The organism is Stenotrophomonas maltophilia group sp. RY12688, from assembly GCF_052149045.1.
Classification (GTDB): domain Bacteria; phylum Pseudomonadota; class Gammaproteobacteria; order Xanthomonadales; family Xanthomonadaceae; genus Stenotrophomonas; species Stenotrophomonas sepilia.
On sequence record NZ_CP197389.1, the window covers coordinates 1,340,441 to 1,783,794 of the forward strand.

A 443,354-nucleotide genomic window follows, 5' to 3' on the forward strand; every position below is an offset into this window, starting at 1 on the left:
CGCCAGGCGGGCGCTGCCGCCGATGTCGGCGCGGCGGTACCAGCGTTGGAAGTAGGCGGCGTCGTAGGTCTTGTCCATGGGGCGGTGCGCGATCAGGGAAAACGGTGCCTATCGTACGGCGTTGCGCCCCCGGGTGTGGCGGACCCGCAGTAGAGCCACGCCATGCATGGCTGTCCTGATGCGGCGATTGGACGCGGCAGCCACCCATGAGGTGGCTCTACTGCGACAATAGGCGCCCATCTACGCCAGCCGCCGGAGCGAGCGCATGCAGAGCTACTACTGGGTCAAGACCTTCCACATCGTGTTCGTGGTGGCGTGGATGGCCACGGTGTTCTACCTGCCGCGCATCCTGGTCAACCTGGCCGAGACCGCAGGCCAGCCGGCGGTGACCGAGCGCCTGCAGCTGATGGGCCTGCGCCTGTACCGTTTCGGCCACTCGATGTTCGGCCTGGCCTTTGTGCTGGGCCTGGTGCTGTGGCTGGGCTACAAGGTCATCCCGGATTTCCCGACCATGGTCGCGCCGGGCGGCGCTGGCTGGCTGCACGCCAAGCTGGGCCTGGTGGTGGTGCTGCTGGTGTATTTCAGCTGGATCGGCCGTCTGTTGAAGGGCGTGGCCAAGGGCAGGGCGCTGCCGTCGTCGCGCGCGCTGCGCTGGATCAACGAGATTCCGTTGCTGGCGTTCATTCCGATCGTGTGGCTGGTGCTGGCAAAGCCGTTCTGACCGTCCGTTATCCGTAGAGCCATGCTTGGCTCTACGGGTTCGCGTGATTCTTCGCCAAAGCAGAGGCATCCACGCATGGCGTGGATCTACTGGGCGCAGCTGTGGCTTTTGATGTTCAGGTCCGCCATGAGCGAGCCGAGCATCGCAGGTGAACCAGGGGCGAAGAGGTGCCGATGTCTGAGCGCAGCGAGTTCGGCGCCGTCCCCTGATTCACCGAGAAGCGCAGGGAACCGGTACATAGCACCGGTTCGCGTTCGGCGGCGTGTTCTTTGGTTACTTTCTTGCACGAGCAAGAAAGTAACAAGCCGATGAATCAGGCCGCTTCGTACGTGCCGTAGCTGCGCAGGCGGGTGTAGCGCTGCTCCAGCAGCTGTTCGGTGGACAGCTTGTCCAGCGCGTCCAGTTCGTTCAGCAGCACGGCCTTCAGGCGCTTGGCCATCTGGGTCGGGTTGCGGTGGGCGCCGCCGGTGGGCTCGCGCACGACCTTGTCGACCAGGCCCAGGCTCTTCAGGCGCGGCGCGGTCAGGCCCAGCTGCTCGGCGGCTTCCTTGGCCTTGCTGGCGTCCTTCCACAGGATCGAGGCGCAGCCTTCCGGGGTGATGGTCGAGTACACCGCGTATTCCAGCATCACGGTGCGGTCGCCCACGCCCAGCGCCAGCGCGCCGCCGGAGCCGCCTTCACCGATCACGGTGCAGATGATCGGCACCTTCAGCTCGGCCATCTCGATCAGGTTGCGCGCGATCGCTTCGGACTGGCCGCGCGATTCGGCGTCGATACCCGGCCAGGCACCGGCGGTGTCGATCAGGGTCAGCACCGGCAGGCCGAAGCGCTCGGCCATCTTCATCAGGCGCAGCGCCTTGCGGTAGCCCTCCGGCTTGGGCATGCCGAAGTTGCGCTTGATCTTTTCCTTGGTGTCGCGACCCTTCTGGTGGCCGATCACCATTACCGCGCGGCCATTGATGCGGGCCAGGCCGCCCATGATCGCCTTGTCGTCGGCGAAGGCGCGGTCACCGGCCAGCTCCTGGAACTCATCGAACATGACGCGGATGTAGTCGGCGGTGTACGGACGCGACGGGTGCCGGGCCAGCTGCAGCACCTGCCACGAGGTCAGGTTGCGGAAGATCTGCGCGGTGCGCATGCGCAGCTTGTCCTGCAGCGCGTGCACTTCCGCCTCGACATTGACCGCCGGCCCGGCACTGGCGTTGCGCAGTTCCTGGATCTTGGCTTCCAGGTCGGCGATGGGTTGCTCGAAGTCGAGGTAGTTCGGATTCATCGGAAGCCGTCGTGTAAAGAAGGGGGCAATTCTAGCCGAATGCGTGCAAACCACCCGTACGCCTTCGTCTGGAAGGCGACGGTAGCGCAGCCGGGCAGGCGGCGCCAGTCAGCTCAGGGCACCACCAGGGCGCTGCGGCCCATCAACTGGCTGCGCTGGGAAACGAAGTCGTTGTAGGCCTCGTTGGCCTCCCGGCCCAGGCCGCTGCCCAGGGTGGCAGTGGCCGAGGTGAAGGCCATCTGCGCAGCGAAGTCCTGCTTGCGCAGGGCCTTCTGTTCATCGGCGGTGGTGGCCTTCAGCCATCGCGCGTAGACCGCGCGAAGCGGCGCGGCATGCGCCTCGAAGGCCGGTGCCAGCGCCGGCAGGCTGGCCGGTGCCGGTTCAAGGCTGTATGCCGGGGCCACGTAGCCGGCCGGCTGTTCGCGCTTGAACGCGCCCGGCTCGCCCATGCCTTCCTCGACGTAGGCGATGAAATCCGGTGCCGTGAACACCTTGGCGATGATCTGGCCACCACTGGAATCGACGTGGGCGACCACCTTTTCCTTCGGGAACGGTTCGCGCACGCCGTAGGTCCAGGTCTTGTCGATGAACAGGTCGTGGTGCTTCTCGAAGGGGCCCTCGAAGTCGACGCCGCCCAGCTCGATGCCGGCCTTGCCGGTGCCGAAGTTCTTCAGCTTGCTCTCGTCGGTGACGTAGACCTCGCGTGCGATCACGTATTCGCTCAGGGTCGGGTTGATCAGGCCGCCACGACCGTCGACGTAGACGATGAAGCGCACGTCGCCGAGCGTGTCGGTATGCAGGCGATGCTCGCCAATGGCCAGCGAGACCGGGCGCGAGCCGTGCGCGGCCACCGGCAGGTCCTGGCCGTCGATGCTCAGCGCCAGCGGCGTGTCGGTCGGGTTGTCGATCTGGAACTCGATCTTCGACGGCGAGCAGGCGGCCAGCGCCAGTGCGGCAACGAACGGGAACAGCAGGGTCTTCATTGGCGATCGTCCTTGATGACTGGAACGGGAAAACAGGAACACGAAGCAGCCAGCCTCAGCTGGCCCACGGCGGGCTGTAGCGCACCTTCAGCGTACGTACGGCGGGGTCGGCGCGCAGCGCCTCCATCAGCTTGGAATCGATGCGCACTGCGCTCTGCCCGGAGACATCCAGCATGCCGGCGACACCGCCGTGCGGGCCCTTCAGCAGCAGGTCCAGGCGCAACGGCGTCCGCCCCGGGCGATGGCGGTCGAGCAGGGCATTGATGCGCTCCCAGACCGGGCGCTGCTGGCGCAGGTCCAGGCGCAACGACAGCCGCGTGGCGTAGTTGGCGCAGACTTCGTCGAAGTCCCAGCACTGGCGGATGCGCAGTGCGTAGCCGCCGTTGAATTCGTCCTCGCGGAGGCCGCCCTTGACCACCAGGATGCGGTCCTTGGTCATCAGGTGGCCGAACTCGGCCATCGCATCGGAGAACGCGCTGCACTCCACGCGGCCGCGACCGTCCTCCAGCTGGATGAAGATCTGGCTCTCACCCTTGCGGCGCACGCCGACCACCTGGCCGGCCAGCACGGTCTGCACTTCCGGGCGCCAGCGCTTCTCGCCGCCACCGCCGCCGCCGCCGCTGTTGGCGCTCCAGATCTTCTCCACCGAACCCAGGTCGTTGCCGACCAGGTCGCGCACATCGTCGCGCCAGGGATCGAACGGGTGGCCGCTGAGGTAGAAGCCCAGCGTGTCGCGCTCGCCGTTGAGGCGCTGCAGCAGCGGCCATTCTTCGGCCTCGGGCAGGTCCAGCTGGATCGACACGGTGCTCGGATCGGGCCCGCCAAACAGCGAATTCTGCCCGGACGCACGCTCGCGTGCCATCTGGTCGGTGGCCTTGATCACTTCCGGCAGCTGCAGCATCAGCGAGGCACGGTTGCGGCCGAGCTCATCGAGCGCGCCACAGTTGATCATCGCTTCCAGCGTGCGCCGGTTGAGCTTGGCCGAGCCGACGCGGGTGCAGAAGTCCAGCAGATCCTTGAACGGTCCGCCCTTCAGTCGTTCCTCGACCACCGCTTCGCAGGCGCCCTGGCCGACGCCCTTGATCGCGCCCAGGCCGTACTGGATCGTGTCCGGTGTGACCGCTTCGAACATGAAGGCCGACTGGTTCACCTTCGGCGGCAGCACGGTCAGGCCGAGGTTGCGCACCTCGTCGAGGAAGCCGACCACCTTGTCGGTGTTGTCCAGGTCCGAAGACAGCGTGGCCGCCATGAACTCGGCCGGGTAATGGCGCTTCAGCCAGGCGGTCTGGTAGCTGACCAGTGCGTATGCAGCGGCGTGCGACTTGTTGAAGCCATAGCCGGCGAACTTCTCCATCAGGTCGAAGATTTCGTCGGCCTTGGGGCCGTCGACGCCGCCCTTGGCTGCGCCTTCGCGGAAGATCTCGCGGTGCTTGGCCATTTCCGCCGGCACCTTCTTGCCCATCGCGCGTCGCAGCAGGTCAGCGCCGCCCAGCGAGTAGCCGCCGACGATCTGCGCCATCTGCATCACCTGCTCCTGGTACACCATGATGCCGTAGGTGTCCTTCAGGATCGCTTCGGTGCGCGGATCGGGATAGATGATCTCTTCCTGGCCGTGCTTGCGCGCGTTGAAGGAGGGAATCAGGTCCATCGGGCCGGGGCGATACAGCGACACCAGCGCGATCAGGTCTTCGAAGCGGTCGGGGCGCGCGTCCTTCAGCAGGCGGCGCATGCCCGAGGATTCGAACTGGAACACCGCGCCGGTGTTGCCATTGGCGAAGATGTCCTTGTAGGTGGGCGCATCGTCGAGCGGGATCGCGGCAATGTCGACCGGCGGAATGCCCGCGCGTTCGTGTCGCTTGTTGATCGCCTTCACCGCCCAGTCGATGATGGTCAGCGTGCGCAGGCCGAGGAAGTCGAACTTCACCAGGCCCACTTCTTCCACGTCGTTCTTGTCGAACTGGGTGACCGGGTTCTTGCCCAGGCCGTTCTCGTCGTGTTCGGCGTACAGCGGGCAGAACTCGCTCAGCGGCTCGGGCCCGATCACCACGCCGCCGGCATGCTTGCCGGCGTTGCGGGTCAGGTCTTCCAGCTGCAGCGCCAGGTCGATCAGGTCGCGGACATCGTCCTCGGTCTCGTAGCGCTGGATCAGTTCCGGCGACGCCATTTCCGAACTTGGGCCTTCCTTGCCCTTGCCCAGCGCATCCTTCAGGTGGATGCCCAGGATGTTGGGGATCAGCTTGGAAACGCCATCCACCAGGCCGTACGGGAACCCGAGCACGCGGCCGGAGTCGCGCACCACCGCCTTTGCGGCCATGGTGCCGTAGGTGATGATCTGGCTGACGCGCTCGCGCCCGTACTTGCGCGCGACGTAGTCGATCACCTCGTCGCGGCGGTCCATGCAGAAGTCGATGTCGAAGTCGGGCATCGACACGCGTTCCGGGTTCAGGAATCGCTCGAACAGCAGGTTGTACGGCAGCGGGTCCAGGTCGGTGATCTTCAGCGCCCACGCCACCAGCGAGCCGGCACCCGAACCACGGCCGGGACCGATCGGGATGCCCTGGTTCTTGCCCCACTGGATGAAGTCGGCCACGATCAGGAAGTAGCCGGGGAAGCCCATCTTGATGATGGTGTTGAGCTCGAACTCCAGGCGCTCGAAGTACTCCTCACGGGTCTTGCCCGGCGCCAGCGGATTCTTCGCCAGGCGCTCTTCCAGGCCATCGCGCGACATCTTCTGGATCCAGGTGTCCAGGGTCTCGTCGTCGGGCACCGGGTAGTTGGGCAGGAAGTAGGTGCCCAGCCGCATCTCGATGTTGCAGCGCTCGGCCAGCGCCAGCGTGTTGTCGATCGCATCGGGGATGTCGGCGAACAGCGCGCACATCTCCTCGGCCGACTTCAGGTACTGCTGGTCGCTGTACTCGCGCGGGCGCTTGGGATCGTCCAGCACGCGGCCGGTGGAAATGCACACGCGCGCTTCGTGCGCGCTGAAATCCGACGGCGACAGGAAGCGCACGTCATTGCTGGCGACCACCGGCAGGCCGCGCTGGCCGGCGGCCATCAGCGCGAACTGGTTGAAGGTTTCCTCGCCCTCGCGGCCGGTACGGGTCAGCTCCAGGTGCAGGCCATCGCCGAACACGCGCTGCCAGTCGGCCAGCTGCTGCTCGGCCAGTTCATGCTTGCCGTCCAGTGCCAGGCGCCCGGCCAGGCTCTGCCGTCCGGCCAGCGCGAACAGGTTGGCGTTGCCGGCCTTCAGCCAGTCCGGGTGGATGGCCACACCGCCTTCCGGGCGATGGCCTTCCATCCAGGCGCGGGTCAGCAACCGCGACAGGCTCAGGTAGCCCTCGCGGTCGCGGCACAGCAGGGTCATCCGCCACGGGTCCTGGCCTTCCTCGGCGATCAGCACGTCGGCACCGGCGATCGGCTTGATGCCCACGCCTTCGGCGGCCTTGTAGAACTTGACCAGGGCGAACAGGTTGTTGAGATCGGTCACCGCCAGCGCGGGCAGGCCGAGCTCCACCGAGCGCGACAGCAGGTTGGCCTGCTTGGCCTTCTTCGGGTCCGCCTGGTCCGGCTTGGCCGGCACGCGGATGGTCGAGTCCGCCAGCGAGAACTCGGTGTGGACGTGGAGATGTACGAAGCGGGAGTTGGACATGCCGGACCAGGTTGGAGCGCGCGGGCCCCGGGTGCTGACGGAGGTTCGTCGCCGGGGTCGGGAAGCGCTGGAATGCCCGGTCAGGGTAGCGAGGGCAGGGGGTTGCCACAAGGCTTGACAGGGGCACGGCGTGGCGCCGGATTCAGGCGTGCGGGAGGCCGCCTTCTGTAGCGCCGAGCCCATGCTCGGCTGTCCACAGCTGCCGAGCATGAGCTCGGCGCTACAACGCCAGCAGGCTCAGGCGATGGCCGCGACAGCCGGCGCTTCCAGGCACTCGCGCACCGGGGCGAAGCTGCGCCGGTGCTCCACGCAGGGGCCGTGCTCGCGCAGGGCGGCCAGGTGGGCCGGAGTGCCATAGCCCTTGTGCTGCTCGAACCCATACTGGGGGTGGCGGGCGTGCACGTCCTGCATGTAGCGATCGCGCGAGACCTTGGCCAGGATCGAGGCGGCCATGATCGCGCGGTCGATGCCATCGCCGCCGACCAGCGCCTGCGCCGGCAGTACCAGGCCCTTGGGCACCACGTTGCCGTCGATGCGGGCGAAGCCGGCCACGTGGGCGACCGCTGCAACGACGTCACGCATGCCCTGCAGGGTGGCCTGGTAGATGTTCAGGCGGTCGATGGTGTCCACGTCCACCAGCACCACATGCCAGGCCAGGGCGCGCTCGACGATGCGGTCATGCAGCTGCTCGCGGCGGGCAGCGGTCAACTGCTTGGAATCATCCAGGCCGTTGATCCGTGGCCGTGACGGATCGAATACCACCGCCGCCACCGCCACCGGCCCGGCCAGAGGGCCACGCCCGGCCTCGTCGACACCGGCGACCAGGCGCTCCGGCTCGACCACTGCCGTACCGTCGAACAGGGCCAGGCTTGCTGCTGCGGCGTGGCGGCGGCTCATGCCTGCGCCTGGTCGCGCATCAGCAGCTCGCCGACGGCATCGGCGGCACGCGCCGAGGCGTTGCGTCGCAGTCGCTCGTGCAGGCGCACATAAGTGTCCTGCAGGTCGATCACCCGCTGCGGGTGGTCGAACCACTGCTGGATGGCCGCGGCCAGCCTGTCCGGCGTGCAGTCGTGCTGCATCAGCTCCGGTGCCAGGTCCTGGCCGGCCAGGATGTTGGGCAGGGCGAAGCGGTCGACCTTGATCAGGCCAAGCGCCTTGACCAGTCGATAGGTCAGTTCGTTGACGCGGTAACCGACCACCATCGGCCGCTTCACCAGCATGGCTTCCAGGGTCGCGGTGCCGGAGGCCAGCACCACCACGTCGGCGGCGATCATCGCGTTGCGCGCCTGGCCGTCAAGCACGTGCGAGTAGGCCACCGGCAGCGCCGAGCGCGACAGCTGTTCTTCGATCAGCTGCCTGCAGGCCGGGTTGGCGGCAGGCACCACCACATGCAGGCCCGGAATGCGTTCGGAGACCTGCCAGGCGGCTTCGAAGAACGGTTCGCCCAGGCGCGAGATCTCGCCGAGGCGGCTGCCCGGCAACACCGCCAGCACCTTGGCCGAGGCCGGCAGGCCGAGCGCGGCGCGTGCTTCCTCGCGGTTGCCCTGCAGCGGAATGTCATCGGCCATCGGGTGGCCGACGAAGCGCGCGTCGATGCCGTGCCGGGCATAGATCGGCGGCTCCATCGGGAACAGGCACAGCACCAGGTCGGCGCTGCTGCCGATTTTCTCGGCGCGCTTTTCGCGCCAGGCCCAGACCGACGGGCTGACGTAATGCACGGTGCGCACGCCACGCTGCTTCAGCCAGCGCTCGATGCCCAGGTTGAAGTCGGGGGCGTCGATGCCGATGAACACGTCCGGCTGCCAGTCCAGCGCACGCTGGCGGAACGCCGAGCGCAGCTTGAGCAGGCGCGGCAGGTGGCGCAGCACTTCGGTCAGGCCCATCACCGCCAGCTCGCTGGCATCGTGCCAGGTCTGGCAGCCGGCGCTGCGCATGGCATCGCCGCCGATACCGGCGAACTCGGCATTCGGGAAGCGTGCCTTCAGGTCACGCACCAGGCCCGCACCGAGCAGGTCGCCGGAGGCTTCGCCGGCAACCAGCGCGATCCGCAACGGGCGCTCGCTGAGCACCCGCTGCGCGGGAACGCTGCCGGCCATCGAGGCCAGCGGGATCACCGCGGCGCCGGCCGGCGCCTGGCCGGTCGAGCTGCTCATCGCAGCAGGGGCCTCTCGGCGTGCTCGATGAAGTCCAGCATCGCCTTCACGTCGTCGCTGTCACGCGCCTGTTCGGTCAGCTGCACCTTGGCCTCTGCCAGCGGCAGGCCCGCGACGTACAGCGTGCGGTACGCACGCTTGATGGCCGAAATGCGGTCAGCGTCGAAGCCGCGCCGCTTCAGGCCTTCGCTGTTGATGCCACGCGGGCGTCCCAGCGAATCGGTGCCGACCATGGTGAACGGCGGTACATCACCATTGGTCAGCGCGCCCATGCCGAGGAAGGCATGCGCGCCGATGCGGCAGAACTGGTGGGCACCGGCGAAGCCGCTGATGATCACGTAGTCGCCCACGGTCACGTGGCCAGCCAGAGTGGTGTTGTTGGAGAACACGCAGAAGTTGCCGACATGGCAGTCGTGTGCCACGTGCGTGTAGGCCAGCATCCAGTTGTCGTTGCCGATGGTGGTGATGCCGCCGCCGCCGCCGGTGCCACGGTTGAGCGTGACGAACTCGCGGAACACGTTGCGATCGCCGATCACCAGTTCGGTACGCTCGCCGCCGAACTTCTTGTCCTGCGGCTCGCCACCGATCGCGGCATGGCCGACGAAGCGGTTGTCGCGGCCGATCCGGGTCGGGCCGTGGATGCTGCAATGGGGGCCCACCACCGTGCCGGCACCGATTTCAACATCGGGGCCGATCAGGGTGAAGGCGCCCACCTGGACATCGTCGGCCAGGCGTGCGGCCGGGTCGATGACGGCGGTGGGGTGGATCCGCGGTGCGTTGTCAGTCATTGCTGCCTCCAGTGGATCAGCCCTTGGCGCCGGCACACATGACCTCGGCCGACGCGACGACTTCGCCGTTGACCTTGGCTTCGCCGTAGTACCAGCCCATGTTGCGGATCAGGCGCTTCATCTGCACGTCCAGCATCAGCACGTCACCGGGCACGACCTGCTTGTTGAAGCGGGCGTTTTCCACCTTGACCATGTAGAACAGCTTGGACTGCGCATCGCGGCCGAGCGTGAGCTGGGTCATGACGCCGCCAGCCTGCGCCAGCGCTTCGATGATCAGCACCCCGGGCATGATCGGGCGGCCCGGGAAGTGGCCCTGGAAGAACGGCTCGTTGATGCTGACGTTCTTCTGCGCCAGGATCCGCTTGGCCTCGACGTCGAGTTCAAGCACCCGGTCCACCAGCAGGAACGGGTAGCGGTGCGGAAGCAGTTCCTGGATCTGGCAGACGTCGATCGGAAGCTGCAGCGAATCGTTCATTCTTTCTCCTTGCCAGCAGCCAGAACGCGGCGAGCCAATGCGTCCAGCTGCTTGAAGCGCGCGGCGTTCTTGCGCCACGTGCGGTTGTCGGTCAATGGGGTGCCGGACGAATACTCGCCCGGCTCATGGATGGAGTTGCGGACCACCGACTTGCCGGTGATCACGACCTTGTCGCAGATCTCGAGGTGGCCGACCACGCCAACGTGGCCGCCGAGCAGGCAGTAACGGCCGATCTTGGCGCTGCCGGCGATGCCGGTGCAGCCGGCAATGGCCGAGTGGGCGCCGATCTGCACGTTGTGGGCAATCTGCACCAGGTTGTCCAGGCGAACATCCTCGGCAAGGACGGTGTCTTCCAGCGCGCCACGATCAACACAGGTATTGGCGCCGATCTCGCAATCATCGCCGATGCGGACACCGCCGAGCTGCGGCACCTTGATCCACTTGCCAGCGTCCATCGCCAGGCCGAAGCCATCGGCGCCGAGTACGGCACCGGGATGCACGCGCACGCGCTTGCCCAGCGTGACCCGGGTGACCAGGGTCACGCGGGCGATCAGCTCACAGCCGGTATCCAGGCTGCAGTCCTCGCCGATCACGCTGCCGGTGCCGATGATGCAGTTCTCACCGACGACGCTGCGCGCACCGACCGTGACGAACGGGCCGATATGGGCGCTGGCGGCGACCTGGGCGCTGGGATCGATCACTGCGCTGGGATGGATGCCCGGCGGGCGGGTCGGCGCGATGTCGAACAGCGCGGCAATCTTGGCGAATGCGGTGTACGGGTCCTTGGCGACGAGCGCGGCGCCGGGGGCGGCCTCGACGTCATCGGCACGCAGGACCACCAGCGAAGCCCGGCTGTCGGCCAGCTGGACGCGATAGCGGGGGTTGGCAAGGAAGGTCAGCTGGCCAGGACCGGCATGGGCGAGGGTAGCCACGCCATGGATGGCGGTAGCGGGATCGCCATGGACCTGCAGGCCGAACTGCTCGGCGAGTTGCTGGGCGGTGTAGGTGGGAGTATTCACGGCGGGAGTTTAACGTGTGACGCCATTTCGGTCATGCGGGGGGGCATATGCAGCCAACGGCAGGGCCCCTCACGGCCGGCAGAGCCAGTGTCATGGGCTGGGTCGGACGGGGCGGGGCTGCGGGGGGCGGCGCAAGTACGTCCATGTAGCCTTGGTCGCCGCATCCATGCGGCTCACACCCCCGCAGCCCCACCCCGTCCGACCTCCGACGGCCTGGCGCGAGTGCCAGCCACGGAAAAACAGAAAAGATCAAAAGCAGAGCGGGCGCTTCCGGCATCCAGGCCAAACGAAAACGCCGGGCAGAGCCCGGCGCTTCGCACCCCGTCTGGTGGAGAGCCCCCTTTGTTAAGGGGGGGGCGCGCCCCTGGGAATCGCAGGAGCGATTCCCAACGTTGCTATGCAACGGCCCGAAGGGCGCATGCCATGGATGGCATGCGTAGCGGCGCGGGGGATAGGTGGAATGCGGGGGCAGTTCTGGCGAACCGCCTCGCGGTTCGTCAGAACTGCCCACCGAACGTGAATTGCAGGCGTTCGATCTTGTCATCGTCTTCCTTCTTCAGCGGGAAGGCGTAGCTGATCGAGATCGGGCCGACCGGGGCGCGCCACAGCAGGGCCACACCGGTGGATACGCGCAGCTCGTTGGCCTTGAAGTTGTCCACGCCGGTATACACGTTGCCGAAGTCGACGAAGGCCGACACGCGCGCCGACGGGCTGTCGAACAGGCGCGGGAAGTAGGCTTCCACCGAACCGACGGTCTTCAGCGAGCCACCCAGCGGCTGGCCTTCTGGGTAGCCGCGGGTAACTTCGCGCGGGCCGAGGGTGTTGTCCTCGAAGCCGCGTACCGAGTTGGTACCACCGGCGTAGAAGTTCTCGAAGAACGGCAGGCCGCTGGCGGTGACGGTGCGGGTGGTGCCATCCGGATTGGTCAGCGTACGGGTGTAGTCCTTGCCGTAGGCATCACCGTAGCCGATTTCGGCGCGGGTGTTGATCACCAGCGACGGCATGATCGGCCAGTACTTGCTGATCTGGTAGTTCAGCTTGTAGTACTCGATGGTCGAACCCGGCAGCGTGGTTTCCAGGCCCACGCGCTGGTAGGTACCGCGGGTCGGCATGAAGTAGTCGTTGCGCGAGTCGCGCGCCCAGCCCAGCTCGGTGCGCCAGGCATGGAAGGTGCGCTTACCGACGGCGTTGATGTAGTCGATGATCGACTGCGGGGTCGAGCCTTCGTAGGTGGTGATCTGGTTGCTGTCGATGCCGAACATCAGCGAGACGGTGTCGGTCTCGGTCAGCGGCACGCCGAACACCACCTGCGCGGCACCGTTGGTGCTGTTGTACTGCGCGGTGTTGAAGTCGGAGTAATCCAGTTCGCGCCAGGACAGGTTGTAGCCCAGCGACACGCCGTCATCGGTGAAGTACGGGTTGGTGTAGCTGAAACCGTAGCGCTGCAGGTAGCTGCTGCGCGAGGCTTCGACCGACACGCGGTTGCCGCCACCGAGGAAGTTGTTCTGCGACAGCTGCACCGAGGTGGTCATGCCGTAGGACTGCGAGTAACCCAGGCCGAACACGAAGCTGCCCGAGGTGGTTTCCTTGACGTTGTAGACGACGTCGACCTGGTCGTTGCTGCCGCTGACGGCCGGGGTCTCCACTTCCACCGATTCGAAGTAGCCCAGGCGCTGCAGGCGGATCTTGGAGCGGTCGATCGCGGCCTGCGAGTACCAGCTGTTCTCGAACTGGCGCATTTCGCGACGCATCACTTCATCGGACGTGCGGGTGTTGCCGCGGAACAGGATGCGGCGCACCGACACGCGCGGGCCGGGCACGACCTGCATGTTGATGGCCACGGTCTGCTCGGCGCGGTTGGTGGTCGGGATCGGGTTCACCTTGGCGAACGCGTAGCCGATGTTGGACAGCGAATTGGTGATGGTGTCCGAGCTGAATTCCAGCAGGGCACGCGAGAACGTGTCGCCGGACTTCTGGATCACCATGCGCTCGACGTCCTCCTGCGGGAGGATGGTGTCGCCGCTGACCTTGATCTCGGAGATCTTGTACTGCGCACCCTCGGTCACGCCCGCGGTCAGGAACATGTCGCGCTTGTCGGGGCTGATCGAGACCTGGGTGGAATCGATGCTGAAATCGACGTAGCCGCGATCCAGGTACCAGGAGTTGAGCTTTTCCAGGTCACCGGACAGCTTTTCCTTGGAGTACTGGTCGTCACGGCGGTACCACGACGCCCAGTTGTGCTCCTTGGACTCCCAGGTCTCCAGGATGTCCTTGCTCTCGAACTTCTCGGTGCCCACCAGGTTGACGTGGCGGATCTTGGCGGCCTTGCCTTCCTTGATGGCGATGGCGATGTCCACGCGGTTGCGGTCCAGCGGGCTCACCGTCGGGGTGATGTCGACGTTGTACTTGCCACGGTCGTTGTACTGGCGGCGCAGTTCCTGGGTCACGCGGTCCAGGCTCAGGCGATCGAAGGTGCCGCCCTCGGTCAGGCCGATGTCGGACAGGCCCTTGAGCAGCTGGTCGGACTTGATGTCCTTGTTGCCGGTCACGGTCAGCTTGTTGATCGCCGGGCGTTCCTTGACGGTCACCACCAGGATCGTGCCCTGGCGGTCCAGCTGCACGTCTTCGAAGAAGCCGGTCTTGTACAGGGCGCGGATCGTCTCGCCGACCTTGTTGTCGGTGATCGTCTCGCCGCGTTCCACCGGCAGGTAGGTGAACACCGTGCCCGAGCTGATGCGCTGCAGGCCATCGACGCGGATGTCGCTGACAGTGAAGGGCTCGGCTGCCTGGGCCAGGGCGGGAGCGCCGGTGACGGCGGCGAGGGCGAGGGCCAGCAGGCGGCGATTGGGGAGTCGCGTCATGTCACGTCCGGTAGGAAGGTCGATTTCATTGGTGCGGGATGCCGACGCTGTAGACGGCAACAACGTGGAAAAGTTCATCGCGGGACCAGGCCGAGGATGTCGTTGTAGAACGCCAACCCCATCAGCCCGGCCAGCAACGCCAGGCCGATGTATTGGCCGGCGGCGATGGCACGCTCGCTCAGCGGGCTGCCCTTGACCAACTCGATAAGGTAATACAGCAGGTGGCCGCCGTCCAAGATCGGGATCGGCAGCAGGTTGATGATGCACAGGCTGAGCGACAGCAGGGCAAGGAACTGCAGGAACCAGTCGAGGCCGCGCTTGGCCGAGACATTGGCCACGCGGGCGATGGTGACCGGCCCGGAAACGTTCTGCAGCGAGGCCTTGCCGGTCACGATGCGACCCATCATGCCCAGCGAGTCGGCGGCCAGGCGGCCGGTCTCGCGCACCGCCACGGTCACCGCATCCAGCGGGCCATAGCGCAGCAGGGTGTCGTAGGCGGGGCTGTAGCTGGTGGGGAAGCCGACGCCGATCTGCCAGACCGGATTGCCCTTGCCGTCCTTGCCCTGGCGCGGGGTGACTTCCAGCGCCAGGCGCTCGCCGCCACGCAGGACCTCGATCATTCCGGGCCCGCCGGCACGGCCCAGGGCCTGGATCTCGCCGATCACCTGGTCGACGCTGTCGATGCGCTGGCCATCGATGGCCACGATCAGGTCGCCTGGCTGCAGTTGCCCTGCCACCACGGAGTCCGCAGTCAGCGACTCCACTTGCGCCGGCTGCAGCCACGACTGCCAGTGCAGGCCAGCCAGGATCGGCACCCGCCGCTCATCGAAACCCGCCGGCAGCTGCGACAGCGGCAGGGTGCGCGTGCGTACCTGGTCGGCCGTATCCAGCACTTCCAGCTTCACGTCGCGGCGGTCCATCGCGGCTGCGGTCAGCGCCATGCTGGCCTCGCCGAGGGTGACCACCTGGCGGTCGTCCACGCGCAGCACGCGGTCGCCGCTGGCCAGGCCGGCACTGGCGGCGATGCCGCTGACACGGCCGATGGTGGGCGAGTAATCCTGCTTGCCAATCACGAACATCGCCCACAGCAGCAGGATGCACAGCAGCAGATTGGCGATCGGGCCGGCGGCAACGATCGCGATGCGCTGCCAGACGGTTTTGTGGTTGAAGGCCTGGCCGCGCTCGTGCGGGTGGACTTCGACCTCGCGTTCGTCGAGGAACTTCACGTAACCGCCCAGCGGGATGGCGGCGATGGCGAACTCGGTGCCGTGCCTGTCGCGGCGCGACCACAGCGGCCGGCCGAAGCCGACCGAGAAACGCAGGATCTTGACCCCGCACAGGCGCCCGACCCAGTAATGCCCGAACTCGTGGAAGGTGACCAGCAGCCCGAGGCTGACGATCATCCACCAGACCGATCCGATGAAGTCAGTCATGCAGGCTCACAGTGGTGGGCAGGGGCGGCGGCGTCATGCTGGGCGAGGCGGTCGTTCAGGCGGCGTCGATGGCGTTCAGGGTGAGCTGGCGTGCCCGCTGGTCGGCGGACAACAGGATCTCCAGTGTATCGGCTGGCTGGGTCGGCAGTGTTGAAAGAGCGTTAGCAACCAGCTCCGGGATCGTCAGGAAACCGATCCGGCCCTGAAGAAACGCTGAAACCGCCTCTTCATTGGCGGCGTTCAGCACCGCCGGTGCGGTGCCGCCGGCCTGCATGGCCTGCCAGGCCAGCGCCAGGCAGGGGAAGGCGTCAGTATCCGGGGCCTCGAAATCCAGGCGGCCCTGGACCAGCAGGTCCAGCCCGGCCACGCCCGATTCGATGCGCTGCGGCCAGCCCAGGCCGACGGCGAGAGTGGTGCGCATGTCCGGCAGGCCCATCTGGGCCAGGGTCGAGCCATCGACGAACTCGACCAGCGAATGGACCAGGCTCTGCGGGTGCACCAGCACCTCGATGCGCTCGCCGGGCACGCCGAACAGGTGGTGGGCCTCGATGACTTCCAGGCCCTTGTTCATCAATGTCGCCGAATCGACCGAGATCTTCGGCCCCATCGACCACTTGGGGTGGGCAACGGCCTGGGCCGGGGTGACCTGGGCCAGTTCGGCGCGGCTGCGGCCACGGAACGGGCCGCCGGAGGCGGTCAGCAGGATCCGGCGCACGCCGGCGCCGTCGACACTGGCATCGCGCGAGCGCAGGCACTGGAAGATCGCGCTGTGCTCGCTGTCGATCGGGATGATTTCGGCACCGGCACGTTCGGCCGTCCGGGTCAGCAGTTCGCCGGCCAGCACCAGCGATTCCTTGTTGGCCAGCAGGATGCGCTTGCCGGCGGCCGCGGCAGCCAGGGTCGAGGACAGGCCGGCCGCGCCGACGATGGCCGCGACCACGGTATCGCAGGCATCGCTGGCGGCCAGCTGGTCCAGCGCGGCCTGGCCGGCATGGGCCTCGGTGGCAAGGCCGGCCTCGCGCAGGCCGTCACGCAGTTCGGCGAACAGCGATGCGTCGGCGATCACCGCGTGCGCGGGTCTGTGCTGGCGGCACAGCGCCAGCAGCGCCTGCACCTGGCGGCCGGCAGCGAGCACCGTGGCCTGGTAGCGGTGCGGGTGGCGGGCGATCACGTCCAGCGTGGAGGCGCCGATCGAGCCGGTAGCGCCGAACACGGCGACCCGGCGCAGGTCTGCAGCAGCATTCATGGTCAGAACCCGAAGATTTCCTTGCCCAGCGCGAACACCGGCACGGCGGCGAGGACGCCGTCGACCCGGTCGAGCACGCCACCGTGGCCCGGGATCAGGTGGCCTGAGTCCTTGGCGCCGGCATGGCGCTTGATCAGGCTCTCGAACAGGTCGCCCAGGACCGAGGCGAACACCGCCACCACCGCGGTGATCAACAGGCCGGGCAGGTGTGCGGCATCGATGCCAGCCAGCCAGCCCAGGCCGAGGGCCACGGCGACACCGGCCAGCAGGCCGCCGAACAGGCCTTCCCAGGTCTTGTTGGGGCTGATCCGCGGCGCCAGCTTGTGCTTGCCGAAATGGCGGCCAGCGAAATAGGCGCCCGAGTCGGCCGCCCACACCAGCGCCAGAGCAGCCAGCAGCCACAGGTGGCCCTGCTGGCCCGGCGGATCGCCGCCGGCATGGATCAGCACCAGCGCGGCCCAGGCCGGGACGATGGCCAGGGTACCGGCCAGCATCTTCAGGATCCGCGAGGGTGCCGACGGCTGTGCACCGAAGTTGAAGAAGCGCAACCAGAGCAGCGCGGCCAGCCACCAGGCAACGCCGGCCAGCGTGGTTATCTGGAACAGGACCAGGGTGCTGCCATCGGCCCAGACCAGCAGCACCATCAGCAGCAGGTTCAGCACCAGCAGCACGGTGCGCGCCAGGGTGTCTTCGATACCGGCCAGCTTCAGCCATTCCCACAGGCCGATCAGCAGCACGGCGGCGGCGGCGGCGGCCAGCCATTGCGTGGGCAGCAGCAGGATCGCCGCAATGGCTAGCGGCGCCATGATCAGCGCGGCAAGGACTCGGGTCTTGGTCATGGGCTGGAAGTCTCGGTGGCCAGTGCGGCAATCTGGGCGCTGGTCAGGCCGAAACGACGCTCGCGACCGGCATAGGCGTCGAGCGCCTGCTGCAGCTGCCCGGCGTCGAAGTCCGGCCACAGGGCCTCGGTGAACCACAGTTCGGTATAGGCGAGCTGCCACAGCAGGAAGTTGCTGATGCGGGTGTCGCCGCCGGTGCGGATGAACAGGTCCGGCGGCGGCAGGTCGGCCAGGGCCACCTGGCTGCCCAGCAGCGCTTCGTCGATCTGCTCGGGCAGCAGGCGACCGGCCGCCACTTCGACGGCCAGGGCGCGCGCGGCGCGGGCGATGTCCTGGCGGCCACCGTAGCTGGCAGCGATCGACAGGGTCAGGGTGGTGTTGTCGGCGGTGCGCTGCTCGGCCAGCTGCATGCGGCTGACCAGCCCGGCGCCGAAGCGCTCGCGTTCGCCGATGAAGCGCACGCGCACGCCACGCCGGTGCAGCTCGTCCACTTCGCGGTCGAGTGCACCGAGGAACAGCTTCATCAGCGCGTCCACTTCCTCCTGCGGCCGGCCCCAGTTCTCGCTGGAGAAGGCGAACAGGGTCAGCGCCGGAATGCCCAGTTCAAGGCAGCGCTCGATGGTGCGGTTGACCGCGCGCGCGCCGGCACGGTGGCCGATCACCCGGGGGCGACGGCGCTGCTGTGCCCAACGCCCATTGCCATCCATGATGATGGCAATGTGGCGGGGCAGGGAGGCAGGCAACGGAGGCGGGACTGAAGGCATCGACTTCAGACCGACAGCAGTTCTTTTTCCTTGTCGGCAACGACCTTGTCGACGTCCTTGATGTTGGCGTCGGTCAGCTTCTGGATGTCGTCTTCGCCGCGCTTCTTCTCGTCTTCGCTGATCGCTTTGTCCTTGACCAGCTTGGCGATTTCCTTGTTCGCGTCCTGACGGATGTTGCGGATCGCGATCTTGGCGCCTTCCCCTTCCTTCTGCACCTGCTTGACCAGCTCCTTGCGGCGCTCTTCGGTCGGCGGCGGCATGTTGATGCGGATCGCGGTGCCCAGCGTGTTCGGAGTGAACTCGGCGTTGTAGAGACCCTTTTCGATCTCCTTGATCATGCCTTTGTCGAACGGGGTGACCAGCAGCGAGTGGGCGTCGGCGTTGGAGATCGACGCGACCTGGTTCAGCGGGGTGCTGGCGTTGCCATAGGCGCTGACCGTCACGCGGTCCAGCAGGGCCGGGGTGGCACGGCCGGTCCGGATGGAGGTGAGGGTGTGCTTCAGAGCGTCAATGCTCTTGGCCATGCGCGTCTGCGCGTTGTTCTTGATGTCGTTGAGCATCGCCCGGTCCTGGATGTATCTGGAATCGGGCGATTATAGGCGAATACGGGACGCTGCCGGGCCTGAATCGGCCCGGTCGTCGCTTTGCGCTCAGGCTCAGGCCGGGTCGCGGCCCTGGACCAGGGTGCCGATGTTCGCGCCGTTGAGGATCTTCAGCAGTTCGCCCGGCTGGCCCATGTCGAACACGCGCATCGGCAGGTCGCTGTCGCGGGCCAGAGCGAAGGCCGCTGTGTCCATCACTTCCAGGCCGCGGCGGATCACTTCGTCGTAGCTCAGGCTGTCGAAGCGGACCGCATCGCTGTGCTTGTTCGGGTCCTTGTCGTACACGCCATCGACCTTGGTGGCCTTCAGCAGCAGGTCGGCTCCGATCTCGATCGCGCGCAGTGCGGCGCCGGAGTCGGTGGTGAAGAACGGGCTGCCGACGCCGGCAGCGAAGATCACCAGGCGGCCCTTTTCCAGGTGGCGGATGGCGCGGCGGCGGATGTAGTCCTCGCACACGTCGTTGATCTTGATCGCGCTCATCACCCGGGCCTTGGCACCCAGCTTCTCGAGGGCGTCCTGCATGGCCAGGGCGTTGATGACGGTGGCCAGCATGCCCATCTGGTCGCCGGTTACGCGGTCCATGCCGCCGGCGGCCAGGCCGGCGCCGCGGAAGATGTTGCCACCTCCGATCACCAGCGCCACTTCGGCACCGGCCTGCTGGGCTTCGATGACCTCACGGGCGAGGCGATTGATGATCTTGGGGTCGATGCCGTAGTCCTCGTCTCCCATCAGCGCCTCCCCGGAGAGTTTCAGAAGGATGCGGCGATAGGCGAGCTTGGACATGGGGACCTCGGGTGCGTGGAAATCGCGGGCGATTCTACGCGCATGCGGCGTTGTGCCAAAGTGTTTTGTGCACTGCGGCGCAGAATCTGGTGGTTCGCCCGGTCTGCCGGGGCGCCCCGTTCAGCCCAGTTCGGCGCTGGCCGTGGCCGACAGCTCGTCATGGCCCAGCGCCCCCGGCGAGCGGGCGATCACCCGGTTGCGGCCCAGGTTCTTGGAGCGGTACAGCACATCGTCGGCGGCGCGCAGCAGGTCCTGGACGTCGGCGAAGCGCTCGTAGCCGCCCTGGGTGGCCACGCCGGCGGAGAAGGTGACGAACAGCGGACCACCCTCCAGCTCGGCCATCGGCGTGGCGACGATGTTGGCCAGCACCCGGCGGATCACGTCCAGGGCCACGCTTTCGCTGGTGTTGGGCAGCAGCGCGACGAACTCCTCGCCGCCGAAGCGGGCCACGGTGTCGCTGTTGCGCAACTGGCCCTGCAGCTTGCCGGCGAAGGCGCGCAGCACCTCGTCGCCGGTCAGGTGGCCGTGGGCGTCGTTGATCTTCTTGAAGTCGTCCAGGTCGATGAAGGCCACCGACAGTGGCCAGCCCTGGCGGCCGGCACGCAGGAATTCCTGCTCCAGCACCGCTTCCAGCTGGCGGCGGTTGAGCACGCCTGTCAATGCATCACGATGGGCCTGGTCGGCCAGGCGCTTGGCGCGCGCCTCGAATTCGTCGGCACGGCGGCGTGCCTGGTCGGCATCCTGCAGTTCGCGCAGGTTGCGCAGCGTGGCCAGTTCCTGCGCATGATCGATCAGCTCGCGCACCCGCGCCGGAGAATTGAGGCCGGCATCGAACAGGCTGGCGATGTCGGGCAGGGCCTCGCTGATGCGGGCCAGCACCTGGTCGAAGCGCGCGCTGTCCAGCTCCAGGCGGTCGTGCACCTGCTGCAGGGCGCGCTCGCGCGCGGCATCGGCGTCGCTATCCAGCCAGATGTCGGCCACTGCGCCGGACAGTTGCACGCAGGCCTGGAATGGCGATTCGGCGGCGTCCTCGTCCTCGCTGTGGCTGATGCTCTCCACCAGGTAGCGGGGCAGGCCCCATTGCTCGGCCACCCAGGCGCCGACGTCGGCGTGGCTGCAGCCCAGCGCCTCGCGCTCGAGGGAAACCAGGTCGATGTTGTCGCGTGCTTCGCGCAGCAGCGGCAGGTAGCGCTCCGACTCGGCCTGGGTCAGGCACAGCACGCCCAGGTCCTGCAGCAGTCCGGCCAGCATCAGCTCCTCCAGCCGGCGCAGGCCGCGCGCCTGGCCCAGCTGGCTGGCCGCCAGGGCACTGAGGATGCTGCGCTTCCACGCGCGCTGGCGCAGGTCATGATCGGCGCCACCGCCGGTCAGGCCCTGGGTGACGGTGAAGCCGAGGGCGAGGCTGATCGTGGCGTTCAGGCCCAGCATGGTCAGCGCCTGGCCGAGGTTCTCGATGCGGCGGCGGCTGGCATACAGCGGCGAATTGGCGATGCGCAGCATGCGAGCGCTCAGCGCCATGTCGATGGCGATGATGTCGGCGGCGGTGGCGATGTCCGCTTCCGGGTCCTGAGCCAGTTCGATGATGCGCAGGGCAATACCGGGTGGCGAAGGCAGGTTGCGGCAGAGCGCCAGGGCAGCTGTCAGCTCGGGAGGCATGTCGGGTCGTTCAATTCCATTGGGGCAAGAATACCTAGGAATGCATCACAGTCCGCGATTTTCGTTCCTGCTAAGTGACTGAGGATTCCCTGCGACTGAGTATCGGCTTGATTCGAGCGCAACGCAAAGGTGCCGGTTGTGCGCACCAACGGTGCGCACCCACCGATGGGCCATGGGTTAATCCCTAGGCCCATGCATAAAAAAAGAGCCGCGGTTTCCCGCGGCTCCTTCTGGTCGTTTCACAGCCGAAGGGCTGGAATCAGACCTGCATCGCCTTGGCAACTTCGGCGGCGTAGTCTTCCACCACCTTTTCGATGCCTTCGCCGACGATCAGCAGCTTGAAGCCTGCCACGTCCGCGCCAGCGGCCTTGACCACCTGCTCGACGGTGGTGTCGCCCAGCACGTAGGTCTGGCCGTACAGGGTCACGTCGCTGACGATCTTGTTGATCTTGCCGCTGATGATCTTTTCCAGGATGTCGGCCGGCTTGGCCTTGTCCTTCTCGGTCATCTTGGCCAGCTCGATTTCCTTTTCCTTTTCGACGAACTCGGCCGGAACGTCCGCAGCCTTGTTGTGCGGCGGCTTCAGCGCGGCCACGTGCATCGCCAGGCCACGGGCCAGCTCGACGTCGCCGCCGATCAGGTCGACCAGCACGCCAACCTTGCCGTTGGTGTGGACGTAGGCACCGATGTTGCCGGTGGTGTCGACCTTGACCATGCGGCGGATCTGGATGTTCTCACCCAGGGTCTGCACGGCGGTGGCGCGGGCTTCTTCAACGGTGCGGCCGTCGGCCAGCGTGGCGGCCTTCACGGCTTCGACGTCGGTGGCGCCCGATGCCAGGGCAGCGGCAGCGACGGCGTTGACGAAGGACTTGAAGTTGTCATCGTTGGCGACGAAGTCGGTTTCCGAGTTGACTTCGACCAGCACGGCCTTGCCGCCGTCCTGGGCCAGGCCCAGACGGCCTTCGGCGGCCACGCGGTCAGCCTTCTTGTCGGCCTTGGCAGCGCCGGACTTGCGCATGGCTTCAGCAGCGGCGTTGATGTCGCCGTTGGCTTCGGTAAGCGCCTTCTTGCATTCCATCATGCCGGCGCCGGTGCGCTCGCGCAGTTCCTTGACCAGGGAAGCAGTGATTTCCACGGGATTACCTCACGAAAGAAAGGGGTTGGGCCGGCATGGTGGCCGGCCCGTGTGACACGGTCCTGTCACGCGCCAGGGGCTGCGTGCAGGGAGGGTGGACGCCGGGCGTCCACCCGGGGCCTGGATCAGGCCTGGGCGTCGTCGCCCTTCTTGGCAGCCTTCTTGGCCGGAGCGCGGCGGGCCGGCTTCTCTTCGCCTTCAGCAGCGGCTTCAGCGAACTCTTCCTCGCGCACCGAAGCGGCGTGCGGGGCAGCGGCCTTGCCTTCCAGCACGGCGTCGGCAGCGGCGCGGGCGTACAGCTGCACAGCGCGGATGGCGTCGTCGTTGCCCGGGATGGCGTAGTCCACCAGTTCCGGGTTGTAGTTGGTGTCGACCACGGCGATGACCGGAATGCCCAGCTTCTTGGCTTCCTTGATCGCGATGTCTTCGTGGCCGATGTCGATCACGAAGATGGCGTCCGGCAGACGGTTCATGTCCTTGATGCCGCCCAGCGAGGCTTCCAGCTTGTCGCGCTCGCGACGCAGGCCCAGCACTTCGTGCTTGACCAGCTTCTCGAAGGTGCCGTCGGTTTCACCGGCTTCCAGTTCCTTCAGGCGGGCAACCGACTGCTTGACGGTACGGAAGTTGGTCAGGGTGCCGCCCAGCCAACGCTGGTTCATGAACGGCATGCCGCAACGCTCGGCTTCTTCCTTGATGGTTTCGCGGGCGCTGCGCTTGGTGCCCAGGAACAGGACGGTGCCGCGCTTCTGGGCAACCGACGAGATGAAGTTCATCGCATCGTTGAACAGCGGGACGGTCTTTTCCAGGTTGATGATGTGGATCTTGCCGCGGGCGCCGAAGATGTACGGAGCCATCTTCGGGTTCCAGTAGCGGGTCTGGTGGCCGAAGTGGACGCCGGCTTCCAGCATCTGACGCATGGTGACCTGGGGCATTGCAATACTCCTGATATGGAACCAGCGATTCCGCCCGCGGGATAGGTATGCGGGACGCGTGGAAGCGCGATCGGTTCCGGGGTTGGGCTTCCCTGTTGCCTCCGTGGCCGAACTCCTCGCGGAGCACCCCGGCACGGATGGGGGCAGCAGGTGTGGATTCACCGGTGACGTCCGGTGTGGACGGGCTCCCGCGCACGCAGGCGGCAGGAATCCGGTCGATTATAGCCCGCTGGGGCGTCCGCTGCAATTGCAGGGTCAGATGCGGCCAGATCGACCTCGCGGCCGTCCTGCAGACGGGCCCGGAAGTGGCCGCCCACATAGCCATCGGGGCGGGCAGGCAGGGGCCAGCGGCGTTCATGGCCTGCGAGGATATAGCCGGCCAGCCCGGCCACCAGCAGCGACGATTGGCCGTCGGCCGCTATGAATCGCAGATCGTGCAGGCGGCCATGCAGCGTACTGGAATTGCTGAGTCGCAGCATGGGCTGAGGCCCAAGTGCCTCGACGCGGGCCTGCAGCCGGGCATGCAGCGCTGGCGCCGCTGGGCTGCGGAACAACGGCAGCGAGTAGCGGGGCAATCCCGGCAAGGCCGGCGCCAGCACGATCCGATAGGCCTGTTCACCCACCGATGCTGGCGGACCGCCTGGCAGCAGCCAGACGCGCTGGGTGCTGCCAGGGGCCAGGTCCAGCCGCGCAGGGCTGACCCGGATCCGGTCGCTGGGCTGCAGTCGTTCGGCGTCCAGTTGCTGCTCCCAGGCCAGCACCTGCACCTGCCCCTGCCAGCGGCCGGGCCCCGGATTGCGCAGCCACAGTTCCGCGCGGCCGCCTTCGGCGGGTAGCTGCAGGGTGGTCGGCAACAGCTCCAGCGCCGCCGAGGGCTGCGCCAGCAGCAGTCCAAGCAGGATCAGCAGCGCGCGCATCAGTAGATGAGGGTCACGGAAGGCATTGCGCTGTCGTCTGTCGCCGGTGGTGCGAGGTCGCGGACCTGGGGCGGCACCTTGGGGGCGTCACTGCGCTGGTGTGGCGCCGCGCAACGGGGAGCGCCGGCATCGTCGCTGCAGGATTCGACCACGGTCAGCCGGATCTGCAGCGTGCTGCTGCGCGGTTCGGCGCGGGCCGGCGTGCTGGCGACCAGCATCGCCCCGATCAGAAATGCGCGAACCACCTGCCACCCACCGTGCTTAAAGACTCGCTGCGCGGTATCGGCCGGACGCCCCGCAACTGTAGCGCCGAGCCCGCGCTTGGCACGGGCTTCGCTCCGGTGGGGGCCGACCGTTGGTCGGCACGCAGGTCAGTAGGTGATCGTCACCGTCACCAGGTCGTTGTAGGTGCCGGCCGGGGGCTGGCCGGTGACCGGCGGTACCCGGCCGTAGATGGTCAGCTGCTGTGCGCTTCCGGTGCCGGTGCTGCTGGCCGTGTCGACCGTCAGGGTGTTGCCCCAACGCTGGCTTCGTGCCGGATCCCGGTACAGCTCGTAGGGCAGGTAGTAGGTGCTGTTGCCGATGGTGGTGGCCATGCGCCGGGTGGTGGTGGCGGCGGGATTGTTCCGGCCGTTGTTCAGGCCGACCTGGAAGGCGGTGTTCTTCAGGCAGGTCAGGGTGAGGGTGGCGGTCTGGTCGACGTTGGCCGGGATGCCGCCGGTGACGTTGCCGAAATTCATGTTGGTGGTGACGTAGCTGCCGCATTGCGGCAGCACGTTGGCGGTAGCGGTGAAACTGAAGGCCGCGCTCGCGCTGTTGGTACCGGTGGCGCCGCCGTTGCATGTGGCGGGGACGGTGGCGCTACCGGCCAGCACCTCGTTCCAGGCCCAGGTCAGCACCACGCTGGCACCGCTGAAAGTGCTGCTGTACGCGCCGGAGGCCAGGACCTGGTTGGCCGGAATCTGACCGAACAGCTGCACAGTCTGCGCACCACTACCGCCGGTCAGCAGCGGTACGTTGTAGCTCATGGTCAGCTCCTGCGCTGGCGGCGTGCCGCGCGGGACCAGGCCAGTGACCTGGCCGAAGCTGGCGTTGTTGTACAGCTGGAAATTCATCGTGTCGCTGGTAGAGGTGGCCATCGTGCGGAACGTGGAACTGCTGCCGCCGCCACTGCCTGCGCCGATGCCCACGCAGACGCGCACGCCGGTGGTGGCCAGCAGGCTCAGCGCGGCAGTGGTGCAGGTCACCGTGATGTTGAGGTTGGCCGTGCTCGGGCCGGGTGCATTGCTGTTGATGTTGCCGAAGGGCAGGGTCGGATCGGCGACCGCCGTGCAGACCGCGGTGGCGCCGGCCGGCGCCGCTGCCAGCAGGCCGGCCCACAGCAGCAGGAAGAGCAGCAGCACCCTCATGGCGCCACCTCCGGAATGCACTGCTGCGGTGCCGGCTCCGGGCGGGCACCGGACGCCACCACCTTGGGCAGGTCCGGTACCTTCACCCGGCACGGGCCATGGCTGGTGGTGACGTACAGCACGCTTCCGGCGGCGACATCTTCCAGGTAGAGCAGGCCGTCGTAGCCGACCGTGGCCTGGCGACCGTCAGGCAGCTGCACCTCGCTGCCCACCTCCAGAGGCTGGCCGTCCATCGCCAGCAGGGTCAGGCTCAGTGACGACCGCGAACGCAGCTGGAAGGTCACGCGGGTGCCGGCGCGCTGGCGCGGCGTGACCCAGTCCTCGATGCGGTCGGCACGCATGTCTTCGGGCAGGTCCAGGGTGTCGATCGAGACCCGGTTGCGCTGCCAGGACAGCAACGGACTGACCAGCAGCAGGCCGCGATCATCGGTGACACCGATCAGGCGGTTCTCAAGCCGCACCGGGACGCCGCCGACGCCATTGGTGCTGATCACCGCGAACGCATCGGATACCTCGCGCGTGGCGAAGGCGTGCCCGCCCATCCATACCAGGCTGCCGCTGGCACTGGCGTAGGCATAGTTGAGCCCGCCCTGGCGCGAGGCGCCGAATGAATAGCGGCCGACATCGTTGAGGATGCCAACTTCGGCCAGGCCGCCGTTGCCGTCCTCGCCGTGGCGCAGCTGTGCGCGCCAGCCGACGCCGCCGGCACTGCCATCGCCGGGCACCGGCTGGGTCACGTCCGCCACCCAGCTCTGGCTGTCGCCGTTGCGCTGGCTGGAGAGGCTGGCCTGGCGATTGTTGCCCAGGCTGGCAGTCATCGACAGGTAGATGCTGCGGTCATCGCTGCGGTCCAGGTTCTGGTTCACCGACAGGTAGGCCGACCAGCGTTGGCTCCAGGTGCGCGACCAGAACAGGCTGGCATAGCGGTTGTCGTCGCCGTCGGGGTAGCGCAGGCGCAGATAGCTGGCGCTGAGCGTGCCCAGCCGCAGCAGGTCCAGGCCGACCGTGGCCTGCTCGCTGATGCTTGGTGGCAGGTTGCCCTGCAGCGCGCCCAGGTCGCGGTAGTCGCCGTGGCTGCGCACGCTGCGCAGATTGACGTTGAAGCGACGGTTGTTCCAGCTGTAGCCCAGCGCCCATTGCCCACCCTGCAGGCCGTGGTAGTTACTGTGCGCATAGGCGGCATTGAACACGCCGGCGGCGCCGAGCAGCCACCAGCCGCCAATGCCGCCCTGGGCCAGGCCGCCGCCGCCTTCGGCATGCGCCTCGCCGGTGAACGCGTCGGTGACACCGCCGCGCCAGCTGGCGCTGGCTACCGTGCGATCGTCATAGGCGAAGGAGCGCTCGCCGAAATCCCGGCGCAGGTGGCCGACGCCGACCGACCAGTCCGACAGGCCCTTGGCCAGCAGCTGCTGGGTGCCGTAGAAGCTGAAGTCCAGCGTCTGCATGCGTCCGAATGCGTCGGTCACCACCACCTGCGCGTTGCCGGTGCCGCTGATGCCGGGCTGTGCTGCGAGCTGGAAGGGACCGACCGGCACCTGCCCGCTGTACTGGCGCAGGCCATCGACATACAGCTCGACCGTGGAGGGCACCACGGCCTGGCCGAGGAAGCTCGGCGTGGGCGTCAGCACGCGGTAGGGCTGCAGGCCATAGTTGCGGCCGATCTGCAGGCCACCCAGGCGCACGGGGCGGGTCCAGTCGACGAACCCACTGTAGAAATCGCCGACCTCCAGGGTCGTTGCGCTATCGGGGAAATCCAGGCTCCAGCGTGTGTCCAGGCGCACGCTGGAGCCGCGCCAATGGCGATCGCCGGGTTGCTGGTAGCGGCGGCTGATGGCGGTGTTCTCGAAAGTGCCATTGCCGATACCGAACACGCGCAGCTCCGAGCTCAGGCTGAGGGTGCCGAGCGTGTCCACCCGGCTGCCGTAGACGTCGTAGTTGAGCAGCACGCCGGGCGAGGCGCTGCCGGTGGGGGCGCGCGTCTGCGGGCGGCTGAGCACGGTGGTGGGCAGTGTCAGCTGGTCCAGTGGCACGTCCAGCGCCAAGGTCTGCATGTGGGCGTCGTAGCGCACCACCGCACCGCTGATCTGGTCCAGGTAGACCGGTGCATCGCCGCTGGCGTTGAAGCCGAGCTGGCGCAGCACTTCGGGGCTGGCCTGCAGCCGGCCACGGTTCTCGGTGAACGGCAGCAGGCCGCGCGGCGTGCTGTTGAGCGACACATCCAGGTACAGCGTCTGGCTGGCGGTCAGTGGGGTGGGGGCGGGCAGGATCGCATCGGCCGACACGCCGGATACATCAGCAGCCGTGGCCACGCCGGACACATCGGCGGCCTCGGTCGCCGCGGGAGCCAGGGCAGCCAACAGCGCGCCCATCAACGCCTCAGCGAGCTGGTGGGGGCGACAGTGGCGTCTGTTCCGACTCGCCATTGAGCTTGGCCGTGATCTGGTCGTTGTCGCGGTCGATCGCCGTGCGTTCGATCGGCCAGCGCATCACCTGGCCGGGCAGTACGTAGCCCAGCAGCCCGGGATGGACGATGCGCGGGCGCGTGGCGCTGCCCAGCGCGAGATCGGCGATCTGAGCGTAACTGTTGCCCGAATTGGCTACTTCGACGCCGTTGCGGCCGTCCGCCAGCTTTACCAGCCGGGCCTGCAGCTGCGGCGCCAGCGTGCCGGCCGAGGGCTGCACGAACACCGGGATCGAATAGCGCAGGACGAACTGCATGCCACCCGCGCGGGTGGCCAGGTCGGGCACCTCGTCAACGATCAGGCGGTAATGTTGCTGTGCCGCTGGCGGTTCCTTGTCCGCACGCATGACCCGCACCAGCTGCTGCTGTCCGGCGGCCAGTTCCTGCATCGGCGGAGTGGCCATCAACGCATCGGTGGGCAGCAGCTGTTCCTGGCCGTCCTGCTGCACCCAGCGGAACACGCGTACCTGCAGCTTCACCGGTGAGGTGCCGCTGTTGGTCAGCCACAATTCGCCGGCACGCTGGCGGGCTTCCAGCTGCAGGCTGGTCGGGGCCACCTGCAGGCTGGTAGCGCCGGCGGCCGCGATGGCGAGCAGGTACAGGGCGAGCAGCGCCACGCCGGTGGCGCGCCACGGGCGGGATCCGGCCATGCGGGCGTGCTCCATCAATAGGTGATCGTGGCGGTAACCGTATCCAGGTAGCTACCGGCGGCCGGGTTGTTGGTGCTCAGGTTCAGGATCTGGCCGTAGACGATGTAAGGCACGGCCAGGCCGGTGCCGATGCCGGCCTGGGTGTTGGTGCCGGTTGTGGCGCCCCAGACCAGGGTATGTGCGGCATCCTGGTAGAGCTGGTAGCCGACGTAGTTGTTGGCGGTCACCGCCGCATTGGTGTTCTTCATCCGCCGAGTGGTGACGTCATTGGCGGTGCTGGCATTGGCGCCCGCATTCAGCGAGATCGTGTACGGGGTCAGTGCCGAGCACTGGGCGGTTACCGTGCCCTGGCCCAGGGTGGGCGTGGTGGTGGTTGATGCCGCGGTGCCGAAGTCCACGTTGGTCGCGGCCGCCGCCGTGATGGTGCAGGCCTTGGTGACCACCAGGGTGACATTGAAGGTGGTGGTGTCGGCGGCCATTGCCGGGCTGGACAGCAGGAACCCGGCCACGGCCCATGCCAGCGGGGATCGAACTGGGGATCGCATGAACAACCTCCCTGACCCGAAGGTCCGTTGAACAAGGCGAAGACGGCACGTTCGGTGCCGCTTGGACGACGGTGGGTCCAGCTTAGGAGGCGTAAGTGTCTGTAATCCGTGATAATTAGGCAGACGAAAGAGCGGAGGCCATCACGCTTTCACTTTCCTTGCCGGAACCGTGCATGACCCGGATCGGCAGTTGGGTGGCGTTCGTTCAGATTGCGGCCGGATCGGCGATAATGGGTGCCATGAGCGTGAATCTGAAAACCCCGCAGGAAATCGAGATGATGCGCATCGCCGGCCGCCTGGCCAGCGAAGTGCTCGACATCGTCACCCCCCACGTCAAGCCCGGTGTCACCACCGAGGAACTGGACCGCATCTGCCACGACCACATCGTGAACGTGCAGGGCGCGATTCCGGCCAACGTCGGCTACCGCGGCTTCCCGAAGACCGTGTGCACCTCGGTCAACAATGTCATCTGCCACGGCATCCCCAGCGAAGGGAAGGTGCTCAAGGATGGCGACATCATCAATATCGACGTCACCGTCATCAAGGACGGCTGGCACGGCGACACCAGCCGCATGTACTTCGTCGGCACCCCGTCGGTGATGGCCCGCCGCCTGGTGGAAACCACGTACGAAGCCATGTGGCGCGGCATCCGCGCGGTGCGCCCGGGGGCCACCCTGGGCGACATCGGCCATGCCATTCAGAGCTATGCCGAAGGCGAGCGTTTCAGCGTGGTGCGCGAGTACTGCGGCCACGGCATCGGCAAGGTCTACCACGACGAGCCGCAGGTGGTGCATTACGGCCGCCCGGGCCAGGGCCTGGTGCTGCAGCCCGGCATGACCTTCACCATCGAACCGATGATCAACGAGGGCACCCGCTACAACAAGGTGCTGCCGGATGGCTGGACCGTGGTGACCAAGGACCGCAAGCTGTCGGCGCAGTGGGAGCACATGGTCGCGGTCACCGAGACCGGCGTCGACGTGCTGACGCTGTCGCCGGGCGAGTCGCAGGTCTCCTGACGATGCTGCCGGCGAGTTCGCTGCTGGACACGCCGGCCGCGTCGCTCAACGACCCGGACTGGGCTGCTGCCGCGCGCCAGGCGCTGCAGCAGGCCGACGCGCGCCTGTATCGCCGCTTCGACCAGGGCGACAACATCGAGCGCCTGCTGGCGCTGCGGGCGCGCGCGGCCGACCATCTGATCCGCCTAGCCTGGCAGCGTTGCCTGCCGGCCGACAGCGGCCTGTCGCTGTTCGCGGTCGGTGGCTATGGCCGGGGGGAACTGTTTCCGCGTTCGGACATCGACCTGCTGGTGTTCGGCGACCCGCCCGCACAACTGGCGCATGAAGCGGCATTGGCACGCCTGTTCGCGCTGCTGTGGGACTGCGGATTGGCGGTCAGCCATGCGGTGCGTTCTGCATTGCAGTGCCGCGAGGCGGCGGCTGACCAGACCGTGCTGACCGCGCTGATCGAGGCGCGTCCGATCCTGGCTGATGATGCAGCGCGCCGTGCGCTGCGCGAGGCCATCGACGACCGCGAGCTGTGGCCGGCGCGTGCCTTCTTCCTGGCCAAGCTGGAAGAGCTGCGCAACCGCCACCAGCGCTTCGGCGATACTGCCGACAACCTGGAGCCGGATCTCAAGGATGGTCCCGGCGGCCTGCGCGATCTCAACACGCTGGGCTGGATGGCGCTGCGCGCCTTCGGCGTACGCGACCTGGAAGCGCTGGTCGGCTTGGGCCACCTGGGTGCCGACGAAGCGGCTGCGCTGAAGCGCGAGCGTGCGGTGCTGGCGCGGCTGCGCTTCGGCCTGCACCTGGTCGCGCGCCGCCCGGAAGAGCGCCTGCGTTTCGATTACCAGAAGACCCTGGCCGCGCGCCTGGGCTTCGAAGACGATGCCGAGAATCTCGGTGTCGAGAAAATGATGCAGGGCTTCTACCGCGCCGCGCTGGTGGTGCGCCGGATCAGCGACCGCCTGCTGCAGCGCTTCGAGGAACAGTTCGATGGCGAGGCCCAGCCGGAACCGCTGACCGTGGGCTTCTCCCTGCGCCGCGGCTACCTGGCCGCCAACGAGGCCGACTGGCCGCGCGGTGACATCGGCCAGGTGTTCGCCCTGTTTTCCAGCTGGGCCAACAATCCACAGGTGCGAGGCCTGCATTCGCTGACCGCGCGCGCGCTGGCCGAAGCGCTGCCGTTGTTGCCGGCCTACGACCAGGCCGATGCCGATGCACGCGAGCAGTTCCTGTCCCTGCTGCGCGGCCAGCGCCCGGTCGACACGCTTTCGCGCATGGCGCGGCTGGGCGTGCTTGGCCAGTGGATCCCCGCGTTTGCCCAGGTCAGCGGGCGCATGCAGTTCGACCTGTTCCATGTCTATACGGTCGACCAGCACACGCTGATGGTCCTGCGCAACATCGGCCAGTTCGCCAGCAGCCGTGCCGACGAGCGCTTCTCGATCGCGCACGAAGTGTGGCCACGCCTGCGCAAGCCGGAACTGCTGCTGCTGGCTGGCCTGTTCCATGACATCGCCAAGGGCCGCGGCGGCGACCACTCGGAACTGGGTGCGGTGGACGCGCGTGCGTTCTGCCAGGCGCATGCGCTCAGTGGCACCGATACCGAGCTGGTGGCATGGCTGGTCGAACAGCATCTGCGCATGTCGGTGACCGCGCAGAAGCAGGACATCGCCGATCCGGTGGTGATCCATCGCTTCGCCACTCTGGTCGGCAGCCGCGACCGCCTGGACTACCTGTACCTGCTGACCTGTGCCGACATCGCCGGCACCAGCCCGAAGCTGTGGAATGCCTGGAAGGACCGCCTGCTGGCCGACCTGTACTTCGCCACCCGGCGCGCGCTGCGCGAGGGGCTGGAGCATCCGGTACCGGCCGCCGAACGCGTGGCCGAGGCACGTGACAGCGTGCGCGCACTGGTGCGCGAGCAGGGTTACGACGATGCCACCATTGATCGCCAGTTCGCGGTGATGCCGGATGAGGGCTTCATTCGTCTGCGCCCCGAGCAGCTGGCCTGGCAGGCAGCCGCGCTGGTACCGGTGAAGCAGGGCCAGGCGCTGGTGAAGGTGCGCCGGATCAGTGTGGATGACCCGGCGCTGGAAGTGTTCGTGCACTCGCCCGACCGCGACGGCCTGTTCGCCGCGATCGTGATGACCCTGGACCGCAAGGGCTATGGCATTCACCGCGCACGCGTGCTGGACGGTCCGGCCGATACCATCTTCGATACCTTCGAAGTGAACCCGGCCGACACGTTTGCCGATGGCAGCAGTGCCAACCTGGAGGCGGCGCTGCGCGAGGCACTCAGTGGTGACCTGGCGCGCCTGCGGCCGTCGCGCCGTGTGGTACCGCGGCAACTGCGGCACTTCCGCTTCGCTCCGCGCATCGAGTTCCGCGATGAACCGGGCGCAACCCGTTTTGCCCTGGTCGCTCCCGACCGTCCCGGCCTGCTGGCCGATGTGGCGTTCGTGCTGCGCAACCAGGGACTGCGCGTGCATGATGCGCGCATTGCCACGTTCGGCGAGCGCGCCGAAGACACCTTCGTGATCAGTGACGAACACGACCTCCCCCTGACTGAACCTGCCCGGCAGCAGCTGCATGACGCAATGCTGGCCTGCCTGGACCCTGATCGAAACGCCGGAGACCCCGCCTGATGGCCACCAAGCCCGCCAAGAAGACCGCTGCGACCCCCAAGAGCGCAGCGGCCCGGAAACCTGCTGTAGCCGCACCGGCCGCAAAGAAGGCCACTGCGCCGAAGAAGGCCGCTGCGGTGAAGGCCCCGGCGAAGAAAATGGCTGCGGTCAAGCGTGCTGTGAAGAAGCCGGCCCCGGCCAAGAGCGCCGAAGCCGTCCGCGCCGAAACCATCGCCCGCAAGTCGCTGCGCAAGCCGTCGGCACCCGGCGTGGAAGAACTCAAGTTCGGTATCGAAAGCGCCTTCGAGCGCCGCGCCACGTTGACCCTGCATGAGCTGGAAGGCTCGACCAAGCCGCTGGTCAACCGCGTGATCGACGGTCTCGAGAGCGGTGAATTCCGCGTCGCCGAGCCGGACGGCCAAGGCGGCTGGAAGGTCAACGAGTGGCTGAAGAAGGCCGTGCTGCTGTATTTCCGCGTCAATGACATGGCGGTGGTCGATGCACGACCGGCACCGTTCTGGGACAAGGTCGAATCGCGCTTCGCCGGCTATGACGAAGCGAAGTTCCGCCGTGGCGGCGTGCGCGTTGTGCCCGGTGCGATCGCCCGCCGCGGCACGTACTTCGGCAAGGACGTAGTGCTGATGCCGAGCTTCACCAACATCGGCGCCTACGTCGGCGAAGGCACCATGGTCGATACCTGGGCCACCGTCGGTTCCTGCGCCCAGATCGGCCAGCACTGCCACCTGTCCGGCGGCGCCGGCATCGGCGGCGTACTGGAGCCGCTGCAGGCCAGCCCGACCATCATCGAGGACCACTGCTTCATCGGTGCGCGTTCGGAAGTGGTGGAGGGCGTGGTGGTGGGCCACCACAGTGTGATCGGCATGGGCGTGTTCCTCAGCCAGAGCACCCGCATCTACAACCGCGCCACCGGCGAGATCAGCTACGGCTACATCCCGCCGTACAGCGTGGTGGTGTCCGGCTCGCTGCCGAGCAAGGACGGCACCCACTCGCTGTACTGCGCGGTGATCGTCAAGCAGGTTGATGCCAAGACCCGCAGCAAGACCAGCGTCAACGACCTGCTGCGCGGCCTGGCCGACTGAAGGTGAGTGCGCCGGAGGAGCTGGCGCAGTCCGCGATCTACCGGCATCCGTCCGACAACGCGTTCGGACGGATGCTGCCGCGCCTGCTGCACGCTCCGCGCTGGACCCGGTTGCGCCGGGCACTGTCGCGGCGCTGGCCGATGCCGGTGCTGGTCAGCGACGTGCGCGACGTGGTCTACGCGAGCTGGTGGGTCGATGTGCGCCATGCCCCGCCAGCGCCACCAGGCCGTCACTACGTGGTCCATGCCGGACGCACGCCTTACACCGTTCTCAGCTATCGCCATGGCCACTTCGGGCCGGCGCTGGCGGGACCGCTGCGCTGCCTGATGCCGTCGCCAGGGCAGAGCAACTGGCGCTGGTACCTGCGCCGTGACGATGATCCGGGCGGGACCCCGGTCGTGCTGTTCGATCGCAACGTGATGGACCAGCTGGCCTTCGTCGCCGGCGCGCGCGCTTTCAGCGATGCCATGCAGCCCCACCTGTCCACGCGCTTCGAGCATGTGGTGCGCGTCGATGGCGATGGGCACACCCTGATCGAAGGCGGGCAGGGGAGTGCGCCTGCGCTGCACCTGCAGTGGCGGGCCGCTGCGGGCTGGGAGGACGGGGCGTGGCGGGGGGGCTTCGGGGGCCATCAGGCCCTGCTGCGCTTCCTGACCTGCCAGGATGAGGCCATTGCGCGCACCTGCGACCGGCGCTGGGCCAGCACCCGCATCGCACTGCAGGTGGATGTCGACAGCCTGCAGCCGCTGCAGCTGGAAGGCGAACTGCAGTGCCCGCGCCTGCAGGCGATGGACGTGGCGCTGCACGAGGGGCTGGCCTTCCGGCTGCCAAGGGTACCGTTCCGGGTCGTGTCCGAGCGCCTGTTGTGAGATTCTGGGCCTCTGTTTTCCAGCATCACAGATGGCCATGAGTACCACTGTCTACGGTTTGAAGAACTGCGATACCTGCAAGAAGGCGAGCAAGTGGCTGGACCGCTTCGGCGTGCCGTACACCTTCGTCGACTACCGCGACAACAAGCCGAGCCCGGAAACACTGCTGGCGTGGGCTGAGCAGCTGGGTGGCCTGGCCGCGATGGTCAACAGGTCCTCAACCACCTGGCGGCAGCTGCCGGACAACCGCAAGGCCGCAGATTCCGAAGCGGAATGGAAGCTGCTGCTGCGCGAGTACCCGCAGCTGATCAAGCGCCCGCTGGTGGTCACCGCCGACGGCACGGTCAGCCAGGGTTTCAGTGACAATGGCTTCAAGGCCCGCTTCGGCGTGGGTGACGCATGAGCGCGGTCCTCGACCTGACCTGCGAACTGATCGCACGGCCCTCGGTGACGCCGGACGATGCCGGCTGCCAGGCACTGCTGGCGGCACGCCTGAAGCAGGCCGGGTTCCAGTGCGATCACCTGCGGCTGGGCGAGGTCGACAACCTGTGGGCGACCCACGGCCAGGGCGCGCCGGTGCTGGTGCTGCTGGGCCACACCGACGTGGTGCCGGCGGGGCCGCGCGAGGCCTGGGCCAGCGACCCGTTCACGCCGCAGATCCGTGACGGCGTGCTGTACGGCCGTGGCACCGCCGACATGAAGGGCAGCGTGGCGGCGTTCGTGGTGGCGGCCGAGCAGTTCGTGGCCGCGCATCCCGATCATCCCGGCACGCTGGCGGTGCTGCTGACCAGCGACGAGGAGGGCGATGCCATCGATGGCGTGCGCCACGTCGCACGGCTGTTCGCCGAGCGCGGCCAACGCATCGACTGGTGCATCACCGGCGAGCCGTCGTCGACCGCGACGCTCGGTGACCTGCTGCGCGTGGGCCGTCGTGGCAGCCTGTCGGCCAAGCTGCGGGTGCAGGGCGTACAGGGCCATGTGGCGTACCCGGAGAAGGCACGCAACCCGATCCACCAGGCGGCGCCCGCCCTGGCCGAGCTGAGCGCACGGCGCTGGGATGACGGCTACGAGAGTTTCCCGCCGACCAGCCTGCAGGTCTCCAACATCCATGCCGGTACGGGCGCCAACAATGTGATTCCCGGCGAGCTCGAGGTGGATTTCAACATCCGCTACAACCCGCACTGGGATGCGCCGAAACTGGAAGCGGAGATCACCGCGCTGCTGGATCGGCATGCCCTGCAGTACACGCTGAAGTGGCATCGCAGCGGCGAACCGTTCTACACCCCGGAAGGCACGCTGCGCGCCACTGCGCGTGCGGTGCTGGCCGAGCACATCGGCCGTGCACCGGAGGAAAGCACCGGCGGCGGCACCTCCGATGCCCGCTTCATCGCGCCATTGGGCGCGCAGTGCATCGAAGTGGGGCCGGTCAACGCCAGCATCCACCAGGTGGACGAGAACGTGCGCGTGGACGAACTGGAAGCACTGCCCGGGCTGTACCAGCGGCTGGTGGAGCGGCTGCTGGTGTGAGGAGGGGGGGGGCGATCGTTGGTCGGCACGCCCCCCGCCGGAGCTACATCTCTACTATTCTGAAAAAAGGAAGAACGGCGGCTCGACCGCCTTCTTCCAGTAACTCGGCGCGGCCATGTAGAAGTGCTGTGCTTCGGCCCTGGCGAACCAGCGCGCGGCTGCGTCGGTGTCCTTCTCCACGCCGGGCGCGCCGCGGCCCAGCAGCAGTCCGGCGAAGTACTTGCCGAACACACTGCCTTTCTCGCCAGCGCGCTGGTACAGCTGCAGCGCACGCGCCGGATCGCGTGGCAGGCCTACGCCCTGTTCCAGCAGCGCGCCCAGATCGACCTGTGCGTCGGCATCGCCACGCTCGGCGCGACGCTGGATCTGCGCAACCCGCGGATGCACGGTGTCACCCTGTGCGGCGACCGCATCCGGCAGTCGTGACGATGAACTCGGATAGCGCTCGTAGATCATTCCGCGCAGGTCCCAGCGCAGTGCCTGCTGCGCGTCGCCTTGCTGGCGATAGGCCTTGGCGAGTTCGTGGAACGCATAGGGATTGCCGTGGTAGGCGGCCGCCAGATAGGCACGTTCACCGCGTCGCCAGGACGCGCGCAGCACCGGTGCCGGGTTGATGTGGGGGCTGTCGGCATGGCGCAGCGTGCCGGAGATCCAGATCCTGCCCAGTGCTTCTTCCGCCCTGGTGTTGTGGAAGGTCCACGGCGTGACCGCTGCGGCGCGCTCGTAGTAGGCGATGGCGCGCGGATCGTTGAAGCGCTCGAAGGTCTGCGCGGTATCAAAGGCACCCTCGAAGCTGCCATCGGCGCCGCGTTGTTCCAGACCCTGCAGCTGAGCCGGCGGCAGGGGCGACGGACGGGGCGGGGTCTGGCAGGCGGCCAGGCCCAGGCAGAGCAGGGCGGCCAGCGCGGCTCTGCGTCCAGTGCGGTGTTGCATTTCCATTACACGTTTCGCGGCGGGCCATTATGCGCGCGGGGAGTGGTTGCCAACGCAACGGTTGCGCCGTGCCGGAAACCGGGGTAGGGTCGATGCCATGTCGATCCGCCTGGCCACCGCCGTCAATAACAACAACCGCAATAATCTGCGCGCGAATAATCGTGCGCGGCCGATGCGGGACTGCGCCCTGGGTAGATAGACAGCAACACACGCCCGGACACCAGAAAACCCGCATCGGTCGATGCGGGTTTTTTTTGTGCCCGGGCGCAGCCCCACCCGGGCCTGGATGGCCGGTCGAACACCCTCCCACCCGTGAAATTCCCCCAACAGGAGCTCCCCCATGTGTTCGATCTTCGGAATCTTCGGCCTGCAGGCCGGTGACGATCTTCCGGCCCTGCGCCGCCATGCGCTGGAACTGTCGCAGCGCCAGCGCCACCGCGGCCCGGACTGGAGCGGCGTGTATCTTGACGAAGGCGCGCTGCTGGTCCACGAGCGGTTGGCCATCGTCGACCCGGCCGGCGGCTCGCAACCACTGCTGTCGGCCGACGGCCAGCTGGCGCTGGCGGTCAACGGCGAGATCTACAACCACCAGCAACTGAAGGCCGCACTGACCACCGCCTATGACTTCCAGACCGGTTCGGACTGTGAAGTGATCAATGCGCTGTACCGCCAGGGCGCTTCGCCGGCGCAGTGGCTGGAGCAGCTCAATGGCATCTTCGCATTCGCGCTGTGGGACCGTGGTGCCGGTCGTGTGCTGGTGGCGCGCGACCCGGTCGGCGTGGTGCCGCTGTACTGGGGCCACGATGCCCAGGGACGCCTGCGCGTCGCCTCGGAAATGAAGGCACTGGTCGATACCTGTGCCGACGTCGCGCAGTTCCCGCCGGGCCACTATTTCGACAGTGCCAGTGGTGAGCTGGTGCGCTACTACCAGCAGCCGTGGCGCGACTACGCTGACGTGCAGGGTCGCCAGGCCGATCTGGCCGAACTGCGCCAGGCCTTCGAGCATGCGGTGGAACGCCAGCTGATGAGCGATGTGCCGTACGGCGTGCTGTTGTCTGGTGGCCTGGACTCGTCGCTGGTGGCGGCGGTGGCCGCGCGCTATGCACGCCGTCGCATCGAGGATGGGGGGCAGACCGAAGCCTGGTGGCCGCGCCTGCACTCGTTCGCGATCGGCTTGAAGGGCTCTCCCGATCTGGCCGCTGCCGCCATCGCCGCCGAAGCGCTGGGCACCGTGCATCACGGCTTCGAGTACACCTTCGAGGAGGGCCTTGATGCACTGCCGGAAGTGATCCGCCATATCGAGACCTACGACGTCACCACCATCCGCGCATCGACGCCGATGTTCCTGCTGGCACGGCGGATCAAGGCCATGGGGGTGAAGATGGTGCTTTCCGGCGAGGGCAGCGACGAGATCTTCGGTGGTTACCTGTACTTCCACAAGGCGCCGGATGCGCGTGAGTTCCACGACGAGCTGGTGCGCAAGCTCGACGCGCTGCACAACTACGACTGCCTGCGCGCCAACAAGTCGATGATGGCCTGGGGTGTGGAGCCGCGGGTGCCGTTCCTGGATCGCGAATTCCTCGATGTGGCGATGCGCTTCGACGCCGCGCACAAGATGGTCGGTGCAGGCTTTGGTAGCCGCCGCATCGAGAAGGCGGTGCTGCGCGAGGCGTTCGATGGCTACCTGCCGGACAGCATCCTGTGGCGGCAGAAGGAGCAGTTCAGCGATGGCGTTGGCTATGGCTGGATCGATGGGCTGAAGGCGCATGCCGAAGCTCAGGTGAGCGACCGTGTGCTGGCAGCGGCCGACAAGCGCTTCCCGCACAACCCGCCGCAGACCAAGGAGGCCTACTACTACCGTCATCTGTTCGAGCAGTTCTTCCCGAGCCGGGCGGCCGCCGAGACCGTGCCGGGTGGCAAGTCCATCGCCTGCTCGTCGCCAGCGGCGATCGCGTGGGATGCCAGCTTCGCCGCTGCTGCAGATCCGTCGGGGCGTGCGATCGCTGGCGTGCACGAGCAGGCACTGGCGTAAGCCCCGAAAAGGGGCCGGAGGGGGGCCGGGGCGCTTGTGCCACCAACGACTTAATCCCCTCCGTCCCCTTTTTGTATGATCGCCCCCCTGCACATTGGGGAATGTTCATGGACGTACACAGCGGGGGCCAGGTGCCACCGACGAAGTGGGGATGGCGCTACCTGGCCTGGGCCGGGGTCCCGCTGCTGGTCGGCGTGCTGCTGGCCCGTTATGCCGGGCCGGCGGCGCCCGAAGCTGTTGCCCGTGCCACGGCCACGGCTGAAGCCACCTGGGTGCAGCATCTGGCGTCGCCGCTGGGCCTGTTCCTGCTGCAGCTGCTGGTGCTGCTGCTGGTGGCCAAGGGCGCAGGCGCGCTGCTCAAGCACTTTGGACAACCGGCGGTGATCGGCGAGATGGCCGCCGGCCTGATGATGGGCCCATTGATGCTCGGCAGCCTGTTGCCGCCGCTGCATGGAGCCCTGTTCCCGCCCAGCTCGCTGGGCCCGCTGGGCATGCTCAGCCAGTTGGGTGTGCTGATGTTCCTGCTGGTGGCCGGTGCCGAGCTGGACCTGGCGGCGCTGCGTGGACGCCGGCGTTTCGCCTTTACGGTCAGCCATGCCGGCATCGCGGTGCCGTTCGTGCTTGGCGTCGCCCTGGCGATCTGGCTGTACCCGCAGCACGGCCCACAGGGGGTGGGCTTCACGGCATTCGCACTGTTCGTCGGCATTTCGATGAGCATCACCGCCTTCCCCGTGTTGCTGCGCATCCTTGCCGATCGCGGCATCACGCAGACCCCGCTGGGTCAGACCGCCATCGCCTGCGCTGCATTGGGTGATGCCACCGCGTGGTGCCTGCTGGCGCTGATCGTGGCCGCCGCCCAGGCCAGCGGATGGCTGCCGGCCAGCCTCAACCTGCTGTGCGTGGTCGCGTTCGTGGCGCTGATGCTGGGGCTGGTGAGGCCGTGGTTCGCCCGCCAGCAGATCGCGCCGGGCCGTGAGGGGCGGTGGCTGTTGGGCACCCTGCTGCTGTCGCTGGCCAGTGCCCTGGTCACCGAGATGCTCGGCATCCATGCGCTGTTCGGTGCGTTCGCAGCGGGCGTGGCGGTGTCGTCCAATGTGCAGTTGCGCGAGCTGCTGATGGCGCGCGTCGAACCGTTCGCGGTGACGCTGCTGCTGCCGCTGTTCTTCGCCATGACCGGCCTGCGCATGCGCGCCGATACACTGCAGGCCAGCGATGGCCTGTTGTGCGTGGTGGTGATCGCGGTAGCCACGACGGGCAAGCTGCTGGGCACCTTCAGTGCCGCACGCAGTGCCGGCATGCCCGCCCGTGAGGCGTGGCGGCTGGGTGCACTGATGAACACCCGTGGCCTGATGGAGCTGATCGTGCTCAACCTGGGCTACGAACTTGGCCTGCTCGGTGACCGGCTGTTCGCCGTGCTGGTGATCATGGCGCTGGTGACAACGGCGATGACTGGGCCACTGTTGAACCTGATCGAGCGGCGTAGGGGCTGAGCGTTGAACGGTAGTGCCGGCCGCTGGCCGGCAACCTCATGATGCTGGATGCACCTGCATGGATGCCGGCCAGCGGCCGGCACTACCGCGCTGGCACCAGCGTCATGGTGTGCTGCGCCTTGCCGGGCAGGAACGGCGTCGGCCGGCCATGCACCCAGTCTTCGTGGCCGGCACCCCAGTAGGGCGACAGTGGATGCCCACTCTGGCCGCCGGGCATGTGCACGATGCCGTCGGCCTCGTGGCCCGGTGAAACCACCATGCGCTCGGAAGCGCCGAAGTTCGGCGTCTGCACGCGCGGCATGTCGCGGTCGCCGGGCAGGCGGTCGGCCGGCATGCACAGCCAGTGTTTGGCGATGTCCGGCAGCGCCCGTGCGATGGGGTGGCAGATCGCCGCCGTATTGCGTTCGCCCCAGCTGCGCTTGGCCAGTGGGCCCTGCCTGGCCAGCTCGCTCTCGGTACGGCGTGCGGCGTCGATCAGTAGTGCATCCCAGCTGTCGAAGGCCGGTGGCAGCAGATTGGCCGGCCGCTGCTGCAGCATCGGCCAGGCCACGCCTTCCAGCTGCGCCAGGCGCGGCTCCAGATAGTCATCGCCCAGCTGCGCATTGGCCGGTGCCAGCAGTGCATCGGACAGTGTGTTCATCACCTGCGTACGGAACTCACGCACCACCCGGTAGCTGACCGAGCTGGCCGAGGCACGGCCGCCCCATTGATGGCTGGCCTCCTTCAAGCGCTTCAGTGCAGGGTCGTCACTGCGTTCGATGACGTCGTGCAGCAGCGCCCACCAGCGCTGCAGGAACACCGCGCGATCGTCGAGCTGGATCGCCAGCAGGTCGTGTTCATCGAAGCGCTCCTGGATCGCCAGCAGGTCGCGGATCTGCCGCGCACGGGCACCCAGGTCATAACCGCCATTGCCGACGGTAGCCAGCGCCTCGCCGTCGAGGACGCGGCCGTTGGCGGTCCACAGGCGATGGTTGGGGGGATCGATCAATGCCGGCGAGGCATCGCTGCGGATCGGCCAGGGGGCGCAGTCCTGGTTGTGGGCGGCGTTGAAGCCGGCCGGCGCGCAGCCCGGACCGCGATCCGGGCGGGCGCCGATCAGGCGCCAGGCGATGCGTCCGCTGCGGTCGCCGATCACCAGGTTCTGTGCGGGAATGCCGGCGTGGTCGGCGAACTGCAGGGCTGCGTCCAGATCACCGGCGCGGGCCAGGTCACCGAAGTCCAGGCGCACCGCACCGGGCAGCTGGGCGACCCAGCGCAGCGCGTCGCCGCTGCCATCGGCATGCGTGTGCAGGATCGGTCCCCAGGCGGTTTCGCGTACCGGGAACCGCACATCGGCCTGGCCGGCCACCGCAATCCGTTCTTCATGCACCGTCACTGCGGCATTGGCCGGTTCGGTGCGGTAGTCCGCCGTGTCAATGTAGCTGTTGGTGAAACCCCAGGCGACGTGCCCGTTGCTGCCGACGATCACGGCCGGAAGGCCCGGCAGCGAGAAGCCGGTGACGTCGACCTGGCCGCCAGCGGCCTGCGGGTCGGGGTAGCGCAGGCGCACGCGGAACCACAGGCTGGGTGCGCGCAGGCCCAGGTGCATGTCGTCGGCAACAATGGCGCGGCCGTCGGCGGTGAGCGCACCGGCCACCGCGAAGTTGTTGCTACCGACGGCGTCGGCTTCTTCCTGCCCGGTGCCCGGTTTTCCCTTCAGCGTGCGCAGGTCCAGCTGGCTGGCATCGGGCAGCGTGGCGTTGCCGGTCGGTTCGCCGAACAGCGGTGCATCCCATTCAGTGCCGTCGTGGGCGATCAGTGCGTACAGCGCCGACGGCACCACCGCGCGGATGCGGCTGAGCGCAAGCTCGGTCTGGTTGCCGGGATCCTGCAGGTCGGCGTACATGGCCAGCCCGGTCAGCACGCTGTCGCTGGCCTGCCAAGGCTGCGGTGACTGCCGCAGCAGCAGGTACGCCCACGGCCGCACGGAGAGGTCGGCAAGGCCTTCGTTGACGCCGTCCACGTAGGCGCGCACGGCGTCGCCGTTGTCGCCCAATGCAGCGTCCATGTGTGCCTCGGTGCGTGCGCGCAAACGGTGCACGCGCATGCGCTTGTCGGCGTCGATGGCCTTCGGTCCGAACAGTGCGGACAGTTCGCCGGCGGCGCTGCGGCGCATCAGGTCCATCTCGAAGTAGCGTTCCTGCGCGTGTATGCGGCCGAGTGCGCGCATCGCGTCGGCCTGGCTGCCGGCCGTGATGGTGACCACGCCCAGCGCATCGCGTTCGAGGGTGACCGGCTTCGCCAGTCCCGGCAACGCATGCTCGCCGTCCAGATCGGCCAGGCTGCCGCGCAGCAGCAGCCACAGCACCAGGGCGGTGACCAGGACGATGGCGATCAATACGCCCAGCACCCAACGCCATGTACGTCGCATCGCACGTCCTTTCCGAACTCGTGGGCCGATTGTAGCCGCAGGCGCAACTGCGACTGATTCCGATTAGATCACCGTATTCTGAAATGCGGCACCCTATGCCACATCGATTCACAGGAGCCCCCCCCATGAAAGGCAACCCGGACGTCATCGCCTGCCTGAAGGAACTGCTGCGTGGCGAGCTCGCTGCCCGCGACCAGTACTTCATCCATTCCCGCCGCTACGAGGATCAGGGCCTGTTCGCACTTTACGAACGCCTGAACCACGAGATGGAAGAGGAAACCCAGCACGCCGATGCGCTGCTGCGCCGGATCCTGTTCCTGGGCGGCGACCCGGACATGCGCCCGCATGCCACCGAGCCGGGCAAAACCGTCGAAGAGATGCTGCAGAAGGATCTCGACACTGAATACGCCGTTCGGAACAATCTCGCCGCCGGCATGAAGCTGTGCGAGGAGAAGGGCGACTACGTGAGCCGCGACATCCTGCTGGCGCAGTTGAAGGACACCGAAGAAGACCACGCCTGGTGGCTGGAACAGCAGCTGGGCCTGATCAAGCGCATCGGCCTGGAGCTGTACCAGCTGAGCAAGATCGACGGCAGCGGCGCCCCGGCGCACTGAGCCGGCACCCCGATCCGGTAGGGCCGACTGTTAGTCGGCCGCTCTCCAAAGGGCAGCCGACTAACAGTCAGCTCTACCAGACGAAGCACAGCGTTCTGTCGCCCGCCAGCACCGGAGCACCGCCAGCCAGCCTTCGCCCGCCAGCTGCTCCACCGCCCGCCAGCCGACAACGAAAAAGCCGGGGAATCCCCGGCTTTTTCGTGTCTGGGGTCAGATCCGTTTTCGACGAAAACGGCTCTGACCCCATTGGGATGGAAATCGCCAACCGAGGTTGGCGTGGACCGGGGTAATGCGTGTCAACCAATGTTGACACCTGCCAGGGGCGGTGTCCGGGGTCAGAGCCCTTTCCGGTGGAAAGGGATCCGACCCCGGTGCTCCTCACTCCACCGACAACCCTTCCACCTTCTGCCAGCCGCGCGGCAGCAGGTGGCCGCGGGTGGCGCGGGCGCCGAGGTAGGCGTCGAGCTCGTTGAACTTCAGCCCCATCGTGCGCTGGCCGGCGCGGACCTGCAGGGTCTGCCCCGGGCTGATCGCCACGATGGCGACCACGCGTTCGGTGGCGAGCTTGGCCTTCGGGATCTCGATGATCTTGTTGCCCTTGCCCTTGTCCAGTTCCGGCAGGTCGTTGGCGGCGATCGCCAGCAGGTTGCCGGAGCTGGTCACTGCAACGATGCGGTCGGTGGCGACGTTGGCCACTGCCGACGGGGTCAGCACCGACGAACCTGCAGACAGGTTCAGCATCGCCTTGCCGGCCTTGTTGCGGCCGATCAGGTTCTCGAAGCGGGTGACGAAGCCATAACCGTGGCTGGAGGCCAGCACGAAGCGGGTGTCCGGCTCGGCGCTGGCCAGGGTCACGAAGCTGGTGCCCGGTGCCGGCGAGAAGCGGCCGGTCAGCGGTTCACCATTGCCACGCGCGGAGGGCAGGGTGTGCACCGGCGTCGAGTAGGCGCGGCCCTCGCTGTCGAGGAACGCGACCTGCTGGGTGCTGCGTGCGCGCACCGCGCCCTGCAGTCCGTCGCCTTCACGGTAGGACAGGGCAGATGCATCGACGTCGTGGCCCTTGGCGGCACGGATCCAGCCCTTCTCCGACAGCACCACGGTCATCGGTTCGCTCGGCACCAGCTCGGTCTCGTCGATGGCCTGCGCCGCCTGGCGCTGCACCAGCGGCGAACGGCGTGCGTCGCCGAACTTCCTGGCGTCGGCGGTCAGTTCATCGCGGATCAGCTTCTTCAGCTTGGCTTTGCTGTCGAGGATGCCGAGGATCTTCTCGCGCTCCTTGGCCAGCTCTTCCTGCTCGCCGCGGATCTTCATCTCTTCCAGGCGGGCCAGCTGCTTCAGCTTGGTTTCCAGGATGTACTCGGCCTGTTCCTCGGACAGTCCGAAGCGCGCGATCAGCGCCGCCTTCGGTTCGTCCTCGGTACGGATGATGTGGATCACCTCGTCCAGGTTGAGGAAGGCGACCAGCAGGCCTTCCAGCAGGTGCAGGCGGCGCTCGACCTTCTGCAGGCGGTGCTGCAGGCGGCGGGTGACGGTGTTGCTGCGGAAGGTCAGCCATTCGCTGAGCAGCGTCTTCAGGTTCTTCACCTGCGGACGGCCGTCCAGCCCGATCACGTTGAGGTTGACGCGGTAGCTGCGCTCCAGGTCCGTAGTGGCGAACAGGTGGCCCATCAGCTGGTCGGCGTCGACCCTGTTCGAACGCGGCACCAGCACCACGCGCACCGGGTTGGCGTGGTCGGATTCATCGCGGATGTCTTCCAGCCACGGCAGCTTCTTGGCGCGCATCTGTGCGGCGATCTGCTCGATCACCTTCGACGGCGACACCTGGAACGGCAGCGCCGTGATCACGATGTTGCTGGCTTCCTTGGTGAAGGTCGCGCGTGCACGCACGCTGCCGTTGCCAGTCTCGTAGATGTTGCGCAGGTCATTGGCCGCAGTGATGATCTCGGCGCTGGACGGGTAGTCCGGGCCCTGCACGTGTTCGCACAGGTCGCGCACGGTGGCGTCGGGGTTGTCCAGCAGGTGCAGCAGCGCGCTGACGATCTCGTTGAGATTGTGCGGCGGCACGTCGGTGGCCATGCCCACGGCGATGCCGGTGGTGCCGTTGAGCAGCAGGTGCGGCAGCCGCGCCGGCATCCAGGTCGGCTCCTGCAGGGTGCCGTCGAAGTTCGGTGCCCAGTCGGTGGTGCCCTGGCCCAGTTCGCCCAGCAGCACTTCGGCGATCGGGGTCAGCTTGGATTCGGTGTATCGCATCGCCGCGAACGACTTCGGGTCGTCGCTGGAGCCGAAGTTGCCCTGGCCCTCGATCAGCGGGTAGCGGTACGAGAACGGCTGCGCCATCAGCACCAGCGCCTCGTAGCACGCGCTGTCGCCGTGCGGGTGGTATTTACCGATGACGTCGCCGACGGTGCGCGCGGACTTCTTCGGCTTGGACGCGGCATTCAGGCCCAGCTCGCTCATCGAATAGATGATGCGGCGCTGCACCGGCTTCAGGCCGTCGCCGATGAACGGCAGGGCACGGTCCAGGACCACGTACATCGAGTAGTCGAGGTAGGCGCGTTCGGCGTACTCGCGCAGCGGCAGTTGTTCGAATCCGTGGAACACGGGGCGGGCAAGTTCGGTCATGCGGCGTTGTTACCTATGTCGGGAGGCGGCGACGGCGGTCGCCGCTCGCAATCCTGTGATTATCCGGATGCGGCGGGGGATGCCAAGCCGCGCGCAGGGTCCAGCCCGGTTTCCAGGCCGTGGCCGGCCCGCGCCAGGTAGCGCCCCGGTGGCAGCCCGAAGTGGCGGCGGAACACGGTGACGAAGGCGCTGGCGCTGCTGAAGCCCAGTGCGTGGGCGATGTCGGCGACGCTGCGGCCATCGGTCAACTGGCGCAGGGCTTCGGAGAGCCGGGCCTGCTGCCGCCACTGGGCGAAGCTGAGCGTGGTCTCGTCGCGGAAGTGGCGGGTCAGGCTGCGCGGTGACAGGCCGGCCCAGTGCGCCCATTCGGCCAGGCTGCGTTCGTCGGACGGGTCGGCCAGCAGCTGCGAGGCAATCTTCAGCAGGCGCCGGTCATGCGGCATCGGCAGGTGCATGCGCTGGCGTGGCGCTGTGCGGATCTCGTCCACCAGCACCTCGATGATGTGCTGGCGTTCGGAGGTGGTGTCGTAGCCCGGTGGCCAGTCACAGATGCGGTCGGCGAGCGCCTGCGCCAGCTTGGACAGGCCCAGCACGCAGGGATCGGAGGGCAGGGTGGCGCAGACCGGAGCCGCCAGCGCCATGCCCCAGCCACGCAGGGGGCCGTCGAGGGTGACCGTGTGCGGCTCCAGCGGTGGCATCCAGCCGGCCGAGCCCGGCGCCAGCGACCAGGTGCCGTGCGAGGTACGGGTGGTCAGCAGGCCGCGCTCGACGCAGATCAGCTGCGCGCGCTGGTGATGATGCCAATCCACTTCACGGACCAGCCCTTGCGGGCTGTCGAAACGAAAACCGACCACCGGGGGACCGTCGTTGCGCTCGAACCAGTCCAGTGCCTCGTCCCTGAGCAGGCGTCTGGGAGCGGGGATTTCTGCCTTGTTCATCATGTCTGCTGGCTGAAATGTGTCATCCATTGGCTAGATTGTACTACCGGGCCACCTGGCCAGGTCATTAAGGTAGGCGCCTTCACTGATCCAGCCCACTGCTGCAACACAGCATTCGATGCCAGATCAAATATTTCCATTGAGAAATATTTTTTTTGGAAGAGAATGCTCCCCCATGATCTGTCCTGCAACCACTCCCCCCAGCTTCGGCCTGCTGCTGCGCCAGGTGCGCGACGGCCTGGTCCGCCAACTCGACGCGTCCATGGCTGAAGAAGATCTGGGCATCGGCTTCACCCACTACATCGGGTTGAAGGTGCTTTCGAACATGGCGCCGTGCACCGCCAACGAACTGGCCCAGGCCATCGATCAGGTGCCCAGCGCGGTGACCCGGCTGCTGGACAAGCTCGAAGCGCTGGGCTGCGTCCGCCGCGAACCGCATGCGCAGGACCGGCGGGCATTGCAGATCGTGCTGACCGACGAAGGCCGCGCGCTGTGGGCGCGCTTGAAGCTGCGTGGCGACGCGGTGATGGATTACGCCCTGCGTGATCTTTCCGCCGACGAGCGCACGCTGCTGCTGTCCCTCCTTACCCGAATCCGCGATTCACTGACGACCCCATGAACCCGATCCCGCATTCCACTCTCCGCCGGTCCGGGCGCGCGCTGCTGGTGTCAGCGCTGGCCCTGGCCTTGGCCGCCTGCGCCAGCAGTCGTGGCCTCAACCCGCAGGGCCACGTGCTTGACGTGGACAGCCTGCACAGCGAACGCACCTTGGCCGACACCGACCTGAGCGCCACCGGCTTCCCGGCGCAGGACTGGTGGAAGGCACTGGGTGATGCGCAGCTGGACGCGCTGGTCGCCGAGGGCCTGGCCGGCCACCCGAGCCTTGACGCCGCCGATGCCCGCCTGCGCCAGGCCCAGGCCCAGGTCGGCACCGCACGTGCCGACGAACTGCCGAGCCTGTCGGTGTCCGGTGGCTACACCGGCCTGCGCCTGCCCGAATCGATGGTCGGCAGCGAGATGGGTGGCCGTTACGGCGGCAGCAGCCAGGTCGCCTTCGACTTCAGTTATGGCGTGGACCTGTGGGGCGGCAAGCGCGCCGCCTGGGAAGCCGCCGTGGACGGCGCCCACGCCGCCACCGTTGAAGCGCAGGCCGCGCGCCTGAACCTGTCCACTGGCATCACCCAGGCCTATGCCGACCTGGCCTACGCGTGGCAGCTCAACGACGTAGCCGAGGAAGAGCTGAGCCGTTCGCAGAAGTCACTTGAACTGACCCGCCAGCGCCGCAGCGCCGGCATCGACAGTGATCTGCAGGTGCGCCAGGCCGAGGCCCGTGTGCCGGCCGCGCAGCAGCAGGTGCAGGCCGCCCAGCAGCGTATCGACGCCGCCCGCACCGCGCTGGCCGCGCTGGTCGGCAAGGGCCCGGACCGTGGCCTGTCGATCCAGCGCCCGCAGCCGCTGAATCCGGTGGCACTGCAGCTGCCGGGCGTGCTGCCCAGCGAACTGCTTGGCCGCCGCCCCGACATCGTCGCCGCACGCTGGCGCGTTGAAGCGGCCGACAAGCAGATCAAGGTTGCCAAGACCAAGTTCTACCCGAGCTTCAACCTGACCGCGCTGGCCGGCGTGGTCGCCCCGAACGTGGGCGACCTGCTGAAGAGCAGCTCCACCTTTGCCTATATCGGCCCGGCGCTGAGCCTGCCGATCTTCGAGGGCGGCAAGCTGCGCGCCAACCTGGCCAATACCGATGCGCAGTACGACCTGGCGGTGGCCAACTACAACCAGACCGTGCTCGATGCGCTGCGTGATGTGGCCGACCAGGTCAACGCGGTGCGCTCGTTGGCACAGCAGGCGCAGTCGCAGCAGCAGGCGGTGGACACTGCACGCGCTGCCTTCGACCTGGCCCAGCAGCGCTACCGTGCCGGCATCGGCAGCTACCTGGACGTGCTGACCGCGCAGTCCACCCTGCTGCAGTCGCAGCAGCAGCTGGCCGGCCTGCAGTCGCAGCAGGTGCAGTCCTCGGTGCGCCTGAGCAAGGCGCTGGGCGGTGGTTTCCAGCCCACTGACGCCGACCGCGCACCGATCGCCTCCCATTCCGATTCCTCGCATTCCTGAAGATCTCCGACATGAGCCAGACCCAAGACACCGCGGCCCCGGCCGCCCCCAACCGCCGCGGCAACCTGCTGCGCGGCCTGTTCGTGATCGTCGTGCTGCTGCTTGCCGCTTTGGCGCTGTGGTACTTCATGTTCGGCCGTTGGTTCGAAGAGACCGACGATGCCTACGTGCAGGGCAACCAGGTGCAGATCACCCCGCTGGTGGCCGGCACCGTGGTCGCCATCAATGCCGATGACGGCATGCGCGTGGAGCGCGGCCAGCTGCTGGTGCAGCTGGACCCGTCCGACACCGCAGTGGCGCTGCAGCAGGCCGAAGCCAACCTGGCCAAGACCGTGCGCCAGACCCGCGGCCTGTACCGCAGCGTGGAAGGCGCGCAGGCGGACCTGAACGCCCGCCAGGTGACCCTGAAGCGCGTGCGCGAAGACTACGCCCGCCGCAAGGACCTGGCCGCCACCGGCGCCATCTCCAACGAAGAACTGGCCCACGCCCGCGACGAGCTGGCCGCGGCCGAAGCCGCCGTGGCTGGTTCACGCGAGACCGTCGAGCGCAACCGCGCGCTGGTCGACGACACCGTGATCGCCACCCAGCCGGATGTGCAGGCCGCCGCTGCGCAGCTGCGCCAGGCCTTCCTCAACAATGCCCGCGCCGGCATCGTTGCGCCGGTCTCCGGCTACGTCGCCCGTCGTTCGGTGCAGGTCGGCCAGCGCGTGCAGCCGGGCAATGCGCTGATGGCCGTGGTGCCGACCGAGCAGATGTGGGTCGAGGCCAACTTCAAGGAAACCCAGCTGCGCCACATGCGCCTGGGCCAGGAAGTGGAGCTGAAGTCGGACCTGTACGCCGGCGACGTGAAGTACAAGGGGCGCATCCAGAGCCTGGGCCTGGGCACCGGCTCGGCGTTCTCGCTGCTGCCGGCGCAGAACGCCAGCGGCAACTGGATCAAGATCGTGCAGCGCGTACCGGTGCGCATCGCCATCGATGCCAAGCAGCTGGCCGAGCACCCGCTGCGCATCGGCCTGTCGATGAAGGCCGAAGTGAGCCTGCGCGACCAGAAGGGCGAAGTGCTGCCGAGCACCCCGGCCAAGGGCACGGTGTTCGACACCGACGTGTATGCCAAGCAGCTGCATGATGCCGACGAGGTGATCCACACGATCATCCAGGGCAACCTGCCGCAGCAACAGGCGAAGGTGGGCTGAGGTCGCCATGTCCGCACAAGCTCCAGCCGCGCCCGGCGCTCCGGGCGCACCGGCGGCGCCGGCTGCAGCCTCCGGGTTCCTGCCGCCCAGCGTCGCCCTGTGCACCGTCGGCCTGGCGATGGCGTCGTTCATGCAGGTGCTCGACACCACCATCGCCAACGTCTCGCTGCCGACCATCGCCGGCAACCTCGGTGCCAGTTCGCAGCAGGCGACCTGGGTCATCACCTCGTTCGCGGTCAGCACGGCCATCGCGCTGCCGCTGACCGGCTGGCTCAGCCGCCGTTTCGGCGAACGCAAACTGTTCGTCTGGGCCACGCTGGCCTTCGTCATCACCTCGCTGTTGTGCGGCCTTGCGCAGAGCATGGGCATGCTGGTGGTGTCGCGTGCGCTGCAGGGTTTCGTGGCCGGTCCGATGTACCCGATCACACAGTCGCTGCTGGTCTCGATCTACCCGCGCGAGAAACGCGGACAGGCATTGGCGCTGCTGGCGATGATCACGGTGGTGGCGCCGATCTGCGGCCCGATCCTCGGTGGCTGGATCACCGACAACTACAGCTGGGAATGGATCTTCCTGATCAACGTGCCACTGGGCATCTTCGCCGCGCTGGTGGTGGGCAACCAGCTGAAGGGACGCCCGGAGCAGATCGAGAAGCCGAAGATGGACTACGTCGGCCTGATCACGCTGGTGATCGGTGTCGGCGCGCTGCAGCTGGTGCTCGACCTGGGCAACGACGAGGACTGGTTCTCGTCGATGAAGATCGTGGTGCTGGCCTGCGTGGCGGTGGTGACGCTGACGGTGTTCCTGATCTGGGAACTGACCGACAAGGATCCGATCGTCGACCTGAAGCTGTTCCGGCACCGCAACTTCCGTGCCGGCACGCTGGCGATGGTGGTGGCCTATGCGGCGTTCTTCAGCGTGGCGTTGCTGATTCCGCAGTGGCTGCAGCGTGACATGGGCTATACCGCGATCTGGGCAGGCCTGGCGACCGCACCGATCGGCATCCTGCCGGTGATCATGACGCCGTTCGTGGGCAAGTATGCGTCGCGCTTCGATATGCGCATGCTGGCCACCGTGGCGTTCATCGTGCTGTCGATGACCAGCTTCCTGCGCTCGAACTTCAATCTGCAGGTGGACTACATGCACGTGGCCGGCGTGCAGCTGATCATGGGCATTGGCGTGGCGCTGTTCTTCATGCCGGTGCTGCAGATCCTGCTGTCGGACCTGGATGGGCGCGAGATCGCGGCGGGCTCCGGCCTGGCGACGTTCCTGCGCACGCTGGGCGGCAGCTTCGCGGCCTCGCTGACGACGTGGCTGTGGGCGCGGCGTACCCAGGTGCACCATGCCGATCTGACCGAGCACATCTCGGCCTATCAGCCGGGCATGCAGGAGCAGGTCACTGCGATGGGGCAGGGCGACCTGCAACATGGCGCGGCGGTACTGAACAACATGATCAACCACCAGGCATCGCAGATGGGTTTCAACGACATCTTCTTCCTGCTGGGCTGGATCTTCCTGGCGATCATCACCTTCCTTTGGCTGGCCAAGCCGCCGTTCGGCGCAGGCGCAGGTGCGGCGTCCGCGGGCGGTGGGCATTGATCGACCATTGGCGTTGAAACGCACAAAACCCCGCCGCAAGGCGGGGTTTCTGTCTGGTGGATCCACGTCATCGCGTGCCACCCAGCCTCCGGAAACGAAAAAACCCGCTTTCGCGGGTTTGATCATCTTGAGTCGTGGTGCCCAGGAGAGGACTCGAACCTCCACGGTTTTACCCGCTAGTACCTGAAACTAGTGCGTCTACCAATTCCGCCACCTGGGCGACTCAGGAGATGAATTGTGCGGCACGGCAGAGAGTGTGTCAACAACATTTCACACTATTTTCTGCGCTTGCACGCCCAGGTGGTGCAGCAGGCTGCGCATCGCCGGTGACAGCTGCGCCCACTCGGCGAAACAGGCGCACAGGCGGCGCTGTGCCCACGCATCTGCAAGCGGCACCGCAACGGTATGCGTGCTGCGCCGATGCTGGCGCGCAATGGTACGCGGCACGATACCGACACCGATGCCGTGGCCGACCATGATGCAGACGCCCTCGAAGGTCTTCATGCGGATGCGCACGTCCAGTCGGCGACCGATGTCGCGCGCCTGGTCTTCGATGTAGGTCTGCAGTGCATTGCCATCGGCCAGGGCAACGAAGGTCTCGCCGGCAATATCGGCGAAGGCCAGCGTGCGCCGTGTGGCGAAGCGGTGGTCGGCCGGCAGCAGCATCACCAGCGGATCTTCGGCCACCACATGCTGCTGCAGGCCGGTGGCGTCGACCGCATCACTGATGATGCCGGCCTCGGCCTGGCCAGCGCTGATTGCACGCACGACTTCGGGGCTGGTGCGTTCCAGCAGTTCGACGTGCAGGCGGGGTCGTTCGGCCAACCACGGTGCGAGCCGCGAGGGCAGGTAGTTGGTCAGTGCTGCGGTGTTGGCATACAGATGCAGGGTGCCGCGCGCCCCCTGCGCGAATGCCTGCAGTTCGCCGCGCAGCTGCGCCTGCTGTTGCAGGATCAGGCGTGCATGGTGGGCGAGGGCGGCGCCGGCTTCAGTCAGGATGACGCCACGTGGATGCCGGTTCAACAGCAGGGTGCCGGCATCGGCTTCGATCGTGCGCAGGCGCTCGCTGGCCGAACCCAGGGCCAGGTTCGCCTGCGTTGCGCCGGCAGTGATGCTCCCGGCCTCGGCGATTGCCAGGAACAGGCGCAGGTCGGCGATGTCCATCCGCATGTGGGTGCCCTCATCGCAGGGCCACCGCCTTCGGATCAGCCGAAGGCAGGGCCGGAAAGACCGCATTGTGCGCCGTTGCTCCGCCCGATCCAATGAAGGCATGGATGAATCGATGTACTTCTACGTGCTGCTGGTGCTGGTGTTCGTATTGGCCGGCGTGGTCAAGGGGGTGACCGGCATGGGGTTGCCGACGGTGGCGATGGGGGTGCTGGGCAGTACGCTGTCGCCGGTGGCGGCAGCGTCGATGCTGTTCATTCCGACCTTCGTCACCAATGTGTGGCAGCTGTTGTCCGGGCCAGCGCTGGGCCCCATCGTGCGGCGCCTGTGGCCGATGATGCTGGCCGTGGTGGTGGTGACGCTGGGTTCGGCAGCGCTGCTGGTACGGGTCGATCGCAGCGGGTCGCGCGTTGCGCTGGGCGTGGTCCTGATGGTCTATGCCGCCTATGCGTTGCTTGCGCCGGTGTTCCGCGTGCCGCAGCGGCGCGAGCGCTGGCTGGGGCCGCTGGTGGGCGCGCTGTCCGGCGTAGTGACCGGCGCCACCGGCGTGTTCGTGATGCCGGCGGTGCCGTACCTGCAATCACTGGGGTTGCAGCGCGAAGAACTGGTGCAGGCGCTCGGGCTGGCGTTCACCGTATCGACGATTGCACTGACCACGGGCCTGGTGCTGCACGGTGCGTTCGGCATCCAGCAGCTGGGCTTGAGTGCACTGGCGGTGGTGCCGGCACTGCTGGGCATGTGGCTGGGGCAGGTGATCCGGCAGCGCATCAGCGCACGGGTGTTTCGGGCGTGCTTCCTTGGCTTCCTGCTGCTGCTCGGCCTGGAGCTGGTGCTGCGGCCATTGTTCTGATGCCAAATTCCGGGCATGAAAAAACCCGCTTTCGCGGGTCTTTCTCATTCTCGACGTGGTGCCCAGGAGAGGACTCGAACCTCCACGGTTTTACCCGCTAGTACCTGAAACTAGTGCGTCTACCAATTCCGCCACCTGGGCGTCGAGGAGCGAGATTATGGGGTGTTGTTACGGGGGTGTCAACACTTTTTGTGGGCCTGGGGTGGATCCGGTTTCGCCTGCGAGATGGGCTACGACCCCATCTCACTCGCTGGGGTCAGAGCCCTTTCCTTCGGAAAGGGATCCGACCCCGCTACCGGATCGCAGGCAAAAAAAATCCCCGCCGAAGCGAGGAGTTTTTTCGTTGGTGCCCAGGAGAGGACTCGAACCTCCACGGTTTTACCCGCTAGTACCTGAAACTAGTGCGTCTACCAATTCCGCCACCTGGGCGTTCCAGAGGCGCAATTGTGAAGATGAATCCGGGAGCTGTCAACGACTTCCTGAAATTATTTCATCCAACGCCTCCAGGGCGGGCGCTGACCCGTTCTGCACGCCATCAACGGCTACCATGTAGGGCGATGACTACCAAAAAACCAAGCAAGGGCGGGAGCAAGTCCCGCAGCCAAGCCCCGAAGAAGGGCCCGAAGGCGGGCGCAGCCCGCACCCCCAAGCCGGGCAAGCCGCTGCCAGGCTGGTTCCCCGAATTGAATGAAGGCGGTACGCCGCCACGCGGCCGCAAGGTCCGCACCGCTGATGCGGCAGCGCCCGGCCCGGCCCCGGGCCGCAAGCTGCCGCCGACCGGCAAGGTGATCGACGATCCCTACGCCGCCCGCGAAGCCGAGAAATACGAACAGCCCATCGCCAGCCGCGAGGCCATCCTGGCCCTGCTGGAGCGTTGCGAAGGGCCGCAGACCGCCGAGGAACTTGGTGCACGCCTGGGCCTGACCGCACCGGATCGGGCCGAGGCGCTGTCTCGCCGGCTCGGTGCCATGGTCCGTGATGGCCAGCTGGTGCAGAACCGCCGCGGCGGTTTCGCCCCGATCCAGACGTTGAACCTGGTCACCGGCGTGGTGATCGCCAACCCGGAAGGGTTCGGTTTCCTGCGTCCGGTCGAGGGCGGCGACGACCTGTTCCTGCCGCCGTATGAAATGCGCAAGGTGATGCACGGCGACAAGGTGCTCGCCCGCGTGACCGGCATCGATCACCGGGGCCGTCGCGAGGGCAGCATTGCGCGCGTGCTCGAACGCGGCATGACCCGCCTGATCGGCCGCTTCAGCATCGAGATGGGCATCAACTACGTGGTGCCCGATGACAAGCGCGTGCAGCGCAACGTGCAGGTGCCGCCGGACCAGACCGGTGGCGCGCGCGACGGCCAGCTGGTGGTCTGCGAACTGACCCAGGCCCCGGACAGCCGCCGCCCGCCGATCGGCCGCATCATCGCCGTGCTGGGCGACAAGCTGACCGCGTCGCTGGTGGTGGAGACCGCCATCCACGGTCACGAGCTGCCGTTCGAGTTCCCGCAGGAGGTGCTGGACGAAGCCGCATCGGTGCCGCTGGTGGTTGAGCCGGCGATGATCGGCGACCGTGTCGACCTGCGCAGCACGCCACTGGTCACCATCGACGGTGAGGATGCCAAGGACTTCGACGACGCGGTGTACTGCGAGCCAAATGCCGATGGCTTCCGCCTGGTGGTGGCCATTGCCGATGTCTCCAACTACGTGCGCCCCGGTACGCCGCTGGATGAGGAAGCGCAGAAGCGCGCCACCTCGGTGTACTTCCCGGGCTTCGTGGTGCCCATGCTGCCGGAGACGCTGTCCAACGGCATCTGCTCGCTGATGCCGAAAGTCGACCGCATGTGCTTCGTCTGCGACATGCAGATCGACCGCGATGGCCTGGTCACGCATTCGCGCTTCTACGAGGCGGTGATGAATTCGCACGCGCGCCTGACCTACACCCAGGTGTGGAAGGCGGTCGGCGAGGACGATGCCGATACCAAGGCCTGGATGGGCGACCTGTTGCCGCAGGTGCAGCGCCTGCACCAGCTGTACAAGGTGCTGTCCAAGGCACGCGCCAAGCGCGGTGCCATCGAATTCGAAAGCAGCGAAGTGCGCTTCGTGCTGGACAATCGCGGTGAAGTCACCCAGGCCGGCATGCTGGTGCGCAACGACGCGCACAAGCTGATCGAGGAATGCATGATCGCGGCCAACGTGGAGGCGGCGAAATACCTGCTGTCGCGCCACGTGCCGGCGCCGTACCGCATCCACGAGAAGCCGCCGGAAACCAAGTACGCCGACCTGCTGGAATTCCTCAAGGAGTTCAAGCTGAGCCTGCCGCCGTGGTCGAAGGTGCGCCCGGGTGACTACACCAAGCTGCTGAAGAAGATCCGCGACCGCCCCGATGCGACGCTGCTGGAATCGGTGTTGCTGCGCAGCCAGAGTCTGGCGATCTACAGCCCGGAGAACCACGGCCACTTCGGCCTGGCGCTGGAGGCCTACGCGCACTTCACCTCGCCGATCCGTCGCTATCCCGACCTGCTGGTACACCGCGCGATCAAGCACGCGCTGTCCGGCAAGCCGCTGGACAAGTTCACCTACAACGCCCGCGAGATGGCCGCGCTGGCACTGCAGTGTTCCGAGCGTGAGCGCCGTGCCGACGAGGCCGAGCGCGAGGTCGACGAGCGTTACCGCGCGGCGTGGATGGAAAAGCACGTGGGCGGCCAGTTCGACGGCGTGATCAGCGGCGTGACCAGCTTCGGCCTGTTCGTGGAGCTGGACGAGTCGAAGGTGCAGGGCCTGGTCCACGTGACCCAGCTGCCGCAGGACTATTACAAGTTCGACGCGACCCGCAAGACGCTGACCGGCGAGCGCCGCGGCGGCAGCTACCGGCTGGGCGACCGCGTGCGCATCCTGGTGCTGAAGGCCAGCATGGAAGAGCGCAAGATCGACTTCCGGCTGGTCGAGCACAGGGGCGAGGACGAGGGTGACGGGCTGCCGCCGCTGCCTGAGCGGGGCAAGCCGGCCAAGCGGAAGAAAGAGAAATATTGATGACCGTGGTAGTGCCGGCCGCTGGCCGGCATCCATGGCACCCTCGGCACCGACGGGTTGCCGGCCAGCGGCCGGCACCACCAGGAGACATCGCATGCAAGGCCAACCCGAATACAGCGGCGGCTGCCAGTGCGGCGCGATCCGCTTCCACGTGCGTGGTGCGCTGACCGACAGCTCGATCTGCCATTGCCGGATGTGCCAGAAGGCCTTTGGTGCCTTCTACGCGCCCTTGGTGTCGGTGCGCGGCGTGCAGTTCAGCTGGACCCGCGGCCAGCCGCGCTATTTCCAGTCGTCCAACGTGGTGCGGCGTGGCTTCTGCGCCGACTGCGGCACGCCATTGACCTACGAAGCGCCCGATGGCGTGGCGGTGGCTGCCGGCGCGTTCGACGAAGCCGAACGCCTGCCTCCGACGATCCAGTACGGGGTCGAGCGCAAGCTGCCCTTCGTCGACGGCCTGGCCAGCCTGCCCGTACGGCGTACCGAGGAGGACATCGCGGCCCTGGACTTCCTGGCCACGATCGTGTCCCACCAGCACCCCGACCACGACACGCCGCACTGGCCACCGCGCAGCCGGTGACGCACCTGTAGCGCCATCTCCACGCTGTGGACAGCCGAGCGCAGGCTCGGCTGTACAGGGAGGCGGGGCGCGGCAGCGCCCGGACCGCCGATGCTCTACCATAGCCACCCCTTTTCCGGTCCCCGCCCGCATGAGCAAGAACAGCCAGTGGATCGTCGGCGTCAACGCCGTCGCCTCCTCCATCGAGAACGACGCCGAGAACGTCCGCGAAGTGCTGGTCGAGGCCGGAGCGAAGAACCCGCGCCTGACCGAGATCGAGGAAAACGCCCGCCGCAAGGGCATCGACGTGCGCAAGGTGAACAGCCAGGCGCTGGACGGTGTGGGAGGCTCGGTGCGCCACCAGGGCGTGGCCGCGCGCTATGCCGCCGCCCGCACCTACAGCGAGAACGAGCTGGAAGGCCTGGTCACTGCGGCCGAGGGCAAGGCGCTGCTGCTGGTGCTGGATGAGGTGCAGGACCCGCACAACCTGGGTGCCTGCCTGCGCTCGGCGGCTGCGGCCGGTGCGACTGCAGTGATCATCCCCAAGGACAAGTCGGCCACGGTCAACGCCACCGTGCGCAAGACCTCGGCCGGCGCCGCCGACCTCATCCCGGTGGTGGCGGTAACCAACCTGTCGCGTTGCCTGAAGGACCTGCAGAAGCAGGGCGTGTGGATCTACGGCCTGGCCGGTGAAGCCACCGCCTCGCTGTACCAGCTGGACCTGAAGGGCAACATCGCGCTGGTGCTGGGCGGCGAAGCCGACGGCCTGCGCCGCCTGACCCGCGAGAACTGCGATGGCCTGGTCAAGATCCCGATGCCGGGCGAGATCGAGAGCCTGAATGTCTCCGTCGCCGCCGGCGTCAGCCTGTTCGAGGCCGTGCGCCAGCGCGGTTGATCCGCCGGCGCGACGTGATCGGGGTCAGATCCCTCTCCGCAGGCGAGGGATCCGACGCCTTTTCCATGTGCCGTGTCGACCAAGGTCGACACCTACCAGATCGTTGCCGTGTCGACCAAGGTCGACACCTACCGGTAGTCGCCAACCTTGGTTGGCGCTCTTGCCGCCTCAGCCCGCGCTGCCACCCAGTGCCTTGAACAGGGTCACGTCGTTGTTCAGCTGGCCCTGGCGCACGCGCGCCAGCGACAGCTCTGCATCGCGCCGGGTCTGCTGCGCTTCCAGCCAGGTGCGCAGATCGGTAGCACCCACGCGATAACGCACTTCCTGCGCGCGCTCCACTTCCACCGCTTCCTCGTACGAAGCCTGCGAGGCAGCGACCTGGCGCGCCAGCTGCTCGCGCGCGGACAGTGCGTTGTCCACTTCCGAGAGCGCGGTGTACAGCGTCTTGCGGAAATTGGTCGCGGCGATCTGATAGCTGGTGCCGGCGATATCGGTATCCAGCTGCGCGCGCTGCAGGTTGAGGAATGGCAGCGAAAGGCCGGCACCCAGCGTGGCCACCGGATTGCGCAGTACATCGCCCAGCGAGGTCGCACTGGAACCGAGGCTGCCGGTCAGGCTCAGCGCCGGGTAGTACTGGGTGGCGGTGACCTTGATGGTCTTCAGGCTGTTGCGCAGGCGGAGTTCTGCCGCACGCAGGTCGGGGCGGCGGCCGAGCAGGTCGGCCGGCAGCCCCTCGACAATGCGCGGGCTGCGTGCGCCCAGCAGGTCCCGGGGTTCGTCCTGCTGGGGCCAGGGCGTGCCGTCCAGCAGCACGGTCAGTGCGTTGCGCACCTCCACCCGCTGCTGTTCCAGCGCGCTCTGCGAGGCGCGCTGCGATTGCAGGTTCTGCAGCGCCTGGCGCACTTCCAGACGCGATACCGCACCGGCGTCGAAGCGGGCCTGCACCAGTTCGCGGGTGCGCTCCAGCCGCTCCAGGTTGGCCTGGCCGGTGGCGATCGACTGGTTCAGGTAGGCCAGGTTCCAGTACTGGGTGATGGTGTCGCTGATCACCAGCAGGGCGGTATTCTGCCGGTCTTCCTCGCTGGCCTCGGCTTCCCAGCGGGCGATGTCGCGCTGGGTCCGCAGGCGTCCCCACAGATCGACCTCCCAGCCCAGCGAAACGCCGGTGGAGTAGCTGCGGCGCCAGTCGTCGGCCTGGTCGGTGGCGCGGCTGGCATTGCCGCTGACGCCCGATGACGAAGGCTGCGGCCACAGCGCGTTGCTGGCCAGGCCGGCCTGCAGGCGCGAACGCTGCACGGCCAGGCCGGCGGCGGCCAGGTCGCTGTTGGCGGCCAGCGCCTGCGCCACCAGGCGGTCCAGGCGTTCATCGCCGAAGCCGGTCCACCAGGTGTCCTGGCGGATGTCGTGGCCCGGTGTGTCCAGGCTGCTGCGCGGGTCGTCGGCCGGTGCGTTGAGGGTGGCATCGCCACGCCCATACTGGGCCGCCACATCGGGATCGGCCACCGGATAGCGGCCGACAGAGGCGCAGCCAGACAGGGCGAGCAGAACGGCACCCGCCAGCAGCCGGCGCGAAGGGGCAGGGAAGGGCAGTCGGGTCATCATCTTCATTCGCGTGCCAGGGCCTCCACCGGGTCAAGCTGCGCGGCATTGCGCGCGGGCAGGAAGCCGAACGCCACGCCGATCAGGGTCGAGCAGGCGAAGGCGGCAATGATCGAGGCGGTGGAGAACAGCACCTGGAAGTCGCTGGCGAAGCGGCCGATCATCGAGCCCAGCAGCAGGGCCAGGCCGATGCCGAGCACGCCACCGAGCAGGCAAACCAGCACCGCTTCGATCAGGAACTGCTGGCGGATATCACTTTGTCGTGCACCGACGGCCATGCGCACCCCGATCTCTCGGGTGCGCTCGGTCACCGACACCAGCATGATGTTCATCACGCCGATGCCGCCGACCAGCAGCGCGATGGCGGCGATGGCACCGATCAGCAGGGTCATCGTGCGCGTGGTCTGCTCGATGGTGTCGCGGATCTCCGCGCTGTTGCTGAGGAAGAAATCCTCGGTGCCGTGGCGCATCGTCAGCAGGCGGGTGATCGCTTCCTGAGCGGCATCCATCGGTGTGTTGTCGTCCACGCGCACGGTGATGCTGGAGACATGGCTCTGGCCGAGCATGCGCGACATCACCGTGGTGTAGGGCACCCAGACGCTGAGGCTGGTGCTGCCACCGAAACCGAAACTCTGGCGCTTGGCTACGCCGACCACGCGTGCCGGCACGTTGCCGAGCAGGATCACCTGGCCGACCGGGTCGACATCGGGGAAGAACTGGGTCTGGGTGTTTTCGTCGATCACCGCTACCTGGCCGAGGCCCCTCACGGCATCGGCATCAAAGAAGCTGCCGCTGAGCAGGGTTACCCCCTTGACCCGGAAGAACTGCTCGCCGACGCCGCTGACCTGGGCGGTCGACGACTGGTTGCGATAACGCGCGGTGACCGAGGTCGATACGCTGGGGGTGGCGCTGTCCACATAGCTCTGCTTTGCCAGTGCATCGGCATCGCTGGCCTTGAGCGTCTGCACCCGGGCCGAGCGCATGTCGCCGAAACCACGGCCGGGATAAACGTCGATGGTGTTGGTGCCGAGCGCGCTGATGTTCTGCAGGATCTGCTGCTGCGAGCCATTGCCCAGCGCCACCACCGAGACCACCGAGGCGATGCCGATGATGATGCCGAGCATGGTCAGGAAGGTGCGCAGGCGATGGGCGTTCATCGCCAGCAGCGCCATCCGGAATGCTTCGGTGAAGCGGTCGCGGGCCGCCCGCCAGCTATTGCCGTGGGCGACGCCGGTACTGGCTTCGCGCTGGGCGCGGTAACTCGGCGCATCCGGATTGGCGCGGTCGGCAATGATCTCGCCATCGCGGATCTCGATGATGCGCTGTGCGTGCTGGGCCACGCTCATGTCGTGGGTGACGATGATGATGGTGTGGCCTTCGGCATGCAGTTCGCCGAGGATCGCCATCACTTCCTCACCGGATTTCGTATCGAGCGCGCCTGTTGGTTCGTCGGCCAGGATCACCTCGCCGCCGTTCATCAGGGCGCGTGCGATCGACACGCGCTGCTGCTGGCCACCGGAAAGCTGGCCTGGCTTGTGATGCATGCGGTCGCCCAGGCCCAGCCGCTGCAGCAGTTGCTCGGCACGCGCGTTGCGCACCGGGCCGGGACTGCCGGCATACACCGCCGGCACTTCCACGTTGCCGCGCGCGTCGAGGTCGCCGAGCAGGTGGTAGCGCTGGAAGATGAAACCAAAATGCTCGCGGCGCAGTTCGGCCAGTTCGTCCGGCTCCATCTTTCCGGTTGCGCGGCCGGCCACCTGGTAGCTGCCGCGGGTGGGACGGTCGAGGCAGCCGAGGATGTTCATCAGCGTCGACTTGCCCGAGCCGGACTGGCCCACGATGGCGACCATCTCGCCGGCGTGGATGTCGAGGTTCACGTCGCGCAGTACGGCGATCACATCGTCGCCGGCCGGGAATTCACGTCGCAGGTCGCGCAGCCGCAGCAGCGGCGCCGTCGTGCTCATCGGCGCCCCATGCCCGGGCCGCCGACCCGCATCTGCATGCCGCCGCGGTTGCCGCCGCCGGCGCTGGCACCGGCCGCACCGGCTTCGCCGACCACCACGCGCTCGCCTTCCTTCAAGCCGGACAGGATCTCGGCCGAGGCGCCGTTGTTGATGCCCACGGTGACCTTGCGCGGCTGCGGTTGGCCCTTCTCGTCCAGCACCCGCACCATCCGCTCATCGCCACGGCGCTTCGGTCCCAGTGCCACCGCCGGCACCATCAGCACCCCCTTGGCCTGCTTGAGCAGTACCGAGACCTGCGCGGTCATGTCGATGCGCAGCGTGCCGTCCGGGTTTTCCACATCAAACAGCGCGTTGTAGTAGACCGCGCTGCTGGAGCTGGAGCTGGAGGAGCTGCTGGAGCTGGACGAATTCTCGTTGGCGATCGAGGCCGGCGCCGGATTGATCTGGCGCAGCGTGGCGTGATACTTGCGGTCCGGGTCGCCCAGGGTGGTGAAGTACACCGGCATGCCGGGCTTGATCTTGACCACGTCGGCCTCGGAGATCTCGGCATTGACGGTGACCACGTCCAGCCGCGCCAGCATGACGATGGTCGGTGCGGTCTGGTTGGCGTTCACGGTACGGCCTTCCTCGGCCACCACCGCGACCACGGTGCCGTCCATCGGCGCGGTGATGCGGGTGTAGGCCAGGTTGGCGCGGGCGGTGCCCAGCTCGGTTTCGCGGCCCTTGATCTGCGCCTCGTAGGACTGCAGCTGGGCGCGGGCGGTCTTCAGCTGTGCTTCTGCGGCATCGTATTCCTGGCGCGAGGTGGCCTCGGCGGCCAGCATCTGCTGCTGGCGCGCGAACTCCAGTTCGGCCTGGCGCAGGGTGGCTTGCTGCACCGCGCGCTGGGCGGTGACCTGGTCCAGCGAGGCCTGCGCGTTGAGCACCTGGTTCTGCTGGGTGGTGGCATCGATCTCGGCGATCAGGTCGCCTTCCTTCACGGTGTCGCCCAGCTGTACCTTCAGCGATTTGATCTGGCCCGAGGCCTGCGCGCCGACGCTGACCAGCTTGTAGGCGTCGATCACGCCGGTGGCATCCACCGTTTGTTCGATGTCACCGCGGCTGACCGGCGAGGTTGCCACCGCCGGGGCGGCGGGCTTGCGCAGCAGCCACCAGGCGGTCGCGGCGACGATCAGGGCGAGCAGGGCGATCAGCATCAGGCGACTCCGGCGGGTCGCTGGCAGCAGGCGGAACGTCACGTCGTGGCTTCACTCTCGAGGCCGCGAGGGCGGCGTTGGTGGGCATTGTGAAGACCGGGCGACAGGCGGCTCAATCCTCGGGGTATGTCTGTATGTAACACTGTCGGTGAACAGGCGTAACCACAGGTATCCCGCCCGCGGGTGGATACACTGGTACGCATTGCCCCGGATGCGGTTCAGCTGCCGACACGGGATGATCGCGACATGGAGACTGAAAACCCGATGCATCGACTGCTGATCGTCGACGACGACAACGACATCCGCACGCTGCTGGCCGAGCAGCTCGGCCGCGCCGGCTACCAGGTGAGCACTGCGGCCGATGGCACCGCCATGCGCCAACTGCTGGACCGCGAGCACGTGGACCTGATCGTGCTGGACCTCAACCTGCCGCGCGAGGATGGTCTGACCCTGTGCCGTGACCTGCGTGCACGTTCGAACACGCCGGTGATCATGCTGACCGCGCGGGCCGAGCCGATCGACCGCGTGCTGGGCCTGGAAATGGGCGCCGACGACTACCTGGCCAAGCCGTTCGAGCCGCGCGAGCTGCTGGCGCGCATCCGCAACGTGCTGCGCCGGACCGAGGCGCTGCCGGCCAACCTGGAACCACTGGCGGTACGCCGCGCGCGTTTCTCGCGCTGGGTATTCGACCTCGAGCATCGCCACCTGGTCGATCCGGATGGCCGCGTGGTGGTGCTGTCCGGCGCCGAGTTCCGCCTGCTGCGGGTGTTCATCGCCCACGCCAACAAGGTGCTGTCGCGCGAGCAGCTGGTCGCGCTCAGCAGTGGCCGCAACTACGAGGCTCAGGACCGCGCGATCGACCTGCAGGTCAGCCGCCTGCGCAACAAGCTGGGCGACGATGGTGGCCCGGATGGACTGATCAAGACCGTGCGCAACGAAGGCTACGTGCTGGCCTCGTCGGTCAACCTGGAATAAACCGCGATGACGCGCCTGCGCCATTTCCTGTCCTCGATGGTCGGGCGGTTGTTCGTGATCCTGCTGCTGGGCATGGCGGTGGCTGCGATCGGCGCGACCATGCTGGCCACCTCCAAGCGCCAGCAGGAGTTCGAGCGGCAGAACCTGAACCGCATCGCCGACCGCCTGCAGGGCTACGTCAACCTGCTGGACGGCAATCCGGAGCTGCGCGAGCGCCTGCTGGCGATCGGCGGGCCGAGCGTGCGCGCGCTGCAGCCGGGCGCACGCCTGGGGCGTGCCGACACGGCGCTGATGGAAGTGCTGGAAGACCGCCCCGGGCCGGTGTCGCGCGCGCACGTGCACTTCGCTTCGTTCCGCTCCTGCATTCCCAAACTGCAGGAGCTGCTGCCGCCGCCGCCGCCGGGCCACCGGCGGCCGCCGCGCGAACGCGACCCCGCGTTCATCCCGCCCAAATGCCGCGCGGTGGACGTGACCCTCAACGACGGCACGCTGCTGAAGCTGGCGCTGGACTCGCCGGCGGTGGCGCACAACGGCATCCTCGCCGTGGACCCATGGTTCCTGACCCTGCTGGTGCTGGCGATTGCCGTGCTGGCCTATATCGTCGCGCGCATGGCCAGCGCGCCGCTGCAGGAACTGGCCGCAGCCGCAGAAGACCTTGGCGATGACCTGCAGCGCGACCCGTTGCCACTGCGCGGGCCGCGCGAAGTGCAGCGTGCCGCCGAAGCCTTCAACGCCATGCAGCACCGCCTGCAGCGGCACCTGGCCGAACGCACGCAGATGCTGGCGGCGATCACCCACGACCTGCAGACGCCGCTGACACGGCTGCGCCTGCGCCTGGAGAATGTCAGCGACGAGGCCCTGCGTGAGCGCCTGATCGGCGACCTGGCGGCGATGCAGGCGCTGGTGCGCGAGGGCCTGGAACTGGCGCGCAGCGCCGAGAGTGCCGAGCAGCGCGCCGCACTGGACCTGGATTCGCTGCTGGAGAGCATTGTCGAGGACGCCGCCGAAGGCGGCGGTGATGTGGTCTTCGAAGGGGGCAGTGGTTCGGTGCTGATGTTGCGTCCGTTGGCCATGCACCGGCTGTTCTCCAACCTGGTGGACAACGCGGTGATGTACGCGCAGCGGGCACGGGTGCGGGTTGAGCGCAGCGGAGGTGCGATTACCGTGGTGGTGGCCGATGACGGCCCGGGCCTGGCCGAAGAGCAGCTGGAGGCGGTGTTCGATCCGTTCGTGCGGGTGGAGACCTCGCGTTCGCGCGAAACCGGCGGGGCCGGCCTGGGCCTGACCATCGCGCGCGCCCTGGCCGAGAAGGACGGCGCCCGGCTGTGGCTGCGCAACCGGGCCGAAGGTGGCCTGGAGGCGGTGGTGCAGTGGCCTGCCAGTGCCCAGGTGGTGGCGCCCGGCCGCGCCGGCTGAGTCGGCGCGCTGCGAACGGTGACGCCGGGGCCGGGGTTTGGCCTATCATCTGCGCATCTCCCCAGTCTCCCCACGATGAGCCAGCCCGTTCCTGCCGGCATGCCATTGCACGCTGCCCGGCTGTTCCCGCACGCTGCCGCGTCCTGCAGCCGCACCTGGCCGCCGCCGCTGCGGTGATGGGCGGGCAGGGGGACAAGAGGCGCTGGGTGGAGCGCCGCGCATCAGGATTCAGGCGGGCACTGCGGCAGGGCCTGTTGTGGCTGCTGCTGGCCCTTGCGCTGCCGTTGGCTGCGCAGGAGGGCGCGCCCCCGCTGCGCGACTACGCCATCGATGTATGGACCTCGCGCAACGGCCTGCCGCACAACTCGCTGCGCGACATCGCGCAGACGCCGGAAGGCCATCTCTGGTTCGCCACCTGGGAAGGGCTGGTGCGCTACAACGGCCTGGATTTCACCGTGTTCGACCGCAGCACGCGCCCGGGCCTGCGCGACAACGGCATCGGCGCCCTGTTCGTCGACCGCCAGGGCGGACTGTGGATCAGTGATTCGCGCGGCAACGTCAGCCACCGTGGCAGTGATGGCCAATGGCGGGTGTGGGAGCACCAGGCCGATACGCCGCAGGTGCTGATCCAGTCCATGCAGATGGACAGCCAGGGGCGGCTGTGGCTGCTGTACGAAGGCAAGGGCATCGGCTACCTGACGCCGGACAGCGGCATTGTCTACCAGGCGCCGGCGGCGGACCTGCCGATGGCGATGAGCTTCACCAGACTGGTGGTCGATGCGCAGGACCGGGTCTGGGTCGGTACGCTGGACGGGCTGGTGCTGCGCGACAACGATGGCGTGCTCAAGCGCGCCCCCGCCGCATGGGGGCTGGGTGCCGGCAGTGGCCTGTCGTGGCCCTACCGTGCGCCGGATGGCGCGTTGTGGATCGTCGCCGGTGAGCGCCTGTACCGGGTGGAGGACGACCAGCTGGTGCTGGTGCACCGCCTGCCGGGCCAGCTGCACATGACCTCGATGCTGCAGGACCGGCACGGTGACCTGTGGCTGGGCACCGAGAACCAGGGCCTGCTGCGCATCTCCGCACATGGCCTGGAGCGACTGCCGGCCGGTCTGAACCTGCCGGGCGGACGCGTGGTCAGCCTGCGCGAGGATGCCGAAGGCAGCATCTGGGTGGGCGCCAACGGCGGGCTCTATCGCCTGCGCGAAACACTGTTCAGCAGCTACACCGAGCGCGATGGGCTCAGTGGCGATTACGTGCGCACGGTATTCGAGGATCGCGATCGCCAGCTGTGGGTCGGCAGCGCCAGCGGGCTTGACATGCGGACCGCGGACGGCCGTTTCCGGGCGATGCCGCTGCACAACCGCGGCGGCAAGGCACCTTCGGTACTGAGCCTGGCACAGGGGCCGGACGGTGACCTGTGGGTCGGAACCTTCGGCGATGGGGTCTACCGGCTCGGCCGTGACGGCCACCTGCGCCACAACTACGCGGCAGCCGACGGCATGCCGGGTGGCAACATCCGTGCGATCAGCGTTGATTCCCAGGGCGTGGTCTGGGCCGGCACGCAGAAGGGCGTGGTGCGCATCGACGGCGACCATGTGCAGGTCTCGAACGCGCCGGGCATGCCCGGCGGCCTGATCACCGCGCTTGAGCATGACCATCAGGGCAACCTGTGGATCGGCACCATCGAAGGCATCCGCGTGCTGCGCGGCGACCACGTGCAGTCGATCGACCTGGCGCCGCTGGGCGGTGGCCGCAGCGTGTTCGGCTTCCACCAGCTGGGCGACGCGATGTGGATCAGCAGTGATCGTGGCCTGTACCGTTGGCGCAACGGTGCGCTGGCGCGGGTCGGCCTTGAGCAGGGCATGCCGGTGGATGCGGTGTTCCAGCTGGTGCCGGATCGCCTTGGCAATGTGTGGATCAGCAGCAATCGCGGTGTGTTGCGCACCGATATGGCCACCCTCAACGCCGTGGCCGATGGCCGCACGCCGCGGGTGGGGGTGGAGCGCTACAACGAGATCGACGGTATGGCCAATGCACAGGCCAACGGCAGCTCCAGCCCATCGGCGATCCTGCGCCAGGACGGCACGTTCTGGGTGGTCACCGCAGGCGGCCTGAGCACGGTCGACCCGCAGCGCCTGCAGCGTTTCCGCGAGCGGCCATCGCCGCCGGCCGCGATCGAGAGCGTGCAGGTGGATGGCGCGCCGGTGCATTGGGAAGGGCCGGATCGCAACCATATTCCAGGGGGGCGCCGGTTGGCGGTGAGTTATGTCGGCCTGAGCTACCTGATGTCTGACCGGATCCGCTACCGCACGCGGCTGGACGGGCTGGATGCCGGCTGGGTCGAGCGCGGCCCGCAGCGCAGCGTTGAGTTCGTCGGCCTGCCGCCGGGCGACTACACCCTGCATGTGGCGGCCGCCCATCCCGGCGGCAGCTGGGGCCAACAGGAGGCGGTGTGGAGCTTCACCGTGGAACCGTTCTGGTGGCAGCGCCGCAGCGTGCAGGTGCTGGCGGGGATGCTGCTGCTGACTGGACTGGTGGCGCTGTACCGGCTGCTGCTGCAGCAGCTGAAGGCCAGCAACCTGCGCCTGGCACGGCGGGTGGACGAAGCGACCTTCGACCTGCAGGCCAAGACGGTGCACCTGCAGGCGCTGAACCAGGAAAAGACCGAACTGGCCGAGCGCCTGGCGCGCCAGGCCGAAGCCTTCGAGCGCCAGGCCCGCGAGGATGTGCTGACCGGCCTGGCCAATCGCCGCGCCTTCGACGAAACGTTGGCGCGTGACTTCGCCCGGTCCCAGCGCAGTGGTCATCCGCTGTGCCTGGTGGTGCTCGACATCGATCACTTCAAGGAGGTCAACGACCGCCACAGCCACAGCATCGGCGATGCCGTGCTGGTGCAGGTGGCGTCATTGATCGCAGCGGCCTGCCGCGACTCCGACCTGCCGGCGCGCACCGGCGGCGAAGAGTTCGCGCTGCTGCTCAACGACACCCGCCTGGAGGAAGCCGCACAGCTGTGCGCGCGCCTGCGTGGCCTGTTCCATGATCATCCCGATTGGGCCGGCGTGGCGGGCCTGCGTGTCACCTTCAGCGCGGGCCTGGTAGAGCTGGATGCCGACGACCGCACCCCGGCGCTGCTGTACCAGCGCGCCGACCGCGCGCTGTACCGCGCCAAGAGCGACGGCCGCGATCGCACGAGTATTGGTTGATCGCATCCACGCATGGCGTGGATCTACTGGTGTTGTCGTACCACCCGGGGGGGCCGACCAACGGTCGGCACCCACCAGAGAAGTGACCCAGTGAGCGGCAGCCCCCAACGAGCGCAGCGACCCGCTGTTGCTCCCGCTTTTTCTGATCTTTCCGTGGTGCTCGCTGGAAACTGTCCGTGGCCGGGCGGATGGGCTGCGCAGGGGCGTGAGCCGCATGGGCCTGAGGCATGCCTCGGGCGGGTTGGGCCGGATGCCCAACCCCGGTCTTGCCGTGTGCGCAGGACAGCGCACACGAGCAAGCGGCGACCGAGCTTACAGGGACGTACTTGCAGCGTCCCCTGCGCAGTCCACCCGCCCGGCCCTACCAGGAATCGCTGTCAGCCCGCCACGAGGGGCTCCGCCGTTGGCCGCTTCACCGCGGCCAGGCGTTGGCGATGGTGCAGAACAGCCGCGCGGTCTGCTCGGTGTCATACACCGCGCTGTGTGCCTCGTTGGCATCCCAACCCAGCCCGGCGGCGGTGGCCGCACGCGCCAGCACGGTCTGGCCGTAGGCGATACCGGCCAGGGTGACCGTGTCGAACACGCTGAACGGGTGGAATGGGTTGCGCTTGTGGCCGGTGCGGGCCACGGCCGCGTTGACGAAGCCGAGGTCGAAATGGGCGTTGTGGCCCACCAGGATCGCGCGCTGGCAGCCGTACTTCTTCATCGCCGCACGCACCGGAGTGAAGATGTGGTCCAACGCCGCTTTTTCTTCCTTGGCCAGCCGGAACGGGTGGTCGAGGATGATGCCGGTCACTTCCAGCGACTTCGGGTCGATCTCCAGGCCCTCGGCCGGGACCACGTGGGCACTGGCGGTCTGGCCGGGGTAGAGCAGGCCGTTCTCGTCCATCTCGATCGGCACCGCAGCGATTTCCAGCAGCGCATTGCGCTGGCTGTCGAAGCCGCCGGTTTCCACATCCACCACCACCGGCAGGAAGCCGCGGAAGCGTTGTGACATCGCGCGCTGCGCCTGGGGTACTGCGGAATCGGGAGCGGCGGCAGGTGCGGAGGGGGAGTCAGTCATGCGTGAATTCTAGCAGAGCGACCCTGAGCGCCCGGCCAGCTTTCTGTGCATGGGCTCCCTGCGTGGGCGTGTGTCGACCAAGGTCGACACCTACCGGGCACCGCACGCTCTGGATTCCGGTAGGTGCCAACCTTGGTTGGCACACGGCGCGCCAACCACGGTCGTCATCTAGCGCACCGCAGGCCGTGCCGTCGTGACCGATGGCTGCCACCGGGCCAACCAGGCGTCCACGCTCAGCTTGCCGGCGCCAGTGAAGATCAGCGGCAGCAGCATGGCCATGAACAACACCGGCAGCTTGAAGTTGCCGTAGCCCTGGTCGCTGATGGCATACCCCATCGCGAGGTCACCCAGCGAATTCCATTGCATCGGCCAATGCACCGCATAGGTCGCCACCACGGTCAGCACCAGTAGGCTGGCGGCGGCGAAACGGGTACCGAAACCAAACAGCAGGCAGGCCGCGCCGACCAGTTCGAACCAGATGGCCAGCTGCCAGTTCAGGGCAGCAGGCAGTTGGTTGAACGGGAACGGGAAGGCGCCCTGCAGGTCGGCGAACCAGTTCTGGCCGTGCAGCTTCTCACGGCCGGATTCGAAGTATTCCCAGGCCAGCAGCACGCGCAGGCCCAGCGGCGCCAACCAGGGGGCGAGACGGTCCAGCCGGCCGCGCGCGGCGGCCAGGAGCGGCAGGTTCATCGTTGGATCTCCAGTGGAAGAGGCGTCAGGGCGGGGGGGCGAGCGGGCCGATCACGCCGGCCTGCAGGAACTGCAGCAGCAGTGCGGCACCGGGCTCGGCCAGTACGTCCTCGGCCAGCCCGTGCGAGGTGGCCAGCTGCTGCAGGTACGTCTGTCCTTCCAGGCCGGGCCGTTCGCCGATGCTCGCCAGCAGGTGTACCGCCAGCGGGCTGAGCGCGGCGAATCGCACTTCACCGTCGGCTTCGCGGCGGACCAGCAGGCCGGTGGGTTCTGCAAGGGGCTGGGTCGGCGCATCCTCTGCACCGAGACGGTGCACCGGCCATTGGTACAGCAGCGGCCACGCCAGCGGCGAACGCCGCAGCGGCACCCGAAGTGGATCAGTATCGCCAGGCGCAGGAAGCGGTTCGGCCTGCAGCTGGTACAGCGCGGTTTCCACCCACTCGTAGTGGGCCAGTTCGGCCAGCGCCGGGTGCGGCAGCTGCGGCTGCGCCTGCAGCCACTGCACGAACTCGGCGGCCAGTTCGGTGAACAGCGGTGTCTGGCAGCGATGGGTGGCGAAGTAGTGGCGCACCAGGGCGCTCCAGGCCGGTTCGCCAAGCAGGCGCACGCAGACCGGGAAACCGTTGCTCAACAGGCCGAGCAGGTTGTTGAACAGCAGGTGCCGATACACCGCGACCCGGCGTGGCTCCAGTCCGGCCGGTGCGGGTACCGCCTGCGGGTTGCGCAGGTGCGCGGTGAAGGCGTGCTGCTGCGCGCGCAGGGTGTCGGCGGAATCAGCCATGTGCCGCCCCGGCATGTGTGGCCTGCAGGCGGCGGATGGTCTGCAGTTCGCCCTGCAGTTCTGCATACGGCGGGAAATTGAAATCGCGTTCGAGCAGGGTGGGACGCGGGCCGATGCGTGCATAGGTACGCGCCAGCAGCGCCCAGACCGGATCGATCACCGCGCTGCCGTGGGTATCGATCTTCAGGTCGGGTGCCTCGTCCAGGTGCCCGGCCACATGCAGGCAGACGATGCGCCGTGCAGGCAGGCCGGCGATGAAGGCATCGGCATCGTAGCCGTGGTTGCAGGCGTTGACGTAGACATTGTTGACGTCCAGCAGCAGGTCGCAGTCGGCTTCGGCAAGCACGGCATTGGTGAAGGCCAGTTCGTCCATCGCCGGCGCGGGTGCCAGGTAGTAGGACACGTTCTCCACTGCGATGCGACGGCCCAGCAGGTCCTGCACGCGGCTGATGCGCTGCGCGGTATGGCGCACGGCTTCGTCGGTAAAGGGAATCGGCAGCAGGTCGTACAGGTGGCCGTCGTCGCTGCAGTAGCTGAGGTGCTCGCTGTACAGCGGCACGCGGTGCTTTTCGAGGAACCGGCCGACCTGTTCCAGCAGCTGGGTATCCAGCGGTGCACTGCCGCCCAGCGACAGCGACAGGCCGTGGCAGCTCAGCGGATGGCGCTGCGCCAGTTCGGCCAGGGCATCACCGGCCGGGCCGCCGACATGGATCCAGTTCTCCGGTGCGCATTCGAGGAAGTCGAAGTCGCCTTCCGGGGCGTCACGCAGGTCCTGCAGCAGCGCCCGGCGCAGGCCCAACCCGGCGGCCGCCGCACGAAGCGGCGACCGCGGGTGGACGAGGCTGGCGCGGGCGTCAGTGCTTGCCACCGCACTTGCCTTCGCCGCACTTGCCTTCAGCCGACTTCGTGTCGCCGGCCTTGGCCTTGGCGCCCGCTGCGCCGGCAGCCTTGCCCTTGTCGGCACCGCACTTGCCTTCGCCGCTCTTGCCGTCGGCGCCGCACTTGCCTTCGGCGTGCTTGGTCGCGTCAGCGGCCATCTTGTTATCGGCGGCTTTGGCATCGGTGCTGGCCTTGGCCGCCTGGCCGGCCACCAGGTAGCCCTGGGCGAGGTCGCTCATGCTCAGGGCCGAGGCACTGGCGGTCATGCCCAGGCCGGCGGCCAGGGCGGTAGCGGTCAGCAGGGACAGGGTCTTGTTGGAACTGCTCATCGGTCTTACTCCTGGGTGGTGGGCAGGTGCCCGGGGTGAATCGATGGTGCAGCGATCCTACTCAACGAATCCTCGCCAAGAACTCAAATTTTCGTGAGATTTGTTACAGAAGCATCCGGAAGGTCTGCGCCGGGCAAGCACGGCGCCCACAACGCGGGTGGAACACCGCAAAAAAAGAAAGGCCGCTGTCACAGGACAGCGGCCACCTTGGAGTCGACTCCGGTGTTGCAGTGCAGCGTCAGGGCTGGCCGGTGCTGGAGGTCTCGTCGCGCTTTTCACGCGGTGGCAGCGGCTGCTCGCCGTGCACCAGGAACCACACGTTCTCGGCGATGTTGGTGGCGTGATCGCCCACGCGCTCCAGGTTCTTGGCCATGAACAGCAGGTGGGTGCACGGGGTGATGTTGCGCGGGTCTTCCATCATGTAGGTGAGCAGCTCGCGGAACAGCGCGGTGTACTGGGCGTCCAGGCGGGCGTCGTCCTCGCGCAGTGCCAGCGCGGCCTCGGCATCGTTGTCGCGGTAGGCGGCGATGGCACGGCGCACCTGCTGCGCGGCCAGGCGGCCCAGCGCGCGCAGGCCCTGGATCTGCGGCAGCGGCGGCACCTTGCCCAGCGCGATCGAGCGCTTGGCCACGTTCGCTGCATAGTCGCCGATGCGCTCGATGTCGGCCGGGATGCGCAGGCCAGCCAGGATCTCGCGCAGGTCGCGCGCCATCGGCCCACGCAGCGCCAGGCGCATCACGTCGTGGCTGATCTGCTGCTCAAGCGCGTCGATCGCTTCGTCGTTGGCGATGATGCGATGGGCGGCGTTCTCGTCGCGCTTCTCGATCACGTCCATCGCCGCTTCGAGCTGGGCGACGGCCATCTCGCCCATGCGCACGATTTCGGCCACCAGGCGCTGCTGCTCCTCGTCGTAGCTCTTGACGATGTGGTCGTTGGGAAGGTTCATGGTTGTTCCGCTCTGTAGAGTCGAGCCATGCTCGACAGACGTTGTCTGGAGAGTCGAGCCACGCTCGACTGAGGTTTCAGCCGAAGCGACCGGTGATGTAGTCCTCGGTCTGCCGCTGCGACGGCTGCGAGAAGATCACTTCGGTGCGGTCGTGCTCGATCAGGTCGCCCAGGTACATGAAGGCGGTGTAGTCGGACACGCGCGCAGCCTGCTGCATGTTGTGGGTGACGATCACGATCGTGTACTCGTGCTTGAGTTCTTCCACCAGCTGCTCGATGCGGCTGGTCGAGATCGGGTCCAGCGCCGAGGTCGGCTCGTCCAGCAGCAGCACCGACGGGCGCAGGGCGACGGCACGGGCGATGCACAGACGCTGCTGCTGGCCACCGGACAGACCCAGTGCGCTCTGCCCCAGCTTGTCCTTCACTTCGTCCCACAGCGCGCCCTGGCGCAGCGCCTGCTCGACGCGGTCGGCCATATCGGCCTTGCTCAGCTTCTCGTGGTGGCGGATGCCGTAGGCCACGTTCTCGAAAATGGTCATCGGGAACGGCACCGGCTTCTGGAACACCATGCCGACCTTGCTGCGCAGGCGGTTCATCGGGTACTTCGGCGACAGGATGTTCTCGCCGTCCAGCAGCACTTCACCGCGCGCTTCCAGCTTCGGGTACAGCGCATAGATGCGGTTGAAGATGCGCAGCAGGGTCGATTTGCCGCAACCGGAAGGACCGATCAGCGCGGTCACGCGCTTCTCCGGGATTTCCAGGTTGATGCCCTTCAGGGCGTGGAACTTGTCGTAGTAGAAGTCCAGTCCGCGCGCGGCAAGCTTGACCGGAGCCGGGGTGTGCAGGCTCTCGTGCGAGGACGGCACGGCGATGCGCTGCATCGGCACGGCGTTGGAAAGGTCGTTCATGGCGTTATCCACGGAAAGGTCAGTCATGGGAGATACGGTTGCGCAGCAGGATGCCGCGGGCGGCAAGGCTGACCAGCAGCACGAAGACAGTCAGCACCAGGGCACCGGCCCAGGCCAGTACCTGCCAGGATTCATACGGGCTGCCGGCGAACTGGTTCATCACCACCGGCACCGAAGCCATCGGCTGGAAGATGTTGTTGTTCCAGTACTGGTTGCCGAAGGCGGTGAACAGCAGCGGAGCGGTCTCGCCGGAAATGCGGGCCAACGCCAGCAGGATGCCGGTGATGATGCCGGCCGAGGCACTGCGGTACAGCACCTGCACGATCACCTTCCACTGCGGGATGCCCAGCGACAGGGCCGCTTCGCGCATCTGCGAGGGCACCAGGCGCAGCATTTCGTCGGTGGTGCGTACCACCACCGGCAGCACGATGAAGGCCAGCGACAGCGCACCGGCGAATGCCGAGAAGTTGCCCCCGGTCTGCATCACGTACAGCGTGTAGACGAACAGGCCCAGCACGATGGACGGCGCCGACAGCAGGATGTCGTTGACGAAGCGGACCACGGTGCCGGCCTTGCGGGCGTTGCCATACTCGGCCAGCCAGGTACCGGCCAGCACGCCCAGCGGGGTGCCGATGCCGATGGCCAGTGCACACATCACGGCACTGCCGAAGAAGGCGTTGGCGAGGCCGCCGTCCTGCATCGGCGGCGGGGTCATCTTGGTGAACAGATCCCAGTTGATGCCGGCCAGGCCCTTGGCAGCCAGGGTGAACAGGATCCAGCCCAGGAAGAACAGGCCGAACAGGGCGGTGGCGCAGGACGCAGTGATCGCAACGACGTTGCCGATGCGGCGGCGCAGGTACAGCGAATCAGCGGTGGTGGACATCAGTTGCCCTCCTTGCGGGACAGGCGCATCAGCATCAGGCGGGCGATGGCCAGCACCACGAAGGTGACGATGAAGAGGACGAAGCCGAGCAGCAGCAGCGCCGAACGGTAGGTTTCAGTGGCTTCGCCGAAATCATTGGCGATCAGCGCGGCGATGGTGGTGCCCGGTTCCAGCAGCGACGGCGACAGGCGCACGCTGTTGCCGATCACGAAGGCCACCGCCATCGTTTCGCCCAGCGCGCGGCCCAGGCCGAGGAAGATGCCGCCGATGACCGCCGAACGGGTGTAGGGCAGGACGATGTCCCAGCTCACTTCCCACTTGGTGGAGCCCAACGCGTAGGCCGATTCCTTCAGGCGGGTGGGCACGGTCAGGAACACCTCGCGCATCACCGAGGAAATGAACGGAATGACCATGATGGCCAGCACGAAACCGGCGGTGAGCATGCCGATGCCCAGCGGCGGGCCCTGGAACATCGGGCCGATGACCGGCCATTCGCCCAGGGTCTCGTTGAGGAACGGGGTCACGTACTCGGTCATCACCGGCACCAGCACGAACAGGCCCCACATGCCGTAGATGATCGAGGGAATGCCGGCCAGAAGTTCGATGGCGGTACCGACCGGGCCACGCAGCCAGCGCGGCGCGACCTCGGTGAGGAAGAAGGCGATGCCGAAGCTGACCGGCACGGCGATGACCATCGCGATGACAGCGGTGACCAGGGTGCCGTAGATCGGAGCCAGGGCGCCGAACTTGTTTTCGACCGGATTCCAGTCGGCGGAGAAGAAGAAGCTCAGTCCCTGCATCTGCAGGGCATGGCGACCGCCCCACAGCATCGACAGCGCGGCGCAGGCCAAGGCGATCAGTACGAAGATGACGGTGCCGACCAGCACCCATCGGAACAGTTTGTCGTTGCGGGCATCACGCGCATCACGCGTGGACGGGGCGGCTACAGGCTGGGCGATGGCATTCATGGGGACGGCTGGGCCAGGAAGGGGCGGGGCGGCACGGCGTGGAACAAGCGGTGCCCGCGCGGGGCGGGCACCGTCGGGTCCATCACTTCAGGTCGGTCGCCCAGTAGGCCTCGATCTGCTTGACCAGTTCAGCCGGCAGCGGCACGTAGTGCAGCTCGTTGGCCTGGGCCTGGCCGTTCTCGAAGGCCCACTTGAAGAAGGCCAGGGTGTCCTGGTTGCGCTTGGCGTCCTTCGGCTGCTTCTGCATCAGCATGAAGTTGGTTGCGGTGATCGGCCACGCCTGCTCGCCCGGGGCGTTGGTGATGACCAGGTTGAAGTCCTTGGCGCTGGCCCAGTCGGCGCTGGCGGCCGCAGCGGCGAAGGTTTCCGCGCTCGGCTCGACCCAGTTGCCGGCGGCGTTCTGCATGGCGGTATACGGCATGCCGTTCTGCAGGGCATAAGCCAGTTCGACGTAGCCGATCGAGCCCTTGATCTGCTTCACGTAGGACGCAACGCCTTCATTGCCCTTGCCACCGACGCCGTCCGGCCACTGCACCGAGGTGCCTTCACCGACCTTGCTCTTCCACTCCGGGCTGACCTTGGACAGGTAGTTGGAGAAGTTGAAGGTGGTGCCCGAACCATCCGAACGGTGGACCAGGGTGATCTTGCCGTCCGGCAGCTTCACGCCCGGGTTGGCGGCGACGATCGCCGGGTCGTTCCAGGTCTTGACCTTGCCCAGGAAGATGTCGGCCAGCAGGGCGCCGCTCAGGCGCAGCTTGCCGGCTTCCAGGCCTTCGATGTTGACCACCGGCACCACGCCGCCGATGGCCGACGGGAACTGCGCCAGGCCGGCCTGGGCCAGCTCCTCGCTGCTCAGCGGCTTGTCGGACGAACCGAAATCGACGGTGCCGGCCTTGATCTGGGCGATGCCGCCGCCGGAGCCGATCGACTGGTAGTTGATCTTGGCGCCGGTGCTGGCGTTGTAGTCAGCCGACCACTTGGAGACCAGCGGGAAGATGAAGGACGCGCCCGCGCCGGACACTTCGGCGGTCACCTTGGCACCGGCAGCGGCGGGGGCAGCGGCAGCGCCGGCAGCCGGCTGCTGCGCGGCCTGCTTGTCGCCACCGCAGGCCGACAGGCCCAGGGCGATGGCCAGGGAAAGGGCGGCAAGGCCGGCCGAGTGCAGTTTCATGGTCACTCCATAGCGGGGAAGAGCCGACGTGGTCGGCGGATGCGGCTATGAAATGATGTTTTTGTTACAGCCGTATTACGACCATGACAGAGGTGTCCTGGATCACGTTCTGACAAGGGTTTCACAGGGTTGGCGCCGATCCGGCCGGGGCCCGGAAACCCCGGATCTGCGCACTGATATGACGGCGGGTTGGTCCTTGCAGCGTCAATGCGCGACAGCTCCCTGCCCACGGTAGGTGCGGACCGTTGGTCCGCATGCTCCAGAGCGCAGCCGAGCGTCGGCTCGGCTCTACAGAGGCAGGTGCATCCCCGAAAACAAGAAGAGCGCGAGATCTCGAGGATCTCGCGCCCGGGTGGGAGCGGCGGGGGAGAGAGGACCCGCCGCCCCCGTTCCTGCGGGGGAACGCGCTTACTTCAGGTTCTGCGACCAGTAGGTCTCGATCTGGCGCACCAGGCTGTCCGGCAGCGGCACGTAGTCCAGCTGGCGGGCCTGGGCGTCGCCGTTCTTGTAGACCCAGCGGAAGAACTCCTGGGTCGCCTTGCCATTGGCAGCATTCTTCGGCGTCTTCTGCACCAGGATGAAGTTGGTGGCGGTGATCGGCCAGGACTCGGCGCCCGGCGCATTGGTCATCACCAGGTAGAAGTCGCGGGCGTTGGCCCAGTCGGCGCTGGCAGCGGCGGCAGCGAACGAGGTGTCGCTCGGCTGCACGAACTTGCCGGCGGCATTCTTCATCGCGGTGTAGGAGAGCTTGTTCTGCAGCGCGTAGGACAGTTCGACATAGCCGATGCCGCCCTTGATCTGCTTCACGTAGGCGGCAACACCTTCGTTGCCCTTGCCGCCGATGCCGGCCGGCCACTGCACCGAGGTGCCTTCACCGACCGAGCTCTTCCACTCCGGGCTGACCTTGGACAGGTAGTTGACGAAGTTGAAGGTGGTACCCGAGCCGTCCGAACGATGCACGACGGTGACCTTGGCGTTCGGCAGGGCTACGCCCGGGTTCAATGCGGCGATGGCCGGGTCGTTCCAGGTCTTGATCTTGCCCAGGAAGATGTTGGCCAGCACGGCGCCGTCCAGCTTCAGGGCGCCCGGGGCGATGCCGGCCACGTTGACCACCGGCACCACGCCACCGATCACCGACGGGAACTGCGCCAGGCCTGCAGCAGCCAGGTCTTCCGGCTTCAGCGGCGCATCGGAAGAGCCGAAATCAACGGTCTTGGCCTTGATCTGGGCAATGCCGCCGCCGGAACCGATGGACTGGTAGTTGACCTTGTTGCCGGTTGCGGCGCTGTAGTCGGCCGACCACTTGGACATGACCGGGTAGATGAACGATGCGCCCGCGCCGGTGATGTCGGCGGCGTTGGCGGCGAACACGGACGATGCAGCCAGGATGGCGACAGCGGCGCGCGATTTGAAGGCGTGGATCACGGGGAGACTCCTGGGGTGGTGGTCGAAGGGCGGTTGCCCGACGTTTCGGTGCACATTCCATAACGGTTGCGTGACACGTCCGCGTCTGTCATATGACGCGGGCGTGACACGCGTCATGAGGGATGTCGCGTCCGCTGTGCCGGCAGGACGGCACGGGTATCGCTGCAACGACGAAGGCACGGCCGGGGCCGTGCCTTCGCGGTTCAACGCAGGTGGCTGGGCTTACCAGAAGAACTGCGCGCGGGCTTCCAGGATGTTGGGATCGTCGTTGACGAAACCGCGCGCCGTGGAGCTGTACTTCTTGCTGTCGACCATCACGTAGTTGAGCATCAGCTTGAAGTTGGAACGCAGGTACCAGTTGGCGCCCACGGTCCAGATGTCCATCTTGCCGCCCAGCACGCCATCGACGATCGGCGGGCGACCGGCGACCGGATTGGCGGCGAGGTTGCCGTCATTGAGGTCCATGTGGTCGTAGCGCACGCCCAGCTGCCACTGGCCGCCGGCCGGGTTGTTCGGCAGGCCGGTGCCCGGAGTGCCGCCCTTGTAGCTCCAGGTCTCGCCGGTGACGTTCCACACGCCGCTGATGTAGTAGCCGTCGCTGGAGTAGTTGTCGTGGTCGTAGCGCTTGGCCTTGCTGGTGTAGTACTCGGCCTGGGCCTTGAAGGGACCCTGGAAGTACATCGCTTCGGCACCGATGGTGCTGACGCGGTCGGTGTCGGTCAGGTTGCCGCTGTCAACCAGGCGGGCAGTGGCGAGGTCGGCATTCGGACGCGCACGCACGCGCAGGGTGTCGGCGTCGGCGTCGTAGTTGACGTAGCTCAGACCGAAGTGCAGGACCTGGCCCTTTTCATTGATCGGGGCCCAGGTGCCACGCGCGCCGTAGCCGCTACCGTGGGCCAGGTTGCGGGTCAGCTCGCGGCCGAAGGCGCTGGCGGTCACCGACCAGTTGTCCTGGCCGTAGCTGTACGCGCCGCCCAGGCGGCGGGCGATGGCATAGGTATTGGTGACCGCTGCCTTGGAAATGAAATCGTTGTTCTTGGTGCTGGACAGTTCTTCCAGGCTGTTGGGCTGCTTGAACTGGCCCAGCTGCAGGAAGTGGTTGGCGTTGCCCAGCAGCTTGTACTTCACGTTGGTGTCGAGGAACTTGTCGGCCTTGGCGTCATAGCCGACCACCCACTCCACGTTGCCCGGGCCCTTGCCCTTCAGCACCAGCTCGGCGCGACGCAGTTCGAATTCGCTGTTCTTGCCGTTGCCGGCGTCGCCACCGTTGAGGTCGACCACATCGTTGTGGAACCAGTTGCCGTCGGCCTGGACCAGGCCTTCGAAGGTGATTTCCGAACCGCCGATCACGTCGATGGCGACTTCGGCGTGTGCAGCCGGCACATACAGCGCAGCAGCCACGGCCACCGTCAGGAGTTGGTGATGCAGTTTCATGGAGAGGAGCCTTGCAGGCAGGTGGGAAGATGCGCGCAGGCTAGAAGGTAAAGATTGCGTAAATGTGACAGTTCACGCGCGGCAGACATCCGCCGCAGGCCCCGTCACGGCAGGGCCTGCCATTGAAACCGCTTGCGTATGACGCCCGGATTGCGACCCGGTTGCAGTAGAGCCACGCCCTGCGTGGATGCTGCCGTCACTCGGCCGTGGTCTTTTCCTTGAACCGGCACAGGTCGGCGATCACGCAGCCCGGGCAATCCGGCTTGCGCGCTTTGCACACATAACGTCCGTGCAGGATCAGCCAGTGATGCGCGTCGAGCAGGAACTCGGCCGGGATCACCTTCACCAGCTTGTCTTCCACTTCGCGCACGTTCCTGCCCGGCGCCAGTCCTGTGCGGTTGGCGACGCGGAAGATATGCGTGTCCACCGCCATCACCGGTTCGCCGAACGCGGTGTTGAGCACCACGTTGGCGGTCTTGCGCCCGACACCCGGCAGCGCTTCCAGCGCTTCGCGATCGCGCGGCACTTCACCGCCATGCTTCTCCAGCAGGATCGCGCAGGTGGCGATCACGTTCTTTGCCTTGGCGTTGAACAGCCCGATGGTGGCGATGTACTGCTTCAAGCCATCCTCGCCGAGCGCAAGGATCTTCGCCGGCGTGTTGGCGACCGGGAACAGGCGGCGCGTGGCCTTGTTGACGCCGACGTCGGTGGCCTGCGCCGACAACGCCACCGCCACCAGCAGCTCGAACGGCGAGCTGTACTCCAGTTCGGTCTTCGGGTGCGGGTTGAGTTCGCGCAGGCGGGTGAACATCTCCACCACGTCGGCGCGTGGCATCGTGCCGCCACGCCGCGCCGGGGCGCGTGCGGTCTTTTTCGTGGTGGCCATTACTGTTCCTTGCCACTGGCGCGGGCCTTGGCCCGGGCCAGAATCGCGGCTGCCGCAGCGGGCAGGGCGGGCTTCACGTCCGGGGCTGGTGCCGGGGTGCGACGTGCATCGCGCTCGGCCTCGCGGCGGGCCAGGCGCACCGCACGGGCACGGTAGCGTTCGCGTGCAGCCCAGGCCGCGCGCAGTTGCTGCTGGGCCTGGCACAGGCGTTGCGGAAGGTCGGGGTGGTCAGGCAGCAACCGGTCGTCGCCGGCACGGACGATGTAGTCCATCAGCCCGGCCTGCAGGGCACCATCGAGATCGTCTGCCTGGACCCGGGCGAACAACTGCGCGGGGTTGGGTCGGGATGCCATGGCGTCAGCGGTTCTGGAAGGCCGGCGCGCGGCGTTGCAGGAAGGCGCTGGTGCCTTCGCGCATGTCCTCGGTGGCGAACAGCAGGCCGAACTGCGCACTTTCGTATTCCAGCCCGGCCTCCAGGCTGCATTCGCCGCCCACGTGCACCGCGTCGAGCAGGCCACGCAGGGCCAGCGGGGCCGAGCGTGCCAGCTGGCGGGCGACGTCCTGCACCCGGTTGTCCAGCGCGTCGGCCGGCACGACTTCGTTGACGATGCCCAGTTCCAGCGCACGCGCGGCGTTGATCGGCGCCCCCAGCAGGCACAGCTCCAGGGTGGCGGCGCGGCCGCACAGGCGCAGCAGGCGCTGGCTGCCGCCGAAGCCGGGGATCAGGCCGAGGTTGATTTCCGGTTGGCCGAGCTTGGCGGTATCTGCGGCGATGCGCAGGTGGCAGGCCATCGCCAGTTCCAGGCCACCGCCCAGTGCGAAACCATTCACGCGTGCGATGACCGGTTTGGGCATGCGTTCGATCTGGCGCATCAGGGCCTGGCCCAGCAGCGAGAAATCACGTCCCTGAACGGCGCTGAGAGTGTTCATTTCCGCGATGTCGGCACCGGCCACGAACGCCTTGGGGCCCGCCCCGGTCAATATCATGACGCGCACCTCCGGATCGGCGGCGGCGTCGCTGAAGGCATCGGCCAGGGCCTGCAGGGTCGCGGCGTTGAGGGCATTGAGCTTGTCCGGGCGCTGGACGGTCACGGTGCGGATGGCGCCGTCGTCAGCGACAGCGATCAGGGCATCGGCCACGGGGAAACTCCTGGAACGTTAAAAAAAAGTGATATTGAACTCTGGAAACGCAGACGGGTCATAGCCTGCATCGTGAGTAGCGGTTACACGTTGCGCCCGTTATCCTAACCCGTCGCCTCAGGGCGGCGCAGAACGTCCCTGAGTTACCACCCCTGGAGAACTGTTTGATGAAGTTGCGTTCTATCGCGGTCGCCGTCGCGGCCCTGGCCCTGACGGGCAATGCCTTCGCCCAGGACGTCTCGTCCGAAAAGGGCAAGCTGAGCTACTACTTCGGTTACGACTACGGCAACAACCTGGCGGAGCTGACCGGTCGTGGTGAGCAGCTGGACATCAACTCGGTGGTGAAGGGCCTGCAGGATGCCTACGCCAAGAAGCAGCCGGCGATCACCGCCGAGCAGCTGAAGCCGGCCGTTGAAGCGTTCCAGAAGCGCGAGCAGGGCCGTGCCCAGGCCGCCAAGGCCGAGTACGAAAAGGCGGCTGCCGAAAACAAGACCAAGAGCGACCAGTTCATCGCGGCGAACAAGGCCAAGGCCGGTGTGCAGTCCCTGCCGAGCGGCGTCCAGTACCGCGTGATCGAGGCCGGCAAGGGTGCCAAGCCGACCCAGGCCAGCACTGTGCAGCTGGAAGTGGCCGGTCCGTTCCCGTACGGCCAGCGCCCGACCGAAGCCCGCCCGGCCCAGCAGATCCCGTCGATCAAGGTCAGCGAAGTCGAAATGAAGGCCATGCGCGAGACCCTGCTGCAGATGCCGGCAGGCTCGAAGTGGGAAGTCACCCTGCCGCCGGACCAGGCCTACGGTGCCGATCCGCGCACCCCGTTCCCGCCGAACGTGGCTGTGCAGTTCGAGATCAAGCTGGTCAGCGTCAAGTAAATCGAAGCAGCAAACGAAACGCGCCGGTGATTCCACCGGCGCGTTTTTGTTTGCGCAGTCCCTGACGGTAGAGTCGACTGTCAGTCGACTGTTTTTGGGTCACATCGGGGAAACGCCCGCGCTGCGCGCGCGAGTCGACTGACAGTCGACTCTACCGTCCGGCTGGGCCACCCGCGCAAATTCAGCCCGATCGCGCTACTGTTGGCGGGTGCAAACAATGGAAGAAACGGCGCGTGTTGTCGCAAGTCCCTGCATCGGAGTGTGCACGCTGGATCCGCACCGGCGATGCGCCGGCTGCGGGCGGCATATCGATGAGATCGCGCGGTGGTCGTCGATGAGCAACGAGGAACGCAGCCGCATCCTGCATCGCGTGCAGCCCCTGCGGCAACAACTGCAGCAGTCCCTGCGCGGTTCGCTGACCGACCACGAACGACTGATGCGCGCGCTGCACCCCTTGGCCCAACCACCTGCGGGCGACGGCTGGAACCGCAGTGAGCTGGTCGACCTGCTGCCGCCCGGGCCTCCAGTGGAGGCTGCGGTGCTGGCCGGCATCGTGCCGCGCGCCAACGGCGCACAGGTGATCCTCACCCGTCGCACCGAAACACTGCGCACCCATGGTGGCCAGGTCGGATTCCCCGGTGGCCGCACCGAACCCGATGACCGCGACGCGCTGGCGGCCGCGCTGCGCGAGAGCCAGGAAGAAATCGCATTGGCGCCCGGCCAGGTGCAGGCGCTGGGGTATCTCGATCCCTTCGTCACCATCACCGGCTACCGCGTCACGCCGGTGGTGGCGGTGGTCGATCCGGAGTTCGTGCCTGTGCCGCAGCCCAGTGAAGTAGCCGAGGTATTCGAGGTGCCACTGGATTACCTGATGGCGCCTGACAGCCTGCGCCAGGTCGAAATCAACCATCGCGGCCGGGTACGCCACGTGCTTGAGTATGGCTGGCCGGGCCAGCGCATCTGGGGGGCGACCGCCGCCATTCTCTACAACCTGCGTCGCCGCCTGGAGCAAGTGCAATGAAGCTGATCGATCCGCCGTGGACCACCCTGGTCGATGTCGCCACCCTGGCTGCCGCGTTGGGCGAAGGCATCCGCGTGGTCGACGCACGCGCCACTGCCAGCACTGCGGTGCGGGTGGTCGATGCGCGCTCCTCGCTGGCCGACCCGCAGGCGGGAAGCAGCCAGTATCTGGCAGGTCATATCCCGGGTGCGGTGTATGCCGATCTGAATCGTGACCTGTCTGATCTGTCGCGCGTCGGCCATGGTCGCCATCCACTGCCGGACAGCGATGCCTTTGCTGCGAAGCTGGGGCAGTGGGGCATCGGCCCCGACACCCAGGTGGTGGTCTACGATGGCAGCGACGGCAGCATGGCCGCCTCGCGCCTGTGGTGGCTGCTGCGCCTGATCGGTCACAGCAGGGTGGCCGTACTCGACGGCGGCATCGCCGCCTGGCAGGCCGCCGGTCACACGTTGGAAAGCGGCCAGGCTGAAGTGACAGCGCTGCCTGCCTACCCGGGCCGCTTCGACACCATCCAGATCGCCAACGCCGATGAAATCACCGCGCGGCTGAAGCATGCGCCGGGCTGGCTGGTCGACGCGCGGGCGGGTGAGCGTTTCCGTGGTGAAGTGGAGCCGCTGGACCCGGTGGCCGGGCATGTGCCGGGCGCGGTCAACCGCCCGTTCGCATTGAACGTACTCGACGGCCGCCTGCGCGACGCACAGGAGCTGCGCGCCGAACTGCAGGGCGTGATCGGCAACCGCGATCCGCAGCAGGTGGTGCTGATGTGCGGTTCCGGCGTGACCGCCTGCCATCTGCTGCTGGCGATGGAAAGCGCGGGCCTGAGCGGCGCGCGCATCTACGCCGATTCCTGGAGCGGCTGGGTGAGCGACAGCAGCCGCCCGGTGGCGACCGGCGCCTGAGCCGCGCGGGGTCGGATCCGTTTTCCAACGGAAAGCGGCTCTGACCCCATCAACCGAAAATCGGGGTCAGAGCCCGTTGCGCAGCAACGGGATCCGACCCCGTGTCGATTCGAAGGATCGCGGAGAACTGTCGAAGGCGGGGTGGGTCCGGTTGCGGGGGTGTCCGCGGCATGGATGCCGCGGCCAAGCCGCCATGGGTGAGGGCGCTTTGCTTGCGAAGCACTGCTTCGCAAGCGCCCGAACGCACAGCCGCCAGCGGCTGGGCCGGCCTGGGGCTTTACGGCGTCCCCCGCAATCGGATCCACCCCGCCATCCCCCGGAATGCCAGCTCTTGACGTTGACGTTGCCTCTGCGGGTGCAGGGCGCAGCCCTGCCGCTTACCCAACCGGCTGCAGTGGCACCTTGGCCAGGATTCGCGCCCACGGGAACAGCGGCCCCGGATCGCGCTTGCGCGCCACCGTCAGCGCCGCATCGTCGCTGGCCGGCACCTGCTCCAGGTCCAGCTGGTCATGCCCGGCAATCCGCCGCAGCGACGGATAGTGCGCCACCAGCGCTTGCAGCAGGCCTTCCAGCGCCTGCAGCTGTGCCTCGGTGTAGGGCTCGTCCATCGCCTGGTGGCGGCTGTCGAACCAGTCCGGATAGCGCCCGCGGTTGACCAGCTCGATGCCCAGCGTATGCGCGTTCATGCCGCGCACGTGATGGGCCACGCGTTCCGGCGCCACGTACTGCACCACGCTGCCATCGCGGTCGATGTAGAAGTGCCCGCTGTTGCCGGCGCCGCTGTCGTACAGCACGCGCTCGCCGTACTCGCGGGCCATCGCCAGATCGGGCAGCTCGGTGCAGTGGATCACCACCATTTCCAGCGAGGCGGGATCCCGCAGCGGCAGTCGGTCGTGATAGGGCAGGGGCTGCAGCTGCAGGCCGGGCAGGAGCGGGTTGGGCATCCGGCGATGCTAGCATTGCGGCATGAATCTGCCTTCCCTTTCCTCGTCGGCCCGCGCCCACGGAGCACGCGCATGAGCCGCGGCCACTGCATCCTCTCCCATGGCTTCGAGAGCGGCCCGGAGGCGACCAAGGTCACCGCGCTGGCCGAGGTGGCGCAACGCCTGGGCTGGACCCACGAGCGCCCCGACTACACCGACCTGGACGCGATGAGCGAGGTCAGCCGGGTGGGCGACGTGCCGACCCGCCTGCGCCGTCTGGTTGAACGCGCCGCCATCGCCGCCCGTCAGGGGCCGGTGGTGCTGGCCGGCTCCAGCCTGGGCGCCTACATCTCCGCCATCGCCTCGCTGCAGGTGCCGGTAGCCGGCCTGTTCCTGATGGTGCCGCCGACCACCATGGGCCCGATGCCGGCGCTGGACGCCGCTGCGGTGCCGACCACGGTGGTGCAGGCCTGGCATGACGATGTGGTACCGGCTGCCGGCGTGATTGCCTGGGCGCAGGCGCGTTCGGCGCAGTTGCTGCTGGTTGACGATGGCCACCGCCTGGAGCGCCACGTGGAGGCCTCCGCGCAGGCCTTCGAGCGCCTGCTGCGGCATCTGTGAAGCCAGGGCGCACGGCGCGCCCGCCCGCATTGACTACAATGGCAGCCCCGCCGCCCCCGGCGCGGGCCTGCCGGCCGTGCCTACGGCCCTCCTTTCCGACCGGCCCGGCCCCTGTGCCGCGCCCGACCACCTGCGAACCGATCCCGTGAAATTCTTCGTCTCCTGCGCCAAGGGCCTGGAATACCTGCTTGCCGATGAACTGTCGGCCCTGGGCCTTGGCAAGGCCACCGCCACCATTGCCGGCGTCAACGCCGACGGCGAACTGGCGCAGGCGCTGCGGATCGTGATGTGGTCGCGCCTGGCCAGCCGGGTGCTGTGGCCGATCGACGAGTTCGACTGCCCGGACGAGCAGGCCCTGTATGACGGCGTGCGTGCACTGCCGTGGCACGAGCACATCTCGCCGGAGATGACCCTGGCGGTGGATGCGCACGTGTCCGGCGACAAGATCACCCATGCACGCTTTGCCGCGCAGCGGATCAAGGATGCGATCGTCGACCGCATGCGCGACGAAGGCCTGGAGCGGCCCTCGGTCAATACCGATCTGCCCGACGTGCGCGTCAACCTCTCGCTGCGCAAGGGCCGCGCCTCGCTGTCGATCGACCTCGGCGGTGGCCCGCTGCATCGCCGCGGCTGGCGCGGTGCCGCCCACGAGGCGCCGCTGAAGGAAAACCTGGCCGCCGCGCTGCTGCTGCGCGCGCAATGGCCGCGCCTGCATGCCGCCGGCGGTGGGCTGCTGGACCCGATGTGTGGCAGCGGCACGCTGCTGATCGAAGGCGCGCTGATGGCCGCCGACGTTGCCCCAGGCCTGATGCGGCATGGCAGCCTGCCGCCGAGCCGTTGGCTGGGCTTCGACAAGGTGGCCTGGAAGTCCATCCAGAGCGAAGCACGTGAGCGCGAAGCGGCCGGCCTGGCCGCGCTGAAGCCGGTCATCCACGGCAGCGACATCGACCCGGCTGCGATCCGGGCGGCCCGCGAGAATGCCGAGGTCGCCGGCGTCGCCCACGCGATCCGTTTCACCCGCGCCGATGTCGCCGACCTGGCCGCGCCGGAACAGGAGATCGGTGCGGTGGTCTGCAACCCGCCGTACGACGAGCGCCTGGCCGCCGATCCAGCGTTGTATCGTGCACTGGGCAATGCCTTGCAGAAGGCGGTGCCGCAGTGGCGCGCCAGCCTGCTGTGTGGCAATGACGAACTGGCCTTTGCCACCGGCCTGCGCGCCAGCAAGAAGTACCAGATGTTCAACGGCGCGCTGGAATGCGCGCTGATCGTCTGCGATCCGATCGCTGTTCCGGGCCGTGATCCGGCACAGCCCCGCGAGCTGAGCGAAGGCGCGCAGATGGTGGCCAACCGCCTGCGCAAGAACCTGAAGAAGTTCAAGAGCTGGCGTGCCCGCGAGGACATCACCTGCTTCCGCGCCTACGACGCCGACCTGCCGGAGTACGCGGCGGCCATCGACGTCTACGAGGAAGAGGGGGGCAGGCGGCGTACCTTCCTGCATGTGCAGGAATATGCGGCACCGGCGGCGATTCCCGAGAACGACGTGCGCCGCCGCCGCAATGAGCTGCTGGCCGCCGCGCGCGAAGTGTTCGGCGTGCCACCGGAACAGGTGTCGATGAAATCGCGCGAGCGCGGCAAGGGCGGCAGCAAGTACGGCCGCTTCGAGCAGCGCGACGAGTTCATCGTGGTGCGAGAGAACAACGCGCTGCTGCAGGTGAACCTGTTCGACTACCTCGATACCGGCCTGTTCCTTGACCACCGCCCGCTGCGCCGGATGATGGCCGAGCAGGTGCGTGGCAAGCGTTTCCTGAACCTGTTCTGCTACACCGGCGTGGCCAGCGTGCAGGCCGCCGTGGCGGGTGCCGCCAGCACGACCAGCGTCGACCTGTCGGCTACCTACCTGCAATGGTGCTACGACAACCTGGCGTTGAACGGACAGGGGGGCAACCAGCACCTGCTGGTCCAGGCCGACGCGATGGCGTGGCTGGAAGGCGACCGTGGCCAGTACGACGTGATCTTCTGTGACCCGCCGACTTTCTCCAACTCCGCACGCGCCGATGACTTCGACGTGCAGCGCGAACAACTGAAGCTGCTGCGTGCGGCGGTGGCGCGGCTGGCACCGGGTGGCGTGCTGTACTTCTCCAACAACTTCCGCCGCTTCAAGCTGGAAGAGAACGCCATCGCCGAGTTCGCCCAGTGCCGCGAGATCACCGCACGCACGATTGGTCCGGATTTCGAGCGCAACGCGCGCATCCACCGCGCGTGGGAACTGAAGCGGTTGGGGTAAGCCCGGTAGTGCCGGCCGCTGGCCGGCAACTGCGTCAGAACCGTGGAAGGTCCGCGGGATGCCGGCCAGCGGCAGGCATTACCGCGTCTGGTCCGTAGATCCACGCCATGCGTGGATCGGCCTAAAGCACCAACAATCGCCCCGGCGCATGGGCCAGGGGCCAATGGCCCTGTTCGTACAGCGCAAGCACAGGCTCCCAGTGTGCCGGCAGGCCGAGATGCATCTCCAGCAGGCGTTGCCGGAAGGCGAACATCGCCCCATCGCGCGCCACCAGCTGCAGGTCATGTGCACCACAGCGCAGTGCCGGCAGATCCAGTGCCGAAAGCGCGCGCATCAACGTGCGGTTGAGTTCGCGTCGGGCGTCGGCGAGTTCGGCTGGATGGGGCAGGGCGCCGTGAAACGGATCCGAATCGCCCAGTGTGGTGGGCATCCATTCGAAACCATCGGTATCGATGGTCCGCAGTGCTTCGGCCAGCGACCGAACGGCGACGACGCCGGCCGCTATGGGCAGTGTTTCACCCAACCGGGAAAAAAAGCCGATTCCAGACATCCGCTGCAGCATGCTATCCATACCGGCATTGTAGATCCACGCCATGCGAGGATGCCGCTGTCCCCGTCCTGCGGCTACAGCAATTCCAGCACCAACCCCAGCACCGGCAGCGCGATCGCCAGCGGCGCAATCCATGTTGGACGATACGGGTACAACCCGAACGACAGCGTCACGCCGGCCAGGGTCATTGCGCCCAGCCATAGCACCGGGCCCATCGCCCAGCCGTGGTCGGCCACGCACAGTGCGAACGCCGCCGCCAGCAGCGCCCAGCCCAGCACCCGCCACTGCATCCGCCGTGCGGGTGCGGCCGCGGCCTTGCCATGCAGGTCGTGCTGGTGCTTTTCCATCGACAGCGACAGCGCGGTGAACGCAGAGAACGACAGCGCCAGTGCCAGCAGCATCATGCGCTGGCCTCCGCTTCGGCCGCTTCCGCAGTGTTCACCGATGCCTTCGGTGCAGCCGCAGCGGCCGCACGTTTCTTCTTCTCGGCCGCACTCAGCGGTGGCGTCCAGCGCTGCATGCGCCAGCCGCACAGCGCCAGCATCGCGCCGAACGCGATCATCGAAAGATCGACGCCGGCCAGTACCCAGTCGCCGCTGCGCAGTGTGACCCCGAGGTGGGCATGGGTGGTCACTGCATTGACCACCGGCACCAGTGCGAACGCGGCCGCACCCAGATAGAGCTGCCACGCCCACATCATCCGCTTCGGCCAGATGAAGGCGGCCAGCAGCGCGCCGCCCCAGGCGTAGAAGAACACGTTGGCCTCGGCACTGGAGCGCTCGGCGATCTGCAGCGGCAGCAGGCGGTTGCCCCAGAAGTACGCCGCGAAGGCGATCGGCAGGCCGGCCACGGTGCCGATGTTCAGCGCATCGACCAGGCGCAGGCCGAATCCGGTACGCCCGCTCTTGGCATGCCTGGGACGCTCCTTCACCGCCCACAGCACCACGCCGCTGGCGACCATCAGGCAGCCGACCAGGCCGGACAGGAAGAACAGTGCGCGCAGGCCCCAGTCGGCGAAGCGCGCCAGGTGCAGGCCATACAGTACGCCACGGGTGGCGGTGGCACCGCCGGACGGTGGCGTCTCTTCCAGCAGCGCACCGCTGACCATGTTGTAGCGCAGCGCCGGGGTGTCGGTGGACAAACGCCTGCCGTCACGTTGGCGGATGTCGATCACCGCATTGGCAGCGCCCGGGTTGGACACGGTGAAGCCGGCCACTTCCACGCCGTGCCAGTGCGCACGCGCGCTGCCCAGCAACTGTGCGATCGGCAGCGGCGTGGCGCGGCCCTGCGCCGGCGCGGTCACCTCTGGCATGCCGCCGAAGGCTTCGCTGAAGAACTTGTCCTCGTCCTGCGGGTAGGCGACTTTCACCCCCCACGGCAGGTACATGATCATCAGAGTGACGATGCCGGTGTAGGTGATCATCGCGTGGTACGGCAGGGCCATCACCGCGCTGACGTTATGGAAATCCAGCCAGGACCGCAGGCCCTTGTCCTTGCGGAAGGTGAAGAAGTCCTTGAAGATTTTCTTGTGGGTGATGACGCCGGTGATGATCGCCACCAGCATGAACATCGCGCAGAACCCGACCAGGTAGCGCGCCCAGTACACCGGGATGTAGTGCAGGTCGAAGTGCAGGCGGTAGAAGAAGTCGCCGCCACGGGTCTCGCGCGCCTTCAGTGCCTGGCCGGTGTTCGGGTCGAGCGTGGCGTCGCCGAAGCCACCGCGACGGCCACGACTGGGGTCGGCCAGTTCCGGTGGCAGCCGCCAGAACAGCTGCATGGCCGGGTTGCGCGGCTGCGGCAGGGTGACGAACCAGTTCTCGGCGTGACTCGCATTGGCCTGCAGGTAGGCCACCGCGCGCTGCGCGGCCACGTCGATGCTGACGTTGCTGGACGGCAGCTCCGGGCGCATCCAGCGGCTGATTTCTTCACGGTAGTAGCTGGCCGTGCCGGCCATGAAAATCAGCAGCAGCAACCAGCCGACCAGCAGGCCGGTCCAGGTGTGCAGCCAGGCCATCGACTGGCGGAATCCGTTCTTCATGCCCAGGCCCCCAGCATGCGCGCGATGGCAGCCATCAGCAGGGCGGGAGCGAGAATGCCGACCCACGCACGCAGCGCGCTGCGGGTGGCGAACGCCCACAACGCCGCGCAGGCGGCGACCAGGATCGCCAGCAGCATGCCGGTCAGCACGGTCTGGCCGCGCGCGCCGGGCAGCGCCACCGCGCAGAACACGCTGGTCACCGAGGCCAGCGCATAGCCGCCGAAGATCGCGGCCAACGAACGTGACAGCACGCCCCAGCGCGGGCTGGAGAACAAGGTGCGGGGGCTGGCGGGTGTGGGCGAGCGGTCCACGGCGTTCCTGAAGGTAGGAGAAGGGATGGAACGCGTCCGCGGCCCCCTTGCGCCCTGCGCATGTCGCCCAGCGTGTCCCATCGACGAAGCACTGCCCGCGCAGACGGGCAGCCCAGAAGTCGGGGCAGTACACGGGCGATGGGCACGTTTTTCGTGCCCGTTTGGCTAAGCGTACAACCGATCAGTAAATGATATGTATTCGCATTTCATGAATCAAGCGTGCTGATCGTGGGCGTTGGCCGGGGCTAGAACCTGAACACCACGGTTGCCGCATGCAGCAGCAGGCCGATCAACCCGCCCACCAGGGTGCCGTTGAAGCGGATGAACTGCAGGTCGCGACCCACACTCAGTTCCAGTTGCTCGACCAGGTGCCGCTCGTCCCAGCCCTTCACGGTCTGCGCGATATGCGTGGTCACGCCCTCGCGCAGGCGGCCGGTCAGGCGCTGCGCACCTTCCAGCAGGTGCTGGTTGAGGGCCTCGCGCAGGGCCGGGTCGGCCTGCAGGCTGCTGCCCAGCGACGCCAGGCTGCGCCGCAGGTGTCCGACCAGCGCCGAGTCTTCGCGTTGCAGGTCGGCGCGCAGGCTGGCATGGATACGCGCCCACAGCCCCTGCACGTAGTCCTGCAGGGCGGGGTGGTCGATCATGTCCTGCTTGAGCTGTTCGATGCGCTCAGCCAGCGCCGGGTCTTCGCGCAGGCGCTGCACGTAGTTCTGCAGCCAGGTCTCGTAGTCCTGGCGCAGCGGATGCTGCGGCTCGGCCAGCACCTGTTGCAGTTCTTCCAGTACCGCCCGCGCCAGGCGTTCGGCCAGGCTGTCGCCGATCTCGTCGATTGGCTTGACCCAGTTCACCGTGCTCGACAGCGTCGGCCATTCGCGCTGGATGTAGCGCACGATCAGCTGCGAGGCGCGCTCCTTCACCTCCGGCTGCTCCAGCCAGCGTCCCAGGCGCTGCAGGCCCTCGTCCAGCACGCGCTGGTGGCGGCCATCGGCGGTCAGCAGGGCCAGCAGTTCACCGGCGGTGGCAGCAGCGTTCCACTGCCGCAGCTGCTGCACCACGAAGGCATGCAGTTGCCGCCGCACCGCGGTTTCGTCGAAGAAATCCAGTGCCTGCAGCGCCCAGCCGCGGGCCATGTCGGCCAGCATCCGCGAGCGTGCCGGGTCGGCCAGCCAGCTACCGAGACGACTGGCCGGATCGAACACCTGCAGCTTGGCCAGCAGCACACCCGGTTCCAGGAACTGGTCGCGCACGAACAGCGCCAGGCTGTCGCCGATGCGTTCCTTGCTGCGCGGGATGATCGCGGTGTGCGGAATCGGTAGGCCCATTGGCCGCCGGAACAGCGCAACGACTGCGAACCAGTCGGCCAGCGCGCCGACCGCAGCAGCCTCGCAGAAGGCCGAAACCCAGGCCCAGATGCCGCGTTCGCCGTGCCAATGGCTGACCGCGAATCCGGCCAGCATCAACAGCAGCAGGCCCAGTGCGAGGGCTTTCAGGCGCCGCAGCTGGGCGCGGCGCGGATCGTGGGCAGGCGTCATGCCGGAAGTCTAACCGGCACGGCATGAGCATCTGGTAGTGCCGGCCGCTGGCCGGCATCTTCAGTTCACCCGATACCTTCATGGGGTTGCCGGCCAGCGGCCGGCACTACCTGCTTGCGCAGCGCGGCCAGCTGCACGCGCAGGGTGTCGTTCTCGCGGGTCAACGCGACCACGCGGCGGCGCAGGGCCGGGGCATCCTCGCCCAGCTGTTCCAGTGCCAACAGTACCTCGGCGTCGCGGCTGGCGATCTCGTCCTCGCTGGGCTCCTCGAAGTCCATCTCGGCCGCGTCCGGCTTCGGCGCGCGCGGCTTGCGCTTGGATTCGCGCACGCGCTTGGCCGCCTGCTTCAGCTCATCCTTGCCGCCGGCGGCGGCGGCGCGTTGCTCCTCTTCGGGCAGATCGGCCACGGCTGCGGCGGCGCTGATCGAGATCACGCCGGCCTTCACTGCCTCCACCACTTCGGGTGCAGCCTGGGCATGGATGCGCTCGATCATGCCGACCTGGCTGGTACTCAGCTTGGCTTCGCGGGCCAGTTCGGCGCGGCTGAGCTTCGGTGCCGGCTCCCACGGCGGGCTGTCCTCGCCCGCCTCATCGGCAATCTCGGCGGTACCGTCGCTCTCGCGCTGCAGCTGCGCCTGCTCGACCTGCTTGCGGGCGGCCAGGATGTCGCGCTTGCGCAGCGCCAGCACGCCGCGCTGGAAATCGGACACGCTGCGACGGCCCAGATGCTGCTCGATCATCCACAGGTGAACGTCTTCCATGCTCTGGAAGCGCGTGTTCTGCACGGTGTTGAAGGGCAGGCCATGCTTCTGGCAGATGCCGAAACGGTTGTGACCATCGACCAGCACATTACCCCACAGCACCAGCGCATCGCGGCAGCCTTCGGCCAGGATGCTGCGCTCCAGCGCGTCATGTTCGTCCGCGGTCAGCGGGTCGATGTAGGCCTTGAGTTCTTCTTTGACGACGATATCCATGGGCACGGCAACGAGCAGGAGCGGAACCGCCCATTGTACCCGCTCGCCACCACCGGCCCGGGCTCAGGCGGTGGCCCCGATCATCTCGCCCAGCGTGCCGGTGATCTGGTCGATCTGTGCCTTGTCCACGATCAGCGGCGGCGACAGCGCGATGATGTCACCGGTACAGCGCACCAGCAGCCGGCCGTCGTGGAAGCAGCGCCGGAACACCTCGTAGCCGCGGCTGCCAGGTGCATCGCGGCGCGGCGCCAGCTCGACCGCGCCGACCAGGCCGAAGTTGCGGATGTCGATCACGTTGGGCAGGCCCTGCAGCGCGTGCAGCCGTTCCTGCCAGTACTCGCCCAGTTCGATGGCGCGCTCGAACAGGCGCTCCTCGGCGTAGACGTCCAGTGTTGCCAGCGCTGCGGCGCAGGCCAGCGGGTGTCCCGAGTAGGTATAGCCGTGGAACAGCTCAATGGCCTGTGGCGGGGCCTGCATCAGCGTGGCATGCACGGCGTCGCTGGCCAGCATGCCGCCCAGCGGCACCGCGCCGTTGCTGACCGCCTTGGCAAAGGTCAGCAGGTCCGGGGTGACCCCGAAGCGCTGTGCGGCGAAGGGCATGCCGACCCGGCCGAAACCGGTGATGACCTCATCGAACACCAGCAGGATGCCGTGGTGGTCGCACAATTCGCGCAGGCGCTGCAGGTATCCGGGCGCGGGCAGGATCACCCCGGCGGAGCCGGCGATGGGTTCGACGAAGACGGCGGCAATCGTCGAGGCGTCATGCAGCGCGATCAGCCGTTCCAGGTCGTCGGCCAGCTCCGCGCCCTGGCGCGGCAGGCCCTTGCTGAACGCGTTGCGCTGCAGGTCCAGGGTGTGGCGCAGATAGTCCACGCCCCCCAGTTGCAGGCCGAACGCCCTGCGGTTGTTGGGCAGACCGCCCAGCGCCATGCCACCGAAACCGACGCCGTGATAGGCCTTCTCGCGGCTGATGAAGCGCGTGCGCTGGCCCTCGCCACGCTGGCGGTGGTAAGCCAGCACGATCTTCATCGCGGTATCCACCGCCTCCGAGCCGGAGCTGGTGAAGAACACATGGTTGAGCGGGGCCGGAGCCAGTGCGGCCAGCCGCTGTGCCAGCGCGAAGGCCGGCGGCGAGCCCATCTGGAAAGCGGGTGAGTAGTCGAGCGTGCGTGCCTGCCCGGCGATGGCCTCGACGATGCGCGGTCGCGCGTGGCCGGCGTTGCAGCACCACAGGCCGGCGGTGCCGTCGAGGATCTGTCGGCCATCGATGTCTTCGTAGTGCATGCCTTCGGCGCGGACCAGTATGCGTGGTGCCGCCTTGTACTGGCGGTTGGCGGTGAATGGCATCCAGTAAGCGTCCAGTGACTCGGGGCGCTGTGTGGTCAGGTCGTGCAGGTCGCTTCCGGGACGCTTCATGCCAGCTCCGTCGGGTCCGATGCGACGAATGTAGCGCAGCCACGTCACGGCGGAGTCGCGGTGACCCAGGTATAACCAAGGCTCGTAGAATGCTGGAGCTTCCCATGGCCGATTTTCCCGACCGCAGCCATTGGCAGGCACTGGCCCTCCAGCTGTCGATGCCAGGCCAGGCCTTCATCGATGGCCGCTATGTCGATGCAGCCAGCGGCGCCCGTTTCGACTGCGTCAGCCCGATCGACGGTCGCGTACTGGGGGCGGTCGCCGACTGCGACGCACAGGACGTGGAGCGCGCGGTACTGGCCGCGCGGCGCAGCTTCGAGGCCGGCCACTGGTCGCAGGCCAGCCCGGCCCAGCGAAAGCGCGTACTGTTGGCGCTGGCGGCATTGGTCGAAACGCATGCCGACGAGCTGGCCCTGCTGGAAACCCTGGACATGGGCAAGCCGGTGCGTGATGCGCGCCGCATCGACCTGCCAGGCGCGGTGCGCTGCCTGCGCTGGACCGCCGAGGCCGTGGACAAGCTGTACGGCGAGATCGCGCCGACCGGCCCGCACGAACTGGGACTGGTCACGCGCGAGGCCGCCGGGGTCGTGGCCGCGATCGTTCCGTGGAACTTTCCGCTGCTGATGGCCTGCTGGAAGATCGCGCCTGCATTGGCCATGGGCAACTCGGTGGTGCTCAAGCCGTCCGAGCGCTCGCCCTTGAGTGCGTTGCGGCTGGCGGCGCTGGCCGCCTAAGCGGGCCTGCCAGAGGGCGTGCTGAACGTGCTGCCGGGGCACGGTGCGCGCGTCGGTGAGCCGTTGGCCCTGCACATGGATGTGGACGTGCTCGCCTTCACCGGCTCCACGGCCACGGGCGCGAAGCTGCTGCAGTGTTCAGGGCGATCCAACCTCAAGCGGGTCTGGCTGGAGTGTGGCGGCAAGAGCCCGCATGTGGTGTTCGCCGACGCCCCTGATCTGGACGCCGCCGCGAAGGCGGTGGCACAGGGTATCTTCTTCAACCAGGGCGAGGTCTGTACCGCAGGTTCGCGGCTCCTGGTACAGCGTTCGATCCGCGAGGATTTCGTGCATCAGGTGGTTGCCTATGGCCAGCACATGCACCCCCGCCATCCATTGGACCCCGATGCGCCGATGGGCGCGCTGGTGGATGCCGCGCACCTGGACAAGGTGATGGACGATATCGCGCGCGCCGAAGGCGAGGGTGCCCGGTTGCTGCTGGGTGGGCGGCGCGCCGAAGTGGAAGCCGGCGGCAGCTTCGTCCAGCCCACCGTGTTCGACCAGGTGCGCCCGGAGCAGGCACTGGCGCGCGAGGAAGTGTTCGGGCCGGTGCTGGCTGTGCTTGGTTTCGAAGACGAGGCCGAAGCGGTGCGCGTGGCCAATGACAGCCGCTACGGCCTGGCCGCCGGCCTGTGGACACGGAACCTGGGGCGAGCCCACCGCGTCGCGCGCCAGCTGCGTGCCGGCAGCATCTGGGTGAACGGCTGGGATGGCGGCGACATGACCGCTCCGTTCGGGGGCTACAAGCAGTCCGGCAACGGGCGCGACAAATCGCTGCATGCGTTCGACAAGTACAGCGAGATCAAGGCCACCTGGATGCAGCTGTAGCGACGCGATTGCTGGACGGCTGTTCGCTCTCTGTAGAGTCGAGCGATGCTCGACTGCCGTTCGTTCTTGTAGAGCCGAGCCATGCTCGGCTGCATCTCGCGAAGAACCGTCGAGCATGGCTCGACGTTACAGGAGGCGCCTGCCCCCTCGTCGGCATCGGTGTCGGCTGAAACCATCGTGCCGTACCGCCGCCAGCCCGTGGCAGAATCGGTCGATCTGCCATTTCCCGTGTTGCCGATGTCCTCGATCACCGCTGCCGCGCCGCCCGTGAATTCCCCCCGTCGTGTTCTGCTGGCCAGCCTGATCGGTACCACGATCGAGTTCTTCGACTTCTACATCTACGCCACGGCCGCGGTGCTGGTGTTCCCGCACCTGTTCTTCCCGGACAGCAGCGAACAGGCAGCCCTGCTGCAGTCGCTGGCAACCTTCGCGGTGGCCTTCATCGCACGCCCGGTTGGCTCGGCAGTGTTCGGCCATTTCGGCGATCGCATCGGCCGCAAGGCCACCCTGGTGGCTGCGCTGCTGACCATGGGGCTGTCCACGGTGCTGATCGGCCTGCTGCCGACGCACGCGCAGATCGGTCTGTGGGCGCCGGCGCTTCTGGCGCTGTGCCGTTTCGGCCAGGGCCTGGGTCTGGGCGGCGAGTGGGGCGGGGCAGTGCTGCTGGCCACCGAGAACGCACCGCCGGGCAAGCGTGCCTGGTACGGCATGTTCCCGCAGCTGGGTGCACCGCTCGGCTTCCTGCTGTCGGCCGGCATCTTCCTGGTGCTGGGCCGTTGCCTGAGCCAGGCCGACTTCCTGCAATGGGGCTGGCGCATTCCGTTCGTGGCCAGCGCGCTGCTGGTCGGCCTCGGCCTGTGGGTGCGGCTGAACATCCACGAGACCCCCGACTTCAAGCAGGCGCTGGAGCGCAAGGCGCCGGTGCGGCTGCCGATGTGGACGGTGCTGCGTGACCACCCGGTGCCGATGCTGCTGGGTACCCTGGGCGCGTTCGCCACCTTCGTGCTGTTCTACCTGATGACCGTGTTCAGCCTCGGCCATGGCACGGCGGTGCTGGGTTACAGCCGCGAGCAGTTCCTGCTGATGCAGATGGCCGGCATGCTGTTCTTCGCGCTGGGCATCCCGCTGTCGGCGCGCTATGGCGACCGCTGGGGGACGCGCCGCACGATGATCGTGGCCAGCGTGCTGATCATCGGTTTCGGCGTGCTGTTCGCGCCGCTGTTCCAGCCGCACAGCCCGTGGATGGTCACCGCCTTCCTGTGCCTGGGCCTGTTCCTGATGGGCCTGACCTATGGTCCCTGCGGTACCTTCCTGGCCGAGATCTACCCGGTGGAGGTGCGCTACACCGGCGCATCGCTGTCATTCAACCTGGCCGGCATTCTGGGTGCGGCACCGGCGCCGTACCTGGCCACCTGGCTGGCCGAACGCTTCGGTCTGGTCGCGGTCGGCTACTACCTGTGCCTGACTGCGGCAGCGACGCTGTGCGCGCTGGTGGCACTGCACCGGCGCGCGCTGCGGTTCAGCCAAAGAAGCGCTTGAGCGTGCGTCCCAGCCAGCCACCGCCCTGGTGCTCGCGGGTGAACTGGTTCAGGTGTGCCTTGACCTGTTCGGCATAGGCCTGATCATCGCCGCGGATGTGGTTGAACAACCAGCGCGAGAGCATCGTGCGCAGTTCATCGCTGATGTCCTCGCCGGCCTGGAAGCGCAGCCGGTACTCGGCCACACGCTTGATGAAGATCTCATGCACGCGCTTGTGCGCGGCACAGAACGGGTAGCCCGCTTCCTCCATCAGCTCTTCCTCGAACGCGAAGTGCGACATGGTGTAGTCGACCACCTCGTCGATCACTTCACCCACTGCCGCGCGCTGCAGGCTGGACTGGGCCACGTGCAGGTGGTTGAGCATCTCGATGATGCGGCGGTGTTGTTGGTCGATCACATCGATGCCGATGTTCAGATCGTCCTGCCAGACCAGTAGTGCCATCCCCGGCTCCCCTCCATGCGTATGTCGGGGCCGACTGTAGAGCTGTCGTGCGGGAACGGCGTTGATCTGGATCAAAGCGAGCCGGTCAGGTCAGCGCAGGCTCGCGTGGACGCAGCGGGCTGGCCACCGTGGTGCAGCTGACCCGATTGCGGCCACCGGCCTTGGCCAGGTACAGCTGGCGGTCGGCCTCGGAGATCAGCCGGTGCAGCGCATCGCGCTGCGGGCGCAGGCAGCACAGGCCGATGCTGACCGTCATGCGCAGGGTAGCGGTGCCGATGTCCACCTCCAGTGCGGCGATGCGCTGGCGCAGCTCCTCGAAGTACAGCAGCGCCTCGTCCTGTTCCATGTCTGGCACCAGCAGGCAGAACTCCTCGCCGCCGAAGCGCGCGATCAGGTCGTGGCTGCGTGCATGCGCGGTCACCGCGCCGGCCACCGCGCGCAGCGCGTCGTCGCCCGCTTCGTGGCCATGGGTGTCGTTGATGTGCTTGAAGTGGTCGATGTCGATCATCGCCACCGCCACGCATTGGCCGTGCAGCTGCAGCTGCGGCAGCTGACGCTGGCTCTGCTCCAGGAAGAAGCGTCGGTTGGGCAGGCCGGTGAGGAAATCGCGGGTGGCCAGGTCCTGCAGGGTGCCGATCAGCTCCAGCTGGTCCACGTTCTGCGAGACGCGGCAGAAGAACTCCTCGCGCGAGAACGGCTTGCGCAGGAAATCGTTGGCGCCGTTCTTCAGGAAGCGCGGGATCAATGAGGCGTCGGTATTGCCGGAGATGCCGATCACCGCCACCTTGTCGCGCGAGCGCAGGGTGCGGAGGCGACGGGTGAATTCCACGCCTTGCATGCCGGGCATTTCCTGGTCGACCACCGCCAGGCGGATCGCCGGATGCGCCTCGATTGCAGCCAGGCCCTCGTTGCCGTCGGCGGCTTCGTGCACCTCATGCCCATACATCCGCAGCAGGGCGGCGGCATAGCCACGCGCGGACGGCGAATCGTCCACCACCAGCGCGGCGATGCGTCGGTTGCGTTCCAGCCGCTGCACCAGCCACACCAGGTAGTCGATGCTGCCCGGGGTGTTCTTCAGCACGTAGTCGATGATCTGCTGCTGTAGTACGCGCTTGCGCAGGTCCTCGTCGTAAACGCCGCTGACCACCACCGTCGGCAGGTCGCGCTTGAGGAAGAACTCGACCACCGCATCGCGGTCGCCGTCGGCCAGCACCAGTCCGGTCAGCACCAGGAACCAGCCCCCGCCTTCGCTGAGCAGCCGGTCGGCCTCGGCCAGGGTGGAGGCGATCACCACCGGCAGTTCCAGGCGCTGCTCGATGGCTTCGCGCAGCATGCCGGTGAACGCACGGGAGTTTTCGACCAGCAGGATCCGCTGCGGCAGCGGATCGGCCAGGTCGCCATCGACGGCGGCCTGCGGCAGCACGGGCATGATGCGGTGGCTCACGAGGGAGGGGCTCGGCACGGATAGCGGCGGTTTCGGGCGCAACTTTAGCGGAGCAGCGTGCCCTGCGCGTCGTTCCCGGTCAGGCAGGCGATGCGAATGCCGCCGCTGTACCCGCAATCGATTCGTGCAGGACGAGCCGGAGCCGGTTGCTACGGCAATGCACCGTGCCGCCGTAGGCCATTATCCGGCCGGCCAGACGCTCGGTGGCTTGCTGAACGGTCCGGTTCGACAGCGTGCAACCACGGTCAAGCAGGCCCACAACCACCACGATGCCGCGGCGTTCGCCAGCCTGGCCGCTCCGGGCGCGCACGCTGACCTGTCCCGATTCCAGCTCCAGCAGCAGCGACACCGCCTCGATCAGCGAGCGATAGATGGCGAGTTGCAGGTCCACCGTCAGCAAGCAGGGGTTGCCCTCCAGCCGGGGCGGAATCACGCGATGGGAGTTGTTCCAGGTCTCGCATGCGCCGCCAACCCGAAGCGCGATATACAGCCCAACCTGCTCCAGCCCCGTGGGGTAGACCAGACTGGCCTGTTCACGGAACAGCCGCGAGTGCACGGATGAGGCGTGCTGCAGGCTGTTGGCCACGGCATGATGCCCCTGCGCCTTCAGCCAGCTGACCATCTCGCCGAGCGAGCTGTCCATGCCTTCGCCGAGTTGCTTGAGATGGGAGGCGCGCTCGCGAAGCTCACGCTCACGGGTCTGATGCGAACTGCGTGCCAAGCGCAATGTGGTTTCCTCAGCCAGTCCACGGGACCGTGCACGCTCATGGTGATAGCTGATGCTGGATCCCAGTGCGAGCAGTGCGACACTCATCACGGCCATGTTCTGCTGGGTGGCGAAGGTGCCCAGGTCGAACGAGGACGGTAGGCCGGTGCTGGGTGTGGCGAAATGGAGTGGAAGGTTCAACAGCGGAATCGCGATGGCAGCGCCACGCCACCCATGCATGAAGGTCAGGGCGATCGCTGGGAGGGAGGACAGCAGCACCAGGTGGGTGCGTGTGGTGTGGGCGCTGATGGCCGTCAGCTGCATGCACAGGCCCAGGACCAGCATCACCAGGATGGCCGTGACCGTAGGCGCAGCAAAGCGGCGCGTCCAATTGGGATCCGCGTGTCGTCGCGACCAGAGGAATGCCAACGGCACGAGGGTGATGATGGCGGCGAAGTGGCCAAAGATCGTGCGATCAACTGCGCTAAGCAGGTTGCTGGGCGGCGGGTTCGACCACAGAGCAAATGAAATGCCCATATTGAGAGCCGGGACGAACAATGCCGTGCAGAAGGTCAGCGACAGCAGCCAGAGGCCGGTGGCGGACTCTGATGGCATTCTCATGCGATGCAAGTAGACCACCAGCATCGCCAGCGGCATCAGCAGAGTCGAGGCCAGGATGACCCAGACCAGGCCGTAGCTATCGATCATGGGGATGCGCAGGGTTGCGAAGTACGCGTACTCCCCAAGCAGCAGGTAGGGCCACAGGCGGGTCGGGACGATCAGTAGTGCCGCTGCCCGGATGCCCGCAGGCAGGAAGAACTGATCCAGCGAGAACTGACGGGAGGCAAGGCAGCTCAGGGCGTAGACGGCCGCGAGTGCGATTCCGACGGGTCGGATCCGGAAGCTCAGTTCAATCGATTCTTTGAATCGCTCCAAGCCCGCGTCTCCCGTCTCCCGGCCAATGATGACTGGCCACTTCCGAAGACATTATCGACAGTTGGAGAAGGGCGCAATCGAGGTGCGTGGCCTCCCTTTGCGCTGCAATTGGCGGCTTCCTGTGCTTCGTGGCCCTACACGCCCGGCAGTGCGGCGGCATAGCCACCAACGGACGGTTAATCTTCCACAATCAGCGCGCCCACGGTTCGATCACGTTTTAGCCGTTGCACCAGGCACATTGGGCAGTTGATGCTGTCCGCTGTGTTCCCCATCACACAATCGACGATGTCCTGCAGTTACACGCGCTTGTCCAGGTCCTTGTCTCAGATGCCACTGACCTGCACCGTGGCGGGTTTCGATGCAGGTATTGGCGATTTCGGACGCAGCATCGGCGTGGCATGGGTTTGCATCGATCCAGTGGATTATGTCCCATGGGCACTACGGAGTCCGCCCGGTATATGCTGATGCGATTGGCGGTAGCATCCTTCTTGATCCGTATTGCATCCAACCTGGAGGTTAGTGTGAGAAGTTTCCGAATTCATGCATTTGCTGGTGCATTGATGTTGGCGCCGGTATCCGTTTTTGCTTTTGCCCCGGGTGACGACCATGGAATCAAGATGGCCGGCCAAGGACTCGGCCAGTCGATTCCGCAGGCACAAGACCTGAGCGTGGATCCCGGCTGGTTGGTCTATGGGTTCGAGCGCGATGGCATGGACTATTTCCAGGTAAACGATCTCGCAGGGCACGTGCACATCGTGATCGGCAATGCTGCGGGCACGTTCTGGGTGCTGCCGGCAGGTGACCCATCTGCGAGGGTGTCGTTGCCGGAGCAGCGCCTGCCTGTTCCCGCAAAAGCCACCAGAACGGTTGTCTATCGGTCTTCCGCATTCACGCTGGTCAGATATGCTGGCGGAGCTGATGTGTTGTGGGCGGTAGAGGCACCCTGATACTGCCTGTTGCCGGGATATCGGCGAGCTTGAGTGTCGGGCTGCATGGGCACCCGGATGTTCGCCGGGTGCCCATGACGCCCTTGGCCAGGGGATGAGCGGGACGCTTATGCGATTCCGCTGCTTTGGTTCGCTCCGGCCGCTTGACTGTGAAATGCACTACTGCAGCGCAGAGGGTGCGGGGCAGCTGTACTGCGATGGAGCGCTGGGCACTGCCTCAAGTTTTGATTCACGGTCGAGGAACAGAATCCTGACCCGGTTGCCATAGCAGTCAACGGTCCCGTCATAGGGCAGGGTTCGCCCGGACAGCCGCTCGAACGCTGCCATGGTTGTCTGCTGGGAAAGGCGCCGACGCGACTCCAGCAGCGACACGACCATGAGGATTCCGCGCCTGGAACCCATTCCGCCGCACCTTGCACGAATGCGAATCTGGCCACCTTCATGCTTGAGAAGAATGGAGACCGCATCAATGAGTGTTCGGTAAGCGGCCAACTGCAGTTCCACGCTCAGGTTGCAGGGGTCGCCCTTCAGATCCGGGCGGAGAACGCGCTCCGTCAGCTTCCATGACTCACGGATGCCGCCAGCCTGCAAAGCCACGTAAAGCCCAAGATGCTCCAGGCCCGAGGGATAGACCATGCTTGTCTGTTCGCGAAAGAGCCGCGAATGTACATTTGAGGTATGCAGAAGGCTGCTGGCCACTGCGTGATGTCCCTGGGCCTTGAGCCAGTCGGCCAGCTCAACCAGCGACGTATCAATGCCGTCGCCGAGCTTGCGAAGGTGCAGGGCACGCTCACGCAGCTCCATCTCGCTGGCCAATTGCGAGCTCCTCGCAAGATGGATGGCGTCCCTTTCCCCCATCTCGCGCAGCCTGTAACGATGGTAGAAGTGGGTGATGCGTGATCCGAGCAACAGCAATACGATGCCGCTGATCGCCATGATCTGCTGGGTGATGAAGGCCGCTGGATCGAATGCGGTTGGATGTGTGTTGGGCGTGGTCAGGCCGATGACCATGTTGAGCACCGGCACTGCAAGGGCGGCACCCTTCCAGCCATACAGGCAGGTAAGTGCGGCCGCGGGGAGTGCCAACAGCAGCAGGAGCGTTGCCTTCAGCGCAACCCAGTCTGCGGGCAGTTGAGTTGCTGCTATCCCGATCAGCAGCATCAACGAAAGTGCCGCCAGCATCGGGGTCTTTCGTCCAGCGTTCCACTCCTGCCCCACGTCCTGTCGCGCCCACAGCATGGCGATGGGGGCCACCGTCAGAATGCCGATGAAGTCGCCCACGCTGTAACGCGCCGCATTGGTCAGGAAGGGCGTGGAAGGGGGTGTTGGCCAGAGCAGATGGGAAAAGCTGAGGTTCAGCAGAGTAATAACGACGCTGGAAGCGGCGGCAATCAACAAGAGGCCGATCGTCTGCGACTCCGCCATCAGTCGCCGTTGCAGCTTCACAATCAACATCACTGCGGGCATGAGGAACGCGGAGGCAACAATGACCCATGTCAGGCCGTACTTCTCGATCATTGGCACGCGGGACTGTGCAAAGTACGCATATTCGCCCAGCAGCAGATAAGGCCACAGGCGCGGCGGGCACAACAGTACGGCCGCCACCCGGATGCCGGCTGGCAAATAGAACTGATCCAGCGACAGCTGTCGGGTTGCCCAATAGGCAACTGCATAAAGCAAGGCAAGCATCAGGCCAGCCGGACGAATGCGCACCTTCAGCAACAATCCTTCTTTCCACCAGTCCAATCGCACGTCCCCCTCTCCTACGTGTCCCCTGTCAGCTTCCATTCGCCGCGGGGCCCGGTTTCTCAGGACGTTATCGGTCTGCGAACGATTATGCAATTGCACAGCTGCGCATTTAGGTAATTGACCAACCATCCATCACACATGTTGCGTGAAAATCTGTGACGTGTGCAGCACGATCAGCGCTGCGGTGCGCTTGTCAGAACGTTCAATACAGGTGGAGATGCAGAATCTTCACCACAACGCATCCCGCAGCTTGTACCACGACATCGCCGCCACCAGCAGCGGCGTGCGCAGCAGCCGGCCGCCAGGGAAAGGCGCATGCCGCAGCCGCTGGAACACGTCCAGGCGCTCGCTCTGGCCGGCAATCGCGGCGGCGATGACTTCGCCGGCCAGCCCGGCGGCGGCCACCCCATGGCCGGAGAACCCCTGCGCGAAGTACAGGTTGCCGTCCAGCCGGCCCCAATGCGGGGCGCGGTTGCGGGTGATGTCCACGTAACCGCCCCAGACCTGCTCCAGCGGCACGTCGGCCAGTTGTGGAAACACCTGGTGCATGCGCCGCTGCATCACCCCGTGCAGGCCGGGTGGGGGCAACGCCGAGTAACTGGCGCGACCGCCGAACAGCAGCCGGTGATCGTGGCTGAGGCGGAAATAGTCCAGTGCCCACGCGGTGTCGGCCACGGCCATGTTGTTGCCGATCAGGGCGCGGGCGCGCTCGGCACCGAGCGGCGCGCTGGCGCCGATATAGGTGCCGACCGGCATGATCCGGCGTTCCAGCTCGGGCAGCAGGCCCTGCAGCCAGGCATTGCCGGCAACCACCAGGTGCGCAGCGCGCACGCTGCCCCGCGCGGTATGCAGGGTGGGCTGCGGTCCGCGCTGCACGCGGGTCACTGCGGAGTTCTCGTGGATCACCACGCCGGCCGCGCGCGCCGCATCGGCCAGGCCACGCGCATAGGCCAGCGGGTGCAAGTGCGCGCTGTGCGGATCGAACATCGCGGCGCGGTAGCGCGGGCTGTCCAGCTGCGCGCGCAGGGCATCACGGTCCCACCACTGCATCGGGTAGTCGTAGTGGCGCTGAAGATGCTCGCAGTTGGCGTGCAGGTCGCGCTCGTGGCGTTCGCGGATGGCGACGCTGGCGTGGCCCTCCACCCAATGGCAGTCGATACCATGGCGATCGATGCGCCTGCGCATCGCCTGTACCGCTTCGCGCGACCAGTCGAACAGGTGGCGCGCATCGTCACGGCCGAGCTGACGCTCCAGTTCGTCCACCTCGCAGCCATAGCCGGCCAGCGCCTGGCCACCATTGCGGCCGGACGCGCCCCAGCCGACCCGCTGTGCGTCCAGCACCACCACGCGCTGGCCACGCGCGGCCAGTTCCAGTGCGGCGGTCAGGCCGGTATAGCCGGCGCCCAGCACCGCAACGTCGGCCTGCACCTGCCCCTGCAACGAGGGCAGTGCGGGCGGTTCGGGCAGGCTGGAGGCATACCAGCTGGGCGGAAACGCGGCGCTCACTGCAGGCCTCGCGGGTGCAGTGCGGGAGGGCGGAGCAGGGCAGGTCGATCAGCGTTCACCCCGGTAGTTTCGCCGATGCGCGGCAGCTGCGGTGTGACGGCAGCGACTTGCCGCCGTTGCCAGGCGACGGGTAACGTGTCGGCACGCCAAGGAGTGTCCCCATGCGCCGCCTGCCCTGGGTGGGCCTGCCCACCGACAGCACCGTGCTCGGCCACCACCGTTTCGCGGTGGCCGGCGAGAAGTACGTGCGCGCGCTGGCCGAGGCGGCCGAGGTGACCCCGGTGGTGTTGCCGAGCCTGCAGCCACCGTTGCCGGCCAGCGACTGGCTGCTTGGGCTCGATGGCCTGCTGTTGACCGGCGCGGTCAGCAATATCGAACCGCAGCACTACGAGGGTGGCCGCAGCTGGCCAGGCAATCCGCATGATCCGGCCCGGGATGCCAATGCCTTTGCGTTGCTGCACGAAGCGCTGGCGCTGGACCTGCCGGTGCTGGCGATCTGTCGTGGTTTCCAGGAATTGAACGTCGCGCTGGGTGGCAGCCTGCATCCGCAGGTGCATGCGGTGCCCGGCCTGGCCGACCATCGCGAAGACCCGCAGGCGCTGGTGGAAGTGCAGTATGGGCCGGCCCATGCGGTGACCCTGGCCGCCGATGGCTGGCTGGCGCAGTGGCACGGCAGTGGCCGCGCGCAGGTCAATTCGGTGCACGGACAGGGCATCGCCCGCCTCGCGCAGGGCCTGCAGGTCGAGGCCATGGCCGATGACGGACTGGTCGAGGCAGCGCGCAGCCTGCACCATGGATTTGTGCTCGGCGTACAGTGGCATCCGGAGTGGCGTGTCACGCAGACGCCGTTCTATCACGCTATTTTCCGTGCGTTCGGCCAAGCTTGCCGGCAGCACCAACAGAACCGACTGGATTCCCGATGAGTTCCCGAACGCGCCCGCGCAAGACGGCCACGCCCCCCGCACCGCAGGAAAGCAGCCTGCTGCGCTGGCTGAAGGAGCGGCGCATCACCGAGGTGGAATGCCTGGTGCCGGACATCACCGGCAACGCGCGCGGCAAGATCATTCCTGCCGACAAGTTCTCGCACGACTACGGTACGCGCCTGCCGGAAGGCATCTTCGCCACCACCGTCACCGGCGAGTTCCCTGACGATTACTACGACCTGACCTCGCCGTCGGACTCGGACATGATGCTGCGGCCCGATCCGGACACGGTGCGCATGGTGCCGTGGGCGGCCGACGCCACCGCGCAGGTCATCCACGATTGCTACACCAAGAACGGCGAACCGCACGAGCTTGCGCCGCGCAACGTGCTGCGCCGCGTACTGGCGGCTTATGCGGAACTGGGCCTGCGCCCGGTGGTGGCGCCGGAGCTGGAGTTCTTCCTGGTGCAGAAGAACACCGACCCGGACTTCCCGCTGCTGCCACCGGCCGGTCGCTCGGGGCGCCCGGAGACCGCGCGGCAGTCGTACTCGATCGACGCGGTCAACGAGTTCGACCCGATCCTCGACCTGATGTACGACTACGCCGATGCGATGAAGCTGGACGTGGACACGCTGATCCACGAATCCGGCGCAGCACAGCTGGAGGTGAACTTCACCCATGCCGATGCGATGGACCTGGCCGACCAGGTGTTCCTGTTCAAGCGCACCATGCGCGAGGCGGCGATGCGCCACGGGGTGTACGCCACGTTCCTGGCCAAGCCCATGGAGAACGAGCCCGGTAGTGCCATGCACATCCACCAGAGCCTGGTGCGGGTGAGCGATGGCAGCAATGTGTTCGCTGGCGAGACCGATGCTGAGGGTGAGTTCAGCCCGGTGTTCGGCCACTACCTGGGCGGTCTGCAGAAGTACGCGCCGCAGGCGATGGCGTTCTTCGCGCCGAACGTGAATTCCTACCGGCGCCTGGTGTTCGGCGAGGTCTCGCCGAGCAACGTGCACTGGGGTTTCGACAACCGTACCTGCGGCCTGCGCGTGCCGCTGGATACACCGGAAAACATGCGCGTGGAGAGCCGGTTCGCTGGTTCCGACGCCAATCCGTACCTGGCAATGGCGGCCACCCTGGCCTGCGGCCTGCTCGGCATCCGCGAGCGGCTGGCGCCGGACGCGCCGGTGACCGGCAGCGCGAAGGAACTGGGCTACAACCTGCCGCGCTCGCTGGGCGAGGCGCTGGACGGGCTGGAGCAGTGCAGCGAGCTCCAGGCCCTGCTGGGCGAGCGTTTCTGCCGCGCCTACATCTCGGTCAAGCGCAAGGAATACGAGACCTTTTTCCGCGTCATCAGCTCGTGGGAGCGCGAGTTCCTGCTGCTGAACGTCTGAGCATCTGGAATAGAAAAATCCGCCGCCGGGGGGTAGGCTGGCACCCGTCGCCGGCCCCGCCGGCCCCCCTTCCCGCATTCTGGAGCACCCGATGAAGCTGCGTATCCTCACGCTCGGCCTGGCCTCCGCCATGCTTGCCGCCTGTGGCGGTGGCAACGGCGGCGCGCAGGACAGCCAGGTCCTGAACGTCTACAACTACAGCGATTACATCGCCGAGGACACCATTCCGACCTTCGAGAAGGAGAGCGGCATCAGGGTGACCTACGATGTGTTCGACAGCGATGAGATGGTCGAGACCAAGCTGCTGGCCGGCAACAGCGGCTACGACGTGGTGGTGCCGACCCTGAACTTCTTCGGCCGCCAGATCCAGGCCGGCGTGTTCCTGCCGCTGGACAAGAGCAAGATCCCGAACCTGGCCAACCTCGATCCGGCGGTGATGAAGCGCATCGCCACCCAGGACCCGGGCAACCAGTACGGCGTGCCGTACATGATCGGCACCACCGGCATCGGCTACAACGTGGACATGCTGAAGCAGCGCTTCGGCGGCAGCACCGATATCGCCAACAGCTGGGACCTGGTGTTCAAGCCGGAGAACATCAGCAAGATGAAGGACTGCGGCGTGACCATCCTGGACACGCCGGCCGACATGATCCCGATCGCGCTGCATTACCTGGGCCTGGATCCGCACAGCGGCGACCCGGCCGAACTGCAGAAGGCGGCCGACCTGCTGAAGTCGATCCGCCCGTATGTGCAGAATTTCCACTCCTCGCAGTACGTCGGTTCGCTGGCCAATGGCGGCACCTGCCTGGTGGTCGGCTGGTCGGGTGACATCATCCAGGCCCGCGACCGCGCCGAGGAAGCCAGCAATGGCGTGCACGTGGCTTATTCGATCCCGAAGGAAGGTGCGCCGCAGTGGTTCGACATGCTGGCGATCCCGAAGGACGCCAAGCACCCGGAAGCGGCTTACAGGTTCATCAACTATCTGCTGGAACCGAAGGTCGCCGCGGCCAACACCAACTTCATCCACTACGCCAACCCGATCCCGGCCGCGACACCGCTGGTGGACGAGGCGATCCGCACCGACCCGACGATCTATCCGCCGGCTGACGTGGCCGAGAAGATGTTCACCTACTCGATCAACACGCCGGAGACCGACAAGCTCTACACCCGGCTGTGGACCGAGGTGAAGACCGGCCGTTAAGCGGGTCTGGCGCCGCCGGGCGTTGCCCGGCGGCCGCCTTGCTTCACCGTGCCGGAATCGGTACCGCCGCCCTCGCCAAGGTGCCTCAGGATGGCCGGCAGCAGGTCGCGTGCATCGCGGCCGCCGTTGCACAGGAACGACGAACTCATCCGCTGCAGGTTGTGCATGCCGATGAAGAACAAGCCCGGTTGCGGGGAAACGCCAAACTCGCCCAGCGGATAGCCGTGGGCATCCAGCGCGCCCTGCACATCGAGCCAGGGCCACTCGGCGACGAAACCGGTGGCCAGCACCACCGAGCGGATGTCTGTGGACGGCAGATCCAGCTCGCACGGGGACGGTTCCGGCTCCCAGTGCAAGTAGACCTCTTCGGGAATGTAGCGGGCATCGTCGGTGCGCGGTTCGGGCCGCGTGGCGTAGTACGCGCTGGCCAGCGAATCGAGATAGGCATACTCGGCCCGCGTCGCTTTGATCGCGGCGCGAAGTTGCGGGCGGACATCGGCGAAGCGGGCGGTGTTCCCATTGAATTCCTGCAACCGGCCCAGCAACCTGATGCCTGCACGGTGCATCGCCAGCAGGCTGATCGAACTGCCCAGGCCGGCGCCTCCCTTGCCGGAAATCAGGGGGAACTCCGCGGTGCGGGCCTTGCGCAGCGCGTCCGGCTCGCCTGCCAGTACGGCCGCCGATTGGCTTACGTGTTGATGGATGCGCCCGGCCATGTCCCACCAGGTCATCGAGTCCTTGCCGCGCAGCCGACGGGTGTGCGAATGACGCTCGGCCAATGACCAGTACACGCTGCGACCACCGTCGCGCAGGTCCTGGGCGATCTGCGCGCCGGACTGGCCGCCGCCGATGACCAGCACCGCGCCCTCGGGTAGCTGGCCGGGACCGCGGTACTCGCTGGAGTGCAGCATGGTGAGGCCTGCTGCGGGCGCGAACGGGGCCCGGGGCAACCGCGCCCGGCGGTATTCACCGGTGGCAACCACCACCGCCTGGGCATGGATCAGTCCCCGGCTGCTGTCGATGGCATAGCCACCGGACTCGGGCCCGACCCGATGGACCACGCACCCTTCGCTGATCGGCAACGAGCGCTCGTCGGCATAGTCGCGCAGCCGTCGGATCACTTCCGGGGCCCCCATGAACCCTTCCGGGTCATCCCCGGCATAGGCATGGCCATGCAGGGCCATGGTCGCGTTGGCGGTGTTGGTCTGGAACGAATCCCAGCGTCGCCGCCAACTGGCACCCACGGTTTCGGCCTCCAGCACGCGATGCTCGACGCCGGCCTCCTGCAGGAGCGCGCTGAGCGACAACCCGGCCTGGCCGGCGCCGATGATGACCAGCGGCAGCCGTGCAGGCAGGCAGCCCGGCAGGCGGGGCGGGAAAGGGGAGGGGCTGTCCGGGGAAATCACCAGGGTCGGTCCATGCAAGGCCTAGATCCGGGGCATTGCGCGGGGAATGTCCCGGGCTTTCAATGGATCCCGCTCTGAAAAATGTTGCAGATCGGGCCGCCGCCCGTGGTGTCTGGCCGGGACGGCCGTCCGGGCGTCGAGGAGACCCCGGGCCTCCCGGCGCACAGGCCACCATGGCGGGGGAAAACCGACACACCTCGGGAGGCCTGGGCGCGCCAGCGGCCGCTTCCACCCACTGCCGTCATATCCCCTTCGGCCCCCGGCCGTTAGAATGGCCGCCGCTGTCCACCGCCCGCTCCCGGAGCCCCCATGCCCGTTGAAGCCCAGCCGGTAGCCGCCGTCGTCGACACGACCGGTGCGCCCGGCTATCTCTCCATTCGTGATCTGCGCAAGGAATTCGACGGATTCGTCGCCGTCGACGACGTCAACCTGGACGTGCGCAAGGGCGAGATCTTTGCCCTGCTCGGTGGCTCCGGCAGTGGTAAATCGACCCTGCTGCGCTGCCTGGGTGGCTTCGAGACGCCCACCAAGGGCAGCATCACCGTCGATGGCCAGCGCCTGGACGCGCTGCCACCGTACCAGCGGCCGGTCAACATGATGTTCCAGTCCTATGCCCTGTTCCCGCACATGACGGTCGAGCAGAACATCGCCTTCGGCCTGAAGCAGGATGGCCTGGGCAAGGACGCGATCAGCAAGCGCGTCGGCGAGATGCTCGACCTGGTGCAGATGGGCCACCTGGGCAAACGCAAGCCGCACCAGCTGTCCGGTGGCCAGCAGCAACGCGTGGCGCTGGCGCGGTCGCTGGCCAAGGGGCCGAAGCTGCTGCTGCTGGACGAACCGATGGGCGCGCTGGACAAGAAGCTGCGCTCGCAGATGCAGCTGGAACTGGTCAGCATCATCGAATCGTCGGGCGTGACCTGCGTGATGGTCACCCACGACCAGGAAGAAGCGATGACCATGGCCACCCGCATCGCGGTGATGGATGCCGGCTGGATCCAGCAGGTCGGCAAGCCGGACGAGGTCTATGAGCAGCCCGCCAACCGCTTCGTCGCCGAGTTCATCGGTTCGGTCAACCTGTTTGACGGGGTGATCGACGAGGACCTGCCCGAGTACGTGACCGTGCGCTCGCCGCTGTTCCCGGCGCCGATCTACATTGCCCATGGCATCACCTGCTATGAAGGGCAGCCGGTCGCGTTCGCGCTGCGCCCGGAGAAGGTGATGATCGGCAAGGACGAGCCGGAAGGGCACACCAACAAGGCGCAGGGCGTGATCGAGGACATCGCCTACTTCGGCAGCCACTCGGTCTATCACGTGCGCCTGCCCAGCGGCGCCAAGGTGCTGGCCAACTTCGCCAACTCGCAGCGCTGGGCCAGTGATGGCTTCACCTGGGGCGACGAGGTGTGGGTGCACTGGCGCGACAACGACGGCGTGGTGCTCACCTCATGAGCGTCGCCGGCCTGAAGCGCTGGCTGCCGGGGCTGCGTGCCACGGTGATCGGCATTCCGTACCTGTGGCTGCTGCTGTTCTTCGCAGTGCCGTTCCTGATCGTGCTGATGATCAGTTTCTCGCTCAGCCGGGTCGGCTCGCCGCCGTACACCTGGCTGCTGCAGTACGTGGACGGCGGGTTCTCGCTGAAGCTGAACCTGGAGAATTACCTGGCGCTGTTCCGCGATTCGATCTATGCGCAGGCCTTCCTGAGCTCGATCAGGATCGCGGCCATCTCCACCTTCCTGACTCTGCTGATCGGCTACCCGATGGCCTATGCCATCGCCCGCCTGTCGCCGGCCGCACGCAACGTGGCGATGATGCTGGTGGTGCTGCCGTCGTGGACCTCGTTCCTGATCCGCGTGTATGCGTGGAAGGCGATCCTGGACCGCAACGGCCTGCTCGACCAGTTCCTGCAGTTCACCGGCCTGCAGGCGCTGATGACGTCGATGGGGCTGCCGAAACTGCAGTTGATCGATACGCCGACCGCGGCCTACATCGGCATCGTCTACTGCTACCTGCCGTTCATGGTGCTGCCGCTGTACGCCAACCTGGTCAAGCATGACCACCGCCTGCTGGAAGCGGCCTACGACCTGGGGGCCAAACCATGGCAGGCCTTCCTCCGCATCACCCTGCCGCTGTCGAAGGCCGGCATCATCGCCGGCTGCATGCTGGTGATGATCCCGGCAGTGGGTGAATTCGTGATTCCGGAAATGCTGGGTGGCTCGGAGACGCTGATGGTCGGCCGCCAGCTGTGGAACGAGTTCTTCAACAACCGCAACTGGCCGGGTGCCTCGGCGATGGCGGTGGCGATGATCCTGTTGCTGCTGGTGCCGATCCTGCTGTTCAACCGTTCCCAGCAGCGCCTGCTGGAAGGGAAGCAGGCATGAGCCCGCGTACCGCCAAGGGCCTGGGGCTGGGCGTGCTGCTGCTGGGCTTCGCCTTCCTGTACCTGCCGATCCTGCTGTTGATGTTCTATTCGTTCAACAGCTCGCGGCTGGCGATGGTCTGGGCCGGGTTTTCCACCCGCGCCTACAGTGACCTGTTCGCCGACCGCGCGCTGATGGATGCGATGTGGACCAGCCTGGTGGTGGCGTTCTGGACCGCCTGTACCGCCACCGTGCTGGGCACGCTGGCGGCGATGGTGATGACCCGCTTCAAGCGCTTCCGTGGCAAGCCGCTGTTCGGTGCGCTGGTCACCGCGCCGCTGGTGATGCCGGATGTGATCCTGGGCTTCTCGCTGATGGCGCTGCTGGCCTCGATGGGCGCGATTCCGGGCTTCCCGGCGCGCGGCCTGGCCACCATCTGGATCGCGCACGTCACCTTCACCCTGTGCTTCGTCACCGTGGTGGTGTCTTCGCGCCTGCAGGAAATGGACCTGTCGCTGGAAGAAGCCGCGATGGACCTCGGGGCCAGCCGGCTGACCGTGTTCACCCGCATCACCCTGCCGATCATCGCGCCGGCGCTGGTGGCGGGCTGGCTGCTGGCGTTCACCCTGTCGCTGGATGACGTGGTGGTGGCCAGCTTCGTCGCCACGCCGGGCTCGACCACGCTGCCGATGAAGGTGTTCGCATCGGTGCGCATGGGCATCAGCCCGAAGATCAATGCACTGGCCACGCTGCTGGTGTCGGCGGTATCGATCGCCGCGGTGATCGGCTGGTACATCAATGCCCGCGCCGAGAAGCGGCGCCAGCGCGACCTGCAGCTGGCGCGGCAGGACAACGGCTGAGTACACGATCCGTCCACTGTGCCGGCAACACCCGGCTCACGGCCGGCGGCGCACAATGGGGGTCTTCCAGATGGAGATTCCCCATGACCGTCGAGATCGTCGACCCGGCCACCGGCCAGGTGACCTACCGCCATGAACTGATGGGCGCTGCCGACATCGAGCAGCGCCTGCAGGCCGCCGCCGATGCGTTCCCCGGCTGGGCCGAGCGTTCGCTGCAGGAACGCGGCGCGATCCTGCGCCAGATCGCGGCGCAGCTGCGCACGCGCCGCGACGACCTGCAGCAGGCGATGACCCACGAGATGGGCAAGCTCAAGGCCGAAGCGCTGGCCGAGGTCGACAAGTGCGCGGCGGCCTGCGAGTACTACGCCGACCATGCGGCCGACTATCTGAAGCCGCAGCTGATCGACACCGAAGCCCAGCGCAGCTACGTGCGCTACGAGCCGATCGGCTGCGTGTTCGCGGTGATGCCGTGGAATTTCCCGATCTGGCAGGTGTTCCGCTTCCTCGCACCGGCGTTCATGGCCGGCAACGTGGCCCTGCTCAAGCACGCCAGCAACGTGCCGCAGTGTGCCGACCTGATCCTGGCGGTGTGCCGTGATGGCGGCCTGCCGGACGGCGTGTTCGACGTGCTGCACATCGACAACGACCAGGCCGCCGACGTGCTGCGCGACGCACGGGTGAAGGCGGTGACGCTGACCGGCAGCGAGCGGGCAGGGCGCTCGATCGCCTCCAACGCCGGCAGCCAATTGAAGAAGGCGGTGATGGAGCTGGGTGGCAGCGATGCCTTCGTGGTGCTCGACGATGCCGACCTCGACAAGACGGTTGCGGCAGCGGTGAAGTCGCGCTTCGACAACAGCGGGCAGACCTGCATCGCGGCCAAGCGGTTCATCGTGGTCGAGGCGGTAGCCGATGAATTCACCCGTCGCTTCGTTGAAGCTGCGGCCGAGCGCCAGTACGGCGACCCCGATGAGCGGGGCACCACGCTGGCGCCGATGGCCCGTGCCGATCTGCGCGATGAACTGCACAAGCAGGTACAGGCCAGCGTGGCCAAGGGTGCGCGGGTGCTGATAGGCGGCGAGCCGATTGCCGGCACCCATGCCGGCTATCCGGCCACGGTGCTCGACCAGGTCGGCCCGGACATGCCGGCCTACGACGAGGAACTGTTCGGTCCGGTGGCTGCGGTGATCCGGGTCGCTGATGAGAGCGAGGCACTGCGCGTGGCCAACGACACGCGCTTCGGCCTGGGCGGCAGTGTGTGGACGCGCGATCCGGTGCGCGGCGAAGCCTTCGCGCAACGCATGGAATGCGGTGCGGCCTTCGTCAATGCCATCGTCAAAAGCGATGCGCGGCTGCCGTTCGGCGGCAGCAAGCAGTCTGGCTTTGGCCGGGAACTGGCCGACCACGGCATCCATGAGTTCATGAACATCAAGACCGTTTACGTGGCTTGATGCCGAATGGCAATGCCGGCCGCTGGCCGGCATTGCCCTGGTTGCCGGCCAGCGGCCGGCACTACCACCAGCGGGTCACAACCACTTTGCGCGCTTGAACAACCGGTACAGGCCCACGCAGACGCCGCCCACACCAACGATCATCAGTGGGTAGGCCCACGGTTGGCTCAGCTCCGGCATGTGGCTGAAGTTCATCCCGTACCAGCTGGTGATCAGCGTCGGTGCCGCCAGCAGCGCGGCCCACGCACCGAGGCGCTTGACCGTCTCGCCCTGCGCCAGCGTGACCAGCGACAGGTTCACGCTGAGCGCGGTGCCCAGCATCTCGCGCAGGGTGTCGATCACATCGCTGATGCGTACCGCGTGGTCGTGCACGTCACGGATGTACAGCTTCACTTCGTCCGGAACCAGCTCGCCCTGGTAACGGCGCAGCTGGGCCAGCACATCCTGCAGCGGCGCCACCGCCATCCGCATCTTGTTCAGTTCGCGCTTGAGCTCGTACAGGCGCACCACGGTGCTGCGCTTGTAGTTCTCGGCGAAGATGTCCTTTTCCAGCAGGTCCAGGGTGTCGCGGAAGCGGTGCACGATCGGCAGGTAATTGTCGACCACGAAGTCGGTCACCGCGTACAGGCAGTACGACGGGCCCATCTTCAGCAGCTGCGGCTCACGCTCGACCCGAGCACGTACCGGCGCGTAGGACAGCGAGGCGCCGTGGCGCACCGTCACCAGGAAGCGCGGGCCGAGGAAGGCATGAGTTTCGCCATACTGGATGCGCTCGTCGACCATCTGCGCGGTGGTGACCACCACGAACATCGAATTGCCGTAGGTCTCGACCTTGGGCCGCTGGTGCGCGTTGCGCGCATCCTCGATGGCCAGGTCGTGCAGGCAGAATTCTTCCTGCAGTTTCAGCAGCACATCGTCGTTGGGATCGTACAGGCCGACCCACACGAAGCCATTGCCACTGGCGATGACATCGCTGATGGCGTCCAGGCTGATATCGTGGCGTATGCCCTCGTCATCATAGTGGACGCAGTTGATGACGCAGGCGGGGTTGGCTGAAGCAGGGGCGGAAGCGGAGGCGGGCAATGACATGCCCGCCATCGTGCGTCAGCGCCGTGTTTCGGACAAGTGAGGACGGCGCCCCAACACCCAGGCCAGTGCCGCGTGCACGGGCAACAGCAGTACGATCCACTGCACGTTGTACTGGGCCTGCAGGCTCAGCCAGTGCAGCACCAGCGCGGCCACGGCCTGTACCGCCAGCAGCCACAGCACGATCCTGAACATGCGCCCCGGCACGCGCCGGCGCAGCAGGCTGATTGCTCCGGGCAGCAGCAGCACGGCCAGCGGCGAAAGCAGCAGCAGGTTGCGGTTGGCCCAGGCGGCGTAGTGGGTGCTGAAGCCCCACAGGAACACCAGCAGGCTGCCGGCGACGGCGCACAACAGCCAGAACGGCAGGGCCAGCCCAGCCAGCAGGCGCGGCCGGTTGCGCAGCGCCAGCACGCCGCCGGCCACGACCAGACCAAGCAGCAGCCACGGCCACCAACGACGCGCGAACTCCTTCGGCTCCGGATCAATGCGGTGCGGCAGCAGTTCCTGTTCGGACTGCACCAGCGGCCGGCCATCACTGTTGCGTGCCTGGCGCAGCGCATCGGCCAGGCGCATCGGCACGAATGCTTCCTGCCAGCGCGACAGCGGCTGGTCGGCGAACGGCCCCAGGCCGACATCGAAGCCCAGCCACATCCACGGGGCGGGCGAGGCCAGGCGCACCGACTCGCTGCGGTAGGTGTTGCCGCGCGAACGCCCCGACAACTGCGACTGCAGGCCACCGCCCAGTGCCTTGTCCACCGTGTCGCGTACCATCGTGGCGCAGTTGGCGGTGTAGTAATCGTAGTGGTAGCGCGCGTTTTCCGGCTTGGCCCGCTCGGCCAGGTCAGCGGCCAGGGAACGCGCCTGTTCGGGGCGCAGGTCCAGCCACTGCACGCTGGCACCGCGGCCGGTCTCGTCGTAGTACGACAGGTCCTGCTGCAGCGGCAGCGCCACCAGGTAATACATCATGTCGCCGCGCACGAAGCGGCTGATGAAGTCGTCCTCGGACGGATCGAAGTAGCCGAAGTTGTATGAGGTCGCTTCGCCACTGGCCGGATCGACCACGACGATGGCGTCATGGCCGAAGCGTTCGAAGAAAACCGTGCCCGGCTGCATGGTCACCACGCCGATGCGCGGGGCCGGGGCCTCCGCGTTGGCGGTGGCCGGTGCGGGCACGGCTGCCGCCGGCTGCGCGAAGGCCGCCAGCGGCAGGGCCATGGCCAGCACCCACAGTGCCAGCCACACCATGAGGATCAGGCCGCGGCGCTTCAAGCGTCGTCCTGCGCGTCCGGCGGCAGCACGGTCACGTGGAAGGCCTGAACCCGGCGCGCATCGGCGCGGGCCACGCGGAACATGAAGCGGTCCAGTGCCAGCTCATCGCCGACTTCCGGAAGGTGGCCCACGGCCTCGGTGACCAGGCCACCGATGGTGTCGTAGTCCTCGTCGGAGAACGTCGCGCCGAAGCGCTCGTTGAAGTCGCCGATCGGGGTCAGCGCGTCGACCACGTACTGGCCGTCGGACTGGATGGCGATCTGCGCGGACGGATCCTCGGCCTCGTCGTGCTCGTCGTCGATCTCGCCGACGATCTGCTCCAGCACGTCCTCGATGGTGACCAGACCGGCAACGCCGCCGTACTCGTCGACCACGATGGCCATGTGGTTGCGCGACAGGCGGAACTCCTTCAGAAGCACGTTCAGCTTCTTCGCCTCCGGGATCAGCACCGCCGGGCGCAGCAGCTCGCGCACGTTGGCCGGGCCGTTGTCGGCGACCACGCCGCGCAGCAGGTCCTTGGCCAGCAGGATGCCAAGGATGTCGTCCTTGTTCTCGCCGTGCACCGGGAAGCGCGAATGGCCCGATTCGACAACCTGCTTCATCAGTTCCAGGAAGGGCGCTTCGACCGGCAGCGAGACCATCTGCGAGCGCGAGATCATCACGTCGCCCACGGTCAGCTCGGCCACCGAAATGGCGCCTTCCATCATCTTCAGGGTATCGGCGGCGATCAGACCCTCTTCCTGCGCGGTGTGCAGGACAGCGACCAGCTCGTCGCGGGTGTGGGGTTCGCCGGAGAAGGCCGAGGTCAGGCGTTCAAGCCAACCGCGCTTCTTTTCACTGTGCTCCGCAGGGGAGCTACTACTGTCGTCTTCTGACATCTCTGGAAAAAAGGCACCCGGCAGGCCGGGCGTTGGCCCAAGTCTAGCAGGATGTGGCGGCCTGTCAGTGACCGTCGCTGCCCGGTCCGGTGATCGGCGGCGGGGCCAGTTCAGGCCGGGCAGGGGCTTCTTCTTCAGGCAGGTCCAGGCTGTAGGTACAGCCGGCCAGGGTCTTGCCCGGATGGGAGGCCACGGTGGAGACGCTGAGGATGATCGACTCGATCTGGGCCTCGCCGCTCTTCGGGTCGGTCACGTCGCGGCTGACCAGCTCGCGGCCGGCCATGAACTTGCCGTCCTGGTCGTAGCCGGTCTCCAGCGCCAGGCGTTTGGCCAACGGCCGCGGGTCAGCCTGGTCGAGGATCGCCATGATGCTGGAGCCGGCCACGGCGACCCGTTCGGTGCGGTCGCCGAACACGCTGATCGGCTGGGCCAGTCGGTACTCGCTCATGAACTGGTTGCCCTGGGGCAGCGGCTGCAGGCCGTGGGCGACGGCCTTCAGCGGATCAGCCAGCAGCGGTGCCAGTGCAGCGTGATCGGCTACGCCCTGGCGGCATTCGATCAGCGCCGGCAGGTCCAAGGCAGCGGCCGGGGCGGACGCGACGAGCAGCAGGGGCAGGACAATACGCAGCACGGGCACTGGATCCGCAACGGAAGGCAGGCCGGTGATCGTACCGGTCCCGGTCGGCTATCGCGAGCGTCTCTACGCAGTCAGGGAGATTGCAGGTGCGATGCCGCTGGGTACCAGCGCAGCCTGACCGGGTAGCCCAGCAGCGCCTGCAGGTGGTCGCGCACGGTCGCCGCCGTTGCGCGCGCGCCAGCGGTATCCCGGAGTTCCAGCTCCAGTTCACCGGTCATGACGTCCAGGCCATAGCCGGTCAGGCCGGGCAGCTGCGGGATGAACCAGCCCTGCTGCGCCTGAAGACGGCGCTGCATCTCCGCTTCGGTCATTGAAGCGCCGATGATGTAGCGCACGCGTTGCGGGCCGTCCGCCCCTGGATGGGTCTCATCGGCCGCAGGTGCCGGCCCAGTCAGTCGCACGACGACGTTCCACCCCGTCGCATTGTCCACCCACATACCGGCCAGGCGTGCCGCGTGGCGCGCCCTCAAGCGTTCCATCAACGCGTGCTGCTGCGCCTCGGCGACCGCCTGGCGGGCCGTCTGCTGGCTGACGTCAAAGAAGGCCTGCACCTCGGCGACTTTGGCGGCAATGTCGGCGGCGCTGTCGCTGGCCGGGAACGGCGACGGTCGTTCCCGGTCGGGGTCGATGCCCGGGGCAGTGGTTACCTGCAGAAGAGCGGCAATGAGTGCGGGCAACAGCGCGATGGGGGTGTCCTCTGTGATGAACCCGGTATGCGTGGCCGTCAGCGCTCGCCGGCGTAGGGATCGGCGATGCCGAGCTCGGCCAGGATCTCGCGCTCCAGCTGTTCCATTGCGTCGGCTTCCTTGTCGTCCTCGTGGTCCCAGCCAAGCAGGTGCAGCACGCCGTGCACGGTCAGGTGCGCGTAATGGGCGTTGAGCGCCTTGCCCTGTTCGTCAGCTTCACGCGCCACCACCGGTGCGCAGATCACCAGGTCGCCGAGCAATGGAAACTTGACGCCCTTGGGCAGGCCTTCGGGCACGTCGGCCGGGAAGCTGAGCACGTTGGTGGCGTAGTCCTTGCCACGGTAATGGCGGTTCAGCGACTGCCCCTCCTTGGCATCGACCACGCGGATGGCCAGGTCGGCCTCACGGATGCGGCCCTTCAACGCAGCGGCCACCCACTTGCGGAAGCTCACTGCGGCCGGCAGCCCGGTACGCGGCAGGGCATAACTGACGGCGACGTCCAGTCGCACGGGACCACGGGTCATGGCGTTGCTCCAGGCTGGATCTGATGCAGGTCGCGGCGGTCGTAGGCGCTGACGATGCGCGCCACCAGCGGATGCCGGACCACGTCGCGGGATTCGAAGAAGGTGAAGCTGACGCCCTCGACCTCGCGCAGCACATCGATCGCGTCGCGCAGGCCGGACTTCACGTGCTTGGGCAGGTCGGTCTGGGTCAGGTCACCGGTGACCACCGCCGTGGAGCCGTAGCCCAGGCGGGTCAGGAACATCTTCATCTGTTCGATGGTGGTGTTCTGCGCCTCGTCCAGGATCACGAACGCATCGTTGAGCGTGCGGCCGCGCATGTAGGCCAGCGGCGCGATCTCGATGACGTTCTTCTCCAGCAGCTTGACCACCTTCTCCACGCCCATCATCTCGTACAGGGCGTCGTACAGCGGTCGCAGGTACGGGTCGACCTTCTGGCTCAGGTCGCCGGGCAGGAAGCCCAGCTTCTCGCCGGCTTCCACCGCCGGGCGCACCAGGATCAGGCGCTGCACCCGTGACTCGTTCAGTGCTTCGACCGCGCTGGCCACGGCCAGGAAGGTCTTGCCGGTTCCGGCCGGGCCGATGCCGAAGTTGATGTCATGCGTGGCGATCTGGTGCAGGTAGCGGCCCTGGTTGGCGCCGCGGCCACGTACCGTGCCACGCTTGACCTTGATTGCCACGTCCTGCGCTTCGTAGGAGCGTTCGGCGATCTGCTCGACGTTGGCCTGCGCCAAGCGCAGGTGGATGGCGTGATTGTCGAAGGTGGTTTCGCCGGCTTCGGCGTACAGCGCTTCAACCAGCTTCTGCGCCTCGACGATGGCTTCGTTGGGCCCGCTGATGCGGAACACGAAGCCACGATTGGCGATCTCCACGCCGAGCTTCAGCTCGATCTGGCGCAGGTGCCCGTCGAAGGGGCCGCACAGGTTGGCCAGTCGCTCGTTGTCTTCCGGCGACAGGGTGAAGTCTCGATGATCGATGCTTTTCATTGCTTGGGGTGGGGCGGGGTCGCCGTCCACCACGATGGACTCGGGGTGACAAGGTTACGCGCGTACCGGGCATGCGGCCAGCGGCGGGCCGATACGCGGTTTTCCACACCCGGTGTGGACGGAGGGCGCGAAAAGCTGTGGACAGGCCTTCGCAGTGCTTGTGCCACAAGGCGTATGAGGCGGTGGTGAAAAAACCGTCACGGTCGGCCGGGTCCTGTGACGGCAGCGCATCTTCCGCTGCCAGGCAGCCAGTACGGCCGCCCCCGTCCGGTTCTCCACACCGGCTGTGGAATGATGCTGAATCAAGCTGTGGATAGGTGGCGAGGAACCTTGCAGCAAAAGGCTCGCCCGTACGTGGCGAAAAAACCGTCAGGGCTGATCGGAATCATTGAGGGTGCACGGGGCAGGTGGCACCGTGTCGCCGTCGCAGGAGGGGATGACATGGGCATCGGCAACGGGATGCGTGGACTCGGGCTGGCGGGCATCGGCCTGCTGGCGGGCTGTGGGCAGTCAACGCCAACGGCGCTGGGCACACTGGAGTGGGACCGGATCACGGTGCCGGCGCCGGCGGCCGAGGTGATCGCCACGGTGGAGGTGCGCGAGGGCCAGCGGGTCAAGGCCGGGGCCGTGCTGATGCAGCTCGACCCCGCCCGCGGCGACGCGCAGTTCGCGGCGGCGCAGGCCGACACGGCGCGCGCGCAGGCCCAGCTGGAAGAGCTGAAGCTCGGCCCGCGGCAGGAACAGATCGCACAGGCCCAGGCACAACTGGCCGCGTTGCGCGCGCAGTCTGCTGAAGCCACTGCCTACTATCGTCGGGTGCAGCCATTGGCACGCCAGCGCCTGATCGCCGCCGCCGAGCTGGACCGTGCACGGGCGGCCGCCGGCAATGCCGCGGCCAGCGTGCGTGCCGCCGAGCAGGCCTGGCTGGAACGGGTGCACGGCAGTCGCGCGCAGGACATCGCCCAGGGCCAGGCGGCCGCCGACGCCGCACAGGCGCAGCAGGTGGTGCAGGGCGTCAACCTGCAGAAGCTGCTGCTGCGCGCACCGCGCGATGGCGTGATCGATGCCTTGCCCTACCGGCAGGGTGACCAGGCACCGATCGGGGCGCCGCTGGCGGTGATGCTGGTCGGCGAGCGCCCCTATGCGCGCGTCTACCTGCCGCAGCCGCTGCGCCTGCAGGTCAAGGTCGGTCAGCCGGCGCAGATACAGCTGGAGGGAGGAAGCACCGTACTGAAGGGCCATGTGCGCGCGATCCGTAGCGAGCCTTCATTCACCCCGTACTACGCACTGACCGGCGATGACGTCGAGCGCCTGAGCTACCTCGCCGAGATCGACGTGGATGCAGCCAGCGACATGCAGAAGCTTCCGGCCGGACTGCCGGTGCAGGTGCGCTTCTGAACACCGGTGCGGACATCGCGGTGCATGCGCAGGGCCTGACCCGCCGCTTCGGTGAACTGCTGGCCGTGGACAAGGTCGACCTGACCGTCCCGCGCGGGCAGGTGTACGGCTTCCTGGGCCCGAACGGGTCAGGCAAGTCGACCACCATCCGCATGCTGTGCGGCCTGCTGGAACCCAGTGCGGGGCAGATCGAGGTGCTGGGCCTGGCGGTTCCCGAGCAGGCCGAAGCACTGCGCCGGCGCATCGGCTACATGACCCAGCGCTTCTCGCTGTACGAAGACCTGTCGGTACGCGAGAACCTGGAATTCCTCGCCGCCATCCAGGACCTGCCGCGCAACCAGGCCCGGCAACGGGTCGATGCGCTGCTGCAGCAGTACCGGTTGCAGGACCGGCAGCCGCAGCTGGCCGGTACGCTCAGCGGCGGGCAGAAGCAGCGCCTGGCCCTGGCCGGCGCCGTGGTGCATTCGCCCGAACTGCTGTTCCTGGACGAGCCGACCAGCGCGGTCGATCCCGAGTCGCGCCGCGATTTCTGGGAGGCCCTGTTCGAACTGGCCGACGCGGGAACCACGGTGCTGGTGTCGACCCATTACATGGACGAAGCCGAGCGCTGCCATCGCCTGGCGATCCTTGATCGCGGCGCACTGGTGGCCGACGGCACGCCGGCCGAGCTCTGTTCACGGCTGCAAGGACGAACGCTGCAGGTCACGTCATCGCAGCCACGCCAGGCCAGCCGCGTGCTGGCCGAGCTGCCCGGCGTGCTGAGCGTGGCGCAGATCGGCACCCATCTGCGCGTGCTGTGCAACGAAGGCGCAGCGGATGTCGCGGCGCTGCGGCGCGCGCTGGCCAGCGCCGACCCGCAAGCGCATATCGAAATCGTGGCGCCGAACCTGGAGGACGTGTTCGTGGCCGCCACCCGTGGCCGTGGCAGGGAGCCAGCGGCATGAACCTGCGCAGGCTGTGGGCGATCATGCTCAAGGAGCTGCGGCAGCTGCGCCGCGACCGCATCACGCTGGCGATGATCGTCGGCATTCCGGTGATGCAGCTGCTGCTGTTCGGGTATGCGATCAACCTCAACCTGCGCCACCTCGATGCGGGTATCGCCGACCAGGCCAACAGCGCCGCCTCACGCGCGCTGGTGCAGGACATGGTCGCCACCGGCGTGATCACGCCACGCAGCGAGGCCTACACGCCGGACCAGCTGATGCAGGCGCTGCGCCGCGGCGAGATCAGCGTCGGCATCGTGGTGCCGGCGGACTTCGAGCGTCGCCGCTTCGATGGACGCGAAGCGGTACAGGTGCTGGTCGATGGCAGCGACACCGTGGTGCAGAGTGCGGCGATCCAGCTGGCGCAGGTGCCACTGGATACGCGCCCGACCAGCAATACGCGGCCGCTGCGCGAAGGCAGCATTGCCGGTGGCCAGGTCAGCGTGACCAGTTTCTACAACCCGCAACGGCGCTCGGCGGTGAACATCGTGCCCGGCCTGATCGGGGTGATCCTGACCATGACCCTGGTGATGTTCACGGCGGTGGCGGTGGTGCGCGAACGCGAGCGCGGCAACATGGAACTGCTGATCGCCACGCCGGTATCGCGCAGCGAACTGATGGTCGGCAAGGTGCTGCCCTATGCAGCGATCGGTCTGCTGCAGACCACGCTGGTGCTGGTGCTGGGCACCTGGCTGTTCCAGGTGCCGATTCGCGGCAGCCTGCTCGACATCTACCTGGCCGCGGTGCTGCTGGTGCTGGCCAACCTGGCGCTGGGCCTGCTGATCTCCGCGCGCGCGCGTTCGCAGTTCCAGGCGATGCAGATGACCCTGTTCCTGTTCCTGCCGTCGATCCTGCTGTCGGGCTTCATGTTCCCGTTCGCCGGCATGCCGCGGCCGGTGCAGTGGCTGGCCGAAGTGCTGCCGTTGACCCACTTCCTGCGCCTGGTGCGCGGCATCATGCTGCGCGGCGCCTCGCTGTGGGAGCTGTGGCACGACGCACTGGCGCTGCTGGCCTTCATCGTGGTGATGATGACCCTGGCGATCCTGCGTTTCCGCAAGCGCCTGGATTGAGGCCTGTCATTCGGTAGTGCCGGCCGCTGGCCGGCATCATTTCCGGTGGGCGCCGACCGTTGGTCGGCACACCCGGACCTTACTCCGCCACCACCCGCGCGCGCAGCGAATTGGTCAGCGCTTCGGTGATCACCACATCCACGAACTGCCCGATCAGGCGCGCAGGCGCCGGGAAATTCACCGACCGCATGTTCTCGGTCTTGCCGGTCAGTTCGTTCGGATTCTTGCGCGACGGCCCTTCCACCAGCACGGTCTGCACGGTACCGACCATCTTCTGCGAGATGCTGGCGGCGTGCGCATTGATGCGCTCCTGCAGGCGCGACAGACGCGCATGCTTCTCGGCATCGCTGATCGTGTCCTCCAGATCGGCCGCCGGCGTACCCGGTCGACGCGAATAGATGAAGGAGAAACTGTGGTCGAAGCCGATGTCCTCGATCAGCTTCATGGTCTTCTCGAAGTCGGCATCGGTCTCGCCGGGGAAGCCGACGATGAAGTCCGAGCTGATTGAAATGTCCGGGCGCACCGCGCGCAGCTTGCGGATCTTCGACTTGAATTCCAGCGCGGTGTAGCCGCGCTTCATCGCCGACAGCACGCGGTCGCTGCCGGCCTGCACCGGCAGGTGCAGGAAGTTGGCCAGCTGCGGAACGTCGCGGAACGCATCGATCAGCGAATCGCTGAACTCGAGCGGGTGCGAGGTGGTGAAGCGGATGCGGCCGACCCCATCGATCTCGGCGATGGTGCGGATCAGCAGGCCGAGGTCGGCAAACTCACCGTCTCCATACGGGCCGCGATAGGCGTTGACGTTCTGGCCGAGCAGGTTGATCTCGCGCACGCCCTGCGCGGCGAGCTGCGCCACTTCCACCACCACGTCCTCGAACGGGCGGCTGACTTCGGTGCCGCGGGTGTAAGGCACCACGCAGAACGAGCAGTACTTGGAACAGCCTTCCATGATCGACACGAACGCCGAGGCACCTTCGGCGCGTGGCTCGGGCAGGCGGTCGAACTTCTCGATCTCGGGGAAGCTGATGTCCACCTGCGGGCGCTTCTGCTCGCGGCGTGCGCGGATCAGTTCCGGCAGGCGATGCAGGGTCTGCGGACCGAACACAAGGTCCACGAACGGGGCGCGCTTGATGATCGCTTCGCCTTCCTGCGAGGCAACGCAGCCGCCCACGCCGATGATGACCTCGCGGCCCTTGTTCTTCAGGCCCTTCCACACGCCGAGTTGGCTGAACACCTTCTCCTGCGCCTTCTCGCGGATGGAGCAGGTGTTGACCAGGATGACGTCGGCGTCGTCCGGGCTGTCGGTCAGTTCCAGGCCATCGCTGGCGGCAAGCACGTCGGCCATCTTGGCCGAGTCGTACTCGTTCATCTGGCAACCGTGGGTCTTGATGTACAGCTTGCCCTTGACCTGGTCAGGCTTGCGCGGACCAGCGGGCAGGGCAACGAGCGGGGTACCGCCCGGCGTGGCGGGCGGAAAGACGTCTGGCGTCCCGGTCATGGCGCTTAATCCATTCGGGTGGCGGGAAAGCGGGCAATTCTACCCGCATCCCGCGCCAGCCGCCGCGCCCTTGTAGAGCCGAGCCCACGCTCGGCTGGCTTCAGTAGAGCCAGGCCATGCCAGGCTGCTGCCCCATGGGAAGCGGGAAGAGCAGCCGAGCGCGGGCTCGGCTCTACAAGGGGGGGCTGCTTACGCGGCCGCCAGCTCCGCATCGATCTGCCGCGAACGGTCGAAGGCGGTCATCGCGCTCATCCGTGCGATGTAATCAGCCGTGGCCGGCGCAGGCTGCACCAGGCCGAAGGCCGTGGTCCAGGCCAGCGCATTGCCCCACAGCACGTCGGCGGCACTCATCGTCTCGCCGAGCAGGTACGGGCCCTGCGCCAGCTGGGCCTCGACCACCTGCAGCACGGTCTCGGCGTCGTTGTACGGCGACATCAGGCGCGGCGGCGGCTCGCGGTGCATCGCCTTGTCGATCATCGCCGGCTCGAAACAGGCACCGTAGAAGGCCATCCAGCGCAGGTAGGGGCCGCGCAGGGCGTCGCCGATCGGCGGGGCCAGCCCGGCCTCCGGATACAGGTCGGCCAGGTACAGATAAATGGCGACCTGCTCGGTCACCAGTGCGCCGTTGTGGACGATGGCCGGCACCTTGCCCATCGGGTTGATGGCCAGATAGGCCGGGGCCAGGTTGGCACCGGCCTTCAGGTCCAGCACCTGCATGCGGTAGTCGGCACCCAGCGCTTCGAGCAGGGCCACGGCGCCGCTCGAACGGGATCTGGCGGCGTGGTACAGGGTGATCTGGCGTGAGTTCATGGCATTGCTCCTTGCGGTGGGTGGGTGAACTGGAAGCCATCCTGAGGCACTATTGCGGACGACTTCTGTCCTCGATTCTTCATGCGCCATACCGCCCATCGACTGCTGCGCCTGATCGCCCTGCTGCAGGCCCGCCGCCAGTGGTCCGGGGCTGAGCTGGCCGAGCGCATGGGCGTGGACCGGCGCAGTATCCGCCGTGATATCGAACGCCTGCGCGAACTGGGCTATCCGGTGCGGGCCTCATCGGGGGTCGGCGGCGGCTATCAGCTCGGGGCAGGGGCACCGGTGCTGCCGATGCTGCTGGACGAGGACGAGGCGACGACCCTGGCGATCGCCCTGCGTGCCGCGTCCGCGACCGTCGCTGGCATCGACGACACCGCGCGGGGCCTGCTGTCCAAGCTCGATCCGCTGGTCCCCACCCGTCGCCGGCGGCAGGCCGGCGAGGTGCATGCGGCGACGGCCACCCTGTCCGACCTTCCCTCCACCGACGCACGCCTGCTGGGACGGCTGGCCCAGCACTGCCGGCAGGCGTCACGGCTGGCCTTCGAGTACCGCAGTGCGCAGGAGGAGGTGACCCAGCGCGAGGTCGAGGCGCAGCACCTGGTCAACTATGGGCGGCGCTGGTACCTGCTGGCCTGGGACCTGGGCCGCCAGGACTGGCGCACCCTGCGCGTGGACCGGATGGGCGCGGTGCGCGAATGCGCCGGGCCGGGCATGCATCGGCGCCCGCCCGCGCCCCCGGACGTGATGGTGCGGCAGGCGGTCAGCCAGGCGCCCTTCGCGCTGCAGGCCATTGTCCGCCTGGCCGGCAGCCGCACCGAGCTGGAAGGGCGCATCCCGCCGTGGTGTGGTGTGCTGGAGGCTGATGGTGCCGACCATTGCCTGTTGCGCATGGGCGCCGAGAGCCGCGGCATGATGCTGGCGCAGATCCTCAGCCTGGACCGGGTGCCGGTGGCGTTGTGGACCACACCGCCGGGCCTGCGCGATGAGCTGGCACAGCGTTTGACCGGATTGGGCCAGGTGCTGGCTGTGCCGCCGGTCACAGGCTGAGCCACATCGCTTGGCAAGCCCCGGCGAAGCTGGGACACTCGCGGCATGAAGGGGATACTGGGGACAACGGCGATCATCATCGCTGCGCTGACCGCTGCGCCGGCCAGCGCTGGCACCCTGTACAAGTGCCAGGGCGCCGACGGGGTCACCAGCTACGTGAGCAAGCGAGTGGCCGGCGCGCGCTGCAGCAGCATCAGCTACAGCCGCGATACCCGCCCGGCACCGCGCCCCGTGGTGGCCGCATCGAAGCCTGCGCCGACCTCGGTGGCCAGCATCGAACGCAATCCGGTCGCCGTGGCGGCCAGCGCCGCTGCGCCCGCTGCAGTCGCGCCGACGCCTGCTGCACCCGCGCCTGCCGCGGTACCGACGGCCTCGCGGGCCGGGCGGATGGTCAGCGGCCAGGTCTACTCCTTCATGAAGGATGGGGTGCGCCACTACACCAGTGCGCGGCCGACCCAGGTCGCCAACCTCGGCCCGGTGCGTACCATCCGCTACAGTTTCATGGAGCGCTGTTATGCCTGTGGCGTCAACCCACGCGTGGACTTCGGTTCGGTGCGCTTGAACACCACCGCGTTCCAGACCGAGATCACCTCGGCCGCACGCGAGTTCGGCGTCGAAGAAGCCGTGGTGCGCGCCATCATCCACGCCGAGTCGGCCTACAACCCGACCGCGCTCAGCCGCGCCGGCGCGCAGGGCCTGATGCAGCTGATGCCGCCGACCGCAGCCCGCTTCGGGGTCAGCGATTCCTACGATGCCGCGCAGAACATCCGTGGTGGCGTGCAGTATCTTGCGTGGTTGCTGAAGCGCTTCAATGGCGACCTGACCCTGGCTGCGGCCGGCTACAACGCCGGCGAAGGCGCGGTCGACCGCCACGGTGGCGTGCCGCCCTACAGCGAGACCCAGTACTACGTGCGCCGGGTCGGACAGCTGGCCGAGCGTTACCGCACCGCATTGACACACCAGTAGTGCCGGCCGCTGGCCGGCAACCCCGTAATCAATGTTGTTGCAATGCGTTGTGTGGCGCGCGACGGTTCCGCTACACTCGCCCATGATTCAATGCGGCTCTGGCCCCCACCGGATCCGCTGGCAGCCTTAAAGCTACCTAATCAATATCGGAGTGCCGGATGGCCAACGATGGGGTACACGATCCAGTCAACACCGGACGTCGGCGTTTTCTTTCTGCCACCACTGCTGTGGTTGGCGCCGTCGGCGTCGGATTCACCGCCGTTCCTTTCATCAAATCCTGGAACCCCAGTGCCCGTGCCAAGCTTGCCGGTGCACCGGTGGTGGCCGACATCAGCGCCCTGCAGGAAGGCCAACGCCTGATCGTGGAGTGGCGTGGCCAGCCGATCTGGATCGTCAAGCGGTCCAAGGCGATCCTGGATGCACTGCACGGGCTGGATGGCCGCCTCAAGGACCCCGAGTCCGGCGAGAAGGACCAGCAGCCGGACTACGTGCTGAAGCAGAACCCCGAGCTGCGCTCGATCAAGCCGGACATCTCCGTGCTGGTCGGCCTGTGCACGCACCTGGGCTGCTCGCCGGAAATGGTCGCCGAGATCCGGCCTGAGCCCTACGACCCGCAGTGGAAGGGGGGCTACTTCTGCCCCTGCCACAAGTCGCGCTTCGACATGTCCGGCCGCGTCTTCAAGGATGTGCCGGCACCGATCAACCTGAAGGTGCCCGCGCACCATTACCAGGACGACAACACCATCATCATCGGTGTCGATCCGCAGGGGGCAGCCTGATGGCCAATATCCTCGCCCGTACCGCCAGCGGCGTCGCCGACTGGGTCAATGCCCGCGCGCCGGGCCTGATGCCGGTCTACCGCAAGCACGTTACCGAGTATTACGCGCCGAAGAACTTCAACATCTGGTACTACTTCGGTTCGCTGGCACTGCTGGTGCTGGTCAACCAGATCGTCACCGGCATCTTCCTGACGATGCACTACAAGACCAGCGCCGCCGAGGCGTTCGGCTCCATCGAATACATCATGCGTGATGTGGAGTGGGGCTGGCTGATCCGCTACATGCACTCCACCGGCGCCTCGCTTTTCTTCATCGTGGTCTACCTGCACATGTTCCGCGGCCTGCTGTACGGCAGCTACCAGAAGCCGCGCGAGCTGGTGTGGATCCTGGGCATGCTGATCTACCTGGTGCTGATGGCCGAGGCCTTCATGGGCTATGTGCTGCCGTGGGGCCAGATGTCGTTCTGGGGCGCCAAAGTGATCATCTCGCTGTTCGGCGCGATACCGGTGATCGGCAACGGCCTGACCGAATGGATCATGGGCGATTACCTGCCCAGTGACGCCACGCTCAACCGCTTCTTCGCATTGCACGTCATCGCACTGCCGCTGGTGCTGCTGTTGCTGGTGGTGCTGCATCTGGGCGCGCTGCACGAAGTGGGGTCGAACAACCCCGATGGCGTGGAGATCAAGAAAGGACCGAAGGGCAACCGCTGGTCGCCGAATGCGCCGGCCGACGGTATTCCGTTCCATCCGTACTACACGCTCAAGGATGGTGTCGGCGCCGGCTTCCTGCTGATCATCGCCGCCTTCATCATCTTCTTCGCACCGGGCTTCGGCGGCCTGTTCCTGGAACACGACAACTTCACCGAGGCCAACCGCCTGGTGACCCCCGAACACATCAAGCCGGTCTGGTACTACACGCCTTACTACGCGATGTTGCGCGTGGTACCGAACAAGCTCGGTGGCGTGCTGGTGATGTTCTCGGCCATTGCGATCCTGTTCCTGGTGCCGTGGCTGGACAAGGCCAGGGTGAAGTCGGTGCGCTACCGCGGCTGGATCTCGAAGGTGATGCTGGGCGTGCTGGCGGTGTGCTTCGTGTGGCTGGGCGTGATCGGCTCCGGCCCGGGCACCGACGTGCATGAAACCTACATCGGGCGGGTGCTGACCTTCCTGTACTTCGCGTTCTTCATCACCATGCCGCTATGGACAAGGTTGGACAAGACCAAGCCGGTACCGGAGAGGGTGACCACGCATGACTGAGCGCTGGATGGTCCGGCTGGCCCTGACGGCCACCCTGATGCTGGGCAGTTTCCTGGCCTCCGCCGCCGAGGGCGGCACCAAGCTGCTGCAGGCCGGCAACGACCTCGGTGACCGCGCCTCGCTGCAGCGGGGTGCGCAGCTGTACATGAACTACTGCTCCGGCTGCCACGCGCTGAAGTACCTGCGCTACTCGCGGATGGCGCAGGACCTGGGCCTGACCGAAGAAGAGGTGATGAACAACCTCAACTTCACCGGCTCGGCGATCGGCGACCCGATCCCGGTGGCGATGCCCAAGGAAAACGCGGAGAAGTGGTTCGGCAAGATGCCGCCCGATCTCAGCCTGATCGCGCGTGTGCGTGGCAGCGACTGGGTCTATACCTATCTCAAGTCGTTCTATCTGGACAGCAGCCGCCCGCTGGGCTGGAACAACGCGCTGTTCGCCAACGCCTCCATGCCCAACCCGCTGTGGGAGATGCAGGGGCTGCAGCATGCGGTGCACGGCAAGGCGGAAGCGCCCGGTATGGACCCGCCGGTGACCGGCCTGAAGATTGAAACGCCGGGATCGGTGGACGCCGGGCAGTACGACCAGGCCGTGCGGGACATCACCAACTTCCTCGAATACGCCGGCGAACCGGCCGCACTCAAGCGCCAGCAGCTGGGCGTGTGGGTGATCCTGTTCCTGGCCCTGCTGACCTTCCTGCTGTACCTGCTGAAGAAGGAATACTGGAAGGACGTTCACTGATTCTGCCACCGGCCATCGCATGGGCCTATTGGCTTTTGTGATGGTCGGTTGCACACTCGGGGAGGAGTCGACCGCTGGCACGGTGCCGGCGGCGCCGATGCGGCAGGCGGTCTCCTGTCGTGGGAGAGCCTTTGATGGCGGCGAGCGTACGCATGCGCAATACACTGACGCTGTTTTCCTCGAACGACGACGTACTGTGCCACCGTGTACGCCTGGTCCTGGCGGCCAAGGGCGTCACCTTCGACTTCGTTCCGGTCGATCCGCAGAACCCGCCTGAAGACCTGATCGACCTCAATCCGTACCACTCGGTGCCGACCCTGGTCGAACGCGAGCTGGTGCTGTACGCCGCATCGGTGGTCAGCGAGTACCTGGATGAGCGCTACCCGCATCCGCCACTGATGCCGGTCGACCCGTTGTCGCGTGCACGCATCCGCCTGGCCATGCTCCGCATCGAGCACGACTGGGTGCCGCAGGTGCAGGCCGTCCAGCTGGGCAACAAAACCCAGGCCGAGGCCGGGCGCAAGCGCCTGAAGGAACTGCTGACCGCCTCGCTGCCGCTGTTCAAGGCCAGCAAGTTCTTCCTCAACCCGGAAATGAGCCTGGCCGACTGCGCGATGGCGCCGATCATCTGGCGCCTGCAGTCGCTGGATGTGCCGCTGCCGAAGGACGGCAAGGCGATCGAGGACTACGGCAACCGCATCTTCCGCCATCCGGGATTTGTCCGCAGCCTGACCGAGCAGGAAAAGAAACTGCGCGACCTGCCGGTCTGATCCGGCCCCGCGTTACCCGTCTGCACGCCGACCGGCGTGCAGACGATCCGCCCCGGCGGGGCGCCGGGCGCGTACACTTCACGCATGACCGAAGACTTCTTCCACATGACCAGCCACCGCCCGTACCTGCTGCGGGCGCTGGTGGAATGGATCAACGACAACCAGCTGACCCCGCACATCCTGGTCGACGCCGGCGTCCCCGGCGTGCAGGTCCCGCCTTCGGCGGTCAAGGATGGCCGGGTCGTGCTCAACATCGCCGAACGTGCCGTGGTGCGGCTGATGATCGACAACGAAATGGTGAGCTTCTCGGCCCGCTTCTCCGGAACCAGCTACCCGGTGCAGGTGCCGATCAGCGCCGTGCTGGCGGTCTACGCCCGCGAGACCGGGCAGGGCATGGCATTGCCGGATGACATTCCGGGCAACGAAACCGCACCGACCCGCGATGAGCTGCTGCACGAGGAAGGCACGCCGCCGGACGACACGCCGCCGGCCAGTCCGCCGCCGAAGGGCCGCCCGAACCTGCGCGTGGTCAAGTAACCCTTCCGACGCCGCCCCGATGGGCGGCGTTTTTCTTTGCCCGTTTGGCGGTGGGTGCCGGAATTGTGTGGGTGCCGACCGTTGGTCGGCACACCTTCAGTTCTTACACATCCTCGGCATCCTCCACATCCGGCCGGATCTGGCTGATCCGCGCGGCACCGGGGCCGGTGAACGAGATCAGCTGGTCGCCACGCAGCACCATGCGGCCCACGTGGCGATCGATGCCATCGTAGGAATACTCGAACTTGAAGGTGCGCTCGAAACCGAGCCGGCCATCTTCGCCACGCGACAGTCGCAGGCCGGTGGCGTGCACCGCCTGGTCCAGCCACTGCACGTCGGCGGCGCGGCAGGCATTGCGTCCCAGCTCGACCGCGCGCTCGGCGGCCGAGCGTGCGGCGTTCCAGAAGAAGTAGATGATTCCGCCGGCAATCAACAACAGCAGCAGGGTAGGCATGGCGTCAGCCGTCAGAGGTCGATCCGGCAAAGATGGCGGCGAACGTGCGCTGGATCAAGCACGGGTATCACCGCCTCGGCGGTGGCTGGCCCGTCGTCGGCGCTGCGGGCGCGTTGGCCGGTACGGCCTGCATCGGCGCTGCGGAGGGTGACGGCATCACCAATGGCGCGGTCGCGGTCAACTGCAGCAGGGCCGCCCAGTCCTGGCGGTTGAAGCTGCATTCGTCCTCGCGGCCCGGCGTGCAGCTGGGCTCGATGCCGGTGCTGTTGCGTTCGCGTGCCGGGGGCAGCTTGATCAATCCGGTACGGTCCAGCGGCAGCAGGCGCATCGCCACGGTGTTCATCACGTTGCCACCGACCAGGTACAGGGTCTGGTCGCCCCCCAGGTTGGCAGCCACCACCACTTCGCAATGCGATTTCCAGTGGCCCACCGAACCGTTGCCCAGCGCCTGCACCAGCCCGCTGTAGCTGAGCGTCGTGCTGCGGTCGCGCAGGAAGCACAACAGGTCGCCCGGTGCGGGCTTTGCGGTCGCGGGATCGACCAGCCGGTACGGCACGCCCGAGGGGCCGCCCTGGTACGCGGCACGGATGTAGTCGATGTGGCGCGGCGACGTGTTGAAGCCGGGAACGCCGGCCTGCACCATCACCCAGGAAATGAAAGCGGCCGACCACGGGTTGTCGATCAGGAACGCGCGGCAGTCGCTGTCGGTGTAGCTCGTGCCCAGTGGTGCCAGACAGCTGCTGGCGCCGGCGATGCTGCCCATCGCGTTGAGCGTGCCGCTGTTGCGCCAGTAGCCGGCCACGCGCTGCCAGGCGATCAGGCCGTTGTCGGCCAGGTGATCGCTTTCGGCTTCGGTGACGCTGAGGCTGGCGGCGCGGCCATCGCGATCGATGAAGGGCCGGAACCACAACCGGTGCTCGTTGCAGGCGGTATTGCGGATGGCCACCGCCAATGGGCTCAGGCCGAAGCGGGGAGGGACATCGCAGGCTTCAGCGGCTGCGGCGGACAAGGGGGCTGCCGCGAGCAGCAGACAGGCAGGCAAGAGCATCCGGCGCATGCGCGGCTCCTGTGGGGGATGCCCGCAGCGTCGCAGAGGCTGGCGTAGCCGAGCCGTGAAGGCGCCCGGGTCGTGTAGAGCCGAGCCTACGCTCGGCTCATCGCGCAAAGCGGGTGCCGGGCGCGCCGCAGATCGAGAAGCAGCCGAGCGTGGGCTCGGCTCTACAAGGTCCCGTAGGCCTCAAGCCGGCGGCGGGCCCAGCTTCAACGACAGATCGATGGCCTGCACATGCTTGGTCAGTCCGCCGATGGAGATGCAATCGACGCCATCCTCAGCGATCGAGCGCAGGCCGCCCAGGCCGACGCTGCCGGAGACTTCCAGCGGAATGCGTCCGGCGGTGATGCGCACCGCCTCGCGGCGCAGGTCGGGACTGAAGTCATCCAGCAGGATGCGTTCGCAACCGGCTTCGAGCGCCTGGCGCAGCTGTGCCAGGTCTTCGACCTCGACCACCAGTGGCAGCGCAGGCCACTGCCGGCGTGCGGCGGCCACCGCCGCGGCCAGCGAACCGGCGGCGCGGATGTGGTTCTCCTTCAGCATCACCGTGTCGTACAGGCCGAAGCGGTGGTTCTCGCCGCCGCCGCAGCGCACCGCGTACTTCTGCGCCAGGCGCAGGCCGGGCAGGGTCTTGCGGGTGTCGAGGATGCGGGTACCGGTACCGGCTACCGCAGCCACGTAGCGAGCAGTGGTGGTCGCGGTGCCGGACAGCGTCTGCAGGAAGTTCAGCGAAGTGCGCTCGGCACTAACCAGGCTGCGGCTGCGCCCGTGCAGCAGGGCCAGCACGGTGCCGGCGGTGACGGCATCGCCTTCGGCGATGTGCCATTCAATGCGCACGTCAGGGTCGAGCGCGCGATGGGTAGCGTCGAACCAGGGGCGCCCGGCGATCACCGCATCCTGCTTGCACAGCAGGTAGGCGCTGTCGGCCTGGTCGGGGAGCAGGGCGGCGGTGACATCACCGCTGCCCAGGTCCTCGGCCAGCGCGCGCGCGACATCGGCGGCGACAACGGCCGCATCCGGCGTCGGCAGCGTGCTCATGCAGCCGGGAAGTCGGCGATCTGGGCGGTCGGAATGGCTTCCTCGGCCAGCAGCACCGGGATGCCGTCGTCGACGCGGAACACCTGCTTGCGGTCACGGGTGACCAGCGCCTCGCGCAGCGGCTGCGCCAGCGGGTTGCCATCGGCCTTGGTCACCGTGCCGGCGGAAATGGCCTTGTTGAGGGCTTCCAGGCCCTTGCCATCCAGCAGGGACAGGGGCTGGCGGGTGTCCGGGGACACCAGCAGGTCGAGCAGCTTGCGATCCATGGTTCTTCGTCTTGCGTGGAAGACGGCTAGAATACGTCTTTAAGGCAGGTGACGGCCAATGACCCCCAACCCGATCGCGCCGCTTGTCGGCATCGTCATGGGTTCCCGTTCCGACTGGGAAACCATGCAGCACGCCGCCCAGAAGCTTGAAGCCCTGGGTGTTCCGTTCGAAGTGAAGGTGGTGTCCGCGCATCGGACGCCGGATGTGTTGTTCAGTTACGCCGAGCAGGCGGGCCCGCGTGGCCTGCGCGCGATCATCGCCGGTGCCGGCGGGGCCGCGCACCTGCCGGGCATGATCGCGGCCAAGACCGCCGTGCCGGTGCTGGGCGTGCCGGTGCAGTCCAAGGCCCTCAACGGAATGGATTCCCTGCTGTCGATCGTGCAGATGCCGGCCGGCATCCCGGTCGCCACCTTCGCCATCGGCAACGCCGGCGCCTCCAACGCCGCGCTGTTCGCGGCGGCGATGCTGGCCAGCGACCAGCCGGCGATCGGCCAGGCGCTCGATGCCTTCCGTGCACGCCAGACCGAAGACGTGATGGCCCACGACGATCCACGCCAATGAGCCTGACTGTCGGCATCCTGGGCGGCGGCCAGCTCGCCCGCATGATGGTCCTGGCCGGTGCGCCGCTGGGGCTGCGCTTCGAACTGTACGACCCGGCCGCCGACGCCTGCAGCGGCCCGCTGGCGCCGCTCACCGTGGGCGCCTTCGACGACCGCCAGGCCTTGGCGGACTTCGCCGCCAAGGTCGATGTGGTCACCTTCGATTTCGAGAACGTGCCTGCCGACAGTGCACAGTTCCTGGCCGACCGCGTGCCGGTCTATCCGCCGCCGGCCGCGCTGGCGGTGGCCCAGGACCGGTTGAGCGAGAAGACCCTGTTCCAGCAGCTGGGTATTCCGCTGCCGGCCTTCGCCGACATCCGCAGCCGCGACGAGCTGGCGGCGAAGGTGGCTGAGTTCGGCCTGCCGTGCATCCTCAAGACCCGCCGCCTCGGCTACGACGGCAAGGGTCAGTTCCGCCTGCGCAGCGAAGCCGACATCGACGCCGCATGGGATGCGCTCGGTGCCCAGGTGGAGCGCACCGGACTGATCCTGGAAGGCTTCGTGGCCTTCCAGCGCGAGGTCAGCGTGGTGGCCGTGCGTGGCCGCGATGGCAGCTTCGAAGCCTGGCCGGTCACCGGCAACTGGCATGTCGACGGCGTGCTGTCGGCCAGCGTGGCACCGGCGGTGCTGTCCGACGCCGAGCAGCAGGCAGCGGTCGGCTATGCCCGCCGCGTCGCCGAGCACCTGCAGTATGTGGGCGTGTTCGCGCTGGAGCTGTTCTGCCGTGATGGTGAGCTGCTGGCCAACGAGATGGCACCGCGCGTGCACAACTCCGGCCACTGGACCATCGAAGGCAGCGAGACCTCGCAGTTCGAGAACCATCTGCGTGCGGTGCTGGGCCTGCCGCTGGGCAGCACCCGCATGCTCGGCCATGCCTGCATGCTGAACTGGCTGGGCGTGATGCCCGATCCGGCGCCGGTGCTGGGTCAGGCCAGTGGCCATTGGCACGACTACGGCAAGGAGCCGCGCGAAGGTCGCAAGGTCGGCCACGCCACGTTGCGCGACGATGATGCCGCTGCATTGGCCGATGCGCTGGACCAGGTCGGCCTGGAGCTGGACCGCCAGGCCCAGGTGGCGCCGGCGGTGCACGCGCTGCGCAACCGCTGAGCCCGGGCGTGCCGGCCAATGGCCGGCACAACCTTGTATGCCTGCAACGGTGTGGCGCGCCGGTGCAGGCATCGGCGCACCATTGTCGGTGGTAGCGTGGAGCTCCTTTCACAGGAGTCACGACCATGCTCGACTGGAATGCCTACCGCAAGGAACTGAAGGGCCGCATCGGCGAGATCGGCAAGCTCTCGCCGGACACGGTCAAGGGCTACGCCACCCTGGCCAATGCCGGTGCCCAGACCAACCATCTGGATGCCAAGACCCGTGAGCTGATCGCATTGGCGGTGGCGGTGACCACCCGCTGCGACGGCTGCATCACCGTGCACGTGGACGCTGCGCTGAAGCATGGCGCCAGCCGCGAGGAAATCACCGAAGCACTGGGCGTGGCGGTGTCGCTCAACGCCGGCGCGGCGCTGGTGTACTCGGCGCGGGTGATGGACGCGGTGGCTGCGCACGAGAACGCGTGAAGCTCCGCTCTGCATTTCGGTAGTGCCGGCCGCTGGCCGGCAACCCCGGCATCCTTGTACGTCCAGTGGGTTGCCGGCCAGCGGCCGGCACTACCCTGTGACCGACCCGCTGCCTCAGCGCAGCTGGCTTTCGGCGAATTCCCAGTTGACCATCTGCCAGAAGGCATCCAGGTAACGCGCGCGATCATTCTGGTAATCGGTGTAGTAGGCGTGCTCCCAGACATCGCAGCACAGCAGCGGGGTGCTTTCGCCGGTCAGTGGCGTGCCGGCGTTGCGGGTGGCCTGGATGCCGAGCTGGCCACCGGGGTGCTGCACCAGCCACACCCAGCCCGAGCCGAACAGGCCCAGCGCGGTGCGGTTGAATTCCTCGCGCAGGCGCTGCGCGTCACCGAACTGGCGCTTGACCAGCTCGCCCAGCCGGCCCTGCGGCTCGCCGCCGCCGCGCGGGCGCAGGCACTGCCAATAGAAGCCGTGGTTCCAGGCCTGGGCGGCCGCATCGAACAGCGTGCCCTGGGCATGGCGCACGATCTCTTCCAGTGACGCCTCCTCCCACTCGGTGCCGAGAGTGCCGGCGTTGACCGCGTCAACGTAGGCGCGGTGGTGGCGGCCGTGATGCAACTCAACGGTCTGCGCGGACAGGTGGGGCTGCAGGGAGCCGGGGAGGTAGGGCAGGGCAGGCAATTCGACGGGCATGGACAGGTTCGTGGCCAGGGGGACGGCGGCAGCCTGTTCCATCCGCTTACAATGGCGGCTACCGTGGGCAGTCTAGCCGACCATCACGGTCGGTTTGTCCGGCGAAGCAAGGAGTGTGGTTGTGGCGGTAATGCAGCAAATCCAGGCCGAGGTCGATCGTTACCCGCTCGTGCTGTTCATGAAGGGCACCCCGCAATACCCGATGTGCGGCTTTTCCAGTCGCGCCGTGCAGGCGTTGATGGCAGCCGGCGCCGTCACCCTGCGCACTGTCAACGTGCTCGAAGAGCCGGAGATCCGCGCCAACCTGCCGCGCTTTTCCAATCTGCCGACCTTCCCGCAGCTGTTCATCAATGGTGAGTTGATCGGCGGCTGCGACATCGTCATGGAACTGTTTGAATCCGGCGAGCTCAAGCGCATCGTCGAAGAGGCGACCCAGGGATGAGTGCCTGGCCGTCGACGTCACCGACTGACGGGGCGATCGATGGCCGCCCGTTGCAGGATCGCGTCGTACTGGTCGCCGGCGCCGGGGGAGGGCTGGGCAGTGCCGCGGCGGTCGCCGCAGCCGCAGCCGGTGCCACCGTGGTCCTGCTGGGACGCAAGCCGCGCCGGTTGGACCGGGTCTATGCCCAGGTCCAGGCGGTCGGTCCGGAACCGCTTCTGTACCCGCTGGACCTGGAAGGCGCCAGCCCCGATGACTATGCCGAACTGGCCCAGGCCCTGCAGCGCGAGCTGGGGCGACTGGATGGACTGCTGGTCTGCGCCGCGCATTTCCCCGGGCTGACTCCGTTTGAACTGGCTGACCCGGCCAGTTTCGCCCGTGCGGTCCATGTCACCCTGACCGCACCGGCCTGGCTGGCCCAGGCCTGCCTGCCGCTGCTGCGGCAACGCGAGGATGCCGCCATGGTGTTCGCGGTCGATGCCCCCGACCGGGTGGGGCAGGCCTATTGGGGGGGGTATGGCGTAGCCCAGCACGGCCTGCGTGGCCTGATCGCCAGCCTGCACGATGAACTGGGCCGCAGTCCCGTCCGGGTCAGCGGCCTGTACCCCGGCCCCCTGCGCACGGCGCTTCGGGCCCGCGCCTATTCCGTGGACCAGGACCCGGCTGCGCAAGGCCCGGAAGCCGCGGCGGCCGCTGCGGTGACCCTGCTGTCCGCCGCTGGGAGCGCCTGGCGCGGACAGATTCTCGATGCCAGTGAGACGCCTCGGGAAAGGTGAGCCCTGTGGGAAGACGGAGTGAAGAACCCGTCACGATTGCGTTGCGAACCGGTGCCGTTTGTCGCACAACCGTCACATTGATGGCGTAGCGTGTTAATCTAGTGTTAACCGTTAGGGCTGCCTTCAGCCGAGCGGTAGAGAACCCCAGATAACTCTCCGATCAGCCACCCGCAGGGCTGCTTGGATGCGCTTTTTTTCCGCCATCGCCAACTCGCATCGAGGCTACCGAAAAATGACCCACCCACTCCGGATGTCCAAGCTTACCCTTGGTCTCGTGGCTGCACTTGCTGCCGCTCCCGCCTTCGCCCAGAGCAGCACCTCCGCCGGTGTCGGCGGCCAGGTGATGTCCGCTGCAGGCCAGCCTGTCGCCGGCGCTGAAGTCACCATCACGCACACCGAGTCGGGCACTGTTTCGCGTGCCACCACCGATGCGTCGGGCCGATACAACGCGCGCGGCCTGCGCGTGGGTGGTCCGTACACCATCACCATCACCAAGTCCGGTGAAGGCACCAAGACCGAGGAAGGTGTCTACCTGAACCTGAACCAGGTCAACACCGTCAACGCCAACCTGGGCGGTGACCTGGCTGCAACCAACCTGGACGCGGTGAACGTTGTTGCCACCGCCGGCGGCCTGGACCTGTTCAGTGCCAACAAGATGGGCACCGGCACCAACGTGACCCGCGAAACGATGGATGCGCTGCCGTCGGCCAGCCGCAACATCCAGGACTACGTGCGTCTCGACCCGCGCATCTCGCAGGTCAGCAAGGCGGACGGCGCGATCTCGGCCGGCGGCCAGAATACCCGTTACAACGCCATCCGCATCGACGGCATCAGCGCCTCCGATCCGTTCGGCCTGGGTTCCAACAACCTGCCGACCGAGCGTCAGCCGGTGTCGATGGACGCCATCCAGGAAATCAACATCGACCTGGCCAACTACGACACCACCATCGCCGGTGGCACCGGCGCGGTGATCAACGCCGTGACCAAGTCGGGTACCAATGAATTCCACGGCACCGTGTACGGTTCGTACCGCGACAAGGACATGGTCCGCTCGCGCCTGGAAGGTGACAAGCAGGACTTCAACGGCTTCGAGGACGAGAAGACCTACGGCATGACCTTCGGCGGTCCGATCGTCAAGGACAAGCTGTTCTTCTTCACCAACTATGAAAAGTACGAGCGCTCGGCTGCCGGCGTCGCCCTGAGCGACACGCCGATCGGCCGTGGCACCATCACCCAGCAGCAGATCACCGACGTCCAGAACTTCCTGGGCAAGCTGGGCTACGACCCGGGCAGCCTGGCGGCGCCGAACAGCAAGACCGAGATCGAAGAGTACGCGGTCAAGCTGGACTGGAACATCAACGAGAACCACCGTGCGGCCCTGCGCTACAACAAGATGGAGCAGAACGTCGTTCGCTTCCCGCAGGTCAGCAGCAGCGCCATCTCGCTGAGCAACTTCTGGTACCAGCAGCCGACCCAGTACGAAACCTGGATGGGCGAACTGTTCAGTGACTGGTCCGAGAACTTCTCGACCGAGTTCAAGGTCTCGCACAAGGATTACTCGGCCAACCGCGTCCCGCTGGTGGACATGCCGCAGATCCGCATCAAGTCGGGCAACGATTCGCTGTACGTCGGTACCGAACAGAACACCCACGTCAACATCGTCGAGTCGAAGGAACTGAGCGCCTTTGGTGCCGGTACCTGGTACATCGGTGACCACACCGTCAAGTTCGGCTTCGATTACTCGAAGAATGACCTGATGAACTTCTACGGCCGCAACCTCAACGGCGTGTACGAATTCAACAGCGTCAACGATTTCCTGGCGGGCAAGGCTTCGCGCTACCAGCTGCGCGCTCCGCGCGCCGATGGCAGCCGCAGCGACATCCCGGCCGACTTCACCCTGAAGAACACCGGCGTGTTCGTGCAGGACACCTGGGCGATCAACTACAACCTGAACCTGATGTTCGGCGTGCGCATCGACATGCCTGACTTCAGCACCCAGCGCCTGTACAACCCGCGCATCGAGCAGCTGTACGGCTTCAACAACACCAAGCTGGTCGACAAGAACCTGGTGCAGCCGCGCGTCGGCTTCAACTACACCTTCGACAGCGATCGCCCGACCCAGCTGCGCGGTGGCGTGGGCCTGTTCGGCGGCGCCGCCCCGAACGTGTGGCTGGCAGGTGCCTACCAGAACACCGGCCTGAACTACATCGAGTACGACGAGCGCAGCATCCCGGCCGGTGCCTTCACTCCGGACGGCAACAACCCGTACATCCCGGCCGGTGGCCCGGCTTCGGCCCGTCAGAACGTCGACATCATCGCGCCGGGCACCCGCCTGCCGTCGGTGTGGAAGGCCAACCTGGCGTTCGACCATGAGCTGCCGTGGTACGGCATCGTCGCGTCGGCCGAAGTGCTGTTCACCAAGGTCAAGGACGGCATCTACTTCGACCGTCTGGACGTGTCGGCGCCGACCGCCTTCGGTCAGGATGGCCGCGCGATCTACTGGAACGCCGCTGGCCGCAACCAGGCCAATACCCGTATCGACAAGGGTGTCGACTACGGCATGTCGACCGGTACCAAGGGTGCGGTTGACCGCGCCAACCGTCCGTCCGACATCGGCGACGTTCTGGTCCTGCGCAACACCGACAAGGGCCGCGGCACCCAGGCCACCTTCTCGCTGGCCAAGCCGTTGACCGAGAACTGGGGCTGGTCGCTGGGTTACACCTACACCAAGTCCACCGAAGTCAGCCCGCTGTCCAGCTCGCAGAACACCTCGAACTGGAACAACACGCTGATCTTCAATGCCAACGAGAACGTGGCCTACAACTCGCGTTATGCGATGAAGGACCGCGTCACCGGCACCCTGGAGTGGAAGCACAACTTCTTCGGTGACAACGCCACCCGCGTCGGCCTGTTCTACGAAGGCCGTTCGGGCCGTCCGTACAGCTACATCTTCTACAACGATGCCAACGGCGACGGTGCTGCCACCAACGACCTGTTCTACGTGCCGAAGGGTCCGGGCGACGTGCTGTTCACCGGCGGTGCCGCGATGGAGAAGCAGTTCTTCGACTGGCTGGCGCAGAACCCGGAACTCGATGCCTACCGTGGCAGCGTGGTCCCGGCCAACCGCCACCGCGCCTCGTGGGTCAACAGCTTCGACGTCCGCGTCAGCCAGGAATTCCCGGGCTTCATGAAGGGTCACAAGGGTGAAGTCGCCCTGGACATCATGAATGTCGGCAACCTGCTGAACAAGAAGTGGGGCCTGATCGACGACTACGGCTTCTACTCGACCCGTCGCGTTGCCAACTACGCAGGTATCGATCCGGCCACCGGCAAGTACGTGTACTCCTTCACTGGTTCGACCGACAACCCGTCGGTGCAGGAAAACAACAACGACAAGGGCAACACCGCCGTGTCGCGTTGGTCGATGCAGCTGACCCTGAAGTACAAGTTCTGATCCATCAGCGCTTGAAGCGGTAAGTGGAAACGGCCGGGGAAACCCGGCCGTTTCCCGTTCAGGCGAAAGTCCTTGCAGGGCGTGGGGCAACGGCGTAGCATCCGGAAATGTGCGCGGTGCCAACGCCGCCGATGCGGTCCCGGAATGGCGGACGCGGGTGGCACACATCCAACGGTCGGGTTTCCCGGCCGTTTTGCTTTTTAAGGGGGCGGCAGTACAGTCGGAAACCTTGAAGGAAGCGAAAAAATTGGATATGACCACGAACGAAAAATCGGCCCGTGCACTGCCGGTGCAGGATGCCCGGATCTACCCGCGCGGTGGGCTGGATGTGCTGTCGCGGGCCGAGGTGGCACGCCTGCGCGATGCCTCCGCCGGCGGCATGCATGAGCTGCTGCGCCGCTGCGCGCTGGCCGTGCTGACCAGCGGCAGCGCCTCGGACGATCCGCGCGCCGCGCGCGATCTCTACCCTGATTTCGACATCCAGGTGGCGCAGCAGGATCGTGGCGTGCGCATCGATCTGGTCAACGCGCCGGCGATGGCCTTCGTCGACGGCGAGATCATCCGCGGCGTCGCCGAACTGCTGTTCGCCGTCGTGCGCGACCTGGCCTACATGGCCATCGAAATGGGCCCGGCCTACGCGGCCGAGCTGGAGTCATCCGAGGGCATCACCAACGCGGTGTTCGGCCTGCTGCGCAACGCGCGCATCCTCAATCCGGGTGATCCGAACCTGGTGGTGTGCTGGGGCGGACACTCGATCTCGCGCGACGAATACCTGTACACCAAGCAGGTGGGCTATGAACTGGGCCTGCGCGGCCTGGACATCTGCACCGGCTGTGGCCCGGGCGCGATGAAGGGCCCGATGAAGGGTGCCACCATCGCCCACGCCAAGCAGCGCCGTACCGTGACGCGTTACATCGGCCTGACCGAGCCGGGCATCATCGCCGCCGAGTCGCCGAACCCGATCGTCAACCACCTGGTGATCATGCCGGACATCGAGAAGCGCCTTGAGGCCTTCGTCCGCATCGGGCACGGCATCATCGTGTTCGCCGGTGGCGTCGGCACCGCCGAAGAGATCCTGTACCTGCTCGGCATCCTGCTGCGCGAGGAGAACAAGGACCTGCCGTTCCCGCTGATCCTGACCGGCCCGACGGTAGCGGCACCGTACTTCGAGCAGATTGATCGCTTCATCCGCCTGACCCTGGGCGATGCGGCTGCCGAGCGCTACGAGATCATCATCGGCGACCCGGTGGCGGTTGCGAAGAAGATGGCCACTGGCATCAAGCGCGTGCGCGAGCACCGCCTGGCGCAGAAGGACTCGTTCTTCTTCAACTGGTCGATCGAGATTCCGTGGGAGTACCAGCAGCCGTTCGTACCCACCCACGAAGCGATGGCGGCGTTGGACCTGCACCACGGGCGTGCCCCGCACGCGCTGGCGGCCGACCTGCGCCGCGCGTTCTCGGGCATCGTCGCCGGCAACGTGAAGGAAGACGGCATGCGCCGCATCGAGCAGTTCGGGCCGTTCCAGATTCACGGCGACCCGGACATGATGCAGGCGCTGGATGCGCTGCTGCGCGCCTTCGTCGAACAGCGCCGGATGAAGATCTCCGGCGAGTACCAGCCCTGCTACCAGGTGCTGGCCTGAACCCGGGCCGGCGCGATGGGGATCGCGCCGGCACTGGCAGGGAAGGGCGGGTCGTCAAGCCTTTGACGCCCGTCGCCCCGGATTGACCGTTCATCCTGCCGCCGCTTGCCGGTGGCGGGGCGATGGCCCATCGTGGCCACCAACACGCTGGGGAGCGTCCAATGTCTTTGCGCCGGCAAAACGGCTTCACGCTGGTTGAACTGATGGTCACGCTGGCCGTCTTCGTGGTCCTGGCGTCGATCGCCTATCCGAGCTTCCGCGGCATGATCCGCTCGAACCGGCTGGCGACCGCCAACAACGAGCTGATCGCGCTGGCCAACCTGGCCCGCAGCGAAGGCATCCGCAACAGCAACGGTGGCGGCGTCTGTGGCAGCGCCGATGGCAAAGCCTGTGATGGCGACTGGTCCAAGGGGGTGCTGGCCTGGTCGGACCTGGATGGCGACGGCCAGATGGGCAGCAATGACGTCGCGCTGCGCTTTTCACAGGGCAATCCGCAGCTGAGCGTAGTTGGCCCGCCGGGCGCGGTCATCGCCTTCGACGGGCGCGGCCGGCGCAGGGCGGTCGCCGATCAGACGCTGGTGCTGTCGCCGGATGCGTGCAAGGCCGGCGAATCGAAAAGCACGTTGACGATCAACCAATCCGGCCAGGTCCGGGTGACCAAGGGAACCTGCTCATGAGCCGCCGCAACCTGGCCCACCCGCGTTCGTCGCAGGGGGGCTTCAGCCTGATCGAAGTGATGGTGGCGGTGCTGATCCTGGCATTCGGGCTGCTGGGCTTCGCCCTGCTGCAGACCACCAACGTCCGCTTCGTGCAGAGCGCGAACTACCGCACCCAGGCGACCAACCTGGCCAACGACCTGATCGAACTGATGCGCGCGCAGCGCACCGACACCCTGGCCGGTGGCGCCTATTCCTCGGCCTCGTTCTCGGCCGGCTCGGTGAAGCCCAGCGGCGCCTGCGCCTGGCCGACCGGCGCCGCCGTGACGCCGCAGGCGAACGTCGCGCGCTGGCAGTGCGAGGTCGCACGCACGCTGGGCGAGAAGGCCAGCGCACAGGTGACCTTCGTGCAGAGCACCGGCGAGGTCACCGTGGCCATCAGCTGGGGTGACCAGCGCTGGGATCCGAAGGACCCCGACAGCCTTACCACCTTCGGCCTGACGACCTTCCTGTGAACATGCCCATGAGTCCAATTTCGCGCACCCGAGGCCTGTCGCTGATCGAACTGATGATCGCCATGGTCATCGGCCTGGTCCTGATGCTGGGCGTCACCCAGATCTTCATCGCCTCGCGTGCGGCATCGCGCCTGTCCGAAGGTGCGGCCCGTACCCAGGAGAACGCGCGCTTCGCGCTGGACTTCCTGCAGCGCGACCTGCGCATGGCCGGCCACTTCGGCTGCGTCAACGACCAGGCCCATGTGGTCAAGAACACCGGCGATGTCGGTTATCACCTGGGCATCAGCTCGGGCAGTGGCGACCCGCAGGATTTCTCGGTTCCGGTGCAGGGGTATGAGGCAGCAGGTACGGCGCCGGGCGCCACCCTGACCCTGGGCCGCGCGTGGAGCGCGGCGCAGTCGGTGCCGAAGAGCATCGCCAACCTCAAGCCGGCGCCACTGCCGGGCAGCGACATCCTGGTGCTGCGCCTGATGAGTCCGGAAGGGGCCGTGGTGACCGGCATCTCCGTGGCCGCGGGCGCGACCACGCTGACCGTCTCCAGTGATGGCATGGCCCGTCTGAAGGCCAACGCCGCAGGTGCGCCGACGGTCTTTGGCATAGCCGACTGCACCCGTGCCGACGTGTTCCCGGCCACCATCAGCGGTTCGACGGTGAAGGTGGACAAGGTCGACCTGAGCAACTATTCGATCAACAACGCGATGACCATGCTGTATCGCGCCGATGGCATGGCGTACTACATCGCGACCAATCCCAATGGCGAGCCGGCGCTTTACCGGGCACGCGCGAATGGCGCCGGCGGCTACGCCGATGGCGAGGAGCTGGTGGAAGGCATCGAGAACATGCAGTTCCTGTACGGACTGGATGCCACCCCGGATATCGCCCTGCCCACGCCGCCGACCGGTCGCATCGTCGACCAGCGCGTGGCCAGTGCGGTCAGCACCGGTACCGATGCCACCGCCGCAGGGCAGTGGCGCCGCGTCGGCATGGTGCAGGTCGGCCTGCTGGCGCGCAGCCCGCAGCGTGCGTCGGCCGAGGCGCCGGGCAGCGCGGCCACCTATCCGGCCATCCTCGGGGTGGGCTTTGCCCCGGCCAATCCTTACGACCAGCGCCATCGGGGCGCCTATGAAGCGTCCGTTGCGCTGCGCAACCGCTTGTTCGGGAACTGACGACCATGCGCACTCATCCTTCCTCCCGACGCCGTCCCTTCGTTGCCCAGGCACGACAGCAGGGTGCCGTTCTCTACGTCGCGCTGATCATGCTGGTGCTGCTGGCCCTGCTGGGCGTCATCGGCATGCAGGTGGCCGGCATGCAGGAGCGCATGGCGGCCGGCTACCGGGCGACCAACATGGCGTTCCAGAACGCCGAAGGCGCGGCACGCAGCGCCGAGAACGCGGTGGAGAACATCGCCAATCGCAAGGATGCCGGTGCCAATCCGGCCGTAGCGTCCGCCGACATCAGCCAGCAGTGCGATGACGGCTTCGATCCGTCGGCCTGGGTCGCGAAAACCAAGCTGGGCAGCAAGCCGGCCATCTATGTCCGTGAGATCCAGGGTTGCATCCAGGGGGAGGGTGCGCTGGACATGGGCAAGTCGGTGGAGAAGCCAACGCCGGTCTACCAGATCACGACCTATGCCGGTGATACCACCAGTGATGCGACGTCGCGTGCGGCGATCGATACCGTATTCAAGCTGTGAGGGTGGGGAACCCATGAACACTCGCAACCGCAGGATCCTGGCAGGCGTTGGCCTTGCCGTGTTGGCCGCTGGCGGCTATCTGGCGCATACCTTGTTTGCCGCACAGGCGCAGGGCGTGCTGGCACAGGAGCCGATGAACGTGCAGACCCGCGCGACACCGGCGTTCATCATGGCGGTGGACGATTCGGGTTCGATGAACTTCGAGCGCATGTTCCCCGGCGGTGACGGCCGCATGCGCTGGAACAGCAACACCAACAGCTTCTTCAACAACGACGGAAGCTTCTTCAGCGTGGGCTCGGCGTGTGCCAACAACTCGGTGGACTGTTACCTCTACCTTTACCCGCACGCGGAATTCAACAAGGAATATTCACCGGGCCGGGCCATTCCGCCGTTGGACATCTACGGTTTCGCGCGTTCGCATGTCTACAACGCCAGTTACTTCAATCCGGCAGTGACCTACCGGCCGTGGACCAATGCCGACGGCACGCTGTGGCCGAATGCCTCGATCACCCAGACCCGCGCCGATCCCCGGTCCGGGCAGCGCGGCTACAATGCCGTGTACAACATGACCGTCAATCGCGCCGAGACGTCGGAGAAGTTCCAGTTCGTCAGCGGCATGCGGATTCCCGACCTGTCCGGCACCGGCAATGAATACTATGTCGACAACTGGTGGGATGGCGGGTGGAAGACCGCTGCGATCAGCAACACCGGCAATACCACATACGCGATCAGCTACTTCCCGGCCACCTTCTACCTGCCGGCCGCAGCGCCTGCACCGGACGGATACAAGACCGACGACGCCAGTCGCCCGGTGATCAAGGGTGCCTGTGGTCCGGGCTGCGACATGCGCCGCTACCAGATCAAGCCGGGCAACTACTCGAGCCCGGCCGCCTACAACGCCGCGATCCAGAATTTTGCCAACTGGTTCCAGTACCACCGCAACCGCGTGCTGGCGATCGTCGGTTCGTCGACTGCGGCGCTGGTGAGCGTCGATACGATGCGCGTGGGCTACTTCACCATCAACAAGCTCAGCAACGCGACCATGTATGACATGGTCACCAATCGTGCCGATCTCTACAAGCAGATCTACACGCTCACCGGCAATGGCGGCACGCCCAACCGCCGCGCGGTTGAATATCTGGTCGACCAGTTCCGTCGTACCGATGCCGACGCCCCCGTGCAGCTGGCCTGCCAGCGCAATGGCGGCATGCTGTTCACCGACGGCTACACCAACTCCGGCAATGCACCCAACGGATCGTTCGGTGATGCGGACTCGGTGAATTCCACGCACCTGCCGTCCATTCCGTTCGCCGATGGCTACAGCAATACCATCGCCGACATCGCGGCGGCGGCCTATGCCGGCGCCCGCACACCCCTACGCACCGGCACCAGCTTCCCGGCCGGCCAGGTGCCGGTCAGTGACAAGTGCAGTTCGCTGGACAAGAGCAGCCCGGACTGGAAGCGCCTGGACTGCCAGACCGACCTGCACATGAACTTCTACGGCGTGACCCTGGGCGCGCAGGGCAAGATCTATGGCGTCAACCAGGCAGCGACCGACGATCCCTACAAGAACCCGCCGAACTGGGCTGGCAACGGCAACCCGCTGAATGTCGACGACGGTACGGTCATCGATGAACTGTGGCACGCGGCCGTCAACAGCCGTGGCGAGTTCATCAATGCGCAGACGCCGGCCGACGTCACCGAGGCCATGCGCCGGGTACTGTCCTCGATCACCGGTGGTGCGTCGCCTTCAGGCACGATCGGTATCAGTGGTGCACGCATCGGTACCGGCTCGTTGGCGGTCACCCCGCGTTATGACATCACCAACAGCGGCACTGATTGGTCGAGCAAGCTGACCGCGTCCAGCGTCAAGGTCAACGCCAACCAGGTGGCCGAGCTCACCGAGGTATGGGAAGCCTCCAGCCGCCTGACATCGTCCGGCCGCCGGATCGTCGCCAACAAGCTGGGTTCGCCCGTGGATTTCAACAGCGCCCGCATCAGCCTGCAGGACCTGTGCAGCAAGCCTGACGGCAAGTACGCGACGATGCTGGTGTGCTCCACCGACAAGCTGACGGCGATCAAGGCTGATCTGGCCAGCGCGATCAACTATCTCAGTGCCGACAGCTCGACCGAAGTCCGCAACGGTGGCAAGTATCGTGACCGCACCACGCCGCTGGGTGACATCGTCAATTCGGCGCCGGTGGTGAGCTCGCCGCTGGACGACTACGGTTACCGCCAGTTGGGTGGCACCTACGCAAAGAGCTATACGGACTACCTGGCCACCAAGGCCAAGTCGCAGCGGTACATGGTCTATGTCGGCGCCAATGATGGCATGCTGCACGCCTTCGACGGCGGCATGAAGGCCGATGCCAAGCAGGACGGCACCGGTGGCACGGAGAGCTTTGCCTACATCCCGGCCACCGCGCTGGGCCACATGGCCAACCTGCTGTTCCCCTACAAATCCGACACGGCCGACCAGACCTTCCGTCATCGTTACTACGTCGATGGTCCGGTGACGGTGTCCGATACGTTCAACGGCACCGCCTGGCAGACCAGCCTGGTAGGCACCACGGGTGCGGGTGGCCGTTCGGTGTTCGCGCTGGACGTCACCACGCCGGGCAGCTTCGGCACCGGCAACGTGCTGTGGGAAATCAGTGACATCAATTCGTCGCTGCGGGATGAGGTGCGCAACAACATCGGTTTCGTGCTGGGCAAGCCGGTGATCGTGCCGGTGAAGAGTGGCACCGGCGTGGCCTGGAAGGCGATCTTCGGTAATGGCTACGGCAGCGCCAACGGCAAGGCGGTGTTGTTCGTGGTCGATATGGCCAGTGGCGACATCCGGATGATCGAAGCCGTCGAGGGTACCTCGGGCGCTGGCATCTCCGGTGACAACGGATTGGGCAATGTGGTCGTTGTCGATCGTTGGACCGGTACCAACCAGGATGCGCGCGGTCGTGATGGCCTGGCCGACACCGTCTATGCCGCCGATCAGCGTGGCGCCGTGTGGAAGTTCGACCTGACCAGCAGTGCGAATACCACGTTGACCGTGCCGATGTTCACCAGCCAGGTTGCCCAGGACTCCTCCAACAGGACCTACCGTCAGCCGATCACCGGTGGCATGACCGCCGCGACCGGTCCTTCGGGCGGCGTGATGCTTTACTTCGGCACCGGCAGCTTCTCCTTCACCAGCGACAAGGATGACAAGTCGCAGCAGGCGCTGTACGCCGTGAACGATCTGTCGGGCAAGACGGTGACCTCGACGGTGACCGCTGCCAACCTGGTACCGTACACGGCCGCGGCCGCCGCTGCAGGCGTTGATGAGCGCAAGATCACCGCGGGTGCGGCGCCGGCCAACGCCCGCGGCTGGATGATCCAGCTGCCTGCCGGCAACGGTGAACGCGCAGTAGGTAACCCGATCCTGGTCAGTGGCATTGTCTTCATGCCGACCTATGTACCCAACATGGAAACGGTTGGTTGTTCGACCAGTGGTTCGAACTGGCTGTTCGGGTTGTCGTCGATCAGCGGCCTGCCGATGCTGGAGAACGTCCGTTATGGCTCGCCGACCGGCAGCCGACCCGCCTCCGGCACCGCGGCCATTGCATTGAAGACAGGAGGAACCGCGCCGGTGCGTGACGTTTCGCTGTCGGTGTTGCCACGTCCGACGGACAACAAGGCACCGCCCGGTGGCAGCTCCTGCTGGATGGCGGTGGGTGCTGCGGGCAGCCAGTCGCTGTATCTGCCTTACCCGTGCGGTCGCCAGTCCTGGCGCCAGCTCCAGTAACCCAAGTGCGAGGATCCACGCCCATGTTGCACACTCCCATGCCTCGCCGCGCGGCTGGCTTCACGCTCATTGAATTGATGATCGTGGTGATCGTCATCGGCATCCTGGCGGCGATCGCCATTCCGTCTTACCAGGAGTACGTGCGCCGATCGCATCGCGCCGTGGTGAAGGCGGACCTGGCCGAGTATGCGCAGCGTGCGGAGCGCTACCACACCAGCAACAACTCCTACACCGGCTACGCACTGCCGACCAAGGTGTCGCCGCGTGATGGAGGTACTGCGCGCTACAACCTGGATTACAAGGGAGACGGCACCAGCTTCACCATCACCGCCACCCCGCAGGGCACGCAGGCCAAGGACAGCTGTGGCAAGTTGAGCGTGGACCAGGCCAACCGCAAGACGGCCGACGGTAGCGTTGCCAGCTGCTGGTGAAACAGGTGTTGATCTTCCTGTAATCGACCAGTACAATGCGCCTCCCCGCCCGAATAGCTCAGCCGGTTAGAGCACTTGACTGTTAATCAGGGGGTCGTTGGTTCGAGTCCAACTTCGGGCGCCAGATACTGCAGAAGCCGCGAGAAATCGCGGCTTCTGCTTTTCTGCGCAGGCATTCAGCAGGGTGTATCGCGGTTCACACGCTCAATCCGGGCGCGGCCGCCATTGTTGACGATCAATGCGCCATGCAGCTGGTTGCCCGCGCAGATGCGCAGGGTCAGGTTGGCCCCCGGGCTGCGTCCATCTGCCTGGAAGAACAGCAGCGGACGCCCGCTGCTGGCCTGGGCAAGGATCGAGACGTCCGAGCGCCCGGTGTGGTGGCTCAGGATCGCCTCCGGCGAGGCAGGCTCCCCGCGCTGGTCGCCGCTGCGGTAGATGATCCAGCCGGCGCTCCAGTCGTCACTGCAGTGCCGGCCGTCGACACTGGCGCAGAGGCCGATCAGCTCCCGTCTGCGCACGGCCTCGCTGCGTGCGCCGGACAGGCTGGCATGCAGGGTCAGTTGCAGTGCATCGGCGCGTTGCCGCAGCAGCAGGGGCTGCAGCGCCGGCCAGGACGCGGCCAGCAGCACCGCCAGCACAGTGATGACCACCAGCAGTTCGGTCAGGTGCACGCCCCGCGCAGAGCGGGGGCCGAGCGGGCAGGGGGCTTGGGCAGTGCGCATGCATCCAGCCTCCGCGCCCGGCTGTGCGGCCGCCATCGGGAATCCCCGTAGCGGTCTGCCCGGAGACCCCTCAGCCGGCCGTCACCCCTCGCCCCGTATACTGACCCTTCCCGGGAACTGGCAACACCATGAGCGACAGTTTTGAACTTGTCTCGCCGTATTCGCCGGCGGGCGACCAGCCCAACGCCATCGCGAAGCTGACCAGCAACTTCGAGGCCGGCATCGCCAAGCAGACCCTGCTGGGCGTGACCGGCTCGGGCAAGACTTACACCATCGCCAACGTCATCCAGAACGTTCAGAAGCCGACGCTGATCATGGCACCGAACAAGACGCTGGCGGCGCAGCTGTATGGCGAGTTCAAGGCGTTCTTCCCGCACAATGCGGTGGAGTACTTCGTCAGTTATTACGACTACTACCAGCCCGAAGCCTACGTGCCGTCGTCGGACACCTTCATCGAGAAGGACAGTTCGATCAACGAACACATCGAGCAGATGCGGCTGGCCGCGACCAAGACCCTGCTGTCGCGCCCGGACGCGATCGTGGTGGCCACGGTGTCCGCGATCTATGGCCTGGGTGCGCCGGAAGACTACCTTTCACTGCGCCTGATCCTGTCAAAGGGCGAGCGCATCGACCAGCGCGACCTGATCAACCACCTGACCCAGCTGCAGTACACGCGCAATGAGTACGAGCTGCAGCGCGGTACCTTCCGCGTGCGCGGCGAAGTGATCGACGTGTTCCCGGCCGAGTCGGACAGCGAAGCACTGCGCCTCGAACTGTTCGATGGCGAGGTCGAGAAGATCACCCTGTTCGATCCGCTCACCGGCGAGACGCTGCGCAACATGCAGCGCTTCACGGTCTACCCGAAGACCCACTATGCGACCACGCGCGAGCGCGTGCTGGCGGCGATCGAGACGATCAAGGTAGAGCTGAAGGAGCGGCTGGAGCAGCTCTACGCGCAGAACAAGCTGGTGGAGGCGCAGCGCCTGGCGCAGCGCACGCAGTTCGACCTGGAAATGATGGCCGAGGTCGGTTACTGCAACGGCATCGAGAACTACTCGCGGCACCTGACCGGCAAGAATGCCGGCGAGCCGCCACCGACCCTGTTCGACTACCTGCCGCCGGATGCGCTGCTGGTGATCGACGAATCGCATGTGACCATTCCGCAGATCGGCGCCATGTTCAAGGGTGACCGCTCGCGCAAGGAAACCCTGGTTGAGTTCGGTTTCCGCCTGCCGTCGGCGCTGGACAACCGCCCGCTGCGCTTCGAGGAATGGGAGGAGCGCTGCCCGCGCAGCATCTACGTGTCGGCCACGCCCGGGCCCTATGAACTGCGTGAAGCCGGTGACGAGATCACCGAACTGGTGGTGCGCCCAACCGGCCTGATCGACCCGGTGGTGGAGATCAGGCCGGTCGGTACCCAGGTCGACGACCTGATGAGCGAGGCCAACGCGCGCATCAAGGCGGGCGACCGCGTGCTGGTCACCACGCTGACCAAGCGCATGGCTGAAAACCTCACCGAGTACCTCACCGAACACGGTATCCGCGTGCGCTACCTGCACTCGGACGTGGATACGGTCGAGCGCGTGGAGATCATCCGCGACCTGCGCCTGGGCAAGTTCGACGTGCTGGTCGGCATCAACCTGCTGCGTGAAGGCCTGGACATGCCCGAGGTATCGCTGGTGGCGATCCTCGATGCCGACAAGGAAGGCTTCCTGCGCTCCACCGGCTCGCTGATCCAGACCATCGGCCGCGCCGCACGCAACGTGCGCGGCAAGGCGATCCTGTACGCCGACAAGATCACCCGCTCGATGCAGGCGGCGATCGATGAGACCGACCGGCGCCGTGCCAAGCAGGTCGAGTACAACGAAGAACATGGCATCGTGCCGCGCTCGGTGGCGCGCCCGATCGTCGATGTCCTCGAAGGCGCGCGTTCGGATGCCGCCGAGAAGGAAGCCAAGAAGGGTAAGGGCAAGGGCCGGGCGAGTGTGGCCGAAGAAGCGGCCGACTATCGTTCGCTGTCTCCGGCGCAGCTGGCGACCCGTCTCAAGGCGCTGGAACAACAGATGTACCAGCACGCCAAGGACCTCGAATTCGAGGATGCCGCACGGGTGCGTGACCAGATCCGGCAGCTGAAGGAAGCCAGCCTGGGCTGAACGTGGCAGTGCAGCATCATCTTCACAAAAGTGTTGCGCTTCACGGCCCGCATCCGTAATATACGCGGCCTGCACCGACGCAATCGCGGAAATGCAGAAGCAATACGGGCGGTTAGCTCAGCGGTAGAGCACTACCTTGACATGGTAGGGGTCACAGGTTCGAACCCTGTACCGCCCACCACGAAGTCCTCGGAAGAGGGCTGTCGTGAACTGCAAAGCCCGGCCCTGGCGCCGGGTTTTTACGTAACAAGGCCAGCCTTCGGGCGGCAAGAACAAGATGGGCGGTTAGCTCAGCGGTAGAGCACTACCTTGACATGGTAGGGGTCACAGGTTCGAACCCTGTACCGCCCACCACCTGCTCCCGGCGTTGCCGGTGAAGTGGTGGAAACGATGAAAGCCGGCCCCGGGGCCGGCTTTTTTCGTTCCGGGGAGCCTGGCGTTCCAGCGAAGCTGCATCCGTGCCGGTTCAGTGGCATGAAATCAGTGGGTAATGCTGATCGAACGCTGGATGCGCCAGTGGCCGTCGACGCGTTCCCACAGCTGCGCCACACCTACCCGGGCCAGCGCAGGATGAGGGCTGGCGCCAGTGTCGTCTGGCGATTGCTGGCTGCCCAGCCGCAGCACGCGGTCCTGGCGCAGGTGATAGAGCTGAAGGGGCTGCGCTTCATGCATGGCCTGCCGATCTTCGGTGCGCAGGATCTGGCTGCGCAGGGCATCCTCGGTGGGCCCGCAGCCGTCGCCGAACAGGCTGGAGAACAGCAGGATCAGGGCAAGCATCGGCATGGCACGGTGCTCCAGCGGGAAAGTGCGTGCAGGCTGGCATGGTCGGCCGGGCACCGCAGCCGGCCTGCGACGAAGGCGGGGATTGGGCCGCCAAAGGCAGGCAGATGGCGATGAATCCGGGCCGCGCAGGCGTAGACTCGGCGCAACTGCGCAATTACTGCAAGGAACTGCCGCATGAGTGATCACGTCCCGGTGTCCAGGCCCAATCCGCTCATGGAACGCCTGTTCGGCGGCAACATGCTGGAAGGCACGTTCAAGGCAGTGATCTGGGTCGCAATCCTGAGCGCGCTGCTGGCGTGGACCACGCTGCGCTGAACGACGCTGCCGCGCCGGGCCTGCCGGGTGGCGGGACCTGCTGACCCGATGACTCCCGCTGCCACCGGTGCGGCGGCAGTGCCTATGCGGGTGCTGTCAGGCGCTGAAGGCCTGGCGCAGGCTGCGCAGGGTGGCCTGGCGATGTTCCCTGGCCGTTGGCTCGCCCATCTCCAGCTCCTGCAGGCGCAGTCCGACCAGAGTCATCGACAACGCATAGCCGCGTGCCGCGTCGGCAACGCGTGACAGGCCCACTGCACGGCGGGCCAGTGCATTCACATGTTCAAGGTCGGGCATCAGTCCCAGATAGGCGCGTTCTGCGCTGTCCAGGTCCGGTGCACGCAGGATCGCGTGAGCGTCTGCGGTGGGGAAGACGGAGGCCATGGGGTCCTTGTCCGTAGCGGGGGCGCTCGTTCAGAACGAGCGCATCAGGGAAATGAAGGCCGAGGTCTGCGTGCCGCGTCGTGCCATCGGGCTGTCCTTCACTGCGTCGCCGAACCACTGGTTGGCCACCACGCCGGTCGCGCGCCACTTCATGCCCAGTGGCGTGCTGACCGCGATCTGCAGACTCGGTGAGGTGGCACTACCCGGACGGTAGCTGGCAAGGCCTGAGCGCAGTGCCTCTTCGTCACTGATGCCGTAGTAGTAGTCGAGCAGCCGTGCACTGGAATGCACGACACCCACCCGCGGCACCCAGGTGAAGCGGCCTGCCTGGATCGGATGGCTGTAATGCAGGCGCGACTCGATACCACCGCCATGGCCGGTCACGTCCCGCATCACGCTGGCCTCGACCATGCCCCAGTCGGCACTGTACTCACAGTTGATGCCCGCCATGGCCGACATCTGCCGGCTGTGCAGGCGGCGCAGCTGAGCATCATTCACGTCGCCGGTCTTGAAGCGCAGGGTGTAGGGCGTGACCGCCGCCGACAGCCGCCACCCCTGATCCTTGTAGAGGTACATGCCAAGTGAGCCGGGGCTGGCGAAGAAGCGCTCGCCCTGCCAGGCGATGGCCGGTACCACCAGCGGTTTGACGTCATAGTGCGCGTACGCACCGGAGGTCGCGCCAGCGCTGATGCCGGCCTGCACGCCGGGGTTCTGCCCGGCAGCATGGGCGAGCAACGGCACGCCGAGGGCCGTGGTGAGCAGTAGCGGGCGCAGCAGGTGCGGGGACAGCGACGGCATCGATCAGCCACGTTGCAGGGGATGGCTGCGCATGGTGACGGGGCAACATTGTCAGAACATTGCGCCCGCGCGTTCGGCATGCATGGGCGCAAAATCACGGCGCCAGGCACTATGATCGGCAGCGTTTCCGGTTGACGAGTCCCTGATGCGCATCCTCCTGGTCGAAGACGATCCTGATCTGTCCCGCGCCCTGCAATCGGGCCTGGAGCGGCAGGGCGTGGTCGCCGATGTGGTCGGCAGCCTGGCCGAGGCCGCGCTCGCCTTGCGCGAACCGGTGCACCAGCTGCTGCTGCTCGATCGCCAGCTGCCCGATGGCGATGGCGCCGGATTCGTCGCGACGGCGCGTGCGCTGCGGCCGAACCTGGCGGTGATCATGCTCACCGCCAAGGGGACGCTGTCGGACAAGGTCGAAGGCCTGGACGTCGGTGCCGATGACTATCTGGTCAAGCCGGTGGCGATCGAGGAACTGATGGCACGCATCCGCGCGGTATCGCGCAGGCCTTCGGCGATGGTGACGCCGAGCCTGCGGCTGGGGCGGCTCGAGTTCGATTTCGAATCGCTGCAGGCACAGGTGGAGGGCCAGCCCCTGGCATTGCCACGTCGGCAGGTGCTGGTGCTGCAGGCGTTGGCGATGCGGCAGGGCCGCACGGTGACCCGCAGTGCCCTGGAGGCTGCAGTGTACGGGTTCGATGATGAGATCCAGTCCAATGCGCTCGATGCGCATATCTCCAAGCTGCGCAAAGCGCTGCAGCAGGCCGGGGCGGGGGTGGAGATCCACGTGATCCGCGGCGTCGGCTACCTGCTGGCGGAGGCCTGAGATGGCCCGTCCGATCCGTTCGATCACCCTTGGCCTGGCTTGGCGCCTGTTCCTGGCACAGGCCTTCACCGTACTGTTCGCGGTGGTCGCGTTGATCCTGACCTGGGGTGACAAGGACTCCTGGGGCATGGACATGTTCGTTGCCGAGGCGGTGGCCAAGGCGGTGCACAGCGAAGGCGGCCGCCTGGTGCTGGACCAGGCGCGCTGGGACAAGCTCGATGCCAACGCCGGGGGAAATCTCTGGTTCGCCGCGGTGGATGACAAGGGCATGTGGCTGGAGCGCGGCACCATCCCAGCGATCCACGCGCCGATGCTGGCGCGGCTGCCGACCGTGGGCGCCACGGAACTGGGCTCGCTGGTGCCCCCTTACCTGGACGTGGCGCGGGTGATGATCCGCAACGAGGACGGGCGCCGCATCACCGTGATGGTCGGTGGCGCGCCCAAGGGCGGGCTGCTGGATGGCGCGCTGATGGTGCTGCGCCTGATCGGCCTGTGGTTCTTCCTGCCACTGATCGTGGTCACCCTGCTGGTGATGCCGACTGTGATCCACCGTGCCATGCGCGGTGTGCGCCGTTCTGCGCAGCAGGCCAAGGAACTGGACATCGGCCAGCCCGGTGCTCGGCTGGATGCGCGGCTGGTCTCCACGGAAGTGGCGCCGCTGGTGGAAGCCTTCAACGATGCCATCGACAAGGTGCAGCAGGGCTATGCAGCGCGCGACAAGTTCCTCGCCGACGCGGCGCACGAGCTGCGCGTGCCGATCGCCGTGGTGCAGGCGCGCCTGGCGCAGCTGCCACAGGGTGAGTTGAAATCGCAGTTGCTGACCGACGTGGCGCGGCTGGGCAATGTTGCCGAGCACCTGCTCGATCTGCAGCGCCTTGACCGCAATGTCGGCGCATTGCAGCAGCTGGACCTGGCGCTGCTGGTGCGTGAGGCCGCCGCGGACCTGGCGCCGTTGGTGGTCGGCGCCGGCTATGGATTCGAAGTGGACGCGCCGGAATCGCCGGTGTGGATCCACGGCGACAGTCTGGCGCTGGGGCGGGTGATTGCCAACCTGGTGCACAACGCGATCGTGCATGGTGGTGGCCGTGGCACCATCTGCGTGCGGTTGGATGCGCGCGGCTTGCTGGAGGTCAGCGATCAGGGCGCGGGCATTCCAGTGAGCGACCGCGAGGCGATCTTCGAGCCGTTCCATCGCTTGCGCGCGGCGGGCAGCGGCAGTGGCCTGGGCCTGCACCTGGTGAAGGAGATCGTGCAGCACCACGGTGGCTCGGTCAGTGTCGGTGAGGCTGCGGGAGGCGGCGCAAGCTTCCGTGTCAATTTCCATCGCGGCAGCGTCCGGCGCTGACGCGTTTGCGGGGCAAGTCCCGATAGGCAAGCTGCCGCCGGTAGCGGCAGGCTGGACCCATGGCCGTCCAGCTTTCCCCGTCTCCCTTGCTGGGCAGTGGCGCCGCTGCGGCGCTGACACTGGGGGCGCTGGCCTGCGTGCAGCTGCCGCGGCTGCCGCCGCTGTGGGTCAGCACGGTGATGATCGTGCTTGGCATGGCGGGGTGGGGCCTGCGTTGGCGGGGGCGCCTGCCCGCGGTCGTGCTGCTGGGCGCCGGATGGACGGCGATGCATGGGCACTGGGCAATGCAGGAACAGCTGCCGCAAGGCCAGCCAGCACGGGATGTGGTGGTCAGTGGACGGGTCATCGATCTGCCGGACCATGGAGCCGCGCACACCCGCTTCCTGCTGCAGGTCAGCGAGAGCAGCGAACTGCCATCGCTGCGCGGCAAGCGCCTGCAGGTCACCTGGAACGATGCCTGGCGTGCCGCTGACGCCACCGACGCCGGGCGTGGGCGCCATCAGGTCCTGGCCGGCGCGCAGTGGCATCTGGCCTTGCGCGTGCGGGCGCCGCGTTCGCGGATCAATCCCGGTGGTTTCGACGGTGAACGCCACGCGCTGCTGCGCGGCGTGTCCGGCAACGGCACGGTGCGGGCGCCGGCCAGCGCGCGCGAGCTTCAGGCCGCGCATGGCCTGCCGGCATGGCGTGAACGCACCAGCGCCGCCATCGCCGCGCAGGTGGCCCATCCAGCCGCGCGCTTCGTGCAGGCACTTGCCCTGGGCGATACGCGTGGCCTGTCCGACGCCGATTGGGATCAGCTGCGGGCGCTGGGCCTGACCCATCTGGTGGCCATTTCCGGATTCCATGTCGGGGTGGTGGCCGGGCTGGGGGCGTTGCTGTGTCGAGGGCTGTGGTGGCTGTGCCCGCTGCTGGCCCGGCATTGGCCACGCCCCCAGGCGGCGGCCTGCGCCGCGGCCCTGTCCGCAGCGGGCTATGCGGTGCTGGCCGGCGGTGAATTGCCGACCGTGCGCACTGCACTGATGATCGGGCTGGTGGCGCTGGCGCGTAGCGGGCGGCGCCCACTGGGTCTCGTGCAGGGGCTTGCACTGGCGGCGCTGGCGCTGCTGCTGCCGGCGCCCCTGTCAGTGCTGTCCGCGGGCTTCTGGCTCAGTTTCGGCGGCGTCCTGTGGCTGGTCTGGTGCCTGCCGCAGGGACGTCCGCGTGGGGTGGTCGCCAACCTGCGCGGGTTCCTGGCCGCACAAGGGGTGGCCAGCGTCGGCCTGTTGCCGCTGGGCATCGCCTTGTTCGGTGGCACCGCCTGGCTGGGACCGCTGGTGAACCTGCCGGTCATCCCGTGGTGGACATTGCTGGTGGTGCCCTTGTCGCTGCTCGGCACCGCCCTGCAGGTGCTGCATGACGGCGCCGGGCGCTGGGCGTGGCGCGCAGCGGCGTGGTTGTTCGAAACCAGCTGGCAGGCCCTGCAGCCACTGGCGGCGCATCCACAGGCGATGTGGTGGTTGGCCGAGGCACCGGCCTGGGCAGTGCCGGCGGCGCTGCTGGGCGTGTTCTGGTGGCTGCTGCCACGCGGTGCCGGGGGCTGGCTGGCTGGCCTCCTGCTGTGCCTGCCGCTGCTGTGGCCGTTGCGCGAGCGGCCGGCCGAGGGAGAGCTGGAGCTGCTGGTGCATGACGTCGGGCAGGGCACGGCGGTATTGCTGCGTACCGCGCGGCATGCGCTCTGGTACGACGTGGGGCCGCCGATCGGGGGTGAGGGCAGCGAGCGGGTCCTGGTTCCGTCATTGCGGGCGCTGGGGCAGGCACGGCCCGACCGCGTGCTGATCAGTCACGACGATCTCGATCATGCCGGCAACCTGCCGAGCCTGCGCCTTCAGTTGCCGGAGCTGCCCCTGTTGGCGCCGCCGGGCAGCACGATCGCCGGGGCCGGGCGCTGCCAACGCGGCCTGCGCTGGCGCTGGGACGGCGTCGACTTCCAGGTGCTGCACCCGGATGCCGGCAGCCAGCGGGCTGAAAACGAGGACAGCTGCGTGCTGCGCGTGGCCAGCGCGCATGGTGGGGTCCTGTTGCCCGGGGACATCGGCCGCCCGGCCGAACAGGCGCTGCTGCGGGCGTCTCCGGCGGCGCTGAAGGCGGATGTGGTGCTGGTGCCGCACCATGGCAGCGGCGGCAGCTCCAGCGCGCCCTGGGTGGCGGCGGTGTCAGCCCGGCTGGCGCTGGTTTCGGCCGGGCACCAGAACCGCTTCGGCCACCCGCGCCGGGACGTGGTCCGGCGCTGGCAGGCGCAGGGAGCTGAGGTGGTGTCCACTGCGGAGTCCGGGGCGATCCGCGTATGGCTTGGCGCACAAGGGCTGCAGCTGCGTGAACAGCGTATCCATGCATCCCGGTGGTGGGATGCCGCTGGGCGGGCGCGGTCGGCTGTTATCCTATCGCCGATCAAACAAGCGGCCGTTGGGCCGGAGGGTTGAAACGTGTGGGAACTGGTCAAGGCCGGTGGCTGGCCGATGGTGCCGCTGCTGCTGTTGGGCGTACTGGCTTTGGCGATCATCCTGGAGCGTTTCTGGTCCCTGCGGCGGACTGAAGTGCTGCCGCCCGGCCTCGGCCAGGAAGTGCGCAACTGGGCCGCACGCGGCAAGCTTGACCCGGCGCACCTGCAGACCCTGCGTGCCAACTCGCCGCTGGGCGCATTGCTGGCGGCCGCGCTGGAAGCCCGCAATCGTCCGCGCGACCAGATCCGCGAGCGCATCGAGGACACCGGCCGCCACCTGGTGCACCGCATGGAACGTTTCCTCAACGCGCTGGGCACCATTGCCTCGGCCGGCCCGCTGCTGGGCCTGCTGGGCACGGTGATCGGCATGATCCAGATGTTCCTGGGCATCCTCGACCATGGGGTGGGCGACGTGAACCAGCTGGCCGGCGGTATCGGCAAGGCGCTGGTGTGCACCGCCACGGGCATGATCGTGGCCATTCCGGCACTGATGTTCCATCGCTACTTCAAGGGCCGCATCCACGGCTACGTGGTGGAAATGGAGCAGGAAGCCAGTGCCCTGCTGGACACGCTCGACGGTCGCCCCGGGGTGATGAACCCGGTCGCGCCGGCGCGACCGGCCAACGCCGCTGCGGCGAAGGCCTGATCGATGCGTATCGGCAATGACCGCTCCCAGGATGAACCGCATATCGATCTGGTCCCGCTGATCGACGTCATCCTGGTGCTGATCATCTTCTTCGTGGTCACCACCACTTTCGATGCGCGCTCGACGCTGCAGGTGCAGCTGCCTACCGCCAGCCAGCAGCCCAACAACGAGCCGCCGCGTTCGCTCAGCGTGCTGATCAACGCCGAAGGCCGTTATTTCATCAATGACCAGGAAGTGCTGCGCAGCGACGTCGAGTCGGTCAAGCAGACCATCGCGTCCGTGGCCGGCAGTGACCGCAGCCAGCCCGTACTGCTGCGCGCCGACGCACGCACTCCCTACCAGGCCGTGGTGACTGCGCAGGACGCGCTCGGTCAACTCGGTTTCCGTCGTATCGCCATTGCAACTGCGCCAGAGGTGCGTCCATGAGTTCCCATCACGCGCCGGTGTGGCCGATCTACAAACGTCTGCTGGGCTACACCCGCACCTACTGGGTGTTCATGGTGGGCGCGGTCATCGCCATGGTGGTCGAGGCCCTGGCCGGCTACCACTTCACCAAGCTGATGGAGCCGCTGGTCAACGAAGGTTTCGTCGACCCGCAGCCGCGCGCGGCCGTGGTGCTGCCGCTCACCATCCTCGGCCTGTTCCTGATGCGCAGCGTGGCCACCTGGGTCAGTGACTACACGCTGGCCAAGACCGGTCGCAGCGTGGTCCGCGACCTGCGCGAGCAGGTGCTGCAGAAGTACCTGCACCTGCCGTCGTCGCACTTCGATACCGAAGCGACGCCGGTGATGGTCAGCCGCCTGAACTTCGATACCGAGCAGGTCACCCAGGCCAGCGCCGACGCGCTGAAGACCGTGGTGGCCGATACCCTCACCATCGTCGCGATGCTGGCGGTGATGCTGCAGATGAGTGTCAAGGTCACGCTGGCGATGCTGCTGGTGGTGCCGCTGATCGGTGGCATCGTGTCCTACGTGGGCAAGCGCTACCGGCGCATCAGCCGTGGCATCCAGGACGGCATGGGCACCATGGCGCAGACTGCCGAGCAGTCGCTGGCCGCGCAGCAGGAAGTGAAGGTGCACGGCACCCAGCAGCATGAGATCTCGCGCTACTCGCGCCTGGCCAACCGCATGCTGGCGCTGAACATGAAGGTCGAGGTCACCCGCGCCGCCGCCTCCAGCGTGGTGCAGTTCCTGGCCGCACTGGCGCTGGCGGTGATCGTCTGGGTGTCGACCCGCGAAGCCCTGGCCGGCCGGCTCAATGCCGGCCAGTTCATGGGCCTGATGACATCGATGATGGCCATCATTCCATCGCTGCGCCGCCTGACCAGCGTACAGACCTCGATTTCGCGCGGTGTGTCCGCTGCCGAGCGCCTGTTCGGCATCCTCGACATGCCAGTGGAGCGCGACCAGGGGCAGCGACGCGTGCAGCGCGTGCGGGGCGAACTGGCGTTCGACCACGTCATGCTGCGTTACCGCGAGGACAGCGGCATCGCCCTGGACGACATCAGCTTCGTTGCCAGGCCAGGCACGGTGACGGCCATTGTCGGCCGTTCCGGCAGTGGCAAGACCAGCCTGATCCGGCTGGTGCCACGCTTCTACGAGCCCAGCGGCGGTGTCATCACCCTCGACGGCGTGGCACTGGACGACTACCCGCTGGCCGACCTGCGCCGGCAGGTGGCAATGGTCGGGCAGAAGGTCATGCTGTTCGATGACACCATCGCTGCCAACATCGCCTATGGCATGGAAGCGACCGACGAGCAGATCCGCGCGGCGGCCGAAGCCGCCAACGCGTGGGAGTTCATCGCACGCATGCCGCAGCAGCTGCAGACCCCGGTGGGCGAGAACGGCGCGCTGCTGTCCGGTGGCCAGCGCCAGCGCCTGGCCATTGCCCGCGCGATCCTGCGCGACGCCCCGATCCTGATCCTCGACGAAGCCACTGCGGCGCTGGACAACGAATCCGAGCGCCTGGTGCAGGACGCGCTGCAGCGCCTGATGCCCGAACGCACCACGCTGGTCATTGCGCACCGGCTGTCGACCATCGAGCATGCCGACCAGGTACTGGTCATGGATCATGGCCGCATCGTTGAACGCGGCACGCACAAGGAGCTGCTCGAACTGGGCGGCCTGTACCAGCATCTGCACAGCATGCAGTTCCGCGAAAGGCAGGACTGATGGCCGGCAAGGGCACCCAGACCCCGCCGTACTGGTATGACGGCACCCCGGTTCCGTGGGCGATGCGCCTGCTGGCGCCGCTGTACGCAGGTGTCACCGCACTGCGCCGGCGCGCCTATCGGCGTGGCTGGCGCAAGCGCCACTCGCTGCCGGTGCCGGTCATCGTGGTCGGCAACATCACCGCCGGTGGTACCGGCAAGACGCCGCTGACGATTGCCCTGGTCGAGCGCCTGCGCGCGGCCGGCTGGAAGCCGGGCGTGGCCAGCCGCGGCTATGGTCGCGAAGACGCCGACAAGCCGCTGTGGGTGCAGGCCGATACGCCAACCGCGAAGGGCGGTGACGAACCGGTGCTGATCGCCTGGAAGACCGGCGTGCCGGTGCGCGTGGACCGTGACCGTGTCGCCGCCGGCAAGGCGCTGATCGAGGCCGGCTGCGATGTAATCGTCTGCGACGACGGTTTGCAGCACTACCGGCTGGCGCGCGACATCGAGATCGAACTGGTCGATGCCCAGCGTCGCTATGGCAATGGCCGGATGATCCCGGCCGGGCCGTTGCGCGAGCCGGTCAGCCGCGCGAGCGAGTGCGATTTCCGCGTGGTCAACCTCGGCCAGGCCGATGAGGAGACCGCGGCACAGGCCTGTGGCTTCGGCCAGTGGCCAATGTCCCTGCACATCGACAGTGCGCAGCCGCTGGCCGGTGGCCGCGCGCGCCCGCTGGCGTACTTCAAGGGCCAGCGGGTGCACGCGGTGGCCGGCATCGCCCATCCACAGCGCTTCTTCGACATGCTGCGCGCGCGCGGGATCGGCGTGGTGCCGCATGCGTTCGCCGACCACCAGGCCTACCAGCCGCAGGACCTGTCCTTCGGCAGCCAGTTGCCGGTACTGATGACCGAAAAGGATGCGGTGAAATGCCGGGCGTTCGGCAACGACTGGCACTACGCGGTTCCGCTGCGCGCCGAGTTGCCCGCCGCGTTCTGGGTGGCGTTGACCGATCGCCTGGACAAGCTGCGACCGAACTGAGTGGCGCGGCGGCGCTTGCATTCACGCGCCGCTGGCCGCATTCCCGTTGTAACGAGCCTGCCGAGAACCGCCCGCATGACCGAATTCGTCGTCGCCATTCCGGCCCGCTTTGCCGCCTCGCGGCTGCCGGGCAAGCCGCTGCGCCCGCTGGGCGGTGAGCCGCTGGTGCTGCATGTGGCGCGCCGCGCGCTGCAGGCCGGTGCCCGCGAGGTCTGGGTGGCGACCGACGACCAACGCATTTCCGATGCGCTGTCCGGGTTGGCCGAGGTGAAGGTGGCGATGACCGCGACCACGCATGCCTCGGGCACCGATCGCCTGGCCGAGTGCGCACGCATTGCCGGCTGGGCCGATGACACGGTGGTGGTCAACCTGCAGGGCGACGAACCGTTCGCGCCGGCGACCGGCATCCGCGCGGTGGCCGATGCGCTGGTCGCTGGCACTGCGCCGATGTCGACTCTCGCCACGACCGTCGAGGACGCGCACACCCTGTTCGACCCGAACGTCGTGAAGCTGGTGCGCAACGTGCGCAACGAGGCGATGTACTTCAGCCGCGCGCCGATCGCCTGGCACCGCGACGGCTTCGCACGCAGCCGCGACACGCTGCCGGACGGCCATCACTGGCTGCGCCACATCGGCATCTATGGCTATCGCGCCGGCTTCCTGCAGCAGTTCGCGGCGATGCCGCCGGGCCAGCTGGAGCAGGTCGAATCGCTGGAGCAGCTGCGCGTGCTGGAAGCGGGCTACCCGATCAGCGTGGCGATCTCGCCCGAGCCGTTCCCACCGGGCATCGATACGCCCGAGGACCTGGAGCGCGCCGAGGGGCTGCTGCAGGCGATGGCCGCGCGATGAGGCTGCTGGTCGTCTGCCTCGGCAACATCTGCCGTTCGCCGATGGCCGAAGGCGCGCTGCGCGCACGCCTGGATGCCTCGCCGCTGGCCGGGCGGGTGCAGGTCGATTCGGCCGGCACGGGCGACTGGCACGTGGGCGAGCCGCCGGACCGCCGCGCGATCGCCTGCGCGGCCGGGCACGGCGTGGACATCGGCGGCCTGCGCGCACGCCAGCTGCAGGCCGTGGATTTCGAACGTTTCGACTGGATCCTGTGTGCCGACGAGGCCAACCTGCGTGATGCCGGGCGCCTGGCGACGGCGGCCCAGCGTGAACGGCTGGCGTTGTATCTGCCCTGGTCCGGCGGGCAGGGGCGGGTAGCCATCCCTGATCCCTACACCGGCGGCAGCGATCATTTCGAACAGGTCTGGTCGCTGGTCGACGATGCTGCAAAACGTGCGGTGGCACGACTGTTGCATGACGCCGACTCCGGCATAATCAGGTCATGAACGTCCAGCCCGTCCCGGACCTGCCCGAATTCGCCACTTGGCTCAATGCCACCCCCTGCACCCTGACCGAACTGCGCGGCCGGCCGGTCGCGCTGCTGTTCGTCAATGCGGCCTCCGCCTGGAGTGCGCAACGCCTGGCCGAGTTCGGCCAATGGCTGTCGCGCCACCCGGGCAAGCTGCAGCCGCTGGTGCTGCAGGTGCCGCGTTTTGATTTCGAACGCGATGCCACGGCCGCACTGAAGCTGCTGCGCCGTCAGGGCCTGACCATGCCCGTGCTGCTCGATGCCGACTGGGATGGCTGGCGCCGCTTCGGCGTCACCGCCTGGCCGACCATGGTGCTGCTGGACGCGCAGGGCCGTGAACAGCAACGGCTGGTCGGGCAGGGCGCGCCCGGTGAACTGGAGCGCGCCTTGAACGCGCTGTGCCAGGGCGCACCTTCGGCGCCGCCGCGTGGCGGCAGCGAACTGCATCCGGAACCGCGTCAGGCCCTGCGCTTCCCGCAGGGGCTGGCGGTCAGCACCGAACGTCTGTACATCGCCGACAGCGGTCATCACCGCATTCTCGAATGCAGCCATGGCGGCCGCATCCTGCGTCAGTTCGGCCTCGGCACCGCCGATTTCATGGATGGCAATCTCGCCGAAGCGGCGTTCCACCGCCCGCAGGCGCTGGTGCTGGAGCGCGATTCGCTGTACGTCGCCGATACCGGCAACCATGCCGTGCGCCGCATCAATCTGCTGACCGGCATCGTCGACACGCTGTGCGGCAACGGGCGACCCGGCGCGCCGGTGGAGGGCCCGGTGGCGCAGGCGCGGCAGGTCTCGCTGGACCATCCGGTTGGCCTGGCCATCGCCGACAACCAGCTGCACATCGCAATGGCCGGCGACAACCGCATCTGGAGCTACCACCTGGGCCAGCGCAGCCTGCAATGGCGCGCCGGCAGTGGTTCCATCGACGAGCGTGATGGCAGTGGCCATCTGGCTGCCTTCGCGCAACCGACCGCGCTGGCCGTGGTGCAGCAGGTGCTGTACGTCGCCGATGCGTTGGGATCCTCGATCCGTGCACTGCAACTGCGTGGTGACCTGGTGCAGACACTGGTCGGGCAGGGGCCGTGGCGCTTCGGCAGTGAAGACGGCCCGCGCGCGCAGGCCAGCCTGCAGTTCCCGCAGGCGATCGCACTGGGCGCGGACGCCCCGCTGCTGTGGATCGCCGACACCGGCAACGGTCGCCTGCGCACGCTGCGCCTGGGCGGCGGTGAACTGACCACCCAGCCGCTGCCGCGCCGCCTGCACGGCCCGGCTGGCCTGGCCGTGGGCGCAGGTGCGGTGTGGATCGCCGAGACCGACGCCCATGCCGTGCTGCGATTCGACCCCGACAGCGGCGTGCTCAGCGAAGTCCCGATCAGCGAATGACCGACGTTCCCGCCCCGGCCTTCAACGGCAAGGCCTTCGCGGCCCAGCTCAGCACCGCCCCCGGCGTGTACCGCATGTACGCGGCCGACGACACCCTGCTGTACGTGGGCAAGGCGCGCGCGCTGCGCAACCGCGTCGGCAGCTATTTCAACGGCAGCCCGAAGAACGCGCGGATCATGTCGATGATCTCGCAGATCACGCGCATGGACGTGACCGTGACGCGCTCGGAAGCCGAGGCGTTGCTGCTGGAGAATCAGCTGATCAAGTCGCTGTCGCCGCGCTACAACGTCTCGCTGCGCGACGACAAGACCTACCCGCATGTGCTGCTGACCCGCGAGGACTGGCCGCGCATCGCCCTGCATCGGGGCCCGCGCGCCATTCCCGGCCGCTATTTCGGGCCGTATCCGGGCGTGACCGCAGTGCGCGAAACGCTGAACCTGATGCACAAGCTGTTCAAGCTGCGCAGTTGCGAGGACAGCGTGTTCCGCAACCGCTCGCGGCCGTGCCTGCAATACCAGATCGGCCGCTGCAGCGCGCCCTGCGTGGAGCTGGTGCCGGCCGCGGACTACGCCGAATCGGTGCGCCGTGCTGCGCTGTTCCTGGAAGGCAAGAGCGACGAGCTGACCCGCGAGCTGGGCGAGCAGATGCAGGCCGCCAGCGAGGCCCTGGAGTTCGAGCAGGCCGCGCGCCTGCGCGACCTGATTTCCTCGCTGCGCAGCATGCAGACGCGCCAGTACGTGGACGGCCGCGCCGCCGACCTGGACGTGCTGGCGGTGGCCATGCAGGGTTCGCAGGCCTGCGTGCTGCTGCTGGCTTTCCGCGATGGCCGTAACCTCGGCACCCGCCCGTTCTTCCCGCGCACCAACGGCGAGGAGAGTCCGGAGGAAGTGCTGGCCGCGTTCGTCTCGCAGTACTACATCGAATTCGAGCCGCCGCGCGAGATCCTGCTGGATCGCGAGATTCCCGATGCCGACCTGCTGGTTGCGGCGCTGTCGGCCTCGGCCGAGCGCAAGGTGCAGCTGAAGTGGAACGTGCGCGGCGAGCGCGCCGGCTATGTGGAGCTGGCCAGCCGCAACGCGCAGCTGACCCTGGCCACTGAACTCAACAGCCGCAATGCGCAGCATGCGCGCAGCGATGCACTGCGCGAGATGCTGGGCCTGGCCGAGCCGGTCAAGCGGGTCGAGTGCTTCGATATCAGCCATACGCTGGGCGAGGCCACTGTGGCCTCGTGCGTGGTGTTCGACGCCGCCGGTCCGGTGCGCGCGCAGTACCGCCGTTTCAACATCAGCGGCATCGAGCCGGGCGACGACTATGCCGCCATGCGCCAGGCCATCGACCGCCGTTTCCGCCGCGCGGTGGAAGAGCAGGGCGTGCTGCCGGATGTGCTGCTGATCGACGGCGGCGCCGGCCAGCTGGCACAGGCCCAGGCCGCGCTGGCCGACCTGGGCGTGGAAGGCGTGCTGCTGGTGGGCGTGGCCAAGGGCGTGGAGCGCCGCGCCGGCCACGAAGCGCTGGTGATGCCCGATGGCCGCGAGCTGCGCCCGGGCGCGGCCAACCCGGCGCTGCAGTTCATCCAGCAGGTGCGCGACGAGGCGCACCGCTTTGCCATCACCGGCCACAGGGGGCGCCGCCAGAAGGCGCGGATGACCAGCAAGCTGGAGGATATCCCCGGCATCGGGCCGCGCCGCCGCGCCAGCCTGCTCAAGCATTTCGGCGGTCTTGTGGGCCTGAAAGCCGCTGGCGAAGCGGAAATCGCCAAGGTGGAAGGCATCAATGACGCCCTCGCGGCACGTATCTACGCTAACCTGCACGGGTTGGCCACGCCTGATGCGGCCGAGTAGAGAGAGAAGCACGCAAGCATGAAGTTGACCCTGCCCACCTGGCTGACGTTGTTGCGGATCGTAATGATCTCGGTGCTGGTGCTGGTGTTCTACCTGCCCTACACCTGGACCAACTTCGCTTCGGCGGCGATCTTCGGCCTGGCCGCGATCACCGACTGGCTCGACGGCTGGATCGCACGCCGTTACCAGCTGGAGTCGGCCTTCGGCGCGTTCCTCGACCCGGTCGCGGACAAGCTGATGGTGGCAGTAGCGCTGTTCCTGATCGTGCAGGGCCATCCGACGCCGTGGATGGCATTCTGGGCGGCGGTGATCGTCGGCCGCGAGATCGCGGTATCGGCGCTGCGAGAGTGGATGGCCGAGCTGGGCCAGCGCGCCAAGGTGCGCGTGGCGATGATCGGCAAGATCAAGACCACCGCGCAGATGGTCGCGCTGCTGTGCCTGCTGTATTCGGTGGCGCCAAACGTACCGGTGGAAGACATCTGGATGGGCTGGCCGGTGTTCCACATCGGCGACTGGACCCTGGCGATTGCCGCGGTGCTGACCCTGTGGTCGGGCCTGCAGTACCTGCACGCCGCTTGGCCGAGCCTGCGCGATGACGAGCGCGCCGCGCGCGAGCGTGCACGGCAGAAGAAGCTGGGCAACTGAGCCCCGGGGTCGGATCCCTTTCCGCAGGAAAGGGCTCCTGGCAGACCCGAAAAAGCGCTTGACGCCATCCTTGGAATAGGTAAAATTTCGCCTCCCAAGCGGGAATAGCTCAGTTGGTAGAGCGCAACCTTGCCAAGGTTGAGGTCGCGAGTTCGAGTCTCGTTTCCCGCTCCAGATTCAAGAAGAACGCTCCCGACAGGGGGCGTTTTTCGTTTGCCTGGCGCCTGCTTCATCCCCACTTCACCGCCACTCCTTCGCCTCGCCACGCGCCAGTTCGAAGCTGCATCTGTGTTCCTCCAGAACGATGCAGCCATGCCCCAAACTCCTTCCGCCTACGACCATGATGTGGTCATCGTTGGCGCCAGTTTCGCCGGTGCCGCCTGCGCACTGGCTGCTGCCCAGTACGGCCTGCGCGTCTGCGTGCTGGAACGCAAGGCCGACCCCGGCGGGCGGCTGCACACCACCGGCATCGTGGTCAAGGAAGCGATGGAGCAGACCTGGCTGGGGCGCATGCCCGAACATCTGGTGCAACGGGTCGCCAACGTGCGCCTCTATGCGCCGAACCTGCGCAGCGTATTGCTGGCCGCACCGGGTTACTACTTCCTCACCACCGATACGCCGAACCTGATGCGCTGGCTGGCCAGCGAACTGCATGCGAACGGTGTCGACCTGCGCCTGCAGCAGTCCTTCACCGACGCCCATCGCCGCGGTGACGGCTGGCAGGTGGAAGGGGCAGGGAGCTGCGCCTATCTGGTTGGCGCCGATGGCGCGCGCTCACGCGTGGCCCGGCGCACCGGCCTCGGCCAGGTACGTGACAACCTCTACGGCGTAGAACGTGAGTTCGCCGGTCAGCAGGTGGCGCAGGGCGATGCGCTGCATTGCTTCGTCAGCAAGCGCTACGCCCCGGGCTACATCGGCTGGGTCGCCCAGAATCCGAGCGGTCTGCAGGTCGGGTTGGCGCTGCGTCACGATCCGCAACGGGTGCGGCCGCCGGACATTGAGGGTTTCCTCGACCACGTGCGCGGTGTGGTCAACATTCCGCCTTCGGCGCGCCCCTCGGCCACCCGCGCCGGCCTGGTGCCCTGCGGCCGACCGGATGGTCCGATCACTGGCCACCGGCTGATCCTGACCGGCGACGCGGCGGGCATCGTCTCGCCGCTCTCCGCCGGAGGTATCCACTCCTCGTGGCGGCATGGCTGGGCGGTCGGCGAGGCGATTGCCCGCCATCTGCGTGGGCAAGGGCCGGAAGCGGAACGGGTGGCGCAGCAGGTGGCGCCGGCGTTCCATGGAAAGCGCCTGCTGCGCTGGGCGATGGATCATCTGCAGGTGGACTGGCCGTTCAACGCGCTGCTGCATACGTCCGTCACGCGGCGCATCGCCGAGCAGATCTATTTCCATCGTCGTGGCGTGCGCGCGTGAAGGGTGCCGGCAGGCGTGCCTGGGCGCCGTCCCTCGCTTCCCGTGAAAATTCCTGTTGACGCCGTGCAGCAATATCGACACAATAGCGCTCCTTCGACGCAGGTCGAACGAAATCTGCGGGAATAGCTCAGTTGGTAGAGCGCAACCTTGCCAAGGTTGAGGTCGCGAGTTCGAGTCTCGTTTCCCGCTCCAGATTCATGAAGAACGCTCCCGAAAGGGGGCGTTTTTCATTTGTCATGATGTTGGCGGCAGGGGCCGCTACAGTCGCGCCACGGCATCTTCATAGCGGGCGTGATATCACTCGCCCGGCGTGACGAATCCGAGGTCAGTGTCGCAATCGGAATGGCGGGGCGCATCGGTCGTGGGGACGACCGCAGGCGAGGGAAGCGGAGAGCGCGTCAACAAGAGGCAATGGCCTGGATGTTGCACCAGCGTTCCGCGCGTCGCATGCACTGAAAGGCTGGCGAAAGGCCAACACCATCGTTGCCTGAACCGCACGCGTGTTGTGACCGTTTTCGGACCAATTCTCCATGTTCGCTCCACAATCGCACGGTAGCCTTCATGCTCCTTCTACACGTTGGCGGGCTGGTGGTCAGGCGTATCACTCCAGTGGCAGTGCCCAGGACCGGGCGCGGACTCTCCCTGCAGGCATTGCTGCGCCCGGGCGCACTGCTGACCAGCCTGGCGCTGGCAGGTTGCATGTCGGTGCCGGCTCCGGACCTGCCTGATCGCACCCCCAGCACCTGGACCCAGGTGCCGCAGGGCCAGGGCGTGGCGGTGGAGGCCAGGCAGTGGTGGAAGGTGCTGGCCGACCCGGCGCTGGACGGCCTGGTCGATCAAGCCATCGCCGGCAACCTTGATCTGCAGCAGGCCACGTTGCGCCTGCAGGCAGTGCGGATCGTCGCCGGCACCTCGGATTCGCGCTTCCTGCCGGAGATCTCGGCCAGCGCCAAGCAGGTACAGGACGCCGCCGCGGTCGACACCTATTTCCATGCGGGCATCGAAGCGATCTGGGACCTGGGCCTGTTCGGCGCCGCCGAGAGTGCCCATCTCAGCGCGCAGGCCTCGGCCGGCAATGCCGAGGCGTTGCGCAATGCCGCACAAGTGGCGGTGATTGCCGACGTGGTGCGCAGCTATCTGGACCTGACCGTAGCGCAGGCCCAGCAGGATCTGCTGGTCAGACAGCAGGCCGTGGATGATCGCGGCGAACAACTGGCACGGGTTCGCCTGCGCCTGCGCCTGGATGAGCCGGGCGAGCTGGAACGCCTGCGCGCGCGCCAGGCGGCGACCCGGGCAGCGACGGCGCAGGCCCGCGAAAATGCGGACAACGCGGCCCGCGCGCTGGCGCTGCTGCTGGGGCGTGACGGGCCGGATCCCGCCTGGCGCGCGTACCGCGCGCCGCCGAAGCTCGGTGCATTCTCGCTGCAGCAGGTCCCTGCGGATCTGCTGCGCTACCGCCCGCAGATCCTGCTGGCCGAATCAGAGGTGATGCAGGCAGCGGCCAGCAAGGGTTCGGCGCGCGCAGCGATGTATCCACGGGTCAGCCTTGGCGGCTCCATCCTGTACGCGTACAACCTCACCCAGAACGCCCGCTCCAATTCCGATTCGAGCCCGTCGATCGGCCCGTACATCGATATTCCGCTATGGGACTGGGGCCAGCGTCGCGCGCGCTTCCATGCCAATGAAAAGCAGCTGGATGCCGCCTTGCTGGGATACCGCAAGGCGGTGCTGGAAGGCGTGAGCGAAGTGGAAGGCGCGCTGGGCAGCCTGGCGCGGCAGGACAGCAGCATCCAGTCGTTGCGCGCGGCCAACGACGCCGCCGGGCAGCAGGTCAAGCGCCAGGCGCGGCAGGTGCAGCTGGGTCTGTCCAGCGAGTTCGATGGACTCGACACGCAACGCGCCGCACTCGCCTCGCAGGCTGATCTGATCGCTGCGCAGGGTGCGCGCGTTCTGGCCTTTGCATCGCTGTACCGCGCCCTCGGCGGCGCCCCGCTGCCTGCCGAGGGTGAGGGCGAACCACAATGATCGCACTCGCCCGCAAGACCCTGGCCTATGAGTGGCGCCGGTTCCTGCCGGTGGTGCTGGCGATGTGTTTTGCCGGTGTGCTGTTGATCGTGCAGGCCGCACTGGTGCTGGGCATCTTCGGTACCGCTGCGATCTATGTGAAAGCGTCCTCGGCTGATATCTGGGCCGGTTTCCCCGGCACCCAGAGTGTGAATTACGGCCATGCAATCAGCGCGGATGTGGAAAGCCATCTGCGCATGGACCCGGATGTCACTCGCGTCGAGCCCTACGAGTGGGTCGATGGCGAATGGCGATCCGGCGCGCAGGGCACCGGCAATGTGTCGGTGTACCTGTCCGGTATCTCCACCCGGGACGATGCGATGATGTTCGCGCGCATCCTCCCTGCCAACCTGCGCGCGCAGCTGCGCGAGCCGGGTGCGGTGATCGTCGACAGCGCCGATCTGGATACGCTGGGCGTGGACCTGCAGAACAACCGTGCCTGGATCAATGGCAAGGCGGTGCGCGTGGTCGCTGCACAACCGGGCCTGCGGGGCCTGGGCGGCGTCAACGTGCTGGCCTCGCTGGATACTGCGCGTGCCATCGCCGGTACCGACCCACATGAGGGCAGTACCTACTTCGTGGCGGGCCTGCGCTCGCCGGACCTGGCCGGTCGTGTGCGTGACCGCTTGTCCGCGTCGATGGGCCGGGCCACGCCGGTCGAGTTCTGGACCGCGCCGGAATTCGCCAGCCGCTCTCAGCAGTACTGGTTGTTCGATACCGGCGCGGGCATCGCGGTGTTGTTCATGGCCGTCATCGTCTGCTTCGTCGGCGCGGTGATCACCAACCAGTCGTTCGCGTCGGTGGTGGCTGGCTCAGTGCGCGAGTACGCCACGCTCAATGCGCTCGGTGCCGGTCGCTACGCGCTGGCGCGGGTGGTGTTCGAGCAGGCCTTGCTGATCGGCGGCGTGGGCATGTTGCTGGCGGCAGCCTTCAGCACGGTGGTGCTGTTGATCGCGCAGACCCAGCGCGTGCCGGTGCAGCTGACACCGATGGTGATCCTCGGCTGCGTGGCGCTGGTGGCGGTGATGGCCATGCTCTCCAGCATCATGGCGGTGCGCAGTGTCGTCCGCTCCGATCCATCGTTGCTGCTGCGTTGAGGACCGGCCGATGACTTCTACACGCGCCGTCGCTCCGACCCTGCGGGCCGACGCATTGGAAAAAGGCTTCATGTCCGGTGATGTGCAGGTGCCGGTGCTGCGCGGCCTGTCGCTGGACATCTATCCCGGCGAGCTGACCCTGGTATCCGGCCCGTCCGGCTGCGGCAAGAGCACGCTGCTGTCGCTGCTGTCCGGCCTGTCCGCGCCCGATGGCGGTCGCGTGCACGCGCTGGGCCAGGATGTGGGCCACATGACCCGCAGTGAAGTGGAGCGTTTCCGCCTGCACCATGTCGGCTTCGTGTTCCAGGGCTTCAACCTGTTCCCGGCACTGACCGCGCTGGAGCAGGTGCAGCTGCCACTGGGCTACCGCGGCATGCGCAATCGCGAAAGCGAGCCGCTGGCCCGCATGGCTCTGGAAGAAGTCGGCCTCAGCCACCGCAGCCACATGCGCCCGGCGCAGCTGTCCGGTGGCGAGAAACAGCGCGTCGCTGTCGCCCGTGCGTTCGCCAAGTCGCCGACGTTGATCTTCGCAGACGAACCCACCAGCGCGCTGGACGCCGAGAACGGTCAGCGCGTGATCGACATCCTGCATCGCTACGCACGTGCGCATGGTGCCACCGTGCTGTGCGTGAGCCACGATCCGCGCCTGATCCGGCATGCCGATCGGGTGATCGCCATGGAAGACGGCATGGTCCGTGATGACCGCCGCCAGAACGAAACCGTAGAGTCCGCCCCATGACCAAGACGTCGCATCTGCTTCCCCTCAGCCTGGCCCTGTCCGCGGCACTGCTGCTCGGCGCCTGTTCCAGGGAGGCGCCCACCGCTGCATCGGCCCCCTCAGGCAAGGAGGGTACTGCCGCCGCCGGCAAGGTCGCCGTGGCGCGGGGCATCATTGACGTCGAAGGTGGCCTGATCGCGCTGGCACCGCCGGTGGATGGCTCGATCATCGCCGCACCGGTGAACGAAGGCGCCACGGTGAAGAAGGGGCAGCTGTTGTTGTCTCTGGATGGTGCCCTGCTGCAGCAGGAGGTGGCGATGGCCACCGCCGATCTGGCCTTGGCCAATGACCGCCTGAAGGGCAGCCAGGCGCAGCTGCGCGAACTGGAGCGCAGCGCCATCCGTCTGTCCACGGGCGCCAGCGAAGGCGTGTCCTCGAACCAGCAGGCCGATGCGGCCAAGCAGCAGCTGGCCGGTGTGCGTGCCGATGTCGAGGTGGCCGGTGCGCAGGTCGACATGGCGCAGCACAAGCTGGAGCACGCGAAGCTGAAACTGCAGCAGATGTCGTTGAGCGCGCCGGAAGCCGGCACCGTGGTCGGCCAGGTGCCGGGCGTCGGTGCCTTCGTGCAGGCGGGCAAGCCGGCGATCTCGGTGCTGCCGGCGCGCCCGCTGCAGGTGCGCGCCGAACTGAGCGCCGCCTACGCCGATGCCGTGCAGGTGGGCATGAAGGCTACTGTTGTGCCGGACAGTGATGGTGCGGAGAACATGGGCACGCTGCCGCCTGCACGCGTGGTGCGCATCAGTCCGGTGTTTGCGCAGGCACGCCTGCCTGAAGATGCAGGACGTGGCATGGCCAAGGTGGTGGAGTGCGTGTTGGAGTTCGACGGGCAAGCCAAGGCGCGCTTCGGCCAGCACGTGCGGGTGGAGTTCCGGAAGTAGGCCTCTAGCGCTGCGGCGGGGGAGTCCGTGGTGACCCGCGCCGCCAGAGCGCCCGCCACGCGCTCACCGCCGACACCACGCACAGCGCCAGCAGCAATCCCACGTCCAGCAGCAGCAACCACAGCAGGTGCATGCCTTGTACCGGCGGCTGGTGCATCGCCGACAGCATCCACGGTATCGACCACACCAGCAGCAGGGCGAAGGCGATAAGCAGGCGCAGCCACAGGCGTTTGAGTTTCCACGGGCGCACGATCAGTGCCGCCACCACCAGTTCAACCGTGCCCAGCAACGCGAACACGATGACGGTGCTGGTCGGATAGGGCAGCTGGGCGCCTTCCAGGCGATGCAGCAGCCAGTAGTCCGGAGTGAAGCCAGCATTGACAAGTGCGGCGATCAGCGCCAACCAGGTCAGCGCGACCAGCAACCAGAACAGGCGGACGTAGCGTCTCGGCATCGGGGGTGTCCGTGCTTGGGCGGGGCAGCGTAACCCAGTGCGGACGCCCGTGACCGCATGATGTGAAGACTGTTGACGGCGTGAAGGAATTTGGACACAATAGCGCTCCTTCGACGCAGGTCGAATGGAATCTGCGGGAATAGCTCAGTTGGTAGAGCGCAACCTTGCCAAGGTTGAGGTCGCGAGTTCGAGTCTCGTTTCCCGCTCCAGATTCTACAGGGCCCCGGTAGGGGCCTTGTTTTTCTCCCGCCACGGCAAGGCGGGGCACGTTGGGCCACAAGGCTTTACGCGCAGTCAGAAAAGTGAAATCGCTGGTGTGTTTTCCGGATTTCCGGTAGCATGTCGGCTTACGCGGGAATAGCTCAGTTGGTAGAGCGCAACCTTGCCAAGGTTGAGGTCGCGAGTTCGAGTCTCGTTTCCCGCTCCATGTTCCGACAGGCCCCATCTTGGGGTTTTGTCTTGTCAGGGCTAGGTTCCTGGCGCGCAGTACGTTGGCCTCATGGCAGAGTGGCTATGCACCGGATTGCAAATCCGTTTACAGCGGTTCGATTCCGCTTGAGGCCTCCAATTGAAAAGCCCTGACTCCGGTCAGGGCTTTTTTGTTTGGCTGCGATCGATTCCCCGCTCGCGCGATCACCGCTCGGCAGTCAGTCATGGCAGATGCGGTGGCGCTACACTCGTGTGATGAACCAGATTGATCACTTCCGCGGCGCCTTGCTCGGCCTCGCGTGCGGCGATGCCGTCGGTACCACGCTGGAGTTCAAGCCTCGTGGCAGCTTCATCCCGATCACCGACATGGTGGGTGGTGGGCCGTTCCAGCTGCAGCCGGGGCAATGGACCGACGATACCTCCATGGCGATGTGCCTGGCCGAGAGCCTGGTGCGTTGTGACACCTTGGATGTGCACGATCAGATGAACCGCTACGCCAACTGGTACCAGCATGGGTACTGGAGTGCGACCGGCGAGTGCTTCGATATCGGTATGGCAACGCGGGCTGCCATCGACCGGTTCCTGCAGGACGGCCAACCGCTGGCGGGTAGTGACGACCCACGCAGCGCTGGCAATGGCTCGATCATGCGTTTGGCGCCGGTGGCATTGCGCTACGCCGGGACTCCCGACCTGCAGGCAATGGCCGCGCTGAGTTCGCGAACGACGCACGCTGCGCAGGAGTGCCTGGAGGCGTGCCGCTTGCTGGCGGTCGCGCTGGAGCGGGCGTTGGCAGGTGGCACCCGTGACGCGGTGCTGGATCTCAGCAATGTCCCTGTCGAGAGCGCGCGGCTGCGGCAGATCGCGGCGGGCGGCTACCGCGGTGCCGCGCGTGAGCAGATCCGTGGCAATGGCTATGTTGTCGACAGTCTGGAAGCTGCACTCTGGTGCTTTGATCGCCACGACACCTTTGAAGCCGTCGTACTCGAGGCGGCCAATCTTGGCGAGGACGCCGACACCACGGCCGCCATTGCGGGGCAGCTGGCGGGCGCATTCCATGGTGCGCGCGGAATCCCCGGGCGGTGGTTGCAGCGGCTGGCCCTGCGTGCCGAAATCCAGGCGCTGGCCGATGCGCTGCACGCCTTGAATCAGGGCAGCGACTGCGCTGCGTGAGTCGGGTTGCCTGCCTGTGAACTGCGCCGGCAGGGCGCTCCCTGCGGCCGCCATTTCCGACGCCGCGCTGCTTCACCTGCAGCCGTTCGCCGCGCCCCGGTCGCCAGTCTCAGCCGGCCACGACATGGAAAGGCGCTATGGTCGAGTTCCACGTCTCAGGGAGCCGCAATGGCGAGCAAGGACATCACGCGTCGTTCCAGCCACGGAGCGAAACGGAAATGAGCAAAGTCACGGCAGATGTGCGCTGGTTGACCTTCCGCTTGAAGAACGGGCAATCCATTGGCCCTGATCGGCTGAAGGACGGATGGGTCATCGCCTCGGAAACCGCCCGCTGCGGGGTGCGCCGCGAGCATATCGAAGGGTCGGGCCTGGTATATGCCCTGTACGCGCCGGCCAACCTGGCCTCACCACGGCGCGCGGAAATGCGCATGCGCGAATTCCTGATGAGCTCGGGCTACACCTTCACGATGGGCACGCTGGGCGGCTGAGCTGCGCGCGGGCCGCGATTGCTCAACGCTGCGCGGCCTTCAACGCCTCGATGATCTGCGCGCCGGAGAAGCCACAATGGCCTTCGCCAACGGGCGGCAGCACCTGTGGCAGCGGACGGGCGCCGGCCCGAGCGGCCGTCCGCGGATACACCGTCTGCATGCGCGGCACGATCGTCGGGTCGTTGTTGTTGAACTGGATCACCAGCGGTCGCCTCAACGCACCGCTCAATGCCAGCTCCCTGCGGACAGCGGCCCGCGCGGCAGGCACGGCATCGACACGTTGCACGCCGGCATTGAACGCCATGTCGTCACCGAAGCCGCTGTAAGCCACACCTCTGTTGCCCACCGGCATGCCGCCACTGCGCGTGGCCAGTTCGTGCAGGACCAGTGCATGCAGGCTGATCGTTCCGGCCAGTGCATCAGCGGACACCTGCAGCCGCTGTGCCAGCAACGCGGCATGTGACGGGCTGCGTTGCAGCGCATTGGAGATGCCTTGGTACAGTTCGCCCTGTGGCAGCGCAGCCGCTTCGCGTGAGACCAGTCCCGCAGCCGGCAGGCCTTCGGCCTTGGCAAAGAAGTAATCGAAAGCGACCAGCGTGGTCAGCAGATTACTCGCGATCTGTTCGCCACTGAGATTGGCGCCGCATAGCGACACACCACCGGCGTAGTGTTGCGGGAACCGCTCGAGGCTGGCGAGGGTCACGGCGCCGCCCATCGAAAATCCCAGCATCCAGACATGGCGCACATGCTTGAGTTCAGCCACTGCATGCCGGCGCAGGCGTTCCATGTCGGTGATCGCATCGGCCACCGCCCAGCCCTGGCTGGCATAGGCGCTCTGCGCGACGGCGTAGCCTGCAGCCAGCAGTGGCGCGGTGCCGTCATTGGCGGCCATCGGCGTAGCACGTGGCACGCCTACCGGCTCGTAGCCGTGCGCCAGCATCACCAGGTCACCGTTCCAGTCGGCCGGCACGTCCAGGCGCCACGGCGCGCCCTGCAGCTCGCCGCTCAGCGTGCGTGCCGCCGTTGGCGCTGACGCCAGCAAGGTCGTCGAAGGCAGCAGCAGGCCGAGGGCGAGGGCGCATCGAAGCAGGGCGGGCATCGGGGTCATTCCATGCGGGAATGACCCCGAGCATAGATGCCAGCGAAATGTTGCGCGCGCTGCACTGCCGCAGGAAGGGCGGGCTGGGGGGGGGGGCGCCCGCTCCCCGAGTTGATCACGTCCGCTACGGGGGTGATTCCGATACGATGTGTCGCCTTGATCTCTTTCTACTTTACCCAGGGTCCCGTCATGGTCGACCGTCTCGCCATTCTGCTTGAACGCTTTGCGGTTACCGCCTCGGTGTTCCATGCCGGCGCGCTGTGCGGCATCAACTCGCTGGCGGGCGAGGATGACGCCGGGCAGCTGCATCTGGTGCGACGTGGCCCGTTGCAGGTCAGCCATGGCCAGCAGACCGTCCAGGTCGAGGTGCCGAGCCTGCTGCTGTACCCACGGCCGATGCCGCATCGGTTCAGCACCGATCCGCAGCACGGCGCCGACATGGCCTGCGCCAATCTGCATTTCGAGGGCGGGCGGCTCAACCCGATCAGCGCGGCGTTGCCCGATTTCATCTGCCTGCCGCTGGCCGATTTGTACGGCGGCAACGCAGCGCTGGAGCTGCTTTTCGAAGAAGCCTTCGAGCAGCGCTGCGGTCGTGCGGCGATGGTCAACCGGCTGTTCGAGGTGGTGATGATCCAGGTGCTGCGGCAGCTGATGGAAGGGGGGAAGATGCGTGGTGGCCTGTTTGCCGGGCTGGGGCATCCGCGGCTGCGGCTGGCGCTGGTGGCGATGCATGAAGCGCCCGCACAGTCCTGGACCCTGGAAGACCTGGCCGAGGTGGCCGGCATGTCACGCAGCGTATTTGCTGCCAGTTTCCGTGAGGCGATGGGTACCACCCCGGGCCAGTACCTGCAGGGCTGGCGGGTGGGCCTGGCGCAGCAGGCACTGCGTCAGGGGCGCCCGTTGAAGCGGATCGCTGATGACGTTGGCTATGGTAGCGAAGCCGCGCTGTCGCGCGCATTCAAGGCACATACCGGGCAGTCGCCGCGGGAGTGGCGCGGACAGGCCCGCGCCGGCGCGGGCTGAGCCTCAGCCCAGCACCAGCCGGGCCAGTTTCATGCCACCGAACAGGCCAACCAGGCCCAGTGCCACCGAACCGCCGGCGTACAACGCTGCCAGGCCATGCTGGCCGCGCTGCAGCAGCAGACCGATTTCCAGCGCGTAGGTGGAGAACGTGGTGTAGCCGCCGAGGACGCCGGTGGCCAGCAGAAGGCGCAGCTGCGGCGACGCGCCATTGCGCAGGGCGAAGGCTTCGACCAGCGCGCCCATCAGCAGTGCACCGCTGATGTTGATCAGGAAGGTCGACCACGGCCACGGGCTGCCGACCGCTACCCGCGTACCGATCAGGTTGCAGGCATGGCGAAGGCAGGCGCCGAGCCCGCCGCCGACGAAGACCAGCAGATAATTGTTCAATGCGTGCATCACATGCCTCGGTTGCGGGTTCGCTGATTCGATGGCGAACGCCGACGACAGGCATGGCCCGCCATCGACGAAGACCGGTTCGTCCTGGCAGGAGCCATCAGCCCTTTCGGGCGGTTATCGGGGGAGCCCCATCCCCATCCGCGACCATGCTACCAGTGGTAGTGCATTCACGTCATCGAGGTCGTCAGCACCCGGATGACCTTGCTGCGGCTGAAGCCGTCCATCAGCAGTTCGAAGGCCAGCAGGTCCAGGGCCGCGTGGCGGCGATGGTCGATCTGCAATCCCTTCTCCTCCACCAGATGGCTGACCAGTTCGTAGGCGTCCTGCCAGACATCCAGGTGGGCCTGGCTGGGGATATAGGTATTGCCCCGCTCACCGACGCCAAGCCCGCTCACGCCGTACAGCAGTTCACGCGCGTCCAGTTTGGCCGCATCGGCGATGCGGAACAGCTGTTCGGCCTTCACATGGGCGGGGCTGACATGGTCGTTGAGCCAGTTGCTGATGGTTGCCGTCGTCGAATCGGCGGCGCGGGCCAGATCGGCCGGGCGAGGGTGCCCGGCTTTCTTCATGGCAATGGCGAGTCGTTGGCCGAGAGTATTCATCTATGCAAGCCAGCTTAACGCGTGGATCGCAAAGTTCCCTTGTTCCAAGAATAAGTCTGGTTAACAGAAGGACCGACCGTGACCGAATTCTGGAGCAAGGGGCAGGTACGCGCCCGGCTGGGTTTCCGGACCGATGCCGAACTGGCGCGCTTTTTTGGCATAAGCCGATCTGCCGTGTCGCAATGGCCCAAGAACTTCCCGATTCCTGCGCTACGCCAATACATCCTGCATCAGCGCTATCCCAACCTGTTCCCCGCGACTGAGGATACGCAGGGCGAGTAAGCCTAAACTGCGCCGCCTTTTGTCGCATATAGCACCCTAAGCGGCATTTGCTAAGTATGCTTAGCAATATTGGAAACTTCGATGAAACGGGGCTGGCCCATCAATGGCGCCTACCAGGGCGGGGCCGGGGAAATCGGGGCAGTGTGTCGGGTCCGGCCCATCCGGGCACCCCGTCTCCCCGTATGTGGTTTCGTGAACGATTAATAATTTCGATCACGAAAGTCGCGGTATGTAATTGACCTGTCGTGAAATCTATGACTAATTGGGATCAACCGGACGTGAAGCCCGGGAGTCTTTCAGTAGCTCGCAAGTGAGTCGGTAGACCGTCAACGATGCAGAACAAGTCCAACGGAGGTCGTATGGAATACGGCATGCATGGCTTGGCTGAACGGGTACGCCGCGAACTGGAAGCCAGTTATCACAAACACGGATGCGGTCCGGCGTTCTGGGATACCTACCAGCAGGTGCTGGACCGCCTGGTCCCGCAGGGGACCGAGCGTACCGAAGTCACCAATGAAATGGCGCTGATCATCGAGCAGCTGGGCATCGTCCGACGTGCGCAGCTGGTGCCGCCGCACGCCAACGGGCCGCGTTGATCCGTTGATTCAAAGCAGGCGCCAGGCGCCGCAGGCCAACAGCGCCAGCAGTATCGACAGCAGTGCCAGGGTCCGCGGTCGCCACCATTGCCGCGGTTGCCCGGCCATGGCCTGCGGACTGCAGTAGCGCACCAGCCCCGTGCCGAAACCGGCCTGGTGCTGCTGCCGCGAGCAGGCCTCCAGGCAGGCGCCGCAGGCCAGGCAATCGGCCTGAGGTCCCTGGCGGATATCCAGTTGCATCGGGCAGGCGCTGACACAGGCAGCGCAATCGGTGCAGTCGCCCAGGCGGTCGGCGCTGAAGGTGGGCATCGGTCCGGCCAGCAGCGGATGTGCAGCGCGGAACACGTAGTCCTGTGCGGTGGTCGGGTCGAGCAGGCCACGGCCGCGTCCGAGCACGCCCCCCAGCCCCGACGGACGCATGCCGCGCGGTTCGCCGCGGCGCGCGTCGTACAACATGCGGGGTGTATGCGGATCGGTCAGCAGCGGCTGCAGGCGCGCGAACGGGCACAGCGAACGGCACACCTGCTCGCGCAGGAAGCCGGCATTGCCCCAGGTGGCGGCGGCATAGAACAGCACCCAGAACGTTTCCCAGCCGCTCCAGCCGGCATGCGGCGCGGCGGCCACCAGTTCTTCGATCGGGCTGAACAGACCGACGAACGTGATGCCGGTCCACAGCGACAGCAGCCCCCATGCCACCTGGGTGGCAGGGCGCACGGCGGGCGCTGGCAAGGCCCGGGCCATGGCGCGCGCAATCCAGTCGAAGGCGCGGCGCCATAGCGTCTGTGGGCAGGCGTGGCCGCACCAGATGCGGCCGACGAGGTGGGTGAGCAGCGCGAGGCCCACCGCCAGCACCGCCAGCAACCCTATCAGCACGCCAACATCGCCGGGCCACAATGTCCAGCCAAACAGGTCAAAGCGCCGTGCGTTGATGTCCAGCAGCAGGGCCTGCCGCCCATTCCAGCGCAGCCATGGCAGGGCATAGAACAAGGCCAGCAAGAGCATGCTGAGTGCGGCGCGCCAATGCCAGCGGCGTGGGATTCCGGTGCAGGCCGTACTCATCCCAGCGGCAGCTCGTCGTCGTCGTCGCTTGGCATCGGTCGCTGCAGGTACCAAGTGACCGCGCTGGACAGTGCGGTCACCGACCAGAACATGAAGAATCCTGCCGTATAGCCCAGTTCGCGGCTGATCGCCGTACCCGGAAAGCTGATCGCCTGCAGACGCAGCGGGTCGACAAAGGCGAAGAACACCACGCTGGCCAGGCCTGCAGCGATGAAGCTGGGCCAGAGGATGGCGCCCCAGTGCTGGATCAGCTGCTGGCGGCGGCTGGGAGAGGGTCTGTTCATGCTGTCCCGGGTCGGAATGAGGGCGGCGCGTATACTCCGCCGAGGCTGGCGCAGCATCCGCAGGGCATGCTTCCTGCAGGAATGCCAGACTAGGTGCAGCGGACTGCGCCGACATTGATCTGGATCAACGGCGGTGCCGGCCGGCTACGGCACACTGCCGGCAAGCTTTGGATACCCCGATGAACGCAATATCGCCGCCTGTCCTGCCCGTCGCCTCGCCCCGGCTGTGCACTGAGCAGGAAGTGACCCGCCTGGTCCACGACTTCTATGCACGCGTGCGCGAGGAGGAGCGGTTGGGGCCTGTGTTCGAGGCACACGTCCACGACTGGCCGGAACATCTGGCGCAGCTGGTCGATTTCTGGTCGGCAATGCTGCGCGGCACGCGCCGCTTCAAGGGCTCGCCGATGTCCAAGCACATGGCCATCGAGCTGGACAAGGACCTGTTCGACCGCTGGCTGGTGCTGTTCCGGATCACCACCGCCGAGTGCGGCAACCCGCCCATGCAGGCGCTGGCCAACGACGTGGCCGCGCGCATCGGTGACACCTTCTGGAAGCGCTACCAGATGCTGCGCTGGCCGCAGGTCGGCCTGCCGGTGCTGGAAATCCCCACCCGCGATTGATCTGGGTCAAGGCGGTGGCGTCCGCCCGGCGCGATGCTGGCGGCATGGACACGTTCTCACCCGCCGCCGGCGGTCTTGCCTGGACCTTCGACCCCGACCTGCTGCGCCGGCATGACCGGCCGGGGCCGCGCTACACCTCGTATCCGACCGCGCCTCACTTCCACGATGGCTTCGATGCGCCGGCGCTGCGCCAGGCAATCGCCGACAGCAACCAGCTGGCCCGCGCGCTGTCGCTGTACGTGCATGTACCGTTCTGCTCCAGTCCCTGCTTCTACTGCGGCTGCAACCGGGTGATCACCCGCGACCGCGGCCGTGGCCACAGCTACGTCGCGCGCGTGCTGGCCGAGGCCGACCTGCTGGCGCCGCAGTTCGAGGACGGCCGTGAAGTCATCCAGCTGCACCTGGGCGGTGGCACGCCGAATTTCCTCGAGGCCGAGGCGATGACCACGCTGGTGGAAGGGCTGCGCCGGCGCTTCGATTTCAGCGATTCACCGCAGCGCGATTTCTCGATCGAACTCGATCCGCGCTTCATCGATACCCGCGATGTCGCCATGCTGGCGCGGCTGGGCTTCAACCGCGCCAGCCTGGGCGTGCAGGATTTCGACCCACAGGTACAGGAAGCGATCAACCGCGTGCAGGGCGTGCAGCAGACGCTGGACATCCTGCAGGCCTGCCGCGACAGCGGCATGCGTTCGGTCAACGTCGACCTGATCTATGGGCTGCCGGGACAGAGCCTGGAAGGGTTTGGCCGCACCCTGGAACGGGTGCTGGCATTGCGCCCGGATCGCCTGGCGGTGTACGGCTACGCACACCTGCCGCATCTGTTCCGCGCACAGAAGCAGATCGACGAACGCCGCTTGCCTTCGCCGGAAGACAAGCTGGCGCTGCTGGGCCTGGCGGTGGAGAGGCTCTCCACTGCGGGCTACCAGTACATCGGCATGGATCACTTCGCACTGCCGGAAGAAGATCTGTCACGCGCGCAGCGCGCCGGGCAGCTGCATCGCAATTTCATGGGCTATACCACCCACGCCGATACCGATCTGCTCGGCCTGGGCGTGAGTGCGATCAGCCACATCGGTGCCACCTACAGCCAGAATCCGCGCGACCTGCCGTCATGGGAGGATGCCGTGGACCAGGGGCAGTTGCCGGTGTGGCGCGGCGTGGCGCTCAGCGCCGACGACCAGCTGCGCGCAGAACTGATCCAGCAGCTGATGTGCCAGGGCGAAGTGGACGGTGCGGTGCTGGGCCAGCGCCATGGCGTGGATTTCGAGCAGTACTTCGCCGAAGACCTGCGTTCGGTGCAGCGGCTGCAGGAGGACGGTCTGGCCGAGTACCGTGACGGTGTAGTGCGCGCCAGCGAGCCTGGACGGCCGTTGCTGCGGCTGCTGGCGATGTGCTTCGACCCGTACCTGCGTGCGGCCTGCGAGCAGCCGCGCTACTCGCGTGCGATCTGACGTTCGTCGTGAAAAGTGCGATGGTGCCCGGAGCCGGAATCGAACCGGCATGGGGTTGCCCCCGGCGGATTTTAAGTCACCTGATGTAGCGCAACTATTTGATTTGTATAGGCCAGGGCAGGACTGAAATGACCTGTTTTGACCCATTCACTGCACAGAAACTGCACAGGATCAGGCCATCTTTTTGATGGCATCTGACAGGTGTTCCGGCGACAGGTGGGCATAGCGGCGGGTCATCGCCATAGAGCTGTGCCCAAGCACTTCCGACACCGTGTGCAGCGGTACGCCAGCCATGACAAGCCAGGAGGCGCAAGTGTGCCTAAGGTCATGCCAGCGGACGTGTTGCAGGCCACACGCCTCACGCGCCTTGGCCCACGAATCCCTGACCTGATCGTCTGAGGTGCCCAGCGGAAGCCGCGCTGCAATCCCTGCCACCTTCGGATGCAGAGGCACCAGTTGCAGCGTCCGCGTCTTGCTCGTTCGGTCCAGATGGATGAACCCGCCGCGTACGTCGTGAGCCGTCAGGCGCAGCAGGTGCCCGCGCCGGATGCCCGTATACGCTGCCAGCCGCACATAGTCGCCCGCCGCAGCGTTGGGGCACGCGCTAGCCAGCGCCTCAACCTGATCGAGCGTCAGGAACGTCTCTCGCGGCTTCTCTGGAAGCAGGCTAATTGCCGCTGGACGTTCCAGCCAGCCCCACTCGCGCCATGCCATCCGGCTGATCTGCCGCAGGATGCGACCCTTGTGGTTGACCGTGGCCGGAGCCTTCCCGATCTCTGCCGCCTTGATCTCCGCCCATACCTGGGCAATCTCCCCCAGCTTCCGACCAGCGATATAGGGCAGCAGCGCCCGAACGTGGGCCTTCGTCTTGGTCGCCGAGCGCAGGCGTGGCACATGGTCGGTCAACCAGCGCTCCACCGCCTCAGCAATCAGCCGTTCCGGTTCACGACCAGCCGCAACGTCTTTGACGGACGCGAGCCACTTGCGCTCGTACTCCCGCGCGTCCTTGAAGGACCAGTGGCGAGAAGTCTTGCGATACGTTCGTCCGCCGTATCCGATGGTGACTTGATAGTGTCCGTTGGGACGCTTGGTGACGGGCATACCTTTACCTTGCACTTGCCCAGCCATACGGCCAGGTCTACGGGGTGAATCCTGTCTGACTTCGGCCCTTGGCCTAATCGGCAGGCTGCCAACTCGCCATTATCGATGGCGCGGCGAAGGGTTCGGGGGTGGCAAGCGCAGTGGTCTGCCGCCTGCGCCAGGGTCATCAACTTCTCAGCTGCGCTCACGGATACGCACTCCCTTCCTGTCCAGGCTCGTTGCTGCCCGAACATTCATTGCGGTGATCGTTAGCCCTCGGGCAGCGCTTGTTCCCGCAAGTGGGGCAAAGGATCATGCGGCTGCTCAGGCCAAAGTCCGCGCAGGCATGGCACCCACACTGGTCCGTTCCCCACCGAAGACTGGCCCCACGGATGGCGTCCATTGTCCGGCGCAGGGCGTATGCATCCGCCCCTTCCTGAGCGCGATCAATCATCTCGCGCCCATTCCTTGGCTTGAACAGACTGGCCCAAGCCATGATGGTGAAGAAGCCGAACATCTTGACCCGATCAGCCGCGCCCATCCGGCACCTCCTCTCTGCACCGCGTCTTCGCTTGTTCCCGCGCCACCTCTGCTTCAATCTGCTTGCGGTAGGCTTGCTCTTCCTCATGCGCCCGCAGTTTGGCATCAGCAAAACCAATTAATACTCGGCTTGCGATATCGAGCGGAAGCATCAACAGCTGGATGAAGCCTATGACCGAGAGTAGTCCAATAGCGATCAGGATGCCCAGCGCGATTGAGTGTGCTGTACTCACGGCTTAGCCTCCTGCAGTTCATCTATCACCTCGCGGAGGATGCGGACAATCCATCGGTAATCATCCACGACTTCTTTCAACACCTGCGCCCTCGTCTCAAGCCTTCTGATAGTTTCGTTACGCTCTCGAATAGTTCTGGCATTGCGGCGGCGCTGGTGCTTGTACCTGCGAATAAGCTCGTTGTAGCTCACGGCTTCACCCCCGGGCGCGCGGCGAGCATGGCTCGATACAGGTCTGGATCAACCGGATATCCGTCCTCGAACCCGTAGCCCGCATCCAACATTTCCTTGGTCGGCTCCACCGGCACCAGCACGTAGCCGCCGTTAACAGCAGGATCGGTCGCAACGCTGACGTGCCAGTCGATCAGTTCGCGCAGTTTTGCGGCTGCAACATCCGTGGAGTCGTCAATCTTCGCCACGCCAAGTTCAGCAGCGACCAACTCGCGATCTGCTGCGGCAGCCCAGCCAGCAGACGGCCCCAACTCCGCGATCACCGACAGAATCCGGCCATCGTCGTCCTGCCGTGTGACTGCCACGGCCTGGCCTGCCTCATTGCGGGTCACGACTACATAGCCGTCGGGTGGAGTTACCGCAGACTGGTAGGCGAGCACTGCGCGTGCCGCCCTAACTTCCTCCTTTGAAAGCTCGGATGCGTCGCAGCAGTAAACGTGAGCGAGCATTTTCCGCGCCCTCTGTTCAACGTCCATCGTCGGTCTCCTTCTCAGCCCGCAGTGCGCGCTGCTTCCAGTAGTCAATGGTCTCTTCCGTGGTGGCTTCGCGGGTCAGGCGCTGAATCCATGCCTGCTGCCTGCCGTCATGCCGGATCAGGTAGCACGGCTCCTCAATGCGCCCCTCAATCTCGCCGATGAAGCAGAAGGCCCCATCGGTGGTCTCGGCCACGGCCAGCTTTCCTGAGATGGCGGTGTTCTCGATCATTCCGTCTCCTTCGGCGGCTCGGGTAGGGGCTGGTAGTGCGTCGCCTTCTGCCACTTCTCCCATTCGCCGGTTGATCCATTCTGGCCCCACCATGCCTGATGCAGCCGGTGCCAGTACGCAAGCAGAATCTCTTTGCGACCAACGATCCCAAGCATCACCCAGCTCCCATCCCTCGGCGCGCTGCTGATTGGCTTCCAGGTCATGCGGTCCTCCTCAGGCTCAGAATTGATCCCCACTGGTCAGCCATCGCTGCGGCAATACCCGGATAGGTCTTGCTGCGTTCCTTCCAGCGGTCAGGTCCGGGCGCCATACGGTGGATTCGATCCTCACGGCCTTCCACAATGTTGGTGGGTGCCAGCCGAGGCAGGCCCTTCAACCACAATGCGGTCGCCTTTGTCTCCCCGTGGCCGAACTGCCACGGTTGGATGACCTGGTCAGGCCTTCGCCATACCGAGGACATGATGCAAACCGGGTTCTCAATGGCGATCATGGGGATATCTGCCTTTGCCAGCATCATGAAGAACGACACCGCCGACTGCTGCCGCCCGTCCATGCGCTTGGCCTCGAAGTGCCGCGCACCGCTAACCGACAGGTGGGTGCATGGGGGATGGGCGATCATCAGGTCCCACGGGTAGTCCAGCACGTCGCGCACGTCGCCTTGGTAGTGCGGACCAGGAACATCGGTCGGAAGGAGATCACAGCTCATCGCCTCGTGCCCCCCCCCTATGAACTGGTCACGGACTGTGCCGCTGTACTCACAGGCGATCAGAACTCGCATACGTAGTCCTCCATTGCAGCGGTGAGCAGCTGGTCAGCCATTGGTCGGCTCCTTCTGCTGGAAGTGGTGCACGACGATGACAGCACCGGGCAGGCCGCTGTCGATCAAGGCGCGGCGGTTTGCCTCTCCATATGCGATCAGGCAGATCGGGCCGCCGCTATTGCCACGTGCCCGGGTGCCGTCCGGACGGTGGAAATGAGGCCGGTTTGCCAGCATCAGGACGGCATTGGCTCGACGCCACACGTAACGCTGGAACATCGCTGTCTCGGTGCGAGCGAAGGCCAGTGCGATCCCGTTCCCGTGATCGGCCATGCGCGCCAGCCATGCCTCGGTGTGACGCCCGAATGGCGGGTTGCACCACACCCGGCCATGCCACTCCGCAGTCAGACCATCTTCCGGCAACTCGATGTGCCGGGAGGCGGTCGGCCACGGACGCGGCGATGGCGCAGCGCACGGGTCCAGGTCGAACGTGCCGAGTGCCGCGATGATCTCTGGAGGTGTCAGCCACGTGTGAGTGGCTGCCTCCGGTCGTGCGGCGTAAGGGTGCGCACGGCTCATTTGCCCACCGCCTGGCTGTCGAGGACGCGAGCGATGATTGCCGCGTTCTCCTCTGCATCCGGCCCGACCAAGTTGCCGATGATTTCGTTCCCGTGCGAGAGCTGGTAGCAGGTTGCTTTCTTGCTCAGGCGCCAGCCGTCTGGCATTTCCCCCAGGTCCACGGCCTGCGCAGGCACTGCCGCCCACAGCGCTTCAAGATGCTCGACATATGCCGCGTAAGCCTCGTCATCCATGTTGTTGCGGAGGAATCGGTCGATAGCGTCGTATGCTGCCGAGCGACCAGCATCGGTGACGGGCTCCCCCACCGGCTGGCGTCGATCTTCCCAGCGCTGGTTGTTCCAGACGAAGCCGAGTTGCAGCAGCAGTTCCACGGCTGACTCACGGCGGCGGGTAGGGATTGCGCGTTCAAACTCCACCGGCTGGCGGGCGGCGAGGGCTGCTTGGAATGCCTCCCACATTCTTTCGGTGTCGTAGCTGCAATAACGCTGGAGACCGCCCTCCCATTGTTGGATTGGCCATCCACGGGATGTTGCCCAAGTTTCGAACTGCTCCCGCGCCTCCCCCTGACCACCCGGGGAGGGCTGGGCGGAGAGGGCGAGCAGCTGCTTGCTCAGGGTGATGCGTGCGGTGACCAGTGCATTTGCTACCTTGTAGTTGCCAGCGTGCCGAGCATCGTTGGCTGCTTCGTTCACAGTGGCGAGTGCTTGGGCCACGGCTTCCGGCAGCCCGTCCCCCAGTCTCGCCTTCCCACCGGGCTGCACGTCCGCCAGGGTCTTGTCAGTGCTCATGCTGATTCTCCTTTGACGCGGGCGAGGGCGGAAGAGAATGGCTTGCAATGCATGCCAACCCGATGGATGAACGCCTCAATCTTTTCAGCCTCCTCGATCATCTCGGCCAATGCGGCATGGGCTTCTTCAAGCGGTATCGCCCGGTGGGTGTAGCCGTCTTCTCGCATGACATCGGCGGACTCCATGATCACCGCCAGCACATCAACAGCCAGGGTCTTGTTGTCGGTGTTCATGCGTCGGCTCCCATGGCTTCGTCTATTTCCGAATCAAACTGATCTCCGTTGGCTCCGTCCAGAACTGCATTACGGCGAATCCAGTCGTAACGTTCAGCCTTGACCCGCAGCGCATCAGCCTCGCGCTCCTTCTCGCAGGCCAGCGCCACGGCATCTAGCGCGGCCTTGGCGGCGTTCTGTAGCTCAGCGCGCAGGCGCTTAATCTCTTCTCCACGCGCATCAACCTCACGCGCCTCAGCGACTGCACCCATCATGTAACCTTCAAGGTCAGCGCGCAGGCGGGCTAACTCTGCCTCGTGGTCGGAGTGGAGGACGAGTTCTCCGGTTCGAGACTGGTCGCCGTTCCAGTGGTAGCGTTTGATCCTTTCCATCACCAGCCCCCCCGCATGGACACGAATGGAATGTTGTCATCCGCGAAGTCATCCATCGGCGGCTGATCCGTAGCCCTCTGCGGCCTCTCGCGCTGCTCCTGACCGCCTCGGCGGGAGCTGGTGCCGCCTGACTGGCCCTCCTGCTTGCCGCCGAGCATCTGCATCTCATTGGCGACAATGTCCGTGGAGTACTTCTCCACGCCATCCTGGCCGGTGTACTTGTCGTACTTGAGCGAACCTTCCACGTAGACCGTGGAACCCTTGCGCAGGTACTCGCCAGCGATCTCGCCGAGCTTTCCGAAGAAGACCACACGGTGCCACTCGGTGCGTTCCTGCTGGTTGCCGTCCTTGTCCTTGCGAACGCTGGTGGTAGCAAGCGAAATGCGCGTGATGCACATGCCGCCCTGGGTGTACTTCACGTCCGGGTCGTTGCCGAGATTGCCGACCAAGATCACCTTATTGATTCCACGGGCCATTACGCTGCACTCCGATTCAGTTGGGCGAGAATTGCTTGCACATCGGCTTCCATCTGTAGGCAGGCCGATTCAAGGCGTTCGATGTACTCGTCATCCCGTGGGACGCGTTGGATGTAGATCCGATGCGATTCCGGGAAGTCCGGGTGGAAGCTGACGAAGTCCCACCACTGCCGACCGGTGACCCACAGGCCGCCTTGGATCTGCTCGATGTGTTCGGGCGGCAGGCCGGTCAGCAGCGTTTCCAGATGCACTTCACTGGACTCCGGCGACTTGATCTCGCCGCCGCCGTCATCGCCCACCAGGAAGTCGGGGGACGCGCCGATGAAGTCGTATTTGGGATGCAGGATGAACTCCGCCGGGGTGACGATCACGCCCGTCTCGGCTTGGTAGGCGGCTACAGCTGCAGGCTCGACCGTCTGGCCCCATGCCAGCGCTGCGGCCTTGACCTGTTTGCGCGGACGCAGGGTCAGTCGCTCGGCTGCAAGCTGGTGGGCGTAGTCAGTAAGGGCCTTGGGCTGCGGCTTCTGCTGACCCTTGCGGGGGCCACTCTTGAACTCGCCGCGCTCACGTTCGACCATCACGTCATTCATCCGGGACGCGGTGATCCGGCCAGCGCGGGCCGCGAACCACTCGTCGCTGCGCTGGTCGATCATTCCTGGACCTCCTCGGCAACCACGGAGGGCGCGCTTACCTTCTCAGCCTCGGCCTGGTACTTGGGCATCAGGTCGGACACTAGGCGTCGCTTCTCCTTCGGCCAGCCAGCCCACAGCTGGCGGAACGCTTCCACGCCCTTGCGTGCGGCCTCCATGGCCTCCTTGTCAGCGGCTTCGCGCTCCGGGCCAGACGGGATGGTCTGCTGGACCGCTGCAGCTGCCACCGACGACTGCGGGGTGTGCCGGCCAACGATCTCGGCCACCACTTCCTCCGGCAGGTCCTCAATGTCTTGCGTGAAAATGTCGGAGGCCGCAGTGGCGGTGATGACCGCATCGACCTGGGCGCGCTTCTTTGCCATCTTCAATATGGTGTTAGCCACGTCAGCCGGATTGGTGCGGACCTGCTTCTTCTTCTCGACGCGGCCCTGGTACTTGCTGAACTTGATGCGGCGACGGTTCTCTGGCGTTGCATCGAATTCCTCGTCGCAGATGGCCGCGCGCCAGCTGTACTTGTCCTCGGCGCTGCTGCACTCGCCGATACCGGCACCGATGAATGAGCCGCTGGCCGACAGCAAGTTCACCGTCACGCGGTAGGCAATCTCGCCGCCCTCGGACAGGTCCGTAACCTCCGGCTTGGCTGCAAGCCGGAACGTCGCCATCAGCTTCTCGGCGCCAGCCTTGTAGAGGCTCTTGGACTTGGTGCCGGGGATGGTCCCGTAGTGGGTCCCATCACGCATGACCTCGATCATGACGTCCTGCATCAGGTTCACCTGGGCGCGGACATCTGCGGCCGTCAGGGAGCGCGACCCGTAGGTGTCTACCGCTGGTTGGAACTGCACTACTGCGTTCATGTGTGCCTCTATGTAGGTGCCAGCGCTTGTGAGCGACAGGGCAGGGGATTGGGTGGAGGGGCCGGTGGTGTGTCTCCGGCTTGGGGCTACGGCTTGTCCGGATTGCCCTCTTTCTGTTCCTGTTAAGAACGGGCTCCAGTCGGTGCGAAACCAACCTACCCGTGGGCGTTTTGAGCTTGCCGTCTCTCTCGCTGCACTCGTTGCTGCGGATCACCACTCCGCACTCCCTCCGTAGAACTCAGCCCCGCTTACTCGGCGGCAGGCTTCTTGTCTTGTTCGTCGGCTACGAGCTTCTGCAGGCCCTGCTTAGCAAGCTTGTAAAGGTCGCCCGCCTCAGCCTGGAATCGCTCGTTGTTAGCGATTGCGGGGATGACGATCATCGCTGCTGCTGTTTTGCTGGACGGCAGGAGGGCCGCGAGCATCATCGATGTTGCTGCAATGATGATTGCCTTCTTGAAGGTCCGCCCCGCACTCCGCACGCTTGCGTCGTACTTGCTGTATTCCTGAGATCCGTGGGAGGTCCTGCTGTCCGCATAGATTTTTCTCAGTGTCTTTGCAGTGTCGTACTTGAATGCAGCTACGATGCTTGCAATGACTAGAGCGATAGAGATGACAACAAGGGCTGCGCTAATGCTGTCGAGCTGCATCACCATGTAGATCTGCCATGCGTTGATCATTTCCTAACTCCTTCATGTTCGGTGGTGAGCGGCGGCTGCTTGAATCGGTCGTTGCGCTTCTTGCGGATGATGTGCAGCTCGTCGTAGATGAAGAACGCATCGATCAGGGCGACCAACAGTGCGCAGGCCGTGATGTGATACGCCTCGTACTTGTAGGTGAACCACGCAGCCCAGCAGAGGAAGACGATCAGGCCGATGCACGAAGCCAATACCAGGTAGTGGGTGCGCATTAGGCTTCTCCCGTGGCCTTGGCGATGGCGGCGCGTGCGAGTGCCAGGTTCTCGAATGGGGAAGGCTCGTAGCACTCGCCGTACTTGTCTTCGACTAGCTCCGCTTCGAGCCGGATCAGCGCTTCCAGCAGATCCGGCGCGGCGGCGATCAGGCGGGCGTTGGCGATGCTCACCTCTTCGCTGCACTCGAGCGTTCCTGTTACCTCGATGTGCGATCCCGCATCCCTTCGTTCCCAGCAACTGGCGATGGTCTTGTGGTCAGCGGTCTGCACTTCGCAGAGAAATTTCGGGTCGATGATCCAAGGGCCCGGCGTGTGCTTACTCATCGCAATCCCCCTGTGCGCAAGGGCCATGGTTCGTCTCGTCGGCGTCTACCGGCCCGAAGTCATGAAGGCAGCCAATGCAGCGCCTGTCTGGATTTCTCTCTCCACATCCACCACACATGACGCCCAGCGGATCGGGCTTCGGGATGGAGGGGAAGAGTCGGTTGAAGTCAGAGTCTAGGTGGGCGCGGATGGTCATTTCGATGCCTCAATCTCGGCATCCAGTTCCTCTTCCCACGCGCAACTGTGCTGGTCGCGGAGGAACCGGTATCTCGCCGCATCCTCTTCCAGCGACGACACCTTTTCGGTCAGCTGCATCACGCGGCCTTCCAGCGTCCTGTTCTTGGCGGACAGCTCGTCGGCGACCTTGATCCAATCGCCAAGCAATTCCGTATGCGTCTTTCCAGTCACAACACAACTCCATTAACGATGAGTGCCAGCTTCGTCAGCACGTAGGCCGCGATCAGCGCCATTGCTGCCAGCGGGGCGTAGGGGGAGAGGAGGAAGCGGGTCATGGGCGGCGCTCCAAGGTGTTTGAGGCCGGCACAGAATCTCCTGCAAACTTGATTGGCTGCCCGCCTTTCCACGCATGGTGGGACGCATCCCAGCTCGGCTCACTCGCGTACCAAAACCAGCAGCCGCTTCCATCCATTGCAAGAAACTCGGCACCAAACGGCGCATCCTTCCAATCCGGCTTCACGCAGCCCCCTTCGGCCCGTGGCCCAGGTTGTGTTGACGCGTCGACTCCCACAGCGCGTTCTGCGCCTGCTTCGTGCAGCCAGAAGCCATGAAGTCGCGTTCTACCTTCCGGCGATCCAGCCCGTTGCGAGCGCAGTGGGCGCGGATGCTCTGCAACATGTGCAGCTGGAAGTCGGTCTGTACCGGGAACTGGATGACCATTAGCTGTTCCTCACGTCAGAGAAGAGACGGGCCTGCTCATCGACCTTGTTGTCGAGACTCAGGGCCAGCTTGAACAGAGCCATTGCGTTCACTGCCTCGGGCGCGCTCAGGCCGGGGATTCGTGACAGCTTCGAAAGGACCGGAAGCGCATCGACCAGGGCCTGCACCATTTCGCCGACCCGTTCCTCTTCAATGCACTCGTTGGCCACGTCGTTGATCGCGTCCCAACGCTCGGAGTCATCCGGCAGGCGGGCGTCGTAGCTCCGCTGGGCGTTGCGGGCGATGTCGTTGGCGGTGTGCAGGCCCATGGCTCAGACCTCCGCCTTACCAGCAGCGATCAGCTGCTCGCCGATGGTCACGGCTTCGGAGGGGAGGAGGGCAATCATCAGGGTCAGCAGGCCGCTGGCCGAAGACAGCCAAACCTCGTCTTCTCGGCGTTCGATGGTTACGACGGATTGCTCGTCGGTTCCTTCCGATGCCCTGACCAGCTCAACTTCAAAGGTCTTGTCCACTGCCTTCGTCTCCTAGCCCCTGGCCCGGTAGTGGGTGTGGTGGGGCGTTGGAGATAAGGTAAGCCGCGCTTACTATGGAGTCAAGCAAAACTTACATCGTTGCGTAAGCGAATTATGAACGGCATGAATTCCGTTCATAAAAAAGGCCCCTAGGGGGCCTTTGGTGCTGTGTCTAGATCGATCGCCTCACAAGCCGCACTCGAGGCCCGTGAACTATGTAGATAAGAGCCTTATACACGCCAAGAAGTGATCCCCAAACGATGGCAGAGAAGAGGCCAGCGTAAAACAGCCCCTCGAGCAATTCGGACCGATCCGTCTTCATGTAAGACGAGTACTTCAACTCTGCCTTCTTCTCGATACTCTCTATCACCCTGGCGTCTGAGTATTCGTTTCTCGGCGATGGAATCTGTTCAGGGCGAGTGATGAAGTTCGACGACACCATGCTATTCACAATGTCGGATGCCTTGGTGAAGTCGCCGCAATAGGCAATCGAACTAATCGTCTCTGGATAGCTGACTGCCCAACACTTGCTCTCCACACCCTGGGCCTTGTAGCCAGGCTGCCAAGAGTAGTTGTACTCGTGGGTTCTCGATCCCTCCCAGGCCAGATAGACAGCTACTAATGTGAGGAAGAGCCAAAAAAGCCCAGCAAGGACGTTGAACAAACGATGCCACCACTTTTCCTCAACTTCTCTGATTTCCATATCCGCCCCCTTTTCTTTAGTTGAACCTGTCGATCCTGTTGCGCAGATAGACCTTCCCGCCAATCAGCGTTCCGTCCGGAATCGGGAATGGGGCGCCATAGCTCGGGTTCTCGCTCGCAACATGGATTACGCCTCTGTCGAGTAGGCGCTTGATCTGATGCCCGTTGCCCATGTTGATCAGGTAGACGCCATCTCCATCAAAAGACGTAACCCCCGTGTCTACCACCACCGTGTCTCCGGGCTGGATCAGGGGAATCATCGAGTCGCCACGTCCAGCGATCAGGCACAGCCGACCTGGCGGCGGCATATACCCAACGATGCTACGGATGTAGCTCGATTCGAAGTCGATTGCCCGAATGACCTCAGGGGCGTCCAGGTTTTCAATCTCGCTTCCCATGCCAGCCTCCGCATCTAGTTGACGGACGCGAACATATCCCGGCTCACTCTCAATCTCTGAGACTTCTGAGACTGAATGTGAAGAAGGCATCACAAGGTCGGAGTCGTCGTCATAGAGCCACGCCAATGGCGCGCCTGTAACCCGCGAAAAGTCCTTCAGGTTGTCTCTAGACGGGGTAGTTCTCTTCTCGGCCTGCATGGCTTCCCACTGTGCTACGGCGGCGCGGCTGATACCCAGCTTCGCGCCGACTTGCTCTTGAGTCATTCCCGCCGTGGTGCGGGCCAGCTTGATGCGTTGCCAGAGGGAGCTTTTCATCCCGGCATTGTGTAAGAACGCCTTACGCGTTTCCACGTAAGCGACACTTGACACGCAAGGTAAGACAGGCTTACTGTGCTTACCCATGAAGAACATCTCCCTCAAAGCGCTTGGTGGTCCCGCCCATATCGGACGGGTGTGCGGTGTTTCCTCTCAGGCCGTGAGCCAGTGGAAGAGGGTGCCTGCGGAATACGTGCTGGCGATTGAAGAGGCCACTGGCGTCTCCCGCCACGACCTCCGCCCCGACGTGTTCGGACCGGCTCCAAAGAAGAAGCGGACTCCCAGAGCCGCCTAGGGCATTTCTCACTTCGATTTCTCCCTCATTGACAAGGCTCCATCTATGTACGCAGACCCCACACACCTCCGCGACAACCCGATCAAGGTCCGTTTCAACGACTCGGAAAAGGCAGTGATCGAGGCTCTCGCCAACTTCAACGGTCGTCAGCCCGCAGTGTTCGTGCGGGAGCTGGTCCTGGCTGGGATTGCTTCTCTCGAACAGCGTAGCTCCGACCGCGATGCCGCCTGAAGGTCCATACAAGTCCCCGGGGAGGGCCTATGGAAATACAGCTGTCGCGCGATGAGCGCCGAAGGCTTGAGGAATACGCGGAGGCCCAAGGGCTTCCACTGCACGAAGCACTGATCCACGCCGCCCGCGCTGAGCTTGATAGGCGCTATCGGCTCCCAGCCCAGCACGGCTCCGTTGTTCCTTTTCAGGCCCTGAAACGTGACGCCCCAGACACCTAAGAAGAAGACGACTCACCCCTGGCGCAACTTCTCACCCGGCTGGCTACAGCGGGGAGCAGACAAAGCCCGCGCCGACCGAGTCATCCCGCTACACGCCCGCCCGATCAAGGGCTGAGGAATCCACATGAACCATCCAGCTCGCTACACCGATCCCAGCAGCAGCCACGAAGCCGCAGCGCACCTGGTGTCGTCTGGCGCTCAGGCTCAGCAGCACTCGCAGGCCGCTTCGGCGGTCCGCAAGTACCCGGGCCTGACCAGCCTGGAACTGGCCCGTGCTACCGGGCTGGATCGCTTCATGTTGGCCCGTCGACTGCCCGAGCTGGAAAAGCAGGGCCTCATTCGGCGCGGGATGGTCCGCAAGTGTTCGGCCAGCAATGGCCGCAGCGGCTGCACGTGGTTCCCGATCAGCAGTGACGAAGGTCCGAAGGCCGCCTGAGCCATGAACTATTTTGAGCTCCACCTCGGTGACTACGCAGCAGCGACGGCGCACCTGTCGCTGATCGAGGACGCCATCTACAGCCGTCTCCTGCGCCGGTACTACCTGCAGGAAGAGGCGTTGCCTGCCGATGTGAAGCAGGTTGCCCGCTTGGCTGGCGCTCGTTCTCAGGAAGAGCTGGAAGCGGTCCAGGCTGTGCTGGACGAGTTCTTCACCCTGACCGACACCGGCTGGCACAACAAGCGCGCTGACGAAGAGATTGCGCGCTATCAGGCCAAAATCGAAGCCGCTCGGGAGAACGGGCGTCGCGGCGGTCGCCCCCCAAAGAACCAACAGGTTCAAGAGAAAGAACCTAAAGAAACCCAACCCTTTTCGCTGGGTTCCGTTTCAGAAACCCAATCGAAAGCTCTCCATACACCAGACACCAATCTCCAAGAAGAACAGCAAGAGCAACAGCATGTGCAGCCGCTGGCCGCACGGTGCCGCTTCGCCGACTTCTGGGCTGCTTACCCGAACAAGAAGGGCAAGCAGGAGGCCGAGAAGACATGGAAGCGCCGGAAGCTGGACGGGCGCTGCGACGAGCTGATCGGCCATGTGCGGCTGATGGAAGCCCATGACGACGGCTGGCGGCGCGGTTACGTGCCGATGGGGTCGACCTACCTCAACCAAGCCCGGTGGGAGGACGTGCCGCAGGAGTCGGCAAGGGCAGGGCCTCAAACGGCCCAACCGATGACGCAGCTGGGCAAAACCGCGCAAGCACTCATGGCTTTGGAGGCATTTGGAAATGGTGGACTGGATCAGTCGGGAAATTGCGGAGGGCCTCAAGAGGCTCATGTGCTTGGGCCTGGAGCGGACTCCGGCAGCGGAGGTTATCCAGCTGACCGCCGCCGTCTGGCTGGAGGCCATCACTGAGGGCCGCGAGTTTGACCAGCAGCTGGACGCACCGCGCTTCCGTAGGGCCTTCGCCGTGTTGTGCCGTGACTCCCGCCAGTGGCCGCTCCCATCCTCGCTGCTGGAGGCTATGCCGCCTCGCGAACAGCTGGCGATCACGAAACAGCCGATCAAGGCCAATCCGGAGCGTGCCGAACAGGCCGCCCGTGAACTGGCAAGTGTCTTGGGGATCCGTCGATGAGCAAAGCATCAACCGTCCGCCTCCTGCACGCCGAGCGCTGCAGCGTGGCCGAGATCGCCGCAGTCGTGGGCTGGAAGCTGTGCGACGTGCGCTGGTTCATCCGAACCTGGATTGGGGGTGAGAAGTGAATGCCACATCTCCTAGCGACTGGAAGCTGGAAGGCCATGGTGGCATGACTGAAAAGCAGCGCAAGATGCTCAACGCCGTTTGCGGAGACCTGGCTGCGCAGCTTTCCTGGCATGGCAATCGCCTGAGCAAAGACGACTGGCGCCACATGGTCGCTGGCACGGTCTTGGGCTGGCGAATGATGCCCGCTATCGACCGTGGAGAAGGTGCACAGGGTTTCATCATGCTGGGCGGATCCAGCCTGAAACTCTCCCGCTCGCAGGCAGCTGAGGCAATAACAGCGCTCCTGCAGATCGGCGACCACCCCGACGAACAAGGACTTTCGGCCAAGCCCGTGCGCTGGTCAGACGTGGTCCTGCTTGGACTCGGCTTTAACCCCAACGACTTTGCGGAGGCAGCATGAACCTTGAAACGATCAACATCGGCGACCGTCTGTCATTCCATGAGGAATCCATCTATGGCGAGGTGGTTGAGGTCATGCGTAATGACGGCGGAGAACTGGCATCAGCCGTAGTGAAACTAGACAACGGCGAGTTTGCAGCGCTGGATCTTTCGGCTCTGGAAATCGCAAGGGCGCACTGATGAACCTCGAACAGATCGACACCAGCACTACGGCGGGGAAGGCCGAGGTCATGAGATGCCCAGTTTGTGGCGCACATTGGAGCGTGCATATGGCATACACATGCGTTGGCGGATTCCATGGCTCGCGCGCTGACCTCGCTGGGGAGAAGGGCTGATGGACGCCATCGAGAAGCGGGCGCAGGAACTGCTGGCCGACGAACTCGGTGAATACGAAGCGAGGCTCTTGGTGGAAGCTTGGGTGGCACCGTGACGACCCGTGAAGCAATGGCGGCAATCATCGCCGCCCTCACGCTGGCGGATAAATTTGAGGCTCAGGCTGATGCGGCAATAGAAGCCGCGCAGATAGCCCAGCGTCGAGCTGACCGCTCAGCCCTCACGCCGCCCGAGGGCTATGTAGTCGTGACCCGAAACGAGGCAGGCCAGGCCGTGGCAGTCACACGGCAGGACGACGATGGCCGGATTCTGTCGGTGATCGCGGAGTTGGGGCCGCCCGAGGGCTACGTGCTGGTGCCGGTAGAACTGCCTGACATGGGGGGCGCCCCGAATTTCACTGAGGGTAAGTACAGCCGCAGCAACTGGCATGCCGCAATCGCTGATTTGCAGTGGCTCGCCGCTCGCCCGGAGGTGCCGTAATGGACTTCTCCGACTACAAGACCCGTAGCCGACTGACCGAGGCGAGCAACGCCGGTTACAGCGCCAGGCTCGACCGCAAGCCGATCACCTCGTGCCCGTTCGATGAAGGCACGGACGAGGCCAAGGCGTTCCAGCACTACTGGGGCCTGGCGGATCAGGACGAGCATCGGCGGCAGGGGAGGGCGGCGTGAAGCACTCCACCGGGACCCCGACCGCAGCCGAGGCTGCCCGCATTGCGGCCTGCAAGGAAGGCCTGTGCGTGGCCTGCGTCATCCGCAGCGAGCAGGAAGACGCGCCGCAGTTCTTCATGGTCCACCCAGGCTGCGACTACCACCACCTGCTGAGTGGCGGGCGGCGCATTGGGCACATGGATGGGCTGGGCCTTTGCGCTTGGCACCATCGCGGGCTGGTCAATTGGGGCTGCACCCATCAGGAAATGAGGGCCCATTACGGCCCTAGCCTCATGGACGGCAGCAAGACGTTCCACGCGGCATTCGGCAGCGACGCCGTTCTGCTGGAGCGCCAGAACAAGATGCTGGGCATCGGGGAGGCGGCTTGAGTCTCGTCATCCTCCCATGGCCCCCGTCGGTGAACCGCTACTGGCGCACGTTCCGGGGCCGGATGCTGATTTCGGCTGACGGGCGCTCCTACCGACAGGAGGCAGTCGCCGCAGCTGTCACTGGGAATCGATTCGGGTCGGCAAAGGTCAGAGTCAGCATCGAGGCTTGGCTGCCGGACAACCGGCGCCGCGATGTCGACAACCTGCTGAAGGCTCCCCTTGATGCCCTGTGCCACGCCGGCATCTACGACGACGACAGCCAGATCGTGCAGCTATCCATCAGGCGGGCAGGGCTGGACAAGGCCAATCCACGCCTGGAAATCACGCTGGAGGCAGCATGAGCGCGCTCGACACCCAGATCGGGGGTAGCCATTACCGAGAGGGCGGCATCCAGCCGGTTCAGTACATCGAGGCCAACCAGCTCGGCTTTCTGGAGGGCTGTGTGGTCAAGCGCCTGACCCGCCACAACCGCGATACTGGTAAGGGTAGGCAGGACATCGAGAAGGCCATCCATGAGCTGCAACTACTGCTTGAGCTGAGGTACGGGAAATGAGCCGCGCACAGCAGATCCGGCAGTGGCTGGCAGAGAACCCGGGATGGCACTTCATGGGCGATGTCTGCCAAGGGATGGCGGGGATCGAATCCAAGCGAGTCGCCCATGACGTGGACCAGATGGCACGGCGCGGCCAGATCCAGAGCCTCGGGCGACACGGAACAAAGCGCTACAGCTTCGGCAGCACCATCAATGAAAAGGAGGCTCCTCATGCAAGCTGATACCTTCGGGGCATACGTTCGGGCCGAGCTGGAGCATTGGGGCAGGGAGTTTGCGCTACACCGCGACTGTGAGTACCTGGGTCACCAATCAAAGAACCTGCTAGCTGTCCTGATCGAACACCATGGCGAGATGCCTGGGCGGGTGCAGGGGTTCAAGCCGCTGGAGACGGACCTGCGCGCCCAGCGGGTAGAGGACATCGTCTACAGCATCGGCAGGGACCAGGTGGTCTATGCCTGCGTGTTGCGTGCCTACTACTGCGGCATGGGTCGTAGGAAGGTGGAACGTTGGGAGACGGCCAACCTTCTGTTGGTGCACGTCGGGGAGAGGCCAGTAAGCCAGCGGCACTACCTGACACTGCATGACGTGGCGTTCGCAGAGGTGAAAGGCGCCATGCGAGGGATCGCGATGGCTCAGGCAGCCTGATTTGAGGTGTTTTTGGCGAAGCCATCTTGCAGAGGTGCGCACCTCTAGAGTAACTTTTCAGGCACTGTGACATAGAAGCCTCCGAATTTCGGGGGCTTTTTCTTTGCCCGCTTCCCCGTCCAGATCAACCCTCGCGCATAGCTGGCAGCGGGGCGGGCGCCCATTGGAGAGAACCATGGCCGAGATCAGCGAAACCAAAGCTGGCGGCCGGAACATGGTCGCTTTCCTTGACATGTTGGCGTGGTCCGAGGGGACCAGCACCAGCCCAGCAACAAAGGACCGGGGCTACGACGTGATCGTGACTGGTGTGGATAGGAAGCCGGAGACGTTCTCCGACTACTCGGTCCACCCGTTCTCCAAGGGCCGCGAATCGAAGCTGATCACCCGGAAGGGGCTGCGCTCTAGCGCGTCTGGACGCTACCAGTTCATGTTGAAGGACTATGCCCACTACAGGGATCTGCTGAAGCTTCCTGACTTCGGCCCGCTGTCTCAGGACCTTTGGGCCATTCAGTTGATCCGTGAGCGCCGAGCCATCCCGCTTATCCAAGCGGGACGGATTCAGGAGGCGATAGCGCGAGTCCGGAACATCTGGGCAAGCCTGCCTGGCGCTGGTTACGGGCAGCCCGAGCGTGCGCTGGAGAAGCTGATCGCTGCCTACCGTAATGCTGGTGGGGCGGTAGCCGCATGACTGAAACCATGGACATCCTGGTCCGTATCCTCGCCATTGTCGTTCCCTGCCTGATGCTGGGCGTAGGGGCACTGACGGGCTGGATCTGGATGCTCTGGCAGGACCACAACAAGCACAAGCTCTATGTGGCCGAGAACATGCTGAAGCAGGGCGCGCTGCAGGAAGTGAAGGAAGAGATCCACAGCCTGCGGGACGTGATCTACCGAATCGCCACCAAGATGGACGTTCCAGTGTTCTCGGAGCCCTATAGGAAATGAGCGCTAACGATGAGCTGGCGCGGGATTTCCGTGCGGGGCTGGAGCGCCTTGATTCGGCGCTTGGCCGTCTGAATGGGTCATCCGCCAACGGGAATGTGGTCCGCCTTGAGGGCGCTGGTTCCGTGTGGAACGGAATCGCCATTGGCGTGGCTCTGGCTGGGGTGGTGATGGGTTCGGCCTGGATCGCCCACACGGCGTCCAGTGCTGAGGTGGCTGTGCGCCAGGCTGAGGCCTACCGCGCTGCTGTCTACATGGTGGCTCCCAAGGCCGCTGAAGAGATCGAAAAAGAACTCCAGCGCAAGAAGGAGCGCGACAAGCAATGAGCAGCCCGACCCCAATCATCACCCCGCCTAAGCGTCCGGCGAAGGCCAGTTTCCTGCCGCAGGGCATTGCCCCGATCAAGGACACCCTGAAGCACTGGACCACCTGGCTGTGGGGTGCACTGCTCGCCAGCCCGGACGGCCTGTACGCCGGGGCAGCCGCCCTTGGCATGTTGGCTGATGAGGCCATGCCATCGGCCATCACCACTTTCATCCGCATCTTTGCTGGCGTCGGCTTTGTCGCCAAGTTCATCAGCCAGCGGAAACCGCAGGCCTGAGATGAGCATCCTGTCCCGTGTCCTGCTGGGATCCGTATTGCTCCTAGTGGGCGTTGCCGTGTGGCAGCGCGGGACGGTAGCTCAGGCAGAGCGCGCCCGAGACAACGCCCAGACGGCCAAGAATGTGGCCGAGCAGGAGCGCGACAACGCCATCGCCGTGATCGCGGTCGAGCGCCAGCGGGTCAAGCGTGCCGAGGCAGTCGCAACCCAGTACGAGCAGGAGAAGGCAGATGCTGAATCGAAAGGCGCGGCTGTCGCTGATGGCCTGCGTGCTGGTAACCTCCGCCTGCAGCAGCGCTGGGCAGGCTGTGAGGCCCGAGTGTCCGACCTTGCCGCCGCCTCCGGCCAGCCTGATGGTGCCGCCGACGACCGAGCAGACAGTGCGGGCCGAATTGTTCGTGCCGCAGCAGCCTGTGACGCCCAAGTCCGTGGGCTCCAAGCCTTGGTGAGGGCTGACCGTGAGTGACATCGGTCGAGTGACCCGCTGCGTAGTGTCGGCCCACAACCGGGATCGCGTGCACTACGGGCAGGTCTACAGCCCCGAGCGGCGACAGCTGGTCACCGACTTCAACGGTGCGCTGCCGCCAGGGGTGACCATCTCCAAGGCAACGTGGAACACCCTCGACAACTGGACCGGCGTCATGTCTGACCCGGTTGTAGATGGCCGCAAGGTCTCGATCAATGTGCAGGCCCAGATCGACGGCGCCTGCTGCATCCGCCTAGACGCGGAGCTGAGCAACGGGGAGCGCTACTGCCAGTGGCATGTCCTGCGCATCCTGCCCGCCCGCTATGTCCGCAATGACAACTGGATCACCGGCCCTCAGCAGCTGGTGGCATTCCCACCCGACATCCCCCTTTCGTAAGCCATGGCACGCCCTACTGACTACAACGACCAGATCGCTGACGTGATCTGCGAACGGATAGCGGACGGTGAATCGCTACGGGCCATCTGCGCCTGTGAAGGTATGCCTAGCAAGGCCACCGTGTTCAGGTGGCTGGGCAAGCACAAGGAGTTCCAAGACCAATACGCACGTGCGAGGGATGAGCAGGCTGAATCCTTTGCCGACGAGCTGGTTGCGATCTCGGACGAACAGGAAACCGTGGTCAAGGATGCCGACGGCGGGACGACCATGGTGGTGTATGACTCCACGGCGGTTGCTCGTAATCGGCTGCGGGTCGACACCCGCAAGTGGGTGGCAAGCAAGCTGAAGCCCAAGAAGTACGGCGACCGCCTGGACAGCACGGTCACTAACGTGACGTTGACCCATGAACAGTGGCTTGCCTCGCTTGAAGACTGAGGAGGTCGAGGCGCGGCGCCGGCTGCGGGACGACCTGGAGTTCTACTCCAAGAACTGCATGTTCATCCGCAGCAAGTCGGGCGCCGTCCAGGCGCTTCGGTTCAACAGGGCTCAGGCCTACATTCATGAGCGGCTGGAGGAGCAGAAGGCCGCTACCGGGAAGGTTAGGGCGCTGATCCTGAAGGGCCGTCAGCAGGGTTGCTCGACCTACGTCTCTGCTAGGTATTACCACACGTCATCGTGGAGGAGGGGGGTTAGGACCTTCATCCTGACGCACGAGGATGCGGCTACTCAGAACCTGTTCGAGATGGTGAACAGGTATCACGAGAACTGCCCCGAGTTCGTTCGTCCCAGCACGGGGGCGGCAAACGCCAAGGAGCTGTTGTTCGATGGCCTGGACAGTGGTTACAAGGTCGGAACGGCTGGCACCAAGGGCGTCGGCCGCTCTAGCACGATCCAGCTGTTCCATGGATCTGAGGTGGCGTTCTGGAAGAACGCGGAGACACATGCGGCTGGCGTTCTGCAGGCGGTGCCTAATGAGGATGGGACCGAGGTCATTCTCGAATCCACGGCCAACGGCATCGGCAACTTCTTCCACCAGAACTGGCAGGCAGCTGAGCGCGGTGAAGGCGACTTCATAGCTATCTTCGTGCCGTGGTACTGGCAGGAGGAGTACCGCCGCACGGTGCCGGCCGGATTTGAGCTGGATGAGGACGAGCGCTCCTACGCCCAGCTGTATGGCCTGGACTTGGAGCAAATGGCGTGGCGCCGGAACAAGATTTCCGAGCTGAAGGACGCCGCGCTGTTCAAACAGGAATACCCGGCTACAGCAGCTGAGGCATTCCAGATGTCCGGCCACGACAGCTACATCAAGCCAGCATTGGTGGCCCAGGCTCGTAAGACCATCAAGGACCCGGCTGGGCCACTGGTGATCGGCCTGGACCCGGCGCGCTTCGGCGACGACAGCACAGCGATTATCCGGCGCCGAGGCGGCAAGGCGTTTGGTCTGGAGCGCCGGGCCAAATGGGACACGATGGCAGTTGCGGGCTGGGCCAAGAAGGTCATTGATGAAGAAGCCCCTGCCAAGATGTTCATCGACGTTGGCGGAATCGGTGCAGGTGTCTACGACCGGCTGAAGGAGATGGGTTACGGCAAGGTTGTCGTGGCCGTCAACTTCGGCTCTGCCCCGCAGGAGCCGCCTAAGGATGGGGGCGGGCCCGCCAACCGTCGCGCCGAAATGTGGATGCGGTCGAAGGAATGGCTAGAAGAGATCGCGGGGGTGGAGATCCCCGACGACGACGCGCTGCAGGCCGATGCCTGCGGGCCTGGATATCGGTACGACAGCCATTCACGGCTGATCCTTGAGTCAAAAGAGCATATGCGCGAGCGAGGCATCAGCAGCCCCGATGGTTGGGACGCGTTGGCGCTGACGTTCGCTGAGCCTGTGGCAGTGGCTGCCCCTATCCGCCTCAACTTCGCATCGGAATTCGCCTAATGGCTGAGTACAAGAACACGCCAGAAGATCCGAAGTTCGCGACGGAGCGGTCGGGCGTGGACAAGGAGGCGCTCCACAAGGAGATGCTGTCCCGGCACCAGTACGCCCGCGACTACTGGCGCAACCAGTACCGGCTGGCCGAGCAGGACATGGAGTTTGCCTTCATGCCTGATACGCAGTGGGACGAGTGGATGGCCCAGACCCGTGCTGGTCGCCCCATGTACACGGTCAACAAGCTCCGTCAGGCAATGAAGCAGATCACCAACGACCAGCGCCAGAACAGGCCGCAGGCGAAGGTGAGGGCAGTCGAGGATAGCGATGCTGACCTGGCCGAGATCCGTCAGGGCCTAATCCGCAACATCGATCAGACCAGCGAGGCCGACCGGGCACGGGACACGGCCTTCCAGTTTGCGGTGGGCGGCGGCTACGGCGTGTGGCGCGTCAACTACGGCTACGAGGATGACGGCGGTTTTGACATGGTCATCCGCAAGGAAGAGATCGCCAATCCGTACACGGTGGTGTTCGACCCTGCGGCCAAGTCAAAAGATCGCCGAGATGCCCGCTTTGCCTTCGTGGACAGCACATGGGCACGCTCGGCATTCCGGGAGAAGTGGCCTGATGCGAAGCTCCTTTCGGTTGATGACTGCGGCGAGACGCATCGCGACTGGTTCCAAGAAGAGGAGGTGACCGTCTCGGAATACTGGTACAAGACCAGCGAGACGTACACCCTGGTCCTGATGTCCAACGGCGCCTCCTACGACGAGGCTGAGATCGCCGATGTGCTGGACGAGATGGCCCAGGCAGGAATCACTGTCCAGCGCAGCCGCAAGGCAACCCGCGAGAAGGTCTGGCAGTGCATCGTGTCCGGCGCGGAGATCCTGGAAGGCCCCAACGAGTGGGCCGGCCGTTTCATCCCGCTTGTGCCGGTGTGGGGCGAAATCCTGAACCTGGGCGGTAAGGAGACGTTCTTCGGGGCGGTCCGCTTCGGCAAGGACGCCCAGCGCATGTACAACTACGAGCGGTCGACCTTTATCGAGGTTCTGTCCGATCAGCCATATGCACCATTTATGGCGCCTGCTGAGTCAATTGCTGGATATGAAGGGCAATGGCAGTCGCTAAAGACTAAGCGGCCTCCCGTGCTGTTCTACAAGGCCGATGCATCCTTGCCGAATGCAGGTAAGCCTTCACGCGAGCCGACAGCGCAGTTCCCGGCAGCGTTGGCCCAGGCCGCTGCTATCAGCAGTGACGACATCAAGGCTGCGACCGGTATCTACGATGCGAGCCTGGGCGCTCGGTCCAACGAGACGAGCGGCAGGGCAATCTTGGCGCGGCAGCGTGAGGGCGATGTAGCCAACTTCGACTACATCGACAACCTGTCGTACGCCATGAAGTACGACTTCGAGATCACGAACGACCTGATTACCAAGATTTACGACACCGAACGCCAGATCCGGATCATCGGTGAGGACGGCGCAGAGAAGGTGATCCGAGTCAATCAGACAGTTGTTGATCAGCAGACGGGCCGCGAGGTGACATTGAATGATCTGTCTCAGGGGCGGTACGACATTGCAGTGACCATCGGTCCGAGCTACACGACCCAGCGGATGGAAGCCGCCGAAGCGATGATGCAGCTGGCGAATGACCCCAGCCCACTGGGCATGGTTGCCAAGTATGGCTTCATCAAGTCGCTTGACATGCCGGGCCTTGAGGACGTGCGTAAGGCCGCCCGCCGAATCGTCGCCCAGGCCGGTTTGCTTGAGCCGGAAGAGGGTGAAGAGCTTCCGCAGCAACAGCAGCCTAGCCCTGAGCAGCTGGCTCAGGCGCAGAAGATGCAGGCTGATGCGAAGAAGTCCGAAGCGCAGTCGGTTAGCTACATGGCCTCGGCCCAGAAGGACGCCGCCCAGGCTGAATCCATCCAGTTGGACAACATGTCCAAGGAACAGCAGGCAGAGCTACAGGAGCTATTCCGAACGTTCCTGACAACGCAGATCGGAATGCAAGGGGCCCATCTGGGCCCCTTCTCTTTTCAGTGATCCAAAACCGTACCGGTGAGGTTCACCGGGCCAATATCGCCAGAGGCGCACATGAGTGACGAAGTGACCAAGCCGGGTCCGGTGGACAACAGCCACCTGGACGCGGGCATTGCCGCGCGAGCCGAGAAATCCGAAGCACAGAAGCCAGTGGAGAAGGAGACCACTGAGCAGACGGTGGAGGTTCAGACCGGCGAGCAGAACGACACCGAAGGATCGGCAGCTTCGGAAACGGATGATGCGGCCGCCCATAAGCCCAAGAACAAGGGTGTGGGGAAGCGCATCGATGAGCTGACGCGTGAGAAATACGACGCTCAGCGGGAGCGTGACTACTGGCGTGAACAGGCTATGCGCAATCAGCGGCAGCCTGAGCAGCGCCAGGAGCAGGCAAGCCAGACGGAACAAGCCTCCGACAAACCGACCATGGAACAGTATGGATTCGACGTCGCCGCCTATACCGAGGCATTGTACGAATGGCACAAGCAGCAGGACGCCAAGAGTGCGCAGAAGGCCAAAGAGGCTGAAAGCGAACAGGAGCGCGCCAAGAGATATCAGGACAGCGTGCAGGCATTTGCCGAGCAGCACCCTGATTTCCACGACGTGTTCCACGGCGGCGTGCCCGTGTCAGTCGCGATGGCTGAGGCCATTACTGAAACGGACAACCCAGCTGCTATCGCCTATTACCTGGGTCAGAACCTGGACGAAGCCGCGCGTATTGCGGCCATGAGTCCCACGGGTGCCAGCCGAGCCATCGGTCGCATCGAGGCGAAGTTGGAATCCCAGGCCGCCCCTGCTGCCGCTGAACAAGCGCGTCAGCCCGAAACCAAAACCGTTACCAAAGCCCCGCCTCCGGTGACCACGCTCTCCGGTGCTCCGCCTGTCGTGAAAGACCTGACCGAGATGTCAATGGCCGACTACGACGCGCAGCGCAGGAAAGAACGCAAGGCCCGTGGGCTCTAAGGAGACACTCCCATGGCAAATCAGTTTCTCACCACCCAGCTAATCACTCGCGAAATCCTGTCGGTCCTGCGTCAGAAGCTCACCTTCCTGCGCAAGATCAATATGGAGTACAAGGGCGAGTTCGCCGTAACTGGCGCCAAGATCGGCGACACCGTCAACATCCGTGTGCCGACCCATGCCAAGATTCGCAGTGGCCGCATCATGGATGCGTCCAACATGGTCGACAAGACCGTTCCGCTGACCATCTCCGATCAGACCGGCGTCGATCTGGTGTGGAATAGCTCGGACATGGCCCTGAAGATCGATGACTTCAGCGCCCGCTACCTGGATCAGCCCATCGCCGATCTGGCCTCGCGCATCGAGCAGACTGTTCTGCAGCGCGCCCTGCCGTTTGCAGCCAACTTCGTCCCGAATGCCGACGGCAAGCTGGACTTCGTGGAAGCGTTGCGTGCCAATAAGGTACTGACCGACAACCTGGCACCGACTCGCCGCTTCATGGTGACCAACACCAGTGGCACCGTGCAGGTGGTCGACCAGCTGAAGGGCTTCTTCAACGCCCAGGATCGTCTGGCCGAGCAGTACGAAGACGGTCTGATGGCCCGCGCAGCTGGCTTCGACTGGTTCGAAACCACCAACATGCCGGCACAGGCCTACGGCACCTCGGCTATCCCGGGCACCTATCAGGTCAACGGCGCCAACCAGACCGGCAGCTCCATTGCGGTCAACACGGGCACTGGCACCCTGGTTGCGGGTCAGCATGTCACCTTCGCGGGCGTGTTTGCCGTGAACCCGGCCACCAAGGTCTCGACCGGCGTCCTGCAGACCTTCGTCGTGACGGCCAACTACGCCGGCGGCGCTGGCAACCTGCAGATTTCCCCGGCAATCGTCACCAGCGGCCCGGAGCAGAACGTGACCGCGTCCCCGGCTGCTGCCGCCGCCGTCTCGGTCCTAGGCGCTACCGCTCAGACTGGCGTCAACCTCGGCTTCGCTCGCGACTTCCTGACCTTCGCAACGGTCGACCTGCCGCTGCCGGAGAACAAGGAGGCCAGCCGCATGCAGTTCGACGGCCTGAGCCTGCGCATGATCCGCGACTACGACACCGTCAACGATCAGTTCCTGAATCGCGTCGACATCCTGTGGGGTTCGGCCGTTCTGCGCCCCGAGTTCGGCGTTGTTATTCCGAACGACCCGACCAACTTCTAAGGAGAAGACACGATGGCACTTCCGTCCGATACCGTCGCCGCTGCGGCGACTGAAACCCCCGATGGCACCTTGGTTGGCCGCAACTCCGACTCCAAGGTCGGCTTTTTCGGAGCTACCCCGGCAGTTCAGCCCGCCGCACTGAGCCTGGCAAGCGTCACGGCTGCCCAGCTGGCAACCGCACTGGCGTCGCTGGGCATCATCAAGACCACCGCATAAGGAGGCCGTCATGGCTGAGTTCAAGCACGCCAAGTACCTGCATAAGGACGGCGAAGTGAAGCTGTTTGCGGGGGATGAGGTAGAGGATGCACTGGCCGCTGGCTGGGAGTATCCGAAGTTCCCGCGATCCAACGGCGAGGAATGGAACCCTGAGGTTCCGGCAGACGAGGTGTCTGCAGCTGATGCGGCCGCCGAGGTTCAGAAGGCCAATCGTGCACGCCAGGAAAAGCTGGATGCGCGCGAGGCCAAGGCTGAATCCAAAGCCGCTGGCAAGAAGTAACAAGCCGCAGTAGTCAGTGAATTTGGGCGTCCTTCGGGGCGCCCTTCTTTTTTGGGGAGTAGCCATGTCGAAGGTTTCCGAAATCGTTGCTGGAGCCCTGGGATTGCTGCGCGTTCTCGACGCAACTGAAGCACCAGAGGCCGAGGACATGGAGACCGGCATCTTCACCCTCAACCAGATGATGATTCGCTGGGAAGCAAACGGATACTCGGTGGGCTGGTCTCCGGTTTCCAATCCAGCCGACGAGATGCCGAATGTGCCGGAGGCCGATGAGGCCATCATGTACAACCTCGCCGTAAAGCTTCGCCCGCGCTACGGCGTAAGCATTGACCCGGATGTATTTGAAGAGGCTCGGCGGCTGAAGTCCGACGTACTGGCTGATGTGTTTGCTTCCAGCCCGATGGAGATGGAGCGCGGCATCCCTGGATTCCGTTGCCGTTACAACATCCGCAGCGACGGGTATCGCTGGTAATGCGCGCCCAGCCCGTAGACCTGATCGGTGGCTTCTACACCAGCGACAGCCTGCCGTGGTCGTGCCAGGACACGGTGAACTGGCTGCCGGTGATGGCCGAGGTGGCAGGTACGCGCACGGTCTCGATGTTCGCGACCCCACCGGGTCTGAGGCCCTATCAGCAGATCGGAACCGGTCCGATTCGCGGCATGCACGACTGCGAAGGTCTGCGGCTGATCGTGTCGGGCCGATACCTCTACCGTATAAGCAACACCGGGGTAGGCATCCCGATTGGCCTGATTCCTGGGGTTGGCCGGGTGCAGATGACGCACAACCAGTTCAAGACTGGCTACCAAGTGCTGATCGAGAACGGGCAGGGTGGTGGCGGCTATGTCTACACGACATCCACTGACACTTTCGCGAAGATCACTGACGAAGGCTATCCGGGGTCGATCTCGTCGGACTACCTGGATTCCTACATTCTTGGCGTCGAGCCGCAGGGGCGGTTCTGGTTCCACTCCAATCTGGCAGACGCCACGGATTACAACACCCTTGATCGTTACGAGGCTGAGGCATCCCCCGACAAGATCGTTGGCCTTGCAGTGAGCCAGTTTGAGGTCGTTGTCTTCGGTCAGCGCACTATCGAGTTCTTCTTTAACGCGGGTGGTCAGACCGGCACGTTCCAGAACCGGCGCCAGTCAATCACCCGTGGCTGTGCCTCGCGGCACACTATCCAGAAGCTGGACAACACCCTGTTCTGGCTTGGCGATGACGGTGTCGTCTACCGCATGGAGGGCTATGCGGCTCGTCCAATCTCGACCCGCGTCCTCGAAAAGGCCATTACTGGCTTCAACTGGTCCGAGGCCATCGCATTCACCTGGGAGGATCGCGGCCACAAGGTCTACTACCTGACCCTGCCGGACGGCCAGACGTTCGGCTACGACGTGATCACAGGCCTGTGGCACCGCCGTGAATCTTATGGCCTGAACCGCTGGCGCCTGAGCCACACCCAGAAGTGGGGGCGGGAATGGTTCGGCGGTGACTTCCAGGATGGACGGCTCTGGGAACTGGATTGGGACTACTTCCTGGAGGGCGATCAGCCGATCATCAGCGAGCGCACGTCCGGCGTGGTGGCTGACAATCAAAGCGCGCTGCTTCTTCCGAACGCCGAGCTGGTGCTTGATACCGGCAAAGGCCCCGGAACCACAGCACTGCCATTCCCTGTGCAACCGCCGATGCCTCTGCTTAGTGGGAACGCTCCGGATGGCTTCATTGGTGGTTCCTACAGCTTTGCGTATACCCGCACTAGTGGCACTGCACCCTTCACATTCTCAGTTTCTTCGGGCGCACTTCCTGCTGGGATTTCCCTTGATGCGACAAGCGGCGTTCTTAGTGGGAACCCCTCTGTAGTCGGCTCGTCGGCCTTCACAGTAAGAGTCACCGATGCCAACGGCTTGTGGGCAGAGGTTCCGGACACCGTAGCTATTGGTGCCGCCTTCTGGCTTCTCCGCGCAAACGTGCCTGATGCACGGGTTTGGGCAAGCTTCGACGCCATCACATGGCAGGGGCCATACAATCGTGCACCCATTGTTACAACGCCTGGCAGCGCAAGCCGGCAGCTGGGTGCCGGTGGAGCGGTAATTGTCATTGGCGCCACAACCACGGCGGAGAGGTCGACAGACTTTGACGTTGCCGACGGCGTGACCAACACATCGGTAACCGTTCCAGCCAATATCGGCAGGATTCGCACATTTGGGGCTACTACGCTCGCATTTGTGAATGCTGATGGTGCTCCAGCCAACACCTACTACGCGGTCCAGGATGGGGGGCAGACATGGACCGCAAGGACGCTTCCGAGCAGTCTGCAGATCCGAGACGTTGCCAGGTTGGCGTCTGGTCGGTGGTACTCCTACCAGCAGGTAGGGCCGTCCTACGGCATGTACTACTCCGATGAGGAATCACCAAGCACCTGGACACCCACCGGATATGGCATTCCCCAAGCTGGTGAGAGATGCATCATTACAAGCGGCACGGTGATCCTGTCGTTCGGCACCTTGAATCAGGTAATGCGCTTCAAGAACGGTGCCTGGGTAACCCTTAGCCCAGGCGGAGCCGCTTTCCCTGATGCGAGGTGCGGCCTCTACATGGATGGACGTTGGTTCATGGCTGGGCAGCCACAGTCTGGAACCAATAATCTCGTCTACTCTGATGATGACGGCGGGACATGGACCAGGGTTACCGTGCCCGGGCTGGACGGGATCTATGAAATCTACGCGGCGAATGGCCGGATTGTCGTCAGTGGCGTGGCACCTACATCTGGCACGCTTGCGGGCGTTGCATCGTCCTCTGATCGTGGCGCGACCTGGACCACTTCCACAATGCCATACCCGGTTGGGTCCGGAGCGCAGTCGATTGCCTTCCCGGTGGTGACCAATGGCTGACACCGATCACTTCGTAGAGATGTGCTACAGCATTGACGGCGGCCATACATGGAGCAACTGGAAGCGCCGCAGCATCGGTGAGGTTGGGCAGTACGCCAAGCGCGTGCGTTTCATGCGCCTTGGCAAGTCCCGTCAGCGCGTGTTCCGCATTCGTGTTTCCTCGCCGCGCAAGCATGACCTGCTCGGCGCAGTGCTGACTCCGGAACAGACGGACGACTGATGAAGATCTCGACCGATCCATGCTTCCTGCAGGAAGTCATGGATCACCCTGCCGTGCGTCCGTGGATTGGACCGGATGGCGTGGAGGGGTCGTGGCCGCTCGCTGCGATCTTCGATCAGGGCATTGGCATCGAGTTCGACGGCGGCGGGTTCTTCTTCCACCGGCTAGGTGATGCCGTGGTTGAGGTGCACACGGTGTTTCTGCCTGGCACCAAAGGAGTGGCCCGGTTCTGCGCTCAGGCGGCGGAATACCTGTTCTGCGGGACCGAAGTTACCAAGATCGTGACGAAGGTGCCGGTAGACAACGTGCCAGCCCTGCGCCTGACCGAGCGCGTCGGGTTCCGCCTCGACTACGTGCGACCTGCTGCCTTCCTGCGCGGTGGTGTTGCCCACGACGTGAAACACTACAGCTGGGACATCGATCTATGGCTGCGCGGTACTGATGGCCCGCAATGGGCCTATGAGCGCTGCTGCGCAATGGACAACAAGAACAAGGGCCTGCGCCTGCGATACCGCTGGGCAGTGATGAACGACGACTATTCGGTATTGGAGAGCTGATATGCCAGCTGTAGGTGCAATTGTGGGGGCTGCCGGAAGCCTTGTTGGCGGGAAAATGCAGGCGGACGCTGCCGGGCGTGCAGGCGATGCGGCCACGGGTGCCTCTCGCGACGCGATCAACGCCCAGGTCGCGATGTACAACCAAAGCCGTGCGGACACGCTGCCGTATCAGGTGACTGGCACTGGCGCGCTCAATCTTTTGGCACAGATGTATGGCCTGCCGACCTACTCGGCGCCGCTCTCGAGCGGCATTCAGATCACCCAGCCTGAACCAGCCAAGAAGAAGAAACGCAGCCTCTTCGACAAGATCACGGATCCGGCGAACCTGGCCGGGCAGTTTGGCGGCACCAGCTACGACCCGATGGGCTTCTTCAGCAGTGGCAGCACTGGTGGCGGTGGGAGCCTTCAGTTCTCCACGGGCGGTGGAACTGGCAATGCGCTGGCGGGAGGCGGGACCCTGAATCAGGGTACTGGCACCCCTGACTTCAGCATGTTCTATCAAACGCCCGACTACCTCGTAGCACGAGATGAAGGCATCAACGCGCTCGACCGTGGTGCTGCGGCGCGTGGTGGTCTGTACTCGGGTGGCGCTGATGCTGACCGGATGACCTTCGCATCGAACCTTGGGTCAAAGGCTTTCGGCAACTTCCAAAACTCGCTATTCCGGCTGGCAGGCCTCGGTGGCTCCGCAAACAGCGAGCTGAACAGCCTGGGGCAGAACACGGCAGGTCAAATCGGCAACCAGCTTGCCAACGCTGGCAATGCCCGAGCTTCTGCCTATCTCAATCAGGGGCAGGCGTGGAACAACGCGCTCAGCAACATCGGCGGCTTCGCCGGCAACTACTTCGGGAGCCGCTGACATGGCAGATTTCTTCGACAGCTACAGCCGCGGCTATGCTCTGGGGCAGCAGCAGAAGCAGGACAGGCAGAACCGGAACATGCTGGCCGAACTGCAGCAGATCGGGCCGCAGGTCATTGCGGGCGACCTTGCCGCAACGGACCGCGCCTATGCGCTCGACCCTCAGCGCGCCCAGGCGTATCAGGCTGAAGGGAACCGCCAGCAGCAGCAGCTTTTCGGCCTCGCCAAGTCCCTGAAGCAGTCCGCTGCCAACCCGCAGATGCAGGCGGGCATCTATCGCTCGGCGGTTCCGTTCCTGAAGCGCAGTTTCGGCGCTGAAATCCCGGACGAATTCGACGCCGCCTCGGTCATGCCGATTGTCGACCAGGTCCTAGCCATTGCTGAGAACGCGCCAAGCATGGGCGTAGGTGGCAACGTGCAGTCGACCTACATCGACGGCAACGGCAACCGTGTAGCCATCATGCGTGATGGCTCGCAGCGCGTACTTGGCCCAAACAATGCATCGATCCGGGTCATGGAGCAGGAGGGCGCACTGCCGTATGGCGTGGTCACCTCTGGCGGCCGTCCTGGTGCTGTCGTTGATATTGGTGGCGGACAAGCCCCAGCGCAGGGTGCAACAGGGCAGTACACCATCGACCCGAGTATCCCTCCGGAGGTGCAGCAGCAGATCCGAGCCGCTGAGGCTGCTGGGCAGCAGGTCCCGTCCAACATGGTTCTGCCGCCGCGCTCCGGTCCGGTTCGTGTCCCGACTGCGGCAGAGAAAGCGGGAGCCAGCGAGGTTGCGCGTCTGGAGGCTCAGCAGCGGTTTCTGCCCGACGAACTGGCAATGCGGACTCAGGCTGCAATCCAGCAGGCTGGCGGTTCGGCTCAGGCCAAGGGTGAGGCTGAGGCGCGCTTGGAGGCGATCCAGGGCTTGCCCCGCGTGATGCAGGAATCCACCAACGCCATCAACCTGATCGATAAGGCACTCAGCCATCCGGGCCTTGCAACTGCGGTCGGCGCATCTGGCCGTGCCGATCTCCGGAATTACATCCCTGGCACAGATGCCACTGATTTCCGCGTCCTGCTGGATCAGATCAAGGGCGGTACGTTCCTACAGGCATTCCAGAGCCTCAAGGGTGGTGGTGCTATCACCGAGGTTGAAGGCACCAAGGCAGAACAGGCGATTGCCAGACTCAACCGCGATCAGAGTGAAGCGGCGTTCCGTCAGTCGCTTCAGGACCTGCGCGATGTAGCCCAGGCTGCGATTACCCGTGCGCAGACCAAGGCGCAGGCAGCTGGTGCCCCGGCCCCGATGCAGCCGCAGGGTGCCCCGCGCCAGATCCAGTCCGCAGCTGAGTACAACGCACTTCCGAGCGGAACCCTTTTCATTGCGCCGGATGGCACCCAGCGGAGGAAGCGCTAATGGCAAACCCCTGGGACAACGATCCAATCGTTGAGGCCCCGGCTGCGCCTCAGATGCAGGCGCAGGGCAACCCGTGGGATGCCGACCCCATCGTGGCTGATGATGGGCAAGGATTCGAGCAGGCCCCACTCAACATCGACATCGTTGGGGGCACGCGTCAGTCAGTGGCTGATCAACAGCCACAGCAGGCACCCGTAGCCCCTGACGGTTGGAATTACGGTGTAGGGCGTGACCTTGCCTATGGCGCCCGTTCCGTGCTGCAGGGCGTTGGCGGTTTGCTTGGCGCCGTTGGCGGCGATGCGTTCAACAACTACATCGTCAATCCTGTGGCCCGCGCTGTGGGCATACAGGAGGCTCGTCCGTATCGGGAAGAGGCTATGGCCTTGGCCGACCGTCTCGGGCTGCCGCAGGCTCAGACCTCCGGTGATCGCGTGCTGGGTGATGTTGGCGAGGCTTTGACTGGAACTGGCCTGACGCTCGGGATTGGTGGTGGCATCAACGCCCTTGCCAACGCTGGACGGGGAGCGGCTGCCCCTGCAACCAATCAGCTGGCGAACTTCCTGACTGCTCAGCCGGCCATGCAGGCGGCGTCCGCTGCTGGCGGTGCCGGCGCATCCTCGCTAGCCCGTGAGTCTGGCGCGTCGCAGGGAAACCAGCTGCTGGCTGGCCTGGCTGGCAGCTTGGGGCCGAGCGCGCTGGCGACAGGTGCTGGGGCCGCATTGCGTGGCGCAGTGCGCGGTAGCTCTGGCGAGCAGATGCGCAACACTCTGGCCGACTTCGAGCGGCTTGGCGCGACGCCTTCCGTAGGCCAAGCATCTGGCAACCGCATGGTCCAGGGTGTCGAAAACCTGCTGGCTGGCGGCCCAACCAGTGCTGGCGTGATGAACCGATTCGCTACCCGTCAGGGCGAGGATATTGGCGAAGGCTTGCAGAATCTGGCTGAGCAATTCAGCCGTAACCCGAGTGCTGAGCGAGCAGGGCGCGCTATCGAGCGTGGCGCCGAGACGTTCGCCAAGAACGTCAATGCCCAGAAGCGGGCGCTCTACTGGCAGGCCGACAGGTTCATCCCTGAGTCGACTCCGGTTGGGCTGAGCAACACCATGCAGACGGTTCAGAAGCTGACCACTCCTATGCCTGGCGCGGTGGAAACTACCGGCTCGCTCATCAACCCGCGCATCGCAGCCCTACAGCAGAACCTTGCTGCTGATCTGCAGGCTGGTGGCGGCCAGATCCCGTATTCGGCCTTGAAGCGCATCCGGACCGACATTGGCGAGCAGATCAGCGACTTCTCGCTCTCGCCGGAGACCCCAACTCGCGAGCTCAAGCAGCTCTACGCTGCCCTGTCGCGGGATATGGAAGCTGCGGCGCAGTCCCAAGGTCCGCAGGCCGTGGCAGCAGCCAAACGCGCAAACAACTACACCCGGGCGGCGGCAGACCGTCTGGAGCAGGTCCAGCGCGTCATCGACAAGAACGGAGGTGGCGAGGCGATCTACAACGCGGCGATGTCGGGCACCCGTGACGGTGGCACCACGCTGCGGGCTGTGATGCAGTCTCTGCCGCAGGACGGGCAGAAGGCTGTGACAAGCGCCGTGATCAAGCGCATGGGCCTTGCGAATCCTGGCGCACAGGATGCAACCGGCGAGGCTTTCAGCGCCGCGACGTTCCTGACCAACTGGAACCGGGTCAGTCCCGAGGCCAAGCGCGCCTTGTTTGACCGCTACGGCAAGGACTTCAGTCGTGATGTAGATCGGATCGCACGAGTTGCCGACAACGTCAAGAGCGGCTCGCAAGTCTTCGCCAATCCGTCAGGCACGGCGAACCGAGCTGCTGCGATGACCTATGGCGCCGCGCTGGTAGGCAGTCTGTTCACGGGTGGCACTACGGGACTGGTGGGATCAGGCCTCGGAGCCAATTTGGCAGCTCGATGGCTGACTAATCCCAAGACAGTTCAGATGCTTGCAAGGGCAACCACACTTCCTGAGTCGGCAGTCCCTGCCTTCATCAACTATCTGACGCAGCAGGCCAATAAAACGCAGGATCCCGAAATGGCAGAGCTAGCCGCCGAACTGGGACGCGCGCAAGGCGAAATAGGCAACACCGCCAACAATCGCTAGCACGCAAATGATCGGAACAAGCAGCAGCTTTGTCCGGTCCCACGCTGAAAAGTCGCGGCGATACTCGCGGTCCTTCTGAGCCCAATCCTTCGGCTGTCCGCCGACGTTGGATAGGTCGAACTTTTCCTTACTCATGGCCCGGGCCTGTGGATATCTGGCCCGAATCCTACCACCCATCTGGGATTGCTGCCTAAGCGCACTTCGGTCCCGGTCAAAACCATTGCACCGCAAGGGATAAGCCTAGAAATAGGCCCTTTTCGGTCCCAGCCATTCAAGCCCGCCAAGAGCGGGCTTTTTCTTTGGGAGATCCCATGAGCGGCCGCTTCTACGATCCGAACCCGGTCTATTTCGACATCCTGAGCAATCAGCCGGTGGCCGGTGGCTTCCTGCAGTTCTATGACCAGGGCACGACCAATCCCCGCATGACTTGGTCGGACCAGGCGCTGACGATCCCAAACACCAACCCGGTGCCGCTGGACAGCTCGGGCCGGGCCAACGTGAACATCTGGCTGTCCGGGTCCTACACCGTACGGCTGACCGATAGCCTGGGTGCGGTGATCTGGACCCGGGATGTCAATGACGGCTCGGTCGGGGACAACGTTTTCCCGACTCTGGAAGCAGGCAAGTTCCTGACCAATGACGGTTCGGTGGTGCTGTGGGCGAACCTGATCCAGCTTCCTGACCCCACCGGCTCCGACGGGAAGATGGTCGTTGCCAGTGGCGGTGGCTATGTCCTTCAGGCCCAGCCGACGGCGCCGGTTTCGCCAATCGTGGTCACGGACACCTCGGTCAAGTACGTCGGCACCAGCTCGGTCATCCTTGAGCAGTGGGATACTGCCTCGATCCCTGCCAGCGGCGCTCAGATCGCCACCGGCACGATCACGTTCCCGACGGCATACACCACGGTGCCGAACCTACAGGTCACAATCAACAAGGGCTCGGGCGTAGTCGCAGCTGGCTTCATCGGCGATATCGGCGTGTCGGCTGTCAGCACCACGGGAGCCACTGTGTCGTGGGATCTCGGCGTCGATGACGTGAAATCGCAGTACAACCTGACCAGCCCCCTGCCGATCATGTGGCGCGCCATCGGGAAGGTTGCCAGCTGATGGCGACGCCAGCCGAACAGCCGCGCTTTGACCAGCCGGTTGTTGATGCTCGGGGCTTCGCTACCCAAGCATGGATGAACTACTGGCTCCGGCTGGCCTCAAGCCTGAGTCAGGACGAGCTGGCTGCTGTCGTCGCCGAGCTTCAGCGTCGCGTCGATGAGTTGGAAAGTGGGCAATCTCTCGATTTCCAGATCCTGGGCCAAGGCTCAGTCTCCGTAAACGGTGTGCCTCAGCCGGGCAACGTCGTGGTGATTTCCCTCCAGGGAGACGCCGCGCTACCTGGGAATACGCAGTATTACGGGACAGGGCCTACCGGTGCCAAGGGGTGGTTCCCTGTATCAGGCGCTATCACTGTCGCCGCTGGCGAGTTGACCAAGGCAGTTGGCGTAGACGGCGTCACCAATTTCGGCTTGGCAGATCTCGCTAACTCTGGCGTAGGCGCCGCGCTGGTCAAGATCACCAGGGACGCAAAGGGCAGGGTGTCGGGCACCCAATCGGCCACCACGGATGACCTCCCCGCAGGCAGCACCAACAAGTATTTCCCCGAGGCGCCGACGGACGGCCAACAGTACGCCCGCCAGAGCGGCGGATGGACCGTCGTGACTGCTTCAGGTGGGAGCTTTGTGCCCTACAACATCCCCGACGGGCAATCGTTCCTGGTGCCGCTGAACCAGCAGGCGCTGTTCACTCTCCCCATCAACCTCGGCGACGGGTCCAGCATCGTTCTGGACGGCGCGCTGGTGGAGGTTTCGTAATGCTGACCATGTTCAAGCGGCTGGCGTCGCTAGTGCCAACTCCTGCCACCAACAAGGTGACGCTGTTCGTCAGCGATACCGGCGTCCCATCGTACAAGGATGACGCTGGCCTGGTCACGCCGATGAGCGGCCAGCCGATCCCTGCTGGCTACATCGATGGCCTGAAGATGGAGTGGGTATCGGGCACGCAGATCCGGTTCACCAGCGGCTCTGCATATATTCCATCGTTGGGCCGAGCGCTGACACTGGCTGCGGCTGTCACGAAGACACCGACGCTCGCCGCCAACACATGGTATCACGCCTACATCTACAGCAATGCCGGAACGCCTGATGTGGAGGTGACTACCACAGCGCCGGATACCCCTTACAACGGAACCGCCCGCACCAAGACCGGCGACACCTCGCGTCGGTACATCGGCAGCTTCAGGACGAATGCCAGCGCACAGGTCATGCGTTTTGACCACGCTTCGCAGACGGGCATGGTCGGGTATGCCACCAGCATCAACAATTCGCCATTACATCCGTTGGCGACTGGCGCTGCGACAACTCAAACCAGCGTGAGTCTGGCGGCATCCATCCCTATCTCCGGAAGCCGCGCACTACTCTATGTGGAGAACTCTACATCCAACGGCGCCATCGCATATGTAGGCGTGCCGTACATCGATGTGGTTGCAGATGTGATCACTTTCGTACGCCCTTCAGGCCGTCTATCCAGCCAGTATCTGATCGACTCAAACCAGCAGATTGCCTATGTGTTCAACAGTGCCCCGGCTGCGAGTACAGGTCTTGATGTCTGGGTTTTGGGGTATGTTTATGAGCGCTGAAATGTTTGCGATCACTGATTCGGGGTTCAGGGCGGTAACGGAAGGGATGCCGCTGTCCACAGGGGAGACGATGGTTGCAGAGATCCCGCCGCAGTTGCTGCAGAAGATCAAGGCCGATCAGATGAAGGCCGAGCGCAGCCAGCGCCTCCGCGCCACCGACTGGACGCAAATGCCAGATGCGCCGCTGACAGCGCTGGAAAAGGCCGCCTATCAGACCTACCGGCAGGCGCTGAGAGATCTGCCCAGCCTTGCAGGGTTCCCTGATGTGCCGTGGCCGACGCTACCCACCATCAGGGACGGCACCGCCAGTTCTGGAGAGGGCGCCGTGTCCCCCTGATCGCAACCCATGAGACGGGGAGGCGTATCCTCCCCGGCATGGAACTACCCCCAGACTTCACGTGGCAGAAGGCCTCAACGTACACCCAGGCGCCAGACATGATCTGTCTGCATTTCATCTGCGTGGCCCGGATCCAGCAGAGGGTGGACGATCTACTCTGGCAGGCGTTCCTGGACTTCCATCGGGACTACCGGCAGCGGATTGTCCGGCCTTGCCAGAACCAGTGGACGGGCAGGGATGGGATGGTGTTGTGGGTGATCCGGCATCAGGACAGGCTGCGACATGAAGTCGCAGCTATCCTGGCAGCTAGGGAGGCGGGGAAGATCAAGCCCGCCGAGTGACTACTGCACAAAAACTGCACAGCCATGTTTTGCGCTAGCTGGCGGAATAGGCCCGAAAGCCTTGGTGCCCGGAGCCGGAATCGAACCGGCATGGGGTTGCCCCCGGCGGATTTTAAGTCCGATGCGTCTACCAGTTTCGCCATCCGGGCCTGCAGCGCGGCGCCGATTGTAGCCCAGCTGCGGAATCCCGACCGGATTGCAGTGGAGCGGCGGTGTGCTTAACTGTCGCTCCCATTCATGTCATAGTCCAAAGCATCGTTCCCAGGGGGGAGCCACCCGATGTCGCTGCACGCGATTGCCTATGCCAGCGAGGCCCGCGCCGACCTGCAGACAACCGATCTTGACCGCCTGCTGGCCGATGCCACCGCATTCAACCGAGTAGCCGGTGTCACGGGTGTGCTGATGTTCGATGGCAGCCGTTTCCTGCAGTACCTGGAAGGCCCGGAGGATGGCATCGATTCGGTGTACCAGCGCATCGCCAATGCGCGCAGCCATGGACAACTGAAGGTGCTGTGCCGCGCGCCGGTGGCGCAGCGGGCATTCCCGCGCTGGTCGATGGGGACCCGGCGCATTGAGGCAGAACTGCTGGTACAGATCGTCGACGCCTCATGGCCGGGCTTCGTGCTTGGCTGCGGTGGCTTCGAGCGCCTGCTGCAGGCCTGGACCGGCGCCGATGGTGAACTGGAGCCGGCCGCGGTCGCACTGGGCTCCTGACCCCACCTTGGCGGCCGGGCCCCCGGGCCGTTAGGCTGTAGCCTTTCTGGCATGGATCTTCCCGGAGTGGCAAAGCGAATGAGTAGGTCGGCCATGCCCATGGCAGTACGCATGCGATTTCAGCCGTTGCATGGGATGCGGCGTTGAGCGCGCCGCTTGCGGCAGCAGCGGCGCCGCGCTTCGCGGTGATCGGGCTGGGCTACGTGGGCCTGCCGCTGGCGGTGGCCTTCGGCCGGCACTGGCCCACGCTGGGCTTCGACATCGATGCTGATCGCATCGCCGAGCTCCGCGACGGCCAGGACCATACGCTGGAAATGGAGGCCGATGAGCTGGCCAGTGCACAGCAGTTGCAGTACGGCAGCGATCCGGCATTGCTCGATGCCTGCAATGTCTACATCGTTACCGTGCCGACCCCGATCGACGCCTATGAGCAGCCCGATCTGGAGCCGCTGCGTTCGGCAACGCGGCTGATCGCCAGCCACCTGCGTGCGGGTGACCTGGTGATCTACGAATCCACGGTCTACCCCGGCACCACCGAAGAGGTCTGCGTGCCGTTGCTGGAGCAGCTTTCCGGGCTGCGCTTCAACGAAGACTTCTACTGTGGTTACAGCCCGGAGCGGGTCAGCCCCGGCGACCGCCAGCGCCGCCTGGCCGATATCCGCAAGATCACCTCGGGGTCGACACCGGAAGTGGCTGCGGTGATTGATGGCCTCTACCAGCGCATCATCGCCGCCGGCACCTTCCCGGCGCCGTCAATGCGTGTGGCCGAAGCGGCCAAGGTGGTGGAGAACATCCAGCGTGACGTCAACATCGCGCTGGTCAATGAGCTGGCGCTGATCTTCGACCGGCTCGGCATCGACACCCAGGATGTGCTCGACGCCGCCGGCAGCAAGTGGAACTTCCTGCCATTCCGGCCGGGCCTGGTCGGCGGCCACTGCATCGGCGTGGACCCGTACTACCTGCTGCACAAGTCCGAGAGCGTGGGCTACCACCCGGACCTGATCCACACCGCGCGGCAGGTCAACAACCGCGTCGGCGAGCATGTGGCGTCGCGTGTGCTGGCAATGCTGGCCGAACGTGGCCGCGTACCTGCGCAGTCGCGTATCCTGGTGCTGGGCGTGACCTTCAAGGAGGATTGCCCGGACCTGCGCAACAGCCGCGCGCTGGAACTGGCGCAGCGCCTGCGTGATGCCGGCGCACAGGTGGAGGTCAGCGACCCGTGGGTCGGCCCGGCGGCATTGGCCGACGCGGGCGTGCACTGGCTGGCCGAGCCGGTGGCGGGGAGTTACGACGCCGTAGTCCTGGCAGTGGCCCATGCCCGATTCAAAGCCATGGATGACGCCGCAATCCAGGCGCTGCTGGCACCCGGCGGCATCGTCTACGACGTGAAATCGGCCTGGCCGCGCAATGTGGTTGACGGTCGCCTGTAAACGCCGGTGACGGCCGGCGCGGTAGACTCGCAGGCAGTTGCAACCAAGGAACGCCATGCACCGGTATATCGTCTACCTGCTCGCCATCCTGATGTTTCCCATCTGCCTGTGGTTGGCCACGATCTGGCCGGCCTGGTACTGGGGCGTCGGCCTGACTGCCGCGATGGTGGCGCTGGGGACCTGGGATCTGCTGCAGAAGCGCAGCACGCTGCGCCGCAACTATCCGGTGATGGCGCATTTCCGCTATGGCCTGGAATCAATCGGCCCGGAAATCCGCCAGTACTTCGTGCAGAGCGACCTGGAGGACGTGCCGTTCTCGCGCCAGCAGCGTGCGCTGATCTACCAGCGCGCAAAGAACGAAATGGACACGGTGCCCTTCGGTACCCTGCGCAGTACCTACGCGGTGGATTACGAGTGGATCAACCATTCGCTGGCTCCCACCTCCATTGCCAAGCATGATTTCCGCGTGCTGATTGGGCCGAACTGCGCCAAGCCTTATTCGGCCAGCGTGTTCAACATCTCGGCGATGAGCTTCGGTTCGCTCTCGGCCAACGCGATCCGCGCATTGAACGAAGGTGCGCGGCGCGGCGGCTTCTACCACGACACCGGCGAAGGTTCGATTTCGCCCTACCACCGCGAGATGGGCGGCGATCTGGTCTGGGAAATCGGCTCGGGCTACTTCGGCTGCCGTGACGAGAAGGGTGGTTTCAGCGAAGAGCGCTTCGTCGCCAACGCTACCGATGACCAGGTCAAGATGATCGAGATCAAGCTGTCGCAGGGTGCCAAGCCGGGCCACGGCGGCGTGCTGCCGGCACCAAAGGTGACCGCCGAAATATCGGTGACCCGTGGTGTTCCGATGGGGGTGGACTGCGTATCGCCGTCGCGTCACTCGGCATTCTCGACGCCGGTCGAACTGTTGCAGTTCGTGGCCCGGCTGCGCGAGTTGTCCGGTGGCAAGCCGGTCGGTTTCAAGCTGGCCATCGGCCACCCCTGGGAATGGTTCGGCATCGCCAAGGCGATGCAGGAAACCGGGCTGCTGCCGGACTTCATCGTGGTCGATGGCGCCGAGGGAGGCACCGGCGCGGCACCGGCTGAATTCGTCGACCATGTCGGCGTGCCGATGCATGAAGCACTGCTGCTGGTGCACAACACCCTGGTCGGCCTGGACCTGCGCGAGCGCATCCGCATCGGTGCCGCTGGCAAGATCACCAGTGCGTTCGACATCGCGCGCACCATCGCGCTGGGTGCCGACTGGTGCAATGCCGGCCGAGGCTTCATGTTCGCGCTGGGCTGCATCCAGTCGTTGAGCTGCCACACCGACAAGTGCCCGACCGGCATCGCGACCCAGGACCCCGCGCGCTGGAAGCATCTGGATGCACCGGACAAGGCCACCCGTGTATACAGCTATCACGAGCACACGCTGCATGCCTTGAAGGAACTGTTGTGCGCGGCGGGCCTGAACGATCCGGCCGAGCTGGGGCCGGAGCACATCCTGCGTCGCGTGTCGCCGGTGGAAATCCGTTCGCTGGCGTCGCTTTACCGTTACCTGGAACCGGGCGAGCTGCTGCACACGGTGCCCGACCATGCGGTGTTCCATGCATTCTGGGCCGATGCGCGCAGCGACTCGTTCCAGCCGCCGCCGAAGATCCAGGCTCTGCGCGCCAGCAAGTCGCGGTAGCGTGATGTTGTAGAGCCAAGCCCATGCTCGGCTGTTCTTCGTTCCGACCTCGCGATGACTGATTGAAAAGCAGTCAAGCATGGCTTGACTCTACAGAAAGGCAGCCGAGCATGGGCTCGGCGCTACAAGGAGGCGCCATGCAGTTCAGGACCGGTAGCATCGACGATGTCGCCACGCTGTGGGCGCTGCGCACGCGCTGTGTGCGCGAAACCTGCAGCAGCCATTACCCTCCCGAGGTCATTGCACCGTGGTCGGCCTCGCCGCCACCGTCGCAGTACGCGCGGCTGTTGTCGCAGGGCGGATGCGTGGTGGCCGAGGACGGGCAGGGTGGCCTGCTCGGCTTCGGCGTCTTTGATGTCGATGCCAATGAAGTCGACGCGTTGTTTGTCAATCCCGATCGTGGCGGCGAGGGGATCGGCCAGGCGCTGATGCAGCGCCTGTTGGCAATGGCCGATCGTGAGCGCGAGGTGGTGCTGTCGGCGTCGCTCAATGCCGTGCCGTTCTATCAACGGCAGGGCTTTGTCAGCGTGCGTGAGGAAGCCTATGCGCATCCCAGCGGTGTGGCGTTGGCCTCGGTGAGCATGCGCAGGCCGTGGTGATGTGGCGTCGAGCATGGGCTCGACGCTATCCCGCAGGCGTCACCGCTCCGCCAACCAACCGATCACGCCCTCGGCGGCACGCCGGCCACTGGCGTAGCACGCGGTCAGCAGGTAGCCGCCGGTGGGGGCTTCCCAGTCCAGCATTTCACCGGCGCAGAACACGCCGGGAACGGCCCGCAGCATCAGGCCGTCATCCAGCGCATCCAGGCGCACGCCACCGGCGGTGCTGATCACCTCGGCCATCGGCCTTGGGCGCAGCAGGCGCAGCGGCAGGCGCTTGAGCGTGGCAGCCACAGCCGGCAGGTCGTTGCCGGCCTCCCTGCCAAGAATCTCGAACACGAGTGCGGCCTTCACCGCATCCAGACCCGCCTGGCGGCGCAGGTGCTCGCCGAAGCTTCGGCCCTTGCGGGGACGTGACAGGTCGGCCAGCAGGCGCGCCTCGTCGCGACCGGGCACCAGGTCCAGCCACAGCATTGCGTGGCCATCGCGGTTGATGGTCTCGCGCAGGTCGGCGGCCAACGCGTAGACCAGACTGCCTTCAATGCCATATTCGCTGGCCACGCACTCGCCCTGCAGCGACCGCGGTTGTCCAGCCAGGTCGATCCAGTGCGCGATCACCGGCTTCAATGGTGCGCCGGCATTGCGCTGGGCAAAGAACGGCGTCCAGTCCACGTCGAAGCCACAGTTGGCTGACTGCAGCGGCGCGATGTCCACGCCACGCGCCTGCAGTGGCACGACCCAGGCGCCATCACTGCCCAGCTGCGGCCAGCTGCCCCCGCCCATCGCCAGCACGGTGGCATTGGCGCGGACATCGACTTCGCCCGCATCGGTGGCAAAGCGCAGGGCGCCGTCGTCGCTCCAGCCGATCCAACGGTGGTTGGCGTGCAGGCGCACGCCCTGTTCCTTCAACCGGCGCACCCAGCCGCGCAGCAGCGGCGCCGCCTTGCGGTCGACCGGGAACACGCGGCCGGAGCTGCCCACATAGGTTTCCACGCCCAGGCCGTTGGCCCAGTCACGCAGTGCCTGTGCGTCGAAGCCGTCCAGCCAGCTGCCGACCACAGCGGCCTGCTCGCGGTAGCGGCTGTCGAACAACGGCCGCGGATCGGAATGGGTGAGGTTGAGGCCGCCCTTGCCGGCGATCAGGAACTTGCGGCCAGGCGACCCCTTGGCCTCGTACAGGTCGACCTCCAGCCCAGCGGCACGCAGGCGTTCGGCGGCGAACAGGCCCGCCGGGCCGCCGCCAATGACGACCACCCGATGGGGCATGGCGGCATTACGGTTTGACATCGAGCAGCTCGACGTCGAACACCAGCGACGAGCCCGCCGGAATCGGGCCGACCTTGCGGTCCCCGTAACCGTAGTCCGGCGGAATCATCAGCGTGCGCTTGCCGCCGACCTTCATGCCGGCCACGCCCTCGTCCCAGCCGCGGATGACCTGGCCGGCGCCGAGCGCGAAGGTGAACGGCTCGCCGTGCTTGAAGGAGCTGTCAAAGGTCTTGCCGTGCTTGGTCTCGGTACGGTTGTCGTAGATCCAGCCGGTGTAGTGCACCGTGACCTTGTTGCCGGCGATGGCTTCGGCGCCGGTGCCGGGCACGGTATCGATCCGCTCGAAGGTCGTCAGCGTGCCGCCGGGCGGCGGGCCGGATGGTTCGGTCGAGCAGCCAGCGGCGGCGAGGGACAGCAGCAGGGGAAGCAGCAGGCGGCGCATCGGGCGTCTCCAGAAGGGCGCGGGGCGAGGGCGGCAAGGGTAGCGCATCGGCGCCGGGTATCATGGGGCCATGGCAAAACTCCTGCTCAATCTGCGCAATGTCGGCGACGACGAATATGCCGATGTCTGCACGCTGCTCGATCAGCACGGCATCGCCTGGTATCGCACCGAACCCAGCCCGTGGGGCATTTCCAATGGTGGCCTGTGGCTGCGCGACGACGCTGATCATCCGCGTGCGAAGGCGCTGATGGCGGAGTACCAGGCGGCGCGCGGCGTGCGCGTGCGGGCTGAACGCGAGCAGGCATTGCGCGAGGGGACGGCGGAGACATTCGGCAGCCTGTTCCGGCGCCGGCCGGCCTATGTGGTGCTGGTGCTGCTGGCGATGGCCGGTGCGGCGGCACTGGTGTTGCTGCCGTTCGTGCTGTTGCGGGGGTAAGGGGGCGCGGCCGGGTTGCACCCGGCACCCGCAGAGGCAACGGCAACGTCAAAAGCTGGTTTCCGTGGGATGGCGCGGCGGTGTGGGCAGGCGGGACACGCCGTAGACCCCGCTTCGCGGTCCGGCCCAGCCGCTGGCGGCTGTGCGTTCGGGCGCTTGCGAAGCAGTGCTTCGCAAGCAAAGCGCCTCACCCCTGGGGGCTCGATGGCGCCTTGCTCGTGTGCGCTGTCCTGCGCACACGGCAAGACCGGGGTTGGGCGTCCTGCCCAACCCGCCCGAGGCATGCCTCGGGCCCATGGCGCCAACGGTCCCGCCTGCCCACACCGCCCCGCCTCTGACAAGTTCTGGGTACCTGCCGGGGTCGGATCCCTCTGCCGCGCAGAGGGCTCTGACCCCTGAATCTGTCTGTGCGGGCGGGAGGCGCTAAAATGGCAGGATGATCGCCAATACCGCTGCCTATCATTTCGCCGTCATCGACGCCCCCCAGGCCCTGTGCGACCAGCTGCTGGCCCTTGCCGAGACGGCGCAGCTGCGCGGCACGATCCTGGTGGCGGGCGAGGGACTGAACCTGTTTCTGGCGGGGGCGCCGGAGGCGGTTGAGGGCTTCTATGCAGCGCTGCATGCCGATGCGCGTTTCGCCGACATGCGGGTCAAGACCAGCCTGAGCAAGCATCAGCCGTTCGCGCGGCTGAAGGCCAAGGTGAAGGACGAGATCATCAGCTTCCGCCGCGATGACGGCCAGCCGCTGGACTATCCGCGCGCACCAGCGGTTGATCCGGCCACCGTGCAGCGTTGGTTGCGGCAGGGGCATGATGACGCCGGCAAGCCGGTGGTGATGCTCGATACCCGCAACCTGCAGGAAGTGGAGTACGGCACCTTCAAGGATGCGCTGGTGTTGCCCATCCGCAAGTTCACCGACCTGCCCGAGGCGCTGGCGCCGCATCGCGATGCGCTGCGGGACAGCACCGTGGTCAGTTTCTGCACCGGCGGCATCCGCTGCGAGAAGGCCGCGCTGTGGATGGTCAATGACGGCATGGAGAATGTGCTGCAGCTCGATGGCGGCATCCTCGGCTACTTCGAGGAGGTGGGCGGCGAAGGCTACGAAGGCCGCTGCTTCGTGTTCGATGAGCGCGTGGCGCTGGATGCCGAGCTGAAGCCGATGGTCGACCAGCCGCTGCCCGAGCCGCGCCCCAGCGCGTTCTGACGCTTGCCCGGTAGAGCCGGCCGCTGGCCGGCTGCCAGGGCACGTTGCCCGCCGGCCAGCGGCCGGCTCTACCGGACCAAGCGCGGTGGGCGCTGAACCCGCCCTACGGGAATCAGCATCCCGCCACCGTCACTGGCCGCTGCGCCCGGCCGCCCCCATGCAGAGGTGATCCTGTGACGGAAAAGCGCCTGATGATCCCGTTGTCGATCCTTGACCTGGCCCCGGTCTGCGAGGGCAGTGACACCACCGCCGCCTTCGCTAACATGCTGGAACTGGCCCAGCACGCCGATGCGCTGGGCTACCGCCGCTACTGGCTGGCCGAACACCACAACATGCCCGGCATCGCCAGTGCCGCCACCGCCGTGCTGATCGGTCATGTTGCCGGTGGCACCCAACGCATCCGGGTCGGCGCGGGCGGCATCATGTTGCCCAATCATGCCCCGCTGCAGGTGGCCGAGCAGTTCGGAACGCTGGCCTCGCTGTATCCGGACCGCATCGACCTTGGCCTGGGCCGTGCGCCGGGCACCGATCAGCCGACCGCACGTGCACTGCGCCGCTATTTCGACAGCGCCGACCAGTTCCCGCAGGACGTGCGCGAGCTGCTGCACTACTTCGAGCCGGTCCAGCCTGGACAGGCGGTGCAGGCCGTTCCGGGTGGTGGCCTGCGGGTGCCGACCTGGATCCTCGGATCAAGCCTGTTTGGCGCACGCATGGCGGCCTCGATGGGCCTGCCGTATGCATTCGCCTCGCATTTCGCGCCGGACGTGATGGACGAAGCGCTGGCGGTGTACCGCCGCGAATTCCGCCCCTCGGCCACGTTGAAGCAGCCGCACGCGATGCTGGCCCTGAACGTTGTTGCCAGCGACAGCGAGGCCGAGTCGCGTCGCCTGTTCACCAGCCAGCAGCAGAGTTTCGTCAACCTGCGCCGCGGCCGGCCGGGCAAGATCCCGCCGCCGATCGACGACATTGAAGCCTTCTGGGAGCCGCACGAAAAGTTCGGCGTGGAACGGGCCCTGGCCTGCACCGTGCTGGGCGATCCGCAGCAGGTGGCCGAGGGTATCGCCGCTTTCGTTGAGCGGCACAAGCCTGACGAGCTGATGCTTACTGCCAACCTGTATGACCATCGTGCGCGCCTGCGTTCCTTCGAGCTGGCGATGAACGCCTGGCATGGCCGCCACGCGGGCTGAACAACCGCGTCACGGCCCGTTGCGGCCGATCCGCGTCTGATGGGGGCTCCCCACTTCTGGAGTCCCCACCATGGCCGAGACCCGCGCCGAACACATTGCCCAGCTGGCTGAACTGATCAAGGACGTGGAGGTGGCGATGTTCACCACCACCGGCGTCGACGGGCGACTCTACAGCCGGCCGTTGGCCACCCAGCAGGTCGCCTTCGACGGTGACCTGTGGTTCGTGATCACCGCCGACAGCCCGAAGGTGGCCGAGATCGCGCTCGACCCGCGCGTCAATGTGGCCTATGCCTCGCCATCGAAGAACACCTATGTGTCTGTGGCGGGGCGGGCGCGGGTTGTCGATGATCGCGCGAAGATCGAAGAGCTGTGGTCGCCGGCGATGAAGCTGTTCTTCCCCGCCGGCAAGGAAGACCCCAACCTTCGCCTGATCCACGTGCGCGCCGATAGCGCCGAATACTGGGATGGCCCGGGCACCTTGCTGGGCAAGGCGTTGAGCTTCGTGCTGTCGGCGGTGCAGGACGATCCGGCACCGCTGGCGGACAACGGATTCGTCGACCTTCGGTGATTGCTGCATCCATGCGTGGCGTGGATCTACCGGATGCGGGAAGTGCCAGCCGCTGGCCGGCAACCCTGGAAACGTGGCAGCCGGCCAGCGGCCGGCTCTACCGGATGCCACTTCAGAACCAGCGCTGGAACAGCTCCACTGTATAGCCCACCAGCTGCCCGGAACTGAAGCCGAAGAACGCGATCGCCACCAGCGCTGCGATCCAGTTGAACAGCATCAATGCACCATCGCGCTCCAGTAGCGCCAGCGAGAACAGCAGCAGCTGGAAGCCGAACAGGAAGTTGGTGAACGGAATCGGCAACGACAGCAGGATGCCCAGCAGTACCAGCAGCAGGCCGCTGAAGGCGTGCGCGGGCAGCGGTGTCAGCAACTGCGGCAGGCGAGGCTTCAGCATCCTGTCCAGCCGCCGCAACGGGCGATCGATACGGTCCAGGAAGCGGTGCATGGTGCCGCGCTTCGGCCCGCGTCGGGCAATGAAACCGGGCAGCCAGGGCCGGTGCAGGCAACACAGCATCTGCAGGCCGATCAGGACCACCAGTGGGCCGCTGACCGCCCCCCCCATGCCCGGGATCGGGATGAACGAGGGCAGGATCGCCACGAACAGGAACACGCCGAACGCGCTCTGCTGCAGGTTGCTGAGGATCTGGCCGAGCGGCATGTGCTCGGCGGGATCGCCGGAGGCGAACATCTCCAGCAGGGTGCGGATGCCCTCGTTGCGGTAGGTCGGGCGCTGCGCGCCCTGGCCCTGGCCGGCCTCAGGCGGTGAGCTCATCGGCCTGCTCGTCGGACAACGTGCGCAGCAGCAGCTTGTCCACCCGCGCACCGTCCAGGTCGACCACCTCGAAGCGCCAGCCGGCCCAGTCGAAGTACTCGCCTGCGTGCGGGATGCGGCCGAAGTAATGGATGCACATGCCGGCCAGCGTGTAGTAGTCGCCATCCTCGGCATCGGGCAGGTCGTTGCTTCCGATCAGCTCGCGCAGGTCCTCGATCGGCAGCGAGCCGTCGACCAGCAGCGAGCCGTCCTCGCGGGTCACCACCAGTGCGTCTTCATCGGCATTCTCCACCGCCTGCAGGCGGCCAACCACGGCGCCCATCAGGTCGCTGATGGTCACCAGGCCCTGGATCTCGCCGTACTCGTCCACCACCAGCGCCATCGACTGCTGCTCCTCGCGGAAGATCTCCAGCAGCTTCATCGCGTGGGTCGATTCGGAGACGTACAGCGGTTCGCGCAGGGTCTGGAACAGCGCGTTGTCGCCGCGCGCCATGCGCGTGGCCAGCGATTTCAGCTCCAGCACGCCGACCACGTCCATGTCGTTGTCGCGGTACACCGGGTACCGCGAGAACTCGTGCTCGGCCATGATGTCCAGATTGCGCTCCAGCCCGGCCTGGGTGTCGAGCCAGGCAATGCGGTTGCGCGGGGTCATTAGGCTGTCGGCGGTGCGGTCGCCCAGGCGCATGACGCGGTTCATCATGTCGCGCTCGTGGGCGTCGATCACGCCAGCTTCGTGGCTCTCGGCCACCAGCATCCGGATCTCTTCTTCAGTCACCTGCGCGGCCTCGTCCTTGCCCAGGCCCAGCACCTTCAGTACCAGCTGGGTGGTCTTGGACAGGAGCCAAACGAAGGGCAGGGCGAGCCTGGCAAGCCAGCTCATCGGCATCGCGACCAGGCCGGCAATGGCCTCGGAGCGGGTCAGGGCCAGGCGCTTGGGCACCAGTTCGCCGAAGATCAGCGTGATGAAGGTGATCAGCGAGACCGCCAGGGCGGTGCCTACTTCGCGCGCGTACGCAAAGCCGGGCATCAGGCCCTGCAGCCAGCCGGCGATCGCGTCGCCGATCGCATCACCACCGAGGTAGCCGGTCAGTACGCCGATCACGGTGATGCCGATCTGCACCGTGGACAGGAAACTCTCCGGCTTCTCCGAAAGCTCCAGCGCCTTGGCGGCGCGCTTGGAGGTGGCGGCCATCTGCTTCAGGCGGCTCTTGCGCGAGGTCATGACCGACATCTCGGACATGGCGAAGAAGCCGTTCAGCAGAACCAGCGCGAAGACAATCAGGATCATTTCAAACACGGGCATCGTCCCCGGTTGGTGGCAGGGAGGGCGGGTGCTTGCGATGGCGGCAGGCGCTCAGGAACGGGGTCCGGCGCGGCGCAGGGGGATAAGGGTCGTCGTCCATAAGGTGCGCCCGAAGGCGCGCTGGCATCTTAGCAAAGGGGCGTGGCAGGGTGGCAACCGCCTGTTCAGGTTGGGGGTCCCAGAGCCAGGAAAGGGCGCGGGGATACCCGTGATGGTCATCTAGCCGTCATAATTCGCTCTGGTGCCGTCCTTCCCGCGACGGCTGACAGGTTTCTCAATGTTCTCTCTGCAGACCATTTTCGGTTCCGGCAAACAGTTCTACACCCTGCTCGATGAGGCTGCCGTCGCGGCTTCCGATGCCGCCAAGGCGCTGCATTCGATGCTGCGCGAGGCCGACCGCCAGCCCGCGCTGGACGCCTTCAAGCTGGCCCGCCTGCGCGAACGCGCGGCCTCGGACAAGATCAGCCAGGCGCTGGTCGACAGCTTCATGACCCCGATCGAGCGCGAAGACATCGAAGCGCTGGGTTCGGCCCTGTACAAGATTCCGAAGCAGATCGAGAAGTTCGCCGATCGCTATTCGCTGGCCACGACCCACCTGGAGCACATCGACTTCGCGCCGCGCGCGGCGATGCTGGAACAGGCCGCCGGCGTGGTGGTGGAGATGGTGGCTGACCTGCGCCACATGAACCTGGACCGGATGACCGCGCTGAACGAGAAGCTGCGCTCGCTGGAGAACGAGGCCGACCGCCTGATGCTCGAGCTGTACCGCGACATCTACTCCGGTCGCCTGGACAACCTGCAGATGTTCCTGCTGAAGGAATTCTTCGAGATCCTGGAAAAGGCCATCGACCGTTGCCGCGAGGCCGGCGTGGTGGCGTACCAGATCGTGTTGAAGAACAGCTGACGGACGCCGCCGCATGTTGACCCTTGTCCTGGTGGTGATCCTGGCCGCGCTCGTCTTCGAGTTCATCAACGGCTTCCACGACACTGCCAACTCCATTGCCACCGTAGTGGCGACCAAGGTGCTCTCGCCCGGCTGGGCGGTGATGCTGGCCGCCTTCATGAACCTCATCGGTGCGCTGACCGGCACGGCGGTGGCGCTGACCATCGCCTCGGGCCTGCTCAACACCAACGTGGTCGAGGTCACTCCGCAGGTGATCCTGTGCGCCCTGCTGGGCGGCATCATCTGGAACCTGATCACCTGGTGGAAGGGCCTGCCGTCCTCGTCCTCGCACGCCCTGATCGGTGGCCTCTGCGGTGCCGGTCTGGCCGCGGCCCACAACAACTGGGACGCGCTGATCTGGTCGGAGCGCCTGGGCAGCTGGGCGCAGAACAAGGGCCTGCTGTGGAAGGTGTTCGTGCCGATGATCACCTCGCCGATCGCCGGCTTCCTGCTCGGCATCGTGGTGATGGTGCTGCTGTGGGCGCTGATCGCCGGCCTGGCCAAGGTCGGTGGCGCCATCGGCCGCCTGGCCCGTCCGCGCATCGTCAATGCCTTCTTCGGCAAGGCGCAGATCGCCTCGGCGGCCTACATGGGCTTCGCCCACGGCCACAACGACGCGCAGAAGACCATGGGCATCATCGCGATGACCCTGATTGGTGCCGAAGCCACCGGCGCACTGAACGATCTGCCGTCCTGGCTGGCGTTCATGCACCCGGACGCGCACGCCGGTGACGGCATCGCCATGTGGATCGTACTGACCTGTGCAGTGGTGATGGCTGCCGGTACCGCCTCGGGTGGCTGGAAGATCATCAAGACCCTGGGCCACAAGATGGTCAAGCTGCACCCGATCCACGGCTTCGCCGCGGAGACCAGCTCGGCCACCATCCTGACCCTGGCGGCCCACTTCGGCATGCCGGTCTCGACCACGCACAGCATCTCCACCGCGATCATGGGCGTCGGTTTCGCCAAGAACCCGCGTTCGCTGAAGTTCGGCGTGATCGAGCGCATTGTCTGGGCCTGGATCCTGACCATCCCGGCCGCCGGCGGCTGTGCGTACCTGATCCTGAAGCTGTTCGAGATGTTCGGCTGGACCTGATGCCAACGGCCTTGGGATCAGAGCCCTTTCCCTGCGGGAAAAGGATCTGATCCCGGTAAACGAAAAAGCCCGCCGGATACCGGCGGGCTTTTTTCATGGCAGATCATTCCTCTGTATCCAAGCGTGCCGACCAACGGTCGGCACCCACCAACAGCAGCAGGAACCTGTCAGCGGCGGGGTGGGGTGGATATGCAGGACCGTTGGCGCCATGGATGGCGCCATCGAGCCCCCATGGACGGGTTTACGGCGTGTCCTGCATATCCACCCCACCTCGCCAGCCCTCAGGAAGCCCGCTTTTGCAGTTGATCTTGCCGTGGGCCTTGCCGTTGCCGTTGATCCGGCGGGTGCCGGGCCGCAGTCCCGGCCGACCCTCCTCAATTGCGTTGGAACAGCGCCTGCACATCCCTGCGGAACGCCGCCTGGCTGTCGGCCCGGCTGTAGAACATGTGCCCGCCCGGATAACTGCGCACCTGCACCCGGTCCGGATTGCTGCCCATCGTCGGCATCTGGTCCACGGTCAGGATCGAACCCATGAACGGGCACGACAGGTCGTTCCAGCCATGCACGATCAGCACCTGCAGGTGCGGGTCGATCGCCACGGCCTGGCGCAGCTGGGTCACCGCGCCATCGCGCAGCTCGCCATTGCGGTCCCACAGCCGGTTCACGTCGTAGTTCAGCGCCTGGTACCGCGCATCCACCTTCCAGCCGACCACGCGCGTCACGAAGTCGACCATCGCCGTGGTGGTCGGCGCGATGATGCTGTCCAGCAGCGGATCGTTGGCGCGCTGCTCCGGATCGTTCGGGAATGGATCGAACGCGGTTACGTTGGAATCGTAGCGGCTGCCCAGCGTGCCCTTGTCGCGGAACACTTCACGCAGGTAGGCCTGGGTTTCCAGCCGACCACCGGCACGGCGCACGAACTGCGGGTCCAGCCCGGTCAGTTCGGTCACCCGGCGCAGCATTGCCTCGGTCGCCTGCGGATCGCTGCGGCCCTTCATCAACGCTGTGGCGTAGTCGCCACGGGTGTATTCCACTACTTCGCGCATCGCTGCATCGGTCAGCTTGCCCTGGCGCTCCAGGTGCGCGGCGGCGATCGACGGCAGCGTCTGCATCCACGCCATCGGCGAGACATCGGCGTTGTCTTCCAGGGTCGGGCTCAGGTAGGGCGAGACCAATACCAGGCCGTTCATCGCAACACCCAGCCGGGTCTGCAGATAGTGGGTGATGCGTGGGCCGCGGTAGCCGCCGTAGCTCTCGCCGGTCAGGTACTTGCGCGACGCCATGCGCTGGTTGCGCAGCAGCCAGTCGTAGATCGAGCGTGACAGGTATTCGATGTCGGCGCTGGGGTTGTACAGCGCCTTCTTCGCTTCGTCGTCGCCGATGCGCGCGCGGCTGAAGCCGGTCCCGACCGGATCAATGAACACCAGATCGGTGAAGTCCAGCCAGGTGCCGGGGTTGTCGTGCAGCGTCGCCGGCGCCGACGCGCTGTCACCCTCGGAGCCGAAGGTCACCACCTTGGGCCCGATCGCGCCCATGTTGAGGTAGACCGACGATGCCCCGGGGCCGCCATTGAGCGCGAAGGTCACCGGCCGGTCCTTGCCCGGCATCGTGTAGGCGGTAAACACCACGTCGGCGATCACCTTGCCCTTGGCATCGCGTACCGGCAGGGTGCCGACGGTGGCGGTGTAGTCCAGGGTGCGGCCGGCCAGGCGCATGCTCTGGCGGGCCGAGGCGTCTGCGGGCAACGCAGGTGCCTCGGTCTTGTCGTCCTTCGGATCGGGCTTGGCGTCGGCATCAGGCGCGGCCAGCACGCTGGCTGGGGCGATGAGCAGGCCGACGCAGAGCGCGGCAGTGTGCAACAGGGACTTCATGGCACCGGGTGGGCAGCGGAAGGGGATTGCGATGCTAGGCCGGTGGCGGCCCATGTCGTATGTGTCCAAAGGCATGGCCGTGCGTTGCGGCCGCTATTGGCCAGCTTGGGTCAAGCGGACAGGGCGGTTGCCGCTTTGTCATCGGCAAGCAGGCCATAGACGGCCGAGTCGGCCAGTTCCCCCTGGATGCGCCAGCGCTGGCGCAGCACTCCCTCGCGGCGGAAGCCCAGGCGTTCGAGCACGTGCGCGGAGGGTGCGTTGCGCGGGTCGATCTCGGCTTCCACGCGATGCAGGTGGAGGGTGCCGAACAGGTAGGCCAGTACCTGCTGCAGGGCCTCGTGCATGTAGCCCTGGCCCTGGCGATCGGGTGCCAGCAGGTAGCCGATCTCGGCGCGGGCTGCAGTGCGGTCCACTGCAAACACCACGCAGATGCCCAGCAGTGGACCTTCCAGCGATTCGCGCACGGCCAGCTTCAGCTGGGTACCGATGGCATGGGCGGCGAGATCATCGTCGATCTGTTCGCGCGCCTCGGCCTGTCGCGTCCAGGCCGGATGATTCCACCAGCGCATCACGTCGGGATTGGACTGCAGCGCGAACAGCGCGGCGGCGTCGTCACGGCGGATCGGGCTCAGGACCAGCCGTGCGCTGTGCAGCGGCAGGTCGGGGAACAGCAGCGAGTGGCTGGCCAATACGGTGGTCCACGCGGATGGACGCGCATTATGGCGCCGCCGGGTTTGCCGATGGGGGCGGCATGCCCGGGGCGGATGGGTCGGATCCCTTTCCCGGCGGGAAACGGATCCGACCCCGCGAGGGATCAGACTTCCAGCGAAGCCAGGTCGCCCTTCGACTCCAGCCAGCCCTTGCGGTCGGACGCGCGCTTCTTGGCCAGCAGCATGTCCATCAGCGAGCGGGTCTGCTCGCCATCGTCCACGGTCAGCTGGACCAGGCGGCGCGTATCCGGGTGGATGGTCGACTCGCGCAGCTGTGGCGGGTTCATCTCGCCCAGGCCCTTGAAGCGGGTGACGTTGATGGCGCCCTTGATCTTCTCGCGCTCGATCTTGTCCAGCATCGAGCGCTTTTCTTCCTCGTCCAGGGCATAGAACACCTGCTTGCCCACATCGATGCGGAACAGCGGCGGCATCGCCACGAACACATGGCCGGCATCGACCAGTGCCGGGAAGTGCTTCAGGAACAGCGCGGTCAGCAGCGTTGCGATGTGCAGGCCGTCGGAGTCCGCGTCGGCCAGGATGATCACCTTGCCGTAGCGCAGGCCGCTGATGTCGTCCTTGCCGGGGTCGCAGCCGATGGCGATGGCCAGGTTGTGTACTTCCTCCGAGGCCAGCACGCTGTTGGACGAGACTTCCCAGGTGTTCAGGATCTTGCCACGCAGCGGCATGATCGCCTGGAAATCCTTGTCGCGAGCCTGCTTGGCGCTGCCGCCTGCCGAGTCACCTTCCACCAGGAACAGCTCGGTGCGCGACAGGTCCTGGCTGATGCAGTCTGCCAACTTGCCGGGCAGGGCCGGGCCCTGGGTGATCTTCTTGCGGACGACCAGCTTCTCGGTCTTCAGGCGCGCGCTGGCACGCTCGATGGCGATCTGCGCGATCTTCTCGCCCAGTTCCACGTTCTGGTTCAGTAGCAGGCTGAACGCATCATGGGCGGCACCTTCGACGAAACCGGCGGCCTGGCGCGAGGACAGGCGCTCCTTCGTCTGGCCGCTGAACTGTGGGTCGGTCATCTTCAGCGACAGCACGAACGACACGCGGTCCCACACGTCTTCCGGGGCCAGCTTGACGCCACGCGGCAGCAGGTTGCGGAAGTCGCAGAACTCGCGCAGCGCTTCGGTCAGGCCGGTGCGCAGGCCGTTGACATGGGTGCCGTGCTGCGCGGTGGGAATCAGGTTGACGTAGCTTTCCTGCACCAGCTCGCCTTCCGGCAGCCAGGCCACGGCCCAGTCAACTACCTCGGTGTCCTTCTTCAGGTTGCCAACGAACAGGTCGGCCGGCAGCGATTCGCGCTCGCCCAGCTCCAGCTTCAGGTAATCGCGCAGGCCGTCTTCGTAGTACCAGGTATCGACTTCACCGGTGGCTTCATCGGTCAGCTTCACGGTCAGGCCCGGGCACAGCACGGCCTTGGCGCGCAGCAGGTGCTTGAGCGCGCGCACCGCGAACTTCGGCGTATCGAAGTACTTCGGGTCCGGCCAGAAGCGCACGCGGGTACCGGTGTTCTTCTTGCCGACGCTGCCGACCACTTCCAGCGGCGTGGCACGGTCGCCGTTGCGGAAGGTGATGCGGTGTTCGGCGCCGTCGCGCTTGATGTGCACTTCCACCAGGGTCGACAGCGCATTGACCACGCTGACGCCGACGCCGTGCAGGCCGCCGGAGAAGGTGTAGTTGTTGTTGCTGAACTTGCCGCCCGCGTGCAGGCGCGTGAGGATCAGCTCGACACCCGGGATCTTCTCCTCCGGATGAATGTCCACTGGCATGCCGCGGCCGTCATCGCTGACCTCCACGCTGCCATCCTTGTACAGGGTGATCTCGATCGAACGGGCGTGACCGGCGAGGGCTTCGTCCACCGAGTTGTCGATCACTTCCTGCGCCAGGTGGTTCGGGCGCGCGGTGTCGGTATACATGCCGGGACGGCGCTTGACCGGGTCAAGGCCGGACAGGACTTCAATATCGGCGGCGTTATAGCGGGCGTTCATCTGTCTTCGAAAGCTTGGAGCGACGGGCAAGTGTGGGGTCTGGCACGGGAATTTGCACGCCTGCGGTTCAGTCTCGGCGGCGCAGAGGAGGTAAAATAGCCCTCGCTGGAATCTGAACGCCGGCGGCCCGTTGGGTCTGAACGTCCAAGCCATACCGCGAGGAGGACCTCATGAAGAAGTTGCTGACCATTGCGATCCTGGCCGCTGCCGCCGTTGCAGTGCCGCTGGTGGTGGCGCAGAACGCCGGCCAGCCGGCCCCGCAGCAGGGTGACCAGGCCGACAAGGCGCAGGCCGAGGCCGATGCCAAGGCCAAGCGTCGGGCCCAGGCCAATGCCGAAATGAAGGCGCAGGGCCAGCCGGCCCCGCAGCAGGAAGAGGAAGAGGAAGCGCGCAAGAAGCGCTGATCCCGCAACCTGCCAGGCGCCCTTGCGACAAGGGTTGCGCACCGAAACGCCCCGCCGAGCGGGGCGTTTTTTGTTGGATCGGCCGCACAAGCCCCTTGGGTTGGCGGCCATCAATCTGTAAACTATGGCTTTCCGGGAGTAAGTGCGTGTCCACCCTTTGCGAATGGGCTGGAGCGGCCAAGCGTGGCTTCCAGCATGGCGGGTCGCAGGTGACGGTCGATTTGACCGGCACGGTCGCCCCGACCTCGCACGATGGTTCCCGTCCGGCGCCTGCCGCCGCACGGATCCGCACCTCCCTCGCTGCCACAGCGAACCGGAAAACCCCCTCTGAGCACCATGCCCGCCCTCCGGGTGCGCGTGGTGCTGCCGTTTTCCATTTCCAGACAGGATGCTTGCAGCCATGACTCCCTTGATTTTCGTAACCGGCGGCGTGGTGTCCTCGCTCGGCAAAGGCATTGCCGCCGCGTCGCTGGCCGCCATTCTCGAAGCCCGTGGCCTGAAGGTCACGATGATGAAGCTCGACCCGTACATCAACGTCGACCCGGGCACCATGAGTCCGTTCCAGCACGGTGAGGTCTATGTCACCGACGACGGCGCCGAGACCGACCTCGACCTGGGCCACTACGAGCGCTTCGTGCGCACCCGCCTCAGCCGCAAGAACTCGGTCACCACCGGCCGCATCTACGAGAACGTGATCCGCAAGGAGCGCCGCGGCGACTACCTGGGCGCGACCGTGCAGGTCATTCCGCACATCACCGACGAGATCCGTCGCTGCATCGACGAAGCCACCGAAGGCTATGACGTGGCACTGGTCGAGATCGGCGGCACCGTTGGCGACATCGAGTCGCTGCCGTTCCTGGAGGCGATCCGCCAGGTGCGCACCGAACGTGGCCCGGAGAAGGCGCTGTTCATGCACCTCACCCTGGTGCCGTACATCGGCGCCGCCGGCGAGCTGAAGACCAAGCCGACCCAGCACTCGGTGAAGGAACTGCGCTCGATCGGCATCCAGCCGGACGTCCTGCTGTGCCGCTCCGAGCAGGCGGTGCCGGATTCGGAGCGCCGCAAGATCGCCCAGTTCACCAACGTTTCCGAGCGTGCGGTGATCAGCGTGCCGGACGTGGACGTGCTGTACCGCATCCCGTCTGGCCTGCATGCACAGGGCCTGGACGAAATCGTGGTGAACCAGCTGAAGCTGGCCGACAAGGCCGGTCCGGTCGACCTGTCGATGTGGGAAGACGCGGTCGATGCGACCCTGCACCCGCTGGACGAAGTGACCATCGCCGTGGTCGGCAAGTACGTCGATCACCAGGATGCCTACAAGTCGGTCGGCGAAGCACTGAAGCACGGTGGCCTGCGCCAGCGCACCAAGGTCAACCTGAAGTGGCTGGAAGCGCAGGACCTGGAAGGCACCGACATGGCCGCGCTGGCCGATGTCGACGGCATCCTGGTGCCGGGTGGCTTCGGTGACCGTGGTTTCGAAGGCAAGGTGCTGACCTCGAAGTTCGCCCGCGAGCAGCAGGTGCCGTACTTCGGCATCTGCTATGGCATGCAGGCGGCCGTGGTCGACTACGCGCGCAACGTGGTCGGCCTGGAAGGTGCCAACAGCACCGAGAACGACCGCCAGTCGCCGAACCCGGTGATCGGCCTGATCACCGAATGGCGCACCGCCAGCGGCGATGTCGAGAAGCGTGACGACAAGAGCGACCTCGGCGGCACCATGCGCCTGGGCCTGCAGGAACAACGCCTGAAGCCGGGCACGCTGGCCCGCGAGCTGTACGGCAAGGACGTGGTCGCCGAGCGCCACCGCCACCGCTACGAGTTCAACAACCGTTACCGCACCCAGCTGGAAGATGCGGGCCTGGTGATCGCCGGCAAGTCGATGGACGACACCCTGGTGGAAGTGGTCGAGCTGCCGCGCGATGCCCACCCGTGGTTCCTGGCCTGCCAGGCGCACCCGGAATTCCTGTCCACGCCGCGTGACGGCCACCCGCTGTTCATCGGTTTCATCCGTGCCGCGCGCGAGCGCAAGGCCGGCGGCAAGCTGCTTTCCGAAGCGCGCGCCTGACTTGTGAATGGGGGCTTCGGCCCCCATCCTGCATGCTTCAACCCCCAGCGCACCGGCCCGTCCGGTGCTGCGGACAACAAGGAAACGCCATGAAACTGTGTGGATTCGAGGTCGGGCTGGACCAGCCCCTGTTCCTGATCGCCGGCCCCTGCGTGATCGAGTCGATGCAGCTGCAGCTCGATACCGCCGGCAAGCTGAAGGAGATCACCGACAAGCTCGGCGTCAATTTCATCTTCAAGTCCAGCTTCGACAAGGCCAACCGCACTTCGGGTACCGCATTCCGCGGCCCGGGCATGGAAGAGGGCCTGAAGGTCCTGGCCGAAGTGAAGAAGCAGATCGGCGTGCCGGTGCTGACCGACGTCCACGAATACACCCCGATGGACGAAGTGGCCTCGGTGGTGGACGTGCTGCAGACCCCGGCGTTCCTGGTCCGCCAGACCGACTTCATCCGCAAGGTGTGCTCGGCCGGCAAGCCGGTCAACATCAAGAAGGGCCAGTTCCTGGCGCCGTGGGACATGAAGCCGGTCGTGGAGAAGGCCAAGGCCACCGGCAACGAGCAGATCATGGTCTGCGAGCGCGGTGCCAGCTTCGGCTACAACAACCTGGTCAGCGACATGCGTTCGCTGGCGGTGATGCGCGAGACCGGTTGCCCGGTGGTGTTCGACGCCACCCACTCGGTGCAGTTGCCGGGCGGGCAGGGCACCAGCTCAGGCGGCCAGCGCGAGCACGTGCCGGTGCTGGCCCGTGCCGCGGTGGCGGTGGGCATCTCCGGCCTGTTCGCCGAAACCCATCCGGATCCGTCAAAGGCGCTGTCCGATGGTCCCAACGCGTGGCCGCTGGACCAGATGGAGGCCCTGCTCGAGACCCTGATGGAACTCGACGCGGTGACCAAGAAGCACGGCTTTTCGCGCTTCGCGTGAGTCGTGACCCGTGGGTGGCGCTGGAAACCCAGCGCCGCCGCCGGCACTGGAGACAGTGGCCGTGGGGCCTGATCGCGCTGGGGCTGTCCGCGGTGTTCACCGTGGGCTTGTTCTGCCTGGTGCTGATCGGCGCCGCGTCAGTGCGCCCACCGGGTGATGGCGGCAGCGCGCTCGATCTTCGGGCGTATTTCATTGCGCTTGTGGTCGGAGAGCTGCTGGCCAGCGCAGGGTGCGTCGCTTCGGCTGTGCTGGCCTGGCGATTGAACCGTGGCAAGGTACCGGCAGGGCTGGCGATCATCCTGCTTTCTCTGTGGATCGGCACCCTGTTCTACGGATGGCGTTGATGAATACGACCCCATCGGCGCGCGGCTGGCCCTGGGGCCTGATCGCGCTGGCGCTGTCCGTGTTGACCTGGATGGCCCTGGTGGTGGGCGTGCTGGCCTTCACCGCCGGCTTCCGGCCGCCCGGGGACGGAAACAATGGCGTGCAGGCCACGCAGTGGTGGATGCTGGGCGCGCTGGTCACGATGGTGCTGTGCTTTCTCGGCAGCCCGGTCGCGATGGTGTTGGCCTGGCGACGGCGGCGTGGCCCCATCCTTGCGGCGATTGCCGGTGCATTGCTGGTGATGCTGGTCTCGCTGGTCCTTATCGTGATCGGGTCGAGCTGGGGCTGATGCAGGCCACGCCATTTGGCAAGTGGCGGGCAGCCGGGGATAATCACGCGGCATTCGTTTTGTCGCCCCCTCTCCAGACAGGTAACCGGCCCGACCATGAGTACGATCCGCAGCATCCACGCCCGTGAAATCCTCGACAGTCGTGGCAATCCCACGCTGGAAGCCGAAGTCATCCTGGAGGACGGCTCGTTCGGTCGCGCCGCGGTTCCCTCAGGCGCCTCGACCGGCACCAAGGAAGCGGTCGAGCTGCGTGACGGCGACAAGACCCGTTACCTGGGCAAGGGCGTGCGCAAGGCCGTTGACAACGTCAACACCACGATTGCCGCCGCGCTGAAGGGGTTTGAAGCCACCGACCAGGCCGGCCTCGACCGTCGCCTGATCGATCTGGACGGCACCGAGAACAAGGGTCGGCTGGGCGCCAACGCACTGCTGGGTGTTTCGATGGCCGCCGCGCACGCCGCCGCCGCATCCAGCAAGCAGGCGCTGTGGCAGTACCTGGCTGCCCGGACCGGCGTGACCCCGTCGCTGCCGGTGCCGATGATGAACATCATCAACGGCGGCGCGCATGCCGACAACAACGTCGACTTCCAGGAGTTCATGGTGCTGCCGGTCGGCTTCACCTCGTTCTCCGAAGCATTGCGCGCCGGTACCGAAATCTTCCATTCGCTGAAGTCGGTGCTGAAGGGCCACGGCCTGAGCACGGCGGTGGGCGACGAAGGCGGCTTCGCGCCGGACTTCCGCAGCAACGTCGAAGCGCTGGACACCATCCTCGAAGCAATCGGCAAGGCCGGCTACACCGCCGGTGAAGACGTGCTGCTGGGCCTGGACGTGGCTTCCAGCGAATTCTTCGAGAACGGCAAGTACAATCTGGTCGGCGAGAACAAGCGCCTGACTTCCGAGCAGTTCGTCGACTTCCTCGCCGACTGGGCCGCGCAGTACCCGATCATCACGATTGAAGATGGCCTGGCCGAGAACGACTGGGCGGGTTGGAAGCTGCTGACCGACCGCATCGGCAAGAAGGTGCAGCTGGTCGGTGACGACCTGTTCGTGACCAACCCGAAGATCTTCCAGGAAGGCATCGACTCGGGCACCGCCAACGCGATCCTGATCAAGGTCAACCAGATCGGCACGCTCAGCGAAACCCTGGAAGCGATCGCCATGGCCGACCGCGCCGGCTATGCGGCCGTGGTCTCGCACCGGTCGGGCGAAACCGAAGACACCACCATCGCCGACATCGCCGTGGCTACCACCGCCACCCAGATCAAGACCGGCTCGCTGTGCCGCAGCGATCGCGTGGCCAAGTACAACCAGCTGCTGCGCATCGAGGAAGCCCTCGGCGCCGGCGCGCGTTACGCCGGTCGTGACGCGTTCGTTTCGCTGAAGCGCTGAGCCGATGCGCGACTGGCGCTGGATGCTGCTGGTGCTGGCCCTGTTGCTGGGCTGGCTGCAGTACCGCTTCTGGTTCGGTCCGGGCAATTCGGGTGAAGTGATGATGCTCGAAGCCCAGGTCGCCAACCAGGAGCGGGACAATGAGGGTCTGCAGCAGCGCAACGACGCGCTGGCCGCCGAAGTGAAGGACCTCAAGGAAGGCCAGTCCGCCATCGAGGAACGCGCACGCAGCGAGCTGGGCATGATCAAGCCCGGTGAGAAGTTCTACCGCGTGGTCGAGGATGCGCCGGTCCGTCCGGCGCAGCCCGCTGCAGGCGTCACTGTCCAGGCCGGCGATCACCCGGCGGACGTGCCATGAGCGCGGCGATCTGGGTGGTGGTTCCGGCTGCCGGCCGTGGCGCCCGCTTTGGTGCGCCGCTGCCCAAGCAGTACCTGCAGGCGGGCGGGCAGATCCTGCTCGCTCATACCCTGGACGCGCTGCTGGCGCATCCGGCCGTGGCCGGCGCAATGGTGGTGATCGGCCAGGACGACGGCGACTGGCCGGGCTGGAGCGAATGGGCCGGCAAACCGGTGCTGACCTGCATCGGCGGCGCGACCCGTGCCGCCTCGGTGCTGGCCGGGCTGCAGGCACTGCCGGACTCGGTGCGCGCCGACGAATTCGTGCTGGTTCACGACGCCGCGCGACCCAACCTGTCGCTGGCCGATCTTGGCCGCCTGCTTGAAGTCGGTCGTGCCGATCCGGTCGGGGCGATCCTGGCTGCACCGGTGCGCGACACCCTCAAGCGTGCGGGCGACGACGGTGGCATCGATGGCACTGAACCGCGCGAGCGGCTGTGGCGTGCACTGACACCACAGCTGTTCCGCCGCCACCAGCTCAGCCGCGCGCTGTCCGACGCCGCCGCTGCCGGTGTTGAAGTCACCGACGAGGCCATGGCCATGGAGCGCCAGGGCCAGCGCCCGCTGCTGGTGGAAGGCAGCGAGGACAACTTCAAGGTCACCACCCCGGCCGATCTGGACCGGTTCGAATTCGTACTTTCCCGCCGCGCCGGCTGACTGCCCGCGCGGCCCTGCTGCAAGGGCTGCATCCATGAGCACCGCACCGTTCCCGCCCGTCCGTATCGGCCAGGGTTACGACGTCCATGCCTTCGGTGAAGGCGATCACATCATGCTCGGCGGAGTGAACGTGCCGCACAGCTGCGGCGTGCTGGCGCACAGCGACGGCGACGTGATCCTGCACGCCCTGTGCGATGCCATGCTCGGTGCGCTGGCGTTGGGCGATATCGGCCAGCATTTCCCGCCGAGCGATGATCGCTGGAAGGGCGCCGACAGCAGCGATTTCGTGCGCCATTGCGACAGCCTGCTGCGCGAGCGTGGCTGGCGCGTTGGCAACACCGACATCACCGTGATCTGCGAGCGGCCGAAGGTGGGCCCGCATGCGCTGGCCATGCGTGAGCGCATTGGTGGGTTGCTGCAGCTGCCGCTGGACGCGGTCAGCGTCAAGGCGACCACCTCGGAGAAGCTGGGCTTCACCGGCCGCGGCGAAGGCATCGCCGCGCAGGCGGTCGTGTTGCTGGTGGCGGCATGATCCCGCTGCCGTTGGCGTTTGGTGCGCCGCTGTTGACGGCGCGCATCCGCACCACGCCGGACGATTTCCAGGTGGATGAACTGCCGGCCTTCGAGGCCACCGGTGAAGGCGAGCACCTGTTGCTGCACATCCGCAAGCGCGGCGCCAACACCGTGCATGTGGCCAAGCTGCTGGCCAAGTGGGCGGGCCTGCCGGAAATGGCGGTGAGCTACGCCGGCATGAAGGATCGGCATGCGGTCACCACCCAGCGTTTCAGCGTGCACCTGCCCAAGCGCGTCGCGCCGGATCTGGCCGAGCTGGCCAGTGATGAGATCGAAGTGCTCGAAGCGACCTGGCACAACCGCAAGCTGCAGCGTGGTGCACTGGCCGGCAACCGCTTCAGGCTGGTGCTGCGCGAGGTGCAGGGCGATGCTGCGGCGATCAGCGAGCGCCTGCAGCAGATCGCCGGGCGCGGCCTGCCGAACTGGTTTGGCGAGCAGCGCTTCGGCCGCGACGGCGGCAACGTGCCTGCGGCATTGGCGATGTTCGGTGGCCGCCGCATGCGCAAGGACCAGCGTTCGCTGCTGCTGTCAGCCGCGCGCTCGGCGCTGTTCAATCGTGTGCTCGCCGCGCGCGTGGAGCAGGGCAACTGGGATCAACCGCTGGACGGTGAAGTGTGGATGCTCGATGGCAGCCGCAGCGTGTTCGGCCCCGAACCCTACACCGACGTGCTGGCCGAGCGCCTGGCCCGTTTCGACATCCATCCCAGCGCGCCGCTGTGGGGCGAAGGCGAGCTGCGCAGCGCCGACGCTGCACGTGAGCTGGAGCTGGCCGCGCTGGACGACGAGGAATCGAAGGCGCTGCGCGCTGGCCTGGAAGACGCACGGCTGAAGCAGGAGCGCCGCGCGCTGCGCCTGCGCCCGGCGTTGCTGCAGCATCAGTGGTTGGCCAGTGATGTACTGGAACTCTCGTTCGCGTTGCCGCCGGGCTGCTACGCCACCGCCGTGCTGCACGAACTCGGCCCCGTCGAAGACGCCGCGCAGGCCTGACAGAAAAAGGGGACGGAGGGAATTAAGTCGTTTGTGCCACAAACGACTTAATTCCCTCCGTCCCCTTTTTGTCAACGCCGCGCCAGCAACACCAGCACCGCGCCGGTGCCGCCTTGCCCGGTCGGCGCCGAATGAAACGCCAGCACGTCGTTGCGCAGCCGCAGCAGGCGATCGACCAGGTTCTTCAGCACCGGTGCACCGCCATCGGACTGCAGGCCCTTGCCGTGGATGATGCGCACGCAGCCATACTCGTGTGCATGCGCTTCCAGCAGGAACTGGCGCAGCAGGGTTTCCGCCTGCGCGGCGGTGGCGCCGTGCAGGTCCAGCTCATCCTGTACCGAATACTGGCCGCGCTTGAGACGCTGGAACAGGCGCGGTGGCAGGTTGTCGCGGCGGTAGCTGGCCACGTCGCCCGCTTCCAGCGGCGTACTGTCGCGCAGCAGCCGCGCAAACTCGCCCGCGGCTTCGGCCTCGTCGCGTTCGGCCATGCGTGCGCGCGGCTTCGGCCGGGGCGCAGCAGGCGCCGGTTCGGCATCCTTGCGCAGCGGCGTCACTTCACCGATGGCCGCACGGAACAACGCGGCCGGATCTTCGTCTTCAGGGTGCGACATGCGCACAGGGTAAACCGCCGGCGCGGGTCTGCCTATGACGGTTCGATGTCGGCCGTGACCGCCGGCAGGGTAGGACCGGCGGCTCGCATGCGGCACAATAGACGATGCCCTTGCAGGGTCGACGGCTTCCGCAGGGGAGTACGACGGTCCCGCCCACACTGCACGGTGACGGAATCGAATTCTTGGAAAATCAAGCGGTTAAATCGAAGATGCGAATCCTGGTCAGTAATGACGATGGTGTCGACGCCGCAGGCATCCGGATGCTTGCTTCGGTCCTGCGCGAGGCCGGACACGAAGTCACGGTGGTCGCGCCCGACCGCGATCGCTCCGGTGCCAGCAACTCGCTGACCCTGGACCTGCCGATCCGGCTCAAGCGCATCGACCATTACACCGTCTCGGTGGCTGGCACGCCGACCGACTGCGTGCACCTGGCGCTGACCGGTCTGCTTGAATTCGAGCCGGACATCGTCGTGTCAGGCATCAACAACGCCGCCAACCTCGGCGACGACGTGATCTATTCCGGCACCGTCTCGGCGGCGATGGAAGGCCGCTTCCTCGGCCTGCCGGCGGTGGCGGTCTCGCTGGTTACCCGCAACCACGATCCGAAGCACTTCGACACCGCCGCGCGCGCCGCAGTGGAGATCGTGGCCCGGCTCAAGGCCGATCCGCTGCCGGCCGACACCATCCTCAACGTCAACGTGCCGGATCTGCCCTGGAGCGAGGTCAAGGGCTTCGAGGTCACCCGCCTTGGCAACCGCCATCGTGCCGAAGGCTGCATCGCGCAGAAGGATCCGCGCGGCAACGAGGTGTACTGGATCGGCCCGGCCGGGCGCGAGCAGGACTCCGGCCCGGGCACCGACTTCCACGCGGTGCGCACCGGCCACATCTCGATCACCCCGATCCAGGTGGACCTGACCCGCTACCAGGCGCTGGAGAAAGTGGCCAGCTGGGTGGGTGGCCTCAGCGCCGCGCTGGACCGGCCGGCATGAGTCCACGCCTGCGACTGCAGCCGGAAGCTGTCGGCATCGGCATGACCTCGCAGCGCGTGCGTGACCGTCTGGTCGATCGCCTGCGCGAAGCTGGCATCGTCGACGAGTCCACCTTGAACGCAATCCGGGTTGTGCCGCGCCATCTGTTCATCGATGAAGCACTGGCCTCGCGTGCCTATGAGGACACCGCGCTGCCGATCGGCCATGGCCAGACCATCTCGCAGCCCTGGGTGGTCGCCCGGATGACCGAGGCGGTGCTCCAGGTCGCGCCGAAGCGCGTACTGGAAGTCGGCACCGGCTCGGGCTACCAGGCCGCCATCCTGGGCGCGCTGGGCCTGGAGGTCTACACCGTGGAGCGTATCGGTGACCTGTTGCGGCAGGCACGCAAGCGCTTCCGCGCACTGGGCATGAACATCCGCACCAAGCATGACGACGGTCGCGCCGGATGGGCCGAGCACGGTCCGTTCGATGCCATCGTGGTCACCGCCGCCGCGCCTGCACTGGTCGATGAACTGGTCGGGCAGCTGGCTGAAGGGGGGCGCCTGGTGGCGCCGGTGGGTGGCCCGGGCGGACAGTCGCTGGTGCAGCTGGACCGCAAGCCCGATGGCAGCATCGAACAACGCGTGCTGGCGCCGGTTACGTTCGTGCCGCTGCTGTCTGGCATGCTCGACTAATCCACGGAGCAGGGTTGCATGAAGATTTTCGGGCCGCTGTACGAGCGGGCGATGAAGTGGGCGGCGCACGAACGCGCGCCGACCTACCTGACGGTACTGAGTTTCTTTGAAGCGATCATCTTCCCGGTGATGCCGGAAGTGATGCTGGCACCGATGTGCGTGGCCCAGCCCAAGCGTGGCTGGTGGTTCGCCACCCTCAGCCTGGCGGGCTCGATGGTCGGCGCGCTGGTTGGTTACGCGCTGGGTCATTACGCTTTCGAGGCGATCAAGCCGGTGTTCGAGGCGCTGGGCATGCTTCCGGCGATCGAGCAGGGCATCACCACCGTGCAGGCGAAGATGGCCGAATCGCCGTGGGCGGTGTTCACCTTCCTGGTGCTGGGCGGCTTCATGCCGATCCCGATGAAGGTCTTCACGTGGGCATCGGGTATCGTCGGCGTACCGATGCCGCAGTACCTGTTGAGCATGTTGATCGGTCGTGGCAAGCGCGTGTTCGTGCTGGCCGCGGTCATCCGTATCGGTGGTGCGCGTGCCGAAGCGGCGCTGCGTCGCTGGATTGAACCGCTGGGCTGGATCGCCACCGTGCTGGTGGTGGTGCTGATCGCCTGGCTTGTATGGAGGTCGAAGTTCGCATGAATCCTGATCGTCTGAGCAAGGGAGTGCGCATCGGCGCGCTGGCGTTGCTGGTTTCCACACTGGCCGCCTGCGGTACCGCCACCGTGGTCCGCCCGGGCGGCGGCAACGCTGGCGGCGTGACCACGCCGAAGACCTCGGTACCCAAGCCCGGGCAGACCGTGGTGGTGCGCAAGGGCGACACCATCTATGCGCTGGCCCGCATCCATGACATCACCCCGGCCGACCTGATTGCCTGGAATCGTCTGGACAACCCGTCGACCATCTACCCCGGCCAGGTGATCCGCCTGTATCCGCAGGGGGCCACCAGCGGCCGTGCGCCGACCACGGTGGTCACCCCGCCGCGTTCGGCTGGCAGCAGTGGCGGCAGCACCGCGCCGGCCCCGGCGCCGGTCGGGCCGGTGAAGAGCAACATCGCCTGGCGCTGGCCAGCCGATGGCGCGATCGTCGGCCGCTACGTGGCCGGTGACGCGACCAAGCAGGGCGTCGACATCGCCGGCACCAGCGGCCAGCCGGTCAAGGCAACCGCCAACGGTGTGGTGGTGTACTCCGGTGCCGGCCTGGTCGGCTACGGCGAACTGATCATCATCAAGCACAGCGACCAGTGGCTGTCCGCCTATGGTCACAACCGCAAGCGCCTGGTCAATGAAGGGCAGAGCGTGAAGGCTGGCGAGCAGATCGCCGAAATGGGCCGCACCGGTGCGAACCGCGACATGGTCCACTTCGAGATTCGCTACAACGGCAAGCCGGTCGATCCGCAGCAGTACCTGCCGGCACGTTGACGCGGTTGGAACAGGGAGTGCCGGGCCATGCCTGGCGTTCCTGACCTGTAGAGCCGTGCTCGACTCAGCGACTGCGGAGCGGTCGTTTGCGATCCTGTGTGCCGCAGGCTCACCTTCACGGCGGACCGGATACCCGGCATTCTTGAGCGGTCCCAGTCGACCCGGTACCCCATGCTGCGTCCTGCTTCCGTTCTCGCCTTGCTGATCGTCGCGCCGCTGGTCACCGCGGCCAGCGATCCGCGCGACGTGGTCACCCGTCTTTACGCCGTAGTCCAGGCGCCGGCTTCAGATGAAGCAGCCATCCCGCCGTTGCTGGGCGATGCCCTGCGCTCGGCGGTCGATGCGCAGCATGCTTACGAGCGGGCCTGCACCGCGCTGGCCGCGCGCGACGAGAAGCCGCACATGCTCGACCAGAGCCTGTATCTGCTGGCGCCGGACCGACCGGACACGGTCGCGGTGGGAATGCCCGAATCGAGGGGTGACGCGACCTGGATCCGCGTCGACATGGCAGTGGGCGACTATCGATGGACCGACCGGGTCCTGCTGCAGCGGCAGGACCGGGACTGGAAGGTCATGGATATCCGCTGGGGGCAGGGCGGCCACCTGATCGGCCGGCTCCAGGAGTTCTCGGCATTCCGCTGCGCGCCTTCAGGCCGCTAGGGGCCGGAGGCACCGGTGACTCGAGAACTCAGCCTTCCAGAATGAAAGCAGCCGCGACCTTGCGGCCTTCGCCTGCCAGGATGTTGAAGGTGCGTGCGGCGGCTGGATTGTTCATCACTTCCAGGCCGATGCCGCGTGACAGGCAGGCGGCCATCACCACCGCCGATGGGAACACCTGGCGGTCACCGGTACCCAGCACGATCAGCGCCGGGTTCAGCGCCAGGATCGGCTCCAGGTCCGCCAGCTGCAACGCAGCGGCGCTCGCCACCGGCCAATGCGTGACCAGCTGGTCCGGGGTCAGGAAGAAGCTCCCGTCCAGCACCTGGTCATTGACCTTGGCCGAGCGGCCATCGGCGGCGCGCAGGCTGTAGGCGTAGTCGGGCGGTTCGTGGTTCAGCTGCATGACGGTAGGGCGATCAGCCGCGCGGCAGCACGATCTGGCGCTGTTCCCTGCTCGGGCGGTACAGCACGGCGACGTGGCCGATGCGCTGCACCAGAGCGCTCTCGGTGGCTTCGACGATCTCGCCGATCATCACGTCACGGGCGTCGCGATCCTCGGCAGCGACCTTCACCTTGACCAGCTCGTGGCGCTCCAGCACTTCGTTCAGCTCAGCGATGAAGGCCGGGGTCACACCCTTGCCGCCGGTCTGCAGCAGGGCCTTCAGGTCGTGGGCTTGGCCGCGCAGGAAACGGGTCTGGGAAGCGGTCAGGGCGATGGACATGCAGGAAAACACGGTTGAATGGGGCGATCAGGGTATCATGAGGACCCCATCAGCCCCTATTTTCAATGGCTACCCGCAGCAAAAGCAGCCAGCGCTGGCTCAAGGAACACTTCTCCGACCCCTTCGTGAAGAAGGCGCAGGCCGAAGGCATGCGCTCGCGCGCCGCCTACAAGCTCGAAGAGCTGCTTGAACGTGACCGGCTGCTGAAGCCGCACATGGTGGTGGTCGACCTCGGCGCGGCGCCGGGTGGCTGGTCTCAGCAGGTTAGGAGACAGATCGGCGACACCGGCCGCGTGCTGGCCCTGGACATCCTGGACATGCCGCCGCTGGCCGGCGTGGAGTTCCTTCATGGTGACTTCAGGGAAGAAGCCGTCCTATCGCAGTTTGAAGCCATGCTCGGGGATCAGCCGGTAGACCTTGTGCTGTCGGACATGGCCCCCAATAAGAGTGGTGTGGGCGCGGTCGACCAGCCGCGGATGATGCACCTGGCGGAGCTGGCCCTGGATTTTGCCGACAACCACCTGAAGACCGGTGGGGCATTCCTGATCAAGCTGTTCCAGGGCGAGGGCTTTGACGACTACGTGCGCGACATGCGCCGCCGGTACGACAAGGTCTCCATCCGCAAGCCGGAAGCCTCGCGCAAGCGCTCTCCCGAGGTGTACGCCTTGGGTCAGGGAAAACGCGCCCACATGAAGTAAGCTCGCAATGTACGCAAGTTCGACCCCCACGCAACGCCAGCACTGAGAGGAACACCGGAGCCAATGAGGATGAACGACTTGACCAAGAACCTCCTGCTATGGGTGGTCGTCGCCGTCGTGCTGATGGTGGTCTTCCAGAGCTTCTCGCCGAAGTCCTCCGGAGCCGGCGCGCAGGGTGCGTCGTACTCGCAGTTCCTGGACCAGGTGGACAGCGGCAACGTGCAGAAGGTCGCCTTTGGCGGCGACATGCGCGGCGGCACCAGCCAGCTGACCTACACCACCCGTGGCGGGCAGACATCCACCATCACCGCACCGTTCGATCGCGACCTGATCAACGTGCTGCGCACCAAGAACGTGGAGATCGTGCAGGAGGAGCCGTCCAGCGGCATCTCCCTCGGCGCGATCCTGATGAATTTCCTGCCGGTCATCCTGATCATCGGCTTCTGGTTGTTCATCATGCGCCAGATGCAGGGCGGTGGCGGCGGTGCCAAGGGCGCGATGTCCTTCGGCAAGTCGCGCGCCAAGCTGCAGGGCGAGGACCAGATCAAGGTCACCTTCGCCGACGTCGCCGGCTGCGACGAGGCCAAGGAAGAAGTGGGCGAGCTGGTCGACTTCCTGCGCGACCCGTCCAAGTTCACCAAGCTGGGTGGCAAGATTCCGCGCGGCGTGCTGATGGTGGGCCCGCCGGGTACCGGCAAGACGCTGCTGGCCAAGGCCATCGCCGGCGAAGCCAAGGTGCCGTTCTTCTCGATCTCCGGTTCGGACTTCGTGGAAATGTTCGTCGGCGTCGGCGCCAGCCGCGTGCGCGACATGTTCGAGCAGGCCAAGAAGCATGCCCCGTGCATCATCTTCATCGACGAAATCGACGCCGTCGGTCGCCACCGTGGCGCCGGCCTGGGCGGTGGCCATGACGAGCGCGAGCAGACCCTGAACCAGCTGCTGGTCGAAATGGACGGTTTCGAGGGCGGTGAAGGCGTGATCGTGATCGCCGCCACCAACCGTCCGGACGTGCTGGACCCGGCGCTGCTGCGCCCGGGTCGCTTCGACCGCCAGGTCGTGGTTGGCCTGCCGGACGTGAAGGGTCGCGAGCACATCCTGAAGGTCCACATGCGCAAGCTGCCGCTCGCCGACGATGTCGAGCCGATGGTGATCGCGCGGGGTACCCCGGGCTTCTCCGGTGCTGATCTGGCCAATCTGTGCAACGAGGCGGCCCTGTTCGCCGCGCGTGGCAACGAGAAGGAAGTCCGCATGGACCACTTCGACCGTGCCCGCGACAAGATCCTGATGGGTGCCGAGCGCCGCTCGATGGCCATGAGCGAAGAAGAGAAGACCCTGACCGCCTACCACGAAGCCGGCCACGCCATTGTCGGCCGCCTGGTGCCCGAGCACGACCCGGTCTACAAGGTCACGATCATCCCGCGCGGCCGTGCGCTGGGCGTGACCATGTACCTGCCGGAGGGCGACAAGTATTCGATGAACCGCGTGGCGATCAAGTCGCAGCTGTGCTCGCTGTACGGTGGTCGTGTGGCCGAGGAGCTGATCTTCGGTGCCGACAAGGTCACCACGGGCGCTTCCAACGACATCGAACGCGCCACCAAGATGGCCCGCAACATGGTCACCAAGTGGGGCCTGTCCGACCAGCTCGGCCCGATCGCCTATGGCGAAGAGGATGACGAGGTGTTCCTGGGCCGTTCGGTCACCCAGCACAAGAGCGTGTCCAACGACACCGCGCGTCGCATCGATGAGGAGGTGCGCAAGATCCTCGACGAAGCCTACGCGCGCACTACCGAGCTGATGACGGCCAACCTGGACAAGTTGCACGCGATGTCCCAGCTGCTGCTGCAGTACGAGACGATCGACGCGCCGCAGATCGACGCCATCATGGAAGGCCGCGATCCGCCGCCGCCGGCTGGCTGGAGCAAGTCGAACAAGGATGGTGGCAACGACAAGGGCGGCGACGCCCGCCCGCTGCCGCCGATCGCGGGCCCGGCCGAATCGCACTGACGGCCCGCTGCGCGTGACACCAGACGAGGCCGGGGCAACCCGGCTTCGTCGTTTCCGGGCTACCGGCCCATTCCGAAGAACCGAACTGACGCTGGAGCCCGCATGTCTGCCCCGAAGCCCGAACCGATTTCCCACACCGTCGAAATGGTCATCGCCACCGTGGTCGGCGTGGGTGTGGGCCTCGGAGCCGACAATCTGCTGTTGGGCTGCGTGGTGGGTATCGCGGTCGGCATCGTGCTGAGCATCGCCAGGACCCTGTACGTGGACCGCAAGCGTCGCCGCCGTTGAGGGTGTCGGCAGGGCTGCGCCCTGCACCCGTGGTAGTGCCGGCCGTTGGCCGGCAACCTCAGCAGCAACAGCAACAGCAACAGCAGAAGCGGGCATTCCTTGGGGTGGCGGGGCGGTGTGGGTTGGCAGGACACGCCGTAAACCCCGCTCCGCGGTCCGGCCCAGCCGCCGGCGGCTGTGCGTTCGGGCGCTTGCGAAGCAGTGCTTCGCAGGCAAAGCGCCCTCACCCATGGGGGCTCGATGGCGCCATCCATGGCGCCAACGGTCCTGCAGCCCCACACCGTCCCGCCAGACCATCAGCAATCCAGAGCCGCATTGGCTTTGGCCGTTGCCTCTGCGGGTGCAGGGCGCCGCCCTGCCGAACTAAACTACCCGCCGTTGTTCCAGCAGGATTACCGATGTTCGATACCTCGCCCCAGCTCGATTGCGCCGGCCGCATCCTGCGCCTCGACCGTGCCCAGGTCATGGGCATCGTCAACGTCACCCCGGACTCGTTTTCCGATGGCGGCGCGCACGACACCACCGAGGCCGCAGTCGCTCATGGCCTGAAGCTGGTCGAGGAGGGCGCGGACCTTCTCGATATCGGCGGCGAATCGACCCGCCCGGGCGCTACGCCGGTATCGGTCGAGGAGGAGCTGGGCCGGGTGATTCCGGTGATCGAGCAGCTGGCGGCCCGGACCCACGTGCCGATCAGCATCGACACCTTCAAGCCGGAAGTGATGCGCGCGGCCGTGGCCGCTGGCGCCGGCATGATCAACGACATCTTCGGCCTGCGCCAGGAGGGTGCGCTCGAGGCCGCTGCGGAAACCGGCGTGCCGGTGGTGCTGATGCACATGCAGGGCGAACCGGGCCACATGCAGGCCGATCCGCACTACGACGATGTGGTCGGCGAGGTGCACGGCTTCCTGGTGCAGCGCCTGTTCGCTGCCGAGATGGCAGGCATCGCGAGGAAGAACCTGCTGATCGACCTCGGTTTCGGCTTCGGCAAGACCACCGGCCACAACATGACCCTGCTGGCGCGTTCGGAGCGCTTTCTGGAACTGGGCGTGCCGATGCTGGCCGGCCTGTCGCGCAAGCGCAGTCTCGGTGAACTGACAGGTCGCGATACGCCGTCCGAGCGGGTAGCGGCCTCGGTGGCCGCGCACCTGATCGCGGTCCAGCGTGGCGCGCGCATCGTACGCGTGCATGACGTGGCGGCCACAGTTGATGCGCTGAAGATCTGGCAGGCGGTGCAAGCCGTACCGACGCCGCGCGCCGACGCTGCGCCGACGATCCGCTGGCCGGACGAAGACTGATGGGTATCGATCGGCGGCCACTGGCGATCGCCGTGATGGGGCCGACCGCCAGTGGCAAGACCGCCACTGCGATCGCCCTGGCACGGCAGCTGGATGGTGAAATCGTCAGCGTCGACTCGGCACTGGTGTACCGCCACCTGGACATCGGTTCGGCCAAGCCCGATGCGACGGAGCGCGCGCAGGCGCCGCACCATCTGCTGGACCTGCGTGACCCCTGGCAGACCTACTCGGCGGCCGAGTTCGCCGCCGATGCCGGACGGGTCGTGGCCGACATCGTGGCGCGTGGCAGGACGCCGATCCTGGCCGGTGGCACTGGCCTGTACTTCCGGGCGCTGCTGCAGGGCCTGTCGCCGATGCCGGAGGCCGACCCGGCAATGCGCGAAGCGCTCAGCGCCGAGGCGGCCGAGCGTGGCTGGGCGGCACTGCACGCCGAGCTGGCCAAGGTCGACCCGGCCGCCGCCGCACGCATCCATGCGACCGATCCGCAACGCATCCAGCGGGCGCTGGAGGTCTATCGCCTGACCGGTATCCCCATTACTGAATGGCAGCGCCGGCCGGGCGTAGCGCCATTGCCGGTGCGCACCCTCAAGCTGATCCTCGCTCCACGCGACCGTGCGGTTCTGCACCAGCGCATCGAGGCGCGCTTCGACGCCATGCTGGGGCAGGGGTTCCTCGACGAGGTGCGGGCATTGCGCGCGATGCCGGAAATGGCAGCCGTGGAGGCGCCGTTGGACCTGCCGGCAGTGCGCGCGGTCGGCTATCGGCAGGCCTGGGAGTACCTGGACGGGGAGGGTGATGCCGCCCGTTTCCGTGACAAGGCGATCTTCGCCACCCGGCAACTGGCCAAGCGCCAGCTGACCTGGCTGCGCGGCGAGCTTGATGCGCGCTGGTTCGACCCCCATGTTGATGGGGAGCGCCTGGCCAGCGCGGTGTCGACCTTCGTCGCACGCTGAATCCCCGCCAGCCGTGTAACATCATCGGTCGGCGGGCGGCTCGGGGGGCCGCGGCAACCGTCGGCAACCCAATAAGAACAATAATCAGGAGTGTGCAATGTCCAAGGGGCAATCGCTGCAGGATCCTTTCTTGAACGCACTGCGGCGCGAACGCGTGCCGGTTTCGGTGTACCTGGTGAACGGCATCAAGCTGCAGGGCACGATCGAGTCGTTCGACCAGTTCGTGGTCCTGCTGCGCAACACGGTCAGTCAGATGGTCTACAAGCACGCCATTTCCACCGTCGTTCCGGCACGCAACGTGAAGGTCGGTCCGGGCGGTGGTTACGTGCAGTCGGGTGAAGGCGGTCAGGCAGGTGATGAAGCAGACGAGTAACACCGGAGCGGTGAATGTTTGACCGCTCGAAAAAGGGTGAACACGCCCTGTTGATCCAGCCCCATTTCGGCAAGCTGGAAGACGATGTGCTCGAAGAATTCGGTGATCTGGCCCGCTCGGCCGGGGCCAGCATCGCCGCGACGATCACTGCGCGCCTGGACCGTCCGAATCCGTCGACCCTGATCGGCAGCGGCAAGCTGGACGAGATCAAGGCTGCGGCCGACGCCAGCGGGGCCGACCTGATCCTGGTCAATCATGCATTGAGCCCGGGCCAGGAACGCAACCTGGAACGTTTCCTCGAGCGCCGGGTGATCGACCGCACCGGCCTGATCCTGGACATCTTCGCCCAGCGTGCGCACAGCCACGAAGGCAAGCTGCAGGTCGAACTGGCACAGCTGCGCCACCTGGCTACGCGGCTGGTGCGCGGCTGGACCCATCTGGAGCGCCAGCGCGGCGGTTCGATCGGCCTGCGCGGACCGGGTGAAACCCAGCTGGAAACTGACCGCCGTCTGCTGCAGAAGCGGGTGGAGCAGCTGCAGAAGCGCCTGGAAAAGGTCGAAGTGCAGCGCACCCAGATGCGCCGTGCGCGTGTGCGCAGCGAGCTGCCGCGCGTGGCCCTGGTGGGCTACACCAACGCCGGCAAGTCGACCCTGTTCAACGCCATGACCGGCGCTGAGGCCTATGCCGCCGACCAACTGTTCGCAACGCTGGATCCGACCGTGCGCCGCATCGCGGTGCCGGGGGGCAACGTGGTGCTGGCCGATACCGTCGGTTTCGTCCGCGATCTGCCGCATGATCTGGTCGCGGCGTTCCGCTCGACCCTGTCCGAGGCGCGCGAGGCCGACTTCCTGCTGCATGTGGTCGACGCTGCCGATCCGCACCGCGAGGAGCGCATCGCCCAGGTCGACGAGGTGCTGACCGCAGTCGGTGCCGGCGACCTGCCGCAATTGCTGGTGTTCAACAAGATCGACCGCATCGACGGTGCCGACGTGCGCCACGATGGCCAGGACGGTATCCCGGATGAGTCGCGTCGTGAGCGGGTGTGGATTTCCGCGCGTGACGGGCGGGGGCTGGAGCTGCTGCAGGCGGTGCTGGGCAAGCGCCTGGGCCTGCAGCATGTCACCGGCGAACTGCGCCTGCCGCCGGATGCCGGCCGCCTGCGCGCGCGCCTGCACCAGCTGGAAGTGATCCGCAGCGAGCAGGCTGATGAGGAAGGCTGGCTGCTGCATGTCGACTTGCCGATTGCCGAAGCCGAGAAGCTGGCCGCCAGTGCCGACGGCGCACCGATCCGGGCGCTGCTGCCGGAGAAACTGCCGGAGTGGTGAGGTAGCACCTGGCAGGGCCGGCGAGTGCCGGCCGCCGGCCGGCAGCGCAACCGTCCCGGATGGGCGCGACATCTGCCTGTCATCTGCGGTACAACGTGCAGGTTCTTCACCCCACCGTCATGCCGATGTCCATCCCCACCGACGCTGAACTCAATATCCAGTCCGCCGCGCTTGGGCAGCGCCTCGAGCAGGCCTCGCTGCAGCTGGTGACCGCTGAAAGCTGCAGTGGTGGCTGGATTGCAAAGTGCATGACCGACATCGCAGGTTCGTCGGCATTCTTCGACTGCGGCATGGTGGTCTACAGCTACGAAGCCAAGCAGCGCCTGCTCGGCGTGCGCGCACAGACGCTGGAGCAGTTTGGCGCAGTCAGCCGCGAAACCGTGCTGGAAATGGTTTCCGGTGCGCTGGTCAACTCGGGGGCCGGCATCGCGGTGGCAGTGACCGGCATCGCCGGTCCCGGCGGTGGCAGCCCTGGCAAGCCGGTCGGCAGCGTCTGGATCGGCTGGAAGCGGCGCGGCGGCTACGCCCGCGCCGAGCTGTTCCAGTTCGAGGGCGACCGCGAAGCCATCCGCCGGCAAACCGTGGCGGCGGCATTGCGCGGCATCGACGCCCAGCTGTGACATGCTGCTCCGGTAATCGTCCGGAGCACGCATGATGTGGGAAACGCTGGGCACGGTCCGTGACCTGGGCCGACTGCAGGAAATTGCGGTTGTCCTGATCCGCTATGGTTTCGGTGACGTGGTGCGGCGCATCGGCCTGGCCACCACGCTGGAGCGCGCTGGGCGCCTGCTGCACTGGAACGAGGATCGCCAGGAACTGCTGCGGATGACCGCGCCGGTGCGCGTACGCAGCGCGATGCAGGATCTCGGCCCGACCTTCGTCAAGCTCGGTCAGGTGCTGGCGACGCGCGTCGACCTGCTGCCGCCGGAATGGATCGCTGAACTGTCCGAGCTGCAGAACGCGGTACCCGCGCTGCCGTACGCCGATATCCGCGAGCAGCTGGAGGCCGACCTGGGCGCCTCGCCTGCAGACGTGTTCGCCTTCCTCGATGAAATCCCGATGGCCGCCGCCTCGCTGGCGCAGGCCCATCGCGCGCGCCTGCATGACGGCCGCGAGGTGGTGCTGAAGGTACGGCGCCCGGGTATCCGCGACGTGGTCGAGGCCGACCTGCGGTTGCTGGCGCGCCTGGCCGAAATCGTCGAGGCGCGGCTGCCGGACCTGCGCCGCTATCGTCCGGCCGAGGTCGTGCAGCAGTTCACCGTGTCGCTGCGACGCGAGCTGGATTTCGCCGCCGAATGCCGCAACGCCGAACGCATCGCACGCAACTTCAACGGCCGTGACGACATCCTGATCCCCAGCGTGCACTGGCAGTGGACCTGTGAAAGCCTGAATGTGCAGGACTTCGTCGACGGCATTCCCGGGCGTGACCTGGCCGGCGTCGATGCGGCGGGCCTGGACCGGCGCGAACTGGCTCGGCGCGGTGCCGGCATCGTGCTCAAGATGGTGCTGGAGGACGGCTGCTTCCACGCCGACCCGCACCCCGGCAACATCTTCTACCTGCGTGACGGCCGCATCGGCGTGATTGACTTCGGCATGGTCGGCGCGTTGTCCGAAGTGCGCCGCTTCCAGGTCGCGCAGCTGCTGCACGGGCTGGTCGAGCAGGACCCGCAGAGCGTGGCCGATGTGCTGCTGGACTGGGCCGGCGGCGTGGAAGTGGACGAGAACCGCCTGCAGCACGACATCAGCCAGTTCGTCGACCAGTATCGCGGCGTGCCGCTGAAGGACCTGCGCATCGGCCTGATGCTGGGCGATATCACCCAGCTGCTGCGCAGCTACAGCCTGACCCTGCCGGCCGATCTGGCGCTGATGATCAAGGCCTTCCTGACCCTGGAAGGCATGGGTCGCCAGCTGGACCCGGATTTCGACATGGCCAGTGCCGCGCGCCCGTTCCTGGAACGGGTGGTGCTGCAGCGCTATGCGCCCAAGGCGCTGCTCAAGCGTGGCCGACGCAGCCTGCTGGGCCTGGTCGACTTCGCCGGGGAACTGCCGCGCGACCTGCGCAAGCTGGTCCAGGCGGCACGCCGCGGCCGCCTCCAGCTGAAGGTGGAAACCACTGCGCTGCAGGGCTTTGGCGAACAGGTGAATCGGGCAGCGAACCGGCTGGTGATGGGTATCGTCACCGCCGCGCTGATCATCGGGTCCTCGATCGTGATGCACAGCGTTGGCGGGGTCTCCAGTCGCTGGCTGCTGGCACTTGGCGTGTGCGGTTTCATCGGCGCCGGCTTCTGCGGCGTGTGGATCCTGTTCTCCATATGGAGGAGCGGCAAGCACACATAGTGTGCTTGCCGCAGCGGTTCCCCATCGGAACCGTGGAATCGCTGCGCGATCCCTGTAGGGCCGACCGCTGGTCGGCTGCTCTTGCTTTTGCCTTTGCCGCCCGGCCATTGGCCCAACTGCCGAGCATGGCTCGGCACTACAGATCCCATCACCTGTTTGTCGTACCCGGCACTTGCAGTTGTGTGCGTTAGTAGTAATACTACTAACCATGGACCTGACCGACACCCAGCAGGCGATCCTGCAGTTGATCGCCGAGCGTATCGAGAGCGAAGGCGCACCGCCGTCGCAGACTGAAATCGCACGCGCGTTCGGCTTCAAGGGGGTGCGTGCGGCCCAGTACCACCTGGAAGCCCTGGAGCAGGCCGGTGCGATCCGTCGCATCCCGGGCCAGGCTCGCGGCATCCGCCTGGTGCAGGCACCGCCGGTCGAAAAGCTGGCCGAGCCGGGCCTTCCGGACAGCGTGCTGCGCTTGCCGGTGCTGGGCCGGGTCGCTGCCGGCTTGCCGATCGGTGCCGACATCGGCTCCGACGATTTCGTGGTGCTGGACCGGGTGTTCTTCTCGCCGGCGCCGGACTACCTGCTGAAAGTGCAGGGCGACTCGATGATCGATGAGGGCATCTTCGACGGTGACCTGATCGGCGTGCACCGCACCCGCGACGCCCGTTCCGGGCAGATCGTGGTGGCCCGCATCGATGACGAGATCACCGTCAAGCTGCTGAAGATCGCCAAGGACCGCATCCGCCTGCTGCCGCGCAATCCTGATTACAAGCCGATCGAGGTGCTGCCGGACCAGGATTTTGCGATCGAAGGCCTCTATTGCGGCCTGCTTCGGCCCAATCGTTGACCCGCTCCATGGTGCATTACCCCGCGGTCTTTTGTGGCGATTCTCTGGTTCCACTGAGGTTGGTACGGATGTCCGATAATTCTTTTCAGAGCGCCGGGCAGAATCTCAGCCTGTGCGATACGTCCGACTTAAAGTGAACCCATGGCAAAGAAGACCCCCAAAGACAGCACCCCCAACGACATGACCTCTGCAAGGACCAATACGATGGACGAGAACAAGAAGCGCGCCTTGGCTGCTGCTCTGGGCCAGATCGAGAAGCAGTTCGGCAAGGGCTCGGTGATGCGCATGGGCGACCGCGTGGTCGAGCCCGTCGAAGCCATCCCGACCGGTTCGCTGATGCTCGACATCGCACTGGGCATTGGCGGTCTGCCGAAGGGCCGTGTCGTTGAGATCTACGGGCCGGAATCCTCGGGCAAGACCACCCTGACTCTGCAGGCCATCGCCGAATGCCAGAAGATGGGCGGTACCGCGGCCTTCATCGATGCCGAGCACGCGCTTGACCCGATCTACGCCGCGAAGCTGGGCGTGAACGTGGACGACCTGCTGTTGTCGCAGCCGGACACCGGTGAGCAGGCGCTGGAAATCGCCGACATGCTGGTCCGTTCGGGCTCGGTTGACATCCTGGTGGTCGACTCGGTCGCCGCGCTGACCCCGAAGGCCGAAATCGAAGGCGAAATGGGTGACCAGCTGCCGGGTCTGCAGGCCCGCCTGATGAGCCAGGCGCTGCGCAAGCTGACCGGCAACATCAAGCGTTCGAACACCCTGGTGATCTTCATCAACCAGCTGCGCATGAAGATCGGCGTGATGATGCCGGGCCAGAGCCCGGAAACCACCACCGGCGGCAACGCGCTGAAGTTCTACGCCTCGGTCCGCCTGGACATCCGCCGTATCGGTGCGATCAAGAAGGGCGATGAGATCATCGGCAACCAGACCAAGATCAAGGTCGTCAAGAACAAGCTGGCGCCTCCGTTCAAGCAGGTCATCACCGAGATCCTGTACGGCGAAGGCATCAGCCGCGAGGGCGAACTGATCGACATGGGCGTGGATGCCAAGCTGGTCGAGAAGGCCGGCGCCTGGTACAGCTACGGTGAAGAGCGCATTGGCCAGGGCAAGGACAATGCCCGCGGCTACCTGCGCGACAACCCGACCGTCGCCGCCAAGCTCGAGGCCGAGCTGCGTGAGAAATTCCAGCCGGCCGAAGCGGCCCGCGAGGAAGGCGACGACGAAGGCGACGACGAGTAAGGCTTGCTGTGGGGCAGGGCGGCGCCGTCAGTGACGTCGCCCTGTCCCGCAGGTTCGAATCGCCCAGGGATGGGCAGGGCGCCAAGGACGGCGCCACCCTTGGAGCATCGATGTCCGACGCCGAAGACATTCCTACCGGCCGCAAGCGCCGGCAGCGTGAGCAGACTCCCGTACAACGGGCGCTGGGCCTGCTGGTCCGCCGCGAGCACTCGCGCAAGGAACTCACCCGCAAGCTGACCGCCCGTGGCATCGAAGACGAAGCCGCGCAGGCCGCTGTCGCCAAGCTGACCGAAGCGGGCTGGCAGGACGACACCCGTTTTGCTGAGAACCTGGTGCGGATGCGCGCCAATACGGGTTATGGCCCGATCCATGTCCGCGCCGAGCTGGGCACCCATGGCCTGGACAGTGCCGCGATTGCCGCGGCGATGGACAGTTACGATGGCGACTGGCAGGAAAATGCCCGTGATCTGGTCCGCCGGCGCTTTGGCGAGGCCGGTCCGCAGGACCTGACGCAGCGGCGCAAGGCCGCCGATCTGCTGGCCCGACGGGGCTTCGACGGCGACAGCATCCGCCGTGCGACCCGCTACGACCCGGATGACTGAGACTGGCGGCGCCGGGCCTGATACCCTTTAGGTTTTCGGCGCTCCCTCGCGACCCTGGCCAACACGGCCGGTGGTCCGGGTCCGCCGGCCCGCAGACTGCCAGCCCCCAATGAACGCATCCGCCAAATTCACGACATCCCAGATCCGCAGCGACTTCCTTGAATTCTTCAAGGGCAAAGGCCACACCATCGTGCCCTCGGCGCCGCTGGTGCCGGGCAATGATCCGACCCTGCTGTTCACCAACTCCGGCATGGTGCAGTTCAAGGACGTGTTCCTTGGCGCGGAGAAGCGTAGCTACGTGCGCGCGGCCGACGTGCAGCGCTGCCTGCGCGCGGGCGGCAAGCACAACGATCTCGACCAGGTCGGCTACACCGCACGCCACCACACCTTCTTCGAAATGCTGGGCAACTGGTCGTTCGGCGACTACTTCAAGAAGGACGCGATCGCCTGGGCCTGGGAGCTGCTGACCCAGGTCTGGAAGCTGCCGGCTGAACGCCTGTTGGTCACCGTCTACCAGACCGATGACGAAGCCTACGAGCTGTGGCGCGACATGGTCGGCGTACCGGAAGAGCGCATCGTGCGCATCGGCGACAACAAGGGCGCACCGTTTGCCTCGGACAACTTCTGGCAGATGGCCGACACCGGCCCGTGCGGCCCGTGCACCGAGATCTTCTACGACCACGGTGACCATATCGCCGGTGGCCCCCCGGGTTCCCCGGATGAAGACGGCGACCGCTTCATCGAAATCTGGAACCTGGTGTTCATGCAGTTCGACCGCCAGCCCGACGGCACCCTGGTGCCACTGCCGGCGCCATGCGTGGATACCGGCATGGGCCTGGAGCGCCTGGCGGCGATCCTGCAGCACGTGCACACCAACTATGAGATCGACCTGTTCCAGGCGCTGATCCGCAAGGCCTCCGAGCTGACCGGCACCGCCGACCTGGAGAACAAGTCGCTGCGCGTGATTGCCGACCACATCCGCGCCTGCTCGTTCCTGATCGTCGACGGCGTGCTGCCGTCCAACGAAGGCCGGGGTTACGTGCTGCGCCGTATCATCCGCCGCGCCCTGCGCCACGGCTGGATGCTGGGCGTGCGCCAGCCGTTCTTCAGCAAGCTCGTGCCGACGCTGGTCGAGCAGATGGGCGAGGCCTATCCGGAACTGCCGGCTGCGGTGGACACTGTCACCCGTGCGCTGCAGGCCGAGGAAGAGCGTTTCGCCGAAACCCTCGATGCCGGCATGAAGATCTTCGAGGACGTGGCCGGCAAGGCCAGCAATGGCGTGATCCCGGGCGTTGACGCCTTCCGCCTGTATGACACCTATGGCTTCCCGCTCGACCTGACCCAGGACATCGCCCGCGAGCGCGACCTGACCGTCGACATTGCCGGCTTCGATGCCGCGATGGAGCAGCAGCGCGAGACCGCGCGCGCCGCCGGCAAGTTCGGGGGGGGCGTGACCCTGCCGGCCGAGCTGGTGGCGACCCTGAGCCCGACCCTATTCCTGGGCTACGACCGCCTGCAGGCTGACGGCCTGAGCGTGCTGGCCCTGCTCAAGGACGGTCGTCCGGTGCAGTCGGCCGATGCGGGTGACGCAGTCATCGTCATCACCAACCAGACCCCGTTCTACGCCGAGTCCGGCGGCCAGGTCGGCGACACCGGCGTGCTGACCGGCAACGGCGTGCGCCTGGTGGTGGAAGACACCCAGAAGTTCGCCGGCCAGTTCCATGGCCATGTCGGCACCCTGTCCGAAGGCGGCCTGAAGGTCGGCGACGTGCTGTCCGGCCAGGTCGATGGCGAGCGCCGTGGCGCCACCATCCTCAACCACTCGGCCACCCACCTGCTGCACGCCGCGCTGCGCGAAGTGCTGGGCACCCACGTGCAGCAGAAGGGCTCGCTGGTCGCGCCGGACCGCCTGCGTTTCGACTTCTCGCACTTCCAGCCGATCAGTGCCGACGAACTGGCGGTGATCGAGCGCAAGGTCAACCAGCAGGTGCGCGCCAACAACGCCGCCGAAGTGCACACTATGGCCATGCAGGAAGCGCTGGACTTCGGCGCGATGGCCCTGTTCGGCGAGAAGTACGGCGAGCACGTGCGCGTGCTGAAGATGGGTGACTATTCCACTGAGCTGTGCGGTGGTACCCACGTCAACCGTACCGGCGACATCGGCCTGTTCAAGATCACCTCCGAGGGTGGCGTCTCCGCAGGCGTGCGCCGCATCGAGGCCGTCACCGGCCAGGGTGCGCTGGATTACGTGGACGCCGAAGAGGCCCGCCTGGCCGAGGCCGCTGAACTGCTCGGTGGCAGCGCTGCCGACGTGGTCGAGAAGATCCGTGCCCTCGGCCAGCGCCAGAAGCAGCTGGAGCGCGAACTGGAGGCCGTGAAGGCCAAGGTCGCCGCCGGTGCCACGGCCGACCTGTCCGGCCAGGCCGTCGAGGTTGCTGGCGTGAAGGTGCTGGCCGCCCGCCTGGAGGGCTTCGACGCCAAGGCCCTGCGTGACGCCATGGACCGCCTCAAGCAGCAGCTGGGCGACGCGGTGATCGTGCTGGCCGGCGCCCAGGACGGCAAGGCGGCCCTGGTCGCAGGCGTGAACGGCAGCGCAATGGGCAAGGTCAAGGCCGGGGAACTGTTGTCCCATATCGCCGGTCAGATCGGGGGCAAGGGCGGCGGACGCCCGGACCTCGCCCAGGGTGGTGGCGAGGACGGGCCCGCCCTTGCCACTGCGCTGGCTGCAGTCGTCGAATGGGTCAGCCCCCGCCTGTGATGAACCTGGCCGTCCCCCTCCTTGTAGGAGCGGGACGGCTGACGGTACCATTGCGAATCTTTTCCCTTTGTCGTGGTAGCGCTTCTTGACGGAGCGTCAAGCCGGTGGGGGATACCCTTCCACACGGTTCCATGGAGACTTACAAAAATGTTGATCCTGACTCGCCGCGTCGGCGAAACCCTGATGATCGGAGACTCGGTGAGCGTCACCGTGCTTGGCGTCAAGGGTAACCAGGTGCGTATCGGCATCACCGCGCCGAAGGACGTTGCTGTGCATCGCGAAGAGATCTATCAGCGCATCCAGCGTGGTGATGAAGCCGGTGGCACCGGTAGCGAAAATTCTGCCGAATAACGCTTTACCTTCGCACTCGATTAACGTTATGATTCACGCCCCGCTGAGGTGCAACGCACCAGACGCGGAGAAAACCCCGGAGTGATGCCCGAGTGGCCGAAGGGGCTCCCCTGCTAAGGGAGTATAGGGTCAAAAGCTCTATCGAGGGTTCGAATCCCTCTCACTCCGCCAGATACAAAGAAGCGCCTGCAGATCATCGATCTGCAGGCGTTTTTCTTTGCACGGATGCAGGGTCCCGGCGTGCCATCCAGCGATCATTGAGCGCTGGATGGTGGCCGAATCAGGCTCTCCTCAGAGCTTTAGCGTCACACCCACCTGGAAGCCCCGCCCCGGCAGTGGCGCGATGTATTTCAGTGGCGAGTTGTGTGGACGCGCTTCCTCATTGAGCAGGTTGCTGCCGTTGACGAACACTTCCATGCCGGCGATGTAGCTGCTGCGCACCGGCAGTTCGCGGCTGACCTGCAGGTCAACCAGGTTGAACGCATCCAGCGGGATCTCCTCGCTGACGTTGCGGCCGAGGTACTCCTGCGTGTCGTAGTAGGTGCTCGACAGCTGCGCCTTCCAGCCTTCGCGCTGCCATTGCAGGTTGGCGCCGTAGCGGTTGGTCGGCATGTTCGGCAGGTACTCGCCATCGTTGTGGGCGCGCAGCGGATCGGGGTGGTCGGCCTTGTTCTTCACCAGATCGGCGAAGGCAGAGATGTTCAACGTGCCATAGCGGCCCAGGTCAAGTGCCTGCGATGCGTCGATCTCGAAACCCTTCACCGTGGTGTCGGTCTGTTTCCAGTACTTGAGCGGCAGACGGTTGGCGGTCTGCAGGCCGGAATGGCCGAGGTAGAGATAGTTCTCGTACTTCATCCGGTAAGCAGTGGCCGACAGTTCGAAGCCGCCGATGTGGAACAGGCCGGTCAGCTCCAGGTTCTTCGCGCGCTCCGGCTTGAGGTTCTGGTTGCCTTCTTCCTGGGTCATCACCGAATAGTGTGCGTTGCTGGCATACAGCTCGTTGATCTCCGGTGCGCGCTGCGAGGATGCGTAGCGCACCTTGGCGGCGAACAAGGGGCCTAGCTCGACATACGATCCGAGGGTGTAGCTGTTGAGCCGGTAGTCGCGGTCCTGCAATTTCGTGTTGGCGGCATTGCGCGCTGTCTTGAAGCGGCTTGGTTGCAGGTCATGGTCAGCGCGCTCGTGGCGCACGCCTGCATCGAAACTGGCCCAGCCGAAGTCCAGCGTCTCCTTCAGGAACACCGCGTTGCTGCGGGTGTCGACGTCGGGCAGGTAGCGCAGTGAACCGCTGCCGGTGACCTGGCGCGACTGGTGGCTGAAGCCGAGCAGGCCGCTGAGCGGACCGATGCGCTGATGGCTCAGAAGCAGCTCGGCCTGGGAGCTTTCGAAGTCGTAGTCATTGGCCTTGGATGCACCGAGGCGCTCGCCCGACGTGTTGTCCAGCCTGGAAACTCGCAGCTCCGCGCGCTCGAACCACGGCAGCGGATCGCGCAGCAGGGCGTCCAGCGCGTAGCGTTCCTGCTTGATCACCACGCCCACCGGCAGGCCATCAGCATAGTTCGAACCGAACGACAGGTTCTGCATCGAGAATCCCGGCACGCCGTATTCGCTGTCCTTGGCATCGATGCTGACACCCACGTAGCCACGGTCGAAGAACAGCGTCGAGCCGAAGGCCACCTGCGAGTTGCGTGCGTAGCTGTTGCCCAGCCGGTGATGGTAGTCGGGCGTGACATCGTTGTTGATCTGCTTCTGCACGTACGACGGCGTGCCGGGCACGTAGGCCGGGTTGGCCGGATTGATGTAGGTGCGGTGCTGCCAGACCGAGGTCGGATGGTTGGTGTAGAACGAGAAGTCACCATCGGCCCAGTCCGGATTCTCGCTCATGAACTGGTCGATGTAGGGCTGCGAGGCCTTGTTGTAGATCTGCTGGACGCGCGCCTCTTTCTGGCAGCTGTCGGCCAGCGCCGAGTTGACGCCGCCGGTCGGCGGGAACAGGCGGGTGTTGCAGACGTCGGCCTTGCTGTTGCCCGGGATGTCGTAGTGCGAGATGCGCTGGCGCGAGACCTGCAGGTTGGTCGAGAGGTTGCGCTGGTTGTTGAAGTTCATGCGGAAGCCCTGCGCGTCGGCGGCATTGAAGCCCTTGCGCAGGACCAGCTCCATCGACTGCTCCGTGTCTTCCAGGCTGCGCGGGATGAGGCCCGAATCGATCTCCACGCTGCCGCCGATCGCATTGCCGCCATAGCGCACGGTATCGGAGGACTTGTTGACGATGACGCTGCGCACGAACAGTGGATCGAACGGAATGTTGATGTCGCCGCTGATCGCGTTCATGCCGAGAATGGACTGGCCATCCTGCAGGATCTGCACGCGGTTGCCGCTGAGGCTGCGGATGACCGGGGCGCCCGCGTTCGGCCCGAAGGCGCTGCTCTGCACGCCGGAGACATGTTCGAGCAGGCTTCCGAGGGTACGGTTCTGCGCCTGTGGATTGTCGACGGTGACCCGGCTGTCGACGCGCGAGGGCGGGGAGGCCTGGACCTGGAGGGTGGGAAGGGTAGGCGCGTCCGCAGCGTGGGCGGTGTGGACAGCGAGCAGGATGGCGGCAGCAAGCAGGTGGCGACGCATAGCAGGACTCGTGAAATAGGCGTGAAATGTTATAACGTAACGATCTGTATCGACAAGGACGTGATGAGGCCTTGCCGCCAGACCTGAATCGCGGGAGGCGCGAACGAGGTTGCCGCGCGTTCAGCGCCCTGCCTTGTGCGGGGCCCCGATGCTGTGCACGATCCGAAGCGCTGCGCCCCACAACGCGTCACGCAGCACCTTCTTCACTGGAACGGAGCAACGTATGAAGCTGTTGTCCGCTGTGTTGTTGTGTGCGTGTTCGCTGCCGGCCGGGTTGGCGCTGGCGGTGGAAGCGTCCCCGTCGCCGCTGCTGGGGCGCTGGTCGCTGGACACCGCGACCTCGGCACTACCCGAGGCGCAGCGTCCGAAGCGGGTGGTGCTGGAGTTCAAGGATGCCGGTGATGGCCGCTGGAGCTCGCACGTGGATATCGTCCTGCATGATGGCAATACCATGAAGTCCGACGGCACGCTGGCGCTGGACGGTACGCCGGGCCCTTTGTCCGGCACCTATGGCGCGGACAAGGCCAACCTGAAGCTGCCGGCGCCGAACACCGTGGTGATGCAGCTTGTGGACCACGGTACGCCGGCCTCCACCCGTATCTACACCGTGGCCGATGACCAGGCGACGATGACCGAGACCAAGGCGTTCTACGCTCACGACGGGACGCCGATCCTGCAGACCAACCTGTTCAAACGCATGCCGTAGCGATCCTGCGTTCACCACGCCCGCACAACGGGCGTGGTGAACACCGCCGCCTTACACCGGGGCCGGATCGTGCTTGCCGGCGTCGATGCCGTACTTGTCGATCGCCTCCTGCATCCGCGAGCGTTCGATGCGACCTTCGTCGGCCAGCGACTTCAGGGCCGCCAGCACGATGAAGTGGCGATCCACTTCAAAGAACGTGCGCAGTGATTCACGCGTGTCGGAGCGGCCGAAGCCATCGGTGCCGAGTGCGATGAAGCGGCGATCGTTGATGAAGGGACGGATCTGGTCACCGACGATCTTCATGTAGTCGGTGGCCACCACTACCGGGCCTTCATGACCCTGCAGGCATTGTTGCACGTAGGGCACGCGCGGGGCCTCGGCCGGATGCAGCAGGTTCCAGCGCTCGGCGGCCAGCCCGTCGCGGCGCAGTTCGGTCAGGCTGGTCGCGCTCCACACATCGCTGGCGATGCCGAAGTCCTGCTGCAGCAGGTCTGCCGCGGCTTCCACTTCGCGCAGGATCGCGCCGCTGCCCATCAGCTGCACGCGTGGCTGCCGAGCGTTGCCGGCGGCTGCTGGATGCAGCAGGTACATGCCCTTCAGGATGCCGGCCTCGGCGCCCTCGGGCAGTGCCGGCTGCGGGTAGTTCTCGTTGAGTACGGTGATGTAGTAGTAGATGTCTTCCTGCTCGACATACATGCGGCGCAGGCCGTCGTGGATGATCACCGCCAGCTCGTAGTTGTAGGTCGGGTCGTAGGACACGCAGCTCGGGATCACCGACGAGAGCACGTGGCTGTGGCCATCATCGTGTTGCAGGCCTTCGCCCATCAGCGTGGTACGGCCCGACGTGGCACCGAGCAGGAAGCCCCGGGTACGCGCATCGGCTGCAGCCCAGGCGAGGTCGCCGACGCGCTGCAGGCCGAACATCGAGTAGAAGATGTAGAACGGAATCGTGGCCAGGCCGTGGTTGCTGTAGGCGGTGCCGGCGGCGATCCACGAGCAGATCGCACCGGATTCGTTGATGCCTTCCTGCAGGATCTGGCCGTCCTTGGCTTCCTTGTAGTAGCTCAGCTGGCCCGCATCCTGCGGCGTGTACAACTGACCCAGGTACGAATGGATGCCGATCTGGCGGAACAGGCCTTCCATGCCGAAGGTGCGCGATTCATCGGGCACGATCGGAATCACCAGCTTGCCCAGCTCCGGGTCCTTCAGCAAGCGGGTGAGGATGCGCACGAAACCCATGGTGGTGGACTGGCCGCGATCGCCGCTGCCCTGCAGCTGGGCGTTGAAGATCGACAGCGGCGGTATCGGCAGCGGATCGACCTTCGCCAGCCGCGCCGGCAGTTGGCCGCCCTGGATGCGGCGGCGCTCGGCGAAGTAGATGGCTTCGGCGCTGCCCGGTTCCGGACGCAGGTAGGGCATGTCCTCCAGCTGGGCGTCGCTGACCGGCAGGTTGAAGCGGTCGCGGAAGGCGCGCACCGCGTCGGCGCTCATCTTTTTCAGCTGATGGTTGATGTTCTGGCCTTCACCGGCTTCGCCCATGCCGAAACCCTTGACCGTCTTGGCCAGGATCACCGTCGGCCGGCCGCGGGTGCCCACCGCCTGCTGGTAGGCGGCGTACACCTTCTGCGGATCGTGGCCACCACGTGCCAGCGCCCAGATGTCGTCGTCGCTCATGTGCGCCACCAGCTCCAGCAGCTCGGGGTAGCGGCCGAAGAAATGCTCGCGCACGTAGGCGCCGCTCTGCGACTTGAAGGTCTGGTAGTCGCCATCCACGCATTCCATCATGCGCTGGCGCAGCAGGCCGCTGTGGTCGCGGGCCAGCAGGTCGTCCCAGCCACCGCCCCAGATCAGCTTGATCACGTTCCAGCCGGCCACGCGGAAGGCGCCTTCCAGTTCCTGGATAACCTTGGCGTTGCCGCGCACCGGCCCGTCCAGGCGCTGCAGGTTGCAGTTGACCACGAACACGATGTTGTCCAGCCGCTCGCGGCCGGCCAGGGAAATTGCCGCCAGCGATTCGGGCTGGTCCATCTCGCCGTCGCCGAGGAAGGCCCAGACCTTCCGTCCCTGGTGCTGCTTCAGACCGCGGTACTCGAGGTAACGCATGTAGCGCGCCTGATAGGCGGCAGTGAGCGGGCCCAGGCCCATCGACACAGTGGGAAACTGCCAGAACTCCGGCATCAGGCGCGGATGTGGATACGAGGACAGGCCCTCGCGACCGGCTTCGCGGCGGAAGTTGTCCATCTGAGCCGCATCAATGCGGCCTTCCACGTAGGCGCGACCATAGATGCCGGGCGCGGAATGGCCCTGGATGTAGATCATGTCGCCGTCGAAGGTGTCGGTGCGGCCACGGAAGAAATGATCGAAGCCCACGTCGTACAGCACTGCTGCCGACTGGTAGGTGGCGATGTGGCCACCTACGTTGGAGTGCTTGCCTGCACGCAGCACCATCACCATCGCGTTCCAGCGGATCATCGCGTTCAGGCGGCGCTCGATGGCCAGGTCACCGGGATAGGGCGGCTGGCGTTCGGGCGGGATAGTATTGACGTAGGCCGTCCATGCGCGGGTATGCAGGTCGCCGTGCTGTTGCGCGTCCAGATCGCTCAGCCGGTCGATCAGGTAGTGCGCGCGTGGCCGGCCACCGGCCTGCATCACCGCCTCCAGCGATTCACACCACTCCCGCGTTTCCAGCGGGTCGGTATCGAAGGGGATCAGGGCTTGGTTCATGACTGTCTCCAGAGGGCGCCGTTTGGACGTCTGCCTGAGCGACAACACCATCAGGGCGCACAGCACTGGAGCGGGGTCGCAACGGCAATGCCGTGACGCGAAGGGCGACCGTGGCGGCCACCGAGAAGACAAGCGTAGGCCTGGCCCCGCGGCTTCGATAGGCGGGCCCGGCTTGGGTCTCAGGCAAGCAAGGGTTGGTGCCGGGCGCCGCATCATGCGCGGATGCACTGCGTACCGCCGCTGATCAGGCCGGGTACAGTCCAGGCAGGAACATCGGGATGACCGCCACGCCGACGCACAGCAGGCACCAGGCGACGATGGGCAGCCAGCGCGCCAGACGCTGGGCCGGTTCTGGTACGCGACCGCCGCCGATCCACAGCAGCAGCGTGAGCACGCCCAGTGCATAGGCGAGGGCGACGATCACCGGATGCACATGGATGACCCGGCTGGGCGGCCACATCTGCTGCTGGTAGGCGGTGGTGTGGGCGACCAGCAGCAGGAACAGCAGGCTGCTGAAGGTGTGGATGGCGGTGCGTGCGTTCATTGCTGGGCACTCCTTGTGCCGGCTGCCGGGACATTGCAGGGGCGGCATTCTAGCGGCTGCCTGCCGGTCGTTGAAACGCCACTGTCATCGATGGCGGTCACCCTGCTGGGCTTTCCAGCCTCGGGGTGGTTGGCCGGCCGTGAACAGCGTGAGGATCTGGGAGAAGAGCTACGAACTGCGGCGCCGGCTGCTGCGTGGCTTCTTCCTGCGTCGCGGTTCGGCCAGCGAAGATGCCGAAGACCTGGCGCAGGAGGTCTATCTGCGGCTGCTGCGCAGCACCGGCGAGGATGCCGACGCGGTCGAGAACCCGGAAGCCTACCTGTTCACCGTGGCGGCCAACCTGGCGCGCGAGCACGCCCGCGTGCGGTCGTCGCTGCCGCCGCTGGAAGACATCGATCTGCTGGCCGAAGTGCTGAAAAGCGAAGAAGACATCGAGCGCGAATTCGAGCGTGCGCAGCGCTGGAACGATATCCGCAGCACCATCGCGCGGTTGCCGGCGACCACGCGCCGGGTGATGGTGCTGCACTACCGCGACGGGCTGGACTGCCCGGGAATCAGCCAGCAGCTGCAGGTGTCGGTGCACATGGTGCGCAAGCATATCGGCAAGGGGCTTGACGCCTGCAGGAAGGCGCTGGGCGCCAGGGAGCTCACATGAATCGGTATCCATCACGCAGGCCTGACGACGAGGTCGCACGTGAGGCGGCGCACTGGTTCCTGTGCAATCGCGAGGGGGTGCTGGACAAGGCCGGGCGTGTCGCGTTCCTGGACTGGATGAAGCGCTCGCCCGAGCATGTTCGCGCCTACATGCGCGCGCTCGCGTTGCACCGGCAGGTGGGCGAGGCGCTGCAATCGCCGTTGGCTGATGAGGCGCTGGTGCCACCGCGGCAGGTCGCCGCCAAGGTGGTGCCGCTGTTCGGTCGTTCGGACGCGCCGCCCCGCGCCGTGCTGCGTCGCGGTCGCGTGCGCTGGTGGATGGTCTCTGCCGCGGCCTGTGTTGCCCTGATCGGCGTGGGCCTGGTTTCGCAGGTGATGCCCACCCAGCATCTCTACAGTGCCGGGCATGGTGAACTCCGCGACCTGGTGCTGCCCGACCAGACCCAGGTGCGGCTCAACGCGGACAGCCGACTGCGGGTACGAATGGGCTGGTTCAGCCGAAAGGTGGAGCTGCTGCAGGGGGAGGCCACGTTCGACATCGCCCGCGACCGTCGTCCGTTCGAGGTGGAAGTGAACGGCCTGGAGATCCGGGATATCGGCACGGTGTTCGATGTATCGCGACGGCTGCAGAGCACCCGCATCGGCGTGGTCTCCGGCGAGGTCGAGGTCTGGAGCCAGGGCGCGGGTGCACGCCGCCTGGCCCAGCTGGAGCAGGGCCGGGTGGTGCAGGTCGATGCGCGAAGCCATGCCGTCGAGTCAGTGGACATGCCGCTGTCGATGCTGCTGGATTGGCAGCAGCGCAAAGTGTCCTTCCTCGATGAGCGGCTGGACGAGGTAGCAGCTGCCTTCAACCGGCACAACCTGGTGCAGGTGCGCGTGCTGGACGAAGGCGCGGCATCGGCACGGTTGTCCGGCAGCCTCGATGCGCATCGCATCGGTGCGCTGCAGGCCTTCCTCGAACGCGACCCACGCTTCGTGGTGAGGCGCGAAGGCGACACAGTGCGGGTCGGCAGTCGCTGAGGCCCGCGCGGTGGTGGGCTGTCAGAAAAAATTCATCGAATCCGCGTTCTCCACTTCGGTGGATGCGGGCTCTTACTTGGAAGAAGCCGCTGCCGAGCCACGCAGCGGCGCCTGCTGCCTTCTCTCTTCCAAGGACCCGTGATGCGCAACACGCTCTACCTGTCGATCATCCTCGCCCTGTCTCCCTGCAGCGTGCCAATGGCGGCCGCGGCCACTGCCGATGGCCTTGAAGCCCGCGTGTCGGCGCCGATCGCGGCGCAACCGCTGGCCCGTGCACTTGAGCAGTTGTCGCGCAGTTCCGGCGTGCAGTTCCTGTACTCGGGTAGCGGTGAAGCGCACATGGCCGGGGCTGTGCCACGTGGCGCCACCGTCAAGCAGGCGTTGGACGCACTGCTGGCGGGTACCGGCCTGGGCTACACCGTGGTGGATGGCAATGTCATCGCCATCGATCCGGCACCCGCATGCAACGCGCCGAAGCCAGCCGCGCCGATGCCGCGCGAGGCCGGAGCGGTGGTGGCGCCGACCCTGGACACGGTGAAGGTGATTGCCGCGCACGAGGTGATCGACCAGAAGAAGTCGTCGCCGGTGATCAAGGATTCGGTGGTCTACGACGAGATGGACAGCTACGGCGACGAGACCCTGGCCGAGAGCCTGATGGCCGCTCCAGGCCTGAGTGCGGTGGAGGATGCTGGTGAGCCACGTTACGTGACGGTACGCGGCGTGCAGGCCAACCTCAACTACACCACCATCGATGGCATCGCGATTGCCAGCGTGGGTGGCAGTGGCTCCGGGGAGCGCATGAACAACCTGCAGCTGATTCCCAGCGACATCGGCACCCGTACCGACATCTACAAGAGCTTCAGCGCGGAGCAGGCACCGGATGCGATCGGCGGTGTGATCGACATCATCAGCCGCAGTGCCTTCGACCGGTCGGGCAGGTACGTGTTTGCCGACGTGGCAGGCATCTATTCCACAGCCGAGACCAACGTCGAGCGCAGCGCTGGCGGCAACCACGAGACCCTGGGCCATTTCGGCAAGAGCGCCAAGATGGTGTTCTCCAACCAGTTCGGCGCCGACCAGGAGTTCGGCATCGTTGCGGTGGCACGCTATGAGCAGCGTTCACGCAACAGCGTCAAGCGCTGGGTGGAGTCGAACTACTACTACAACGACGCTGGAAAATACCTCACCGACGGCACCACGGGTCCGGACGAGGCCAAGGGCTGGAACGGCCTGCGTGCGCCTGGCAACTTCAGCACCGGCACCTATACCAACTTCATCACCAACTTCGGTGGCTCCGCCAAGCTTGAGTGGAAGCCCTCGGATGATCCGTTCTACGCATCGCTGTTGCTGTACTCGTACCGGTTCTACGAGAACTCGACGATGAACAAGACGGATCTGTATGGAAACGCCAAGTTTCCGATCCGCAACCAGACCGAGGACAGCGGCACCACGCAGATCAACAGCATCTACATCAAGAACCGCCACGACCGCTGGGACCGCAGCAACCGTGGCGCCATCGCCAGCTTCAACTGGGACATCGGCGACCGTTCGCGCCTGACCCTGCGCGGTGGCCACACCGAAGAGACCTTCCATAACAGCCAGGTCTACTGGGGAGTGCGCGCCTACCCGAGCAATCTGTTCGTCGACTACGAAAACGACAGCCACGGTTTCCCCAATGCGGTGGCGGTTTCCGATTCCAGCCTGCTGACCAGCTCCGCGTTCAAGCTCAATCCGGCGCAGGCCTATGTCTCTCCGCGCGATGCCAAGGAGAGCATCGACAACCTGCGCGCGGACTTCAGCTACAACATCGACGCCGATGCGCGTGGCTTCGGCCTGGCCACCGGTGCCGAGTACCGCCACCTGAAGATCTGGCAGGACATCGACTTCGACTACTTCAGGAGCAGCGCCACGCTCAACGACTACCTGTATCCGGGGTCGACGCTGCTGGGCAGCGTGCCGGGCTTCCCTCTGATCGACAACCGCGAGTGGAACGAGGAACTGCTGCCGAAACTGGGCAACAACAATGCGGCGTATCCGAATGCCAACTTCACCAGCGACTACAAGTACGTGGAGGACATCACCAATGCCTATGTGTCCGCTCACTATGCCTGGGACCGGCTGCTGCTGATCGGCGGCCTGCTTTACGACCACACCCGCTTCGATGCCTACAGCCCGTTCAGCGATGATGGTGGCACCACTTACACCTCCGCCTTCCGCAACACGAGCGGTGGCTACAACAACCTGCTGCCGTCTTTGAATGCGACGTTCAAGCTGAGCGAGGAGCAGCGCCTGCGCTTTTCCGCCAGTCGCACGCTGGGCCGGCCGACGCCGAGCAACATCGCCCAGGCCACCAGCACCAGCTGTGGCGATGACGAGGAGGGCAGGGGCTTCTGCAGCATCAAGCAGGGCAACGCCAACCTGCAGCCGCGCCGTTCCACCAACATCGACCTGGCGTGGGACCTGTATTTCAACGGCAACAACGGCCTGGTCTCGGTGGCGCTGTTCGACAAGGTGATCAAGGACGATATCTACACCCTGACCACGTTCGAGAACGTGGGGGACACCCGCTACCGGGTCACCCAGCCGATGAACACCGACGAGTCGAAGCTGCGTGGCGTCGAGTTCGCGGTGGCCAATCGCAATCTGCAGTGGGGCCGCCAGCGCTTCGACATGTACTTCAATGCAACCCGGCTGGAAGGCCAGACCAACTACCGCATCAGCGACGGCACCAAGCGTCGCCTGGATCGCCTGCTGTACCAGCCGGACTGGTCGCTCAATGGTTCGGTGATCTGGCGCATGCCATGGAGGAGCGCCCAGCTGCGCCTGTCCGGAACCTACCGCAGCCGGATGCTGGTCGACTTCGGTGACACCGAATGGCTGGATTCGTACTACGACCCATACCTGACGTTCAACATGGCTTTCAGCCACAAGGTCGGCAAGCACGTGACGCTGAAGTACGAGGCCAAGAACCTGTTCAACACCCAGCCAACCTACAGCACCGGTCCGAACGGGCGTTTCCGAACCGAGATCGACGACTACGGCCGCTTCTTCTACTTCCACATCATCTACAACTGAGGGCACAGCCGTGGATACGATCAATCGCAGGCGATTCCTGGCGCTGGCCGGCCTGTCCGCTGCCGGTGCCTGGATGGGCACGGCACATGCGCTGGCCGCGCGGGCCGATGCCACCGCGCTGAACCCGCGCAACCTGCTGGCCAAGCCGCGCTTTGCCAGCACACCTTTCACCCTGGGCGTGGCCTCGGGGGATCCCTCGGCCGATGGCATGGTGCTGTGGACGCGCCTGGCGACCGAGCCGCTGGTGTTCGGCAGTGGCATGCCGGCCCGGCCGATGCTGGTCGATTGGCAGCTGGCAGCGGACGAAGGCATGCGCAAGGTAGTGCGCCAGGGTTCGGCGATGGCGCATCCCGAACTCGGTCACGCCGTGCATGTGGAGCTGGACGGGTTGGCGCCCGGAAGGCCCTACTGGTACCGCTTCACCGTGGGTGGCCATGCCAGTGCGGTCGGTTGCACCCGCACGCTGCCGGCAGCCACGGCAGCGGTGGATCGCGTGCGCTTTGCGGTGGCAGGTTGCCAGCACTACGAAGAAGGCCACTACACCGCGTGGCGGCGCATCGCCGAGGAACCGCTCGACTTCGTCTTCCACTACGGCGATTACATCTACGAAGGCGAAAGCCAGCCGGGCCTGCGGAAGATGAACGGCCAGCCGTTCACCAACCTGCGCAACCACGTCGGCCCGCAGATCTATACGCTGGATGATTACCGCCGCCGCTACGCCCAGTACAAGAGCGATGCCGACCTGCAGGCCGCTCATGCATCGGCTCCCTGGTTTGTCACCTTTGACGACCATGAAGTGGACAACAACTGGGCCGGCGCCGAAGACCAGGACGATACGCCCAGCGAAGTGTTCCTGCTGCGGCGCGCGCAGGCGTTCCAGGCCTACTACGAGAACATGCCGCTGCGCCGTTCGGCGTTCCCGCGCGACGGCCACATGCAGATGTACCGGCGCGCACGCTACGGCACGCTGATGGACCTGCACCTGCTCGACACCCGCCAGTACCGCAGCAAGCAGGTGAACATGACGCTGCGCGAGGAGGTGGAATCGCCGGAGCGCAGCATTGTGGGGGCGAAGCAGGAACGCTGGCTGTTCGACGGCCTGTCCGATGCTGCACCGCGCTGGCATACCATCGCCCACCAGGTGGCGCTGGGCAATTACATGCGCGAGAAGGACGGGGTAGTGCAGTCGTCCGATGACCAGTGGTCGGGCTACCTGGACAGCCGCCGGCGCCTGCTTGAGCACATCCAGAAGGTGGGCTTCGGCAACGTGGTGACCGCCTGCGGCGACGCGCATCGCCACTATGCCAGCGATCTGGTGCAGGACCACCGTGACTCGGGCGTGATCTCCAGCGAGTTCCTCGCCACGTCGATCACCTCTGGCGCCGATGGTCAGGGTGTGGATGCGTATGCCAGGAACCAATTAGCGCACAGCCCCTATCTGAGGGCGACCACCGACAAGCGTGGCTACGTGCTGTGTGATGTCACCCGCGATGCGTGGATCGGCGACATGAAGACGCTGGACTCCGTGATGCAGCCGAATGGCGTGCTGCAGAGCTGGAAGCGCTACGCGGTGGAGCACGGCCGGCCGGGGCTGCAGGAGGCCTGAATCTGCCGATCTGCCCCGTAGAGCCGAGCCCATGCTCGGCTGCTTTGTCGGGGCAATGCGACCAGGGCGAGAAGCAGCCGAGCGTGGGCTCGGCTCTACGGAGGGCTCCTCAATCGTGCTCGAACCGCAAGGGCTCGCTGCCCATTGCCGGGTCACTGGTGCCGGGGCGCCCATCCTCGGCGCGGCCGGCCAGTCGCAGTGCACTGTCGCCCGCACCGATGCGCAGGTCGTACCACCCTGCGGTGGGCGCCGCGTCCCATGCCACCGTGGCCTCAGCATGCGCCGGCAGCGCCAGCGCCTGCTCAGGCATGTGCCCGGCATAGGCACCGGCCTGCACCCGCACATTCTGCGCGCTGTTGTGCAGATTGCGCAGGTGCAGCCGCAGCTGGCCGTCCGCGCGCTCGATTGAAGCCTGCACGGCAGGAGCCTTGAACGCACCTTGGAAGTGGCGGTGGAAACCGTTCGGACCAAGCAGCCAAAGGTCATAGCGGCCCTGGGCGTCCAACGGCCAGCGCTCGCGCAGCGGCGTACCTGGCAGCAGCGTGTAGCGGCGTGGTACCGCATCCAGCCGCAGCCGATCGTAGACATGCAGCACTGCCGCCGTGCCTTCGCAGGACAGCGTCAGATCCACACCCAAGGCATCGACTGCGGCAATCGATGCCTGCGGTCGATAGGGTAGGGCGCGCGCGGGACGTACACCGCTTTCCTGTTTCGCTGGCTTCAGCCCCTCCGGCAGCGTGGGCACGGTGCGCCCCGGCAAGGCAGCGGCGCGTGCGGCAACCGCACTCACGTCGGGCAGGCCGCGGACGAACGGGCGGGTATCGCGCTGGGCAAAGTCGAACGCATTGCTGAGGTCGCCGCAGACCGCACGGCGCCACGGCGAGATGTCCGGCGCGGCCACGCCAAAGCGGCGCTCGATCAGCCGTATGACCGAGGTGTGGTCGTACACCTGCGAATCGACCCAACCACCGCGACTCCACGGTGAGATCACGTACAGCGGCACGCGCGGTCCCAGACCGTACGGGCGCCCGCGCAGTTCGGCGAGATCGTACTTCTCGTCACCCGGTGCCGGGTGGCGGTGGTACTCGCCTTCGGTGCTGACCGAGGACACACCCGCCCAGCCACCGTCCATCGGCGAAGGCGGGGCAGGTGGCGGCATGTGGTCGAAGAAGCCATCGTTCTCGTCGAACATCAGCAGCAGGGCAGTGCGGCTCCACACCTGCGGATCGGCGGTCAGCGCATCCAGTACGCGCGCGGTATAGCCCGCGCCCTGGGCGGGACTGGAAGGACCAGGATGCTCGCTACCGGCCGCGTCGGCGATGATGAAGCTGACCTGCGGCAGGCGCCCGTTAATGACGTCCTGGCGCAGCTGCGTCAGGCCCCGCGTGCTGACCCCGCGCGCGCGCAACTGCGGGTCATGCCCTGGCGCCGCGCGGTGGGCCTGACGGAAGGCCTCGAAGCCCGCCAGCGGGTTGTCGGTGAAGTTGTCGGCCATGTCCTGGTAGATCTGCCAGGACACGCCGGCCCTCTGCAGGCGCTCGACATAGCTGGTCCAGCGGTACGACGCCGGGTACCCGCCCTGTTCGGGAAAGTTGTCGTGCGAATTGGCGATCACCGGGCCGCCGGCACGCGCATGCCCATCGTTGTGGCCGGTCCACAGGAACACCCGGTTCGGGTTGGTGCCGGCCTGCATTGCGCAGTGGTAGGCATCGCAGACCGTGAAGGCATCGGCCAGGGCGAACTGGAACGGCAGGTCGCTGCGCTGGAAGTAGCCCATCGAGTGGTTCTGCTTGGCCATCGGCCATTGCCCCATGCGACCTTGGTCCCAGGCGCGCTGCGCATCGGGCCAGGTATGCGGCGTGCCTTCCACGCGCATGTAGCCGAAGTGCGCGGCGGTATCCAGCGGGAACGGCGCGATCGCGCGCTTGCCGCTGGCATCGGGCTGCAGCCACAGGCTGCGGACGCGGCCACCTGCTTGCAGCGCGGCGGCCGGGGCGACGAACCGATCACCGAAGCCACGTACGCCCGGCAGCGTGCCGAAGTAGTGGTCGAACGAACGGTTCTCCTGCATGAACACCACGATGTGCTGCAGGTCTTCCAGGCTGCGCGTCTGCGCGGCGGGGGCGATCGCTGCGGCCCGGGCGATGCTGGGCAGCAGTGGAGAAAGGCCGGCGGCAACGCCGGCCTGCAACAACCGGCGTCGGCCGATATCGGTCACGGGCTCACTCACAGGTCCACGCGGAAAGAGATGCCGACGGTGCGCGGAGCGCCGATGAAGGCGTTGTCGCGCCCGTCCACCCCTGCAAGATACCGCTTATCGGTGAGGTTGCTCACCACCAGGTTGGCGCCCATGCCCTTCAGGCGCGGCGACAGGCCCTGCAGGTCGAAGCCGATGTTGGCGTTGAACACGGTGGCCGACGGCAGCTTGTTGACGTTGGCGGCGTCGAGATAGCGCGTGCCCAGGTAACGGCCGGACAGGCCGAAGTTCCAGTTCTCACCCTGCCAGTCCGCCGACAGGACGAGGGTCTGTTCGGGCTGGCCGATCACCTTGGCGCCATCGACGATGCCCAGCTGGGTATCGCGCGCGGCATCGCCGCTGCCGAGGTACCTGGAGCGGTTGTAGGTATAGGCGGCGTTGAGGCGCCAGCCGTTGTCCCAGCCGTAGCCGAACGCGGCTTCCAGCCCGTTGCTCTCCACGCCGCCGAAGTTCTCGTAGACGCCGTCGGTCTCGCCGAGATAGTCGATGCCGCTGACGAAACCTGCCGGCAGGTAGACGATGCGATTGTCGAACTTGATGTTGTACAGGGTCACCGAGGCGGTCAGCGGCCAGCGGCTGATGCGCATGCCCACTTCAATGTTGTCGGCGGTCTCCGGCTCGACGTTGCGGAAGCGCTGCGGGTCGGTCTCGCCGAGCACGCCGGAAGGAATCGCGGCGAAGTTCTGCGAGAAGCCGGCGAACAGCTCCATGCCTTCCACGCCCGGTGCCCAGGTCAAGCCGGTGGACAGCAGCGGGTCGGACCTGGAATCGGATCTGACGTGTTCGCTGGCACCGATCACGCGGCGGCGCGACTGGTCGACGAAGAACTGCTTCACGCCCAGGCGTGCGCTGAACGGCCCGAAGCGCGCCACGTCCTCGATGTAGTACATCTGCTCGTCAACCTTGTACTTGTCCTCGAACTGTACCCAGTACGGCTGGTAGTCGAAGGCGATGTCCTGGCCGACGTTGAGCAGGCGATGCCAGTCGCGGCGCGCCGAACGGTCCAGCTTCTCCACCCACAGACCGCCACGGATCGTGTTGTCGACCGTGCCGAAGGTCTGCCGCCACTCGACGTCGGCGGTCACGCCCATGCGGTCGTTGTCGTAGTGCGTGTGGCGATACGACTGCGCGCCCAGCACGTTGCCGGCGTAGCAGTTCGGATCGTATTCGGCGGTGAAGCCCAGCCGCGGCGTGCAGTTGGCCAGGCGCTGCGCGGCGCTGCCGTCGGGATTGACGAAGAAGATCTGGCCACGGTTGCTGCCGCCGAACACGGTTTTTCCACCGATGTACTCCGACTCGGGGCGGCCCGCACCGTCATCGCTGACCTGCGCCAGATAGGGAGGCAGCCAGTCGCCACGACCTTGCATGCGGTGCCCGTAGGCGGCCACCGAGGCCTTGAAGCCGTTGCCACCGTCGAAGGCCGCGCGCAGGTAGCCGAAGGTGTTCTCGCGCAACGCACGCGAGCCGGAACGGTAGTTCTGGTCCAGGTAGGGAATGCCGGTGAGGATACCGACCAGGTTGTCGCGATCCGGATTGGTCGCGAAGCCCTTCGGTGAGACGCTGGTGTATTCCGGCTCGTCGGCATCGTTGTAGGACAGGTAGCCGGTCAGGGTCCAGCGATCCAGTTCGGTGATGAACTTGCCGGCGATGTGGTCGTTGCTGGTCTTGCCGCTGCCATCGATCCAGTCATGCACGCGCGCCGACGAGGCACTGACCCAGGCGCGGGTGTGGCCGCCGAGCAGGCCGGTGTCGTAGCGCACGTAGTACTTGCGCGCATCGTTGTCACCGGCGCCGACCACGAAGCGCAGGCGGCTGTCCTGCAGCGGGTCGCTGGTAAGGAAGTTGAGCGTGCCGCCCAGGGCCTCGTTCGAGCGCGAGGAGATATCGGCAGTGCCCTGGCTGACTTCCACCGTTTCCAGGTCGAGGGCGTCGATGTAGCGGTTGGCCAGCGAGCCGCCGCCGTAACCCGAACCGCCGTTGGGGAGGCCGTCGATGGTAGTGCCGATCTGCTGTGTGTCGCGGTTGGTGACAAAGCCACGCATGCTGATCTGCGTGCCCCACACCGATGAGCCGGTGGCATCGGCTTCGCTGACCACCACGCCGGGCACCTCGTTGAGTGCATCGTTGACGCTGCTCATCACGGTCTGCCGGTTCAGCGTTTCCGCGCGCACCGATGTCTTGGCGTAGCTGGTGGCCTGCCCGATCACCTGCACCTGATCGAGGGTGCGGGCATCGCTGCTGCGCGCTTCGGCCGCCTCGCCCTGCGGTGCTTCGGCCAGGGCGTCCAGTGCGGGGGCGATCAGCAGGGCCAGCAGCGAGACACGGGGAAAACGCGCAATCGTTCGCATCGAAACCGGACCTTCAGAGGGAGGAAACCCCGGAGTGTCGGCAGCGCCAATGACATCGGCATGACGTGGCAGCGCAGGAACGATGGCACTGTGGGGGCGGTCACGGCCTTCGGGTATGCTCGGCGCTTCAATGGACCTGAGGTGGTGGCGATGCAGAAGCGATCGAAGATCTGGCTGGGCGGGGCAGCCCTGGTGTTGCTGGCAGGATGCAACCGGGCGCCCTCGAATGGAGAGGTGGCACCGCCCGCGCCAGCCACGGCGGATGAGACCGCAGCAGCGGCCGCCGCCCCGGCCGGTTCAACAGCCGCCGCCGATGGCGTCGCGCTCACCGACCGTGAGGGCAAGGCTGTGCCGCTGGTGCCCTTCGACCCAGCCAGCGTGCCGCTGAGCGACGCCGCGCTGGGCGAACTACCGTTCTTCAGCCTGCCGCAGGGCTATGCGCCGCAGAACGCACCACACCCGCGGGCATGGGCCCGCTTCCCGTTCCGCATGGGCGAGGGGGTGCATTGGGTGGAAGGCCCGAGCTGGTCGGCGCGCATCGTGGCCGACAGCAACAACGCTCCGGACAAGACATTCTCCGCAATGGAAGTGCAGCGCAACTTCGATGGCGTGATCACCGCTGCCGGTGGCCGCAAGGTGTTCGAAGGCGAGCTGCTGCGCGACATCTACTACGGCCCGCAGCTGGAAGGCGAGATTGGTGGTGGCTTCATCGACGCAGTGAACGGTGAACAGGACGCGCCCACCACGGTCTATGTGCTGCGCCAGGCCGACCGCACCGTGTGGGTGCAACTGGCGGTGGACAGCAATGGCGCCGGCCTGGTGGTCGTGGATGAAGTGCCGTTCAAGGCCACCGCGCAGTGGTCGGACAGCTTCCCGCATCTGTCCTTGCCCGCCGGTTATCGTGACCGCAACAAGGCCGAGCAACGTGATTTCGATGCCTTCCCGTTCTGGACCGGTGATCGGTTCGAACAGGTCGAGGGCCGCACCTTCGCGGCTGATTTCGACAAGGGTGAGCGCGAGTACTCGATGCACGAAGTGCGCCGCAACCTTGAGGCGATGATGGCCCAGGCCAACGGCACCAGGGTATTCGAGGGACGCATCCCGCATGAGGCGGCCGAGAGCGTGCCGAAGCAGGTGCAGTCGTCCTACGGCAACGCGGCCAGCTACAGCTGGGACAACCATGACACCGTGGTCTACCGCGTCGATCTGGCAGACGGCCGCCAGGTCTGGGTACACGCCCGCCTGGAATACCTCAGTGCCGGCTGGGTGGTGGCCGAACGCACGGGCTTCACCCAGACCGCGGCGCTGTTGCCGGCCGATGCGCTGAAGAAGAAGCTGGACAGCGACGGCCGCGTGGCGATCCAGGTCAACTTCGCCACGGACAAGGCGCAGATCCTGCCGGCCTCCGAACCGCAGCTGGCGCAGGTGCTCGAGCTGCTGCGGGCTGATCCGGCGTTGAAGCTGTCGATCGAAGGCCACACCGACAACAGTGGTGCCGCAGCACGTAACCGCAGCCTGTCGGAGGATCGCGCGGCCTCGGTGGTGGCCGCGCTTACCGCAAAGGGCATCGCCGCCGACCGCCTGCAGGCGGCCGGATTCGGCGCCGACAGGCCGGTGACTGACAACGGCAGCGAAGAAGGCAAGGCACGCAACCGGCGGGTCGAGCTGGTCAAGCGCTGACCCACGGGGTGCTCAGTACCGCGCGTCCTTGGGTTTCGGGTCGCGCGGCCAGTCCTTGCTCTTGTTGGCGAAGTCCGGCCGCGGCTGGTTGATGAAGTAGCTGGCGATGTCCACCGCATCCTGGTCGGGCATCACCTGCTGCCCCAGTGGGGGCTCGCGGGTCACCGCCGGCGGCATGTTGTGCTTGACGAAGCCGGCGGCCTTGTACAGGCGCGCCATGCCGGCGCCGATGTTGAAACTGTGGTCGCCCCACAGCGGCGGGAAGGCGATGTCACCGCTGGCGTCGCGCCGTCCTCCGCCGTTGTCGCCATGGCACGCGGCGCACTGCACGGCGTACAGTGCCTGGCCACGGATCGGGTCCGGGGCCAGCGTGCTGTCGATGGGCCCCTCACTGGGGGCGGACACCTTTGCACCCTCTGGCACAGGACTGCTCAACCACGCCATGTAATCGAGCATCGCGCGCATCTGCGGCGAGTCCTTCGGCAGAGGCTTGCCGTTCATCGAACGCTGCAGGCATCCGTTGATGCGCTCGGTCAGCCCGATCACCTTGCCCGGGCGCGGCATGTAACGCGGATAGGCGCCGCCGCCGGTGTTGAAGTAGTGATTGCCGAAAGGCCGCTTGCCTTCGGCCATGTGGCACGAATTGCAGTTCAGATCGTTGCCGACATTGTCCGGCAGCAGCCGTGCAGTCTCGTTGAGGAGGCGGCGGCCGAGCATCACCGATTCGGCATTGCCGAGACCGGCGATCTCCTCGGCACTCGGCGCATGGTAGTGGCCGACCACTTTGCCCTGCGCATCGAGGATATCGATCGTGCTGGCGACGGCGGCATCCAGGTCCGGGTACAGATGACGGTAGGCCAGGGTACCGGCGCCGGTCAGCACCATGAGGGTGATCGCACTGCCGATCAGCAGGCGGGGACGCGTGCGCGAACGCTTCATTGTGCGGCCTCCTGCGGAACGTAGTGCACCGGCTTGTCGCGCACCACCCGGCGCATGCGCGCCACGTCGACCTCGCTCACTGCGCTGGCCTGATTGCCCCAGCTGCTGCGGATGAAGGTCAGGATCTGTGCCAGCTGCGCATTCGGCAGCTGCTCGAAGCCTGGCATGGTGAAGGCCATGCGGTCGTGCGGGGTCTGTGGCGTGCGGCCGCCGATCAGGGTCACCTGCACCAGCGAGCTGGGATCGTCGGCGAACACGATCGAGTTGCCGGCCAGGGCCGGATAGACGCGAGGCATGCCGCGGCCGTCGGCGCGGTGGCAGGCCTGGCAGTGCTCGGCATAGGCCAGCGAACCGGCCACACGATAGTCGCCGCTGCGCAGTGCGGCGGTGGTGGTGTCAGTACCGGGCGACCACTGTGCGCTGCGTCCTTCGCGGGCGGGCAGCTGCTTCAGGTAGCGGGCCATCGCCAGCAGGTCCGCGTCGGACAGGTACTGCGTGCTGTGCTCGACCACGTCGGCCATGCCACCGAAGGCCGCCGATCGATCGGTGCGCCCGGTGCGCAGGAAGTCCACGATCTCACCCTCGCGCCAGCTGGCCAGACCGGTCGATTCGCTGCGCAGGTTCTTCGCGTACCAGCCTTCCAGCACCGAACCGGACAGGAACTGGCGGCTGCCATCATCGGCCATCGCCTTTTCCTGGAACGCCAGCCCGCGTGGCGTGTGGCAGGCACCGCAATGCGCCAGGCCTTCCACCAGTTCGGCACCACGCTGCTGGCCGGCGTCCAGCGACGGATCCGGGCTGAAGCTGCGTGGGCGTGCGAACAGCAGTTGCCACCATGCCAGAGGCCAGCGCATGTTGGCGGGCCATGGAATCGTGCTGTCGGCGTTGTCCTGCTTCACCGGCTGCACCGAGCCCATGAAATAGGCGTACAGCGCCTTGATCTCGGCGTCGCGGGCAATCACGTACGAGGCGTACGGCATTGCCGGATACAACGGCTGGCCATCGTGACGGATGCCGCGACGTACCGCGCGTTCAAAGTCGGCGTAGTCGTAGGCGCCGATGCCGGTTTCCGGATCGGGGGTGATGTTGGTCGAGTAGATCGTCCCCATCGGCGTCTGCATGCCGAGGCCACCGGCGAACGGCTTGCCGCCCGGCGCGGTGTGGCAGGCCGCACAGTCGGCGGCGCGCGACAGGTACTGCCCCTGTGCGATCAGCGCCGGGTCGTGGATGTCGACCTGCGCGGCCTGCCGAGGTGCGAACCAGTAGGGCGTGCTGCGGGCGATGCCATAGGCGGCGGCCAGCGTGGCGGCCAGGGCAATGGCGAGCTTGAACGAGGTGCGCATGGGGGCACTGTGGGCAAGCATGCCGGCGTATTCATTGATCCGGATCAATGCCGAGGTCGATCGCGCCATTGTGACAACCTGAATCGATCCCGCATTGTCATCAAGCCGTCATCCACGCGCGATAGATGGCCCACGCCCGCGTCGTTAACCTGCCACGCTGTCGCATCCTTTCCCGATTGCCCATGAAGCGCCTGCTGCTGTTGCTGCTGGCGTGCGCCGGCCTGTGGCTGGCTGCATGCTCATCCTCGATCAACGCCTCGTCCACCTCGCTTGCCGACCGGCTGATCGCGCCAGGCGGCGTGTCGACCCTGCTCGATCGCCCGCGCATCGCCGCGGCCATTGCCGGGCTGCCCAACCGCCATGGCTTCGCAGCGGGTCGCGATGGCGTGCCGATCTTCTGGCGCGTGTTCGACCCCGGCGACTACGGCGCGCGGTACCACTACCTTCCGCAGCGTCATGAGAACGGCCTGCCTCTTGATACCGGCCTGAGTCTGGCCGTGCCACAGCCGTTCCGCGCGCAGGCGCCACGCGGCACCGTGGTGCTGCTGCATGGGTGGATGATGAATGGTGATTCGATGCTGCCATGGTCGCTGCAGCTGGCCGAGTCCGGCTACCGCGTGGTCACGCTCGATCTGCGCAACCATGGCCAGTCCGGTGCAGGTCCGTCCGGCTATGGCACCTATGAATCGGATGACGTCGTCGATGTCATCGGCGAGCTGCGCGCGCGCGGCGAAGTGACCGGCCCGCTGTACCTGTTCGGTGTGTCCTATGGTGCGGCCACGGCGGTGTTCACCGCCGACAAGCTGGGTGACCAGGTGGCCGGCGTGGTGGCGATGGAATCGTTCGCCAATGCCGGTGCGGCGATCCGCACGATGATCCCGCACCTGATGGGACTGCAGCCGGAGGGCCTGAAGGCGCAGGCGGTGGCGTCGTACGCACGCTGGCGCTATGGGGGCCAGGACATCAACCAGGTGATCGCCGCCGCCAGCCGCCGTATCGATGTCGATCTGGACCGCGTCGACGTCGCGCGTGCGCTGGCCGATACCCGCGCCTGCGTGCTGTTGCTGCACGGGCAGGGTGACCAGCATATTCCGGTTAGCCAGGGCCGGCAGCTTGCGCAGGCCAACCCGCGCGCGCACTACATCGAAATGCGTGGAGAGGACCACATCACCCTGCCGCTGCGGCTGGACCTGCTGGCCGGCGTGGTGGATGACTGGATGGCGCGCGACGAGCACCACCCGCAGAGCGCGTGCCCAGCCCCACAGCTGCCGGCCCAGGCCGAATGGCTGGCACACGGCTGAAAAAAGGGGACGGAGGGGATTAAGTCGTTTGCAGCACACTCGGGGCAGATGCGACTTAATCCCCTCCGTCCCCTTTTTCTGTCAGGCCACGCGCCGTGCCAGTGAGCGGGCGGAGGCGGCTACGCCCAGCAGCAGTAGGGCGACGCACAGGAAGGCAAAGCCGAGGCTGGTGGCATGTGCCACTGCGCCGATCGCCGCCGGACCAGCGAGGATGCCGGCGTAACCCAATGTGGTCACGGCAGTGATGGCGATGCTCTCCGGCATCACCCGCTGCTGGCCTGCCATCGAGAACAGCGCCGGCACGATGTTGGCGCAGCCCAGCCCGACCAGTACGTAGCCGGCCAGCGCCACCGGAAACGAGGGCACCAGCGTGGCCAGGGTGAAGCCTGCCGCGGCCGTGATACCGCCGAAGACCAGGGTGCGGGTGCGGCCGAGGTGCTCGACGATGCCGTCACCGAACAGGCGCATTGCCGTCATCGCCAGGGTGAACAACGCAAAGCCGGCCCCGGCCTGGTCACGCGGCACCTGCCGCACTTCGGCCAGGAACACGGCGCTCCAGTCCAGCATCGAGCCCTCGGCGAGGAACACCACGAAGGCCAGTACGCCGATGAACAGCACCACGCCATGCGGCAGTGCCAGCAAGGGGCCTTCGTGCAAGATCCGTTGCGGACGCCAATGCGGCGCCGACAGCATCGCAACCAGCAGCAGTGCCACCACCGAAACCAGTGCGGCCAGCCACAGCGGCGTGCCGAGGATCAGCAGCCCGGTCATGCAGCCAGCGCCGACGAATCCACCGATGCTGTAGAAGGCGTGGAAGCCGGACATCATCGCGCGCCCGGCATCGCGCTCGACCGCCACCGCCTGCATGTTCATCGCACAATCCAGTGCACCGACGCCGGCACCGAACACGAACAGCGCCGCGCCCAGCGACACCGGCGAGGGTGCCAGCACCAGCAAGGGCAGGGCGCACAGCATCATCGCGCAGGTGATCACCATCACCCGGCGGCAACCCAACCGCCCCGTCAGTGCACCTGCCAGCGGCATCGCCAGCAGCGAGCCGAGCCCGAGGCACAGCAGCACGGCGCCGAGGCTGGCGTCGGTCAGCCCGGCCTTGGCCTTGGCGTAAGGCACCATCGGCGCCCACGCGGCGGTGGCGAATCCAGGAATGAAGAAGGCGGCACGGGTGGCGTGCTGCTGGGCACGCGGAGATGAAGGCGTCATGCGAGAGCGGGTCCGGATAAACACTGCCATGAAAGCGTTTCCAGTCGCATCGGGCAAGGGGCATTCGGGTCACCGAACGCCGAATACGATTGCGGGCCGTCCATCAGGCGCAGCGGGCCCGGCGATGCCTTTCCGCATCGCTGGGCCACGTCTTCAGGACAGGGCGTGTTTACAGCGGCAGGTCGAACACCAGCACTTCGGCGTCGTTGCCGTTTTCCAGGGTCAGCTGGGCTTCGTCACTGACCTGCAGCGCATCACCGGCTTCCAGGGTGATGCCGTTGACCTGCAGCTGGCCACGCGCCACCTGCACATAGGCGCCACGACCGTTGCCGAGGGCGTGATGCAGCTTCTGGCCGCCATCGAGAATGGTGGCGAAGATGCGGGCATCCTGGTGGATGCGCAGCGAACCCTCGGCACCGTCCGGCGAAGCGATCAGGCGCAGCTGGCCGCGCTTGCTGTCCGGCGCGAAGTGGGTCTCTTCGTAGGACGGCGCGATGTTCTCGGTGTCCGGGAAGATCCAGATCTGCAGGAAATGCACGGTCTCGTCGGCGGAGTGGTTGAACTCGCTGTGGGTGACGCCGCTGCCGGCGCTCATGCGCTGCACGTCGCCGTAGCGCAGTACCGAACCGGTGCCCATCGAGTCCTTGTGTTCCAGTGCACCGCCCAGCACGTAGGAGATGATCTCCATGTTGCTGTGGCCATGGGTGCCGAAGCCCTGGCCGCCGATCACCTTGTCTTCGTTGATCACCCGCAACGGGCCGAAGCTGACGTAACGGGGGTCGTAGTAGTTGGCGAAGGAGAAGGTGTGGCGCGAGGACAGCCAGCCATGCTCGGCCAGGCCACGGGTAGCGCTCTTGCGGATCTGCAGCATGATGGAATCTCCTTGTTCGATGGTTTCGATGGGGCGGGGTGGTCGGTGACCGCTGTGTTTTCCCGTTGGAGAGAAGTATCCGCTTGCGCCCGGGGTTTGAAAAACGGATAGTTTTGACGGCCATCATCGAAAAATTCGAATGCTCAAGCTCAGCCTCGATGCCCTGCAGATCCTGGATGCCATCGACCGCCGTGGCTCCTTTGCCGGCGCCGGCAAGGCCCTGCACAAGGTGCCCTCGACGATTTCCTATACCGTGGCCAAGCTGGAGGAGGATCTGGGTGTGCAGCTGTTCGACCGGGTCGGCCCACGTGCAGAGCTGACCGAGGCCGGGCGCGCGCTGCTGGACGAAGGCCGGCATCTGCTGCGCGCGGCCCGCGAGCTGGAGCTGCGGGTGCGCCGGGTGGCGTCGGGTTGGGAGACCGAACTGACCCTGGCGGTGGATTCGGTGTTCCCGACCTGGCTGCTTGGGCCGGATATCGCCGCATTCCGTGAGGCCGAGGCACCGACCCGGTTGCGGTTGATCGGCGAGGCCCTGTCCGGCACCTGGGAGGCCCTGCTCGACCGCCGTGCGGACCTGTTGGTCGGCGCGCCGGGCGAAGGGCCCAGTGGTGGCGGCTATGTGGTCGAGCCGCTGGGCACGGTGGAGTTCGTGTTCGCGGTCGCACCCGAACATCCGTTGGCCAACGTGTCGGGCGTCCTGGGTCGCGAGCAGCTGGTCGAGCATTGCGCGATCGCCGTTTCCGATTCGGCGCGCAGGCTGCTGCCGCGCACGGTGGGCCTGTTGATGGGGCAGGAGATGCTGACGGTGCCGGACATGGCCAGTAAATTGAAGCTGCAGTGCGAAGGCGTGGGCTTCGGCTTCCTGCCCGAGCCGTGCGCGCGCGCTGCAGTGGCGCGCGGCCAGCTGGTGATCCGTGAGGTGGAGGAGCACAAGCCGGAAGAGACCTTCTGGCTGGCCTGGCGCACCGGTGAGGATGGCGCGGCATTGCGCTGGTGGCGCGAGCGCCTGCGCAGGCCGGAGCTGCTGTCGCAGTGGTGGCAGGCAATGGCCAGGGGGTAGGCGTACGGCAGGGCTGCGCCCTGCACCCGCTACGATCCAGAGCAACAGCAACAGCAACAGCAACAGCAGAAGCTGGTTTGCTGAGGGATGGCGGGGTGGGTCCGGTTGCGGGAGACGCCGTATACCCGTCCATGGGGGCTTGGCCGCGGCTTGCTCGTGTGTGCAGTCCTGCACACACGGCAAGACCAGGGTTGGGCGTCCTGCCCAACCCGCCCGAGGCATGCCTCGGGCCCATGCCGCGGACACTCCCGCAACCGGACCCACCCCGCCTTCGACAGTTTCCGCTGCTGTTGGTAGGTGTCGACCTTGGTCGACACGGCAGATCCACGCCATGCGTGGATGCTCTTCGATCAATTGTCGAAATACTCGAACTCGATGAAGATTCATCCACGCATGGCGTGAATCCATCAGATCGCGGAAATCTGTCAGAGGTGGGGCAGTGTCGGAGTGCGGGGTGTCAGCCGCATGGATGCGGCTGCCAAGCCTACATGGACGTACTTGCGGCGTCCCCGCACTCCGACACCGCCCCGCCAACCCACAGAATGCCAGCTTTTGCTGTTGCCGTTGCCGTTGCCGTTGCCGTTGCCTTGGCTTGAAGCATCTGCAGGTGCAGGGCGCAGCCCTGCCGAAAAACACGCATAAAAAAACAGCAGGCCGAGGCCTGCTGTTTCGGTGTAATGGTGCGCCCGGAGAGATTCGAACTCCCGACCGCCTGGTTCGTAGCCAGGTACTCTATCCAACTGAGCTACGGGCGCCAATTACATAAACTTGTTGTGCCGACTGTGTATGGTGCGCCCGGAGAGATTCGAACTCCCGACCGCCTGGTTCGTAGCCAGGTACTCTATCCAACTGAGCTACGGGCGCGCGGTACACAATCAACTTACTGCCTAATTTTACTGCATTTTCAGCGGCGGATGCTGAAAACCTGTCGAGTGGTGCGCCCGGAGAGATTCGAACTCCCGACCGCCTGGTTCGTAGCCAGGTACTCTATCCAACTGAGCTACGGGCGCCCTGCGACAGGAGCGGAATTATGCGGATGTCGGCGCACACCGTCAACAGTTTTGTGAAAATTTTCATCCAACTGAATGAAAAAGCTGTCCGCCACGGCATTCGGTGCCTTGAGCCAGGCGAAGTGATCGGCGCGCGTGCCCAGTTCCTGCGCGGACAGCACGCGCAGCTTCGCGTCCACATTCGGCAGCTTTGCCAGCAACGCCTGCATCGACCCGGTCGGGGCCAACCAGTCGTGTTCCATCAGCACGGCCTGGGCGCTGCCGTGCACGCGCGCCATCTGTGCGTCGAGGTCTTCACCCATGCCCGCGGCGGCGTAGTGGTTGTTCAGGCCGATGCGCGCCCAGTCGGCGATCAGTCCGCGTGCTTCGGTGCCACCGAATCCGAGACGACGGCCATGCAGCACGCCCTGGCGCTGCGCGATCCACGGCAGGAAACGGTAAACCAGTGGCAGCAGCCAGCCGCGCGGTGGCGGGAATCCACGCCAGAACGGTGAGCCGCTGGCCGCCAACCACAAGTGGTGGAAATGCAGAGGGTTGCGGCCGGCATGCACGCAGGCCAGCTGCCCGCCCAGGCTGTGGCCACCGATGATCCAGGGCAGGGGGCCTGCTTCCTCGTCGGCGGCCGCCATGACCGCTTGGCTGGCCGGCAGATCCTGCTCGAGTACCTCGCGATAGCCCCAGTCGTGCGCGCGCGACGGGCGTAGTGAGCTGCTGCCGTTGCCGCGCCACTCATGCAGGTAGACCGCCACGCCCTTCGCTGCCAGCGCCTGTGCCAGCGGCAGGTAGTGGCGCGCGGCCACACCCAGCGCTGGCAGCCACAACAAGCGGGCGATGGCCTGTGCGGGCATGCAGGCCATCACTTCGTAGCGATGCCCGTCGTTGCACTGCACTGGAAGGAGGGCCGGCGTCAGGTTCATGCGTGCGGTGCAGCGCCGAAGTGGTCGAGCACCAGCACCTCGCTGCGGCCGGGGGCATAGCCCTGCTGCAGGCCGCGCGCAACGTAGTCGATGCCGGCTTCGCAGGCGTTGGCCAGGCTCAGGCCGTTGCACAGCTGCGCGGCGATGGCCGAGGCCAGCGTGCAGCCAGTGCCGTGCGCATCCAGCGGCAGGCGGGCGTGGATGAATTCTTCGCTGCTGACGCCGTCGAAGTAGCGATCGATCACGCGATTGCCCTCATGCAGGTGGCCACCCTTGAGCAGCACTGCGCCGGCACCGAGGTCGAGCAGGGCCGAGGCGGCCTGTTCTGCGTCTTCGCCGTTGCTGATCTTCCGGCCGACCAGCAGTTCTGCTTCCGGCGTATTGGGGGTGATCAGCGTGGCCAGCGGGATCAGGCGCTCACGCATGGCCTGCAATGCGCTGTCTTCCAGCAGGCGTGCCCCACTGGTGGCGACCATCACCGGGTCCAGTACCACGTGTGGCGGGCGGTGCTTTTCGAGTGCATCAGCGACGGCATGGATCACTTCGGCGTTGGCCAGCATCCCCAGCTTCACCGCGTGGATGTCGAAGTCGTCGAAGCAGGCATCCAGCTGCGCGCGCAGGAACTCGATGGGTGGCACGTGCACGGCGATGACGCCGCGGGTGTTCTGCGCGGTCAGTGCAGCAATCGCGGAAAGGCCATGCACGCGGTGTGCGGCGAAGGCCTTGAGGTCAGCCTGGATGCCGGCGCCACCGCCGGAGTCGGAGCCGGCGATGGTGAGGGCGGAAACGGGAGTGGTCGGGCTCATCGGTTGATTGTGCCGTGGTCCCGCAGGGGAAGGTAGATCCACGCCATGCGTGGATGTCCTTGATTCAATACCGCCAACGCGCCCATTGCTGGTACAGCACATAACCCAGCCCGGTCAGGCCAGTCAGCAGGGCGGGGGCGAGCAGGGCGTCGTACTGCCAGCGCATGAACAGCCAGGCGCCGAGGACGCCGCCGGCGAGGAAGCCGCTGATGATCAGGCCGCTGAGGGTCAGCCGCCGTACCTGCAGCGGCAGCCCACGCAGCAGGTGGCCGAGGCCGATGCCGAGGTCGGTGAACATGCCGCTGAGGTGGGTGGTGCGCACCACTGCGCCACTGAAGGTGGTGGCCATCGCGTTCTGCAGGCCGCAGGCCATGGCGGCGGCCAGCGCGCCCCAGATCTGGTGTTGTTCAAAGAGCGGAATGGCCACCAGCAGCAGCGCCGATTCCAGCGCCAGTGCCACGCCATAGCGCCGGCCCAGCTGCAGGGCGCTGTCCTGGATCAGCAGGCCGCTGAGCATCGCGCCCAGCGAGAACGCGATCAGCAGCCCCCACAGGTGCCCGACGGCGCGCCAATCCCCCTGCGCCAGCGCCATGCCCAACTGGCTGGTGCTGCCGGTCATGTGGCTGACCGCCTGATGCTCGAACCCGAGGAAGCCGACCACGTTGACCATGCCGGCCACGCACGAGAGTGCGACCGCGCCGATCCAGACCCAGGTGGGCAGGCGTATTCCCATCGGCGAGGCCCCTCAGGGCCCGCCGAAGCCGCCGTTGAACTGCAGCTCGCTGAAGGTGTTGCTGGCCGGGTCGAACACGGCGCCCCAGAACTGTGCGCCGCCATCGCAGACGCGGATCGCTTCACGGGCCGGATTGACGCCGCTGTCGTCAGGCAGGTGGAAGGCGTTGATGTAGATCAGCCGCTTGCCGGCGCTTTCGATGCCGACGTACTGGCGGTCGAAGTCCAGCACCTTCGGGACCTGCGCTTCCAGCGACGACAGCTTCGCCTCCAGCTGGTCGACCTGCTGCCGGCTGGGCGCCCAGTAACCCGACACCCGCCCGGCCTCGCGGCCGGGGCTGGGGCGCGAGCAGGTGTCGAGCACCTGCGCGGCGATGATCGGGCGGGTGACCACCCAGGACTGGCCGGTGCGCTCGGCGGTGGGCACGCTGGCCGGGCCGCGCGTGGTCGTACAGGCACCGAGCACGGCGGCGAGGGTGATCGCAGCCTTGGGCAGCAACAGGCGCGTGCAGCGGTTCACAACACCTCCGAAGCGTAATCGGCCAGGCGCGAACGCTCGCCACGGCGCAGGGTGATGTGCGCACTATGCGGCCAGTTCTTGAAGCGGTCCACCGCGTAGGTCAGGCCCGAAGTGGTCTCGGTCAGGTACGGGGTGTCGATCTGCTCGACGTTGCCCAGGCAGACGATCTTGGTGCCGGGGCCAGCGCGGGTGATCAGCGTCTTCATCTGCTTGGGGGTGAGGTTCTGCGCCTCGTCCAGGATCAGGTAGCGTGACAGGAAGGTGCGGCCGCGCATGAAGTTCATCGAGCGGATCTTGATGCGGCTGGCCAGCAGGTCGTTGGTGGCCTGGCGGCCCCAGGTGCCGCCTTCCTGGTTGTGCGTGAGCACTTCCAGGTTGTCGGTCAACGCGCCCATCCACGGCGTCATCTTCTCTTCCTCGGTACCGGGCAGGAAGCCGATGTCCTCGCCCACGCTGACCGTGGCGCGGGTCATGATGATCTCGCGGTAGCGCTGCTGGTCCATCGTCTGCGCCAGGCCGGCGGCCAGTGCCAGCAGGGTCTTGCCGGTGCCGGCGGTGCCCAGCAGCGTGACAAAGTCGATCTCCGGGTCCATCAGTGCGTTGAGGGCGAAGTTCTGCTCGCGGTTGCGTGCGCTGATGCCCCACACGGCGTGGCTGCCGTGGCGGAAATCATCGACCAGCGACAGCACCACCTTGCCATCGCCGACGACGCGGCTGACGCGCAGCTCGACTTCATCCTCGCCTGGCAGGTAGACGTACTGGTTCGGATACCACTCCTCGCCGTCCTGTGCCTGGATTTCGTAATGCGAGCGGCCCTTGTCGCTCCAGCTGCGCAGGTCGTCGCCGTGGCGTTTCCAGAAGTCTTCCGGCAGCTCGGTGGCGCCGGTGTAGAGCAGGCTGAAATCGTCCAGCGCGCGGTCGTTCTCGTAGTCCTCGGACACGATACCGGCGATGGCGGCCTTGATCCGCAGGTTGATGTCCTTGGAGACGAACACCACCGGCAGGTCGGGGGTTTCTTCCTTCAGGGCCAGGATCGCGCCGAGGATGGCGTTGTCCGGGATCACCTTGCCGAAGCTCTTGCCAGCATCGAAATGACTGGTCTGGAAGCGCAGCTTGCCGGCGCTCTGCTTGCCGCGCAGCTGCAGGCCATTGGGCCGCTGCAGCGGAATGCCGTCGGCCAGGTTGTCCAGCCCGGAGGCCTGCACCAGCTCGTTGAGGAAGCGGCTCACCTGGCGGGCGTTGCGGCTCGCCTCGGAGGTGCCCTTCTTGCCGTTGTCCAGCTCTTCGATCACCTGCATGGGCAGGTAGACGTCGTGCTCCTCGAATTTGAACAGCGCGGTGGGATCGTGCATCAGCACGTTGGTATCCAGCACGTAGATGCGCTTGCCTCGGGTCATCGTCGATTCCTGGTTACGGACAGGGAAAAACCACCACGGCCTGCTGCGGGGCAGGGTGATGGCAGACACAGTAGGCAGTGGGACTCACTTGGACTGGGAGGCCTTCAGTTCGGCGAGAACGGCATCGGCATGGCCGGCAACCTTGACCTTGCGCCAGGACTGCACGATGCGGCTGTCGGGGGAAATCAGGAAGGTACTGCGTTCGATGCCACGTACCTGCTTGCCGTACATGTTCTTCATCCTGATCACGTCGAAGGCGGTGCACAGCGCTTCGTCGCCATCGCTGACCAGCGGGAAGTTGAAGCCCTGCTTGGCACAGAAGTTGTCGTGCGACTTCACCGAGTCGCGCGAGACGCCCAGCACGACGGCGCCGGCTTTCCTGAACTTCGGCAGCAGGGCATTGAAGTCGATGCCTTCGGTGGTGCAGCCCGGGGTGCTGTCTTTGGGATAGAAGTACAGCACCAGCCATTGGCCGGCATAGTCGCCGAGGGTGGCCTGGTCGCCGCCGGACAGGGCCAGCGGCAGGGAGAGGGTGGTGCTGTCCAGGGTGTCGCCGTTGTTCATGAGGTCCTTCTGTCGAGCCTGGGTTCTTGCCATTACAGCTACATGAAACGCCACGCGCCCGTGAGAGACGCGCGAAGAATCAGAACTTCATCGGATCCATGATCGCGTCCAGGTTCAGGTGGTCGCAGAACTCGAGGAAATCGTCGCGCAGCGCGGCGATGTGCATGTTGGCCGGCACGCCGATGGTGACCTGTGCGCTGAACATTTCCGCGCCGGTCTGCATGGCGCGGTAGCGCGTGCTCTGCAGGTTCTCGATGGTGATGCCCTGGCGGTCGAAGAAGTCGGCCAGCTGGAACAGGATGCCCGGCTTGTCGGCGGCGATCACTTCGACGATGTACGGCAGCAGGTTGGACTGCGCCTGCTTGGCGGCGGTGCGGTACCAGACCAGCTTTAGGCCTTCCTCGCGCTCCAGCCGGGTCAGCATCGCCTCAAGCTTGGCCACCGAGTCCCAGGAGCCGGTGGCCAGGGCGGTGACCGAGACATCGCGGCCGACCGTGGCCAGGCGTGCATCCACCAGATTGCAGCCGCTGTCGGCGATGCGGCGGGTGACGGACAGCAGGGGGGACTCCGGATGCGTCGTATAGGCGTTGATCAGGAGGTGGTTTTCGCTCGGCGCGGGGCGCGGGGTGGTGTCGGTCAAGGCGATTCCGGGTAATGCATGCGTTAGTCTGAATGCCCGCCAGAGGCGGGGATCCACCGGTGTCCAGCATACTTGCCCGTGCTTTCGCGCCGCAAGTAACATTCAAGTCGCCCCCGGCCTTTCGTGGCGGGCGTTTTCCCTTCCCAGCCAAGAGCAGCACGTCCTTGTCCCTTTCCGGCCTCATCACCGCGCTGGCGACCCCGTTCCGGGCCGACGGCGCCCTCGATCCCGACGGTTGGCAGCGCCTGCTGCACCTGCAACTGGAAGGTGGCGTCCATGGCGTTGTCGTAGCCGGCTCTACCGGCGAAGCGGCAACGCTCACCGACGCCGAGTACGACCTGCTGCTGGCCAGCGCGGTCGAGCGCATCGGCGGCCGCATTCCGGTCCTGGCCGGTACCGGCCTTTCGGGCACTGCCAAGACCATCGAACAGACCCGTCGTGCCGCCGCCCTCGGCGCCAGCCACGCGCTGGTGGTCACGCCGCCGTACGTGCGCCCCACCCAGGCCGGTCTGATCGCGCACTACCGTGCGGTGGCCGACCAGGGCGGGCTGCCGGTCGTGCTGTACAACGTGCCCGGCCGTACCGGTTGCGACATGCAGCCTGAGACCGTGGCCGAGCTGGCCAGCCACCCCAACATCGTCGGCATCAAGGAGGCGGTGGGTGACACCGGCCGGGTGCAGGCGCTGCTCGCCCTGCGCAGCCCACAGTTCGCCGTGCTCAGCGGTGACGACGGTACGGCCGCGCGTTCGATCCAGGCCGGTATCGACGGCCTGATCTCAGTGGGTTCCAACGTGCTTCCCGGTGCCTACCGCCGGATGTGCGAGCTGGCCGCCGCACGCGACCACGAAGCCACCGCGTCGTGGGATGCGCGCCTGCATCCCTTCCATGATTTCTGCGGCGTCGAACCGAACCCGATCCCGGTCAAGGCGCTGCTGCGCCGCATCGGCATCGGTCACGACCTGCGCCTGCCACTGCTGCCGTTGTCGGCAGCGCATCATCCGGCTGCCGACCATCTTGCCGGCGACATCGCCGCCCTCGAAGCCCTTTCCAGCCACTGACCTTCCGTCTTGGTCTGACCCAGGAGATTCACATGCGTCAATCCGTTTCCACCGTCCGCGTGCTGTCCTATGCCCTGCTTGCCGTGGCGGTCGCTGCCGGCACCACCGGCTGCTTCAAGCGCGGCGCCAAGGGCGACTACGCCCTGGCCCCGGAAATGCGTCCGCTGGAAGTGCCGCCGGACCTGAACCTGCCCAATGCCACCACCGACAACAAGGTGCCGACGTTGGCCTCGGCCACCAAGCCGGCGGCGCCGGTTGCTGCGGCTCCGGCAGCCGGCAGCACCGGTTTCACCATTGCCGGTGGCAAGGATGAAGCCTTCGCCAAGGTCGGTACCGCACTGGAAGGCGTGGAGGGCGTGACCATCGCCAGCCGCGCGCAGTTGCTGGGTTCGTACGACGTGGCCTACGAGGGCAGCAACTTCCTGGTCCGCGTAGTGGCCGTCGACGCCGGCGCCTACATCTCCGCGGTTGACCCGCGTGGCCTGCCGGCCACCGCCGAAGCGCCGGTGAAGCTGATCGCCGCGCTGAAGGCGAAGCTCGCCCAGTAAGGGCTGGTCGGATGGCTGCGGGCCTTGGTCCGCCCCCGCTCTGGTAGCGGCCGACCTTGGTCGGCGCTTTTGTGCCAACCAGGGTTGGCACCTACCAGGTTGCGCGGTTGGCACCTGCCGGAGCGCACGGTTGGGGTCTGCCGAAGAACAGAAAAGGGCGCCCATGGGCGCCCTTTTCGTTACCGCCGTGGGCGCTTCTCAGCGCTCCAGCAGCTTCAGCTTGTCCGGCTTGCCATCCCATTCGCCGGCGTCGGCGGGCGGGTCCTTGCGCACGGTCAGCACCGGCCATTCCTTCGCCAGCTCGGCGTTGAGGGCAACGAAGCCTTCCTGTCCGGCAGGAACATCGTCCTCCGGGAAGATCGCATTGACCGGGCACTCCGGCTCGCAAAGGGTGCAGTCGATGCACTCATCCGGGTCGATCACCAGGAAGTTCGGGCCTTCGTGGAAGCAATCCACGGGGCACACTTCCACGCAATCGGTGTGTTTGCACTTGATGCAGTTTTCGGTGACGACAAAGGGCATGGGCTTGGGGGTGGATCGATTCCTGAACCTGCCAATTCTAGAACAGGTTGGCCCCCGGTGTCGGCGCGGGGCGGAGAACGGGCGTCTGGCAGGCGCGACCGTGGGAGTCATTGGCGGCACGGCGGGGGCTGTGCGACGCTGCGGGGCACTCGGTCGCCCACCGTGGCCGGACTCCCTTCCCAGCAGGATCGTCCATGTCCCAAACCCAGCCCAGCACCGCGCCCCATGGCGGTGAGAACACTGCATTCATCGTCCTGATCAGCTGCGTGGCCACCCTTGGTGGATTCCTGTTCGGTTTCGACAGTGGTGTCATCAATGGCACGGTCGATGGCCTCCGCCAGGCCTTCAACTCCAGTGAGGCCGCGCTCGGTTTCGAAGTCGCCTCGATGCTGCTGGGCTGCGCGATCGGCGCCTTCCTGGCCGGGTGGCTGGGTGATCGCCTGGGACGCCGCGGTGTCCTGATCGTGTCAGCGCTGATGTTCCTTGTCTCGGCGCTCGGTGCCGGCGCGGCCCACGCGTCCTGGCTGTTCATCGCTGCCCGCGTGCTGGGCGGTTTCGCGGTGGGCGCGGCCAGCGTGATGTCACCGGCCTACATCGCCGAAGTCGCCTCGGCGCGTTACCGCGGCCGGCTGGCCACGGTGCAGCAGATGGCGATCATCTGCGGCTTGTTTGCGGCCTTCCTCAGCAATTACCTGCTGGCGCGTGCCGCCGGCGCCTCGACCGAGCCCCTGTGGCTGGGCCATGAGGCCTGGCGCTGGATGTTCTGGATGCAGGTGCTGCCCTCGGGGCTGTTCCTCCTGTTGTTGCTGGTGATCCCGGAAAGCCCCCGTTTCCTGGTGTTGAAGGGGCGCCAGGGGCAGGCGAGGGCGGTGCTGGCGCGGCTGTACGGCGAGGCCGCGGCCACGGCCAAGCAGGCCGAGATCGAGGCGAGCCTGGCCCAGGACCAGCACAAGCCGCGCTTCGGCGACCTGCGCAACAAGGCCACCGGCAAGCTGCGCCCGATCCTCTGGGTGGGTATCGGCCTGGCCATGTTCCAGCAGCTGGTCGGCATCAACGTGGTGTTCTACTACGGCGCGGTGCTGTGGCAGGCGGTGGGTTTCTCGGAAAGCGACGCGCTGCTGATCAACGTGTTGTCCGGCGCGCTGAGCATCGGTGCCTGCCTGCTGACGGTACTGCTGATCGACCGCATCGGGCGCAGGCCGCTGCTGTGGATCGGTTCGGTCGGCATGTCGGTGGCGCTGGTGCTGATGGTGGTGGCGTTTGCCAGTGGCAGCCTGGCCGACGGTCGCCTGCAGTTGTCCGACGGCATGGGGCGGCTGGCGCTGGTGGCAGCCAACGTCTACGTGGTGTTCTTCAACATGTCTTGGGGCCCGGTGATGTGGGTGATGCTGGGCGAGATGTTCCCCAACCAGATCCGCGGCCCGGCGCTGGCGGTGGCGGGTGCGGCGCAATGGACCTCGAACTTCGCGATCACCGTGACGTTCCCGATGCTGCTGGCCGGCATCGGCCTGGCCGGCGCCTATGGCATCTACGCCGTCGCGGCGATCCTCTCGATCGTCTTCGTGGTCCGCCACGTGCGCGAGACCAAGGGCAAGGAGCTGGAGCAGATGGAAGGCTGACGGCTGGCCTGTGTTTCTGCGCCTCCTTTCTTCGTGGGGAGGCGGCAGGCCAGCCGATCCAGGACACGCCGTGAACCCATCCATGGGGGCTCGATGGCGCCATGGATGGCGCCAACGGTCCTGGATCGGCTGGCCCGCCCCCTCAACGCAGGAAAAGGGAGGCGCTACTGCGACCAAACCGATCGATGCCAATGCAAATCCCGGAAAACAGAAAAGCCCGCACAAGGCGGGCTTTTTCGGTTCCTGCTGCGGCGACTGGCGCTCCCTAGGGGACTCGAACCCCTGTTTTAGCCTTGAGAGGGCCACGTCCTAACCACTAGACGAAGGGAGCGTAACTGTGTCGCTGCCGAGGCAGGAGCGCTAGTATATGCACCTCGATGCCATTGGGCAATCCCGAAACTTCAACCGGAAGCGCCAACATCATTTCCCCTGCTACATCACCGTTCAGCCTGCGCGTCATCCCGCGCGACCAGCACACGATCTCCCGCAAGGACATCAGCCCGAACGCCCTGCGCGTGCTTTATCGCCTGCGCGATGCCGGCTTCGGCGCCTACCTTGTCGGCGGCGCGGTGCGCGACCTGCTGGTCAATGGCCAACCCAAGGATTTCGACGTGGCCACCGATGCCACGCCCGAACAGGTCAAGCAGCTGTTCCGCAACTGCCGCCTGATCGGTCGTCGGTTCCGCCTCGCCCACGTTGTGTTCGGCCGCGAAATCATCGAAGTCGCCACCTTCCGTGCCAACAGCGATGACGGCAGCGGCGACCGCGAGATGGAAAACGGCATGCTCGTGCGCGACAACGTGTACGGCACCATCGAAGACGACGCGGTCCGCCGAGACTTCACCTGCAACGCCCTGTACTACGCCATCGAGGACTTCTCGGTGCGCGACTACACCGGCGGCTTCGAAGACGTCCAGGCGCGCCTGATGAAACTGATCGGCGATCCCGAGCAGCGTTATCGGGAAGACCCGGTGCGCATGCTGCGTGCGGTGCGCCTGGCGGCCAAGCTCGGCTTCCAGATCGAAGAGGGTACCGCCGCGCCCATCCCGCACCTGGCCGGCCTGCTCAACGAAGCCGCGCCGGCGCGCCTGTTCGAGGAAGTGCTCAAGCTGTTCCTGTCCGGGCACGGCGTGGCCAGCTTCGAAGGCCTTGAGCGTTACGGCCTGCTCGACGTGCTGTTCCCGGAGAGCGCCAGGGCGCTGAAGTCCAACCGCACCGGCGCGCTGCGCCGCATGCTGGTCGAGGGCCTGGCCAACACCGATGCTCGCGTGGCCAACGACGAGCCGGTCTCGCCGGCGTTCCTGTTCGCATTGCTGCTGTGGCCGGCGTTCTGCCGCGCACAGGCGACCCTGCTCAAGCAGGGAGTGGCACCGGAAGAGGCGCAGCGCCGCGCCGCCGACCGGGTCACCGTGCAGCAGCTCAGCACCATCGCGCTGCCGCGCCGCTTCTCGCTGCCGATGCAGGAGATCTGGCTGCTGCAGTCGCGCTTCAGCTCGCGCCAGCGCAAGCGCGTATTCCGTACCCTGACCCACCCGCGCTTCCGCGCCGCGTTCGATTTCCTCAGCCTGCGCCAGGTCGCTTCGTCCGAGCATGCAGTGGATGTCGAGTTCTGGCGCGAAGTACAGGCGCAGTCCGGTCGCGAGCTGGAGTCGTCGCTGGATGCGATGCACAGTGAAGACGGCGATGACGAGAGCGGGGCACCGCGCAAGCGCCGCCGTCGCCGTCGACGTCCCGGTGCTGCTGCGGCGGGCGAGTAAGCGATGACCCTCGCCTGGATCGGCCTCGGCGCCAACCTTGGCGACGCGGCCGCGACCGTGGGCGCGGCGATTGCCGCGCTGGACGGCCTGCCGGGAACGCGCCTGCGACAGGCCTCGCGGCTCTATGCAACCCCGGCCTGGGGCAATGAAGATCAGCCGCCGTTCGTCAATGCCGTGGCTGCGGTCGAAACCACCTTGGCGGCCGATGAGTTGCTGCAGGCCATGCTGGCGCTGGAGCGGGGCTTTGGCCGCGTGCGCGATCCGGCGGTGCACTGGGGGCCGCGCGCGCTGGACCTGGACCTGCTGCTGTATGGCACGCAGGTGATCGACCTGCCCGGCCTGCAGGTACCTCATCCCTACCTGCACGAGCGTGCCTTCGTGTTGGTGCCACTGGCCGAAATCGCGCCTGATCTGGCCATTCCCGGTCATGGCAGCGTGCGGGATGCAGTGGTGCGGGTGGATGCCTGCGGGATTGCGCCGATAGGGTGATAATGACCGGGTTATCTCCCCCGGTTATCAGCACATGAGCACCCACGCAGACAGCAAGCCCTGGACCGTTCCCGCCCTGGCCGAGGCCAAGCGCAATGGCCAGAAGCTGGTCATGTTGACCGCCTACGACGCCGGCTTCGCCCGCACCTTCGATGCCAACGGCGTCGATCTGATCCTGATCGGCGATTCGCTGGGCATGGTCGTGCAGGGTCATGATTCGACCCTGCCGGTGACCGTGGCCGACATGGTCTACCACACCCGCGCCGTGGCCCGCGTGCTGCAGCGTGCGCTGCTGGTGGCCGACCTGCCGTTCGGTGCCGATGCCACCCCGGAACGCGCGCTGGATGCCTCGCTGCAGCTGCTGCAGGCCGGTGCCGAGATGGTCAAGATCGAAGGTGCCGGCTTCAAGGTCGACATCATCCGCTACCTGGTCGAGCGCGAGATTCCGGTCTGCGCGCACCTGGGCCTGACCCCGCAATCGGTGCTGCGCCTGGGCGGCTTCAAGATCCAGGGCCGCGGCGATGCTGCGCGCCAGCTGGTGGAGGATGCCAAGGCCGTGGCCGCCGCAGGCGCCAGCATCATGGTGCTTGAATGCGTGCCGACCCCCGTCGCCGCCGAAGTGACCGCTGCGGTGGATGTGCCGACCATCGGTATCGGTGCTGGCCCGCAGTGCGATGGCCAGGTGCTGGTGCTGCACGATTTCCTCGGCCTGGACAGTGGTCATCGCCGTCCCAAGTTCGTCAAGGATTTCCTTGCCGAAGGCGGCTCGGTGGCCGGTGCCACCCGCGCATTTGCCGACGCCGTGCGCGACGGCAGCTTCCCCGACGAACAGCACGCGTACGCCCAATGATCCAGACCTTCAACGAGCTCGGCGCACTGCGCGAGCAGATCGCCCAGTGGAAGCGCGAGGGGCTGCGCGTGGCGCTGGTGCCGACCATGGGCAACCTGCATGGGGGCCACCATTCGCTGGTGACCCTGGCCCGCCAGTACGCCGACAAGGTGGTGGCGAGCATCTTCGTCAACCCGACCCAGTTCGGCCCCAACGAGGATTTCAGCCGCTACCCGCGCACGCCCGAGGCCGACGTGGCCGGGCTGGAACAGGTCGGCTGCGATGCCGTGTGGCTGCCCAGCGTGGAGGCGATGTATCCGCTGGGCGTGGACAGGACCACGCGCATGCACGCGCCGGGTGTCAGTGAAGTGCTGGAAGGTGCCAGCCGCCCGGGCCACTTCGATGGCGTGTGCACGGTGGTGGCGCGCCTGTTCCTGCAGGTGCAGCCGGACGTGGCCGTGTTCGGCCGCAAGGACTACCAGCAGCTTGCCGTGATCAAGCAGATGGTGGCCGAGCTGTCGTTCCCGATCCAGATCGTCGGTGCGGAGATCGTGCGCGACGAGGATGGCCTGGCCAAGAGCTCGCGCAACCAGTACCTGAGCGCCGAACAGCGTCCGGTCGCGACCACCATCCACCGGACCCTGCTGGGCATGCGCGAAGGCTACGTGGCCGGGCAGGCACGTGATCGCATCGAGGCCGAGGCCACTGCCGCATTGCAGGCGGCCGGTTTCCAGGTTGACTACGCGGTGCTGCGCACTCCGGAGCTGGCCGAGCCGACCTTCGACGGCGGCGGCCGGGTGGCGCTGATCGCCGCACGGCTGGGTACCACCCGGCTGATCGACAACCTGGAGTTCTGAACTCCGGCGGCGCCGCGCGATGCATGGGGTCAGATCCCTTTCCCAGGGGAAAAGGGATCCGCCTCCGGTTTCACCGCCTACCTGAACAGGTTGCCGGCCGTAATGCCCGGCGCTGTGCGGGTGCTAGAATCCGCTCTTTCCTTTGCCGTTGCAGCGCCCCCATGCACCTGTCCCTGCTCAAGACCAAGATCCACCGCGCCACCGTCACCCATTCCGAGCTGAACTACGAAGGCTCGATCGCCATTGATGACAACCTGCTGGCTGCCACTGGCATCCGCGAGTTCGAACAGGTGCACATCTGGGACGTGACCAACGGTGCGCGCTTCTCGACCTATGCCATCCGCGCCGAAGCCGGCAGCGGCGTTGTCTCGCTCAACGGTGGCGCCGCGCGCCACGTGCAGGTCGGTGACATCATCATCATCGCCGCGTTCGCCAGCATGACCGAGCAGGAAGCTGACAGCTTCAAGCCGAAGCTGGTGTACGTTGATGGCAACAACCAGATCACCCACACCAACGACACGATCCCGACCCAGGCCGCATGACAACGAACAACGGATTCGACTCGCTGCACTCCCACGCCCAGCGCCTGAAGGGCGCAAGCATTCCCAGCCTGCTCGCCACCGAACCCGGCCGCGTGCAGGACCTGGCGCTGCGGGTCGGTCCGTTGTACGTCAACTTCGCCCGTCAGAAATACGATGCCGCGGCGCTGCAGGCGTTGCTGGCGCTGGCTGCCGACCGTGATGTCGGTGGCGCCATCACCCGCCTGTTCCGCGGCGAGCAGGTCAATCTGACCGAAGGCCGCGCCGCGCTGCATACCGCGCTGCGTGGCGACGTGGTCGATGCGCCGGTGGCGGCCGAGGCCTATGCCACCGCGCGTGGCATCCGCCAGCGCATGGGCGTGCTGGTGCGCGCGCTGGAAGACAGCGGCGTGACCGATGTGGTCAGTGTCGGCATCGGGGGTTCCGACCTCGGCCCGCGCCTGGTCGCCGATGCGCTGCGCCCGGTCACCGGTGCGCGCCTGCGCGTGCATTTCGTGTCGAACGTGGACGGCGCCGCCATGCAGCGCACGCTGGCCACGTTGGATCCGGCGAAGACCGCCGGCATCCTGATCTCCAAGACCTTCGGCACGCAGGAAACGCTGCTCAACGGCCAGATCCTGCACGACTGGCTGGGTGGCAGCGAGCGCCTGTATGCGGTCAGCGCCAATCCGGAGCGCGCCGCCAAGGCCTTCGCGATCGCCGCCGATCGCGTGCTGCCGATGTGGGACTGGGTCGGTGGCCGTTATTCGCTGTGGTCGGCGGTCGGTTTCCCGATTGCGCTGGCAATCGGCTTCGAGCGCTTTGAACAGTTGCTGGAAGGCGCGGCGCAGATGGATGCGCATGCGCTGGATGCACCGCTGGAGCGCAACCTGCCGGTGCTGCACGGCCTCACCGACATCTGGAACCGCAACCTGCTGGGCCATGCCACACACGCGGTGATGACCTACGACCAGCGCCTGGCGCTGCTGCCGGCTTACCTTCAGCAGCTGGTGATGGAAAGCCTGGGCAAGCGCGTGCAGCGCGACGGCCAGCCGGTCACCGTCGACACCGTGCCGGTGTGGTGGGGTGGGGCGGGCACCGATGTGCAGCACAGCTTCTTCCAGGCGTTGCACCAGGGCACCAGCGTCGTTCCGGCCGACTTCATCGGCTGTGTGCACAACGATGATCCCTATACGATCAATCACCAGGCCTTGCTGGCCAACCTGCTGGCGCAGACCGAAGCGCTGGCCAATGGCCAGGGCAGCGAAGATCCGCACCGCGACTACCCGGGGGGCCGGCCGAGCACGCTGATCCTGCTCGACGCGCTGACCCCGCAGGCGCTGGGTGCACTGATCGCCATGTACGAGCACGCTGTGTACGTGCAGTCGGTGATCTGGAACATCAACGCCTTCGACCAGTTCGGTGTCGAACTGGGCAAGCAGCTGGCCAGTGGCCTGCTGCCGGCGCTGCAGGGCGAGGATGTGGCGGTTGCCGACCCGATGACCCGCGAGATCCTGGCGCAGCTGAAGGGCTGATGCCCGGGTAGTGCCGGCCGCTGGCCGGCATTCCGGTGACGTGCCCAGCGTTCATGAGGTTGCCGGCCAGCGGCCGGCACTACCGCGTCACCGGCTCGGATCGCGTTCCGGACTGGGCCGCTTGGCCAGCTTGCGCTGCAGTGAGCGCCGGTGCATGCCGAGCAGGCGTGCCGCCGCGGACACGTTGCCGCCGGTCTCGTGCATCGCCTGCTGGATGTGTTCCCACTGCAGGCGGCTGATCGGCGTCATCGCATCGGGCACTTCCATTTCGCCATCGTCGGCCGGGCCGTCGTCCTCTTCACCGAGGGCGCGCAGGATCATCGGCACCGTGGCCGGCTTCGGCAGGTAATCATCCGCGCCCAGCTTGATCGCCTCCACTGCGGTGGCGATGCTGGCATAGCCGGTCACCAGCAGGATGCGCATGTCCGCGCGCAGTGCGCGCAGCGGCTGGATCAGCGCCAGGCCGGAATCGCTGCCCAGCTTCAGGTCGATCAGCGCGAACGCCGGCGGATGCTGGCGGGCCAGTGCCAGGGCACTGGCGGCATCCTGTGCGGTCTGTGTTTCCAGGCCCTTGCGGGCCAGGCTGCGCTGCAGGGTGCGCAGGTACAGCTCGTCGTCGTCGACCAGCAGACCAAGGGTTGAGGCGCTCATGGGGTTTCCTCGCGTGGGGCCAGCGGCAGGCGGAAGCCGACGCGGCTGCCGGCCCCCTGGGCCGGGCGCATCCACATCTCGCCGTCGAGGCGTTCGATGGTGGCATGGGACAGGGCCAGGCCGACGCCCATGCCCTCGCTCTTGCTGCTGCCGAACAGCTTGCCCGGCAGCACGGCGGCACGGGCGTCGAAACCATGGCCGTAGTCGCGTACTTCGCCGATCAGGTCGTCGCCCTCGATGCGCAGGTCCAGGTCCACGCGCGGCCGGCCGGCCTTCTCGCCGGCATCGGCGGCATTGTTGAGCAGGACCATCAACAGATGGCCTACGCCCGGGTCGAGCGGCAGCCGCAGCGGCGCATCGTCATTGCGGTGCAGGTCGATGGTCGGCCGCACCAGGCGCCATTGTTCAAGTACCTGCTGGGCGCTGGAATGGCTGCGGCCCGGCGCGTCGGCCGAGGCTGGTGCGGCCAGCGCCAGCACACGTTCCCGGCACTGCACCAGCAGCTCGCGCAGGGTTTCCATGTCTTCGCGCACTTCAGGCTCTTCGCTGCGCTCGGCGACATCGTCGGCGAGCAGGGTCATGGTCGCCAGCGGTGTGTTCAGCTCATGCGCGACCGAGGCGGCATGGGTGGCCAGGGCGACGATGCCCTCGTTGCGGGCGAAGCGCTCACGCAGCGCCGACAGTTCCAGTTCGCGCTCCCGCAGGGCCAGTGCCAGGCGGGTGGAGAAGGCCAGCACCACTGTGGCGGAAATCAGGAAGTTTGCGACCACGCCCCAGCGATTGAGGTCCTGAGAGCGGAAGTAGCCGTCCGGCAGCGCCTGCCCGAAAATGCCGCTGGCGGCGTAGCCGAGCAGGCAGGCCAGCGCGACCGCCAGTGCCCAGCGCAGGGGCAGGGCGAAGGCGGCCAGCGCGATCAGGATCAGGAACAGTGAGCTGAACGGGTTGGCCATGCCGCCGCTCCAGCCCACCATCCAGGTCAGGATGATCACGTCCACCAGGATATGGCCGAATGCGGTCAGCGGCGCAGTGTCGGCCGCTTCCGGGCGCAGCTGGGTATAGACGTTGAACAGGGCCAGCACCGCCACGCCGGCCCACAACGGCAGCTGCGGCAACGGCAGGCCCAGCACCCAGGTCGCGACCAGGATGGTGGCGGCCTGGCCGCCTACGGCAAGCCAGCGCAGGCTGCACAGGGTACGGAGAAACGGGGCGTCGGGACCGGTCATTCACGCTCATCGTATGCGTTCATGCGTGTACATGCCTGCGACAATCGGCCGCAGCCGTGCCGCAGGCTGAATGCGAGTCACCCCGAATGCGGGAGTGGGCGGTAGAATGCGCCCATGCATGACGCCGTCACCCGCCCGACTCCCCCCTCCGATGCCACCGCCTGGCCCCGCCGCCAGACCCATGCCGTCCAGATCGGCGGGGTCACCGTAGGCGGGGGCAAGCCGGTGGTGGTGCAGTCGATGACCAACACCGATACCTCCGACGTGGCCTCCAGCGTGAAGCAGGTGGCCGAGTTGTGGCGTGCAGGTTCGGAGATGGTGCGGTTGACCGTCAACACCGTGGAAGCCGCTGCGGCCATTCCGCGCATCGTCGACAAGCTGGCGATGATGGGTATCGATGTACCGCTGATCGGTGACTTCCACTACAACGGCCACCAGCTGCTCACTGCCGAACCGGCATGTGCGGAAGCGTTGGCCAAGTACCGCATCAACCCGGGCAATGTCGGCTTCGGCAAGAAGAAGGACCTGCAGTTCGCCCAGTTGATCGAGTTCGCGATCCGCTACAACAAGCCGGTGCGCATCGGTGCCAACTGGGGCTCGCTGGACCAGGCCCTGGCGGCCAGGCTGATGGACGAGAACAACCTGCGCGAGCAGCCCTGGGACGCCGGCCGCGTGCTGCGTGAGGCGCTGATCCGTTCGGCGCTGGATTCGGCCGAGCAGGCCGTGGAACTGGGCCTGCCGCGCGATCGGATCGTGCTGTCGGCCAAGGTCAGTGGCGTGCAGGAACTGATCGCGGTGTACCGCGACCTGGCGCAGCGCTCGGACTTCGCCCTGCACCTGGGCCTGACCGAAGCCGGTATCGGCAGCAAGGGCATCGTCGCCTCGTCGGCAGCGCTGAGCGTGCTGCTGCAGGAAGGCATCGGTGACACCATCCGCATCTCGCTGACCCCGGAACCGGGCCAGTCGCGCACGAAGGAAGTGATCGTCGCCCAGGAACTGCTGCAGACCACCGGCCAGCGCGCCTTCACGCCGCTGGTCACGGCCTGCCCGGGCTGCGGCCGCACCACCTCCGAGTTCTTCCAGGAACTGGCCAAAGTGGTGCAGAACCATGTGCGCGAGAAGATGCCGCTGTGGAAGATCCACCACCCGGGTGCGGAGAACATGACCCTGGCGGTGATGGGCTGCATCGTCAATGGGCCGGGTGAGTCGCGCCATGCCAACATCGGCATCTCCCTGCCGGGCACGGGCGAGACGCCGGCAGCACCGGTATTCGTCGATGGCGAGAAGAAGGTGACCCTGCGTGGCGACAACATCGCCCAGGAGTTCGTCGCCCTGATCGACGATTACGTCGAACACAAATATGTCCGAAGCGCCGGATAAGCCTGCGATCCTCGCCGCTCCGGAGTCGGCCTCCGGTTTCCGCCACTGGATGGCGCGCAACGCCTGGCGCCTGGTCCTGCTGTTCGGTGGCGTACTGCTGCCGTTGGCGGGCTTCGTCGCCCTGGCTGACGAAGTGCACGAATTTGAATCGTTCCATTTCGATGCGCCGCTGCTGTGGCAGATGCATGGCCTGCATTCGCCATGGCTGGACCGCTTCTTCGTGCTCATCTCGAAACTGGGCTACGAGTGGTTCCTGATCCCCGCTGACGTGCTGATCATCGGTGCGCTGCTGGGCTACCGGCGCTGGCGCGAGGCGACCTTCGTCGCGGTCAGTTTCGTGGGATCGGCGTTGCTGAACATGGGCAGCAAGCACTTCTTCCAGCGCCAGCGCCCCAGCCTGTGGGAGTCGATTGCGCCGGAATCGACGTTCAGCTTCCCCAGCGGGCACGCCATGGGCTCGATGACCCTCGCCGCGACCCTGGTGCTGCTGGCCTGGAATACCCGCTGGCGCTGGCCGGTACTGCTGCTGGCGCCCCCGTTCAGCCTGCTGGTGAGCGTCTCACGGGTCTATCTGGGCGTGCATTATCCCTCGGACATCCTGGCCGGATGGTGTGCCGCGCTGGTTTGGGTGGTAGGGTGCTATCTGGTCATGTTCAGTCGCCGGCATCCTTGGCGACGTCGGGATTCGCCGCCAGCGACGGCCAGCGAAGCATCATCACAGGGGGGTGACGTGGATGACCCTTCCGGGGCGTCTACGTAATAGATCAGTTGTTTCGTTGCAGCAGGTTCTGCAAGACAGGGGGCAAGCACAACGCGCGTTACTGTGATGCGCAAGGCAGAACGCCTGGATCGCGTCCCGGACGCGCTTGCAGGGGTATCGGCGCCCTGCCTAGCTTGACCTGCAATGGCCGCATTCGAAGAGGTACGTGAATGACGATTCGAGTCTACCTGGTGGATGACCATGCGCTGGTCCGCACCGGGATGAAGATGATCCTGTCGGGGGAGACCGACATCGAGGTGGTGGGCGAAGCCGAGACGGGTGAAGACGCACTGCGCGACGTCCGCCAGCTGTTGCCGGACGTGGTGCTGTGCGACCTGCACCTGCCCGGTGTGAGTGGCATGGAAGTGACCGAGCGCATCGTCCGCAGCCACCGCAACACCCGCGTGGTGATCGTATCGGTGCTGGAAGACGGGCCGCTGCCGAAGCGCTTGCTGGAGGCGGGGGCCGCGGGCTACATCGGCAAGGGCTGCGATGCACAGGAGCTGCTGCGCGCGGTGCGCGATGTGGCCATGGGCCGTCGCTACCTGGGCACCAGCATCGCGCAGAACCTGGCCCTGTCGACGGTGGAGGGCAATGGATCGCCGTTCGACAGCCTGTCGCCGCGCGAACTGGAAGTAGCCTTGCTGCTGACCCAGGGCCTGCGCCAGGAAGACATCGCGCGGCGCCTGAGCCTGAGTGCGAAGACGGTGAACACGCACAAGGCGCGGTTGTTCGAGAAGATGGGGATCCACGACAACATCGCGCTGGCGCGCATGGCCAGCCAGTACGGGCTGGTGGATCCGGCGCGGCCGTTGTAAGGGTTTCGGCCAACGGCTGAGCCCCTCGCGGTGGTGCGGTTGGATTTCTGGGGTTGGCCCTGCGGAGGGACCGCGCAGGGGACGCCGTGAATCCATCCCTGAAGGCTCGGGCGCGCCATCCATGGCGCTTACGCCCCTGCGCAATCCCTCCGCAGGGCCACCGACAGTTTCCGTGCGCCGCCACCGCGGAATGAAGATTGAAGAGCAGGAGCGGGTCGCGCGCTGTGCGCGCTCGCAACCTGGGGTCGGATCCCTTTCCCGGCGGGAAAGGGCTCTGACCCCGATCTTCATGTCAGTGGCCGCGCACGCGCTTGATGATCTTCGCGGCGTCGGCGGCGCTGGCGCGCACCTTGTCCCATTCGCCGTCGGCAATCCAGTTGCCCGGCACCATCCACGAACCACCGATGCAGACCACGTTCTTCTGCTCGAGGTACTCGGCGGCGGTGTTCTCGGTGATGCCGCCGGTCGGGCACAGCTTGAGGTCGGCAACCGGGCCGGCCAGTCCCTTGATCATCGCCAGCCCGCCCACGGCTGTGGCCGGGAACAGCTTGCACACGCGGAAACCGCGGGCGTAGAGCGACAGCAGCTCGGTCGGCGTCGCCGCACCCGGCACCACCGGCAGCGGCGCAGCGGCAAGTGCATCAGCCAGCGCCGGCGGCGTCCCCGGGGTCACCAGGAAGTCAGCACCCGCATCGATCGACTGCTGCATCTGCTCCACGGTCAGCACCGTACCGGCGCCCACCACCACGTCCGGCAGCTCGCGCTTGAGCATTGCCAGCGCTTCCATCGCCACCGGCGTGCGCAGCGTCAGCTCGATCGCCGGCAGACCACCTTCCAGCAGCGCCGCACTGACCGCTCGCGCCTGGTCCAGCGTATGAATCGTCACCACCGGCAGGATGCCCGCCGCATGCAACAGCTCCGCCGCCTTCACCTGATGTTGTTCGATACCCATGCTTTTGCCCTTGCCTTTGCTCTTCTTGATTCAGTGGCCGCAGCGCAAATGACGCGCCGGGAATTGTCCAAGGGCAGTAGAGCGCCCTGGCCGGGACTGTGAGCGGCATGAATGCCGCGATCGAGCCCCCATGAATGGGTTTACGGCGTGTCCCGGCCAGGGCGCTCTACTGCCCAAGCCGGGAAGCCTGCCGCGGCTTTTCGCGTCAGGCGTCTTTCGCCTCATGCGGCGCCGCCGCCGCTGCGGCATCGTGCCCCAGCTCATACTCCGCGTCGTACTCCCACGGCCCGCCATCGGCCGCCGCCGGCCCGCACGAAATCGAAATCGCGCCCTGGTCGGCCGGGCCCACCACGCGACGGTTGATCGCGAACAGGTTGCGGCCCAGGTCATGCGCGGCCGGCGCGGTGTTCGGCGCCAGCGGACGTGCTGCCCATTCCGCCGCGTCCACCAGCACTTCCAGCGTGCCGGCCTCGCCGTCGAGGCGGATCATGTCGCCCTCGCGGACCTTGGCCAGCGGGCCACCACGCGCCGCTTCCGGCGTCACATGGATGGCCGCCGGGATCTTGCCCGACGCACCGGACAGGCGGCCGTCGGTGACCAGCGCCACGCGCCGGCCCTGGTTCTGCAGCAGGCCCAGCAGCGGTGCCAGCGAATGCAGTTCGGGCATGCCGTTGGCACGCGGGCCCTGGTAGCGCACCACCGCCACGAAGTCCTGCGGCAGCAGGCCACCGGCGTGCAGCTTGTTCAATACCTGCGGTGCATCGACCACCACCGCAGGTGCTTCGATCGTCCGGTACTGCGGTTTCACCGCCGACAGCTTGATCAGCGACTTGCCGAGGTTGCCACGCAGCAGGCGCAGGCCACCCTGGTGCTCGAACGGATTGTCGACGCCACGAACCACTTCGTCATCGGCGCTGTGTTCCAGGCCCGGCAGGTAGACCAGCCGGCCGTCACGCAGTTGCGGCTCGCGCGCATAGTCGGACATGCCGCCACGCGCGACGCTGACCAGATCGCCGTGCATCAGGCCCGCCTTGATCAGCTCGCCGAACACGAAGGCCGGGCCGCCAGCGGCCGCGAAACGGTTCACGTCGGCCTCGCCGTTCGGGTAGACACGGGCCAGCAGCGGAATCAGCTGCGACAGTTCGTCGAAGTCGTCCCAGGTCAGCACGATGCCGGCCGCACGCGCCACCGCGATCCAGTGGATGGTGTGGTTGGTCGAACCGCCAGTGGCCATCAGCGCGATGACCGCGTTGATGATCGCGCGCTCGTCGATGATCCGGCCCAGCGGGCGGAAATCGTCGCCCAGTGCGGTGATGTCCAGCGCGCGTTCGGTTGCCTCGCGGGTCAGGGCGTCGCGCAGCGGCGTGCCCGGATTGACGAACGATGCGCCCGGCAACTGCACGCCCATGGCTTCCAGCAACACCTGGTTGGAGTTGGCCGTGCCGTAGAAGGTGCAGGTGCCCGCACCGTGGTACGACGCGGACTCGGCTTCCAGCAGCTCTTCGCGGGTGGCCTCACCGGCGGCGTAGCGCTCGCGCACTTCGGCCTTCTGCTTGTTCGGGATGCCCGGGGTCATCGGGCCGGCCGGTACGAACACCGCCGGCAGATGGCCGAAGGCCAGCGCACCGATCAGCAGGCCCGGCACGATCTTGTCGCACACGCCGAGGTAGACGGTGGTATCGAACATGTCATGGCTGAGGCCGATGGCCGTGGCCTGGGCAATGACATCGCGCGAGAACAGCGACAGCTCCATGCCACCACGGCCCTGGGTGACACCGTCGCACATCGCAGGGACGCCGCCGGCGACCTGCGCGGTGGCGCCCAGCTCGCGGGCGATGTCGCGGATCTGTTCGGGATAGGTCTCGAACGGCTGGTGGGCCGACAGCATGTCGTTGTAGGCGGTGATGATGCCCAGGTTCGGCGTCACGCCGCCGCGCAGGCGGCTCTTGTCGGTGCCGCCGCAGGCGGCGAACCCGTGGGCGAGGTTGCCGCAACTCAGGCGGCTGCGGAACGGGCCCTCACGCAGGGAGGCATCGATCGCGGCCAGATAGGCGGCGCGCGAGGCGGCGCTGCGGCGGATGACGCGCTCAGTGATGGCTTGCAGTTGAGGATGGAGGCTCATTGGCTACCGGCGTTCATGGTGGCGAGAGGCAAGCGGCGGCACGGCGCCGCCGCCGACATCAATCAGCCCAGTGGACGCGCAGGCGCGCGCCTTCCAGGTTGATCGCATTGAGGATCGGGTACTGCTGGGCGTCGTTGCTGTCCAGCGCCTGGCGCAGTACCTGCAGCTTCTGCTTGCCACGCAGCAGCAGCAGGCGCTGGCGGCACTGGCGCAGGCCGTGCGGGGTCAGCGTGATGCGCAGCGGCCACTGGTTCGCGCCTGGGCAGCCGGTGGCATCCAGCGCGGCATAGGGCAGGGTGCTTTCCAGTGCGCGTGCGAGGTCTTTCGAGCCCGGGAACAGCGAGGCGGTGTGCCCGTCGTTGCCCATGCCCAGCGCTACCAGGCTCGGCGGCTGGCTGTGCTGCGCCTGCAGGTTGGCGGTGTACACGCATTCGGGCAGTGGCTTGCCGATCCGTACCAGCGGATCGAAGTGGGCGCCCTCAGTGCGCTTGAGCAGGTGCTCGCGCACCAGCCAGGCGTTGCTGTCGCGATCCTGCGGCGACAGCCAGCGCTCGTCGGCCAGGCTCACTTCAACCCGGTCCCAGTGCACGTCCAGCTCGGCCAGTGCCTGGTAGACCGGGGCCGGCGTGGTGCCGCCGGACAACAGGATGCGGGCGCGGCCCACGTCATTGATGTCGTGGTTGAGGGTGCGTGCCATCTCAGCGGCCACCGCTTCGATCCAGCCGTCGGCGTCGCCGTGCTGGATGAACTCGATGCGGTCGTCGTGGAAGCTGGGGTTCATGCGGCAACTCCTGGTGCGTCACGTTCGGCGTCGGTGGCATAGGCGGCGGCGCCAAGCAGTCCGGCGTGGGGATGCATCACCGCCAACGAGGGCACGCGCGCCATGATCGAGGAGAAGCGGCCCTTGTGTTCGAAGCGCTGGCGGAAACCGGAGTGCTGCAGCGAATCGAGCATCTTCGGGGTCAGGCCGCCGGTCAGGAACACGCCATCCCAGGCGCCCTGGGTGAGCACCAGGTCACCGGCGATGGCGCCGAACACGGCGCAGAACACGTCCACGGTGCGCATTGCCTGCGGATCACCGTGCAGGGCGCGGGCGGTCACGTCCACCGGCTGCAGTTGGCCCGGGTCGATACCGGCCATCTCGCACACGGCGCGGTGGATGTTGACCAGGCCGGGGCCACAGATCAGGCGCTCGTTGGAGACGCGGCCGAACTGTTCGGACAGGATCTCGAGGATGCGGATCTCTTCCGGAGTTCCCGGCGGGAAACTGACATGGCCGCCTTCGGTTTCCAGCGGATAGCAGCGGCCGTGGCGCATGATCAGGCCGCCCACGCCGAGGCCGGTACCCGGCCCGATCACTGCGTAGTTGCGCGGCTGGCCCGGCTTGCCCGGAACCCAGGCGGCACCGCCGACCTGGACCACGTCCTCGGGCTGCAGCAATGAGATCGCCATCGCCTGTGCGGCAAAGTCGTTGATCAGGTGCAGTTCGTCGAAACCGAGCATCGCTGCGGTGCGGTTGCGCGAGATCACCCACGGATGGTTGGTGATGCGCGCTTCATCGCCATCAACGCGACCGGCCACTGCGAACACGCCGCGGCTTGCGCTGGCGCCGATCTGTTCCAGGTGGTGGCGCGCCGCATCACCCAGCGAAGGGAACTCCGCCACCGCGTATTCGCGGATGCTGTCCTTCCGCAGCGGCGCGTCCTGCGAGGTATCGGCCAGGGCGAAGCGGGCGTTGGTGCCGCCGATGTCGGCCACCAGCACCGGCTGCGAGCTGGCGCTCATGCCGACGCTCCGCTGTCCGGTGCGTCCACGCCCTGCGGCAGGAACTCGCCGGCATTGCTCGGGCCCCATTGGCCGGCGGGGTAGGGCTCCAGCGGCAGCTTGGCGTCCTTCCACGCGTCGGCGACGCTGTCGATCCAGGCCCACGCTGCACGCACTTCGTCGTCGCGCACGAACAGCGTGTGATTGCCATTGAAGGCATCCAGGAACAGGCGCTCGTACGCGATGCGGCGATGCAGGCCGGTTGGCACTGACAGTTCCAGTTCCAGCGGATGCAGTTCCAGCGCGCCCCATTCCGGGCCGGCCAGGCTGCTCATCAGGCCCAGTTCGATGTTTTCCTGCGGCTGCAGCTGGAACACCAGGCGGTTCGGTGCGGCCTGCGCGCGCTGCGGGCGCTCGAACAGCCAATGGGTGACCGGCTTCAGCGTGACCACCACGCGGGTGGTGCGCTCGGGCAGGCGCTTGCCGGTGACCAGATGGAACGGCACGCCGCTCCAGCGCCAGTTGTCGATATGCGCGGTGACACCGGCGAAGGTTTCCACGTCGCTGCCTTCCGGCGGCTGGTAAGCCTGCGCCGGCTGGCCGTTGATGGTGCCAGCGGTGTAGCGGCCGCGGATGCTGTCACGCGCGGCGTGCTTCGCGTCGAGCGGGCGAAGGGCGCGCAGCACCTTGACCTTCTCGTCACGGATGCGGTCGGCTTCCAGCGACGCCGGCGGCTCCATCGCCACCATGCACAGCAGCTGCAGGATGTGGCTCTGCACCATGTCGCGCAGCGCGCCGGAGCGGGCGTAGTAGGCGTCACGGCCGTCCACGCCTTCGCTCTCGGCCACCAGGATGTGCACCGATTCGATGTAGTTGCGGTTCCACACCGCTTCCAGCAGCGTATTGCCGAAGCGCAGCGCGATCAGGTTCTGCACTGCCGCCTTGCCCAGGTAGTGGTCGAGGCGGAACACGCGGTCCTCGTCGATCCACTGGCCGATGGTGCTGATGATTTCCTCGGCGCTCTCGCTGTCGCTGCCGATCGGCTTCTCCAGCATCAGGCGTGCCGGCGCGGCGAGGGCGCCGCCCTTGGCCAGGCCTTCGCAGGTGGAAATGTACAGGCCCGGCGGAATGGCGAGGTAGCTGACGCACTTGCGGTGCACCAGGTCGGAGACCGCAGCGGCAACCGAGTCGACGTCGCGCAGGTCCACCGAACGGTAGTCGATGCGGCGCAGCAGGGCAGCGATGTCGTCCTGCGTGGCCATCGGCATGGCCTGCTGCAGGCGCGGCCGCAGGATGTCATGGAAGGCTTCGGTGTCATGCCCGGACAGGGCCAGTGCGCGGATGCGGAAGTCCTCCGGCAGCAGGCCGTCGCCAAGCAGGCGAAGCAGCGAAGGGAACAGGTAGCGCTGGGCCAGATCACCTGTGGCACCGAACAGGAAGAGGGTGTCGTGCATCGCTCGAGTTTCAGATCCGGGTGACATCGTTGTCAATCGCTTCATGGCTGGGTTCGGGGGACATCCGCGCAACTGCCTGTCCGAGGTTCGTCAGGGGCGATCTCCGGGGGTGCGGAAGACCGTTCCATTCGAAACCACTACCTCGGCGGAACCTTCGTTCAACCGCCGACGCAGATCGGTGCGCACCGATCATCGGATAGTGCCACGTGAAAACGTTTACATGGCAGAATGGGCAACTGTATTCGATTGCAGTGCTCGCCGTCATGCGGCAGGCGCGCAATCATCACTGCCATCGGGAGGGCCGAGGCAGTCCCAAAAGACAGCCCGGCTTCGGGCGGACCGGATAGGTGATATGGCAAAAGTGCAGTTGCAGGGTGTGCGCAAGGTCTATGACAACGGCCAGGTCGCGGTGAAGGACGCCACCTTCGAGGTCGCCGATGGCGAGCTGATGGTGCTGGTCGGTCCGTCCGGCTGTGGCAAGTCGACCCTGTTGCGGATGGTGGCGGGCCTGGAAGAGATCAGCGGTGGCACGCTGACCATTGGTGATCGCGTGGTCAACGACGTGGCGCCGAAGGATCGCGACATCGCCATGGTGTTCCAGAGCTACGCGTTGTATCCGCACATGACCGTGGCCGAGAACCTGGCCTTCGGCCTGAAGCTGCGCGGGCATGACAAGGCAACCATCGACAAGCGCATCGCCGAAGCCGCGCAGACGCTGGGCCTGACCGAGATGATGGACAAGCTGCCCAAGGCGATGTCCGGTGGCCAGCGTCAGCGCGTGGCACTGGGCCGGGCGCTGGTGCGCGAGCCGGCGGTGTTCCTGCTCGACGAGCCGCTGTCCAACCTCGACGCCAAGCTGCGCCACAGCGTGCGCACCGAGATCGCGCAGCTGCACCGCAAGCTGGGCACCACCATGATCTACGTGACGCACGACCAGGTTGAAGCGATGACCCTGGGCCAGCGCATCGTGGTGCTGAAGGACGGCATCATCCAGCAGATCGATACGCCGATGGCGCTCTACGACCGCCCGGCCAACCTGTTCGTGGCCGGTTTCCTCGGCAGCCCGGCGATGAACGTGCTGCGTGGCACGCTGCAGGGCGATGCCGGCGGCGTGAGCGTGGTCGACGGCGAATGGCGTGCACCGCTGGGCCAGGCGACGATCGATCCGGCGTGGCTGCAGAAGCCGATCGCGGTGGGCGTGCGCCCGGAGCACCTGCAGCCGGCGGCTGCCGATGATGCGCATGCATTCACCGCGCGCATCGAAGGCATCGAACCGGTCGGCAACGAGATCTTCGTCAACATGAGCAGTGGCCAGCACGCGCTGACCATGCGCGTGGCACCACAGTCGCTGCCAGCAGTGGGCGAGCAGATCCGCGTGGCGATTCACCCGCAGGGCCTGCATTTCTTCAACGCAGAGAGCGGCGAGCGCCTGTAGCCGGTAGTGCTGGCCGCTGGCCGGCAACCTCGACCCTGCATGGTTGCCGGCCAACGGCCGGCACTACCATTCCTGCACCCACCCGTGCAGGTCCCCGCCAGCTTCAGCGGGCCAGGCCATCCAGCAGCGGCACGCGCTGCGCAATGGCATCACCCACCTGCAGCTCGGCGTCGCCAGCCTCCAGCGGCAGCACCGCCAGCGCCAGGTCACCGGCTACGCTGGCGATCGTGCCCAGCGTCGCGCCGTCCTGCAGCACGCCATCGCCGGCCTGTGCCGGTGCCGCGGTATGCAGCAGCTGCACCGCGCGCTTGGCCTTGCCGAGGAAGTGGGTGCGGGCGACGATTTCCTGGCCCGGGTAGCAGCCTTTCTTCACGCTGTAGCCATTCAGGCGGTCCAGGCCCAGCTGCTGCGGGGTCCACACTTCGCGCTGGCTTTCGTCCAAGCGCGGCAATCCGTAGCGCAGGTCGGCCTGGCGCCAGGCGAGGGCGAAGGCGGCCTCATCGGTTTCGCTGCCGGATGCAACGGCAGCCGCCGCCCCGATGCGCAGGGTGCGCGGCAGGGCGTCGCTGCCCAGGTCCAGCTCCCAGCCGTCACCTGCAGCGAGCGCGATCGCGGCGCCGCTGGCAGCCTCGGGCGCAGTGAACGCACCGGCCACGGCCAGATCGCTGCGCACCTGTACCTGCACCTTGCGACGGAACACGAAGCGCTGCAGTTGCGACGCAATCTCATCGGCATCGCCGTCGGCCAGCACCAGCATCACGTGATCGTCGGCCAGCCGGAGCAGCTGGAACACTGCCAGGGTGCGGCCCTTGGCAGTCAGCCAGGCGCTCCACTGCCAGTGCAGCAGGGGCAGGGCGGTGACATCGCTGCTGAATTGGGCGTGGGCGAAGGCGGCCGCATCCGGGCCCTGCAGGCTCAGCAGCTGGTGGCCGGGCAGGCGCGGATATCCGACGAAAGCAGGGGGCAGGTTGTCAGGCACGTGAACGAGGTCTAAAATTTGTGCGTTGCGAGACCGAACATGATAGGCCAAACAACCCCCACTCCCGACGACGAATCTGAAGCCCCGCTGGTCCCTGCGGCACCCGTGCCCGTGGAACAGGAAAAAGCAGAGGAATTCGGCGGCCGCGGCGGACTTGATCCGGTGCGGTATGGCGATTGGGAGAAAAACGGACGCTGCATCGATTTCTGATCAGCATTGAGCCAACGCGGCCGCGTGCCGCCCAGCCGAGACAACGAGCCCAGCGAATGGCGACCAGACAACGCCCACTTTCCCCGCACCTTCAGGTGTATCGCTGGCAGATTCAGATGGCCACCTCGATCCTGCATCGAGCCACTGGCATCTTTCTGTCTGTTGGTGCCCTCATCATCGCTGCCGGCCTGCTGGCCCTGATGATGGGGCCCGAGTCCTGGAACTGCTTCACCGGCCATGCCGGGGCCTGGTATGGCCGCGTGTTCCTGTTCGCGTGGACATGGTCGTTCGCCTATCACCTGTGCAATGGCATCCGTCATGTAGTGCAGGACTTCGCCATCGGCTTCAGCATCCCTGCCTTCATCCGCAGCAGCTGGCTGTCGGTCATCGGCAGCCTGGTGATCACCCTGCTGGTGTGGGCCTATGTGATGTTCGGAGGTGCCGCGTGAGCAAGTTCCGTACCCCGCTGAAGAACGTGCGCGGCCTGGGCTCGGCCAAGACCGGCACCGAGCATTTCGTGCACCAGCGCCTGACCGCCGCCGCGCTGGTGGTGCTGGGCATCTGGTTCCTGGTCTTCGTACTGGGCCTGCTGGGCTCGGATTACGCGACCGCCGCCGCCGCCGTGGCCAAGCCGTGGAATGCAGTGCCGCTGATCGGCCTGCTGATCGCCATGTTCTGGCACGCGCAGCTCGGCATGCAGGTCGTGCTGGAAGACTACATCCACGAATCGCTGCTGGCCCTGGTGCTGCAGACCGCGGTGAAGTTCGTCGCCGTGCTCGGCATGATCGTCAGTGTGTTTGCGGTGGGCCGCATCGCCCTCGGCGTTGCCTGAGCCCAGGCACCTACACAGGAATCCAGATTAGATGTCCGCTTACAAGATCACCGAACACAAGTACGACATGGTCGTGGTCGGCGCCGGCGGTGCCGGCCTGCGCGCCACGTTCGGCCTGGCCGCCAAGGGCCTGCAGACCGTGTGCCTGACCAAGGTCTTCCCGACCCGTTCGCACACCGTCGCCGCCCAGGGCGGTATTTCGGCCGCACTCGGCAACATGGGCGAGGACGACTGGCGCTACCACTTCTTCGACACCATCAAGGGTTCGGACTGGCTGGGTGACCAGGACGCCATCGAGTACATGTGCCGTGAGGCCATCCCGGCCATCATCGAACTCGAACACTACGGTGTGCCGTTCTCGCGCACCGCCGAAGGCAAGATCTACCAGCGTCCGTTCGGTGGCATGACCACCAAGTACGGCGAAGGCCCGGCGGCGCAGCGTACCTGCGCGGCGGCCGACCGTACCGGCCACGCGATGCTGCACACCCTGTACCAGCAGTCGCTGAAGCACGATGCGCGCTTCATGATCGAGTACTTCGCGCTCGACCTGATCTTCGACGACGAAGGCGCCTGCCGCGGCGTGCTGGCCCTGGACATGTCCGATGGCACGCTGCACCTGTTCCGCGCCCAGGGCGTGGTGCTGGCCACCGGCGGCTACGGCCGTGCCTACTTCAGCGCTACCTCGGCGCACACCTGCACCGGCGACGGTGGCGGCCTGGCCATGCGTGCCGGCATCGCCATGCAGGACATGGAGTTCGTGCAGTTCCACCCGACCGGCATCTACGGCGCCGGCTGCCTGATCACCGAGGGTGTCCGCGGTGAAGGCGGCATCCTGCGCAACAGCAGCGGCGAGCGCTTCATGGAGCGCTATGCACCGCACTACAAGGACCTGGCCTCGCGCGACGTGGTCAGCCGTTCGATGACCATCGAGATCCGCGAAGGCCGCGGCGTCGGCGAGCACAAGGATCACATCCTGCTCGACCTGACCCACCTCGGCCCGGGCGTGATCGACGAGAAGCTGCCGGGCATCGCCGAGAGCGCCCGCATCTTCGCAGGCGTCGACGTGCACAAGCAGCCGATCCCGGTCATTCCGACCGTGCACTACAACATGGGCGGCATCCCGACCAACTACCACGGTGAAGTGGTGCAGAAGGTCGGCGACAACGACAACGCCGTGGTGCCGGGGCTGTACGCCATCGGCGAAGCGGCCTGCGTGTCCGTGCACGGCGCCAACCGCCTGGGCTCGAACTCGCTGCTCGACCTGGTGGTGTTCGGCCGTGCGGTGGCCAACCGCTGCGCCGAGACCATCAAGCCGGGCGCCGCGCACAAGCCGCTGCCGGCCGATGCCTGCGACAAGGCGCTGGGCCTGCTGGACAAGCTGCGCCACGCCAACGGCGATACCCCGACCTCGGTCATCCGCGACCGCATGCAGCGCACCATGCAGGCCGACGCGGCCGTCTTCCGCACCAGCCAGACGCTGAAGGAAGGCTGCGAGAAGATGGACAAGATCTTCGACTCGTTCCAGGACGTGAAGGTCTCCGACCGTTCGCTGGTCTGGAACTCGGACCTGATCGAGACCTACGAGCTGAACAACCTGCTGCTCAACGCGGTGGCGACGATCAACTCGGCCGAACAGCGCAAGGAAAGCCGTGGTGCGCATGCGCACGAGGACTATCCGGACCGCGACGACGTCAACTGGCAGAAGCACACCCTGGTCAGCGTCGACGAGAAGGGCAAGTGCAGCTTCGACTACCGTCCGGTGCACATGTACACGTTGACCGACGACGTGTCCGTGGTGCCGCCGAAGCCGCGCGTGTACTGATCCGACCCCGCCTACCATGCAATCCGCGCCCACGGGCGCGGGCCGCCTGAGCCAACGAGAGCAGCCATGGCCGAGTTTTCACTCCCCAAGAATTCCAAGATCACGAAGGGCAAGCACTTCCCCGTCAAGAACGGCGGCAAGAATGTGCGCACCTTCAAGATCTACCGCTGGAGTCCGGACGACGACAGCAACCCGCGCACCGATACCTATGAAGTCGATCTGGACGCCTGTGGCCCGATGGTCCTGGACGCCCTGATCAAGATCAAGAACGAGATCGACCCGACCCTGACCTTCCGCCGCTCCTGCCGCGAAGGCATCTGTGGTTCGTGCGCGATGAACATCGACGGCACCAACACCCTGGCCTGCACCCGAGCCATCTCGGACTGCGGCAAGAAGGAAGTGCCGATCTACCCGCTGCCGCACATGAACGTGGTCAAGGATCTGGTTCCGGACCTGACCCACTTCTACGCGCAGTACGCCTCGATCAAGCCGTGGATCCGCACCCAGACCCCGGCACCGCCGGACCGTGAGCGCCTGCAGTCGCCGGAAGACCGCAAGAAGCTCGACGGCCTGTATGAGTGCATCCTGTGCGCCTGCTGCTCGACCAGCTGCCCGAGCTACTGGTGGAACGGCGAGCGTTACCTGGGCCCGGCGATCCTGCTGCAGGCCTATCGCTGGATCATCGACTCGCGCGATGAGGACACCGGCGCGCGCCTGGACGATCTGGAAGATCCGTTCAAGCTGTACCGCTGCCACACCATCATGAACTGTGCCCGGACCTGCCCGAAGGGCCTGAACCCGGCGCTGGCGATCGCCGAGATCAAGAAGCTGATGATGGAGCGCCGCGCCTGATACAGGCCTGGCAGTACCCGGTGGAGCCACGCCACGCGAGGCTGCACCACCCAGTAGAGCCACGCCATGCGTGGCTTTGCTGTATCTGGAGAAGCACGATGGAAGACGATGTCCTGCTGAAGAAGCTGCGCTGGCGCTGCCGCCGCGGCATGCGAGAACTGGACCAGCTGTTTGGCCGCTACCTGGACCACGAATGGCGCACTGCGCCGACCGAAGAGCGCGAGGTTTTCCTGTTCCTGCTCGACTGCGAGGACGATAAGTTGTGGCGCTGGTTCATGGGCTATGAGGCCTGCCCGCATGCGCACGCGATCCCCCTCATGCAGAAGATCCTCGCCCTCAAGCCTTGAGTGGCGCCCCTCGCGGCTGCAGGCCGCCGCCCAGGTCGTGGTGCTGCTGGCCGCCCCCTGGTTGCTGCGTGCCTCCGATCTGCCTGCGCGGCTGCTGATGCCCGCGCTGCTGCTGGCCTGGGGCGTTGGGTTGGCCGAACTGGCCTGGCGCCAGCGCCGGCCGCGCGTGCAGGTGCTTCTGCCTCCGCTTCCCGGGCCACTGCAGGTGGCCGGGCGGGACGTCGATACGCCAAGGCTGGTGGTGCGTGGCCCATGGCTGTTGTTGCTGTGGTGTGAGGATCGGCGCCGCCGGCGCCTGCTGTTCTGGCCGGATGTGCTCGATTCCGGGCAGCGACGTGAACTGCGACTGGCCGTGGCCGCACGCAGCGTTTCCCGTCAGCCCCGGTCGATGGCACCATAAGCTGAATTGACCGGCGTGCCTGCATGTTCAAACCCATTCCCGTGGCCATTGGCCTGCGCTACCTGCGCGCCAAGCGCCGCAACGGCTTCATCTCCTTCATCTCGATGGCATCGATCCTGGGCATCGCGCTCGGCGTTACGGTGCTGATCACCACTCTGGCGGTGATGAGCGGTTTCCAGAAGGAAATCCGCAGTCGCCTGCTGCAGATGACCGCACACACCACCATCAGCCGCGACGGTGAACCGATGCCGGACTGGATGCGCGTGGTCGATGTCGCCCGCAAGGATCCGCGCGTGGCGGGTGCCGCGCCGTACATCGAGATCCAGTCGATGATCAGCGGCCCGCGCGTGCAGGGTGCGATCATCCAGGGCATCGATCCGGACCTGGAGCCGAACGTCTCGGTGATCGACAGGAAGGTCACCAAGGGCAGCTATGACAGCCTCAAGCCGGGCAGCTTCAACCTGCTGCTGGGCAAGGAGCTGGCGATCTGGCTGGGCGTGGACGTTGGCGACCAGGTGCTGGTGACTTTTGCCGAAGTGCAGGGTACGCCTGCCGGTGCAGTGCCACGGATGAAGCGCTTCACCGTCAGCGGCATCTTCGAGGCCGGGTACAACGAGGTCGATCGCGGCGTCGGCTTCGCCAACATGCAGGACCTGGAGCGTGTTCTGCGTAGCGACGGCGCCACCGGCGTGCGGCTGAAGCTGCACGACATGGACCGTTCGCTGGAAGTGGGCGTGGACCTGGCGCAGAGCCTCGGTGGCGCCTATCGCGTGAGTGACTGGACGCAGCAGAACGCCAATCTCTACCACTCGCTGCGCATGGAGAAGGTGGTGATGGGCATCCTGCTGTCGCTGATCGTCGCCATGGGGGCCTTCAACCTGGTGTCCTCGCAGGTGATGCTGGTGACCGACAAGCAGGCCGACATTGCCATCCTGCGCACCCTGGGCCTGACCCCGGGCGGGGTGATGCAGGTGTTCATGGTGCAGGGCTCGTTGATCGGCATCTTCGGCACGCTGGCCGGCCTGATCGGTGGCATCACCCTGACCCTCAACCTGGAACGCATCCTCGGCGCCATCGAGAGCGTGTTCAACGTCAAGCTGCTGCCGGAGGATGTGTACTACATCACCGGCCTGCCGACCGACATGCAGACCGGCGACGTGGTGGCGATCACAGTGGTCGCGCTGCTGATGAGCTTCCTGGCCACCCTGTATCCCGCCTGGCGGGCAGCACGCACCCAGCCGGCGGAGGCCCTGCGTTATGAATAAGGTCGTCAACCGCGGCGATGAAGTGATCCGCGCCGAAGCGCTGGGCAAGACCTATGCCGAAGGGCGCATGCAGACGCCGGTGTTCGATGGGCTGGACCTGACCGTGACTGCTGGCGAGACGGTGGCGATCATCGGTGCCTCCGGTGCCGGCAAGAGCACGCTGCTGCACCTGCTGGGCGGCCTGGACATTCCGACTGCCGGCGAAGTGTATGTGACCGGCCAGCGCATGTCGGCGCTGTCGGATACCGCGCGCGGTCTGCTGCGCAACCAGGCGCTGGGCTTCGTCTACCAGTTTCATCACCTGCTGCCGGAATTCACCGCGCTGGAAAACGTGATGATGCCGGTGCTGCTGGCCGGCACCGCCGTGGCCGAGGCGAGCAGCCGGGCGACCACGCTGCTGGAAGCGGTCGGCCTCGGCCATCGCCTGGACCACAAGCCGGGCGAGCTGTCCGGCGGCGAACGCCAACGTGCCGCAGTGGCGCGTGCGCTGGTCAACCATCCCGCCTGCGTGCTCGGCGACGAGCCGACCGGCAACCTGGATGACCGCACCGCCGGCACCGTGTTCGAGCTGATGCTGGAACTCAACCGCGCGCGCCATACCAGCCTGGTGCTGGTGACCCACGACCGCAGCCTGGCGCGGCGCCTGGACCGGGTGCTGGAGCTGCGCGAAGGGCGCCTGCACGCGCTGGCCCACGCCGACGTCTGAGCGCTGGGACCGCTTTGGTAGAGGCCGGCCTTGGTCGGCTGCTCCTGCAGCGCAAGCGCCAACCAAGGTTGGCGTCTACCGTGGTCCGGCCAGTAGCCGCCGACCGGCGGCTGAATGGGGCGCGAGCCGTCGCGCCGGCGTTGCCAGGCCAGGCGCATGATGGCGACAGTTCCCCGAGGAGATCGCCATGAAGACCCCGATCCTGATGGCCGGACTCTGCCTGGCACTGGCCGCCTGTGCGACGGCCGGCCGGCTCAGCAGTACCGAAAAACTGGATCTGTACCGTGCCCACGCCGGCGCGCCGCAGAACGACATGCAGTTCTTTGGCAGCCTCAATGGCTGGACCGAGCTGGGCGACAGTGCGCTGGCGGTGTGGACCCGTCCCAGCGAAGCCTATCTGCTGGAGTTGAATGGTCCCTGCCAGGACCTGCCGTATGCGACCGCCATCGGTCTGACCAGCAGCATGGGCCGTGTGTCGTCGCGCTTTGACAAAGTGCTGGTGCGCGACCCCACCGGCGGCCCGCGCCTGCCGTGCTTCATCAACAGCATCCGCAAGCTGGATGTGAAGGCGCTGCGCGCGTCCGAGCAGAAGCTGCGCCAGGCGCAGGTGCAGGAGCGCGAGGAAAACACCGCACCGGCGAAATGATCGAAAAAGGGGACGGAGGGGATTAAGTCGTTTGTGCCACAAACGACTTAATCCCCGCCGTCCCCTTTTGGGTTGTCAGGTTTCCGGGGTGAAGCCGGCCGGCTTTTCCGCGTCCTTCTCGAACAGGAACTTGACCAGTTCGCCTTCAAGGAACGCACGATGTTCCGGCGTGCGCGGCGACAGCCGGTTCTCGTTGATCAGCATGGTCTGGTGGGCCAGCCACGCGGCCCAGGCCTGCTTGCCGATGTTGTTGAAGATGCGCTGGCCCAGCTCGCCGGGGTAGGGCACGAAGTCCAGACCCTCGGCATCGCGTTGTTCGTACTGGCAGAAGACGGTTCGGGGCATGGCATTCACTCGTGGTTACGGGGTTTGCTGGAATTTCGTTTCGGCGTCTTGATCGTGGCGCCGTCGAGCAATTTGCGGATCGGTGCCGGCAGGCCCAATGCGGGTAGCTCGTCGTTGGCGACCCAGCGCAGCGTGGGTTCTTCCACACGCAGGCCGCGCACCTTCCGTGACAATACCTGCAGGTGCAGCCTGTAGTGGCTGAAGGTGTGCTGCAGCACCGGCAGTTCCTCTGCATCTTCCAGCGAGCCGTCGACATGTGCGTCGAACCAGTCCTGCAGGTCGCTGCCGGCCTCGGCCTGCGGCAGCGTCCACAGCTGCGCCCAGATGCCGGTGTCCGGCCGCTTCTGCAGCAGCACGCGTTGCTGGGCGTCGCGCAGCAGCAGGGCGACCGCTTCGCGTTCGGGCAGGGTCTTGCTGGGCTTGGGCGTGGGCAGTTCAGCGGTGCGGCCTTCGCGCCGCGCCACGCACGCGTCCTGCAGCGGGCAGATCACGCAGGCCGGCTTGGCCCGGCTGCATACCGTCGCGCCCAGATCCATCTGCGCCTGGGTGTAATCGGCCATGCGCCCGGCCGGCACCTGCGCGACGTGCGCCTGGGCAATCGCCCACAGTTGTTTCTCGATGGCCGGCAGGCCGGGAAAGTCGTCGATGCCGTGGTAGCGGCTGAGCACGCGCTTGACGTTGCCGTCGAGAATCGCGAACCGATCGTTCCATGTCTGGCTGAGGATCGCACCGGCGGTGCTGCGGCCGATGCCGGGCAGGGCATGCAATGCATCGAAATCGCGCGGCAGGTCGCCGTCGTGCAGTTCCACGCAGCGCTTTGCGGCGGCGTGCAGGTTGCGTGCGCGGGCGTAGTAGCCGAGCCCGGCCCACTGCGCCATCACCGCGTCATTGCTGGCGGCGGCGAGCTCGGGCAGGGTTGGGAAGTGCTGCAGGAACCGATGGAAGTACGGGATGACCGTGGCCACCTGGGTCTGCTGCAGCATGATCTCCGACAACCAGACCCGATAGGGGCTGCGCGGGTGCTGCCAGGGCAGGTCATGGCGACCGTGGTCGTCGAACCAGTGCAGCAGGCGGGCGACGAAGTCGTCTTCCTTGGCAGTGTCGGCGCTGGCGTGCGGCTGGCGGGGCATGAGTGTTCCGGAAGGAGGCAGCCACCCATGGGGTGGCTCTACCAGATCGCAGTAGAGCCACGCCATGCGTGGCTGCACGGTGTATCAGGCGCCCAATGCTTCGGGCAGCAGGGCGTCGACGAAGGCTTCCGGGTCGAATACACGCAGGTCTTCCGGGCGCTCGCCAATGCCGGCGAAGCGGATCGGAATGCCGAACTCGCGGGCCAGTGCGAACACCACGCCGCCCTTGGCGGTGCCGTCCAGCTTGGTCACCACCAGGCCGGTCACGTTCACTGCGGCATTGAACTGGCGCAGCTGCGACAGCGCGTTCTGGCCGGTGGTGCCGTCGATCACCATCAGCACTTCGTGCGGGGCGGTGGGGTCGATCTTGCCGAGCACGCGGCGGATCTTGCCCAGCTCGTTCATCAGCCCGGACTGGGTGTGCAGGCGGCCGGCGGTATCGGCGATCAGCACCGAGGTGCCGCGGGCCTTGCCGGCCTGCAGCGCGTCGAATGCCACCGAAGCGGCATCGGCGTTCTGCCCCTGCGCAACCACGGCCACGCCGTTGCGCTCGCCCCAGGCCTGCAGCTGGGCCACGGCGGCGGCGCGGAAGGTATCGCCGGCAGCCAGCATCAGGCTGTGGCCGTCATCCTTGAAGCGCTTGGCCAGCTTGCCGATGGTGGTGGTCTTGCCGACGCCGTTGACGCCGACGGTGAGCACTACGAAGGGCTTGGCATTGCGGTCGATCACCAGCGGCTTGGCCACCGGCTGCAGGATCGCGATCAGTTCTGCGCGCAGCGCGGCCAGCAGCGCATTGGCGTCGGCGAACTCGCGCGACTTCATGCGCTTGCGCAGGCCCTCGACCAGATCGGTGGTGGCGCCCACGCCGACGTCGGCGGTGATCAGGGCGGTTTCCAGCTCGTCCAGCAGATCGTCGTCGAGCTTGGGGTTGCGCGAGAACAGGCCGCCGAAGCTGCGCGCGATGACGCTGTTGCGCAGGCGCTCGCGCCAGCCGGGCTTGCCGGCGGGCGCCGGAGGGGCATCCACCAGCGCAGGCAGGTCGGTGGCCGGGGCGGTGGGTTCCTCGACCGGAATGACCGGAGCCAGAGGAGCCAGCACAGCGGCCGCAGCGAGCGCTTCAGCCTGGACGTCCTCGGGCGCGGTGGCCGGCTGCGCAGCTGGCACGGCAGGCACTTCGGCGACCGGGGCCGATTCCGGTGCAGGTGCGGGTGCATTGGCTTCGACCACCGCGGCGGTGGGTGCGTCTTCGGCCGGGGCGGCCGACGGGAACGCCGCCGCCAGCTCTTCAGCCGAGTAGTGCTGGGTCTTGGACGCCTCCGTGGTGGGGGCATCCTGGGGCTTCTTGCGGCGGAAAAAACTGAGCATTGGCAAAAGGCGCTGAAATCAGAGGGATATGCTACCACTCAGGCCTGTCGGGCCGATGTGGACTCAAGGTCGCGGCCGGCCGGCCGTTAACCGGTCCGGAGGGTTGCGCGGAGCGGCCCGGAGACCGCCATGAACAACGTGATGGGAATCGCCCTCGGCGGGATGCGTGCGGCCCAGCAGGGCGTGCAGGTGGCAGCGCACAACGTGGCCAATCTGGCCACCCCCGATGCGCAGCGCCTGCAGTTGCAGCGCGGTGCCACTGGACAGGGTGGGGTGCAGGCCTCGGTGACTGCCGCCGGCGCTGATGTCGGTGCACCGCTGGGAGATCTGCTGGCGGCGAAAGCCGAGGTGGTGGCCTTCGCCGCCAATGCCTCGGTGATCCGCCGCCAGGACCCGTTGCTGGGTTCGCTGCTGGATCGGGAAGCCTGAGCCCCCTCGGCAGGCGCGAACCGCCGCCCCTGGTGGGTGCCAACCCTGGTTGGCATGCTTACCCCCCCTGGCAGGTGCCAACCTTGGTTGGCACGCTTTTGGGGCGCCAACCAAGGTTGGCCTCTACCAAGGCACCGCTGGGCCATGCCCGGCGACCACCGCCTCGATCAGGCCGACAGCTCCAGCAGCAGCTTGTTCAGGCGCGCCACATAGGCACCCGGATCCTTCAGGCTGTCACCGGCGGCCAGCGCGGCCTGGTCGAACAGCACCCGGCCGAGGTCGTCGAAGCGCGCGCCATCGGCTTCGGCGTCGAGCTTGGCGATCAGCGGATGGCCCGGGTTGATCTCCAGCACCGGCTTGCTGTCCGGCACCTTCTGCCCGCTGGCTTCCAGGATCTGGCGCATCTGCAGGCCCAGGTCCTGCTCGCCGATGGCCAGCACCGCCGGCGAATCGGTCAGGCGGTGCGACACGCGCACCTCGGCCACTTCGTCACCCAGGACCGTCTTGAGCCGCTCGACCAGGCCCTGCTTGTCCTTTGCTGCCGCTTCCTGTGCCTGCTTGTCCGCATCGGTTTCCAGTGCGCCCAGGTCGAGATCGCCACGGGCGATGTCGACGAAGCCCTTGCCGTCGAAATCGGTCAGGTAGCCCATCAGCCACTCGTCGATGCGGTCGGTCAGCAGCAGCACTTCCACGCCCTTCTTGCGGAACACTTCCAGGTGCGGACTGTTGCGCACCTGGCTGTAGCTCTCGCCGGTGAGGTAGTAGATCTTGTCCTGGCCTTCGGTCATGCGGCCGATGTAATCGGCCAGCGACACGCTCTGCGCATCGCCGTCGCCACGGGTGGAGGCGAAGCGCAGCAGGCCGGCCACCTTCTCGCGGTTGTTGTAGTCCTCGGCCGGGCCTTCCTTCAGCACCTGGCCGAACTCCTTCCAGAACGTGGCGTACTGCTCGGGCTTGTCGGTGGCCAGCTTCTCCAGCATGTCCAGCGAACGCTTGGTCAGCGCCGATTTCATCGAATCGATGACCGGGCCGGACTGCAGGATCTCGCGCGAGACGTTCAGCGACAGGTCGTTGGAATCGACCACGCCCTTGATGAAGCGCAGGTACAGCGGCAGGAACTGCTCGGCCTGGTCCATCACGAACACGCGCTGCACGTACAGTTTCAGGCCCTTGGGCGCATCGCGGTGGTACAGGTCGAACGGCGCGCGGCCGGGCACGTACAGCAGCGAGGTGTACTCCAGCTTGCCCTCGACCTTGTTGTGGCTCCACGCCAGCGGGTCGCTATGGTCGTGCGCTACGTGCTTGTAGAACTCGGTGTACTCGGCGTCGCTGATCTCGGTGCGCGGGCGGGTCCACAGCGCGCTGGCGCGGTTGACGGTCTCCCACTCGACGGTGGCGCCTTCTTCGCCACCTTCCTTCGGCATCTGGATCGGCAGACCGATGTGGTCCGAGTACTTCTTGAGGATGCTGCGCAGGCGCCAGCCATCGGCGAAGTCGTGCTCGCCGTCCTTCAGGTGCAGCACGATGCGGGTACCGCGCTCTGCCTTGTCGACGGTGGCCACTTCGAAATCGCCTTCGCCACGCGAGGTCCAGCGCACGCCTTCGGCCGCAGCCAGGCCAGCGCGGCGCGAGGTCACTTCCACTTCGTCGGCGACGATGAAAGCGCTGTAGAAGCCGACGCCGAACTGGCCGATCAGCTGCGAATCCTTCTTCTGGTCGCCGGACAGCTGCCGCAGGAAGTCGCCGGTGCCGGACTTGGCGATGGTGCCGAGGTGGGCGATGGCTTCGGCGCGGCTCATGCCAATGCCGTTGTCTTCGATGGTGATGGTGTGGGCGGCGGCGTCGAAGCTGACGCGCACGCGCAGCTCGCTGTCGCCTTCCAGCAGCGCCGGCTGGGTCAGGGCCTCGAAGCGTAGCTTGTCGGCGGCGTCGGCAGCGTTGGAGACCAGCTCGCGCAGGAAGATTTCCTTGTTGGAGTACAGCGAGTGGATCATCAGCTGCAGCAGTTGCTTGACTTCGGTCTGGAAGCCAAGGGTTTCGGTCTGGGTGGTCTCGGTCATCGATAGGGCTCCATGTGCAATGCCGCGCCAGCGCGTGCGGCCTTGCCAAGGGGTAGGGGTGATTGTCCCGAAATCAAGGGGTTGTTCGGCCGGGCTGCGCCCGGCACCCGCAGAGGCCAGAGCAACAGCCGAAGCAACAGCGGGCTATCCGTGGGATGGCGGGGCGGTGTCGGATTGCGGGGACGCCGTGAACCCGTCCTTGGGGGCTTGGCCGCGGCATCCATGCCGCGGACGCCGCGCAATCCGACACCGCCCCGCCTTCGATAGTTGGCCGGCGGCCAGTAGATCCACGCCATGCGTGGATGGAATCTCTCAGATATCGAAATCCAAACCAAGGTCAGATCCGTTTTCCGCAGGAAAACGGATCTGACCCCGCCTGTATGTCGAGCATCGGATCGCGTCTGGGGTAGAGCCCCCTGAGTCAGGGGGCGGCCGCGAAGCGGCGGGGGTATGGAAGCTGGTAAGTGGGGCCCGCGTTTCGCGCAGCGAAGCGTGGGAGCGACAGCGCGCATGCGTTGGCGCGTCCCCGGCCGCGGGCCGGCCGAACTACAATCCCACTCATGCTGAAATTCTTGAATACCTCCCGCCGGGGGCGCCAATGAGCGGCCGTGGGGGCAACGACGGCCAGGTCCGCATCATCGGCGGTCGCTGGCGCAATACCCGCTTGCCGGTGCCGATCCTGCCGGGGCTTCGGCCCAGCAGCGACCGTGTGCGCGAGACCCTGTTCAACTGGCTGATGCCCAAGCTGGGCGGGGCCCGCGTCCTGGACCTGTTCGCAGGCAGCGGCGCATTGGGGCTGGAAGCCGTCTCGCGCGGTGCCGCCCACGCCACCCTGGTCGAGCGCGATGCGCAGCTGGGACGCAACCTGACCGCCGCCGTGGCCAAGCTGCAGGCCGGCGACCAGATCAGCGTCGTGCAGGCAGATGCCCTGCGCTGGCTGCAGGGTGCGCAGGCGCAGCAGGCCGATCTGGTGTTCATCGACCCGCCATTCGCCGATGGCCTGTGGCAGGACGTGCTGGCCCAGCTGCCGCGGCACCTGGCAGCCGATGCCTGGCTGTACCTGGAATCGCCGGCCGGCCACGTGCCGGTGCTGCCGCAGGGCTGGCTGCTGCACCGCGAGGGCGGCACCCGTGAGGTGCGCTTTGCCCTGTACCGCCGTGCCACTGCTACACTTTGACCTCATCTGAACATCTGCTACCGCCCATGACCGTGGCCAACCGCCGCATTGCCGTCTATCCCGGCACGTTCGACCCGATCACCAACGGTCACATCGACCTTGTGAGCCGGGCCGCGCCGCTGTTCGAAAAGGTCGTGGTCGGCGTGGCGCAGAGCCCGTCGAAGGGCCCGGCGCTGCCGCTGGAACAGCGCGTGCAGCTGGCGCGTGGCGCCCTGGCCCACCATGGCAATGTCGAAGTCATCGGCTTCGATACCCTGCTGGCCCATTTCGTACGTTCGGTCCAGGGCGGGGTGCTGCTGCGCGGCCTGCGCGCGGTGTCCGACTTCGAGTACGAGTTCCAGATGGCCAGCATGAACCGCCACCTGATCCCCGAGGTCGAGACCCTGTTCCTGACCCCGGCCGAGCAGCACAGCTTCATTTCGTCCTCGCTGGTCCGCGAGATCGCGCGCCTGGGCGGCGACGTGTCCGGTTTCGTGCCGGCCGCGGTGCTCGAAGCCCTGCGCAAGGTCCGCGAAGCGAAGGCGGCACAGTCGTAAGCCCGCCGTACCTGCACCCCATTACGTACAACACCACGCACCATTCCGGGAGGAAATCCATGAACACCACCATGCGCGCGATGCTGATCGCTTCGTTGGCCCTGGCCTTCACCGCCTGCAAGAAGGAAGAGGCCGCTCCGGTCGACGAGGCCAAGCAGGCCCTGGTCGCTCCGTCCAAGGACGACGATGCCGGCTGGAAGAAGTACCTGCAGGAAGTGGCGATCCAGAACATGGGCAACATCACCAACAGCCCGTTCCTGTATTACCTCTCCCCGGAATCGGACCCGGACTTCCAGGCCAAGTACGAGCGCCAGACCGAGAGCGCGACCCAGGCCGTGGCCCGTGGCGTGCAGCCGGGCAACATGCTGGCCTTTGGTTCGTCGGCCTCGGGCAAGATGGCTGACATGATCCAGGCCGTGTTCAAGGACGTGTCGCCGGATTCGATGAAGGGCGTGCGCGTCGTCTTCATCGGCCAGTCGGCCGACAACGCCCGCGTGCAGGCTGCGATCCAGCCGACCGGTGCCGAGTACATTTTCGTCGAAGCCAAGTAATACCGAGCCATGGCGGCCATGCTCCGGCATGGCCCGGGCGGCGTCCTGCCAGGGCGCCGCTGATGACCTGACCGGCCCGCGCGCCCGCGCTGGCCGGTCCTTTGTCCCAAGGCGCGGGCGAGGAGTATCGCCATGTCGCTGAAAATCAACGAGCTCTGCGTCAACTGCGACGTCTGCGAGCCGGCCTGCCCGAACCAGGCCATTGCGATGGGTGAAACCATCTACGTGATCGACCCTGCGCGCTGCACCGAATGCGTGGGTCATTTCGACGAGCCACAGTGCGTGGTCGTCTGCCCGGTCGAGTGCATCGACCCGGATCCGGAGATCGTGGAAACGGAAGACCAGCTGCTGGCCAAGCTGCGCCAGCTGCAGCACGATCACCCCGAACTCTATGCGGAGCCCCCATCCGAATGAAGACGCTGATCGTCCGCCCCCTGTTGCTGCTCGGCCTGCTGCTGAGCCCGATGGCCTGGGCCGACAGCCCGGCCGGTGCCGAGCGCCCCGACGGCGCAGCCATTGCCAGCGGCCACGCGCTGGCCACCCAGGCCGGTATCGATATCCTGGCGCAGGGCGGCAACGCCTTCGACGCTGCGGTGGCGGTCTCGTCCACGCTGGCGGTGGTCGAGCCGATCAGTTCCGGACTCGGCGGCGGCGGCTTCTTCCTTCTGCACGACGCGGCCACCGGCAAGGACGTGATGCTGGATGCACGCGAGACCGCACCGGCGGCGGCCACGCCGCAGGCCTTCCTCGACAAGCAGGGCAACCTGGACCGCGACCGCTCGGTCAACGGTGCGTGGTCGGCGGGTATTCCCGGCCTGCCTGCGGCGCTGGTCGAACTGTCGGCCAAGCACGGCAAGCTGCCGCTGTCTGCATCGCTGCAGCCGGCGATCCGCATCGCGCGCGAAGGCTTCCCGGTGTACGACCGCATGGCCAAGGGCTATGCGTCGCGCCGTGAAGTGATGGAGCGCTATCCCGGCACGCGTGAAGTCTATCTGCGCAACGGCAAGCCGATCGCCAGCGGTGACCTGTTCAGGCAGCCGGAGCTGGCGCAGACGCTGGAGCGCCTGGCCGCAGGTGGCTTCGATGGCTTCTACAAGGGGCAGACCGGAAAGCTGCTGCTGGCCGGCGTCAAGCAGGCCGGCGGCAAGTGGACCGCTGAAGAGCTGGCCGGCTACCGCGTGAAGCAGCGCGAGCCGATCGTGTTCAACTACAACGGCTGGAAGATCACCACCGCGCCGCCGCCGTCGTCGGGTGGCATCGCGCTGGCCAGCATGCTGCAGATCCTGGAAGGCTGGGACATCAGGAAGATGGACCCGGCGCACCGCACCCACCTGGTGGTGGAGTCGATGCGCCGTGCCTACCGCGACCGTACGTTCTTCCTCGGCGATCCGGACTTCGTGCAGATCCCGCAGAAGGTGCTGACCAGCAAGGACTACGCACAGGGCCTGCGCGCGACCATCCATCCGGAGAAGGCCACGCCCAGCGACCTGCTGTCGGGCAATCCGACGCCGCTGGAAGACGACGAGACCACGCACTTCTCGATCATCGACCGCGACGGCAACCGCGTCGGCGCCACCCAGACCGTCAACCTGCTGTACGGCTCGGGGCTCATTCCCAAGGGCACCGGCGTGCTGCTGAACAACGAGATGGACGATTTCGCGCTGAAGCCGGGTACGCCCAATGCCTTCGGCGTGATGGGCTACGAGGCCAATGCGCCGAAGCCGGGCAAGCGCATGCTCAGCTCGATGACGCCGACCTTCATGGAAAACAGCGACAAGGTGATCGTGCTGGGCACGCCGGGTGGCAGCCGCATCATCACCATGGTGCTGCTGGGCATCCTCGGCTACGACGCCGGCCTGGACGCGCAGCAGGTTGCCGCGCTGCCGCGCTACCACCACCAGTGGCTGCCGGATCTGATCGAAGCCGAGGACGATGCGTTCGACGCGGCGACGGTGAAGCAGCTGCAGGCGATGGGCCACAGGATCGACCTGCCGGGCAATGTCGCCGCCGGCGGTCGCGGTTCCAGCCACGTGTGGGGCAACCTGCAGACCGTGGAATGGGACCGCAAGGCGAACAAGCTGTTCGGCGGCAGCGACCCGCGCAATCCGGTGGGCAGTGCCCAGGTCGTGCCGGCCCACTGATGTGGCGGTGCCGGCCACTGGCCGGCAATCTGGCAGATCACCAGGACCCCGCCAACCGGCGGGGTTTCCTGTTTCCTTTCTAGCGATTATTTAACAGTCCGGCGCCGATAATCGACGCATGAAACTCTGGTCTATTCGTGGAAACTCGCAGCGCCTGGACGGCGGCGCGATGTTCGGCAACGCGCCGCGTGCGTTGTGGGAAAAATGGGCGGCTCCGGACGAGCTCAATCGCATCGAGCTGGCCTGCCGTGCGCTGCTTGCCAGTCCGCTGGAAGGCAAGACAGTACTGTTTGAAACCGGTATCGGTGCGTTCTTCGACCCGCGCATGCGCGAGCGTTATGGCGTGCAGGAAAGCCAGCACGTGCTGATCGATTCACTGCGCGAAGCGGGTTTCGAGCACGAGGACATCGACGTGGTGGTGCTCAGCCACCTGCACTTCGATCATGCCGGTGGCCTGCTTGCCGCATGGAGCGAAGGGCGTGAGCCCGAACTGCTGTTCCCCAACGCAACCTATGTGGTTGGTGCGCAGCATTGGCAGCGCGCCGTGCGGCCACACCCGCGCGATCGGGCCAGTTTCATTCCTGAGCTGCCCGGCCTGCTGCAGGCCAGTGGCCGCCTGGAAGTAGTGGAGGGGGAGTACTCGAATGCGCTCGGCCGCAGCGTGCGCTTCAGCTACAGCGATGGGCATACGCCGGGGCTGATGCTGGCCGAGATCGTTGGCCACGCGCATGCCGGTGAAGATGCGCATGGTGGCGTGGTGTTCTGTGCCGACCTCATCCCAGGTCGTTCATGGGTGCACGTGCCGATCACCATGGGCTATGACCGCAATGCCGAATTGCTGATCGACGAGAAACGGCAGTTCCTTGAAGACAAGCTGGCGCGCAACGTGCGGCTGTTCTTCACCCACGACCCGCAGGTGGCGCTGGCGCAGCTGGGCCGTGATGACAAGGGACGTTTCGTGACCCTGCACGAACAGGGCGAGCTGAAGGCGCGCGCCCTGGGTTAATGGCAGAGCCGAGCGTGGGCTCGGCTCCACATCACTCGTCGTTACGACGCCTTCAGGCAGCTGCTCATGAAGGTCTTGCGCGCATCGCCGGCCAGCTTCTTCGCGCCTGCGTCAGCGTTGCATTTGCGCATGCGTTCCTGCTGCGTATTGACCAGCTTGGTTTCGGCGGCATGACCGCTGAGGCAGGAGCTCTGCGCGGTCTTGTAGGCATCCCCCTTCAAGCCCTTGTTCTTGGCCGAGCATTCGGCCATGCGCTGCTGCTGCGGGGTGGTGGCATTGGCAGTCAGGGGCAGGCCGACCAGCAGGACAGCGGCCAGCAGGAAAGAGGCTTTCATCGGGAGCTCCAAGCGGTGGCGGGTGCGCGGAGCATTCGCTTCCGACCGGTAAGGCCACGTGAAGAATCACGCGTCGGCCACACCCGCGTCCACGGGCGTTCACGTGACGCGGCGAAGCGGGCCGGCGAACGGTTGTCGGGTCAGAGCCCTCTCCTGCGGAGAGGGATCCGACCACGGTTCGCCGGATCAGCCGACGCGGGTGCCGAAGATGCGGTCACCCGCGTCGCCCAGTCCGGGCAGGATGTAGCCCTTGTCGTTGAGCTGGGCATCGATGGCCGCAGTGTAGATTTCCACGTCCGGATGCACGGCCTTCACTGCTTCGATGCCTTCGGGCGCGGCCACCAGGAAGATGCCCTTGATGCGACGGGCGCCGGCGCGCTTGAGCATGTCGATGGTGGCGATCAGCGTGCCGCCGGTGGCCAGCATCGGGTCGAGGATCAGTGCGTCGCGCTCTTCCAGGCGGCCGGTCAGGCGCTCGAAGTAGGGTACCGGCTGCAGGGTTTCTTCATCGCGCTGCAGGCCGACCACGCTGACACGGGCGGCCGGAATCAGCGACAGCACGCCGCTGAGCATGCCCAGGCCGGCACGCAGGATCGGCACCACGGTGATCTTGGCGCCGGCAATGCGCTGCACCGTCACCGGGCCGGCCCAGCCGGCCAGGGTGTGCGGCTCGGTATCCAGGTCGGCGGTGGCCTCGTAGGCCAGCAGCGTACCCAGCTCGTTGGCCAGTTCGCGGAAATCCTTGGTGCTGAGCGCAGCGTTGCGCATCAGGCCGATCTTGTGCTGCACCAGCGGGTGGCGCACTTCGACGATCTTCATGGTCGGGAAGGGGAATAGGGAGAGAGGCCGCCATTTTGCCGGATTGGCGGGGCGAAGCCCAAACCGGGCCCGGGGCCGCTGTACATGAAATGTGCAGAGGCATGTCACGGCCATGCAACCTTGCGGACATACCGTGCAGACCCATTCTTAACAGGAATGGGGATTCCCAGTGCATATCAAGACTCCGTTGGCCGTTGCCATCACCCTGACCCTGGCGATGGGGGCTGCCGCCCCGCTGCAGGCCGCCGGGCAGCAGGCGGTAGCCGCCACCGGCGCCGTGGCGGCCGACGCGGTCGACCTGGACCGTATCGAGGTGCGCGCCCAGCTCGAATCGCAGATCCGCGCGGTCGACCTCAAGCGCGGCAGCGACGCCATCGAAGACGCGGTGTCCTCCGATGCCCTGGGCCAGTACCCGGACAAGAACGTGGCCGAGTCGCTGCAGCGCCTGCCGGGCATCAGCGTGACCCGTGACCAGGGCGAGGGCCGTTTCGTGGTCATCCGTGGCCTGGACGCCAATCTCAACAGCGTCAGCGTGGATGGCATCGCCGTGGGCACGCCGGAGGATTCCAGCCGTGCCGCGCCGCTGGACGTGATCCCGTCCGATTCCACCGAACGCCTGCGCGTGGTGAAGTCGCCGACCCCGGACATGCCCGGTGATGCCATCGGCGGTGCCGTGCTGGTGGAATCGGCCTCGGCCTTCGACCGCGACGGTCGCAGCCTGCGTGGCAAGATCGAGGGCAGCCACCAGCAGCTGTCCGGCGAGACCAGCCCGAAGGCGGCCTTCAACTACAGCGAAGTGTTCAACGACACCTTCGGCGTGGCGCTGGGCGTGAACTACCAGAAGCGCCGGTTCGAGTCGGACAACACCGAAGTGGAGTACGACGGCGAGGACGATGCCGCCCCCGGTGACGTGACCGCGATCAACCTGCAGCACCGCAAGTACGAGATCGAGCGCAAGCGCATCGGCGCCAACCTCAACCTCGACTGGCGGCCGGACGAAGACAGCAGGTACTACCTGCGCACGCTGTACAGCCAGTTCGACGATGCGGAGACCCGCCAGCGCGTGATCTTCAACTTCGACGACGCGAAGATGGTCAAGACCGGCACCGACCAGTACCGCCTGGATGGCATGCCGAAGGACTCGATCGACAAGCGCATGCGCTACCGCACCAAGAAGGAAAACACCTTCGCGGCCAGCCTGGGCGGCGAGCACAAGTTGACCAACGCCGTGGTTGATTACCGGATCGGCTACACCCGTACCGAAGAGCGCGTGAACGACGAGATGGAGGCGCGTTTCAAGCTCAACGGCAAGGCGTTCAACGGCAGCCTGGACCAGAGCAGCCGGCTGCCCAGCTACAACTTCGACAACCCGCAGTGGCTGGACAACAGCAATTACGCGTTCGACCGCTTCGTGCTATCGCCCAAGCAGGTGAACGACAAGGAGCACAGCGCGCAGGTCAACGTGCGCTTCGACGGCGACAGCAGCAGCATCAAGTTCGGTCTGCTGGGCCGCTGGCGCGACCGCGACGTGAATGTGGATGAGCGCGAACTGCGCGTCGGCCCGAAGGTGGCGCTGGCGGGCTGGACCACCTCCTCGCCCGAACATCGCCACGGCAACTTCGGCGACGGCATGGATTCGGCGGCGATGCGTGCCTTCTGGGCGGCCAATGGCAGCCAGTACAGCGCCCGCCCGCAGGACGTCGGCGGCAATGCGATGACGTCGCTGGAAGAGGATTACGTGGCCAGCGAAGACATCTTCGCCAGCTACGCCATGGGTACCTGGGACGTGGGCGCGCTGCGCCTCATCGGCGGCGTGCGCGTGGAGAACACCCGCTTCAAGGCGATCGGCAACCAGGTGGACGTGGCCGCCAACGGCCGCAGCTTCACCGTCACCCCGCGCGTGGCCAACAGCAGCTACACCAACGTGCTGCCGGGCCTGCACCTGCGCTATGACGCGGCTGATGACTGGGTGCTGCGCGCCTCGGCCAACAAGACCGTATCGCGCCCGTCCTTCGGCGACGTCTCGCCGCGCGTGGGTTACAGCCGTGGTGACGAGGAAGTGCGCCTGGGTAACCCGGAACTGGATCCGTACGAGTCGAAGAACATCGACCTGTCGGTGGAGAAGTACATCGGCAGCAGCGGCATCGTTTCGCTGGGCCTGTTCCACAAGTCGATCGATGGCTACATCGTCGAAACCGTGCGCACCAATGATCCGGCCTACGGTGGATTCGATGTGACGCAGCCGATCAATGGTCGCAAGGCCACCGTGCGTGGTGCGGAGTTCAACTGGCAGCAGCAGCTGGCCTTCCTGCCGGACGGCCTGGATGGCCTGCTGGTCGGCGCCAGTGGCACCTGGCTGGATACGAAGTTCGATGCCGGCATCAAGGACCGTGCGGGCGAGGACTTCACGCTGCCGCGCGCTTCCAAGCATGTCTACAGCGCACACATCGGCTATGAAAAGTACGGTGTAAGCACGCGCCTGGCGGCCGTGTACCGCAGCGAGTACCTGGACAGCATCGGCAAGGGGCGCGCATTCGACATCTACGTGGCACCCAACACCCAGCTCGATTTCTCGCTTGACTACAAGTTCACCCCGCGCGTGAGCGTGTACTTCGAGGCGCAGAACCTGCTGGACAAGCCGTTGGAGCTGTACCAGGGCACCCGTTCGCGCACCCTGCAGCTGGAAGAGTACGGCCGCACCTATGCGCTGGGCCTGAAGGTGGCGCTGTGATGGGGCGTGGCGTCACTGTCCTGGCCGCCGCGCTGGCGGCTACGCTGGTCGCCGGCTGCACGCCGGCCACCGGCAACGATCCGGTTGCGGGAGCGGCCTCGCCGGCCGCCAGTGGCGAGCGCAAGGTAGCCACCATCGCCGAAGCGTTCCTGTCACCGATGACCCCGGCCGACAACATCGACTCGCCGGCGGCCTGGCGCGCGCCGGACGGCGTACTGTGGCTGATCGCCACTGCCAAGGCCACCGACAAGCTGGTGGTCTACGACGGCAGCACCGGCCAGCACCTGCGTGACGTCGGCAGCAGCGGCACCGCACCGGGGCAGTTCGACCGCCCAAACGGCATCGCGGTGACCGACGACCTGCTGTGGATCGTGGAGCGCGACAATCACCGCGTGCAGGTACTGCGCCTGCCGGACTTCGCGCCGCTGGCGACGTTCGCGGCGGACGACCTGCGCAAGCCTTACGGGCTGTGGGTCGACCGCCGTGCCGATGGCTACAGCGTCTACGTCACCGACTCCTGGGACAACGGCGAGGATGCACAGGGGCGCGACATCCTGCCGCCGCTGGCCGAGCTGGACAAGCGCGTGCGCCAGTATCACGTGACCCGCAATGGTGAGAAGGTCGACGCGAAGCTGGTGGCCAGCATCGGCGATACCACCGAGACTGGTGCGCTGCGCGTGGTCGAGTCGATCTGGGGCGATCCCGAGAACGACCGCCTGCTGATCGCCGAAGAGGACGAGAGCTACGCCAGCGAGTTCAAGGTCTACACCCTCGCGGGCCGCTTCACCGGCACCACCTTCGGCCGCGACGTGTTCAAGGCACAGGCCGAAGGCGTGGCCCTGCGCACCTGCGGCAAGGATGGCTGGTGGATCACCACCGAACAGGGCAAGCAGCGCAGCGTGTTCCATCTGTTCGACCGGCACACGCTGAAGCCGGTCGGCGCGTTCCAGGGCAATACCGTGGCCAACACCGATGGCATCTGGATGATGCAGCAAGCCAGCACGCGCTTCCCGCACGGTGCGCTTTATGCCGTGCATGACGACCAGGGCGTGGTAGCGTTCGACTGGGAGAGCATCGCCAAGCAACTGGCGTTGCCGCTGGAGTGTGGCGCATGAGCCGGCAGCGCGTGATGCGCACGTTGGCCCTGGGTCTGCTGCTGGCGCTGCCGTCGCTGTCGTTCGCGGCGGCCGAACCGAATACCCAGGTGCCGGCAGGTAGCCGCCACTACGCAGCGACGACGGTGCCGGACCGCATCGTCGCCTCGCCGGTGGCCGATTCCAGCCATGGGTTCGCAGTGGCCTGGCGCACCGATGGCAGCGTGCAGGCGCCGCTGCTGGAGATCGCAATGGCCGCAGATTCGCCGGCCATCGAAGGCATCCGCCAGGTTCGTGCGACGACCCGCGCGCTGCAGACCGAGAACGGCCTGTCGCACCACCATCGTGCAGATATCGATGGCCTGCAGCCGGATACCCAGTACGTCTACCGTGTGCAGGGCAACGGCAGTTGGAGTGCATGGAACCAGCTGCGCACGCTGGCTGCCGCCGACCAGCCGCTGACCCTGCTGTACTTCGGCGATACCCAGAACAAGAACGTCAGCCATGTCAGCCGCGTGGTGCGTGCCGCGCAGAAGGCCGCACCGCAGGCACGCATGAGCCTGTTTGCCGGCGATCTGGTCAGCGGCGGCGACAACATGGATGACAGCGAGTGGGGCGAATGGTTTGCCGCCGTCGGCTGGCTGGCGCAGGAAATGCTGGTGGCGCCGGCCATAGGCAATCACGAGTACTTCGAGGAATTCGAGGACACCCCGCAGGAGCGCCGGGTGCTGGGCCGCCACTGGCCGGTCACGTTCGCGTTGCCGGGCAATGGTGCCAGCGCTGCGCAGCAGAGCAGCTACTGGTTCGATGCGCAGGGCGTGCGCGTGGCGGTGGTCGATGGCACTTCGGCACTCGACCTTGGCACCGCCAAGGCACAGGCGCAATGGCTGGACAAGGTGCTGACCGGCAATCCGCAGCCGTGGACCATCGTGTTGCTGCACCAGCCGTTCTACTCGCCGCGCGAAGGGCGCGAGAACGCCGCGCTGCGTGAGGTGCTGTTGCCGGTGGTACGCCGCCACAACGTCGATCTGGTGCTGCAGGGCCACGACCACACCTATGGCCGCCGTGGCGAGGGGCAGGCCGCAACGCCGCAGTACGTGGTAACCGTGGCGGGGCCGAAGCAGTACCGTCTCTCCGACGAGGCACGAAAGACGATGGATCCGGTGGCCGAAGACACCCAGTTGTTCCAGGTGTTGAACATCGACCCGCAGCGCCTGCGCTATGAAGCACGCACCGTGACCGGCCGTCTCTACGATGCCTTCGAACTGCGCCGCGATGCCAAGGGGGGGAAACAGCGCATGGAGCTGACCGAAGGCCGCATCGCACCGCGCGACTGCCCGCGTGCGCAGACCGCCAAGGGTCGCGCCGATCGCTGCTGGGAATGAGGAGATCCAGATGAAAACCGTACGCCGTCTTGTCCCCATGGCTGCCATCGGCGGGGCCCTGCTCCTGCTCGCGACAGCGGTGACCGCTGCCGATACCGTGCTGCATCCGTTCCTGGTGGCCCAACCAAGGGAAGCCCCGCGGGAGGTGAATCTGGCGGTGGAGATTCCCGCCGGCAGCGTGACCAAGTACGAGATCAAGGAAGACGGCCTGGTGCATGTGGACCGCTTCCAGTCGATGCCGGTCGCCTATCCGGCCAACTACGGTTCGATGCCGCGCACGTTGGCTGGCGACAACGATCCGCTGGACGCGCTGGTGCTGACCCGTGAACCCCTGCATCCGGGCGTGATCGTACGCTTCCGGCCGATCGGCTACCTGAAGATGATCGACGGCGGCGAGCACGACGAGAAGATCATCGGCGTGCCGACCGACAAGGTTGACCCGACCTACGCCAACATCCGCGACCTGGCCGATCTGCCGGAGATCGAAAGAGAGCGCATCGAAGCGTTCTTCCGGGTCTACAAGGACCTGCCGGCCGGGCGCAACCCGGTGCAGCTCAACGGTTGGGGCAACGCCGCCGAGGCGCGGGCGCTGATCAGCGAAGCGATGAAGCGCTTCGAAAGGTAGATCCGCGCCATGCGTGGATTCAGTCCAGCAACGTCTCGATGAACGATTCGGCCTGCAGGCGGTCGCCCAGTACCCGGGCCACCACCTGTACGGCTGCGTCCTGGTGTTCAGGGCGGATGCCGCCATCGTCATCGTCGTTGTAGAGGTCATCGCCGGCGTCGAGGTACACCGTGCCTGCTGCAGCCAGAGCTGCCATCAGGGTCGGCACGTCGGCAGTCATTTCGACGGCATCCAGCAGGCCGGCACCGTGATGGCTGAACAGCACACGGCCGTCGTCCAGATCGAGGATGAGCGGATCAGCGCTGCGATCGGCAATCACCAGCCAGTTCGAGGGCCAGTCGTTGATCCGTTCGCCGCTGATGCCATGCCATCGATAGCCGGCCTGATGGCTCCACAGGCGTTGCAGCGGCGGTATCCAGACATCAAGGCCGGGAACGGTGATGCCGGCGGTGCCTACCCGGGCATTGATCACTTCGCCCAGCGGCCCGACCTGCGCGTAGAAGCGTGCCAGTACCGGGGGCAGCGGGAACGGGCCCTGCCAGTCGCTCTCGTGCTGGGCATGCAGCAGCCCGAAGCGGGCGAATGAGGCGTGAAGATCATCCATGTCAGAGTCCATCGGGCAGCGGCCGTGCAGCCTAGCAGACGGCGTCTGCGCGCATCGCCTTCACCACCGCTGGCTATCATGTGCGCCTTCCACAACGAAGGCGGTGCATGTGTCGGTAGCGTTGGTATGGTTCCGCCGTGATCTGCGGCTGCAGGACAATCCGGCCCTGCAGGCCGCGCTGGACGCCGGTCACCATGTGGTGCCGGTGTACATCCACGCGCCGCACGAGGAAGGCGAATGGGCGCCCGGCGCGGCGTCCGATGCCTGGCGTCATCCCTCACTGGCCGCACTGGATGCCGACCTGCGCGCGCGCGGCTCGTCGCTGGTGCTGCGCAGTGGTGACAGCCTGCCGGCCCTGCAGTTGCTGATCGAGCAGACCGGTGCCGAGGCGGTGTACTGGAACCGCAAGTACGAGCCGGCCACCCAGCCTCGCGACGCTACCATCAAGCGCACGCTGCGCGAGCAGGGCGTCGACGCGCAGAGCTGCAATGGCAGCCTGTTGTTCGAGCCCTGGGACATCGCCACCCAGCAGGGACAGCCGTACAAGGTGTTCACGCCGTACTGGCGCAACGTGCTCAGTCATTGGCGCCTGCCGGCACTGCAGGCCGCACCGGAGGCACTGACGCCGCACGCGGTCGGCAGCCTCGCACTTGATGATCTCCAGCTTGCACCGACGCTGGATTGGGATACCGGCTTCTGGGAGTACTGGCAGCCGGGTGAAGCCGGTGCGCTGGAGGCGCTGTCGGTGTTCGAGGACGGCGCCTTGCGCGGTTACCGCGAGCAGCGAGACCTGCCCGACCGCGTGGGCACCTCGCGGATGTCGCCGCACCTGCATTTTGGTGAGATCGCACCGTGGCGCATCGCGCATGCGCTGGAAAGACTGCGCAGTGCCGGCACCGATGCCGACATCGACGGCTATCTGCGGCAACTGGGCTGGCGTGATTTCGCCTACCACCTGTTGCATCACTTTCCGAAGACGCCCACGGACAACCTCAATCCGCGTTTCGACCGCTTCGCCTGGGCGGCACCGACTGCAGCGCAACTGCACGACTGGCAGCGCGGCAACACCGGCGTGCCGATCGTTGATGCCGGACTGCGCGAGCTGTGGCACACCGGCTACATGCATAACCGGGTGCGGATGATCGTGGCCAGCTACCTGTGCAAGCACCTTCGCGCGCACTGGCTGCATGGCGCGCGCTGGTTCTGGGACACCCTCGTCGATGCCGACCTGGCCAACAACACGATGGGCTGGCAATGGGTGGCCGGGACCGGCGCCGATGCCGCGCCGTACTTCCGGGTGTTCAACCCGGTCACCCAGGCCGAGAAGTTCGATCCGCAGGCCCGCTACATCAGCCGCTGGGTGCCCGAGCTGGCGGCACTGCCGGTGAAGGCGCGGTTTGCGCCGTGGCAGCATCCCCTGCTCCTGGCAGCACACGCGCCTGACTATCCACGCACGCCGATGGTGGACCTGGCTGAGGGCCGCGACGCTGCGCTGGCCGCATACCGCCAGTCGGGGGCGGGGTAAAGGGTGACCCGAGCGATCCGGTCAGTTAGCTGAACGCGGCCCTGTCGGCGCACCGGATCATCATCCCGACATCGCATTCGGCTGTTTATCCTCTCTGCGCCCGCAAGCCGCCGGCCGACCGGAAACCAAGGAGAACCTCATGATCCGCAACACCACCCGCAACGTCGCACTGGCCCTGATGAGTGCGGCCGTCCTGTCGGCCTGCGCCACCGGCGGCTCCTATGTGCAGAGTGACCAGTACGGCAACCCGACCGAACAGCAGAACCGGACCGGCCGCAACGCGCTGATCGGTACGGCCATCGGCGTGGCGGCCGGCCTGCTGACCGGCGACAGTGCTACCGAGCGGCGCCAGCACGCGCTGATCGGTGCCGGTATCGGCGCACTCAGCGGTGCCGCCGTCGGCCAGTACCAGGATCGCCAGGAACGTGCACTGCGCGAGCGCACCGCCAACACCGGCATCGATGTGCAGCGCCAGGGCGACAACATCATGCTGAACCTGCCGGACGGCATCACCTTCGACTTCGGCAAGGCGACCCTGAAACCGCAGTTCTATGGCTCGCTCAACGGCGTGGCCGGTACGCTGCGTGAGTACAACCAGACCATGATCGAGGTGGTTGGCCACACCGACAGCATCGGCAGCGACGCAGTCAACAATCGCCTGTCGAAGGAACGCGCCGACTCGGTCGCGCAGTACCTGATCGGCCAGGGCGTGCAGAGCGTGCGTATCGAAACGCTGGGCGCCGGCAAGGCGTACCCGATTGCCGACAACAGCACCGATGCCGGCCGCGCCAAGAACCGCCGCGTCGAGATTCGCGTGATTCCGCTCAAGCAATAACGCGTAGCGTTACTGCTTGAGCCGGTCCGGCCATCGGCCGGAACGAAAATGCCGCCCTTGCAGGCGGCATTTTTGTGGGTGCCGAGCGTTGCTCGGCACGCCGACAGCGCATGCAGAGTCGAGCCGGGCTCGACTCCCTCTGCAAGCCATGCCGACCAAGGTCGGCATCTACCAAGAGATGGATAAGCGCTCTTGTTGCAGGCTACGCCGCCGAGGCGGCCACCTTCTCCAGTATCCGCTTGCCACTGCTTTCCAGCGCGGCATCTTCCTGTGCCTTCTGCTGCTGTGCCAGCTTCGCGCCGGGGCACTGCGCCAGCATGTAGTTGGCATCGAAGTTGAGCTTCTCGACCAGGAAGTCGACAAACGCACGCACCTTCGGCGAGACCAGGCGGCCGCCGGCGAACACGGCATTGAAGTCCACTTCCGGGCCGGTCCAGCCGGCCAGCACGCGGCGCACCATGCCCGATTCGACGAACGGCTTGGCCATCACATCACCGGTCAGCAGCAGGCCTTCGCCACAGACCAATGCACCATTCAACGCAGACATGTCGTTGGCGGTCATCAGCGGGGTGACCGGGAAATCGCGCAGCTCGCCGCCGTTCTCGCCCAGCTGCCAGGTGAAGCGCGGCGAATTGCCGGTGTGGTACGGCTTGCGCATCGCCAGGATGCGATGGAACTGCAGCTCTTCCGGATGCAGCGGTTCGCCATAGCGCTCAATGTAGGCCGGGCTGGCGAACACCTGCGTGCGCAGGCTGCCCAGCTTGCGCGCGACCAGATTGGAATCGGGCAGGGCACCCACGCGCAGCGCCAGGTCCGCTTCACCGGCGATCAGGTCCAGCTTCTCGTTGCCCATGTGCATGTCCAGGCGGATCTCTGGATACTGCGCATGGAACTGGCCCAGCAGTGGCGCAATCCAGGTGATGCCGATCGAGTAGGGCACAGTGAAGCGCAGCCAGCCGCGCGGGCCGGACTGCAGCTGGCTCACCGCGCTCTCCGCTTCTTCCAGCTCGCGCGCGATGCGCTGGCAGTGCTCGTGATAGATCGAACCGGCTTCGGTCAGGCCGAGGCGGCGCGTGGTCCGGTGCAGCAGGCGCGCGCCCAGGCGCGTTTCCAGCTCCTGCACTTTGCGGCTGACCGTGGTCTTGGGCAGGCCGAGCGATTTGGCAGCGGCAATGAAGCTGCCTTGCTCGACCACTTTGACGAAGATCAGCGTCTCGTTGAGATCGTGGGACATGGTCGGGGATCCTGGACGTCGGGGATGGGACAATCGTGACAGAACGATTGGACCGGGAGCGGGATGATTATTCCCCTTAATCAGGACTAATCAAGTAAAGGTTTGAGGTCTATCGTGGCGCCATTCGTTAATTGGAGCCCGTCCGCCATGAGCCTGCGCAACATTCTTGCTCGACTCCGGAACGCCGGCCAGAACACCCTGGACCTGGCGATGACCGTCGAAGCCCGTCCGAGTTCCTTGGTACACAAGGACTTTCGTGAGTTTACCGCGCCCATGCGTCAGCAGCGTGGCGGTGCCATCCGCATGGTCCCGCACAAGGGCGACCGCCTGCGTCGAATTGGGACTATCCCGGATTTGGGAGGAAATGTCCCGTGAATGGGATACTGACGCCCGAAGTCCTGGTCCTTGGCGGTACCGGTGCCGTCGGCCAGGGCGTGGTCGGCGCGTTGCTGGAAGCCGGCAGCCCGGTGCTGGTGGTTGGCCGCGATCCGGGCCGGCTGGCCGCGCTGCACGAGCAGTTCGCGGATGAGCCCGGACTGGAGACGCTGCTGGGCTCGCTCAGCGACGACGGCTCGGCACGCGCGTTGGCCGAGCGCATCGCGCAGCGCCCGCGTCCGCTGGCGGCGGTGATCGCGGCAATGGGTGGCCCCTACCGTCGCGGCCGGGTGATCGACCGCAACGGCGATGAGCTGCTGGGCGCGATGCAGGCCGACCTGATGCCGCACGTGCACGCCGTGCGCCACCTGCTGCCGCTGTTGCAGGACAACGTGCATGCGCGCCGCTACGTGATGATCGGCAGCCCGGCCAACGCCAAGCCCTGGGCGGGCTACGGCGAGACCTCGATCACCACCGCCGCACTGCGCATGTACGCGCAGGTTGTGCACCAGGAAGCGCAGGCGCTGGGCGTGCGCGCGCAGATGCTGGAAGTCTGCAGCCCGGTGTGTACCCCGGCCAACGCGGCCAATGCCTGCATCGAGTGGCCCAGCTCGCTGCTGGTCGGTCGTCGTGTGGTCTCCCTGCTTGATGGGTGCCGCGACAACCGCGCCATCGTCCGCTGCGACAGCAGCGATGCCGAATTGCCGCGTGGCCTGCTGCACCTGGAAGTTCCTCCGCTTTGGCGCGACACCGCAGGCATCGCTTGACCTCGACCATGGTTGAGGTCGCAGTATTCGCCGCCGATTTTTGCAACACGTTCCCATATCGCTGTACCACCCCTCCGTACGGATGCATGCCATGACTTCCCCCAATACCACCCCACATCGTTTCGGACATCGCATTGCGATGGCCGGCGTGTCGATCCTCGCCGCGGCCGTGCTTGCAGCCTGCAGCGGCGGCCATGCCGAAGAAGCCGGTGCACCGCCGCCGCCGCAGGTCAGCGCCGCGCCGGTACTGGTCAAGCAGGTCAGCCAGTGGGACGAGTTCAGTGGCCGCGTCGAAGCGGTGCAGAGCGTTGAACTGCGTCCGCGCGTGTCCGGTTACATCGACAAGGTCAACTACGTCGAAGGCCAGGAAGTGAAGAAGGGCGAAGTGCTCTTCACCATCGACGCGCGCAGTTACCAGGCCGAGTACGATCGGGCGGCCGCCGAACTGGCCCGCGCCCGTACCCAGGCCACGCTGGCCCGCAGCGAGTCCGAGCGCGCCAAGCGGCTGTCCGAGCAGCAGGCGATCTCCACCGAGACCGCCGAGCAGCGCCGTGCGGCTGCCGACCAGTCCGGCGCCGCCGTGCAGGCCGCGCAGGCAGCATTGGATGCAGCCCGCCTCAATCTTGAGTTCACCAAGGTACGGGCACCGATCGACGGCCGTGCCGGCCGCGCGATGGTCACCGCCGGCAACCTGGTCACCGCCGGCGACAGCGCCAGCGTGCTGACCACGCTGGTCTCGCTGGACACGGTGTTCGTCTACTTCGATGCTGACGAAAGCACCTTCCTGCGCTACGCCCAGATGGCACGCAAGGGCGAGCGCCCGAGCGAGCGTGACAGCGCGCTGCCGGTGAAGGTCGGCCTGTCCGGTGAAGAAGGCTACCCGCACACCGGCAAGGTCGACTTCCTCGACAACCAGGTGGCCCGCAGTACCGGGACCATCCGCGTCCGTGCGCTGCTGGACAACGCCGATCGCCAGTTCACGCCGGGCCTGTTCGCCCGCGTGCAGCTGCTTGGCAGCGGCCAGTTCCAGGCGCTGCTGATCGATGACAAGGCCGTGCTGACCGACCAGGACCGCAAGTATGTGTACGTTGTCGACAAGGATGGCAAGGCCCAGCGCCGCGACATCCAGCTTGGCCGCACCGCTGAAGGCCTGCGTATCGTCGAGCACGGCCTGGCGGCAGGAGACAAGGTGATCATCGACGGCGTGCAGAAGGTCTTCATGCCGGGCATGCCGGTGCAGGCCAAGGCCGTGGCGATGCAGCCGCAGGCTGCGCCGGCACCTGGCCGTGATGCCACCGCTGCGCTGAACCACTGATCCGCCCGCTCCTGATCCGCGTCCCCGCTTAGCTGCCGGCGCCAGCGGCAGCCTTCCCTGCCTTCGTCGTATCGACGAGGGGCAGGGTGGCTGTTGCCCGCCGAATGCCTTTCCCAGGAATTCCTCCATGGACTTTTCCCGTTTCTTCATCGACAGGCCGATCTTCGCGGCGGTGCTGTCGATCGTGATCTTCGCCGCAGGCCTGATCACGATTCCAATCCTGCCGATCAGCGAGTACCCCGAAGTGGTGCCGCCGTCGGTGGTCGTGCGCACGGTCTATCCGGGCGCCAACCCCAAGGTCATTGCCGAGACCGTCGCCACACCGCTCGAAGAGGCCATCAACGGCGTCGAAGGCATGATGTACCTGAAGTCGGTGGCCGGCTCGGACGGCGTGCTGCAGATGACCGTCACCTTCCGCCCGGGCACGGACCCGGACGCAGCGGCGGTGAAGGTGCAGAACCGCGTGGCGCAGGCGCAGGCGCGCCTGCCCGAGGACGTGCGCCGGCAGGGCGTGACCACGCAGAAGCAGTCGCCGACCTTCCTGATGGTGGTGCACCTGACCTCGCCGCAAGGCAAGTACGACACCCTGTACCTGCGCAACTACGCGCGCCTGCACGTCAAGGATGCGCTGGCGCGTATTCCGGGCGTGGGTGACGCGCAGATCTTCGGTGGCGGCGACTACGCCATGCGTGCCTGGCTGGACCCGGACAAGGTGGCTTCGCGCGGCCTGACCGCCAGCGACGTGGTGCGCGCCATGCGCGAGCAGAACGTGCAGGTTTCGGCCGGCCAGCTCGGCGCCGAACCGCTGCCGGACAGCAAGTTCCTGACCCTGATCAATGCCCAGGGCCGTCTGAAGACCGAAAAGGAATTCGGCGACATCGTGCTCAAGAGCGGCACCGATGGCGAGATCGTGCGCCTGTCCGACGTGGCCCGCCTGGAACTGGGTGCGGGCGACTACACCCTGCGCTCGCAGCTGGACGGCAAGAACGCGGTGGGTATCGGTATCTTCCAGTCGCCGGGTGCCAACGCGCTGGAAATCCGCGATCAGGTCATCTCGACGATGGACGAGATGCAGAAGACCATGCCGGCCGATGTGAAGTACGAAGCGGTGTATGACACCACCATCTTCGTGCGCGACTCGATCAAGGCCGTGGTTTCCACGCTGCTGGAAGCGATCGCCCTGGTGGTGCTGGTCGTGATCCTGTTCCTGCAGACCTGGCGTGCGTCGATCATTCCGTTGATCGCGGTGCCGGTGTCGGTGGTGGGTACGTTCGCCGCGCTGTACCTGCTGGGCTTCTCGATCAATACGCTGAGCCTGTTCGGCCTGGTGCTGGCGATCGGCATCGTGGTCGACGACGCGATCGTGGTGGTGGAGAATGTCGAGCGCAACATCGAGGAAGGCCTGTCACCCACCGCCGCAGCCCACCAGGCCATGCGCGAAGTGTCCGGCCCGATCGTGGCGATCGCGCTGGTGCTGTGTGCCGTGTTCGTGCCGATGGCCTTCCTGTCCGGTGTCACCGGCCAGTTCTACAAGCAGTTCGCTGTCACCATCGCTATTTCCACGGTGATCTCGGCGATCAACTCGTTGACCCTGTCGCCGGCCCTGGCCGCGCGCCTGCTGAAGGCCCATGGTGCGCCGAAGGACGGCCCGAGCCGCCTGATCGACCGCCTGTTCGGCTGGGTGTTCCGTCCGTTCAACCGCTTCTTCAAGTCCAGCTCGGAGAAATACGAGCGTGGCGTGGCCCGCATCCTCGGCCGCCGCGGTGCGGTGTTCGTGGTCTACGCGATCCTGCTGGTCGGTACCGGCGTGATCTTCAAGCTGGTGCCGCCGGGCTTCATCCCGACCCAGGACAAGCTGTACCTGATCGCCGGCGTGAAGCTGCCGGAGGGCTCGTCGATCGCGCGCACCGATGAAATGCTGCGCAAGGTGGCCAAGATCGCCCAGGAAACCGACGGCGTGGCCCACACCATCTCGTTCCCGGGCCTGAACGCGCTGCAGTTCACCAACACGCCCAACACCGGCGTGGCGTTCATTCCGCTCAAGCCGTTCGCCGAGCGTCATGGCCGTACCGCTGCGCAGATCAATGCCGAGATCAACCAGAAGATCGCGGGCCTGCAGGAAGGCTTTGCCTTCGCGATGATGCCGCCGCCGATCCTCGGCCTGGGCAACGGCAACGGCTACCAGATGTTCATCGAGGACCGCGGCAACCTGGGTTACGGCGCGCTGCAGAATGCGGTGCAGGCCATGCAGGGCACCGTCGCGCAGACCCCGGGCATGGCCTTCCCGATTTCCAGCTACCAGGCCAACGTGCCGCAGCTCGATGCCGAGGTGGACCGCGTCAAGGCCAAGGCACAGGGCGTGCAGCTCACCGAGCTGTTCGACACCTTGCAGACCTACCTGGGTTCGGCCTACGTCAACGACTTCAACCAGTTCGGCCGCACCTGGCAGGTGATCGCCCAGGCCGATGGTCCGTACCGCGAGACGGTCGAAGACATCGGCAAGCTGCGGACCCGCAACGACCGCGGCGAAATGGTGCCGATCGGTTCGATGGTCACCATCAAGCAGACCTTCGGCCCGGACCCGGTGCTGCGCTTCAATGGCTATCCGGCAGCGGACCTGGCCGGTGAAGCCGACCCGCGCCTGTTGTCCTCGGCCGAGGCGATGACCAAGCTGACCGAGATCGCCGCCAAGGTGCTGCCGGTGGGCATGACCACCGAATGGACCGACCTGAGCTACCAGCAGGCAACCCAGGGCAAGGCCGCCTTCATCGTGTTCCCGGTGGCGATCATGCTGGCCTTCCTGGTGCTGGCCGCGCTGTACGAGAGCTGGTCGCTGCCGCTGGCGGTGATCCTGATCGTGCCGATGACCCTGCTGTCCGCGCTGTTCGGCGTGTGGCTGACCGGTGGTGACAATAACGTGTTCGTGCAGGTCGGCCTGGTGGTGCTGATGGGCCTGGCGTGCAAGAACGCGATCCTGATCGTCGAATTCGCCAGAGAGCTGGAGATGGGCGGCAAGGGCATCGTTGAAGCGGCATTGGAAGCCTGCCGCCTGCGTCTGCGCCCGATCGTGATGACCTCCATCGCGTTCATCGCCGGCACCGTGCCGCTGGTGTTGTCGCACGGTGCAGGCGCCGAAGTGCGCTCGGTGACCGGTATCACCGTGTTCGCCGGCATGCTGGGCGTGACCCTGTTCGGCCTGTTCCTTACCCCGGTGTTCTACGTGGCCCTGCGCAAGTTCGTCACCCGCAACGGTGGTGGACAGCTGGTGCAGCACGGCGAGCCGACCATCCACCACTGATATGGAACCCCGTCGCCGCCGGTCATTGGCCGGTGGCGGCTTTCCCCTCACAAGGCATGCATCCATGAACACCCATCAGAACAAGATCGCGCTGGTCACCGGCGCCACCCGTGGCATCGGCCTGGAAACTGTGCGCCAGCTGGCCCAGGCTGGCGTGCACACGCTGCTGGCCGGTCGCAAGCGTGAGACCGCCGTGGAGCTGGCACTGAAGCTGCAGGCTGAAGGCCTGCCGGTCGAAGCCCTGCAACTGGACGTGACCGACGCGGCCAGCATCGCCGAAGCGGTCGAGCAGGTGCGCCAGCGCCATGGTCGTCTCGACATCCTGGTCAACAACGCCGGCATCATGATCGAGAACCCGGTGCAGGCACCGTCGGAACAGTCACTCGATACCTGGAAGCGCACTTTCGACACCAACGTGTATGCGCTGGTGGCGGTCACCCAGGCCTTCCTGCCGCTGGTCAAGCAGGCCAAGTCCGGGCGCATCGTCAACGTATCGAGCATGCTCGGCTCGCAGACCCTGCACGCCGACCCGGCGTCGGGCATCTACGATTTCAAGATCCCGGCCTACAATGCCTCCAAGGCGGCGGTGAACAGCTGGACCTTGAGTCTGGCCTACGAACTGCGCAATACCCCGATCAAGGTCAACACCGTGCATCCGGGTTACGTGAAGACCGACATGAACGGCGGCAACGGCGAAATCGAAATCAGCGAAGGCGCACGTTCCAGCGTGGAAATGGCGTTGATCGGTGAATCCGGCGCCAGCGGCAGCTTCACCTACCTGGGCGAGGTGCTGCCATGGTGATCCGCACGTTGGCGATGGCCGTCTCCAGCCTGGTGCTGGCGGGCTGTGTCAGCGTCGGCCCGAATTACAAGGCCCCGGTGCAGGAACCGGTGGTCCTGCAGTGTGCACAGCAGCCGGTGTTCAGTACCGCTTCGCCGGTCGCCAGCTGGTGGGCGCAGTTCGATGATCCGGTGCTGGAACAGCTGGTGCACGGCGCACTGTCGGACAACCTGGACCTTCGCGTGGCCGTGGCCCGCGTCAGCCAGGCCCGCGCGGTATTCGTGGAAAGCCGCCTCGACCAGGCTCCGCACGTCACCGCTGGCGGCAGCTACGACCGCCGCAAGCAACCCGATCCGCAGCTGGGTGGGCAGCGGGTGTTCAGTGAAAGCTACCAGCTCGGCTTCGACGCCGGCTGGGAGCTGGATCTGTTCGGCCGCAAGCGCCGTGCTGCTGAAGCCGCACGCGCCGACCTCGGTGCCGAGCAGGCCAACCTGGCCGATGCGCAGGTCCTGATCGCCGCTGAAGTGGCACGCAACTACTTCGAGCTGCGCGGTACGCAGAAGCGCATCGCGGTGGCCCAGCACACGCTGGAAAACCTGCGCGATACGCAGAAGCTGACCGAGGCACGCTGGCAGCTGGGCGCAGGCAGCGAGCTGGATGTGCAGAGCAGCCGTGCCCGCCTGAAGGCGATCGAGGCTGACATCCCGTTGCTGGAAGTGGCCGAGGCGCAGTCGCGCAACCGGCTGGCCGTGCTGCTCGGCCAGCGCCCGGAAGTGCTGACTGACATGCTCGCGCCGCACGACGTACCGGCCTTCGCCAAGGCACTGCCGCTGGGCGATACCCGCGAACTGCTGCGCCAGCGTGCCGACGTGCGCGTGGCCGAGCGTCGCCTGGCGGCTGCGACCGCACGCGTGGGCGTGGCCACGGCGGACCTGTTCCCGCGGTTGTCGCTGTCCGGCTTCGTCGGGTTCCTCGGTGGCGATGCCAGCGGCCTGGTCAATGGCAACAACAAGGCCTGGTCGCTGACCCCATCGCTGACCTGGGCGGCATTCGACTTCGGCACCGTGCGTGCACGCCTGCGCGCCAGCAAGGCTGAAGCCGAAGGCGTGGCCGCGCAGTATGAGCAGGCGGTACTGCTGGCCCTGGAAGACACCGAGAACGCGCTGACCCGCTATTCCAAGCAGCAGGCACGGTTGGCGATCGTGGTCGAGCAGGCGCAGGCGGCACGGCGTGCCGAATCGCTGGCGCAGATCCGTTATCGCGAGGGCTCGGAGGACTTCCTGACCCTGCTGGATGCGCAGCGCACGCAGCTGGCAGCCGATGATGCGTTGGCGGCGGCCGAGTCCGAGGTCAACGTCAGCGTGGTGGGCGTGTACAAGGCGCTGGGCGGCTGGGGGCAATCACCGCAGCAACCGAGCGTGGCGCAGGTGCCCTGACGCCGGGGGGACGGAGGCCGTGGCTTCCGTCCCCTTGCTCTTTCAGGGCCACTGATTGGCCGGCACCTCGCGCTCGCGCATGCGCACGATGCAGAAGCGATGGCCGGTCGGTGCTTCCATCACCCACCAGCGCTTGACGAAGCCTATCCGTCGCGCGCCGAGCTTCTCCAGGCGGTCGGCCTCGGCATCGATGTCGTCGCTCTCGATGTCCAGATGCACCCGTGACGGGTGATCGACCCGCTGGACTTCAACGTCCAGGCCCGCCGGTGCGCCCAGCAGGTCGGCATACTCGGCGCCCCCTTCGGCACGCGCCGCCTGTGCCTGCAGACCGAGCGCGGCGGCCCAGAAACGGGCGCCTTCGTCGGCGGGAAGGTCCTGGCAGTCGATGATGAATCCTGCCAGCCGGCTCTGGTGTGCCATGTGCTGCTCCGCAGTTCGAGGGGTACGCGGCAGGGTAGCGCGGTGCATTCCGCGTACGTCTTCACCTTCGTGACGTTTCTGACTCTGCCGGATTGCGGGCTCGCCGTGTAACTAGTGGGTCAGGCACTCGGGAGGACAGGCAATGGCGGACGGAAGGCGGGATACCCAACGGATGTTGTTCGGCGATCCGGGTCCACCGGGTGCGGGTCTGTCAGTGGCGGTCGTGGTGCTGCTGGTGCTGGCGACGATGGCCGCAGCGGTCGGTTTCCTGCGCCTGCAGGATTCGATGCTGGGGCTGGGCCTGATCGGCGTCGCCGTGTTCCTGGCGATAGGGGCCCGCATCTGCCAGGCGCGCGATCAGCATCAGGCCCTGTATCGCCTGCTGTCGCGGCAGCCGCCGCTGTAGCTGCGGCTGCCGTGCGGGGTCAGTGCTTCGGCCAGTCCAGTTCGACCACCAGCGGGAAATGATCCGATGGCAGCACGCCATCGATGCGGCGGTCATCGGTCAGGAAGCTGCGCGCGCGGAAACCGCGCACCAGCACCCAGTCCAGCTGCGCGGTGGCCTTGCCAGTGAAATCGTGGAAGGTCAGTCGCGGGCCCTGCGGTGTCTTCACCTGGGCACGGGTGTCGTGCAGTACGCGGGTGAATGCCTTGTAGGTGTCGCCGCCGGGTTCGCTGTTGAAGTCACCGGTCAGCACCACCGGCAGGTCGGCCGCCAGGCCGGCCACGCGCCTGCCGATCAGCTCGGCACCCTTCACCCGGCGTGGTTCGTCCTCGTCGCGGTAGGGCAGGTGGGTATCCATGAAATAGAAGCGGCGGCCGTCATCGATGCGGCGGAACAGCGCCCAGGTGACCATGCGTGGATACAGGTTGCCCCAGGTGATGCTGCCGGGCACATCGGGCGTATCAGACAGCCAGAAGTTGCCTGATTCCTCGATCGCCAGCACCTTGCTGTCGTAGAACACGCCCATGTGCTCGTCGCCGCTGCCGCCGCGGCGGCCCTCGCCGAACCAGCGGTATCCGGGCAGGTGCTGGGCAAGGTAATCGGCCTGCTCCTGCACCAGCTCCTGGGTACCGATCACCGCTGGGTGCGCGTCGAGGATGACCTTCACCATCGCATCGCGACGGTCGGGCCAGCGCTTGCCGGGTTCGGTATCGGCCGGGGTGCGCACATTGAACGACATCACCTTCAACGGCGCAGGGGCTGCGGCCCAGGCGCTGGTCAGAGGCAGGGCAAGCGCCAGCAGCGCAGACAGCGCGGGGCGACGGAAACGCGACAACATCGTGGAATCCCTCCATTCCATGAAAACGGTTTCACAGAGCATGCCACGAATGCGAGGGCAGCGTTATGCAGGGATGGGTGGCTCGCGGATGCCGGGCGGGCGATGAACGTCCCGCCCGGTGGACCGCGCACCGGCGATCACGGGTCGTAGCTCATCCCGTCGCCTGCCTTCTGCAATCGCGCAGATGCACAGGGCGTATGCCGCACGCTGATCAGGCAGCAGGAAGTGCCTCCATCCTGATCAATCTTCAATCTCGCCACGGCGGCCTGCCGCGCGCACTGCCTGCGCGGTGGTGGCCACGCCCAGTCGTTGCCGCGCTCGCCGCAGGTGGTTCTCAACCGTGCGCGCAGACAGCCCCAGCGTGGCCGCTATCTCTGCCTGGCGCCGTCCAGCGGCGACCCAGCGCAGCACCTCGCGTTCGCGTGCGCTCAGCGCGCCCGCGCGGGTGTCGACCGGTGCTTCGGCAAGCCGCCGCGCCGCGCGGAAGACTGACGTGCCGACCATTTCAAGCAGCAGGCGCGCGCTGGCGGACGCATCAATCGAGGTGCCGGCGAAGCTGACCGCGCCTTCCAGACCGGTCGGGCCGAACACTGGAACCTGCAGCCCATGCAGGCCATCGCCGCGCGGCTGCTTCACCACCACATAGCGTTCGCCGCGCACGCCCTGGCGCTTGCTCCAGAAGAACGGCGCAGTGCTGTCCAGTACATGGCGGTTGACCGGGCAGGCGTGCAGGTAGCGGGCGAGCCCGGTGGCGCTGCCGTCGTCGAACCAGTCACCTTCGATCCAGTACACGCGCTGTGCGCCGCGCTCCAGCCCGGTTCCGGTGGCAAACACCAACAGGCGGTCGTAGCCCAAGGGTGAGGCGGCGGCGCGCAGCACGCCGCCCACCGCCGGCAATGACCGCGCCTGTTCCAGTTCCAGCAGCGCGGGCACCAGCGCAGGCATTGGCTCAGCGCCCCGCCAGCGCATCGAGCAGCGTACGCGCGGCCAGCTTGCCCAACGCGTTGCCGGCCAGCGGACTGTCGCCGGTCAGCAGCAGGCGATCCTGCAGCACGCTGCCATCGATGCCCTCATTGACGATCTGCACCCCCTGCTGGGCCAGCCGTTCACCGAAGAACCAACGCAGCTGCCCGGGCATGTAGCCGATCCCCGGTGTCTGCCGGTCCATTGCGTCGGGGAAGGCACAGATGCGGTAGCCACGGAACAGCGAGGCACCCTCGGCGTCGTCGACGCCCGCCGCCAGCAGCGCCGCCGGGCCATGGCAGAGGGTGATGATGTGGCGCTGCTCGGCCATGGCCCATTGCAGCGCGGCCTTCACCGCCGCGCTCTCCGGCAGGCCGATCAACGCGCCGTGCCCACCGGGAATGAAGACGGCGGCGTAGTCCGAATCGGCGCCCAGGCCGGCCACCACCTGATCCAGCTGCAACGGCTGGCGGAAGCGTTCCTGGTAGCGTTCGTACAGGGCGCCGATCTCGCTGTCCTCGTGTGGGAAGGCCCACCATTCGAACTTGACGGCGTTGCCGGACAGCGTCGCCACGTCGATGTCGAAGCCGGCCTTGTCCAGGTGGTACATCGGCAGCAGGGTTTCCACCGGATGGTTACCGGTGGAGAACAGGTGGCCATTGGCGGTCGGCAGATAGCGCTCGTCGGCGGCGATCATCAGCACCTTCCAGCGGCCATCGCGCCGCGCATCCGGATAGTCGGCGCCGGACAGGTCGCTCTTGGGCGAGGTGAACTGCGACAGCGAATACGGCGACGGGAAGAAGGCATCGCGCTCGGCCGGATCGGGGCTGGGCTGGCGGCTGGGCTCTTGCGTGTTCATGCAGACCTCCGTTGGGGGAAAGTGAGCCCAGCATAGGAGGCTGCGTGCGCAGGCGCGATGAGGGATTCCCCTCAATCGGCCGCAACCCGGATGCTGCAGCGCGCCACCCGGCCGGTTGGACAGTGGGATTATGTCGTGTTATCTAGCTAGTGCCGGGATAATCCCGGCATAACCACACAGCAAGCAAAGGAATGAAAATGAAAAGATTCGCCCGAGCATTGCGCGTCACTCTGAATATTCATCCGAACGAAAAGAGCAGCGTGTGGAATACCTGGCCGCTGTGGGTCGAATTCTGATCCTGCCAGCCAAACCCGCGATTGAGCGGTAGCAAGACGAAGGGACTCGTCTTTCGAGTCCCTTCCTGCCGGAGACGCACTGCATGCAAGGGATGTCGAATGAAGGCAGCGCCATTGCTGCCGAGCGCCTGGCTGCGCGCGTGGAGCGCGAAGGGCCTGTGCTGAAGCTGGAAACCGGTGGAATCGGGGTGTTCTGCCCGGAGCTTGCCGGCAAGGTCGACAAGGAAAATTCCGAGCAGCTGTACGTCGTCGAGTCGCTGGCCGACCTGTTCCGCCGTCACGAGCGCGTGCGCTGGACCGACGTGCGCAGCCTGATCGCCACCCGTAGTGCTGAGCTCACCGGAGCACAGACCCTGGAGGCACTGCAGTCGCGCATGAGGCAAGCTCTGGATGGGGTGTGCGGCCATGCGCTGGATGCCACGCCGGCGGTGTGGAAAGTGATGGCCCATCCCTTGATCCCGCTGGTGATCGACGGGCTCGATGCCCGCGGCACCGCAGCCATCGAACGCGCCCTGCATCTGCGCTACACCACCCAGGTCGAGCAGGTCATCCATCGGCGCCACCTGCTGCGCAACTTCCTCATCGGCCGTGCCGAATCACGGGCGATTGCCGCGGAACTCAAGCACCGTGTCCGCAGCGGACGTTCGGCGCTGGATTACGCGCAGTCATTGCTGAGCCTGCGAGAGCGCATCGGCCTGGACAAGGTCACCTACCTGGTCACCGTGCAGCTGATCGCCATTTCCGGCGTGCCCGGCATGATGGCCGCCTGCCTGCTGCTGGCGATGCAGATGCATCCACACTGGCGCCAGCGCATCGAGGAGGAATTCGCGCCGCTCTCGGAGGCGGAGATCCACGCGCTGCCGATGGCCAGGATTCCCTGCACGATGCGCTTCCTGAAGGAAGTGATGCGGCTGTATTCCACGCCCTTCAACAACCGTCGGGTGGCCGCCTGCGATCTGCAGGTGGAAGGGCAGGCCATCGCCGAGGGCACGGTATTCGAGCTGAGCTCGTTCATCCAGCATCGCTCGGCGAAATACTGGGATGACCCGCTGCAGTTCGATCCCGATCGCTGGCTGCCCGAGCGGCGAAAGCGCACCGCCGGCATCTATGTGCCTTACGGCTTCCCCACGCGCTCGTGCGTGGGATCGGCGGTCGGCAATGCACAGCTGGTATTGCTGTGCGCGCTGCTGGCACGCGAGTTCCGCTTCACCCCCAGCGCCGACTATCGGCCCGAGGTGCGCATGGAGGGCTTTGCGATTCCGGCGGCGCTGCATGGCACGTTCTCGCGGCGTACGGCCAGTGCCTGATCTGTCGGGACGGCGGCTTACTTTCCCGTTCGCCCGTGTGCCTGCATGTCCTCATGCAGGATCCGCCGCAGCTCGACGATGGCCGGCGTAGCTTCCTGCACGCTGTGTCCGGACACGATCACCTTCTCCGAATCCGCGTGCGGCAGGTGCGAACTCCAGTAGGGCACCAGCCCGTCATCGGTCTTCTCAAGTGGGCCATCGGCCTTGGCGCGGGCGATGATCGAGTGGTAGTGCACCTTCGGTGACATCGGCAGGTCAGCCACGGCGCGGACGAACGGGTCGTCCTTGTCCAGGTTCTGGATGCTGTTCATCTGGTAGCCGTGCTTGCCGTCATTGCGGTCGATCTGGCCGTCGTTGGCGAGGGTGGCGACGTCTTCCAGCACGGTCAGTGGCAACCGCACCAGCCGGCCGATCCACCGGCCGAGGCGGGTGCCGGCCACGTCGGTACCGCGATGCGGCGTGGCGATGAACACCACGCGGGACACTTCCGGTTCTGGCAGGAAGGTCAGCACCGGTGCGCCTTTGGTGCGCAGCAGTTCGCGCTGGGCGGGCGTCATCTGCGCGGTGGCCAGCAGGGTGTCGACCAGGTGGTCGCCGGAGGAGGAGATCATCAACCGTGCGATCACCCCGCCCATGCTGTGCCCCACCAGCACCATGTCATGCGAGGCCTGCGCCTTGCCGCTGGGGTCGAAGTGCTTGAACGCTTCAGCCAGCGTGTGGCGCATCGCATCGTGGCTCATCGCGATGGGCATGTTGGTCGGGTAATAGAACTGCCAGACCTGGAACTCCCGGCGGATCTCGTCGTCGCGCAGCAGTTCGTTGGCCACGTTGACCCAGGCTTCCGGACTGCTGGCCAGGCCATGGATCATCAGCAGCACGCGGCGGTTCGGGTCGTAGGGCTGCATCATGTACAGATGCGGCGTGTCGATGCCGCCCTTGCCACCGAACAGCGTGCGCAACGACTGTCGGCTGAAGTTGGAGCGGGCCAGCCACAGCGCATAGCCGGCAGTGAAGTTGGCCGCCAGTGGCACCTGCTGGCCGTGCAGGGTCACTTCCGAAACCTGGTAGGGATCGTGGATCTCCAGCTCCGGCTCGTCATCGTGCAGCACCTCCCACAGGTTGTTCCCCGAGAAGCGCAGCAGCACCGTCATCGATGGCGAGGGCATCTCGCTCCAGCTCTGCGTGGCCGAAGTGCTGGCCTGCGTTGCCTGCGCCGCTGCCCGAAGCGTGGTGGCCGTGCTGCCGGCCGGGTCATCCATCACCGCCACCAGCTCGGCACCGAAGCCATCGCGGCGATGCACGCTGCGCAGCGTACCGGTGAACGACAGCGAGGCGGCGGGTACCAGCTCGCTGGGGGTACGCTGGTCCAGCGCCGATGCTTGGTCTGAAGGGGCCAGCACGAAGGTCCAGCGGCCCAGCTGGAAATGGCTGGCCTGGCCGTGCACGCGCCCGGTGGCATACGCGTTGTACAGCTGCACCGAGGCTTCCTGCACCGCCAGGTTGTAGTAGTCGCGCACCTGGGTCTGGCGGTCTTCGAAACCACGCTGGTTGGCGGTGCGCTCGGTGAAGAACAGATAGGCATAGGCCTGGCGCGCGACCTGCATCCACGCATCGAGGCGTGGATGGAAGTCGGCATCCAGCTCGGTGACTGCGGTCTTGGCGCGGCCGGATGCCGAGTACTCGCGCTTTGGCGCCGGCAGGGTCATCGCATACTGCAGCCACAACTCGGCCAGGCTGGAGCGCTTGTCTTCCTCGCGCACCACGATGCTGCTTTCCATGGCCTCGATGCAGGGCAGGCCGGGCTTGGCACAGACGCCCTCATCGAGCCCGGCCACGCGCAGGGTCTCAATGGTCGCCGCGCTGAGCTTGCCGGAGGTCAGGATGTCACCGCGCTTGAGCGCGATGTACTGGCCGGGCGTGACCGAGGCAACCTGCACCGACGGCCCGAACTGGCGCAGCGTCGCGCAGCCGCCCAGGGTGAGCAGCACGGTGATGATGAGGGTCGTGCGGCCGATGAAGCCCAAGCCCGTGGTAGCCATGCGATGCTCCTGCGCGGTGGCGCCACTCTAGCGGTGGGCCTGTCAAAGCGGAATAGACCGGACGGTCGGTTTGGGCCTGGCCGCCTTGGGTGATTCAGCCATTCCCGTGTGACACTGCGGCCAATGGAAAGGACACGGTGATCGCGATGGTCTGGCTGGAAACCCGTATTCCCCCGCCCGTGGTAATGCTGCTGTTCGCCGCTATGGGCTTTGCAGCACGCTGGCTGTGGCCGGGTTTGCACCTTCGGGTGCCGGTGCCGGTTCTGCTGGCAGGGGTGACGGTGACGCTGGGTGTCGTGCTCAACTTGCTGCCCAAGATCTCTTTCCGACGCGCCGGTACCACCGTCAATCCTCTGCGACCTTCGGCGTCGAGCGCGCTGGTTACCAGCGGAATCTATCGCCGCACCCGAAACCCGATGTATCTCGGCCAGGCGCTGGTCCTGTTTGGTGCCATGGTGTACCTGCAGAACCTGATCGCGCTGCTGGTGGTGCCGCTGTTCCTGGCGTACATCACTTGGCTGCAGATCCTGCCGGAGGAGCGGGCACTGATGGTCCGCTTTCCCGAGGCGTACGCGCAGTACCGTCATCGCGTGCCACGCTGGCTGTAGCGTCGGCTACGCCATCAGCGGCTGATCTGGCACTTCACCGCCGCCGAATAGCCCTCGTAGTCGTCACCCGCGATCACGTGCAGGGTGTGGCGCTTGTCGATGCGCTTCACGTAGGAAGGTTCCTCGGTATTGGCATGCTCGTTGACCTCGGTCACCGACCAGGCCCTGGCCAGGCGCTTGGGATCGACGCCGTTCAAGTACACGAAGAGGCCTTTCTCGCCTTCGGTCACATTCACATCGGCACTGCTGACCGTGCCGCCAAACAGCGCGACCGGCTTGTCCTCCGGCTCGAAGGTGCCGCCCGGCTTCTTGGCCAGGCCGGCCGCCTGCAGGGCATCGATGGCGTCGGCCGCACTGAAATCCGAGCCCGCCTTGCAGGCCAGCAGTGCTTCCAGCGTGGCGGTGCCGGGCGGCGCGATGGCCGGGGCTGCGGCGTGCGTGGCTGGGGCGGCGGCGAGCGCGGTGAGGAACAGGGCGAGCGTGGTTGTGGCGATTTTCATTGCAGATCCTTCTGGCGGTCGCGGATGGAGGGACTGTTGTGTTGGCGGTGTCATCCCGATTATGCGCCACACGTCCTGCGCGACGTGCAGGCACAAAAAAGCCGGAACCCCAGTTGACGGGAGATCCGGCTTCTTGCGGCCTCGACAGGCCATACAGATGGTGGAGGTGGGCGGAATTGAACCGCCGTCCGAAGGCACTCCATCCCCAGCACTACATGCTTAGCTCACCGTTGGATCTCGTCCCCGAACAGCACGGTGCGCAAAGCGCATCCGGGAACCAGCCTGTTGTGTTCTAGTGCCGGACTGACAGGCAGCCGTCCAGCGCGATTCCATGATAGTGACTCTACACCGCGAGCATGGACACAAGCGGTTTCGAGGCTTAGGCCTTAAGCGGCCAGAGCGTAGTTGTCGTCGTTGGCAACTAGAGTTTTGCAGCTGGATTTACGAGGAAAGCTACCCCCTCGGCATGCGCCAGGCGACTTCACAACCCCCGTCGAAACCAATGCACCCCCGGTTTCTTCAAGTTCTGCAAGGTACAAGGCCTGTTTCGTGTCGCCACGGTCAGTGCCTGCCCAACAGTGGCAATGCTACGGCAAAACAGCTGAACAGTCACCTTCGCAATCCACAACAAGTTGCAGAGCCTCCGTCATCGCGGATTGGTAACGTCATTGGCACGAATTTGCGACACACTGAAGACGACCATCCGAGCCAGGACAGACACGGAGACTGTGGGTGACCGAGGCAAGCCAACAACGCAGCCTGCGACAGCTGGTCGGACCCGTCGGGGCCGACTACCAGCGACGGGCATTGCCCCCTGGCTGGGTCTGGGCCGTGCTGGGCGCGCTGCTGGCGGCCACCTGCCTGACCGAACTGCCGGCCACAGCGGCCGCAGCACTGGTCGCCAGTGCGGTGGTGGTGCACTGGTCGCAGCGCGGTCGCATCCATTGGCTGGGCTGGCGCCTGCCGGGCCTGGCTGTGTTGGCGGCCCTGCTGTGGGGGCCGGAAGTGCTGTCGCAGTGGTTCGAGCACGGGCTGGCCGTGGTCCTGATGTCGCTGGCCAGCCTCAGCATCGGCGTGCATGTGTGGCAGTCGCGGCAGATGGCGCAGCAGCTCCAGGGCGCGGCCGATTCGATGGATGACGCCCAGTTGCTGGCCCTGCTGCCGGCCGACGCAGCCCAGCTGGCGCAGCGGTGGCGCGCCGGCGATGACCGGCATGCGCCCGAACTGGCGGTGGTGATGCATCTGGCCGTGATGCACGCCGCGCTGGCACCGCGCATGCGCGGGCAGGGCGTGCTGGCGGGGTGACCGGCAGGCAACTCCAGCGCCGACACGACTACGACCCCGACAACGTCTTGCGCAGGTAGATCCGCTCGTGACCGGGTGGGCAATCGGGCAGTCGCCCATACACGGTGTAGCCCTGCCGCAGGTAGAAGGCTTCGGCCTGCCAGTCGAAGGTATCCAGCATCACGTTGCGGGCGCCAAGCTGGCGCGCGGCGGCTTCTGCTTCCGCCAGCAGGCGCTGGCCGATGCCTTGCCCGCGCAGTTCCGGATCCACCCACAGCACATGTACCTGCAGCCAGCCGGCACAGACGTCGGCCAGCACGCCGCCGCGCAGCCTGCCGTGCTCGTCATGCCAGGCCAGGCGGACTGGGGTCTCATCGAACGCATCGCCGCCGTGGGCCTGGTTGAAGGCCAGCAGGCGCGCGCACAACGTGCGCGTTTCATCGGCGCTGGCAGTCGCCATGGCGCCGACGGGAGTGATCATGCGTCGCGGTTGCCGCGACGCATCACGCGCTGCTTCTCGATCGCCCAGTCGCGGTCCTTGGCGGCATCGCGCTTGTCGTGGGTCTGCTTGCCCTTGGCCAGCGCGACTTCGAGCTTGATCTTGTTCTTGCTCCAGTACATCGCAGTGGGCACGATCGTGTAGCCATCGCGCTCGACCTTGCCGATCAGCTTGTCGATCTCGTTCCGGTGCAGCAGCAGCTTGCGCTCGCGCCGGTCATTGGCCACCACGTGGGTGGAGGCCTGGATCAACGGGGTGATCTGTGCACCGATCAGGTAGATCTCGCCGCGCTTCACATAGGCGTAGGCATCGATGATGTTGCCACGGCCTGCGCGGATCGACTTGACCTCCCAGCCCTGCAGGGCGAGGCCGGCCTCGAAGCGCTCTTCGATGTGGTATTCGTGGCGGGCACGCTTGTTCAACGCGATGGTTTTGTTGGCCGTCGCGCTCTTTGCTTTATCCTTGCCGCTGTTCTTGCTCATTTCCGTATTGTCTCCGATTCGGGCCCGCCCGGTCGATTGCCGAAACGTCCTGTATTCATGCCTACTATCCGCCGCAGCGCCCTGGTCGAACATTCGGCCGCGCGCATGTTCGACCTGGTCAACGACGTCCAGGCCTATCCGCGCCGTTTCCGCTGGTGCTCTGCTGCCCAGATCGTTGAGGAGGGCGAGGACCGCCTGGTGGCGCGACTGGACCTGGGCCTGGGCTCGTTCAGCACATGGTTCCAGACCGAGAACACCCTGCAGCGCCCGCACAGCATTGATATGCAGCTGCGCGATGGCCCGTTCAAGCAGCTGCACGGCCGCTGGGAATTCCATGCGCTGGCCGAGGATGCCTGCAAGGTCACCCTGACCCTGGAGTTCGAACCCAGCTCGCGCCTGCTCGGTCCGGCGCTGGCGATCGGCTTCCAAGGGCTGGCCGATCGCATGGTCAACGATTTCGTCCGCGTCGCCGACGAGGGCTGAGCGATGATCGAGGTCGAGGTGGTGCTGGCCTGGCCGCAGCGGGTGCTGTCGCGCCGCTTGCAGCTGGAAGAAGGTGCGACCGTGGCCGACGCCATTGCCGCCGCCGCGCTGGAAGGCAGTGCCGATTGCCCCGCCGTCGCCGTTCATGGTGTGCTGGCTCGCCCGCAGCAGGCACTGCTGGAAGGTGATCGCATCGAGTTGCTGCGCCCGTTGCTGGCCGACCCCAAGGACAACCGCCGGCGTCGCGCACTCGGCGGTTGATTCCGGCAGCCGTACCTGCGGACGGGCAGGGGGCTCAGCGGCCCTTCTTCTTCTTGTCCTTCGGCAGGTTGCGGCCGAACTGGCGCACGGTCTGCTGGGCCAGGGCCTTGTCGTTGCCCGGGAAGTAATCGCCTTCCCAGCGGGTCACGGTGTCATTCTCGAAGAACACCACGAAGTTCTTCACTTCGGTACGACCCAGGCGGTTCACGCGCTGGCTGGAGGTGTAGTCCCAACGCTGGGCGTGGAACGGGTCGGGAATGGACGGGGTGCCCAGCAGCGCGGTGACCTGCTGCTTGCTCTGCCCGACCTGCAGCTTGGCCACGGCATCTTCCCGGATCAGGTTGCCCTGATAGATGGGTTGCTTGTAGATGATGCCGCACCCGGTGGTGGACAGGGCGACGGCGGCGACCAACAGGAGATTGCGCATCGGGACTGGCGGTTGGGGAAATCAAACCGATGATACACTCCCGGCGTGCCACCGCGACCCAATCCGAGGCAGCTGGCGCTAAATCGCCAATGAACGGAGACCTATGGAAACCCACGACCTGCGTAAAGTCGGCCTGAAGGTGACCCATCCGCGGATGCGGATCCTGGCGCTGCTCGAGCAGCGCAATGCCCAGCACCACATGACCGCCGAAGACATCTACCGCCAGCTGCTGGAGCACGGCGACGAGATCGGCCTGGCCACGGTGTACCGGGTGCTGACCCAGTTCGAGGCCGCCGGCCTCGTGCTCAAGCACAATTTCGAGGGCGGCCAGGCGGTCTACGAACTGGACCGTGGCGGCCACCACGACCACATGGTCGACGTGGACAGTGGCAAGATCATCGAGTTCGAAAGCCACGAGATCGAGGAACTGCAGCGCAAGATCGCCGCAGACCATGGCTACGAGCTGGAAGAGCACTCGCTGGTGCTGTACGTGCGCAAGAAGCGCAAGTAAACCGTTCCGGCCAGCTGGATGCGACGAAACCCCGGGCCTGCCCGGGGTTTTTCGTTGATGGGGTCAGAGCCCTTTCCGTTCAGGTAAGGGATCCGACCCCTTGCGGCCCAGCAGGATCTCCAGGTCCACCGCCTCAGCCATGGCCCGGTTGCCGGCATCACCCGGGTGGAGGTGGTCGCCGGAGTCGTAGGCCACGGCCATCCGTGAGGGATCGGCCGGGTCGCGCAGCGCCGCGTCCAGGTCGATCACCGCGTCGAACGGGCTGTCCGTGCGCAGCCAGGCATTGAGCTGGCGGCGCAGGGTGTCCTTGTCCGGTTGGTAGTAGTCGTCCAGCGGCGTGCCGGGCAGGGCGCCAGCGAACGGTGGCAAAGTAGCGCCCACGATCCGCACACCTCGGCGGCGGGCCTGTTCTGCCAGCGCGCGATACCCCGCCTGCAGCTCGCTCAGCGTGGGCCGGGCCTGGTTGCGGGCGAATGCGGTACCTGGCCAGCTGATGTCATTGATGCCGATCAGCACGATCACACTGGATACCGCAGGCTGGTCCAGCGCGTCGCGCCGGAAGCGGACCAGGGCGGATTCACCCATGCCGTCGCGCAGCAGCCGCCCCCCGGAAATGCCGGCGTTCACCACGGCTATGCCCCGCGCTGCCAGGCGCGCGGCCAGATGATCGGTCCAGCGCTGGTCCTGGTCGAGGCTGGCGGTGGCACCGTCGGTGATCGAATCTCCGATCACCACTACGCTGCGCGCGTCGGTGTCGGCCTCGACGTCAATTCCGGTCAGCAGCAGGCGGGCGGTGGTGCTGCTGGCTGCGCTCAGGGCCTGGGCCCGGCTCTGGTCGCCGGGGGCGATCCAGCTGGTCTGGCGGCCTTCCCAATGGAACGTCTGAACGGTTGCCGGCCCCGGCACAAAGACGCTGACCTGCAATGCCTGGCGGTCATCCGTGGCCAGCGGGAGCGGATCGCTCAGCTGTTCCTGACCGGGCCCGATCAACACCCCGGGCTGGCCGCCGAAGCTGAGCGGTTGCGGGATGGCGCCCGCGCGTGCGGCCACGCTGGCCGCCCTGATCCGCAGCGGCCGGGTGCCGTAGGCATTGCTCAGCCGCACCCGCAGCCGCGGGCCGCCCAGGCTGACACGCACCGTCTGGCGGAAGGTCTGGTCCTGCAGCGTGGCCGGGACCAGGGTCGGGAACAGGAAATCCGCGTTCCAGACCGGCTGCGGGCTGGCCTGCCAGCTGGCGACCCAGTGCGGGGCGGATGCGGCACTGGCGGCGCCGGACATGGCGAGCAGGGCGGTGGTGGTGAGCTGGCTCAAGCGGTTCATCGGGCAGTCCCGAGTGGAGGGACCGCCATGGTGATTCCGTGCTTATCTGTGAACTAGACTGCGCACGGACAATCATCTGTGAACTGGATTCATCGCCATGGCGCGACCCGACATCAACCGATCCGGCGAACTGGAAGTGTTCGTGCGGGTGATCGAGACCGGTGGCTTTTCCGCTGCGGCCCGCACGCTGGACATGACGCCGTCGGCGGTGAGCAAGCTGGTGGCGCGGCTGGAGCAACGGCTGGGCACGCGCCTGCTGCAACGCTCCACCCGCCAGCTGCAGCTGACCCCGGAAGGCTGCGCGTTCTACGAGCGTGGCCTGCGCGTGCTGGCCGACCTGGACGAGGCCGAGCGTTGTGCCAGCGCCCATGCCGAGCCGCGCGGGCGGCTACGGGTCAACTCCAACGTGCCGTTTGGCCGCCATTTCCTGTTGCCGCTGCTGCCGGCGTTTCTTGAGCGTAACCCGCAGGTGGGCGTGGACCTGACCCTCAACGACGAGGTGATCGACCTGCTGGAGCAGCGCACCGATGTGGCAGTGCGGGCCGGGCCGCTGAAGAGCTCCAGTCTGGTGGCGCGACGGCTGGGCGCGACGCGGATGATGATCGTGGCTGCACCGGCCTACGCGCAGCGGCACGGGCTGCCACGCACTGCCGAGGAGCTGCAGTCGCACAACCGGCTGGACATCGGCCATGCCCGTGCGATGCAGGGGTGGCCGTTGCTGCAGGAGGGGCGCGAGCGGATGCTGCTGCCCAGTGGCAATGCCCGCGCCAGCAACGGCGATGCGCTGCGCCAGCTGGTGCTGGGCGGGCTGGGCATGGCGCGGCTGGCGGAATTCCAGGTGCAGGAGGACATTGCTGCCGGGCGCTTGCTGCCGGTGCTGGAAGAGGCCAATCCCGGTGACCTGGAAGAGGTGCACGCGGTGTTCCTCGGGCAGGGCGGTTACCTGCCGCTGCGGGTGCGCGCGTTCCTCGATTTCCTGGTGGAGAACGTCGACCTGACGCGGCCGTTGGGGTGATACGGGTAGTGCCGGCCGCTGGCCGGCAACCTCACGATCATCGTCTACCGGTGTTGGGTTGCCGGCCAGCGGCCGGCACTACCGTGCGGGTGGGTTGTAGATCCACGCCATGCGTGGATAACCGTGAACAGGCCTCAGGCCTGCAGCAGCTTGCGGGCGGCGGCGCGCGCTTCCTTGCTCACTTCCACGCCGCCGAGCATGCGCGCCAGCTCTTCCTCGCGCGCCTTGTTGTCCAGCTTTTCCACTGCGCTCTGGGTCATGCCTTCCACCGGGGCCTTGCTGACCCGGTAATGGGCGTGGCCCTTGGAGGCGACCTGCGGCAGGTGGGTCACGCACAGCACCTGGCGCTTCTCGCCGAGCGCGCGCAGCTTCTGGCCGACGATGTCAGCCACCGCGCCGCCGATGCCGGAGTCGACCTCGTCAAACACCATGGTCGGCACCGCATCCAGGTCCAGCGCGGCCACTTCGATGGCCAGCGAAATACGTGACAGTTCACCGCCCGAGGCCACCTTGCGCAGGGCGCGCGGCGGTTGGCCGGCGTTGGCCGCCACCAGGAACTCGACGCGCTCGGCACCCTGCGGGTCGGGCTTGCCGCTGTCCTGTGGCTCCAGTTCGATCAGGAACTGGCCGCCGCCCATGCCGAGCTCGGCGATGATGCCGGTGGTGGTGGCCGACAGTTCGGCAGCGGCGCTGCGGCGGCTGGCGGTCAGCACTTCAGCCTGTACGCGCCAGGCGGCGGCGGCCTTGTCGATCTCGCCGGCCAGGCGCTGCAGGCGCTCATCGGCACCGCGCAGTTGCTCCACTTCGGCATGCATGCGCTCACGTTGCGCGCCCAGCTCGTCCATCGGCACGCGGTGCTTGCGGGCCAGGTCGTGCAGGCGGCCGAGGCGGCGCTCGTTCTCCTCGAACTGTTCCGGGTCGGCGTCGAGGTCGTCATGCACCCGGTCCAGCAGCGACAGGGCTTCGTGCAGCTGGATCGAGGCGTTCTCGATCAGGCCGTCCACTTCGCCCAGGCGCGGGTCGTGCTCGATCAGGCGCGACAGCTCGTGGCGCACCTGCTGCAGCAGGTCCAGCGCAGAGCTGCCGTCATCGCCGTTGAGCTGGTTGCTGGCTGCCTGGCAGGCGCTCAGCAGGGCGCTGGCGTGGGCCTGGCGACGGTGGCTGGCGCCAAGCGCGGCAATCGATTCCGGCTCAAGGTCCTCGCGGTCCAGTTCGCGCAGCTGGTGCTCCAGGAAGCCGATCCGGTCACTGACGTCGCCCTGTTGCGACAACGCCAGCGATTCATCGACCAGTGCCTGCCAGGCCGCGGCGGCGTGGCGCACCTGGCGGCGCTCGTTCTCGTTGCCGGCATAGGCATCCAGCAGGGCCAGCTGCGACGGGCGCGCCAGCAGCGCCTGTTGTTCATGCTGGCCGTGGATCTCCACCAGCAGCGAGGCCAGGTTGCCCAGCTGTGCCAGTGTCACCGGGCGGCCATTGATCCAGGCCCGCGAGCCGCCGTCGGCGCGGATCACGCGGCGCAGCTGGCATTGGTCCTCGTCGTCCAGCTCGTTGTCGGCCAGCCACTGGCGGGCGGCCTGCAGCTGCTCCAGCGCGAACTCGGCGGAAAGCTCGGCGCGTGCGGCACCATGGCGGACCACGCCGCTGTCAGCGCGCAGGCCGGACAGGAAGCCCAGTGCGTCGACCATCAGCGACTTGCCGGCGCCAGTCTCGCCTGAAACCACGGTCATGCCTGGCCCGAACTCCAGTTCGGTGGCGCGGACGACGGCGAAATCCTTGATCGAAAGATGTCTGAGCATGGGTAAGGGGGTGTCAGCAGCCGCGCAACGCTAGCACGCGGGCGCGGGAGGTCCAATGACTTGCCAAGGCGATGCGCCGCCATTATCTAGTGTCCGTGTCTCACAGGTTGATTCCATGCACGGTTCTCCCGACCAGCTTGCCCCGCGTGCGCGCCACCTGCTGCGCACGCTGATCGCGCGATACATCCAGGACGGCGAGCCGGTCGGCTCGCAGACGCTGGCGCGCGTGGCCGGCCTGGAGGTCAGCCCGGCCACCATCCGCAACATCCTGGGCGACCTCGAGGATCTGGGCCTGCTGGCCTCGCCACATACCTCGGCCGGCCGCGTCCCGACCGCGCATGGCTACCGGGTGTTCGTCGACAGCCTGCTGCAGATGCAGCCGCCGGGCGAGGGCGAGCTGGCCCGGTTGCGCCAGGAACTGGCCGGTGGCGGCAGCACCCAGGCCCTGCTCGGCAGCGCCTCGGAGCTGCTGTCGGCGATGAGCCACTTCGTCGGCGTGGTCAGCGCACCGCGGCGCGAGCAGTTCGCCTTCCGCCAGATCGATTTCGTGGCGCTGGATGGGCGCCGGGTGCTGGCGATCCTGGTATTTGCCGACAACGAGGTGCAGAACCGGGTGATCGAGACCCGGCAGGAGTTTGCGCCAGGCCAGCTGGAGCAGGTCGCCAACTACCTCAATGCGCATTTCGCCGGCCTGCCGATGGCCGAGATCCGTACCCGACTGCTGCTGGAGCTGCGCGACGCCCGGTCCGAACTGGAGCAGTTGCTGGCCCACAGCATCGAACTGGCCGAGCAGGCCCTGCAGCCGGCGGCCGACGACATGCTGGTGGCCGGGCAGACCCGCTTGATGGGCGTGCAGGACCTGTCCGACCTGGAGCGCCTGCGCGAACTGTTCGAGCTGTTCTCCAGCAAGCGCGAGATCCTGCAGCTGCTGGAGCGGACCATCCAGGCGCCGGGGGTGCGCATCTTCATCGGCGAAGAGACCGGAATGATGCCGCTGCAGGGCGTCTCGCTGGTCACTGCCCCGTACACCGCCAATGGCCAGGTGCTGGGCGTGCTGGGCGTGATCGGTCCCAAGCGGATGGCCTACGACCGGGTGATCCCGCTGGTCCAGGCCACCGCCGATGTGCTTGGCGCGGCCTTTTCACCGGCCGGACGCACGCCGGGAACATCCGACGCTTGAAACGCAGCATCCCGCCCACACTAGGGTGAGTGGAGGCGGAGAGTGACCGCCAGGGACCCAGACATGAACCACGAACATCCAGATATCGAATCCCAGCAGAGTGCCGCCGATGCGGCTGCCACCGCCGGCGTCAACGACGAAGTCGAGCGCCTGCGCGCCGAAGTCGAGCAGGTCAAGGCCGATGCGCTGCGTGAGCGCGCCGACCTGGAAAACCAGCGCAAGCGTGTTGCCCGTGACATCGAGCAGGCCCGCAAGTTCGCCAACGAGAAGCTGCTGGGCGAGCTGCTGCCGGTGTTCGACAGCCTGGATGCCGGCCTGAAGGCCGCCGGCGACGACCCGCACCCGCTGCGCGAAGGCTTGGAGCTGACCTACAAGCAGCTGCTGAAGGTCGCCGCCGACAACGGCCTGGCGCTGCTGGATCCGATCGGCCAGCCGTTCAACCCGGAACACCACCAGGCCATCAGCCAAGTGCCGACCCCGGGCGCTGCCCCGGGCAGCGTGGTGACCGTGTTCCAGAAGGGCTACCTGCTCAACGAGCGTCTGCTGCGGCCGGCGCTGGTGGTGGTGGCCGCCGACTGATCCGGCAGGGCCGGGCGGCGGACAGACCCGTCACCCGACCCGACGCTGAACGCGCCGGATCGTCGGAAACACAGCGTTCGGGAGGTGGCTTGAATGTTCCACGGGCCTCCCCCACATCGTATTCATCCACCGGCCGAACGGCCGGACTGACCCCAACAAGCATCCTCAGGAGTCTCCCCCATGGGCAAGATCATTGGTATCGACCTCGGCACCACCAACTCGTGCGTGGCGATCATGGACGGCGGCAAGGCCCGCGTCATCGAGAATTCGGAAGGCGATCGCACCACCCCGTCGATCGTCGCCTACACCAAGGACGGCGAAGTCCTGGTCGGTGCCTCGGCCAAGCGCCAGGCCGTGACCAACCCGAAGAACACCTTCTATGCGGTGAAGCGCCTGATCGGCCGCAAGTTCACCGATGGCGAGGTGCAGAAGGACATCGCCCACGTCCCGTACAGCATCCTGGCCCATGACAATGGCGATGCCTGGGTCGCCACCAGCGACGGCAAGAAGATGGCCCCGCAGGAAATCTCGGCCAAGGTGCTGGAGAAGATGAAGAAGACCGCCGAGGACTTCCTCGGTGAGAAGGTCACCGAAGCGGTCATTACCGTGCCGGCCTACTTCAACGACAGCCAGCGCCAGGCGACCAAGGACGCCGGGCGCATCGCCGGCCTGGACGTCAAGCGCATCATCAACGAGCCGACCGCGGCTGCGCTGGCCTACGGCCTGGACAAGGGCGACAACAAGGATCGCAAGATCGTGGTGTACGACCTGGGCGGCGGCACCTTCGACGTCTCGGTGATCGAGATCGCCAATGTCGACGGCGAGAAGCAGTTCGAAGTGCTGGCCACCAACGGCGACACCTTCCTGGGTGGCGAAGACTTCGACAACCGCGTCATCGAATACCTGGTTGAAGAATTCAACAAGGACCAGGGCATCGACCTGCGCAAGGATCCGCTGGCCCTGCAGCGCCTGAAGGATGCTGCCGAGCGCGCCAAGATCGAGCTGTCCAGCGCCCAGCAGACCGAAGTGAACCTGCCGTACGTCACCGCTGACGCGTCGGGTCCGAAGCACCTGAACATCAAGCTGACCCGCGCCAAGCTGGAAGCACTGGTGGACGACCTGATCAAGAAGTCGATCGAGCCGTGCCGCGTCGCCCTGAACGATGCCGGCCTGCGTTCGAGCGACATCAGCGAAGTGATCCTGGTCGGCGGCCAGACCCGCATGCCGAAGGTGCAGCAGGCGGTGACCGAGTTCTTCGGCAAGGAACCGCGCAAGGACGTCAACCCGGACGAAGCCGTGGCACTGGGTGCGGCGATCCAGGGCGGCGTGCTGGGCGGCGACGTCAAGGACGTGCTGCTGCTGGACGTGACCCCGCTGTCGCTGGGTATCGAAACCATGGGTGGCGTGTTCACCAAGATCATCGAGAAGAACACCACCATCCCGACCAAGGCCTCGCAGGTGTTCTCCACCGCCGAGGACAACCAGTCGGCCGTGACCGTGCACGTGCTGCAGGGTGAGCGCGAACAGGCCCGCTTCAACAAGTCGCTGGCCAAGTTCGACCTGTCCGGCATCGAGCCGGCCCCGCGCGGCCTGCCGCAGGTGGAAGTGTCCTTCGACATCGACGCCAACGGCATCCTGCACGTGTCGGCCAAGGACAAGAAGACCAACAAGGAACAGAAGGTCGAGATCAAGGCCGGTTCGGGCCTGTCCGAGGAGGAGATCGCGCGCATGGTCGCCGACGCGGAAGCCAACCGCGAAGAAGACAAGAAGTTCCAGGAACTGGTGCAGGCCCGCAACCAGGCCGACGCCCTGATCCACGGCACCCGCAGCGCCATCACCGAGCACGGCAGCAAGGTCGGCGGCGATGTCATCGGCAAGGTCGAGGCGGCGCTGGCTGACCTGGAAACCGCGATGAAGGGCGACGACAAGGCACAGATCGAAGCCAAGTCGAAGGCACTGGAAGAAGCTGGCCAGTCGCTGTTCGCCGCTGCTTCGGCCGACCAGGGCGGTGCCCCGGGTGCCGACGCCGGCAATGCCGGCAAGGCGCAGGACGACGTGGTCGACGCTGAGTTCACCGAAGTCAAGGACGACAAGAAGTCCTGATCCGGACCGACGCGGGACGCTGGCCACCAGCGTCCCGTTGTCGCATCAGGGTCCTGACCGCCTACCGGCGTGTCGGGGCGCCCGACGCAAGAGCGGACCTGGTTCCGCTCTTCCGCTTTGACGAATCCCGACGTACCGGAACCCGATTCACGATATGAGCAAGCGCGATTACTACGAAGTGCTGGGCGTTGCCCGCACCGCCACTGACGAAGAGCTGAAGAAGGCCTACCGTCGCTGCGCGATGAAGTTCCACCCGGACCGCAACCCGGGCGATACGGCGGCCGAAGCCTCCTTCAAGGAGTGCAAGGAAGCCTACGAAGTACTGTCCGACGGCAACAAGCGCCGCATGTACGACAGCCACGGCCACGCCGCGTTCGAGCATGGCATGGGTGGTGGTCCGGGCGGCCCGGACATGAACGATATCTTCGGCGATATCTTCGGCAACATTTTTGGCGGTGGCGGCGGTGGTCCGCGCCAGGCCCGTCGCGGCGCCGACATCGGCTACGTGATGGAACTGGACCTGGAAGAGGCCGTGCGCGGCGTCGAGCGCCGGATCGAGATCCCGACCCTGGCCGAATGCGGCGACTGCGATGGCAGTGGCTCCGAAGACGGCAAGGTCGAGACCTGCAACGTGTGCCATGGCCGTGGTCAGGTGCGCATCCAGCGCGGCATCTTCGCCATGCAGCAGGCCTGCCACAACTGCGGCGGCCGTGGCCAGATCATCGCCAAGCCCTGCAAGACCTGCCACGGCAACGGCCGTGTCGAGGAAGACAAGGTGCTGTCGGTGAAGGTGCCGGCCGGCGTCGACACCGGCGATCGCATCCGCCTGCAGGGCGAGGGCGAGGCCGGCCCGGCCGGCACGCCGCCGGGTGATCTGTACGTGGAAGTGCGCGTGCGCGAGCATGCCATCTTCCAGCGCGATGGCGATGATCTGCACTGCGAAGTGCCGATCCGCATCTCGCAGGCGGCGCTTGGCGACACCGTGCGCGTGGCCACCCTCGGCGGCGAAGCGGAGATCCGTATCCCGGCCGAGACCCAGACCGGCAAGCTGTTCCGCCTGCGCGGCAAGGGCGTGCGTTCGGTGCGCAGCCGCAGCGAAGGCGACCTGTACTGCCGCGTGGTGGTGGAGACGCCGGTGAACCTCACCAACGAGCAGCGCAAGCTGCTGGAACAGTTCGAAGCCACCTTCGTCGGCGAGGAAGCGCGCAAGCATTCGCCGAAATCGGCCACTTTCATCGACGGCGTGAAGGGCTTCTGGGACCGGATGACGTCCTGAGTTTTTCAACGGAAGCGTTGAGCGGAAGCGCCGGGCCATGCCCGGCGTTCTCGTTTGCGATCTGCGATGGTTTCCGCCGGGCATGCGCCGCGATGGTGGATCCACGCCATGCGTGGACGGCGTTACCGGAAAAACGCCGCAGGTGTCTGCCCCAGCTGGCGCTTGAACATGCTGGTGAACGCGCTGGGGCTGTCGTAGCCCGTCGCCAGCGCGACATCGATGACCTTGTCACCGACCGCCAGCCGTTCCATCGCGGCCAGCAGCCGTGCCTGCTGCCGCCACTGGCCGAAGGTCATGCCCAGCTCGGTGGCGAAGCGCCGCTGGATGGTTTTCACGTCCACCTCCAGCGCCTGTGCCCAGTCCTGCAGTGTGGCGTCGTCGCCGGGGTGCTTCTGCAGGTGTTGGCAGATCCGCAGCAGGCGCGGGTCGCTTGGCGCAGGCAGGTGCAGAGGCAGCACGTCCATGCGATGCAGTTCGTCCAGCAGAAGGCGCACCACGCGGCCATCGCGGCTGTCCTCGATGTGCTCGCCCTTGACCAGCGTGGCGGCCTGCAGCAGCTCGCGCAGCAGGGGCGACACCTGCACCGCGAACGGCTCGGTCGGCAGGTGCGGGGCAAACGGCGGGTCGATGTACAGGCTGCGCATGTGCACGGCGGCGATGCAGTCCACTGCGTGCACCATGCCGGCCGGCATCCAGATCGCGCGGTTCGATGGCACCACCCAGCGCCCGACTTCCGACCGCACCACCATCAGGCCGGAGATGGCGTAGACCAGCTGGTGGCGCTGATGCTTGTGACCAGGGATGTGGGTACCTACGGGGTACTGGGTGACCCGATAGGTGACCGGGCGATGCAGTGGAACCTCCCGCCAGGGCGCGGCCGGATCGACGTCACTGGCTATGTCCTTTTTGCGATAGGGCATGACCTGAACGCGGCAGAAGGGAGGGAAGGGCAACCGTAGCATGCGGGGCTCGCCCCCAACCTGACTGCGTCCATGTCCACCCTGGCTTCTCCCGCAACGACCTCACGCCCGGCGGCCCCCGGCGTGCTGGCCGCCATTTCCACCTCGCACGTCGTCAACGACATGATGCAGTCGCTGATCCTGGCCATCTATCCGGTGATCAAGGGTGGCTTCAATCTCAGCTTCACCCAGATCGGCCTGATCACGTTGACCTATCAGCTCACTGCGTCGATCTTCCAGCCGTTGATCGGTGTAGCCACCGACCGCCGCCCGGCACCGTATTCGCTACCGATCGGCATGGCCTCGACCTTGTGCGGCATGCTGCTGCTCGGCTTCGCGCCGAACTACGCGATGGTGCTGCTGGCAGCGGCAATGGTCGGCATCGGCTCGGCGATCTTCCATCCGGAGGCCTCGCGCATCGCGCGGCTCGCCTCGGGCGGCCGTCATGGCTTCGCACAGTCGGTGTTCCAGGTGGGGGGCAATTTCGGTACCGCGTTGGGCCCGCTGATTGCGGCGGCAGTGATCGTGCCGTACGGCCAGCATGCCGCGTCGTGGTTCGCAGGCGCGGCCCTGATCGGCATCGCATTGCTGACCTATGTTGGCCGCTGGTACGCGTTGCATCTGGGCACGCCGCGCCCGGCCAGTACCGCCTCGATGGCGCCGCGCCATCCACCACGCACGGTGGCCAAGGTGCTGGCGATCCTGCTGGTGCTGATCTTCAGCAAGTACTTCTACATGGCCAGCATCGGCAGCTACTTCACCTTCTACCTGATCCACCATTTCGGCATTCCGGTGGCGCAGGCGCAGCTTCACCTGTTCGCGTTCCTGGTGGCGTCCGCCGCTGGCGGCTTCCTGGGTGGCCCGCTGGGTGATCGCATCGGCCGCAAGCCGATCATCTGGACCTCGATCCTCGGCGTGGCGCCGTTTGCGTTGGTGCTGCCGCATGCCGATCTGCTGTGGACCACGGTGCTCGCGGTACTGATCGGCTTCGTGCTGTCCTCGGCATTCTCGGCCATCGTGGTGTACGCGCAGGAAATGATGCCGCACCGCATCGGCATGGTGTCCGGCCTGTTCTTCGGTTTCGCGTTCGGTATGGGCGGGCTGGGTGCCGCCGTGCTCGGCCTGTTGGCGGACAGGACCAGCATCGAGTACGTCTACCAGCTGACCGCGTTCCTGCCGTTGCTGGGCATCGTGGCGGCGTGGCTGCCGCCGTCGCGGCCTGCTGCTCGCTGAGGGGGTTTGGTTTGCAGGGCTTGCAGCCCTGCACCCGCAGAGGCAACGGCAACAGCCGAAGCGCGCTATCCGTGGATTGGCGGGCGGGGTCCGGTTGCGGGGGACGCCGTGAATACGTCCCTGCAGGCTCGGTCGCGCCATCCATGGCGCTCACGCCCCCGCAACCGGACCCACCCCGCCTTCGACAGTTTCCTGCGATTTGTCGGAACGGTGTACTGCTCTGGTAGGTGTCGACCTTGGTCGACACGGTAGACCCATGCCATGCGTGGATGAATTCATTTGATATCTGACAGATGTGTCTACCAAGGTCGACACCCACCAACAGCCGCAGTTACCAACAGCCGCGTGAACCTGTCGAAGGCGGGGCGGTGTCGGAGTGCGGGGTGTCAGCCGCATGGATGCGGCTGCCAAGCCTACACGGACGTACTTGCGGCGTCCCCGCATTCCGACACCGCCCCGCTACCCCACGGATAGCTCGCTTTTGCCGTTGCCGTTGCTTGCAGCTTCGGCAGGTGCAGGGCTGCAAGCCCTGCCGAAAACCCCCTTGGGCGTAGAATGCGACCATGAGCGAATCCCTTGATAACCACCTGGTCCACGGCCGCCGCCAGCGGCCCGACGGCCCGTCGCCGATCGATGTCATCTCGGTCCAGTCGCAACTTGTCTACGGCCACGCCGGCAACAGTGCCGCCGTACCGCCGATGCGCGCGCTGGGCGTGCGCGTGGCGGATATCCCGACCGTGCTGCTGAGCAATGCGCCTTTCTACGACACCACGCGTGGCCGCGTGCTGCCCGCTGACTGGTTCGCCGACCTGTTGCTGGGCACCCACGAGCGCGGCCTGCCGCAGCGGGCGAAAATGCTCGTCTCCGGCTATTTCGGCAGCACCGCCAACGGGGCCGCCTTCGCAGACTGGCTGGACGACATCCTGCCGGCCTGCCCGCAGCTGCGCTATTGCCTGGACCCGGTGATTGGCGACACGCACACCGGCCCCTACGTGGAACCCGGGCTGGAAGCGATCTTCGCCGAGCGCCTGTTGCCGCATGCCTGGCTGGTGACGCCGAACGCTTTCGAACTGAATCGCCTGACCGGCATGCCGGCGCTGGCCGAGGCCGATGCCATCGCCGCCGCGCGCACGCTGCTGGATCGCGGCCCGCATTGGGTGATCGCGCACAGCGTGGGCGGCAGCCCGGGTGAACTGGTGACCCTGGCCGTCGGCCGCGAGGAAACCTGGCGCTGGACCTCGCCGCTGCTGCCGGTGGACGTGGCGGGTACCGGTGATGTGCTGATGTCGCTGGTGGTGTCGTTCCTGCTGCGCGGCGAATCGATGCAGCAGGCGATTTCGCGTGCGATTGCCGGCACCCATGCGGCGCTGGAGGCGACCCTGGACAACGGCTTCGAGGAATTCGACGTGGTCGCCGCCGCGCCGGCGGCGCTGGCCGAAGGCACGCGCTTCCGCGCCGAACGCGTTGCATGAGCGGCCTGGACCCACGCACGCCGCGCACGGTCGGCATCGTCGGCAGCGCTGGCGCCTACGGGCGCTGGCTGACCTGCTTCTTCCAGCAGCACCTGCAGTTGCAGGTGATCGGCCACGATCCGGCCGACCCAGGTTCGCACACGCCGGAACACCTGCTGGCGCAGGCCGATGTGCTGGTGTTCTCGGCACCGATCCGGCACACCCCGGCGTTGATCGCCGAGTACGTGCGGCAATCGGCGGGCCGCGAGCAGGGCAGGCTGTGGCTGGATGTGACCTCGGTAAAGGAGGCGCCGGTGCAGGCGATGCTGGCGTCGCGGGCCGAAGTGGTCGGCCTGCACCCGATGACCGCGCCGCCGAAGGCGCCGACCCTGAAGGGCAGGGTGATGGTGGTCTGCGAAGCGCGGCTGCAGCTCTGGCAGGCGTGGGTCGATACGCTGTGCGCCGCGCTGCAGGCCGAGTGCGTGCGGGCCACGCCGCAGCACCACGACCAGATGATGGCGCTGGTGCAGGCGATGGTGCATGCCACCCATCTGGCCCAGGCCGGCGTGTTGCGCCAGTACCAGCCGCAGCTGGGCGATCTGGCTGCGATGATGCCGTACCGTTCGGCATCGTTCGAGCTGGATACGGCGATCATTTCGCGCATCCTGTCGCTCAACCCGGCGATCTACGAAGACATCCAGTTCGGCAACCCGTACGTGGCGCCGATGCTGGAGCGGCTGGTCGGCCAGCTGCAGGCATTGCAGGCGCAGGTCGTGCAGGGTGACGACGGTGCACGTGGTGCATTCCGCGAGCAGCTGCTGTCGGCCAATCGCACTGCCTTCGGCGAGCAGGCGCTGGCGGACGGCAACTACACGTTCGAACGCGTGGGCTATCTGCTGGCTGACCTGACCGAGCGCAACGCGCTGTCAGTACACCTGCCGGAAGATCGGCCCGGCTCGCTGCGCGAGCTGCTGAACGTGTTCGAGCAGCATCGCATCAGCCTGGCCTCGATCCATTCCTCACGTACGCCTGGTGGCGAAGTGCACTTCCGCATCGGGTTCATCGCCGGCAGTGATCCGGCAGCGATCACCCGGGCGGCCGCGGAAGTGGACGCCAGCGGCATCGGGCGGGTGCTCGGCTGACCACATTCATCCACAGGCGGTGTGGATGGATCCTGAGCAAACGTGTGGATAACCTCGCTCAGCCCTTGCAGGCAAAGGCTGTCAAGATGTCTGGCGAAAAATTGGCCACGCTTTTCTGTAGGGTCGAACCATGCTCGGGTGCTTTTGGTCAAAAGTGTGTCGACCAAGGTCGAAACCTGCCAGAGCGGAGGATGGAGATCCGGTAGCGCGAGCGCGGAGCAGCACGAATGCGGTAGCGCCGGGCCATGCCCGGCGAACCTCAAATCGTCAACCGCAGTTCACCACCACTGGTGGTGAACTCACGCCCATTGCGCACCAGCTGGCGCCCGTCATCCAGCTCATAGCGCGGCGTGGCTTCGGAGTGGTGCCCGCTGCCGTTTGCCTCGGGCTTGAATTCGATGATGATGTGGCTTTCGCCATTACTGTCGACGGCGGGGAACTGACGGAACGACATCGCGTACCTCCTTCAGCGGATGCTGCGGGTGCGCGGCCAGCTTGGTCTTGCCGATGTTAGCCGGCCGTCATCAATCGATGAACTGCAGTCGTGCCAGTTCAGCGTACAGTCCGCCTTCGGCCAGCAGCTGCGCATGGGTACCTTCGGCGACGATACGGCCCTGGTCCATCACCACGATGCGGTCGGCCTTGAGCACGGTGGCCAGGCGGTGGGCGATGACCAGCGTGGTGCGACCGGCCATCAGCCGCTCAAGTGCCTGCTGCACGCCATGCTCGCTCTGCGCATCCAGTGCGCTGGTGGCCTCATCGAGCAGCAGGATCGGCGCATCCTTCAGCAACGCGCGGGCGATCACCACGCGCTGCTGCTGGCCACCGGACAGGCGTGCGCCGCGCTCGCCCAGTTCACTGTCGTAGCCTTGCGGCAATGCCCGCAGGAAGCCATCGGCCTCTGCTGCACGTGCGGCGTCCTCGACCTCGGCGTCGCTGGCCTGCAGCCTGCCGTAGCGGATGTTGTCGCGTGCACTGGCTGCGAACAGCGTCGGCTGCTGCGGTACCAGTGCCAGCTGCGCGCGCAGCTCGGCCGGATCGACCTGGCGCACGTCGATGCCATCCACGCAGATGCGGCCGCTGGCCGGATCGTGGAAGCGCAGCAGCATCGACAGCACCGTGCTCTTGCCTGCGCCCGACGGGCCCACCAGGGCCACGGTCTCACCCGGGCGGACATGCAGGTTGAAGTGGTCCAGCGCGGCCTGGTCCGGGCGCTGCGGGTAGTGGAACACCACGTCGTCGAACTGGATTTCGCCGCGTAGCGGTTGCGGCAGTGCGTGCGGCTGCGCCGGCGCACGGATCTCGATGTCTTCCTGCAGCAGCTCGCCGATACGGCCCATGCCACCGGCCGCACGCTGCAGCTCGTTCCACACTTCGGCCAGGGCGCCCACCGAGCCGCCGCCGATCAGCGCGTACAACACGAACTGGCCCAGCGTGCCGGCACTGAGGCGGCCGTCGATGACATCGTGCGCGCCCAGCCACAGCACGCCAACGATGGCGCCAAACACCAACAGGATGGCACTGGCGGTAACCAGCGATTGCGCACCGATGCGCCGGCGTGCGGCACCGATGGCATCGCCCAGCGCCTTGTCAAAGCGCCCGCGCTCATAGGGCTCGCGCGCATGTGCCTGCACCGTGCGCACGGCGCCCAGCGTCTCGCTGGCCAGGCTGTTGGCATCGGCGATGCGGTCCTGGCTGCTGCGCGCAACCGTACGCAGCTTGCGCGCGCCGACGATGATCGGCAGCACCGCCAGCGGGATGCCGAGCAGTGACCACGCGGCCAGCCGAGGGCTGGTGACGAACAGCATCGCCAGGCTGCCGACCACGGTTACGCTGCTGCGCAGGGCGACCGACATGGTCGAGCCGACCACGCTGCGCAGCAGTTCGCTGTCGGCGGTCAGGCGCGAGACCAGTTCGCCGCTGCGGCTGCGGTCGTGGAAACCGGCGCCGAGCTGGATCAGGTGTGCATACAGGCGGCTGCGCAGGTCGGCGACGACCTTCTCGCCCAGCAGCGACACGAAGAAGAACCGTGCGGCCGTCGCCAGTGCCAGCACCACCGCCACCAGCATCAGCAGGGCGAAGGCACGGTTGATCTGGCCACCGCTGGTGAAGCCGTGGTCGATCATCTGCTTCACGGCGGGGGGCAGGCTCAGCGTGGCGGCCGAAGAGACCGCCAGGGCAAGCAGCCAGGCGGTGAACAACCCGCTGTGGCGGCGCACGAACGGCCACAACGTCCGCAGGCTGCCAAGGCGGCGCAGCGGCGGGGTCGAGGCAGGGGCGTCGTCCTTGTCAGTCATCCTGGTTGTCGTCTTGTATGCGGATACGGTCACGGGTGGCGTCGCGCAGGCGGATTTTCAATGCATCGACCTGATCGGCCGGCAATTCGGCCCGCAGGCACACGCCGTTGGCATCGAACTGTTCATCGAGTTTCCCGGCGCCGAAGGCGGGCAGGGTGGCGTGCAGGATGCCCAGGTCCTCGAAGCCGGCCAGCAGCTGCAGCCGGGCCATCGCCACCAGGGGCAGGCGGGGGGCGGTGCGCAGACACTCGGCGGCAGCGCCACCGTAGGCGCGCACCAGTCCACCGGCGCCCAGCTTGATGCCGCCGAACCAGCGCGTCACCACCACCATCACACGGTCGAAACCCTGGCCATCGATTGCCGCCAGGATCGGTCGTCCGGCCGTTCCAGCGGGCTCGCCATCATCGCTGGAGCGGTAGTCCCGGCCGTACCGGTAGGCCCAGCAGTTGTGGGTCGCGTCGGCTGCTGCAACCTGCTGCAGGATCGCCATGGCCGCTGCGGCGCTGTCGATCGGCGCAGCATGGGCGATGAAACGACTGTGTTTGACTTCCAGCGTGTGGCTGACAGGCTGGGCGAGGGTATCGAGCATTCCCGTCATTCTACGGGGTCGCCGGAGGTCACGTTCTGCTTCAGTCGTCCAGTAACGGGCGCAGGTCGCGCGGCAGGCGGGCTTCCGGATACTGCTGCACGTAGCGCTCCAGGCTGGCGCGGGCCAGATCGCGCTGGCCGTCGTCGCGTCGCGCGCGGATCTTCTGCAGCCACTGCCGGCGCGGCAGTCGCGCGTCGGCGTCCACCTCGGCCTGCACGGCATCCGCGCTCAGGCCCGCGTCGCTGCCGCGGCGCATGATGCCCGGTGCGGAACGGCTGGGCGCCTCACGCTTCATCGAGGTGATCTCCACCCGATCCAGCGCCTGCGTCCGCTCGGCCTCGGCGGCATTGGTTGCCGGTGCTGCGGCCGTGCGTGCTTTCATTGCCCCGGACGCTGCTGGCGCGAATGCCGGTGCGGGTGCGGGTGCCGAGTAGGCGGCCGGTGCAGGTGGCGCTGGCGGTGCTGCAGCCGGAGCGGGCGGGAGCGCCGCAAAGGAGGTGTCGGCGGCCGCATCTGTGGCCACGGACCGTGCAGCCTGGGCCGGCGCTTCAGCGGTCTTGGCCGGCGCAGGCTTGTGCGCACGCGCGATGGCCGGTGCCGGGGCAGCGGAAACAGGGGCGGACTCGGGTGCTGCCGGAGCAGCGGCTGGTTCCGCAACCGCCACTGCGCTGTCGGCTGAACCACTTCCAGCGGCCTGATCGGCAGCCGCGACGTCTTCTGCCGCAGCCGGTGCTGCGGCAACAGCAGTCTCGCCCGCCGGAACCGGTGGCGGTTCAGGACGCAGCTGCCAGGCGATGCCAATGGCGAACACCATCGAAGCGGCGATGCCGAACACCGCTGGCCAACGCGGGCCTGTGCGCTGCTTGCGCGGCGCCTCGGGAGAGGCAACAACATCGGTACCCGGAGCGTCAACCGCGGCACGTGCCGCGGCCAGGATGGCGGCGTCCAGTGCGGCCGGTGGTGCCTGCTCGGCGCGACGGCCGAGCAGCCGGGCCAGCTCGCGTTCTTCCGGCGTCAGCGGTTCGTCTCGGTTCATGCGTTCAATCCCGCACGCAGCTTGTCCATCGCATAGCGCAGCCGCGATTTCACGGTTTCCCGGCCTACGCCGGTGATCTGGCCGATCTCCTCCAGGCTCAGTTCCTGATCCAGCCGCAGTTGCAGCACTTCGCGCTGCTCCGGCGGCAATTGCTCCATCGCCAGCTGGATGCGGCGACGTTGTTCGAATTCGGAAAGTTCGGCTTCCGGGGTCTGCCCGTCCTCGATCGCGGCCAGGCGCAGGTCGGCGTCGGCCGGTGCGGCAGGGCGATGGCGGGCGGCGCGCCAATGGTCGTTCAGGCGGTTGTGGGCGATGCGGAACAGCCAGGTGCTGAACGCTGCTTCGGGCTGCCACCCGGGACGGGCGCTGATCACCCGCTGCCAGACGTCCTGGAAGATCTCCTCGGCCAGCGCGTTGTCGCGCAGTTGGCGCAGCAGGAAACCGAACAGTCGCTTGCGATGGCGCGCATACAGGCTTTCGAACGCGTGCAGGTCGCCGCCGGCCCAAGCCAGCATCAAGGCTTCATCGGTTGGCAGTGCGCTGGCTTCCACGGCGTACAGGGTAAGGCCTGCAGGCGATGGCGCATAGCCGGTGGCAGGGGCGGGCAGGGCGAGGGTCATGGCTCGGAAGAGGCTGCGGACGGCAGGAAAAACGTACGGGCGCACGATTCGGGGTTTACGGGCTTCCATTGCCCCCCGGGTGGCGCGCTATGCTCGTCGGCTCAGGGGAGGCGACGCATCGACGGCGCCAAGAGATTGTCATTTGTCCACGCATGCTGAACCGGCGGAAGAGCCACCACACGAGGCCGTGCTGAGCACGGCGCTGGTGCGCGCGTTGCATGCGCTTTTGCCGGAAACGGCCTTGGTCCGCGTCGGCTGGGACGACCCGCAGCTCGGGCGTGGTCAGGGCGGGTGGCCGACCGACGGGGCGGCAGGCGCGTTCACTGCGCCGGGCATCGGCGACGGCTCCCATGGCTGGGAACATGACGGTGCACGCCTGCAGTTGTCTGTGGAAGGCGCTGTGCCTTCCGCGGCGTGGTGGGGGCTGGCCCGTCAGGCCATGGAACTGGCACTGCAGCGTGGCCGCCAGGCCGGGCAGATCAAGGCGCTGGAAGAAGCTGAACGGTTGCAGCAGGCGCTGTTCCAGATCGCCGATCTGGCCGGCGCCGATCTGGAAATGTCGGAGATGCTGCGTCACGTGCACGGCGTGCTCGGCACGCTGATGTATGCCGAGAACTGCTACATCGTTGAATACGATGATGTGCGTGACCAGATCCGCTTCCTGTACTTCGCCGACCAGGTCGACGATTTCGTCGCCGACCCGACGCAGAGCCATGACGCCGCCGAGATGCCGCGCAGCTTGACCGTCGCGCTGCTGCGCCATGGCAAGCCGCTCAGCGGACCCTCGCGCGAACTGCTGGCGCGCGTGGTCGAGCAGGAGCACGACCCGCAGCGTGGCCCCGAAAGCCTGGACTGGCTGGGTGTGCCGATGCTGCGCGATGGCCGGGTATGCGGCGCGATCGTGGTGCAGAGCTATGAGCTGGCGGCCCGTTATGGCGAGGCCGAGCGGGCGTTGCTGGGCTTTGTCGCGCAGCACGTGCAGACTGCGATGGATCGGCGCCAGGCGCAGGTCCGGCTGGAGCAACAGGTGGAGCGGCGTACGCTGGAACTGCAGCGCGCCAACCACAGCCTGCAGGATGAAGTGGCGGAGCGCCGGCGCGCCGAGCAACTGCAGACCGCGCTGTACAACATTGCCGAAATGGCGATGTCGGCCGACAGCCTGGCCCAGTTCTACGGGCAGGTGCATGGCGTGGTCGGGCGCCTGCTCGATGCGCGCAACTTCTATATCGCGCTGGTGAACGGAAGCGGCAACGGCCTGGACTTCGTCTATTCGGTGGACGAGCACAATGCCAGCCGTGCACCTCGTCCGTTCAGTCGCGGCCTGACCGAATACGTGGTGCGCAACCGGCGGCCCCTACTGGCCTCACGCGCCCAGATCGATGCGCTGCTGGCCAGTGGCGAGGTGCGTGAATCCGGCGCGCGCTCGCATTGCTGGCTGGGCGTGCCGCTGCTGCGCGATGACGAGGTGGTCGGTGCGATCGTGGTGCAGAGTTACAGCGAGAACAGTACGTTCAGCGTGCACGATCAGCGGCTGTTGACGTTCGTTGCGCAGAACATCGGAACCGGGTTGGCGCGCCAGCGCGACCAGCAACGGCTGCGTTTGGCGCATGCCGAACTGGAAAAGCGCGTGGAGGAACGCACGCGTGAGCTGGCCGAGGTCAACGAGAAGTTGCTCGGCCAGATCGGCGAGCGCCTGCGGGCCGAGCAACGCCTGACCCATCAGGCCATGCACGATGCGCTGACCGGCCTGCCCAACCGCCTGCACCTGCTCGATCGCCTGCAGGATGCGCTGGCGCTGGCCAAGCGCGAGGGCGGGCCGGTGTTCGCCGTGCTGTTCCTCGACCTGGATCGCTTCAAGCTGGTCAACGACAGCATCGGCCACGCCGCGGGTGACCGCATGCTGGTGGAGGTGGCCAAGCGCATCGTATCGATGGCCGGTGCCGATGATGTAGTGGCACGGCTGGGCGGTGATGAATTCGCGGTACTGCTGCAATGCCCGCAGGGCCTGGCACAGGCACTGGATTTCGGCCAGCGCCTGCTGCTGGCACTGCAGGAGTCGATGTGGATCGCCGGCCGCGAACTGTTCCCGTCCGGCAGCCTGGGCATCGCGCTGTGGAATCCGCGCTACCGTACCGGCGAGGAGCTGCTGCGTGATGCGGACGCGGCGATGTACCGGGCCAAGGCGCAGGGCCATGACCGCTGCGCGATCTTCGACGAGGACATGCGTGAACAGGCCATGCGCAGCCTCGACCTGGAAGCCGATCTGCGCCGCGCGATCAACAACCGTGATTTCGTTCCGTTCTTCCAGCCGATCGTGCGCCTGTCCGATGGCGAAGTGGTGGGACATGAGGCATTGCTCCGCTGGCAGCACGAGCGTCGTGGCCTGCTGTTGCCCGGCGCGTTCCTGGAGCTGGGAGAGGAAAGCGGCCTGATCGAACAGGTCGACTGGCTGATCTACGAGCAGGTCATCGCGCGCCTGGCCGAAGGTGGGCAGAGCTATGTCTCGGTGAACGTTTCGCCGCGCCATTTCCGCTCGGCCGAGTTCAGCGACCGCCTATTCGGCCTGCTCGACGCGTGTGGCGCCGATCCGCGCCGGCTGCGGCTGGAGATTACCGAGGTCGCGCTGCTGGACGATGCGCCGCACACGCTGCGCATCCTGCAGGGCCTGCGCGAGCGTGGCATCCAGGTGCAGCTGGACGACTTTGGTACCGGCTTCTCTGCGCTGTCCTACCTGCACCGATTCCCGATCAGTACATTGAAGATCGACCAGAGTTTCATCGCCGGCCTGCACGGGCCGGAAGTGCAGAGCACGCGCGCGCTGGTCGAAGGCGTGCTGTCACTGGCCCGCACCCTGGGCATCGAAACCATTGGCGAAGGCATCGAGACCGAGGCGCAGCGGCAGACACTGCGCGAACTCGGTTGCGACTATGGCCAGGGATACCTGCTGGGCCGTCCCGCACCGTGGGCACGGACGCTGGCGTGAGCCACCGCGACGGTTCGCTTCAGCGCAGAGCCGAGCGACGTTTCTCGTCGATCCACTTCGAGGCCTGGGCCGGCTGGTAGTTCTGCATCCACACCAGCATTTCCTCGATGTCCGAGCCGTACCAGAGGTCCTGGCGCTGGTCCGGATGCAGGAAACGCTCTTCCACCATGCGGTCGATCATGCCGATCAGCGGCGCGTAGAAACCTTCCACATCGAGGAACGCGCACGGCTTGTTGCCGATGCCCAGCTGGCGCCAGGTCAGCATCTCGAAGATCTCTTCCATGGTGCCGAAGCCACCGGGCAGGGCAACGAAGCCATCGGCGAGGTCGAACATGCGCGACTTGCGCTCATGCATCGAGCCGACGATCTCCAGTTCGGTCAGGCCGCGGTGGGCCACTTCCCAGTCGGCCAGCTGGCGCGGGATCACGCCGGTCACCTCGCCGCCAGCGGCGAGCACGGCGTTGGCCACGGTACCCATCAGGCCAACGTTGCCGCCGCCATACACCAGGCGCAGGCCATCGCGGGCAATGCGGTCGCCCAGTGCAATGGCGCGTTCGGTATAGGCCGGCTTGCTGCCAGCGTTGGAACCACAGTACACACAGATCGATTTCATGGATCTTCCTGTCTCTTGGCCGGAAACGAAAACGCCCCGTCGCCGACCGCAGGGCGGTCAGAGACGGGGTGTCAGTGGATTATGAGGCCTTGACAGGCCTTCTGTAGCGCCGAGCCGCGCCGCGTTTAACCGGCGGTGCCATTGCAAACCTCGCATCGCAATGCGCGCGGAGCCCTCCGTTCCGGGGGGATGGTTCCGGGCTCGGCTGCCCTTCGTTCAGATCACGGCAAAGGCGTCAGCCAAGCAAGGCGATGCCGGTCGTCCTGACCATCACCCTTCGGGCCGTCGCCAGCGACGTTGGCAGCGGCTCCTGCCGCTGCCTCCGGTTCTACCAAAGCGATGGCTTACGCCGCCGCGGCCTGCTCGCGGCGCGGGCCTTCACGCAGGGCACGGCCCACCATGGCCACCAGCAGGTCCAGCTCCTGGCTGTCCATGCCGAAGTGCGGGGTGAAGCGCAGCGAGTTCTCACCACCGTGAATCACGTTGATGCCGTGCTGGCGCAGCCATTCCTCGGTGGAGTTGGCGCCATAACACTTGAACTGCGGGGCCAGCTCGCACGAGAACAGCAGCCCGGTGCCCTGCACCTTGGTGATCAGGCCGCCCAGCTCGCTCTTGAGCTGTTCCAGCTTGCGCACGGCCTCGGCACCGCGCTCGGCGATGTTGGCGCGTACCTGTGGGGTCAGCTGTGCCAGGGTGGCGCAGGCGACGTCCAGCGCACGCGGGTTGCTGGTCATGGTGTTGCCGTAGATGCCCTTGCGGTACAGCTGCGCAGCATGCTCGGTCACCGCCAGCACCGACAGCGGGTACTGCGCGGCGTTGAGCGCCTTGGAATAGGTCTCCATGTCCGGCGGGTCAAGGCCTTCAAAGCCCGGGTAATCGACCACCGACAGCACGCCATGCGCGCGCAGGCCGGCCTGGATCGAGTCGAGCAGCAGCAGGCTGCCATGCGCACGGGTCAGCTCACGGGCAACGGCATAGAACGACGGCGGCACCGAACGGCCCGGGTCGCCTTCGCCCATCACCGGCTCCAGGAATACGGCTTCGATGAACCATTGGTTGCGTGCAGCATCCTCGAACACCTTGCGCAGGCCGGCCTCGTCGTAAGGCGCCACGGTGATCACCGAGTCCTCGCCACGGTAGCTGGCCAGGTGCTGCATGTAGCTCTTGCGGCTGGAATCCGAATAGAGGGCAGGGCGGTCGGTACGGCCATGGAAGCTGCCCTTGACCACCACGCGCTTGATCGTAGCGCCGGCGTGACGTGCGCCAGGATCGGTCTGCAGCTTGGCGTTGACGTCGGCGATGCGCGCGGCCAGGCCGACGGCTTCGGAGCCGGAATTCAGGCACATGAAACGGGCGAACGGGCAGCCGCCACGGCGGTGGCCGATCTCGGCGCGCAGGGCGGTGATGAAGCGCTGCTGCGACAGGCTGGGGGTCATGATGTTGGCCATCACCTGTGGGCGCGCCATGGCCTCCAGCACGGCGTCCGGGGTGTGCCCGAAGCCGAGCATGCCGTAGCCGCCGGCGTCGTACAGCACGGCGCCCTTCAGGGTGACCACCCATGGGCCGCGCGCGGCCAGCGCCACGTACGGGGTCACCGCGTCATCGGCATAGAAATTGACGAATCCGTCCTGCATCGCGTCGATCTGTGCCTGTTCGTCCTGTGCCAGCAGCGGCCCCAGGTCGGCCTGCACGCGCGCGAATTCCTCGGCGGCGGCGTCCACTGCGGCGATCAGCTGCGGGTGGTTGGCGGACAGGGCGGTCAGGGTGGCATCGTCCAGGCCGGTAGTGAGGCGGGTGCCGGGCTGGTTGCGCAGGGGGGCGAGGCGTTCGATGAAGCTCATTGCAGATCTCCTGAAACAATGGGTCGCACGGGCCATCAAAAGCAAAACGCGCGTCATCACGCGCGCTTGGGGCAGGCTCGTGCAGCGGACTTCCGGTTCGATGCTAGCACTTGTTTTTTTGCGCGATAACCCCGCAGAAACCTGCTGCATAGCAGCATTTTGCGCGACGTTCGCCGCGAAGTGCGCCGGCTCGCAGACGCTGGACGTACAATGCGCGCCATTGTCGACCTGTTGCCGCCCACCGCCTTGAAGAAGTCCGATTTCCACTACGACCTGCCGGCTGAACTGATCGCGCAGGCCCCCCTGGCCGAACGCTCCGCCAGCCGCCTGCTGCTGGTACCGCCGGCACCTGCCGCCTTCACCGACCTGCAGGTACGTGACCTGCCGTCGCTGCTGCAGCCGGGCGACCTGCTGGTGTTCAACGACACCCGGGTGATTCCGGCGCGCCTGTTCGGGCAGAAGGCCAGCGGCGGCCGCGTGGAGATCCTGATCGAGCGCCTGCTCGGCGGTCAGCAGGCGCGTGCGCAGGTCGGCGCCAGCAAGTCGCCGAAGGCCGGCAGTCGCATCGCGCTGGATGCCGGTGGCGAAGCCGAGGTGCTGGGCCGCGATGGCGAGTTCTACGTGCTGCAGTTCCATGTGCCGGAGTCGCTGGAGCAGTGGCTGCTGCATGCCGGCCGCCTGCCGTTGCCGCCCTACATCCAGCGCGAGCCGGGCGTGGACGACCGCGAGCGGTACCAGACCGTGTTCGCGCGCGAGGTAGGCGCGGTGGCAGCACCGACCGCCGGCCTGCATTTCGACGAGCCGCTGCTGGCGGCGCTGAAGGACAAGGGCGTGGAGTTCGGCCACGTCACCCTGCATGTGGGTGCGGGCACCTTCCAGCCGGTGCGCGCCGATGACCTGAAGGACCACGTTATGCACCGCGAGTGGCTGAACGTCGGCGCCGAACTGGTGCAGCAGGTGCGGCGTACGCGCGCCGGCGGCGGCCGGGTGATCGGCGTCGGCACCACCGTGGTGCGCGCGCTGGAAAGCGCGATGCGCGATGGCGAGCTGCTGCCGTTCGCCGGCGAGACCCAGATCTTCATCACCCCGGGCTACCGCATCCGCAGCGTCGACGCGATGGTGACCAATTTCCACCTGCCGGAAAGCACGCTGCTGATGATGATCTCGGCGTTTGCAGGCAAGGACCGCGTATTCGAGGCCTACCGGCACGCGATCGAGCAGCGCTACCGCTTCTTCAGCTACGGCGACGCAATGCTGCTGTTCCCGCAGGCGGAGTAGGGGCTGACCTCTGCTTGCTTGTGGTGGGTGCGCACCGTTGGTGCGCACTTGCAGGTGCCTGGAGACCAGGAAAGCCACGCATGGCGTGGCTCTACTGCCGTGCCGTTCAGGCCTGAATGGGCGGTCGAGCCGGTTTTGGGAGACAATGAGCAACTATTTGCCCGAATGACCGCTCCATGTCCCGACTGCAGTTCCAGCTCCAGACCCGCGATGGCCGTGCCCGCCGTGGCCGCCTGACCTTCCCGCGTGGCACGGTGGAAACGCCGGCCTTCATGCCGGTGGGGACCTATGGCTCGGTCAAGGGCATCCTGCCGGACCAGGTGCGGGCGCTGGGCGCCGAGATCATCCTCGGCAACACCTTCCACCTGTACCTGCGCCCCGGCCTGGACATCATCGCCGACCACGGCGGGCTGCACGGCTTCTGCCGCTGGGATGGCCCGATCCTGACCGACTCCGGTGGTTTCCAGGTGTTCTCGCTGGCCCATCGACGCAAGATCACCGAGCAGGGCGTGACCTTTGCCTCGCCCACCGACGGCGCCCGGGTGTTCCTCGGTCCCGAGGAGAGCATGAAGATCCAGAAGGTGCTCGATTCGGACATCGTGATGATCTTCGACGAGTGCACCCCGTACCCGGCCACCGAAGACGTTGCCCGCCGTTCCATGGAGCTGAGCCTGCGCTGGGCCCAGCGCAGCCGCAACGCGCATGACGAGCTGGGCAACGACGCGGCCTTGTTCGGCATCGTCCAGGGGGGCGTGCACACCGACCTGCGCAGCCGCTCGGCCGACGCCCTGCAGGCGATCGGCTTCGACGGCTACGCCATCGGCGGCCTGGCCGTGGGCGAGCCGGAGCACGAGCGCAACGCCATGCTCGACCACCTGGATCCGGAGCTGCCGGGCGACCGCCCGCGTTACCTGATGGGCGTGGGCCGGCCGGAGGACCTGGTCGAGGGCGTGGCACGCGGCGTGGACATGTTCGACTGCGTGATGCCGACCCGTAATGCGCGCAACGGCCACTATTTCACCTCGTTCGGCACCGTTCGCATCCGCAATTCCCAGTACGCGCGGGACATGGACCCGATCGAGCCGGGCTGCGGCTGCGTGGCCTGCACCGGCGGTTACACCCGGTCCTACCTGCGCCACCTGGACCGCTGCAACGAGATGCTGGCGCCGATGCTGGGCACCCTGCACAACCTTTTCTATTACGAAAAGCTCATGGCCGACATCCGTGCCGCGATCGAGGCGGGAACCTTCCTGGCCTTCCGCGAGTCCTTCTACGCGGCACGCGGAGCGGTGGCCCCGCCGCTGTAACCCCGGCGCCCCCCTGCCGAACGGCCCAAGGACGAACGCCCGGGGCCGTGGCATACTTCAAGGCTGACCCAGATCCGCGGTCGACACCCCCGCCCCTCAAGGGACGGGAGCGCCGCCCAACCAAAGGACCAACGATGAACCTGCTTGCTTTCCTGATTCCCGCCGCCCACGCCCAGGCCGCCGGCGGCCAACCGCAGGGCATGGGCCTGACCACGCTGCTGTTCCCGATCATCCTGATCGCCATCATGTACTTCCTGATGATCCGCCCGCAGATGAAGCGGCAGAAGGAGCACAAGGCCATGCTGGAGAAGATCAAGCGCGGCGATGAAGTGCTGACCAACGGCGGCATCGCCGGCAAGGTCACCGACATCGGCGACCACTTCATCACCGTCGAAGTGGCCGACAACGTGCGCATCCGCGTGCAGAAGGGCGCTGTCGGCAGCGTGCTGCCGACCGGCACCCTGGATTCGGCCAAGTAAGCCACTCCCTTTCCGAAGCACAACCGCGGCGCCGGGGATGGCGCCGCGCGGGACCCAAGCAATGCTCGAATTTCCACGCTGGAAGTACGTCGTCATCCTGATCGTACTGGCGCTCAGCGCGCTGTACGCGCTGCCCAACATCTACCAGAAGGACCCGGCCATCCAGATCACCGCCAACCGTGGCGGGCAGATCGACGATGCGCTGCGCGACCGTGTGCTGGCTGACCTGAAAAAGGCCGGCATCGCCACCATCGGTGCCGAAAAGGAAGGGGAAAGCCTGATCGTCCGCCTGCCGGACCTGAAGTCGCAGTCCTCTGCCAGCGACGCCCTGCGTGACACCGTCGGCGAGAAGTACACCGTGGCGCTGAACCTGGCTTCGACCGTGCCGGACTGGCTGGCCAACCTCGGCGGTCGCCCGATGGTGCTGGGCCTGGACCTGCAGGGCGGCGTGCATTTCGTGCTGCAGGTCGACCAGAAGGCTGCCCTCGACAAGCGCCTGGATGCCTATACCGAAGACGTGCGCAGCACCCTGCGTGACGCGCGTATCGCCTACCAGTCGGTGGAACGCCGCGCCGACAACAGCATCGTGGCCAACCTGAGCCCATCCGCCGGCGATGACGCCGCGCAGCGCGCCCGCGCCGCGCTGGTCAAGGCGCAGCCGACCCTCGGCTACGACGTCAGCGGCAACCGCATCACGGTGACCGTGCCCGATACCGAGATCGCGCAGATCTCCAATGGTGCCATCGAGCAGAACATCAACACCCTGCGCAACCGCGTGAACCAGCTCGGCGTGGCCGAGCCGATCATCCAGCGCCAGGGTGCCGACCGCGTGGTCGTGCAGCTGCCCGGCGTGCAGGACACCGCCGAAGCCAAGCGCATGATCGGTGCCACCGCCACCCTGGAATACCGTGCGGTGGTTGAAGGCAATGCGCAGGACGCCATCAACTCCGGCCGCATTCCGCCGGAAGCGAAGGTCTACCAGCAGCGCGACGGCCGTGGCCCGATCCTGCTGAACAAGCGCGTGATCGTCACCGGTGACCAGATGGTTGGTGCGCAGGCGGTGACCGATTCGAACAGCGGCTCGCCGGCGGTCAGCGTGACGCTGAACAACGTCGGTGGCCAGCGCATGTTCGACTTCACCAGCGCCAACGTGAACAAGCCGATGGCGGTGGTCTACACCGAGCGCGTGCCGACCGTGACCGTCGTCGACGGCCAGGAAGTGCGTGGCTTCAAGGTCAACGAGGAAGTGATCTCGGTGGCCAACATCAACGGCGTGTTCGGCAAGAACTTCCAGACCACCGGCCTGCAGAAGAAGGAAGCCGAAGACCTGGCCAAGCTGCTGAAGTCGGGTTCGCTGGCTGCGCCGATGGACTTCGTCGAGGAGCGCGTGGTCGGCCCGAGCCTCGGCGCCGAGAACGTCAAGAACGGCATGCGCGCGGTGGTGTTCGCGTTCCTTTTCACCCTGGTGTTCTTCAGCGTGTACTACCGCATGTTCGGTGTGATCACCTCGGCAGCGATGCTGTTCAACCTGCTGATCGTAGTGGCGGTGATGTCGCTGTTCGGTGCCACCATGACCCTGCCGGGCTTTGCCGGCCTGGCGTTGTCGGTCGGCCTGTCGGTGGACGCCAACGTGCTGATCAACGAGCGTATCCGTGAAGAGCTGCGAGCCGGTGTGCCGGGCAAGACGGCGATCGTGACCGGTTACGAGCGTGCCTCGGGCACCATCCTCGACGCCAACCTGACCGGCCTGATCGTCGGCGTGGCGCTGTTTGCATTCGGTACCGGTCCGCTGAAGGGCTTCGCGCTGACCATGATCATCGGTATTTTCGCCTCCATGTTCACCGCGATCACCGTGTCGCGTGCGCTGGCGACGCTGATCTACGGCCGTCGCAAGAAGCTCCAGAACGTGGCCATCTGACGGGACGACACGCACAATGAAACTGTTTCCGCTGCACATCCTCCCGAACGACACCAAGATCGACTTCATGCGCTGGCGCCATGTCGCCATGGCAGTCACCATCGTGGTGTTCCTGGCCTCGGTCGCCATCATCGGCATCAAGGGCTTCAACTACGCGCTGGACTTCACCGGCGGCACCCTGATCGAAGCCCGCTTCGACAAGGCGGTGGATGTTGAGCAGGTCCGCACCAAGCTCGAGCAGAGTGGCTTCGAAGGGGCCCAGGTGCAGAGCGTCGGTGGCAACACCGACCTGCTGATCCGCCTGGCCCCGCACGGCGAGCATGCTCCGGGTACCGGCGACGCCGCCCACGAGGACAAGGCCACGGCCGCTGCCGTGGTGAAGGCGTTGTCCACTGCCGACAATCAGGCCACCGTGCTCCGCAACGAGTTCGTGGGCCCGCAGATCGGCAAGGACCTGGCGATGAATGGCCTGTATGCCACCATCTTCATGCTGGCCGGCTTCCTGATCTACATCGCGGTGCGCTTCGAGTGGAAGTTCGCGGTCACCGCCAGCATCGTGGCGATGTTCGACCTGATTGTGACGGTCGCTTACGTGTCCCTGCTGGGCCGTGAGTTCGACCTGACCGTGCTGGCCGGCCTGCTGTCGGTGATGGGCTTTGCGATCAACGACATCATCGTGGTCTTCGACCGCGTCCGTGAGAACTTCCGCAGCCTGCGCGTGGATTCGATGGAAGTGCTGAACCGTTCGATCAACCAGACGCTGTCGCGTACGGTGATCACTGCGGTGATGTTCTTCCTGTCCGCGCTTGCCCTGTACCTGTACGGCGGCAGCTCGATGGAAGGCCTGGCCGAGACGCATATGATCGGTGCGGTGATCGTGGTGCTGTCCTCGATCCTGGTGGCAGTGCCGATGCTGACGATCGGTTTCCTGCGCGTCAGCAAGCAGGACCTGCTGCCGAAGGCGAAGGACGTTGAGGCCCTGGCCCGTCGCCCGTAACCGTTCGCGCTGCACGCAACCCACAGAGAACCCCGCGCAAGCGGGGTTTTTTGTGTTGCAGGGCTTGCAGCCCTGCACCCACGGTAGTGCCGGCCGCTGGCCGGCAACAGCAACAGCAACAGCAAGAGCGTGCCTTCCGTGGGTGGGCGGGGCGGTGTCGGAGTGCGGGGACGCCGCAAGTACGTCCGTGTAGGCTTGGCAGCCGCATCCATGCGGCTGACACCCCGCACTCCGACACCGACCCACCTTCGACGGGTTCACGCGGCTGTCGGTAGGTGTCGACCTGGGTCGACACATTTGTCAGATATCGAAACAATTCTGGGGTCAGATCCGTTTTCCTTCAGAAAACGGATCTGACCCCAAGAGCTGTTCCGACAGATCGCGGAAGACTGTCAAAGGCGGGGTGGGTCCGGTTGCGGGGGTGTCTGATCTGGCCCCCCGTCAGCGGACGCCAAGAAGCGATACTTTGATCGCACTTGGAGGTCCCTTATGTCCCGTATCACCCGTCGTAGCTATACCGATGAGTTCAAGCACCAAGCCGTGGAGTTGGCCGAGTCGCTCGGGCCTGCCGCAGCAGCCCGTCAGCTGGAGATGTCGGTCAAGACGCTGGCAAATTGGCTTGACGCGGTCCGTGCTGGCCGGTCTCTGACCTCTGAGGCTCGCAGGCCAACCACCGACCTGGAAAGCGAGATCAGCCGCCTTCGGGCCGAGAACGCCAATCTGAAGATGGAGCGGGAAATCCTAAAAAAAGCGGCGGCGTTCTTTGCCAGAGAGTCCAAGTGAGGTACGCCTTCGTCGCCAGTCAAAGGACTCACTACCCGACCAGGTTGTTGTGTCGGGTTCTTGGGGTTTCTGTCTCTGGATTCCATGATTACCTGCGTCGGCAATGTGCCCAAGCGTGCGATGCCGATTCGGCCCTGCGTACCGAGCTTCGGGCCATTCATGTGACCAGCAAGCGCAGTTATGGGCGACGTCGGCTGGTCAGGGCCTTACGAGCCAGGAATCATCCAGTCGGCCACAAGCGCGTGGCACGGTTAATGGCCGAGGAGCGAATCCAGGGCAAGACCAAAGGCCGATTCCGACCCAAGTCCTCCGGCGGCTCATCTCAGCTCGCCCCCAACCTGCTGGATCGGCAATTTGCCCCCGGAACCGGACCGACGGCGTGGGTCGGGGATATCACGTATGTCCCCACCCGCCAGGGATGGCTGCATCTGGCCGTGGTCATCAGCGTCCAGACCCGGCAGGTGCTGGGCTACAGCGTTTCCAAGCGTCTGACTGAAGAGCTGGTGGTGAAAGCATTTGCCAATGCCTGGGCTCTGCATCCACAACGACCCGGCCTGATCTTCCATTCAGATCGTGGTGGGCAGTACTGGGGGAACGAGTTTCGCCAGCTGCTGCAGTCCCATGACGTGGTCCAAAGCATGAGCCGGCCTGGCAATTGCTGGGACAACGCGGTGGCCGAGAGCTTCTTTGCGACGCTCAAGACAGAAGAGGCTGCCGAGCCTTACGCCAGTAGGGAACAAGCCAGCCAGTGCATCGCTGCTTACATCCACGGCTTCTACAATCCAGCCCGGCTACACTCGGCGCTGGGCTACCACTCGCCTAACAACTACGCCCGGCAGCTCCGGGCTGCCGCCTGAAACGGCTTCATGGCGTCCGTTTTCAGGGGGCCAGATCAGTCCGCGGCATGGATGCCGCGGCCAAGCCCCCATGGACGGGTTAACGGCGTCCCCCGCAACCGGACCCACCCCGGCATCCCTCAGTAGCCCGGCTTTTGACGTTGCTGTTGAGGTTGCCGGCCAGCGGCCGGCACTACCGCAGGTGCAGGGTGCAACCCTGCAAAAGAAACACCACCCTACGCCAGCGTCGGTTGTGCAATCTTCCCCCGCGCACTACGATCCTGCGGTTCGCGCGCGTGCGCGCCCTTACTCCTGCTGAGCGCCCCGCGCGCCGCATCTGCCAACCCGAGGTATCCATGGTCATCAAACCGCGCGTCCGCGGCTTCATCTGCGTCACCACCCACCCGACCGGCTGCGAGGCCGCGGTCAAGCAGCAGATCGACTACATCCGTGCGCGCCCGCCGATCCAGAACGGTCCCAAGCGTGTGCTGGTGATCGGCGCGTCCACCGGCTACGGCCTGGCTGCGCGCATCACCGCTGCCTTCGGCAGTGGTGCTGCCACCCTCGGCATCTTCTTCGAACGCCCGGGCAGCGAGACCAAGCCGGGTACCGCGGGCTGGTACAACTCGGCCGCGTTCCACAAGTACGCCGACGAAGCCGGCCTGTACGCCAAGAGCATCAATGGCGATGCCTTCTCCGATGAAGTGAAGGCGAAGACCATCGAAATGATCAAGGCCGATCTGGGCCAGGTCGACCAGGTTGTCTACAGCCTGGCCGCGCCGCGCCGCAAGCACCCGAAGACCGGCGAGATCATCAGCTCCACGTTGAAGCCGATCGGCGAGCCGATCACCCTGCGCGGGCTGGATACCGACAAGGAAGTGATCACCGAGACCACCCTGCAGCCGGCCACCCCGGAAGAAATCGCCGGCACCGTCGCGGTGATGGGCGGCGAGGACTGGCAGATGTGGATCGATGCGCTGGCCGATGCCGGCGTGCTGGCCAATGGTTGTACCACCACGGCCTTCACCTACGTGGGCGAAGAGATCACCCAGGCGATCTACTGGAATGGCTCGATCGGCGCGGCCAAGAAGGACCTGGACACCAAGGTGCTGGGCCTGCGCGAAAAGCTGGCGAAAATCGGCGGCGACGCACGCGTGTCGGTGCTGAAGGCCGTCGTGACCCAGGCCAGCTCGGCCATTCCGACCATGCCGCTGTACCTGTCGCTGCTGTTCAAGGTGATGAAGGAAAAGGGCACCCACGAAGGCTGCATCGAGCAGCTCGACGTGCTGTACGACATCCTTTACGGCGGCAAGTCCGATGGCGTGGCGGTCGATCGCCTGCGCCACGACCTGGTCGATGGCGACGGCCACACCGTCGCGCTGGTCGATGAGGAAGGCCGCCTGCGTGCGGACTACAAGGAAATGGCCGCAGACGTGCAGGGCAAGGTGGTCGCGCTGTGGCCACAGGTGACCAACGAGAACCTGTACGAAATCAGCGACCTGGCCGGTTACAAGGCCGACTTCCTGCGTCTGTTCGGTTTTGGCGTGGAGGGCGTCGACTACGAGGCCGACGTCAACCCGGACGTGAAGATCGGCAACCTGGTCGACATGACCTGATCAAGCAGAAGGCCGGCGAAAGCCGGCCTTCTGGTTTGGTAGTGCCGGCCGCTGGCCGGCAACCCCGGGTACCTGAGGCTGCCGGCCAGCGGCCGGCACTACCCTCGGTTACCCGAATTCGAACCCCATCTCCGGCAACGCCGGGCCGACAAAGTCGCCCTGCACGTAATCCACGCCGGCACTGAACAGCAGCGTCATCGAGTTGGCATCGCTGACGAATTCGGCGATGGTGCGGATGCCCGCTTCCTGAGCACGCGCAGTGATCTGGCTGATGCGGTCGATGTTCTCGCGGGTGGCAGCCAGGTCGCTGGTGAAGCCCCGGTCCAGCTTGAGGAACTGCGGCTGGAAGTGGGCCAGCAGCTGGAACGAGTCCAGCCCGGAACCGAACTGCTCCAGGCCGATGCGGCAGCCCAGTGGCGCCACTTCGGCAAGGAATTGCTGTGCACTGCGCAGGTGGGTGAACACCTTCGCTTCCGGTGCATGCAGCCACAGCCGTTCGCCGGGCACGCCCTGTGCCTGCAGTTCGCGGTGCAGGGTGGCGATCATCTGTGGGTCATCGAACGATTCCGGCGTGACCTTCACCAGCACCTGGGTGGCATGACCCGCACGTGCGCGTTCGCCCAGCACCGCGATCGCCTGCGAAACCACCCAGCGGTTGATGTCGGCCAGCAGGCCGTGTTCCTCGGCGATGCCCAGGAACGCGGTCGGGCTCAGCAGCTCGCCGTTGTTTTCCAGGCGCAGATAGGCTTCGTACAGTTCCAGTGGTTCGCCCTGCAGGTTCAGCACCGGCTGGTAGTGAAGCTGGAAACCGTCGCCGGCCAGCGCCTCGCGGATGCGCGCCACCCAGCGCTGCACACGCTCTTCCTCGACACGGTCGGCGGCAGCCGGGTCGAAGATGCGGCAGGTGTTACCCAGCTCGGCTGCAGCCTGGGTGCATTCGCTGGCGCGCGCCAGCACCTGGCCGATGCTGGCGATCTTCTCACCGACCTGTACGCCACCGATGCTGACCGTCACCGTGGCCGAGCGTGCGCCGATGCTGAAGACGTGCGCGGCGTAGGCTTCTCGGATGCGCTCGGCCAGCGCCACGGTCTGTGCGTAGGGTCCGGCCTGCAGCACGGCGAAATTGTGTTCGCCGAAACGGGCCAGTTGCGCGTCCTCGCCAACCACTTCGGCCAGCAGGGCGGCGAGGGCGCCGATCAGGGTATCGGCCGAGGCCAGGCCGATATCCGGCAGCAGGCGCGCGTAGTGGTCCGGCTCGATCAGCAGCAGGCCGAACTGGCCCTCGCTACGCCCGGCCTGGGCCACCGCGCTTTCCAGCTGCAGCATGAAGGTCGGGCGATTGAGCAGGCCGGTGACCTGGTCGCGCTGGCGCAGGTCCTCGACCTCGCGTGCCAGCTCGGGGTCGAACTCCATGCGGCGGCGGAGCACCACCTGCAGGCAGGACTCGCCTTCGTAGGTGGCCGCCGCAAATTCCATCGTCGCCGGGAACGCACTGCCGTCCTGGTGGCGCGCGTCGAGCTGGTACTGCGGCGGCGGCGCCTCGCCACGGCTGAGGCCCTTCAGCAGCTGCTTGAAGCCCTCCACGTGTTGGGCAGCGACCATGTCCAGCAGCGAAATGCCTTCGATGTCGTCGAATTGCTCGTAGCCGAACATCTCCAGGTAGGCGTCGTTGGCGCGGATGTGCATGCCTTCATGCACGTAGGCGATGGGGTCGCGCGAGGAGGCGATCAGCGCGTCGCAGCGGCGCTCGGTCTCGCGCATCTGCGCCTCGATGCGGCGCAGGCCGCGGCGTGCCTGCAGGTCGACCCACTGGTCGCGGACCACGGCGAGCAGGTGCTCGGGGCGCTGGCGCAGGGCGAGGGCACGGATGCCATGGCTGCTGGCCTGCACCAGTTCGTCCTCGTCGATGCGCTCGGCCAGCAGCACCAGCGGGATGTCCTTGCCGCTGGCGGCGATGTGCTGGGCTGCCAGCTGCAGCGGAATGCCCTGCGACGGCGAGGCCAGCACCAGGTCGATGGCCTGGCTGGTCAGCACCTGGGCCAGCTCGGCCGCATCCTGCGGGCGCCACGGGCGTACCGCGATGCCGCTGTTGCGCAGGGTGCTGACGATGGCTTCGGCATTCTCGCCGCTGTCATCGACGATCAGCAGGCGGATGGTGATGTCGTTCGCGTTCTGCATGCACTGCTCCCCAATCTGCGAATCTAGATACACGATGCGCGGCGAACCGTCCATGCGCGTACCCCTTGCGCGCATGGAACGGCGATGTGGTTCACACCACGCCGCCCGCTGCGTGGCCGCTGGCCCAGGCCCATTGGAAGTTGTAGCCGCCCAGCCAGCCGGTCACGTCCAGCACCTCGCCAACGAAGTGCAGGCCGGGGACGCGCTTGGATTCCATCGTTGAGGATGACACTTCGGCGGTGTCCACGCCGCCCAGGGTGACCTCGGCGGTGCGGTAGCCTTCGGTGCCGCTGGCCACCAGCGGGAATGCGCCCAGCAGCTGCGCAGCCTGGCGCAGCACCGGCTCGTCCAGCTGGCGCACGGGGCGGTTGGGCAGCCAGTGCTCGCACAGCCGCTGTGCCAGCCGCTTCGGCAGTACCTCGCCCAGCACCGTGCGCAGCTCGGCGGCGGGGCGGTCGCGCTTCATCTGGCGCAGCCACTCGCCGGCATCCTGGCCCGGCAACAGGTCCAGCTCCAGCGCATCGCCGGGCCGCCAGAACGAAGAGATCTGCAGGATGGCCGGACCGCTCACGCCACGGTGGGTCAGCAGCATGAAGTTCTGGAAGCTCTTGCCGTTGCAGCGCGCTTCGATCGGTAGCGCCACGCCGCTGAGGTCGGCCAACCGTTCCTGGTGCTTGCCGCTGAGGGTCAGCGGCACCAGCCCGGCGCGGGTCGGCAGCACCTGGTGGCCGAACTGGCGGGCCACTTCATAGCCAAAGCCGCTGGCCCCCATGCTGGGAATCGACAGGCCGCCGGTGGCAACCACCAGCGAGGCGCAATGGAACAGCCCGTGCGTGGTGTGCACGCGGAAACCATCGCTGCCATGCTCGATGCGCTGCACGCTGCAGTCGGTACGGATCTGCACGCCGGCCGCCTGGCATTCGTCCATCAGCATCTTCACGATCTGCTTGGAGGAGACATCGCAGAACAGCTGCCCCAGTTCCTTTTCGTGATACGCGATGCCGTGCTTGTGCACCAACTCGATGAAGTGCCAGGGCGTGTAGCGGGCCAGCGCCGACTTGCAGAAGTGCGGGTTGGCCGACAGGAAGTTGGCCGGGGTGGTGCCGGTGTTGGTGAAGTTGCAGCGGCCACCGCCGGACATCAGGATCTTCTTGCCGACCTTGTTGGCATGGTCGATCACCTGCACCTGGCGGCCGCGCTGGCCAGCCGTGATCGCGGTCATGAGCCCGGCTGCGCCGGCGCCGATGACCACCACGTCACAACGGATCGTGTTCATGCCTTGGCGCGCTTGCGCCAGGTCGGGATCACGTCGAGCTGCATCTGATCGTTGAGCAGCTGCACTTCACCGTCCTGGATCAGCACGCTCCAGCGCATCGCGCGCTGGATCTGCTGGCCCCACAGCTCTACGAAGGCACCGTCGAGATCGACCACCGAAAGATTGTCGAAGCGCGCCAGGCCCTTGCCCTGCTTGCCCCACCAGATCTCCGAGGCGTTGCCGCCATAGTTGACCACCTGCACCTGGCGGCTGCGGTTGCTGGCCTTGCGGATGCGCGATTCGTCCGGATGGCCCAGGTCGATCCACTGCAGGATGTCGCCGGTGTAGTCGTGTTCCCACAGGTCGGGTTCGTCATCGGTGCTCAGGCCGCGGCCGAACTCCAGGCGGTCGCCGGCGTTCAGCGCGAAGGCGAGCAGGCGCACCATCAGGCGCTCGTCGGTCTCGGACGGATGCTGGGCCAGGGTCAGGTTGTGGGTCGCGTAGTAGCCGCGATCCATGTCGCTGATCTGCAGTTCGGCCTTGCGGATGGTGGCGGTAAGAGCCATGGGGGGTCCGTGGACTAAAGACAACAATGATAGAGGTTTGCTCCGGGGGTGTCCGTGGCCGGGCTGTCTGCGCAGCGTCAACGGTGGCACGCTTGCGTTCTTTCCCGTGGCCGGAGTGGACGCCATGACCTTGCCCAGCCGACTGCAGTTGCCGCCCGGGCCCTGGGCCACCCTGCTGGATGGCCTGTGTGCACGTTTCCCGCGCATCGCGCCCGCGCAATGGCAGGATCGCTTCGCGCGTGGCCGTGTGCTGGATGCGCAGGGCAGGGCGCTCACTGCGGACACGCCCTGGCAGGTCGGGCGGGAGATCCAGTACTTCCGCGAGGTGGCCGACGAACCGGTGATTCCCTTTGTCGAGACCATCGTCCATCTGGATGCGCACCTGCTGGTGGCCGACAAGCCGCATTTCCTGCCGGTGACACCTGCGGGTGGGCATGTGCGCGAGACGCTGCTGGCGCGGCTGGTCGCCCGCACCGGCAATGCCGATCTGGTACCGCTGCACCGGCTGGATCGGCTGACGACCGGGCTGGTGATGTTCTCGACCCAGCGAGCGTCGCGCGATGCTTACCAGCGCCTGTTCCGTGATCGGCTCATCGAGAAGACCTATGAGGCCCTGGCACCGGCGCTGCCGGGGCTGGCGTTTCCGTTGCAGCGGGACAGCCGGTTGGTGCCGGGCGAGCCGTTCTTCCGCATGTCCGAAGTGCCCGGTGAGCCCAATGCGCGCAGCCGCATCGAGCTGATCGAGGCCGAAGGGCCGATCTGGCGCTACCGGCTGCTGCCGGAGACCGGCCGCAAGCATCAACTGCGCGTGCACATGGCCATGCTGGGGGCGCCGATCATGGGTGACGACCTGTACCCGCAGCTTCGGCAACGTCCGCCGAACGTCGCCGAGGCGCCGCTGCAGCTGCTGGCGCGGGCCCTGGCCTTCGACGACCCATTGAGCGGCGAACGACGGGCGTTCAGCAGCGGCCGCAGCCTGAGCCTTCCGGCTTAGCGCGGCCAGGCGCTCAGCGGGCCGGGCGTCGCGCCAGCCAGCGGTCCAGCTCGGCGGCGAACAGCTGCCGGTCGCGGGGCCCCAGGGGCGGCGGTCCGCCGGTCTGGACCCCGGCGCCGCGCAGTTCCTCCATGAAATTGCGCATCGACAGCCGCTCGGCCATGTTGTTCGGGGTGTACAGCTGGCCGCGCGGGTTCAGCGCCACGGCCCTCTTCTCCAGCACCAGCGCAGCCAGCGGGATGTCCTGGGTGACCACCAGGTCTCCGGCGGCGACCCGCTCGACGATGGCGCTGTCGGCCACGTCCAGGCCCTGCGGTACCTGGATCGAGCGCAGCCAGCGCGACGGCGGGGTGCGGATCCACTGGTTGGCGACCAGGGTCAGCTCGATCCCGACCCGTTCGGCGGCCCGGAACAGGATGTCGCGAATGACGGTGGGGCAGGCGTCCGCGTCCACCCAGATGCGGGGAGACGCGTGTTCAGCGGGGATTTCAGCTTCAGTCATTTACCCAGTGTAGGGTAGGAAAAACCTGAATGGGGGCTCGGGGTTAGCCGCGATTGGCTGCCAACCCTTGTCACGCCTAGCGGGTGACGTGTTCCCATGAACGTCGGGACTATCGCTTTTTGCAGAAAACACGCGTATCGTGCGACCCACTGTGTTTGCTAGGGTCACCGTGAATCGTGGCCTGGTGCAGTTGATCTCACGATCCGCTCATCGATCCGCTTTACCAACGCCTGCAACTCAGTCTCGGCCCCGATACCCGGTGGCTGCGATTTTTTTCAACATGTGTTTCAGGAGTTAGTAAAATGTCTGAACGTCAGACCGGCACCGTCAAGTGGTTCAACGACGCCAAGGGCTTCGGCTTCATCACCCCGGAAAGCGGCCCGGACCTGTTCGTGCACTTCCGCGCGATCCAGGGCACCGGCTTCAAGACCCTGCAGGAAGGCCAGAAGGTTACCTTCATCGCCGTCCAGGGTCAGAAGGGTATGCAGGCTGACCAGGTGCAGGCGGTCTAATCCGTCTGCTACCGTTGGGTAGCCAGAACGCCGGAGGCGAGAGCTTCCGGCGTTTTTTATTGCCCGCTGTTTTTTGTAGAAATCGAGCCACGCTCGACTGTTCTCAAGGACAGTGGAGCAGGGCTCGACTCTACAAAGGGCATGCAGCCGGCGCGGTAGGATGGCGGCCTTCCCAAGGATCGTCCCCATGCGCATCGTTCATCACCTGGAAAACTCCCGTTCCCTGCGCGTGCTGTGGATGCTGGAGGAGTTGGGGCTGGACTACGAACTGCGCCGCTATCCGCGCGATCCGAAGACGCTGCTGGCGCCGCCGGAACTGCGCAACGTGCATCCGCTCGGCAAGTCGCCGGTGCTGCAGGATGGCGAGCTGGTACTGGCCGAGTCCGGGGCGATCCTCGACTATCTCGCTGACCGTTACGACACGCAGCGCCAGCTGTCGCCGTCACCGATGCCGGCCGACGGCACCGAACGCATCGCGTACCGCTACTGGCTGCACTATGCCGAAGGCTCGGCGATGCCGCCGCTGCTGCTGACCCTGGTGATGGGCCGCATCCGTAATGCGCCCATGCCATTCTTCGCACGCCCGATTGCACGCAGCATTGCCGACAAGGCCGAGCGGGGCTTCGTTGGGCCGCAGCGGCGCCTGCACCTGGACTGGATGGAGCGCCGCCTGGCCGAAAGCCCATGGTTTGCCGGCGAGCGCTTCAGTGCGGCCGACATCCAGATGAGCTTCCCGATCCAGGCTGCTGCCGCGCGCGGTGGCGGTCTCGACGGCAAGCCGGCACTGCGTGGCTTCCTCAAGCGCATCAGCGAGCGGCCTGCTTACCAGCGCGCCGAGGCCCACGGTGGCCATCTGCAGGCGCTCAGCGGCAATTGAGGCCGGCGGCGGTCGCCCCCACCTCCAGAGTCATGGATACCGACAGCCCCCGTTTCGACAACCGCCTGCTGCATGCCCTGCCGGGTGACCCCGAATCCGGCCCGCGCAGGCGCGAAGTGCTGGGTGCCGCCTGGTCGCCCGTGATGCCGACCCCGGTGACGGCGCCCACGCTGTTGGCCTGGGCGCCGGACGTCGCCGAAATGCTTGGCTTCAGTACCGCTGAAGTCGAAAGCGAAGGTTTCGCGCAGGTGTTCGGCGGCAATACGCTGTACGCCGGCATGCAGCCGTGGGCAGCCAACTACGGTGGCCATCAGTTCGGTCACTGGGCCGGCCAGCTCGGCGATGGGCGTGCGATCTCACTGGGCGAGCTGGTGGCACCCGATGGCCGCCACTGGGAGCTGCAGCTGAAGGGGGCCGGGCCGACGCCTTACTCGCGCGGTGCCGATGGACGGGCAGTGCTGCGCTCGTCGATCCGCGAGTTCCTGTGCAGCGAAGCGATGCACCACCTGGGCGTGCCGACCACGCGCGCGTTGTCGCTGGTCGGTACCGGCGAGGAGGTGGTGCGCGACATGTTCTATGACGGCCACCCGCGTGCCGAGCCTGGTGCCATCGTGTGCCGGGTCTCGCCGTCGTTCCTGCGTTTCGGTTCGTTCGAGCTGCCGGCCTCGCGTGGCGAGACTGCCTTGCTGCAACAGCTGGTGGACACCTGCATCGCCCGTGATTTCCCCGGGCTGGAGGGGCAGGGCGAGGCACGGTACGGCGACTGGTTCGCGCAGATCGCGGTGCGCACCGCCGAGATGATCGCGCACTGGATGCGTGTCGGCTTCGTACATGGCGTGATGAACACCGACAACCTGTCCGTGCTCGGTCTCACACTGGATTACGGCCCCTATGGCTGGGTCGAGGATTTCGATCCGGACTGGACGCCGAACACCACCGACGCCCAGGGGCGCCGCTACCGCTTCGGCACCCAGCCGCAGGTGGCGTACTGGAACCTGAGCCGATTGGCCCAGGCGCTGTCGCCGCTGTTCGCCGATGTCGCACCGCTGCAGGCGGGCCTGGCGGCCTTCCAGTCCACCTTCGTGGCCTGCACGCGTCGCGATGCCGCGGCAAAGCTGGGGCTGGCCGCGGCCGACGATGACGACCTGCAGCTCTACCAGCGCTGGCAGCAGCTGATGCAGGAGGGTGCCATGGACATGACCCTGGCCTGGCGCGCACTGATGCGCATCGACCCGTCGGCAGCGGACGCTACGGTTCTGGACGCGGTGTACTACGACGAGGCGCGGCGACAGGCAGTGCAGGCACCGTTGCAGCACTGGCTGCAGGACTACGCGGAGCGCCTGCGCAGCGATCCGCTGCCGGCCAGCGAACGCGTGGCGAAGATGACGGCGGCCAACCCGCTGTACGTGCTGCGCAACTGGTTGGCGCAGGAAGCGATCGACCGCGCAGAGCAGGGTGACCTCGGCGGTGTGCATGCGCTGCAGGACGTGCTGCGAGACCCATACACCGAGCGCGCAGGGCTCGAGCACTTCGCTGGCAAGCGCCCGGCGTGGGCCGACAACCGCGCCGGTTGCTCGATGCTGTCCTGCAGTTCCTGAGGGTGGGTTTCGGCAGGGCTGCGCCCTGCACCTGCAGAGGCAAGGGCCGAATCCAAAGCCAAAGCCAAAGCGGCTCTGGATTGTTGATGGTCTGGCGGGGCGGTGTGGGGCTGCAGGACACGCCGTAAACCCCCAAACCGGCCCAGCCGCCAGCGGCTGGGCCGGGCCCCGGAGGGGGACTTGCAGCGGCCCCCGCAACCGGACCCACCCCGCCTTCGACAGAATGCACGCTGTTGCTGTTGCCGTTGAGGTTGCCGGCCAGCGGCCGGCACTACCGCAGGTGCAGGGCGCAGCCCTGCCGACACCCCCAACAGGCAGCCGGCGCCCGGAACAGGTACCCTATGCCGCCATCAGATAGCCAATGTGACATGACCGACGCCATTGTCGTTCCGCAGTGGGCCTCCCGCCTGCGCGACATCGCCGACTTCCCCAAGCCCGGTATCCTGTTCAAGGACATCATGCCGCTGCTCGCCCACGGCGAGGACTTCCGTGGCGCGATCACCGCGATGGCCGACCGTTGGCGCGACCAGAAGCTGGACGCGGTGGTCGGCATCGAATCGCGTGGTTTCATCCTCGGCGCCGCGATGGCACTGGAGCTGGGCGTGGGCTTCGTGCCGGTGCGCAAGCCGGGCAAGCTGCCGGGCCAGGTGCTGCGCGAGGAATACACGCTGGAGTACCGCAGCGACTGCATCGAAGTGCACGCCGACGCGTTGCCGTCCGGTGCCCGCGTCGCGATCATCGATGACGTGCTGGCCACCGGCGGCACGCTGGTCGCTGCGTTGTCGCTGGTGCGCCGCCTGGGTGTTGAAGTGGTCGGCGCCGGTGTGCTGGTCGAGCTCGATGGCCTGGGCGGCCGGGCCCGCTGGGAGGCGGGCTTGCCACTGCACACCGAACTGGTGTTCTGATCGAAGGGTGAATGCCAACCAAGGTTGGCATCTACCAGAGCGAAGAGCCGGGAGCCGGTCGTTGCCAACCGTGGTTGGCAACCCGGCTTCAATCACATCATCCGCACGCGGAAGCGACGGCCCTTGATCTTGCCGGCTTCCAGCCTGGCGACGGCCTTGTTGGCCTGTTCACGCGCGATCGCCACGTAGGAGCGGGTCGGGAAGATCGCGATCTTGCCGATGAACTTGCTCGACAGGCCGGCATCGCCGGTCAGTGCGCCGAGGATGTCGCCCGGGCGCAGCTTGTCGGTCTTGCCGCCGTCAATCCGCAGGGTGCGCATCACCGCCTGCGGCAACTCGGCCGGGCGCGAGGTCGCCAGTGGCGTCTTCTGCCAGTCCAGCGGTTGCCCCAGCTGCGCTTCGATGGCTTCGGCGCGGGTCTTTTCGCGGCCAGCCACCAGGCTGATCGCCAGGCCGCTGGCACCGGCACGACCGGTACGGCCCACGCGATGCTGGTAGCTCTCCACGTCGGTCGGCAGTTCGTAGTTGATCACCGCCGCCAGCTCTTCCACGTCCAGTCCGCGCGCGGCGACGTCGCTGGCGACCAGCACGTTGCAGCTGCGGTTGGCCAGCCGCAACAGCACTTCCTCACGGTCGCGCTGCTCCATGTCGCCGTGCAGGGCGAGTGCGGAGAAGCCGAACTGCTGCAGCGAGTTGGCCACTTCGTCCACGTCCTTGCGGGTGTTGCAGAACACCACCGCCGATTCCGGCGCGTACTTCAGCAGCAGGCCGGCCAGCGCCTTCTGGCGATGCACCGGTTCCACCTCGCAGAACAGGTGGCGGATGGCCGGTGCCTGGTCGGCACCTTCCACGGTCACCTCCACCGCGTCGCGCAGCAGGTCACGCGCCATGGCGCGGATGCTGTCGGGGAAGGTGGCGGAGAACAGCAGGCTCTGGCGATCCCTGTTGGTGCGGCCGGCGATCTCGCGGATCGGCTCCTCGAAGCCCATGTCGAGCATGCGGTCGGCCTCGTCCAGCACCAGCGTGCGCACCGCGCCCAGGTTCAGCGCGCGCTTGCGTGCCAGCTCCTGCACGCGGCCGGGCGTACCCACCACCACGTGCGGGTCGTGGCCTTCCAGCGAGGCCAGCTGCGGGCCCAGCGGCACGCCGCCTACCAGCAGCAACAGCTTCAGGTTGGGAATGCCGGTGGCCAGCTTGCGGATCTGCTTGCCGACCTGGTCGGCGAGTTCGCGGGTCGGGCACAGGACCAGCGCCTGCACGCGGATCAGGCTGGGGTCGACGGCCTGCAGCAGGCCCAGCCCGAAGGCGGCGGTCTTGCCGCTGCCGGTCGGCGCCTGTGCGATCACATCGTGGCCATCGAGGATGGCCGGCAGGCTCTGCGCCTGCACGGGGGTGAGGGTGGTGTAGCCGAGGGCGTCCAGGCCGGGCTGCAGGGCCGGGCTCAGCGGCAGGGTCGAGAAGTCAGTCATGGCGCATTGTACCTGCCTGCGCGGCAGCGCCCGTCCTGGGCCGCCATCCACGCATGGCGTGGATCTACGGGTGGGTGCCGACCGTTGGTCGGCACGCCCTGCTCAGCCCAGCACCGCCAACACACCCTGGTGGATCGCCAGGCCACCGAACAGCAGCCAGGCGAACAGGATCAGCGCCAGCAGCAGTGGCTTCAGGCCGGCCTGGCGCAGCGCCGAGACATGGGTGGTCAGGCCCAGCGCGGCCATCGCCATCGCCAGCAGCACGGTATCCAACTGCACCAGCCCGGCCTGCAGGCTGGCCGGCAGCAGGTGCAGCGAATTGAAACCGGCCACTGCCACGAAACCGAACGCGAACCACGGCACTACGATGCGCGCCTTGCTGCCGTCGGCGCCGGCCTTGCCGCCACGCGCCAGCCACAACGACAACACGACCAGGAACGGCGCCAGCAGCATCACCCGCACCATCTTGGTGATCACCGCAGTATCGGCGGCGGCTTCGCTGACCGTGCGGCCGGCGGCCACCACCTGCGCCACTTCGTGCACCGTCGCACCAGTGAACAGGCCGTACTGCCGCGCGTCCATCGCCAGCCAGCCGTGCGACTGCACCAGCGCATACAGCGCCGGGTACAGGAACATCGCCAGCGTGCCGAACACCACGACGGTAGAAACCGCGACAGTGACCTGCGCAGCGCGGCCACGCACCACCGGTTCGGCGGCCATCACCGCTGCCGCACCGCAGATCGCGCTCCCGGCGCCGATCAGCATTGCCGCCTCGCGTTCCATCTTGAACACACGTACGCCCAGCCAGCAGGCCAGGCCGAAGGTGCTGGCGACCACCAGCACGTCCATCAGCACGCCGCTGACGCCGACATGGCCGATGTCCTGGAAGGTCAGGCGCAGGCCGTACAGCACGATGCCGGCGCGCAGCAGCCAGTGCTTGGAGAAGCCGACACCGGCCGCGCTGCTCGGTGCCAGCCGCGGGTACAGGGTGTTGCCGACCACGATGCCGGCCACGATGGCGACGGTCAGTGCACTCAGGCCATGCGCCTGCAACCAGGGAAGCTCGGCCAGGTACAGCGATGCCGCCGCGATCAGGCCCACCAGCAGAAGGCCGGGCAGGCGCGGCTGCCAGCGTTGGCGCAGGGCGGGCAGGGACCAGGAGGAGAGAGCGGGGGCGTTCATGGCAGGGGTAGGGCTGTAGTGACGGGGCAAGCGTGTGCCTTCGTCCCTGACCTGTAAAACGAATAATATGGGTGAAACCTACCTATCAAGCGGGTAAATGCCATGCGCCTGACCTTGCGCCAGCTGCAAGTCTTCGTCGCCATCGCCGACCACGGCAGCACCACCGCCGCCGGCCAGGCCATCGCGCTCTCGCAGTCGGCCAGCAGCGCCGCCCTGCAGGAACTGGAGGCGCACTTCGGTACGCCGCTGTTCGACCGCATCGGCCGTCGCCTGGCGCTGAACGGGCACGGCCGCGCACTGCTGGAGCCGGCGCGCACCCTGCTGGTCAATGCCGCTGATCTGGAGCGGCAGCTGGCCGCCGGCGGAGACCCGTCGCAAGGGGCACCGCTGCGGTTGGTACTGGCCGCCAGTACCACCATCGGCAACTACCTGCTGCCGCAGCGCATCGCTGAGCTGCTGCGGCAGGCGCCGCAGGCCGAAGTCGACCTGCGCATCGACAACAGTGCTGGCGTAGTCGCCGCTGTGCAGCGCCTGGACGTCGACGCCGGCCTGATCGAAGGCCCGTGCCATGAGCGCGGTTTGCAGGTCACGGCATGGCAGCAGGATCCGCTGGTGATCGTCGGCGCCGCCGACGCCCCCCCGCGCTGGTCGTTGGACGAACTGCGCCGCGCCCGCTGGCTGCTGCGCGAACCCGGCTCCGGCACCCGCGAGGCAGTGGAACAGGCGCTGTTGCCGCACCTGCGCGGCTTCGCCCAGACCCTGCAGCTGGGCAATACCGAAGCGATCAAGCAGGCTGCGATCGCCGGCCTCGGATTGGCCTGCCTTTCGCGTCACGCGCTGGAAGAGCCGCTGGCGCTGGGCCGCCTGCGCGTGCTCGAGACGCCGCTGCCCGCCCTTCAGCGCACCCTGTGGCTGGTGCGCCACCCGGGCAAGCAATGGCTGCCGGGGTTGCAGGCGTTGCTGGGGGAGGTGGAGTAGCAGGGATCGGTCTTGCACTGCACGAATTCCACGAAGGAGTCAGAGCCCGTTGCGCAGCAACGGGATCCGACCCCGACAGATCGACAGGCCTTGCAGCGCTCATCCACGCGTGGCCTGGATCTGCCGTGTCGACCAAGGTCGACACCCACCCGCGCAGAATGCCGTTCCGACAGATCGCGGGAAACTGTCAGAGGCGGGGCGGTGTGGGTCTGCAGGACCGTTGGCGCCATGGATGGCGCCATCGAGCCCCCAAGGAGGGGTTTACGGCGTGTCCTGCAGACCCGCACCGCCCCGGCATCCCACAGGAAACCAGCTTTTGACGTTGCCGTTGAGGTTGCCGGCCAGCGGCCGGCACTACCGCGGGTGCCGGGTGCAACCCGGCCGACGCCCCCAACCCGTACAATATCCGGATGCCTCTGATTACTCTGCAGAACGTCGACTTCAGCGTCGGCGGCCCGTTGTTGCTGGAGAAGGCCGAACTGTCGATCGAGCCGGGCGAACGCATCGCCCTGATCGGCCGCAACGGCGCCGGCAAATCCACCCTGCTCAAGCTGCTGTCCGGCGATCACAAGCCCGATGACGGGGAAGTCCGCGTACAGCAGGGCGTGCGCGTCACCCGCCTGGAGCAGGAAGTGCCACATGGCGCCGCCGGCTCGGTGTTCGACGTCGTCGCCGATGGCCTCGGTGAACTGGGCCAGTGGCTGGCCGAATTCCATCACCTGAGCCACGCCGAAGTATTTGATGGCGAAGCACTGGGCAACGTGCAGGCCAAGATCGACGCCGCCAACGGCTGGGGCCTCGATCAGCGCGTCAGCGAAACCCTGACCAAGCTCGACCTGGACGGCGAGGCCGAGTTCGGCCGCCTGTCCGGCGGCATGAAGCGCCGCGTGCTGCTCGCCCGCGCGCTGGTGTCCAGCCCCGACGTGCTGCTGCTGGACGAACCGACCAACCACCTCGATATCGAAGCCATCGACTGGCTCGAAGCGTTCCTGAAGGGTTGGAGCGGCAGCGTGGTGTTCGTTACCCATGACCGCCGCTTCCTGCGTGCACTGGCCACCCGCATCGTCGAGATCGACCGTGGCCAGGTCACCAGCTGGCCGGGCGACTGGGCCAACTACGAGCGTCGCCGGGAGGAACGCCTCAACGCGCAGGCGCAGGAAAACGCGCGCTTCGACAAGCTGCTGGCGCAGGAAGAAGTCTGGATCCGCCAAGGCATCAAGGCGCGCCGCACCCGCGATGAGGGCCGCGTGCGCCGCCTGAAGGCGATGCGCGTGGAGCGTTCGCAGCGCCGTGATCTCAGCGGCAACGTCAAGATGGAAGCCGCACAGGGCATCAGCTCTGGCAAGAAGGTCATCGACGTCAAGGATATTTCGTTCGCCTTCGGTGAGCGCACCATGGTCCGCGACTTCACCACCACCATCATGCGCGGCGACCGCATCGGCCTGATCGGCCCCAACGGCAGCGGCAAGACGACGCTGCTGAAGTTGCTGCTGGGCGAGCTGCAGCCGGCCAAGGGCGAAGTCAACGCCGGCACCAACCTGCAGATCGCCTATTTCGACCAGTACCGCGCGGTGCTGCGCGAAGACTGGAGCGCGATCGAGAACGTGGCCGAAGGCCGCGATTTCCTCGAGTTCAACGGCAAGCGCAAGCACGTGCATGCCTACCTGCAGGACTTCATGTTCACCCCGGAACGCGCACGTGCGCCGATCACCCGCCTGTCCGGTGGCGAGCGCAACCGCCTGCTGCTGGCCAAGCTGTTCGCGCAGCCGTCCAACCTGCTGGTGATGGACGAACCGACCAACGACCTGGACGTGGAAACCCTGGAGCTGCTGGAAGAGCTGCTGGGCGAGTACACCGGCACCCTGCTGCTGGTCAGCCATGACCGTGACTTCATCGACAACGTGGTGACCTCCACGCTGGTGATGGAAGGCGACGGCGTGATCGGCGAGTACGTCGGTGGCTACAGCGACTGGCAGCGTTATGCGGCCAGCATCGCGGCGCCTGCCTCGGTCCCCGCAGCCAAGCCGGCAGCCGCAGCACCTGCCGCGCCGGCCGCTGCACCCCCGGCTGCCCCCAAGCGCAAGCTGGCCTACAAGGAAGCACGCGAGCTGGAGCAGCTGCCGAAGACCATCGAGAAGCTGGAAGGCGACGTCGAAGGGTTGACCTCGGCGATGAACGACCCGGCGTTCTATACCCGCAGCAGTGCGGAAGTGACCGCGCACACCCAGCAGCTGGCCAAGGTGCAGGCCGAGCTGGATGCCGCGTACGCGCGCTGGGAAGAGCTGGAAGGCTGAGTTCGCCGGGTTCGTGCGGACCAGCGGTCCGCACCTACCGACGCCGATGCCTGGTAGATCCACGCCATGCGTGGATATGCGGATCTGTGCGGACCAACGGTCCGCACCCACCAATCAACGGTCCGTGCGGACCAGGGTCCGCCCCCACCGGGGGGCGTCGGTCATTTGACCCCGTGCAGATCCCGCAACTGGCTCGGCCGGCTGCCGAAATACGCGGCCAGATCGGCGATGTCCTGATCGCTCAGGTCCTTCGCCTGCGGCGTCATCAGCGCATGCTGGCGGTCGCCGGCGCGGTAGGCCTGCAGCGCATGCGCCAGATAGTCGCCGTACTGCCCACCCAGCTTCGGATAGGTCGGATCGATCGGCGCATTGCCATCGGCCCCGTGGCAGTCGATGCAACTCTGGTTGGTGGCCTTGCCCTTCACCTTGGCGCGGGCTTCACCGGCGGCCTCGCGGCCTGCCGGCAGGCCAGCGGAGGACGAAGAACCGTGTTCGCCGCTGGCATGGCCCGGGTCGGCGGCGGATTTCTCGCTGTTTTCCACCTGCGACTGCGAACAGGCCGCCAGCAGCAGGGCGACGGACAGGGCGATGGCGTGACGCATCGGATGCGCGGCTTTCGACATGGGCGGGCCTTACTTGACGGTGGACAGGTAAACAGAGAGATCGGCGATCTCCTGTTCGCTGAAACTCATCGACTGCGCCTGCATCGTCGGATGCCGGCGCTTGCCCTGGCGGTACTCGGTCAGGGCCTGGGCCAGGTACTGCTGGGTCTGGCCGCCGATCTTCGGCACCCGGTAGCTGGGGTAGGCGTTCTTGTAGCCGGTGATGCCGTGGCACCCCTGGCAGGTGTAGGCCAGGACACGGCCATTGTCGAAGTTGCCGGTGGGCGTGGCAGGCGCCGGCGCGGCGGCAGGCGCTGGGGTGGGTGTGGCAGGAGCGGGAGCGGGCTGTGCGGCGGCCCCAAGGGGCAGGAGGACGGCCAGAGCGAGACAAGCGGCGAGCGGCTGCGGGCGCATGGTGTCGTTTCCGGGGATTCGGGTCTGGTCGTTCCGGCGTGGGGTACGGAACGACCCGAGTATAGCCTCAGGTTTCATCTAGCTGAAATGGGGGCGGGCCGACCAGCGGCGTGAAGACACCATGACCTTTGGGATATGGTGTTGCCGTGAAGTGGTGCATTACTTTGCTACCACACCTGTCCACGCATCCTCCAGGGACCTGACGATGTCGCACCCAACCTTCCTGTCCGGCCGTCGCAGCGGAATCTGCGCTGCCGCACTGCTGATCTCCACCTCCCTGCTGCTGGGCGGTTGCGCCGCAGGGCCCAATTCCGAAGCCAAGGCTGCCGAGACCAAGGAGGAGAAGAAGGTCGACGCAGTCCCGGTCGAAGTGGCGGTGGCCAGCCATCGTGCGGTCGCAGCCAGCTACACCGGCACCGCGGCGCTGGAGCCACGTGCAGAGTCGCAGGTGGTCGCCAAAACCTCCGGCGTGGCCTTGGCGGTGCTGGTCGAGGAAGGGCAGCGGGTCACCGCCGGCCAGCCGCTGGTGCGGCTGGACCCGGACCGCGCGCGCCTGGCCGTGGCGCAGAGCGAAGCGCAGATGCGAAAGCTGGAAAACAACTACCAGCGCGCACAGAAGCTGGTCGGCCAGCAGATGGTCAGCGCTGCCGATGTCGACCAGCTGCGCTACGACCTGGAGAACGTCCGTGCGCAGTACCGCCTGGCCACGCTGGAGCTGTCCTACACCACGGTCGTGGCACCGATCTCGGGTGTGATCGCCTCACGCTCGATCAAGACCGGCAACTTCGTGCAGATCAATACACCGATCTTCCGCATCGTTGACAACTCGCGGCTGGAGGCCACGCTCAACGTACCCGAACGTGAGCTGGCCACCCTGCGTGCCGGCCAGCCGGTGACGCTGGCGGCCGACGCACTGCCGGGCCAGAGCTTCACAGGCACCGTTGACCGCATCGCGCCGGTGGTGGACTCGGGCAGCGGCACGTTTCGCGTGGTCAGTGCCTTCGATGGCGCCGCCCACGCGCTGCAGCCCGGCATGTTCGGCCGCATCCGCATCGATTACGACCAGCGTGCCGATGCGCTGGTGGTGCCGCGCCTGGCGTTGCTCGATGACGGTGAACCTGCGGTGTTCCGCGTGCGCGAAGGCAAGGTCGCACGCATTCCGGTCAAGCTGGGTTACGCCGAGGGCCCGTGGGTGGAGATCCGTGATGGCCTGGCGGCCGGTGATCAGGTGGTCACCGCCGGCAAGGTCGCCCTGCGCGACGGCACCACGGTGCAGGTGATCGCCGATCCGAAGGCGAAGGCGGTCGCGGCGGCCGCCAAGCCCGCAGACAAGGCCGGGAGCAAGCAATGACTGCTCCGGGCCACGACCACGGTGCCTCGCCGGCGAGCGACGGCGCCGCCGCCGGCATGCGCGGCGGCCTGGTGGAATTCGCCACGCGTCGCCGTGTGACCATCGCCATGTGCACGGTCACGCTGCTGCTGTTCGGCCTGATCGCGCTCGGCAACCTCAAGGTCAACCTGCTGCCCGACCTGAGCTACCCGACGCTGACCGTGCGTACCGAATACACCGGTGCGGCGCCGACCGAAATCGAAACCCTGATCACCCAGCCGGTTGAAGAAGCGGTGGGCGTGGTCAAGAACCTGCGCAAGCTGAAGTCGGTCTCGCGCACCGGCCAGAGCGATGTGGTGCTGGAGTTCGCCTGGGGCACCAACATGGACCAGGCCAGCCTGGAGGTGCGTGACAAGATGGAAGCGCTGAACCTGCCGCTGGAGGCCAAGGCTCCGGTGCTGCTGCGCTTCAATCCGTCCACCGAGCCGATCATGCGCTTGGTGCTGTCGAACAAGACGGCGCCGACCAGCGATGCCGATGCGGTCCGCGAGCTGACCGGCCTGCGCCGCTATGCCGATGAAGACCTGAAGAAGAAGCTGGAGCCGGTCACCGGCGTGGCAGCAGTGAAGGTGGGCGGTGGCCTGGAAGACGAGATCCAGGTCGACATCGACCAGCAGAAGCTGGCGCAGCTGAACCTGCCGATCGACACCGTCATCAAGCGTCTCAAGGACGAGAACATCAACATCTCCGGCGGCCGCCTGGAGGAGGGCTCCCAGCGCTTCCTGGTGCGTACCGTCAACCAGTTCGCCGACCTCGAGGAAATCCGCAACCTGCTGGTGACCACCCAGGCCGCCAATGGCAGCGCAGCCGACTCGGCGTTGCAGCAGATGTTCAACATCGCCGCGTCGACTGGTTCGGCTGCAGCCATCGCCGCCGCGTCGGCGGCACAGAGCGCATCGTCCGGTGGTGGCTCCAGTGTGGTCGCCAATGGCGTGCCGGTACGCCTGAAGGACGTGGCCACGGTGCGGCAGGGCTACAAGGAGCGTGAAGCGATCATCCGCCTGGGCGGCAAGGAATCGGTCGAGCTGGCCATCTACAAGGAAGGCGACGCCAACACCGTGTCCACCGCCGAAGCGCTGCGCAAGCGCCTGGAGCAGATCAAGGGCACGTTCCCGTCCGATGTCGAGCTGACCACCATCGAGGACCAGTCGCGCTTCATCGAGCACGCCATCGCCGACGTCAAGAAGGACGCGGTGATCGGTGGCCTGCTGGCAATCCTGATCATCTTCCTGTTCCTGCGCGATGGCTGGAGCACGTTCGTGATCAGCCTGTCGTTGCCTGTATCGATCATCGCCACGTTCTTCTTCATGGGCCAGCTCGGCCTGAGCCTGAACGTGATGTCGCTGGGCGGCCTGGCCTTGGCCACCGGCCTGGTGGTGGATGACTCGATCGTGGTGCTGGAGAGCATCGCCAAGGCCCGCGAGCGTGGCCTGGGCATCCTGCAGGCGGCCATTGCCGGTACCCGCGAAGTGAGCATGGCGGTGGTTGCCTCAACCCTGACCACCATCGCCGTGTTCCTGCCGCTGGTGTTCGTCGACGGGATTGCCGGACAGCTGTTCCGCGACCAGGCGCTGACCGTGGCGATCGCCATCGCGATCTCGCTGCTGGTGTCGATGACCCTGATCCCGATGCTGAGCTCGCTGAAGGGGCGGCCACCGCTGGCGTTCCCGGAAGAGGCGCCGAACGAAGCGTGGCAGCCGCAGAAGCGCTGGCAGAAGCCGGTCGCGCTGGGCCGCCGTGGCGTGGTTGCCAGCGTGCGCTGGAGCTTCTATGCGCTGGCGTGGCTTGTCGTGCGCGTGTGGCGTGGCGTGGTGGCAGTGGTCGGCCCGGTGATGCGCAAGGCCAGCGACCTGGCGATGAAGCCCTATGCAGGCGCCGAGCGAGGCTACCTGCGCCTGCTGCCGAGTGCGCTGGCGCATCCCGGCAAGGTGCTGGGCGTGGCAGCCATCATCTTCGTGGCGACCATGGCGCTGGTACCGATGCTTGGCGCGGACCTGATTCCGCAGCTGGCGCAGGACCGGTTCGAAATGACGGTGAAGCTGCCGGCCGGCACGCCGCTGAAGCAGACCGATGCGCTGGTGCGCGAGCTGCAGCTGGCGCACGGCAAGGGGGAGGGCGTGGCCTCGCTGTATGGCGTCAGTGGCAGCGGCACCCGGCTGGATGCCAGTCCGACCGAAAGCGGCGAGAACATCGGCAAGCTGACTGTGGTGATGGAAGGCGGTGGCAACGCGCGCACTGAAGCGGCAATCACCGAACGCCTGCGCGGCACCATGAGCCAGCACCCGGGCGCCCAGGTCGACTTCGCGAGGCCGGCGTTGTTCAGCTTCTCCACGCCGTTGGAAATCGAACTGCGCGGGCAGGACATGGCGACCCTGGAAGTGGCCGGCCAGCGCTTGGCGGCGATGCTGCGCGGCAATGCGCACTACGCCGACGTGAAATCGACGGTGGAAGAGGGCTTCCCGGAAATCCAGATCCGCTTCGACCAGGAGCGCGCGGGTGCGCTGGGCCTGACCACCCGCCAGATCGCCGACGTGGTGGTGAAGAAGGTGCGCGGCGACGTCGCCACCCGCTACAGCTTCCGAGATCGCAAGATCGACGTGCTGGTGCGTGCCCAGGAAGGTGACCGCGCCAGCGTCGAGAGCATCCGCCGTCTGATCGTCAATCCGGGCAGCACCCGCCCGGTCACCCTGGACGCGGTGGCCGACGTGGTCGCCACCACCGGCCCCAGCGAGATCCATCGTGCCGACCAGACCCGGGTGGCGGTGGTATCGGCCAACCTGCGCGACATCGACCTTGGCGCCGCCATGCGCGAAGTGCAGCAGATGGTGGCCGAGCAGCCGCTGGGCGCGGGCGTTGGCCTGCACATCGGTGGCCAGGGCGAGGAGCTGGCGCAGGCGGCGAAGTCGCTGATCTTCGCCTTTGGACTGGCGATCTTCCTGGTCTACCTGGTGATGGCCTCGCAGTTCGAGTCGCTGCTGCACCCGTTCGTGATCCTGTTCACCATCCCGCTGGCGCTGGTCGGCGCGATCCTGGCGCTGATGCTGACCGGCAAGCCCATCTCGGTGGTGGTGTTCATCGGCCTGATCCTGCTGGTCGGCCTGGTCACCAAGAACGCGATCATCCTGATCGACAAGGTCAACCAGCTGCGCGAAGCCGGCGTGGCCAAGCATGAGGCGCTGGTGGAAGGTGCGCGCTCGCGCCTGCGCCCGATCATCATGACCACGCTGTGCACGCTGTTCGGCTTCCTGCCGCTGGCGGTGGCGATGGGCGAGGGCGCCGAAGTGCGTGCACCGATGGCGATCACCGTGATCGGTGGCCTGCTGGTGTCGACGCTGCTGACGCTGCTGGTGATCCCGGTGGTGTACGACCTGATGGATCGTCGCGGCGACGCCTACTACCGTGAGCGCGGCCGCAAGCACGCCGGCGAGATCGAGCCGGGCGCAGCAGGCAGCGCGGCGGGTGTGGAGGAGCCGGCATGAGCGTTGCCGAGTTCTCCATCCGCCGCCCGGTCACTACCATCATGTGCTTCGTGTCGCTGGTGGTGATCGGCCTGATCGCTTCGTTCCGGCTGCCGTTGGAGGCGCTGCCGGACATCTCCGCGCCGTTCCTGTTCGTGCAGATCCCGTACACCGGTTCGACGCCCGAGGAAGTGGAGCGGACCATCATCCGCCCGGTCGAGGAGTCGCTGGCGACGATGACCGGCATCAAACGCATGCGCTCATCGGCCACCTCCGAGGCGGCGCTGATCTACATCGAGTTCAGCGACTGGGACCGCGACATCGCCATTGCCGCGTCCGACGCGCGCGAGCGTATCGATGCGATCCGCAGCGACCTGCCCGACGACCTGCAGCGCTACAACGTGTTCAAGTGGTCCAGCAGTGACCAGCCGGTACTGAAGGTGCGGCTGGCCAGCACCACCGACCTGACCACTGCCTATGACATGCTCGACCGTGAGTTCAAGCGGCGCATCGAGCGTATTCCCGGTGTGGCCCGCGTCGACATCACCGGTGCACCGCCGAACGAGGTGGAGATCGCCATCGATCCGAACCGGCTCAACGCGCATGGGTTGAGCATCAACGAGCTGAGCGAGCGCCTGCGCACGCTGAACTTCTCGATCTCGGCCGGTCAGATCGACGACAACGGCCAGCGCGTGCGCGTGCAGCCGGTGGGCGAGATCACCGACCTGCAGGAGATGCGCGACCTGGTGATCAACGCCAAGGGCCTGCGCCTGGGCGATATCGCCGACGTGCGCCTGAAGCCGGCGCGGATGAACTACGGGCGCCGCCTGGACGGCAACCCGGCGGTGGGCCTGGACATCTTCAAGGAGCGCAGTGCCAACCTGGTGGACGTCTCGCGTGCGGCGCTGGCCGAAGTCGAGGCGATCCGCGCGCAGCCGTCGATGCGCGACGTGCAGATCAAGGTGATCGACAACCAGGGAAAGGCGGTGACCTCGTCGCTGCTGGAGCTGGCCGAAGCCGGTGCGGTCGGCCTGATCCTGTCGGTGACGGTGCTGTTCTTCTTCCTGCGCCATTGGCCGTCGACGCTGATGGTGACCCTGGCCATTCCGATCTGCTTCACCATCACCCTGGGCTTCATGTACTTCGTCGGGGTGACGCTGAACATCCTGACCATGATGGGCCTGCTGCTGGCCGTGGGCATGCTGGTCGACAACGCCGTGGTGGTGGTGGAGAGCATCTACCAGGAGCGCGAGCGCATGCCGGGGCAGCCACGGCTGGCCTCGATCATCGGCACCCGCAACGTGGCCATCGCGCTCAGCGCCGGTACGCTGTGCCACTGCATCGTGTTCGTGCCGAACCTGTTCGGCGAGACCAACAACATCAGCATCTTCATGGCGCAGATCGCGATCACCATCTCGGTCTCGCTGCTGGCCTCGTGGCTGGTCGCGGTCAGCCTGATTCCGATGCTGTCCGCACGCATGGCCACACCCAAGCTGGTGCACTCGCAGACCGGCCTGATCGCGCGCCTGCAACGGCGCTATGCACAGCTGCTGGACTGGTCACTGCATCACCGCGGTTGGAGCCTGCTCGGCATCCTGCTGGTGGTGCTGGTCAGCCTGGTGCCGATGAAGCTGACCAAGGTCGACATGTTCGGTGGCGAGGGCGGCAAGGACATCTTCATCGGCTACATGTGGAAGGGCGCCTACACCTACCGGCAGATGTCCGAGGAAGTGGCGCGCGTGGAGAGCTGGATCGACCAGAACCGCGAGCGCCTGCACGTGAAGCAGGTGTACTCCTGGTACAGCGAGCAGGAAGGCAGCTCCACGGTGGTCACCCTGGACGAGAAGTACGCCAAGGACATCAAGGCGCTGCAGGAAGAGTTGCGCAAGGGCCTGCCGAAGTCCGCCCGCACCGACTATTTCGTCGGCAACCAGGGCGGCGATGGCGGGGGTGGCGGCAACCAGGGCGTGCAGGTGCAGCTGGTGGGCGATTCCAGCTCGATGCTGCAGGAGATCGGTCAGGAAGTGGTGCCGTTGCTGGCGCAGCGTGCCGAACTGCGGGACGTGCGCATCGACAACGGCGAGAAGGGCGGCGAGCTGAAGGTACGCGTCGACCGTGAGCGTGCCGCAGCGTTCGGTTTCAACGCCGAACAGGTGGCCAGCTTCGTCGGCCTGGCGCTGCGCGGCGCACCGATGCGCGAGTTCCGTCGCGGTGACAATGAAGTGCCGGTGTGGGTGCGCTTTGCCGGCGCCGAGCAGAGCAGCCCGGAAGACCTGGCCGGTTTCAGCGTGCGTACCGGCGATGGCCGCAGCGTGCCGCTGCTGAGCCTGGTCACCGTGGACGTTGGTTCGTCGGCCACCCAGATCGGCCGTACCAATCGTCAGACGACATTGACCATCAAGGCCAACTTGGCCGGGAAGGTCACCGCACCGGACGGGCGCAAGGCGATAGAGGCCGTGCTCAAGCCGATGAACTTCCCGGCCGGCTACGGCTTCACCTTCGATGGCGGCGACTACGGCAACGATGATGAAGCCATGCAGCAGATGGTGTTCAACCTGCTGATCGCGCTGGTGATGATCTACGTGGTGATGGCGGCGGTATTCGAGTCGCTGCTGTTCCCGGCGGCGATCATGAGCGGCGTGCTGTTCTCGATCTTCGGCGTGTTCTGGCTGTTCTGGATCACTGGCACCTCGTTCGGGATCATGTCCTTCATTGGCATCCTGGTGCTGATGGGCGTGGTGGTGAACAACGGCATCGTGATGATCGAGCACATCAACAACCTGCGGCGCAGCGGCATGGGCCGTACCCAGGCGCTGGTGGAAGGCTCACGCGAACGCCTGCGCCCGATCATGATGACCATGGGCACGGCGATCCTGGCGATGGTGCCGATCTCGCTGACCGACACGCAGATGTTCGGCAATGGCCCGGAGTACTCGCCGATGGCGCGCGCGATTGCCGGCGGCCTGGCGTTCTCGACCGTGGTCAGCCTGCTGTTCCTGCCGACGATCTACGCGGTGCTCGATGACCTGCGCAATGCCGTGACGCGGCTGATCCGTCGCGCGCGTGGAGTGGAGATGGTAGAGCCGGGCGCTGCCCGGCTGTAATGCACGTCAACGTGTTGTGGTGTGGGGGAGGCCGGTCGTAGTGGGGCGGCCTCCCCCTTTTTTTGCTCGCCGAGTCTGCTTGCCTCTGTAGAGCCGAAGGCAGCGGCAGGAGCCGCTGCCAACGTCGCTTGCGACGGCCCGGAGGGTGTCGGCCAGGACGGCCGGCATAGCCATGCTCGGCTGCTGTTCGCCGCGTTGCGGCATCGCCCGGGCATGGGCTCGGGCGCTACAGATTCTGTGGCCGGTTGAGGCTTACCCCGCCACCTTGCCCCACACCTTGAACGTGGTCAGCCACAGGCCAAGCATGCTGCCGATGTTGGTCAGCATGAAGGTCAGCACCACGCGGGTAACGCGATTGCGGTACCAGCCCTTCAGGCTCTGCGCGTCGTCGCGCAGCTTCAGGAAGTCCTCGTAGGCTGGCTTGCGCACACGCGCTTCCACCAGTGCCGAGAAGGCGCCGGTCGGGATGCTCAGGCGGAACGGCTTGAACGGGGCTACCGCGATCGCGGTGAGGATGCTCAGCGGGTGACCACCGGCCAGCAGGCAGCCCAGGCCGGCCAGGCCGCCGGTATACATCGCCCAGGTTGCCAGCAGCTCGGTGCCTACGCCCAGGCCGCCGCGGTAGAAGCCTACGCCGATGCCGGTCGCCACGATCGCCAGGATGCCCAGCGTGAACCACGGGATGTTGCGCTTCTTCGGCACCGCCTCCAGCTCGGCGCGCAGCGGCGCCGGTGCCTCGGTGTCGGTTTCCAGGTGGCGTGCCAGACCCGCCAGGTGGCCGGCTCCGACCACTGCCAGCACTTCGCGCTGGTGCGGGTCGTGTTCTTCGCGCAGGCGGGTGGCCATGTAGCGGTCGCGCTCGCCGATGATGGTTTCGTACAGCGCCGGGCTCTCGCTGGCGAACTCACCGAAGCTCGATTCCAGCATGTCGCCCTGTTTGAGCTTCTCGATCTCGTTCTCGCCCACTTCCTCGGACGAGAACAGGCCGGCGCCGAGGCCGGCAACCAGCTTCAGCTTGCCGAAGAAGCCCAGCCGTTGCGACGCGCGGCGGAAGGTCAGGCCGACCTCGCGGTCGATCAGGTGCACCGGCAGGTTGCGTTCGCGGGCGAGTTCCACCGCACGTTTCAGCTCGGCGCCGGGCTCGATGTCGAGTTGCTCGGCCAGGCGGCGCTGATAGGCGGACAGAGCGAGGTTGGCGGCGAACAGGGCGACGCGGCCCTTGCGGATCACCTCGACCAGGTCGAGCTTGGCGAGCGTGTCAGGGTCGCTCAGCGCCTGCAGGCGCTGCGGGTCCAGCTCGACGGCAACGGCATCGAAGCGGCCGCTGTCGATGGCTTTTTCAACGGCCTCGACGCTGGCGCGGGAGACGTGGGCGGTGCCCAGCAGGGTGTAGCGCACGCCGTCGCGTTCGACGACGCGCACCGGCTGGCCGGCGAACAGGTCGTCGCCGGTCTCGGGAAGGGTTTCGGTCATGGGTTCATTCATTGGAGGGTGCGGTGTCGGCGCCATCGCCGAGCGCGCGCTGCATCTGTACGGTGTCCAGCCAGCGGCCATGCTTGCGGCCGAGGCCACGGAACACGCCCACCAGCTCGAAGCCGAAGCGTTCGTGCAGCTTGATCGAGGCGGTGTTGGTCGGTTCGCCGATCACCGCCACCATCTGCCGGTAGCCACGTGCCACGCAGGCGTCGATCAAGGCCTGCAGCAGGCCGGTGCCGACACCCTTGCCCTGGAACGCGGCATCGACGTAGACCGAGTTCTCCACGGTCCACTGGTAGGCAATGCGGGTGCGATAGGTGTTGGCATAGGCATAGCCAGCCACCTGGCCGTCGATCTCGGCGACCAGGTAGGGGAAGCCACGATCAATGATGTCGCGCATGCGGCGCAGCATCTCGGTCGCGTCCGGGATGTCGTACTCGTAGGTGTTGACGAAATCGGTCACTTCCACCGCGTAGATGGCGGTGATCGCGTCGATGTCGGCCGGGCCGGCATCACGGATGAGGACGGCCATGCGCGGGCTCCGGCTCAGTCGATGTAGCGCTTGAGCAGGTCGCCGTATGCATCGATGCGGCGATCACGCAGGAACGGCCAGATGCGGCGCACATGCTCGCTGCGCTGCAGGTCGACGTCGCACAGCAGCACGGTGGCCTCGGTGCCGGCCTCGGCCAGGAACTCGCCCTGCGGGCCGAGCACGTGGCTGTTGCCCCAGAACTGGATGCCCGACGCGCCCAGCGGCGACGCCTCGTGGCCGACGCGGTTGCAGCTCAGCACCGGCAGGCCGTTGGCCACGGCGTGGCCACGGTGGCTCAGCACCCAGGCGTCGCGCTGGCGGGCCTTCTCGTCCTGCACGTCGTCCGGGTCCCAGCCGATCGCGGTCGGGTACAGCAGCAGCTCGGCGCCGGCCAGCGCCATCAGGCGCGCCGCTTCCGGGTACCACTGGTCCCAGCACACCAGCACGCCAAGGCGACCCACCGACGTATCGATCGGCTTGAAGCCGATGTCGCCCGGGGTGAAGTAGAACTTCTCGTAGAAGCCCGGGTCGTCCGGGATGTGCATCTTGCGGTACTTGCCGAGCAGGCTGCCGTCCTTCTCGAACACCACGGCGGTGTTGTGGTACAGGCCGGCAGCGCGGCGCTCGAACAGCGAGCCGACCAGCACCACGCCATGCTTCTTCGCCAGTGCGCCCAGGCGCTCGGTGCTCGGGCCCGGAATGGATTCGGCCAGGTCGAATTCGTCCACCGATTCGTGCTGGCAGAAATACGGGCCGTTGTGCAGTTCCTGCAGCAGCACCAGCTTGGCACCCTGCGCAGCCGCCTCGGCCACGCGTGCTTCGATCACCGCCAGGTTGGCGGCGGCATCACCGTGGTTGCGCTCCTGGATCAGGGCGACGGTAAGGGGGCTGCGCGAGTTCATGCGGGCGTTCCTGCGGGGGAAAACCTGCATGTTAGCGCGGATGGGCGGCGACGGCGTGTTGCGCGCTGAATGGGTGATGGTAGTGCCGGCCGCTGGCCGGCATCCCCATCAATCCGTCAGGCATTGCCTGGTTGCCGGCCAGCGGCCGGCACTCCCTTTTCTCAGACCTTCAACAACCCGGCCGGCAGCTGCATGGTGATGCAGTGCAGGCTGCCGTTCTGCCAGATCAGCGAGCGGCAAGGCACCTGCACGATCTCGCGACCCGGATGCGCCTGGGCCAGCACATCACGGGCCAGGTCGTCGGCCGGGTCGCCATAGGCCGGCATCAGCACCGCGCCGTTGACGATCAGGTAGTTGGCGTACGACGCAGCAAGACGGCGGCCTTCGTCGATCACCGGCCGCGCCCACGGCAGCGGGAACAGGCGATACGGCTGGCCGTCCTTGGTGCGCAGCGCGGCCAGCTCGTTGCCCATCGCCTGCAGCTCGGCGTAGTGCGAATCGCTCTCGTCGTCGCAGGCCTGATAGACGATGCTGTCAGCGGAGGCGAAGCGGGCGAGGGTATCGATGTGGGCGTCGGTGTCGTCGCCTTCCAGGTAGCCGTGGTCCAGCCACAGCACGCGGTCCTGCTGCAGCCAGTCGGCCAGGTCGGCGCTCAGGCTGGCGCGGTCGCGGTCCGGGTGGCGTTCGTGCAGGCACTTCCAGGTGGTCAGCAGGGTGCCTTCGCCGTCGGTCTCGATGCCACCGCCTTCCAACGCGAACGGAATGCTGCGTACCGGGGCGTCGTTGAACACGCCAGCCTGGTCGAGCACACCCACCAGCTGGTCATCCAGGGTGGCGTCGAACTTGCCGCCCCAGCCAGTGAAGCGGAAGTCCAGCAGCTGGAAACCGCCGTCTGCGCGGCGCAGGGTGATCGGGCCGGAGTCGCGCAGCCAGGTATCGTCGTAGGCGGCCGTGGTGAAGCGGACCTTGTCCATGTCGATGCGGTTGGAGCGCAGCCGCATTTCGGCATAGGTCTCCACATCGTCGTCGGCCACGCAGATCAGCACCGGCTGGAAGCGGGTGATGGCCGCGACCAGGGCGATGTAGGTCTCTTCCACCTGGCCCAGGCGGTCGGCCCAGTCGGTGTCGGCGGTAGGCCAGGCAATCAGGACGCCGCTCTGGGCTTCCCACTCGGCAGGAAAACGAAGGGTCTGGTTCATGGTCTCGCTACACAGGCCCGCCCAGGGCGGGTAAAGGGATCAACGGATCGGTGGTTTCGGGCCGATTTCGTTCGGGTCCGCCTGGTTGGCCACCACGTCGATCACCTTCTGCTTCTCGAAGTAGACGGTGAACTGCGGGTACACCCAGCGGTTGATGGTCGGCCATTGCCGCTTCTGCCCGCCACGCGGCTGCAGTTGTTCGCTGGGCGCGCCGAACTGCGCCTGCACCTGCTGCATGCTCTGGCCGCGCACGGGCAGCGCACCGGCCGGCTTCTCGCGGGCACGGTCGACAAGCAGGGTATCGGCCAGTGCCGGTGTGGCGGCGGCCAGGGTGGCCATCACGGCCAGGGCGGACAGGTAACGCTTCATCTCGATCTACTCCCCAGTGGTCAAGAAAGGCGATTACAGCAAAAACGGCAGGAAAAAGCCGCATAAACAAAAAACCGCCCGAAGGCGGTTTCTTGCATCGGGTCGGCCCCGCGTAGGGCCAGCCGCAGCCGGACGGCTGTGAGGCTTAGCGCTGACGCGCCTTGAAACGCGGGTTCGACTTGCAGATGACGAAGATCTTGCCACGACGACGCACGACCTTGCAGTCACGGTGACGGGCCTTCGCCGACTTCAGGGAGGACAGGACTTTCATGGCATACCTCGGCGTAAACAGTAGTTGTTCGGGTGGAGCGTGGCCGCGATATGCGAAAGACAATCGGCAGTTGACGCTCGTTCAAGCCCGCCATTCTACCGGGCTTTTCCTCATGGTTTCAAGTGGTTGCACAAAAGATCCCGCTGGGGGGGTCTGGCAGGGGCTAGAATGGCCTCTTCACACGCTCTGGGACCCCCATGAATCCACTCGCTCCCGTCCTGACCATCGACGGCCCATCCGGGGCCGGCAAGGGTACCATCAGCCGCATCATCGCGCGCAGGATGGGCTGGCATTACCTGGATTCGGGCGTGCTGTACCGGGCGGTGGGCGTGGCCGCAAGCTGGGCCGACATCGACACCTCCGACGCCTCCGCGCTGGTGCGCTGCACCTTTGACACCCACGTTCAGTTTGTCGAGCAGGGCGATGCGATGCGGGTCATGGTCAACGGCACCGATGCCACCGACGAGCTGCGCCTGGAGACCACCGGGGCGCTGGCCTCGGCCATTGCCGCCATCCCGGAGGTCCGGGCCGCCCTGAAGGAGCGCCAGCGCGCATTCAGGGAGCTGCCGGGCCTGGTCGCCGACGGCCGCGACATGGGCACGGTGATCTTTCCGGACGCCCCCTACAAGGTCTTCCTGACCGCCAGTGCCGAGGAGCGCGCAGAGCGCCGGCATAAGCAGTTGAAAGACAAGGGGGTTTCTGTTAACTTTGATGACCTCCTGCGCGAGATCATGGCCCGCGACGCCCGTGATGCTCAGCGTACCGTGGCGCCCCTGAAGCCGGCAGACGATGCTGTCCTCATCGACACCACAGGCATCGGCATCGATGATGTCGTTGCCCGAGTGATGGATCTGCTTCCGGTTCCGGCTGCCTGATCCGTTCGCGCGGGAGCACTGCCAGCAGCATCGGCGGTGGTCGCGCATAGCAGTGCTGTACCCGCTCCGTCGCGCAATGATGCGTGGCGGTTTTCCTACTACACACGACCTGCGTTTCCGGGGTCGACCAACAGGCGGGCGGTCGCCATTCCCCTGAAGGGGACGCCACCGACCCATGTGTCCAACAGAGTAAATCTAATGACCGAATCATTTGCCGAACTGTTTGAAGCCAGCCAGGCCAACCTGGCCAAGCTGAAGCCGGGCGCCATCGTCAGCGGTACCGTTGTTGAAGTCCGCGGCGACGTCGTGGTGATCAACGCTGGCCTGAAGTCCGAAGGCATCGTGCCGATCGAACAGTTCCGTAACGACGCTGGCGAAATCGACGTCGCCGAAGGCGATATCGTCAAGGTCGCCCTCGACTCGATCGAGAACGGCTTCGGCGAAACCGTCCTGTCGCGCGAGAAGGCCAAGCGCGCGATGGTGTGGGACGAGCTGGAAGAAGCGTTGGAAAAGAACGAAACCATCACCGGCCGCATCAGCGGCAAGGTCAAGGGTGGTTTCACCGTGGACATCAAGGATGTCCGCGCCTTCCTGCCGGGTTCCCTGGTCGATGTGCGCCCGGTGCGCGATCCGGCCTACCTGGAAGGCAAGGAACTCGAGTTCAAGCTCATCAAGCTGGACCGAAAGCGTAACAACGTCGTGGTCTCGCGCCGCGCTGTCGTCGAAAGCGAGCACTCGGAAGAGCGCGAGCAGCTGATGGACAAGCTGCAGGAAGGCGCGATCCTGAAGGGTGTCGTCAAGAACCTGACCGATTACGGCGCGTTCGTGGACCTGGGCGGTATCGACGGCCTGCTGCACATCACCGACATGGCGTGGAAGCGCGTGCGTCACCCGTCGGAAGTCGTGAACGTCGGCGACGAGCTGGACGTCCGCGTGCTGAAGTTCGACCGCGAGCGCAACCGCGTTTCGCTGGGCCTGAAGCAGCTGGGCGAGGATCCGTGGGACAACATCGGCCGTCGTTACCCGGCCAACAGCCGCGTCTTCGGCAAGGTCTCCAACGTCACCGATTACGGTGCGTTCGTTGAGATCGAGCCGGGCGTCGAAGGCCTGGTGCACGTCTCCGAGATGGATTGGACCAACAAGAACGTCAACCCGTCCAAGGTTGTCCAGGTGGGTGATGAAGTCGAAGTGATGGTGCTGGACGTCGATGAAGAGCGTCGCCGCATCTCGCTGGGCATGAAGCAGGTTGCCGCCAATCCGTGGGAAACCTTCGCTGCCACCCACAAGAAGGGTGACAAGGTGTCGGGCCAGATCAAGTCGATCACCGACTTCGGCATCTTCATCGGCCTGGACGGCGGCATCGACGGCCTGGTCCACCTGTCCGACATCAGCTGGAACACCACCGGCGAAGACGTCGTTCGCAACTTCAAGAAGGGCGATACCCTGGACGCCGTCGTCCTGGCCGTCGATCCGGAGCGCGAGCGCATCTCCCTGGGCGTGAAGCAGCTGGAGCAGGATCCGTTCGGCCAGTACATGGCTGCCAATCCGAAGGGTTCCAAGGTCGAAGGCGTGGTGAAGGAAGTCGACGCCAAGGGCGCGATCATCGAGCTGGCTGACGGCATCGAAGGTTACGTCTCGGCCCGCGACATCGCCAACGAGCGCGTTGACGACGCCACCCAGCACCTGAAGGTCGGCGACAAGGTCGAAGCCAAGTTCGTGGGCATGGACCGCAAGGGCCGTACCCTGCAGCTGTCGATCAAGGCCAAGGACGACGCTGAAATGCGCGAAGTGCTGGAGGAATACCAGTCCTCTTCGGCTTCCAGCGGCACCACCCAGCTGGGCGCGCTGCTGCGTGCACAGCTGAACGGCAACAAGTCCGAGTAATCGGCCTTAGGCTGTTCGTTGTTTCCTGGACGGCCCGGGCATTGCCCGGGCCGTTTCAGGCTGAGATGCCCCTGATGTGAGCCGGTAATGACCAAATCCGAACTGATCGAAATCCTTGCGCGCCGCCAGGCGCACCTGAAGGCCGATGATGTCGATCTGGCGGTGAAGTCGTTGCTGGAAATGATGGGCGGATCGCTGTCCGCCGGGGATCGCATCGAAATCCGTGGATTTGGCAGCTTCTCGCTGCACTATCGTCCGCCGCGCCTGGGTCGCAACCCGAAGACCGGCGAATCGGTTGCCCTGCCGGGCAAGCATGTCCCCCATTTCAAGCCGGGCAAGGAACTGCGCGAGCGGGTCAGCAGTGTGCTGCCGCTGGACGCCGATCCGGCCTGAGCCTGCCGTCGCGCCACCGCGTGCGAATCCAGCCGCGAGTCGGATAAGCTACGGACTCCTGCCACTGGAGCTGTCGCATGAAGGTTTTTCGTCTGCTGGTCCTGCTGGCGGTGCTGATCCTTGGATTGATCATCGGTGCGGTCAACATGACCGCAATGTCGATCAACCTGCTGTTTACCCAACTGCACACTTCGGTGGGCGTGGCCCTGATTGCCGCGCTGCTGGTCGGTGTCGTGGTCGGTGCCGGGCTGGTGCTGGTGAGCGTGGTCATTCCGCTCTACGGCCAGCTGCGTCGCGCCAACAAGTCCGCTGCCGCTTCGCCGGCCACGGTTGCTTCCCCCCAATCTTTTGATGGACGTTGATCGAAGATGGATTTCGTCACCGAGTGGTTCTGGTTCTTCCTGTTCGTACCGCTGGCCGCACTGGCCGGGTGGGTGATCGGGCGGCGTGGTGGCC

At 66.3% G+C, this 443,354-nt stretch carries 435 protein-coding genes, 17 tRNA genes, 1 other RNA gene, 2 pseudogenes and 1 riboswitch (2 of these 456 running past the window's edge); of the genes and pseudogenes, 260 read left to right on the forward strand and 195 right to left on the reverse strand.

The genetic code is table 11. The features are described 5' to 3' along the window. Nucleotides 1-78, reverse strand: the 5' end (the start) of a protein-coding gene (locus ACS0OT_RS06195) for a class I SAM-dependent DNA methyltransferase (protein WP_065186374.1). 513 nt of this gene lie to the left of the window's left edge; only the first 78 of its 591 coding nucleotides appear in the window; the start codon lies at nt 76-78; its stop codon lies beyond the left edge, outside the window. Nucleotides 79-265: 187 nt separating this feature from the next. Here ACS0OT_RS06195 and ACS0OT_RS06200 point away from each other — a divergent pair, with 187 nt between their 5' ends. Then, nucleotides 266-721 carry a CopD family protein gene (locus ACS0OT_RS06200; RefSeq protein WP_053497082.1) on the forward strand — a complete coding sequence of 152 codons (456 nt, stop codon included), beginning with the start codon at nt 266-268 and terminating at the stop codon, nt 719-721. Nucleotides 722-1,034: 313 nt separating this feature from the next. On the opposite strand, the gene ACS0OT_RS06205 is transcribed toward ACS0OT_RS06200, so the two are convergent. The 24 genes from ACS0OT_RS06205 to ACS0OT_RS06320 form a co-directional block, all read right to left on the reverse strand. Then, entirely contained in the window at nt 1,035-1,994 is a 960-nt protein-coding gene (locus ACS0OT_RS06205) for an acetyl-CoA carboxylase carboxyltransferase subunit alpha (protein ID WP_065177439.1), read from the reverse strand. Nucleotides 1,995-2,107: 113 nt separating this feature from the next. Continuing rightward, complete coding sequence (locus tag ACS0OT_RS06210; RefSeq protein WP_171955921.1) at nt 2,108-2,977, reverse strand: hypothetical protein; 870 nt, start codon at nt 2,975-2,977, stop codon at nt 2,108-2,110. A gap of 55 nt (nt 2,978-3,032) precedes the next feature. Then, nucleotides 3,033-6,626 carry a DNA polymerase III subunit alpha gene (dnaE, locus tag ACS0OT_RS06215; RefSeq protein ID WP_329953690.1) on the reverse strand — a complete coding sequence of 1,198 codons (3,594 nt, stop codon included), beginning with the start codon at nt 6,624-6,626 and terminating at the stop codon, nt 3,033-3,035. Nucleotides 6,627-6,863: 237 nt separating this feature from the next. Further along, nucleotides 6,864-7,523, reverse strand: a complete 660-nt coding sequence (locus ACS0OT_RS06220; RefSeq protein ID WP_005415842.1) for a ribonuclease HII — start codon at nt 7,521-7,523, stop codon at nt 6,864-6,866. Next, nucleotides 7,520-8,722 carry a lipid-A-disaccharide synthase gene (gene lpxB, locus ACS0OT_RS06225; RefSeq protein ID WP_262090893.1) on the reverse strand — a complete coding sequence of 401 codons (1,203 nt, stop codon included), beginning with the start codon at nt 8,720-8,722 and terminating at the stop codon, nt 7,520-7,522. Before lpxB ends, ACS0OT_RS06220 begins: the two co-directional genes overlap by 4 nt. 53 nt (nt 8,723-8,775) lie before the next feature. Continuing rightward, the gene (gene lpxA, locus ACS0OT_RS06230) at nt 8,776-9,567 is read right to left on the reverse strand and encodes an acyl-ACP--UDP-N-acetylglucosamine O-acyltransferase (RefSeq protein WP_005415844.1); all 792 of its coding nucleotides are present in this window, start codon (nt 9,565-9,567) and stop codon (nt 8,776-8,778) included. Between the two features lie 16 nt (nt 9,568-9,583). Continuing rightward, nucleotides 9,584-10,042: a 3-hydroxyacyl-ACP dehydratase FabZ gene (fabZ, locus tag ACS0OT_RS06235; protein ID WP_005415845.1), complete on the reverse strand. Its 459-nt coding sequence runs from the start codon at nt 10,040-10,042 to the stop codon at nt 9,584-9,586. Beyond that, on the reverse strand, nt 10,039-11,061 hold the full coding sequence (gene lpxD, locus ACS0OT_RS06240) for a UDP-3-O-(3-hydroxymyristoyl)glucosamine N-acyltransferase (protein WP_065186372.1): 1,023 nt from the start codon (nt 11,059-11,061) through the stop codon (nt 10,039-10,041). Before lpxD ends, fabZ begins: the two co-directional genes overlap by 4 nt. 497 nt (nt 11,062-11,558) lie before the next feature. Next, on the reverse strand, nt 11,559-13,922 hold the full coding sequence (gene bamA / locus ACS0OT_RS06245) for an outer membrane protein assembly factor BamA (RefSeq protein WP_065177435.1): 2,364 nt from the start codon (nt 13,920-13,922) through the stop codon (nt 11,559-11,561). Between the two features lie 74 nt (nt 13,923-13,996). Beyond that, entirely contained in the window at nt 13,997-15,355 is a 1,359-nt protein-coding gene (gene rseP / locus ACS0OT_RS06250) for an RIP metalloprotease RseP (protein WP_061480177.1), read from the reverse strand. Nucleotides 15,356-15,410: 55 nt separating this feature from the next. Further along, entirely contained in the window at nt 15,411-16,601 is a 1,191-nt protein-coding gene (locus tag ACS0OT_RS06255) for a 1-deoxy-D-xylulose-5-phosphate reductoisomerase (RefSeq protein WP_164229798.1), read from the reverse strand. A 2-nt stretch (nt 16,602-16,603) separates the two neighbouring features. After that, a complete protein-coding gene (locus ACS0OT_RS06260) occupies nt 16,604-17,440 on the reverse strand; it encodes a phosphatidate cytidylyltransferase (RefSeq protein ID WP_005415851.1) in 837 nt (278 codons plus the stop codon). Then, nucleotides 17,437-18,204: a polyprenyl diphosphate synthase gene (gene uppS / locus ACS0OT_RS06265; RefSeq protein ID WP_032954050.1), complete on the reverse strand. Its 768-nt coding sequence runs from the start codon at nt 18,202-18,204 to the stop codon at nt 17,437-17,439. The genes ACS0OT_RS06260 and uppS overlap by 4 nt, the downstream gene beginning before the upstream one ends. A gap of 5 nt (nt 18,205-18,209) precedes the next feature. Further along, nucleotides 18,210-18,764, reverse strand: a complete 555-nt coding sequence (gene frr, locus ACS0OT_RS06270) for a ribosome recycling factor (protein WP_005415853.1) — start codon at nt 18,762-18,764, stop codon at nt 18,210-18,212. 96 nt (nt 18,765-18,860) lie between these two features. Further along, on the reverse strand, nt 18,861-19,589 hold the full coding sequence (pyrH, locus tag ACS0OT_RS06275) for a UMP kinase (RefSeq protein ID WP_005415854.1): 729 nt from the start codon (nt 19,587-19,589) through the stop codon (nt 18,861-18,863). Between the two features lie 120 nt (nt 19,590-19,709). Continuing rightward, nucleotides 19,710-21,245, reverse strand: a complete 1,536-nt coding sequence (locus ACS0OT_RS06280; protein ID WP_065186369.1) for a sensor domain-containing diguanylate cyclase — start codon at nt 21,243-21,245, stop codon at nt 19,710-19,712. A gap of 259 nt (nt 21,246-21,504) precedes the next feature. Next, the gene (tsf, locus tag ACS0OT_RS06285; protein WP_005415856.1) at nt 21,505-22,380 is read right to left on the reverse strand and encodes a translation elongation factor Ts; all 876 of its coding nucleotides are present in this window, start codon (nt 22,378-22,380) and stop codon (nt 21,505-21,507) included. 125 nt (nt 22,381-22,505) lie between these two features. Further along, nucleotides 22,506-23,312, reverse strand: a complete 807-nt coding sequence (rpsB, locus tag ACS0OT_RS06290) for a 30S ribosomal protein S2 (protein WP_005408748.1) — start codon at nt 23,310-23,312, stop codon at nt 22,506-22,508. Between the two features lie 158 nt (nt 23,313-23,470). After that, a complete protein-coding gene (locus ACS0OT_RS06295) occupies nt 23,471-24,229 on the reverse strand; it encodes a fimbrial biogenesis chaperone (protein WP_231109106.1) in 759 nt (252 codons plus the stop codon). Then, the gene (locus ACS0OT_RS06300; protein WP_061480195.1) at nt 24,229-24,447 is read right to left on the reverse strand and encodes a hypothetical protein; all 219 of its coding nucleotides are present in this window, start codon (nt 24,445-24,447) and stop codon (nt 24,229-24,231) included. Before ACS0OT_RS06300 ends, ACS0OT_RS06295 begins: the two co-directional genes overlap by 1 nt. Nucleotides 24,448-24,600: 153 nt before the next feature. Beyond that, on the reverse strand, nt 24,601-25,638 hold the full coding sequence (locus ACS0OT_RS06305; RefSeq protein ID WP_065186368.1) for a Csu type fimbrial protein: 1,038 nt from the start codon (nt 25,636-25,638) through the stop codon (nt 24,601-24,603). Then, nucleotides 25,635-28,007 (reverse strand): fimbria/pilus outer membrane usher protein, encoded by a 2,373-nt coding sequence (locus ACS0OT_RS06310; protein WP_065186367.1) that lies wholly within the window; start codon nt 28,005-28,007, stop codon nt 25,635-25,637. Before ACS0OT_RS06310 ends, ACS0OT_RS06305 begins: the two co-directional genes overlap by 4 nt. Before the next feature lie 7 nt (nt 28,008-28,014). After that, on the reverse strand, nt 28,015-28,764 hold the full coding sequence (locus ACS0OT_RS06315; RefSeq protein ID WP_053497108.1) for a fimbrial biogenesis chaperone: 750 nt from the start codon (nt 28,762-28,764) through the stop codon (nt 28,015-28,017). Beyond that, nucleotides 28,764-29,294, reverse strand: coding sequence for a Csu type fimbrial protein (locus ACS0OT_RS06320; protein WP_032954051.1), 531 nt, complete (start codon nt 29,292-29,294; stop codon nt 28,764-28,766). The genes ACS0OT_RS06315 and ACS0OT_RS06320 overlap by 1 nt, the downstream gene beginning before the upstream one ends. Nucleotides 29,295-29,524: 230 nt before the next feature. Here ACS0OT_RS06320 and map point away from each other — a divergent pair, with 230 nt between their 5' ends. From map to dapE, 6 genes are read left to right on the forward strand one after another with little or no spacing between them, the layout of a single operon-like run. Then, nucleotides 29,525-30,310 (forward strand): type I methionyl aminopeptidase, encoded by a 786-nt coding sequence (gene map, locus ACS0OT_RS06325; protein ID WP_032955117.1) that lies wholly within the window; start codon nt 29,525-29,527, stop codon nt 30,308-30,310. Between the two features lie 2 nt (nt 30,311-30,312). Continuing rightward, nucleotides 30,313-32,940 (forward strand): [protein-PII] uridylyltransferase, encoded by a 2,628-nt coding sequence (locus tag ACS0OT_RS06330; RefSeq protein ID WP_053497109.1) that lies wholly within the window; start codon nt 30,313-30,315, stop codon nt 32,938-32,940. Next, nucleotides 32,940-34,019, forward strand: coding sequence for a 2,3,4,5-tetrahydropyridine-2,6-dicarboxylate N-succinyltransferase (gene dapD, locus ACS0OT_RS06335; RefSeq protein ID WP_065177430.1), 1,080 nt, complete (start codon nt 32,940-32,942; stop codon nt 34,017-34,019). Before ACS0OT_RS06330 ends, dapD begins: the two co-directional genes overlap by 1 nt. A 2-nt stretch (nt 34,020-34,021) precedes the next feature. After that, nucleotides 34,022-34,888: a hypothetical protein gene (locus ACS0OT_RS06340; RefSeq protein WP_442256088.1), complete on the forward strand. Its 867-nt coding sequence runs from the start codon at nt 34,022-34,024 to the stop codon at nt 34,886-34,888. Between the two features lie 31 nt (nt 34,889-34,919). Beyond that, nucleotides 34,920-35,291, forward strand: a complete 372-nt coding sequence (locus ACS0OT_RS06345) for an arsenate reductase (protein WP_170944942.1) — start codon at nt 34,920-34,922, stop codon at nt 35,289-35,291. Continuing rightward, nucleotides 35,288-36,415, forward strand: coding sequence for a succinyl-diaminopimelate desuccinylase (gene dapE / locus ACS0OT_RS06350; protein ID WP_005415868.1), 1,128 nt, complete (start codon nt 35,288-35,290; stop codon nt 36,413-36,415). The genes ACS0OT_RS06345 and dapE overlap by 4 nt, the downstream gene beginning before the upstream one ends. A gap of 54 nt (nt 36,416-36,469) precedes the next feature. On the opposite strand, the gene ACS0OT_RS06355 is transcribed toward dapE, so the two are convergent. Continuing rightward, nucleotides 36,470-37,348 (reverse strand): tetratricopeptide repeat protein, encoded by an 879-nt coding sequence (locus ACS0OT_RS06355; protein WP_442256089.1) that lies wholly within the window; start codon nt 37,346-37,348, stop codon nt 36,470-36,472. Between the two features lie 340 nt (nt 37,349-37,688). Here ACS0OT_RS06355 and asnB point away from each other — a divergent pair, with 340 nt between their 5' ends. Beyond that, nucleotides 37,689-39,380: an asparagine synthase B gene (asnB, locus tag ACS0OT_RS06360; protein WP_164093680.1), complete on the forward strand. Its 1,692-nt coding sequence runs from the start codon at nt 37,689-37,691 to the stop codon at nt 39,378-39,380. A 101-nt stretch (nt 39,381-39,481) separates the two neighbouring features. Then, nucleotides 39,482-40,870 (forward strand): cation:proton antiporter domain-containing protein, encoded by a 1,389-nt coding sequence (locus ACS0OT_RS06365; protein WP_065177427.1) that lies wholly within the window; start codon nt 39,482-39,484, stop codon nt 40,868-40,870. An 82-nt stretch (nt 40,871-40,952) separates the two neighbouring features. Here the strand turns inward: ACS0OT_RS06365 and ACS0OT_RS06370 are convergent, their stop codons facing one another. Next, nucleotides 40,953-43,280 carry a penicillin acylase family protein gene (locus ACS0OT_RS06370; protein ID WP_442256090.1) on the reverse strand — a complete coding sequence of 776 codons (2,328 nt, stop codon included), beginning with the start codon at nt 43,278-43,280 and terminating at the stop codon, nt 40,953-40,955. Between the two features lie 125 nt (nt 43,281-43,405). On the opposite strand from ACS0OT_RS06370, the gene bfr reads away from it, so the two are divergent. After that, nucleotides 43,406-43,894: a bacterioferritin gene (bfr, locus tag ACS0OT_RS06375; RefSeq protein ID WP_005415872.1), complete on the forward strand. Its 489-nt coding sequence runs from the start codon at nt 43,406-43,408 to the stop codon at nt 43,892-43,894. A 378-nt stretch (nt 43,895-44,272) separates the two neighbouring features. On the opposite strand, the gene parC is transcribed toward bfr, so the two are convergent. Both parC and ACS0OT_RS06385 read right to left on the reverse strand, forming a co-directional pair. Further along, the gene (gene parC, locus ACS0OT_RS06380; protein WP_005415873.1) at nt 44,273-46,516 is read right to left on the reverse strand and encodes a DNA topoisomerase IV subunit A; all 2,244 of its coding nucleotides are present in this window, start codon (nt 46,514-46,516) and stop codon (nt 44,273-44,275) included. Nucleotides 46,517-46,575: 59 nt separating this feature from the next. Beyond that, nucleotides 46,576-47,457 carry a helix-turn-helix domain-containing protein gene (locus tag ACS0OT_RS06385; protein WP_005415874.1) on the reverse strand — a complete coding sequence of 294 codons (882 nt, stop codon included), beginning with the start codon at nt 47,455-47,457 and terminating at the stop codon, nt 46,576-46,578. Nucleotides 47,458-47,629: 172 nt separating this feature from the next. Here ACS0OT_RS06385 and emrR point away from each other — a divergent pair, with 172 nt between their 5' ends. From emrR to emrB, 4 genes are read left to right on the forward strand one after another with little or no spacing between them, the layout of a single operon-like run. Continuing rightward, nucleotides 47,630-48,073, forward strand: a complete 444-nt coding sequence (gene emrR, locus ACS0OT_RS06390; protein WP_005415875.1) for a multidrug efflux system transcriptional regulator EmrR — start codon at nt 47,630-47,632, stop codon at nt 48,071-48,073. Continuing rightward, nucleotides 48,070-49,563: a multidrug efflux transporter outer membrane subunit EmrC gene (emrC, locus tag ACS0OT_RS06395; RefSeq protein ID WP_253137532.1), complete on the forward strand. Its 1,494-nt coding sequence runs from the start codon at nt 48,070-48,072 to the stop codon at nt 49,561-49,563. The genes emrR and emrC overlap by 4 nt, the downstream gene beginning before the upstream one ends. Nucleotides 49,564-49,574: 11 nt before the next feature. Continuing rightward, nucleotides 49,575-50,756, forward strand: coding sequence for a multidrug efflux MFS transporter periplasmic adaptor subunit EmrA (gene emrA / locus ACS0OT_RS06400; RefSeq protein WP_021204129.1), 1,182 nt, complete (start codon nt 49,575-49,577; stop codon nt 50,754-50,756). A gap of 7 nt (nt 50,757-50,763) precedes the next feature. Continuing rightward, on the forward strand, nt 50,764-52,353 hold the full coding sequence (gene emrB / locus ACS0OT_RS06405) for a multidrug efflux MFS transporter permease subunit EmrB (protein WP_065186080.1): 1,590 nt from the start codon (nt 50,764-50,766) through the stop codon (nt 52,351-52,353). 135 nt (nt 52,354-52,488) lie between these two features. Here the strand turns inward: emrB and ACS0OT_RS06410 are convergent. Continuing rightward, nucleotides 52,489-52,573 (reverse strand) — tRNA-Leu (locus ACS0OT_RS06410). A gap of 50 nt (nt 52,574-52,623) precedes the next feature. After that, nucleotides 52,624-53,523 carry a LysR family transcriptional regulator gene (locus tag ACS0OT_RS06415; RefSeq protein WP_279946607.1) on the reverse strand — a complete coding sequence of 300 codons (900 nt, stop codon included), beginning with the start codon at nt 53,521-53,523 and terminating at the stop codon, nt 52,624-52,626. 100 nt (nt 53,524-53,623) lie between these two features. Here ACS0OT_RS06415 and ACS0OT_RS06420 point away from each other — a divergent pair, with 100 nt between their 5' ends. After that, nucleotides 53,624-54,370, forward strand: a complete 747-nt coding sequence (locus ACS0OT_RS06420; protein ID WP_279946608.1) for a sulfite exporter TauE/SafE family protein — start codon at nt 53,624-53,626, stop codon at nt 54,368-54,370. Nucleotides 54,371-54,426: 56 nt separating this feature from the next. Here ACS0OT_RS06420 and ACS0OT_RS06425 read toward each other — a convergent pair. Beyond that, a tRNA-Leu gene (locus tag ACS0OT_RS06425) sits at nt 54,427-54,511 on the reverse strand. Nucleotides 54,512-54,714: 203 nt separating this feature from the next. Beyond that, nucleotides 54,715-54,799, reverse strand: a tRNA-Leu gene (locus ACS0OT_RS06430). Nucleotides 54,800-54,927: 128 nt separating this feature from the next. Here ACS0OT_RS06430 and rnr point away from each other — a divergent pair. The 3 genes from rnr (at nt 54,928) to rlmB (ending at nt 58,844) form a co-directional block, all read left to right on the forward strand. Then, nucleotides 54,928-57,393: a ribonuclease R gene (gene rnr / locus ACS0OT_RS06435; protein ID WP_329888765.1), complete on the forward strand. Its 2,466-nt coding sequence runs from the start codon at nt 54,928-54,930 to the stop codon at nt 57,391-57,393. Between the two features lie 94 nt (nt 57,394-57,487). After that, on the forward strand, nt 57,488-57,970 hold the full coding sequence (locus ACS0OT_RS06440) for a GFA family protein (RefSeq protein ID WP_005415882.1): 483 nt from the start codon (nt 57,488-57,490) through the stop codon (nt 57,968-57,970). Nucleotides 57,971-58,100: 130 nt separating this feature from the next. Continuing rightward, nucleotides 58,101-58,844, forward strand: a complete 744-nt coding sequence (rlmB, locus tag ACS0OT_RS06445) for a 23S rRNA (guanosine(2251)-2'-O)-methyltransferase RlmB (RefSeq protein WP_005408775.1) — start codon at nt 58,101-58,103, stop codon at nt 58,842-58,844. Between the two features lie 168 nt (nt 58,845-59,012). On the opposite strand, the gene ACS0OT_RS06450 is transcribed toward rlmB, so the two are convergent. Genes ACS0OT_RS06450 through ACS0OT_RS06460 form a run of 3 tightly spaced genes read right to left on the reverse strand, consistent with a single transcriptional unit; the run spans nt 59,013 to nt 63,645 of the window. Further along, a complete protein-coding gene (locus ACS0OT_RS06450; protein ID WP_065177418.1) occupies nt 59,013-60,452 on the reverse strand; it encodes an efflux transporter outer membrane subunit in 1,440 nt (479 codons plus the stop codon). After that, nucleotides 60,449-62,407: a MacB family efflux pump subunit gene (locus ACS0OT_RS06455; protein WP_111202190.1), complete on the reverse strand. Its 1,959-nt coding sequence runs from the start codon at nt 62,405-62,407 to the stop codon at nt 60,449-60,451. The genes ACS0OT_RS06450 and ACS0OT_RS06455 overlap by 4 nt, the downstream gene beginning before the upstream one ends. Beyond that, the gene (locus ACS0OT_RS06460; RefSeq protein ID WP_032954055.1) at nt 62,404-63,645 is read right to left on the reverse strand and encodes an efflux RND transporter periplasmic adaptor subunit; all 1,242 of its coding nucleotides are present in this window, start codon (nt 63,643-63,645) and stop codon (nt 62,404-62,406) included. The genes ACS0OT_RS06455 and ACS0OT_RS06460 overlap by 4 nt, the downstream gene beginning before the upstream one ends. A 204-nt stretch (nt 63,646-63,849) precedes the next feature. On the opposite strand from ACS0OT_RS06460, the gene ACS0OT_RS06465 reads away from it, so the two are divergent. The 3 genes from ACS0OT_RS06465 (at nt 63,850) to ACS0OT_RS06475 (ending at nt 69,197) form a co-directional block, all read left to right on the forward strand. After that, nucleotides 63,850-64,578 carry a response regulator gene (locus tag ACS0OT_RS06465; RefSeq protein ID WP_005415886.1) on the forward strand — a complete coding sequence of 243 codons (729 nt, stop codon included), beginning with the start codon at nt 63,850-63,852 and terminating at the stop codon, nt 64,576-64,578. 6 nt (nt 64,579-64,584) lie between these two features. Next, nucleotides 64,585-65,994, forward strand: coding sequence for an ATP-binding protein (locus ACS0OT_RS06470; protein WP_005415887.1), 1,410 nt, complete (start codon nt 64,585-64,587; stop codon nt 65,992-65,994). Between the two features lie 176 nt (nt 65,995-66,170). Beyond that, nucleotides 66,171-69,197 (forward strand): ligand-binding sensor domain-containing diguanylate cyclase, encoded by a 3,027-nt coding sequence (locus tag ACS0OT_RS06475; protein ID WP_065186084.1) that lies wholly within the window; start codon nt 66,171-66,173, stop codon nt 69,195-69,197. A gap of 412 nt (nt 69,198-69,609) precedes the next feature. On the opposite strand, the gene rnt is transcribed toward ACS0OT_RS06475, so the two are convergent. The 15 genes from rnt to ACS0OT_RS06550 all read right to left on the reverse strand — a co-directional run bounded on the left by rnt (nt 69,610) and on the right by ACS0OT_RS06550 (nt 82,699). After that, nucleotides 69,610-70,194, reverse strand: a complete 585-nt coding sequence (rnt, locus tag ACS0OT_RS06480; RefSeq protein WP_005408782.1) for a ribonuclease T — start codon at nt 70,192-70,194, stop codon at nt 69,610-69,612. Between the two features lie 234 nt (nt 70,195-70,428). Then, nucleotides 70,429-70,950: an HvfX family Cu-binding RiPP maturation protein gene (locus ACS0OT_RS06485; protein ID WP_065177416.1), complete on the reverse strand. Its 522-nt coding sequence runs from the start codon at nt 70,948-70,950 to the stop codon at nt 70,429-70,431. A 25-nt stretch (nt 70,951-70,975) separates the two neighbouring features. Then, nucleotides 70,976-71,731 carry an HvfC family RiPP maturation protein gene (locus ACS0OT_RS06490; RefSeq protein ID WP_065186142.1) on the reverse strand — a complete coding sequence of 252 codons (756 nt, stop codon included), beginning with the start codon at nt 71,729-71,731 and terminating at the stop codon, nt 70,976-70,978. Then, nucleotides 71,724-72,599: an HvfB family MNIO-type RiPP peptide maturase gene (locus tag ACS0OT_RS06495; protein WP_012479633.1), complete on the reverse strand. Its 876-nt coding sequence runs from the start codon at nt 72,597-72,599 to the stop codon at nt 71,724-71,726. The genes ACS0OT_RS06490 and ACS0OT_RS06495 overlap by 8 nt, the downstream gene beginning before the upstream one ends. Then, nucleotides 72,586-72,939, reverse strand: coding sequence for a hypothetical protein (locus ACS0OT_RS06500; RefSeq protein WP_005415892.1), 354 nt, complete (start codon nt 72,937-72,939; stop codon nt 72,586-72,588). The genes ACS0OT_RS06495 and ACS0OT_RS06500 overlap by 14 nt, the downstream gene beginning before the upstream one ends. 238 nt (nt 72,940-73,177) lie before the next feature. Next, nucleotides 73,178-73,885 carry a phosphate signaling complex protein PhoU gene (gene phoU / locus ACS0OT_RS06505; protein ID WP_005415893.1) on the reverse strand — a complete coding sequence of 236 codons (708 nt, stop codon included), beginning with the start codon at nt 73,883-73,885 and terminating at the stop codon, nt 73,178-73,180. A 76-nt stretch (nt 73,886-73,961) separates the two neighbouring features. Next, the gene (pstB, locus tag ACS0OT_RS06510) at nt 73,962-74,792 is read right to left on the reverse strand and encodes a phosphate ABC transporter ATP-binding protein PstB (RefSeq protein WP_049411272.1); all 831 of its coding nucleotides are present in this window, start codon (nt 74,790-74,792) and stop codon (nt 73,962-73,964) included. A gap of 19 nt (nt 74,793-74,811) precedes the next feature. Beyond that, on the reverse strand, nt 74,812-75,675 hold the full coding sequence (pstA, locus tag ACS0OT_RS06515; RefSeq protein ID WP_005415894.1) for a phosphate ABC transporter permease PstA: 864 nt from the start codon (nt 75,673-75,675) through the stop codon (nt 74,812-74,814). Beyond that, on the reverse strand, nt 75,675-76,643 hold the full coding sequence (gene pstC, locus ACS0OT_RS06520) for a phosphate ABC transporter permease subunit PstC (protein WP_012479635.1): 969 nt from the start codon (nt 76,641-76,643) through the stop codon (nt 75,675-75,677). Before pstC ends, pstA begins: the two co-directional genes overlap by 1 nt. An 82-nt stretch (nt 76,644-76,725) precedes the next feature. Beyond that, complete coding sequence (gene pstS, locus ACS0OT_RS06525; protein WP_005415896.1) at nt 76,726-77,814, reverse strand: phosphate ABC transporter substrate-binding protein PstS; 1,089 nt, start codon at nt 77,812-77,814, stop codon at nt 76,726-76,728. Nucleotides 77,815-78,222: 408 nt separating this feature from the next. Beyond that, nucleotides 78,223-79,239, reverse strand: a complete 1,017-nt coding sequence (pstS, locus tag ACS0OT_RS06530; RefSeq protein WP_065177412.1) for a phosphate ABC transporter substrate-binding protein PstS — start codon at nt 79,237-79,239, stop codon at nt 78,223-78,225. Between the two features lie 222 nt (nt 79,240-79,461). Further along, nucleotides 79,462-80,673, reverse strand: coding sequence for an OprO/OprP family phosphate-selective porin (locus ACS0OT_RS06535; protein ID WP_065186086.1), 1,212 nt, complete (start codon nt 80,671-80,673; stop codon nt 79,462-79,464). Between the two features lie 196 nt (nt 80,674-80,869). After that, nucleotides 80,870-81,559: an endonuclease III gene (nth, locus tag ACS0OT_RS06540; RefSeq protein WP_053501078.1), complete on the reverse strand. Its 690-nt coding sequence runs from the start codon at nt 81,557-81,559 to the stop codon at nt 80,870-80,872. After that, on the reverse strand, nt 81,559-81,912 hold the full coding sequence (locus ACS0OT_RS06545) for a hypothetical protein (RefSeq protein ID WP_005415900.1): 354 nt from the start codon (nt 81,910-81,912) through the stop codon (nt 81,559-81,561). Before ACS0OT_RS06545 ends, nth begins: the two co-directional genes overlap by 1 nt. Before the next feature lie 4 nt (nt 81,913-81,916). Then, nucleotides 81,917-82,699 (reverse strand): enoyl-CoA hydratase-related protein, encoded by a 783-nt coding sequence (locus tag ACS0OT_RS06550; RefSeq protein WP_111202185.1) that lies wholly within the window; start codon nt 82,697-82,699, stop codon nt 81,917-81,919. A gap of 167 nt (nt 82,700-82,866) precedes the next feature. Here ACS0OT_RS06550 and ACS0OT_RS06555 point away from each other — a divergent pair, with 167 nt between their 5' ends. The 3 genes from ACS0OT_RS06555 (at nt 82,867) to ACS0OT_RS06565 (ending at nt 85,488) form a co-directional block, all read left to right on the forward strand. After that, nucleotides 82,867-83,568, forward strand: a complete 702-nt coding sequence (locus ACS0OT_RS06555) for an FKBP-type peptidyl-prolyl cis-trans isomerase N-terminal domain-containing protein (protein WP_005408797.1) — start codon at nt 82,867-82,869, stop codon at nt 83,566-83,568. 217 nt (nt 83,569-83,785) lie between these two features. After that, entirely contained in the window at nt 83,786-84,589 is an 804-nt protein-coding gene (locus tag ACS0OT_RS06560; protein ID WP_111202184.1) for a CoA pyrophosphatase, read from the forward strand. Next, nucleotides 84,586-85,488 (forward strand): sulfurtransferase, encoded by a 903-nt coding sequence (locus ACS0OT_RS06565; protein WP_065186089.1) that lies wholly within the window; start codon nt 84,586-84,588, stop codon nt 85,486-85,488. The genes ACS0OT_RS06560 and ACS0OT_RS06565 overlap by 4 nt, the downstream gene beginning before the upstream one ends. Before the next feature lie 377 nt (nt 85,489-85,865). Here the strand turns inward: ACS0OT_RS06565 and ACS0OT_RS06570 are convergent, their stop codons facing one another. Continuing rightward, nucleotides 85,866-86,432 (reverse strand): N-acetylmuramoyl-L-alanine amidase, encoded by a 567-nt coding sequence (locus tag ACS0OT_RS06570; protein WP_053498686.1) that lies wholly within the window; start codon nt 86,430-86,432, stop codon nt 85,866-85,868. A gap of 72 nt (nt 86,433-86,504) precedes the next feature. On the opposite strand from ACS0OT_RS06570, the gene ACS0OT_RS06575 reads away from it, so the two are divergent. Beyond that, complete coding sequence (locus ACS0OT_RS06575; protein ID WP_065186090.1) at nt 86,505-87,032, forward strand: alpha/beta hydrolase; 528 nt, start codon at nt 86,505-86,507, stop codon at nt 87,030-87,032. Nucleotides 87,033-87,177: 145 nt separating this feature from the next. Beyond that, nucleotides 87,178-89,316, forward strand: coding sequence for a bifunctional 23S rRNA (guanine(2069)-N(7))-methyltransferase RlmK/23S rRNA (guanine(2445)-N(2))-methyltransferase RlmL (gene rlmKL, locus ACS0OT_RS06580; RefSeq protein WP_442256091.1), 2,139 nt, complete (start codon nt 87,178-87,180; stop codon nt 89,314-89,316). Between the two features lie 121 nt (nt 89,317-89,437). Here the strand turns inward: rlmKL and ACS0OT_RS06585 are convergent, their stop codons facing one another. From ACS0OT_RS06585 to ACS0OT_RS06615, 7 genes are all read right to left on the reverse strand, one after another. Then, a complete protein-coding gene (locus tag ACS0OT_RS06585) occupies nt 89,438-89,911 on the reverse strand; it encodes a hypothetical protein (protein ID WP_262220180.1) in 474 nt (157 codons plus the stop codon). A gap of 29 nt (nt 89,912-89,940) precedes the next feature. Beyond that, nucleotides 89,941-90,270 carry a DUF3325 domain-containing protein gene (locus ACS0OT_RS06590; protein WP_005415908.1) on the reverse strand — a complete coding sequence of 110 codons (330 nt, stop codon included), beginning with the start codon at nt 90,268-90,270 and terminating at the stop codon, nt 89,941-89,943. Next, nucleotides 90,267-91,904 (reverse strand): PepSY-associated TM helix domain-containing protein, encoded by a 1,638-nt coding sequence (locus tag ACS0OT_RS06595; protein WP_442256092.1) that lies wholly within the window; start codon nt 91,902-91,904, stop codon nt 90,267-90,269. The genes ACS0OT_RS06590 and ACS0OT_RS06595 overlap by 4 nt, the downstream gene beginning before the upstream one ends. Next, nucleotides 91,901-92,215, reverse strand: a complete 315-nt coding sequence (locus ACS0OT_RS06600; protein ID WP_329953675.1) for a DUF3649 domain-containing protein — start codon at nt 92,213-92,215, stop codon at nt 91,901-91,903. Before ACS0OT_RS06600 ends, ACS0OT_RS06595 begins: the two co-directional genes overlap by 4 nt. Before the next feature lie 245 nt (nt 92,216-92,460). Next, nucleotides 92,461-93,747 (reverse strand): DUF445 domain-containing protein, encoded by a 1,287-nt coding sequence (locus ACS0OT_RS06605; protein ID WP_065177404.1) that lies wholly within the window; start codon nt 93,745-93,747, stop codon nt 92,461-92,463. A gap of 65 nt (nt 93,748-93,812) precedes the next feature. Continuing rightward, a complete protein-coding gene (locus ACS0OT_RS06610; RefSeq protein ID WP_436403182.1) occupies nt 93,813-94,721 on the reverse strand; it encodes a plasmid replication/partition related protein in 909 nt (302 codons plus the stop codon). 63 nt (nt 94,722-94,784) lie between these two features. Beyond that, nucleotides 94,785-96,137, reverse strand: a complete 1,353-nt coding sequence (locus ACS0OT_RS06615; protein ID WP_442256093.1) for an aspartate aminotransferase family protein — start codon at nt 96,135-96,137, stop codon at nt 94,785-94,787. 104 nt (nt 96,138-96,241) lie between these two features. On the opposite strand from ACS0OT_RS06615, the pseudogene ACS0OT_RS06620 reads away from it, so the two are divergent. Beyond that, a pseudogene (locus ACS0OT_RS06620) lies at nt 96,242-97,738 on the forward strand (aldehyde dehydrogenase). A 237-nt stretch (nt 97,739-97,975) separates the two neighbouring features. Then, a complete protein-coding gene (locus ACS0OT_RS06625; protein WP_032954064.1) occupies nt 97,976-99,277 on the forward strand; it encodes an MFS transporter in 1,302 nt (433 codons plus the stop codon). Here the strand turns inward: ACS0OT_RS06625 and ACS0OT_RS06630 are convergent. From ACS0OT_RS06630 to ACS0OT_RS06640, 3 genes are all read right to left on the reverse strand, one after another. Next, a complete protein-coding gene (locus ACS0OT_RS06630) occupies nt 99,258-99,719 on the reverse strand; it encodes a bacteriohemerythrin (protein ID WP_005415916.1) in 462 nt (153 codons plus the stop codon). The two genes, ACS0OT_RS06625 and ACS0OT_RS06630, sit on opposite strands and share 20 nt — an antisense overlap. An 85-nt stretch (nt 99,720-99,804) precedes the next feature. Continuing rightward, the gene (locus tag ACS0OT_RS06635; RefSeq protein WP_049416322.1) at nt 99,805-101,148 is read right to left on the reverse strand and encodes a diguanylate cyclase; all 1,344 of its coding nucleotides are present in this window, start codon (nt 101,146-101,148) and stop codon (nt 99,805-99,807) included. Nucleotides 101,149-101,242: 94 nt separating this feature from the next. Continuing rightward, a complete protein-coding gene (locus tag ACS0OT_RS06640) occupies nt 101,243-102,805 on the reverse strand; it encodes an MASE1 domain-containing protein (RefSeq protein WP_005415918.1) in 1,563 nt (520 codons plus the stop codon). A gap of 458 nt (nt 102,806-103,263) precedes the next feature. On the opposite strand from ACS0OT_RS06640, the gene ACS0OT_RS06645 reads away from it, so the two are divergent. Continuing rightward, nucleotides 103,264-103,752, forward strand: a complete 489-nt coding sequence (locus ACS0OT_RS06645) for a hypothetical protein (protein WP_329953677.1) — start codon at nt 103,264-103,266, stop codon at nt 103,750-103,752. A 159-nt stretch (nt 103,753-103,911) separates the two neighbouring features. Here the strand turns inward: ACS0OT_RS06645 and ACS0OT_RS06650 are convergent, their stop codons facing one another. Together ACS0OT_RS06650 and ACS0OT_RS06655 are read right to left on the reverse strand one after the other, a co-directional pair. After that, a complete protein-coding gene (locus ACS0OT_RS06650) occupies nt 103,912-105,504 on the reverse strand; it encodes an MASE1 domain-containing protein (RefSeq protein ID WP_032954066.1) in 1,593 nt (530 codons plus the stop codon). 225 nt (nt 105,505-105,729) lie between these two features. Next, nucleotides 105,730-106,968, reverse strand: a complete 1,239-nt coding sequence (locus ACS0OT_RS06655; protein ID WP_194442127.1) for an NAD(P)/FAD-dependent oxidoreductase — start codon at nt 106,966-106,968, stop codon at nt 105,730-105,732. A gap of 200 nt (nt 106,969-107,168) precedes the next feature. On the opposite strand from ACS0OT_RS06655, the gene ACS0OT_RS06660 reads away from it, so the two are divergent. From ACS0OT_RS06660 to ACS0OT_RS06670, 3 genes are all read left to right on the forward strand, one after another. Further along, nucleotides 107,169-107,930, forward strand: coding sequence for a gamma-glutamyl-gamma-aminobutyrate hydrolase family protein (locus tag ACS0OT_RS06660; RefSeq protein WP_095378308.1), 762 nt, complete (start codon nt 107,169-107,171; stop codon nt 107,928-107,930). Then, nucleotides 107,927-109,324, forward strand: coding sequence for a glutamine synthetase family protein (locus tag ACS0OT_RS06665; protein ID WP_088025507.1), 1,398 nt, complete (start codon nt 107,927-107,929; stop codon nt 109,322-109,324). The genes ACS0OT_RS06660 and ACS0OT_RS06665 overlap by 4 nt, the downstream gene beginning before the upstream one ends. Nucleotides 109,325-109,415: 91 nt before the next feature. Then, the gene (locus ACS0OT_RS06670) at nt 109,416-110,525 is read left to right on the forward strand and encodes a polyamine ABC transporter substrate-binding protein (RefSeq protein WP_065186097.1); all 1,110 of its coding nucleotides are present in this window, start codon (nt 109,416-109,418) and stop codon (nt 110,523-110,525) included. Here the strand turns inward: ACS0OT_RS06670 and ACS0OT_RS06675 are convergent. Further along, the gene (locus ACS0OT_RS06675) at nt 110,522-111,949 is read right to left on the reverse strand and encodes a flavin-containing monooxygenase (RefSeq protein WP_065186098.1); all 1,428 of its coding nucleotides are present in this window, start codon (nt 111,947-111,949) and stop codon (nt 110,522-110,524) included. The two genes, ACS0OT_RS06670 and ACS0OT_RS06675, sit on opposite strands and share 4 nt — an antisense overlap. Before the next feature lie 291 nt (nt 111,950-112,240). Between ACS0OT_RS06675 and ACS0OT_RS06680 the strand changes: the two genes are divergently transcribed. From ACS0OT_RS06680 to ACS0OT_RS06695, 4 genes are all read left to right on the forward strand, one after another. Beyond that, nucleotides 112,241-113,377 carry an ABC transporter ATP-binding protein gene (locus ACS0OT_RS06680; RefSeq protein WP_005415926.1) on the forward strand — a complete coding sequence of 379 codons (1,137 nt, stop codon included), beginning with the start codon at nt 112,241-112,243 and terminating at the stop codon, nt 113,375-113,377. Then, entirely contained in the window at nt 113,374-114,306 is a 933-nt protein-coding gene (locus ACS0OT_RS06685; protein WP_005415927.1) for an ABC transporter permease subunit, read from the forward strand. The genes ACS0OT_RS06680 and ACS0OT_RS06685 overlap by 4 nt, the downstream gene beginning before the upstream one ends. Then, nucleotides 114,303-115,145, forward strand: a complete 843-nt coding sequence (locus tag ACS0OT_RS06690) for an ABC transporter permease subunit (RefSeq protein WP_005415928.1) — start codon at nt 114,303-114,305, stop codon at nt 115,143-115,145. The genes ACS0OT_RS06685 and ACS0OT_RS06690 overlap by 4 nt, the downstream gene beginning before the upstream one ends. Before the next feature lie 83 nt (nt 115,146-115,228). Continuing rightward, a complete protein-coding gene (locus tag ACS0OT_RS06695) occupies nt 115,229-116,593 on the forward strand; it encodes an NAD-dependent succinate-semialdehyde dehydrogenase (RefSeq protein WP_442256094.1) in 1,365 nt (454 codons plus the stop codon). A gap of 75 nt (nt 116,594-116,668) precedes the next feature. Here the strand turns inward: ACS0OT_RS06695 and ACS0OT_RS06700 are convergent, their stop codons facing one another. From ACS0OT_RS06700 to ACS0OT_RS06730, 7 genes are all read right to left on the reverse strand, one after another. Next, nucleotides 116,669-117,691 carry a magnesium and cobalt transport protein CorA gene (locus tag ACS0OT_RS06700; protein WP_065177395.1) on the reverse strand — a complete coding sequence of 341 codons (1,023 nt, stop codon included), beginning with the start codon at nt 117,689-117,691 and terminating at the stop codon, nt 116,669-116,671. A gap of 6 nt (nt 117,692-117,697) precedes the next feature. Next, nucleotides 117,698-118,948 (reverse strand): lipoprotein N-acyltransferase Lnb domain-containing protein, encoded by a 1,251-nt coding sequence (locus ACS0OT_RS06705; RefSeq protein WP_065177394.1) that lies wholly within the window; start codon nt 118,946-118,948, stop codon nt 117,698-117,700. Continuing rightward, the gene (locus ACS0OT_RS06710; RefSeq protein WP_005408827.1) at nt 118,945-119,826 is read right to left on the reverse strand and encodes an HlyC/CorC family transporter; all 882 of its coding nucleotides are present in this window, start codon (nt 119,824-119,826) and stop codon (nt 118,945-118,947) included. The genes ACS0OT_RS06705 and ACS0OT_RS06710 overlap by 4 nt, the downstream gene beginning before the upstream one ends. 64 nt (nt 119,827-119,890) lie before the next feature. After that, nucleotides 119,891-120,457 (reverse strand): hypothetical protein, encoded by a 567-nt coding sequence (locus ACS0OT_RS06715; protein WP_005415933.1) that lies wholly within the window; start codon nt 120,455-120,457, stop codon nt 119,891-119,893. Between the two features lie 77 nt (nt 120,458-120,534). Beyond that, complete coding sequence (locus tag ACS0OT_RS06720) at nt 120,535-121,140, reverse strand: hypothetical protein (protein ID WP_065177392.1); 606 nt, start codon at nt 121,138-121,140, stop codon at nt 120,535-120,537. Between the two features lie 47 nt (nt 121,141-121,187). Beyond that, nucleotides 121,188-121,673 carry an rRNA maturation RNase YbeY gene (gene ybeY, locus ACS0OT_RS06725; RefSeq protein ID WP_065177391.1) on the reverse strand — a complete coding sequence of 162 codons (486 nt, stop codon included), beginning with the start codon at nt 121,671-121,673 and terminating at the stop codon, nt 121,188-121,190. Then, on the reverse strand, nt 121,670-122,656 hold the full coding sequence (locus ACS0OT_RS06730; protein WP_005415936.1) for a PhoH family protein: 987 nt from the start codon (nt 122,654-122,656) through the stop codon (nt 121,670-121,672). Before ACS0OT_RS06730 ends, ybeY begins: the two co-directional genes overlap by 4 nt. A gap of 441 nt (nt 122,657-123,097) precedes the next feature. Between ACS0OT_RS06730 and ACS0OT_RS06735 the strand changes: the two genes are divergently transcribed. Genes ACS0OT_RS06735 through ACS0OT_RS06745 form a run of 3 tightly spaced genes read left to right on the forward strand, consistent with a single transcriptional unit; the run spans nt 123,098 to nt 126,107 of the window. Next, complete coding sequence (locus ACS0OT_RS06735) at nt 123,098-124,054, forward strand: HlyD family secretion protein (protein WP_329888774.1); 957 nt, start codon at nt 123,098-123,100, stop codon at nt 124,052-124,054. A gap of 20 nt (nt 124,055-124,074) precedes the next feature. Further along, entirely contained in the window at nt 124,075-124,998 is a 924-nt protein-coding gene (locus ACS0OT_RS06740; RefSeq protein WP_065177389.1) for an ABC transporter ATP-binding protein, read from the forward strand. Next, the gene (locus ACS0OT_RS06745; RefSeq protein WP_442256095.1) at nt 124,995-126,107 is read left to right on the forward strand and encodes an ABC transporter permease; all 1,113 of its coding nucleotides are present in this window, start codon (nt 124,995-124,997) and stop codon (nt 126,105-126,107) included. Before ACS0OT_RS06740 ends, ACS0OT_RS06745 begins: the two co-directional genes overlap by 4 nt. Before the next feature lie 79 nt (nt 126,108-126,186). Here the strand turns inward: ACS0OT_RS06745 and miaB are convergent, their stop codons facing one another. Next, nucleotides 126,187-127,605, reverse strand: coding sequence for a tRNA (N6-isopentenyl adenosine(37)-C2)-methylthiotransferase MiaB (gene miaB, locus ACS0OT_RS06750; protein ID WP_134972724.1), 1,419 nt, complete (start codon nt 127,603-127,605; stop codon nt 126,187-126,189). A gap of 189 nt (nt 127,606-127,794) precedes the next feature. Next, the gene (locus tag ACS0OT_RS06755; RefSeq protein ID WP_005415942.1) at nt 127,795-128,415 is read right to left on the reverse strand and encodes a glutathione S-transferase family protein; all 621 of its coding nucleotides are present in this window, start codon (nt 128,413-128,415) and stop codon (nt 127,795-127,797) included. Nucleotides 128,416-128,496: 81 nt separating this feature from the next. On the opposite strand from ACS0OT_RS06755, the gene ACS0OT_RS06760 reads away from it, so the two are divergent. From ACS0OT_RS06760 to ACS0OT_RS06790, 7 genes are all read left to right on the forward strand, one after another. Further along, a complete protein-coding gene (locus ACS0OT_RS06760; protein ID WP_065177386.1) occupies nt 128,497-129,465 on the forward strand; it encodes a helix-turn-helix transcriptional regulator in 969 nt (322 codons plus the stop codon). Nucleotides 129,466-129,510: 45 nt separating this feature from the next. Next, complete coding sequence (locus tag ACS0OT_RS06765; protein WP_065177385.1) at nt 129,511-130,431, forward strand: lytic transglycosylase domain-containing protein; 921 nt, start codon at nt 129,511-129,513, stop codon at nt 130,429-130,431. Nucleotides 130,432-130,589: 158 nt separating this feature from the next. Next, nucleotides 130,590-131,210 (forward strand): ubiquinol-cytochrome c reductase iron-sulfur subunit, encoded by a 621-nt coding sequence (petA, locus tag ACS0OT_RS06770; protein ID WP_004151998.1) that lies wholly within the window; start codon nt 130,590-130,592, stop codon nt 131,208-131,210. After that, nucleotides 131,210-132,469 (forward strand): cytochrome b, encoded by a 1,260-nt coding sequence (locus ACS0OT_RS06775; RefSeq protein WP_049451337.1) that lies wholly within the window; start codon nt 131,210-131,212, stop codon nt 132,467-132,469. The genes petA and ACS0OT_RS06775 overlap by 1 nt, the downstream gene beginning before the upstream one ends. Further along, nucleotides 132,462-133,211: a cytochrome c1 gene (locus ACS0OT_RS06780; RefSeq protein ID WP_049414892.1), complete on the forward strand. Its 750-nt coding sequence runs from the start codon at nt 132,462-132,464 to the stop codon at nt 133,209-133,211. Before ACS0OT_RS06775 ends, ACS0OT_RS06780 begins: the two co-directional genes overlap by 8 nt. Nucleotides 133,212-133,345: 134 nt before the next feature. Continuing rightward, on the forward strand, nt 133,346-133,981 hold the full coding sequence (locus ACS0OT_RS06785; protein WP_111127095.1) for a glutathione S-transferase N-terminal domain-containing protein: 636 nt from the start codon (nt 133,346-133,348) through the stop codon (nt 133,979-133,981). 84 nt (nt 133,982-134,065) lie between these two features. Then, nucleotides 134,066-134,518, forward strand: coding sequence for a ClpXP protease specificity-enhancing factor (locus ACS0OT_RS06790; RefSeq protein WP_005415949.1), 453 nt, complete (start codon nt 134,066-134,068; stop codon nt 134,516-134,518). A gap of 103 nt (nt 134,519-134,621) precedes the next feature. Here the strand turns inward: ACS0OT_RS06790 and ACS0OT_RS06795 are convergent, their stop codons facing one another. The 4 genes from ACS0OT_RS06795 to ACS0OT_RS06810 all read right to left on the reverse strand — a co-directional run bounded on the left by ACS0OT_RS06795 (nt 134,622) and on the right by ACS0OT_RS06810 (nt 137,327). Continuing rightward, nucleotides 134,622-134,972, reverse strand: coding sequence for a DUF3301 domain-containing protein (locus tag ACS0OT_RS06795; protein ID WP_005415950.1), 351 nt, complete (start codon nt 134,970-134,972; stop codon nt 134,622-134,624). A gap of 67 nt (nt 134,973-135,039) precedes the next feature. After that, complete coding sequence (locus ACS0OT_RS06800) at nt 135,040-136,029, reverse strand: DUF2272 domain-containing protein (protein ID WP_442256096.1); 990 nt, start codon at nt 136,027-136,029, stop codon at nt 135,040-135,042. 180 nt (nt 136,030-136,209) lie between these two features. Beyond that, nucleotides 136,210-137,061, reverse strand: coding sequence for a carboxylating nicotinate-nucleotide diphosphorylase (gene nadC, locus ACS0OT_RS06805; RefSeq protein WP_005415952.1), 852 nt, complete (start codon nt 137,059-137,061; stop codon nt 136,210-136,212). Further along, nucleotides 137,058-137,327, reverse strand: coding sequence for a Trm112 family protein (locus tag ACS0OT_RS06810; RefSeq protein ID WP_005415953.1), 270 nt, complete (start codon nt 137,325-137,327; stop codon nt 137,058-137,060). The genes nadC and ACS0OT_RS06810 overlap by 4 nt, the downstream gene beginning before the upstream one ends. 58 nt (nt 137,328-137,385) lie before the next feature. Here ACS0OT_RS06810 and purE point away from each other — a divergent pair, with 58 nt between their 5' ends. The 3 genes from purE (at nt 137,386) to ACS0OT_RS06825 (ending at nt 139,501) form a co-directional block, all read left to right on the forward strand. After that, nucleotides 137,386-137,889, forward strand: coding sequence for a 5-(carboxyamino)imidazole ribonucleotide mutase (gene purE / locus ACS0OT_RS06815; RefSeq protein ID WP_005412808.1), 504 nt, complete (start codon nt 137,386-137,388; stop codon nt 137,887-137,889). After that, a complete protein-coding gene (locus ACS0OT_RS06820) occupies nt 137,886-139,034 on the forward strand; it encodes a 5-(carboxyamino)imidazole ribonucleotide synthase (protein ID WP_442256097.1) in 1,149 nt (382 codons plus the stop codon). The genes purE and ACS0OT_RS06820 overlap by 4 nt, the downstream gene beginning before the upstream one ends. A gap of 125 nt (nt 139,035-139,159) precedes the next feature. After that, entirely contained in the window at nt 139,160-139,501 is a 342-nt protein-coding gene (locus tag ACS0OT_RS06825; protein WP_005415955.1) for a carboxymuconolactone decarboxylase family protein, read from the forward strand. 114 nt (nt 139,502-139,615) lie between these two features. On the opposite strand, the gene ACS0OT_RS06830 is transcribed toward ACS0OT_RS06825, so the two are convergent. Beyond that, nucleotides 139,616-140,194 (reverse strand): superoxide dismutase, encoded by a 579-nt coding sequence (locus ACS0OT_RS06830; RefSeq protein WP_032954072.1) that lies wholly within the window; start codon nt 140,192-140,194, stop codon nt 139,616-139,618. Nucleotides 140,195-140,315: 121 nt separating this feature from the next. Between ACS0OT_RS06830 and grxD the strand changes: the two genes are divergently transcribed. From grxD to ACS0OT_RS06885, 11 genes are all read left to right on the forward strand, one after another. After that, nucleotides 140,316-140,636 (forward strand): Grx4 family monothiol glutaredoxin, encoded by a 321-nt coding sequence (gene grxD, locus ACS0OT_RS06835; protein ID WP_005415957.1) that lies wholly within the window; start codon nt 140,316-140,318, stop codon nt 140,634-140,636. Beyond that, complete coding sequence (locus ACS0OT_RS06840) at nt 140,633-141,409, forward strand: SDR family NAD(P)-dependent oxidoreductase (protein WP_095378751.1); 777 nt, start codon at nt 140,633-140,635, stop codon at nt 141,407-141,409. The genes grxD and ACS0OT_RS06840 overlap by 4 nt, the downstream gene beginning before the upstream one ends. 232 nt (nt 141,410-141,641) lie before the next feature. After that, the gene (locus ACS0OT_RS06845) at nt 141,642-144,863 is read left to right on the forward strand and encodes a TonB-dependent receptor (RefSeq protein WP_072166746.1); all 3,222 of its coding nucleotides are present in this window, start codon (nt 141,642-141,644) and stop codon (nt 144,861-144,863) included. Nucleotides 144,864-145,116: 253 nt separating this feature from the next. Beyond that, nucleotides 145,117-146,505 carry a nucleotide 5'-monophosphate nucleosidase PpnN gene (gene ppnN / locus ACS0OT_RS06850; RefSeq protein WP_019659018.1) on the forward strand — a complete coding sequence of 463 codons (1,389 nt, stop codon included), beginning with the start codon at nt 145,117-145,119 and terminating at the stop codon, nt 146,503-146,505. 161 nt (nt 146,506-146,666) lie between these two features. After that, nucleotides 146,667-147,182: a pilus assembly FimT family protein gene (locus ACS0OT_RS06855; RefSeq protein ID WP_005415961.1), complete on the forward strand. Its 516-nt coding sequence runs from the start codon at nt 146,667-146,669 to the stop codon at nt 147,180-147,182. Next, on the forward strand, nt 147,179-147,676 hold the full coding sequence (gene pilV / locus ACS0OT_RS06860) for a type IV pilus modification protein PilV (protein ID WP_111202162.1): 498 nt from the start codon (nt 147,179-147,181) through the stop codon (nt 147,674-147,676). The genes ACS0OT_RS06855 and pilV overlap by 4 nt, the downstream gene beginning before the upstream one ends. Before the next feature lie 8 nt (nt 147,677-147,684). Then, on the forward strand, nt 147,685-148,842 hold the full coding sequence (locus ACS0OT_RS06865) for a PilW family protein (protein WP_065186108.1): 1,158 nt from the start codon (nt 147,685-147,687) through the stop codon (nt 148,840-148,842). Between the two features lie 5 nt (nt 148,843-148,847). Further along, a complete protein-coding gene (locus ACS0OT_RS06870) occupies nt 148,848-149,369 on the forward strand; it encodes a pilus assembly PilX family protein (protein WP_032954069.1) in 522 nt (173 codons plus the stop codon). A 13-nt stretch (nt 149,370-149,382) separates the two neighbouring features. Next, complete coding sequence (locus ACS0OT_RS06875; RefSeq protein WP_262219742.1) at nt 149,383-153,150, forward strand: pilus assembly protein; 3,768 nt, start codon at nt 149,383-149,385, stop codon at nt 153,148-153,150. A 23-nt stretch (nt 153,151-153,173) separates the two neighbouring features. Then, nucleotides 153,174-153,581, forward strand: a complete 408-nt coding sequence (locus ACS0OT_RS06880) for a type IV pilin protein (protein WP_442256098.1) — start codon at nt 153,174-153,176, stop codon at nt 153,579-153,581. Between the two features lie 47 nt (nt 153,582-153,628). Then, nucleotides 153,629-153,705 (forward strand) — tRNA-Asn (locus tag ACS0OT_RS06885). A gap of 52 nt (nt 153,706-153,757) precedes the next feature. Here ACS0OT_RS06885 and ACS0OT_RS06890 read toward each other — a convergent pair. Continuing rightward, entirely contained in the window at nt 153,758-154,303 is a 546-nt protein-coding gene (locus ACS0OT_RS06890) for a GspH/FimT family pseudopilin (protein WP_235649780.1), read from the reverse strand. A gap of 128 nt (nt 154,304-154,431) precedes the next feature. Here ACS0OT_RS06890 and uvrB point away from each other — a divergent pair, with 128 nt between their 5' ends. The 3 genes from uvrB (at nt 154,432) to ACS0OT_RS06905 (ending at nt 156,810) form a co-directional block, all read left to right on the forward strand. Then, complete coding sequence (gene uvrB, locus ACS0OT_RS06895) at nt 154,432-156,456, forward strand: excinuclease ABC subunit UvrB (RefSeq protein ID WP_005415968.1); 2,025 nt, start codon at nt 154,432-154,434, stop codon at nt 156,454-156,456. 106 nt (nt 156,457-156,562) lie between these two features. Beyond that, nucleotides 156,563-156,637: transfer RNA gene (locus tag ACS0OT_RS06900), tRNA-Val, on the forward strand. A gap of 98 nt (nt 156,638-156,735) precedes the next feature. Further along, nucleotides 156,736-156,810 (forward strand) — tRNA-Val (locus tag ACS0OT_RS06905). Nucleotides 156,811-156,936: 126 nt separating this feature from the next. Here ACS0OT_RS06905 and ACS0OT_RS06910 read toward each other — a convergent pair. Further along, nucleotides 156,937-157,239 (reverse strand): hypothetical protein, encoded by a 303-nt coding sequence (locus ACS0OT_RS06910; protein WP_069137942.1) that lies wholly within the window; start codon nt 157,237-157,239, stop codon nt 156,937-156,939. A gap of 174 nt (nt 157,240-157,413) precedes the next feature. Here ACS0OT_RS06910 and ACS0OT_RS06915 point away from each other — a divergent pair, with 174 nt between their 5' ends. Next, complete coding sequence (locus ACS0OT_RS06915; protein WP_171955946.1) at nt 157,414-157,554, forward strand: hypothetical protein; 141 nt, start codon at nt 157,414-157,416, stop codon at nt 157,552-157,554. Nucleotides 157,555-157,650: 96 nt separating this feature from the next. Here the strand turns inward: ACS0OT_RS06915 and ACS0OT_RS06920 are convergent, their stop codons facing one another. Together ACS0OT_RS06920 and ACS0OT_RS06925 are read right to left on the reverse strand one after the other, a co-directional pair. Next, entirely contained in the window at nt 157,651-157,935 is a 285-nt protein-coding gene (locus ACS0OT_RS06920) for a hypothetical protein (protein WP_005415971.1), read from the reverse strand. 30 nt (nt 157,936-157,965) lie between these two features. Continuing rightward, on the reverse strand, nt 157,966-158,733 hold the full coding sequence (locus tag ACS0OT_RS06925) for a MipA/OmpV family protein (RefSeq protein ID WP_065186111.1): 768 nt from the start codon (nt 158,731-158,733) through the stop codon (nt 157,966-157,968). Between the two features lie 145 nt (nt 158,734-158,878). Here ACS0OT_RS06925 and ACS0OT_RS06930 point away from each other — a divergent pair, with 145 nt between their 5' ends. From ACS0OT_RS06930 to ACS0OT_RS07020, 19 genes are all read left to right on the forward strand, one after another. Then, nucleotides 158,879-159,550 (forward strand): response regulator transcription factor, encoded by a 672-nt coding sequence (locus ACS0OT_RS06930; protein WP_005415973.1) that lies wholly within the window; start codon nt 158,879-158,881, stop codon nt 159,548-159,550. A 1-nt stretch (nt 159,551) separates the two neighbouring features. Further along, nucleotides 159,552-160,895: a sensor histidine kinase gene (locus ACS0OT_RS06935; protein WP_134971327.1), complete on the forward strand. Its 1,344-nt coding sequence runs from the start codon at nt 159,552-159,554 to the stop codon at nt 160,893-160,895. Between the two features lie 59 nt (nt 160,896-160,954). Then, nucleotides 160,955-163,354: a DNA internalization-related competence protein ComEC/Rec2 gene (locus ACS0OT_RS06940; protein WP_442256099.1), complete on the forward strand. Its 2,400-nt coding sequence runs from the start codon at nt 160,955-160,957 to the stop codon at nt 163,352-163,354. 3 nt (nt 163,355-163,357) lie between these two features. Further along, nucleotides 163,358-164,020 (forward strand): MotA/TolQ/ExbB proton channel family protein, encoded by a 663-nt coding sequence (locus tag ACS0OT_RS06945; RefSeq protein ID WP_061478482.1) that lies wholly within the window; start codon nt 163,358-163,360, stop codon nt 164,018-164,020. 3 nt (nt 164,021-164,023) lie between these two features. Beyond that, entirely contained in the window at nt 164,024-164,446 is a 423-nt protein-coding gene (locus tag ACS0OT_RS06950; protein ID WP_005415977.1) for an ExbD/TolR family protein, read from the forward strand. After that, complete coding sequence (msbA, locus tag ACS0OT_RS06955; RefSeq protein ID WP_049438204.1) at nt 164,443-166,191, forward strand: lipid A export permease/ATP-binding protein MsbA; 1,749 nt, start codon at nt 164,443-164,445, stop codon at nt 166,189-166,191. Before ACS0OT_RS06950 ends, msbA begins: the two co-directional genes overlap by 4 nt. Next, the gene (gene lpxK / locus ACS0OT_RS06960) at nt 166,191-167,210 is read left to right on the forward strand and encodes a tetraacyldisaccharide 4'-kinase (RefSeq protein ID WP_065186114.1); all 1,020 of its coding nucleotides are present in this window, start codon (nt 166,191-166,193) and stop codon (nt 167,208-167,210) included. The genes msbA and lpxK overlap by 1 nt, the downstream gene beginning before the upstream one ends. Before the next feature lie 75 nt (nt 167,211-167,285). Further along, on the forward strand, nt 167,286-168,059 hold the full coding sequence (gene kdsB, locus ACS0OT_RS06965) for a 3-deoxy-manno-octulosonate cytidylyltransferase (protein WP_053500516.1): 774 nt from the start codon (nt 167,286-167,288) through the stop codon (nt 168,057-168,059). Further along, nucleotides 168,056-168,544: a low molecular weight protein-tyrosine-phosphatase gene (locus ACS0OT_RS06970; protein ID WP_065177369.1), complete on the forward strand. Its 489-nt coding sequence runs from the start codon at nt 168,056-168,058 to the stop codon at nt 168,542-168,544. The genes kdsB and ACS0OT_RS06970 overlap by 4 nt, the downstream gene beginning before the upstream one ends. Then, nucleotides 168,541-169,953: an NHL repeat containing protein gene (locus ACS0OT_RS06975; protein WP_005415983.1), complete on the forward strand. Its 1,413-nt coding sequence runs from the start codon at nt 168,541-168,543 to the stop codon at nt 169,951-169,953. Before ACS0OT_RS06970 ends, ACS0OT_RS06975 begins: the two co-directional genes overlap by 4 nt. After that, the gene (gene uvrC / locus ACS0OT_RS06980; RefSeq protein ID WP_005415984.1) at nt 169,950-171,794 is read left to right on the forward strand and encodes an excinuclease ABC subunit UvrC; all 1,845 of its coding nucleotides are present in this window, start codon (nt 169,950-169,952) and stop codon (nt 171,792-171,794) included. Before ACS0OT_RS06975 ends, uvrC begins: the two co-directional genes overlap by 4 nt. A gap of 18 nt (nt 171,795-171,812) precedes the next feature. Then, on the forward strand, nt 171,813-172,439 hold the full coding sequence (gene pgsA / locus ACS0OT_RS06985; protein WP_442256100.1) for a CDP-diacylglycerol--glycerol-3-phosphate 3-phosphatidyltransferase: 627 nt from the start codon (nt 171,813-171,815) through the stop codon (nt 172,437-172,439). Nucleotides 172,440-172,537: 98 nt separating this feature from the next. Next, nucleotides 172,538-172,613 (forward strand) — tRNA-Gly (locus ACS0OT_RS06990). 138 nt (nt 172,614-172,751) lie between these two features. After that, nucleotides 172,752-173,858, forward strand: a complete 1,107-nt coding sequence (locus tag ACS0OT_RS06995) for an NAD(P)/FAD-dependent oxidoreductase (protein ID WP_442256101.1) — start codon at nt 172,752-172,754, stop codon at nt 173,856-173,858. A gap of 116 nt (nt 173,859-173,974) precedes the next feature. Continuing rightward, nucleotides 173,975-174,050: transfer RNA gene (locus tag ACS0OT_RS07000), tRNA-Gly, on the forward strand. A 369-nt stretch (nt 174,051-174,419) separates the two neighbouring features. After that, nucleotides 174,420-175,883: a TolC family protein gene (locus tag ACS0OT_RS07005; RefSeq protein WP_065179818.1), complete on the forward strand. Its 1,464-nt coding sequence runs from the start codon at nt 174,420-174,422 to the stop codon at nt 175,881-175,883. Beyond that, on the forward strand, nt 175,880-177,019 hold the full coding sequence (locus ACS0OT_RS07010; protein ID WP_005415989.1) for an ABC transporter permease: 1,140 nt from the start codon (nt 175,880-175,882) through the stop codon (nt 177,017-177,019). Before ACS0OT_RS07005 ends, ACS0OT_RS07010 begins: the two co-directional genes overlap by 4 nt. 10 nt (nt 177,020-177,029) lie before the next feature. Continuing rightward, nucleotides 177,030-177,758: an ABC transporter ATP-binding protein gene (locus ACS0OT_RS07015; protein ID WP_164093056.1), complete on the forward strand. Its 729-nt coding sequence runs from the start codon at nt 177,030-177,032 to the stop codon at nt 177,756-177,758. Further along, entirely contained in the window at nt 177,755-178,675 is a 921-nt protein-coding gene (locus ACS0OT_RS07020) for an HlyD family secretion protein (RefSeq protein WP_111202150.1), read from the forward strand. The genes ACS0OT_RS07015 and ACS0OT_RS07020 overlap by 4 nt, the downstream gene beginning before the upstream one ends. Nucleotides 178,676-178,679: 4 nt before the next feature. Here ACS0OT_RS07020 and ACS0OT_RS07025 read toward each other — a convergent pair whose 3' ends face one another. Further along, nucleotides 178,680-179,129 (reverse strand): hypothetical protein, encoded by a 450-nt coding sequence (locus ACS0OT_RS07025; RefSeq protein ID WP_111202149.1) that lies wholly within the window; start codon nt 179,127-179,129, stop codon nt 178,680-178,682. Nucleotides 179,130-179,262: 133 nt separating this feature from the next. Here ACS0OT_RS07025 and ACS0OT_RS07030 point away from each other — a divergent pair. From ACS0OT_RS07030 to ACS0OT_RS07050, 5 genes are all read left to right on the forward strand, one after another. Then, a tRNA-Gly gene (locus ACS0OT_RS07030) sits at nt 179,263-179,338 on the forward strand. Between the two features lie 142 nt (nt 179,339-179,480). Continuing rightward, a tRNA-Gly gene (locus ACS0OT_RS07035) sits at nt 179,481-179,556 on the forward strand. A gap of 66 nt (nt 179,557-179,622) precedes the next feature. Beyond that, a tRNA-Cys gene (locus ACS0OT_RS07040) sits at nt 179,623-179,696 on the forward strand. A 117-nt stretch (nt 179,697-179,813) separates the two neighbouring features. Next, entirely contained in the window at nt 179,814-180,728 is a 915-nt protein-coding gene (locus tag ACS0OT_RS07045) for an ADP-ribosylglycohydrolase family protein (protein ID WP_111202148.1), read from the forward strand. 218 nt (nt 180,729-180,946) lie between these two features. After that, nucleotides 180,947-181,216, forward strand: coding sequence for a hypothetical protein (locus ACS0OT_RS07050; protein WP_005415995.1), 270 nt, complete (start codon nt 180,947-180,949; stop codon nt 181,214-181,216). 22 nt (nt 181,217-181,238) lie between these two features. Here the strand turns inward: ACS0OT_RS07050 and ACS0OT_RS07055 are convergent, their stop codons facing one another. Beyond that, nucleotides 181,239-182,315 (reverse strand): alpha/beta hydrolase family protein, encoded by a 1,077-nt coding sequence (locus ACS0OT_RS07055; RefSeq protein ID WP_134970132.1) that lies wholly within the window; start codon nt 182,313-182,315, stop codon nt 181,239-181,241. Nucleotides 182,316-182,504: 189 nt separating this feature from the next. On the opposite strand from ACS0OT_RS07055, the gene ACS0OT_RS07060 reads away from it, so the two are divergent. Further along, nucleotides 182,505-183,338 (forward strand): AraC family transcriptional regulator, encoded by an 834-nt coding sequence (locus ACS0OT_RS07060; RefSeq protein ID WP_065195794.1) that lies wholly within the window; start codon nt 182,505-182,507, stop codon nt 183,336-183,338. A gap of 3 nt (nt 183,339-183,341) precedes the next feature. Here ACS0OT_RS07060 and crcB read toward each other — a convergent pair whose 3' ends face one another. Then, nucleotides 183,342-183,734, reverse strand: a complete 393-nt coding sequence (gene crcB / locus ACS0OT_RS07065) for a fluoride efflux transporter CrcB (RefSeq protein ID WP_053500374.1) — start codon at nt 183,732-183,734, stop codon at nt 183,342-183,344. Nucleotides 183,735-183,815: 81 nt separating this feature from the next. Beyond that, nucleotides 183,816-183,879, reverse strand: a riboswitch (Fluoride riboswitch). Nucleotides 183,880-183,901: 22 nt separating this feature from the next. Continuing rightward, nucleotides 183,902-184,303 carry a helix-turn-helix domain-containing protein gene (locus ACS0OT_RS07070; protein ID WP_061478466.1) on the reverse strand — a complete coding sequence of 134 codons (402 nt, stop codon included), beginning with the start codon at nt 184,301-184,303 and terminating at the stop codon, nt 183,902-183,904. Nucleotides 184,304-184,414: 111 nt separating this feature from the next. Between ACS0OT_RS07070 and ACS0OT_RS07075 the strand changes: the two genes are divergently transcribed. Beyond that, nucleotides 184,415-184,618 (forward strand): hypothetical protein, encoded by a 204-nt coding sequence (locus ACS0OT_RS07075; protein ID WP_005416000.1) that lies wholly within the window; start codon nt 184,415-184,417, stop codon nt 184,616-184,618. Nucleotides 184,619-184,977: 359 nt separating this feature from the next. After that, the gene (locus ACS0OT_RS07080; RefSeq protein ID WP_005416001.1) at nt 184,978-185,214 is read left to right on the forward strand and encodes a hypothetical protein; all 237 of its coding nucleotides are present in this window, start codon (nt 184,978-184,980) and stop codon (nt 185,212-185,214) included. A gap of 9 nt (nt 185,215-185,223) precedes the next feature. On the opposite strand, the gene ACS0OT_RS07085 is transcribed toward ACS0OT_RS07080, so the two are convergent. Next, nucleotides 185,224-186,273 (reverse strand): 4Fe-4S dicluster domain-containing protein, encoded by a 1,050-nt coding sequence (locus ACS0OT_RS07085; RefSeq protein ID WP_442256102.1) that lies wholly within the window; start codon nt 186,271-186,273, stop codon nt 185,224-185,226. Further along, nucleotides 186,270-186,557 carry a hypothetical protein gene (locus ACS0OT_RS07090; RefSeq protein WP_014036651.1) on the reverse strand — a complete coding sequence of 96 codons (288 nt, stop codon included), beginning with the start codon at nt 186,555-186,557 and terminating at the stop codon, nt 186,270-186,272. Before ACS0OT_RS07090 ends, ACS0OT_RS07085 begins: the two co-directional genes overlap by 4 nt. Before the next feature lie 179 nt (nt 186,558-186,736). Between ACS0OT_RS07090 and ACS0OT_RS07095 the strand changes: the two genes are divergently transcribed. Continuing rightward, nucleotides 186,737-187,177 (forward strand): group III truncated hemoglobin, encoded by a 441-nt coding sequence (locus ACS0OT_RS07095; RefSeq protein ID WP_442256103.1) that lies wholly within the window; start codon nt 186,737-186,739, stop codon nt 187,175-187,177. Nucleotides 187,178-187,221: 44 nt separating this feature from the next. Continuing rightward, nucleotides 187,222-188,631, forward strand: a complete 1,410-nt coding sequence (gene hemN / locus ACS0OT_RS07100) for an oxygen-independent coproporphyrinogen III oxidase (protein WP_053500383.1) — start codon at nt 187,222-187,224, stop codon at nt 188,629-188,631. Nucleotides 188,632-188,802: 171 nt separating this feature from the next. Here hemN and ACS0OT_RS07105 read toward each other — a convergent pair whose 3' ends face one another. From ACS0OT_RS07105 to ACS0OT_RS07215, 23 genes and pseudogenes are all read right to left on the reverse strand, one after another. Then, nucleotides 188,803-189,732, reverse strand: coding sequence for a tyrosine-type recombinase/integrase (locus ACS0OT_RS07105; protein WP_442256104.1), 930 nt, complete (start codon nt 189,730-189,732; stop codon nt 188,803-188,805). Between the two features lie 26 nt (nt 189,733-189,758). Continuing rightward, a pseudogene (locus tag ACS0OT_RS07110) lies at nt 189,759-189,965 on the reverse strand (helix-turn-helix domain-containing protein); the annotation flags it as partial. A gap of 273 nt (nt 189,966-190,238) precedes the next feature. Then, nucleotides 190,239-190,484, reverse strand: coding sequence for a hypothetical protein (locus ACS0OT_RS07115; RefSeq protein ID WP_442256105.1), 246 nt, complete (start codon nt 190,482-190,484; stop codon nt 190,239-190,241). 187 nt (nt 190,485-190,671) lie between these two features. Beyond that, nucleotides 190,672-191,190, reverse strand: a complete 519-nt coding sequence (locus tag ACS0OT_RS07120; protein ID WP_442256106.1) for a hypothetical protein — start codon at nt 191,188-191,190, stop codon at nt 190,672-190,674. Beyond that, a complete protein-coding gene (locus tag ACS0OT_RS07125; RefSeq protein ID WP_442256107.1) occupies nt 191,180-191,419 on the reverse strand; it encodes a hypothetical protein in 240 nt (79 codons plus the stop codon). The genes ACS0OT_RS07120 and ACS0OT_RS07125 overlap by 11 nt, the downstream gene beginning before the upstream one ends. After that, on the reverse strand, nt 191,416-191,622 hold the full coding sequence (locus ACS0OT_RS07130) for a hypothetical protein (RefSeq protein ID WP_442256108.1): 207 nt from the start codon (nt 191,620-191,622) through the stop codon (nt 191,416-191,418). Before ACS0OT_RS07130 ends, ACS0OT_RS07125 begins: the two co-directional genes overlap by 4 nt. Then, nucleotides 191,619-192,197: a hypothetical protein gene (locus ACS0OT_RS07135; RefSeq protein ID WP_442256109.1), complete on the reverse strand. Its 579-nt coding sequence runs from the start codon at nt 192,195-192,197 to the stop codon at nt 191,619-191,621. The genes ACS0OT_RS07130 and ACS0OT_RS07135 overlap by 4 nt, the downstream gene beginning before the upstream one ends. Nucleotides 192,198-192,230: 33 nt before the next feature. Next, on the reverse strand, nt 192,231-192,755 hold the full coding sequence (locus ACS0OT_RS07140; RefSeq protein ID WP_442256110.1) for a DNA N-6-adenine-methyltransferase: 525 nt from the start codon (nt 192,753-192,755) through the stop codon (nt 192,231-192,233). Then, nucleotides 192,752-193,543, reverse strand: coding sequence for a hypothetical protein (locus ACS0OT_RS07145; protein ID WP_442256111.1), 792 nt, complete (start codon nt 193,541-193,543; stop codon nt 192,752-192,754). The genes ACS0OT_RS07140 and ACS0OT_RS07145 overlap by 4 nt, the downstream gene beginning before the upstream one ends. After that, the gene (locus ACS0OT_RS07150) at nt 193,540-193,776 is read right to left on the reverse strand and encodes a hypothetical protein (RefSeq protein ID WP_442256112.1); all 237 of its coding nucleotides are present in this window, start codon (nt 193,774-193,776) and stop codon (nt 193,540-193,542) included. Before ACS0OT_RS07150 ends, ACS0OT_RS07145 begins: the two co-directional genes overlap by 4 nt. Beyond that, nucleotides 193,773-194,147, reverse strand: a complete 375-nt coding sequence (locus tag ACS0OT_RS07155; RefSeq protein ID WP_442256113.1) for a hypothetical protein — start codon at nt 194,145-194,147, stop codon at nt 193,773-193,775. The genes ACS0OT_RS07150 and ACS0OT_RS07155 overlap by 4 nt, the downstream gene beginning before the upstream one ends. Then, complete coding sequence (locus tag ACS0OT_RS07160) at nt 194,147-194,623, reverse strand: single-stranded DNA-binding protein (RefSeq protein WP_442256114.1); 477 nt, start codon at nt 194,621-194,623, stop codon at nt 194,147-194,149. The genes ACS0OT_RS07155 and ACS0OT_RS07160 overlap by 1 nt, the downstream gene beginning before the upstream one ends. After that, complete coding sequence (locus ACS0OT_RS07165; RefSeq protein ID WP_442256115.1) at nt 194,623-195,276, reverse strand: lambda exonuclease family protein; 654 nt, start codon at nt 195,274-195,276, stop codon at nt 194,623-194,625. Before ACS0OT_RS07165 ends, ACS0OT_RS07160 begins: the two co-directional genes overlap by 1 nt. Beyond that, nucleotides 195,273-196,046 (reverse strand): hypothetical protein, encoded by a 774-nt coding sequence (locus tag ACS0OT_RS07170; RefSeq protein WP_442256116.1) that lies wholly within the window; start codon nt 196,044-196,046, stop codon nt 195,273-195,275. Before ACS0OT_RS07170 ends, ACS0OT_RS07165 begins: the two co-directional genes overlap by 4 nt. A gap of 329 nt (nt 196,047-196,375) precedes the next feature. Further along, nucleotides 196,376-196,804: a hypothetical protein gene (locus tag ACS0OT_RS07175; protein ID WP_442256117.1), complete on the reverse strand. Its 429-nt coding sequence runs from the start codon at nt 196,802-196,804 to the stop codon at nt 196,376-196,378. Then, nucleotides 196,801-197,034 (reverse strand): hypothetical protein, encoded by a 234-nt coding sequence (locus ACS0OT_RS07180; RefSeq protein ID WP_372483801.1) that lies wholly within the window; start codon nt 197,032-197,034, stop codon nt 196,801-196,803. Before ACS0OT_RS07180 ends, ACS0OT_RS07175 begins: the two co-directional genes overlap by 4 nt. Further along, nucleotides 197,034-197,360: a hypothetical protein gene (locus tag ACS0OT_RS07185; protein WP_442256118.1), complete on the reverse strand. Its 327-nt coding sequence runs from the start codon at nt 197,358-197,360 to the stop codon at nt 197,034-197,036. Before ACS0OT_RS07185 ends, ACS0OT_RS07180 begins: the two co-directional genes overlap by 1 nt. A 192-nt stretch (nt 197,361-197,552) precedes the next feature. Further along, the gene (locus ACS0OT_RS07190) at nt 197,553-197,768 is read right to left on the reverse strand and encodes a hypothetical protein (RefSeq protein ID WP_053505080.1); all 216 of its coding nucleotides are present in this window, start codon (nt 197,766-197,768) and stop codon (nt 197,553-197,555) included. Between the two features lie 285 nt (nt 197,769-198,053). Continuing rightward, complete coding sequence (locus ACS0OT_RS07195; protein WP_442256119.1) at nt 198,054-198,257, reverse strand: hypothetical protein; 204 nt, start codon at nt 198,255-198,257, stop codon at nt 198,054-198,056. Further along, nucleotides 198,257-198,565 (reverse strand): hypothetical protein, encoded by a 309-nt coding sequence (locus ACS0OT_RS07200; RefSeq protein ID WP_442256120.1) that lies wholly within the window; start codon nt 198,563-198,565, stop codon nt 198,257-198,259. The genes ACS0OT_RS07195 and ACS0OT_RS07200 overlap by 1 nt, the downstream gene beginning before the upstream one ends. A gap of 3 nt (nt 198,566-198,568) precedes the next feature. Continuing rightward, nucleotides 198,569-198,769 carry a hypothetical protein gene (locus ACS0OT_RS07205; protein WP_442256121.1) on the reverse strand — a complete coding sequence of 67 codons (201 nt, stop codon included), beginning with the start codon at nt 198,767-198,769 and terminating at the stop codon, nt 198,569-198,571. Nucleotides 198,770-198,941: 172 nt separating this feature from the next. Continuing rightward, nucleotides 198,942-199,472 carry a hypothetical protein gene (locus ACS0OT_RS07210; RefSeq protein WP_442256122.1) on the reverse strand — a complete coding sequence of 177 codons (531 nt, stop codon included), beginning with the start codon at nt 199,470-199,472 and terminating at the stop codon, nt 198,942-198,944. Nucleotides 199,473-199,488: 16 nt separating this feature from the next. After that, nucleotides 199,489-200,184: a S24 family peptidase gene (locus tag ACS0OT_RS07215; protein ID WP_442256123.1), complete on the reverse strand. Its 696-nt coding sequence runs from the start codon at nt 200,182-200,184 to the stop codon at nt 199,489-199,491. A gap of 85 nt (nt 200,185-200,269) precedes the next feature. Between ACS0OT_RS07215 and ACS0OT_RS07220 the strand changes: the two genes are divergently transcribed. The 18 genes from ACS0OT_RS07220 to ACS0OT_RS07305 all read left to right on the forward strand — a co-directional run bounded on the left by ACS0OT_RS07220 (nt 200,270) and on the right by ACS0OT_RS07305 (nt 207,137). After that, a complete protein-coding gene (locus ACS0OT_RS07220; protein ID WP_442256124.1) occupies nt 200,270-200,479 on the forward strand; it encodes a transcriptional regulator in 210 nt (69 codons plus the stop codon). Between the two features lie 45 nt (nt 200,480-200,524). Further along, nucleotides 200,525-200,710, forward strand: coding sequence for a hypothetical protein (locus ACS0OT_RS07225; RefSeq protein WP_019658943.1), 186 nt, complete (start codon nt 200,525-200,527; stop codon nt 200,708-200,710). A gap of 342 nt (nt 200,711-201,052) precedes the next feature. Beyond that, nucleotides 201,053-201,364 carry a winged helix-turn-helix transcriptional regulator gene (locus ACS0OT_RS07230; RefSeq protein WP_442256125.1) on the forward strand — a complete coding sequence of 104 codons (312 nt, stop codon included), beginning with the start codon at nt 201,053-201,055 and terminating at the stop codon, nt 201,362-201,364. Nucleotides 201,365-201,367: 3 nt separating this feature from the next. Continuing rightward, entirely contained in the window at nt 201,368-202,276 is a 909-nt protein-coding gene (locus ACS0OT_RS07235; protein WP_442256126.1) for a YdaU family protein, read from the forward strand. 216 nt (nt 202,277-202,492) lie between these two features. Next, nucleotides 202,493-202,624, forward strand: a complete 132-nt coding sequence (locus ACS0OT_RS07240) for a hypothetical protein (protein ID WP_258012092.1) — start codon at nt 202,493-202,495, stop codon at nt 202,622-202,624. A gap of 44 nt (nt 202,625-202,668) precedes the next feature. Continuing rightward, nucleotides 202,669-203,025, forward strand: a complete 357-nt coding sequence (locus ACS0OT_RS07245) for a recombination protein NinB (RefSeq protein WP_442256127.1) — start codon at nt 202,669-202,671, stop codon at nt 203,023-203,025. Further along, nucleotides 203,022-203,204 (forward strand): hypothetical protein, encoded by a 183-nt coding sequence (locus ACS0OT_RS07250; protein ID WP_053505092.1) that lies wholly within the window; start codon nt 203,022-203,024, stop codon nt 203,202-203,204. Before ACS0OT_RS07245 ends, ACS0OT_RS07250 begins: the two co-directional genes overlap by 4 nt. Nucleotides 203,205-203,450: 246 nt before the next feature. Then, nucleotides 203,451-203,837, forward strand: coding sequence for a hypothetical protein (locus ACS0OT_RS07255; protein WP_442256128.1), 387 nt, complete (start codon nt 203,451-203,453; stop codon nt 203,835-203,837). After that, nucleotides 203,837-204,028 (forward strand): hypothetical protein, encoded by a 192-nt coding sequence (locus ACS0OT_RS07260; protein ID WP_442256129.1) that lies wholly within the window; start codon nt 203,837-203,839, stop codon nt 204,026-204,028. The genes ACS0OT_RS07255 and ACS0OT_RS07260 overlap by 1 nt, the downstream gene beginning before the upstream one ends. Beyond that, nucleotides 204,025-204,396, forward strand: a complete 372-nt coding sequence (locus ACS0OT_RS07265; protein ID WP_442256130.1) for a Ref family recombination enhancement nuclease — start codon at nt 204,025-204,027, stop codon at nt 204,394-204,396. The genes ACS0OT_RS07260 and ACS0OT_RS07265 overlap by 4 nt, the downstream gene beginning before the upstream one ends. Beyond that, the gene (locus tag ACS0OT_RS07270; protein WP_442256131.1) at nt 204,393-204,737 is read left to right on the forward strand and encodes a RusA family crossover junction endodeoxyribonuclease; all 345 of its coding nucleotides are present in this window, start codon (nt 204,393-204,395) and stop codon (nt 204,735-204,737) included. The genes ACS0OT_RS07265 and ACS0OT_RS07270 overlap by 4 nt, the downstream gene beginning before the upstream one ends. Further along, entirely contained in the window at nt 204,734-204,949 is a 216-nt protein-coding gene (locus ACS0OT_RS07275) for a hypothetical protein (protein ID WP_442256132.1), read from the forward strand. The genes ACS0OT_RS07270 and ACS0OT_RS07275 overlap by 4 nt, the downstream gene beginning before the upstream one ends. Continuing rightward, a complete protein-coding gene (locus ACS0OT_RS07280; RefSeq protein WP_442256133.1) occupies nt 204,946-205,170 on the forward strand; it encodes a hypothetical protein in 225 nt (74 codons plus the stop codon). The genes ACS0OT_RS07275 and ACS0OT_RS07280 overlap by 4 nt, the downstream gene beginning before the upstream one ends. Further along, on the forward strand, nt 205,160-205,594 hold the full coding sequence (locus tag ACS0OT_RS07285; RefSeq protein ID WP_442256134.1) for a hypothetical protein: 435 nt from the start codon (nt 205,160-205,162) through the stop codon (nt 205,592-205,594). The genes ACS0OT_RS07280 and ACS0OT_RS07285 overlap by 11 nt, the downstream gene beginning before the upstream one ends. A gap of 175 nt (nt 205,595-205,769) precedes the next feature. Then, nucleotides 205,770-206,282 carry a glycoside hydrolase family 24 protein gene (locus ACS0OT_RS07290; protein ID WP_442256135.1) on the forward strand — a complete coding sequence of 171 codons (513 nt, stop codon included), beginning with the start codon at nt 205,770-205,772 and terminating at the stop codon, nt 206,280-206,282. A gap of 8 nt (nt 206,283-206,290) precedes the next feature. Further along, nucleotides 206,291-206,539: a hypothetical protein gene (locus ACS0OT_RS07295; RefSeq protein ID WP_401733461.1), complete on the forward strand. Its 249-nt coding sequence runs from the start codon at nt 206,291-206,293 to the stop codon at nt 206,537-206,539. Further along, nucleotides 206,536-206,862 (forward strand): hypothetical protein, encoded by a 327-nt coding sequence (locus tag ACS0OT_RS07300; RefSeq protein WP_401733458.1) that lies wholly within the window; start codon nt 206,536-206,538, stop codon nt 206,860-206,862. Before ACS0OT_RS07295 ends, ACS0OT_RS07300 begins: the two co-directional genes overlap by 4 nt. Beyond that, entirely contained in the window at nt 206,859-207,137 is a 279-nt protein-coding gene (locus ACS0OT_RS07305) for a hypothetical protein (RefSeq protein WP_442256136.1), read from the forward strand. Before ACS0OT_RS07300 ends, ACS0OT_RS07305 begins: the two co-directional genes overlap by 4 nt. 43 nt (nt 207,138-207,180) lie before the next feature. On the opposite strand, the gene ACS0OT_RS07310 is transcribed toward ACS0OT_RS07305, so the two are convergent. Further along, entirely contained in the window at nt 207,181-207,561 is a 381-nt protein-coding gene (locus ACS0OT_RS07310) for a hypothetical protein (RefSeq protein WP_442256137.1), read from the reverse strand. A 34-nt stretch (nt 207,562-207,595) separates the two neighbouring features. On the opposite strand from ACS0OT_RS07310, the gene ACS0OT_RS07315 reads away from it, so the two are divergent. The 20 genes from ACS0OT_RS07315 to ACS0OT_RS07410 all read left to right on the forward strand — a co-directional run bounded on the left by ACS0OT_RS07315 (nt 207,596) and on the right by ACS0OT_RS07410 (nt 226,029). Continuing rightward, nucleotides 207,596-208,000: a hypothetical protein gene (locus ACS0OT_RS07315; RefSeq protein ID WP_442256138.1), complete on the forward strand. Its 405-nt coding sequence runs from the start codon at nt 207,596-207,598 to the stop codon at nt 207,998-208,000. A gap of 3 nt (nt 208,001-208,003) precedes the next feature. Beyond that, nucleotides 208,004-208,435, forward strand: coding sequence for a terminase small subunit protein (locus ACS0OT_RS07320; protein ID WP_401733447.1), 432 nt, complete (start codon nt 208,004-208,006; stop codon nt 208,433-208,435). Next, on the forward strand, nt 208,425-209,930 hold the full coding sequence (locus ACS0OT_RS07325) for a hypothetical protein (RefSeq protein WP_442256139.1): 1,506 nt from the start codon (nt 208,425-208,427) through the stop codon (nt 209,928-209,930). The genes ACS0OT_RS07320 and ACS0OT_RS07325 overlap by 11 nt, the downstream gene beginning before the upstream one ends. Then, nucleotides 209,930-211,963, forward strand: a complete 2,034-nt coding sequence (locus tag ACS0OT_RS07330; protein ID WP_442256140.1) for a portal protein — start codon at nt 209,930-209,932, stop codon at nt 211,961-211,963. The genes ACS0OT_RS07325 and ACS0OT_RS07330 overlap by 1 nt, the downstream gene beginning before the upstream one ends. 51 nt (nt 211,964-212,014) lie before the next feature. Then, nucleotides 212,015-212,920: a hypothetical protein gene (locus ACS0OT_RS07335; RefSeq protein ID WP_442256141.1), complete on the forward strand. Its 906-nt coding sequence runs from the start codon at nt 212,015-212,017 to the stop codon at nt 212,918-212,920. A 12-nt stretch (nt 212,921-212,932) separates the two neighbouring features. Then, nucleotides 212,933-214,123: a P22 phage major capsid protein family protein gene (locus ACS0OT_RS07340; RefSeq protein ID WP_019658917.1), complete on the forward strand. Its 1,191-nt coding sequence runs from the start codon at nt 212,933-212,935 to the stop codon at nt 214,121-214,123. A gap of 12 nt (nt 214,124-214,135) precedes the next feature. Next, on the forward strand, nt 214,136-214,339 hold the full coding sequence (locus ACS0OT_RS07345; protein ID WP_401733433.1) for a hypothetical protein: 204 nt from the start codon (nt 214,136-214,138) through the stop codon (nt 214,337-214,339). A 10-nt stretch (nt 214,340-214,349) separates the two neighbouring features. Then, nucleotides 214,350-214,619, forward strand: a complete 270-nt coding sequence (locus ACS0OT_RS07350; RefSeq protein ID WP_172986166.1) for a hypothetical protein — start codon at nt 214,350-214,352, stop codon at nt 214,617-214,619. A gap of 64 nt (nt 214,620-214,683) precedes the next feature. Then, nucleotides 214,684-215,091 carry a packaged DNA stabilization gp4 family protein gene (locus tag ACS0OT_RS07355; protein ID WP_442256142.1) on the forward strand — a complete coding sequence of 136 codons (408 nt, stop codon included), beginning with the start codon at nt 214,684-214,686 and terminating at the stop codon, nt 215,089-215,091. Next, the gene (locus tag ACS0OT_RS07360) at nt 215,091-217,511 is read left to right on the forward strand and encodes a putative Ig domain-containing protein (RefSeq protein ID WP_442256143.1); all 2,421 of its coding nucleotides are present in this window, start codon (nt 215,091-215,093) and stop codon (nt 217,509-217,511) included. The genes ACS0OT_RS07355 and ACS0OT_RS07360 overlap by 1 nt, the downstream gene beginning before the upstream one ends. Beyond that, nucleotides 217,504-217,731 carry a hypothetical protein gene (locus tag ACS0OT_RS07365; RefSeq protein ID WP_442256144.1) on the forward strand — a complete coding sequence of 76 codons (228 nt, stop codon included), beginning with the start codon at nt 217,504-217,506 and terminating at the stop codon, nt 217,729-217,731. The genes ACS0OT_RS07360 and ACS0OT_RS07365 overlap by 8 nt, the downstream gene beginning before the upstream one ends. Continuing rightward, on the forward strand, nt 217,731-218,288 hold the full coding sequence (locus tag ACS0OT_RS07370) for a GNAT family N-acetyltransferase (RefSeq protein ID WP_442256145.1): 558 nt from the start codon (nt 217,731-217,733) through the stop codon (nt 218,286-218,288). Before ACS0OT_RS07365 ends, ACS0OT_RS07370 begins: the two co-directional genes overlap by 1 nt. A 55-nt stretch (nt 218,289-218,343) precedes the next feature. Next, nucleotides 218,344-219,147 carry a hypothetical protein gene (locus tag ACS0OT_RS07375; protein WP_442256146.1) on the forward strand — a complete coding sequence of 268 codons (804 nt, stop codon included), beginning with the start codon at nt 218,344-218,346 and terminating at the stop codon, nt 219,145-219,147. A 1-nt stretch (nt 219,148) separates the two neighbouring features. Continuing rightward, nucleotides 219,149-220,552 (forward strand): hypothetical protein, encoded by a 1,404-nt coding sequence (locus tag ACS0OT_RS07380; protein ID WP_442256147.1) that lies wholly within the window; start codon nt 219,149-219,151, stop codon nt 220,550-220,552. After that, entirely contained in the window at nt 220,552-222,666 is a 2,115-nt protein-coding gene (locus tag ACS0OT_RS07385) for a hypothetical protein (protein ID WP_442256148.1), read from the forward strand. The genes ACS0OT_RS07380 and ACS0OT_RS07385 overlap by 1 nt, the downstream gene beginning before the upstream one ends. A gap of 311 nt (nt 222,667-222,977) precedes the next feature. Beyond that, nucleotides 222,978-223,772, forward strand: coding sequence for a hypothetical protein (locus tag ACS0OT_RS07390; RefSeq protein ID WP_442256149.1), 795 nt, complete (start codon nt 222,978-222,980; stop codon nt 223,770-223,772). After that, nucleotides 223,772-224,527 (forward strand): hypothetical protein, encoded by a 756-nt coding sequence (locus ACS0OT_RS07395; protein ID WP_442256150.1) that lies wholly within the window; start codon nt 223,772-223,774, stop codon nt 224,525-224,527. Before ACS0OT_RS07390 ends, ACS0OT_RS07395 begins: the two co-directional genes overlap by 1 nt. Then, nucleotides 224,527-225,351 carry a hypothetical protein gene (locus ACS0OT_RS07400; RefSeq protein ID WP_442256151.1) on the forward strand — a complete coding sequence of 275 codons (825 nt, stop codon included), beginning with the start codon at nt 224,527-224,529 and terminating at the stop codon, nt 225,349-225,351. Before ACS0OT_RS07395 ends, ACS0OT_RS07400 begins: the two co-directional genes overlap by 1 nt. A gap of 1 nt (nt 225,352) precedes the next feature. Beyond that, nucleotides 225,353-225,688 (forward strand): tail fiber assembly protein, encoded by a 336-nt coding sequence (locus ACS0OT_RS07405; protein WP_442256152.1) that lies wholly within the window; start codon nt 225,353-225,355, stop codon nt 225,686-225,688. Nucleotides 225,689-225,786: 98 nt separating this feature from the next. After that, the gene (locus ACS0OT_RS07410; RefSeq protein WP_442256153.1) at nt 225,787-226,029 is read left to right on the forward strand and encodes a hypothetical protein; all 243 of its coding nucleotides are present in this window, start codon (nt 225,787-225,789) and stop codon (nt 226,027-226,029) included. 62 nt (nt 226,030-226,091) lie between these two features. On the opposite strand, the gene ACS0OT_RS07415 is transcribed toward ACS0OT_RS07410, so the two are convergent. Next, nucleotides 226,092-226,178 (reverse strand) — tRNA-Leu (locus tag ACS0OT_RS07415). Nucleotides 226,179-226,308: 130 nt separating this feature from the next. Between ACS0OT_RS07415 and ACS0OT_RS07420 the strand changes: the two genes are divergently transcribed. From ACS0OT_RS07420 to ACS0OT_RS07435, 4 genes are all read left to right on the forward strand, one after another. Beyond that, complete coding sequence (locus ACS0OT_RS07420) at nt 226,309-226,743, forward strand: BLUF domain-containing protein (protein ID WP_005416006.1); 435 nt, start codon at nt 226,309-226,311, stop codon at nt 226,741-226,743. Nucleotides 226,744-226,886: 143 nt separating this feature from the next. Continuing rightward, entirely contained in the window at nt 226,887-228,173 is a 1,287-nt protein-coding gene (locus ACS0OT_RS07425) for a nucleotide sugar dehydrogenase (protein WP_005416007.1), read from the forward strand. A gap of 55 nt (nt 228,174-228,228) precedes the next feature. Next, nucleotides 228,229-229,851 carry an FMN-binding glutamate synthase family protein gene (locus tag ACS0OT_RS07430; protein WP_065179312.1) on the forward strand — a complete coding sequence of 541 codons (1,623 nt, stop codon included), beginning with the start codon at nt 228,229-228,231 and terminating at the stop codon, nt 229,849-229,851. A gap of 137 nt (nt 229,852-229,988) precedes the next feature. After that, nucleotides 229,989-230,450: a GNAT family N-acetyltransferase gene (locus ACS0OT_RS07435; protein ID WP_053500365.1), complete on the forward strand. Its 462-nt coding sequence runs from the start codon at nt 229,989-229,991 to the stop codon at nt 230,448-230,450. A 39-nt stretch (nt 230,451-230,489) separates the two neighbouring features. Here ACS0OT_RS07435 and ACS0OT_RS07440 read toward each other — a convergent pair whose 3' ends face one another. Next, the gene (locus ACS0OT_RS07440; protein ID WP_111127135.1) at nt 230,490-231,737 is read right to left on the reverse strand and encodes a TIGR03862 family flavoprotein; all 1,248 of its coding nucleotides are present in this window, start codon (nt 231,735-231,737) and stop codon (nt 230,490-230,492) included. Beyond that, nucleotides 231,724-232,158 carry an FKBP-type peptidyl-prolyl cis-trans isomerase gene (locus ACS0OT_RS07445; protein ID WP_065179310.1) on the reverse strand — a complete coding sequence of 145 codons (435 nt, stop codon included), beginning with the start codon at nt 232,156-232,158 and terminating at the stop codon, nt 231,724-231,726. The genes ACS0OT_RS07440 and ACS0OT_RS07445 overlap by 14 nt, the downstream gene beginning before the upstream one ends. A gap of 70 nt (nt 232,159-232,228) precedes the next feature. On the opposite strand from ACS0OT_RS07445, the gene ACS0OT_RS07450 reads away from it, so the two are divergent. From ACS0OT_RS07450 to ACS0OT_RS07465, 4 genes are all read left to right on the forward strand, one after another. Next, nucleotides 232,229-232,594, forward strand: a complete 366-nt coding sequence (locus tag ACS0OT_RS07450) for a DUF6164 family protein (protein WP_065179309.1) — start codon at nt 232,229-232,231, stop codon at nt 232,592-232,594. Between the two features lie 436 nt (nt 232,595-233,030). Continuing rightward, on the forward strand, nt 233,031-233,798 hold the full coding sequence (locus tag ACS0OT_RS07455) for a sulfurtransferase (protein WP_065195798.1): 768 nt from the start codon (nt 233,031-233,033) through the stop codon (nt 233,796-233,798). Between the two features lie 191 nt (nt 233,799-233,989). Next, nucleotides 233,990-234,985, forward strand: a complete 996-nt coding sequence (locus ACS0OT_RS07460; RefSeq protein ID WP_005416014.1) for an LLM class flavin-dependent oxidoreductase — start codon at nt 233,990-233,992, stop codon at nt 234,983-234,985. A gap of 70 nt (nt 234,986-235,055) precedes the next feature. Beyond that, the gene (locus ACS0OT_RS07465; protein WP_005416015.1) at nt 235,056-235,553 is read left to right on the forward strand and encodes a pyridoxamine 5'-phosphate oxidase family protein; all 498 of its coding nucleotides are present in this window, start codon (nt 235,056-235,058) and stop codon (nt 235,551-235,553) included. Between the two features lie 112 nt (nt 235,554-235,665). Here ACS0OT_RS07465 and ACS0OT_RS07470 read toward each other — a convergent pair whose 3' ends face one another. Further along, entirely contained in the window at nt 235,666-236,325 is a 660-nt protein-coding gene (locus ACS0OT_RS07470; protein ID WP_171955954.1) for an exopolysaccharide biosynthesis protein, read from the reverse strand. Next, nucleotides 236,309-237,613 (reverse strand): hemolysin family protein, encoded by a 1,305-nt coding sequence (locus tag ACS0OT_RS07475; protein ID WP_005416017.1) that lies wholly within the window; start codon nt 237,611-237,613, stop codon nt 236,309-236,311. The genes ACS0OT_RS07470 and ACS0OT_RS07475 overlap by 17 nt, the downstream gene beginning before the upstream one ends. 292 nt (nt 237,614-237,905) lie before the next feature. Between ACS0OT_RS07475 and ACS0OT_RS07480 the strand changes: the two genes are divergently transcribed. After that, complete coding sequence (locus ACS0OT_RS07480; RefSeq protein WP_004152833.1) at nt 237,906-238,532, forward strand: DUF47 domain-containing protein; 627 nt, start codon at nt 237,906-237,908, stop codon at nt 238,530-238,532. Nucleotides 238,533-238,545: 13 nt separating this feature from the next. Further along, nucleotides 238,546-239,667: an inorganic phosphate transporter gene (locus ACS0OT_RS07485; RefSeq protein ID WP_005416018.1), complete on the forward strand. Its 1,122-nt coding sequence runs from the start codon at nt 238,546-238,548 to the stop codon at nt 239,665-239,667. 374 nt (nt 239,668-240,041) lie between these two features. On the opposite strand, the gene ACS0OT_RS07490 is transcribed toward ACS0OT_RS07485, so the two are convergent. The 3 genes from ACS0OT_RS07490 to parE all read right to left on the reverse strand — a co-directional run bounded on the left by ACS0OT_RS07490 (nt 240,042) and on the right by parE (nt 244,242). After that, nucleotides 240,042-241,538, reverse strand: a complete 1,497-nt coding sequence (locus tag ACS0OT_RS07490) for a S10 family peptidase (protein WP_032954081.1) — start codon at nt 241,536-241,538, stop codon at nt 240,042-240,044. Nucleotides 241,539-241,648: 110 nt separating this feature from the next. Then, a complete protein-coding gene (locus ACS0OT_RS07495; RefSeq protein ID WP_065179306.1) occupies nt 241,649-242,227 on the reverse strand; it encodes a GNAT family N-acetyltransferase in 579 nt (192 codons plus the stop codon). 125 nt (nt 242,228-242,352) lie between these two features. After that, on the reverse strand, nt 242,353-244,242 hold the full coding sequence (gene parE / locus ACS0OT_RS07500; protein ID WP_005416021.1) for a DNA topoisomerase IV subunit B: 1,890 nt from the start codon (nt 244,240-244,242) through the stop codon (nt 242,353-242,355). A gap of 170 nt (nt 244,243-244,412) precedes the next feature. Here parE and ACS0OT_RS07505 point away from each other — a divergent pair, with 170 nt between their 5' ends. The 10 genes from ACS0OT_RS07505 (at nt 244,413) to truD (ending at nt 252,306) form a co-directional block, all read left to right on the forward strand. Then, on the forward strand, nt 244,413-244,646 hold the full coding sequence (locus ACS0OT_RS07505; protein WP_005416022.1) for a hypothetical protein: 234 nt from the start codon (nt 244,413-244,415) through the stop codon (nt 244,644-244,646). A gap of 400 nt (nt 244,647-245,046) precedes the next feature. Beyond that, the gene (locus ACS0OT_RS07510) at nt 245,047-246,711 is read left to right on the forward strand and encodes a CTP synthase (protein ID WP_005416023.1); all 1,665 of its coding nucleotides are present in this window, start codon (nt 245,047-245,049) and stop codon (nt 246,709-246,711) included. An 89-nt stretch (nt 246,712-246,800) separates the two neighbouring features. Then, nucleotides 246,801-247,631: a 3-deoxy-8-phosphooctulonate synthase gene (kdsA, locus tag ACS0OT_RS07515; RefSeq protein WP_010485995.1), complete on the forward strand. Its 831-nt coding sequence runs from the start codon at nt 246,801-246,803 to the stop codon at nt 247,629-247,631. Further along, entirely contained in the window at nt 247,628-247,975 is a 348-nt protein-coding gene (locus tag ACS0OT_RS07520; RefSeq protein WP_065179304.1) for a hypothetical protein, read from the forward strand. Before kdsA ends, ACS0OT_RS07520 begins: the two co-directional genes overlap by 4 nt. Next, entirely contained in the window at nt 247,975-248,304 is a 330-nt protein-coding gene (locus ACS0OT_RS07525; RefSeq protein WP_053500063.1) for a hypothetical protein, read from the forward strand. Before ACS0OT_RS07520 ends, ACS0OT_RS07525 begins: the two co-directional genes overlap by 1 nt. Before the next feature lie 96 nt (nt 248,305-248,400). Beyond that, entirely contained in the window at nt 248,401-249,693 is a 1,293-nt protein-coding gene (gene eno / locus ACS0OT_RS07530; RefSeq protein WP_053500065.1) for a phosphopyruvate hydratase, read from the forward strand. Between the two features lie 4 nt (nt 249,694-249,697). Then, complete coding sequence (ftsB, locus tag ACS0OT_RS07535; protein WP_005416028.1) at nt 249,698-250,051, forward strand: cell division protein FtsB; 354 nt, start codon at nt 249,698-249,700, stop codon at nt 250,049-250,051. Next, nucleotides 250,048-250,746 (forward strand): 2-C-methyl-D-erythritol 4-phosphate cytidylyltransferase, encoded by a 699-nt coding sequence (gene ispD / locus ACS0OT_RS07540; RefSeq protein ID WP_005416029.1) that lies wholly within the window; start codon nt 250,048-250,050, stop codon nt 250,744-250,746. The genes ftsB and ispD overlap by 4 nt, the downstream gene beginning before the upstream one ends. A gap of 34 nt (nt 250,747-250,780) precedes the next feature. Next, nucleotides 250,781-251,278 carry a 2-C-methyl-D-erythritol 2,4-cyclodiphosphate synthase gene (gene ispF, locus ACS0OT_RS07545; RefSeq protein WP_005409005.1) on the forward strand — a complete coding sequence of 166 codons (498 nt, stop codon included), beginning with the start codon at nt 250,781-250,783 and terminating at the stop codon, nt 251,276-251,278. Continuing rightward, nucleotides 251,275-252,306: a tRNA pseudouridine(13) synthase TruD gene (truD, locus tag ACS0OT_RS07550; protein ID WP_065179303.1), complete on the forward strand. Its 1,032-nt coding sequence runs from the start codon at nt 251,275-251,277 to the stop codon at nt 252,304-252,306. Before ispF ends, truD begins: the two co-directional genes overlap by 4 nt. Nucleotides 252,307-252,377: 71 nt before the next feature. Here the strand turns inward: truD and ACS0OT_RS07555 are convergent, their stop codons facing one another. Continuing rightward, entirely contained in the window at nt 252,378-252,917 is a 540-nt protein-coding gene (locus ACS0OT_RS07555) for a Smr/MutS family protein (RefSeq protein WP_005409007.1), read from the reverse strand. 209 nt (nt 252,918-253,126) lie between these two features. Between ACS0OT_RS07555 and surE the strand changes: the two genes are divergently transcribed. The 5 genes from surE to ACS0OT_RS07580 all read left to right on the forward strand — a co-directional run bounded on the left by surE (nt 253,127) and on the right by ACS0OT_RS07580 (nt 256,652). After that, entirely contained in the window at nt 253,127-253,906 is a 780-nt protein-coding gene (surE, locus tag ACS0OT_RS07560; RefSeq protein ID WP_005416031.1) for a 5'/3'-nucleotidase SurE, read from the forward strand. Continuing rightward, nucleotides 253,903-254,580 (forward strand): protein-L-isoaspartate(D-aspartate) O-methyltransferase, encoded by a 678-nt coding sequence (locus ACS0OT_RS07565; RefSeq protein ID WP_005416032.1) that lies wholly within the window; start codon nt 253,903-253,905, stop codon nt 254,578-254,580. Before surE ends, ACS0OT_RS07565 begins: the two co-directional genes overlap by 4 nt. 18 nt (nt 254,581-254,598) lie before the next feature. Further along, nucleotides 254,599-255,213: a YqaA family protein gene (locus tag ACS0OT_RS07570; protein WP_005416033.1), complete on the forward strand. Its 615-nt coding sequence runs from the start codon at nt 254,599-254,601 to the stop codon at nt 255,211-255,213. Continuing rightward, nucleotides 255,210-255,992 carry a peptidoglycan DD-metalloendopeptidase family protein gene (locus tag ACS0OT_RS07575; RefSeq protein WP_005416034.1) on the forward strand — a complete coding sequence of 261 codons (783 nt, stop codon included), beginning with the start codon at nt 255,210-255,212 and terminating at the stop codon, nt 255,990-255,992. The genes ACS0OT_RS07570 and ACS0OT_RS07575 overlap by 4 nt, the downstream gene beginning before the upstream one ends. A gap of 171 nt (nt 255,993-256,163) precedes the next feature. Then, the gene (locus tag ACS0OT_RS07580; protein ID WP_005416035.1) at nt 256,164-256,652 is read left to right on the forward strand and encodes a hypothetical protein; all 489 of its coding nucleotides are present in this window, start codon (nt 256,164-256,166) and stop codon (nt 256,650-256,652) included. Nucleotides 256,653-256,680: 28 nt separating this feature from the next. Here ACS0OT_RS07580 and ACS0OT_RS07585 read toward each other — a convergent pair whose 3' ends face one another. Together ACS0OT_RS07585 and yhbY are read right to left on the reverse strand one after the other, a co-directional pair. Continuing rightward, on the reverse strand, nt 256,681-257,055 hold the full coding sequence (locus ACS0OT_RS07585; RefSeq protein WP_442256155.1) for an Mth938-like domain-containing protein: 375 nt from the start codon (nt 257,053-257,055) through the stop codon (nt 256,681-256,683). Between the two features lie 13 nt (nt 257,056-257,068). Next, nucleotides 257,069-257,374: a ribosome assembly RNA-binding protein YhbY gene (yhbY, locus tag ACS0OT_RS07590; protein WP_005416037.1), complete on the reverse strand. Its 306-nt coding sequence runs from the start codon at nt 257,372-257,374 to the stop codon at nt 257,069-257,071. A 65-nt stretch (nt 257,375-257,439) separates the two neighbouring features. Here yhbY and rlmE point away from each other — a divergent pair, with 65 nt between their 5' ends. From rlmE to ACS0OT_RS07665, 15 genes are all read left to right on the forward strand, one after another. Beyond that, nucleotides 257,440-258,072 (forward strand): 23S rRNA (uridine(2552)-2'-O)-methyltransferase RlmE, encoded by a 633-nt coding sequence (gene rlmE, locus ACS0OT_RS07595; RefSeq protein ID WP_005409014.1) that lies wholly within the window; start codon nt 257,440-257,442, stop codon nt 258,070-258,072. Nucleotides 258,073-258,141: 69 nt separating this feature from the next. Next, nucleotides 258,142-260,076, forward strand: coding sequence for an ATP-dependent zinc metalloprotease FtsH (gene ftsH / locus ACS0OT_RS07600; RefSeq protein WP_005416038.1), 1,935 nt, complete (start codon nt 258,142-258,144; stop codon nt 260,074-260,076). A gap of 102 nt (nt 260,077-260,178) precedes the next feature. Next, complete coding sequence (locus tag ACS0OT_RS07605; protein ID WP_065179301.1) at nt 260,179-260,364, forward strand: hypothetical protein; 186 nt, start codon at nt 260,179-260,181, stop codon at nt 260,362-260,364. A 398-nt stretch (nt 260,365-260,762) separates the two neighbouring features. Then, nucleotides 260,763-261,659, forward strand: coding sequence for a dihydropteroate synthase (folP, locus tag ACS0OT_RS07610; protein WP_065195806.1), 897 nt, complete (start codon nt 260,763-260,765; stop codon nt 261,657-261,659). After that, on the forward strand, nt 261,659-262,612 hold the full coding sequence (gene miaA, locus ACS0OT_RS07615; RefSeq protein ID WP_053499102.1) for a tRNA (adenosine(37)-N6)-dimethylallyltransferase MiaA: 954 nt from the start codon (nt 261,659-261,661) through the stop codon (nt 262,610-262,612). Before folP ends, miaA begins: the two co-directional genes overlap by 1 nt. A gap of 97 nt (nt 262,613-262,709) precedes the next feature. Continuing rightward, nucleotides 262,710-262,985, forward strand: a complete 276-nt coding sequence (gene hfq, locus ACS0OT_RS07620) for an RNA chaperone Hfq (RefSeq protein ID WP_004152891.1) — start codon at nt 262,710-262,712, stop codon at nt 262,983-262,985. A gap of 14 nt (nt 262,986-262,999) precedes the next feature. After that, nucleotides 263,000-264,310, forward strand: coding sequence for a ribosome rescue GTPase HflX (gene hflX / locus ACS0OT_RS07625; protein ID WP_005416042.1), 1,311 nt, complete (start codon nt 263,000-263,002; stop codon nt 264,308-264,310). A 125-nt stretch (nt 264,311-264,435) separates the two neighbouring features. Beyond that, on the forward strand, nt 264,436-264,930 hold the full coding sequence (locus ACS0OT_RS07630; RefSeq protein WP_005416043.1) for a CinA family protein: 495 nt from the start codon (nt 264,436-264,438) through the stop codon (nt 264,928-264,930). Between the two features lie 34 nt (nt 264,931-264,964). After that, nucleotides 264,965-266,647: a 2-polyprenylphenol 6-hydroxylase gene (ubiB, locus tag ACS0OT_RS07635; RefSeq protein WP_053499129.1), complete on the forward strand. Its 1,683-nt coding sequence runs from the start codon at nt 264,965-264,967 to the stop codon at nt 266,645-266,647. Between the two features lie 208 nt (nt 266,648-266,855). After that, nucleotides 266,856-267,491, forward strand: a complete 636-nt coding sequence (lexA, locus tag ACS0OT_RS07640; protein ID WP_005416045.1) for a transcriptional repressor LexA — start codon at nt 266,856-266,858, stop codon at nt 267,489-267,491. Nucleotides 267,492-267,695: 204 nt separating this feature from the next. Further along, nucleotides 267,696-268,733 (forward strand): recombinase RecA, encoded by a 1,038-nt coding sequence (gene recA, locus ACS0OT_RS07645; RefSeq protein WP_005416046.1) that lies wholly within the window; start codon nt 267,696-267,698, stop codon nt 268,731-268,733. Between the two features lie 110 nt (nt 268,734-268,843). Beyond that, a complete protein-coding gene (gene recX, locus ACS0OT_RS07650) occupies nt 268,844-269,335 on the forward strand; it encodes a recombination regulator RecX (protein WP_005416047.1) in 492 nt (163 codons plus the stop codon). Nucleotides 269,336-269,444: 109 nt separating this feature from the next. Further along, entirely contained in the window at nt 269,445-272,093 is a 2,649-nt protein-coding gene (gene alaS / locus ACS0OT_RS07655; RefSeq protein WP_164093501.1) for an alanine--tRNA ligase, read from the forward strand. A 147-nt stretch (nt 272,094-272,240) separates the two neighbouring features. Beyond that, nucleotides 272,241-272,444 carry a carbon storage regulator CsrA gene (csrA, locus tag ACS0OT_RS07660; RefSeq protein WP_004152909.1) on the forward strand — a complete coding sequence of 68 codons (204 nt, stop codon included), beginning with the start codon at nt 272,241-272,243 and terminating at the stop codon, nt 272,442-272,444. 78 nt (nt 272,445-272,522) lie between these two features. Continuing rightward, nucleotides 272,523-272,615 (forward strand) — tRNA-Ser (locus ACS0OT_RS07665). Between the two features lie 120 nt (nt 272,616-272,735). On the opposite strand, the gene ACS0OT_RS07670 is transcribed toward ACS0OT_RS07665, so the two are convergent. Beyond that, nucleotides 272,736-275,066 (reverse strand): TonB-dependent receptor, encoded by a 2,331-nt coding sequence (locus tag ACS0OT_RS07670; RefSeq protein WP_262219674.1) that lies wholly within the window; start codon nt 275,064-275,066, stop codon nt 272,736-272,738. A 223-nt stretch (nt 275,067-275,289) separates the two neighbouring features. Between ACS0OT_RS07670 and ACS0OT_RS07675 the strand changes: the two genes are divergently transcribed. Then, complete coding sequence (locus tag ACS0OT_RS07675; RefSeq protein ID WP_442256161.1) at nt 275,290-275,772, forward strand: LuxR family transcriptional regulator; 483 nt, start codon at nt 275,290-275,292, stop codon at nt 275,770-275,772. Between the two features lie 51 nt (nt 275,773-275,823). On the opposite strand, the gene aceE is transcribed toward ACS0OT_RS07675, so the two are convergent. Both aceE and ACS0OT_RS07685 read right to left on the reverse strand, forming a co-directional pair. Further along, nucleotides 275,824-278,496 (reverse strand): pyruvate dehydrogenase (acetyl-transferring), homodimeric type, encoded by a 2,673-nt coding sequence (aceE, locus tag ACS0OT_RS07680; RefSeq protein WP_442256163.1) that lies wholly within the window; start codon nt 278,494-278,496, stop codon nt 275,824-275,826. Between the two features lie 244 nt (nt 278,497-278,740). Continuing rightward, a complete protein-coding gene (locus ACS0OT_RS07685) occupies nt 278,741-279,040 on the reverse strand; it encodes a hypothetical protein (RefSeq protein WP_065179451.1) in 300 nt (99 codons plus the stop codon). A gap of 139 nt (nt 279,041-279,179) precedes the next feature. On the opposite strand from ACS0OT_RS07685, the gene ACS0OT_RS07690 reads away from it, so the two are divergent. The 4 genes from ACS0OT_RS07690 (at nt 279,180) to ACS0OT_RS07705 (ending at nt 285,395) form a co-directional block, all read left to right on the forward strand. After that, a complete protein-coding gene (locus ACS0OT_RS07690) occupies nt 279,180-279,695 on the forward strand; it encodes an RNA polymerase sigma factor (RefSeq protein ID WP_065179452.1) in 516 nt (171 codons plus the stop codon). Continuing rightward, complete coding sequence (locus tag ACS0OT_RS07695; protein ID WP_065179453.1) at nt 279,692-280,714, forward strand: FecR family protein; 1,023 nt, start codon at nt 279,692-279,694, stop codon at nt 280,712-280,714. The genes ACS0OT_RS07690 and ACS0OT_RS07695 overlap by 4 nt, the downstream gene beginning before the upstream one ends. 141 nt (nt 280,715-280,855) lie before the next feature. Then, entirely contained in the window at nt 280,856-283,789 is a 2,934-nt protein-coding gene (locus tag ACS0OT_RS07700) for a TonB-dependent receptor (protein ID WP_442256166.1), read from the forward strand. 10 nt (nt 283,790-283,799) lie between these two features. Further along, nucleotides 283,800-285,395, forward strand: coding sequence for an alkaline phosphatase D family protein (locus tag ACS0OT_RS07705; RefSeq protein WP_138953697.1), 1,596 nt, complete (start codon nt 283,800-283,802; stop codon nt 285,393-285,395). Between the two features lie 109 nt (nt 285,396-285,504). On the opposite strand, the gene ACS0OT_RS07710 is transcribed toward ACS0OT_RS07705, so the two are convergent. Together ACS0OT_RS07710 and ACS0OT_RS07715 are read right to left on the reverse strand one after the other, a co-directional pair. Further along, nucleotides 285,505-287,613, reverse strand: coding sequence for a phosphocholine-specific phospholipase C (locus ACS0OT_RS07710; RefSeq protein ID WP_329888784.1), 2,109 nt, complete (start codon nt 287,611-287,613; stop codon nt 285,505-285,507). 8 nt (nt 287,614-287,621) lie between these two features. Beyond that, nucleotides 287,622-290,000, reverse strand: a complete 2,379-nt coding sequence (locus ACS0OT_RS07715) for a TonB-dependent receptor domain-containing protein (protein ID WP_262219669.1) — start codon at nt 289,998-290,000, stop codon at nt 287,622-287,624. 150 nt (nt 290,001-290,150) lie between these two features. Here ACS0OT_RS07715 and ACS0OT_RS07720 point away from each other — a divergent pair, with 150 nt between their 5' ends. Next, nucleotides 290,151-291,680, forward strand: a complete 1,530-nt coding sequence (locus ACS0OT_RS07720) for an OmpA family protein (protein WP_065195817.1) — start codon at nt 290,151-290,153, stop codon at nt 291,678-291,680. A 12-nt stretch (nt 291,681-291,692) separates the two neighbouring features. On the opposite strand, the gene ACS0OT_RS07725 is transcribed toward ACS0OT_RS07720, so the two are convergent. Continuing rightward, entirely contained in the window at nt 291,693-292,619 is a 927-nt protein-coding gene (locus tag ACS0OT_RS07725) for a c-type cytochrome (RefSeq protein WP_065179458.1), read from the reverse strand. Continuing rightward, nucleotides 292,616-293,962: a c-type cytochrome gene (locus ACS0OT_RS07730; protein ID WP_139726960.1), complete on the reverse strand. Its 1,347-nt coding sequence runs from the start codon at nt 293,960-293,962 to the stop codon at nt 292,616-292,618. Before ACS0OT_RS07730 ends, ACS0OT_RS07725 begins: the two co-directional genes overlap by 4 nt. 182 nt (nt 293,963-294,144) lie before the next feature. Between ACS0OT_RS07730 and ACS0OT_RS07735 the strand changes: the two genes are divergently transcribed. After that, nucleotides 294,145-295,263 carry an alpha/beta hydrolase gene (locus tag ACS0OT_RS07735; protein WP_005416104.1) on the forward strand — a complete coding sequence of 373 codons (1,119 nt, stop codon included), beginning with the start codon at nt 294,145-294,147 and terminating at the stop codon, nt 295,261-295,263. An 81-nt stretch (nt 295,264-295,344) separates the two neighbouring features. On the opposite strand, the gene ACS0OT_RS07740 is transcribed toward ACS0OT_RS07735, so the two are convergent. Next, the gene (locus tag ACS0OT_RS07740; protein ID WP_095377458.1) at nt 295,345-296,484 is read right to left on the reverse strand and encodes an MFS transporter; all 1,140 of its coding nucleotides are present in this window, start codon (nt 296,482-296,484) and stop codon (nt 295,345-295,347) included. A 169-nt stretch (nt 296,485-296,653) separates the two neighbouring features. Then, a complete protein-coding gene (locus ACS0OT_RS07745; RefSeq protein ID WP_065195819.1) occupies nt 296,654-297,355 on the reverse strand; it encodes a pirin family protein in 702 nt (233 codons plus the stop codon). A gap of 139 nt (nt 297,356-297,494) precedes the next feature. Here ACS0OT_RS07745 and ACS0OT_RS07750 point away from each other — a divergent pair, with 139 nt between their 5' ends. After that, nucleotides 297,495-298,415 (forward strand): LysR family transcriptional regulator, encoded by a 921-nt coding sequence (locus ACS0OT_RS07750; RefSeq protein ID WP_005416107.1) that lies wholly within the window; start codon nt 297,495-297,497, stop codon nt 298,413-298,415. A gap of 678 nt (nt 298,416-299,093) precedes the next feature. On the opposite strand, the gene ACS0OT_RS07755 is transcribed toward ACS0OT_RS07750, so the two are convergent. The 10 genes from ACS0OT_RS07755 to ACS0OT_RS07800 form a co-directional block, all read right to left on the reverse strand. Beyond that, nucleotides 299,094-299,170 (reverse strand) — tRNA-Arg (locus ACS0OT_RS07755). Between the two features lie 32 nt (nt 299,171-299,202). Then, nucleotides 299,203-299,279 (reverse strand) — tRNA-Arg (locus ACS0OT_RS07760). 69 nt (nt 299,280-299,348) lie between these two features. Continuing rightward, nucleotides 299,349-299,425: transfer RNA gene (locus ACS0OT_RS07765), tRNA-Arg, on the reverse strand. Further along, nucleotides 299,416-300,342: an alpha/beta hydrolase family protein gene (locus tag ACS0OT_RS07770; RefSeq protein WP_262219667.1), complete on the reverse strand. Its 927-nt coding sequence runs from the start codon at nt 300,340-300,342 to the stop codon at nt 299,416-299,418. Before ACS0OT_RS07770 ends, ACS0OT_RS07765 begins: the two co-directional genes overlap by 10 nt. Continuing rightward, a complete protein-coding gene (thiD, locus tag ACS0OT_RS07775; protein ID WP_005409046.1) occupies nt 300,339-301,148 on the reverse strand; it encodes a bifunctional hydroxymethylpyrimidine kinase/phosphomethylpyrimidine kinase in 810 nt (269 codons plus the stop codon). Before thiD ends, ACS0OT_RS07770 begins: the two co-directional genes overlap by 4 nt. A 64-nt stretch (nt 301,149-301,212) precedes the next feature. After that, on the reverse strand, nt 301,213-301,881 hold the full coding sequence (locus ACS0OT_RS07780; RefSeq protein ID WP_005409047.1) for a YoaK family protein: 669 nt from the start codon (nt 301,879-301,881) through the stop codon (nt 301,213-301,215). Nucleotides 301,882-301,893: 12 nt separating this feature from the next. Beyond that, on the reverse strand, nt 301,894-302,400 hold the full coding sequence (locus ACS0OT_RS07785; protein WP_139726965.1) for a hypothetical protein: 507 nt from the start codon (nt 302,398-302,400) through the stop codon (nt 301,894-301,896). Next, entirely contained in the window at nt 302,397-303,797 is a 1,401-nt protein-coding gene (locus ACS0OT_RS07790) for a PhoH family protein (protein ID WP_005416112.1), read from the reverse strand. Before ACS0OT_RS07790 ends, ACS0OT_RS07785 begins: the two co-directional genes overlap by 4 nt. A gap of 84 nt (nt 303,798-303,881) precedes the next feature. After that, nucleotides 303,882-304,361 (reverse strand): peroxiredoxin, encoded by a 480-nt coding sequence (locus tag ACS0OT_RS07795; protein ID WP_005416113.1) that lies wholly within the window; start codon nt 304,359-304,361, stop codon nt 303,882-303,884. Between the two features lie 79 nt (nt 304,362-304,440). After that, entirely contained in the window at nt 304,441-305,001 is a 561-nt protein-coding gene (locus ACS0OT_RS07800; RefSeq protein ID WP_005409051.1) for a glycine cleavage system protein R, read from the reverse strand. Nucleotides 305,002-305,165: 164 nt separating this feature from the next. Here ACS0OT_RS07800 and dapA point away from each other — a divergent pair, with 164 nt between their 5' ends. Together dapA and ACS0OT_RS07810 are read left to right on the forward strand one after the other, a co-directional pair. After that, a complete protein-coding gene (gene dapA / locus ACS0OT_RS07805) occupies nt 305,166-306,059 on the forward strand; it encodes a 4-hydroxy-tetrahydrodipicolinate synthase (RefSeq protein ID WP_442256172.1) in 894 nt (297 codons plus the stop codon). Nucleotides 306,060-306,091: 32 nt separating this feature from the next. After that, on the forward strand, nt 306,092-306,607 hold the full coding sequence (locus ACS0OT_RS07810; RefSeq protein WP_005416115.1) for a hypothetical protein: 516 nt from the start codon (nt 306,092-306,094) through the stop codon (nt 306,605-306,607). Nucleotides 306,608-306,805: 198 nt separating this feature from the next. On the opposite strand, the gene fdxA is transcribed toward ACS0OT_RS07810, so the two are convergent. Beyond that, nucleotides 306,806-307,129 carry a ferredoxin FdxA gene (gene fdxA / locus ACS0OT_RS07815; protein ID WP_005409054.1) on the reverse strand — a complete coding sequence of 108 codons (324 nt, stop codon included), beginning with the start codon at nt 307,127-307,129 and terminating at the stop codon, nt 306,806-306,808. A 194-nt stretch (nt 307,130-307,323) separates the two neighbouring features. Here fdxA and ACS0OT_RS07820 point away from each other — a divergent pair, with 194 nt between their 5' ends. Beyond that, on the forward strand, nt 307,324-308,748 hold the full coding sequence (locus ACS0OT_RS07820) for a sugar porter family MFS transporter (RefSeq protein ID WP_065179408.1): 1,425 nt from the start codon (nt 307,324-307,326) through the stop codon (nt 308,746-308,748). A gap of 256 nt (nt 308,749-309,004) precedes the next feature. On the opposite strand, the gene ACS0OT_RS07825 is transcribed toward ACS0OT_RS07820, so the two are convergent. Then, a tRNA-Glu gene (locus ACS0OT_RS07825) sits at nt 309,005-309,079 on the reverse strand. A 52-nt stretch (nt 309,080-309,131) separates the two neighbouring features. On the opposite strand from ACS0OT_RS07825, the gene pcnB reads away from it, so the two are divergent. The 6 genes from pcnB to pgi all read left to right on the forward strand — a co-directional run bounded on the left by pcnB (nt 309,132) and on the right by pgi (nt 314,733). Next, nucleotides 309,132-310,505, forward strand: coding sequence for a polynucleotide adenylyltransferase PcnB (gene pcnB / locus ACS0OT_RS07830; protein WP_069138026.1), 1,374 nt, complete (start codon nt 309,132-309,134; stop codon nt 310,503-310,505). A gap of 3 nt (nt 310,506-310,508) precedes the next feature. Beyond that, on the forward strand, nt 310,509-310,994 hold the full coding sequence (gene folK, locus ACS0OT_RS07835; protein ID WP_005416118.1) for a 2-amino-4-hydroxy-6-hydroxymethyldihydropteridine diphosphokinase: 486 nt from the start codon (nt 310,509-310,511) through the stop codon (nt 310,992-310,994). A gap of 34 nt (nt 310,995-311,028) precedes the next feature. Next, entirely contained in the window at nt 311,029-311,844 is an 816-nt protein-coding gene (panB, locus tag ACS0OT_RS07840; RefSeq protein ID WP_049439732.1) for a 3-methyl-2-oxobutanoate hydroxymethyltransferase, read from the forward strand. After that, nucleotides 311,841-312,680 (forward strand): pantoate--beta-alanine ligase, encoded by an 840-nt coding sequence (gene panC / locus ACS0OT_RS07845; RefSeq protein ID WP_139726967.1) that lies wholly within the window; start codon nt 311,841-311,843, stop codon nt 312,678-312,680. Before panB ends, panC begins: the two co-directional genes overlap by 4 nt. A gap of 161 nt (nt 312,681-312,841) precedes the next feature. Beyond that, entirely contained in the window at nt 312,842-313,222 is a 381-nt protein-coding gene (panD, locus tag ACS0OT_RS07850) for an aspartate 1-decarboxylase (RefSeq protein ID WP_006432456.1), read from the forward strand. Continuing rightward, on the forward strand, nt 313,219-314,733 hold the full coding sequence (pgi, locus tag ACS0OT_RS07855; protein ID WP_139726968.1) for a glucose-6-phosphate isomerase: 1,515 nt from the start codon (nt 313,219-313,221) through the stop codon (nt 314,731-314,733). Before panD ends, pgi begins: the two co-directional genes overlap by 4 nt. An 87-nt stretch (nt 314,734-314,820) precedes the next feature. Here the strand turns inward: pgi and ACS0OT_RS07860 are convergent, their stop codons facing one another. Further along, a complete protein-coding gene (locus tag ACS0OT_RS07860) occupies nt 314,821-315,384 on the reverse strand; it encodes a response regulator transcription factor (RefSeq protein ID WP_005409063.1) in 564 nt (187 codons plus the stop codon). Further along, a complete protein-coding gene (locus ACS0OT_RS07865) occupies nt 315,381-316,607 on the reverse strand; it encodes an ATP-binding protein (RefSeq protein WP_005416121.1) in 1,227 nt (408 codons plus the stop codon). Before ACS0OT_RS07865 ends, ACS0OT_RS07860 begins: the two co-directional genes overlap by 4 nt. 114 nt (nt 316,608-316,721) lie before the next feature. On the opposite strand from ACS0OT_RS07865, the gene ispG reads away from it, so the two are divergent. The 3 genes from ispG to ACS0OT_RS07880 all read left to right on the forward strand — a co-directional run bounded on the left by ispG (nt 316,722) and on the right by ACS0OT_RS07880 (nt 319,565). Then, nucleotides 316,722-317,987: a flavodoxin-dependent (E)-4-hydroxy-3-methylbut-2-enyl-diphosphate synthase gene (ispG, locus tag ACS0OT_RS07870; protein ID WP_442256177.1), complete on the forward strand. Its 1,266-nt coding sequence runs from the start codon at nt 316,722-316,724 to the stop codon at nt 317,985-317,987. Further along, on the forward strand, nt 317,968-318,747 hold the full coding sequence (locus ACS0OT_RS07875) for a phosphatase PAP2 family protein (protein WP_005416123.1): 780 nt from the start codon (nt 317,968-317,970) through the stop codon (nt 318,745-318,747). Before ispG ends, ACS0OT_RS07875 begins: the two co-directional genes overlap by 20 nt. A 170-nt stretch (nt 318,748-318,917) precedes the next feature. After that, nucleotides 318,918-319,565, forward strand: a complete 648-nt coding sequence (locus tag ACS0OT_RS07880) for a response regulator (protein ID WP_005416124.1) — start codon at nt 318,918-318,920, stop codon at nt 319,563-319,565. Nucleotides 319,566-319,857: 292 nt separating this feature from the next. Here the strand turns inward: ACS0OT_RS07880 and eda are convergent, their stop codons facing one another. From eda to zwf, 5 genes are all read right to left on the reverse strand, one after another. Then, nucleotides 319,858-320,517, reverse strand: a complete 660-nt coding sequence (eda, locus tag ACS0OT_RS07885; RefSeq protein WP_049429315.1) for a bifunctional 4-hydroxy-2-oxoglutarate aldolase/2-dehydro-3-deoxy-phosphogluconate aldolase — start codon at nt 320,515-320,517, stop codon at nt 319,858-319,860. Nucleotides 320,518-320,722: 205 nt separating this feature from the next. Further along, complete coding sequence (gene edd / locus ACS0OT_RS07890; protein WP_005416126.1) at nt 320,723-322,639, reverse strand: phosphogluconate dehydratase; 1,917 nt, start codon at nt 322,637-322,639, stop codon at nt 320,723-320,725. 58 nt (nt 322,640-322,697) lie between these two features. Beyond that, a complete protein-coding gene (gene pgl, locus ACS0OT_RS07895) occupies nt 322,698-323,420 on the reverse strand; it encodes a 6-phosphogluconolactonase (protein ID WP_065185208.1) in 723 nt (240 codons plus the stop codon). Beyond that, on the reverse strand, nt 323,417-324,424 hold the full coding sequence (glk, locus tag ACS0OT_RS07900) for a glucokinase (RefSeq protein WP_005416128.1): 1,008 nt from the start codon (nt 324,422-324,424) through the stop codon (nt 323,417-323,419). The genes pgl and glk overlap by 4 nt, the downstream gene beginning before the upstream one ends. Then, nucleotides 324,421-325,857 carry a glucose-6-phosphate dehydrogenase gene (gene zwf / locus ACS0OT_RS07905; protein WP_005416129.1) on the reverse strand — a complete coding sequence of 479 codons (1,437 nt, stop codon included), beginning with the start codon at nt 325,855-325,857 and terminating at the stop codon, nt 324,421-324,423. The genes glk and zwf overlap by 4 nt, the downstream gene beginning before the upstream one ends. A 352-nt stretch (nt 325,858-326,209) precedes the next feature. Here zwf and ACS0OT_RS07910 point away from each other — a divergent pair, with 352 nt between their 5' ends. Then, nucleotides 326,210-327,292, forward strand: a complete 1,083-nt coding sequence (locus tag ACS0OT_RS07910) for an ABC transporter ATP-binding protein (RefSeq protein WP_065179413.1) — start codon at nt 326,210-326,212, stop codon at nt 327,290-327,292. Nucleotides 327,293-327,395: 103 nt separating this feature from the next. On the opposite strand, the gene ygfZ is transcribed toward ACS0OT_RS07910, so the two are convergent. Beyond that, nucleotides 327,396-328,271, reverse strand: coding sequence for a CAF17-like 4Fe-4S cluster assembly/insertion protein YgfZ (gene ygfZ, locus ACS0OT_RS07915; RefSeq protein WP_065179414.1), 876 nt, complete (start codon nt 328,269-328,271; stop codon nt 327,396-327,398). 39 nt (nt 328,272-328,310) lie between these two features. On the opposite strand from ygfZ, the gene ACS0OT_RS07920 reads away from it, so the two are divergent. From ACS0OT_RS07920 to ACS0OT_RS07965, 10 genes are all read left to right on the forward strand, one after another. Then, complete coding sequence (locus ACS0OT_RS07920) at nt 328,311-328,481, forward strand: DUF1674 domain-containing protein (RefSeq protein ID WP_005409075.1); 171 nt, start codon at nt 328,311-328,313, stop codon at nt 328,479-328,481. A gap of 56 nt (nt 328,482-328,537) precedes the next feature. Beyond that, the gene (gene sdhC, locus ACS0OT_RS07925; protein ID WP_005416132.1) at nt 328,538-328,930 is read left to right on the forward strand and encodes a succinate dehydrogenase, cytochrome b556 subunit; all 393 of its coding nucleotides are present in this window, start codon (nt 328,538-328,540) and stop codon (nt 328,928-328,930) included. Next, nucleotides 328,927-329,313 carry a succinate dehydrogenase, hydrophobic membrane anchor protein gene (gene sdhD / locus ACS0OT_RS07930; protein WP_005409077.1) on the forward strand — a complete coding sequence of 129 codons (387 nt, stop codon included), beginning with the start codon at nt 328,927-328,929 and terminating at the stop codon, nt 329,311-329,313. Before sdhC ends, sdhD begins: the two co-directional genes overlap by 4 nt. A 31-nt stretch (nt 329,314-329,344) precedes the next feature. Continuing rightward, nucleotides 329,345-331,135, forward strand: coding sequence for a succinate dehydrogenase flavoprotein subunit (gene sdhA, locus ACS0OT_RS07935; protein WP_014036803.1), 1,791 nt, complete (start codon nt 329,345-329,347; stop codon nt 331,133-331,135). Nucleotides 331,136-331,201: 66 nt separating this feature from the next. Then, complete coding sequence (locus ACS0OT_RS07940; RefSeq protein ID WP_005409079.1) at nt 331,202-331,987, forward strand: succinate dehydrogenase iron-sulfur subunit; 786 nt, start codon at nt 331,202-331,204, stop codon at nt 331,985-331,987. Between the two features lie 98 nt (nt 331,988-332,085). Further along, the gene (locus tag ACS0OT_RS07945) at nt 332,086-332,334 is read left to right on the forward strand and encodes an FAD assembly factor SdhE (protein ID WP_005416134.1); all 249 of its coding nucleotides are present in this window, start codon (nt 332,086-332,088) and stop codon (nt 332,332-332,334) included. After that, nucleotides 332,285-332,734 (forward strand): hypothetical protein, encoded by a 450-nt coding sequence (locus ACS0OT_RS07950; RefSeq protein ID WP_065195829.1) that lies wholly within the window; start codon nt 332,285-332,287, stop codon nt 332,732-332,734. The genes ACS0OT_RS07945 and ACS0OT_RS07950 overlap by 50 nt, the downstream gene beginning before the upstream one ends. Nucleotides 332,735-332,757: 23 nt before the next feature. Beyond that, nucleotides 332,758-333,999 carry a lipoprotein-releasing ABC transporter permease subunit gene (locus tag ACS0OT_RS07955; RefSeq protein ID WP_442256182.1) on the forward strand — a complete coding sequence of 414 codons (1,242 nt, stop codon included), beginning with the start codon at nt 332,758-332,760 and terminating at the stop codon, nt 333,997-333,999. Next, entirely contained in the window at nt 333,992-334,705 is a 714-nt protein-coding gene (lolD, locus tag ACS0OT_RS07960) for a lipoprotein-releasing ABC transporter ATP-binding protein LolD (RefSeq protein ID WP_032954095.1), read from the forward strand. The genes ACS0OT_RS07955 and lolD overlap by 8 nt, the downstream gene beginning before the upstream one ends. Before the next feature lie 187 nt (nt 334,706-334,892). After that, nucleotides 334,893-335,351, forward strand: a complete 459-nt coding sequence (locus ACS0OT_RS07965; protein WP_262090852.1) for a DUF6491 family protein — start codon at nt 334,893-334,895, stop codon at nt 335,349-335,351. Between the two features lie 75 nt (nt 335,352-335,426). Here ACS0OT_RS07965 and ACS0OT_RS07970 read toward each other — a convergent pair whose 3' ends face one another. The 3 genes from ACS0OT_RS07970 to ftsY all read right to left on the reverse strand — a co-directional run bounded on the left by ACS0OT_RS07970 (nt 335,427) and on the right by ftsY (nt 338,191). Further along, nucleotides 335,427-335,696 carry an oxidative damage protection protein gene (locus ACS0OT_RS07970; protein ID WP_005416139.1) on the reverse strand — a complete coding sequence of 90 codons (270 nt, stop codon included), beginning with the start codon at nt 335,694-335,696 and terminating at the stop codon, nt 335,427-335,429. A gap of 5 nt (nt 335,697-335,701) precedes the next feature. Continuing rightward, nucleotides 335,702-336,826 (reverse strand): A/G-specific adenine glycosylase, encoded by a 1,125-nt coding sequence (gene mutY / locus ACS0OT_RS07975; RefSeq protein ID WP_329953739.1) that lies wholly within the window; start codon nt 336,824-336,826, stop codon nt 335,702-335,704. 84 nt (nt 336,827-336,910) lie between these two features. Beyond that, on the reverse strand, nt 336,911-338,191 hold the full coding sequence (gene ftsY, locus ACS0OT_RS07980; RefSeq protein ID WP_005416141.1) for a signal recognition particle-docking protein FtsY: 1,281 nt from the start codon (nt 338,189-338,191) through the stop codon (nt 336,911-336,913). 129 nt (nt 338,192-338,320) lie between these two features. Here ftsY and ACS0OT_RS07985 point away from each other — a divergent pair, with 129 nt between their 5' ends. After that, the gene (locus ACS0OT_RS07985) at nt 338,321-338,620 is read left to right on the forward strand and encodes a hypothetical protein (protein ID WP_065185205.1); all 300 of its coding nucleotides are present in this window, start codon (nt 338,321-338,323) and stop codon (nt 338,618-338,620) included. 167 nt (nt 338,621-338,787) lie between these two features. Here the strand turns inward: ACS0OT_RS07985 and htpG are convergent, their stop codons facing one another. Next, nucleotides 338,788-340,680 carry a molecular chaperone HtpG gene (htpG, locus tag ACS0OT_RS07990; RefSeq protein WP_065179421.1) on the reverse strand — a complete coding sequence of 631 codons (1,893 nt, stop codon included), beginning with the start codon at nt 340,678-340,680 and terminating at the stop codon, nt 338,788-338,790. Nucleotides 340,681-341,278: 598 nt separating this feature from the next. Between htpG and rsmD the strand changes: the two genes are divergently transcribed. The 6 genes from rsmD (at nt 341,279) to ACS0OT_RS08020 (ending at nt 346,091) form a co-directional block, all read left to right on the forward strand. Further along, nucleotides 341,279-341,857 (forward strand): 16S rRNA (guanine(966)-N(2))-methyltransferase RsmD, encoded by a 579-nt coding sequence (gene rsmD / locus ACS0OT_RS07995; RefSeq protein WP_164093346.1) that lies wholly within the window; start codon nt 341,279-341,281, stop codon nt 341,855-341,857. 26 nt (nt 341,858-341,883) lie between these two features. Continuing rightward, nucleotides 341,884-342,393 carry a pantetheine-phosphate adenylyltransferase gene (gene coaD / locus ACS0OT_RS08000; protein WP_005416145.1) on the forward strand — a complete coding sequence of 170 codons (510 nt, stop codon included), beginning with the start codon at nt 341,884-341,886 and terminating at the stop codon, nt 342,391-342,393. Nucleotides 342,394-342,452: 59 nt separating this feature from the next. After that, nucleotides 342,453-342,944, forward strand: coding sequence for a hypothetical protein (locus ACS0OT_RS08005; RefSeq protein ID WP_004153167.1), 492 nt, complete (start codon nt 342,453-342,455; stop codon nt 342,942-342,944). A 132-nt stretch (nt 342,945-343,076) separates the two neighbouring features. Beyond that, the gene (locus ACS0OT_RS08010) at nt 343,077-343,358 is read left to right on the forward strand and encodes a YfhL family 4Fe-4S dicluster ferredoxin (RefSeq protein WP_004153175.1); all 282 of its coding nucleotides are present in this window, start codon (nt 343,077-343,079) and stop codon (nt 343,356-343,358) included. Beyond that, nucleotides 343,355-345,085 carry a gamma-glutamyltransferase gene (gene ggt / locus ACS0OT_RS08015; protein ID WP_262219659.1) on the forward strand — a complete coding sequence of 577 codons (1,731 nt, stop codon included), beginning with the start codon at nt 343,355-343,357 and terminating at the stop codon, nt 345,083-345,085. The genes ACS0OT_RS08010 and ggt overlap by 4 nt, the downstream gene beginning before the upstream one ends. A gap of 118 nt (nt 345,086-345,203) precedes the next feature. Next, nucleotides 345,204-346,091: an MBL fold metallo-hydrolase gene (locus ACS0OT_RS08020; RefSeq protein ID WP_164093348.1), complete on the forward strand. Its 888-nt coding sequence runs from the start codon at nt 345,204-345,206 to the stop codon at nt 346,089-346,091. Between the two features lie 41 nt (nt 346,092-346,132). Here the strand turns inward: ACS0OT_RS08020 and ACS0OT_RS08025 are convergent, their stop codons facing one another. Then, nucleotides 346,133-346,426, reverse strand: a complete 294-nt coding sequence (locus ACS0OT_RS08025; RefSeq protein WP_164093349.1) for a PsiF family protein — start codon at nt 346,424-346,426, stop codon at nt 346,133-346,135. A 186-nt stretch (nt 346,427-346,612) separates the two neighbouring features. Continuing rightward, nucleotides 346,613-347,245 (reverse strand): uracil phosphoribosyltransferase, encoded by a 633-nt coding sequence (gene upp, locus ACS0OT_RS08030; protein WP_005416149.1) that lies wholly within the window; start codon nt 347,243-347,245, stop codon nt 346,613-346,615. A 217-nt stretch (nt 347,246-347,462) separates the two neighbouring features. On the opposite strand from upp, the gene ACS0OT_RS08035 reads away from it, so the two are divergent. Genes ACS0OT_RS08035 through ACS0OT_RS08050 form a run of 4 tightly spaced genes read left to right on the forward strand, consistent with a single transcriptional unit; the run spans nt 347,463 to nt 353,080 of the window. Further along, nucleotides 347,463-349,976 carry a TonB-dependent receptor gene (locus ACS0OT_RS08035; protein WP_216654979.1) on the forward strand — a complete coding sequence of 838 codons (2,514 nt, stop codon included), beginning with the start codon at nt 347,463-347,465 and terminating at the stop codon, nt 349,974-349,976. Continuing rightward, nucleotides 349,976-351,091, forward strand: coding sequence for a phytase (locus tag ACS0OT_RS08040; RefSeq protein WP_053499166.1), 1,116 nt, complete (start codon nt 349,976-349,978; stop codon nt 351,089-351,091). Before ACS0OT_RS08035 ends, ACS0OT_RS08040 begins: the two co-directional genes overlap by 1 nt. A 14-nt stretch (nt 351,092-351,105) precedes the next feature. Beyond that, a complete protein-coding gene (locus ACS0OT_RS08045; RefSeq protein WP_231109038.1) occupies nt 351,106-352,455 on the forward strand; it encodes a purple acid phosphatase family protein in 1,350 nt (449 codons plus the stop codon). Between the two features lie 10 nt (nt 352,456-352,465). After that, the gene (locus ACS0OT_RS08050; protein WP_065179491.1) at nt 352,466-353,080 is read left to right on the forward strand and encodes an inorganic diphosphatase; all 615 of its coding nucleotides are present in this window, start codon (nt 352,466-352,468) and stop codon (nt 353,078-353,080) included. A gap of 19 nt (nt 353,081-353,099) precedes the next feature. Here the strand turns inward: ACS0OT_RS08050 and ACS0OT_RS08055 are convergent, their stop codons facing one another. Continuing rightward, nucleotides 353,100-353,684, reverse strand: coding sequence for a hypothetical protein (locus ACS0OT_RS08055; RefSeq protein ID WP_065179490.1), 585 nt, complete (start codon nt 353,682-353,684; stop codon nt 353,100-353,102). Between the two features lie 109 nt (nt 353,685-353,793). Here ACS0OT_RS08055 and ACS0OT_RS08060 point away from each other — a divergent pair, with 109 nt between their 5' ends. Beyond that, nucleotides 353,794-355,209 (forward strand): cryptochrome/photolyase family protein, encoded by a 1,416-nt coding sequence (locus tag ACS0OT_RS08060; protein WP_442256188.1) that lies wholly within the window; start codon nt 353,794-353,796, stop codon nt 355,207-355,209. 139 nt (nt 355,210-355,348) lie between these two features. Continuing rightward, nucleotides 355,349-356,044, forward strand: a complete 696-nt coding sequence (locus tag ACS0OT_RS08065; RefSeq protein ID WP_005416156.1) for an OmpA family lipoprotein — start codon at nt 355,349-355,351, stop codon at nt 356,042-356,044. Nucleotides 356,045-356,246: 202 nt separating this feature from the next. Here the strand turns inward: ACS0OT_RS08065 and ACS0OT_RS08070 are convergent, their stop codons facing one another. Next, nucleotides 356,247-357,278, reverse strand: coding sequence for a LysR family transcriptional regulator (locus tag ACS0OT_RS08070; RefSeq protein WP_005416157.1), 1,032 nt, complete (start codon nt 357,276-357,278; stop codon nt 356,247-356,249). A 147-nt stretch (nt 357,279-357,425) separates the two neighbouring features. Between ACS0OT_RS08070 and ACS0OT_RS08075 the strand changes: the two genes are divergently transcribed. The 6 genes from ACS0OT_RS08075 to ACS0OT_RS08100 all read left to right on the forward strand — a co-directional run bounded on the left by ACS0OT_RS08075 (nt 357,426) and on the right by ACS0OT_RS08100 (nt 365,250). After that, nucleotides 357,426-357,653, forward strand: a complete 228-nt coding sequence (locus ACS0OT_RS08075) for a hypothetical protein (protein ID WP_005416158.1) — start codon at nt 357,426-357,428, stop codon at nt 357,651-357,653. Continuing rightward, nucleotides 357,650-358,420 carry an SDR family NAD(P)-dependent oxidoreductase gene (locus ACS0OT_RS08080; RefSeq protein WP_053499154.1) on the forward strand — a complete coding sequence of 257 codons (771 nt, stop codon included), beginning with the start codon at nt 357,650-357,652 and terminating at the stop codon, nt 358,418-358,420. Before ACS0OT_RS08075 ends, ACS0OT_RS08080 begins: the two co-directional genes overlap by 4 nt. A gap of 91 nt (nt 358,421-358,511) precedes the next feature. After that, a complete protein-coding gene (locus ACS0OT_RS08085) occupies nt 358,512-359,735 on the forward strand; it encodes an efflux RND transporter periplasmic adaptor subunit (protein ID WP_442256191.1) in 1,224 nt (407 codons plus the stop codon). A 127-nt stretch (nt 359,736-359,862) separates the two neighbouring features. Then, nucleotides 359,863-363,033 (forward strand): efflux RND transporter permease subunit, encoded by a 3,171-nt coding sequence (locus tag ACS0OT_RS08090; protein WP_053499150.1) that lies wholly within the window; start codon nt 359,863-359,865, stop codon nt 363,031-363,033. 64 nt (nt 363,034-363,097) lie between these two features. After that, complete coding sequence (locus tag ACS0OT_RS08095) at nt 363,098-363,835, forward strand: SDR family oxidoreductase (protein WP_442256193.1); 738 nt, start codon at nt 363,098-363,100, stop codon at nt 363,833-363,835. Next, the gene (locus tag ACS0OT_RS08100; RefSeq protein WP_442256195.1) at nt 363,829-365,250 is read left to right on the forward strand and encodes an efflux transporter outer membrane subunit; all 1,422 of its coding nucleotides are present in this window, start codon (nt 363,829-363,831) and stop codon (nt 365,248-365,250) included. Before ACS0OT_RS08095 ends, ACS0OT_RS08100 begins: the two co-directional genes overlap by 7 nt. A 42-nt stretch (nt 365,251-365,292) precedes the next feature. Here ACS0OT_RS08100 and ACS0OT_RS08105 read toward each other — a convergent pair whose 3' ends face one another. Further along, nucleotides 365,293-365,670, reverse strand: a complete 378-nt coding sequence (locus ACS0OT_RS08105; protein ID WP_005416164.1) for a VOC family protein — start codon at nt 365,668-365,670, stop codon at nt 365,293-365,295. A gap of 142 nt (nt 365,671-365,812) precedes the next feature. Between ACS0OT_RS08105 and ACS0OT_RS08110 the strand changes: the two genes are divergently transcribed. After that, nucleotides 365,813-366,076: a hypothetical protein gene (locus ACS0OT_RS08110; protein WP_049414598.1), complete on the forward strand. Its 264-nt coding sequence runs from the start codon at nt 365,813-365,815 to the stop codon at nt 366,074-366,076. A gap of 19 nt (nt 366,077-366,095) precedes the next feature. Here ACS0OT_RS08110 and ACS0OT_RS08115 read toward each other — a convergent pair whose 3' ends face one another. The 3 genes from ACS0OT_RS08115 to hchA form a co-directional block, all read right to left on the reverse strand. After that, a complete protein-coding gene (locus ACS0OT_RS08115; protein WP_005416166.1) occupies nt 366,096-366,953 on the reverse strand; it encodes an endonuclease/exonuclease/phosphatase family protein in 858 nt (285 codons plus the stop codon). Between the two features lie 240 nt (nt 366,954-367,193). Continuing rightward, nucleotides 367,194-367,898 (reverse strand): PA1136 family autoinducer-binding transcriptional regulator, encoded by a 705-nt coding sequence (locus ACS0OT_RS08120; RefSeq protein ID WP_442256200.1) that lies wholly within the window; start codon nt 367,896-367,898, stop codon nt 367,194-367,196. 4 nt (nt 367,899-367,902) lie between these two features. Next, on the reverse strand, nt 367,903-368,775 hold the full coding sequence (hchA, locus tag ACS0OT_RS08125) for a glyoxalase III HchA (protein WP_053499139.1): 873 nt from the start codon (nt 368,773-368,775) through the stop codon (nt 367,903-367,905). Between the two features lie 379 nt (nt 368,776-369,154). Here hchA and ACS0OT_RS08130 point away from each other — a divergent pair, with 379 nt between their 5' ends. Then, a complete protein-coding gene (locus ACS0OT_RS08130; protein ID WP_442256202.1) occupies nt 369,155-370,378 on the forward strand; it encodes a cytochrome P450 in 1,224 nt (407 codons plus the stop codon). A 17-nt stretch (nt 370,379-370,395) separates the two neighbouring features. Here the strand turns inward: ACS0OT_RS08130 and ACS0OT_RS08135 are convergent, their stop codons facing one another. Beyond that, nucleotides 370,396-372,417 (reverse strand): esterase/lipase family protein, encoded by a 2,022-nt coding sequence (locus ACS0OT_RS08135; protein ID WP_442256203.1) that lies wholly within the window; start codon nt 372,415-372,417, stop codon nt 370,396-370,398. A gap of 146 nt (nt 372,418-372,563) precedes the next feature. On the opposite strand from ACS0OT_RS08135, the gene ACS0OT_RS08140 reads away from it, so the two are divergent. Next, complete coding sequence (locus ACS0OT_RS08140; RefSeq protein WP_065179498.1) at nt 372,564-373,025, forward strand: methyltransferase family protein; 462 nt, start codon at nt 372,564-372,566, stop codon at nt 373,023-373,025. 14 nt (nt 373,026-373,039) lie between these two features. Here the strand turns inward: ACS0OT_RS08140 and ACS0OT_RS08145 are convergent, their stop codons facing one another. Together ACS0OT_RS08145 and ssrA are read right to left on the reverse strand one after the other, a co-directional pair. After that, nucleotides 373,040-373,525 carry a hypothetical protein gene (locus ACS0OT_RS08145; protein WP_164093355.1) on the reverse strand — a complete coding sequence of 162 codons (486 nt, stop codon included), beginning with the start codon at nt 373,523-373,525 and terminating at the stop codon, nt 373,040-373,042. Nucleotides 373,526-373,683: 158 nt separating this feature from the next. Continuing rightward, nucleotides 373,684-374,037, reverse strand: a transfer-messenger RNA (tmRNA) gene (gene ssrA / locus ACS0OT_RS08150). A gap of 220 nt (nt 374,038-374,257) precedes the next feature. On the opposite strand from ssrA, the gene ACS0OT_RS08155 reads away from it, so the two are divergent. Next, nucleotides 374,258-374,830, forward strand: a complete 573-nt coding sequence (locus tag ACS0OT_RS08155; RefSeq protein ID WP_065179671.1) for a hypothetical protein — start codon at nt 374,258-374,260, stop codon at nt 374,828-374,830. A 28-nt stretch (nt 374,831-374,858) separates the two neighbouring features. Here ACS0OT_RS08155 and ACS0OT_RS08160 read toward each other — a convergent pair whose 3' ends face one another. Continuing rightward, on the reverse strand, nt 374,859-375,290 hold the full coding sequence (locus ACS0OT_RS08160) for a GNAT family N-acetyltransferase (RefSeq protein ID WP_442256206.1): 432 nt from the start codon (nt 375,288-375,290) through the stop codon (nt 374,859-374,861). Then, nucleotides 375,287-375,790: an SsrA-binding protein SmpB gene (gene smpB, locus ACS0OT_RS08165; protein WP_005416174.1), complete on the reverse strand. Its 504-nt coding sequence runs from the start codon at nt 375,788-375,790 to the stop codon at nt 375,287-375,289. Before smpB ends, ACS0OT_RS08160 begins: the two co-directional genes overlap by 4 nt. A 57-nt stretch (nt 375,791-375,847) precedes the next feature. Here smpB and ACS0OT_RS08170 point away from each other — a divergent pair, with 57 nt between their 5' ends. Together ACS0OT_RS08170 and ACS0OT_RS08175 are read left to right on the forward strand one after the other, a co-directional pair. Further along, on the forward strand, nt 375,848-376,273 hold the full coding sequence (locus ACS0OT_RS08170) for a type II toxin-antitoxin system RatA family toxin (RefSeq protein WP_005416175.1): 426 nt from the start codon (nt 375,848-375,850) through the stop codon (nt 376,271-376,273). A 3-nt stretch (nt 376,274-376,276) separates the two neighbouring features. After that, nucleotides 376,277-376,534 (forward strand): RnfH family protein, encoded by a 258-nt coding sequence (locus ACS0OT_RS08175; protein ID WP_005416176.1) that lies wholly within the window; start codon nt 376,277-376,279, stop codon nt 376,532-376,534. 34 nt (nt 376,535-376,568) lie between these two features. On the opposite strand, the gene ACS0OT_RS08180 is transcribed toward ACS0OT_RS08175, so the two are convergent. Beyond that, nucleotides 376,569-376,961: an outer membrane protein assembly factor BamE gene (locus ACS0OT_RS08180; RefSeq protein WP_005409234.1), complete on the reverse strand. Its 393-nt coding sequence runs from the start codon at nt 376,959-376,961 to the stop codon at nt 376,569-376,571. 103 nt (nt 376,962-377,064) lie between these two features. Here ACS0OT_RS08180 and fur point away from each other — a divergent pair, with 103 nt between their 5' ends. After that, on the forward strand, nt 377,065-377,472 hold the full coding sequence (gene fur, locus ACS0OT_RS08185; RefSeq protein WP_005409235.1) for a ferric iron uptake transcriptional regulator: 408 nt from the start codon (nt 377,065-377,067) through the stop codon (nt 377,470-377,472). 63 nt (nt 377,473-377,535) lie between these two features. Here fur and ACS0OT_RS08190 read toward each other — a convergent pair whose 3' ends face one another. Then, entirely contained in the window at nt 377,536-378,792 is a 1,257-nt protein-coding gene (locus ACS0OT_RS08190) for an SGNH/GDSL hydrolase family protein (RefSeq protein ID WP_095377358.1), read from the reverse strand. Between the two features lie 97 nt (nt 378,793-378,889). Here ACS0OT_RS08190 and ACS0OT_RS08195 point away from each other — a divergent pair, with 97 nt between their 5' ends. Next, entirely contained in the window at nt 378,890-379,807 is a 918-nt protein-coding gene (locus tag ACS0OT_RS08195; RefSeq protein ID WP_095377357.1) for a LysR family transcriptional regulator, read from the forward strand. A gap of 134 nt (nt 379,808-379,941) precedes the next feature. Here ACS0OT_RS08195 and recN read toward each other — a convergent pair whose 3' ends face one another. Next, a complete protein-coding gene (recN, locus tag ACS0OT_RS08200) occupies nt 379,942-381,603 on the reverse strand; it encodes a DNA repair protein RecN (RefSeq protein WP_442256209.1) in 1,662 nt (553 codons plus the stop codon). A gap of 115 nt (nt 381,604-381,718) precedes the next feature. Here recN and hrcA point away from each other — a divergent pair, with 115 nt between their 5' ends. The 4 genes from hrcA to dnaJ all read left to right on the forward strand — a co-directional run bounded on the left by hrcA (nt 381,719) and on the right by dnaJ (nt 386,741). Then, nucleotides 381,719-382,783 carry a heat-inducible transcriptional repressor HrcA gene (gene hrcA / locus ACS0OT_RS08205; RefSeq protein ID WP_005416180.1) on the forward strand — a complete coding sequence of 355 codons (1,065 nt, stop codon included), beginning with the start codon at nt 381,719-381,721 and terminating at the stop codon, nt 382,781-382,783. A 63-nt stretch (nt 382,784-382,846) separates the two neighbouring features. Further along, nucleotides 382,847-383,362, forward strand: coding sequence for a nucleotide exchange factor GrpE (gene grpE, locus ACS0OT_RS08210; RefSeq protein ID WP_005416181.1), 516 nt, complete (start codon nt 382,847-382,849; stop codon nt 383,360-383,362). A gap of 180 nt (nt 383,363-383,542) precedes the next feature. Further along, on the forward strand, nt 383,543-385,465 hold the full coding sequence (dnaK, locus tag ACS0OT_RS08215) for a molecular chaperone DnaK (RefSeq protein WP_005416183.1): 1,923 nt from the start codon (nt 383,543-383,545) through the stop codon (nt 385,463-385,465). Between the two features lie 154 nt (nt 385,466-385,619). Next, nucleotides 385,620-386,741, forward strand: a complete 1,122-nt coding sequence (gene dnaJ, locus ACS0OT_RS08220; protein WP_442256210.1) for a molecular chaperone DnaJ — start codon at nt 385,620-385,622, stop codon at nt 386,739-386,741. A gap of 122 nt (nt 386,742-386,863) precedes the next feature. On the opposite strand, the gene ACS0OT_RS08225 is transcribed toward dnaJ, so the two are convergent. Then, the gene (locus tag ACS0OT_RS08225) at nt 386,864-387,661 is read right to left on the reverse strand and encodes an AraC family transcriptional regulator (protein ID WP_065179663.1); all 798 of its coding nucleotides are present in this window, start codon (nt 387,659-387,661) and stop codon (nt 386,864-386,866) included. Between the two features lie 72 nt (nt 387,662-387,733). On the opposite strand from ACS0OT_RS08225, the gene ACS0OT_RS08230 reads away from it, so the two are divergent. The 3 genes from ACS0OT_RS08230 to ACS0OT_RS08240 all read left to right on the forward strand — a co-directional run bounded on the left by ACS0OT_RS08230 (nt 387,734) and on the right by ACS0OT_RS08240 (nt 391,526). Then, nucleotides 387,734-388,933, forward strand: coding sequence for an MFS transporter (locus ACS0OT_RS08230; RefSeq protein WP_442256212.1), 1,200 nt, complete (start codon nt 387,734-387,736; stop codon nt 388,931-388,933). 563 nt (nt 388,934-389,496) lie between these two features. Beyond that, a complete protein-coding gene (gene pdxY, locus ACS0OT_RS08235) occupies nt 389,497-390,405 on the forward strand; it encodes a pyridoxal kinase (protein WP_065185191.1) in 909 nt (302 codons plus the stop codon). Then, nucleotides 390,402-391,526 (forward strand): prephenate dehydrogenase, encoded by a 1,125-nt coding sequence (locus ACS0OT_RS08240; RefSeq protein ID WP_329888921.1) that lies wholly within the window; start codon nt 390,402-390,404, stop codon nt 391,524-391,526. The genes pdxY and ACS0OT_RS08240 overlap by 4 nt, the downstream gene beginning before the upstream one ends. A gap of 259 nt (nt 391,527-391,785) precedes the next feature. Here ACS0OT_RS08240 and ACS0OT_RS08245 read toward each other — a convergent pair whose 3' ends face one another. The 5 genes from ACS0OT_RS08245 to ACS0OT_RS08265 form a co-directional block, all read right to left on the reverse strand. Beyond that, the gene (locus ACS0OT_RS08245) at nt 391,786-391,980 is read right to left on the reverse strand and encodes a hypothetical protein (protein ID WP_005416191.1); all 195 of its coding nucleotides are present in this window, start codon (nt 391,978-391,980) and stop codon (nt 391,786-391,788) included. A gap of 70 nt (nt 391,981-392,050) precedes the next feature. Beyond that, on the reverse strand, nt 392,051-393,823 hold the full coding sequence (locus tag ACS0OT_RS08250; protein WP_065195918.1) for an ABC transporter transmembrane domain-containing protein: 1,773 nt from the start codon (nt 393,821-393,823) through the stop codon (nt 392,051-392,053). Continuing rightward, a complete protein-coding gene (locus ACS0OT_RS08255) occupies nt 393,816-394,412 on the reverse strand; it encodes an IMPACT family protein (protein ID WP_065185189.1) in 597 nt (198 codons plus the stop codon). Before ACS0OT_RS08255 ends, ACS0OT_RS08250 begins: the two co-directional genes overlap by 8 nt. A gap of 40 nt (nt 394,413-394,452) precedes the next feature. Further along, on the reverse strand, nt 394,453-395,448 hold the full coding sequence (locus ACS0OT_RS08260) for a hypothetical protein (RefSeq protein WP_065185188.1): 996 nt from the start codon (nt 395,446-395,448) through the stop codon (nt 394,453-394,455). Further along, complete coding sequence (locus ACS0OT_RS08265) at nt 395,445-395,963, reverse strand: RNA polymerase sigma factor (protein ID WP_442256422.1); 519 nt, start codon at nt 395,961-395,963, stop codon at nt 395,445-395,447. The genes ACS0OT_RS08260 and ACS0OT_RS08265 overlap by 4 nt, the downstream gene beginning before the upstream one ends. A 247-nt stretch (nt 395,964-396,210) precedes the next feature. Between ACS0OT_RS08265 and ACS0OT_RS08270 the strand changes: the two genes are divergently transcribed. Continuing rightward, entirely contained in the window at nt 396,211-399,051 is a 2,841-nt protein-coding gene (locus ACS0OT_RS08270) for a bifunctional diguanylate cyclase/phosphodiesterase (protein ID WP_329888922.1), read from the forward strand. Nucleotides 399,052-399,070: 19 nt separating this feature from the next. On the opposite strand, the gene ACS0OT_RS08275 is transcribed toward ACS0OT_RS08270, so the two are convergent. Together ACS0OT_RS08275 and ACS0OT_RS08280 are read right to left on the reverse strand one after the other, a co-directional pair. Further along, on the reverse strand, nt 399,071-399,664 hold the full coding sequence (locus ACS0OT_RS08275; protein WP_005416197.1) for a TIGR00730 family Rossman fold protein: 594 nt from the start codon (nt 399,662-399,664) through the stop codon (nt 399,071-399,073). A 344-nt stretch (nt 399,665-400,008) separates the two neighbouring features. Then, complete coding sequence (locus ACS0OT_RS08280; RefSeq protein ID WP_005416198.1) at nt 400,009-401,505, reverse strand: aminotransferase class III-fold pyridoxal phosphate-dependent enzyme; 1,497 nt, start codon at nt 401,503-401,505, stop codon at nt 400,009-400,011. A 210-nt stretch (nt 401,506-401,715) separates the two neighbouring features. Between ACS0OT_RS08280 and queA the strand changes: the two genes are divergently transcribed. From queA to fabV, 8 genes are all read left to right on the forward strand, one after another. Then, entirely contained in the window at nt 401,716-402,783 is a 1,068-nt protein-coding gene (gene queA, locus ACS0OT_RS08285; protein ID WP_065185185.1) for a tRNA preQ1(34) S-adenosylmethionine ribosyltransferase-isomerase QueA, read from the forward strand. A gap of 176 nt (nt 402,784-402,959) precedes the next feature. Further along, a complete protein-coding gene (gene tgt, locus ACS0OT_RS08290; RefSeq protein ID WP_014646826.1) occupies nt 402,960-404,090 on the forward strand; it encodes a tRNA guanosine(34) transglycosylase Tgt in 1,131 nt (376 codons plus the stop codon). 134 nt (nt 404,091-404,224) lie between these two features. After that, nucleotides 404,225-404,569, forward strand: a complete 345-nt coding sequence (gene yajC / locus ACS0OT_RS08295) for a preprotein translocase subunit YajC (protein ID WP_005416201.1) — start codon at nt 404,225-404,227, stop codon at nt 404,567-404,569. Nucleotides 404,570-404,630: 61 nt separating this feature from the next. Then, the gene (gene secD / locus ACS0OT_RS08300) at nt 404,631-406,487 is read left to right on the forward strand and encodes a protein translocase subunit SecD (RefSeq protein ID WP_262219649.1); all 1,857 of its coding nucleotides are present in this window, start codon (nt 404,631-404,633) and stop codon (nt 406,485-406,487) included. Between the two features lie 16 nt (nt 406,488-406,503). Further along, the gene (gene secF, locus ACS0OT_RS08305; RefSeq protein WP_065185182.1) at nt 406,504-407,484 is read left to right on the forward strand and encodes a protein translocase subunit SecF; all 981 of its coding nucleotides are present in this window, start codon (nt 406,504-406,506) and stop codon (nt 407,482-407,484) included. Nucleotides 407,485-407,973: 489 nt separating this feature from the next. Then, nucleotides 407,974-408,267: a transposase gene (locus tag ACS0OT_RS08310; protein WP_032954795.1), complete on the forward strand. Its 294-nt coding sequence runs from the start codon at nt 407,974-407,976 to the stop codon at nt 408,265-408,267. Beyond that, entirely contained in the window at nt 408,264-409,124 is an 861-nt protein-coding gene (locus ACS0OT_RS08315) for an IS3 family transposase (RefSeq protein ID WP_065185370.1), read from the forward strand. Before ACS0OT_RS08310 ends, ACS0OT_RS08315 begins: the two co-directional genes overlap by 4 nt. Before the next feature lie 335 nt (nt 409,125-409,459). Beyond that, a complete protein-coding gene (gene fabV / locus ACS0OT_RS08320) occupies nt 409,460-410,719 on the forward strand; it encodes an enoyl-ACP reductase FabV (RefSeq protein ID WP_005416204.1) in 1,260 nt (419 codons plus the stop codon). A 108-nt stretch (nt 410,720-410,827) separates the two neighbouring features. On the opposite strand, the gene ACS0OT_RS08325 is transcribed toward fabV, so the two are convergent. From ACS0OT_RS08325 to ACS0OT_RS08335, 3 genes are all read right to left on the reverse strand, one after another. Beyond that, entirely contained in the window at nt 410,828-412,897 is a 2,070-nt protein-coding gene (locus ACS0OT_RS08325) for an EAL domain-containing response regulator (protein ID WP_005416205.1), read from the reverse strand. 91 nt (nt 412,898-412,988) lie between these two features. Beyond that, nucleotides 412,989-414,173, reverse strand: a complete 1,185-nt coding sequence (locus ACS0OT_RS08330) for an NAD(P)/FAD-dependent oxidoreductase (RefSeq protein ID WP_164093684.1) — start codon at nt 414,171-414,173, stop codon at nt 412,989-412,991. Further along, entirely contained in the window at nt 414,170-414,718 is a 549-nt protein-coding gene (locus ACS0OT_RS08335; protein WP_005416207.1) for a YaeQ family protein, read from the reverse strand. The genes ACS0OT_RS08330 and ACS0OT_RS08335 overlap by 4 nt, the downstream gene beginning before the upstream one ends. Nucleotides 414,719-414,842: 124 nt before the next feature. Between ACS0OT_RS08335 and ACS0OT_RS08340 the strand changes: the two genes are divergently transcribed. Next, nucleotides 414,843-415,712 carry a pseudouridine synthase gene (locus ACS0OT_RS08340; RefSeq protein WP_065185180.1) on the forward strand — a complete coding sequence of 290 codons (870 nt, stop codon included), beginning with the start codon at nt 414,843-414,845 and terminating at the stop codon, nt 415,710-415,712. A 13-nt stretch (nt 415,713-415,725) separates the two neighbouring features. Here the strand turns inward: ACS0OT_RS08340 and ACS0OT_RS08345 are convergent, their stop codons facing one another. Beyond that, complete coding sequence (locus ACS0OT_RS08345) at nt 415,726-416,214, reverse strand: YaiI/YqxD family protein (protein WP_065185179.1); 489 nt, start codon at nt 416,212-416,214, stop codon at nt 415,726-415,728. A gap of 302 nt (nt 416,215-416,516) precedes the next feature. On the opposite strand from ACS0OT_RS08345, the gene ACS0OT_RS08350 reads away from it, so the two are divergent. The 4 genes from ACS0OT_RS08350 to ACS0OT_RS08365 all read left to right on the forward strand — a co-directional run bounded on the left by ACS0OT_RS08350 (nt 416,517) and on the right by ACS0OT_RS08365 (nt 420,106). Then, entirely contained in the window at nt 416,517-416,726 is a 210-nt protein-coding gene (locus tag ACS0OT_RS08350) for a cold-shock protein (RefSeq protein ID WP_005416210.1), read from the forward strand. A 187-nt stretch (nt 416,727-416,913) separates the two neighbouring features. Beyond that, nucleotides 416,914-417,603: a glutathione S-transferase family protein gene (locus ACS0OT_RS08355; protein ID WP_053500891.1), complete on the forward strand. Its 690-nt coding sequence runs from the start codon at nt 416,914-416,916 to the stop codon at nt 417,601-417,603. A 32-nt stretch (nt 417,604-417,635) separates the two neighbouring features. Beyond that, nucleotides 417,636-419,201 (forward strand): protein adenylyltransferase SelO, encoded by a 1,566-nt coding sequence (locus tag ACS0OT_RS08360; RefSeq protein WP_065185178.1) that lies wholly within the window; start codon nt 417,636-417,638, stop codon nt 419,199-419,201. 368 nt (nt 419,202-419,569) lie between these two features. Continuing rightward, nucleotides 419,570-420,106: an adenine phosphoribosyltransferase gene (locus ACS0OT_RS08365; protein ID WP_061477918.1), complete on the forward strand. Its 537-nt coding sequence runs from the start codon at nt 419,570-419,572 to the stop codon at nt 420,104-420,106. Between the two features lie 92 nt (nt 420,107-420,198). Here the strand turns inward: ACS0OT_RS08365 and dbpA are convergent, their stop codons facing one another. Together dbpA and ACS0OT_RS08375 are read right to left on the reverse strand one after the other, a co-directional pair. Further along, complete coding sequence (gene dbpA / locus ACS0OT_RS08370; protein WP_442256221.1) at nt 420,199-421,575, reverse strand: ATP-dependent RNA helicase DbpA; 1,377 nt, start codon at nt 421,573-421,575, stop codon at nt 420,199-420,201. Between the two features lie 102 nt (nt 421,576-421,677). Then, the gene (locus ACS0OT_RS08375; RefSeq protein ID WP_053501305.1) at nt 421,678-422,757 is read right to left on the reverse strand and encodes a YeiH family protein; all 1,080 of its coding nucleotides are present in this window, start codon (nt 422,755-422,757) and stop codon (nt 421,678-421,680) included. Between the two features lie 102 nt (nt 422,758-422,859). Between ACS0OT_RS08375 and ACS0OT_RS08380 the strand changes: the two genes are divergently transcribed. Together ACS0OT_RS08380 and ACS0OT_RS08385 are read left to right on the forward strand one after the other, a co-directional pair. Continuing rightward, nucleotides 422,860-423,735, forward strand: coding sequence for a LysR substrate-binding domain-containing protein (locus tag ACS0OT_RS08380; protein WP_164093415.1), 876 nt, complete (start codon nt 422,860-422,862; stop codon nt 423,733-423,735). Nucleotides 423,736-424,145: 410 nt separating this feature from the next. Further along, nucleotides 424,146-426,029, forward strand: coding sequence for an ATP-binding cassette domain-containing protein (locus ACS0OT_RS08385; protein ID WP_065185173.1), 1,884 nt, complete (start codon nt 424,146-424,148; stop codon nt 426,027-426,029). 161 nt (nt 426,030-426,190) lie between these two features. Here ACS0OT_RS08385 and ACS0OT_RS08390 read toward each other — a convergent pair whose 3' ends face one another. Together ACS0OT_RS08390 and ACS0OT_RS08395 are read right to left on the reverse strand one after the other, a co-directional pair. Next, complete coding sequence (locus ACS0OT_RS08390) at nt 426,191-426,652, reverse strand: c-type cytochrome (protein ID WP_005416218.1); 462 nt, start codon at nt 426,650-426,652, stop codon at nt 426,191-426,193. Nucleotides 426,653-426,661: 9 nt separating this feature from the next. After that, nucleotides 426,662-427,045, reverse strand: a complete 384-nt coding sequence (locus ACS0OT_RS08395) for a c-type cytochrome (RefSeq protein WP_005416219.1) — start codon at nt 427,043-427,045, stop codon at nt 426,662-426,664. Nucleotides 427,046-427,250: 205 nt separating this feature from the next. On the opposite strand from ACS0OT_RS08395, the gene ACS0OT_RS08400 reads away from it, so the two are divergent. From ACS0OT_RS08400 to ACS0OT_RS08410, 3 genes are read left to right on the forward strand one after another with little or no spacing between them, the layout of a single operon-like run. Next, the gene (locus ACS0OT_RS08400) at nt 427,251-428,396 is read left to right on the forward strand and encodes an efflux RND transporter periplasmic adaptor subunit (RefSeq protein WP_005416220.1); all 1,146 of its coding nucleotides are present in this window, start codon (nt 427,251-427,253) and stop codon (nt 428,394-428,396) included. Beyond that, nucleotides 428,393-431,914, forward strand: a complete 3,522-nt coding sequence (locus tag ACS0OT_RS08405; RefSeq protein WP_425604239.1) for an efflux RND transporter permease subunit — start codon at nt 428,393-428,395, stop codon at nt 431,912-431,914. Before ACS0OT_RS08400 ends, ACS0OT_RS08405 begins: the two co-directional genes overlap by 4 nt. Further along, on the forward strand, nt 431,911-434,997 hold the full coding sequence (locus ACS0OT_RS08410) for an efflux RND transporter permease subunit (RefSeq protein WP_065185171.1): 3,087 nt from the start codon (nt 431,911-431,913) through the stop codon (nt 434,995-434,997). Before ACS0OT_RS08405 ends, ACS0OT_RS08410 begins: the two co-directional genes overlap by 4 nt. A gap of 252 nt (nt 434,998-435,249) precedes the next feature. Here ACS0OT_RS08410 and ACS0OT_RS08415 read toward each other — a convergent pair whose 3' ends face one another. The 6 genes from ACS0OT_RS08415 to ykgO all read right to left on the reverse strand — a co-directional run bounded on the left by ACS0OT_RS08415 (nt 435,250) and on the right by ykgO (nt 439,746). After that, nucleotides 435,250-436,470 (reverse strand): TraB/GumN family protein, encoded by a 1,221-nt coding sequence (locus tag ACS0OT_RS08415; protein ID WP_088496762.1) that lies wholly within the window; start codon nt 436,468-436,470, stop codon nt 435,250-435,252. A gap of 4 nt (nt 436,471-436,474) precedes the next feature. Continuing rightward, entirely contained in the window at nt 436,475-437,005 is a 531-nt protein-coding gene (locus ACS0OT_RS08420) for a GNAT family N-acetyltransferase (protein WP_005416225.1), read from the reverse strand. A 14-nt stretch (nt 437,006-437,019) separates the two neighbouring features. Further along, entirely contained in the window at nt 437,020-437,907 is an 888-nt protein-coding gene (locus ACS0OT_RS08425; protein WP_442256226.1) for a carbon-nitrogen hydrolase, read from the reverse strand. A gap of 161 nt (nt 437,908-438,068) precedes the next feature. After that, entirely contained in the window at nt 438,069-439,106 is a 1,038-nt protein-coding gene (locus ACS0OT_RS08430) for an agmatine deiminase family protein (RefSeq protein WP_414604110.1), read from the reverse strand. 39 nt (nt 439,107-439,145) lie between these two features. Beyond that, on the reverse strand, nt 439,146-439,445 hold the full coding sequence (locus ACS0OT_RS08435) for a hypothetical protein (protein WP_227837998.1): 300 nt from the start codon (nt 439,443-439,445) through the stop codon (nt 439,146-439,148). 175 nt (nt 439,446-439,620) lie between these two features. Next, nucleotides 439,621-439,746: a type B 50S ribosomal protein L36 gene (gene ykgO / locus ACS0OT_RS08440; RefSeq protein WP_005409283.1), complete on the reverse strand. Its 126-nt coding sequence runs from the start codon at nt 439,744-439,746 to the stop codon at nt 439,621-439,623. 197 nt (nt 439,747-439,943) lie between these two features. Here ykgO and cmk point away from each other — a divergent pair, with 197 nt between their 5' ends. The 5 genes from cmk to lapB form a co-directional block, all read left to right on the forward strand. Then, on the forward strand, nt 439,944-440,621 hold the full coding sequence (gene cmk, locus ACS0OT_RS08445; protein WP_262219644.1) for a (d)CMP kinase: 678 nt from the start codon (nt 439,944-439,946) through the stop codon (nt 440,619-440,621). 198 nt (nt 440,622-440,819) lie between these two features. Beyond that, the gene (gene rpsA / locus ACS0OT_RS08450) at nt 440,820-442,505 is read left to right on the forward strand and encodes a 30S ribosomal protein S1 (protein ID WP_005416230.1); all 1,686 of its coding nucleotides are present in this window, start codon (nt 440,820-440,822) and stop codon (nt 442,503-442,505) included. A gap of 87 nt (nt 442,506-442,592) precedes the next feature. After that, nucleotides 442,593-442,898 carry an integration host factor subunit beta gene (locus ACS0OT_RS08455; RefSeq protein WP_005409286.1) on the forward strand — a complete coding sequence of 102 codons (306 nt, stop codon included), beginning with the start codon at nt 442,593-442,595 and terminating at the stop codon, nt 442,896-442,898. Between the two features lie 77 nt (nt 442,899-442,975). Beyond that, nucleotides 442,976-443,260: a lipopolysaccharide assembly protein LapA domain-containing protein gene (locus ACS0OT_RS08460; RefSeq protein WP_235645947.1), complete on the forward strand. Its 285-nt coding sequence runs from the start codon at nt 442,976-442,978 to the stop codon at nt 443,258-443,260. Nucleotides 443,261-443,266: 6 nt separating this feature from the next. Beyond that, on the forward strand, nt 443,267-443,354 hold the start of the coding sequence (lapB, locus tag ACS0OT_RS08465) for a lipopolysaccharide assembly protein LapB (protein ID WP_005416232.1). It continues 1,091 nt past the right edge of the window; 88 of the gene's 1,179 nt are visible here — the first part of the coding sequence; the start codon lies at nt 443,267-443,269; its stop codon lies beyond the right edge, outside the window.

Excerpts from the sequence above, each read along its gene's own strand:
- ispD (WP_005416029.1), top strand. The coding sequence starts at position 250,048 with ATGAGCGCGGCGATCTGGGTGGTGGTTCCGGCTGCCGGCCGTGGCGCC.
- pstA (WP_005415894.1), bottom strand. The coding sequence starts at position 75,675 with ATGTCCACCACCGCTGATTCGCTGTACCTGCGCCGCCGCATCGGCAAC.
- ACS0OT_RS06470 (WP_005415887.1), top strand. The coding sequence starts at position 64,585 with ATGACGCGCCTGCGCCATTTCCTGTCCTCGATGGTCGGGCGGTTGTTC.
- ACS0OT_RS08405 (WP_425604239.1), top strand. The coding sequence starts at position 428,393 with ATGACTGCTCCGGGCCACGACCACGGTGCCTCGCCGGCGAGCGACGGC.
- hemN (WP_053500383.1), top strand. The coding sequence starts at position 187,222 with ATGGACACGTTCTCACCCGCCGCCGGCGGTCTTGCCTGGACCTTCGAC.
- petA (WP_004151998.1), top strand. The coding sequence starts at position 130,590 with ATGGCCAACGATGGGGTACACGATCCAGTCAACACCGGACGTCGGCGT.
- ACS0OT_RS07570 (WP_005416033.1), top strand. The coding sequence starts at position 254,599 with ATGAAGATTTTCGGGCCGCTGTACGAGCGGGCGATGAAGTGGGCGGCG.
- ACS0OT_RS08010 (WP_004153175.1), top strand. The coding sequence starts at position 343,077 with ATGTCGCTGAAAATCAACGAGCTCTGCGTCAACTGCGACGTCTGCGAG.
- ACS0OT_RS08355 (WP_053500891.1), top strand. The coding sequence starts at position 416,914 with ATGCGCATCGTTCATCACCTGGAAAACTCCCGTTCCCTGCGCGTGCTG.
- ACS0OT_RS07005 (WP_065179818.1), top strand. The coding sequence starts at position 174,420 with ATGCTCCTTCTACACGTTGGCGGGCTGGTGGTCAGGCGTATCACTCCA.
- grpE (WP_005416181.1), top strand. The coding sequence starts at position 382,847 with ATGAACCACGAACATCCAGATATCGAATCCCAGCAGAGTGCCGCCGAT.
- lexA (WP_005416045.1), top strand. The coding sequence starts at position 266,856 with ATGGACCTGACCGACACCCAGCAGGCGATCCTGCAGTTGATCGCCGAG.
- ACS0OT_RS07985 (WP_065185205.1), top strand. The coding sequence starts at position 338,321 with ATGAACAACGTGATGGGAATCGCCCTCGGCGGGATGCGTGCGGCCCAG.
- ACS0OT_RS08280 (WP_005416198.1), bottom strand. The coding sequence starts at position 401,505 with ATGAGCTTCATCGAACGCCTCGCCCCCCTGCGCAACCAGCCCGGCACC.
- ACS0OT_RS06630 (WP_005415916.1), bottom strand. The coding sequence starts at position 99,719 with ATGGCACTACTGGTCTGGCAGGACGATCTGAACATCGGCATCGATGTG.
- hflX (WP_005416042.1), top strand. The coding sequence starts at position 263,000 with ATGTTTGACCGCTCGAAAAAGGGTGAACACGCCCTGTTGATCCAGCCC.
- ACS0OT_RS08145 (WP_164093355.1), bottom strand. The coding sequence starts at position 373,525 with ATGAAAATCGCCACAACCACGCTCGCCCTGTTCCTCACCGCGCTCGCC.
- ACS0OT_RS07445 (WP_065179310.1), bottom strand. The coding sequence starts at position 232,158 with ATGCGCCGCCTGCTGCTTCCCCTGCTGCTGTCCCTCGCCGCCGCTGGC.
- ACS0OT_RS06315 (WP_053497108.1), bottom strand. The coding sequence starts at position 28,764 with ATGGAGCACGCCCGCATGGCCGGATCCCGCCCGTGGCGCGCCACCGGC.
- ACS0OT_RS07135 (WP_442256109.1), bottom strand. The coding sequence starts at position 192,197 with ATGCGAGTTCTGATCGCCTGTGAGTACAGCGGCACAGTCCGTGACCAG.
- ACS0OT_RS07585 (WP_442256155.1), bottom strand. The coding sequence starts at position 257,055 with ATGCAGCTGAACCACGAACCGCCCGACTACGCCTACAGCCTGCGCGCC.
- mutY (WP_329953739.1), bottom strand. The coding sequence starts at position 336,826 with ATGCCCCGCCAGCCGCACGCCAGCGCCGACACTGCCAAGGAAGACGAC.
- ACS0OT_RS07455 (WP_065195798.1), top strand. The coding sequence starts at position 233,031 with ATGATCGCCAATACCGCTGCCTATCATTTCGCCGTCATCGACGCCCCC.
- ACS0OT_RS07565 (WP_005416032.1), top strand. The coding sequence starts at position 253,903 with ATGAGTCCACGCCTGCGACTGCAGCCGGAAGCTGTCGGCATCGGCATG.
- ACS0OT_RS07370 (WP_442256145.1), top strand. The coding sequence starts at position 217,731 with ATGAAGATCTCGACCGATCCATGCTTCCTGCAGGAAGTCATGGATCAC.
- ACS0OT_RS06925 (WP_065186111.1), bottom strand. The coding sequence starts at position 158,733 with ATGCCGTCGCTGTCCCCGCACCTGCTGCGCCCGCTACTGCTCACCACG.
- ACS0OT_RS07435 (WP_053500365.1), top strand. The coding sequence starts at position 229,989 with ATGCAGTTCAGGACCGGTAGCATCGACGATGTCGCCACGCTGTGGGCG.
- ACS0OT_RS06670 (WP_065186097.1), top strand. The coding sequence starts at position 109,416 with ATGAAGCTGCGTATCCTCACGCTCGGCCTGGCCTCCGCCATGCTTGCC.
- sdhA (WP_014036803.1), top strand. The coding sequence starts at position 329,345 with ATGTCCGCTTACAAGATCACCGAACACAAGTACGACATGGTCGTGGTC.
- ACS0OT_RS06280 (WP_065186369.1), bottom strand. The coding sequence starts at position 21,245 with ATGCCTCCCGAGCTGACAGCTGCCCTGGCGCTCTGCCGCAACCTGCCT.
- ACS0OT_RS06690 (WP_005415928.1), top strand. The coding sequence starts at position 114,303 with ATGAGCCCGCGTACCGCCAAGGGCCTGGGGCTGGGCGTGCTGCTGCTG.
- bamA (WP_065177435.1), bottom strand. The coding sequence starts at position 13,922 with ATGACGCGACTCCCCAATCGCCGCCTGCTGGCCCTCGCCCTCGCCGCC.
- ACS0OT_RS08120 (WP_442256200.1), bottom strand. The coding sequence starts at position 367,898 with ATGCCTGCGCTGGTGCCCGCGCTGCTGGAACTGGAACAGGCGCGGTCA.
- ACS0OT_RS06560 (WP_111202184.1), top strand. The coding sequence starts at position 83,786 with ATGGAAGAAACGGCGCGTGTTGTCGCAAGTCCCTGCATCGGAGTGTGC.
- ACS0OT_RS06970 (WP_065177369.1), top strand. The coding sequence starts at position 168,056 with ATGAGGCTGCTGGTCGTCTGCCTCGGCAACATCTGCCGTTCGCCGATG.
- ACS0OT_RS06920 (WP_005415971.1), bottom strand. The coding sequence starts at position 157,935 with ATGGCCTCCGTCTTCCCCACCGCAGACGCTCACGCGATCCTGCGTGCA.
- ACS0OT_RS07740 (WP_095377458.1), bottom strand. The coding sequence starts at position 296,484 with ATGACGCCTTCATCTCCGCGTGCCCAGCAGCACGCCACCCGTGCCGCC.
- ACS0OT_RS07345 (WP_401733433.1), top strand. The coding sequence starts at position 214,136 with ATGGCACTTCCGTCCGATACCGTCGCCGCTGCGGCGACTGAAACCCCC.
- ACS0OT_RS08340 (WP_065185180.1), top strand. The coding sequence starts at position 414,843 with ATGACCTTGCCCAGCCGACTGCAGTTGCCGCCCGGGCCCTGGGCCACC.
- ACS0OT_RS08195 (WP_095377357.1), top strand. The coding sequence starts at position 378,890 with ATGGCGCGACCCGACATCAACCGATCCGGCGAACTGGAAGTGTTCGTG.
- fabV (WP_005416204.1), top strand. The coding sequence starts at position 409,460 with ATGGTCATCAAACCGCGCGTCCGCGGCTTCATCTGCGTCACCACCCAC.
- ACS0OT_RS06575 (WP_065186090.1), top strand. The coding sequence starts at position 86,505 with ATGAGCCGCGGCCACTGCATCCTCTCCCATGGCTTCGAGAGCGGCCCG.
- ACS0OT_RS07200 (WP_442256120.1), bottom strand. The coding sequence starts at position 198,565 with ATGGGCCTGCACACCGCCAACGACATCGCCCGCAACGCCCAGCGGAGC.
- ACS0OT_RS06890 (WP_235649780.1), bottom strand. The coding sequence starts at position 154,303 with ATGCGCACTGCCCAAGCCCCCTGCCCGCTCGGCCCCCGCTCTGCGCGG.
- ACS0OT_RS06845 (WP_072166746.1), top strand. The coding sequence starts at position 141,642 with ATGACCCACCCACTCCGGATGTCCAAGCTTACCCTTGGTCTCGTGGCT.
- ACS0OT_RS08035 (WP_216654979.1), top strand. The coding sequence starts at position 347,463 with ATGGGGGCTGCCGCCCCGCTGCAGGCCGCCGGGCAGCAGGCGGTAGCC.
- ACS0OT_RS06500 (WP_005415892.1), bottom strand. The coding sequence starts at position 72,939 with ATGAGCAGTTCCAACAAGACCCTGTCCCTGCTGACCGCTACCGCCCTG.
- ACS0OT_RS07745 (WP_065195819.1), bottom strand. The coding sequence starts at position 297,355 with ATGCTGCAGATCCGCAAGAGCGCTACCCGTGGCCTGGCCGAGCATGGC.
- ACS0OT_RS06345 (WP_170944942.1), top strand. The coding sequence starts at position 34,920 with ATGGCCATGAGTACCACTGTCTACGGTTTGAAGAACTGCGATACCTGC.
- ACS0OT_RS08375 (WP_053501305.1), bottom strand. The coding sequence starts at position 422,757 with ATGAACGCCCCCGCTCTCTCCTCCTGGTCCCTGCCCGCCCTGCGCCAA.
- ACS0OT_RS07350 (WP_172986166.1), top strand. The coding sequence starts at position 214,350 with ATGGCTGAGTTCAAGCACGCCAAGTACCTGCATAAGGACGGCGAAGTG.
- ACS0OT_RS06320 (WP_032954051.1), bottom strand. The coding sequence starts at position 29,294 with ATGCGATCCCCAGTTCGATCCCCGCTGGCATGGGCCGTGGCCGGGTTC.
- ACS0OT_RS06875 (WP_262219742.1), top strand. The coding sequence starts at position 149,383 with ATGAACACTCGCAACCGCAGGATCCTGGCAGGCGTTGGCCTTGCCGTG.
- ACS0OT_RS08360 (WP_065185178.1), top strand. The coding sequence starts at position 417,636 with ATGGATACCGACAGCCCCCGTTTCGACAACCGCCTGCTGCATGCCCTG.
- ACS0OT_RS06910 (WP_069137942.1), bottom strand. The coding sequence starts at position 157,239 with ATGCCGATGCTTGCCCTGATCCTGCTGTTCTCCAGCCTGTTCGGCGAC.
- alaS (WP_164093501.1), top strand. The coding sequence starts at position 269,445 with ATGAACGCATCCGCCAAATTCACGACATCCCAGATCCGCAGCGACTTC.
- purE (WP_005412808.1), top strand. The coding sequence starts at position 137,386 with ATGACCCCCAACCCGATCGCGCCGCTTGTCGGCATCGTCATGGGTTCC.
- parC (WP_005415873.1), bottom strand. The coding sequence starts at position 46,516 with ATGACCGAACTTGCCCGCCCCGTGTTCCACGGATTCGAACAACTGCCG.
- ACS0OT_RS07485 (WP_005416018.1), top strand. The coding sequence starts at position 238,546 with ATGTTGACCCTTGTCCTGGTGGTGATCCTGGCCGCGCTCGTCTTCGAG.
- ACS0OT_RS07015 (WP_164093056.1), top strand. The coding sequence starts at position 177,030 with ATGACTTCTACACGCGCCGTCGCTCCGACCCTGCGGGCCGACGCATTG.
- ACS0OT_RS07070 (WP_061478466.1), bottom strand. The coding sequence starts at position 184,303 with ATGAAGAAAGCCGGGCACCCTCGCCCGGCCGATCTGGCCCGCGCCGCC.
- ACS0OT_RS08455 (WP_005409286.1), top strand. The coding sequence starts at position 442,593 with ATGACCAAATCCGAACTGATCGAAATCCTTGCGCGCCGCCAGGCGCAC.
- ACS0OT_RS06450 (WP_065177418.1), bottom strand. The coding sequence starts at position 60,452 with ATGAAGATGATGACCCGACTGCCCTTCCCTGCCCCTTCGCGCCGGCTG.
- ACS0OT_RS08330 (WP_164093684.1), bottom strand. The coding sequence starts at position 414,173 with ATGAACACGATCCGTTGTGACGTGGTGGTCATCGGCGCCGGCGCAGCC.
- ACS0OT_RS08365 (WP_061477918.1), top strand. The coding sequence starts at position 419,570 with ATGACCGACGCCATTGTCGTTCCGCAGTGGGCCTCCCGCCTGCGCGAC.
- parE (WP_005416021.1), bottom strand. The coding sequence starts at position 244,242 with ATGAACGCCCGCTATAACGCCGCCGATATTGAAGTCCTGTCCGGCCTT.
- ACS0OT_RS06995 (WP_442256101.1), top strand. The coding sequence starts at position 172,752 with ATGCCCCAAACTCCTTCCGCCTACGACCATGATGTGGTCATCGTTGGC.
- ACS0OT_RS08090 (WP_053499150.1), top strand. The coding sequence starts at position 359,863 with ATGGACTTTTCCCGTTTCTTCATCGACAGGCCGATCTTCGCGGCGGTG.
- ACS0OT_RS07360 (WP_442256143.1), top strand. The coding sequence starts at position 215,091 with ATGCGCGCCCAGCCCGTAGACCTGATCGGTGGCTTCTACACCAGCGAC.
- ACS0OT_RS07250 (WP_053505092.1), top strand. The coding sequence starts at position 203,022 with ATGAACCTTGAAACGATCAACATCGGCGACCGTCTGTCATTCCATGAG.
- ACS0OT_RS07790 (WP_005416112.1), bottom strand. The coding sequence starts at position 303,797 with ATGACCCGAGGCAAGCGCATCTACGTGCTGGATACCAACGTGCTGATG.
- ACS0OT_RS07400 (WP_442256151.1), top strand. The coding sequence starts at position 224,527 with ATGCTGACCATGTTCAAGCGGCTGGCGTCGCTAGTGCCAACTCCTGCC.
- ACS0OT_RS06625 (WP_032954064.1), top strand. The coding sequence starts at position 97,976 with ATGTCCTCGATCACCGCTGCCGCGCCGCCCGTGAATTCCCCCCGTCGT.
- yhbY (WP_005416037.1), bottom strand. The coding sequence starts at position 257,374 with ATGTCCATCGCCCTGACCGCTTCCCAGACCCGTTTCCTGCGCGGCCAA.
- ACS0OT_RS07715 (WP_262219669.1), bottom strand. The coding sequence starts at position 290,000 with ATGCGAACGATTGCGCGTTTTCCCCGTGTCTCGCTGCTGGCCCTGCTG.
- ispG (WP_442256177.1), top strand. The coding sequence starts at position 316,722 with ATGCATGACGCCGTCACCCGCCCGACTCCCCCCTCCGATGCCACCGCC.
- fabZ (WP_005415845.1), bottom strand. The coding sequence starts at position 10,042 with ATGAACGATTCGCTGCAGCTTCCGATCGACGTCTGCCAGATCCAGGAA.
- ACS0OT_RS06465 (WP_005415886.1), top strand. The coding sequence starts at position 63,850 with ATGGAGACTGAAAACCCGATGCATCGACTGCTGATCGTCGACGACGAC.
- ACS0OT_RS06780 (WP_049414892.1), top strand. The coding sequence starts at position 132,462 with ATGACTGAGCGCTGGATGGTCCGGCTGGCCCTGACGGCCACCCTGATG.
- fdxA (WP_005409054.1), bottom strand. The coding sequence starts at position 307,129 with ATGCCCTTTGTCGTCACCGAAAACTGCATCAAGTGCAAACACACCGAT.
- ACS0OT_RS06865 (WP_065186108.1), top strand. The coding sequence starts at position 147,685 with ATGAGTCCAATTTCGCGCACCCGAGGCCTGTCGCTGATCGAACTGATG.
- ACS0OT_RS08180 (WP_005409234.1), bottom strand. The coding sequence starts at position 376,961 with ATGCGCAATCTCCTGTTGGTCGCCGCCGTCGCCCTGTCCACCACCGGG.
- ACS0OT_RS07145 (WP_442256111.1), bottom strand. The coding sequence starts at position 193,543 with ATGAGCACTGACAAGACCCTGGCGGACGTGCAGCCCGGTGGGAAGGCG.
- ACS0OT_RS07910 (WP_065179413.1), top strand. The coding sequence starts at position 326,210 with ATGGCAAAAGTGCAGTTGCAGGGTGTGCGCAAGGTCTATGACAACGGC.
- ACS0OT_RS07050 (WP_005415995.1), top strand. The coding sequence starts at position 180,947 with ATGAGCAAAGTCACGGCAGATGTGCGCTGGTTGACCTTCCGCTTGAAG.
- ACS0OT_RS08190 (WP_095377358.1), bottom strand. The coding sequence starts at position 378,792 with ATGAACCGCTTGAGCCAGCTCACCACCACCGCCCTGCTCGCCATGTCC.
- ACS0OT_RS07165 (WP_442256115.1), bottom strand. The coding sequence starts at position 195,276 with ATGATCGACCAGCGCAGCGACGAGTGGTTCGCGGCCCGCGCTGGCCGG.
- pstB (WP_049411272.1), bottom strand. The coding sequence starts at position 74,792 with ATGAACGACCTTTCCAACGCCGTGCCGATGCAGCGCATCGCCGTGCCG.
- ACS0OT_RS06570 (WP_053498686.1), bottom strand. The coding sequence starts at position 86,432 with ATGCCCAACCCGCTCCTGCCCGGCCTGCAGCTGCAGCCCCTGCCCTAT.
- uppS (WP_032954050.1), bottom strand. The coding sequence starts at position 18,204 with ATGCCTTCAGTCCCGCCTCCGTTGCCTGCCTCCCTGCCCCGCCACATT.
- ACS0OT_RS06830 (WP_032954072.1), bottom strand. The coding sequence starts at position 140,194 with ATGCCCGTCGAATTGCCTGCCCTGCCCTACCTCCCCGGCTCCCTGCAG.
- ACS0OT_RS07970 (WP_005416139.1), bottom strand. The coding sequence starts at position 335,696 with ATGCCCCGAACCGTCTTCTGCCAGTACGAACAACGCGATGCCGAGGGT.
- ACS0OT_RS06765 (WP_065177385.1), top strand. The coding sequence starts at position 129,511 with ATGAAGGGGATACTGGGGACAACGGCGATCATCATCGCTGCGCTGACC.
- ACS0OT_RS07220 (WP_442256124.1), top strand. The coding sequence starts at position 200,270 with ATGAAGAACATCTCCCTCAAAGCGCTTGGTGGTCCCGCCCATATCGGA.
- ACS0OT_RS07125 (WP_442256107.1), bottom strand. The coding sequence starts at position 191,419 with ATGATCGAGAACACCGCCATCTCAGGAAAGCTGGCCGTGGCCGAGACC.
- ACS0OT_RS07340 (WP_019658917.1), top strand. The coding sequence starts at position 212,933 with ATGGCAAATCAGTTTCTCACCACCCAGCTAATCACTCGCGAAATCCTG.
- queA (WP_065185185.1), top strand. The coding sequence starts at position 401,716 with ATGCGCGCCATTGTCGACCTGTTGCCGCCCACCGCCTTGAAGAAGTCC.
- ACS0OT_RS08160 (WP_442256206.1), bottom strand. The coding sequence starts at position 375,290 with ATGATCACTCCCGTCGGCGCCATGGCGACTGCCAGCGCCGATGAAACG.
- hfq (WP_004152891.1), top strand. The coding sequence starts at position 262,710 with ATGTCCAAGGGGCAATCGCTGCAGGATCCTTTCTTGAACGCACTGCGG.
- ACS0OT_RS06475 (WP_065186084.1), top strand. The coding sequence starts at position 66,171 with ATGGGCGGGCAGGGGGACAAGAGGCGCTGGGTGGAGCGCCGCGCATCA.
- ACS0OT_RS08240 (WP_329888921.1), top strand. The coding sequence starts at position 390,402 with ATGAGCGGCCTGGACCCACGCACGCCGCGCACGGTCGGCATCGTCGGC.
- ACS0OT_RS08095 (WP_442256193.1), top strand. The coding sequence starts at position 363,098 with ATGAACACCCATCAGAACAAGATCGCGCTGGTCACCGGCGCCACCCGT.
- ACS0OT_RS08345 (WP_065185179.1), bottom strand. The coding sequence starts at position 416,214 with ATGACTGAAGCTGAAATCCCCGCTGAACACGCGTCTCCCCGCATCTGG.
- lpxB (WP_262090893.1), bottom strand. The coding sequence starts at position 8,722 with ATGGCCGGCAGCGTTCCCGCGCAGCGGGTGCTCAGCGAGCGCCCGTTG.
- ACS0OT_RS06915 (WP_171955946.1), top strand. The coding sequence starts at position 157,414 with ATGAGTGATCACGTCCCGGTGTCCAGGCCCAATCCGCTCATGGAACGC.
- ACS0OT_RS07225 (WP_019658943.1), top strand. The coding sequence starts at position 200,525 with ATGTACGCAGACCCCACACACCTCCGCGACAACCCGATCAAGGTCCGT.
- ACS0OT_RS06755 (WP_005415942.1), bottom strand. The coding sequence starts at position 128,415 with ATGAACTCACGCCAGATCACCCTGTACCACGCCGCCAGATCCCGTTCG.
- eno (WP_053500065.1), top strand. The coding sequence starts at position 248,401 with ATGAGTACGATCCGCAGCATCCACGCCCGTGAAATCCTCGACAGTCGT.
- ACS0OT_RS08175 (WP_005416176.1), top strand. The coding sequence starts at position 376,277 with ATGATCGAGGTCGAGGTGGTGCTGGCCTGGCCGCAGCGGGTGCTGTCG.
- ACS0OT_RS07700 (WP_442256166.1), top strand. The coding sequence starts at position 280,856 with ATGCGCAACACGCTCTACCTGTCGATCATCCTCGCCCTGTCTCCCTGC.
- ACS0OT_RS07335 (WP_442256141.1), top strand. The coding sequence starts at position 212,015 with ATGAGTGACGAAGTGACCAAGCCGGGTCCGGTGGACAACAGCCACCTG.
- dapE (WP_005415868.1), top strand. The coding sequence starts at position 35,288 with ATGAGCGCGGTCCTCGACCTGACCTGCGAACTGATCGCACGGCCCTCG.
- ACS0OT_RS08065 (WP_005416156.1), top strand. The coding sequence starts at position 355,349 with ATGATCCGCAACACCACCCGCAACGTCGCACTGGCCCTGATGAGTGCG.
- rlmE (WP_005409014.1), top strand. The coding sequence starts at position 257,440 with ATGGCTACCCGCAGCAAAAGCAGCCAGCGCTGGCTCAAGGAACACTTC.
- ACS0OT_RS07685 (WP_065179451.1), bottom strand. The coding sequence starts at position 279,040 with ATGAACGCACGCACCGCCATCCACACCTTCAGCAGCCTGCTGTTCCTG.
- bfr (WP_005415872.1), top strand. The coding sequence starts at position 43,406 with ATGAAAGGCAACCCGGACGTCATCGCCTGCCTGAAGGAACTGCTGCGT.
- panD (WP_006432456.1), top strand. The coding sequence starts at position 312,842 with ATGCACCTGTCCCTGCTCAAGACCAAGATCCACCGCGCCACCGTCACC.
- ACS0OT_RS07950 (WP_065195829.1), top strand. The coding sequence starts at position 332,285 with ATGCGCACGCGATCCCCCTCATGCAGAAGATCCTCGCCCTCAAGCCTT.
- lolD (WP_032954095.1), top strand. The coding sequence starts at position 333,992 with ATGAATAAGGTCGTCAACCGCGGCGATGAAGTGATCCGCGCCGAAGCG.
- truD (WP_065179303.1), top strand. The coding sequence starts at position 251,275 with ATGATCCCGCTGCCGTTGGCGTTTGGTGCGCCGCTGTTGACGGCGCGC.
- ACS0OT_RS07725 (WP_065179458.1), bottom strand. The coding sequence starts at position 292,619 with ATGAAGCGTTCGCGCACGCGTCCCCGCCTGCTGATCGGCAGTGCGATC.
- ACS0OT_RS07140 (WP_442256110.1), bottom strand. The coding sequence starts at position 192,755 with ATGAGCCGTGCGCACCCTTACGCCGCACGACCGGAGGCAGCCACTCAC.
- miaA (WP_053499102.1), top strand. The coding sequence starts at position 261,659 with ATGGGTATCGATCGGCGGCCACTGGCGATCGCCGTGATGGGGCCGACC.
- ACS0OT_RS07120 (WP_442256106.1), bottom strand. The coding sequence starts at position 191,190 with ATGGACGTTGAACAGAGGGCGCGGAAAATGCTCGCTCACGTTTACTGC.
- ispF (WP_005409005.1), top strand. The coding sequence starts at position 250,781 with ATGAGCACCGCACCGTTCCCGCCCGTCCGTATCGGCCAGGGTTACGAC.
- ACS0OT_RS08350 (WP_005416210.1), top strand. The coding sequence starts at position 416,517 with ATGTCTGAACGTCAGACCGGCACCGTCAAGTGGTTCAACGACGCCAAG.
- ACS0OT_RS08025 (WP_164093349.1), bottom strand. The coding sequence starts at position 346,426 with ATGAAAGCCTCTTTCCTGCTGGCCGCTGTCCTGCTGGTCGGCCTGCCC.
- emrA (WP_021204129.1), top strand. The coding sequence starts at position 49,575 with ATGAGCCAGACCCAAGACACCGCGGCCCCGGCCGCCCCCAACCGCCGC.
- ACS0OT_RS06730 (WP_005415936.1), bottom strand. The coding sequence starts at position 122,656 with ATGAAAAGCATCGATCATCGAGACTTCACCCTGTCGCCGGAAGACAAC.
- kdsA (WP_010485995.1), top strand. The coding sequence starts at position 246,801 with ATGAAACTGTGTGGATTCGAGGTCGGGCTGGACCAGCCCCTGTTCCTG.
- rnr (WP_329888765.1), top strand. The coding sequence starts at position 54,928 with ATGACTACCAAAAAACCAAGCAAGGGCGGGAGCAAGTCCCGCAGCCAA.
- ACS0OT_RS07085 (WP_442256102.1), bottom strand. The coding sequence starts at position 186,273 with ATGAGTACGGCCTGCACCGGAATCCCACGCCGCTGGCATTGGCGCGCC.
- rpsB (WP_005408748.1), bottom strand. The coding sequence starts at position 23,312 with ATGCCCCAGGTCACCATGCGTCAGATGCTGGAAGCCGGCGTCCACTTC.
- cmk (WP_262219644.1), top strand. The coding sequence starts at position 439,944 with ATGAATCCACTCGCTCCCGTCCTGACCATCGACGGCCCATCCGGGGCC.
- crcB (WP_053500374.1), bottom strand. The coding sequence starts at position 183,734 with ATGCACGCATTGAACAATTATCTGCTGGTCTTCGTCGGCGGCGGGCTC.
- ACS0OT_RS07810 (WP_005416115.1), top strand. The coding sequence starts at position 306,092 with ATGCGTCAATCCGTTTCCACCGTCCGCGTGCTGTCCTATGCCCTGCTT.
- ACS0OT_RS06785 (WP_111127095.1), top strand. The coding sequence starts at position 133,346 with ATGGCGGCGAGCGTACGCATGCGCAATACACTGACGCTGTTTTCCTCG.
- ACS0OT_RS06490 (WP_065186142.1), bottom strand. The coding sequence starts at position 71,731 with ATGGCTGATTCCGCCGACACCCTGCGCGCGCAGCAGCACGCCTTCACC.
- ACS0OT_RS06535 (WP_065186086.1), bottom strand. The coding sequence starts at position 80,673 with ATGAAACTGCATCACCAACTCCTGACGGTGGCCGTGGCTGCTGCGCTG.
- ACS0OT_RS07155 (WP_442256113.1), bottom strand. The coding sequence starts at position 194,147 with ATGGAAAGGATCAAACGCTACCACTGGAACGGCGACCAGTCTCGAACC.
- ACS0OT_RS07780 (WP_005409047.1), bottom strand. The coding sequence starts at position 301,881 with ATGGGAATACGCCTGCCCACCTGGGTCTGGATCGGCGCGGTCGCACTC.
- ACS0OT_RS07465 (WP_005416015.1), top strand. The coding sequence starts at position 235,056 with ATGGCCGAGACCCGCGCCGAACACATTGCCCAGCTGGCTGAACTGATC.
- ACS0OT_RS07175 (WP_442256117.1), bottom strand. The coding sequence starts at position 196,804 with ATGATCAACGCATGGCAGATCTACATGGTGATGCAGCTCGACAGCATT.
- ACS0OT_RS06660 (WP_095378308.1), top strand. The coding sequence starts at position 107,169 with ATGCGCCGCCTGCCCTGGGTGGGCCTGCCCACCGACAGCACCGTGCTC.
- emrC (WP_253137532.1), top strand. The coding sequence starts at position 48,070 with ATGAACCCGATCCCGCATTCCACTCTCCGCCGGTCCGGGCGCGCGCTG.
- ACS0OT_RS06800 (WP_442256096.1), bottom strand. The coding sequence starts at position 136,029 with ATGCGCCGGATGCTCTTGCCTGCCTGTCTGCTGCTCGCGGCAGCCCCC.
- ACS0OT_RS06820 (WP_442256097.1), top strand. The coding sequence starts at position 137,886 with ATGAGCCTGACTGTCGGCATCCTGGGCGGCGGCCAGCTCGCCCGCATG.
- ACS0OT_RS07160 (WP_442256114.1), bottom strand. The coding sequence starts at position 194,623 with ATGGCCCGTGGAATCAATAAGGTGATCTTGGTCGGCAATCTCGGCAAC.
- ACS0OT_RS07865 (WP_005416121.1), bottom strand. The coding sequence starts at position 316,607 with ATGACCGGTCCCGACGCCCCGTTTCTCCGTACCCTGTGCAGCCTGCGC.
- ACS0OT_RS07555 (WP_005409007.1), bottom strand. The coding sequence starts at position 252,917 with ATGTCGCACCCTGAAGACGAAGATCCGGCCGCGTTGTTCCGTGCGGCC.
- ACS0OT_RS07670 (WP_262219674.1), bottom strand. The coding sequence starts at position 275,066 with ATGCGTCGCCACCTGCTTGCTGCCGCCATCCTGCTCGCTGTCCACACC.
- dapD (WP_065177430.1), top strand. The coding sequence starts at position 32,940 with ATGGCCACCAAGCCCGCCAAGAAGACCGCTGCGACCCCCAAGAGCGCA.
- ACS0OT_RS07150 (WP_442256112.1), bottom strand. The coding sequence starts at position 193,776 with ATGAACACCGACAACAAGACCCTGGCTGTTGATGTGCTGGCGGTGATC.
- rsmD (WP_164093346.1), top strand. The coding sequence starts at position 341,279 with ATGAGCGGCCGTGGGGGCAACGACGGCCAGGTCCGCATCATCGGCGGT.
- hchA (WP_053499139.1), bottom strand. The coding sequence starts at position 368,775 with ATGAACACGCAAGAGCCCAGCCGCCAGCCCAGCCCCGATCCGGCCGAG.
- coaD (WP_005416145.1), top strand. The coding sequence starts at position 341,884 with ATGACCGTGGCCAACCGCCGCATTGCCGTCTATCCCGGCACGTTCGAC.
- rpsA (WP_005416230.1), top strand. The coding sequence starts at position 440,820 with ATGACCGAATCATTTGCCGAACTGTTTGAAGCCAGCCAGGCCAACCTG.
- ACS0OT_RS08265 (WP_442256422.1), bottom strand. The coding sequence starts at position 395,963 with ATGCTGGCTTGGGCCGGCGGCGACCTGCACGCGTTCGAAAGCCTGTAT.
- aceE (WP_442256163.1), bottom strand. The coding sequence starts at position 278,496 with ATGAACCAAGCCCTGATCCCCTTCGATACCGACCCGCTGGAAACGCGG.
- ACS0OT_RS06880 (WP_442256098.1), top strand. The coding sequence starts at position 153,174 with ATGTTGCACACTCCCATGCCTCGCCGCGCGGCTGGCTTCACGCTCATT.
- ACS0OT_RS06810 (WP_005415953.1), bottom strand. The coding sequence starts at position 137,327 with ATGGATCGCAAGCTGCTCGACCTGCTGGTGTCCCCGGACACCCGCCAG.
- ACS0OT_RS07410 (WP_442256153.1), top strand. The coding sequence starts at position 225,787 with ATGATCTGTCTGCATTTCATCTGCGTGGCCCGGATCCAGCAGAGGGTG.
- ACS0OT_RS06605 (WP_065177404.1), bottom strand. The coding sequence starts at position 93,747 with ATGACGCCTGCCCACGATCCGCGCCGCGCCCAGCTGCGGCGCCTGAAA.
- surE (WP_005416031.1), top strand. The coding sequence starts at position 253,127 with ATGCGAATCCTGGTCAGTAATGACGATGGTGTCGACGCCGCAGGCATC.
- ACS0OT_RS07210 (WP_442256122.1), bottom strand. The coding sequence starts at position 199,472 with ATGGAAATCAGAGAAGTTGAGGAAAAGTGGTGGCATCGTTTGTTCAAC.
- ACS0OT_RS06665 (WP_088025507.1), top strand. The coding sequence starts at position 107,927 with ATGAGTTCCCGAACGCGCCCGCGCAAGACGGCCACGCCCCCCGCACCG.
- ACS0OT_RS07945 (WP_005416134.1), top strand. The coding sequence starts at position 332,086 with ATGGAAGACGATGTCCTGCTGAAGAAGCTGCGCTGGCGCTGCCGCCGC.
- ACS0OT_RS08170 (WP_005416175.1), top strand. The coding sequence starts at position 375,848 with ATGCCTACTATCCGCCGCAGCGCCCTGGTCGAACATTCGGCCGCGCGC.
- ACS0OT_RS07285 (WP_442256134.1), top strand. The coding sequence starts at position 205,160 with ATGCAAGCTGATACCTTCGGGGCATACGTTCGGGCCGAGCTGGAGCAT.
- ACS0OT_RS08385 (WP_065185173.1), top strand. The coding sequence starts at position 424,146 with ATGCCTCTGATTACTCTGCAGAACGTCGACTTCAGCGTCGGCGGCCCG.
- ACS0OT_RS06590 (WP_005415908.1), bottom strand. The coding sequence starts at position 90,270 with ATGATGCTGCTGGCACTGGCGCTGTCGTTCTCTGCGTTCACCGCGCTG.
- ACS0OT_RS06745 (WP_442256095.1), top strand. The coding sequence starts at position 124,995 with ATGAACCTGCGCAGGCTGTGGGCGATCATGCTCAAGGAGCTGCGGCAG.
- sdhC (WP_005416132.1), top strand. The coding sequence starts at position 328,538 with ATGGCGACCAGACAACGCCCACTTTCCCCGCACCTTCAGGTGTATCGC.
- nadC (WP_005415952.1), bottom strand. The coding sequence starts at position 137,061 with ATGAGCACGCTGCCGACGCCGGATGCGGCCGTTGTCGCCGCCGATGTC.
- pgsA (WP_442256100.1), top strand. The coding sequence starts at position 171,813 with ATGAAGTTGACCCTGCCCACCTGGCTGACGTTGTTGCGGATCGTAATG.
- ACS0OT_RS08105 (WP_005416164.1), bottom strand. The coding sequence starts at position 365,670 with ATGGCACACCAGAGCCGGCTGGCAGGATTCATCATCGACTGCCAGGAC.
- ACS0OT_RS08075 (WP_005416158.1), top strand. The coding sequence starts at position 357,426 with ATGAGCCTGCGCAACATTCTTGCTCGACTCCGGAACGCCGGCCAGAAC.
- ACS0OT_RS08380 (WP_164093415.1), top strand. The coding sequence starts at position 422,860 with ATGCGCCTGACCTTGCGCCAGCTGCAAGTCTTCGTCGCCATCGCCGAC.
- smpB (WP_005416174.1), bottom strand. The coding sequence starts at position 375,790 with ATGAGCAAGAACAGCGGCAAGGATAAAGCAAAGAGCGCGACGGCCAAC.
- ACS0OT_RS06310 (WP_065186367.1), bottom strand. The coding sequence starts at position 28,007 with ATGGGCGCGCTGTTGGCTGCCCTGGCTCCCGCGGCGACCGAGGCCGCC.
- miaB (WP_134972724.1), bottom strand. The coding sequence starts at position 127,605 with ATGACCGGGACGCCAGACGTCTTTCCGCCCGCCACGCCGGGCGGTACC.
- ACS0OT_RS07180 (WP_372483801.1), bottom strand. The coding sequence starts at position 197,034 with ATGCGCACCCACTACCTGGTATTGGCTTCGTGCATCGGCCTGATCGTC.
- ykgO (WP_005409283.1), bottom strand. The coding sequence starts at position 439,746 with ATGAAAGTCCTGTCCTCCCTGAAGTCGGCGAAGGCCCGTCACCGTGAC.
- kdsB (WP_053500516.1), top strand. The coding sequence starts at position 167,286 with ATGACCGAATTCGTCGTCGCCATTCCGGCCCGCTTTGCCGCCTCGCGG.
- pstC (WP_012479635.1), bottom strand. The coding sequence starts at position 76,643 with ATGAATGCCATCGCCCAGCCTGTAGCCGCCCCGTCCACGCGTGATGCG.
- ACS0OT_RS07965 (WP_262090852.1), top strand. The coding sequence starts at position 334,893 with ATGAAGACCCCGATCCTGATGGCCGGACTCTGCCTGGCACTGGCCGCC.
- ACS0OT_RS06760 (WP_065177386.1), top strand. The coding sequence starts at position 128,497 with ATGCGCCATACCGCCCATCGACTGCTGCGCCTGATCGCCCTGCTGCAG.
- ACS0OT_RS06870 (WP_032954069.1), top strand. The coding sequence starts at position 148,848 with ATGCGCACTCATCCTTCCTCCCGACGCCGTCCCTTCGTTGCCCAGGCA.
- ACS0OT_RS08325 (WP_005416205.1), bottom strand. The coding sequence starts at position 412,897 with ATGCAGAACGCGAACGACATCACCATCCGCCTGCTGATCGTCGATGAC.
- ACS0OT_RS07130 (WP_442256108.1), bottom strand. The coding sequence starts at position 191,622 with ATGACCTGGAAGCCAATCAGCAGCGCGCCGAGGGATGGGAGCTGGGTG.
- ACS0OT_RS07290 (WP_442256135.1), top strand. The coding sequence starts at position 205,770 with ATGGCCGAGATCAGCGAAACCAAAGCTGGCGGCCGGAACATGGTCGCT.
- ACS0OT_RS07080 (WP_005416001.1), top strand. The coding sequence starts at position 184,978 with ATGGAATACGGCATGCATGGCTTGGCTGAACGGGTACGCCGCGAACTG.
- emrB (WP_065186080.1), top strand. The coding sequence starts at position 50,764 with ATGTCCGCACAAGCTCCAGCCGCGCCCGGCGCTCCGGGCGCACCGGCG.
- ACS0OT_RS07860 (WP_005409063.1), bottom strand. The coding sequence starts at position 315,384 with ATGAGCGCCTCAACCCTTGGTCTGCTGGTCGACGACGACGAGCTGTAC.
- ACS0OT_RS06200 (WP_053497082.1), top strand. The coding sequence starts at position 266 with ATGCAGAGCTACTACTGGGTCAAGACCTTCCACATCGTGTTCGTGGTG.
- ACS0OT_RS07090 (WP_014036651.1), bottom strand. The coding sequence starts at position 186,557 with ATGAACAGACCCTCTCCCAGCCGCCGCCAGCAGCTGATCCAGCACTGG.
- ACS0OT_RS07875 (WP_005416123.1), top strand. The coding sequence starts at position 317,968 with ATGTCCGAAGCGCCGGATAAGCCTGCGATCCTCGCCGCTCCGGAGTCG.
- ACS0OT_RS06565 (WP_065186089.1), top strand. The coding sequence starts at position 84,586 with ATGAAGCTGATCGATCCGCCGTGGACCACCCTGGTCGATGTCGCCACC.
- secF (WP_065185182.1), top strand. The coding sequence starts at position 406,504 with ATGAAACTGTTTCCGCTGCACATCCTCCCGAACGACACCAAGATCGAC.
- panB (WP_049439732.1), top strand. The coding sequence starts at position 311,029 with ATGAGCACCCACGCAGACAGCAAGCCCTGGACCGTTCCCGCCCTGGCC.
- ACS0OT_RS08100 (WP_442256195.1), top strand. The coding sequence starts at position 363,829 with ATGGTGATCCGCACGTTGGCGATGGCCGTCTCCAGCCTGGTGCTGGCG.
- ACS0OT_RS08230 (WP_442256212.1), top strand. The coding sequence starts at position 387,734 with ATGTCCACCCTGGCTTCTCCCGCAACGACCTCACGCCCGGCGGCCCCC.
- zwf (WP_005416129.1), bottom strand. The coding sequence starts at position 325,857 with ATGCACGACACCCTCTTCCTGTTCGGTGCCACAGGTGATCTGGCCCAG.
- ubiB (WP_053499129.1), top strand. The coding sequence starts at position 264,965 with ATGTGGGAAACGCTGGGCACGGTCCGTGACCTGGGCCGACTGCAGGAA.
- ACS0OT_RS07045 (WP_111202148.1), top strand. The coding sequence starts at position 179,814 with ATGAACCAGATTGATCACTTCCGCGGCGCCTTGCTCGGCCTCGCGTGC.
- ftsY (WP_005416141.1), bottom strand. The coding sequence starts at position 338,191 with ATGCTCAGTTTTTTCCGCCGCAAGAAGCCCCAGGATGCCCCCACCACG.
- ACS0OT_RS07280 (WP_442256133.1), top strand. The coding sequence starts at position 204,946 with ATGAGCCGCGCACAGCAGATCCGGCAGTGGCTGGCAGAGAACCCGGGA.
- csrA (WP_004152909.1), top strand. The coding sequence starts at position 272,241 with ATGTTGATCCTGACTCGCCGCGTCGGCGAAACCCTGATGATCGGAGAC.
- ACS0OT_RS06680 (WP_005415926.1), top strand. The coding sequence starts at position 112,241 with ATGCCCGTTGAAGCCCAGCCGGTAGCCGCCGTCGTCGACACGACCGGT.
- ACS0OT_RS08005 (WP_004153167.1), top strand. The coding sequence starts at position 342,453 with ATGAACACCACCATGCGCGCGATGCTGATCGCTTCGTTGGCCCTGGCC.
- ACS0OT_RS07195 (WP_442256119.1), bottom strand. The coding sequence starts at position 198,257 with ATGGTCATCCAGTTCCCGGTACAGACCGACTTCCAGCTGCACATGTTG.
- ACS0OT_RS06220 (WP_005415842.1), bottom strand. The coding sequence starts at position 7,523 with ATGAGCCGCCGCCACGCCGCAGCAGCAAGCCTGGCCCTGTTCGACGGT.
- recX (WP_005416047.1), top strand. The coding sequence starts at position 268,844 with ATGTCCGACGCCGAAGACATTCCTACCGGCCGCAAGCGCCGGCAGCGT.
- ACS0OT_RS08040 (WP_053499166.1), top strand. The coding sequence starts at position 349,976 with ATGGGGCGTGGCGTCACTGTCCTGGCCGCCGCGCTGGCGGCTACGCTG.
- ACS0OT_RS06710 (WP_005408827.1), bottom strand. The coding sequence starts at position 119,826 with ATGTCAGAAGACGACAGTAGTAGCTCCCCTGCGGAGCACAGTGAAAAG.
- ACS0OT_RS06585 (WP_262220180.1), bottom strand. The coding sequence starts at position 89,911 with ATGGCGTGGATCTACAATGCCGGTATGGATAGCATGCTGCAGCGGATG.
- ACS0OT_RS08255 (WP_065185189.1), bottom strand. The coding sequence starts at position 394,412 with ATGCTCGATACCCTCGCCCAGCCTGTCAGCCACACGCTGGAAGTCAAA.
- pgl (WP_065185208.1), bottom strand. The coding sequence starts at position 323,420 with ATGAACCCCAGCTTCCACGACGACCGCATCGAGTTCATCCAGCACGGC.
- ACS0OT_RS06940 (WP_442256099.1), top strand. The coding sequence starts at position 160,955 with ATGGCCGTCCAGCTTTCCCCGTCTCCCTTGCTGGGCAGTGGCGCCGCT.
- ACS0OT_RS06700 (WP_065177395.1), bottom strand. The coding sequence starts at position 117,691 with ATGGCGGGCATGTCATTGCCCGCCTCCGCTTCCGCCCCTGCTTCAGCC.
- ACS0OT_RS06795 (WP_005415950.1), bottom strand. The coding sequence starts at position 134,972 with ATGCCTACCCTGCTGCTGTTGTTGATTGCCGGCGGAATCATCTACTTC.
- secD (WP_262219649.1), top strand. The coding sequence starts at position 404,631 with ATGCTCGAATTTCCACGCTGGAAGTACGTCGTCATCCTGATCGTACTG.
- ACS0OT_RS07375 (WP_442256146.1), top strand. The coding sequence starts at position 218,344 with ATGCAGGCGGACGCTGCCGGGCGTGCAGGCGATGCGGCCACGGGTGCC.
- ACS0OT_RS08335 (WP_005416207.1), bottom strand. The coding sequence starts at position 414,718 with ATGGCTCTTACCGCCACCATCCGCAAGGCCGAACTGCAGATCAGCGAC.
- ACS0OT_RS06545 (WP_005415900.1), bottom strand. The coding sequence starts at position 81,912 with ATGGCATCCCGACCCAACCCCGCGCAGTTGTTCGCCCGGGTCCAGGCA.
- ACS0OT_RS07795 (WP_005416113.1), bottom strand. The coding sequence starts at position 304,361 with ATGAACAACGGCGACACCCTGGACAGCACCACCCTCTCCCTGCCGCTG.
- ACS0OT_RS08275 (WP_005416197.1), bottom strand. The coding sequence starts at position 399,664 with ATGAAATCGATCTGTGTGTACTGTGGTTCCAACGCTGGCAGCAAGCCG.
- ACS0OT_RS07025 (WP_111202149.1), bottom strand. The coding sequence starts at position 179,129 with ATGCCGAGACGCTACGTCCGCCTGTTCTGGTTGCTGGTCGCGCTGACC.
- ACS0OT_RS06365 (WP_065177427.1), top strand. The coding sequence starts at position 39,482 with ATGTTCATGGACGTACACAGCGGGGGCCAGGTGCCACCGACGAAGTGG.
- ACS0OT_RS07185 (WP_442256118.1), bottom strand. The coding sequence starts at position 197,360 with ATGAGTAAGCACACGCCGGGCCCTTGGATCATCGACCCGAAATTTCTC.
- panC (WP_139726967.1), top strand. The coding sequence starts at position 311,841 with ATGATCCAGACCTTCAACGAGCTCGGCGCACTGCGCGAGCAGATCGCC.
- ACS0OT_RS06685 (WP_005415927.1), top strand. The coding sequence starts at position 113,374 with ATGAGCGTCGCCGGCCTGAAGCGCTGGCTGCCGGGGCTGCGTGCCACG.
- ACS0OT_RS07390 (WP_442256149.1), top strand. The coding sequence starts at position 222,978 with ATGAGCGGCCGCTTCTACGATCCGAACCCGGTCTATTTCGACATCCTG.
- ACS0OT_RS07505 (WP_005416022.1), top strand. The coding sequence starts at position 244,413 with ATGAAGAAGTTGCTGACCATTGCGATCCTGGCCGCTGCCGCCGTTGCA.
- ACS0OT_RS06205 (WP_065177439.1), bottom strand. The coding sequence starts at position 1,994 with ATGAATCCGAACTACCTCGACTTCGAGCAACCCATCGCCGACCTGGAA.
- ACS0OT_RS06420 (WP_279946608.1), top strand. The coding sequence starts at position 53,624 with ATGGATGAATCGATGTACTTCTACGTGCTGCTGGTGCTGGTGTTCGTA.
- uvrB (WP_005415968.1), top strand. The coding sequence starts at position 154,432 with ATGAGCGACAGTTTTGAACTTGTCTCGCCGTATTCGCCGGCGGGCGAC.
- ACS0OT_RS07355 (WP_442256142.1), top strand. The coding sequence starts at position 214,684 with ATGTCGAAGGTTTCCGAAATCGTTGCTGGAGCCCTGGGATTGCTGCGC.
- ACS0OT_RS08135 (WP_442256203.1), bottom strand. The coding sequence starts at position 372,417 with ATGGCTACCACGGGCTTGGGCTTCATCGGCCGCACGACCCTCATCATC.
- ACS0OT_RS07480 (WP_004152833.1), top strand. The coding sequence starts at position 237,906 with ATGTTCTCTCTGCAGACCATTTTCGGTTCCGGCAAACAGTTCTACACC.
- ACS0OT_RS06255 (WP_164229798.1), bottom strand. The coding sequence starts at position 16,601 with ATGAATGCTGCTGCAGACCTGCGCCGGGTCGCCGTGTTCGGCGCTACC.
- phoU (WP_005415893.1), bottom strand. The coding sequence starts at position 73,885 with ATGAACCTTCCCAACGACCACATCGTCAAGAGCTACGACGAGGAGCAG.
- ACS0OT_RS08310 (WP_032954795.1), top strand. The coding sequence starts at position 407,974 with ATGTCCCGTATCACCCGTCGTAGCTATACCGATGAGTTCAAGCACCAA.
- ACS0OT_RS07245 (WP_442256127.1), top strand. The coding sequence starts at position 202,669 with ATGACTGAAAAGCAGCGCAAGATGCTCAACGCCGTTTGCGGAGACCTG.
- ACS0OT_RS06595 (WP_442256092.1), bottom strand. The coding sequence starts at position 91,904 with ATGAAGAACGGATTCCGCCAGTCGATGGCCTGGCTGCACACCTGGACC.
- tgt (WP_014646826.1), top strand. The coding sequence starts at position 402,960 with ATGTCCCGACTGCAGTTCCAGCTCCAGACCCGCGATGGCCGTGCCCGC.
- ACS0OT_RS08225 (WP_065179663.1), bottom strand. The coding sequence starts at position 387,661 with ATGCCCTATCGCAAAAAGGACATAGCCAGTGACGTCGATCCGGCCGCG.
- ACS0OT_RS07735 (WP_005416104.1), top strand. The coding sequence starts at position 294,145 with ATGAAGCGCCTGCTGCTGTTGCTGCTGGCGTGCGCCGGCCTGTGGCTG.
- ACS0OT_RS07955 (WP_442256182.1), top strand. The coding sequence starts at position 332,758 with ATGTTCAAACCCATTCCCGTGGCCATTGGCCTGCGCTACCTGCGCGCC.
- ACS0OT_RS07055 (WP_134970132.1), bottom strand. The coding sequence starts at position 182,315 with ATGCCCGCCCTGCTTCGATGCGCCCTCGCCCTCGGCCTGCTGCTGCCT.
- ACS0OT_RS07470 (WP_171955954.1), bottom strand. The coding sequence starts at position 236,325 with ATGAGCTCACCGCCTGAGGCCGGCCAGGGCCAGGGCGCGCAGCGCCCG.
- ACS0OT_RS08410 (WP_065185171.1), top strand. The coding sequence starts at position 431,911 with ATGAGCGTTGCCGAGTTCTCCATCCGCCGCCCGGTCACTACCATCATG.
- asnB (WP_164093680.1), top strand. The coding sequence starts at position 37,689 with ATGTGTTCGATCTTCGGAATCTTCGGCCTGCAGGCCGGTGACGATCTT.
- ACS0OT_RS07720 (WP_065195817.1), top strand. The coding sequence starts at position 290,151 with ATGCAGAAGCGATCGAAGATCTGGCTGGGCGGGGCAGCCCTGGTGTTG.
- ACS0OT_RS08430 (WP_414604110.1), bottom strand. The coding sequence starts at position 439,106 with ATGAACCAGACCCTTCGTTTTCCTGCCGAGTGGGAAGCCCAGAGCGGC.
- ACS0OT_RS08460 (WP_235645947.1), top strand. The coding sequence starts at position 442,976 with ATGAAGGTTTTTCGTCTGCTGGTCCTGCTGGCGGTGCTGATCCTTGGA.
- ACS0OT_RS07305 (WP_442256136.1), top strand. The coding sequence starts at position 206,859 with ATGAGCAGCCCGACCCCAATCATCACCCCGCCTAAGCGTCCGGCGAAG.
- ACS0OT_RS06440 (WP_005415882.1), top strand. The coding sequence starts at position 57,488 with ATGCAAGGCCAACCCGAATACAGCGGCGGCTGCCAGTGCGGCGCGATC.
- dnaK (WP_005416183.1), top strand. The coding sequence starts at position 383,543 with ATGGGCAAGATCATTGGTATCGACCTCGGCACCACCAACTCGTGCGTG.
- ACS0OT_RS08050 (WP_065179491.1), top strand. The coding sequence starts at position 352,466 with ATGAAAACCGTACGCCGTCTTGTCCCCATGGCTGCCATCGGCGGGGCC.
- ACS0OT_RS07920 (WP_005409075.1), top strand. The coding sequence starts at position 328,311 with ATGATAGGCCAAACAACCCCCACTCCCGACGACGAATCTGAAGCCCCG.
- ACS0OT_RS07450 (WP_065179309.1), top strand. The coding sequence starts at position 232,229 with ATGGCAAAACTCCTGCTCAATCTGCGCAATGTCGGCGACGACGAATAT.
- ACS0OT_RS07095 (WP_442256103.1), top strand. The coding sequence starts at position 186,737 with ATGAACGCAATATCGCCGCCTGTCCTGCCCGTCGCCTCGCCCCGGCTG.
- ACS0OT_RS06975 (WP_005415983.1), top strand. The coding sequence starts at position 168,541 with ATGAACGTCCAGCCCGTCCCGGACCTGCCCGAATTCGCCACTTGGCTC.
- ACS0OT_RS07295 (WP_401733461.1), top strand. The coding sequence starts at position 206,291 with ATGGACATCCTGGTCCGTATCCTCGCCATTGTCGTTCCCTGCCTGATG.
- pstS (WP_005415896.1), bottom strand. The coding sequence starts at position 77,814 with ATGAAACTGCACTCGGCCGGCCTTGCCGCCCTTTCCCTGGCCATCGCC.
- nth (WP_053501078.1), bottom strand. The coding sequence starts at position 81,559 with ATGGCCACCACGAAAAAGACCGCACGCGCCCCGGCGCGGCGTGGCGGC.
- ACS0OT_RS06260 (WP_005415851.1), bottom strand. The coding sequence starts at position 17,440 with ATGACCAAGACCCGAGTCCTTGCCGCGCTGATCATGGCGCCGCTAGCC.
- recN (WP_442256209.1), bottom strand. The coding sequence starts at position 381,603 with ATGCTCAGACATCTTTCGATCAAGGATTTCGCCGTCGTCCGCGCCACC.
- ACS0OT_RS08020 (WP_164093348.1), top strand. The coding sequence starts at position 345,204 with ATGAAACTCTGGTCTATTCGTGGAAACTCGCAGCGCCTGGACGGCGGC.
- ACS0OT_RS07940 (WP_005409079.1), top strand. The coding sequence starts at position 331,202 with ATGGCCGAGTTTTCACTCCCCAAGAATTCCAAGATCACGAAGGGCAAG.
- uvrC (WP_005415984.1), top strand. The coding sequence starts at position 169,950 with ATGACCGACGTTCCCGCCCCGGCCTTCAACGGCAAGGCCTTCGCGGCC.
- ACS0OT_RS06355 (WP_442256089.1), bottom strand. The coding sequence starts at position 37,348 with ATGCAACACCGCACTGGACGCAGAGCCGCGCTGGCCGCCCTGCTCTGC.
- ACS0OT_RS08420 (WP_005416225.1), bottom strand. The coding sequence starts at position 437,005 with ATGGCCGTCCTCATCCGTGATGCCGGCCCGGCCGACATCGACGCGATC.
- ACS0OT_RS06935 (WP_134971327.1), top strand. The coding sequence starts at position 159,552 with ATGGCCCGTCCGATCCGTTCGATCACCCTTGGCCTGGCTTGGCGCCTG.
- ACS0OT_RS07275 (WP_442256132.1), top strand. The coding sequence starts at position 204,734 with ATGAGCGCGCTCGACACCCAGATCGGGGGTAGCCATTACCGAGAGGGC.
- ACS0OT_RS07605 (WP_065179301.1), top strand. The coding sequence starts at position 260,179 with ATGTCTGCCCCGAAGCCCGAACCGATTTCCCACACCGTCGAAATGGTC.
- ACS0OT_RS07490 (WP_032954081.1), bottom strand. The coding sequence starts at position 241,538 with ATGAAGTCCCTGTTGCACACTGCCGCGCTCTGCGTCGGCCTGCTCATC.
- msbA (WP_049438204.1), top strand. The coding sequence starts at position 164,443 with ATGAGTTCCCATCACGCGCCGGTGTGGCCGATCTACAAACGTCTGCTG.
- emrR (WP_005415875.1), top strand. The coding sequence starts at position 47,630 with ATGATCTGTCCTGCAACCACTCCCCCCAGCTTCGGCCTGCTGCTGCGC.
- ACS0OT_RS08260 (WP_065185188.1), bottom strand. The coding sequence starts at position 395,448 with ATGAACCGAGACGAACCGCTGACGCCGGAAGAACGCGAGCTGGCCCGG.
- rnt (WP_005408782.1), bottom strand. The coding sequence starts at position 70,194 with ATGTCACAACGCTTCCGCGGCTTCCTGCCGGTGGTGGTGGATGTGGAA.
- ACS0OT_RS07260 (WP_442256129.1), top strand. The coding sequence starts at position 203,837 with ATGGACTTCTCCGACTACAAGACCCGTAGCCGACTGACCGAGGCGAGC.
- ACS0OT_RS06385 (WP_005415874.1), bottom strand. The coding sequence starts at position 47,457 with ATGATGAACAAGGCAGAAATCCCCGCTCCCAGACGCCTGCTCAGGGAC.
- ACS0OT_RS06735 (WP_329888774.1), top strand. The coding sequence starts at position 123,098 with ATGGGCATCGGCAACGGGATGCGTGGACTCGGGCTGGCGGGCATCGGC.
- ACS0OT_RS08115 (WP_005416166.1), bottom strand. The coding sequence starts at position 366,953 with ATGTTGTCGCGTTTCCGTCGCCCCGCGCTGTCTGCGCTGCTGGCGCTT.
- ACS0OT_RS08085 (WP_442256191.1), top strand. The coding sequence starts at position 358,512 with ATGACTTCCCCCAATACCACCCCACATCGTTTCGGACATCGCATTGCG.
- ACS0OT_RS08400 (WP_005416220.1), top strand. The coding sequence starts at position 427,251 with ATGTCGCACCCAACCTTCCTGTCCGGCCGTCGCAGCGGAATCTGCGCT.
- hrcA (WP_005416180.1), top strand. The coding sequence starts at position 381,719 with ATGCACGGTTCTCCCGACCAGCTTGCCCCGCGTGCGCGCCACCTGCTG.
- ACS0OT_RS06305 (WP_065186368.1), bottom strand. The coding sequence starts at position 25,638 with ATGAGGGTGCTGCTGCTCTTCCTGCTGCTGTGGGCCGGCCTGCTGGCA.
- ACS0OT_RS07580 (WP_005416035.1), top strand. The coding sequence starts at position 256,164 with ATGCTGCGTCCTGCTTCCGTTCTCGCCTTGCTGATCGTCGCGCCGCTG.
- ACS0OT_RS06825 (WP_005415955.1), top strand. The coding sequence starts at position 139,160 with ATGCTCGACTGGAATGCCTACCGCAAGGAACTGAAGGGCCGCATCGGC.
- ACS0OT_RS08435 (WP_227837998.1), bottom strand. The coding sequence starts at position 439,445 with ATGGCCACCCTGGCCGCCGCCACACCGGCACTGGCCGATACCCTGCTT.
- ACS0OT_RS07395 (WP_442256150.1), top strand. The coding sequence starts at position 223,772 with ATGGCGACGCCAGCCGAACAGCCGCGCTTTGACCAGCCGGTTGTTGAT.
- thiD (WP_005409046.1), bottom strand. The coding sequence starts at position 301,148 with ATGAGCCCGACCACTCCCGTTTCCGCCCTCACCATCGCCGGCTCCGAC.
- ACS0OT_RS07320 (WP_401733447.1), top strand. The coding sequence starts at position 208,004 with ATGGCACGCCCTACTGACTACAACGACCAGATCGCTGACGTGATCTGC.
- glk (WP_005416128.1), bottom strand. The coding sequence starts at position 324,424 with ATGAGCGCCAGCTCGCAGCCGGTGCTGGTGGCCGACATCGGCGGCACC.
- ACS0OT_RS08055 (WP_065179490.1), bottom strand. The coding sequence starts at position 353,684 with ATGGATGATCTTCACGCCTCATTCGCCCGCTTCGGGCTGCTGCATGCC.
- ybeY (WP_065177391.1), bottom strand. The coding sequence starts at position 121,673 with ATGACCCGTGGTCCCGTGCGACTGGACGTCGCCGTCAGTTATGCCCTG.
- ACS0OT_RS08045 (WP_231109038.1), top strand. The coding sequence starts at position 351,106 with ATGCGCACGTTGGCCCTGGGTCTGCTGCTGGCGCTGCCGTCGCTGTCG.
- pilV (WP_111202162.1), top strand. The coding sequence starts at position 147,179 with ATGAGCCGCCGCAACCTGGCCCACCCGCGTTCGTCGCAGGGGGGCTTC.
- ACS0OT_RS08390 (WP_005416218.1), bottom strand. The coding sequence starts at position 426,652 with ATGTCGAAAGCCGCGCATCCGATGCGTCACGCCATCGCCCTGTCCGTC.
- ACS0OT_RS07525 (WP_053500063.1), top strand. The coding sequence starts at position 247,975 with ATGAATACGACCCCATCGGCGCGCGGCTGGCCCTGGGGCCTGATCGCG.
- ACS0OT_RS07820 (WP_065179408.1), top strand. The coding sequence starts at position 307,324 with ATGTCCCAAACCCAGCCCAGCACCGCGCCCCATGGCGGTGAGAACACT.
- ACS0OT_RS07430 (WP_065179312.1), top strand. The coding sequence starts at position 228,229 with ATGCACCGGTATATCGTCTACCTGCTCGCCATCCTGATGTTTCCCATC.
- ACS0OT_RS07240 (WP_258012092.1), top strand. The coding sequence starts at position 202,493 with ATGAGCAAAGCATCAACCGTCCGCCTCCTGCACGCCGAGCGCTGCAGC.
- ACS0OT_RS08070 (WP_005416157.1), bottom strand. The coding sequence starts at position 357,278 with ATGTCCCACGATCTCAACGAGACGCTGATCTTCGTCAAAGTGGTCGAG.
- ACS0OT_RS08415 (WP_088496762.1), bottom strand. The coding sequence starts at position 436,470 with ATGACCGAAACCCTTCCCGAGACCGGCGACGACCTGTTCGCCGGCCAG.
- ACS0OT_RS07010 (WP_005415989.1), top strand. The coding sequence starts at position 175,880 with ATGATCGCACTCGCCCGCAAGACCCTGGCCTATGAGTGGCGCCGGTTC.
- ACS0OT_RS07235 (WP_442256126.1), top strand. The coding sequence starts at position 201,368 with ATGAACTATTTTGAGCTCCACCTCGGTGACTACGCAGCAGCGACGGCG.
- pyrH (WP_005415854.1), bottom strand. The coding sequence starts at position 19,589 with ATGTCCAAGCTCGCCTATCGCCGCATCCTTCTGAAACTCTCCGGGGAG.
- ACS0OT_RS06555 (WP_005408797.1), top strand. The coding sequence starts at position 82,867 with ATGAAGTTGCGTTCTATCGCGGTCGCCGTCGCGGCCCTGGCCCTGACG.
- ACS0OT_RS06695 (WP_442256094.1), top strand. The coding sequence starts at position 115,229 with ATGACCGTCGAGATCGTCGACCCGGCCACCGGCCAGGTGACCTACCGC.
- ACS0OT_RS08245 (WP_005416191.1), bottom strand. The coding sequence starts at position 391,980 with ATGTCGTTCCGTCAGTTCCCCGCCGTCGACAGTAATGGCGAAAGCCAC.
- folK (WP_005416118.1), top strand. The coding sequence starts at position 310,509 with ATGACCCTCGCCTGGATCGGCCTCGGCGCCAACCTTGGCGACGCGGCC.
- ACS0OT_RS07695 (WP_065179453.1), top strand. The coding sequence starts at position 279,692 with ATGAATCGGTATCCATCACGCAGGCCTGACGACGAGGTCGCACGTGAG.
- ACS0OT_RS06615 (WP_442256093.1), bottom strand. The coding sequence starts at position 96,137 with ATGAAGCGTCCCGGAAGCGACCTGCACGACCTGACCACACAGCGCCCC.
- htpG (WP_065179421.1), bottom strand. The coding sequence starts at position 340,680 with ATGACCGAGACCACCCAGACCGAAACCCTTGGCTTCCAGACCGAAGTC.
- ACS0OT_RS08250 (WP_065195918.1), bottom strand. The coding sequence starts at position 393,823 with ATGACTGACAAGGACGACGCCCCTGCCTCGACCCCGCCGCTGCGCCGC.
- ACS0OT_RS07730 (WP_139726960.1), bottom strand. The coding sequence starts at position 293,962 with ATGCGCACCTCGTTCAAGCTCGCCATTGCCCTGGCCGCCACGCTGGCC.
- ACS0OT_RS07575 (WP_005416034.1), top strand. The coding sequence starts at position 255,210 with ATGAATCCTGATCGTCTGAGCAAGGGAGTGCGCATCGGCGCGCTGGCG.
- ACS0OT_RS06855 (WP_005415961.1), top strand. The coding sequence starts at position 146,667 with ATGTCTTTGCGCCGGCAAAACGGCTTCACGCTGGTTGAACTGATGGTC.
- rlmB (WP_005408775.1), top strand. The coding sequence starts at position 58,101 with ATGAGCAAGAACAGCCAGTGGATCGTCGGCGTCAACGCCGTCGCCTCC.
- ACS0OT_RS06370 (WP_442256090.1), bottom strand. The coding sequence starts at position 43,280 with ATGCGACGTACATGGCGTTGGGTGCTGGGCGTATTGATCGCCATCGTC.
- dnaJ (WP_442256210.1), top strand. The coding sequence starts at position 385,620 with ATGAGCAAGCGCGATTACTACGAAGTGCTGGGCGTTGCCCGCACCGCC.
- ACS0OT_RS07750 (WP_005416107.1), top strand. The coding sequence starts at position 297,495 with ATGCTCAAGCTCAGCCTCGATGCCCTGCAGATCCTGGATGCCATCGAC.
- ACS0OT_RS07380 (WP_442256147.1), top strand. The coding sequence starts at position 219,149 with ATGGCAGATTTCTTCGACAGCTACAGCCGCGGCTATGCTCTGGGGCAG.
- recA (WP_005416046.1), top strand. The coding sequence starts at position 267,696 with ATGGACGAGAACAAGAAGCGCGCCTTGGCTGCTGCTCTGGGCCAGATC.
- ACS0OT_RS08425 (WP_442256226.1), bottom strand. The coding sequence starts at position 437,907 with ATGAACTCGCGCAGCCCCCTTACCGTCGCCCTGATCCAGGAGCGCAAC.
- ACS0OT_RS06295 (WP_231109106.1), bottom strand. The coding sequence starts at position 24,229 with ATGCGCGCGCTGCTGATCCTGCTTGGACTGCTGCTGGCGCAGCCCTCG.
- ACS0OT_RS07880 (WP_005416124.1), top strand. The coding sequence starts at position 318,918 with ATGACGATTCGAGTCTACCTGGTGGATGACCATGCGCTGGTCCGCACC.
- upp (WP_005416149.1), bottom strand. The coding sequence starts at position 347,245 with ATGAAGATCGTCGAAGTGCGCCACCCGCTGGTGCAGCACAAGATCGGC.
- ACS0OT_RS07300 (WP_401733458.1), top strand. The coding sequence starts at position 206,536 with ATGAGCGCTAACGATGAGCTGGCGCGGGATTTCCGTGCGGGGCTGGAG.
- ACS0OT_RS06485 (WP_065177416.1), bottom strand. The coding sequence starts at position 70,950 with ATGAACCTGCCGCTCCTGGCCGCCGCGCGCGGCCGGCTGGACCGTCTC.
- ACS0OT_RS08130 (WP_442256202.1), top strand. The coding sequence starts at position 369,155 with ATGCAAGGGATGTCGAATGAAGGCAGCGCCATTGCTGCCGAGCGCCTG.
- ACS0OT_RS06840 (WP_095378751.1), top strand. The coding sequence starts at position 140,633 with ATGAGTGCCTGGCCGTCGACGTCACCGACTGACGGGGCGATCGATGGC.
- ACS0OT_RS07510 (WP_005416023.1), top strand. The coding sequence starts at position 245,047 with ATGACTCCCTTGATTTTCGTAACCGGCGGCGTGGTGTCCTCGCTCGGC.
- ACS0OT_RS06930 (WP_005415973.1), top strand. The coding sequence starts at position 158,879 with ATGCGCATCCTCCTGGTCGAAGACGATCCTGATCTGTCCCGCGCCCTG.
- ACS0OT_RS07405 (WP_442256152.1), top strand. The coding sequence starts at position 225,353 with ATGTTTGCGATCACTGATTCGGGGTTCAGGGCGGTAACGGAAGGGATG.
- ACS0OT_RS06610 (WP_436403182.1), bottom strand. The coding sequence starts at position 94,721 with ATGGATATCGTCGTCAAAGAAGAACTCAAGGCCTACATCGACCCGCTG.
- ACS0OT_RS06300 (WP_061480195.1), bottom strand. The coding sequence starts at position 24,447 with ATGCTGGTCGCCAGCACGCCGGCCCGCGCCGAACCGCGCAGCAGCACG.
- ACS0OT_RS07440 (WP_111127135.1), bottom strand. The coding sequence starts at position 231,737 with ATGTCAAACCGTAATGCCGCCATGCCCCATCGGGTGGTCGTCATTGGC.
- ACS0OT_RS07675 (WP_442256161.1), top strand. The coding sequence starts at position 275,290 with ATGAAGCTGTTGTCCGCTGTGTTGTTGTGTGCGTGTTCGCTGCCGGCC.
- ACS0OT_RS07105 (WP_442256104.1), bottom strand. The coding sequence starts at position 189,732 with ATGCCCGTCACCAAGCGTCCCAACGGACACTATCAAGTCACCATCGGA.
- folP (WP_065195806.1), top strand. The coding sequence starts at position 260,763 with ATGTTCGATACCTCGCCCCAGCTCGATTGCGCCGGCCGCATCCTGCGC.
- ACS0OT_RS07460 (WP_005416014.1), top strand. The coding sequence starts at position 233,990 with ATGATCCCGTTGTCGATCCTTGACCTGGCCCCGGTCTGCGAGGGCAGT.
- eda (WP_049429315.1), bottom strand. The coding sequence starts at position 320,517 with ATGGGTATCGAACAACATCAGGTGAAGGCGGCGGAGCTGTTGCATGCG.
- frr (WP_005415853.1), bottom strand. The coding sequence starts at position 18,764 with ATGCTCAACGACATCAAGAACAACGCGCAGACGCGCATGGCCAAGAGC.
- ACS0OT_RS07330 (WP_442256140.1), top strand. The coding sequence starts at position 209,930 with ATGGCTGAGTACAAGAACACGCCAGAAGATCCGAAGTTCGCGACGGAG.
- edd (WP_005416126.1), bottom strand. The coding sequence starts at position 322,639 with ATGAGCCTCCATCCTCAACTGCAAGCCATCACTGAGCGCGTCATCCGC.
- rseP (WP_061480177.1), bottom strand. The coding sequence starts at position 15,355 with ATGACTGACTTCATCGGATCGGTCTGGTGGATGATCGTCAGCCTCGGG.
- ftsB (WP_005416028.1), top strand. The coding sequence starts at position 249,698 with ATGCGCGACTGGCGCTGGATGCTGCTGGTGCTGGCCCTGTTGCTGGGC.
- map (WP_032955117.1), top strand. The coding sequence starts at position 29,525 with ATGGGTGCCATGAGCGTGAATCTGAAAACCCCGCAGGAAATCGAGATG.
- dnaE (WP_329953690.1), bottom strand. The coding sequence starts at position 6,626 with ATGTCCAACTCCCGCTTCGTACATCTCCACGTCCACACCGAGTTCTCG.
- ACS0OT_RS06455 (WP_111202190.1), bottom strand. The coding sequence starts at position 62,407 with ATGAGCACGACGGCGCCGCTGCTGCGGCTGCGCGACCTGCGACGTGAA.
- ACS0OT_RS08395 (WP_005416219.1), bottom strand. The coding sequence starts at position 427,045 with ATGCGCCCGCAGCCGCTCGCCGCTTGTCTCGCTCTGGCCGTCCTCCTG.
- lpxK (WP_065186114.1), top strand. The coding sequence starts at position 166,191 with ATGGCCGGCAAGGGCACCCAGACCCCGCCGTACTGGTATGACGGCACC.
- ACS0OT_RS07475 (WP_005416017.1), bottom strand. The coding sequence starts at position 237,613 with ATGATCCTGATTGTCTTCGCGCTGGTTCTGCTGAACGGCTTCTTCGCC.
- ACS0OT_RS08140 (WP_065179498.1), top strand. The coding sequence starts at position 372,564 with ATGGTCTGGCTGGAAACCCGTATTCCCCCGCCCGTGGTAATGCTGCTG.
- ACS0OT_RS07770 (WP_262219667.1), bottom strand. The coding sequence starts at position 300,342 with ATGAACCTGACGCCGGCCCTCCTTCCAGTGCAGTGCAACGACGGGCAT.
- pdxY (WP_065185191.1), top strand. The coding sequence starts at position 389,497 with ATGAGCGAATCCCTTGATAACCACCTGGTCCACGGCCGCCGCCAGCGG.
- lpxA (WP_005415844.1), bottom strand. The coding sequence starts at position 9,567 with ATGACTGACAACGCACCGCGGATCCACCCCACCGCCGTCATCGACCCG.
- ACS0OT_RS06775 (WP_049451337.1), top strand. The coding sequence starts at position 131,210 with ATGGCCAATATCCTCGCCCGTACCGCCAGCGGCGTCGCCGACTGGGTC.
- ACS0OT_RS07365 (WP_442256144.1), top strand. The coding sequence starts at position 217,504 with ATGGCTGACACCGATCACTTCGTAGAGATGTGCTACAGCATTGACGGC.
- ACS0OT_RS07020 (WP_111202150.1), top strand. The coding sequence starts at position 177,755 with ATGACCAAGACGTCGCATCTGCTTCCCCTCAGCCTGGCCCTGTCCGCG.
- pgi (WP_139726968.1), top strand. The coding sequence starts at position 313,219 with ATGACAACGAACAACGGATTCGACTCGCTGCACTCCCACGCCCAGCGC.
- ACS0OT_RS07215 (WP_442256123.1), bottom strand. The coding sequence starts at position 200,184 with ATGAAAAGCTCCCTCTGGCAACGCATCAAGCTGGCCCGCACCACGGCG.
- ppnN (WP_019659018.1), top strand. The coding sequence starts at position 145,117 with ATGACCACGAACGAAAAATCGGCCCGTGCACTGCCGGTGCAGGATGCC.
- ACS0OT_RS06415 (WP_279946607.1), bottom strand. The coding sequence starts at position 53,523 with ATGCGGATGGACATCGCCGACCTGCGCCTGTTCCTGGCAATCGCCGAG.
- ACS0OT_RS06645 (WP_329953677.1), top strand. The coding sequence starts at position 103,264 with ATGCTGATGCGATTGGCGGTAGCATCCTTCTTGATCCGTATTGCATCC.
- yajC (WP_005416201.1), top strand. The coding sequence starts at position 404,225 with ATGAACCTGCTTGCTTTCCTGATTCCCGCCGCCCACGCCCAGGCCGCC.
- ACS0OT_RS07230 (WP_442256125.1), top strand. The coding sequence starts at position 201,053 with ATGAACCATCCAGCTCGCTACACCGATCCCAGCAGCAGCCACGAAGCC.
- fur (WP_005409235.1), top strand. The coding sequence starts at position 377,065 with ATGGAAACCCACGACCTGCGTAAAGTCGGCCTGAAGGTGACCCATCCG.
- ACS0OT_RS07060 (WP_065195794.1), top strand. The coding sequence starts at position 182,505 with ATGGTCGACCGTCTCGCCATTCTGCTTGAACGCTTTGCGGTTACCGCC.
- ACS0OT_RS06330 (WP_053497109.1), top strand. The coding sequence starts at position 30,313 with ATGCTGCCGGCGAGTTCGCTGCTGGACACGCCGGCCGCGTCGCTCAAC.
- ACS0OT_RS06790 (WP_005415949.1), top strand. The coding sequence starts at position 134,066 with ATGACCGAAGACTTCTTCCACATGACCAGCCACCGCCCGTACCTGCTG.
- ACS0OT_RS06635 (WP_049416322.1), bottom strand. The coding sequence starts at position 101,148 with ATGCCCGTGCTGCCGCAGGCCGCCGTCGATGGCGACCTGGCCGATCCG.
- ftsH (WP_005416038.1), top strand. The coding sequence starts at position 258,142 with ATGAACGACTTGACCAAGAACCTCCTGCTATGGGTGGTCGTCGCCGTC.
- ACS0OT_RS06210 (WP_171955921.1), bottom strand. The coding sequence starts at position 2,977 with ATGAAGACCCTGCTGTTCCCGTTCGTTGCCGCACTGGCGCTGGCCGCC.
- ACS0OT_RS08110 (WP_049414598.1), top strand. The coding sequence starts at position 365,813 with ATGGCGGACGGAAGGCGGGATACCCAACGGATGTTGTTCGGCGATCCG.
- dbpA (WP_442256221.1), bottom strand. The coding sequence starts at position 421,575 with ATGACTGACTTCTCGACCCTGCCGCTGAGCCCGGCCCTGCAGCCCGGC.
- ggt (WP_262219659.1), top strand. The coding sequence starts at position 343,355 with ATGAAGACGCTGATCGTCCGCCCCCTGTTGCTGCTCGGCCTGCTGCTG.
- ACS0OT_RS07420 (WP_005416006.1), top strand. The coding sequence starts at position 226,309 with ATGTCGCTGCACGCGATTGCCTATGCCAGCGAGGCCCGCGCCGACCTG.
- ACS0OT_RS06950 (WP_005415977.1), top strand. The coding sequence starts at position 164,024 with ATGCGTATCGGCAATGACCGCTCCCAGGATGAACCGCATATCGATCTG.
- ACS0OT_RS07385 (WP_442256148.1), top strand. The coding sequence starts at position 220,552 with ATGGCAAACCCCTGGGACAACGATCCAATCGTTGAGGCCCCGGCTGCG.
- ACS0OT_RS07630 (WP_005416043.1), top strand. The coding sequence starts at position 264,436 with ATGTCCATCCCCACCGACGCTGAACTCAATATCCAGTCCGCCGCGCTT.